Annotated in this window: 442 protein-coding genes, 3 tRNA genes, 1 pseudogene and 3 riboswitches (1 of these 449 only partly in view); of the genes and pseudogenes, 225 read left to right on the forward strand and 221 right to left on the reverse strand. The window is 74.0% G+C overall.

Annotated elements, in window-relative coordinates:
- Positions 1-312: 312 nt before the first annotated feature.
- Both O2W20_RS00005 and O2W20_RS00010 read right to left on the reverse strand, forming a co-directional pair.
- Positions 313-942: an alpha-ketoglutarate-dependent dioxygenase AlkB gene (locus tag O2W20_RS00005; RefSeq protein ID WP_269169701.1), complete on the reverse strand. Its 630-nt coding sequence runs from the start codon at positions 940-942 to the stop codon at positions 313-315.
- Positions 943-1043: 101 nt separating this feature from the next.
- The gene (locus O2W20_RS00010; RefSeq protein WP_269169702.1) at positions 1044-3284 is read right to left on the reverse strand and encodes a RecQ family ATP-dependent DNA helicase; all 2241 of its coding nucleotides are present in this window, start codon (positions 3282-3284) and stop codon (positions 1044-1046) included.
- Between the two features lie 81 nt (positions 3285-3365).
- Between O2W20_RS00010 and O2W20_RS00015 the strand changes: the two genes are divergently transcribed.
- The 4 genes from O2W20_RS00015 (at position 3366) to O2W20_RS00030 (ending at position 6648) form a co-directional block, all read left to right on the forward strand.
- Positions 3366-4193 carry a PHP domain-containing protein gene (locus tag O2W20_RS00015; protein ID WP_269169703.1) on the forward strand — a complete coding sequence of 276 codons (828 nt, stop codon included), beginning with the start codon at positions 3366-3368 and terminating at the stop codon, positions 4191-4193.
- Positions 4194-4265: 72 nt separating this feature from the next.
- Positions 4266-4514 (forward strand): hypothetical protein, encoded by a 249-nt coding sequence (locus O2W20_RS00020; protein ID WP_269169704.1) that lies wholly within the window; start codon positions 4266-4268, stop codon positions 4512-4514.
- Between the two features lie 50 nt (positions 4515-4564).
- Entirely contained in the window at positions 4565-5533 is a 969-nt protein-coding gene (locus tag O2W20_RS00025) for a carbamate kinase (protein ID WP_269169705.1), read from the forward strand.
- Positions 5534-5544: 11 nt separating this feature from the next.
- Complete coding sequence (locus O2W20_RS00030) at positions 5545-6648, forward strand: ring-opening amidohydrolase (RefSeq protein ID WP_269169706.1); 1104 nt, start codon at positions 5545-5547, stop codon at positions 6646-6648.
- Between the two features lie 60 nt (positions 6649-6708).
- Here the strand turns inward: O2W20_RS00030 and O2W20_RS00035 are convergent, their stop codons facing one another.
- Entirely contained in the window at positions 6709-7131 is a 423-nt protein-coding gene (locus O2W20_RS00035; RefSeq protein WP_269169707.1) for an organic hydroperoxide resistance protein, read from the reverse strand.
- A gap of 182 nt (positions 7132-7313) precedes the next feature.
- On the opposite strand from O2W20_RS00035, the gene O2W20_RS00040 reads away from it, so the two are divergent.
- The gene (locus O2W20_RS00040; RefSeq protein WP_269169708.1) at positions 7314-8405 is read left to right on the forward strand and encodes a PP2C family protein-serine/threonine phosphatase; all 1092 of its coding nucleotides are present in this window, start codon (positions 7314-7316) and stop codon (positions 8403-8405) included.
- 18 nt (positions 8406-8423) lie between these two features.
- Here O2W20_RS00040 and O2W20_RS00045 read toward each other — a convergent pair whose 3' ends face one another.
- The 4 genes from O2W20_RS00045 to O2W20_RS00060 form a co-directional block, all read right to left on the reverse strand.
- Positions 8424-9113 carry a lysophospholipid acyltransferase family protein gene (locus O2W20_RS00045; protein WP_269169709.1) on the reverse strand — a complete coding sequence of 230 codons (690 nt, stop codon included), beginning with the start codon at positions 9111-9113 and terminating at the stop codon, positions 8424-8426.
- Between the two features lie 2 nt (positions 9114-9115).
- Complete coding sequence (locus O2W20_RS00050) at positions 9116-9379, reverse strand: hypothetical protein (RefSeq protein WP_269169710.1); 264 nt, start codon at positions 9377-9379, stop codon at positions 9116-9118.
- 90 nt (positions 9380-9469) lie between these two features.
- Positions 9470-10882, reverse strand: a complete 1413-nt coding sequence (locus tag O2W20_RS00055; protein WP_269169711.1) for a DUF1116 domain-containing protein — start codon at positions 10880-10882, stop codon at positions 9470-9472.
- On the reverse strand, positions 10875-12344 hold the full coding sequence (locus tag O2W20_RS00060) for an FdrA family protein (protein ID WP_269169712.1): 1470 nt from the start codon (positions 12342-12344) through the stop codon (positions 10875-10877). The genes O2W20_RS00055 and O2W20_RS00060 overlap by 8 nt, the downstream gene beginning before the upstream one ends.
- A gap of 155 nt (positions 12345-12499) precedes the next feature.
- On the opposite strand from O2W20_RS00060, the gene O2W20_RS00065 reads away from it, so the two are divergent.
- Genes O2W20_RS00065 through O2W20_RS00080 form a run of 4 tightly spaced genes read left to right on the forward strand, consistent with a single transcriptional unit; the run spans position 12500 to position 17010 of the window.
- Complete coding sequence (locus O2W20_RS00065) at positions 12500-13381, forward strand: FAD binding domain-containing protein (protein WP_269169713.1); 882 nt, start codon at positions 12500-12502, stop codon at positions 13379-13381.
- Positions 13378-13899 carry a (2Fe-2S)-binding protein gene (locus tag O2W20_RS00070; RefSeq protein ID WP_269169714.1) on the forward strand — a complete coding sequence of 174 codons (522 nt, stop codon included), beginning with the start codon at positions 13378-13380 and terminating at the stop codon, positions 13897-13899. Before O2W20_RS00065 ends, O2W20_RS00070 begins: the two co-directional genes overlap by 4 nt.
- 43 nt (positions 13900-13942) lie before the next feature.
- Entirely contained in the window at positions 13943-16360 is a 2418-nt protein-coding gene (gene cutA / locus O2W20_RS00075) for an aerobic carbon-monoxide dehydrogenase large subunit (protein WP_269169715.1), read from the forward strand.
- Positions 16357-17010: an SRPBCC family protein gene (locus O2W20_RS00080; protein WP_269169716.1), complete on the forward strand. Its 654-nt coding sequence runs from the start codon at positions 16357-16359 to the stop codon at positions 17008-17010. Before cutA ends, O2W20_RS00080 begins: the two co-directional genes overlap by 4 nt.
- Here the strand turns inward: O2W20_RS00080 and pdxR are convergent.
- Positions 16986-18413, reverse strand: coding sequence for a MocR-like pyridoxine biosynthesis transcription factor PdxR (gene pdxR, locus O2W20_RS00085; RefSeq protein WP_269169717.1), 1428 nt, complete (start codon positions 18411-18413; stop codon positions 16986-16988). The two genes, O2W20_RS00080 and pdxR, sit on opposite strands and share 25 nt — an antisense overlap.
- Before the next feature lie 66 nt (positions 18414-18479).
- Here pdxR and O2W20_RS00090 point away from each other — a divergent pair, with 66 nt between their 5' ends.
- Entirely contained in the window at positions 18480-19373 is an 894-nt protein-coding gene (locus O2W20_RS00090) for a DMT family transporter (protein ID WP_269169718.1), read from the forward strand.
- Positions 19374-19495: 122 nt separating this feature from the next.
- On the forward strand, positions 19496-20074 hold the full coding sequence (locus tag O2W20_RS00095) for a hypothetical protein (RefSeq protein ID WP_269169719.1): 579 nt from the start codon (positions 19496-19498) through the stop codon (positions 20072-20074).
- A 25-nt stretch (positions 20075-20099) separates the two neighbouring features.
- Here O2W20_RS00095 and O2W20_RS00100 read toward each other — a convergent pair whose 3' ends face one another.
- Entirely contained in the window at positions 20100-20819 is a 720-nt protein-coding gene (locus O2W20_RS00100; RefSeq protein WP_269169720.1) for an SDR family NAD(P)-dependent oxidoreductase, read from the reverse strand.
- Between the two features lie 90 nt (positions 20820-20909).
- On the opposite strand from O2W20_RS00100, the gene O2W20_RS00105 reads away from it, so the two are divergent.
- Positions 20910-21524 (forward strand): TetR/AcrR family transcriptional regulator, encoded by a 615-nt coding sequence (locus O2W20_RS00105; protein WP_269169721.1) that lies wholly within the window; start codon positions 20910-20912, stop codon positions 21522-21524.
- Between the two features lie 7 nt (positions 21525-21531).
- On the opposite strand, the gene O2W20_RS00110 is transcribed toward O2W20_RS00105, so the two are convergent.
- Positions 21532-22413 (reverse strand): alpha/beta fold hydrolase, encoded by an 882-nt coding sequence (locus O2W20_RS00110; protein WP_269169722.1) that lies wholly within the window; start codon positions 22411-22413, stop codon positions 21532-21534.
- A gap of 85 nt (positions 22414-22498) precedes the next feature.
- Between O2W20_RS00110 and O2W20_RS00115 the strand changes: the two genes are divergently transcribed.
- Positions 22499-23038, forward strand: coding sequence for a CGNR zinc finger domain-containing protein (locus O2W20_RS00115; RefSeq protein WP_269169723.1), 540 nt, complete (start codon positions 22499-22501; stop codon positions 23036-23038).
- Between the two features lie 12 nt (positions 23039-23050).
- Here the strand turns inward: O2W20_RS00115 and O2W20_RS00120 are convergent, their stop codons facing one another.
- Positions 23051-23602: a TetR/AcrR family transcriptional regulator gene (locus O2W20_RS00120; RefSeq protein WP_269169724.1), complete on the reverse strand. Its 552-nt coding sequence runs from the start codon at positions 23600-23602 to the stop codon at positions 23051-23053.
- 85 nt (positions 23603-23687) lie between these two features.
- Here O2W20_RS00120 and O2W20_RS00125 point away from each other — a divergent pair, with 85 nt between their 5' ends.
- On the forward strand, positions 23688-24719 hold the full coding sequence (locus tag O2W20_RS00125) for an aldo/keto reductase (protein ID WP_269169725.1): 1032 nt from the start codon (positions 23688-23690) through the stop codon (positions 24717-24719).
- Positions 24720-24765: 46 nt separating this feature from the next.
- Here the strand turns inward: O2W20_RS00125 and O2W20_RS00130 are convergent, their stop codons facing one another.
- Complete coding sequence (locus O2W20_RS00130) at positions 24766-25173, reverse strand: RidA family protein (RefSeq protein ID WP_269169726.1); 408 nt, start codon at positions 25171-25173, stop codon at positions 24766-24768.
- A gap of 80 nt (positions 25174-25253) precedes the next feature.
- Here O2W20_RS00130 and O2W20_RS00135 point away from each other — a divergent pair, with 80 nt between their 5' ends.
- Positions 25254-25892 (forward strand): TetR/AcrR family transcriptional regulator, encoded by a 639-nt coding sequence (locus tag O2W20_RS00135; protein ID WP_269169727.1) that lies wholly within the window; start codon positions 25254-25256, stop codon positions 25890-25892.
- A 17-nt stretch (positions 25893-25909) separates the two neighbouring features.
- On the opposite strand, the gene O2W20_RS00140 is transcribed toward O2W20_RS00135, so the two are convergent.
- Positions 25910-26374: a hypothetical protein gene (locus O2W20_RS00140; protein ID WP_269169728.1), complete on the reverse strand. Its 465-nt coding sequence runs from the start codon at positions 26372-26374 to the stop codon at positions 25910-25912.
- A 119-nt stretch (positions 26375-26493) separates the two neighbouring features.
- Here O2W20_RS00140 and O2W20_RS00145 point away from each other — a divergent pair, with 119 nt between their 5' ends.
- Entirely contained in the window at positions 26494-26850 is a 357-nt protein-coding gene (locus O2W20_RS00145) for a hypothetical protein (RefSeq protein ID WP_269169729.1), read from the forward strand.
- 51 nt (positions 26851-26901) lie between these two features.
- Here the strand turns inward: O2W20_RS00145 and O2W20_RS00150 are convergent, their stop codons facing one another.
- From O2W20_RS00150 to O2W20_RS00240, 19 genes are all read right to left on the reverse strand, one after another.
- Positions 26902-27555, reverse strand: a complete 654-nt coding sequence (locus O2W20_RS00150) for a hypothetical protein (protein WP_269169730.1) — start codon at positions 27553-27555, stop codon at positions 26902-26904.
- 240 nt (positions 27556-27795) lie between these two features.
- Entirely contained in the window at positions 27796-28914 is a 1119-nt protein-coding gene (locus tag O2W20_RS00155) for an aminotransferase class V-fold PLP-dependent enzyme (protein ID WP_269169731.1), read from the reverse strand.
- Complete coding sequence (locus O2W20_RS00160; RefSeq protein WP_269169732.1) at positions 28911-29708, reverse strand: amino acid ABC transporter ATP-binding protein; 798 nt, start codon at positions 29706-29708, stop codon at positions 28911-28913. Before O2W20_RS00160 ends, O2W20_RS00155 begins: the two co-directional genes overlap by 4 nt.
- Positions 29705-30661: an amino acid ABC transporter permease gene (locus tag O2W20_RS00165; RefSeq protein ID WP_269169733.1), complete on the reverse strand. Its 957-nt coding sequence runs from the start codon at positions 30659-30661 to the stop codon at positions 29705-29707. Before O2W20_RS00165 ends, O2W20_RS00160 begins: the two co-directional genes overlap by 4 nt.
- Complete coding sequence (locus O2W20_RS00170; RefSeq protein WP_269169734.1) at positions 30654-31604, reverse strand: ABC transporter substrate-binding protein; 951 nt, start codon at positions 31602-31604, stop codon at positions 30654-30656. Before O2W20_RS00170 ends, O2W20_RS00165 begins: the two co-directional genes overlap by 8 nt.
- Positions 31605-31633: 29 nt before the next feature.
- Positions 31634-32644: a LacI family DNA-binding transcriptional regulator gene (locus tag O2W20_RS00175; protein ID WP_269169735.1), complete on the reverse strand. Its 1011-nt coding sequence runs from the start codon at positions 32642-32644 to the stop codon at positions 31634-31636.
- Positions 32645-32912: 268 nt separating this feature from the next.
- The gene (locus O2W20_RS00180) at positions 32913-33536 is read right to left on the reverse strand and encodes a maleylpyruvate isomerase family mycothiol-dependent enzyme (protein WP_269169736.1); all 624 of its coding nucleotides are present in this window, start codon (positions 33534-33536) and stop codon (positions 32913-32915) included.
- 107 nt (positions 33537-33643) lie between these two features.
- Positions 33644-34726, reverse strand: a complete 1083-nt coding sequence (locus O2W20_RS00185; protein ID WP_269169737.1) for an alkene reductase — start codon at positions 34724-34726, stop codon at positions 33644-33646.
- 173 nt (positions 34727-34899) lie between these two features.
- Positions 34900-36090 (reverse strand): MFS transporter, encoded by a 1191-nt coding sequence (locus tag O2W20_RS00190; RefSeq protein ID WP_269169738.1) that lies wholly within the window; start codon positions 36088-36090, stop codon positions 34900-34902.
- Between the two features lie 136 nt (positions 36091-36226).
- Positions 36227-37336 carry an ABC transporter ATP-binding protein gene (locus O2W20_RS00195; RefSeq protein WP_269169739.1) on the reverse strand — a complete coding sequence of 370 codons (1110 nt, stop codon included), beginning with the start codon at positions 37334-37336 and terminating at the stop codon, positions 36227-36229.
- 101 nt (positions 37337-37437) lie between these two features.
- The gene (locus O2W20_RS00200) at positions 37438-38529 is read right to left on the reverse strand and encodes a mandelate racemase/muconate lactonizing enzyme family protein (protein ID WP_269169740.1); all 1092 of its coding nucleotides are present in this window, start codon (positions 38527-38529) and stop codon (positions 37438-37440) included.
- Positions 38526-39410 (reverse strand): NAD-dependent epimerase/dehydratase family protein, encoded by an 885-nt coding sequence (locus O2W20_RS00205; protein WP_269169741.1) that lies wholly within the window; start codon positions 39408-39410, stop codon positions 38526-38528. The genes O2W20_RS00200 and O2W20_RS00205 overlap by 4 nt, the downstream gene beginning before the upstream one ends.
- Positions 39407-40258, reverse strand: a complete 852-nt coding sequence (locus O2W20_RS00210) for a sugar phosphate isomerase/epimerase family protein (RefSeq protein WP_269169742.1) — start codon at positions 40256-40258, stop codon at positions 39407-39409. Before O2W20_RS00210 ends, O2W20_RS00205 begins: the two co-directional genes overlap by 4 nt.
- Entirely contained in the window at positions 40255-41415 is a 1161-nt protein-coding gene (locus O2W20_RS00215; protein ID WP_269169743.1) for a dihydrodipicolinate synthase family protein, read from the reverse strand. Before O2W20_RS00215 ends, O2W20_RS00210 begins: the two co-directional genes overlap by 4 nt.
- On the reverse strand, positions 41412-42560 hold the full coding sequence (locus tag O2W20_RS00220; RefSeq protein ID WP_269169744.1) for a Gfo/Idh/MocA family protein: 1149 nt from the start codon (positions 42558-42560) through the stop codon (positions 41412-41414). Before O2W20_RS00220 ends, O2W20_RS00215 begins: the two co-directional genes overlap by 4 nt.
- 29 nt (positions 42561-42589) lie before the next feature.
- Complete coding sequence (locus tag O2W20_RS00225; RefSeq protein ID WP_269169745.1) at positions 42590-44008, reverse strand: Gfo/Idh/MocA family oxidoreductase; 1419 nt, start codon at positions 44006-44008, stop codon at positions 42590-42592.
- Positions 44009-44091: 83 nt separating this feature from the next.
- On the reverse strand, positions 44092-45450 hold the full coding sequence (locus O2W20_RS00230) for an ABC transporter substrate-binding protein (protein WP_269169746.1): 1359 nt from the start codon (positions 45448-45450) through the stop codon (positions 44092-44094).
- 56 nt (positions 45451-45506) lie between these two features.
- Positions 45507-46367, reverse strand: coding sequence for a carbohydrate ABC transporter permease (locus O2W20_RS00235; protein WP_269169747.1), 861 nt, complete (start codon positions 46365-46367; stop codon positions 45507-45509).
- A 19-nt stretch (positions 46368-46386) separates the two neighbouring features.
- Complete coding sequence (locus O2W20_RS00240; RefSeq protein WP_269169748.1) at positions 46387-47352, reverse strand: carbohydrate ABC transporter permease; 966 nt, start codon at positions 47350-47352, stop codon at positions 46387-46389.
- A 414-nt stretch (positions 47353-47766) separates the two neighbouring features.
- On the opposite strand from O2W20_RS00240, the gene O2W20_RS00245 reads away from it, so the two are divergent.
- Genes O2W20_RS00245 through O2W20_RS00260 form a run of 4 tightly spaced genes read left to right on the forward strand, consistent with a single transcriptional unit; the run spans position 47767 to position 52070 of the window.
- Complete coding sequence (locus O2W20_RS00245; protein WP_269169749.1) at positions 47767-48948, forward strand: Gfo/Idh/MocA family protein; 1182 nt, start codon at positions 47767-47769, stop codon at positions 48946-48948.
- Between the two features lie 2 nt (positions 48949-48950).
- Complete coding sequence (locus O2W20_RS00250; RefSeq protein ID WP_269169750.1) at positions 48951-49868, forward strand: PmoA family protein; 918 nt, start codon at positions 48951-48953, stop codon at positions 49866-49868.
- Complete coding sequence (locus O2W20_RS00255; RefSeq protein ID WP_269169751.1) at positions 49865-50962, forward strand: LacI family DNA-binding transcriptional regulator; 1098 nt, start codon at positions 49865-49867, stop codon at positions 50960-50962. Before O2W20_RS00250 ends, O2W20_RS00255 begins: the two co-directional genes overlap by 4 nt.
- 19 nt (positions 50963-50981) lie before the next feature.
- Complete coding sequence (locus O2W20_RS00260; protein WP_269169752.1) at positions 50982-52070, forward strand: M24 family metallopeptidase; 1089 nt, start codon at positions 50982-50984, stop codon at positions 52068-52070.
- Between the two features lie 42 nt (positions 52071-52112).
- On the opposite strand, the gene O2W20_RS00265 is transcribed toward O2W20_RS00260, so the two are convergent.
- The 4 genes from O2W20_RS00265 to O2W20_RS00280 all read right to left on the reverse strand — a co-directional run bounded on the left by O2W20_RS00265 (position 52113) and on the right by O2W20_RS00280 (position 58242).
- A complete protein-coding gene (locus tag O2W20_RS00265) occupies positions 52113-53453 on the reverse strand; it encodes a pectate lyase family protein (RefSeq protein WP_269169753.1) in 1341 nt (446 codons plus the stop codon).
- Between the two features lie 142 nt (positions 53454-53595).
- A complete protein-coding gene (locus tag O2W20_RS00270) occupies positions 53596-54906 on the reverse strand; it encodes a methyl-accepting chemotaxis protein (protein ID WP_269169754.1) in 1311 nt (436 codons plus the stop codon).
- Positions 54907-55057: 151 nt separating this feature from the next.
- Positions 55058-56464 (reverse strand): metallophosphoesterase, encoded by a 1407-nt coding sequence (locus O2W20_RS00275; protein ID WP_269169755.1) that lies wholly within the window; start codon positions 56462-56464, stop codon positions 55058-55060.
- 29 nt (positions 56465-56493) lie between these two features.
- Positions 56494-58242, reverse strand: a complete 1749-nt coding sequence (locus O2W20_RS00280; protein WP_269169756.1) for an ABC transporter ATP-binding protein — start codon at positions 58240-58242, stop codon at positions 56494-56496.
- A gap of 166 nt (positions 58243-58408) precedes the next feature.
- On the opposite strand from O2W20_RS00280, the gene O2W20_RS00285 reads away from it, so the two are divergent.
- Positions 58409-58825 carry a MarR family winged helix-turn-helix transcriptional regulator gene (locus O2W20_RS00285; RefSeq protein ID WP_269169757.1) on the forward strand — a complete coding sequence of 139 codons (417 nt, stop codon included), beginning with the start codon at positions 58409-58411 and terminating at the stop codon, positions 58823-58825.
- A 9-nt stretch (positions 58826-58834) separates the two neighbouring features.
- Here O2W20_RS00285 and O2W20_RS00290 read toward each other — a convergent pair whose 3' ends face one another.
- The 3 genes from O2W20_RS00290 to O2W20_RS00300 all read right to left on the reverse strand — a co-directional run bounded on the left by O2W20_RS00290 (position 58835) and on the right by O2W20_RS00300 (position 61902).
- Entirely contained in the window at positions 58835-59458 is a 624-nt protein-coding gene (locus O2W20_RS00290; protein ID WP_269169758.1) for a dihydrofolate reductase family protein, read from the reverse strand.
- 87 nt (positions 59459-59545) lie between these two features.
- On the reverse strand, positions 59546-60418 hold the full coding sequence (locus O2W20_RS00295) for a metallophosphoesterase (protein WP_269169759.1): 873 nt from the start codon (positions 60416-60418) through the stop codon (positions 59546-59548).
- Positions 60418-61902, reverse strand: coding sequence for a phosphatase PAP2 family protein (locus O2W20_RS00300; RefSeq protein ID WP_269169760.1), 1485 nt, complete (start codon positions 61900-61902; stop codon positions 60418-60420). Before O2W20_RS00300 ends, O2W20_RS00295 begins: the two co-directional genes overlap by 1 nt.
- 134 nt (positions 61903-62036) lie before the next feature.
- On the opposite strand from O2W20_RS00300, the gene O2W20_RS00305 reads away from it, so the two are divergent.
- The 3 genes from O2W20_RS00305 (at position 62037) to O2W20_RS00315 (ending at position 64583) form a co-directional block, all read left to right on the forward strand.
- The gene (locus O2W20_RS00305; protein WP_269169761.1) at positions 62037-62690 is read left to right on the forward strand and encodes a copper chaperone PCu(A)C; all 654 of its coding nucleotides are present in this window, start codon (positions 62037-62039) and stop codon (positions 62688-62690) included.
- Positions 62691-62798: 108 nt separating this feature from the next.
- On the forward strand, positions 62799-63410 hold the full coding sequence (locus O2W20_RS00310; protein ID WP_269169762.1) for a hypothetical protein: 612 nt from the start codon (positions 62799-62801) through the stop codon (positions 63408-63410).
- A 162-nt stretch (positions 63411-63572) separates the two neighbouring features.
- Positions 63573-64583, forward strand: coding sequence for an alpha/beta fold hydrolase (locus O2W20_RS00315; protein WP_269169763.1), 1011 nt, complete (start codon positions 63573-63575; stop codon positions 64581-64583).
- Positions 64584-64640: 57 nt separating this feature from the next.
- Here O2W20_RS00315 and O2W20_RS00320 read toward each other — a convergent pair whose 3' ends face one another.
- The gene (locus tag O2W20_RS00320) at positions 64641-66215 is read right to left on the reverse strand and encodes a molybdopterin-dependent oxidoreductase (RefSeq protein ID WP_269169764.1); all 1575 of its coding nucleotides are present in this window, start codon (positions 66213-66215) and stop codon (positions 64641-64643) included.
- Between the two features lie 141 nt (positions 66216-66356).
- On the opposite strand from O2W20_RS00320, the gene O2W20_RS00325 reads away from it, so the two are divergent.
- Positions 66357-67193, forward strand: coding sequence for a dienelactone hydrolase family protein (locus O2W20_RS00325; protein WP_269169765.1), 837 nt, complete (start codon positions 66357-66359; stop codon positions 67191-67193).
- Between the two features lie 18 nt (positions 67194-67211).
- Here O2W20_RS00325 and O2W20_RS00330 read toward each other — a convergent pair whose 3' ends face one another.
- On the reverse strand, positions 67212-67586 hold the full coding sequence (locus O2W20_RS00330) for a VOC family protein (RefSeq protein ID WP_269169766.1): 375 nt from the start codon (positions 67584-67586) through the stop codon (positions 67212-67214).
- 106 nt (positions 67587-67692) lie between these two features.
- Positions 67693-68970, reverse strand: a complete 1278-nt coding sequence (locus O2W20_RS00335; protein ID WP_269169767.1) for a right-handed parallel beta-helix repeat-containing protein — start codon at positions 68968-68970, stop codon at positions 67693-67695.
- A gap of 335 nt (positions 68971-69305) precedes the next feature.
- Between O2W20_RS00335 and O2W20_RS00340 the strand changes: the two genes are divergently transcribed.
- Together O2W20_RS00340 and O2W20_RS00345 are read left to right on the forward strand one after the other, a co-directional pair.
- Complete coding sequence (locus O2W20_RS00340) at positions 69306-70319, forward strand: ABC transporter ATP-binding protein (RefSeq protein ID WP_269169768.1); 1014 nt, start codon at positions 69306-69308, stop codon at positions 70317-70319.
- Positions 70316-71263 carry an ABC transporter permease subunit gene (locus O2W20_RS00345; protein ID WP_269169769.1) on the forward strand — a complete coding sequence of 316 codons (948 nt, stop codon included), beginning with the start codon at positions 70316-70318 and terminating at the stop codon, positions 71261-71263. The genes O2W20_RS00340 and O2W20_RS00345 overlap by 4 nt, the downstream gene beginning before the upstream one ends.
- A 12-nt stretch (positions 71264-71275) precedes the next feature.
- Here the strand turns inward: O2W20_RS00345 and O2W20_RS00350 are convergent, their stop codons facing one another.
- Positions 71276-72091 carry a response regulator transcription factor gene (locus tag O2W20_RS00350; RefSeq protein WP_269169770.1) on the reverse strand — a complete coding sequence of 272 codons (816 nt, stop codon included), beginning with the start codon at positions 72089-72091 and terminating at the stop codon, positions 71276-71278.
- A 134-nt stretch (positions 72092-72225) separates the two neighbouring features.
- Positions 72226-72936, reverse strand: a complete 711-nt coding sequence (locus O2W20_RS00355) for a LuxR C-terminal-related transcriptional regulator (protein WP_269169771.1) — start codon at positions 72934-72936, stop codon at positions 72226-72228.
- Between the two features lie 377 nt (positions 72937-73313).
- On the opposite strand from O2W20_RS00355, the gene O2W20_RS00360 reads away from it, so the two are divergent.
- The 11 genes from O2W20_RS00360 to O2W20_RS00410 all read left to right on the forward strand — a co-directional run bounded on the left by O2W20_RS00360 (position 73314) and on the right by O2W20_RS00410 (position 84688).
- Entirely contained in the window at positions 73314-73640 is a 327-nt protein-coding gene (locus O2W20_RS00360) for a TcmI family type II polyketide cyclase (RefSeq protein ID WP_269169772.1), read from the forward strand.
- 32 nt (positions 73641-73672) lie between these two features.
- Positions 73673-75403: an acetyl-CoA carboxylase carboxyltransferase subunit alpha/beta gene (accA, locus tag O2W20_RS00365; protein WP_269169773.1), complete on the forward strand. Its 1731-nt coding sequence runs from the start codon at positions 73673-73675 to the stop codon at positions 75401-75403.
- Complete coding sequence (locus O2W20_RS00370) at positions 75400-75930, forward strand: acetyl-CoA carboxylase biotin carboxyl carrier protein (protein ID WP_269169774.1); 531 nt, start codon at positions 75400-75402, stop codon at positions 75928-75930. The genes accA and O2W20_RS00370 overlap by 4 nt, the downstream gene beginning before the upstream one ends.
- Entirely contained in the window at positions 75927-77462 is a 1536-nt protein-coding gene (locus tag O2W20_RS00375; RefSeq protein ID WP_269169775.1) for an acetyl-CoA carboxylase biotin carboxylase subunit, read from the forward strand. The genes O2W20_RS00370 and O2W20_RS00375 overlap by 4 nt, the downstream gene beginning before the upstream one ends.
- On the forward strand, positions 77414-77683 hold the full coding sequence (locus O2W20_RS00380) for an acyl carrier protein (protein WP_269169776.1): 270 nt from the start codon (positions 77414-77416) through the stop codon (positions 77681-77683). The genes O2W20_RS00375 and O2W20_RS00380 overlap by 49 nt, the downstream gene beginning before the upstream one ends.
- Positions 77684-77758: 75 nt before the next feature.
- Positions 77759-78253: an SRPBCC family protein gene (locus O2W20_RS00385; RefSeq protein ID WP_269169777.1), complete on the forward strand. Its 495-nt coding sequence runs from the start codon at positions 77759-77761 to the stop codon at positions 78251-78253.
- Positions 78250-79224 carry an ACP S-malonyltransferase gene (locus O2W20_RS00390; RefSeq protein ID WP_269169778.1) on the forward strand — a complete coding sequence of 325 codons (975 nt, stop codon included), beginning with the start codon at positions 78250-78252 and terminating at the stop codon, positions 79222-79224. Before O2W20_RS00385 ends, O2W20_RS00390 begins: the two co-directional genes overlap by 4 nt.
- Entirely contained in the window at positions 79221-79652 is a 432-nt protein-coding gene (locus tag O2W20_RS00395) for a cupin domain-containing protein (RefSeq protein ID WP_269169779.1), read from the forward strand. The genes O2W20_RS00390 and O2W20_RS00395 overlap by 4 nt, the downstream gene beginning before the upstream one ends.
- A gap of 79 nt (positions 79653-79731) precedes the next feature.
- Complete coding sequence (locus O2W20_RS00400; RefSeq protein WP_269169780.1) at positions 79732-81021, forward strand: beta-ketoacyl-[acyl-carrier-protein] synthase family protein; 1290 nt, start codon at positions 79732-79734, stop codon at positions 81019-81021.
- Positions 81018-82259, forward strand: a complete 1242-nt coding sequence (locus O2W20_RS00405; protein WP_269169781.1) for a beta-ketoacyl synthase N-terminal-like domain-containing protein — start codon at positions 81018-81020, stop codon at positions 82257-82259. The genes O2W20_RS00400 and O2W20_RS00405 overlap by 4 nt, the downstream gene beginning before the upstream one ends.
- The gene (locus tag O2W20_RS00410) at positions 82256-84688 is read left to right on the forward strand and encodes an FAD-dependent oxidoreductase (protein WP_269169782.1); all 2433 of its coding nucleotides are present in this window, start codon (positions 82256-82258) and stop codon (positions 84686-84688) included. Before O2W20_RS00405 ends, O2W20_RS00410 begins: the two co-directional genes overlap by 4 nt.
- Positions 84689-84743: 55 nt before the next feature.
- On the opposite strand, the gene O2W20_RS00415 is transcribed toward O2W20_RS00410, so the two are convergent.
- Positions 84744-85253, reverse strand: a complete 510-nt coding sequence (locus O2W20_RS00415) for a hemerythrin domain-containing protein (RefSeq protein WP_269169783.1) — start codon at positions 85251-85253, stop codon at positions 84744-84746.
- 123 nt (positions 85254-85376) lie between these two features.
- Between O2W20_RS00415 and O2W20_RS00420 the strand changes: the two genes are divergently transcribed.
- The 5 genes from O2W20_RS00420 (at position 85377) to O2W20_RS00440 (ending at position 91048) form a co-directional block, all read left to right on the forward strand.
- On the forward strand, positions 85377-87440 hold the full coding sequence (locus tag O2W20_RS00420; protein WP_269169784.1) for a hydantoinase/oxoprolinase family protein: 2064 nt from the start codon (positions 85377-85379) through the stop codon (positions 87438-87440).
- On the forward strand, positions 87437-89326 hold the full coding sequence (locus O2W20_RS00425) for a hydantoinase B/oxoprolinase family protein (RefSeq protein ID WP_269169785.1): 1890 nt from the start codon (positions 87437-87439) through the stop codon (positions 89324-89326). Before O2W20_RS00420 ends, O2W20_RS00425 begins: the two co-directional genes overlap by 4 nt.
- 193 nt (positions 89327-89519) lie before the next feature.
- Positions 89520-90068, forward strand: a complete 549-nt coding sequence (locus O2W20_RS00430; RefSeq protein WP_269169786.1) for a hypothetical protein — start codon at positions 89520-89522, stop codon at positions 90066-90068.
- Between the two features lie 103 nt (positions 90069-90171).
- Positions 90172-90321 (forward strand): hypothetical protein, encoded by a 150-nt coding sequence (locus tag O2W20_RS00435; RefSeq protein WP_269169787.1) that lies wholly within the window; start codon positions 90172-90174, stop codon positions 90319-90321.
- Positions 90322-90472: 151 nt separating this feature from the next.
- On the forward strand, positions 90473-91048 hold the full coding sequence (locus tag O2W20_RS00440) for a hypothetical protein (RefSeq protein ID WP_269169788.1): 576 nt from the start codon (positions 90473-90475) through the stop codon (positions 91046-91048).
- Between the two features lie 129 nt (positions 91049-91177).
- Here the strand turns inward: O2W20_RS00440 and O2W20_RS00445 are convergent, their stop codons facing one another.
- Together O2W20_RS00445 and O2W20_RS00450 are read right to left on the reverse strand one after the other, a co-directional pair.
- A complete protein-coding gene (locus O2W20_RS00445; protein ID WP_269169789.1) occupies positions 91178-91468 on the reverse strand; it encodes a hypothetical protein in 291 nt (96 codons plus the stop codon).
- 21 nt (positions 91469-91489) lie between these two features.
- A complete protein-coding gene (locus O2W20_RS00450) occupies positions 91490-91663 on the reverse strand; it encodes a DnaJ family domain-containing protein (RefSeq protein WP_269169790.1) in 174 nt (57 codons plus the stop codon).
- 39 nt (positions 91664-91702) lie between these two features.
- Between O2W20_RS00450 and O2W20_RS00455 the strand changes: the two genes are divergently transcribed.
- The 3 genes from O2W20_RS00455 to O2W20_RS00465 all read left to right on the forward strand — a co-directional run bounded on the left by O2W20_RS00455 (position 91703) and on the right by O2W20_RS00465 (position 92980).
- On the forward strand, positions 91703-92284 hold the full coding sequence (locus O2W20_RS00455) for an NUDIX domain-containing protein (protein WP_269169791.1): 582 nt from the start codon (positions 91703-91705) through the stop codon (positions 92282-92284).
- Positions 92285-92313: 29 nt separating this feature from the next.
- Positions 92314-92709, forward strand: a complete 396-nt coding sequence (locus O2W20_RS00460; protein WP_269169792.1) for an STAS domain-containing protein — start codon at positions 92314-92316, stop codon at positions 92707-92709.
- A 73-nt stretch (positions 92710-92782) separates the two neighbouring features.
- Positions 92783-92980 carry a hypothetical protein gene (locus O2W20_RS00465; protein ID WP_269169793.1) on the forward strand — a complete coding sequence of 66 codons (198 nt, stop codon included), beginning with the start codon at positions 92783-92785 and terminating at the stop codon, positions 92978-92980.
- Positions 92981-93023: 43 nt separating this feature from the next.
- Here the strand turns inward: O2W20_RS00465 and O2W20_RS00470 are convergent, their stop codons facing one another.
- The 4 genes from O2W20_RS00470 to O2W20_RS00485 all read right to left on the reverse strand — a co-directional run bounded on the left by O2W20_RS00470 (position 93024) and on the right by O2W20_RS00485 (position 96948).
- A complete protein-coding gene (locus tag O2W20_RS00470) occupies positions 93024-93605 on the reverse strand; it encodes a MarR family winged helix-turn-helix transcriptional regulator (RefSeq protein ID WP_269169794.1) in 582 nt (193 codons plus the stop codon).
- A complete protein-coding gene (locus O2W20_RS00475; protein WP_269169795.1) occupies positions 93602-94450 on the reverse strand; it encodes an SDR family oxidoreductase in 849 nt (282 codons plus the stop codon). Before O2W20_RS00475 ends, O2W20_RS00470 begins: the two co-directional genes overlap by 4 nt.
- A gap of 111 nt (positions 94451-94561) precedes the next feature.
- Entirely contained in the window at positions 94562-95572 is a 1011-nt protein-coding gene (locus O2W20_RS00480) for a sensor histidine kinase (RefSeq protein ID WP_269169796.1), read from the reverse strand.
- Between the two features lie 173 nt (positions 95573-95745).
- Complete coding sequence (locus tag O2W20_RS00485; RefSeq protein ID WP_269169797.1) at positions 95746-96948, reverse strand: DUF6986 family protein; 1203 nt, start codon at positions 96946-96948, stop codon at positions 95746-95748.
- A 20-nt stretch (positions 96949-96968) separates the two neighbouring features.
- Between O2W20_RS00485 and uraD the strand changes: the two genes are divergently transcribed.
- The 4 genes from uraD (at position 96969) to O2W20_RS00505 (ending at position 99641) form a co-directional block, all read left to right on the forward strand.
- On the forward strand, positions 96969-97472 hold the full coding sequence (gene uraD, locus O2W20_RS00490) for a 2-oxo-4-hydroxy-4-carboxy-5-ureidoimidazoline decarboxylase (protein ID WP_269169798.1): 504 nt from the start codon (positions 96969-96971) through the stop codon (positions 97470-97472).
- The gene (gene uraH, locus O2W20_RS00495; protein ID WP_269169799.1) at positions 97469-97786 is read left to right on the forward strand and encodes a hydroxyisourate hydrolase; all 318 of its coding nucleotides are present in this window, start codon (positions 97469-97471) and stop codon (positions 97784-97786) included. Before uraD ends, uraH begins: the two co-directional genes overlap by 4 nt.
- Positions 97787-97886: 100 nt before the next feature.
- Positions 97887-98792, forward strand: coding sequence for a factor-independent urate hydroxylase (gene pucL, locus O2W20_RS00500; RefSeq protein ID WP_269169800.1), 906 nt, complete (start codon positions 97887-97889; stop codon positions 98790-98792).
- Between the two features lie 114 nt (positions 98793-98906).
- Entirely contained in the window at positions 98907-99641 is a 735-nt protein-coding gene (locus tag O2W20_RS00505) for a GAF domain-containing protein (protein WP_269169801.1), read from the forward strand.
- 36 nt (positions 99642-99677) lie between these two features.
- Here the strand turns inward: O2W20_RS00505 and O2W20_RS00510 are convergent, their stop codons facing one another.
- Positions 99678-101288, reverse strand: a complete 1611-nt coding sequence (locus tag O2W20_RS00510; RefSeq protein ID WP_269169802.1) for a methyl-accepting chemotaxis protein — start codon at positions 101286-101288, stop codon at positions 99678-99680.
- Positions 101289-101479: 191 nt separating this feature from the next.
- Here O2W20_RS00510 and O2W20_RS00515 point away from each other — a divergent pair, with 191 nt between their 5' ends.
- Positions 101480-101971 (forward strand): phosphoribosyltransferase, encoded by a 492-nt coding sequence (locus O2W20_RS00515; protein WP_269157570.1) that lies wholly within the window; start codon positions 101480-101482, stop codon positions 101969-101971.
- 13 nt (positions 101972-101984) lie between these two features.
- On the opposite strand, the gene O2W20_RS00520 is transcribed toward O2W20_RS00515, so the two are convergent.
- Genes O2W20_RS00520 through msrA form a run of 3 tightly spaced genes read right to left on the reverse strand, consistent with a single transcriptional unit; the run spans position 101985 to position 104777 of the window.
- Entirely contained in the window at positions 101985-103118 is a 1134-nt protein-coding gene (locus tag O2W20_RS00520; RefSeq protein ID WP_269169803.1) for a class I SAM-dependent methyltransferase, read from the reverse strand.
- A 31-nt stretch (positions 103119-103149) separates the two neighbouring features.
- The gene (locus O2W20_RS00525) at positions 103150-104067 is read right to left on the reverse strand and encodes a haloalkane dehalogenase (protein WP_269169804.1); all 918 of its coding nucleotides are present in this window, start codon (positions 104065-104067) and stop codon (positions 103150-103152) included.
- Between the two features lie 56 nt (positions 104068-104123).
- Positions 104124-104777 (reverse strand): peptide-methionine (S)-S-oxide reductase MsrA, encoded by a 654-nt coding sequence (gene msrA, locus O2W20_RS00530; protein ID WP_269169805.1) that lies wholly within the window; start codon positions 104775-104777, stop codon positions 104124-104126.
- Positions 104778-104832: 55 nt separating this feature from the next.
- Here msrA and O2W20_RS00535 point away from each other — a divergent pair, with 55 nt between their 5' ends.
- The 5 genes from O2W20_RS00535 (at position 104833) to O2W20_RS00555 (ending at position 108132) form a co-directional block, all read left to right on the forward strand.
- Entirely contained in the window at positions 104833-105615 is a 783-nt protein-coding gene (locus O2W20_RS00535; RefSeq protein ID WP_269169806.1) for an SDR family NAD(P)-dependent oxidoreductase, read from the forward strand.
- Positions 105612-106634 (forward strand): NADP-dependent oxidoreductase, encoded by a 1023-nt coding sequence (locus tag O2W20_RS00540; RefSeq protein WP_269169807.1) that lies wholly within the window; start codon positions 105612-105614, stop codon positions 106632-106634. The genes O2W20_RS00535 and O2W20_RS00540 overlap by 4 nt, the downstream gene beginning before the upstream one ends.
- Positions 106635-106749: 115 nt before the next feature.
- Positions 106750-106950 carry a hypothetical protein gene (locus O2W20_RS00545; RefSeq protein WP_269169808.1) on the forward strand — a complete coding sequence of 67 codons (201 nt, stop codon included), beginning with the start codon at positions 106750-106752 and terminating at the stop codon, positions 106948-106950.
- Positions 106951-106975: 25 nt separating this feature from the next.
- Entirely contained in the window at positions 106976-107704 is a 729-nt protein-coding gene (locus O2W20_RS00550) for an alpha/beta hydrolase (protein ID WP_269169809.1), read from the forward strand.
- Between the two features lie 50 nt (positions 107705-107754).
- Entirely contained in the window at positions 107755-108132 is a 378-nt protein-coding gene (locus O2W20_RS00555) for a hypothetical protein (RefSeq protein WP_269169810.1), read from the forward strand.
- A gap of 286 nt (positions 108133-108418) precedes the next feature.
- Here O2W20_RS00555 and O2W20_RS00560 read toward each other — a convergent pair whose 3' ends face one another.
- Positions 108419-109108, reverse strand: coding sequence for a MerR family transcriptional regulator (locus O2W20_RS00560; protein ID WP_269169811.1), 690 nt, complete (start codon positions 109106-109108; stop codon positions 108419-108421).
- Between the two features lie 94 nt (positions 109109-109202).
- Here O2W20_RS00560 and O2W20_RS00565 point away from each other — a divergent pair, with 94 nt between their 5' ends.
- Positions 109203-109664 (forward strand): DUF6194 family protein, encoded by a 462-nt coding sequence (locus tag O2W20_RS00565; RefSeq protein WP_269169812.1) that lies wholly within the window; start codon positions 109203-109205, stop codon positions 109662-109664.
- Between the two features lie 23 nt (positions 109665-109687).
- Positions 109688-110224: a putative immunity protein gene (locus tag O2W20_RS00570; RefSeq protein WP_269169813.1), complete on the forward strand. Its 537-nt coding sequence runs from the start codon at positions 109688-109690 to the stop codon at positions 110222-110224.
- 51 nt (positions 110225-110275) lie between these two features.
- Here the strand turns inward: O2W20_RS00570 and O2W20_RS00575 are convergent, their stop codons facing one another.
- Together O2W20_RS00575 and O2W20_RS00580 are read right to left on the reverse strand one after the other, a co-directional pair.
- A complete protein-coding gene (locus tag O2W20_RS00575) occupies positions 110276-111298 on the reverse strand; it encodes a 1-aminocyclopropane-1-carboxylate deaminase (RefSeq protein WP_269169814.1) in 1023 nt (340 codons plus the stop codon).
- A complete protein-coding gene (locus O2W20_RS00580) occupies positions 111282-111941 on the reverse strand; it encodes a GntR family transcriptional regulator (protein ID WP_442928927.1) in 660 nt (219 codons plus the stop codon). The genes O2W20_RS00575 and O2W20_RS00580 overlap by 17 nt, the downstream gene beginning before the upstream one ends.
- Positions 111942-112049: 108 nt before the next feature.
- On the opposite strand from O2W20_RS00580, the gene O2W20_RS00585 reads away from it, so the two are divergent.
- Positions 112050-112490, forward strand: coding sequence for a rhodanese-like domain-containing protein (locus O2W20_RS00585; protein ID WP_269169816.1), 441 nt, complete (start codon positions 112050-112052; stop codon positions 112488-112490).
- 3 nt (positions 112491-112493) lie between these two features.
- On the opposite strand, the gene O2W20_RS00590 is transcribed toward O2W20_RS00585, so the two are convergent.
- The gene (locus tag O2W20_RS00590) at positions 112494-112847 is read right to left on the reverse strand and encodes a winged helix-turn-helix transcriptional regulator (RefSeq protein ID WP_269164012.1); all 354 of its coding nucleotides are present in this window, start codon (positions 112845-112847) and stop codon (positions 112494-112496) included.
- 105 nt (positions 112848-112952) lie between these two features.
- On the opposite strand from O2W20_RS00590, the gene O2W20_RS00595 reads away from it, so the two are divergent.
- Entirely contained in the window at positions 112953-113606 is a 654-nt protein-coding gene (locus O2W20_RS00595; protein WP_269169817.1) for an FMN-dependent NADH-azoreductase, read from the forward strand.
- A 14-nt stretch (positions 113607-113620) separates the two neighbouring features.
- Here the strand turns inward: O2W20_RS00595 and O2W20_RS00600 are convergent, their stop codons facing one another.
- The 4 genes from O2W20_RS00600 to O2W20_RS00615 are packed head-to-tail and all read right to left on the reverse strand — an operon-like array spanning position 113621 to position 116882.
- Positions 113621-114154 (reverse strand): GNAT family N-acetyltransferase, encoded by a 534-nt coding sequence (locus tag O2W20_RS00600; RefSeq protein WP_269169818.1) that lies wholly within the window; start codon positions 114152-114154, stop codon positions 113621-113623.
- Positions 114155-114169: 15 nt separating this feature from the next.
- On the reverse strand, positions 114170-114895 hold the full coding sequence (locus O2W20_RS00605) for a GntR family transcriptional regulator (protein WP_269169819.1): 726 nt from the start codon (positions 114893-114895) through the stop codon (positions 114170-114172).
- Positions 114892-115689, reverse strand: a complete 798-nt coding sequence (gene nagB / locus O2W20_RS00610) for a glucosamine-6-phosphate deaminase (protein ID WP_269169820.1) — start codon at positions 115687-115689, stop codon at positions 114892-114894. The genes O2W20_RS00605 and nagB overlap by 4 nt, the downstream gene beginning before the upstream one ends.
- 2 nt (positions 115690-115691) lie before the next feature.
- The gene (locus O2W20_RS00615) at positions 115692-116882 is read right to left on the reverse strand and encodes an N-acetylglucosamine-6-phosphate deacetylase (protein WP_269169821.1); all 1191 of its coding nucleotides are present in this window, start codon (positions 116880-116882) and stop codon (positions 115692-115694) included.
- 145 nt (positions 116883-117027) lie between these two features.
- Between O2W20_RS00615 and O2W20_RS00620 the strand changes: the two genes are divergently transcribed.
- Positions 117028-117537, forward strand: coding sequence for a PaaI family thioesterase (locus tag O2W20_RS00620; protein WP_269169822.1), 510 nt, complete (start codon positions 117028-117030; stop codon positions 117535-117537).
- 94 nt (positions 117538-117631) lie between these two features.
- Here O2W20_RS00620 and O2W20_RS00625 read toward each other — a convergent pair whose 3' ends face one another.
- A complete protein-coding gene (locus O2W20_RS00625; protein WP_269169823.1) occupies positions 117632-118144 on the reverse strand; it encodes a VOC family protein in 513 nt (170 codons plus the stop codon).
- 110 nt (positions 118145-118254) lie between these two features.
- On the opposite strand from O2W20_RS00625, the gene O2W20_RS00630 reads away from it, so the two are divergent.
- Positions 118255-119025, forward strand: a complete 771-nt coding sequence (locus tag O2W20_RS00630; RefSeq protein ID WP_269169824.1) for a Mut7-C RNAse domain-containing protein — start codon at positions 118255-118257, stop codon at positions 119023-119025.
- Here O2W20_RS00630 and O2W20_RS00635 read toward each other — a convergent pair.
- Complete coding sequence (locus O2W20_RS00635; RefSeq protein ID WP_269169825.1) at positions 118982-119581, reverse strand: ATP-dependent Clp protease proteolytic subunit; 600 nt, start codon at positions 119579-119581, stop codon at positions 118982-118984. The two genes, O2W20_RS00630 and O2W20_RS00635, sit on opposite strands and share 44 nt — an antisense overlap.
- 173 nt (positions 119582-119754) lie before the next feature.
- Between O2W20_RS00635 and O2W20_RS00640 the strand changes: the two genes are divergently transcribed.
- Positions 119755-120363: a GNAT family N-acetyltransferase gene (locus O2W20_RS00640; RefSeq protein WP_269169826.1), complete on the forward strand. Its 609-nt coding sequence runs from the start codon at positions 119755-119757 to the stop codon at positions 120361-120363.
- A 124-nt stretch (positions 120364-120487) separates the two neighbouring features.
- Positions 120488-121786 (forward strand): Nramp family divalent metal transporter, encoded by a 1299-nt coding sequence (locus tag O2W20_RS00645; protein ID WP_269169827.1) that lies wholly within the window; start codon positions 120488-120490, stop codon positions 121784-121786.
- 3 nt (positions 121787-121789) lie between these two features.
- On the opposite strand, the gene O2W20_RS00650 is transcribed toward O2W20_RS00645, so the two are convergent.
- Positions 121790-122173 (reverse strand): VOC family protein, encoded by a 384-nt coding sequence (locus tag O2W20_RS00650; RefSeq protein ID WP_269169828.1) that lies wholly within the window; start codon positions 122171-122173, stop codon positions 121790-121792.
- A 108-nt stretch (positions 122174-122281) separates the two neighbouring features.
- Here O2W20_RS00650 and O2W20_RS00655 point away from each other — a divergent pair, with 108 nt between their 5' ends.
- Both O2W20_RS00655 and O2W20_RS00660 read left to right on the forward strand, forming a co-directional pair.
- Positions 122282-122959 (forward strand): DUF5701 family protein, encoded by a 678-nt coding sequence (locus tag O2W20_RS00655; protein WP_269169829.1) that lies wholly within the window; start codon positions 122282-122284, stop codon positions 122957-122959.
- 46 nt (positions 122960-123005) lie between these two features.
- Complete coding sequence (locus O2W20_RS00660) at positions 123006-123560, forward strand: dihydrofolate reductase family protein (protein WP_269169830.1); 555 nt, start codon at positions 123006-123008, stop codon at positions 123558-123560.
- 124 nt (positions 123561-123684) lie between these two features.
- On the opposite strand, the gene O2W20_RS00665 is transcribed toward O2W20_RS00660, so the two are convergent.
- Complete coding sequence (locus O2W20_RS00665) at positions 123685-124161, reverse strand: hypothetical protein (protein ID WP_269169831.1); 477 nt, start codon at positions 124159-124161, stop codon at positions 123685-123687.
- A gap of 26 nt (positions 124162-124187) precedes the next feature.
- Here O2W20_RS00665 and O2W20_RS00670 point away from each other — a divergent pair, with 26 nt between their 5' ends.
- Positions 124188-124991, forward strand: a complete 804-nt coding sequence (locus tag O2W20_RS00670; protein WP_269169832.1) for an SDR family NAD(P)-dependent oxidoreductase — start codon at positions 124188-124190, stop codon at positions 124989-124991.
- Positions 124992-125078: 87 nt separating this feature from the next.
- Here O2W20_RS00670 and fabG read toward each other — a convergent pair whose 3' ends face one another.
- Positions 125079-125834 (reverse strand): 3-oxoacyl-ACP reductase FabG, encoded by a 756-nt coding sequence (gene fabG / locus O2W20_RS00675; RefSeq protein ID WP_269169833.1) that lies wholly within the window; start codon positions 125832-125834, stop codon positions 125079-125081.
- 115 nt (positions 125835-125949) lie between these two features.
- A riboswitch (TPP riboswitch) is annotated at positions 125950-126052 on the forward strand.
- On the opposite strand from fabG, the gene O2W20_RS00680 reads away from it, so the two are divergent.
- The 3 genes from O2W20_RS00680 to O2W20_RS00690 all read left to right on the forward strand — a co-directional run bounded on the left by O2W20_RS00680 (position 126051) and on the right by O2W20_RS00690 (position 128916).
- On the forward strand, positions 126051-126665 hold the full coding sequence (locus O2W20_RS00680) for an ECF transporter S component (RefSeq protein WP_269169834.1): 615 nt from the start codon (positions 126051-126053) through the stop codon (positions 126663-126665). Its footprint overlaps the riboswitch before it by 2 nt.
- On the forward strand, positions 126665-128152 hold the full coding sequence (locus O2W20_RS00685; RefSeq protein ID WP_269169835.1) for an ABC transporter ATP-binding protein: 1488 nt from the start codon (positions 126665-126667) through the stop codon (positions 128150-128152). The genes O2W20_RS00680 and O2W20_RS00685 overlap by 1 nt, the downstream gene beginning before the upstream one ends.
- Complete coding sequence (locus tag O2W20_RS00690) at positions 128149-128916, forward strand: energy-coupling factor transporter transmembrane component T family protein (protein WP_269169836.1); 768 nt, start codon at positions 128149-128151, stop codon at positions 128914-128916. The genes O2W20_RS00685 and O2W20_RS00690 overlap by 4 nt, the downstream gene beginning before the upstream one ends.
- A gap of 3 nt (positions 128917-128919) precedes the next feature.
- Here O2W20_RS00690 and O2W20_RS00695 read toward each other — a convergent pair whose 3' ends face one another.
- The 4 genes from O2W20_RS00695 to O2W20_RS00710 all read right to left on the reverse strand — a co-directional run bounded on the left by O2W20_RS00695 (position 128920) and on the right by O2W20_RS00710 (position 132394).
- A complete protein-coding gene (locus O2W20_RS00695) occupies positions 128920-130308 on the reverse strand; it encodes a DUF6297 family protein (RefSeq protein ID WP_269169837.1) in 1389 nt (462 codons plus the stop codon).
- 189 nt (positions 130309-130497) lie between these two features.
- The gene (locus O2W20_RS00700; protein ID WP_269169838.1) at positions 130498-131175 is read right to left on the reverse strand and encodes an ABC transporter ATP-binding protein; all 678 of its coding nucleotides are present in this window, start codon (positions 131173-131175) and stop codon (positions 130498-130500) included.
- Complete coding sequence (locus tag O2W20_RS00705; protein ID WP_269169839.1) at positions 131175-131804, reverse strand: TenA family protein; 630 nt, start codon at positions 131802-131804, stop codon at positions 131175-131177. The genes O2W20_RS00700 and O2W20_RS00705 overlap by 1 nt, the downstream gene beginning before the upstream one ends.
- Positions 131801-132394, reverse strand: a complete 594-nt coding sequence (locus tag O2W20_RS00710; RefSeq protein WP_269169840.1) for a TenA family transcriptional regulator — start codon at positions 132392-132394, stop codon at positions 131801-131803. The genes O2W20_RS00705 and O2W20_RS00710 overlap by 4 nt, the downstream gene beginning before the upstream one ends.
- A gap of 45 nt (positions 132395-132439) precedes the next feature.
- A riboswitch (TPP riboswitch) is annotated at positions 132440-132550 on the forward strand.
- Here O2W20_RS00710 and O2W20_RS00715 point away from each other — a divergent pair.
- The 7 genes from O2W20_RS00715 (at position 132541) to O2W20_RS00745 (ending at position 137806) form a co-directional block, all read left to right on the forward strand.
- A complete protein-coding gene (locus O2W20_RS00715; RefSeq protein ID WP_269169841.1) occupies positions 132541-133884 on the forward strand; it encodes a purine-cytosine permease family protein in 1344 nt (447 codons plus the stop codon). (Overlaps the previous riboswitch by 10 nt.)
- Positions 133881-134507 carry a thiamine phosphate synthase gene (gene thiE / locus O2W20_RS00720; protein ID WP_269169842.1) on the forward strand — a complete coding sequence of 209 codons (627 nt, stop codon included), beginning with the start codon at positions 133881-133883 and terminating at the stop codon, positions 134505-134507. The genes O2W20_RS00715 and thiE (O2W20_RS00720) overlap by 4 nt, the downstream gene beginning before the upstream one ends.
- Positions 134504-135616: a glycine oxidase ThiO gene (gene thiO / locus O2W20_RS00725; RefSeq protein ID WP_269169843.1), complete on the forward strand. Its 1113-nt coding sequence runs from the start codon at positions 134504-134506 to the stop codon at positions 135614-135616. The genes thiE (O2W20_RS00720) and thiO overlap by 4 nt, the downstream gene beginning before the upstream one ends.
- The gene (gene thiS / locus O2W20_RS00730) at positions 135613-135819 is read left to right on the forward strand and encodes a sulfur carrier protein ThiS (protein ID WP_269157617.1); all 207 of its coding nucleotides are present in this window, start codon (positions 135613-135615) and stop codon (positions 135817-135819) included. The genes thiO and thiS overlap by 4 nt, the downstream gene beginning before the upstream one ends.
- Before the next feature lies 1 nt (position 135820).
- A complete protein-coding gene (locus O2W20_RS00735) occupies positions 135821-136648 on the forward strand; it encodes a thiazole synthase (RefSeq protein WP_269169844.1) in 828 nt (275 codons plus the stop codon).
- Complete coding sequence (locus tag O2W20_RS00740; RefSeq protein WP_269169845.1) at positions 136645-137223, forward strand: thiamine phosphate synthase; 579 nt, start codon at positions 136645-136647, stop codon at positions 137221-137223. The genes O2W20_RS00735 and O2W20_RS00740 overlap by 4 nt, the downstream gene beginning before the upstream one ends.
- 142 nt (positions 137224-137365) lie before the next feature.
- Positions 137366-137806: an ATP-binding protein gene (locus tag O2W20_RS00745; RefSeq protein ID WP_269169846.1), complete on the forward strand. Its 441-nt coding sequence runs from the start codon at positions 137366-137368 to the stop codon at positions 137804-137806.
- Between the two features lie 6 nt (positions 137807-137812).
- Here O2W20_RS00745 and O2W20_RS00750 read toward each other — a convergent pair whose 3' ends face one another.
- On the reverse strand, positions 137813-140287 hold the full coding sequence (locus tag O2W20_RS00750; RefSeq protein ID WP_269169847.1) for a SpoIIE family protein phosphatase: 2475 nt from the start codon (positions 140285-140287) through the stop codon (positions 137813-137815).
- 173 nt (positions 140288-140460) lie between these two features.
- Here O2W20_RS00750 and O2W20_RS00755 point away from each other — a divergent pair, with 173 nt between their 5' ends.
- The gene (locus O2W20_RS00755) at positions 140461-141600 is read left to right on the forward strand and encodes a hypothetical protein (protein ID WP_269169848.1); all 1140 of its coding nucleotides are present in this window, start codon (positions 140461-140463) and stop codon (positions 141598-141600) included.
- A 28-nt stretch (positions 141601-141628) separates the two neighbouring features.
- Here the strand turns inward: O2W20_RS00755 and O2W20_RS00760 are convergent, their stop codons facing one another.
- Entirely contained in the window at positions 141629-143449 is a 1821-nt protein-coding gene (locus tag O2W20_RS00760; RefSeq protein ID WP_269169849.1) for a gamma-glutamyltransferase family protein, read from the reverse strand.
- 1180 nt (positions 143450-144629) lie between these two features.
- Between O2W20_RS00760 and O2W20_RS00765 the strand changes: the two genes are divergently transcribed.
- Complete coding sequence (locus O2W20_RS00765; protein WP_269169850.1) at positions 144630-145574, forward strand: nucleoside hydrolase; 945 nt, start codon at positions 144630-144632, stop codon at positions 145572-145574.
- Here O2W20_RS00765 and O2W20_RS00770 read toward each other — a convergent pair whose 3' ends face one another.
- The 4 genes from O2W20_RS00770 to O2W20_RS00785 are packed head-to-tail and all read right to left on the reverse strand — an operon-like array spanning position 145575 to position 149209.
- Complete coding sequence (locus O2W20_RS00770; protein WP_269169851.1) at positions 145575-146555, reverse strand: glycine betaine ABC transporter substrate-binding protein; 981 nt, start codon at positions 146553-146555, stop codon at positions 145575-145577.
- Positions 146555-147385 carry an ABC transporter permease gene (locus O2W20_RS00775; RefSeq protein WP_269169852.1) on the reverse strand — a complete coding sequence of 277 codons (831 nt, stop codon included), beginning with the start codon at positions 147383-147385 and terminating at the stop codon, positions 146555-146557. Before O2W20_RS00775 ends, O2W20_RS00770 begins: the two co-directional genes overlap by 1 nt.
- Positions 147382-148575: an ABC transporter ATP-binding protein gene (locus O2W20_RS00780; RefSeq protein WP_269169853.1), complete on the reverse strand. Its 1194-nt coding sequence runs from the start codon at positions 148573-148575 to the stop codon at positions 147382-147384. The genes O2W20_RS00775 and O2W20_RS00780 overlap by 4 nt, the downstream gene beginning before the upstream one ends.
- The gene (locus O2W20_RS00785; protein ID WP_269157628.1) at positions 148568-149209 is read right to left on the reverse strand and encodes an ABC transporter permease; all 642 of its coding nucleotides are present in this window, start codon (positions 149207-149209) and stop codon (positions 148568-148570) included. The genes O2W20_RS00780 and O2W20_RS00785 overlap by 8 nt, the downstream gene beginning before the upstream one ends.
- A 367-nt stretch (positions 149210-149576) precedes the next feature.
- Between O2W20_RS00785 and O2W20_RS00790 the strand changes: the two genes are divergently transcribed.
- Positions 149577-149999, forward strand: a complete 423-nt coding sequence (locus O2W20_RS00790) for an STAS domain-containing protein (RefSeq protein ID WP_269169854.1) — start codon at positions 149577-149579, stop codon at positions 149997-149999.
- 97 nt (positions 150000-150096) lie between these two features.
- Complete coding sequence (locus O2W20_RS00795) at positions 150097-150579, forward strand: ATP-binding protein (RefSeq protein WP_269169855.1); 483 nt, start codon at positions 150097-150099, stop codon at positions 150577-150579.
- 57 nt (positions 150580-150636) lie between these two features.
- Here O2W20_RS00795 and O2W20_RS00800 read toward each other — a convergent pair whose 3' ends face one another.
- Complete coding sequence (locus O2W20_RS00800) at positions 150637-151038, reverse strand: AAA family ATPase (RefSeq protein WP_269169856.1); 402 nt, start codon at positions 151036-151038, stop codon at positions 150637-150639.
- A gap of 142 nt (positions 151039-151180) precedes the next feature.
- Here O2W20_RS00800 and O2W20_RS00805 point away from each other — a divergent pair, with 142 nt between their 5' ends.
- Together O2W20_RS00805 and O2W20_RS00810 are read left to right on the forward strand one after the other, a co-directional pair.
- Positions 151181-151528 carry a PRC-barrel domain-containing protein gene (locus O2W20_RS00805; RefSeq protein WP_269169857.1) on the forward strand — a complete coding sequence of 116 codons (348 nt, stop codon included), beginning with the start codon at positions 151181-151183 and terminating at the stop codon, positions 151526-151528.
- Positions 151529-151729: 201 nt separating this feature from the next.
- Positions 151730-152587 carry a hypothetical protein gene (locus tag O2W20_RS00810; RefSeq protein ID WP_269169858.1) on the forward strand — a complete coding sequence of 286 codons (858 nt, stop codon included), beginning with the start codon at positions 151730-151732 and terminating at the stop codon, positions 152585-152587.
- A gap of 22 nt (positions 152588-152609) precedes the next feature.
- On the opposite strand, the gene O2W20_RS00815 is transcribed toward O2W20_RS00810, so the two are convergent.
- Both O2W20_RS00815 and O2W20_RS00820 read right to left on the reverse strand, forming a co-directional pair.
- Positions 152610-153308: an NYN domain-containing protein gene (locus tag O2W20_RS00815; protein WP_269169859.1), complete on the reverse strand. Its 699-nt coding sequence runs from the start codon at positions 153306-153308 to the stop codon at positions 152610-152612.
- Positions 153309-153487: 179 nt separating this feature from the next.
- Positions 153488-153883 carry an SRPBCC family protein gene (locus O2W20_RS00820; RefSeq protein WP_269169860.1) on the reverse strand — a complete coding sequence of 132 codons (396 nt, stop codon included), beginning with the start codon at positions 153881-153883 and terminating at the stop codon, positions 153488-153490.
- A gap of 190 nt (positions 153884-154073) precedes the next feature.
- Between O2W20_RS00820 and O2W20_RS00825 the strand changes: the two genes are divergently transcribed.
- The gene (locus tag O2W20_RS00825) at positions 154074-154613 is read left to right on the forward strand and encodes a GNAT family N-acetyltransferase (protein WP_269169861.1); all 540 of its coding nucleotides are present in this window, start codon (positions 154074-154076) and stop codon (positions 154611-154613) included.
- A 7-nt stretch (positions 154614-154620) separates the two neighbouring features.
- On the opposite strand, the gene O2W20_RS00830 is transcribed toward O2W20_RS00825, so the two are convergent.
- A complete protein-coding gene (locus O2W20_RS00830) occupies positions 154621-155904 on the reverse strand; it encodes a competence/damage-inducible protein A (RefSeq protein WP_269169862.1) in 1284 nt (427 codons plus the stop codon).
- A gap of 148 nt (positions 155905-156052) precedes the next feature.
- On the opposite strand from O2W20_RS00830, the gene O2W20_RS00835 reads away from it, so the two are divergent.
- Positions 156053-156910 (forward strand): hypothetical protein, encoded by an 858-nt coding sequence (locus O2W20_RS00835; RefSeq protein WP_269169863.1) that lies wholly within the window; start codon positions 156053-156055, stop codon positions 156908-156910.
- Complete coding sequence (locus O2W20_RS00840) at positions 156907-157233, forward strand: hypothetical protein (protein ID WP_269169864.1); 327 nt, start codon at positions 156907-156909, stop codon at positions 157231-157233. Before O2W20_RS00835 ends, O2W20_RS00840 begins: the two co-directional genes overlap by 4 nt.
- Before the next feature lie 9 nt (positions 157234-157242).
- Here O2W20_RS00840 and O2W20_RS00845 read toward each other — a convergent pair whose 3' ends face one another.
- The 3 genes from O2W20_RS00845 to O2W20_RS00855 all read right to left on the reverse strand — a co-directional run bounded on the left by O2W20_RS00845 (position 157243) and on the right by O2W20_RS00855 (position 162226).
- Complete coding sequence (locus O2W20_RS00845; protein WP_269169865.1) at positions 157243-159000, reverse strand: SpoIIE family protein phosphatase; 1758 nt, start codon at positions 158998-159000, stop codon at positions 157243-157245.
- A gap of 215 nt (positions 159001-159215) precedes the next feature.
- On the reverse strand, positions 159216-160973 hold the full coding sequence (locus O2W20_RS00850) for a protein kinase domain-containing protein (protein ID WP_269169866.1): 1758 nt from the start codon (positions 160971-160973) through the stop codon (positions 159216-159218).
- Between the two features lie 149 nt (positions 160974-161122).
- Positions 161123-162226 carry a glycerate kinase gene (locus O2W20_RS00855; RefSeq protein ID WP_269169867.1) on the reverse strand — a complete coding sequence of 368 codons (1104 nt, stop codon included), beginning with the start codon at positions 162224-162226 and terminating at the stop codon, positions 161123-161125.
- Positions 162227-162413: 187 nt separating this feature from the next.
- Between O2W20_RS00855 and O2W20_RS00860 the strand changes: the two genes are divergently transcribed.
- The 3 genes from O2W20_RS00860 to O2W20_RS00870 all read left to right on the forward strand — a co-directional run bounded on the left by O2W20_RS00860 (position 162414) and on the right by O2W20_RS00870 (position 164747).
- A complete protein-coding gene (locus O2W20_RS00860) occupies positions 162414-162812 on the forward strand; it encodes a hypothetical protein (protein WP_269169868.1) in 399 nt (132 codons plus the stop codon).
- Positions 162813-163042: 230 nt separating this feature from the next.
- Entirely contained in the window at positions 163043-163936 is an 894-nt protein-coding gene (locus tag O2W20_RS00865) for a 3-hydroxyacyl-CoA dehydrogenase family protein (RefSeq protein WP_269169869.1), read from the forward strand.
- Positions 163937-163946: 10 nt separating this feature from the next.
- On the forward strand, positions 163947-164747 hold the full coding sequence (locus tag O2W20_RS00870) for an enoyl-CoA hydratase-related protein (RefSeq protein WP_269169870.1): 801 nt from the start codon (positions 163947-163949) through the stop codon (positions 164745-164747).
- Here the strand turns inward: O2W20_RS00870 and O2W20_RS00875 are convergent.
- Complete coding sequence (locus O2W20_RS00875) at positions 164734-164979, reverse strand: hypothetical protein (RefSeq protein ID WP_269169871.1); 246 nt, start codon at positions 164977-164979, stop codon at positions 164734-164736. The two genes, O2W20_RS00870 and O2W20_RS00875, sit on opposite strands and share 14 nt — an antisense overlap.
- A gap of 100 nt (positions 164980-165079) precedes the next feature.
- On the opposite strand from O2W20_RS00875, the gene O2W20_RS00880 reads away from it, so the two are divergent.
- Positions 165080-165754: an MBL fold metallo-hydrolase gene (locus tag O2W20_RS00880; RefSeq protein ID WP_269169872.1), complete on the forward strand. Its 675-nt coding sequence runs from the start codon at positions 165080-165082 to the stop codon at positions 165752-165754.
- Here O2W20_RS00880 and O2W20_RS00885 read toward each other — a convergent pair.
- On the reverse strand, positions 165715-167583 hold the full coding sequence (locus tag O2W20_RS00885) for an EAL domain-containing protein (RefSeq protein WP_269169873.1): 1869 nt from the start codon (positions 167581-167583) through the stop codon (positions 165715-165717). The two genes, O2W20_RS00880 and O2W20_RS00885, sit on opposite strands and share 40 nt — an antisense overlap.
- A gap of 106 nt (positions 167584-167689) precedes the next feature.
- Here O2W20_RS00885 and O2W20_RS00890 point away from each other — a divergent pair, with 106 nt between their 5' ends.
- Complete coding sequence (locus tag O2W20_RS00890; RefSeq protein WP_269169874.1) at positions 167690-168808, forward strand: GAF domain-containing protein; 1119 nt, start codon at positions 167690-167692, stop codon at positions 168806-168808.
- 17 nt (positions 168809-168825) lie between these two features.
- Here O2W20_RS00890 and O2W20_RS00895 read toward each other — a convergent pair whose 3' ends face one another.
- Complete coding sequence (locus O2W20_RS00895) at positions 168826-169566, reverse strand: GntR family transcriptional regulator (protein ID WP_269169875.1); 741 nt, start codon at positions 169564-169566, stop codon at positions 168826-168828.
- An 85-nt stretch (positions 169567-169651) separates the two neighbouring features.
- On the opposite strand from O2W20_RS00895, the gene O2W20_RS00900 reads away from it, so the two are divergent.
- On the forward strand, positions 169652-170680 hold the full coding sequence (locus O2W20_RS00900) for an ATP-dependent 6-phosphofructokinase (RefSeq protein WP_269157651.1): 1029 nt from the start codon (positions 169652-169654) through the stop codon (positions 170678-170680).
- 5 nt (positions 170681-170685) lie between these two features.
- Here the strand turns inward: O2W20_RS00900 and O2W20_RS00905 are convergent, their stop codons facing one another.
- The 3 genes from O2W20_RS00905 to O2W20_RS00915 all read right to left on the reverse strand — a co-directional run bounded on the left by O2W20_RS00905 (position 170686) and on the right by O2W20_RS00915 (position 174739).
- On the reverse strand, positions 170686-171594 hold the full coding sequence (locus tag O2W20_RS00905; RefSeq protein ID WP_269169876.1) for a hypothetical protein: 909 nt from the start codon (positions 171592-171594) through the stop codon (positions 170686-170688).
- Between the two features lie 201 nt (positions 171595-171795).
- On the reverse strand, positions 171796-173130 hold the full coding sequence (locus O2W20_RS00910) for a metallophosphoesterase (RefSeq protein WP_269169877.1): 1335 nt from the start codon (positions 173128-173130) through the stop codon (positions 171796-171798).
- A 37-nt stretch (positions 173131-173167) separates the two neighbouring features.
- Positions 173168-174739: a CYTH and CHAD domain-containing protein gene (locus tag O2W20_RS00915; RefSeq protein WP_269169878.1), complete on the reverse strand. Its 1572-nt coding sequence runs from the start codon at positions 174737-174739 to the stop codon at positions 173168-173170.
- A 129-nt stretch (positions 174740-174868) separates the two neighbouring features.
- Here O2W20_RS00915 and O2W20_RS00920 point away from each other — a divergent pair, with 129 nt between their 5' ends.
- Entirely contained in the window at positions 174869-175843 is a 975-nt protein-coding gene (locus O2W20_RS00920) for an endonuclease/exonuclease/phosphatase family protein (RefSeq protein ID WP_269169879.1), read from the forward strand.
- A 167-nt stretch (positions 175844-176010) separates the two neighbouring features.
- On the opposite strand, the gene O2W20_RS00925 is transcribed toward O2W20_RS00920, so the two are convergent.
- From O2W20_RS00925 to O2W20_RS00935, 3 genes are read right to left on the reverse strand one after another with little or no spacing between them, the layout of a single operon-like run.
- Positions 176011-176226: an RNA-binding S4 domain-containing protein gene (locus O2W20_RS00925; RefSeq protein WP_269169880.1), complete on the reverse strand. Its 216-nt coding sequence runs from the start codon at positions 176224-176226 to the stop codon at positions 176011-176013.
- Positions 176227-176245: 19 nt separating this feature from the next.
- Positions 176246-176974, reverse strand: coding sequence for an MOSC domain-containing protein (locus O2W20_RS00930; RefSeq protein WP_269169881.1), 729 nt, complete (start codon positions 176972-176974; stop codon positions 176246-176248).
- Positions 176971-177906, reverse strand: coding sequence for an aldose epimerase family protein (locus tag O2W20_RS00935; protein ID WP_269169882.1), 936 nt, complete (start codon positions 177904-177906; stop codon positions 176971-176973). Before O2W20_RS00935 ends, O2W20_RS00930 begins: the two co-directional genes overlap by 4 nt.
- Positions 177907-178069: 163 nt before the next feature.
- On the opposite strand from O2W20_RS00935, the gene O2W20_RS00940 reads away from it, so the two are divergent.
- Positions 178070-178582 carry a DUF1707 SHOCT-like domain-containing protein gene (locus tag O2W20_RS00940; RefSeq protein WP_269169883.1) on the forward strand — a complete coding sequence of 171 codons (513 nt, stop codon included), beginning with the start codon at positions 178070-178072 and terminating at the stop codon, positions 178580-178582.
- 130 nt (positions 178583-178712) lie between these two features.
- Here O2W20_RS00940 and O2W20_RS00945 read toward each other — a convergent pair.
- Positions 178713-178798: transfer RNA gene (locus tag O2W20_RS00945), tRNA-Leu, on the reverse strand.
- 224 nt (positions 178799-179022) lie between these two features.
- On the opposite strand from O2W20_RS00945, the gene O2W20_RS00950 reads away from it, so the two are divergent.
- The 7 genes from O2W20_RS00950 to pknB all read left to right on the forward strand — a co-directional run bounded on the left by O2W20_RS00950 (position 179023) and on the right by pknB (position 188245).
- Entirely contained in the window at positions 179023-179820 is a 798-nt protein-coding gene (locus O2W20_RS00950) for an FhaA domain-containing protein (protein WP_269169884.1), read from the forward strand.
- 34 nt (positions 179821-179854) lie between these two features.
- Positions 179855-180319, forward strand: a complete 465-nt coding sequence (locus O2W20_RS00955; RefSeq protein WP_269169885.1) for an FHA domain-containing protein FhaB/FipA — start codon at positions 179855-179857, stop codon at positions 180317-180319.
- The gene (locus O2W20_RS00960; RefSeq protein ID WP_269169886.1) at positions 180316-181743 is read left to right on the forward strand and encodes a PP2C family protein-serine/threonine phosphatase; all 1428 of its coding nucleotides are present in this window, start codon (positions 180316-180318) and stop codon (positions 181741-181743) included. The genes O2W20_RS00955 and O2W20_RS00960 overlap by 4 nt, the downstream gene beginning before the upstream one ends.
- Positions 181743-183170 carry an FtsW/RodA/SpoVE family cell cycle protein gene (locus O2W20_RS00965; protein WP_269169887.1) on the forward strand — a complete coding sequence of 476 codons (1428 nt, stop codon included), beginning with the start codon at positions 181743-181745 and terminating at the stop codon, positions 183168-183170. Before O2W20_RS00960 ends, O2W20_RS00965 begins: the two co-directional genes overlap by 1 nt.
- Entirely contained in the window at positions 183167-184612 is a 1446-nt protein-coding gene (locus O2W20_RS00970) for a peptidoglycan D,D-transpeptidase FtsI family protein (RefSeq protein ID WP_269169888.1), read from the forward strand. Before O2W20_RS00965 ends, O2W20_RS00970 begins: the two co-directional genes overlap by 4 nt.
- Positions 184612-186324 carry a serine/threonine-protein kinase gene (locus O2W20_RS00975; protein ID WP_269169889.1) on the forward strand — a complete coding sequence of 571 codons (1713 nt, stop codon included), beginning with the start codon at positions 184612-184614 and terminating at the stop codon, positions 186322-186324. The genes O2W20_RS00970 and O2W20_RS00975 overlap by 1 nt, the downstream gene beginning before the upstream one ends.
- Before the next feature lie 136 nt (positions 186325-186460).
- The gene (gene pknB, locus O2W20_RS00980; RefSeq protein WP_269169890.1) at positions 186461-188245 is read left to right on the forward strand and encodes a Stk1 family PASTA domain-containing Ser/Thr kinase; all 1785 of its coding nucleotides are present in this window, start codon (positions 186461-186463) and stop codon (positions 188243-188245) included.
- Between the two features lie 28 nt (positions 188246-188273).
- On the opposite strand, the gene O2W20_RS00985 is transcribed toward pknB, so the two are convergent.
- Together O2W20_RS00985 and O2W20_RS00990 are read right to left on the reverse strand one after the other, a co-directional pair.
- Positions 188274-188936 carry an aminodeoxychorismate/anthranilate synthase component II gene (locus O2W20_RS00985; RefSeq protein WP_269169891.1) on the reverse strand — a complete coding sequence of 221 codons (663 nt, stop codon included), beginning with the start codon at positions 188934-188936 and terminating at the stop codon, positions 188274-188276.
- 83 nt (positions 188937-189019) lie between these two features.
- Positions 189020-189766, reverse strand: coding sequence for a DUF881 domain-containing protein (locus O2W20_RS00990; protein WP_269169892.1), 747 nt, complete (start codon positions 189764-189766; stop codon positions 189020-189022).
- A 149-nt stretch (positions 189767-189915) separates the two neighbouring features.
- Between O2W20_RS00990 and crgA the strand changes: the two genes are divergently transcribed.
- Positions 189916-190188: a cell division protein CrgA gene (gene crgA / locus O2W20_RS00995; RefSeq protein WP_269169893.1), complete on the forward strand. Its 273-nt coding sequence runs from the start codon at positions 189916-189918 to the stop codon at positions 190186-190188.
- Positions 190189-190768: 580 nt separating this feature from the next.
- On the opposite strand, the gene O2W20_RS01000 is transcribed toward crgA, so the two are convergent.
- Entirely contained in the window at positions 190769-191929 is a 1161-nt protein-coding gene (locus O2W20_RS01000) for a thiolase family protein (RefSeq protein WP_269169894.1), read from the reverse strand.
- Between the two features lie 97 nt (positions 191930-192026).
- Here O2W20_RS01000 and O2W20_RS01005 point away from each other — a divergent pair, with 97 nt between their 5' ends.
- Positions 192027-192431 (forward strand): PH domain-containing protein, encoded by a 405-nt coding sequence (locus O2W20_RS01005; RefSeq protein WP_269169895.1) that lies wholly within the window; start codon positions 192027-192029, stop codon positions 192429-192431.
- Here the strand turns inward: O2W20_RS01005 and O2W20_RS01010 are convergent.
- The 6 genes from O2W20_RS01010 to O2W20_RS01035 form a co-directional block, all read right to left on the reverse strand.
- Positions 192428-193171: a rhomboid family intramembrane serine protease gene (locus O2W20_RS01010; protein WP_269169896.1), complete on the reverse strand. Its 744-nt coding sequence runs from the start codon at positions 193169-193171 to the stop codon at positions 192428-192430. The two genes, O2W20_RS01005 and O2W20_RS01010, sit on opposite strands and share 4 nt — an antisense overlap.
- Before the next feature lie 131 nt (positions 193172-193302).
- Positions 193303-193839, reverse strand: coding sequence for a peptidylprolyl isomerase (locus O2W20_RS01015; RefSeq protein WP_269169897.1), 537 nt, complete (start codon positions 193837-193839; stop codon positions 193303-193305).
- 96 nt (positions 193840-193935) lie between these two features.
- A tRNA-Ala gene (locus O2W20_RS01020) sits at positions 193936-194008 on the reverse strand.
- Between the two features lie 61 nt (positions 194009-194069).
- Positions 194070-194213 carry a DLW-39 family protein gene (locus tag O2W20_RS01025; RefSeq protein WP_269169898.1) on the reverse strand — a complete coding sequence of 48 codons (144 nt, stop codon included), beginning with the start codon at positions 194211-194213 and terminating at the stop codon, positions 194070-194072.
- Positions 194214-194329: 116 nt separating this feature from the next.
- A tRNA-Ile gene (locus O2W20_RS01030) sits at positions 194330-194403 on the reverse strand.
- Between the two features lie 72 nt (positions 194404-194475).
- The gene (locus O2W20_RS01035) at positions 194476-194820 is read right to left on the reverse strand and encodes a DUF3566 domain-containing protein (RefSeq protein WP_269170994.1); all 345 of its coding nucleotides are present in this window, start codon (positions 194818-194820) and stop codon (positions 194476-194478) included.
- On the opposite strand from O2W20_RS01035, the gene O2W20_RS01040 reads away from it, so the two are divergent.
- Positions 194768-194896, forward strand: coding sequence for a hypothetical protein (locus O2W20_RS01040; RefSeq protein ID WP_269171014.1), 129 nt, complete (start codon positions 194768-194770; stop codon positions 194894-194896). The two genes, O2W20_RS01035 and O2W20_RS01040, sit on opposite strands and share 53 nt — an antisense overlap.
- Before the next feature lie 764 nt (positions 194897-195660).
- Here the strand turns inward: O2W20_RS01040 and gyrA are convergent.
- The 9 genes from gyrA to dnaA all read right to left on the reverse strand — a co-directional run bounded on the left by gyrA (position 195661) and on the right by dnaA (position 210099).
- The gene (gyrA, locus tag O2W20_RS01045) at positions 195661-198129 is read right to left on the reverse strand and encodes a DNA gyrase subunit A (protein WP_269169899.1); all 2469 of its coding nucleotides are present in this window, start codon (positions 198127-198129) and stop codon (positions 195661-195663) included.
- Between the two features lie 133 nt (positions 198130-198262).
- On the reverse strand, positions 198263-200299 hold the full coding sequence (gene gyrB, locus O2W20_RS01050) for a DNA topoisomerase (ATP-hydrolyzing) subunit B (RefSeq protein ID WP_269169900.1): 2037 nt from the start codon (positions 200297-200299) through the stop codon (positions 198263-198265).
- Between the two features lie 348 nt (positions 200300-200647).
- Positions 200648-202435, reverse strand: coding sequence for an ABC transporter ATP-binding protein (locus tag O2W20_RS01055; protein WP_269169901.1), 1788 nt, complete (start codon positions 202433-202435; stop codon positions 200648-200650).
- Between the two features lie 13 nt (positions 202436-202448).
- On the reverse strand, positions 202449-203498 hold the full coding sequence (locus O2W20_RS01060; RefSeq protein WP_269169902.1) for a hypothetical protein: 1050 nt from the start codon (positions 203496-203498) through the stop codon (positions 202449-202451).
- Positions 203499-203550: 52 nt separating this feature from the next.
- Positions 203551-204051, reverse strand: coding sequence for a DUF721 domain-containing protein (locus tag O2W20_RS01065; RefSeq protein ID WP_269169903.1), 501 nt, complete (start codon positions 204049-204051; stop codon positions 203551-203553).
- On the reverse strand, positions 204044-205240 hold the full coding sequence (recF, locus tag O2W20_RS01070; protein WP_269169904.1) for a DNA replication/repair protein RecF: 1197 nt from the start codon (positions 205238-205240) through the stop codon (positions 204044-204046). The genes O2W20_RS01065 and recF overlap by 8 nt, the downstream gene beginning before the upstream one ends.
- Positions 205241-205311: 71 nt before the next feature.
- Positions 205312-206406 carry a phosphogluconate dehydrogenase (NAD(+)-dependent, decarboxylating) gene (gnd, locus tag O2W20_RS01075; protein WP_442928928.1) on the reverse strand — a complete coding sequence of 365 codons (1095 nt, stop codon included), beginning with the start codon at positions 206404-206406 and terminating at the stop codon, positions 205312-205314.
- Positions 206407-206423: 17 nt separating this feature from the next.
- Positions 206424-207584 (reverse strand): DNA polymerase III subunit beta, encoded by a 1161-nt coding sequence (gene dnaN / locus O2W20_RS01080; RefSeq protein ID WP_269169905.1) that lies wholly within the window; start codon positions 207582-207584, stop codon positions 206424-206426.
- A 742-nt stretch (positions 207585-208326) separates the two neighbouring features.
- Positions 208327-210099: a chromosomal replication initiator protein DnaA gene (gene dnaA, locus O2W20_RS01085; protein ID WP_269169906.1), complete on the reverse strand. Its 1773-nt coding sequence runs from the start codon at positions 210097-210099 to the stop codon at positions 208327-208329.
- 719 nt (positions 210100-210818) lie between these two features.
- Here dnaA and rpmH point away from each other — a divergent pair.
- From rpmH to O2W20_RS01125, 8 genes are all read left to right on the forward strand, one after another.
- Positions 210819-210956, forward strand: coding sequence for a 50S ribosomal protein L34 (rpmH, locus tag O2W20_RS01090; RefSeq protein WP_036333061.1), 138 nt, complete (start codon positions 210819-210821; stop codon positions 210954-210956).
- Between the two features lies 1 nt (position 210957).
- Positions 210958-211350 (forward strand): ribonuclease P protein component, encoded by a 393-nt coding sequence (rnpA, locus tag O2W20_RS01095; protein WP_269169907.1) that lies wholly within the window; start codon positions 210958-210960, stop codon positions 211348-211350.
- Positions 211347-211775: a membrane protein insertion efficiency factor YidD gene (gene yidD, locus O2W20_RS22730; RefSeq protein ID WP_269169908.1), complete on the forward strand. Its 429-nt coding sequence runs from the start codon at positions 211347-211349 to the stop codon at positions 211773-211775. Before rnpA ends, yidD begins: the two co-directional genes overlap by 4 nt.
- Positions 211768-212871, forward strand: coding sequence for a membrane protein insertase YidC (gene yidC / locus O2W20_RS01105; protein ID WP_269169909.1), 1104 nt, complete (start codon positions 211768-211770; stop codon positions 212869-212871). Before yidD ends, yidC begins: the two co-directional genes overlap by 8 nt.
- A 90-nt stretch (positions 212872-212961) precedes the next feature.
- Entirely contained in the window at positions 212962-213603 is a 642-nt protein-coding gene (locus O2W20_RS01110; protein ID WP_269169910.1) for a Jag family protein, read from the forward strand.
- A gap of 74 nt (positions 213604-213677) precedes the next feature.
- Positions 213678-214316, forward strand: a complete 639-nt coding sequence (gene rsmG / locus O2W20_RS01115) for a 16S rRNA (guanine(527)-N(7))-methyltransferase RsmG (RefSeq protein ID WP_269169911.1) — start codon at positions 213678-213680, stop codon at positions 214314-214316.
- Between the two features lie 76 nt (positions 214317-214392).
- Positions 214393-215508: a ParA family protein gene (locus O2W20_RS01120; protein WP_269169912.1), complete on the forward strand. Its 1116-nt coding sequence runs from the start codon at positions 214393-214395 to the stop codon at positions 215506-215508.
- A 67-nt stretch (positions 215509-215575) separates the two neighbouring features.
- Entirely contained in the window at positions 215576-216619 is a 1044-nt protein-coding gene (locus tag O2W20_RS01125; RefSeq protein WP_269169913.1) for a ParB/RepB/Spo0J family partition protein, read from the forward strand.
- A gap of 37 nt (positions 216620-216656) precedes the next feature.
- On the opposite strand, the gene O2W20_RS01130 is transcribed toward O2W20_RS01125, so the two are convergent.
- The 9 genes from O2W20_RS01130 to O2W20_RS01170 all read right to left on the reverse strand — a co-directional run bounded on the left by O2W20_RS01130 (position 216657) and on the right by O2W20_RS01170 (position 228431).
- On the reverse strand, positions 216657-217661 hold the full coding sequence (locus O2W20_RS01130; protein ID WP_269169914.1) for a D-alanine--D-alanine ligase family protein: 1005 nt from the start codon (positions 217659-217661) through the stop codon (positions 216657-216659).
- Positions 217658-219100: an aminotransferase-like domain-containing protein gene (locus tag O2W20_RS01135; protein WP_269169915.1), complete on the reverse strand. Its 1443-nt coding sequence runs from the start codon at positions 219098-219100 to the stop codon at positions 217658-217660. The genes O2W20_RS01130 and O2W20_RS01135 overlap by 4 nt, the downstream gene beginning before the upstream one ends.
- 36 nt (positions 219101-219136) lie before the next feature.
- On the reverse strand, positions 219137-220267 hold the full coding sequence (locus O2W20_RS01140) for an N-acetylmuramoyl-L-alanine amidase (RefSeq protein ID WP_269169916.1): 1131 nt from the start codon (positions 220265-220267) through the stop codon (positions 219137-219139).
- A 235-nt stretch (positions 220268-220502) separates the two neighbouring features.
- Positions 220503-220832 carry a thioredoxin gene (gene trxA, locus O2W20_RS01145; protein WP_014743508.1) on the reverse strand — a complete coding sequence of 110 codons (330 nt, stop codon included), beginning with the start codon at positions 220830-220832 and terminating at the stop codon, positions 220503-220505.
- A gap of 58 nt (positions 220833-220890) precedes the next feature.
- Positions 220891-221898: a thioredoxin-disulfide reductase gene (trxB, locus tag O2W20_RS01150; protein WP_269169917.1), complete on the reverse strand. Its 1008-nt coding sequence runs from the start codon at positions 221896-221898 to the stop codon at positions 220891-220893.
- A gap of 60 nt (positions 221899-221958) precedes the next feature.
- Positions 221959-223503 (reverse strand): protein kinase family protein, encoded by a 1545-nt coding sequence (locus tag O2W20_RS01155; RefSeq protein ID WP_269169918.1) that lies wholly within the window; start codon positions 223501-223503, stop codon positions 221959-221961.
- A 70-nt stretch (positions 223504-223573) separates the two neighbouring features.
- On the reverse strand, positions 223574-225373 hold the full coding sequence (murJ, locus tag O2W20_RS01160; protein ID WP_269169919.1) for a murein biosynthesis integral membrane protein MurJ: 1800 nt from the start codon (positions 225371-225373) through the stop codon (positions 223574-223576).
- Between the two features lie 233 nt (positions 225374-225606).
- Positions 225607-227958, reverse strand: coding sequence for a DUF6049 family protein (locus O2W20_RS01165; RefSeq protein ID WP_269169920.1), 2352 nt, complete (start codon positions 227956-227958; stop codon positions 225607-225609).
- Positions 227955-228431: an NUDIX hydrolase gene (locus tag O2W20_RS01170; protein ID WP_269169921.1), complete on the reverse strand. Its 477-nt coding sequence runs from the start codon at positions 228429-228431 to the stop codon at positions 227955-227957. Before O2W20_RS01170 ends, O2W20_RS01165 begins: the two co-directional genes overlap by 4 nt.
- 42 nt (positions 228432-228473) lie before the next feature.
- On the opposite strand from O2W20_RS01170, the gene O2W20_RS01175 reads away from it, so the two are divergent.
- Entirely contained in the window at positions 228474-229985 is a 1512-nt protein-coding gene (locus O2W20_RS01175; protein WP_269169922.1) for a CCA tRNA nucleotidyltransferase, read from the forward strand.
- Here O2W20_RS01175 and O2W20_RS01180 read toward each other — a convergent pair whose 3' ends face one another.
- A complete protein-coding gene (locus O2W20_RS01180) occupies positions 229986-231311 on the reverse strand; it encodes an MFS transporter (protein ID WP_269169923.1) in 1326 nt (441 codons plus the stop codon).
- Between the two features lie 107 nt (positions 231312-231418).
- On the opposite strand from O2W20_RS01180, the gene O2W20_RS01185 reads away from it, so the two are divergent.
- The gene (locus O2W20_RS01185; RefSeq protein ID WP_269169924.1) at positions 231419-232090 is read left to right on the forward strand and encodes a YqgE/AlgH family protein; all 672 of its coding nucleotides are present in this window, start codon (positions 231419-231421) and stop codon (positions 232088-232090) included.
- 119 nt (positions 232091-232209) lie between these two features.
- Here O2W20_RS01185 and O2W20_RS01190 read toward each other — a convergent pair whose 3' ends face one another.
- From O2W20_RS01190 to O2W20_RS01200, 3 genes are all read right to left on the reverse strand, one after another.
- A complete protein-coding gene (locus O2W20_RS01190; RefSeq protein ID WP_269169925.1) occupies positions 232210-232974 on the reverse strand; it encodes a hypothetical protein in 765 nt (254 codons plus the stop codon).
- Positions 232975-233066: 92 nt separating this feature from the next.
- Positions 233067-234146: an inositol-3-phosphate synthase gene (locus O2W20_RS01195; protein WP_269169926.1), complete on the reverse strand. Its 1080-nt coding sequence runs from the start codon at positions 234144-234146 to the stop codon at positions 233067-233069.
- 80 nt (positions 234147-234226) lie between these two features.
- Positions 234227-234826, reverse strand: a complete 600-nt coding sequence (locus O2W20_RS01200; RefSeq protein ID WP_269169927.1) for a PadR family transcriptional regulator — start codon at positions 234824-234826, stop codon at positions 234227-234229.
- Between the two features lie 586 nt (positions 234827-235412).
- On the opposite strand from O2W20_RS01200, the gene O2W20_RS01205 reads away from it, so the two are divergent.
- Both O2W20_RS01205 and O2W20_RS01210 read left to right on the forward strand, forming a co-directional pair.
- On the forward strand, positions 235413-237668 hold the full coding sequence (locus O2W20_RS01205) for a transglycosylase domain-containing protein (protein WP_269169928.1): 2256 nt from the start codon (positions 235413-235415) through the stop codon (positions 237666-237668).
- Positions 237669-237783: 115 nt separating this feature from the next.
- Entirely contained in the window at positions 237784-239220 is a 1437-nt protein-coding gene (locus tag O2W20_RS01210) for a glycosyltransferase family 87 protein (RefSeq protein WP_269169929.1), read from the forward strand.
- Here O2W20_RS01210 and O2W20_RS01215 read toward each other — a convergent pair.
- Complete coding sequence (locus O2W20_RS01215; RefSeq protein WP_269169930.1) at positions 239175-239990, reverse strand: deoxyribonuclease IV; 816 nt, start codon at positions 239988-239990, stop codon at positions 239175-239177. The two genes, O2W20_RS01210 and O2W20_RS01215, sit on opposite strands and share 46 nt — an antisense overlap.
- A gap of 172 nt (positions 239991-240162) precedes the next feature.
- Between O2W20_RS01215 and rpsF the strand changes: the two genes are divergently transcribed.
- From rpsF to O2W20_RS01255, 8 genes are all read left to right on the forward strand, one after another.
- A complete protein-coding gene (rpsF, locus tag O2W20_RS01220) occupies positions 240163-240450 on the forward strand; it encodes a 30S ribosomal protein S6 (protein ID WP_269157707.1) in 288 nt (95 codons plus the stop codon).
- Between the two features lie 2 nt (positions 240451-240452).
- Positions 240453-240965, forward strand: a complete 513-nt coding sequence (locus O2W20_RS01225; protein ID WP_269169931.1) for a single-stranded DNA-binding protein — start codon at positions 240453-240455, stop codon at positions 240963-240965.
- Positions 240966-240999: 34 nt separating this feature from the next.
- The gene (gene rpsR, locus O2W20_RS01230) at positions 241000-241236 is read left to right on the forward strand and encodes a 30S ribosomal protein S18 (protein ID WP_036333041.1); all 237 of its coding nucleotides are present in this window, start codon (positions 241000-241002) and stop codon (positions 241234-241236) included.
- Positions 241237-241247: 11 nt separating this feature from the next.
- Positions 241248-241694, forward strand: a complete 447-nt coding sequence (gene rplI / locus O2W20_RS01235; protein ID WP_269169932.1) for a 50S ribosomal protein L9 — start codon at positions 241248-241250, stop codon at positions 241692-241694.
- 601 nt (positions 241695-242295) lie between these two features.
- Positions 242296-243666, forward strand: coding sequence for a replicative DNA helicase (gene dnaB, locus O2W20_RS01240; RefSeq protein WP_269169933.1), 1371 nt, complete (start codon positions 242296-242298; stop codon positions 243664-243666).
- A gap of 98 nt (positions 243667-243764) precedes the next feature.
- The gene (locus tag O2W20_RS01245) at positions 243765-244313 is read left to right on the forward strand and encodes a PadR family transcriptional regulator (protein ID WP_269169934.1); all 549 of its coding nucleotides are present in this window, start codon (positions 243765-243767) and stop codon (positions 244311-244313) included.
- Positions 244310-244984, forward strand: a complete 675-nt coding sequence (locus O2W20_RS01250; RefSeq protein ID WP_269169935.1) for an ABC transporter ATP-binding protein — start codon at positions 244310-244312, stop codon at positions 244982-244984. The genes O2W20_RS01245 and O2W20_RS01250 overlap by 4 nt, the downstream gene beginning before the upstream one ends.
- Complete coding sequence (locus tag O2W20_RS01255; protein WP_269169936.1) at positions 244981-246339, forward strand: hypothetical protein; 1359 nt, start codon at positions 244981-244983, stop codon at positions 246337-246339. The genes O2W20_RS01250 and O2W20_RS01255 overlap by 4 nt, the downstream gene beginning before the upstream one ends.
- A gap of 126 nt (positions 246340-246465) precedes the next feature.
- Here the strand turns inward: O2W20_RS01255 and O2W20_RS01260 are convergent, their stop codons facing one another.
- Positions 246466-246621 carry a hypothetical protein gene (locus O2W20_RS01260; protein ID WP_269169937.1) on the reverse strand — a complete coding sequence of 52 codons (156 nt, stop codon included), beginning with the start codon at positions 246619-246621 and terminating at the stop codon, positions 246466-246468.
- A 93-nt stretch (positions 246622-246714) separates the two neighbouring features.
- Between O2W20_RS01260 and O2W20_RS01265 the strand changes: the two genes are divergently transcribed.
- Both O2W20_RS01265 and O2W20_RS01270 read left to right on the forward strand, forming a co-directional pair.
- Positions 246715-247299: a hypothetical protein gene (locus tag O2W20_RS01265; protein WP_269169938.1), complete on the forward strand. Its 585-nt coding sequence runs from the start codon at positions 246715-246717 to the stop codon at positions 247297-247299.
- A gap of 110 nt (positions 247300-247409) precedes the next feature.
- Positions 247410-248240: a GmrSD restriction endonuclease domain-containing protein gene (locus tag O2W20_RS01270; protein WP_269169939.1), complete on the forward strand. Its 831-nt coding sequence runs from the start codon at positions 247410-247412 to the stop codon at positions 248238-248240.
- Position 248241: 1 nt separating this feature from the next.
- On the opposite strand, the gene O2W20_RS01275 is transcribed toward O2W20_RS01270, so the two are convergent.
- From O2W20_RS01275 to O2W20_RS01285, 3 genes are read right to left on the reverse strand one after another with little or no spacing between them, the layout of a single operon-like run.
- Positions 248242-248766, reverse strand: a complete 525-nt coding sequence (locus O2W20_RS01275; RefSeq protein WP_269169940.1) for a DUF488 domain-containing protein — start codon at positions 248764-248766, stop codon at positions 248242-248244.
- Between the two features lie 8 nt (positions 248767-248774).
- Positions 248775-249233, reverse strand: a complete 459-nt coding sequence (locus O2W20_RS01280) for a cupin domain-containing protein (RefSeq protein WP_269169941.1) — start codon at positions 249231-249233, stop codon at positions 248775-248777.
- Positions 249230-249820, reverse strand: coding sequence for a class I SAM-dependent methyltransferase (locus tag O2W20_RS01285; protein WP_269169942.1), 591 nt, complete (start codon positions 249818-249820; stop codon positions 249230-249232). The genes O2W20_RS01280 and O2W20_RS01285 overlap by 4 nt, the downstream gene beginning before the upstream one ends.
- A gap of 125 nt (positions 249821-249945) precedes the next feature.
- Here O2W20_RS01285 and O2W20_RS01290 point away from each other — a divergent pair, with 125 nt between their 5' ends.
- From O2W20_RS01290 to O2W20_RS01300, 3 genes are all read left to right on the forward strand, one after another.
- Entirely contained in the window at positions 249946-250851 is a 906-nt protein-coding gene (locus tag O2W20_RS01290) for a hypothetical protein (RefSeq protein WP_269169943.1), read from the forward strand.
- Positions 250852-250887: 36 nt separating this feature from the next.
- Positions 250888-252222 (forward strand): DNA polymerase IV, encoded by a 1335-nt coding sequence (locus tag O2W20_RS01295; RefSeq protein ID WP_269169944.1) that lies wholly within the window; start codon positions 250888-250890, stop codon positions 252220-252222.
- 61 nt (positions 252223-252283) lie between these two features.
- Positions 252284-253225, forward strand: a complete 942-nt coding sequence (locus O2W20_RS01300; RefSeq protein ID WP_269169945.1) for a UDP-N-acetylglucosamine-peptide N-acetylglucosaminyltransferase — start codon at positions 252284-252286, stop codon at positions 253223-253225.
- Position 253226: 1 nt separating this feature from the next.
- Here O2W20_RS01300 and thiD read toward each other — a convergent pair whose 3' ends face one another.
- The 3 genes from thiD to thiM all read right to left on the reverse strand — a co-directional run bounded on the left by thiD (position 253227) and on the right by thiM (position 255498).
- Positions 253227-254045 (reverse strand): bifunctional hydroxymethylpyrimidine kinase/phosphomethylpyrimidine kinase, encoded by an 819-nt coding sequence (gene thiD, locus O2W20_RS01305; protein WP_269169946.1) that lies wholly within the window; start codon positions 254043-254045, stop codon positions 253227-253229.
- Positions 254042-254707 (reverse strand): thiamine phosphate synthase, encoded by a 666-nt coding sequence (gene thiE, locus O2W20_RS01310; RefSeq protein ID WP_269169947.1) that lies wholly within the window; start codon positions 254705-254707, stop codon positions 254042-254044. Before thiE (O2W20_RS01310) ends, thiD begins: the two co-directional genes overlap by 4 nt.
- Positions 254704-255498, reverse strand: coding sequence for a hydroxyethylthiazole kinase (gene thiM / locus O2W20_RS01315; RefSeq protein ID WP_269169948.1), 795 nt, complete (start codon positions 255496-255498; stop codon positions 254704-254706). The genes thiE (O2W20_RS01310) and thiM overlap by 4 nt, the downstream gene beginning before the upstream one ends.
- Positions 255492-255585, reverse strand: a riboswitch (TPP riboswitch). It overlaps the preceding gene by 7 nt.
- A gap of 85 nt (positions 255586-255670) precedes the next feature.
- On the opposite strand from thiM, the gene O2W20_RS01320 reads away from it, so the two are divergent.
- Positions 255671-257038, forward strand: a complete 1368-nt coding sequence (locus O2W20_RS01320; RefSeq protein ID WP_269169949.1) for an HNH endonuclease signature motif containing protein — start codon at positions 255671-255673, stop codon at positions 257036-257038.
- A 20-nt stretch (positions 257039-257058) separates the two neighbouring features.
- Entirely contained in the window at positions 257059-257505 is a 447-nt protein-coding gene (locus O2W20_RS01325; protein ID WP_269169950.1) for a GNAT family N-acetyltransferase, read from the forward strand.
- Here the strand turns inward: O2W20_RS01325 and O2W20_RS01330 are convergent.
- Positions 257502-259283: a helicase gene (locus O2W20_RS01330; RefSeq protein ID WP_269169951.1), complete on the reverse strand. Its 1782-nt coding sequence runs from the start codon at positions 259281-259283 to the stop codon at positions 257502-257504. The two genes, O2W20_RS01325 and O2W20_RS01330, sit on opposite strands and share 4 nt — an antisense overlap.
- A gap of 89 nt (positions 259284-259372) precedes the next feature.
- Here O2W20_RS01330 and O2W20_RS01335 point away from each other — a divergent pair, with 89 nt between their 5' ends.
- Both O2W20_RS01335 and bluB read left to right on the forward strand, forming a co-directional pair.
- Positions 259373-260215, forward strand: coding sequence for an alpha/beta fold hydrolase (locus O2W20_RS01335; protein ID WP_269169952.1), 843 nt, complete (start codon positions 259373-259375; stop codon positions 260213-260215).
- Positions 260212-261939, forward strand: a complete 1728-nt coding sequence (gene bluB, locus O2W20_RS01340; protein ID WP_269169953.1) for a 5,6-dimethylbenzimidazole synthase — start codon at positions 260212-260214, stop codon at positions 261937-261939. The genes O2W20_RS01335 and bluB overlap by 4 nt, the downstream gene beginning before the upstream one ends.
- On the opposite strand, the gene O2W20_RS01345 is transcribed toward bluB, so the two are convergent.
- Entirely contained in the window at positions 261936-263732 is a 1797-nt protein-coding gene (locus O2W20_RS01345; RefSeq protein WP_269169954.1) for a SpoIIE family protein phosphatase, read from the reverse strand. The genes bluB and O2W20_RS01345 overlap by 4 nt on opposite strands.
- 128 nt (positions 263733-263860) lie before the next feature.
- Between O2W20_RS01345 and O2W20_RS01350 the strand changes: the two genes are divergently transcribed.
- The 3 genes from O2W20_RS01350 (at position 263861) to O2W20_RS01360 (ending at position 265656) form a co-directional block, all read left to right on the forward strand.
- Positions 263861-264706, forward strand: a complete 846-nt coding sequence (locus O2W20_RS01350) for a helix-turn-helix domain-containing protein (RefSeq protein WP_269169955.1) — start codon at positions 263861-263863, stop codon at positions 264704-264706.
- Positions 264707-264710: 4 nt separating this feature from the next.
- Positions 264711-265121 (forward strand): VOC family protein, encoded by a 411-nt coding sequence (locus tag O2W20_RS01355; protein WP_269169956.1) that lies wholly within the window; start codon positions 264711-264713, stop codon positions 265119-265121.
- 142 nt (positions 265122-265263) lie between these two features.
- On the forward strand, positions 265264-265656 hold the full coding sequence (locus O2W20_RS01360; protein WP_269169957.1) for a DUF4190 domain-containing protein: 393 nt from the start codon (positions 265264-265266) through the stop codon (positions 265654-265656).
- On the opposite strand, the gene O2W20_RS01365 is transcribed toward O2W20_RS01360, so the two are convergent.
- Together O2W20_RS01365 and O2W20_RS01370 are read right to left on the reverse strand one after the other, a co-directional pair.
- Positions 265649-268909: a DEAD/DEAH box helicase gene (locus O2W20_RS01365; RefSeq protein ID WP_269169958.1), complete on the reverse strand. Its 3261-nt coding sequence runs from the start codon at positions 268907-268909 to the stop codon at positions 265649-265651. The genes O2W20_RS01360 and O2W20_RS01365 overlap by 8 nt on opposite strands.
- A 46-nt stretch (positions 268910-268955) precedes the next feature.
- Positions 268956-269843 (reverse strand): alpha/beta fold hydrolase, encoded by an 888-nt coding sequence (locus O2W20_RS01370; RefSeq protein WP_269169959.1) that lies wholly within the window; start codon positions 269841-269843, stop codon positions 268956-268958.
- Between the two features lie 84 nt (positions 269844-269927).
- Here O2W20_RS01370 and O2W20_RS01375 point away from each other — a divergent pair, with 84 nt between their 5' ends.
- Both O2W20_RS01375 and pgm read left to right on the forward strand, forming a co-directional pair.
- Positions 269928-270398 carry a MarR family winged helix-turn-helix transcriptional regulator gene (locus O2W20_RS01375; protein WP_269169960.1) on the forward strand — a complete coding sequence of 157 codons (471 nt, stop codon included), beginning with the start codon at positions 269928-269930 and terminating at the stop codon, positions 270396-270398.
- A 53-nt stretch (positions 270399-270451) separates the two neighbouring features.
- Positions 270452-272086 carry a phosphoglucomutase (alpha-D-glucose-1,6-bisphosphate-dependent) gene (gene pgm, locus O2W20_RS01380; protein WP_269169961.1) on the forward strand — a complete coding sequence of 545 codons (1635 nt, stop codon included), beginning with the start codon at positions 270452-270454 and terminating at the stop codon, positions 272084-272086.
- 34 nt (positions 272087-272120) lie between these two features.
- Here the strand turns inward: pgm and O2W20_RS01385 are convergent, their stop codons facing one another.
- The 7 genes from O2W20_RS01385 to O2W20_RS01415 form a co-directional block, all read right to left on the reverse strand.
- Positions 272121-272978, reverse strand: a complete 858-nt coding sequence (locus O2W20_RS01385) for an endonuclease domain-containing protein (protein WP_269169962.1) — start codon at positions 272976-272978, stop codon at positions 272121-272123.
- 76 nt (positions 272979-273054) lie between these two features.
- Entirely contained in the window at positions 273055-273606 is a 552-nt protein-coding gene (locus O2W20_RS01390; RefSeq protein WP_269169963.1) for an HAAS signaling domain-containing protein, read from the reverse strand.
- A complete protein-coding gene (locus tag O2W20_RS01395) occupies positions 273603-273956 on the reverse strand; it encodes a PadR family transcriptional regulator (protein ID WP_269169964.1) in 354 nt (117 codons plus the stop codon). Before O2W20_RS01395 ends, O2W20_RS01390 begins: the two co-directional genes overlap by 4 nt.
- 122 nt (positions 273957-274078) lie before the next feature.
- Positions 274079-275596: a glycerol kinase GlpK gene (glpK, locus tag O2W20_RS01400; RefSeq protein WP_269169965.1), complete on the reverse strand. Its 1518-nt coding sequence runs from the start codon at positions 275594-275596 to the stop codon at positions 274079-274081.
- Positions 275597-275658: 62 nt separating this feature from the next.
- Positions 275659-276396: an MIP/aquaporin family protein gene (locus O2W20_RS01405; RefSeq protein ID WP_269169966.1), complete on the reverse strand. Its 738-nt coding sequence runs from the start codon at positions 276394-276396 to the stop codon at positions 275659-275661.
- 160 nt (positions 276397-276556) lie between these two features.
- Entirely contained in the window at positions 276557-278059 is a 1503-nt protein-coding gene (glpK, locus tag O2W20_RS01410) for a glycerol kinase GlpK (RefSeq protein ID WP_269169967.1), read from the reverse strand.
- Complete coding sequence (locus O2W20_RS01415) at positions 278052-278747, reverse strand: IclR family transcriptional regulator (RefSeq protein WP_269169968.1); 696 nt, start codon at positions 278745-278747, stop codon at positions 278052-278054. The genes glpK (O2W20_RS01410) and O2W20_RS01415 overlap by 8 nt, the downstream gene beginning before the upstream one ends.
- A 158-nt stretch (positions 278748-278905) precedes the next feature.
- Between O2W20_RS01415 and O2W20_RS01420 the strand changes: the two genes are divergently transcribed.
- The 4 genes from O2W20_RS01420 (at position 278906) to O2W20_RS01435 (ending at position 284780) form a co-directional block, all read left to right on the forward strand.
- On the forward strand, positions 278906-280633 hold the full coding sequence (locus O2W20_RS01420; protein ID WP_269169969.1) for a glycerol-3-phosphate dehydrogenase/oxidase: 1728 nt from the start codon (positions 278906-278908) through the stop codon (positions 280631-280633).
- Positions 280634-280762: 129 nt separating this feature from the next.
- Positions 280763-281389, forward strand: coding sequence for a TetR/AcrR family transcriptional regulator (locus O2W20_RS01425; RefSeq protein WP_269169970.1), 627 nt, complete (start codon positions 280763-280765; stop codon positions 281387-281389).
- A gap of 23 nt (positions 281390-281412) precedes the next feature.
- Positions 281413-283653, forward strand: coding sequence for an MMPL family transporter (locus O2W20_RS01430; RefSeq protein ID WP_269169971.1), 2241 nt, complete (start codon positions 281413-281415; stop codon positions 283651-283653).
- Positions 283654-283691: 38 nt separating this feature from the next.
- Entirely contained in the window at positions 283692-284780 is a 1089-nt protein-coding gene (locus O2W20_RS01435) for a M20 family metallopeptidase (RefSeq protein WP_269169972.1), read from the forward strand.
- Between the two features lie 38 nt (positions 284781-284818).
- Here O2W20_RS01435 and O2W20_RS01440 read toward each other — a convergent pair whose 3' ends face one another.
- Positions 284819-285823, reverse strand: coding sequence for a LacI family DNA-binding transcriptional regulator (locus O2W20_RS01440; protein WP_269169973.1), 1005 nt, complete (start codon positions 285821-285823; stop codon positions 284819-284821).
- 201 nt (positions 285824-286024) lie between these two features.
- On the opposite strand from O2W20_RS01440, the gene O2W20_RS01445 reads away from it, so the two are divergent.
- The 10 genes from O2W20_RS01445 (at position 286025) to O2W20_RS01490 (ending at position 294650) form a co-directional block, all read left to right on the forward strand.
- On the forward strand, positions 286025-286864 hold the full coding sequence (locus O2W20_RS01445; RefSeq protein WP_269164162.1) for a BtpA/SgcQ family protein: 840 nt from the start codon (positions 286025-286027) through the stop codon (positions 286862-286864).
- On the forward strand, positions 286861-287751 hold the full coding sequence (locus O2W20_RS01450; RefSeq protein WP_269169974.1) for a carbohydrate kinase family protein: 891 nt from the start codon (positions 286861-286863) through the stop codon (positions 287749-287751). The genes O2W20_RS01445 and O2W20_RS01450 overlap by 4 nt, the downstream gene beginning before the upstream one ends.
- A gap of 86 nt (positions 287752-287837) precedes the next feature.
- Positions 287838-288848: a substrate-binding domain-containing protein gene (locus O2W20_RS01455; RefSeq protein ID WP_269169975.1), complete on the forward strand. Its 1011-nt coding sequence runs from the start codon at positions 287838-287840 to the stop codon at positions 288846-288848.
- Between the two features lie 3 nt (positions 288849-288851).
- Positions 288852-289613 carry an ATP-binding cassette domain-containing protein gene (locus O2W20_RS01460; RefSeq protein ID WP_269169976.1) on the forward strand — a complete coding sequence of 254 codons (762 nt, stop codon included), beginning with the start codon at positions 288852-288854 and terminating at the stop codon, positions 289611-289613.
- Entirely contained in the window at positions 289610-290641 is a 1032-nt protein-coding gene (locus O2W20_RS01465) for an ABC transporter permease (protein ID WP_269169977.1), read from the forward strand. The genes O2W20_RS01460 and O2W20_RS01465 overlap by 4 nt, the downstream gene beginning before the upstream one ends.
- Positions 290638-291675 carry a phosphotriesterase family protein gene (locus tag O2W20_RS01470; protein ID WP_269169978.1) on the forward strand — a complete coding sequence of 346 codons (1038 nt, stop codon included), beginning with the start codon at positions 290638-290640 and terminating at the stop codon, positions 291673-291675. Before O2W20_RS01465 ends, O2W20_RS01470 begins: the two co-directional genes overlap by 4 nt.
- A gap of 3 nt (positions 291676-291678) precedes the next feature.
- Positions 291679-292428, forward strand: a complete 750-nt coding sequence (locus O2W20_RS01475; RefSeq protein ID WP_269169979.1) for a glutamine amidotransferase — start codon at positions 291679-291681, stop codon at positions 292426-292428.
- Positions 292425-293060 carry a TenA family protein gene (locus O2W20_RS01480; RefSeq protein ID WP_269169980.1) on the forward strand — a complete coding sequence of 212 codons (636 nt, stop codon included), beginning with the start codon at positions 292425-292427 and terminating at the stop codon, positions 293058-293060. The genes O2W20_RS01475 and O2W20_RS01480 overlap by 4 nt, the downstream gene beginning before the upstream one ends.
- Positions 293061-293129: 69 nt before the next feature.
- Entirely contained in the window at positions 293130-294068 is a 939-nt protein-coding gene (locus O2W20_RS01485; RefSeq protein ID WP_269157744.1) for a hydroxymethylglutaryl-CoA lyase, read from the forward strand.
- A 57-nt stretch (positions 294069-294125) separates the two neighbouring features.
- Positions 294126-294650, forward strand: a complete 525-nt coding sequence (locus O2W20_RS01490) for a flavin reductase family protein (protein WP_269169981.1) — start codon at positions 294126-294128, stop codon at positions 294648-294650.
- A 50-nt stretch (positions 294651-294700) separates the two neighbouring features.
- On the opposite strand, the gene O2W20_RS01495 is transcribed toward O2W20_RS01490, so the two are convergent.
- The gene (locus tag O2W20_RS01495) at positions 294701-295441 is read right to left on the reverse strand and encodes an alpha/beta fold hydrolase (RefSeq protein ID WP_269169982.1); all 741 of its coding nucleotides are present in this window, start codon (positions 295439-295441) and stop codon (positions 294701-294703) included.
- On the opposite strand from O2W20_RS01495, the gene O2W20_RS01500 reads away from it, so the two are divergent.
- Positions 295413-296213 (forward strand): helix-turn-helix transcriptional regulator, encoded by an 801-nt coding sequence (locus O2W20_RS01500; protein WP_269169983.1) that lies wholly within the window; start codon positions 295413-295415, stop codon positions 296211-296213. The two genes, O2W20_RS01495 and O2W20_RS01500, sit on opposite strands and share 29 nt — an antisense overlap.
- Positions 296214-296230: 17 nt before the next feature.
- Here the strand turns inward: O2W20_RS01500 and O2W20_RS01505 are convergent, their stop codons facing one another.
- From O2W20_RS01505 to O2W20_RS01520, 4 genes are all read right to left on the reverse strand, one after another.
- Entirely contained in the window at positions 296231-298567 is a 2337-nt protein-coding gene (locus O2W20_RS01505; RefSeq protein WP_269169984.1) for a PP2C family protein-serine/threonine phosphatase, read from the reverse strand.
- A gap of 76 nt (positions 298568-298643) precedes the next feature.
- Positions 298644-299126, reverse strand: a complete 483-nt coding sequence (locus O2W20_RS01510) for a hypothetical protein (protein ID WP_269169985.1) — start codon at positions 299124-299126, stop codon at positions 298644-298646.
- Positions 299119-299484 carry a hypothetical protein gene (locus O2W20_RS01515; protein ID WP_269169986.1) on the reverse strand — a complete coding sequence of 122 codons (366 nt, stop codon included), beginning with the start codon at positions 299482-299484 and terminating at the stop codon, positions 299119-299121. Before O2W20_RS01515 ends, O2W20_RS01510 begins: the two co-directional genes overlap by 8 nt.
- A 54-nt stretch (positions 299485-299538) precedes the next feature.
- Positions 299539-300531: an aldo/keto reductase gene (locus tag O2W20_RS01520; protein WP_269169987.1), complete on the reverse strand. Its 993-nt coding sequence runs from the start codon at positions 300529-300531 to the stop codon at positions 299539-299541.
- Positions 300532-300726: 195 nt separating this feature from the next.
- On the opposite strand from O2W20_RS01520, the gene O2W20_RS01525 reads away from it, so the two are divergent.
- The 23 genes from O2W20_RS01525 (at position 300727) to O2W20_RS01635 (ending at position 326922) form a co-directional block, all read left to right on the forward strand.
- Positions 300727-301743, forward strand: coding sequence for a siderophore ABC transporter substrate-binding protein (locus O2W20_RS01525; protein ID WP_269169988.1), 1017 nt, complete (start codon positions 300727-300729; stop codon positions 301741-301743).
- A gap of 100 nt (positions 301744-301843) precedes the next feature.
- The gene (locus tag O2W20_RS01530) at positions 301844-302800 is read left to right on the forward strand and encodes an ABC transporter permease (RefSeq protein WP_269169989.1); all 957 of its coding nucleotides are present in this window, start codon (positions 301844-301846) and stop codon (positions 302798-302800) included.
- Positions 302790-303818 carry an iron chelate uptake ABC transporter family permease subunit gene (locus tag O2W20_RS01535; protein WP_269169990.1) on the forward strand — a complete coding sequence of 343 codons (1029 nt, stop codon included), beginning with the start codon at positions 302790-302792 and terminating at the stop codon, positions 303816-303818. The genes O2W20_RS01530 and O2W20_RS01535 overlap by 11 nt, the downstream gene beginning before the upstream one ends.
- The gene (locus O2W20_RS01540) at positions 303815-304573 is read left to right on the forward strand and encodes an iron ABC transporter ATP-binding protein (protein WP_269169991.1); all 759 of its coding nucleotides are present in this window, start codon (positions 303815-303817) and stop codon (positions 304571-304573) included. Before O2W20_RS01535 ends, O2W20_RS01540 begins: the two co-directional genes overlap by 4 nt.
- 60 nt (positions 304574-304633) lie before the next feature.
- Positions 304634-306400 (forward strand): N-acetylglutaminylglutamine synthetase, encoded by a 1767-nt coding sequence (gene ngg, locus O2W20_RS01545; protein WP_269169992.1) that lies wholly within the window; start codon positions 304634-304636, stop codon positions 306398-306400.
- Positions 306400-306780 carry a fluoride efflux transporter FluC gene (locus O2W20_RS01550; protein WP_269170996.1) on the forward strand — a complete coding sequence of 127 codons (381 nt, stop codon included), beginning with the start codon at positions 306400-306402 and terminating at the stop codon, positions 306778-306780. The genes ngg and O2W20_RS01550 overlap by 1 nt, the downstream gene beginning before the upstream one ends.
- The gene (locus tag O2W20_RS01555) at positions 306777-307130 is read left to right on the forward strand and encodes a fluoride efflux transporter FluC (protein WP_269169993.1); all 354 of its coding nucleotides are present in this window, start codon (positions 306777-306779) and stop codon (positions 307128-307130) included. Before O2W20_RS01550 ends, O2W20_RS01555 begins: the two co-directional genes overlap by 4 nt.
- A gap of 80 nt (positions 307131-307210) precedes the next feature.
- On the forward strand, positions 307211-308602 hold the full coding sequence (locus O2W20_RS01560) for an alpha,alpha-trehalose-phosphate synthase (UDP-forming) (protein ID WP_269169994.1): 1392 nt from the start codon (positions 307211-307213) through the stop codon (positions 308600-308602).
- Positions 308599-309354, forward strand: a complete 756-nt coding sequence (otsB, locus tag O2W20_RS01565; RefSeq protein ID WP_269169995.1) for a trehalose-phosphatase — start codon at positions 308599-308601, stop codon at positions 309352-309354. The genes O2W20_RS01560 and otsB overlap by 4 nt, the downstream gene beginning before the upstream one ends.
- Positions 309355-309679: 325 nt before the next feature.
- Positions 309680-312184: a chemotaxis protein CheA gene (locus tag O2W20_RS01570; RefSeq protein ID WP_269169996.1), complete on the forward strand. Its 2505-nt coding sequence runs from the start codon at positions 309680-309682 to the stop codon at positions 312182-312184.
- Between the two features lies 1 nt (position 312185).
- Positions 312186-312638: a chemotaxis protein CheW gene (locus O2W20_RS01575; protein WP_052090872.1), complete on the forward strand. Its 453-nt coding sequence runs from the start codon at positions 312186-312188 to the stop codon at positions 312636-312638.
- 61 nt (positions 312639-312699) lie between these two features.
- Positions 312700-314307, forward strand: coding sequence for a methyl-accepting chemotaxis protein (locus O2W20_RS01580; protein ID WP_269169997.1), 1608 nt, complete (start codon positions 312700-312702; stop codon positions 314305-314307).
- A 371-nt stretch (positions 314308-314678) separates the two neighbouring features.
- Positions 314679-316274: a methyl-accepting chemotaxis protein gene (locus O2W20_RS01585; RefSeq protein WP_269169998.1), complete on the forward strand. Its 1596-nt coding sequence runs from the start codon at positions 314679-314681 to the stop codon at positions 316272-316274.
- Positions 316275-316569: 295 nt separating this feature from the next.
- Entirely contained in the window at positions 316570-318177 is a 1608-nt protein-coding gene (locus O2W20_RS01590; RefSeq protein ID WP_269169999.1) for a methyl-accepting chemotaxis protein, read from the forward strand.
- Between the two features lie 301 nt (positions 318178-318478).
- A complete protein-coding gene (locus O2W20_RS01595; protein ID WP_269170000.1) occupies positions 318479-320086 on the forward strand; it encodes a methyl-accepting chemotaxis protein in 1608 nt (535 codons plus the stop codon).
- Positions 320087-320386: 300 nt separating this feature from the next.
- Complete coding sequence (locus tag O2W20_RS01600; protein ID WP_269170001.1) at positions 320387-322054, forward strand: methyl-accepting chemotaxis protein; 1668 nt, start codon at positions 320387-320389, stop codon at positions 322052-322054.
- Positions 322055-322207: 153 nt separating this feature from the next.
- Positions 322208-323116, forward strand: coding sequence for a hypothetical protein (locus tag O2W20_RS01605; RefSeq protein WP_269170002.1), 909 nt, complete (start codon positions 322208-322210; stop codon positions 323114-323116).
- Between the two features lie 109 nt (positions 323117-323225).
- Positions 323226-324365 carry a protein-glutamate methylesterase/protein-glutamine glutaminase gene (locus tag O2W20_RS01610; RefSeq protein WP_269170003.1) on the forward strand — a complete coding sequence of 380 codons (1140 nt, stop codon included), beginning with the start codon at positions 323226-323228 and terminating at the stop codon, positions 324363-324365.
- Positions 324362-325186, forward strand: a complete 825-nt coding sequence (locus O2W20_RS01615) for a CheR family methyltransferase (protein WP_269170004.1) — start codon at positions 324362-324364, stop codon at positions 325184-325186. Before O2W20_RS01610 ends, O2W20_RS01615 begins: the two co-directional genes overlap by 4 nt.
- A 2-nt stretch (positions 325187-325188) precedes the next feature.
- Entirely contained in the window at positions 325189-325584 is a 396-nt protein-coding gene (locus tag O2W20_RS01620) for a response regulator (protein WP_269170005.1), read from the forward strand.
- Complete coding sequence (locus O2W20_RS01625; protein WP_269170006.1) at positions 325581-326081, forward strand: chemotaxis protein CheX; 501 nt, start codon at positions 325581-325583, stop codon at positions 326079-326081. Before O2W20_RS01620 ends, O2W20_RS01625 begins: the two co-directional genes overlap by 4 nt.
- A complete protein-coding gene (locus O2W20_RS01630) occupies positions 326078-326440 on the forward strand; it encodes a response regulator (RefSeq protein WP_269170007.1) in 363 nt (120 codons plus the stop codon). The genes O2W20_RS01625 and O2W20_RS01630 overlap by 4 nt, the downstream gene beginning before the upstream one ends.
- On the forward strand, positions 326437-326922 hold the full coding sequence (locus tag O2W20_RS01635; RefSeq protein WP_269170008.1) for a hypothetical protein: 486 nt from the start codon (positions 326437-326439) through the stop codon (positions 326920-326922). The genes O2W20_RS01630 and O2W20_RS01635 overlap by 4 nt, the downstream gene beginning before the upstream one ends.
- A gap of 94 nt (positions 326923-327016) precedes the next feature.
- Here the strand turns inward: O2W20_RS01635 and O2W20_RS01640 are convergent, their stop codons facing one another.
- The 3 genes from O2W20_RS01640 to O2W20_RS01650 form a co-directional block, all read right to left on the reverse strand.
- Positions 327017-327952, reverse strand: a complete 936-nt coding sequence (locus O2W20_RS01640; RefSeq protein ID WP_269170009.1) for an alpha/beta fold hydrolase — start codon at positions 327950-327952, stop codon at positions 327017-327019.
- A 63-nt stretch (positions 327953-328015) separates the two neighbouring features.
- Positions 328016-329206 carry an ATP-binding protein gene (locus O2W20_RS01645; RefSeq protein WP_269170010.1) on the reverse strand — a complete coding sequence of 397 codons (1191 nt, stop codon included), beginning with the start codon at positions 329204-329206 and terminating at the stop codon, positions 328016-328018.
- Positions 329207-329398: 192 nt separating this feature from the next.
- A complete protein-coding gene (locus O2W20_RS01650) occupies positions 329399-330130 on the reverse strand; it encodes a TVP38/TMEM64 family protein (protein ID WP_269170011.1) in 732 nt (243 codons plus the stop codon).
- A gap of 298 nt (positions 330131-330428) precedes the next feature.
- Here O2W20_RS01650 and O2W20_RS01655 point away from each other — a divergent pair, with 298 nt between their 5' ends.
- The 3 genes from O2W20_RS01655 (at position 330429) to O2W20_RS01665 (ending at position 336369) form a co-directional block, all read left to right on the forward strand.
- Positions 330429-330818: a phage holin family protein gene (locus O2W20_RS01655; RefSeq protein ID WP_269157770.1), complete on the forward strand. Its 390-nt coding sequence runs from the start codon at positions 330429-330431 to the stop codon at positions 330816-330818.
- Between the two features lie 11 nt (positions 330819-330829).
- Complete coding sequence (locus O2W20_RS01660) at positions 330830-335848, forward strand: NAD-glutamate dehydrogenase (RefSeq protein WP_269170012.1); 5019 nt, start codon at positions 330830-330832, stop codon at positions 335846-335848.
- Positions 335849-335916: 68 nt separating this feature from the next.
- Positions 335917-336369, forward strand: a complete 453-nt coding sequence (locus O2W20_RS01665) for a PGPGW domain-containing protein (RefSeq protein ID WP_269170013.1) — start codon at positions 335917-335919, stop codon at positions 336367-336369.
- Between the two features lie 99 nt (positions 336370-336468).
- Here O2W20_RS01665 and O2W20_RS01670 read toward each other — a convergent pair whose 3' ends face one another.
- The gene (locus tag O2W20_RS01670; protein ID WP_269170014.1) at positions 336469-337887 is read right to left on the reverse strand and encodes an amidase; all 1419 of its coding nucleotides are present in this window, start codon (positions 337885-337887) and stop codon (positions 336469-336471) included.
- Between the two features lie 42 nt (positions 337888-337929).
- A complete protein-coding gene (yaaA, locus tag O2W20_RS01675) occupies positions 337930-338688 on the reverse strand; it encodes a peroxide stress protein YaaA (RefSeq protein ID WP_269170015.1) in 759 nt (252 codons plus the stop codon).
- A 129-nt stretch (positions 338689-338817) separates the two neighbouring features.
- On the opposite strand from yaaA, the gene O2W20_RS01680 reads away from it, so the two are divergent.
- Positions 338818-339669, forward strand: coding sequence for a PP2C family protein-serine/threonine phosphatase (locus O2W20_RS01680; protein ID WP_269170016.1), 852 nt, complete (start codon positions 338818-338820; stop codon positions 339667-339669).
- A gap of 15 nt (positions 339670-339684) precedes the next feature.
- Here O2W20_RS01680 and O2W20_RS01685 read toward each other — a convergent pair whose 3' ends face one another.
- From O2W20_RS01685 to O2W20_RS01700, 4 genes are all read right to left on the reverse strand, one after another.
- Entirely contained in the window at positions 339685-340830 is a 1146-nt protein-coding gene (locus O2W20_RS01685; RefSeq protein WP_269170017.1) for an SPL family radical SAM protein, read from the reverse strand.
- 38 nt (positions 340831-340868) lie between these two features.
- Positions 340869-342329 (reverse strand): HNH endonuclease signature motif containing protein, encoded by a 1461-nt coding sequence (locus O2W20_RS01690; RefSeq protein WP_269170018.1) that lies wholly within the window; start codon positions 342327-342329, stop codon positions 340869-340871.
- A 139-nt stretch (positions 342330-342468) separates the two neighbouring features.
- A complete protein-coding gene (locus O2W20_RS01695) occupies positions 342469-343272 on the reverse strand; it encodes an exodeoxyribonuclease III (protein ID WP_269170019.1) in 804 nt (267 codons plus the stop codon).
- 28 nt (positions 343273-343300) lie between these two features.
- The gene (locus tag O2W20_RS01700) at positions 343301-344263 is read right to left on the reverse strand and encodes an acyl-ACP desaturase (protein WP_269170020.1); all 963 of its coding nucleotides are present in this window, start codon (positions 344261-344263) and stop codon (positions 343301-343303) included.
- Between the two features lie 243 nt (positions 344264-344506).
- On the opposite strand from O2W20_RS01700, the gene O2W20_RS01705 reads away from it, so the two are divergent.
- The gene (locus tag O2W20_RS01705; RefSeq protein WP_269170021.1) at positions 344507-346105 is read left to right on the forward strand and encodes an LCP family glycopolymer transferase; all 1599 of its coding nucleotides are present in this window, start codon (positions 344507-344509) and stop codon (positions 346103-346105) included.
- 5 nt (positions 346106-346110) lie between these two features.
- Here the strand turns inward: O2W20_RS01705 and O2W20_RS01710 are convergent, their stop codons facing one another.
- The 4 genes from O2W20_RS01710 to O2W20_RS01725 are packed head-to-tail and all read right to left on the reverse strand — an operon-like array spanning position 346111 to position 350100.
- Entirely contained in the window at positions 346111-346743 is a 633-nt protein-coding gene (locus O2W20_RS01710) for a LutC/YkgG family protein (RefSeq protein WP_269170022.1), read from the reverse strand.
- 55 nt (positions 346744-346798) lie between these two features.
- The gene (locus O2W20_RS01715) at positions 346799-348280 is read right to left on the reverse strand and encodes a LutB/LldF family L-lactate oxidation iron-sulfur protein (RefSeq protein ID WP_269170023.1); all 1482 of its coding nucleotides are present in this window, start codon (positions 348278-348280) and stop codon (positions 346799-346801) included.
- Positions 348277-349050 (reverse strand): (Fe-S)-binding protein, encoded by a 774-nt coding sequence (locus O2W20_RS01720; RefSeq protein WP_269170024.1) that lies wholly within the window; start codon positions 349048-349050, stop codon positions 348277-348279. The genes O2W20_RS01715 and O2W20_RS01720 overlap by 4 nt, the downstream gene beginning before the upstream one ends.
- 15 nt (positions 349051-349065) lie before the next feature.
- Entirely contained in the window at positions 349066-350100 is a 1035-nt protein-coding gene (locus O2W20_RS01725) for a LacI family DNA-binding transcriptional regulator (RefSeq protein ID WP_269170997.1), read from the reverse strand.
- A 99-nt stretch (positions 350101-350199) separates the two neighbouring features.
- Between O2W20_RS01725 and O2W20_RS01730 the strand changes: the two genes are divergently transcribed.
- Genes O2W20_RS01730 through O2W20_RS01745 form a run of 4 tightly spaced genes read left to right on the forward strand, consistent with a single transcriptional unit; the run spans position 350200 to position 355305 of the window.
- A complete protein-coding gene (locus tag O2W20_RS01730; protein WP_269170025.1) occupies positions 350200-350559 on the forward strand; it encodes an L-rhamnose mutarotase in 360 nt (119 codons plus the stop codon).
- Positions 350556-351728, forward strand: coding sequence for an L-rhamnose isomerase (rhaI, locus tag O2W20_RS01735; protein WP_269170026.1), 1173 nt, complete (start codon positions 350556-350558; stop codon positions 351726-351728). Before O2W20_RS01730 ends, rhaI begins: the two co-directional genes overlap by 4 nt.
- A 20-nt stretch (positions 351729-351748) precedes the next feature.
- A complete protein-coding gene (locus O2W20_RS01740) occupies positions 351749-353785 on the forward strand; it encodes a bifunctional aldolase/short-chain dehydrogenase (protein WP_269170027.1) in 2037 nt (678 codons plus the stop codon).
- A gap of 14 nt (positions 353786-353799) precedes the next feature.
- Positions 353800-355305 (forward strand): rhamnulokinase, encoded by a 1506-nt coding sequence (locus tag O2W20_RS01745; RefSeq protein WP_269170028.1) that lies wholly within the window; start codon positions 353800-353802, stop codon positions 355303-355305.
- A gap of 24 nt (positions 355306-355329) precedes the next feature.
- Here O2W20_RS01745 and O2W20_RS01750 read toward each other — a convergent pair whose 3' ends face one another.
- From O2W20_RS01750 to O2W20_RS01835, 18 genes are all read right to left on the reverse strand, one after another.
- On the reverse strand, positions 355330-356217 hold the full coding sequence (locus O2W20_RS01750; protein WP_269170029.1) for a sugar phosphate isomerase/epimerase family protein: 888 nt from the start codon (positions 356215-356217) through the stop codon (positions 355330-355332).
- A 103-nt stretch (positions 356218-356320) separates the two neighbouring features.
- Entirely contained in the window at positions 356321-358366 is a 2046-nt protein-coding gene (rhaD, locus tag O2W20_RS01755) for a bifunctional rhamnulose-1-phosphate aldolase/short-chain dehydrogenase (RefSeq protein ID WP_269170030.1), read from the reverse strand.
- 55 nt (positions 358367-358421) lie between these two features.
- Positions 358422-359897, reverse strand: coding sequence for an FGGY-family carbohydrate kinase (locus tag O2W20_RS01760; protein WP_269170031.1), 1476 nt, complete (start codon positions 359895-359897; stop codon positions 358422-358424).
- Between the two features lie 2 nt (positions 359898-359899).
- Positions 359900-360595, reverse strand: a complete 696-nt coding sequence (locus O2W20_RS01765; RefSeq protein ID WP_269170032.1) for an HAD family hydrolase — start codon at positions 360593-360595, stop codon at positions 359900-359902.
- Positions 360592-361368, reverse strand: a complete 777-nt coding sequence (locus tag O2W20_RS01770) for a class II aldolase/adducin family protein (protein ID WP_269170033.1) — start codon at positions 361366-361368, stop codon at positions 360592-360594. Before O2W20_RS01770 ends, O2W20_RS01765 begins: the two co-directional genes overlap by 4 nt.
- On the reverse strand, positions 361365-362480 hold the full coding sequence (locus O2W20_RS01775; RefSeq protein WP_269170034.1) for an ABC transporter permease: 1116 nt from the start codon (positions 362478-362480) through the stop codon (positions 361365-361367). Before O2W20_RS01775 ends, O2W20_RS01770 begins: the two co-directional genes overlap by 4 nt.
- Positions 362477-363520, reverse strand: coding sequence for an ABC transporter permease (locus tag O2W20_RS01780; RefSeq protein ID WP_269170035.1), 1044 nt, complete (start codon positions 363518-363520; stop codon positions 362477-362479). Before O2W20_RS01780 ends, O2W20_RS01775 begins: the two co-directional genes overlap by 4 nt.
- Positions 363517-365067, reverse strand: coding sequence for a sugar ABC transporter ATP-binding protein (locus O2W20_RS01785; RefSeq protein ID WP_269170036.1), 1551 nt, complete (start codon positions 365065-365067; stop codon positions 363517-363519). Before O2W20_RS01785 ends, O2W20_RS01780 begins: the two co-directional genes overlap by 4 nt.
- Before the next feature lie 86 nt (positions 365068-365153).
- Positions 365154-366062, reverse strand: a complete 909-nt coding sequence (locus O2W20_RS01790; RefSeq protein WP_269170037.1) for an autoinducer 2 ABC transporter substrate-binding protein — start codon at positions 366060-366062, stop codon at positions 365154-365156.
- A 220-nt stretch (positions 366063-366282) separates the two neighbouring features.
- Positions 366283-367794, reverse strand: a complete 1512-nt coding sequence (locus tag O2W20_RS01795; RefSeq protein WP_269170038.1) for a rhamnulokinase — start codon at positions 367792-367794, stop codon at positions 366283-366285.
- The gene (locus O2W20_RS01800; RefSeq protein ID WP_269170039.1) at positions 367791-368576 is read right to left on the reverse strand and encodes a DeoR/GlpR family DNA-binding transcription regulator; all 786 of its coding nucleotides are present in this window, start codon (positions 368574-368576) and stop codon (positions 367791-367793) included. Before O2W20_RS01800 ends, O2W20_RS01795 begins: the two co-directional genes overlap by 4 nt.
- 198 nt (positions 368577-368774) lie before the next feature.
- Entirely contained in the window at positions 368775-369767 is a 993-nt protein-coding gene (locus tag O2W20_RS01805; protein WP_269170040.1) for a Bug family tripartite tricarboxylate transporter substrate binding protein, read from the reverse strand.
- 28 nt (positions 369768-369795) lie between these two features.
- Positions 369796-370464 (reverse strand): 3-oxoacid CoA-transferase subunit B, encoded by a 669-nt coding sequence (locus O2W20_RS01810; RefSeq protein ID WP_269170041.1) that lies wholly within the window; start codon positions 370462-370464, stop codon positions 369796-369798.
- The gene (locus tag O2W20_RS01815; protein WP_269170042.1) at positions 370461-371129 is read right to left on the reverse strand and encodes a 3-oxoacid CoA-transferase subunit A; all 669 of its coding nucleotides are present in this window, start codon (positions 371127-371129) and stop codon (positions 370461-370463) included. The genes O2W20_RS01810 and O2W20_RS01815 overlap by 4 nt, the downstream gene beginning before the upstream one ends.
- Positions 371126-372829: a thiamine pyrophosphate-binding protein gene (locus O2W20_RS01820; RefSeq protein WP_269170043.1), complete on the reverse strand. Its 1704-nt coding sequence runs from the start codon at positions 372827-372829 to the stop codon at positions 371126-371128. Before O2W20_RS01820 ends, O2W20_RS01815 begins: the two co-directional genes overlap by 4 nt.
- A complete protein-coding gene (locus O2W20_RS01825; RefSeq protein ID WP_269170044.1) occupies positions 372813-373796 on the reverse strand; it encodes a Bug family tripartite tricarboxylate transporter substrate binding protein in 984 nt (327 codons plus the stop codon). The genes O2W20_RS01820 and O2W20_RS01825 overlap by 17 nt, the downstream gene beginning before the upstream one ends.
- Positions 373793-375424 carry a tripartite tricarboxylate transporter permease gene (locus tag O2W20_RS01830; RefSeq protein WP_269170045.1) on the reverse strand — a complete coding sequence of 544 codons (1632 nt, stop codon included), beginning with the start codon at positions 375422-375424 and terminating at the stop codon, positions 373793-373795. Before O2W20_RS01830 ends, O2W20_RS01825 begins: the two co-directional genes overlap by 4 nt.
- Before the next feature lies 1 nt (position 375425).
- Positions 375426-375938, reverse strand: a complete 513-nt coding sequence (locus O2W20_RS01835; RefSeq protein WP_269170046.1) for a tripartite tricarboxylate transporter TctB family protein — start codon at positions 375936-375938, stop codon at positions 375426-375428.
- Between the two features lie 126 nt (positions 375939-376064).
- Between O2W20_RS01835 and O2W20_RS01840 the strand changes: the two genes are divergently transcribed.
- Positions 376065-376973 carry a LysR family transcriptional regulator gene (locus O2W20_RS01840; RefSeq protein ID WP_269170047.1) on the forward strand — a complete coding sequence of 303 codons (909 nt, stop codon included), beginning with the start codon at positions 376065-376067 and terminating at the stop codon, positions 376971-376973.
- A 42-nt stretch (positions 376974-377015) separates the two neighbouring features.
- Here the strand turns inward: O2W20_RS01840 and O2W20_RS01845 are convergent, their stop codons facing one another.
- Complete coding sequence (locus tag O2W20_RS01845; RefSeq protein WP_269170048.1) at positions 377016-378023, reverse strand: tripartite tricarboxylate transporter substrate binding protein; 1008 nt, start codon at positions 378021-378023, stop codon at positions 377016-377018.
- 172 nt (positions 378024-378195) lie between these two features.
- Between O2W20_RS01845 and O2W20_RS01850 the strand changes: the two genes are divergently transcribed.
- Positions 378196-379761 (forward strand): aldehyde dehydrogenase family protein, encoded by a 1566-nt coding sequence (locus O2W20_RS01850; RefSeq protein WP_269170049.1) that lies wholly within the window; start codon positions 378196-378198, stop codon positions 379759-379761.
- A gap of 17 nt (positions 379762-379778) precedes the next feature.
- Here O2W20_RS01850 and O2W20_RS01855 read toward each other — a convergent pair whose 3' ends face one another.
- Positions 379779-380780 (reverse strand): LacI family DNA-binding transcriptional regulator, encoded by a 1002-nt coding sequence (locus O2W20_RS01855; RefSeq protein ID WP_269170050.1) that lies wholly within the window; start codon positions 380778-380780, stop codon positions 379779-379781.
- Positions 380781-380858: 78 nt separating this feature from the next.
- Between O2W20_RS01855 and O2W20_RS01860 the strand changes: the two genes are divergently transcribed.
- Entirely contained in the window at positions 380859-381056 is a 198-nt protein-coding gene (locus tag O2W20_RS01860) for a hypothetical protein (protein WP_269170051.1), read from the forward strand.
- A gap of 65 nt (positions 381057-381121) precedes the next feature.
- Here O2W20_RS01860 and O2W20_RS01865 read toward each other — a convergent pair whose 3' ends face one another.
- The gene (locus O2W20_RS01865; RefSeq protein WP_269170052.1) at positions 381122-382468 is read right to left on the reverse strand and encodes a hypothetical protein; all 1347 of its coding nucleotides are present in this window, start codon (positions 382466-382468) and stop codon (positions 381122-381124) included.
- A gap of 1 nt (position 382469) precedes the next feature.
- Positions 382470-382982: a SigE family RNA polymerase sigma factor gene (locus O2W20_RS01870; RefSeq protein ID WP_269170053.1), complete on the reverse strand. Its 513-nt coding sequence runs from the start codon at positions 382980-382982 to the stop codon at positions 382470-382472.
- 138 nt (positions 382983-383120) lie between these two features.
- Between O2W20_RS01870 and O2W20_RS01875 the strand changes: the two genes are divergently transcribed.
- The gene (locus tag O2W20_RS01875; RefSeq protein WP_164700673.1) at positions 383121-383321 is read left to right on the forward strand and encodes a hypothetical protein; all 201 of its coding nucleotides are present in this window, start codon (positions 383121-383123) and stop codon (positions 383319-383321) included.
- 37 nt (positions 383322-383358) lie between these two features.
- Here O2W20_RS01875 and O2W20_RS01880 read toward each other — a convergent pair whose 3' ends face one another.
- From O2W20_RS01880 to O2W20_RS01890, 3 genes are all read right to left on the reverse strand, one after another.
- A complete protein-coding gene (locus O2W20_RS01880) occupies positions 383359-384570 on the reverse strand; it encodes an acyl-CoA dehydrogenase family protein (protein ID WP_269170054.1) in 1212 nt (403 codons plus the stop codon).
- Between the two features lie 134 nt (positions 384571-384704).
- On the reverse strand, positions 384705-385166 hold the full coding sequence (locus O2W20_RS01885) for a DUF4383 domain-containing protein (RefSeq protein ID WP_269170055.1): 462 nt from the start codon (positions 385164-385166) through the stop codon (positions 384705-384707).
- Positions 385167-385288: 122 nt separating this feature from the next.
- Complete coding sequence (locus O2W20_RS01890) at positions 385289-386938, reverse strand: carbamoyltransferase family protein (protein WP_269170056.1); 1650 nt, start codon at positions 386936-386938, stop codon at positions 385289-385291.
- A gap of 181 nt (positions 386939-387119) precedes the next feature.
- Between O2W20_RS01890 and O2W20_RS01895 the strand changes: the two genes are divergently transcribed.
- Positions 387120-387770, forward strand: a complete 651-nt coding sequence (locus O2W20_RS01895; protein WP_269170057.1) for a flagellar brake protein — start codon at positions 387120-387122, stop codon at positions 387768-387770.
- An 11-nt stretch (positions 387771-387781) separates the two neighbouring features.
- Here O2W20_RS01895 and O2W20_RS01900 read toward each other — a convergent pair whose 3' ends face one another.
- The 3 genes from O2W20_RS01900 to O2W20_RS01910 form a co-directional block, all read right to left on the reverse strand.
- On the reverse strand, positions 387782-389503 hold the full coding sequence (locus tag O2W20_RS01900; protein ID WP_269170058.1) for a RecQ family ATP-dependent DNA helicase: 1722 nt from the start codon (positions 389501-389503) through the stop codon (positions 387782-387784).
- 103 nt (positions 389504-389606) lie between these two features.
- Positions 389607-390953: a phospholipid carrier-dependent glycosyltransferase gene (locus O2W20_RS01905; protein ID WP_269170059.1), complete on the reverse strand. Its 1347-nt coding sequence runs from the start codon at positions 390951-390953 to the stop codon at positions 389607-389609.
- A 136-nt stretch (positions 390954-391089) separates the two neighbouring features.
- Entirely contained in the window at positions 391090-391374 is a 285-nt protein-coding gene (locus O2W20_RS01910) for a hypothetical protein (protein ID WP_269170060.1), read from the reverse strand.
- A 226-nt stretch (positions 391375-391600) separates the two neighbouring features.
- Between O2W20_RS01910 and O2W20_RS01915 the strand changes: the two genes are divergently transcribed.
- From O2W20_RS01915 to O2W20_RS22740, 6 genes and pseudogenes are all read left to right on the forward strand, one after another.
- Positions 391601-392365 (forward strand): polyprenol monophosphomannose synthase, encoded by a 765-nt coding sequence (locus O2W20_RS01915; protein WP_269170061.1) that lies wholly within the window; start codon positions 391601-391603, stop codon positions 392363-392365.
- Positions 392366-392435: 70 nt separating this feature from the next.
- Positions 392436-392828: a TOBE domain-containing protein gene (locus O2W20_RS01920; RefSeq protein WP_269170062.1), complete on the forward strand. Its 393-nt coding sequence runs from the start codon at positions 392436-392438 to the stop codon at positions 392826-392828.
- Positions 392825-393586, forward strand: coding sequence for a molybdate ABC transporter substrate-binding protein (modA, locus tag O2W20_RS01925; RefSeq protein ID WP_269170063.1), 762 nt, complete (start codon positions 392825-392827; stop codon positions 393584-393586). Before O2W20_RS01920 ends, modA begins: the two co-directional genes overlap by 4 nt.
- 53 nt (positions 393587-393639) lie before the next feature.
- Positions 393640-394419 carry an ABC transporter permease gene (locus tag O2W20_RS01930; protein ID WP_269170064.1) on the forward strand — a complete coding sequence of 260 codons (780 nt, stop codon included), beginning with the start codon at positions 393640-393642 and terminating at the stop codon, positions 394417-394419.
- 47 nt (positions 394420-394466) lie between these two features.
- A pseudogene (locus tag O2W20_RS22735) lies at positions 394467-394889 on the forward strand (ATP-binding cassette domain-containing protein); the annotation flags it as partial.
- A 120-nt stretch (positions 394890-395009) separates the two neighbouring features.
- Positions 395010-395465, forward strand: a complete 456-nt coding sequence (locus O2W20_RS22740; RefSeq protein ID WP_442928935.1) for a TOBE domain-containing protein — start codon at positions 395010-395012, stop codon at positions 395463-395465.
- 10 nt (positions 395466-395475) lie between these two features.
- Here O2W20_RS22740 and O2W20_RS01940 read toward each other — a convergent pair whose 3' ends face one another.
- On the reverse strand, positions 395476-396675 hold the full coding sequence (locus tag O2W20_RS01940) for an epoxide hydrolase family protein (protein ID WP_269170066.1): 1200 nt from the start codon (positions 396673-396675) through the stop codon (positions 395476-395478).
- Positions 396676-396766: 91 nt separating this feature from the next.
- Here O2W20_RS01940 and O2W20_RS01945 point away from each other — a divergent pair, with 91 nt between their 5' ends.
- From O2W20_RS01945 to O2W20_RS01960, 4 genes are all read left to right on the forward strand, one after another.
- A complete protein-coding gene (locus O2W20_RS01945) occupies positions 396767-397273 on the forward strand; it encodes a MarR family winged helix-turn-helix transcriptional regulator (RefSeq protein ID WP_269170067.1) in 507 nt (168 codons plus the stop codon).
- Positions 397270-397848 (forward strand): nucleotidyltransferase family protein, encoded by a 579-nt coding sequence (locus O2W20_RS01950; protein ID WP_269170068.1) that lies wholly within the window; start codon positions 397270-397272, stop codon positions 397846-397848. The genes O2W20_RS01945 and O2W20_RS01950 overlap by 4 nt, the downstream gene beginning before the upstream one ends.
- An 85-nt stretch (positions 397849-397933) precedes the next feature.
- Positions 397934-398353: a molybdenum cofactor biosynthesis protein MoaE gene (locus O2W20_RS01955; RefSeq protein ID WP_269170069.1), complete on the forward strand. Its 420-nt coding sequence runs from the start codon at positions 397934-397936 to the stop codon at positions 398351-398353.
- 134 nt (positions 398354-398487) lie between these two features.
- Positions 398488-400077, forward strand: a complete 1590-nt coding sequence (locus O2W20_RS01960) for a SpoIIE family protein phosphatase (protein ID WP_269170070.1) — start codon at positions 398488-398490, stop codon at positions 400075-400077.
- 19 nt (positions 400078-400096) lie between these two features.
- Here O2W20_RS01960 and O2W20_RS01965 read toward each other — a convergent pair whose 3' ends face one another.
- From O2W20_RS01965 to O2W20_RS01980, 4 genes are all read right to left on the reverse strand, one after another.
- The gene (locus O2W20_RS01965; protein WP_269170071.1) at positions 400097-400300 is read right to left on the reverse strand and encodes a hypothetical protein; all 204 of its coding nucleotides are present in this window, start codon (positions 400298-400300) and stop codon (positions 400097-400099) included.
- Positions 400301-400310: 10 nt separating this feature from the next.
- Positions 400311-400562, reverse strand: a complete 252-nt coding sequence (locus O2W20_RS01970; RefSeq protein WP_269170072.1) for a MoaD/ThiS family protein — start codon at positions 400560-400562, stop codon at positions 400311-400313.
- A 1-nt stretch (position 400563) separates the two neighbouring features.
- A complete protein-coding gene (gene moaA / locus O2W20_RS01975; RefSeq protein ID WP_269170073.1) occupies positions 400564-401613 on the reverse strand; it encodes a GTP 3',8-cyclase MoaA in 1050 nt (349 codons plus the stop codon).
- 142 nt (positions 401614-401755) lie between these two features.
- Entirely contained in the window at positions 401756-403375 is a 1620-nt protein-coding gene (locus O2W20_RS01980; protein WP_269170074.1) for an FAD-dependent monooxygenase, read from the reverse strand.
- A gap of 393 nt (positions 403376-403768) precedes the next feature.
- On the opposite strand from O2W20_RS01980, the gene O2W20_RS01985 reads away from it, so the two are divergent.
- From O2W20_RS01985 to O2W20_RS02000, 4 genes are all read left to right on the forward strand, one after another.
- The gene (locus O2W20_RS01985) at positions 403769-405010 is read left to right on the forward strand and encodes an MFS transporter (RefSeq protein WP_269170075.1); all 1242 of its coding nucleotides are present in this window, start codon (positions 403769-403771) and stop codon (positions 405008-405010) included.
- Between the two features lie 73 nt (positions 405011-405083).
- Positions 405084-406706: a peptide chain release factor 3 gene (locus O2W20_RS01990; RefSeq protein WP_269170076.1), complete on the forward strand. Its 1623-nt coding sequence runs from the start codon at positions 405084-405086 to the stop codon at positions 406704-406706.
- Between the two features lie 17 nt (positions 406707-406723).
- Positions 406724-407611: a tryptophan 2,3-dioxygenase gene (locus tag O2W20_RS01995; protein ID WP_269170077.1), complete on the forward strand. Its 888-nt coding sequence runs from the start codon at positions 406724-406726 to the stop codon at positions 407609-407611.
- Between the two features lie 135 nt (positions 407612-407746).
- The gene (locus O2W20_RS02000) at positions 407747-408589 is read left to right on the forward strand and encodes an aldo/keto reductase (protein WP_269170078.1); all 843 of its coding nucleotides are present in this window, start codon (positions 407747-407749) and stop codon (positions 408587-408589) included.
- A 160-nt stretch (positions 408590-408749) separates the two neighbouring features.
- Here the strand turns inward: O2W20_RS02000 and O2W20_RS02005 are convergent, their stop codons facing one another.
- The 3 genes from O2W20_RS02005 to O2W20_RS02015 form a co-directional block, all read right to left on the reverse strand.
- Entirely contained in the window at positions 408750-409133 is a 384-nt protein-coding gene (locus O2W20_RS02005; RefSeq protein WP_269170079.1) for a GntR family transcriptional regulator, read from the reverse strand.
- Between the two features lie 5 nt (positions 409134-409138).
- A complete protein-coding gene (locus O2W20_RS02010; RefSeq protein WP_269170080.1) occupies positions 409139-410068 on the reverse strand; it encodes a hypothetical protein in 930 nt (309 codons plus the stop codon).
- A 115-nt stretch (positions 410069-410183) separates the two neighbouring features.
- On the reverse strand, positions 410184-410993 hold the full coding sequence (locus O2W20_RS02015) for a DUF3097 domain-containing protein (RefSeq protein ID WP_269170081.1): 810 nt from the start codon (positions 410991-410993) through the stop codon (positions 410184-410186).
- Positions 410994-411261: 268 nt separating this feature from the next.
- Between O2W20_RS02015 and O2W20_RS02020 the strand changes: the two genes are divergently transcribed.
- Positions 411262-412047 (forward strand): PRC and DUF2382 domain-containing protein, encoded by a 786-nt coding sequence (locus O2W20_RS02020; RefSeq protein ID WP_269170082.1) that lies wholly within the window; start codon positions 411262-411264, stop codon positions 412045-412047.
- Positions 412048-412184: 137 nt separating this feature from the next.
- Here the strand turns inward: O2W20_RS02020 and ppk2 are convergent, their stop codons facing one another.
- The 9 genes from ppk2 to O2W20_RS02065 form a co-directional block, all read right to left on the reverse strand.
- Positions 412185-413174, reverse strand: a complete 990-nt coding sequence (gene ppk2 / locus O2W20_RS02025) for a polyphosphate kinase 2 (RefSeq protein ID WP_269170083.1) — start codon at positions 413172-413174, stop codon at positions 412185-412187.
- Between the two features lie 88 nt (positions 413175-413262).
- Positions 413263-414465: a glycosyltransferase family 4 protein gene (locus O2W20_RS02030; RefSeq protein ID WP_269170084.1), complete on the reverse strand. Its 1203-nt coding sequence runs from the start codon at positions 414463-414465 to the stop codon at positions 413263-413265.
- Entirely contained in the window at positions 414458-415384 is a 927-nt protein-coding gene (locus O2W20_RS02035; RefSeq protein WP_269170085.1) for a lysophospholipid acyltransferase family protein, read from the reverse strand. Before O2W20_RS02035 ends, O2W20_RS02030 begins: the two co-directional genes overlap by 8 nt.
- A gap of 256 nt (positions 415385-415640) precedes the next feature.
- Positions 415641-416288, reverse strand: a complete 648-nt coding sequence (locus O2W20_RS02040; RefSeq protein WP_269170086.1) for an FMN-dependent NADH-azoreductase — start codon at positions 416286-416288, stop codon at positions 415641-415643.
- Between the two features lie 108 nt (positions 416289-416396).
- Positions 416397-416783, reverse strand: coding sequence for a YchJ family protein (locus tag O2W20_RS02045; RefSeq protein WP_269170087.1), 387 nt, complete (start codon positions 416781-416783; stop codon positions 416397-416399).
- A gap of 72 nt (positions 416784-416855) precedes the next feature.
- Positions 416856-418304: an argininosuccinate synthase gene (argG, locus tag O2W20_RS02050; protein WP_269170088.1), complete on the reverse strand. Its 1449-nt coding sequence runs from the start codon at positions 418302-418304 to the stop codon at positions 416856-416858.
- A gap of 64 nt (positions 418305-418368) precedes the next feature.
- Positions 418369-418740 (reverse strand): MerR family transcriptional regulator, encoded by a 372-nt coding sequence (locus O2W20_RS02055; protein ID WP_269170089.1) that lies wholly within the window; start codon positions 418738-418740, stop codon positions 418369-418371.
- 19 nt (positions 418741-418759) lie between these two features.
- Positions 418760-420241: a SulP family inorganic anion transporter gene (locus tag O2W20_RS02060; RefSeq protein WP_269170090.1), complete on the reverse strand. Its 1482-nt coding sequence runs from the start codon at positions 420239-420241 to the stop codon at positions 418760-418762.
- Between the two features lie 161 nt (positions 420242-420402).
- The gene (locus tag O2W20_RS02065) at positions 420403-422088 is read right to left on the reverse strand and encodes a ribonuclease J (RefSeq protein ID WP_269170091.1); all 1686 of its coding nucleotides are present in this window, start codon (positions 422086-422088) and stop codon (positions 420403-420405) included.
- 150 nt (positions 422089-422238) lie between these two features.
- Between O2W20_RS02065 and O2W20_RS02070 the strand changes: the two genes are divergently transcribed.
- The gene (locus O2W20_RS02070) at positions 422239-422430 is read left to right on the forward strand and encodes a hypothetical protein (protein WP_269157842.1); all 192 of its coding nucleotides are present in this window, start codon (positions 422239-422241) and stop codon (positions 422428-422430) included.
- Between the two features lie 6 nt (positions 422431-422436).
- Here the strand turns inward: O2W20_RS02070 and O2W20_RS02075 are convergent, their stop codons facing one another.
- Positions 422437-423795 carry a glucose-6-phosphate dehydrogenase gene (locus O2W20_RS02075; protein WP_269170998.1) on the reverse strand — a complete coding sequence of 453 codons (1359 nt, stop codon included), beginning with the start codon at positions 423793-423795 and terminating at the stop codon, positions 422437-422439.
- A 180-nt stretch (positions 423796-423975) separates the two neighbouring features.
- On the opposite strand from O2W20_RS02075, the gene O2W20_RS02080 reads away from it, so the two are divergent.
- Both O2W20_RS02080 and O2W20_RS02085 read left to right on the forward strand, forming a co-directional pair.
- Entirely contained in the window at positions 423976-425601 is a 1626-nt protein-coding gene (locus O2W20_RS02080; RefSeq protein WP_269170092.1) for an acyl-CoA dehydrogenase family protein, read from the forward strand.
- Positions 425602-425631: 30 nt separating this feature from the next.
- Positions 425632-426021, forward strand: a complete 390-nt coding sequence (locus tag O2W20_RS02085; RefSeq protein WP_269170093.1) for a hypothetical protein — start codon at positions 425632-425634, stop codon at positions 426019-426021.
- A gap of 18 nt (positions 426022-426039) precedes the next feature.
- On the opposite strand, the gene O2W20_RS02090 is transcribed toward O2W20_RS02085, so the two are convergent.
- Complete coding sequence (locus tag O2W20_RS02090; protein ID WP_269170094.1) at positions 426040-427311, reverse strand: M18 family aminopeptidase; 1272 nt, start codon at positions 427309-427311, stop codon at positions 426040-426042.
- Between the two features lie 163 nt (positions 427312-427474).
- Here O2W20_RS02090 and O2W20_RS02095 point away from each other — a divergent pair, with 163 nt between their 5' ends.
- The 5 genes from O2W20_RS02095 to O2W20_RS02115 all read left to right on the forward strand — a co-directional run bounded on the left by O2W20_RS02095 (position 427475) and on the right by O2W20_RS02115 (position 432620).
- On the forward strand, positions 427475-429031 hold the full coding sequence (locus tag O2W20_RS02095) for an HNH endonuclease signature motif containing protein (RefSeq protein WP_331254095.1): 1557 nt from the start codon (positions 427475-427477) through the stop codon (positions 429029-429031).
- A gap of 103 nt (positions 429032-429134) precedes the next feature.
- Positions 429135-429401, forward strand: coding sequence for a hypothetical protein (locus O2W20_RS02100; RefSeq protein WP_269170095.1), 267 nt, complete (start codon positions 429135-429137; stop codon positions 429399-429401).
- 34 nt (positions 429402-429435) lie between these two features.
- Positions 429436-430326, forward strand: coding sequence for an AAA family ATPase (locus tag O2W20_RS02105; protein ID WP_269170096.1), 891 nt, complete (start codon positions 429436-429438; stop codon positions 430324-430326).
- Between the two features lie 91 nt (positions 430327-430417).
- Entirely contained in the window at positions 430418-431506 is a 1089-nt protein-coding gene (locus tag O2W20_RS02110; protein WP_269170097.1) for a vWA domain-containing protein, read from the forward strand.
- Positions 431499-432620: an XdhC family protein gene (locus O2W20_RS02115; RefSeq protein ID WP_269170098.1), complete on the forward strand. Its 1122-nt coding sequence runs from the start codon at positions 431499-431501 to the stop codon at positions 432618-432620. Before O2W20_RS02110 ends, O2W20_RS02115 begins: the two co-directional genes overlap by 8 nt.
- 95 nt (positions 432621-432715) lie before the next feature.
- Here O2W20_RS02115 and O2W20_RS02120 read toward each other — a convergent pair whose 3' ends face one another.
- Positions 432716-434119: a M20 family metallopeptidase gene (locus O2W20_RS02120; RefSeq protein WP_269170099.1), complete on the reverse strand. Its 1404-nt coding sequence runs from the start codon at positions 434117-434119 to the stop codon at positions 432716-432718.
- 73 nt (positions 434120-434192) lie between these two features.
- On the opposite strand from O2W20_RS02120, the gene O2W20_RS02125 reads away from it, so the two are divergent.
- Positions 434193-434804 (forward strand): MOSC domain-containing protein, encoded by a 612-nt coding sequence (locus tag O2W20_RS02125; protein WP_269170100.1) that lies wholly within the window; start codon positions 434193-434195, stop codon positions 434802-434804.
- Here the strand turns inward: O2W20_RS02125 and O2W20_RS02130 are convergent.
- On the reverse strand, positions 434783-435910 hold the full coding sequence (locus tag O2W20_RS02130) for an NDMA-dependent alcohol dehydrogenase (RefSeq protein WP_269170101.1): 1128 nt from the start codon (positions 435908-435910) through the stop codon (positions 434783-434785). The two genes, O2W20_RS02125 and O2W20_RS02130, sit on opposite strands and share 22 nt — an antisense overlap.
- Positions 435911-436122: 212 nt before the next feature.
- On the opposite strand from O2W20_RS02130, the gene O2W20_RS02135 reads away from it, so the two are divergent.
- On the forward strand, positions 436123-438021 hold the full coding sequence (locus O2W20_RS02135; RefSeq protein WP_269170102.1) for an L-lactate permease: 1899 nt from the start codon (positions 436123-436125) through the stop codon (positions 438019-438021).
- A 39-nt stretch (positions 438022-438060) separates the two neighbouring features.
- On the opposite strand, the gene O2W20_RS02140 is transcribed toward O2W20_RS02135, so the two are convergent.
- Positions 438061-438456, reverse strand: coding sequence for a DUF3224 domain-containing protein (locus O2W20_RS02140; protein ID WP_269170103.1), 396 nt, complete (start codon positions 438454-438456; stop codon positions 438061-438063).
- A 65-nt stretch (positions 438457-438521) separates the two neighbouring features.
- On the opposite strand from O2W20_RS02140, the gene O2W20_RS02145 reads away from it, so the two are divergent.
- The 3 genes from O2W20_RS02145 (at position 438522) to O2W20_RS02155 (ending at position 441939) form a co-directional block, all read left to right on the forward strand.
- On the forward strand, positions 438522-439925 hold the full coding sequence (locus O2W20_RS02145) for a bifunctional 3-(3-hydroxy-phenyl)propionate/3-hydroxycinnamic acid hydroxylase (protein WP_269170104.1): 1404 nt from the start codon (positions 438522-438524) through the stop codon (positions 439923-439925).
- 9 nt (positions 439926-439934) lie between these two features.
- Positions 439935-441137 (forward strand): cysteine desulfurase-like protein, encoded by a 1203-nt coding sequence (locus O2W20_RS02150; protein ID WP_269170105.1) that lies wholly within the window; start codon positions 439935-439937, stop codon positions 441135-441137.
- A gap of 82 nt (positions 441138-441219) precedes the next feature.
- Positions 441220-441939, forward strand: a complete 720-nt coding sequence (locus O2W20_RS02155) for an Atu4866 domain-containing protein (RefSeq protein ID WP_269170106.1) — start codon at positions 441220-441222, stop codon at positions 441937-441939.
- A gap of 66 nt (positions 441940-442005) precedes the next feature.
- Here O2W20_RS02155 and O2W20_RS02160 read toward each other — a convergent pair whose 3' ends face one another.
- Positions 442006-442467, reverse strand: a complete 462-nt coding sequence (locus O2W20_RS02160; protein WP_269170107.1) for an SRPBCC family protein — start codon at positions 442465-442467, stop codon at positions 442006-442008.
- 180 nt (positions 442468-442647) lie between these two features.
- Here O2W20_RS02160 and O2W20_RS02165 point away from each other — a divergent pair, with 180 nt between their 5' ends.
- Positions 442648-443196, forward strand: coding sequence for a hypothetical protein (locus O2W20_RS02165; RefSeq protein WP_269170108.1), 549 nt, complete (start codon positions 442648-442650; stop codon positions 443194-443196).
- Positions 443197-443256: 60 nt separating this feature from the next.
- On the opposite strand, the gene mftR is transcribed toward O2W20_RS02165, so the two are convergent.
- Complete coding sequence (gene mftR, locus O2W20_RS02170; RefSeq protein WP_269170109.1) at positions 443257-443859, reverse strand: mycofactocin system transcriptional regulator; 603 nt, start codon at positions 443857-443859, stop codon at positions 443257-443259.
- Between the two features lie 126 nt (positions 443860-443985).
- On the opposite strand from mftR, the gene mftA reads away from it, so the two are divergent.
- Genes mftA through mftC form a run of 3 tightly spaced genes read left to right on the forward strand, consistent with a single transcriptional unit; the run spans position 443986 to position 445671 of the window.
- A complete protein-coding gene (mftA, locus tag O2W20_RS02175) occupies positions 443986-444105 on the forward strand; it encodes a mycofactocin precursor MftA (protein WP_269157864.1) in 120 nt (39 codons plus the stop codon).
- 10 nt (positions 444106-444115) lie between these two features.
- The gene (gene mftB / locus O2W20_RS02180; protein WP_269170110.1) at positions 444116-444439 is read left to right on the forward strand and encodes a mycofactocin biosynthesis chaperone MftB; all 324 of its coding nucleotides are present in this window, start codon (positions 444116-444118) and stop codon (positions 444437-444439) included.
- A complete protein-coding gene (mftC, locus tag O2W20_RS02185; RefSeq protein WP_269170111.1) occupies positions 444439-445671 on the forward strand; it encodes a mycofactocin radical SAM maturase in 1233 nt (410 codons plus the stop codon). The genes mftB and mftC overlap by 1 nt, the downstream gene beginning before the upstream one ends.
- Before the next feature lie 29 nt (positions 445672-445700).
- On the opposite strand, the gene O2W20_RS02190 is transcribed toward mftC, so the two are convergent.
- A complete protein-coding gene (locus O2W20_RS02190; RefSeq protein WP_269170112.1) occupies positions 445701-445835 on the reverse strand; it encodes a hypothetical protein in 135 nt (44 codons plus the stop codon).
- 75 nt (positions 445836-445910) lie between these two features.
- A complete protein-coding gene (locus O2W20_RS02195) occupies positions 445911-446420 on the reverse strand; it encodes a pyridoxamine 5'-phosphate oxidase family protein (protein ID WP_269170113.1) in 510 nt (169 codons plus the stop codon).
- Between the two features lie 60 nt (positions 446421-446480).
- Here O2W20_RS02195 and mftE point away from each other — a divergent pair, with 60 nt between their 5' ends.
- Entirely contained in the window at positions 446481-447185 is a 705-nt protein-coding gene (mftE, locus tag O2W20_RS02200) for a mycofactocin biosynthesis peptidyl-dipeptidase MftE (protein WP_269170114.1), read from the forward strand.
- A gap of 47 nt (positions 447186-447232) precedes the next feature.
- Here the strand turns inward: mftE and O2W20_RS02205 are convergent, their stop codons facing one another.
- Positions 447233-448231: an ABC transporter substrate-binding protein gene (locus tag O2W20_RS02205; protein WP_269170115.1), complete on the reverse strand. Its 999-nt coding sequence runs from the start codon at positions 448229-448231 to the stop codon at positions 447233-447235.
- A gap of 217 nt (positions 448232-448448) precedes the next feature.
- Here O2W20_RS02205 and O2W20_RS02210 point away from each other — a divergent pair, with 217 nt between their 5' ends.
- Positions 448449-448700 (forward strand): type B 50S ribosomal protein L31, encoded by a 252-nt coding sequence (locus O2W20_RS02210; protein WP_269170116.1) that lies wholly within the window; start codon positions 448449-448451, stop codon positions 448698-448700.
- 58 nt (positions 448701-448758) lie between these two features.
- On the opposite strand, the gene O2W20_RS02215 is transcribed toward O2W20_RS02210, so the two are convergent.
- Both O2W20_RS02215 and O2W20_RS02220 read right to left on the reverse strand, forming a co-directional pair.
- Positions 448759-449730 (reverse strand): hypothetical protein, encoded by a 972-nt coding sequence (locus O2W20_RS02215; RefSeq protein ID WP_269170117.1) that lies wholly within the window; start codon positions 449728-449730, stop codon positions 448759-448761.
- A complete protein-coding gene (locus O2W20_RS02220; RefSeq protein WP_269170118.1) occupies positions 449727-450053 on the reverse strand; it encodes a PadR family transcriptional regulator in 327 nt (108 codons plus the stop codon). The genes O2W20_RS02215 and O2W20_RS02220 overlap by 4 nt, the downstream gene beginning before the upstream one ends.
- A gap of 135 nt (positions 450054-450188) precedes the next feature.
- On the opposite strand from O2W20_RS02220, the gene O2W20_RS02225 reads away from it, so the two are divergent.
- Positions 450189-451014: the 5' portion of a purine-cytosine permease family protein gene (locus O2W20_RS02225; protein ID WP_269170119.1), read on the forward strand. Its footprint extends 653 nt past the window's final position; 826 of the gene's 1479 nt are visible here — the first part of the coding sequence; its start codon is at positions 450189-450191; its stop codon lies beyond the right edge, outside the window.

Consider the following 451014-nt stretch of genomic DNA (forward strand, 5'->3'; position numbering starts at 1 on the left):
CCGAAGACACCGAAGGGGGATTTGTTACTTGGCACTGACTTTCGGCACGCTGTTGAGTTCTCAAGGAGCGGACGCGCACGTTCCCCGACCAATTTCTTGGCCGTTCTCCGTGGCGGTGATTTCCACTTTACACCAAGTTCCGCAGCGGGTGAACCTCGGGGGTTCTTCCGGCGGTTTCCCAGGCCTTGCGGCCCGGTCCGTTCTCGCTTGGTGCATGGAGAACGATACACGCCCTCAGAGGGGCTCTGCAGGGGGGTCCCCGGAGGGGTCCTGGAATGGCTCGGACGCGCTGCTGAGCAGGGAGAACGCTGCTCAGGCCACCCCGCGGGGGCGGAACTGGACGCTCACGCGGGGACCGACCGGCTTGGTGGTCTTCGGGATGCAGTGCTCCCAGGTGCGCTGACACGAACCGCCCATCACGACCAGGTCGCCGTGCCCGAGGGTGAAGCGCCGGCTCTCGCCGCCACCCACCGGCCGCAGCAGGAGTGGCCGGGGCGAGCCGAACGAGACGATGGCGACCAACGTGTCCTCGGTGCGGCTGCGCCCGATGCGGTCGCCGTGCCAGGCGACGCTGTCGCGCCCGTCGCGGTACAGGCACATGCCCGCCGTCACGAACGGCTCGCCCAGCTCCGCGCGGTAGTGCGCGTCGAGGGCCGCGCGGGCGTCGGTGAGCACGGCGTGCGGCAGCGCCTCACCCGCTCCGTACCAACGCAGCAACCGGGGGACGGCCACCTCGCGGTCGTACATCTGCCGGCGGTCCTCCCGCCAGCCGATGTCGCCCAACAGGACGTCGAGCACGGTGTCGGAGCCCTCGACCCAGCCGGGGAGGTGGTCCACCCAGGCACCCCGGGTCAGCGGGTGTCGTTCGACCCGCCCCAGGAGCGGGGTGAGCGCGGCCTCCTCGGCCACGTCCCAGATGGAGGGCTGGTGCGCGAGCGACATGCAGGGAGACTACCCCCGGTTTCGCACAGGTGTTCGAAAACCTGTGGACAACCTCGTCGACTCCCCGACCTCAGTGGAAGGCAGAGGTCGGGGTCGCTCCCTCAGGCGCTGAGGGCCAACACGAACGGCAGGACGGAGCCGGCCCCCGCAAGCCGCAGCTCACGGCCGGCGACGGTCATGGTCCAGCGCGAGTCGGCCAGGTCGTCGACGAGCAGGACCGGGGCGTCGCCGAGCTCGGCCAGCCGGGCGCGGAGCTCCGGCCCGACCACGATGCGCTGCCAGACCCCGGCCAGCCGGAAGGCGCTGTTGCCGCCCGGCCCGCCGGTGGGACCGCCGTGGGCCAGGTCGAGGGCTCCCAGGTAGGGCAGCCGCCCGAGCTGCGCCAGCCCCTGGGCCACGCCCGCGACCAGGGCGGGCCGCCTCCGGGACGGCATCGCCACCACGCCGGCGGGGCGCTGCGCCCAGTCCCAGGCGCCGAGCACCCGGGCACAGGCCTTGAGCAGTTCTGCGTCCGGTGGTGCGTCGTTGCGCAGGCCGGGGCGCATGACCCGGTGGCTCACCTCGTAGGCGGCGTCCGGGTCCTCCTCGATCGAGGGCGCCTCGAGGTCCTCAGCCAGCGTGGCCACGCCGCCGACCCCGTCGTCCCCCAGGAGGGTGCGCAGGCGCTGGCCCCAGCCCAGGTCGGTCAGCCGGGCCACGGCCCGACCGGTGGCGATCTGCTCACCCGGCACGATCTTGCCCTTGACCTCGACCCCGAGCCGGTCGGCGCCGGTGGGCCATTGGGCCCGCGGCGGGAGCTCCACGCCGGGCCGGTCCAGCCGGGCGGAGGCCGCCTCGGCTGCGCCTGCCGGCACGTCGGTGGGGTACCAGGGGCCGGCGCAGACGTCACAGCGCCCGCAGGGGCTGGCGGTCGGGTCGTCGAGGGCGGTCTGCAGGAAGGCCATCCGGCACTCGGCGGTGTCGACGGGCCGTGCGTAGGTGAGCATCGACCGCTGCTCGGCCTCCCGGGTCGCGGTGACCCGGGAGTACCGCTCGGCGTCGTAGACCCACGGGACGCCGGTGGAACGCCAGCCGCCCTGCACCCGCTCCACCGCGCCGTCGACCGCGAGCACCTTGAGCAGCAGCTCGAGCCGGGAGCGGCGCACGTCGGCCACCGTCTCCAGCCTCGCCACCGACCAGGCCTTGCCGTCGGCCATCGCGGTGAGGACCGCGGCGGCGTGGTCCTCCCGGGGCATGGAGGAGGTGGCGAACCACTGCCAGATCGCGATGTCCTCCGGACCCGGGAGCAGCAGCACGTCGGCGTTGGCGACGGCGCGGCCGGCGCGACCCACCTGCTGGTAGTAGCTCACCGGGGACGACGGCGCGCCCAGGTGGACGACGAACCCCAGGTCGGGCTTGTCGAAGCCCATTCCCAGCGCCGACGTGGCGACCAGGGCCTTCACCCGGTTCTCCCGCAGTGCCTCCTCGGCGTCCTTGCGGTCGGCGTCGTCCAGCCGCCCGGTGTAGGCGCGGACCTCGTGGCCGGCGTCGCGGAGCAGCGCCGCCGTCTCCTCGGCCGCGGCCACGGTGAGCGTGTAGACGATGCCGCTGCCCGGCAGGTCGCCGATGTGCGCCGCCAGCCAGGCCAGCCGTGCGCGGTCGGTGTCCAGCCGCAGCACGCCCAGCCGCAGGGAGTCCCGGGCCAGCGGGCCGCGGACCGTGGTCACCTCGACGCCGCCGGCGCCGAGCTGCTCGGCGACGTCGGCGACCACCCGCTCGTTGGCCGTGGCGGTCGTCGCCAGCACCGGAGTCCCGGCGGGGAGCTGACCGAGCAGGTCGCGGATGCGGCGGTAGTCGGGCCGGAAGTCGTGCCCCCAGTCGGAGACGCAGTGCGCCTCGTCGACCACGAGGAGCCCGCAGCGCTCGACCAGGCTGGGCAGCTGCTCGTCCCGGAAACGCGGGTTGGTCAGCCGCTCCGGGGAGACCAGCAGGACGTCGACGTCGTCGGCGGCGAGCCGGGCGTTGATGTCGTCCCACTCGGTCACGTTGGAGCTGGAGATCTCCACGGCCTTGATCCCGGCGCGGGCGGCTGCGGCCACCTGGTCGCGCATCAGCGCGAGCAACGGGCTGACCAACAGCGTGGGGCCGGCACCGCGGCGGCGCAGCAGGGCGGTGGAGACGAAGTAGACCGCGGACTTGCCCCAGCCGGTGCGCTGCACGACCAGGGCACGCTGGTGCCGCTCGACGAGCGCGGTGACGGCGGCGTCCTGACCCTCGCGGAAGACGGCGTCGGCGCGGCCGGTGAGCTCGCGCAGGACGCCGAGCGCCTCATCGGCCAGATCGGTCTCCACAGCGGTGCTCATGCCCCCGACCGTAGGCGGCGGCACCGACATCTCCGGACCTGGGCGTGCGGTGGCTGTGGACGACCGGTTGGATGGGTCTCGATGCTGCCGCCGGACAACCACGTGCACTCCGAGTTCTCCTGGGACACCGGCCCACGAGCGTCGTTGCTGCGCGCCTGCGAGCGCGCCGTGGAGATCGGCCTCCCGGCCATCGCCTTCACCGAACACCTGGACTTCACCGTCTGGGACGCCGCCGACCGGGCCACCGCGCAGGGGCTCACCGACCGGCACCCGGCCAACCAGCTGCCGATCGACGTCGACCTCTACGCCGAGACGATCTGGGAGGCCCGGCAGCGCTTCCCGACGCTGCGGGTGTGGTCCGGCGTCGAGGCCGGCGAGCCGCACCTGTTCGGGGCCAGCGTGGCTGCTCACCTGGGTGCCTCCCCGGTCGACCGGGTCCTCGGCTCCCTGCACTCGCTGCCGGTCGACGGCCGGCTGATGGGTGTCAACCGGCTGCTGCACGCCCCGGGCATCGATGTCATCGCCACGATGCGCCGGTACCTCACCGAGATGGTGGCGATGATCCAGAGCAGCGACGTCTTCCAGGTGCTGGCCCACTGCGACTACCCGCGGCGCTACTGGCCCGGCGGCCGGGAGCAGTACCCGCAGGCGGTGTTCGAGGAGGAGTACCGAGCGGTGTTCCGGGCGCTGGCGGCCGGCGGCCGGGCCCTCGAGGTGAACACCACCAGCCCGCTGTGGTCGGTGGAGCTGCTCCGCTGGTACCGCGAGGAGGGTGGTGACGCGGTCAGCTTCGGCAGCGACGGCCATCAGCCGCACCTGGTCGGTCAGCGGTTCGACCTGGCGGTCGACGTCGTCGAGCAGGCCGGCTTCCGGCCTGGGCGAGACCGCTTCGACTTCTGGCGCCGCTGACTCCGTCAGCTCGACGACGAAGTCCGGGAACGGTGGGTGTCGATCCGGTCGTGGACTGCCGATGAGGGGGGCGTGACCGCTCCGGCTGCCCTCGAGGCCCCGACCGACAGGGACGACGCCGTCCCCTTCGGCCCACAGACCGTCGTCCAGGAGGCGACTGCCGCCGGCCTGGCCGCCATCGCCCGGCTGCACGACGAGGCCCTGGCGGCGATCGCCGCGCTGGCCGAGACCTGGGACCAGCCGGCCGACCCGGTCCGGGTGCTCCACACCGCCGAGCGCCCGGCGGTCCTTCTCCGGCCCGGGAGCGCAGCCGCCGCCTGATCTGGCGGAAGTACTTCACCGCTAAGGCAGTTCCCCGCTAGGGTCACGCAATGGCCCTCCCCCGTCGTGTCGTCATCGCCCTGGGCGGCAACGCGATGACCGGCGCCGACGGCTCCGCCACGCCCCGCGCCCAGCGCGAGGCCATCGCCGCGGCCGCCCAGCACATCGCCGCCGTCGTCGCCACCGGCGCCGAGGTGGTGCTCACCCACGGCAACGGCCCCCAGGTCGGCAACCTGCTGGTCAAGAACGAGCTGGCGGCGCACGTGGTCCCACCGGTCCCGTTGGACTGGAACGTCGCCCAGACCCAGGCCACCATCGGGTTCACCCTCGCCGACGAGCTGGACGCCGCACTGGCCGCCCTCGGCTCGCCCCAGCGCACCGCGGCGCTGGTGACCCGCACCCTCGTCGACCCCGCCGACCCGGGGTTCGCGACGCCGTCCAAGCCGGTCGGCCGGCACCTGAGCCGGGACGAGGCCCAGCGCTTCATCGACCTCGGGCAGAACTGGGAGGACCGCGGTGAGCGCGGCTGGCGGCGGGTGGTCGCCTCGCCCGAGCCCCTGTCGGTGGTCGACGTCCCGGCCATCTCGGCGCTCAGCGGGGCCGGGTTCGTGGTCGTCTGCGCCGGCGGGGGCGGCGTGCCCGTGGTCCCGGGACCCGCGGGCGGCGATGCCCTGATCGGCATCGAGGCCGTCATCGACAAGGACCTCACCGCCGCACTGCTCGCCCGTGAGCTGCGCGCGGACACCCTGGTCATCGCCACCGACGTCCCGCATGTGATGGTCGACTTCGGCACTCCGGCGTCCCGTCCGCTGGCCCGGGTCACCGTCGCCGAGATGCGTGCCCACGCCGAGTCCGGCCAGTTCGCCCGCGGCAGCATGGGCCCCAAGGTCGAGGCCGCCCTCCGGTTCGTGACCGACTCCGGGGACGGCCGTCAGGGCGCTCGCGCCGTCATCACCGCACTGCCCCACATCTCCGACGCCGTCGCCCGTGACGACGTCGGCACCGTCGTCACCGCATAGAAGGAGAAGACATGCCCGCACCGATCGAGGTCCGCAAGGTCCCGCTGCACAACGTCAGCGACGCCTCCGAGCTCGCCAAGCTCATCGACGACGGCGTCATGGAGGCCGACCGGGTCATCGCCGTCATCGGCAAGACCGAGGGCAACGGCGGCGTGAACGACTACACCCGGATCATCGCCGACCGCGCGTTCCGCGAGGTGCTGATGGAGAAGGGCTCGCGGAGCAAGGAGGAGATCGGGGAGATTCCGATCGTGTGGTCCGGCGGCACGGACGGCGTCATCAGCCCGCACGCCACGATCTTCGCCACGCTGCCCGAGGACTCGGTGGAGAAGACCGACGAGCCGCGGCTGACCGTGGGGTTCGCGATGAGCGAGGTGCTGCTGCCCGAGGACATCGGCCGGCTCACCATGGTGGAGAAGGTCGCCGAGGGCGTGCGCCGGGCGATGGCCGAGGCGGGCATCACCGACCCGGCCGACGTCCACTACGTGCAGACGAAGACGCCGCTGCTGACCATCGAGACGATCCGCGAGGCCAAGTCCCGCGGGCAGGAGACCTACTACGACGAGCCGCACGGCTCGATGGACCTCTCCAACGGCACGACGGCGCTGGGCATCGCGCTGGCGCTCGGCGAGATCGAGATGCCGGAGCAGAAGCAGGTGATGCGCGACTTCGACCTGTTCAGCGCGGTCGCCTCCTGCTCCTCGGGCGTCGAGCTGGACCGGGCGCAGATCATCGTCGTCGGCAACGCCCGCGGGCACGGCGGCAACTACCGGATCGGCCACTCGGTGATGACCGACGCCCTCGACCAGGACGGCATCTGGAACGCCATCCGGGACGCCGGCCTCGACCTGCCCGAGCGGCCGCACACCTCCGACCTGGACGGCAACCTGGTCAACGTCTTCCTCAAGTGCGAGGCCGACCCGACCGGTTACGTGCGCGGCCGGCGCAACGCGATGCTCGACGACTCCGACGTCTTCTGGCACCGGCAGATCAAGGCCACCGTCGGCGGCGTCGCCGCGTCGGTGACCGGCGACCCGGCGGTGTTCGTGTCGGTGGCCGCGGTGCACCAGGGCCCCTCCGGCGGCGGCCCGGTCGCCGCCATCGTCAAGGCCTGAGCGACGGCGCCGGCCGGGTCAGGCCCCGGCCGGCGCCTTCAGCCGCGATCCCGTGCTCCGTCAGGCGACCGTGGTCTCCAGGGTGACCGGGACGTTGCCGCGGGTGGCGTTGGAGTAGGGGCAGACCTGGTGGGCGGCCTCGACCAGCTGCTCCGCGGTCGCCTGGTCGACGCCGCCGAGCTCGGCGTGCAGGGCGACCTCCAGCCCGAAGCCGCCGGCGTCGTTCGGCCCGATGCCGACCTCCGCGGTGACCCCGGCGTCATTGATCGGCGCCTTCTGCTTGCGGGCCACCATCTTCAGCGCGGACAGGAAGCACGCGGCGTAGCCGGCGGCGAACAGCTGCTCGGGGTTGGTGGCGCCGCCCTCGCCACCCATCTCCTTCGGCGTGGCCAGGTCCAGGTCGATCAGACCGTCGGAGGAGCGAGTGTGGCCGTTGCGGCCGTCACCGGTGGCGGTGGCGACAGCGGTGTAGACGCTGGGCATGAGCGGTCCTCCAGGTAGTTGGGTGCACCATCCACTGTGCACCCGGTGGACCGGTGGTGCGCCTGCCCCGTGGCCGATATCGCTCACACTCCTCGGGTGCGCGAGCCTGACCAGTCGGTTCGCTACCTTGGTCGCTGCGCCGGGCCCGCGGGGGGAGACCGGATGAACGAGGAGCTGCCGCGGTGACCAGGTCCCAACGCCTGCAGCGGGCACTGCCCGCAGGGGTGCTGGCCGTCGTGACCGTCACCGATGTCGTCAGCGGGCCCGATCAGGTGATCCTCGGCCTGATGGTCATGGCCCCCCTGCTGGCGGCGACGACGCTCAGCCGGCGGGGGACGGTCGGCTACGCCGTCCTGGCCCTCGTCCTCGCGGCGCTGCTGGGCGTCTACGACCAGCAGTACACCGCGAGCACGATGCTCCCCCAGGTCGTCCGGCTGCTCGCGGTGGCGGGCGGCGGCGTCCTGGCGGTGGGCGCCTGCAGTCTCCGGCTGCGCCGCGAGGCCCAGCTGGCCCGGCTGAGCGCGCAGGCGGCGACCACCGAGGCCGCGTTGCGGACGGCCGAGGCGCTGCAGCTCAACCTGCTCGGCCCGCCGCCGCGGGTGGCGGGCCTGGAGTCGGCCGTGCGCTACCTGCCGGCCAGCCGGCACACCCAGGTGGGGGGCGACTGGTACGACGCCTTCTCCCTCCCCGACGGGAGCACCATGCTGGTCATCGGGGACGTCGCCGGGCACGACGCCCCGGCGGCCGCCACCATGGCCCAGGTCCGGGCGATGCTGCAGGCGATCGCCCAGCGCTCCCCGGGGTCCCCGGCCGCGGTGCTGAGTGCGCTGGACGAGGTGCTCGCCGGGTTGGGGCTGCAGACCCTGGTCACCGTGACCGCCGCCCGGATCGACGCGCGGGCGCAGGACGCGGTGTACGGGACACGGCTGCTCCGGTGGTCCAACGCCGGCCATCCACCACTGCTGCTGGCACGGGCCGACGGCGGGGTCGTGCTGCTCGACCGCACGCCGGAGAGCCTGCTCGGCATCGCCCCCGGCGCCCCACGCACCGACCACACGGTGCGGCTGTGCCCCGGCGACACGCTGCTCTTCTACACCGACGGGCTCATCGAGCGACGCGGTGCACCGCTCGACGACGGGTTGGCCTGGCTGGTCGGCGAGCTGAGCCGAACCGGGCGGGAGCCCCTCGACCGGCTCTGCGACGACCTGCTGGGCCAGCTCGGTGGGCGGGTCGACGACGACGTGGCGCTGCTCGCCGTCCGCGTCCCCGGCTGAGCACGGGGCGCCGGCGGGTCAGGCCGCGCGGCCGCGACCCTCGGCCTTGACCTCGGCGGCGTAGCGGTCGACGTACTCGGCGCCGGACAACCGCTGCAGCTCGGCCATGACCCGGTCGGTGACCTCGCGCAGCGCCGCCCCGTCGTCGGCCGGCCCCGGGTGGCCGGAGAAGTCCAGCGGTTCGCCGATCCGGACCGCCACCCGTCCGGGCCGGGGCAGCCGGGCACCCGGGGGCATGAGCGCCCGGCTGCCGATCACGGCGATGGGCACGACCGGGGCCCCGGTGGACAGCGCCAGCCGGGCCACCCCCGTCTTGCCGCGGTGGAGCCGGCCGTCCGGCGACCGGGTGCCCTCCGGGTAGATGCCCAGCACCCCGCCGCCGGCGAGCACCTCCCGGCCGCGCCGCAGGGCGGCCTCGGCGGCGGTGGCCCCGCCGCGGTCCAGCGGGACCATGCCGATGCTCTCCAGCAGCAGGCGCATCGCCCGCCCGAGCAGCCCGGGGCGGGTGAAGTACTCGCTCTTGGCCAGGTAGGTCACCCGGCGGTGGCTGAGCACCGGGGGGAAGAACTGGTCCAGCGTGGAGGGGTGGTTGCCGGCGAGGATGACCGGCCCGGTGGCCGGGAGGTGGTCGGCCCCCTCGACCTGCGGCCGGAACAGGCCCAGGACCACCGGCCGCACGAGCGCGCGGACGACGGGATAGGCGTCCACGCTCACCGCTCGTCCGGTGCCCGGCCGGCGTGGTCGACCAACTGCGCGGCGCTGTCCTGCCCGTGCACCCGGGCGCAGGAGGCGCAGCAGAAGAAGACGCCGTCGGCCTCGACCCCGTGGCCCACGACCCTCACACCGCAGTGCTCGCAGACCGGGGCCAGGGCGTGGATCGCGCACTCGAAGCTGTCGAAGGTGTGCACCGCCCCGGCGGCGTGCACCTCGAAGCTGAGCCGGTAGTCGTTCCCGCAGACCTCGCAGCTGGCCATGGCCCCACCCTCCGTCGTCGCGGCCGGTACCGACCGCCGTCGGCGACTACCCGCTGACCCGGGGAGGTGAACGAGCACCGTCCAGGCCCGTCAGGCCGCCCGGGACTCCTGGGCCAGTGCCGCCAGGGCCTGCTCGAAGCAGGCCTGGGGAGGCTGCACCAGCCCGGCGCCGACCTGGCCCGTGCCGGCGACCCGTCCGGCCATGCCGGTGTTGATCTGCGGCAGCCAGCCGGTGCGGGCGACCTGGAGGACGTCGATGCCGGTCGGGGAACCGCGGAAGCCCATGATCGGGATCTGCATCGCCGGGTTCTCGGCCAGCGTCAGCTGGTACATCCGCTCGGTGGTCGCCAGCGCGTCGGGGACGGTGCCGCCGACGAACCGGACGATCGCCGGGGCCGCGGCCATGGAGAACCCGCCGACGCCGTAGGCCTCCATGATCGCGGAGTCGCCGATGTCGGGGTTGGCGTCCTCGGGGCCGTAGTCGCCGAGGTAGAGCCCGACCGGGGTGTTGGCCGGTGCGGTGAACCAGCGGTCACCCGTGCCGGCGGTCTGGATGCCGAACTCGGTGCCGTTGCGGGACAGCACGGTGACCATCGACGACCCGGGGACGTCGCGGGCGGCGTCCATCGCGAGCTTCGCCGTCGGCATGCCGAGGTTCAGGTAGAAGTGCTCGTTGCCGCCGATGAAGCGCAGCACGTCGGCGATGTCCTGGGCCGGCGCGTCGACGCCGACGATGGACGGCGACAGTTCGCGCAGCGCCATCAGCGAACCGGCGCGGTTGCGGTTGTGCCCCTCGTCGCCCATCTGCAGCATCTGGGCGAGGATCGCCTTGACGTCCAGCGGCTCCGGCCGGCTGCGGACGGCGCGCTGGAGCACCGGGCCGAGCACGTCGCGCATCCAGGCCAGCCGGGTGAGCACCTCGTCGTTGTAGGCGCCCATCCGCAGCACCTTGCCCAGGCCCTCGTTGAGGTTGCACCAGGCCTGCCCGCCGTTGGCCGGGTCCTCCAGGCACCACATCCACATCGACGGGCTGGTCACCCCGGCCATCGGGCCGACCGTGCGGTGGTGGTGGCAGGGGTCCAGGGCGATCTCCCCGGCGGCCAGGATCCGCTCGGCGTCGGCGACGTCGGTGGCCCAGCCCTCGAAGACACAAGCGCCGATGAGCGCGCCGCGCATGGGGCCGGAGGCGGTCTCCCAGGTGAGCGGCGGGCCGGAGTGCAGCAGCATCCGGTCGGGCAGGTCGAGCACCTCGCGGGCCGGCCGGACGTCGACCAGCAGCGAGCCTGCGGCGAGCACCCGCTCGACGGCGACCCGGTTGGCGGCCGCCCGGCGCGGGTCCAGCGCGAGCTGGGTGAGGTCGTCGGGGCTGCCGAAGCCCGGCGGGCGCCAGTCGACGTCGGTGACGCTCGCTCCCTGCTGCCGGAGGGCGGTGGAGAAGACCTCGACGCCGGCGGCGACGATGGACGGCGGGGCGGACAGCAGTCCGCCGAGGGGCTCACTCATGGCCGTCTCCGATCAGGCTGAGGGCGTAGCGGGTGGCGGCGGCGTTGGAGGCGAAGACCGCGGCGCCGGCCTCGGCGAGGGCGTCGGCCTGCCGCGACCAGCACTGGGGGTCCGCCTCGGTCCCGACCAGCGCCACCACGGTGGGCAGGCCGGCCGACCGCAGGGCGGGCACCAGGGTGGCGGCCGGGTCGGGGTCGGCCCCGTGGCCGAGGACGACGTCGAGCAGTAGGACGGCGGCCTCCCCGCCGGCGGCGAGGCCGGCGATCGCCTCCAGCCGCAGGGTCGGGTCGATCATCGGGTGCGCCCGGCCGACGGTGAGCGCGTCGTCACCGAAGTCGACGACCACGTGGCCGCGGGCGGCCAGGTCGGTGCCGAGGTCGAGCTCGGGGCGCAGCGGGGTGTTGGAACGGATGTCCCCGAGCGACGGCGCGGCGATCAGCATCGTCTCGTCAGCGAGGGTGCCGCCGGAGTAGAAGCCCTTGAGGACGGCGCCGTCCGGCACCGCGTCCGCGGTCCCGGGGCGGGAGGGCCACTCGGGGACGGCGATGCCCAGGTCACCGAGCAGCGCCTCGACCGCGGCGGTGAGGTCGGGCTGCTCCGGGCTGAGCGCAGCGGAGCGGACCGGGACCGACAGCCCCTTGGCCACCTCGGCGACCCGGGCGGCGACCGCGGGCGCCGGGGGCTTGGAGACCAGCAGCACCCGCTCGGTGGCCGGGTCGGCGTCCAGCGCCGCCAGCGCATCGAGGGTGGCCAGCCCGCCGACGGCCTCGGAGAGGTCGCGGCCGCCGACGCCGAGCACGTGCGAGACGCCGACGCCGGCCGCGTCGAGCAGGCAGCTGACCTGCTGGGCGCCGGTGCCCGACGCCGCGACCAGGCCGACCGGGCCACGGCGGACGACGTTGGCGAAGCCGAGGGCGAGGCCGGAGACGATCGCCGTCCCGCAGTCGGGGCCCATGACCAGCACCCCGGCGTCGTGGGCGGCCCGCTTGAGCGCGACCTCGTGCTCGACCGGCACCCCGTCGCTGAAGATCAGCACCGACCGGCCGGCGGCGATGGCGTCGGCGGCCTCGGCGACCGCGTACGGCCCGGGCACGCTGATGATCGCCAGCGTCGGGTCGGGGGCGCCGTCCAGGCCGGCGCCGATCGTGCGGGCCGGGATGGTCTGCGCCTCGCCCCGGTCGGCGCGGGCGGTGAGCGCGGCGTCGACGGCGGCGACCGCGGCGGCCAGTTCGGCGTCGTCCGTGGCGGTCAGCGCGATGAGCAGCTGGTCGGGCTTGGCCTCGCCGTCGGGCGCCAGGCCCATGCCGGCGGCGAGTTCGAGGTTCAGCGGCGTGGCCATCGCGACGACGACGGTGTGCACGCCGGAGCGGTCACCGATCTCGCGGCTGACCTGCATGAGCCGGACGGAGTCGGCGTAGACGCCGCTGCGGAGGGAGACGTGCCGGGATGGACTGTCGCTCACCTGGCGGGACGCTACCGGAGAAACTGTCTCAGCGGTGAGGTAGTTCTGTGGCCGAGATCGAGCAGAAGTTTTAGCGCTGAGGTACTTCCGTCCCGCGGGACCGCGGTGACAGAGTGACGCCTTCCACATCCACGCCTGGAGGTGACCCGCAGCCGGTGAAGCCCGCTCCGTTCGGCTATGCCGACCCGACCTCGGTCGACGAGGCGCTCGACGTCCTGACCGCGGAGGGCGAGGGTGCGAAGGTGCTCGCCGGCGGCCAGTCACTGCTCCCCCTGCTCTCGATGCGCCTGGCTGCGCCCACCACCTTGGTGGACATCAACCGGGTGCCCGGGCTCGATCAGATCTCCGCCGGCCGGGATGGCGTGCGCGTGGGGGCGCTGGTCCGGCACGCCGAGCTGCTGGCCTCGGCCGAGGCGGCCGGCGTCCAGCCGCTGCTCGGCCGGGCGACGGCGAACGTCGCGCACCCGGCCATCCGCAACCGCGGGACGACGGTGGGCTCGATCGCGCACGCCGACCCCTCGGGTGAGATGACCGCGGTGCTGGCGCTGACGGACGGCTCCGTCACGGTCGCGACGCCCGGCGGCCGCGAGACGATCGGCTGGGGCGACTTCTTCCTCGGGCCGCTGGAGACCTCGGTGCACGGGCCGGCCGTCGTCCTGGACGCCTTCTTCCCGGCACTGCCGGAGCGGTCGGGCACGGCGTTCGCCGAGATCGCGCGGCGCAAGGGCGACTACGCGGTCTGCGGGGCAGGCGTCGTCGTCACGCTGGACGCCGACCGGCGGGTCAGCTCGGCCCGGGCCGCCTACCTGTCGGTGGGTCTGGTGCCTGCGGTGCACGACCTGACCGACGCCGTCGTCGGCCAGCCGGTCGACTCCGCGGACTGGACGGCGGCCGGCGAGCTGGCCCGTGGGCTGGTCGACCCGGACGGCGACCTGCACGCCAGCGCCGACTACCGGCGACTGCTGGTCGCCACCCTCACCGCCCGAACGCTGGCCGACGCCGGCGCCGAGGCCCTGGCTCGGATGGAGACCGCATGACCGAGGTGCAGACCGAGCGGGCGATCTCCGTCGTCGTCAACGGTGTTCCACGTGAAGCCACGGTGCCGGTGCGCTGGCTGCTGTCGGATGCGTTGCGGCACGGGTTCGGGCTGACCGGCACCCACGTGGGCTGCGAGCACGGCGTCTGCGGAGCGTGCACGGTGCTCGTCGACGGGCAGCCGACCCGCTCCTGCCTGGTGCTCGCCGTCCAGGTCGACGGCCGCCAGGTGACCACCGTGGAGGGCCTGTCCCGGTCGGACCACCAAGGCGGGCAGGTGCTGCACCCGATCCAGGAGGCGTTCCGGGAGTGCCACGCGCTGCAGTGCGGGTTCTGCACGCCGGGCTTCCTGACCACGATCGCGGCCGGCCTGGACGCCCGGGACCCGTCGGTGGAGATCACCGAGGAGGAGGTCGACGAGATGGTCGGCGGCAATCTGTGCCGCTGCACCGGCTACGCCAACATCAAGAAGGCCTGCCGGCATGCCGCAGCGACCATGCGCGACGAGGCCGCCCGATGACCACCGCGATGGCCATTTCGGTGGTCGGGGGGAGGACGGTCCGGTGACGACCAAGTTCTTCGGGGAGCCGGTGCGCCGGCGCGAGGACGCCCGACTGATCGTCGGCCAGGGCCGCTACCTCGACGACATCGGCTCCGGCGCCTACGAGGCGGCGTTCGTCCGCAGCCCGTACGCGCACGCCCGGGTGCTGGACATCGACGTCAGCGCCGCGATGGGGGTGGAGGGCCTGCTGGCGATCTACACCTACGAGGACCTCACCGGCCCGCTGGCCGAGCCGCTGCCGGTGCTCATCCCGCACCCGCAGCTCACCTCCCCGCGCACCGGGTACCCGCTGGTGAAGGCAGTCGCCCAGCACGTGGGCGAGCCGATCGTGATGGTCGTGGCCACCGACCGGTACATCGCCGAGGACGCCGCCGGGCTGATCGAGGTCAGCTACGAGGAGCTGCCGGTCGTGGTGGGCGTCGACGCGGCCGAGGCCGCCGAGCGCACCGTGCACGACGACGTCCCGGACAACGTCGCCGCCCGGCACCACCAGGAGACCGGCGACGTCGAGGCGGCGCTGGCCGCCAGCGCGCACACCCTGTCCTTCACCCAGTATTTCGAGCGCAGCGCCTCCATGCCGATGGAGGGCAAGGGCGTGCACGCCCGCTGGGACGACGCCGACTCCTCGCTGCGGGTCTACTCCTCCACCCAGGCCTCGACCTCGGTGCGCGCGGCGATCGCGGCCAAGCTCGAGCTGTCGATGGAGAAGGTCGAGGTCATCGCCCCCGACGTCGGCGGCGGCTTCGGCGTGAAGATCGTGCACCCGTGGCCGGAGGAGCTGCTCGTGCCGATGGCCGCGCGGCTGCTGGGCCATGAGGTGAAGTGGACCGAGGACCGGCGCGAGCACTTCATCTCCAGCGCGCACGAGCGCCAGCAGCGGCAGGAGATCACCGTCGGGTACGACGACGACGGGCGGATCACGGCCCTCGACGTCCTCGTCTGGCACGACAACGGCGCGTACACGCCCTACGGGATCATCGTGCCGATCAACACGGCCACCCAGCTGTGCGGCCCGTACGACATCCCCGTCTACCGGGCCCGGGTGAACAGCGTCTACACGAACACGGTCATCGTCACGCCGTACCGCGGGGCCGGCCGGCCGCAGGGCACGTTCGCGATGGAACGCACGATGGACCGGATCGCCCAGGAACGCGGCATCGACCGCGCGCTGGTGCGGGAACGGAACCTGATCCAGCCCGACCAGTTCCCCTACGACTGGGGCCTGACGTTCCAGGACGGCCGGCCGCTGATCTACGACTCCGGTGACTACCCGGCGATGATGGCCAAGCTGAAGGTGCTGGTCGACTGGGACGGGTTCGCCGAGCGGCGGGCCGCGGCCGAGGCGCGCGGGAAGCTGCTGGGCATCGGGATGGCGCCCTACGTCGAGGGCACCGGGCCGGGGCCGTACGAGGGCGCGCACGTCCAGGTGCTGGGCAGCGGCAAGGTGCTGGTCTCGACCGGGCTGACCTCGCAGGGCCAGGGGCACGAGACGGTGTTCGCCCAGCTGGCGGCCTCGGAGCTCGGTGTCCCGCTGGAGGACGTCGAGGTCACCACCGGCGACACCCGGCGCTTCGGGTACGCGGTCGGCACGTTCGCCTCCCGGGCCGCGGTGGTGAGCGGCAACGCCGTCGCGCTGGCGGCGCGCGGGGTGAAGGAGAAGGCGCTGCGGATCGCCGCCGAGGTGCTGGAGGCCGACCCGGCCGACCTGGAGATCGACGAGGGCCTGGTCCAGGTGAAGGGGACGCCGGGCGCATCGATCCCGCTGCGCACGGTCGCCGTCCTGTCCAACCCGCTGCGGTACGCCTTCGACGAGGCGGCGCGGCAGGCGACCCAGTTCGCCGGGCCGGGCGACGACTCCAAGCCGCCGGTGGCGGTCGGGGACGCGCCGGGGCTGGAGCACACCGACTACTACTCCCCGCTGCGCTCGACCTTCGCCTCCGGCGCGCACGCCGTGGTCGTGGAGATCGACCCGGCGACCTGGGAGATCGCGATCGAGCAGTACGCGGTGGTGCACGACTGCGGCACGATCATCAACCCGATGATCGTCGAGGGTCAGGTGCACGGCGGCGTCGCGCAGGGCGTGGGTGGGGCGCTGTACGAGCGGATGGCCTACGACCGCGACGGTCAGCTGACCAACGCCTCGTTCATGGACTTCCTGATGCCGTACGCCTCGGAGGTGCCCGACGTCGACATCGACCACCAGTCGACGCCGTCGCCGCTGAACGCGCTGGGCATCAAGGGCGCCGGCGAGGCCGGCGTCATTCCCGGCTCGGCGGCGATCGCCTCGGCGATCGAGGACGCGGTGGGACGGCGGATCGCGGCGATGCCGATCTCCCCCACCGAGCTGTACGACCTGGTGCGCTCGGACGCCGAGCGCGTGACCAACTCTTCCCCCCACGACTCTGGAGCGATGGCGTGAACCTCGACGGCAGTGCGGTCCTCTCGGCGGCACCGGAGCAGGTCTGGGCGGTGATCACCGACCCGGCGGTGCTGGCGCGGACGATCCCGGGCTGCGAGTCGCTCAAGCAGGTCGGCGAGGACAGCTACACGATGGTCGTCTCGGCGGGCGTGGGCGCGATCCGCGGCAAGTACGCGGGCGAGGTACGACTGTCGGACCTGACCTTCCCGTCCTCCTACGTCATGCACGCATCCGGCTCCGGTGGGCCGGGTTCCGTGCGGGCCACCGTGCAGATCAAGCTCGTTCCCTCCGGTGACGGCACGGAGCTGACGTACTCGGCGGACGCCGTGGTCGGTGGCGCGGTCGCGGGTGTGGGGCAGCGGATGATCACCGGCGTGGCGAAGAAGATGGCCGGGCAGTTCTTCGCCGCGATCGACAAGGAGCTGGTGGAGCCGAACGTGGTGGCCGAGGTCATCCCGATCGCCGCGGACGTTCCCGCGGGAACGCCTGCCGACGCCGCTCCGGCTCCGGTCAGCTACGCCACGGCCCCGGCTGCTGCGGGGGGCTGGGTACCGGCCGAGGCGAAGCCCCTGTTGGTCGGCGCCGCCGGCGGTGGCCTGCTCACCCTGCTCGGGGTCTGGATCGGCTACCTCCTCGGCCGCCGCGGCTGAGCGTCGGCCAGCCGCTCGATCGCGGTGCGGAGGCGGTCGGGGGCGTTGGCGGCGTAGCCGAGGACGAGGCCGGGGTCGCCGGGGGTCATGCGGTGCCAGGACAGCGGGTGGACGACGACCCCGGCGTCCCGGGCGGAAGCAGCCAGCTCGACGTCGTCGGCGTCCGAGCCGGGGAGCGTGATGAGCACGTGCAGCCCGGCCGCCACCCCGGAGACGACCGCCCCCGGCAGATGCTGGGCCAGCGCGGTCACCAGGGCGTCCCGCCGCGCCCGCTGCCGCCCGCGCACCAGCCGCAGGTGCCGGTCGTGCTGCCCTGACCGCAGCAGCTCCGCCAGCACCAGCTGCGGCAGCGCCGGGCTGCCCAGGTCACTGGCGTGCTTGGCCGCCACCAGGTCGGCGTCCAGGGACGACGGCGCGACCAGCCAGCCCAGCCGCATCCCCGGCGCCAGCGTCTTCGAGGTGCTGCCGGTGTGCGCCACGTGCTCCGGCGCCGACGGCTGCAACGCCGGCACCGGCGCCCGGTCGTACCGGTGCTCGGCGTCGTAGTCGTCCTCGATCACCAGGCCGCCGCCGTCCCGTGCCCAGCCGAGCAGCTCGCGGCGCCGCGCCGGGGACAGCACCACCCCGGTCGGGAACTGGTGCGCCGGCGTGACCATCACCGCCGGCACGTCGGGCATCCCCGCGAGGACCAGCCCGTCGGCGTCCACCGGCACCCCGACCGGCCGCAGCCCCCAGTGGGCGAACTCCTCCCGAGCGCCCCGCGACCCCGGGTCCTCCACGCCGATCGTGTCCGCGCCCCGCGACCGCAACGTCTGAGCCAGCAGCGCCAGCGCCTGGGCCACCCCGGACACCACCAGCAGCTGCTCCGGCGCGACACGCAACCCGCGGGTGCGCCCGAGCCAGCCGGCGAGCTCCGACCGCAGCCGGGCGCTCCCCCGCGGGTCGCCGTAGCCCAGGTCCGCTGCCGACGCCTCCCGCAGCACCGCCCGCTCTGCCCGCAGCCAGGCCGCCCGCGGGAACGCCGCCAGGTCGGGCACGCCCGGTGACAGGTCGATCTCGCCCTCGGCCGCCGGCCGGTTCGTCGGCAATGGCAGCCGCACCGGCCCGGCCGGCGTCGCGACCGCAGGGCGCCTGGGTGAAGCGACCGACCGCGGCAGGACGACGGTCCCCGACCCGGTGCGGGCCGCCACCAGTCCTTCGTCCACCAGCCGCTGGTACACCTCGACCACCACCCCGCGGGCGATGCCCAGGTCACCGGCGAGCGTCCGGGTGGCCGGCAGCCGGTCCCCCGCCGCCAGCCGGCCGTCCAGCACCGCGGCCCGCACGGCCGCGGTCAGCCAGTCGGTGAGCCCGCGCGCCGGCGCAGCCGCCGGGTCGAGCTGGAGGAAGTCGGCTCCGCGCATTGGTCCACTCCCGGTGACGGCGATTGGCCCTCCACGGTGGACCGTGGCGTCAGCAGCATGGCAGCCATGACGACCAGCGTGGCAGCGCCCCAGCAGCAGTCGGCCACGTCCGCCGTCCTCACCGGGACGACGGCGATGGGCTTCGTCGGCGGCAGCGTGGCGGTCTCCGCCGTCCTCTCCGACGCGCCGCTGTTCACCGCCCAGTCGCTCCGGTACGCCGCCGCCTGCCTGGTCCTGCTCGGCTTCGCCCGGCTGGCCGGGCGGTCGGTGCACCGGCCACGCGGCGCGGAGTGGGCGTGGTTGCTGGGCGTCGTCGGCGCCGGGATGGTGCTGTCCAACGTCGCGCTGGTGCGCGGGTCCGAGCACGCCGAACCGGCCGTGCTGGGGGTGGCCGTCGCCAGCGTGCCGATCGCGCTCGCCCTGGCCGGGCCGCTGATGGCCGGACGCCGACCGGAGGCCCGGGTGCTGCTGGCGGCCGCGGTCGTCACCGTCGGCGCCGGCCTGGTGCAGGGGGTGGGCCACAGCGATGCCGCCGGGCTGGCCTGGGCGGTCGTCGTCCTGGCCTGCGAGGCCGGGTTCACGCTGCTCGCCGTGCCGCTGCTGACCCGGCACGGCGCGTGGGGCGTCTCGGTGCACACCACCTGGGTCGCGGCCGTGGTCTTCGGCGTCCTCGGGCTGGCCGCTGAGGGGCCGGCGGCGGTCGCGCAGCTGACCGGCGGTGAGCTCGCCGCGGTCGGCTACCTGGCCGTCGGGACGACCGCGGTCGCCTTCGTCCTCTGGTACTCCGCCGTCGGCCGGCTGGGCACCGCGCGGGCCGGCCTGCTCACCGGCGTCGCCCCGGTTGCCGCCGCCGGGGCCGGCGTCGCGATGGGCGGGACCGTGCCCGGGCCCCTGGTGTGGCTGGGCATCGCGGTGGTCGGCGCCGGGCTGACGGTGGGCCTCACCTCCCGGGCACGCTGACCGCGCGGCGTGAGGGGCAGCTCGACAGGCGAGGCCCATGGAGACCACAGGGTGCGCACAGCTGCTCGGCCGACGCTGACGGCATCGGTCGGATGGCCTGACCGGAGTCGGAGGAGACCATCGTGCGCACGAAGCTGATCACCCTCACCACCGCCGGGCTGCTCGCCGTGGGTGGCGCCGCCGTCGCCGTCCCTGCCCTGGCCGACACGGACTCCACCGACCCCGCCGCCGCGGGCTCCTCACGGGTCGACCGGATCACCGAGGCGCTGGCCGGGCTGGTCTCGGAGGGCTCCCTCACCCAGGAGCAGGTCGACGAGGTGGCCGCCACCCTCGGCGCAGCCGACGTCGGTGGTGGGCACGGCGGATGGCACGGCGGCCCCGGCGGCGGTCATGGCCTGGAGACGGCGGCGACGGCCCTGGGCATGGCGGAGGAGGACCTGCGCACGGCCCTTGAGGCCGACGGCGCCACGCTCGCCTCGGTGGCCGAGGAACGGGGCGTGGACGTGGAGACCCTGGTCGACGCCCTGGTCGGGGCCGCGCAGGAGCGCGTCACCGAGGCCGTCACCGACGGCGACCTGACCCAGGAACAGGCGGACGAGCGCCTGGCCGACGTGGAGGCGTGGATCACCGAGCGGGTGGACAGCAGCTGGGGCGACCGGTGGCAACGTTGGACCGACAGCGAGGACGACGCCACGGACTGATCCCGCTGGCGGCGGTGCTCGACGGTCAGAGCTTCGCGACCATCCGCCCGAGGGTCCGGGGCGCGATGCGCAGCATCGTCGGCATCAGCTTCGTCTGGCCCGGCAGCGCCATCGGCCGCCGCTGCCGGAGTGCGCGCAGCGTCACCGCGGCGACCTCGTCAGGCGACAGCTTCGGCCCAGTGTGGGCGGCGTTCATCGCTGTGTCGGTGGTCGGCGGGAGCACCTCCAGCACGTGGGTGCCCTGAGGGGTGAGCTGGCGACGTAGCCCGTCGGCGAAGCCGTGCAGTCCGGCCTTGACGGCGCCGTAGGTGGGGGCGCGGGTGGGCGAGACCAGGGCGAAGCCGGACGTGACGAACACGATCGCGTCCAGGGACGGCCAGCGCCGCAGCACCTCGCCGGTCAGGTGGATCGGTGCTGTGAGGTTCAGGGCGATCTCCGGATCGAGCGCCGCCGTGGCGTCGTCGTCCGCGGCGAAGTCCCGCTCGACGAACGTGCCGGCGTTGTTGACCAGCACGTCCAGCCGGCCGAACCGTTCGGCGACCGCGTCCAGCATGGCGGCTCTTGCCTCCGGCACGGTCACGTCGGCCTGGACGGCCAGCGCCTCCGGGTGGGCCCGGCTGAAGCTGTCGAGCGCCGCCCGCGTTCGGCCGCACACGGCCACGGACGCTCCGTCGCCCAGGAAGGCCTCGGCCAGCCCCAGCCCGATGCCCGACGTCCCGCCGGTGATGAGCACGACCTTCTGCACAGCTGCCTCCAGAGACTTCGGTATCGACCGGTACCAAATGAGACCGTAGCACTTCTGAACCGCTCGGTACCGAAGACGTAGGCTGGAGGGGTGGAGGACGAGCGGACGGCACCGATCGGCAGACCGCGCGGGTTCGACGTCGACGAGGCCCTCGACCGGGCGGTGCGGGTCTTCTGGGCGCAGGGCTACGAGGGCGCCAGCCTCGACGACCTGACCCGCGCGATGGGCATCAACCGCACGAGCATGTACCGGGCCTTCGGCAACAAGGAGCAGCTGTTCCGCAAGGCGCTGACCCGGTACGCCGAGGGCCCGGCGTCCTACGTCGCCCGAGCACTCGGGGAACCGACCGCCCACGAGGTGGCCACCACGTTCCTCGGCGGCGCGGTCGAGGCCAGCACCCTCCCGGACTGCCCTGCCGGGTGCCTGAGCGTCCAGGGGTCCCTGGCGGCCGGCGAGTCCGGCCGCCCGGCCCGGGACACGCTCACCGCCTGGCGGGAGGAGGGCACCACCCACCTGCGGGCCCGCTTCCGGCGGGCCGTCGAGGACGGCGACCTGCCGGCCGGCGTCGATCCCGGGCTGCTCGCCCGGTACCTGATGACCGTGGCCAACGGGATCGCCGTCCAGGCCGCAGGCGGCACCAGCCGTGCCGAGCTCCAGCTGGTGGCCGGCGTGGCCCTGCAGAACTGGCCCCCCACCGGCCCCTGACCGGAGATCACGGCGCCGCAGCTCCGGCGAGCCGTCGGCCGAGGAAGTCCCGGATCAGCTCGGCGACCTGGTCACCGGCACTCTCGAGCAGGAAGTGCCCGCCGTCCAGCAGGTGGACCTCGGCGTCGACAGCGTCGTGAGCGAAGCTGCGCGCACCCTCCGGGCCGAAGATCTCGTCGTTCTCACCCCAGACGGCGAGCACCGGCACGCGACTGTCGCGCAGGTACTGGTGCAGCGCCGGGTACAGCGGTGGGTTCGTGCTGTAGTCGCTGAACAGCGCCAGCTGGGCGAGGTCGTTGCCGGGGCGCGAGACCAGCGCATGGTCGTGGTGCCAGGTGTCCGGGCTGACCACGGTCTCGTCCGCGACCCCGTGCAGGTACTGCCAGCGGATCGCGTCGAGGCTCAGCGCGCCCCGGATCGCCGCCTCGGTGTCGACGTTCGGGTTCTGCGCGTAGTCCCAGACCGGCGCCCAGAAGTCCTCGACGAAGCCGGCGTCGTAGCCATTGCCGTTCTGCGTGACGATCGCGGTGATCGCCTCCGGGTCGCGCAGCGCCAGCCGCCAGCCGACCGGGGCGCCGTAGTCCTGGACGTAGGCCGCGTACCGCGTCACGCCCAGCTCGCGCAGCAGGCCGGCCGTCAGGTCGGTCAGTGCGTCGAAGGTGTAGTCGAAATCCGACACCGGCGGCGCGTCGGACAGCCCGAAGCCGAGCATGTCCGGGGCGAGCACCCGGTACCGGTCGGCCAGCTGCGGGATCAGCTCGCGGAACATGAACGAGCTGGTCGGGTACCCGTGCAGCAGGACCACGACAGGGGCGTCGGCCGGTCCGGCCTCCCGGTAGAACAGCTGCCGGCCGTCGACGGTGGCGAAGCGGTGGTGGACGTGTGCCATGGTGACTAACCCTTCTAAGTTCGATTGGTGGTTACAGACGCTGGCACGGCAGCGTGTAACCTGTCAAACAAACCGAGGAGGTTAGATGCAGCTGGTCGACGACTCACCCGCCGACGAGGCGTTCCTGCTCGAGCTGCTGAACACGACGCCGATCGTCGACCGCGCTCAGCGGGACACGCTCGACGGCGAACCCGGCAGAGCCTGGCTGCGGGAACGGGGCGGCGATGGATCGGCCGCCGAACAGGGCGCGACCCGCGCCGCCCGCGACGCACTCCAAGCGATCACTCGCGGGGACGAGGGTGCACAGTCGCTGGCACCACTGCTGTCCGACGTGCGCCTGGCGCCCTTAATCGAGGACGAGGGCATCAGCTGGAGCCTCACCGACGTGCCGCCGGCCCGCGCCCTGGCCGTCCGGGCACTGCTGGCCTGGGATGCCGTGCGTCGCACCGGCCCCGGGCGGCTGCGACCCTGCGCCAACGACGAGTGCGCGCTGTTCCTCATCGACCACAGCAAGCCCAACCGGGCTCGCTGGTGCTCGATGGCCACGTGCGGCAACCGGATGAAGGCCCGCCGACACCACGAGCGCACCCGCGCCGAGGCATCCGCCGCCGAGTCCGGAGGCTGACGGCCGAGCTGGTCAGCGCCGCGAGCCGGTGACCCGCAGGCCATCGAGCGCGGCGACCAGGATCGGCCGCGAGTAGTCGGGGTCGCCGTGGATCGCGCTGACCGCGATCACCATGTCGAGCACCTGCTCCAGCGTCAGGTCGCCGCGGACCTCGCCGGCCTCCTGCGCCGCGGCGAGCAACGGCCGGCCGGCGGCCATCACCCGCTCCCGACTCCGGTCCAGCACCGGGCCGGGGCCCTCGGCCTGCGCCAGCAGCTCGGCGGCGATCTCGTGCTTGCTGGCGAAGAAGCCCACGAAGTGGTCGACCCAGGAGAGGAACCGGTCGCTGGGCGACCCGTCGACCGAGGCAGCGGCCGCACAGACGGCGTCCACCTGGTCGGTGTAGAGCGCCTCCAGCAGGTCCCGCCGTCCGGGGAAGTTGCGGTACAGCGTGGCCATCCCGACGCCGGCGCGGCGGGCGACCTCGGCCATCGACAGCGGAGCGCCCGGCTCGGCGAACCCCGCCCGCGCTGCGGCGAGGATCCGCTCCCGGTTCCGCTCGGCGTCGGCACGTCTGACCGGCATGGCTTCCTAACTGGATAGGGTGTCCGCTACGGTGAACGGACAGGCTGTCCACTTCGGGCAGATCGTAACCAGCGAGGAGCACCCCGTGGAACAGCGACCCCTGGGACGGACCGGCGTGTCCGTCAGCCACCTCTGCCTCGGCGCCATGATGTTCGGCGTCGTCGGCAACCCCGACCCCGACGAGGGCGTGCGGATCGTCCACCGCGCCCTCGACTCCGGGATCACCTTCATCGACACCGCCGACGTCTACTCGAACGGGGAGTCCGAGGAGGTCGTCGGCAAGGCCCTGACCGGCGGCCGGCGCGACGGCGTCGTCCTGGCCACCAAGGTCGGCCTGCCGTTCGGCCAGGGCCCCAACCAGCGCGGCATGTCCCGGCGCTGGATCACCGAGGCCGTGGAGAACTCGCTGCGCCGGCTGGGCACCGACTGGATCGACCTCTACCAGGTGCACCGCCTCGACCCGGCCACCGACGTCGACGAGGCACTGGGCGCGCTGTCGGACTTGGTGCACGCCGGCAAGATCCGCGCCTTCGGCGCCTCGACCGTGCCGGCGTCGGAGATCGTCGAGGCCCAGTGGACGGCCGAGCGCAGGGGCCGCGAGCGGTTCCGCACCGAGCAGCCGCCGTACTCGGTGCTCACCCGCGCCGTCGAGGTCGACGTCCTGCCGACCGCCCAGCGGTACGGGATGGGCGTGCTCACCTACAGCCCGCTGGCCGGCGGCTGGCTGTCCGGCAAGTACCGGAAGGGCCAGGAGGTCAGCGGGCCGGGGTCGGTCGGCCGCGCCCAGCGGTTCCCCGGCGTCTTCGACGCGGCCAACCCGGCCAACGCCGCGAAGCTCGACGCGGCCGACGCCCTGGGCGCGCTCGCGGACGAGGCCGGGCTGACGATGGTGCAGCTGGCCATCGCGTTCGTCGTCCGGCACCCGGCGGTCACCGCGGCGATCGTCGGCCCACGCACGATGGATCACCTGGAGTCCTACCTGGCCGCCGACGGCGTGCAGCTGTCCGACGACGTCCTCGACCGGATCGACGCGATCGTGCCGCCCGGCCACACGGTCAACGTGGGCGACAACATGTGGGCGACGCCCGCCCTGAGCGCCGCCGCCCGCCGTCGCTGATCCAGCAGCGGTCGGGCCGGCGGCACGGCCGGCCCGACCGCCCCGCTCAGTCCAGGACGGCGGTGGCCTGGACCTCGACCAAGAAGTCGGGGTCGAAGAGCACCGAGACGCCGATCAGCGAGGCCGGCGCGGCCGGGGTGACACCCAGCTCCGCCGATGCCCGGGCCACCCCGTCGAGGAAGGCGGGCATCTTGTCCAGCGTCCAGTCGACGACGAAGACGGTCATCGTGGCGACGTCGGCAAAGGACGCACCCACCTCGGCCAGGGCGGTGCCGACGTTCCGACAGGCCTGGGCGACCTGAGCGGCGAAGTCACCCACGCCCACCTTCTCGCCCGCGGCGTCGACGGCGACCTGCCCCGCGACGAACACCTGCCGCGACCCGGTCGCCACCGAGACCTGGTGGTAGACGTCTGGCGCCGGAAGACCGGCCGGGTTGACCAGGGTGATCGCCATGCTGACTCCTCATCCGAGCGGCCCGGCGGATCCGGACTGGCGCTGAACATAGCAGCGTTATGGCATGTACTGTCCAGCTCGTGGCCCGCCCGAAGGACCCGGCGGTCCGCACCCAGCTCATCGAGCGGGCGGCCGCCATGCTCCGGGCGCGTGAACCGATCACGCTGCGCTCGCTGGTCGCCGGCACCGGGGTGTCGACGATGGCCGTCTACACGCACTTCGAGGGCATGGACGGGCTCTGGCAGGCGCTCCGCCAGGAGGGCTTCACCCGGCTGGGCGCGCGGTTCGCGACCGTGGCCGAGACCCCCGACCCGATACGCGACCTGACCGCCCTGTGCGCGGCCTACCTCGACCACGCCCTCACCCACCCCGACCTGTACCGGGTGATGTTCGACGCCAGCGTCGACCTGGAGGACCTGCCGGCCGCCGACGCGACGCTGGAGCAGCTGGTCCAGGCCGCCCGCCGGTGCCGGGACGCTGGGAGGTTTCGCGCCGACGTCGTCCCGCTGGACCTGGCGATCCAGAGCTGGACCATCGGCCACGGGCTGGCGTCGCTCGTGGCCACCGGCCCGCTGCCGCCGGAGACCCTCGACCACGGCCCGTTCCTGCTCCACGCGCTGTTCACCGCCTGCGGCGACGACCCCCACGGCTGTCGCGTCTCGGTCGAGCAGGGCTGGCGCCGCCCGGCCCCCGACGACGAGCGGTCCCGCCCGGCCTGACATCCGCGGGGGCCGGCCTACCTGGCCGGGTCCAGGAAGCGGTCGAAGACCCAGCCGGTGCCTTGCGCCTGCACGTACTTGTCCACCACGTCCACGAGGGCCTCCTTCGCCGACCACTGCCACGGGCGGTACAACCCGAGCGCGGTGTTCAGTGCGACGTCTCCGACGTAGACCAGGCCGAAGACGGTGTTGACGGCCCTCTGGCCTCGGAGCCCCCGGGCCGCGGCGATGCCGTAGGCCGAGCCCCACATGGTGCCGAGCGCGACGTGGGTGACCCAGTTCAGCCGGCGCAGGCCGGAGGGTGAGCTCGCCTGCGCCGGGGTCACCTTCTCCGCGAAACGGGCCGGCGCGACGCTCTCACCTCGCTTGGTGAGTGGCATCTCGATGCACTTCTGGAAGGCCGTCATGACGACGGTCCCGCCGATGCCCGCAAGGACGCCGCGCAGGACCGTGTCCCGGGTCGTTGTCTTCTTCTTCCGCATGGTCGGGCGCGTACCCGGAGGGGTCGCCCCGACACGGCCGACCCCGATGTCCCGCACCTGCGGGGAGAAGCCGTGACGAACCGGTTCCGGCGGCGGGCGGGGCTGCCGATGACCAGAGCATGAGCATCCACGCTGCCGCCGAGCACCTCGCCATCGACGTGCAGGCCATCGAGGAGATGGCCACCGCCGTCCTGGCGTCCATCGCGCGCATCCACACCGACGGCCTGGCCGCGGTCGCCACCATCGCGGAGAACCCCGCATCGGTCCGGATGCCGCTGCCCGAGGCAGCAGCCCCGGTGGCCGAGCCGGTCCGCGCCGTGGAGCCCCAGGCAACCGAGACCCCGGCGGCCGAGTCCGAGCCCGAGCCCGAGCCCGAGCCCGTCCAGGTCATCCGGGCGGCGCCGCCGCTCCCGCCCCGAGGTCGGCACCTGGCCGAGGCCCTCACCGACCAGCTCCCCGTCCAGCACGCCGCCTGATCCGCACAGCGCTGTGCGCTGACCACAGGACCGTCCCGTCCGGCCTCACAGTCAGCCGACGGTGACGTCGCCCGCCGGCACCTCGACGTGGTAGCCGAGGTCGGTCAGCGCCGCCGCCTGGTCGGCGGGCAGCGACAGGCCCTCGACGAAGCCGTCGGCGTTCGGCACGACCTCGCCGGTGAAGGAGACCAGGTCGCCCGGGTTGACGTTCACCGGGGACTCACCCGGCTCGACCAGCTGGACCCAGATCCGGGCCTGCTCGGTGCCGATCCAGAAGCCCTCGTCCGTGGGGACTGCCAGCACCGGGACGAGGGTGGCCACGGCCGGGTCGGCGGGCAGCTCGGCCAGCGCGGCCTGGGGGTCCGCCTCGATCAGCAGCGGCGGGATCGCCACGCCACCGGCCACGAACGACCCCGGCACGGCGGCGGCCGCATCACCGGTGCCGCCGGCGGCCTCGCCCTCCCCCTCCTCCACCGCCCCGGGGTCGTCCAGGACCCCGGTGTCCCCCTGGGCCTCGGTGTCCTCCTCGAGGAGCTCGGCCTCCTCGTTGTAGAGGTCGACGGCGGTGACGCCGTCCCCCTCTTCCGCACCGCACCCGGTGAGGACCAGGGCGAGCGCAGCGGCACCGGTGACGGGCACCGAGACGAGGCGGCTGCGCCGACCCGGTCGGGTGGAGGACGAGCGGGACAGGGTGGACGTGCGCATGACGGTCTCCTCACCAGGCCGTGCCGGCCCGGGATGTCGTGTGTCGGCCCGTGGCGACCGCCGCTCGTGGGTCGAGCGGCCCGCAACACCGTGTTGCCCACCGGATCGGCTCCTGCACGACGCCGGCCTCGACCGTCACCCGATCGAGACCTGCCCCGCGCGGGCGGCGCGGGCGCACCACGGTGCGCTGACCGGGGTCGTCCGGCGTGGGACACCCCGGTCAGCGCGCAGCCGCGGCCGTCAGGCCTGGGCGGCCGTCACACCGAGGGAGGCCAGGGCGTCGTCCACCCGGTCGAGCGCGGCCGGGGCCGTCGTCGCGTGCACGCTGAGCCGCACCCGCTCGCCGTGCCGGGTGCAGGTGACCCCGGCCCGGCCCAGCGCAGCGTGCAGCTCCGCGCCGTCCACGCCTGGCACCCGGAACGCCACGATCCCGGCTCGGGAGGCCGGCTCCCGGGCCGACGTGACGACCACGCCGCGCCGGTCCAGCAGGTCCAGCAGCTCGTCGACCCCGCCCGCGATCCGGGCCGCGACGCAGCGCACGCCGGCGGACTCCAGCAGCTCCAGCCCGGCGGCCAGGCACGCCTGCGCCACCGGGCTGGTGTTCGTGGTGCTGAACCGGGCCGCGCCCGGGGCCAGCGGGTGCTCGGCGCCGTCGTAGTCGGTGGCGTCCTGCACCCCGGTCCAGCCGGCCAGCAGCGGGTCCAGCCGCTCCAGGGCCCGGTCGGACACCGCCACCACCCCGGTGCTCCAACCGCTGCGCAGCCACTTCTGCCCACCGGCGACCAGCACGTCGGCTGCGGTCCAGTCGACGTCGACCGCGCCGAGGCCCTGGATCGCGTCCACGACCAGCAGCCGCTCCCCCAGCACCTCGCGCAGTCCGGACAGGTCGGCCCGGAAGCCGGTGGCGAAGTCGACCGCGCTGACCACCAGCGCCGCCGCGTCCGGGGCGGCTCGGACGACGTCCGGCGTCACCGGCCCGGCCGGCAGCGGGACGACGTCCAGCCGCCCGGCCGACTCCGCCCGCCACCAGGGGTAGAGGTTCGCCGGGAACTCCGCCGGGCTGACCAGCACCGGCCCGCGGACCGCGAACGCCGCCTGGAACAACCCGGCCGAGGTGCTCGGCGAGTAGGCGACGTTGCCCGGCGGGAAGCCGAGCAGCCGGGACGCCGCGGCCAGCGCCCGGCCCTCGGCGCCCATCAGCTCGTCGACGGTGCCCAGCCCCGCGGCCGACACCGCGGCCAGCGCCGCGGTGCCGGCCTCGACCACCGGCCGGGACGGCGGGCCGACCCGGGCGAAGTCCAGGTAGCCCTCCTCCTCGGCGAAGGCGGACAGGTAGGCCGAGAGACGAGCAGGGTTCACGCGGTCACCCGGGCCAGGAACGCACGGGTGCGCTCGTGCTGCGGCGCGCCGATCACCTGCTCCGGCGGCCCCTCCTCGACCACCACCCCGCCGGCCATGAAGACGACGTGGTCGGCGACCTCGCGGGCGAAGGAGATCTCGTGGGTCACGACGATCATCGTCATCCCCTCCCGCGCCAGCTCGGTCATCACCGCCAGCACCTCCCCGACCAGCTCGGGGTCCAGCGCGCTCGTCGGCTCGTCGAACAGCAGCAGCTTGGGCCGCATCGCCAGCGCCCGGGCGATCGCCACCCGCTGCTGCTGCCCGCCGGAGAGCCGGTCGGGGTAGGTGTCGACCTTGTCGCCCAGCCCCACCCGCTCCAGCAGCTCCCGGGCGTAGGCCTCCGCCTCCCGCCGCGGGACGCCGCGCACCTGCACCGGGCCCTCGGTCACGTTCGCCAGCACGGTGCGGTGCGGGAAGAGGTTGAACCGCTGGAACACCATGCCGATCTCCGCGCGCTGCCGGGCGACGTCCTTCTCCCGCAGCTCGTGCAGCCGGTCGCCGTCGTGCCGGAAGCCGATCGGCACGCCGTCCACCCAGATCTCGCCGCCGTCGGCGGCCTCGAGGTGGTTCACGCAGCGCAGCAGCGTGCTCTTGCCCGCCCCCGAGGCCCCGAGCAGGACGACGACCTGCCCGCGCCGCACCGTGAGGTCGACGCCGCGGAGCACCTCCAGCGAGCCGTAGTGCTTGCGCAGCCCGCGGGCGCGGACGAGCACCTCGCCCTGCGCCACCCCCTCGCCCACTGCGGCGCTCACCGGGAGCTCCGCATGAACGGCGGGGTGCGCAGCGAGCCGCCGACCTTGGCCCACACCGACCCGCGGGTGCCCGTGGGCCGGATCGAGGCGTTGTAGTGCCGTTCCAGGTAGTACTGCCCGACGTTGGCCACGCTCACCACCACCATGTACCAGACGGCCACGGCCAGCAGCGTCTCCATGACCGCGAGGCTGCGGCTGGAGAGCGCGTTGGCGGCGTGGATGAGCTCGGTGAAGCCGATGACCGAGGCGATCGACGTCCCCTTGAGCATGTTGATGAAGTCGTTGCCGGTCGGCGGGATGATCACCCGCATCGCCTGCGGCAGCACGACCCGGCTCAGCACCTTCGCCGGCGACATCCCGATCGACTTCGCCGCCTCGGTCTGCCCCCGGTCGACGCTGGTCAGCCCGGCCCGGACGATCTCGGCCATGTAGGCGCTCTCGTTGAGCCCGAGCCCCAGCAACGCGGCCAGGAAGCCGGTCATGATCACGTTCGCCGGCTGGTCGAGCAGGTAGGCGTCGGTGAACGGGATCGGGATGGAGAAGGTCGGGAAGACCAGCGCGATGTTGTACCAGAGCAGGATCTGCAGCAGCACCGGCAGACCGCGGAACACCCAGATGTAGGCCCAGGAGACCCAGCGCAGCACCGGGTTGGCCGAGGTCCGCATCAGCGCCACGATCGTGCCGAGGACGATCGCCCCGGCCTGGGCGACCACCGCCAGCACGATGGTGTCGACCAGCCCCTCCAGGATCACGTCCTGGGTGAGCAGCGCCGGGATGCTGGCGTAGTCGATGTCCCCCCGCGAGATCGCCTGGAACAGCAGCCCCAGCACCGCGAGGACGGCCAGCCCGGCGACCACGCGCCCCCAGTGCCGGATCCGCACCTGGGGCAGCAGCTCGCCGTCCCCCGGTGCGTCGACCGGCCTGGTCAGCGCCGCGCCGGCGCGGTCAGCCACCGTTGACGGTCGCCTGGTCGACCGCGCCGGAGGTGACGTCCCACGCCTCGAGGATCTCGTCGTAGGTGCCGTCGTCGATCAGCGACTGCAGCGCCTGCTGGATGGCGTCGCGCAGCGCGGCGTCGTCCTTGTTGAGCCCGATGCCGTACGGACCGCCGTTGATCGGGTCCTGGTCGACGGTCTCGAAGTACTCGCCGTCGCCGGCGGTCTGGGAGATGTAGACGGCGGTGGGCAGGTCGTTCAGGATCGCGTCGACCCGGCCGGTGCGCAGCTGGGTCTGGTTCTGCGAGTCGCTCGGGGTGGCGGTGACCTCCAGCGGCTCCTCGCCGTTCGCCTCGCACTCGGCGGACTGCTCGGCGGCGAAGTCCTCCTGCGTCGTCCCCTGGACGACGGCGATCGCCTGGCCGCAGAGGTCGGCGCTGGCCTCGATCCCGGCGGGGTTGCCCTTCTGCACCATGATCGTGATGCCCGACTCGAAGTAGTCGACGAAGTCGATCGACTCCTGCCGCTCCGGGGTGTCGTTCATCCCGGCGATCGTGGCGTCGACCCGGCCGGTCTGCAGGCCGGTGATCAGCGAGTCGAAGGCCATGTCGGAGTACTCGACGTCCAGGCCGAGCTTGTTGCCGATCGCGGTGATGATGTCGACCTCGAAGCCGACCGGGGTGGACCCGTCCTCGGCGTAGAAGTTGTTCGGCGGCGACTGCACGTTCGACCCGATGGACAGCGAGGCCAGGTCCGCCGGCAGGCCCTCGGCCAGGGCGGCGTCCTCGCTGACCCCGCCGACGATGTCGCTGGTGTCGGGCACCGCGGAGTCGGTGGAGCCCTCGGCGGCCGGCTCGGCGGCCGCGGACTCGTCGTCGCTCCCGCCGCAGCCGGCCAGCAGCAGGGCGGTGGTGAGCGCGACCGGGACGGCGGCGCGGACGGAGAGGCGGGTGCGGGACATGGGCTGCTCCTGGAGGTCGGGACGGGCGGTCATCGGTCGTTCCTGACGGGTGGTGCGGACGCGCCGTCCGGCGGCGGACTGGACCGCCGGACGACGAGACGGGTGGGGACGACGACCGAGCGGGGCGGCAGGGTCGGCGTGGCGAGCCGCTCGAACAGCAGGTCGACCGCGGCCGAGCCGATGCCGGCGGCGTCCTGGGCGACCGTGGTGAGCGGCGGGTCGAGGAGGTCGGCCAGGTCCAGCTCGTCGAAGCCGACGTGCGCCGGGCGCGGGCCGGTGCGCTCGTGCAGGTGGTGCAGCAGGGCGACGCTGGCCCGGTTGTTGCCGGTCACCACGGCGGTGACCCCGGCCGCGGCCCAGCCGGAGACCGCGGCGGCGATCCGCTCGGGGGTCAGCGCACCGAGGGAGACCAGCCCGTCGGTGCCCAGCCCACGCTCGGCGCAGGCGGCGAGGTAGCCGTCGCGGCGCTGGCGGGAGGTCCAGAACCGCTCGTCGTCGCCGAGGTAGGCGATCGACCGGTGTCCCCGCTCGGCCAGGTGGTGCACGGCCGAGGCGATGCCGCCGGCGTTGTCCGACAGCACCTCGTCGGTGCCGTGGTCGGCGCTGGGCCGGTCGAGCAGCACCGCCGGGACGTCGGGCGGCAGGTTGGCGGTGAGCACCTCGTCGCCGACCAGGTTCGGGGCGATGAGCAGGCCGTCGACCCGGCGGGCGGCGAAGGCCTGCACCAGCCGGCCGGCGCGCTCGGCGTCCCCGTCGGCGGAGCCGGTGAGCAGCAGGTACCCGTGCTCGCGGGCCCGGCGCTCCACCCCTGCGGTGAGCGCAGCGTAGAACGGGCCGGCGAGGTCCTCGAGGACCAGGCCGATGCTGGCGGTGCTGGTGCCGCGGCGCAGGTGGCTGGCGCCGTCGTGCCGGCGGAAGCCCAGCTCGGCGATCGCCCGCTGCACCCGCTCGATCGTCTCGGGACGGACGCCGGGCTCGGCGTTCACCACCCGGCTGACGGTCTTCTGCGAGGTGCCGGCGGCGCGGGCGACGTCGACCATCGTGGGCAGCCGACCGAGCGCCCGGCCGGCGCCCGGACCTGCGACGACATCCGATGACAACGTAGTCATTGACTCGTCGGGCGGTCCCGATGACAACGTAGTCATGCGGGGGATCGTCGGGGTGACGACGACCACATGTCAAGGGGCTGAACGGTCCGCAACCGTTCCGTGACCACGCCCGGCCGCCCGGCCTGCCGTAGCGCGCTGGTCCTCGGTCCGCCGCACGGGACGCGACGATCAGCGCCCGACGGCGCCACCCTGGTGAGGGTCAGCCCCGGGGCAGGGCTCGGCCGTCGGGGAGCGTGCGGCCGCTCAGCAGGGCGACCAGGTGGCCGCTGTCCGCGCGGACGACCTCGCCGCCCCCCCAGCTCCAGGTGGTGTCCGCGGCCTCCAGCCGGAGGCCGGTCAGGTCGATCCCGAAGTACGCCCCGTCCGCCGCGGTGAGCTGGTCGAGGACGGCGAGCACGCCCTCGGCCGGGGCGACCGGTGGCCGGCCGAGGGCGACGGTCACGTCGAGGGAGTGGATGACGGCGTGGCTGAGCGCACCGGCCGCGCCACCACCCGGCGGCTGCCAGCGGTGCAGGTCCGGCGAACGCAGTGCGGCCACGAGCTCGGCGTCCGGCAGGGACGCGTCCCGGGCCGCCACGGTGTCCGAGAGGCGGGTGAAGTCCCCGCCGGCCGCCGCCAGCTCGGCACCGAACTGCTCGGCCGACAACCGCGCCGGCATCGTCACGTGCGCCACCACGTGCCGGACCTGCCAGCCCGCACAGAGCGACGGGGCACCCCACGTGCCGTCCGACCCGGTCGCCAGCAGGTCGGCGAGGCCGTCGTACGTCCCTCCGACCCAGGACAGGAGGGCTGCTTCGTCCACGTCGTGCACGTTCTCGGTCATCTCGGTGCCTTCCCCGGCCGCGGACGCCGGGTCACCGGCGCGTCAGGAGGAAGACCGCCGCCGGCGCCAGCACTCATCGCCCATGGCGCCGGCGGGAGGACCCGGGCTCAGCTCTGGCTGAGCTGCAGGGCCGGGTAGTCGGTGTAGCCCTCGGCGCCGACGGCGTAGAACGTCGCCGGGTTCGGTGCGTTCTCCGGGTGCTCGCCGGCCCAGCGGGCGACCAGGTCGGGGTTGGCGATGACGGCGCGGCCGACCGCCACGGCATCGGCGTGTGCCGCCTCGATCAGCTGCACCGCCTCCGCCCGGGTGGTCACGGTGCCGAAGCCGCTGTTGGCGACGAGCGGGCCGTCGAAGCGGCGGCGGAGCTCCTGGACGAGCTCGCCGGCCGGCTCGGAGTGCAGCACCGACAGGTAGGCCAGGCCCAGCGGTCGGAGCGCGTCGAGGAGCGCGCCGTAGGTGGCCCGGACGTCGTCCGGGTCGGTCTCCAGCACGTCCTGGATGTTGTGCGCAGGGGAGATCCGCAGCCCGACCCGGCCCGCACCGATGGCCTCGGCGACCGCGGTGACGACCTCGACCACGAACCGGGCGCGGTTCTCCGGGGAGCCGCCGTACACGTCGTCCCGCTGGTTGGACGCGGGCGACAGGAACTCGTGCAGCAGGTAGCCGTTGGCGCCGTGCACCTCCACGCCGTCCAGGCCCGCGGCGATGGCACGCTTCGACGCGGCGACGATGTCGGCCAGCGTGGCGCGCGCCTCCTCGGTGGTCAGCGCGTGCGGCACCGGGTAGGCCGCCTTGCCCTTCGGGGTGTGCGCCTCGCCCTGGATGGCAATGGCCGACGGCGCGACGATCCGGTCGGTGCCGGTGATGTCGGTGTGCGAGACCCGGCCACCGTGCATCACCTGCATGACGATCCGCCCGCCGCGGGCGTGCACCTCGTCGGCGACCCGCCGCCAGCCGGCCTCCTGCTCGTCGTCGGTGATCCCGGGCTGGCCGGGGTAGGCGCGCGACTCGACGTTCGGGTAGGTGCCCTCGGTGATGATGAGGCCGACACCGGCCCGCTGGGCGTAGTGCTCGACCACCAGGTCTCCGGGGACGCCGGCGGCACCGGACCGCATGCGGGTCAGCGGCGCCATGACGACGCGGTTGGCGAGCTGGAGGTCGCCGAGCGTGATGGGGGAGAACAAGTCCATGCCGGGACAAGGCCGAGTTGCGCGCCACCCATTCCGCTCCCGCCCCGACTGCGGCAGGGGTCACGCCGCGCCTGGGCCGTCGAGTGACAGGTGAGCGGGCTTCCCCGGGCACGAGAGCCCGCTCAGCTGTCACTCGGCGAACGGGCCCCCGCGCCCCGGCGGCGGGCGGTCGGTCAGTCGCTGTGCCGGGCGCCGACCACGGCCACCGCGAGCAGGCCGCCGAGCAACCAGAACGCCGCCGAGACCCCGGCCGTCCCGGCCAGCAGTCCGGCCGCTGCCGGGGTGCCGACCAGCCCGACCCGGTTGCCCACCAGCCGCAGCGCCAGCGCAGTGCCGCGTGCGTCGTCCGGCACGGCCCGGATGATCAACGTCATCAGCAGCGGCTGGCCCACGCCGAGCAGGAACCCGATCAACGCCAGCAGTGCGCCGAGCACCCAGACGTTGCCGGTGGCCGGGAGGAAGGCCACGGCGATCCCCGAACCGACGGTGCTCAGCACGACGAGCCGGGCCCGGCCGACCCGGACCAGCATCCGCTGCACCAGCACCCGGGAGGCCACGGTCGCGCCGGCCCGGACGCTGAGCAGCACCCCGACCACCGCCGGGGAGATGCCGCGGTTCTCCCCCAGCAGCGGCAGGTAGGCGGTCAGCAGGTCGACCGCCGCGGCCAGCACCAGGCTGGCGAAGATCCCGGACCGCACCGGCGGCCGGCCGAGCAGCCGGAAGGCCGACGTCCGGCCGGTCGGGCGGGCCGCGGCCGCCGGGAACCGCCGTCCGGCGGCCAGCCACCAGGACGCCGGCAGGGCGAAGGCGCACAGCGCTGCGGAGAGGACGAGTGCCCTGGCCGTGCCGGTCGACAGCTCCCCCGGCGCGGTGGCCAGCACGGCACCGGCGAGCGCCGGCCCGACCAGCTGACCGGCGGAGACGACCGCGGTGAACAGCCCGAACCCGGAGTCCAGCCGGTCACCGGGCAACCGGGCGACGACGTTCTCCCCGCCGACGATGCAGCCGAGGTTGCCCAGCCCGAGCACCACGTTGCCCAGCGCCAGCGCCAGCAGCGAGCCGCTGGTCGCCAGCAGCACGCAGCCGACCACCAGCAGGGCCACCCCGCCGACCAGGATCGGTTCCGGCCGCCAGCGGTCGGCGGCCCGGCCCAGCGGCAGCGCCACCACCATCGGCAGCAGCGCGAACGCCGCGGTCAGCATGCCGATCTCGGTGGCCCCGGCGCCCAGGTCGATCGCCCGGTAGGCGGAGACCGGCCGGGCGACCGCGATCGCCGCCTGGATCAGGACCATCACGCCCAGCAGCTGGAACAGCCAGCGCGGCGACCGCCCGGGAGCGGACGCCGCAGGGCCCGACGTCGACACTCCTGGACTCCCCGTCTACGCCGGCGGCCCCGTCCGGGTGCTCGCCCTGAGCATCGCCCGACCCGTGCCGGGCTCCGCTCCGGCCTGCGTCGGCCCCTGCCCCGGGCCCGCCCTCAGCTCGAGGACGGGCCCTCCCTCAGGCGGACAGCCGACGGCCGGTGCTGGTGGAGAAGACGTGCTCCTCGCCGGGGCGGATGCTGAACCACACCTCGCCGCCCTTGGCCGGTGGCCGCCGGGCGTCGACCCGGGCCACGATCTGCGCGGTCTCGCCACCGTGCAGGTGCTCGGCCAGCTCAGGGTCGGCGATGGAGGCGTAGACGAAGGCGTCGGAGCCCAGCTCCTCGACCAGGTCGACCTGGGCCCGGAAGCCCTGCCCCGGCTCGGCCAGCTCCATCGCCTCGGGCCGGAACCCGAGCGTGACGGACCGGTCCGACCCAGCTGCGGTCAGCGTCTCCCGCGGGAGCTCGACCACCACGTCGCCGAGCCGGGCGCCGCCCTCGACCAGCGGGACCTCGGCCAGGTTCATCGCCGGGGAGCCGATGAAGCCGGCGACGAAGACGTTGGCCGGCCGGTCGTACATCTCCCGCGGGCTGGCGACCTGCTGGAGGATCCCGTCCTTCAGCACCGCGACCCGGTCGCCCATGGTCATCGCCTCGACCTGGTCGTGGGTGACGTAGACGGTGGTGATGCCCAGCCGGCGCTGCAGCGAGGCGATCTGGGTACGGGTCTGCACGCGCAGCTTCGCGTCCAGGTTCGACAGCGGCTCGTCCATCAGGAACACCTGCGGCTTGCGGACGATCGCCCGACCCATCGCCACGCGCTGGCGCTGGCCACCGGAGAGCGCCTTCGGCTTGCGGTCCAGGTAGGGCTCGAGGTCCAGCAGCCTGGCCGCCTCCTCCACCCGGGTGCGGCGCTCCTCCTTGCCCATCCCGGCGATCTTCAGCGCGAAGCCCATGTTGTCCGCGACGCTCATGTGCGGGTAGAGCGCGTAGTTCTGGAACACCATCGCGATGTCCCGGTCCTTCGGCTCGACGTCGGTGACGTCCTTGTCCCCGATCCGGATCGCGCCGCCGTCGACCTCCTCCAGGCCGGCGAGCATCCGCAGCGAGGTGGACTTGCCACACCCGGAGGGGCCGACGAGGACCAGGAACTCGCCGTCCTCGATCTGCAGCTCGAGCTGGTCGACCGCCGGCTTGTCGCTGCCGGGGTAGAGCCGGGTCGCCTTGTCGTAGGTGACCGATGCCATGGGGAGCTCCCTCGCTCGTCCGCTGTCGCGCCTGTGACTGCCGTCACCGTACGGCAAGCGCTTTCCGAGATCAATGGTGTGTCGTGCACGCCGGTGGCGGCTCAGCCGTCCAGCGACTCCATCCTGTCGGTGGCGAAGACCAGCCCGTGGCCGGGTGCCGTCGCCGCCCGGAGGACGCCGTCGGCGATGGTCACCCCGCTGGGCTCGGCCAGCGCGCCCAGCGCCGCGAACGAGGCGTCCTCGACGTCCTCGACCATGGTGGTCAGCGGCAGGCACATCGCCAGCTGCCCGGAGAGGTCCGGCAGCAGGTGCGGGGCCACCGGCACGCTCGCCGCAGCCGCGAGCTGGGCGATCCGCAGGAACGGGGTGATCCCGCCGACCCGCACCACGTTGGGCTGGACGACGTCCGCGGCCCCGGAGGCGAGCAGCGCGCGGTACTGGAACGCGGTGTAGACGTTCTCCCCCACCGCGATCGGCACGCCCAGCCCGGCGTCGTGCAGCCGGCCCAGCGCCGTCAGGTCGTCGGCGACCAGCGGCTCCTCGACCCAGTACAGGTCGAAGGGGGCCATCGCCCGGACCGCGCGCATCGCCGTCGGCAGGTCCCAGCGCTGGTTCGCGTCGACCATCAGCTGGCGGTGCGGCCCGAGCACCGCCCGGACGGCGGCGACCCGCTCGACGTCCTCGGCCAGGTCCGGCCGGCCGACCTTGATCTTCACCGCGGTGCACCCGTCGGCGACCCAGCGTTCGGTCTGGGCCACCAGCTCCTCGAGGGAGTAGTGGAAGTTGACCCCGCTGCCGTAGACGGCGACCTGGTCGCGCCGGCGGCCCAGGTGGTCGACCAGGCTCTGCCCGGCCGCCTTCGCCGACAGGTCCCACAGCGCGGTGTCGACGGCGGCGATCGCCATCGTGGTCAGCCCGCCGCCGCCGGCCTCGTGCAGGTGCCACCACAGCCGGTCCCAGACGACGCCGGGCTCCACCGGCCCGCCGACGACCACCGGGGCGACGTCGTGGTCGACCAGCGACTGCAGCGCCCGGGCCCCGATCGACGGCGTCCAGCTGAAGCCCGTGCCGGTGCGCCCGTCGCTGGTCTCCAGCTCGGTGACCAGCAGGTGCAGCGCCGGGACGTCGGCGCCCCACGGCCGGGCCAGCGGCAGCCGGAACAGCCGGCTGGAGAGCCGGGCGACGGTGCTCATCGCAGCTCCGTCCGCCAGCTGCGGGACGCCGTCCAGCCCAGCAGCTCCTCGGCCTTCGCGGTGCTGAAGGCCGGCGCCGTCCCGGTGAGCCCGGCGGCCAGCTCCGGGGCGATCCCGGAGAACTCCGGGAGCAGCTCGGCCAGCGGCGCCTCGGCCAACGCGTCCTGCGCGCCGACGAAGAAGACCTCGCCGTTGGGGATGCCCTCGGCCTTGCCCAACAGGGTGTCCAGGAAGTCCGCGCAGTCCCGGGCGTCGACGTAGTTGAACAGCGACACCGCCCCGTGCCGGGGGTCGGCGATCCGCTCGCGCACCGTGTGCCCCTGCTGGGTCGGCGCGCCGGCCCACTCCTCCGGCGCGATGACGAAGCACGGCCGGAACGCCGCCAGCCGCACCCGGTCGCCGTGCTGGGCCGCGAACATCCGCATGGTCTGCTCGGCGGCCAGCTTGGACAGCCCGTAGGCGTTCCACGGCCGCGGCGGATAGGCCTCGTCCAGCGGCAGGTACTGCGGCGCCCAGCCGGCCGGGCTGCCGTAGCCCATCACCGTGGGGCTGCTCGCGGTCACCACGGTGCCGACGCCGAGGTCGACCGCCGCCTGCAGCACGTTGTAGGCCAGCGCGGTGTTGGTCGCGTGGATGACCGACTCTGGCCGGCTGAACGGGACCGCGATCGCGGCCAGGTGGACGACCGCGTCCGGGCGGTACCGGGCCATCACCCCGTAGGCCTGGCCGAGGTCGGTCAGGTCGGCCGGGAACGTGGCGGCGGCCTTCTCCAGCGGTGCGGCGGTGACGTCGACCGAGACCACCTCGTGCCCGGCGTCGGCCAGCCCGTCGACGACGCTGCGGCCCAACCGGCCGGCGCCCCCGGTGACCAGCACCCTCATGCGGGCACCACGTCGGGGACGACGACGTCCAGGTAGCGCTGCTTGACGGTCTCGACGACCTCGGCCTTGGGCTGGGCCCAGACGTCGGCGTTGAAGATCTCCACCTCGACGTCCCCGGTCCAGCCCGCGGCCTCGACCGCGGCGACGAACGGCGGGAAGTCGATCACCCCGTCGCCCATGTAGCCGCGGGCCATCAGCGCGTCGGCCGGGATCGGCATCAGGAAGTCGCAGACCTGGAAGGAGGCGATCCGGTCACCGGCCCGGGCGATCGAGCGCCAGACCTCCGGGTCCCACCACAGGTGGAAGGTGTCGATGACCACGCCCACCTGCGCCGACGGGAAGGGCGCGGCCAGGTCGAGGGCCTGGCCGAGGGTGGAGAGCACGGCCCGGTCGGCGCAGTACATCGGGTGCAGCGCCTCCAGCGACAGCCGCACCCCGCGCTCGCCGGCGTGGGGCGCCAGCTCGGCCAGCGCCTCGGCCACCCGTTCCCGGGCGCCGTCCAGGTCGCGGGAGCCGGCGGGCAGCCCGCCGACCACCATGACCAGCGACTCGGCGCCCAGCGTGGCGGTCTCGTCGATCGCCCGCCGGTTGTCCTCGAGCGCCGCGGCCCGGGCGACCGAGTCGATGGCGGTGAGGAACCCGCCGCGGCAGTGCGAGGTGACCCGCAGCCCGGCGTCCCGGATCAGCTTCGCGGAGCGCTCCAGGCCGTACTCGGCGACCGGCTCGCGCCAGGTGCCGAGCGCGGAGAGCCCGGCCGCGGCCACCCCGTCGACGAAGTCGGGCATCGACCAGCCCTCGACCGTCTTGTGGTTGATCGACAGGCGGTCCAGCCGGGGGTCGGTGCTCACTGGGCCACCCCCACGGTCGACAGGTACGTGCTCATCCGCCCGGCGGCGAGCTCCGGGTCCGGCAGCAGCCCGGCGGCGTCGGCCAGCCGGAAGACCTCGGCCAGGTGGACCGGGCTGCGCGAGCTCTCCAGCCCGCCCACCATCCGGAAGCCCGGCTGGTGGCCCGCCAACCAGGCCAGGAAGACGATCCCGGTCTTGTAGTAGTACGTGGGCGCGCCGAACAGGTGCCGGGACAGCGCCACGGTCGGCTCGAGCAGCCGGTCGTAGGTGGCCAGGTCACCACGGTCGAGTGCCTGCAGGGCGGTGGAGGCGGCCGGGGCGATCGCGTCGAAGATGCCCAGCAGGGCGTGCGAGTAGGACTCGCCGTCCCCGCGCACCAGCGTCGGGTAGTTGAAGTCGTCGCCGGTGTAGAGCCGGACGCCGTCGGGCAGCCGGCGGCGCATGTCCACCTCGTGCGCCTCGTCGAGCATCGAGACCTTGATGCCGTCGACCTTGGCGCTGTGGTCGGCGATCACCTGCAGCACCGTGTCGGTGGCCTCGGTCAGCTGCGCCGAGCCCCAGTAGCCGGCCAGCGCCGGGTCGAACATGGGGCCGAGCCAGTGCAGGACCACCGGCCGGGACACCTGCTCGAGCAGCCGGGCGTAGACCTTGGCGTAGTCCTCGGCGCTGCGGGCCACCCGGGCCAGCTGCCGGCTGGCCATGATGATCACGTTCGCGCCGGCGCCCTCGACCACCTCGATCTGCTCGAGGTAGGCGGCGAGCACCTCGTCGGTGCTGGCCAGCTCGGCCGGTGCCTGGTCGGTGCCCGCACCGCAGGCCAGCAGCCCGCCGCAGGCCCGAGCCTCGGCGGCCGAGCGGCGGATCAGCTCGGCGGTGGTGCTCCAGGGCATGCCCATGCCGCGCTGGGCGGTGTCCATCGCGTCGGCGACGCCCAGGCCGTAGGACCACAGGTGCCGGCGGAAGGCGAGGGTCGCCTCCCAGTCGACGTCCACCGGTGCGCCGGGGGTGTTGTCCCCGAACGGGTCGGCCACCACGTGCGCCGCGGCGTAGGCGGTGCGGCTGGTCAGCGGGCCGCGGGGCCGGGTGAAGGCGCCGGGCTCGCCGAGCTGGTGCTCCGCGATCGTCCCGTCGGCGCGCGGCAGGCGGATCGCCGTCACACCGTCACCTCGGGGATCTCGATCCGGCGGCCCTCGGCCGAGGACTGCAGGCCCAGCTCGGCCACCTGCACGCCGCGGGCACCGGCGAGGAAGTCGTAGGCGTGCGGCGCGTCCTCGAGCACGTGGCGGAGGAACTGCTCCCACTGCGCCCGGAAGCCGTTGTCCAGGTCGGCGTTGTCCGGCACGACCTGCCACTGGTCCCGGAACTGCTCGGTGACCGGGAGGTCCGGGTTCCAGACCGGCTTCGGGGTGGTGGCCCGGTGCTGGATCTTGCACTCCCGCAGCCCGGCGACCGCGCTGCCCTCGGTGCCGTCGACCTGGAACTCGACCAGCTCGTCCCGGTAGACCCGGACCGCCCAGGAGGAGTTGATCTGCGCGATCACGCCGCCGGGCAGCTCGAAGATGCCGTAGGCGGCGTCATCGGCGGTGGCCGGGTAGGGCTGGCCGTGCTCGTCGATCCGGGTGGGGATGTGCGTGACCGCCTTGGCGGTGACCGCCTCCGGCCGGCCGAAGAGGTTCTCCAGCACGTAGGACCAGTGGCAGAACATGTCGACGACGATGCCGCCGCCGTCCTCCTTGCGGTAGTTCCAGCTGGGCCGCTGGGCCTCCTGCCAGTCGCCCTCGAAGACCCAGTAGCCGAACTCGCCGCGCACCGACAGGATCTGGCCGAAGAAACCGCCGTCGATCAGTCGCTTCAGCTTGACCAGGCCCGGCAGGTAGAGCTTGTCGTGGACGACGCCGTTCTTGACGCCCGCCTCGGCGGCCAGCCGGGCCAGCTCCAGAGCGCCCTCGAGCGACTCCGCGGTCGGCTTCTCGGTGTAGATGTGCTTGCCGGCGGCGATCGCGGCCTTGATCGACTTCTCCCGCGCCTGGGTCACCTGCGCGTCGAAGTAGATCGGCGCGGAGTCGTCCCGCAGCGCCTCGTCGAGGTCGGTCGTCCACCGCTCGATGCCGTGCTGGGCGGCGAGCTCGGCCAGTTTGCGCTCGTTGCGGCCGACCAGGATCGGCTCGGGGACGACCCGGCTGCCGTCGGCGAGCAGGAGGCCACCGGCGTCCCGGATCGCGAGGATGGACCGGACCAGGTGCTGGCGGTAGCCCATCCGGCCGGTGACGCCGTTCATGATGATGCCGATCGAGCTGGACACGGTGCTTGCCTCCGGGGCGGGTGAGGGGGTCATCGGGTGCTCCCGGCGGGAGCGGCTGCGGCCTCGGGCCGCAGCGGGATGCCGAAGTCGGCGAGGTGCACGACCTGGCCGGTGGTCAGGGACTGGTTGGCGGCCGCGCCGACGAGCACGCTGCGGACGCCGTCGAGCCAGCCGGCCGCTTGGCCGAGGGGGTCGGGCCGGGTGCCGGCGCGGAACAGGTCGTCCAGCAGCAGGGCGTCGCCCCCGCCGTGCGCGCCGGGCCCCTCCGGGACCGGGATCCGCTGGGCGGCCTCCCAGCGGCGCTGCAGCACGAGCTCGGTGCCCTCCGTCCGGACGTCGGACAGCGCCGACGCCTCCTCCGGCGTGGCGCTGGGGTCGACGGCGACGCCGAAGCCGCCGATGACGTCGTCGGCCGCGACGACCGCGGCGCGCTCGACGACCGACAGCTCGATCCGGCCCTCGGTGCCGTTGATGCTCACCCGGTAGCCCTCCCACGGGCCGTGGGCGTTGAGCGAGTAGCTGAGCATCGGGCCCCCGGCGTACTGCATCAGCAGCGCCATGTTGTCCTCGATGGTGATGCCCGGGGAGAACACGTCCTGGTCGCGGATGTAGCCGTCCTCGGCCTCGGCCTCCAGGTACAGCTGGCGCAGCCGGTCGTTGCCGGCCAGGTCGAGGGCGAAGGGGTCGAGCCCGGCGTCCGGGGCGCCGTGACTGCGCGCCGGGCGTTCGCCCAGGCCGCGCTCCTTCGCGTTGGCGTCGCCGTAGAAGCGCAGGTCACCCAGGGCGAAGACGGTCTCCGGCACCGCGTCGACCCACCAGTTGACCAGGTCGAAGTGGTGGATGGCCTTGTGCACGAAGAGGCCGCCGGACAGCGACTTGTCCCGGTGCCAGCGGCGGAAGTAGTCGGCGCCGTGGACGGAGTCCAGCACCCACTCGAAGTGGACCGAGGTGACCGCGCCGATGGCTCCCTCGGCGACGAGCCGGCGGACGGCGGCGTTCCGCGGGGAGTAGCGGTAGTTGAAGGTGACGACGAGGTCGCGCCCGCTGTCGGCGACGGCGTCGGCGATCGCGCGGCAGCCCGCGGCGTCGGTGGTGAGCGGCTTCTCGGTGATCACGTCGTGCCCGGCGCGCAGGGCCCGGGAGATGTGCTCGGCGTGCGTGTGGTCGACGCTGGCGACGATGACGGTGTCCGGTCGCTCGCGGTCGAGCATCGTGTCGAGCTCCTCCGGCGCGTACACCGGGAGCGGTGCCGCGCCGGGGTGCGCGGCGGCGTACTGGCGCTGGTAGTAGGCCATCCGCGTGCGGTTGGGGTCGCAGAGGGCGACCAGCCGGCCGACGTCGGCGTGGGTGCCCAGCAGCGCGGCGACGTACATCTCGGCGCGGTGGCCGGTGCCGACGATCGCGTAGCGACGCGGCGCCGGGTTCCCGGACGGGTCGGTGGTGGTCACGTCTCCCTCTCGGCTGTGCAGCAGGTGGTCCGGGGACCGGGGGCCAGGGGGCGGCCGATGGCCGGCCGCCCCCTGGCCGGGGGTCACGCGATGGCCGACTCGACCTCGGTGATGAACTGCTCGGCGGCGTCCTCCACCGAGATCTGGTCGAACAGGATCTGCTCGGTGTAGCGCTGCAGGATCGCCTGCACCTCACCGGCGCCCTGCGGGGGCAGCGCCGGCGGCTCCTGCAGGTCCGGGGTGATCTCCTCGACGAAGGCCACCGCGGCCTGGCCGGGAGCGTCCAGGGTCGGGGCGATCTGGTCGCGCAGCTCGGTGTTCACCGGCAGGCCGCGGTCGGCCTTGATGATGTTGACCGCGTCCTCGGAGTTGATCAGCCAGTCCAGGAGCATGGCCGCCTCCTGGGGGCTCTCGCAGTCGCTGCTGATCGCCCAGAACATCGCCGGCTTCAGGTACATGCCGGTCTCGCCGTCCCCCTCCGTGGTGGGGAACTTGCGGAACTCCAGCTCGGTGCCGGCCCCGGCGGTCAGCGCCGGCAGCTCGTTGGTCCACCAGAAGCCGGAGGCCCCGGCACCGGTGGCGACCAGCGCCTGGTCGACCCCGCCGTTGAACACCTCGACGGTGGTGGACGGCGGCGGCTCCGCCCCGGTGGTCGAGGCCTCCTTCTCGATGGCCCACCAGTCGGCCAGGGTCTCGGCGGTGAAGCCGATCTCGCCGTTCTCGTCGAACAGCGCCTCACCCTGCTCGCGGGCGTAGACCTCGAAGTTGGTGTCCCCACCGTTGAGGCCCATCGCCTGCATCCCGTACACCTGGCCACCGGTGGCCTGGGTGACCTGGGCGGCGGTGTCGACCATCTCGTCCCAGGTCCAGGACTCGCCGTCGGGGACCTCCACCCCGGCGGCGGCGTAGGCCGCAGGGTCGATGACGACGGAGAAGGCGTTCACCCCGGTGGGGATCGCGTAGGTGGCGTCCTCGACCGCGCCGGTCTCGGCGACGTTCTGGTCGAGGTTGCTCGTGTCGATCGTGCCGTCCTCGATGTACGGCGTGAGGTCCAGCAGCGCCCCACGGTCGGCGTACTCCCGGACGTACCGGGTGTCCTGCTGCATGAGGCAGGGCGCGTCGCCGCCGGCGGTGCTGGTGGCCAGCCGGTCCCAGTAGTCGGCGAACCCGGTGAAGTCGCCCTCGATCGTGACGCCCTCGTTCTGCGACTCGTAGAGGTCGATCAGCTCCTGGGTGGCGGCGTGCCGGGTGTCGCTGCCCCACCACGACATCCGCATGGTGACCGGCCCGTCGTCGCGCGTCGTGCCACCGTCGGCGGCTGCGCCGCCTCCGTCGTCGCCACCGCAGGCCGCGGTGGTCAGCAGCAGCCCGAGGACGCCGCCGGTGACGCCGATGCGGGTGGGCCAGGGCGTACGCGCCCCATTGCTCCGGTTCGTGTGCACGTTCCTTACCTCCTTGTAAGTGCTGCGTGAGCTGTCGGGTGAGCTGTCGGGTGTCGTCACTTGAGCCCCGTGGTGGCGATGCCTCGGACGAGATAGCGCTGGCCCGCGAGGAAGAAGCCGAAGACCGGCGCCAGGGCGACGATCGACATGGCGAAGACCGGACCCCACGGCGTCTGGCTCGTCGCGTCGACGAACGTCCGCAGGGCGACCGGGACGGTGTACATCTCCGGGTCGGTCAGGAAGATCAGCTGGCTGAAGAAGTCGTTCCAGGTCCAGATGAAGGTGAAGATGGCCGTGGTCGCCAGGGCCGGCACCGACAGCGGGATCACGATCCGCCAGAAGATGGCGAAGTGCCCGCAGCCGTCGATCCGGGCGGCCTCGTCCAGTTCCAGCGGGATGCCCCGGATGAACTGCACCATGAGGAAGATGAAGAAGCCGTCGGTGGCCAGCAGCTTCGGCACGATCAACGGCCAGTAGGTGTTGATCCAGTCGAGCTCGGCGAACAGGATGTACTGCGGCACGATCACCACGTGGATCGGCAGCATCATCGTCCCGAGCATCACCGCGAACCAGAACTTCTTGAACCGGAAGTCCAGCCGTGCGAACGCATAGGCCGCCGCGGAACAGGCCAGCAGGTTGCCGATGATCGAGCCGACGACGATGACCAGCGAGTTCCAGATGTAGTGGCCGAAGTCCCGGGGCAGCGCCGTCCAGCCGTCGGGGTAGTTCTCCGTGGTGACCCGCTCGGGGATCAGGCCGGTCTGGCTGAAGATGTCCTCGGTGAACTTGAACGAGCTGGAGAGCATCCACAGCAGCGGGTAGAGCATGAGCAGCGCGCCCAGGATGAGCACGATGTGCGCCAGCCAGCGCGGCCGCTGCTTCTTCTTCCGGTCGGGCAGCTTCTCCGTGGCAGCCACAGGGGGGGCCACGGTCAGGTCAGTCGCCATAGAACACCCAGTACTTCGCTGCGATGAAGTTGATCGCGGTCAGCCCACCGACGATGAGCAGCAGGAACCAGGCCAGCGCCGAGGCGTAGCCCATGTCGAAGTTGCCGAAGCCGCGCTGGTAGAGGTAGAGCGTGTAGAAGAGCGTCGAGTCCGCCGGGCCACCCGTGCCGCCGCTGACGATGAACGCCTGCGTGAACGTCTGGAACGCGTTGATGGTCTGCAGCACGAGGTTGAAGAAGATGATCGGCGAGAGCAGCGGCAGCGTGACCTGCACGAACTGCCGGACCTTCCCCGCGCCGTCCAGGGACGCCGCCTCGTAGTACATCGTCGGGATCTGCCGGAGCCCGGCCAGGAAGATGACCATCGGGGCGCCGAACGTCCAGACGTTCAGGATGATCAGCGTGCCGAGGGCGTAGTCGGGGTCGGAGACCCAGCCGGGCGGGTTCTCGAACCCCACGAACCGGAGCACCTGGTTGAGCAGCCCGTCGGAGCCGAAGATCTGCCGCCACAGGATGGCGATCGCGACGCTGCCGCCGATCAGCGAGGGCAGGTAGTAGACCGACCGGTAGAGCGCCAGGCCGCGGAGGCCGCGGTCCAGGATCATCGCCAGGAACAGTGCGAACGCCAGCTGGACCGGCACCGAGACGACGACGTAGATGAACGTGACCTTCAGCGACTGGTAGAACCGCGGGTCGTCGAACATCCGCTGGAAGTTGTCCAGCCCGATCCACTCCGGCGCGCCGATGAGGCTGTAGTCGGTGAAGGACAGGTAGGCGGAGGCGGCGATGGGACCGGCGGTGATGAAGAGCAGGCCGGCGAACCACGGGGCCAGGAACAGGTACGGCGCGAGCCGGCCGGACCTCCGTCTCCGTGCACGGGAGGCAGCACGGCTCGCGCCCCCGGGAGCCTCGCCGTGCGAGCGTTCGCGCGGCGGGACGTCGAGCGTTGACGACACGGGCTCTCACCTCTCTGTGCAGCTCGTCGGACCTCGTCGTCCGGTGCGTCTGGTGTGCAGTGGGTCACATGCTCGGTAAGCGCTTTCTAGACCCCCGTCCGGGACCCTGTCAACGCTCGGCAAGGGAGCCCTGCCCACCCGGCTGAGGCTGTGCGCTGCCTCACAAGTGGGTAAGCGCTTTCTACTCGGGACGGCTCCACGATGTCAACGAGTCGACTTCGACCGGCCGGTCACGAAAGCGCAACGATGCCTCGCACACGGCTCTGACCTCGCTCTTCGTCCTCGTCACCGATGTGGGCGGTCGACGAGGCCGGGCGCGCCCCTCGGCAAGCCCTTTCCCGAACACGCCGGTCTGGTTACGCTCGGCCCCCGTCGGCGACCGCGCCGGCGCCTGGCTCGATCAAGGGGGATCACGTGCCAGAACTGTCCGAGCTCCCCGGCCGGGTGGTGCTCGTCGGCGCCCACGGCCACGGTCGCTGGCACCTGCAGAACCTCCGCCGGCTGGCCGCGGCCGGCGACGCGCAGCTGGTCGGGATCTGTGACCCGCGGCCGCTGGACGACGAGCTGCGCGCCCTGGCCGGCGACGTCCCGGTCGCCGCCTCGCTGGACGAGCTGCTCACCGCGACCAGTCCCGACGTGACCGTCATCTGCACGCCGATCCACACCCACACCGACCTGGCCCTCACCGCCGCCCGGGCGGGGAGCGCGGTGCTGCTGGAGAAGCCGCCCACTCCGACGCTGGCCGAGTTCGAGCGGCTGGTCGAGGGGATCGAGGCCACCGGCGCGGCCTGCCAGATCGGCTTCCAGAGCCTCGGTTCCGCGGCGATCGGCCGGGTGCGCGCCCTGGTCGAGGACGGTGCGATCGGCACGGTGCGGGGCATCGGCGGTGCGTGCGCCTGGGTCCGGGACGCGTCCTACTACGGCCGCGCGAGCTGGGCCGGGCGACGCAGCGTCGACGGGGTGCCGGTCATCGACGGCGCGCTGACCAACCCCTTCGCCCACGCGGTGGCCACCGCCCTGGCGTTGACCGGGGCCACGCACGCCGGCTCGCTGGAGTCGGTCGAGGTGGAGCTCTACCGGGCCAACCCGATCGAGGCCGACGACACCTCCTGCCTGCGGATCCGCACCGCTGACGGGCAGGTGGTGGTCATCGCCGCCACGCTGGCCGCGGAGCACCCCCGCGACCCGGTGCTCGTCGTGCACGGCAGCGCCGGGCGGATCACGCTGTCCTACAAGACCGGCGAGGTGCGGCTGCAGGGCGACGGCGTCGACGAGACGACGACGCACACCGGCACCGACCTGCTCGAGGACCTGCTGGCCCACCTGCGCGACCGCACCCGGCCGTTGCTCGTCCCGCCCGCAGCGACGCGCTCCTTCATGGAGGTGGTGGAAGCGGTGCGCTGCGCCCCGGACCCGGCGGAGATCCCGGCCGGGCACCGGCGGGCCGAGGGCGAGGGCGCCACCGCCCACCAGGTCGTACCCGGCGTCGACGCGCTGGTCGACCGGGCCGCCGAGGAGCTGCTGCTGTTCTCCGAGCTCGGCGCCCCCTGGGCCCGTTCACCGGCGGTGCGGCAGCCGGCCGCCGTGGGGAGCTGAGCATGGCCCTCAAGACCCTGCACCAGGGCCACGTCCCGGACGAGCCGTCGCCGGCCGGCAGCGCGCTGGCCACGCTCACCGTGGCCGGCACCGTCGTCGCCACCTGCTGGGACGGCGCCGGACTGCCCGGCGTGCTCGCCCCCCGGCCGTTCCTGCACCCGGTCACCACCCTCAGCGGCGTCCCGGTGACCGACGCCCAGCCCGACGACCACCGCTGGCACCTCGGCGTCTCGGTCACCCTGCAGGACGTCGGCGGGGCGAACATCTGGGGCGGCCGCACCTACCTGCGGGACCAGGGCTACACCTGGCGGGCCGACCACGGGCGCCAGGTGCACACCGGCTGGGCGGCACAGGCACCCGACGGCTTCCAGGAGACCCTCGACTGGCAGGGGCCGGACGGGCGCACGCTGCTCACCGAGGAACGCACCGTGCGGGCGGCCCGGGCCACCCTCCCCGGCGCCTGGAGCCTGGAGCTCACCACCACCCTGCGCAACGCCACCGACGCCCCGCTGGAGCTGGGCAGTCCCGCGACCAACGGGCGCAGCGGCGCCGGCTACGGCGGGCTGTTCTGGCGGTTCCCACCGGTCTCCGGCGCCCGGGTGTGGAGCCCGGACGCCGAGGGCGAGGACGCCGTGCACGGCTCGAGCGCGGCCTGGGTGGCCTTCGCCGCCACCGGCCCGGCGCCGTTCACCGTGGCGCTGGCCGGCCTGGACGAGGTCACCCGGGCCGATCCCTGGTTCATCCGTGTCGACGACTACCCCGGGCTGGGCTCCCAGCTGGCCGCCGAGCACCCGGTGCGACTGACCGCCGGGGAGGCGACGACCCGGAGCTTCCGGGCCCTGGTGGCCGACGGGACGCCGGACACCGCGGCCATCGGGGATGCGCTCGCGACGACGCCGGGCCAGGGTGGACCGCGATGACCACTGCTCGGGAGAGCCCGACCGGCCGCCGCGCCGAGCAGGACGGGGCCGCCGGCCCCATCGCCGTCCGCCGGAGCGGCCCCGTGCTGCTCGCCGAGGTCGCCGCGCACGCCGGCGTCTCGCTGGCCACCGCCTCCCGGGTGCTCAGCGGCAGCCGCTCGGTCGGTGAACCGCACCGCGGCCGAGTCCTGGCCGCTGCCCAGGAGCTGCGGTACACGCCCAACGCGCAGGCCCAGGCGGTCGCCCGCGGGGCCAGCAACGTGGTCGGGCTGGTCATCCACGACGTCCTGGACCCCTACTTCTCCAGCATCGCCGGCGGGGTGATGCGGCAGGTGGAGGAGCGTGAGCTCGTGGTCTTCCTGGCCAGCACGCACAGCGACGTCGACCGCGAGCTGGAGTTCGTCCAGACGATGCGGTCCCACCGGGTGCGGGCGCTGATCATCTGCGGCAGCCGCACCACCGACCGGGTGCACAACGAGCGCCTGGCCCACGAGCTGGAGGGTTACGCGGCGGCCGGCGGCCAGGCCGCGGTGATCAGCCAGGACCGGCTGGGCACGCACGCCGTGGTGCCGCAGAACCGCTCCGGTGCCCGCGCCCTGGCGCGGGAGCTGTGCCGGCTGGGCCACCGCCGCTTCGCGGTGCTCGCCGGCCCCCGCGGGCTGCTGACCTCCCGCGACCGCCTGATCGGCTTCCGGGAGGGGCTGACCGCCGAGGGCGTCGACGTCGCCGACCTCCAGGTGCTCCACGGGGAGTTCACCCGGGAGGGCGGGGAGAGCCTGGCCGCTGAGCTGATCGCCGCGGGACCGCTGCCGACCTGTGTCTTCGCGGTCAACGACGTGATGGCGCTCGGCGCGCTGGCCGCCTTCCGGTCCGCCGGCGTGCGGGTGCCCGAGGACGTCTCGCTGGCCGGCTTCGACGACATCGCCCCGCTGCGCGACGTCGTCCCCTCGCTCACCTCGGTGCACCTCCCGCTGGAGGAGATGGGTGCCCGGGCGGCCCAGCTGGCGCTGGACACCGAACCCCAGACCACGAGCCAGGCCGTCAAGGTCCGCGCCGAGGTGGTGCTGCGGGACAGCACCCGCCGGCTGCCCTGATCACCCACCGGAGGACACCGTGCACGACCTGAACCGACCGTCGGCCGCCGATCGGGCGGTCAAGCGCGAACGCGTGCTCGACCTGCTGCGCCGGACCGGGCAGGAGCGGCTGGTGCTCACCTCGGTGGGCTCGCTGTCCTGGTACCTGGACGGCGCGCGGCCGGCCGTCAAGCTGTCCGCCGAGGACGGGGTGATCGCCGTCGTGGTCGACGCCGCCGGGGACACCGTGTTCGTGCCGAACAACGAGGCCGACCGGCTCGCCGCCGAGGAGCTGCCCAGCGACGTCCGGGTGCGGGTGACCGACTGGTGGGCACCGCTGCTGGGACCCGACCTGGCCCCGGGCACCCCGGGAGTGCTGACCGAGGCCGACCCGGTCGCCGCGGAGGGGCTGCGGGCCGCCCGGGCCGGCCTGCTCCCGGTCGAGACCGAGCGGTACCGCCGGCTCGGCCGGGACGCCGCCGAGGCGCTGACCGCGACCGCACTGTCGCTGGAGCCCCGGACGACCGAGCGCGAGACGGCGGCCCGGCTGGGCGCTGAGCTGATCGCCCGCGGGGCCGAGCCGTTCGTCGTCCTGGTCGCCGGGGAGGAGCGGCTGCCCTTCCGGCACGCGCTGCCCACCGACGGGGTGCTCGGCCGGCGGGTGATGCTCGTCGTGTGCGCGCGGCGGCACGGGCTGATCGCGAACGCGACGCGCTGGGTCGCCCTGGCGCCGCCGTCCGCCGCCGAGGCCGATGCCGACGCGCGGATCCGCGCGGTGGAGACGGCGTTCCTGGCCGCCTCCACCCCCGGGCGCCCGCTCGGTGAGGTCTTCGCCGCCGGCGCCAGCGCCTACGCCGACCAGGGCTTCCCGGCCGACGAGTGGACCCGGCACCACCAGGGCGGCCCGACCGGCTACTGGGGGCGCGACCCGGTCGCCACCCCGGACAGCGCGGTGCGGCTGGTGGCCGGGCAGGCCCTGGCCTGGAACCCGTCCGCCCCCGGGGTGAAGATCGAGGACACCCTGCTGCTGGGCGGGGGCGGCCTGGAGGTGCTCACCACCGACGGCCTGTGGCCGACCACCCGCGACGAACTGGGGCTGCAGCGACCGGAGGTCCTGGTCCGCTGCTGAAGGCCGCCCTCCCCGCCGGACCGGCGGGGAGAGCGGCCGGGCTCAGCGGAGGCGGCCGGAGCCGGCCTTGACCCGCACCAGCGCGGGCACCGCGGGGGTCGGGTCGATCCGCTCCACGAAGGTGGGCGTCCAGCTCACCGTCGTCGGGATGTCGGGGTCGTTGGCGGCGTTGTAGGCCTCGACCAGGCTGGTCCGGCGCGGCCAGGAGCGGCCGCTGCTGACCAGCGTCCCCGATTCGTCCACGCCCGTGCCGTCGAGCGCGTCACCGCGCCAGTCCTCGACGAAGGACGCCGGGTCGACCCCGGGGGCCAGCTGGACGAAGTTGTTGTCGGCGACGATCTCCGCCTCCACGCCGACGCCCCAGCTGTACTGGTAGGTGTCCGGGTCCGAGACGACGTACCAGTTGTTGTAGACGTGCACGTCGCCGTAGCGGACCCGGGGCGCGCGCTGGCCGATGTCCTCCCACAGGTTGTGGTGGAAGGTGATCCGCAGCCGGCCGCGGTCGGCGACCCGGCTGTTGGAGGAGCCGACGAGGTTGGTCTTGTCGTGGTCGCGGAACTCGTTCCAGGAGACGGTGACCAGGTCGGTGGAGTTGGTGATGTCCAGCAGCCCGTCGTGCACCTCGAACTTCTGGCCGTACACGGTGGGCAACGCCTCCGGGGGGTTCTGCCCGTCGTCGAAGGTGTTGTGGTCGACCCAGACGTGCGTGGACTCGGCGAGCCACAGGTTGTCGTAGGCGGCGTTCCAGGCGCCCGCGTCGCCGTCCGTCGGGTCCCAGGCGGTGAAGCAGTCGTAGGTGTCGGACAGTCGGAGGTTGCGGACGATGACGTTGTCCGAGCCACGCACGGTGAGCGCGGCGCCGACGATGCCGGCGTCCCGGCCGACGCCGACGATGGTGACGTTGGAGCCCACGTACTGGCGCACCTGGGCCTCCTGCACGTCCGCAGAAGCCGCCCGGGCGTCCTCCAGCGGGCCGGTGGGCTCGGCCTCGGTGCCCCAGACCTCGGGCGCGTAGGCCGCGATGTAGTCGGCCATGTCGAAGCCCTCGACCTCGTAGGAGGCGCAGTCGACGGCCCCGTCGGCGGTGCGCTGCTGGGCGTCCAGGACGCCGTGGACGTGGACGACCCGCGGCGTGGTGTCCCCCCGCGCCGCGTCGCCACCGAGGGCGGCGCGGAACTCCTCCCACGTACGGACGTGGAACACGTTCTCCGGGGCTGCGGCGGACCCACCGGTGGTGCCGCCCTCGGCGGCGGCCCAGCCGTCCTGCGGGCCGAGCACCTCCCGGCCGATGTCCTTGCCGTGCGCGGAGGCAGCGGTCGGGGCGAGCGTGACGGCCAGGGCTCCGGCCGCGGTGACGATCAGCGTGCGACGCAGTGCGCGCATGTCACTCCAAGATCTCGAAGGCGGTGGGAAAGCGGTTTCCCACGTGACGCGCGTCACGCTAACGGCGCCCTCGAAACGGTGTCAAGACGTCCGAGACGACTCGCCGGCTGTCCAGCCGGCCACCTGGGCGTGTCCGGCCGGGTCACATCCCGGAGACGAGGCCCCGCAGGTCCGCGGCCATCCGGGCGGCCTCCCGGGACGCCCCGCTGATCGCCTCCTGCGCCTGCGCCGAGGAGGCGTTCTGCTCCTCGACCGCGGCCGCGATCGTCGTCTGGGCGTCGACGACCCCCCGGATGACCTCCTGCACCCCGCTCAGCGCAGCACCGGCTGCGGCGACGTCGCCGCGGACGGCGTCGACCACCCGCCGGATCCGCTCGGTGGCCTGGGCGGTCTCCGTGGCGAGGTCCTTGACCTCCCCGGCGACCACGGCGAAGCCCTTGCCCGACTCCCCGGCACGCGCTGACTCGATCGTGGCGTTGAGGGCCAGCAGGTTCGTCTGGTCGGCGATGCTGGAGATGCTGCCGGCGATCTGGTCGATCTCCGCCATCGTGCCGGCCAGGCGCTCGACCGTGGCGGCGCTGTCCCGGGACTGGAGGCTGGCCTGGTTGGCCGTCGACGTCGCCTGGCACGCCGCCGCGGCGATCTCGCCGATCGCCTCCCGCAGCCCGACCATGACCTCGGTGGCGACCCCGACGTTCGCGTCCAGCCGTTGCCCGGCGCCGAGCAGCCCCGCCAGCTGCTCCTGCTGGGCGGCCGCGCGGTCGGCGCGCTCCCGGAGCCGGTCCGCCGCCTCCTCCGCCACCCGGGCCCGCTCCTCGGCCAGTTCCTCCTGCGCCGCCACCTGGGCGGCCAGCTGCTCCTCGGCCAGCTGCTGCTGGGCCTGCCGGGCCCGCTCGGCCTGCTCGGTGAACTTCCAGCCGTAGGCCAGGAACGTCGCCTCGGCCAGCAGGAACACCGCGTGCAGCAGGGCGAAGAGCACCGGGTCGGCCTGGGCCTCGGCGGTGGAGAAGACCGACATGGGCATGGCCAGGCTCATCACCGCGTGGTGCACGGCGACGAAGACGACGGCGAGCAGGAACGGCACCCACGCCTGGTACAGGGCGACCAGGGCGAGGACGACGTAGAACCAGATGTGCAGGTCGGTGAGGCCGCCGCCGACGTGCACGAGGACGTCGGCGCCGACCATGAGGCCGACGGCGACCGCACTGGACCGGCCGACCTGGCCGCCCAGCAGCTGACCCAGGACCAGCAGCACGGCCAGCACGGCGAGCTGCCCCCACAACAGCCACCCGCCGACCCCCCGGACCAGCCCGATGCCGGCCAGCACGGGGAGGTGCACGGCGAGCACCAGGGAGATCACCCGGTGGCGGGCCGCGAAGCTCGCCTCGTCCAACCGGACACCGCGCGGCAGGAGCGGGACACGTGCGGGGGAGCCGGTCGACGTCGTCGTCATGCTCGGACATCGGCACGCATCGCACGCGATCCAGTCGAGTGCGACGAGTCCGATCGGGCGCAGCGGGGCAGGGGCTGACCATGACCTCCCGCTAGCAGACCGACCGTCGTCCCCGTCGGCTGCGCGAGGTGGCCGCGAGCCGGGGCGCTGATCAGCCGGCCGTCACCACGAACGGCACCTCCACGACCCCGTCGTCCGGCGACAGCGCCGTCATCGGTTGCAGCCCCCCGTCCTCGGCGACGCCGCTGAACGGCGTGACCACCAGCCGATCACCGTCGATCTCGGCGAGCAGCACGTGGGAGTGCGCCGCCCACGCCACGGTGCCGGCGGCGGCGAAGTCCGTGGGCGGGTCCTCCCGCAGCTGCCCGCCGGCGCCGGAGAGGAAGTAGTCGATGCCGTCGACCCGGGACAGCTGGAAGTTGTGCTCGTGCCCGGCGAAGGCGGCCCGGACACCGGCCCGGCGGAACCGCGGGGCCAGCTCGCGCACCATCGACTCCGTGTTGGAGTGGTGCGGCCCCGCGCAGTAGGTGGGGTGGTGGGAGAACGGCAGCCGCCAGGTCGGGCCGTCCGGGTCGTCGGCGGGGAGCGCCCGGTCCAGCCAGGCCCGGTGCCTCGGGTTCTCGAAGAAGTGCTCGGTGGGCAACGGGTCGGCCAGCGAGGTGTCGATGCAGACGAACTCGACGTCGGCGCCGTACCGGAAGCGGTAGAACATGCCCGGGTCGATCGACGCGCGCTCACCGGCCGACTCGGGGGTGAAGCGCAGATCGGTGTGGAAGTTCCCCCGGATCTGCTCGCGGTCGTCGCTGGACTCGCTGTCGCTGGTGTCGTGGTTGCCGACCGTCGGGTAGACCGGCACCCGGGCCAGCAGGTACCGGTAGGGCTGGTAGAAGCTGGAGAACCAGTCGGCGTCCGCCGCGCCGGTGCCGGTTGTCGTCCGGCCGCTCTCGCCCTCGTAGACGTTGTCGCCGGTGGAGAGCACGAGCCGGACCCCGGGGTCGTCGGCCAGCCGGTCGAGCACCTGCGCGACCCGCCGTTGCCGGCGGGCACCCTCCGAGTCCACCACCACCCCGACGCCGTAGTCACCCAGGACGGCGAAGGCCAGCGGGGCCCGGGCGTCGGGTGCCGGGTGCGTGCGGAAGGTCAGGTCGTAGCGCCGCCCGGCCGGCCGCAGGTCCAGGCCACCGCGCGGGACCGGCCCCCAGTCCCACCGCTCCCCCTCGGCCCAGGATCGGCCGTCGACGGTGATCCGGTAGCGGTAGCGGGTGTCGGGAGCGAGGCCACCGACCCACGCGTGGTTCCGCTCCCCGGTGGCCGCGCGGGCCACCGTCCCGCCGTCGGTGTCGAGCACCTCCACGACCGCCTCCCCGTACGGCCGGGAGCCCGCCCCGATGGTGCCGGTCCGGCCCTCGTCCACCGCGTCCAGCTGCTCGTCGTCGACCAGCTGCCAGCGGGAGCCGGCGTCCGGGCGCCGGAACCAGAAGCCGCCCCAGGCGATCAGGGCACGGTCGGGACCGACGTCGACGAGGTGGACGTAGGGCTCGAAGTGCGTCTCGGTCATCGCCGCCCCCTACCCGGTGGCCGGCGGGTTCAGGCGACGAGGACCGCCTCCCGCTCGGCGGCGCCGGCCAGCTCGGCGTAGCGGCCGCCCAGCGCCAGCAGCTCCTCGTGGGTGCCCTGCTCCACCACCCGGCCGTGCGCGAGCACCGCGATCAGGTCGGCGTCCCGCACGGTGGAGAGCCGGTGCGCGATGGTGATCGTCGTCCGGCCCCGGCTGGCCTCGTCCAGGGCCGCCTGGACGGCGCGCTCGGTGGTGTTGTCCAGCGCGCTGGTCGCCTCGTCCAGCACCAGGACGCGGGGGTCACGCAGCAGCGTGCGGGCGATCGCCAGCCGCTGCTTCTCACCGCCGGAGAACCGGTGGCCGCGGGCGCCGACGACGGTCTCGTAGCCGGCCGGCAGCGCGGCGATGACGTCGTGGACCTGCGCCCGGCGGGCGGCCTCCACCATCTCGGCCTCGGTGGCGTCGGGCTTGGCGTGCCGCAGGTTCTCCGCGATCGTGCCGTGCAGCAGGTAGGTCTCCTGGGCCACGACGCCGACCACCTGGGCCAGGTCGGCCAGGGCCGCGTCCCGGACGTCGACGCCGTCGATCGTGACCCGGCCGGACGTCGGGTCGTTGAGCCGGGGGACCAGCGAGGCGAGCGTGCTCTTGCCCGACCCGGTCTCCCCCACCAGCGCCAGGGTCGCCCCGGCGGGCACGGTGAGGTCGATGTCGTGCAGCGCATCACGGGCGCCGTCGGGGTAGCGGAAGCCGACGTGGTCGAAGCGCACCTCGCCACGGACCGCGCGCGGGTCGAGCGGCACCGGGTGGGCCGGGTCGTCGATGTCGACCGGCAGGTCCAGGTACTCGAAGACCCGGCTGAACAGCGCCATCGAGGCGGTGAGCGAGACCCCGATGTCCAGCAGGCCCATCAGCGGGCGGAAGAGCGCCCCCTGCAGGGCGGTGAACGCGACCAGCGTGCCGATGGTCATCCCGCCCGACGTCGCCGGCAGCCCGGCGATCAGGTAGATCAACGCCGGGATGCCGGCGAACACGATGCTCATCGTGGCCATCCGCCAGCGGCCGGCGAGCTGGGAGCGCACCTCGAGCCCGACCAGGACGTCGGAGGTGCCGGTGAACCGCCGGGACTGGGCCGGGCCTGCGCCGAGGGTCTTGCCCAGCAGCACGCCGCTGACGCTGAGCCCCTCCTCCACCTGGGAGTGCAGGTCGGCCAGGGAACGCTGGCGCTGGGCGGTGATCTCGCGGCGCATCCGGGCCACCCGCCGGGTCAGCCAGACGGCCGGCGGCAGCACGACGAGGGAGAGCAGCGACAGCCGCCAGCTCAGCACGGCCATGGCCACCACGGTGCCGATCACGGTGGTGGCGTTGGCGGCGAAGGAGGTGGCGGTGGTGGTGACCACCGACTGCATCCCACCGATGTCGTTGGTGAGCCGCGACTGCACCTCGCCGCCCTTGGTGCGGGTGAAGAAGCCGAGCGACTGCCGCTGCAGGTGCGTGAAGACCGCCGTCCGGAGCCCGTGCATGACGTGCTGGCCGACGGTGGTGGACAGCCAGGTCTGCAGCACGCCGAGGACGGCGGTCACCGCCGCGACGGCGACCATGCCGGCGACCGCCCAGCCGAGCAGCGGCACGTCCTGCTCCGGGATCGCCTCGTCGATGACCAGCCGGATGAGGAACGGCGTGGCCAGTGCGATGGCCGAGCTGGTCACGATGAGCGCGACGACGATCGCGAGCTGCCTGCGGTACGGCCGGAAGAGCCGGGCCACACGGCTCCAGCTCACGGGAGCGCGGTCCAGCTGCGCGCGGTCCGCCGGGTCGGGCCGGCCGCCGGAGCGCCCGCCTCCCCGGCCGGGGTTCATGGTGTCGTCGATGGCGAGCACCCCTCTCTGCTTTCCTGAGGTTACCTCACCGTGTGGCAACCTCACAGGTGCCGCTACTGTTCCCGCCATGGGGAACGGCGGCACGGCGACGCTCGGCGACCTGCTCATGCGGGTCGCCCGCACGCTGCGCCGCCGGTTCATCGCCACGCTCGCCCCGTGGGACCTCTCCCCGCACCAGGCCCGGGCGCTCCGGGTGGTCTGCTCGCGCGACGGTGTCCGGCTCTCCGAGCTGGCCGAGGCGCTCCGGATCGCCCCGCGGTCGGCGACCGAGGTGGCCGACGGGCTGCAGGAGCGCGGCCTGGTCGAGCGCGCCGCCGACCCCGCGGACCGGCGGGCGGTACGGCTGACCCCGACCGAGGCCGGCCGCCGGGTGCAGCGCGAGGTGGACGACGCCCGGGCCGCGGACTCCCACGAGCTGTTCGCCCGGCTGTCGGCCGCAGACCGCGCCGAGCTCGAACGGATCCTGCGCCAGCTCACCGACTGACCGGCGAGCTCAGCTCTGGTCGAGGGCGAAGGACCCGGTCTGGACCTCCCCCGCACCCGTGTAGCTGACGAGCAGCGCCCCGGTGCTGGACGCCGTCGACGCGGTCAACCGCCACGTGCGGGGCACGGCGCCCTCGGCGAACAGCCTGCGCCCGGTGCCGAGGACGACCGGGAAGACGATCAGCCGCAGCTCGTCGACCAGGTCCTCGGCCAGCAGCGTCTGCACCAGGCCGAGGCTGCCGTGCACCTGCAGCTCACCGCCGTCCTCGGCCTTCAGCGCGCGGACGGCGTCGGCGACGTCTCCCTCGATCAGCCGGGCGCCGTCCCAGTCGACCGACTCCAGCGTGCGCGAGGCGACGTGCTTGGGCAGCGCGTTCAGCGACCAGGCGATCCGGTCGCCCTCGGTCGGCATCTTCGGCCAGTGCGCGGCGAAGATCTCGTAGGTGCGTCGGCCCAGCAGGAAGTCCTGAGCGGTGGCGAACCAGGCGTCCATCTGGCCGGCCATGACCTCGTCGAAGTGCGGCACCAGCCAGCCGCCGTGGGGGAAGCCCCCGGAGGTGTCCTCCTCCGGGCCGCCGGGAGCCTGGGCGACCCCGTCGAGGGTCAGGAACGTGGTGACGACGAGCGGGCGCATCGGAGACCTCCGGAGACCGGCCGCCCCGACGGCGGCCTGTGCCGACCCAGACCGGGGACCCGGCCGGAAGTCATCGGCCGGAGGTGCTCAGTCCGGCGGGGTCAGCTCGAAGAACACGACCTGCGGCGGGGCGTTGATCCGCATCGGCACCACGCTGAACCCCAGGCCGCAGGTGACGAACAGCGCGTTGCCCTCGGCGCCGTAGTCCGCCGCCGACCACCCGTCGGCGACGACCGCCTCCTCCTCGGTCAGCCCGAGCCAGCTCCAGCGCGGCAGGCCGGGCAGGGCGATCTGCCCGCAGTGGGTGTGCCCGGCCACGGTGAGCGGCGCGCTGCCCGGCGGCATCTCCGGGAAGGCCGTCGGGTTGTGCATCAGGACCACCCGCGGCGCGTCGTCCGGGAGACCGCTCAGCGCCTGGTCGACGTCGACCAGACCGGGGCGGACGGGCCCGACGCCGACGACGTGGAGGGGGTCCTCCCCGGTGCCGGGCACCGGCTCCGACTCGTTGAGCAGCACAGGGACGCCGGCGCCCTCGAGCGCGGCGGTCAGCTCCTCCGCTGCGTCGCTCGCGTAGTCGTGGTTGCCCAGCACGGCGTAGGTGGGGATGCCGGAGTCCAGCAGCGGGCTCAGCAGGTCCATCGCCGCCTCCACCTCCGGTTCGACGTCCGGGCCGGCGTGGTAGACGAAGTCCCCGCCCAGCAGGACCAGGTCGGGCTCGTCCTCCAGCACCCGCTCGACGGCGCGCTCGACCATCCCGGTGTTGGCCCACCACATGCCGATCTGCATGTCGGCGAGCAGGGCGACCTCCAGCCCGGCCGACTCCGCAGGCAGCCGGGGGAGCTCGACCGCGTAGCGGTCTTCGTCGAGGACCAACCGCGGCTCGATGAGGACGCCGTAGCCGAGGAGCAGGACGAGGGCCGCGAGCAGGGCCAGCCCGCCACGGACGAACCAGCGCCGCATCACCGGCTCGCCATGCCCGCGCCCGTGGCGGGGTGCCGGATGCCCCGGCCGGACCCGAGCTGGAAGGCCCAGGCGCAGGCCAGGACCCACACGGTGCCGAGCAGCAGCCCGGCGAGCACGTCGGTCGGGAAGTGTGCGGCCACGTAGATCCGGGTGATGCCGATCGCGGGTGCGAGCAGCACCGGCACCGCCAGCACGGCCCACCGCCAGCGGCTGACCCCGTAGCCGATCACCAGCGCGGCCAGGCCGCCGTAGAGGGCGACGGCCATCCCCGAGTGGCCCGAGGGCCAGCTGGCGCCGGCCGGCAGCCCCTCGGTCAGGTCGACCACGTCGGGCCGCACCCGGCCGACCACCAGGCCGACCACGAAGTAGATGACCACCTCGCCGACGATCGTGACGAGGACGAAGACGACGGGGCGCCAGCTGCCCACCCAGGCCAGGGACAGGACCGCCAGGGTGAGCCCGACTGCGATGGCCGCCCGGGTGCCGGACAGCATCCCCACCGCGTCGGCCACCGTGGTGAGCGTCTCGGTGCGCTGGTCGACGAACCAGGCGGTGACGCTCTGGTCGAACCGGCCGAGAGCGGTGTCCCTCAGCACGCGGGTGACCAGCAGGCCCAGCCCCACCAGCCCCACGAACAGCGCAGCCGCCGCACCGACCAGCTGCAGGACCGTCGTCCGCCCGGCCGGGAGCACCGACTGGTGGGTGGGGGCCGGACGGGGGGCCTCCGCGGAGTCGACCTCCAGCGGGTCCAGCGGCTCGTCGCTGTACTCGTGCCGGTCGTGCTGCCAGCCGCGGAAGGCCGCCGTGGTGATCGCCAGCCAGGCCGCCCCCAGCGCCCAGCCGGCCAGCACGTCGGAGACGAAGTGCACGCCGAGGGCCAGCCGGGTGAACCCGATCGCGAACACCAGCAGCGCGAACCCGGCGACGAGCCACGGCCGGACCCGGCGGCTCACCACCGGCAGCAGCACCAGCAGCAGCACCCCCCAGGTCACCACGGCCGTCATCGCGTGGCCGCTGGGGAAGCTGGCGTTGCTGGGAGTGTCGACCACGGGGTTCAGCACGACCGGGCGGGCCCGGTCGGCGATGTACTTGGTGAGCAGGATGAGGACGGGCAGGCCGATCCCGGTGACCGCGACGAACGCGGCCAGCCGCCGGTGGCGGCGGATGAGCAGGAACAGCGTCGCCAGCACCGTCACCAGCACCGAGGCGCCGGTGCCGCCGAGGTCGGTCACGCCGCGCAGGACGCTCACCGTCAGGGACGAGCCGCTGACCGCCTCGTTCAGGTCGGCCGCCACCTCCCCGTCGAAGGAGGCCAGCGGCGACCAGCTCTCCTGGACCAGCAGCCACAGCGCCAGGAAGGGCACGGCGCCGACGAGGAGGGCCACCAGCCCCAGGACCGCCCGGCCGCTGAACCGGCCGGCTGCCTGGGGCGGTTCCTGGTCGGGAGGTGACTGGGTCGAGGTGGTGAGTGGCCGGCTCATGGGACTGCCGCTACCCAGCTCTGCCCAGACCACGGCTCATCGTTGCGACACCGTGACCTGCGGCGCATGCCTACGCCGCGGACCGCCGGGTACGCCACTTCCGATCCCTGCCAGCCGAGAGAACGGACTCGCTCATGACCTCCCACCTCCCCCGCCACCGGCGGTGGCCGGGCGTCGCGCTCGCCGTCGCAGCACCGCTGCTCCTCGTCACCGGCTGCGGCGACACGGAGGACTCCCCGAGCCTGCAGGACGACGAGGGGGAGGTCGTGGACGACCAGGGCGGCGAGATCGTCGGCGGCCCGGACTCGCCGGTGGTCACCGTCACCGCGGACGTCGAGCTCGTCGGCATCGAACTGGCCTACCCGGTCGACGGTCTGTACGAGGTCGGCGAGGAGGTGCCCCTCTACGCCGCCCTGACGAACACCGGCACCGAGCCGGTCACCCTGGTGGACGTCACCGGCCCCGACTTCGAGGAAGCGATCAGCACCGGCGGGAGCGCCGAGGAGAGCGACGCCCTCGAGATCGTCGTCGCCCAGAACGACAACACCTACATCGGCGCCGAGGGGTCCCCCTCGATCGTCCTGGTGGGCCTGCAGACCGAGCTGCGCTCGTCGCAGTCGATCCCGGTCACCTTCGTGTTCGAGGAGGCCGGCGAGGTCACCGTCGAGGTGCCGGTGTCCGCGGACGACAGCGACCCGTTCGAGGGCTTCAGCTTCCCCGACCCGGACGAGGACCCGACCGACGACACCGGATTCCCCGACCCGGTCGAGGACACCACCGACGAGTGACCGGCCGGATTGCGATCCGGTCACGTTCCACCGACTGATGCGCCACACGGCCCGCTCCGGGCAAGGCAGTGAGTGCACACACGTCACCGACCTGGAGGACACGAACCGATGACCGACCCACGCACCAGCGGCGCCACCGTGGCCGCAGCGAAGAAGCGGCCGATCTGGCCGTGGCTCCTGCTGGCCGCCCTGATCGCCGCCCTCGCCCTCTGGTGGCTCATCGCCGAGTTCACCGGTGACGACGACGACCTGGACGTCGGCGCCGACACGGGCGCCGTGGTCGAGGAGACGACCACCGAGACCGAGACGGAGGTGACCGGGACCGAGACCGAGACGCCGGCGGCGACGCCCGACATCGGTCTGGGCACCGTGCTCATCGGGGACCTCGACGCCCTGGCTCCGGACGTCGACCTGAGCGCCAGCGTCGGGGAGCCCGTCGAGGCGAACACCGTCGAGGTGCAGGCAGTCGTCGCCGACGAGGCGTTCTTCGTCGGCCCGGAGGCCGGCCAGACGATCATGGTCCGGCTCCAGCCCTTCGGTGGCGCCGGCGACGAGGAGTCCCCGTTCGAGGTGCAGGAGGGTGACACCGTGAGCTTCAGCGGGACCCTCGAGGAGATCGACGAGGAGTTCCTCTCCAGCCTGCAGCTGTACACGCCTGCTGACGAGCTGGAGACCGGCGACTACTACGTCCAGGCGTCGGAGATCACCCTCGCGGAGTGATCCCACGCTGGACCCACGACGGCGTCCCCGGCCCGCTGCTCCTGCGGGCCGGGGACGCCGTCGTCTGCTGGCCGCCCCCTGCGGACCGTCGCACCCGCTCCCACGGAAGAGGACCTCGTGCAGAACGCCATGCAACGCCCTGGACGACGTGCAGGTCGCCGGATGAGCGCACGCGTACACGGGGTGGCCGCCGCCGCGCTGGCCACGGCCGGCCTCGTCGCCGGGATCACGGCACGCCGGGCGGACGCCCGCCGGCTGGCCCGCCGGACGACCGGGTCGTCCCCGTCCGTCCGGACCGACGACGGGCTCCGGCTGCACGTGGAGGTCGCCGGGGAGATCGCCGCGCCGACGGTCGTGCTCGTGCACGGCATCGGCGCCGACGGCACGATGTTCGACCCGCAGTGGACGGCGCTGCGCGGCCGGGCCCGCCTGGTCCGCTACGACCAGCGTGGGCACGGCGCCAGTGGCTGGGCGGGCGGGCAGGCCGCGACGGTGGCCCGGCTGGGCCGCGACCTCGGCCAGGTCGTCGACCAGCTGGGCGGCGACGGACCGGTCGTGGTCGCAGGGCACTCGATGGGCGGCATGGCCGTCCTGGCGCTGGCCGATCAGCGGCCGGAGCTGTTCGGCTCCCGGATCACCGGCGCGGCGCTGCTGAGCACCCGCGCCGCACCGCTCACCGGCGCGGAGCGGTCCAGCACCCCGGTGACCGCACGGGCCCGTACCGGCCTGTCCACCGGGGGCGCGTGGCTGGTGTGGCTGACGGCCCCCCTGGCCGGCGCACTCCACCCGTTCCGGTCCCGGCCCGGGCAGCGGCTCCTCCGCCGGCAGCTCTTCGCCGGTGACCCGCCCGAGGCTGCCGCACAGGCCACCTACCGGATGTGGGCGCAGACCCCGGCGGGTGTCCTGGCGGCCTACCTGCGCAGCCTGGCGACCTACGACCAGCGGGCTGCGATCGCCGTCCTGCGTGCCGTGCCGGTCCTGGTCCTGGCCGGGACGGAGGACCGCACCATCCCCACCCGATCCGCGCCGCGGATGGCGGCGCAGATCGGCGCGGGCGCCGAGCTGGTCCTGGTGGACGGCGCCGGTCACATGGTGAACACCACCCACCCCGACACCGTCAACGCGGCACTCGCCGCCCTGCTCGACCGGGTGCAGGCGCCCACCAGGACCTGATCCCGCTGCGCCGCCCTGATCCCGCTGCGCCGCCTCGGCCCGGCTCCGCCGAGCCGATCAGGCCTCGACGACGACCTCGATGACCGGGTACCCGGAGGCGCCGTCCGGGGCCACCGGGGTGCGCTCGTCGGTCTGCACCTCGCCGAGCCCGTCGGTGGCCCGGGCGGCGATCACGTGGACGCCCGGGGTCGCCTGCCAGGGCAGGTACCACTGCCGCCAGCAGTCGACGTCGAGGCGCTCGGCCAGCGTCGCGGACTGCCACGGACCGTCGTCGATGCGCACCTCCACGGCCTCGATGCCGCGGGTGGGCGCCCAGGCCACCCCGGCGATCGGGCGCTCCCCGGCGGTGATGGTCCGCCCCGGGCCGGGGACGTCGATCCGGGTCGACGTCTTGATCGGCCCCTCCTTGGCCCAGCCGCGGGGGATCCAGTAGCCGTCGACGTCCCAGTCGGTGAGCTCGATCGCGGAGAGCCACTTGGTCGCCGAGACGTAGCCGTACAGCCCCGGGACGACCAGCCGCGCCGGGAAGCCGTGCTCGGCGGGCAGCGGCTCGCCGTTCATCCCGACCGCCACCATCGCCTCGGTGACGTCGAGGGCGGTGAGGGTGGGGAACCCGGCGGTGAACCCGTCGACCGACCGGCCGATCAGCTGGGTCGCCCCCTCCTGCAGCCCGGCGCGCTCGAGCAGCCGGAACAGCGGGACCCCCTGCCAGCGTGCGTTGCCGACCAGGTCGCCGCCGACCTCGTTGGAGACGCAGGACAGGGTGATGTCGGCCTCGATCTGCGGCATCGACATCAGCTCGTCGTAGGTGAGGGTGAACGGGTTGTCCACCATCCCCCGGATCTCCAGCCGCCACTCCGCCGGGTCGATGGTGGGCACCCGGAGGGCGGTGTCGATCCGGTAGAACTCCTCGTTGGGGACGAACAGCGGCGTGAGGCCGGGGATCTCCAGGTCGGCGCCCGCCGGCACCGGTCCGGCCGGCCGGACCGGCACGGGCAGCCGGATGGCGGCCCGCAGCTCGGTCAGCCGTTCGCGCCCCATGAGCAGTCGGCTGCCGACGCCGCCGATCACCGCCACCGCGACTGCGCCGCCGGCCAGCAGGAGGAAGTTGCGGCGGTCCGCCGTCCTGGACCCGTCCGACGCCGGCCCGTACGCGCGCGCCGCAGCCAGCAGGAAGTGCAGCATCGCGACCCCGACCGCCGCGCCCAGCACGCCGGCCAGCACGGTCAGAGCGGGGGAGGCGTCCGGCGCGGCGAGGCCCGCGGCGACGCCGAGGGCGGTGATCAGCACGAACGCGACCGCGCCCGCCACGAACGAGCGCCGCGCCAACAGCCCGGTGCCGGCGCCCAGCAGCGCAGCGACCAGCCCGATCGAGGCCAGCAGCACCGGCTTGTCGTTGGTGCCCAGCGCAGCGATCGCGGCCCGCTCCAGCCAGCCGGGCACGCTGTCGATGACGGCGTCCCCCACCGAGATGACCAGCGACGGCACTCCGTCGACGGCACCGGCGGCCAGCTCGACCACCCCGATCCCGGCCGCAGCCGCCAGCAACCCGGACAGCGCCGCTCGGCCGACCGGTGCCTGCCGCGCCTCGTCGTCGTCCCGCGGTCGTTCCACCACCTGTGGCTCACCCATGGACCCAGCTTCACCCGCCCCGATAGGTCGTACACGTCCAACCCCGGAACCGACGCAGGATCGTCACGGACGGGTGAGCCGGATCGACCGGACACGGCCGGAGGACTCGACCTATCGGCCTGCGTGCCCCACGATCAGCCGATGACAGAGTCGTCATCCGCCGTCCTGGCCGGCTGGGCTCCCGAGCCCTTCACCAACGCCGGCATCACCCACACCCTGTACACGCGCGGCTCCGGGCCGGGCGTGGTGCTGCTGCCCGAGGTACCGGGCCTGACGCCGGAGGTGCTGGGCCTGGCCGACCACCTGGTCGGCGCCGGGTTCACCGTCACCGTCGTGGAGCTGTTCGGTGACCCGGGCCGGCCGATGAGCCCCGGGTACGCGGCACGCAGCTTCGCCGGGGCGTGCATCAGCCGGGAGTTCCGCGCCTTCGCCAAGCGGGCCGACCGGCCGGTGGCCGAGTACGTCCGCGCCGTGGCCCGCCGGGTGCACGACCGAGTGGGTGGGCCGGGGGTCGGGGTCATCGGCATGTGCTTCAGCGGGGGCTTCGCGCTCGCCTCGGCCGCCGAGCCGGCCGTGCTCGCGCCGGTCGCCAGTCAGCCGTCGACGCCGCTCCCGCTGACCCCCGGCCGCCGGCGTGACCTCGGCATGTCCGACCGGGAACGCGAGGCTGTCCAGCGGCGGGTCAGCAGCGAGGGCCTGTGCCTGATGGGGCTGCGGTTCAGCGAGGACGCCGCCTCCCCCAGTGACCGCTTCCGGGCCCTGCGCGCGGCGTTCGGAGACGGCTGGCTGCCGGTGTCGCTGAACAACCGGCCGGGCAACGACGCGGGCATCGGCCAGCGCGAGCACCAGGTGCTGACCAGCGCGGACGTGGAGACCCCTGGCCACCCCACCCACGAGGCACGCGAGCAGGTCGTGGCCTTCCTGCGGGAACGGCTGGCCACCCAGCCGGCGGACCGGGTCGGCGCCGGGACGAGCTGACCGCACGGCCCGGCCGGGTCACTCCGGGAGGTGGAGGCAGAACGGGTGGCCGGCCGGGTCGAGCAGCACCCGCACGTCGGCCTGCGGCTGGAAATCCGCGACGGTCGCGCCCAGCGACTGGGCGAACTGCACCGCGTCGTCCAGGTCGTCCACGGCGATGTCCAGGTGCGCCTGCATCCGCGGGTCACCGGGGCCGGCCGGCCAGACCGGGGGCACGTGGTCGGCCTCCAGCTGGAACGACAGGCCCGGCCCGCCCGGGCGCAGCGTGGCCCACTCGGGGTCGTCGGTCCCGACCGGCCAGCCGAGCAGCGTCGCGTAGAAGCGCGCCAGTCCCCGCGGGTCCGGGGTGTCGAGCACGGTGGCGGTCAGCGTCATCCGCGGTCGGTCGGGCACGGCAGCCTCCTCGGGGGTCGATGGGCTCAGCTCACCACGGGCCAGGCCCGCCGGCAGGGCACGAGGCCCCCTCCCGTCCGGGAGGGGGCCTCGCACGGTGCGCTCGTCAGCGGGCGCAGATGTCCGCCGGGTCGCTCACCCCGCACTTGTTGTTCCGGAAGGTGATCCCCGGGCCGGCCTCCTGCAGCAGCGTGCCGGGGATCGGCCGGGTCACCCAGATGTCGACCGGCTGGTTGTCCACGATCCGGTTCGACTTCACCTCGATGTTCTCCACCAGCCCCGGGCCGGCGACGCCGGGCGGGAGGGTGCCCGGCGGCGGGGCGAAGCTGACCAGCGTCAGTCCACCGGCCGGGTAGTTGATCGGGGCCGCCCCGGCCGGGATGACCGGGCGGTTGCCGGTGATCAGGTTGCCGACGACCCGCACGGAGTCGGCGTTCGTGATGGACATGCCGACCCCGGAGACCAGCTGCTCGCCGCCGCGCCCGGCGATGCAGTAGCGGTTGTTGGCGATCGAGGCGTTGGCCTTGATCGTGAAGTCACCGCCCTGGACCTGCCGGGTGGCGTCCGGGACCTCCGTCACCGCGTCGTCGAAGAAGAGCACGCCGACGCAGTTGCCGGTCACCTTGTTGGCGGTGATGGAGCCGCCGCGCGACTCGCGGACGAAGATGCCGAGGTTGAAGGCCTCGACGTAGTTGGCGGTGATCCGCGCGTTCGCGTTGTCGGAGTCACCGACCCCGACTCCGGCGGTGCCGGCGAACCACGGCGCACCCCGGTCGACGCCCTTGTACACGTTCCCGGCGATCGTGATGTCCGTGGACGCCGCGGCGAGCACGCCGTACCGCTCGTGGCCGATGCCCGAGGTGGCCTTGACGGTGAAGCCGTCGGCCTGCCACCCGACGATCCCGCTGGCCGGGTGGTTGCGGGTGCCGAGCTTCGCGACGGTGACCGGGCTGTCCGGGTTCAGGAAGAAGATCCCGGACACGTCGTCGGCCAAGGTGCCGGGATCGCCCTCGTTGTCCGTGCCCTCGCTGGCCGTCCAGCAGGCGTTGGGCGCGACGTCGGGCAGCGGTGCGCCCTGGCCCCACTCCGGCCAGGTGATGAGCGTGGTGTTGGGGCCGGAGCCGATGATCTTCAGGCCCTTGCCCTCGACGCACACGGCCTCCTGGTAGGTGCCGGGCGCGATCTTGATGGTGTCGCCGGAGGACGCCCGGTCGACCGCCGCCTGGATCGACTCCCCCGGGTGCACCACCAGGGTGCTGGGGCCGCCCGCGGCGGCGGTGCCCGCCGGCAGGGCCGCGATGGTCAGTGCTGCAGCCAGGACGATCGTCCGGCTTCGGGTCTGCCAGCTGGTCCGATCGGCCCTCGCTGTGCTGGTGCTTCTCATTCTCGCCCTCCTGGAAGGAACCGCGCTGGTGAGCCGCGCCGGTGCGGCGCCCACTCCGACGTCCCGGTCCCGCATCGGTCCCGAGGCGAGGACAACCCTCGATCACGCGCCGCACCGCGCCCAGACGCCGCGGGTCGACAACTCCCCCCCACCCGAGGTGGCAGGCCGCGACCAGCGGAGGAGCCGACCCCCGACCTCGGTCGTGTCCAGGACCGGTCCCGGGTCGTACCTCTTGGTTGACTCGCGCACCCCAGGTCTGCCGCCCGCCGAGGGATTTGTGGATCGTCCCCGGGTCGCCGTCGACAGCGGGCGGGCGCTGGGAGCACAGTCCCGCCATGCCCCCAGCGCAGGCCGTCGGTGCGCGGCCCCTCGTCGAGCCCCGCCCCAGCGACGAGGTGGTGGTGATCGCCGGCCTCACGAAGCGCTACGGGTCGCGGACCGTCGTCGACGACCTCTCCCTCACCGTGCGCCGGGGGGAGGTGTACGGCTTCCTCGGCCCCAACGGGGCGGGCAAGACGACCACCCTGCGCGCGCTCCTCGGCCTGGTGCGCCCGACCAGCGGGACGGCCTCGGTGCTGGGCCGGCCGGCCGGGGCGGCGTCGTCGGGCGTCGGAGCACTGATCGAGGGCCCCGGCTTCTACCCCTACCTCTCCGGCCGGGAGAACCTCCGGGTGCTGGCCCGGTACGCCGGCGCGCCCGCGGGGCGGGTCGACACGGTGCTGGAGACGGTCGACCTGACCGACCGCGCCCGCGACCGGTACAGCACCTACTCCCTGGGCATGAAGCAGCGACTGGGCGTCGCCTCGGCGCTGCTCAAGGACCCGGAGCTCGTCGTCCTGGACGAACCGACCAACGGGCTGGACCCCGCAGGCATCTCCGACATGCGGGCCCTGCTCCGCCGGCTCTCCGCCGACGGCCACACCGTGCTCCTGTCCAGCCACCTCCTCGGGGAGGTCGAGCAGGTCTGCGACCGGGTGGCGGTGATCTCCTCCGGCCGGCTGGTCGTCGAGAGCAGCGTCGGTGAGCTGCTGGGGCTCCACCGGCTGGTGATCGACGCCGAGCCGCTGGGCGAGGCGGCCGCGATCACCACCCGGCTGCTCGGCCCGGAGCGGGTCTCCGTCGTCGGCGGGGCCGTGCACGCCCAGGCCGGGCCGGAGGACGCCGCCCGGATCAACCGGGCGCTGGTGCTGGCCGACGTCGAGGTGTCCGGGCTCCGCCAGGAGGCGCAGACCCTCGAGGCGGTGTTCCTGCAGATGACCGGTTCGGAGCTCGCCGCCGCCGGCCCCGATCCGGACGGTCCTCCGGCGCAGCGGACCGGGCGGCTGTCCCGGAGAGGAGCGGCACGGTGAGCACGACGACGGAGACCGGCGGTCCCGGCAGCGGGACGCCGGAGACGGAGCAGCCCGCGAGCGCGACCGGGCGACCCGCGGAGCCCACGGGCCGGACGGCGGGGTCGCTGGGGGCGATGATCAGCGCCGAGCTGACCAAGCTGCTGCGGCGACCGGCGACCTGGGTGCTGCTCGGGTTGTGGCCCGCGCTGCAGCTGGTGTTCAGCACGGTCATCCCCTACGTCAGCTACCAGCGCGGCGCCTCGTTCGAGGGCCTGCCTCCGGAGGCAGTGCTGGCGAGCATGCTGCCGGACCAGCTGGTGCTGAACTCGCTCTCCGGGCTGCCGCTGTTCGGCGGGGCGCTGCTGCTGACCCTCGGCGCCCTGCTGGCCGGCAGTGAGTACGGCTGGGGAACCCTGAAGACCCTGCTCGGCCAGGGCCCCCGCCGGCTCCAGGTGCTGGCGGCCCAGCTCCTGGCGCTGCTCGTGGTGCTGGCCGTGACCGTGCTGGTGAGCTTCGGGCTGACCGCGCTGGCGAGCGGGGCGATCGCCGCCGGCGAGTCCGCCGCCGCCGACTGGCCGACGGCCGGCCGGCTCCTCCGGGGGCTCGGCGGCGGACTGCTGATCGCAGCCACCTGGGGCGCGCTGGGCCTGCTGCTCGGGCACGCACTGCGCAGCACCGCCCTCCCGATCGCACTCGGGCTGGTCTGGGTGCTGGCCGCGGAGAACCTGATCGTGAACGTCGCCGCGCCGCTGCTCGGGGCGTTCGACACCGCCCAGGCCGCGTTGCCCGGGGTCAACGCGGGTTCGCTGGTCGCCGCACTCGCCGGGAACGGCGCGACCCTCCGCACACCCGGGGTGGCGGCGATCGTCGACGGAGCCCAGGCCGCCGGGGTGCTGGCCGGGTTCCTGGTGCTCTTCACGGCGCTCACCGCGCTGCTGTTGACCCGGCGCGACGTGGTCTGAGCGGGCCGGTGCTCAGGCGGCCGGGGCGTGGTCCCGGTTGACCAGGATGGCCAGCTGCGTCCGGGTCCGGACGTCGAGCCGGCGCATCACCGCCGTCAGGTGGCTCTTCACGGTCGCCGAGCTGAGGAACAGCCGCCCGGCGATCTCCTCGTTGCTCAGCCCCTGCGCCACGAGCTCGGCCACCTCCCGCTGGCGTTCGGTCAGCCGGTCGAGCGCCCGGGCCACCACGGTGGGCCGCGGCACCTCCCCGGTCAGCTGGCGCACGAGCTGACTGGTCACGTCGGCGTCGAGGGCGGGCTCCTGGCGGGCGAGCGCGCGCACCGCCTCGACCAGCCGCTGCGCGGCTGCGCGACGCGGCAGGAAGCCTCGGACCCCGCACTGCAGGACGTCCATCAGGCCGGTCCGGCTCCCGCCGTTCGCCTCGGCGAGCACGAGCACCCCGACCCCGCGCTGGCACAGCTCGCGGAGCACCGGCAGCGCGGCGCTGCCGACCAGGCTCTGCCGGACGACGACGACCCGGCTCCCCGGGCCGTCCGCGGCCGCCAGCACCTCCGCCAGGTCGGCGGTCTCGGCGACGACCGCGATGTCGGGCTGCGCCTCGAAGACCGACCGGAGCCCGAGGCGGAAGACCTCCTGGTCCTCGCAGAGCAGCACCCGCACCAGGGGCCGCGGTGGCCGCTGCGCACACGGCCGGAGGTCGGACCGGGGCGGTGCGGGAGCCGGCCCGACCACCACGTCGTGCAGCAGGGCCCGGGCGCTCGGTGGACCGGCTGCCCGACGGCGTGCATCGACGTGCCCCGGATCCGTCCCCGGGTCGGCAAGGCTCATGCGGACTCCCCCTGATGCTGCCGCAACGACCGCTCTGACCGCCCCGATGAGCCGGCGAGAGCTGCGGTGACAGAACGGTAACGGACAATCGAGTGTCGGTGTCGGTTTTCGTCCACGGAACTCACAGCCCGCGCTCAGGCCTGCAGGTCGCCGGCCGTACGGTGGAAGTGGATCGCCAGCTGGGTGCGGTCCCGCAGCCCCAGCCGACGCAGCGCCACCGTGATGTGCCCCTTGACGGTCGCCCGGCTGACGTCGAGCCGCTGGGCGATCTCCGCGTTCGTCAGGCCCTCGGCGACCAGCCGGGAGACGGCCAGCTGCCGGGCGGTCAGTGCCCCGGCGGACGACGCCCGCGAGCCGTCGGCGTGCCGCGGGGCGTCGTCGAGCCGGTGCAGCAGCTCCCCGGTGGCGGCGGCGTCGAGCACCACCTCGCCCTGGGCCACCGCCCGCACCCCGTCGACCAGACGCTGCGGGCTGACCGTGGTGTGCACGTAGCCGCACGCACCGGCCTGCAGCGCGTCGACCAGCTCGCCGCCCGCGCCGGGCTCGCCGAGGAGGATCACCCGCACCCCCAGGTCGCTCAAGGAGCGCACCAACTCCGCCACGACCGGCGCCCACGCGCCCAGGCCGACCACGGTGACGTCGGGCCGGAGCCGGGCGGCGAGGACCAGCGCGTCGGCCGCCGACCCCGCGTCGGCGACCACGCGCAAGTCCGTCGCCCGGAGCAGCACCGCGCGGAGCCCGTGCCGCAGCACCTCGTGGTCGTCGCAGATCAGCACCCGGAAGGGGACACCGTCGCTCCCGGACAGCACCTCCGGGGCCGTGCCTGCGAACGGGTCGCCGGTCATCCCTGTCAACTCCGCTCGTCACGGGCGCGGGGCGATCGCCTGGATACCACCAGTCTCGGAAGTTAGGGGATGACACACGGTGCACGCCACCGCCTTGGGCGCGTTCGGGCCGAATGCCCCGCCGGTTCATACCCGGGTCGTGGTCCCTGCGCTCCGGGGCGCGCTCCGTGACTGCTCCGGTCGTTGGGGGTGACCGACGGCGGACGGGCCACCCCGCGCGGCCGGCGCGCAACGCCGCCCTCCCTCCGGACGAGGCGACACCCCCTCCCCCACCCCTGGGCGCCCCTCCGGAACCGCCCGTCCGGCCGATGCCCGAGCACCCGCCGCCGCCCTAGCGTTCGCCTCGTTCGTCCGGTCCCGACGCCGTAGGAGCAACCGTGCACGAGACGATGATCATCGCGAAGATGGACCCGGCCGACGCCGACGACGTGGCCGCCGTCTTCGGGCGCTACGACGCGACGTCGATGCCGCACGAGATCGGGGTGCGACACCGGTCGCTCTTCCAGTTCCACGGGATCTACGTGCACCTGGTCGGCTTCGACCGCCCCCCGGCGGAGGCGATGCAGGTCGCCCAGTCGCTGCCGGCCTTCCGTGCCGTGAGCGAGGACCTGAAGCCCTACATCGAGGCGTACAGCCCCACCTGGCGCTCACCGCAGGACGCGATGGCCCGCCGCTTCTACCACTGGACGTCCTCGCCCGAGTGAGGCGAGCGGCAGCACACGGTTGAGAGGCCGACATGACACGTTCCTCGATGACCACGCCCGGGGTGCCCGCACCCCGGGTACCGGCGGACTGGACCTCCTGCCCCGCCTGCGGGTGGCTGCTGTACCGGAAGCGACTGGAGCGTGAGCTGCACGTCTGCCCGGAGTGCGACGCGCACCTCCGGCTCGGCGCCCGGGCCCGCATCGACCAGCTCGTCGACCCCGGCAGCTTCACCGAGACGGTCTTCCCGCAGCGCGACGGGGACCCGCTGGACTTCACCGACCTGCGCCCCTACCCGGACCGGCTGCGGGACGCCGCGCACCGCTCCGGGGAGTCCGAGGCGGTCGTCGTGGGGGTGGCCGCGATCGGTGGCACCGCCGTGACCCTCGCCGTCATGGACTTCGGCTTCCTCGGCGGCAGCATGGGCGTGGAGGTCGGGCGCCGGGTGAGCGGCGCCGCCGCACTGGCGCTCGAGCGCGGCCTGCCACTCCTGGCCGTGTGCGCCAGCGGTGGGGCCCGGATGCAGGAGGGCGTCTTCTCCCTCTTCCAGATGGCCCGGGTGAGCGAGGCCTTCGGCCGGCTCCGCGAGGCGGGGCTGTTCTCCGTCTGCGTGCTCACCGACCCCACCTACGGGGGCGTGTCCGCGTCGTTCGCCACGCTCGCCTCGGTCCTCGTCGGTGAGCGCGGCGCGCACGTGGGCTTCGCCGGCCCGCGGGTCGTGCAGGAGACGATCCGGGCCGAGCTCCCCAGCGACTTCCAGACCGCGGAGTTCTTGCTGGCCCACGGCCTGGTCGACCGGGTGGAGAGCCGGGCCGAGCTGCGCCCGCTGCTGGCCCGGCTGCTGGCCCTGCACGCGCCGGACCGGCCACGGGAGGCGGCCGAGGACGAGCCGGACGCCACCGCCGCCGACGACACGCCGCCGCTGGACAGCGACCCGTGGGAGGTCGTCCAGCGGGCCAGGGTGGTCGAGCGGCCGACCACGCTGGACTACCTGCACACCGCCTTCGACGACTTCGTCGAGCTGCACGGCGACCGCGCCTTCGGCGACGACCCGGCCCTGATCGGCGGAGTGGCCTCGATCGGCGGGCACTCCGTCGTCGTCCTCGGGCACGAGAAGGGGCACTCGGTCCGCGAACGGGTGGCCCACGAGTTCGGGATGCCGCACCCGGAGGGCTACCGCAAGGCGCTGCGGCTGCTCGGGCACGCGGAGGCGCACTCGCTGCCCGTCGTCACGCTGGTCGACACCCCGGGCGCCCACCCGGGACCCGAGGCGGAGGAGCACGGCCAGTCCCACGCGATCGCCGAGATCATCATGCGCAGCAGCCGGCTGCGCGTGCCGGTGGTCTCGGTGGTGACCGGGGAGGGCGGCAGCGGCGGCGCGCTGGCGCTGTGCACCTCCGACCGGTTGCTGGTGCTGGAGAACGCCTACCTGTCGGTGATCAGCCCCGAGGGCTGCGCCGCCATCCTGTGGCGGACGTCCACCGCCGCACCGACCGCCGCCCGGGCCATGCGGCTGGGCGCGGCGCACCTGTACCGCTCCGGCATCGCCACCTCCGTGGTCGCCGAGCCCCCGGGTGGGGCCCACACCGATCCCGCCGCGGCGGCGCGGCTGCTCCGCGCCGCGATCCGCCGGGAGCTGGACGAGCTCGTCGGCCATGACGTCGAGACCCTGCTCGCGGCCCGGTCGCGGCGGTTCTCCCGGATCGACGTCGACGACGGCCGGCCGGTGCGGGCCCTGCAGCCCGTCCTGCCGGTGGAGCGGTGACCGTGCGCCCCGGGGAGCTCGCCCAGCGAGCCGAGGTGCCCGGCCCGCCGGCCGGGGAGGACGACGCGGTCCGCTCGCTGCGCGAGGACGTGCTGCACCTGGCCCGGACCCTGCCCGGGGGGCTGCGCCGGCTCACCGTGCGCAGCGGGGACAGCTCGATCGAGGTCGAGTGGGCCGCCGAGGACCACGCGGCGTCCGACAGCCCGGGCGTCCCCGGGCAGCGCAGTCTCACCCTCGCGACCGACCCCTCCGCCGACCCGGAGGTCCCGGCGGACCTCACCGCCGTCCACGCGCCGCTGGTCGGCACGTTCTACGCGGCGCCCGCACCGGAGGCCGGGCCGTTCGTCCAGGTCGGGGACGAGGTCGAGGCCGGTCAGACGCTCGGGATCGTCGAGGCGATGAAGCTGATGAACCCGATCGTGGCCGAGGAGCCGGGCGTGGTCGCCCAGGTCGTCGTCGGGGACGCCGAGTCGGTGGAGTACGGGCAGGTGCTGATGTACCTGCGCTGCGACGGGGCCCCCCGGTGATCAGCCGGCTGCTCATCGCCAACCGCGGTGAGATCGCCGTCCGGATCGCCCGCGCCTGCCGGGAGCTCGGCATCGAGGTGGTCGCCGCCTGCTCCACCCCCGACCGGGACTCCGCGGTCGTGGAGATGGCCGACGAGTCCGTCCACATCGGCCCGTCCGCGCCACGGCACAGCTACCTGCACGTGCCCAACCTGATCGAGGCGGCGCTGCGCACCGGCGCGGACGCCGTGCACCCCGGGTACGGCTTCCTCTCCGAGGACCCCGACTTCGCCGAGATCTGCGAGAAGGAGGGGCTCACCTTCGTCGGCCCGCCGCCGGAGGTCATGCAGCAGATGGGCAACAAGGCCACGGCCCGGCGGCTGATGACCGACGCCGGCCTGCCGCTGCTGCCCGGGGTCGTGGAGCCCGTCCGGACGGCGGAGGAAGGCCGCGCCATCGCCGACGAGATCGGCTACCCGGTGATCATCAAGGCCGTCGCCGGTGGCGGAGGCCGCGGGATGACCGTGGTGACCGACCCGGCGGACTTCGCCGAGGCCTTCGCCAGCACGCGGGCGGTCGCCCGGGCGGTCTTCCGCGACGCCACCGTCTACGTGGAGCGCTACCTGACCCGGGCCCGGCACGTGGAGGTCCAGGTCCTCTGCGACGCGCACGGCTCGGGCGTCTCGCTCGGCGAGCGGGACTGCTCCCTCCAGCGGCGGCACCAGAAGCTGCTGGAGGAGGGCCCGGCCGGTCACCTCTCCCCCGAACAGCGGGAGGAGCTGGGCGCCCTGGCCGTGCAGGGCGCCCTCTCGGTCGGCTTCACCGGGGCCGGCACCGTCGAGTTCCTCGTCGACGCGGCCGGGGCGTACTTCATGGAGATGAACGCCCGGATCCAGGTCGAGCACCCGGTCACCGAGATGCTCACCGGCGTCGACCTGGTCCGCGAGCAGCTGCTGGTCGCCGGCGGCCGGCGGCTCCAGCTGCGGCAGGAGGACGTCGTCCCGCGCGGAGCCGCGATCGAGTGCCGGATCAACGCCGAGGACCCCACCCGCGGCTTCGCCCCGGCACCCGGGCACCTCGACGTCCTGCGTCCGCCGGGCGGCCCGTGGACGCGGTTCGACACCGGCTACCGCCAGGGCGACGACGTCAGCCCGCACTACGACTCGCTGCTGGGCAAGCTCATCGTCTGGGCGCCCGACCGCGACCAGGCGATCCGGCGGATGGACCGCGCGCTGGCCGAGCTGCGGGTCGAGGGCCCCGGCCTGCGCACCACCGCCGACCTGCACCGGGCCCTGCTGCGCCACCCCGACGTGTGCGCCGACCGCCACGACATCGAGTTCCTCGACCGCGCCCTGCCCGACCTGCTCGTGCAGGCAGCAGCCCTCGGCGAGCACTCGACCACCGGGCTCCCCGTCCCGCACGGCCCCCTGCAACTCGTCCCGGCCCCCGAGCAGCACCGGCCGGAGGCTCCCGCCCATGCACCGTCCCAGGAAGGAACACCGCCATGTCCATCCCAGCCATGCCCAACGCCCCGTTCACCCTCGACGACCTGATGGACCTGCTGTCGGAGAAGGCCGGTCTCCCGCCGGAGTCGCGCACCACCGACCCCGACGCGCACTTCTCCGACATCGGGCTGGACTCGCTGGCCTTCCTCTCGATGCAGACGGAGCTGCACGACCGCTTCGGCACCGAGATGCCCGACGACGACGCGGAGCGCTACACGCTCGGCGACATCGTCGAGACGGTCTGCGCTGCCCAGTCCCAGCCGGCCTGAGGCCCGGCCTCGTCCCTCCCGGGACGGGGCCGGACCCCGCCGCCGTCACACCCCATCGACCACCGGAGGACCCAGATGAGCACTCCCGAGAACACCGGTCGGACCGTCGGCCACACCGACAACTCGATCTTCATCGACGCCGACATCGACCACGTGTGGCGGATGACCAACGACCTGCCGTCCTGGCCGGACCTGTTCACCGAGTACGCCGAGGTGGAGGTGCTCGCGCACACCGGCTCGACCTTCCGGTTCCGGCTCAAGATGCACCCCGACGAGAGCGGCCGGGTCTGGAGCTGGGTCTCCGAGCGGACGCTCGACGAGGCGCGGCACGAGGTGGTGGCCCACCGGGTCGAACCCGGTCCCTTCGAGTTCATGGACATCCGGTGGAGCTACGCCCCGGAGGGCACCGGCACCCGGATGCAGTGGGTGCAGGACTTCCGGATGCGCCCGGAGGCCCCCATCGACACCGCGGGCATGACCGAGCGGATCGACGCGAACAGCAAGATCCAGATGGCTGTCATCCGGGACAAGGTGGAGGCGGCCGCCCGGCATCCGGAGCCTGCTCGGTGACCGGGCCCCGCACCGGGGCGGCCGTCGTCCTCCCGGGCGAGTGGACCACCGCACCCGGTGCCCTGGAGGCGTGGCTGCCCGACCCGGCCGCCCGGGACGTCGTGGCCGAGGCCTCCGACGTCCTGGGTCGGGACGTCGTCGCGTGGTGGGGCGACCCGCTCAACCTGCACGACCCGGCGGTGGCCCACCTGGCCTCCCTCGTGGTCGGGGTGGCGGGCGCCCGCTGCCTGGCGCACGCCGGCCTCCAGCCGGTCGCCGTCGCCGGGCACGGCGTCGGCGAGTACGCGGCGCTGGTGGCCGCCGGCGCCCTGCGCCTGGACCAGGTGGTCGACCTCGTCGACTGCCGGGCCGAGATGCTGGCGCACTCGCCCCGCCCGTCCTCCGCCGGGATGGCCGCCGTCGTGGGGCCGGGGGCCGGCGACGTCGCCCGCGCGGTGATCGCGGACCTGGGGGACACCTCGGGCCTGGCGATCGCCGCGTACGACGGCCCGGCCCAGGTGGTGCTCTCCGGCTGGTGCCCCGAGTTGGCCCATGCCCGGGAGTCCGTCCTCGCGGTCGGCCTGGACCTGGTCCGGCTGCCGGGGCGGGCCGCCGCCCACGGCCCGCTGATGCAGTCGATCGCCGCCCGCCTGACCGACTCGTTCGACGAGCTGGACTGGTCCGTCCCGGACGTGCCCGTCCTGTCCAACGTCGACGCCCGGCCCTCCCGCGACCCGGAGCACCTGGCCGGCTGCCTGCGCCGGCACCTGACGTCGCCGGTGCAGTGGGAGGCCAGCGCGCACGCCCTGGTGGAGGAAGCGGGGGCGACCTGGGTCGTCGAGGTCGGCGCCGTCCCGACCCTGGGCCCGCTCATCCGCCAGGTCCACCCCGACCTCCCGGTCCGCCTGGCCACCGGACCGGGGCTGCCCGACCCGCCCGCACGTCCAGCACACGCGCTCACCGGCGCTGCGCCCAGCAGAGGAGAGAGATGACCACCATCCAGCACCCCACGGCGAAGGTGCGTTGCGGGCCCACCGTGTCCCGGTCGGACGCCGCCCCCAACCGCCGCCGCGGAGGTGACATCCGGGTGCTGCTCTCGCCGACCAGCGTGGGCGCCACCGCCGGGTTCATGGGCACGCTCACCCTGGAGCCGGGCGAGGTCGTGACCGAGCACTGGCACCCGTACTCGGAGGAGTTCCTCTACTGCGTCTCCGGCGACGTGCTGGTCACGCTGGACGGCGAGGAGCGCCGACTGGGCGGGGAGTCGGCCCTGCACATCCCGATCGGGGTGCGGCACCGGATCGTCAACGACGGCGTCGAGCCGGCGTTCTTCGTCTTCCTGGCCGGCCCGCTGGCCCCCCGGCCGGAGCTCGGCCACGTCGACACCGAGCCCTCGCCGGGCTCCATGGGCGTCCGGTGAGCACCGCGATGACGACGCGCGAGCGAGCATCGCAGGGAGCGCCAGCGACCGAGGAGCGGAACGAGCGCGGAGCCGAGCAATGAGCACGGCGCGCCGGGTCGTCATCACCGGGATCGGCGTCGTCGCGCCCGGCTCGATGGGCCGAGAGGGCTTCTGGGAGATGATCACCGCCGGCCGGACGGCGACCCGGCGGATCACCTTCTTCGACCCCAGCCGCTTCCGCTCCCAGGTCGCCGCCGAGGTCGACTTCGACGGGCGCAAACAGGGCCTGACGGCGCACGAGGTGTTCCGCAACGACCGCTTCGTGCAGATGGCCGTGGTCGCCGCCGACGAGGCGGTCGCCGACAGCGGGCTGGCGTTGGGCAGCGGCGCCCTGGAGGCCCCCGACCCCGACCGGGTGGGCGTCGTCCTCGGGAGCGCCGTCGGGGCCACCATGCGGCTGGAGAACGAGTACGTGGCGGTCAGCGACGCCGGCACGCACTGGCTGGTGGACCCGCAGTACGCCTCCCGGTTCCTGCACCACGCCCTGGTCCCCAGCTGCGGGGCCACCGAGCTCGCCGTGCGCTTCGGTGCCCACGGGCCGGCCACCGTGGTCTCCACCGGCTGCACCTCCGGCATCGACGCCGTGGGCTACGGCAGCCAGCTGATCGAGGACGGCGACGCCGACGTCGTCCTCGCCGGGGCCAGCGACGCCCCCATCTCCCCCATCTCGATGGCCTGCTTCGACACCATCCGGGCGACCACCGGCAACAACGACGACCCGGCGCACGCCGCCCGGCCGTTCGACGCCCGCCGCGACGGCTTCGTGATGGGCGAGGGCTCCGCGGTGCTGGTGCTGGAGGAGCTCGAGCACGCCCGCCGGCGGGGGGCGGACGTCTACTGCGAGGTCAGCGGCTACGCCAACCGCTGCAACGCCCATCACATGACCGGGCTGCGCCCGGATGGCGTGGAGATGGCCGAGGCGATCCGGCTGGCGCTGGACCAGGGCCGGATCGACGCCGACGAGGTGGGCTACGTCAACGCGCACGGTTCGGGGACCAAGCAGAACGACCGGCACGAGACGGCCGCGGTGAAGCTCAGCCTCGGCCCGACCGCCCAGCAGGTCTCGATGAGCTCGATCAAGTCGATGATCGGCCACTCGCTGGGCGCCATCGGCTCGATCGAGATCGCCGCCACCGCGCTGGCGGTGCAGCGCGGCGTGGTGCCGCCGACGGCGAACTACGAGGTGCCCGACCCCGAGTGCGACCTGGACTACGTGCCCAACACCGCCCGGGAGCAGAAGGTCGACGTCGCGCTGTCGGTGGGCAGCGGGTTCGGCGGCTTCCAGTCCGCGATCGTGCTCGCCCACCCGACGAGGAGGACCCCGTGACCGGGCTGGTCGTCACCGGGATCGGCGTGGTCGCGCCGACCGGCGTGGGCGTGGAGGCGCACTGGTCCTCGCTGGTGCGGGGCGAACCGGCCATCCGGCCGATCGTCGGCTTCGACCCCGCGCAGTACGGCGTCTCGCTGGCCGGGCAGGTGACCGGCTTCGTCCCCACCGACCACGTCGACCCCCGGCTGATGGTGCAGACCGACCGGTGGACGTGGATGTCGCTGGCGGCGGCCACCCTCGCCGCGCAGGACGCCGGGTACACCGCCCCCGAGGACGCCTACGCCACCTCGGTGTTCCTGGCCGCGGGCTCCGGCGGCAACGAGTTCAGCCAGCACGAGATCCAGGGGCTGTGGGCCAAGGGACCCAAGTCGGTCGGCGCGTACCAGTCGATCGCCTGGTTCTACGCGGCCAGCACCGGCCAGATCTCCATCCGGGACGGCTACAAGGGGCCCTCCGGGGTCGTGGTGAGCGAGGGCGCGGGCGGGCTGGACAGCATCGGCTGGGCCCGCCGCGTCGTCCGCCGGGGAACCCCGGCGGTGCTGGTCGGGGGCACCGAGGCCGGGGTGACCCCGTACGCCCTGCTCTGCCAGGCGACCAGCGGCCGGCTCTCCACGGCGACGGCCCCGGAGGACGCCTACAAGCCGTTCGACCGGCGTGCCTCGGGCCACGTCGTCGGCGAGGGCGGTGCGATCCTGCTCGTCGAGGAGCCCGGCGCCGCCCGGGCCCGCGGGGTGGAGCGGGTGTGGGGTGAGGTGGCCGGCCACGGCGCCACGCACGACGCCCACCACCACGCCGATGCCGCTCCCGACGCCCGGCAGTACGCCCGGGCGATCCAGCTCTCCCTCGCCGACGCCGGGATCACCCCCGACGACGTGGACCTGGTCCTCGCCGACGGGGCCGGCGTGCCGGAGCTGGACGCCCTCGAGCTCGAGGCGCTGCAGCGGGTGTTCGGTGGTCGCGCGGACCCGGTGCCGGTGACCGCGCCGTCGTCCTGGACCGGACGGCTGATGGCCGGCGGCTCGGCGCTCAACGTGGCCACCGGGCTGCTGGCCATGCGGGACGGGATCGTGCCCGGCACCGCGTACCTCGACGACCCCGTCGACGCCCCCGGCCTCGACCTCGTCCAGCACAGCCGCGCCCAGCAGGTCGAGACGGTCGTCGTCCTCGCCCGGGGGTTCGGCGGATTCAACAGCAGCCTGGTGCTGCGCCGGCCCACCGAGGAGAGGACGTCATGACGACGTTGGAGGACGCCGCCACGGCCACCGCCGCAGAACCGGGCGGCGCGGTCCGCACCCTGCTGCGGATGCGGGTGCGGGAGGGCTGCGAGGAGCGGTTCGAGGAGGCGTGGCGCACCGCCGCCGTCCAGATCGCCGGGGAACCGGGCAACGTCAAGCAGGAGCTGATGCGCGACGCCGACGACGCCCGCACGTTCCTGATCGTCGGCGAGTGGGCCGACCGGGCGGCCGTGGACGCGTTCGGCCGGTCCGCCGCCCGGGAGGCGCTGACCGCGTCGCTGCGGGACCTGCGGGAGGACGCCGACCGGAGCACCTACGAGATCCGGTACGGCATCGCCGGGGGCGAGCAGGGCTCGCACGTCCGGGTGGACATCAGCACCCGGGTGGCCCCGGGCGAGGAGGAGGCGTTCGAGCGGGCGTACGCCATCGTCACCGACCGGCTGCGCGGGACGCCCGGCCTGATCCGGGAGGAGCTGCTCCGGGAACCGGGCTCGGACATCTTCCACATCTTCGCCGAGTGGGAGTCCGACCAGGACTTCCGCAACTGGGTGGACGACCCCTCGCACGCCGACCAGAGCGGTCCGCTGATCCGCTGGCTGTCGGTCTTCTTCGAGCGGAAGCTCTACGAGATCCGCTTCCGCCCGCAGGAGGCCGGGGTCCGCGGCGTCCGGCCCACCCGTCCCGCCCCGGCCCCCGCAGCGCCGGAGACCACCAGCGTGCCGGCGCCCCGGACCGAACCGGCGGTCGCGGTCGCTCCCCCGCCGGTGGACGTCCCGACCCGCACCGCGTGCGAGGTGCTGGTGGTCGGCGCGGGCCCGACCGGGCTGACCGCGGCGATCGAGCTCGCCCGGCGGGGCATCGCCGTCCGGGTCGTGGACCAGCGCAGCGAACCCGCCGCCCAGGCGGACAAGGCCATCGGCGTGCACTGCCGGACGATGGAGATCTGGGAGGACCAGGGCATCGTCGCCGAGGCGATGGACGCCGGCAGCTGGCTGCACGGGCAGACCGTCTTCGTCAACGGGAAGCAGACCCACCAGGTCGACTGGTCCGGGCTGGAGGAGCTGCCCTACGCCCACCTCGGGCTGCCGCAGTACGAGACCGAACGGATCCTCATCGACCGGCTGACGTCCCTCGGCGTCCGGGTCGACCGGGGGGGCGAGCTCACCGGCTTCACCCAGGACGACGACGGCGTCACCGCCGAGCTCGTCGACGCCGCGGGCAACCGGTCGAGCACCCGGGCGCAGTACCTGATCGGCGCCGACGGGTCCGGGAGCGTCGTCCGGGAGCAGCTCGGGCTCACCTTCGACGGCGGCCTGTCGATGTTCCCGCAGCTGTTCATGCTCGGGGACGTCGACGTCGACTGGGAGATGCCGCCGGGCCACCTGGTGCGCTGGGTCCGCATCGAGGAGGACGGCGACTTCACCGGCATGCTGGTCTGCGTGCCGCTCAAGGGCCGCAACCGGTACCGGGTGGCGACGCTGGCGCCGCAGCGGCTGCAGAAGACGATCGGCAGCGGGGTCGTGCCGCCCGGGTTCTGGAAGGAGTACGACCCGCCGGGGCTGGCCGACATCCAGGCCGCGATCGACGACCTCGGCCCGGCCGGGACGACGGCGAGCAACCTGCGCTGGTCGTCGATCTTCCGGGTCAAGCACGGCATCGTCGACCGGTACCGCACCGGCCGGGTCTTCGTCGCCGGGGACGCTGCCCACCTGCACCCGCCGGCCGGAGGCCAGGGCATGAACACCGGGATCCAGGACGCCTGGAACCTGGCCTGGAAGGTGGCCCTGGCCGTCCGCGGGCAGGCCTCCGCCGGCCTGCTGGACAGCTACGAGGCCGAGCGGCGGCCCGCGGGCAAGGCCATCGTCGACCGGGCCGTGGCCATCGCGTTCACCGACGAGATGGACATGGACGACGAGCGGGCGCAGTTCCTGCTCGAGATGCAGATGACGATGAACTACGCCGACAGCCCGCTGGTCGGGGAGGTCACCGGCCCGGCCGGGTTCACCGGCGGGCCGCTGCCCGGGCACCGGGCACCCGACGTGCTGGGGCTCCGCCGGTTCGGCGTCGCCCACGACGTGCGGCTGTTCGACCTGACCCGGGGCACGCACGCCACCCTGCTGCTGACCGCCGGGGACGGGACCGGCGCCGAGGAACTGCACGCCCTGGAGGAGCTGGCCGCCTCGGTCCGGCAGGCCACCGGGGGCCAGGTGCGCCCCTACCTGGTCGCCGGCCCGGACGTCGCCGTCCCGCCGCTGGTCGACCTGCCGGTCCTGCGGGACGCGCGCGGTGCGCTCGCCGCCGCCTACGGCACGGGCGGCCCGGGGACGGCGGCCTACCTGGTGCGGCCCGACGGGCACGTCGGCTTCCGGACCCGGCCGGTGAGCGAGCAGGCCCTGCGCGAGCACCTGGCGGGGGTGTTCACCGGCTGAGGTCCATGGCCCCGCACGGCGCGCGCCGTGTGGGGCCCCCCGCCTCCGACACCGGTCAGCTGTTCGCGGCGATGTACTCCTCCGGGTCCTTGTCCCGGATCGGGACGCCGGCGAAGTGCGTGGCCTCGTAGGTCAGGAACTGCACGGCGATGTCGTGCCGGACCTGCAGGTCGGCATGGTGCCGGAAGTCGAGCAGGTCCTCCCGCTCCTCCTCTGCCATGTGGTCGTCGTTGGCCTTGCGCGCCTCCCACACCGCCGTCCACCACTCGTCGCTGCCGACCTGGTGGTCCTGGGTCTTCCGGACGGCGTCCCGGATCTCGTTGTGGTCGGAGACCGCGTCCTCGACCTCGTCGTGCACGCCGCCGTCCGGGTTGCCCTTCCCCAGCTTGAGCACCTGCGGGTAGAAGTACTTCTCCTCGCCCTCGGCGTGCACCTCGAGGAAGGCGGCCAGCCGGTCCCACATGGCGCCCAGCGCGTCGTTGTCACCGCGGGGCATCTCGTCGAGCAGCGCGAACATGCGCCGCTGCTGGTGGTGCTGCTCCAGGATGATCTCGGTGATGTCCATGGTGGGTCGTTGCCCCGGGCGACCGGTCGGGATGCGCCGTCCGCCGGTCGAACTGACGAACAGGACGACGTTCGTCGGTCAGCGTCTTCCGGTCGAGGTATCTCAGCACTAAGGTTTCTCGACATGAGCTCTCGCCGGGTCCGCATCGGGATCGACACGGGCGGCACCTTCACCGACGTGGTCGCCGTCGACGAGGAGACCGGGGAGGTCGCCACCACCAAGACGCCGTCCACACCGAGCGACCCGGCCGACGGCTTCCTCGCCGGCGTGCAGAAGGTGCTCGGCCAGCTGGGCCTGGACGGGTCGTCGGTGACCGCAGTCAGCCACGGGACGACGGTCGCCACCAACCAGCTGCTCGAGGGCAAGCTGGACCGGATCGGCTTCATCACCACCGAGGGCTACGGGTCGGTGCTGGAGATCGCCCGCCAGTCGGTGCCCGACGGCTACGGCAACAGCTACTTCTGGGTCAAGCCGCCGCGGATCGTGCCGGCCGACCTGGTCCGCACGGTGCGCGGCCGGCTCGACGTCAGCGGCGCCGAGGTCCGGCCCTTCTCGCCCGAGGACGCCGTCGCCGCCGCCCGGTTCTTCCGCGACGCCGGGATCACCACGATCGGCGTCTGCTTCCTGCACTCCTACGCGAACGACGCGCACGAGCGGGCGATGCTCGACGTGCTCCACGTGGAACATCCGGGCGCCGTGGTCTCGATCAGCTCCCAGGTGCTGCGCGAGTACCGCGAGTACGAGCGCTCGGTGACCACGCTCGTCGACGCCGCGGTGAAGCCGAAGGTCGGCGCCTACGTCACCAACATCCGCCGCCGCCTCGACGAGATCGCCCCCGCCGTCCCCTTCTACGTGATGAAGAGCAACGGCGGCGTGCTCAGCGCGGCCGAGGTGGTGCACCAGCCGATCACCACGATGCTCTCCGGCCCCGCCGCGGGCGCCCTGGGCGCCGCGCTGATCGCCGGCACCGCCGGGTTCGACCGGGTGCTCACCTGCGATGGCGGCGGCACCTCCACCGACGTCACCGTGGTCATCGACGGCGAGCCGACGCTGACCACCGAGGGCTCGGTCGGCGACTACCCGTCCAAGATCCCGATGATCGACGTCGTCACCGTCGGCGCCGGCGGCGGCTCGATCGCCTGGCTGTCGCCGGAGGGCACGCTCAAGGTGGGGCCGAAGTCGGCCGGCGCCGACCCGGGGCCCATCTGCTACGACAACGGCGGCGAGCAGCCCACGGTCACCGACGCGCACGTCGTCCTCGGCCGGATCCCCCCGCACCTGCTGGGCGGGGAGATCCCGCTGTCGGTCGACGCGGCGCGGGCCGGGCTGGAGCAGCTGGCCGGGAAGCTCGGTCTGTCGGTCGAGGCGCTGGCCAGCGGGATCCTGGAGATCTCGGCGTGGAACCAGGCCAATGCGCTGCGCCAGGTCACCGTCGCCCGCGGCCTCGACGTCCGCGACTTCACCCTCACCACCTTCGGCGGCTCCGGCTCGCTGCTGGCCTGCCGGCTGATGGACGTGCTGGGGCTGCCCCGCACGCTGGTGCCGCCGAACCCGGGCAACGTCAGCGCGTTCGGGCTGCTGACCGTCGACGTCCGCAACGACTACGTGCAGACGATGGTCGCCCGGCACGCCGACGTCTCCCCCGCCACCCTGGCCACCGCCTTCGCCGACCTCGAGGGCCAGGCCGAGGTGGCCCTGGACGGCGAGGGCTTCCCGCGCAGCGAGCAGCGGATGCAGCGCACCGCCGACCTGCGCTACGTCGGCCAGGCCTTCGAGGTGCGGGTCCCGGTCGGTGCGGGCGAGCTGGACCAGGCGGCGATCGACGCGGTGGCCACCGCCTTCCACGCGGCGCACCGCCAGCTCTACGGCTACGACTTCGCGACCGACCCGCGCCAGGCGGTGGAGTGGGTGAACCTGCGGGTGAGCGGGATCGGCCCGATCCGCCGGCCGGAGATCGTCGAGCCGTCGTCGTCCGACCGGGACGCCCGCCGCGGCACCCGGCCGGTCTTCTTCGACGAGTGGGTCGAGGCGCCGCTGTTCTGGCGACCCGACCTCTCCCCCGGCGACGTCGTCGCCGGCCCGGCGATCGTCGAGGAGTTCGGCTCCACCGTCCCGGTGCACCCGGGTTTCTCCGCCACCGTCGACCGTTTCGGCAACCTGCTGCTCACGAAGGAGACCACCCGATGAGCACCGATCAGGGCCAAAATCGCGACTTTGGCCCCTCCGCCGCCGATCCGGTGCTGGTCGAGATCGTGGCCGGCACGCTGGCCGCCATCGAGAAGGAGGTGGAGACGTCGATCGGGCGGACCTCCCGCTCCCCGATGATCCGCGACGCGCACGACTTCCGGGCCGGCATCCACGACCGGCAGCTGCGCAAGCTCACCGGCCGCTCGTACTCCGCACTGGTGCAGCCGGTGGTCCGCGACCACCCGATCGACACGATGAACCCCGGCGACGTCTACTTCCACAACGACGTCTACCTGTCCGAGGGCGGGATCGGCCACCTGCCCGACCTGTGCGTGACGGTGCCGGTCTTCGCCGACGTGGCCGGTCAGCCGACCGTGGTCGCCTTCATCCAGGCGTTCGGCCACCACGACGACATCGGCGGCGCGGTGCCGGGCTCGATGCCGTCGGCGGCCACCAGCGTGTTCGAGGAGGGCCTGATGGTCCCCCCGATCAAGCTGTGGGACCGCGGCGTCCGCAACGACGCCGCGCTGACGATCATGACCCGCAACTCGCGGATGCCCGACTCGCTCGCCGCCGACCTGGACGCCGAGTGCTCGGCCTGCCTGGCCGGGGCGCGCCGGCTGGGCGAGCTGTTCGACCGGTACGGCGTCGCTGCGGTGGAGGCGTGCTTCGAGTCGATCCTGAGCAGCTCGACCGAGGTGTACCGGCGGGAGATCCTCTCCCAGATCCCCGACGGCTCCTACGTCTGGGAGGACTACGCCGAGCACGACGGCGTCGACGCCCCCCAGCTGCACCGGCAGCGGATCACGCTCACCATGGACTCCACCAAGGACGTCCCGCTGGTCATCGACTTCACCGGCACCGGCCCGCAGGCCAAGGGGCCGATCAACCACTGCGGCGACTACGCCGACGGCAACTTCCTGAAGAAGTGGCTGGCGCCGATCCTGCGCAACCTGGCCGAGTCACCGGAGCGGATGGCGCAGCTGGACGTCAACGAGGGCGTCGTCCCGCTGATCGAGATGCGGTTCCCGGAGAAGGGCACCCTGCTCACCCCGATCTTCCCGGCGCCCACCAACGCCCGGACGTTCGTGATCCTGCGACTGCTCGGCGTGCTGGCCGGGGTGCTGGCCAAGGCGACCGGCGGTCGGATGCCCGCCGACCAGGAGACGATCCGGTACACCGGCGTCTACGGCACCGACGCCAACGGCGAGCCGTACCTGATGCGCGAGGTGCTCGGGGGCGGCTCCGGCGGGCGGTACTACGCCGACGGCGAGGACACCATCCACGTCGTCCCGGACTCCCGGAACCTGCCCACCGAGTTCACCGAGTCCCGGTTCCCGCTGCGGATCGAGCGGCTCGCCCTGGCGAAGGACTCCGGCGGCCCGGGCCGGTACCGCGGCGGCTGCGGCTACGAGAAGGACATCCGGGTGCTCCGGGACGCGCACTTCATGTCCATCGCCGACCGGTCGATCCTGTCCTGCTGGGGGGTGAAGGGCGGCAAGGCCGGGCGACCGTTCTCGATCACCGTGGACCCGGGTGGGCCGGACGAGCACGAGGTCGACGCGCTGGCCGACGCCGAGCCGCTGAAGGCCGGCACCGTGGTGCGGGTGCGGACGACGGGCGGCGGCGGCTGGGGCGACCCGCTGGACCGGCCGGTCGAGGAGGTGCTGCGGGACATCGCCTGGCACAAGGTCAGCGTCGCCGGCGCCCGGGACGACTATGGCGTGGTCGTGCGGGACGACGGCACGGCGGACGACGCCGCGACCGAGGCCCTGCGCGCGTCGATGCGGGCCGCACGTCCGGATGTCGAGCCGTTCTTCGACCGCGGCCCCGGCTACGCGCTGCTGTCCGGCGGCGAGACGTACAACGAGTTCGACCTCCTCTGACCGGGCCCGTCACGATCCGGTCACACCCGCCCGGCGCGAGGAACGCGCCGGGGGCGGGCGGTACGTACCGGTCCGTCACGAGTCGGCGACAGGTGCTCGCCGTCGAGCGTGATGCGACCGGCTGAGGCAATGGCTGTGGTGTCCGAACTCTGCGGCAGGCCGTCCCGGGCCCGCCCTGACGAGAGGAACCACCGTGAAGCAGACCCGTCCCATCACCAAGCTCCTCCTCGCCGGCAGCCTCGTCGTGGCTCCGTTCACGCTGGCAGCCTGTGGCGATGACACCGCCGGCCCCGAGGAGGACGTGAGCGTCGGCGACATCCAGGAGGACGAGGCTGTCGACGCCGACGCCGACGCCGGCCTCGACGCCGGCGCCGAGGCCGGGCTCGGCTACGACGGCCTCTACGACTCCGCGTTCTACGCGGGGTCGAGCGACTACGTGGGCCAGGAGGTGACCGTGTCGGCCACCGTGGACGAGGTGTTCGGCCCGAACTCCTTCAGCATCGCCGGCACCGAGGACACCTCCGTCGAGCCGCTGCTCGTCGTGGGCGCGGACTCGGCCAACGCCTTGGAGGGCGGCGAGGTCGTGCAGGTCACCGGCACCGTGCAGAGCGGGTTCACCGAGACCGGCGTCGAGGACGAGCTGGGGATCGACCTGACCGACGACGCGTTCGCCGACTTCGAGGACCAGCAGTACATCGTCGCGGACAGCGTGGACACCTCGGTGCCGACCGAGACCGAGTGACGCCACCGTGACCCCTGTGCGGGCTCGTGCGGTGCCCGGGAGGTCGCCGCACGAGCCGCGCCAGGTGGCCGACACCGGGCGGGCACCGCAGGCTCGACCGGTGATGAACGAGACCGAGCCGGAGACCGACCAGACCAACCTGCACCCCGGCCAGCACGACGAGGGCGGCACCGGCGGCATGGCCACCCGGGAGCTGCAGGCCCGCCACTCCGACGACGAGGACGGCGAGGACGGCGACCGAGAGCACGGCTGACGAGGACGCGGAGGGGACCGTGCTGCGCGCCCCGCCACGTGTCGGCGTCGAGTTCTCGCCGGCGGGCATGGTATCGCCGGCTGTGGCAATCACTGTGGTGTCCGGAACCCGTGGCGGGCACCCTGCGCCCGGCTCGACGAGAGGAACCACCGTGCAGCAGCACACCCGTCCCATCGCGAAGCTCTTCCTCGCCGGCATCCTGGCCGTTGCGCCCGTCACCCTGGCCGCCTGTGGCAACGAAGGCGCCGGCGACGACACTGCCGCCGGCGACGACCCGGCCGGCTCCGACGAGGTGTGGAGCGCCGGGGACCTGCTGGAGCAGCGGGAGGGGGAGGGGGCCGAGGCCGACGTCGAGGCCGACGCGGACGCCGGTTTCAACGGCAGCTACGGCTCCGGGTTCTACGAGCAGTCGAGTGACCTCGTGGGCGAGGAGGTGACCGTGTCGGCGACCGTGGACCAGGTGGTCGACCCGAACTCCTTCTCCATCACCGGCGTCGAGGACACCTCCGCCGAGCCGCTGCTCGTCGTGGGCTCGGACATCGCGGGCGTCCTCGAGGACGGTCAGGTGCTCCTCGTCACCGGGACCGTGCAGAGCGGGTTCGACGAGGTCGCGGTCGAGGAGGAGCTGGGCCTCGACCTGACCGACGACGCGTTCGGCGACTTCGCGGGCCAGCAGTACATCGTCGCCGAGAGCGTCGACATCGAGGTACCGGCCGAGGACGAGTGACCCACCCGGGCACCGCGCGAACCCGTGCGGTGCCCGGGCGGCAGCGCACGGGCCGCGCCAGGTGGCCGGTGCCGGTCGTACGACGTGCCCTCCACGGTGAGGGGCGCGACGGAACGCGGGACCGGCCGGTCAGGCCGCCCCTCGCCGGAGCCACCGCCGTCGTCGGGGTGGCACGACCGGCTCCGACACCGCGGGCCCGGGGACGACGACCGGGCGGCTGAGCCGCCACTCGGCGACCATCTCCTCGACGTCCGGCATCCCGACCGCGATCCACGGACCGTCGACCGGCTGCCGGTAGTACCGGTCGACCCGGGCGACGTGCGCCTCGACCACCGCGCGGGCCAGCTCCTCGGTGGGCTGCCGGGCGACCCGGGCGGGCAGCTCCTCGCGCTCCTTCCGCAGCGCCAACCCGGTGGGCATGATCGCGGCGACGTCGGCCTCCTACCGCCGCGCCCACTCCAGCGCCCACTCGTAGGTGGTCTTCTCCCGGTCCCGCCGGGGCAGTGGCTTGCCGGCGCCGGCGAGCCCCTCCAGGTCGCCCCGCTCGCGGGCCTGTGAGATCTGGTGCTCGACCCAGGTCTCGAACGACATGCCCTCCGGCTTGCGTTCCGTCATCGGCGTCCTCCTCCACGCTCCTCTGCCAGTCTGGGACGCATGCGGACGACGAGCACGCGCGAGGTCTACCGGAACCCGTGGCTCCGGCTGCGGGAGGACGCCATCGAGCTGGACGACGGGTCACCGAGCGTCTACTCCGTCGTCGAGCGTCCCCACTTCGGCCTGGTGATCGCCGCCGAGCGGGAGGGCTTCTGGCTGGTCGAGCAGTTCCGCCACCCGCTGGGCCGCCGGTCCTGGGAGTTCCCGCAGGGCACCTGGTCCGGGGGCGTCCAGCCGGCCGGCGCGGACGGGTCGGCCGAGGCACTGGCGCGGACCGAGCTGGCCGAGGAGACGGGCCTGCGCGCCGCCACCCTCCGGCACCTCGGGCACCTGGACCTGGCGCCGGGGCTCACCACCCAGGAGTTCGACGTCTGGCTGGCCGAGGACCTGACGCCCGGTCCCACCGCGCGCGAGGCGACCGAGGCCGACATGCGCTCGGCGTTCGTCCCCGAGGCCGAGTTCCGGGCGATGGTGCGCGACGGCCGGTTCTCCGACGGCCCCTCGCTGGCCGCCTACGGCCTGCTGCTGCTCGCCCGCGCCGCGGAGGCCGACACGGCGCAGGCGGCGGATCCCGAGGAGTGAACTCCAGCCCGGCCGGGAACCGAGGAGCCATGGACGAACCTGCCCCCAACGTCGAGGTCACGGTCACCACGCACGATGCGGAGTCCGCCGAGATCACGGTCATCGGCGAGCTGACCGAGCACGCGCGCCGACCCCTGGTCCGTGCGATGACCGACCTGATGCTGGCCGACGCCACGCTCAAGCAGGTCCGGGTCGACCTGTGCGAGGTGACCTTCATGAACTCCGCCGGGATGGCGACGCTGGTGCAGCTGGAGCGGATGGCCCAGCCCCGGGGCATCGACACGCCGCTGGTGGTGCACACCGCCGCCGTCGCCCGCCCGCTGCAGCTCAGCGGCCTCTGGCGGCGCTTCACCATCATCGACCGCCGCGAGGGCCACCCGGAGGACGTGCACGAGGCCACCCCGCGCAGCCCCGAGCACAGCTGAGCCCCGGCGCGTTTCCGGCAGGCGTGACCGGGCACAGCCTCCGGGTCACCACCACCGTCGAGCAGGAGGTCGCATGTCCCGGTCCGCCCGTCCCCGTCCGGTGCGTCGCACTGTCGCCGCGTTCGCCATCGTCGCCGCCTCCCTGACGACAGCTGCCTGCGGAGACGACGTCGTCGACGACGGCGTCGAGCAGAACGTGGAGGAGGGTGTCGACGAGGTCGAGCAGGGCGTCGACGACCTGGAGCAGGAGATCGAGGACACCGAGGGCTGACCGCCGGCGACGCCAGCTGACCGGTCCGGCCCGACCGGACCGGTCAGCTGGGGTCGGGCATGCCCCCGGGCACGCGGCCCAGGGTGATGAGCCAGCGGCGGAGCAGCCCGGCCAGCTGCGTGCGCTCCTCGGGCGACAGGGCCGCCAGCATCCCGTGCTCGGTCTCCAGGTGGTCCGGCAACGCCGCGTCCAGCGCCGTCCGCCCCGCGTCGGTCAGCGTGACCACGACGGCCCGCCCGTCGGCCTCACTGCGCCCGCGGGTGATCAGGCCCTTCTCCTCCAGCCGGTCCAGCCGCTGGGTGATGGCCCCGGACGTGACCAGCGCGGTGCGCATCAACGCGGTGGGGGTCAGCTGGTAGGGCTCCCCCGCCCGGCGCAGGGCCGCGAGGACGTCGAAGGACGGGGCATCGAGCCCGTGCCGGGCGAAGGTGGCCCGCTGGGCCAGGAAGACCTCCCGCTGCAACTGGCTGATCCGGCCGATGACGCCCATCGGTGAGCAGTCGAGGTCCGGCCGCTCCTGCGCCCACTGCGCCAGGATCACGTCCATCGCGTCCCCGGTGCCGGCGTCCTCCGTGCCGGCGTCCACGTCGCGCGTGGGCATCGACCCGTCGAGCAGGTCGCTCACGGAGTCGGCTCCCCGGGCCGCGGCAGGTCGGCGAGGTGCTCGGCGAAGGTGCGCGGCGGGCGGCCGAGCAGGTCGGTGAGCACCCGCGGGCTGCCGACGAAGCCGTGCGCCCGGTAGTGGTCGAACATCGTGCGCCGGCAGCGGGCGGCGTAGCCGGTGGGCACCTCACCACCGGGGATGACGTCGTCGGCGACGACCTCGTCACCGAGCCACTCGCCGATCAGCTCGGCCAGCCGCGGTGCGGTGAGCGCCTCCGGGCCGGCCGCCTCGAAGGTGCCGCCGTCCAGGCCGTCCTCGGTGAGCAGCACCGCTGCGGCCTCGGCCACGTCCCGCACGTCGACGAGGGACTGCGCGCTCCGCAGGCCCCACAGGCTGCGGAGCACGCCACTGGTGCGCGCCGCCTCCAGCTCCGGGTGCAGGTTCTCGGCGTAGGAGGCGGGCTGCAGCACCCGCCAGGAGGCCAACCCGCTGGCGTCCAGTGCCTCTTCGGCCAGGTCCTTGCCGGCGTGGTGGGGCATCACCCGCAGCTGCGGGCGCATCACCGAGTGGTAGACCATCCGCGGCAGCCCCGCCCGGCGCGCCTCGGCGAACAGGGCGGCCGCCCCCTCGGCCTCGTCCGGGTCGAAGTTCGGCCAGATCAGGTACGCCGCGTCCGCGCCTCCGAACACCGAGGACCAGGCCATCGGCGAGGTCAGCTCGGCGACGACGACCTCGGCGCCGAGCTCGGCCAGTTCGGGCCGGGGGCCGCGGCGGGAGACCACGGCGCGCACGGACTCCCCCCGGGCGCGCAGGGCACGAACGACCGCCGTCCCCGTCAGCCCGCCGGCCGCAGTCACCACGATCACACCGGACATCTTAGTTCTGAAGGACCTCGGTGGGCAGTTCCCGTGCCCAGAGGGGGGAGATCGGGTTCCCGGCACGGTGACGAGCGACCCCGGCCGTCACCGTGGCCCGGCTCAGCGCAACGGTGAGCTCAGCCGGACCGTCAGGCCGTCCGGCCCGGGCAGCAGGTCGACGTGGTCCCAGAGCTTGCGGGCCAGCCACAGGCCCATGCCGCCCTGGGAGAGGTCGTCGCCGTGCGCCGGCTGGAACCCGGCGAGCGGGTCGGCGAACCCGGTGCCGCAGTCGCTGATGGTGCAGACCACCCGGTCGGTCGAGACCCACACCCGGGCCGCCACCGGTGGGGTGCCGTGCCGGAACGCGTTGGCCGCGATCTCGCTGACCGCCAGGTGCAGGTCGGTGCACTGGTCCCGATCCGGCACGCAGGTGGCGAGCACCGCGGCCAGCTGGTGCCGCAGGGTGCCCAGCGACCGGGCGCCGTCGGCGGCGAACAGCGGCGGGCCGCCCTCCATCGGCTCGCGCAGCAGCGGCAGCGCGGCCAGGTACTGCGCCGGCGGCAGGTAGCCGGCGCTCGCCACCGGGACGCCGTCGACGAGCAGGTGCGGATGGGTGTGCCCGGCGCTGGCCACGACGTCGACGGGCAGCTTCCGCTGGTCGTAGACGCAGAGCGCGTCCAGCGGGGACCCGGCGAGCAGCTCGTTGACCGCCGACTCGTAGCGCTGCCCCTCCCGCCAGGCGCGGGGCACCGGTCCGAACTCCGGTGTGCCCAGGACCCGGAGCACCCCCGACGGCGACGCGGCGGCCCGGTCGAGCAGCCGACGGGTGGCGATGACGGCGTCCGGCGCGCGGGCGCCGCGCATCGCGACGCGGGGGTCGCTGAGCAGCCGGTCCTCGGGGGCCCCCACCGCCGAGCGCAGCAGCTCGGCCGTCTCCTCCGCGCAGGACAGCACCATCACGTCCCCGGCGGCCAGGCCGGCCTCCAGCCAGGGGACGGCGCCGGCGAGCAGCGCGTCGTCGGAGCCGAACACCAGGGCCGTGTGGCCGTGCGTCGGCGCGGGCCGGGAACTCGGCACCTCCTCCCGGGCGCGCTGCACCGGCAGCGCGGGACGAGCTCCGAGAACGGACACGACACCTCTCGACCGACGGTGGACCCTGGGAACTGCTGGCATTCTCAATCACCCACCCCTGGTCTCGGCAACCGCCCCCCAGAACAGCACTCCCCCGATCGAGTGAACCGCCGCACAGTGGCACGAAGGGCGACGGCCGTGGAGCTGGGAGTCACGACGTGCCGGGCGTCGGGTCAGTGGCGGCGACCCGCCAGAGTGTCCAGCGCTGCCCGGTCCAGCCCGGTGGCCGACTCGACCTCGGCGACGTCCAGCGCCCCGCAGTCCAGGCCACGGAGGACCACGGTGGCCAGCGCGCGGGCCGTGGCCGGCTCGTCGAGCACCCCGCCCTCGACCCGGCTGACGTAGCCGGCCAGCCGCGCCGCGGCAGCCGGCAGGGCTGCCCGGAAGAACGCGTAGGTGGCGAGGTAGCGGGTGACCAGCTGTGCCGGGTGCAGGTCCCAGCCCTGGTAGAAGCCGCGCTCCAGTGCCCTGCGGACCAGCCCGGCGTGCAGCTGCCAGGCCTCGTGCACCCGGGCGGTGGTGCCGACGGGCAGCACGTTGGTCGAGCCGTCGACCGCGCGCGCTCCGGTGCCCGCCACGGCCACCTGCATGGCCTGCTTGGCGACGTCGGCCGCCGGGTGGTCGGAGGACTGGTGGGCCGCGGCGATGCCGAGGGCGGCGCTGTAGTCGTAGGTGCCGTAGTGCAGGCCGACCACCCGGCCGGCGCCGGCGTGCAGCATCCGGGCCAGCGTCGTCGTCCCGTCGGCACCCAGCACCGCCTGCGGGGTCTCCACCTGCAGCTCCAGGTCCAGCGCCAGCCCGCTGGCCTGCTCCAGGGCGTCCAGCACCGGCAGGAAGGCGGCCACCTGCTCGACCGAGGTCACCTTGGGCAGGGTCACGATCGCCCGCTGCCGGCCTGCCCCGGCGAGGCCGGTGAGGAACAGGTCCAGGGAGCGCACGCCGCGGCGCCGGGTCGGCTCCTCCAGCGACTTGGCCCGGACCCCGAGGAAGGGCGGCAGGGCGGTCTCGGCGGCGAGCACCGCGGCGGCGGCGGTGACGTCGCCGTCCTCGGCGTCCGGGGGGCCGCGGTAGCCGTCCTCGGCGTCGACCCGCAGGTCCTCGACCGGTTCGGTGGCCAACTTGGCCCGCACCCGGGGCAGCACCTGCTCGACCAGGTCGGCGTCCAGGCCGAGGTCGGGGAGGCCGTGCTCGTCCAGGGCACCCAGCGCCGCGGCACCCCAGGAGGAGACCAACCCGGGGACGACGGCGTCGGCGGGCACGTAACAGGTGTGCACCGGCTGCCGCGCTGACGACTCGCCCGGATATGAGGCGAGCCGCGCGGCGTCCACGGGCGCCAGCCGTCGGTCGAGCTCGTCGTACAGCTCCACGGGGATCATGGGCTGGCATCCTGTCAGCCGTGCCCGACTCCCCGCTGGACAGATTCAACGCCGAACCGGCAGCGCGGGCCGAGGAGCTGCTGCGGTCCTGCAACGCAGCGCCGTCCTTCGCCCCGACCGTCGCCGCCGGCCGCCCCTACGACTCCCCCGAGGCCCTGGTCTCCCGCGCCGAGGAGGTCAGCCGCGCGCTGCCCTGGACCGAGGTGAGCACCGCGCTGGCGGCGCACGCCCGGATCGGTGACCGGATGCAGGGCCCCTCCGCGGAGGCGCGGACGTCGCGGGAGGAGCAGAGCGGGATGACCACCGCCGCGGACTCGGTCCGGACCGCGATGGTCGACGGCAACCGCGACTACGAGGAGCGGTTCGGCCACGTCTTCCTGATCCGCGCGTCCGGCCGCTCCGCCGAGGAGATGCTCGCCGAGCTGCACCGCCGGCTCGGCAACGACCCGGAGACCGAGCGCGCCGAGGCCACCGAGCAGCTGGCCCAGATCACCGGCCTGCGGATCGCGGGGCTGTTCGCATGAGCGTCTCGACCCACGTGCTGGACGCCGTGGCCGGCCGCCCGGCGGCGGGGATGACGGTGCAGCTGCTGGACGACGCCGGCCAGGTCGCCGCCGGGGTCACCGACGCCGACGGCCGCTGCCGGCTCACCGAGGAGCCCACCGCCGCCGGCCCGCACCGGATCGCCTTCGGCACCGGCGAGTGGGCCGCCGGGCTGGGCCGGGAGACGTTCTGGCCCGAGGTGGTGCTGACCTTCACCGTCGCCGAGCCGGCCGAGCACCACCACGTGCCCCTGCTGCTCTCCCCGTTCGCCTACTCCACCTACCGAGGTTCTTGACGGCCCCCTGCAGGGTCCCGCCGCGAGCTTGCGAGTGGTGGGGGCCAGGGGGTCCTTTCGGTGCAACATCCCAGCAACGCAGATGAGGGAGAGTGCGCGCATGGCGATCGTCCTCGGGCCCAACCAGTACGGGAAGGCGGAGGTGCGGGTCGTCGCGGTCGACCGCTCCACCGCCCGACACTCCCTCGTCGACCTCAACGTCAGCTCGGCGCTGCGCGGTGACTTCGCGGCGGCGCACACCGCCGGCGACAACGCGCACGTGCTGACCACCGACGCACAGAAGAACACCGTCTTCGCCTTCGCCCGCGACGGTATCGGCTCGCCGGAGGAGTTCGGCCTGCGGCTGGCCCGGCACCTCGCCGGCTCCTACGAGTGGGTCACCGGGGCGCGGGTGGCGATCGAGTCCTACGGGTGGGACCGGATCGCGGTCGGCGGGACGCCGCACGACCACGCCTTCTCCCGCACCGGGGGCGACGTCCGGACGGCGGTGGTCACCGCGGACGGCGAGGACCTGCACGTGCTCGCCGGGCTCAGCGACCTCGTCGTCCTCAAGACCACCGGCTCGGAGTTCTGGGGCTTCCCCCGGGACCGTTACACCACGCTGCCGGAGACGACCGACCGGATCCTGGCGACCGCGGTGACCGCCCGGTGGCGGTACACCGGGCTGGACGTGGACTGGAACGCCACCCACGACGCCGTCCGGACGACGCTGCTGGAGACCTTCGCCGCCACCCACTCCCTCGCGCTGCAGCAGTCGCTCTACGCGATGGGCGAGGCGGTGCTCGAGCAGCACCGGGACGTGGCCGAGGTGCGGATGTCGATGCCGAACAAGCACCACTTCCTGCAGGACCTCTCCGCGTTCGGGCTGGCCAACGACCTGGACGGCCCGGGCGCGGTGGTCTACCACGCCGACGACCGGCCGTACGGGCTGATCGAGGGGGCGGTGCTGCGGGACGACGTCCCGGCCGCGCCGGCCGCCTGGCTGGGCACCCCCGCCTCCTGCTGAGCTCCGGAGGTGTGCGCCGACCTCGTCCGGGGGTAGCAGCGGTCCAGCGACACCGCGGAGCACGGCTCAGCCCTGGCCCTCCCCCTTGCGGCCGTTCGCCCCGGAGAGGGAGGCATGGACCTCACGCAGGAGTTCGCTGCCCGCATCACCGCAGCGGAGCCGGACGTCCCCGGCCCCGAGCTGCTGCCCGTGCGGCTGGCCCGGGCGTGTGCGGAGGTGCTCCCGGTCGCCGGCGCCGGGCTCAGCGTCTACTTCTCCGCCGACCGGCGGCTGCCGCTCGGCGGCAGCGACCCGACGGCCGGCATCGCCGAACGCCTGCAGTTCACGATCGGCGAGGGGCCGTGCCTGACCGCGCACAGCACCGGACAGCCGGTGTACGCCGACGAGGAGGAACTGAGCAGCCGCTGGCCGGTCTTCCACGACGCGCTCGTGACGCGCACCCCCTATCGCGGCATCGTCTCGCTGCCGCTGTACGGCGGGCTGGAGGGCATCGGCGCCCTGGACCTGTACATGACGCCACCCGGCTCGGTCCGCGACCTGGGCCTCGCCGACACCCTCGCGATCACCACCGCGCTCAGCGCCACCTTCGCCAGCGCGATGGACGAGGAGCCGCGCAGCGAGACCGGCCCGTCCTGGTTGGACGCGCCGGCCGCGGGTCGCCGCGCGCTGGTCTGGCAGGCGGTCGGCTTCGTGGGCGTCGGGCTGGAGCTGGACGCCACCGATGCGCTGAGCGTGCTGCGCGCCCACGCCTACGGCTCCGACCGGGACCTCGACGAGGTGGCCCGGGCGGTGCTGGAGGAGCGGTTGAGCATGGTTGAGCTGTCGGAACAGGCCGAGGCCGGTCCCTGAGCCGGGGGTGGCCGGCGCACCGGCCACCCCCGGTGGTCACCGCTGGAACGTGTCGACCGACTGCTGCAGGCTCTCCGACATCCGGACCAGGTCACCGGTGGCCGACTGCATCTCGGCGACGCCGGCGTGAGTCTCCTGGGCTGCTCGGGCGACCTCGGCGACCGTCTCGGCGATCGACCGCCCGCTCTGGGCGGCCTCACCGATCGCCCGGCTCATCTCGTTCGTCGTGGCGGTCTGCTCCTCCACCGCCGAGGCGATCGTCGTCTGGTAGTCGTTGATCTGGGCGATGACCGAGGTGACCCCGCCGATGGCGCCGACGGCACTGTGGGTGTCGGCCTGGATCGCCTCCACCCGGCGGGCGATGTCCTCGGTCGCCTTCGCCGTCTCCTGCGCCAGTTCCTTGACCTCGTTGGCCACCACCGCGAAGCCCTTGCCCGCCTCACCGGCACGCGCGGCCTCGATCGTGGCGTTCAGCGCCAGCAGGTTGGTCTGCTCCGCGATCGAGGTGATCACCTTCACCACGTTGCCGATCTCGACCGAGGACTCACCCAGCCGGGCCACCGTCTGGTTCGCGCTCTCTGCCGCGGTCACCGCGCTCCCGGCCACCCGCGCGGCCTCGGCGGCGTTGTGCGCGATCTCCCGGATCGAGGCACCCATCTCCTCCGCCCCCGTGGCGACGGCGTCGATCGAGCAGCTCACGTCCTTCGCCGCCGCCGTCACGGCGTCGGCCTGCCCGGTGGACCGCCCGGCTGCGCCGGCGATCGTCGTCCCCGTGGCCGACAGGGCCCTGGCGGCCCCGTCGAGCAGCCGGGAGGCCTCGGCCACCTCGTCGACCACGTCCGACACCCGGTCGAGGGTGGTGTTCAGCGCACCGGCGAGCTGGTCCAGCTCGTTGCGGCCGGCGCCGACGTCCAGCCGCTCCTGCAGCTCCCCGGCCGCGAGGACGTCGGTCATCCGGCGCAACGGCCGGGTGACGCTGCGCGACACCAGCAGGGAGATGAGGGCGATCACCAGGACGACCGGCGCCGCCCACAGCAGCATGGTGACCAGGACGTCGACGAAGGCGCCGTTCAGGTCGGCGACGTAGATCCCCGAACCGACGACCCAGCCCCAGGGCTCGTAGCCCGCGACGAAGGAGATCTTCGCCTGCGGCTCCTCCTCACCGGGCTTGGGCCACATGTACTCGACGAAGCCGCTGCCGTCGCGCTCGACGACCTGCACCATCTCCACGAACAGCGCCTTGCCGGTCGGGTCGGTGTTGGCGCTGAGGTCGGTGCCGTCCATCTCCGGCTTGATCGGGTGCATGACCATCGTCGGGTTCATGTCGTTGATCCAGAAGTACTCCTGCCCCGAGTACCGCAGCCCGCTGAGCGCGCTCCTGGCCTGGGCCTGGGCCTGCTCCTGGGTCAGCGCACCGGCGGCCTCCTGCGCGCCGTAGAAGGCCACGACGCCGAGCACCGCCTCGACCGCGGACTGGGCCTTGTTGCGCTGCTCTGCCTCGATGGTCTGGCGCACCTGGAGGGCACCGATCACGGCGATGGTGCCCATGCCGACCACGGCCGCCAGCACCAGCGCCAGGAGCCGGGTGCTGATCCGGATCCGGCGCAGCCCCCCGCCGGTGAGGACGTCCCGCAGTCGTGTGCCCATGCCGTGCTCCCGTCGTCGACGGCTCAGTTGCCGTACCTGCGTTGTCGACCGAGACCGGACGGTTTCCAGTCGAGATCGGTTAGCACATCCGAACCGCAACACACCGGCGACCAGCCGTGCCCGTTCGTCTTGTGCATCACACGTTCATCGGCTCGTCGGCCGATGCGCCCCGGGCCTGCCAAGATGCGGGCGTGAGCGACGAGCGGGAGACCCTGACCTACGAGGACTTCGGCCGGGCGGCCCGGGAACTGGCCCAGCAGGTCGCCGACAGCGGGTTCGAACCGGACCTGATCCTGTCCATCGCCCGCGGCGGGCTCTTCCTCGGCGGCGCACTCGGCTACGCGCTGGACGTGAAGAACCTCTTCGTGATGAACGTCGAGTTCTACACCGGCGTCGACGAGCGGCTGGAGCTGCCGGTGGTGCTGCCACCGACCCTCGACGTCGTCGACCTGACCGGCACGAAGGTGCTGATCGCCGACGACGTCGCCGACACCGGCAAGACCCTGGAACTGGTCAAGGAGTTCTGCGCCGGCCACGTCACCGAGGTGCGCACCGCCGTGGTCTACGAGAAGCCGCGGTCACTGGTGCGGTGCGACTACACCTGGAAGCACACCGACGCCTGGATCGACTTCCCCTGGTCGACCCTCCCGCCGGTGGTCTCCCGCGGCGGTACCGGCCACTGAGGGAGGACCCGGTCTAGCGGCGGGTGGAAGCCGTGACGGTGAACGTGGGGTCGCGGGTCACCTGGCGGGTGGGGCCGACGATCCGGCGGAGCGCGTCGCGGTGCGGCAGGTGGCTGTTGTAGACGCACCACAGCTCGCCGCCCGGCCGCAGCACCCGGGCCGCGGCGTCGAACAGCCGTTCCGCGGCGGCGGCGTGCACGGCGACGCCGAGGTGGAACGGCGGGTTGCAGACGACGAGGTCGACGCTGCCGTCCGGGACGCTGCCGGCAGCGTCGTCCCGGGTGACGGTGACCCGGCCGGTCAGCCCGTTGGCGGCCACCGTCGCGGCGGCCGAGGCGCAGGCCGCCGCCGACTGGTCCGACGCGACGACCGACAGCCCGGGCCGCGCCATGGCCAGCCCGACGGCCAGCACCCCGGTGCCGCTGCCGAGGTCCAGCGCGGTCGCGGCGTCCGGCACCGCGCCGGGGAGCGACCGGAGCAGCGCCCGGGTGCCCCGGTCGACCTTCGCACCGGCGAAGGCCGCGCCGTGGGCGCACACGGTCAGCCCGAGGTCGGAGTGCTCCCGGCAGACGGGGAAGGACGACGTCCCCGGCTTCGGCCCCCGGGCGACCAGCAGCCGGGACTTCTGCCGGCCCCGGGTCGCGTGCACGTCGCTGAAGCTCTCGGCCAGGACGTCGTTCATCGCGTGGGTCATGTGCTTGACCCGCCCACCGACCAGGAAGGTGACGTCGGGGTCGGCGTCGGCGGCGACCACCTCGGCGAGCTCGCGCAGCGCGTCGAGCCCCTTGGGCGCCTGTGCCAGCACCACCCGGGCCCCGCGCACCAGCTCAGCGCCCAGCGGCAGCGACCGGTAGGTGCCGGCGTGCCCGGTGCGCTCGGCGTTGCCGGCCAGGGCCAGCTCGCCGACCAGCAGGTCCTGGTGCACCCGGACGCCGGTCGCCCCGTGCAGCGCCACCGCGCCCAGGGTGAGGGCGCCGTGCGAGTCGTCGATCACGACCACGCCGTCCGGGTGCTGGCGGATCAGCTCGGCCGCCTCGTCGAGCAGCAGGCGGTCGGTCGCGTCGACGGCGACCAGTTCGGGCGCGTCGACGTCGGGCTCGCGGCGGAGCTGGTCGAACAGGTCTGCCGCTGGGTCGGAGGGGGACACACCCCCACGATGCCCTACCGGCCGGCGGCGCTCAGGGGCGCGGGGTCGCCGCGACCAGGTCGACGACCACCTGGGCCAGCTGCGGGCCGACGTCCTCCTGGAGGAAGTGACCGCCCCCGGCCAGCGTGGTGTGCGGCATCCCCTGGGCACCGGGCACCAGCTTCTGGAACACCGCGTCGCCGCCGCCGGTGATCGGGTCCCTGTCGGAGAACGCGGTCAGGAACGGCTTCTCCCAGGTGCGCAGCACACCCCACGCGGCCCGGTTGGCCGCGGCCGCCGGGTCCTCGGGGCTGGTGGGCACCAGCGACGGGAACACCCGGGCGCCGGCCTTGTACCGGGCGTCGGGGAACGGGGCGTCGTAGGCCGCCACCACCTCGGGCGCCATCTCCGTCGCCGTGCCGTTGGAGATGATCCGGCCCACCTGCATGTCCGTCATGCCGGCCGCCGCACGCTGCCAGGCCAGGAACGCCTCGCTCATCGGGTGGTCGCCGGTGGGCAGGCCGGTGTTGGCGACGACGACCCGGGCGAACCGGTCGGGGTGCTCGGCCACCAGGCGCAGCCCGAGCAGACCTCCCCAGTCCTGGCAGACGAGGGTCAGATCGGTGAGTCGCAGCTCCTCCAGCAGCGCCTGCCGCAGCCAGCCCACGTGCCGGGCGTACGTGTAGTCGGTCAGCTCGGTGGGCTTGTCGGAGCGGCCGAAGCCGACCAGGTCGGGGACGACGACGCGCAGCCCGGCCGCCGTCAGCACCGGGATCATCCGGCGGTAGAGGAACGACCAGGACGGCTCGCCGTGCAGCAGCAGCACCGTCTCGCCGTCGTCCGGGCCCTCGACCAGGACGGCGACCCGCAGCCGGCCGCCGTCCCCGTCGTCCACCTCGACGTACCGGGGCTCGTAGGGGAACTCCGGCAGGTCGGTGAACCGGTCCTCGGGTGTGCGCAGCGCGTCCATCACAGGCCTCCTCGACTGGCGGGACTCCGCCCGACGCTATCGAGGAGGCCCGGCGGCTAGACGCCGGGGAGGCCGACCGGGCAGCTGACGCCGGTGGAGTTCACCGGGCAGTAGCCGCTGGGCACCTTGTAGAGGTACTGCTGGTGGTGGCCCTCGGCGTAGAAGAAGTCGCCGAGCGGGGCGATCTCGGTGGTGATCTCGCCGTAGCCGGCCGCCGTCAGGCGCTCCTGGAACACGTCGCGGCTGACCGTGGCGGCCGCCTCCTGCTCCGGGCCCTGCGTGTAGACGGCCGAGCGGTACTGGGTGCCGATGTCGTTGCCCTGGCGCATGCCCTGGGTCGGGTCGTGCTCCTCCCAGAACTCCTTCAGCAGCCGGTCGTAGGAGATGACCGCCGGGTCGAAGACGACCAGCACGGCCTCGGTGTGCCCGGTGCGCGCCGAGCACACCTCCTCGTACGTGGGGTTCGGGGTGTACCCGCCGGCGTAGCCCGCGGCGGTCGAGTACACGCCCGGGGTCTCCCAGAACACCTTCTCGACGCCCCAGAAGCAGCCTGCGCCGAAGACGGCGGTCTGCAGGCCCGCGGGGAAGGGCGGCTGGATGCGGTTGCCGTTGACCGCGTGCACCTCGGGGACGCCGGGCAGCGGCTCGGAACGGCCGGTCAGGGCGTCCGCAGCGGTGACCGGCTGGGTCTTGGCGCGGGAGAAGAACATGTTGCGATCGTAGGTCCGCCCTGCGGGCTCGGTCGGGGTCAGCGAAGGTGGCCCGGTGCAGACGACACAGCGGACCGAGGATCAGTTGACGGGGCGGGTGGCCCTGGTGACCGGCGCGGCCAGCGGCCTGGGCCGCGCGGTCGCGGTCGCCCTGGCCGAGGCGGGGGCCACGGTCGCGCTCGGCGACGTCGACACCGACGGAGCGGAGAAGACCCGCGCCACGATCGGCCGGGACGCCGAGGTGGTCGCGCTCGACGTCACCGACGACGACGCCCGCCGCCGGGTGGTCGCCGACCTGTTCGCCCGGCACGGTGACGCCTTCGACCTGCTGGTCAACGTCGCGGGCATCGACCGGCCCGGCTACATCACCGACATCGACCTGGCCGACTACCGGATGGTGCAGGCGGTGAACTGCGAGGGCCCGGTCTTCCTGACCAGCGAGTTCCTCAAGACCGTCCAGCACCGCCCGGCCGACACCCTCGCCGACGTGGTGCACGTGACGTCGCTGTCCGCGGTGACCTCCGGCAGCGGCGCGATCGCCTACAACAGCTCGAAGGCCGCCTTCCGCAGCGCGACCCGGTGCATCCAGCGGGAGCTGCGGGAGAAGGGGACGGTTCTCCCCGACGGCACCGAGGTCCCCTTCCCGGCGCGGGTGCACAGCATCGTGCCGGCTGCGATGGACACCCCGATGATGGAGCGCTGGGGCATCCCGGCGCACCGGATGATGCCGCCGTCCGACGTGGCCCGGATGGTGCTCACCATGGTCACCATGCCCGACACCAGCTTCGTCCCCGAGGCCTTCGTCATCCCCCGCAACGAGCCGGACTTCCCGCGATGAGCATCTCCGCCCGCGAGTGGCAGCTGGTCCGGCGTCCGCACGGCGAGCCGGTGGACGAGGACTTCCGCCTGGTGCCCGTCGACCGGCCCGACCCCGCGCCCGGCGAGGTCGTGGTGCAGACCATCGCGATGTCGGTCGACCCGTACATGCGCGGCCGGATGAGCGCCGCCAAGTCCTACGCCGCCAGCTGGGAGCTCGGCGAGACGATGCAGGGCGGGGCGGTCGGGCGCGTGGTCGCCTCCCGGTCCGACGCCGTCCCCGAGGGCGCGCTGGTGCTGCACGGCCAGGGCTGGCGGGACGTCGCCGTCCTCCCGGCCACGCACGTCTCCGTCGTCGAGCCGCTCCCCGGCCTGCCGCTCTCGCTCTACCTCGGCGTGCTCGGCATGCCCGGCCTGACCGCCTGGGCAGGGCTGTTCCGGCTGGCCGACTTCCGCGAGGGGGACGCCGTCTTCGTCTCCGGCGCCGCCGGGGCGGTCGGCAGCCTGGTCGGCCAGTTCGCCCGGCTCCGCGGCGCATCGCAGGTGGTGGGCAGCGCCGGGACACCGGAGAAGGTGCGCTGGCTGCGCGAGGAGCTGGGCTTCTCCGCGGCGTTCGACTACCACGACGGCGCGGTCGCCGACCTGCTCGGTGCCGCTGCGCCCGAGGGGATCGACGTCTTCTTCGACAACGTGGGCGGGGAGCACCTGGAAGCGGCGATCGGCGCCTTCAACACCTACGGGCGGGCCGCGCTGTGCGGGGCGATCTCCGGCTACAACGCTGTTGCTGCGCCTCCCGGGCCGCGGAACCTGGGGCTGATCGTCGGCAAACGGTTGTCGCTCCGCGGGTTCATCGTCGGCGACCACGCCGACCTGCGGCCGGAGTTCATCGGTGCGGTGTCCGGGTGGCTGCGGGACGGCTCGGTCGTCGCCCGGGAGACGGTGGTCGACGGGCTGGACTCCGCCGTCGACGCGTTCCGGGCGCTGCTCAGCGGCGGCAACACCGGGAAGATGGTCGTCCGGCTGGCCCCCGACCCGAGCTGATCATGATCACCACGGGCTCATGGCTGTCTCCGGCCCACCGAGACCACCGTCAGCCCGTGGTGATCATGGCCGGTCACCCGGTTGGCGGCCGCGAGATCAGGGCAGAGTGCTGATCATGTGGCTCTTCCTCACCCGCCGTTTCCGCATGTGGGTCATCCTCACCGTCCTCGCCCCGGTGGTCATCACGGTGCTGCGCAAGCTGGGCCAGGCGCTGGAGAAGCGCACGGGGCCCTCGGCGATCAGCAACGGGCTGCTCAAGGCCGGCGACCTCGGCGAGAAGGCGCGTGTGAAGCTGGGCGGCAAGCGCCGCCGCTGACCGCAGCCACCACCCCGAGGACGACGTGACCGAATCCCCCAGCCCCGACGCCGACCGCCCCGACCCCCGCTCCCCCGAGCTGGAACAGCGGCCTGCGGTCGGGGAGACCCGGGGCATCGCCCTGTTCTGTCACGGCGGAACCCCCGCCAGCATCGAGCCACCGAAGACCCGGGCGCTCTCGCTGGTCCGGATGCGGGCCTTCGAGCAGTACGTGCACGCCACCACCGCCGACCAGGGCATCGCCACCGCGATGCTGCGCTACCGGGTGGCCGGCTGGAACGGTGAGGCCGCCGACGCCTACCAGGACGTCCGCTGGGCGATCGCGCAGCTGCGCGAGGAGCACGGCACCGACGTCCCGATCGTGCTGGTCGGGCACTCGATGGGCGGCCGGGCGGCACTCCGGGCGGGCGGGGAGCCCTCGGTGACCGCTGTCTGCGCGCTCGCCCCGTGGACCCCACCCGGCGAGCCGGTGATGCACCTGGGCGGTCAGACGGTGGTGATCCTGCACGGCCGGGGTGACCGCTGGGTGCCCCCGCGACTGTCGGCGGAGTTCGCCGTCCGGGCCCGGCGGGCGAAGGCCCGGGTCGCCCGGTTCACCATCGTGGGCGGGCACGGCATGGTCCGGCGGTCGCAGCGCTGGCACCGCTTCGCCCGGGACGTCGTCCTGGCCGGGACCGGGCTGGCGCCGATGCCCGAGGCGATCGCCGAGGCCCTGGCCCAACCCAGCCCCGAGGGCCTCGCCGTCCCGCTCTGACCCGTGTCCGTTGCCTTCCGCGACCCGGCGGCCTGAGCGAGGATGGCTCGGTGCGCGCAGCTGTCCAGCCATCGACCGATGAGACGGTCCTCGCGCCTCCTCACCGGAAGCACGTCCTGGTCGCGCTCGGCCTCTCCGCCCTCTTCCTCGCGCTCCAAGTGGTCCTGACCGACCACGGCGACATGGGTGCGGGAGCGGCCGGCTGGTTCTGGATGGTCGTCGGCTGCCTGCTGCTGGCGACCGTCTACCGGGGGCACAGCCGGGTGGCTCGCGGGGTGGTCGTCGTGAGCGCGTTCGTCGGCGTGATCGTCTACGGCCTCGCCGCACTCACCGACCCCCGCGCCGCGCTCGTGGCGCTGGCCTTCCTCGGCCAGGCACTGCCCTTGCTGACGAAGCCGGTGCGCCAGCACGTCCGGCACCACGACTGACCGACTCGGTTCCAACGGACAGGAGGTGGCCTTGCCGGCGAGCCACCGAGAGCCTCGACAGGCGGATCATGTACGTCAGCCAGCTGCTGGGCGCCTCGGCCAACCTGCGCGCCCTGCTGCGCCGGCACACCGGCCTCAGCCCGTCGGAGTACCGCACCCGCTTCGCCGCGAGTCGGTGATCCGCCAACCATCCTGAGGCGCACGACAGCCGTGTTCGCCGACTGCTCGGCCGCTGAGGCTCAGCCGACCACCGTCGGCGGCGAGCTCGTCACCCCGCCCTGGCCGGTCATCGAGCGGGCGACGGCCACGCGGCCTTCGACAGGCATGCTGCACCGTCCAGCAGTGCCTTGGACCTGGTCGTCAGGGTGGACTCTCGGTCCTCCAGGGCTGCCGTGACGCGCGCGGACCGACCAGCGCGCCGGAGTTCGGGCAGCAGGCGGCGGATGGTGGGGATGCGGTACCCGGCGGCCCGCAGTTGGTGGACGACGCGCGCATCGCGCACGTGCTCGGGGGAGTACCGCCTCGCCGCACGTGCCCCCTGGCGGTCGGCGGTGAGCAGGCCTTCCGCTTCCCAGTGCCGCAGCGCCGAGGGGCGCATCCCCAGCGCGTCGGCCAGCTCGGCGATCCCCATCGCGTCGGCGGGCCGCGTCGGCAGGACCGGTTCCGCGGCGAGGTGGTGGAGCGCGCGACGGGTCTGCTCGAGCAGCGAGCGCTGGTGGTGCAACCGCGCGTGGGCGGCGTCCAGCAGCGCCAGCGCCGTGGCCACCTCTCCCCGCTGGAAGGCTCGCAGGAGGGCCTTGGCGGCCACCGGCCCCATCCCTGCGGCGAAGGCACGGTAGGCACGGCCGGCGTTCAGGTGCCGCTCCGTGTAGCGCCGGTAGCCGCTGTCGGTGCGGTCGGCGACCGGGAGCACTTCCTGGGCCTCCAGGTCGCGTACCAGTTGCACCGAGCAGCCCAGAGCGCGCGCGACGTCCACCGGCCGTAGAACGGCCCGTTGGAGGGTTCTGCCCGACGGCTCGCTCACTCGTGCAGCAAAGCCTCCACCAGGACTTCACTGCAACCCTGGAGCAATGACCGAAGACGACGTCATCGCCCACATCGCCGCGCTCGAGGGGGTGGTGGTCTGGACGGCGTCCCCGGGCGACGGATCGCCCGAGATCGCCTGGGGAGACTCGTTCGCCTACTGCTCCCCCGACGGGACGGTCCCGGCGGCCACCCAGCCCTTCGCCACCGTCGTGACCAAGGACCACCCCGACGACGTCAGCAGCCAGCTGAACCGGCCCGGGACCTTCCGCGTCAACATCCACGCCGGCAAGGACGCCGCCGCCCGGGTCCTCGCGCAGCAGCAGGACACCGCCCGCACCGGTGCGCAGCCGAGCGTGAGCGATCTGGCCGCTGCCGACGTACTGCGTCCCCACCCGACCTACGGCCGCGCGGGGTGGCTGGCCGTCATCAACCCCGGCGAGCGCACCGAGGCCCTCACGCGCGCACTGCTGACGACCGCGTGGGAGAACGCGCGGTCCCGGCACTAGCGGTCGAGCTGAGCGAGGACCACGTGCCCAGCCCCCAGACGCTGAGCGAAGCCGACCGGCGACTCCTCGCCGGCTGGGCCGCCGACTGCGCCGAACACGTCCTGCCGCTGTTCGAGGCCGAGGCGCCCGACGACGAACGCATGCGAGACGCCATCGCCCGGACCCGGGCGTTCGGCCGTGGCGAGCTCGACACCGCAGGAGGGATCCGCCGGCGCTTCCTCGCCGGTCGAGCAGCCGGCGCGGTCACCTCACCCGCTGCTGCGGCAGCGGCCCGAGCCGGGGCGCAGGCGGCCGCCGTCGCCCACATGGGCGCCCACGCCCTGGGCGCAGCCGCCTACGCCGGCAAGGCCACCGGGCTCGCGGCGCCCGAGCACCCCGACGCCGTGCTCCACGAAGTGCGCTGGCAGCTCGACCGCCTGACGACGCCGACCCGATCGGCGCTGCGGCAGCTGCCGTTGCTGGGTGAGGACTCGGCCGGCCCCCTCGGCTCGGGGCTCCTGGCCACCGGCGTCCTGGCGGACGTCATCCGACGCGTCCAGGCCGACGTCGCCGCGCGATGAACGCCCCGGACAGTGGGCCGCCGTCGCGGGCGAGGACGCGCGTCGGCCCGGTCAGGAGAAGAGGGCGCTGTAGCCGTTCAGCGCGGGCTGGCCGCCGAGGTGGGCGTAGAGCACGGTGGACGACCGGTCGATCTCGCCCCGGCCGACCAGGTCGATCGTCGCGGCCATCGACTTCCCCTCGTACACCGGGTCGGTGACCATCCCCTCGGTGCGCGCGGCCAGCTCCATCGCCGCGATCGTCGTCGCGTCCGGGATGCCGTAGATGCCGGCGTGGTACCGCTCATCCAGCTCCACGTCGTCCAGGGTCAGCTCGCGCTGCACCCCGATCGCCGACGCCGTCCGCTGCGCGATCCGCAGCACCTGGTCCCGGGTCTCCGTGGGCTTGGCCGACGCGTCCACCCCGAGCACCCGGCGCGGCCGGGCGCCCTGCTCCTCCAGCTGCGCGAAGCCGGCGACCATGCCGGCCTGCGTGGAGCCGGTCACCGAGCAGACGACGACGGTGTCGAAGAAGACCCCGAGCTCCGCCTCCTGGGCGGCCACCTCGTGCGCCCAGTTGGCGAAGCCCAGCCCACCGAGCGGGTGGTCCGACGCGCCGGCCGGGATCGGGTAGGGCTTCCCGCCGCGCGCCTCGATCTCCCGGAGCGCCGACTCCCAGCTCTCCTTGAACCCGATGCCGAACCCGGCCTTGACCAGCCGCACGTCAGCCCCGGCCAGCCGGGAGATGAGGATGTTGCCGACCTTGTCGTAGACGGCGTCCGGCCAGTCGACCCAGCTCTCCTGCACCAGCACGCACTTCAGCCCGAGGTGCGCGGCGACCGCGGCGACCTGCCGGGTGTGGTTGCTCTGCACGCCGCCGATCGACACCAGCGTGTCGCAGCCCTGGGCCAGCGCGTCGGCGACCAGGTACTCGAGCTTGCGGGTCTTGTTGCCCCCGAAGGCGATGCCGGAGTTCACGTCCTCCCGCTTCGCCCACACCGCCGCGCCACCCAGGTGCGCGGTGAGCCGGTCGAGCCGGTGCACCGGCGAGGGGCCGAACAGCAGGGAGTGGCGCGGGAAGTCAGCAAGGCTGGCCATCGGTGGTCTCCTCCAGTTGGGACAGCAGCGCCGTCCAGATCTCGGTGGTGGTCGCGACGGCGGTGTCGGCGTCGGCGGCCGCGCAGGCGGCGATCAGGCGGTCGTGCAGGGCCACCGATCCCTCGCCGTGGGCGGCGAACCGCTGCCGCTCCAGCCGGCGGATGGCCGGGGTGAAGCGGTCGACGGTGGCCATCAGCGCCGCGTTCCCGCAGCGGGCCAGCAGGACGTCGTGCAGCTCGTCGTCGGCGTCCATCGCGGCGTCGACGTCCGCGGCCCGCAGTGCGGCGGCGAACCGCTCGTTGGCCGCGCGCATCGCGGCGACGTCCTCGGCGGTGACCCGGCCGACGGCCTCGCGCACCGCCAGCTCGTGCATCGCCCGGACGACGACGGCGGCGTCCCGCACCTGGTCGAGCACCAGCGGCGTCACCCGGGTGTGGCTCTGCGGCTTCGCCTCCACCAGCCCCTCGTCGGTCAGCCGGGCCAGGGCTGCGCGCACCGGGGCCACCGAGAGACCGAGCCGGCTGGCGAGCGCGGCGTCCTTCACCACCGTCCCGGGCGGGAGGTCGCCGGCCACGATCGCGTCCCGGATCCGGGTCAGCGCCTGGTCGCGCAGGAGTACCCGCGGGACGGGGTCGAGGGCCACAACTGACATCTGACATGTCAGTCGTGGGGGATGTCAAGGCCGGATCACTGCGGTCGTCGGCAGGGTGGGCGCTGTTCGGCCCGGAGCGCCGCCGCCACCATCGACGGCATGGACTGGACCACCGACCCCGCGGACGCCGCCGCCCACTTCGCCCGACGGCTGGCCGTGGAGACCGACGTCTCCGACGTCCACGCCGCCCTGGAGTCCGGCCGGCCCGGGTTCGTGCTGGTCGACACCCGCAGCGCGGAGTCCTGGGCGCAGGGGCACGTGCCCGGTGCCGTGCACCTGCCCGGACGGGAGATCGCCGGGCAGGCGGCGGCCGAGCTCGACCCCGGCGTCCCGGTGGTGACCTACTGCTGGGGGCCGGGCTGCAACGGCGCCACCCGTGCCGCCCTAGCGCTGGCCCGGATCGGGTACCGGGTGCGGGAGATGATCGGCGGGTTCGAGTACTGGGCCCGAGAGGGCCTGCCGGTGGAGACCGCGACCGGGACCACCCGCCCGGCGGTCGACCCGCTCACCGCCCCAGCAGGGGTCAGCTGCGGCTGCTGAGCCTCAGTGCCGGCCCGCACACGACTGCGCGGGGAGGCTCTCGCGGGCCCAGGTGGTCAGCTGCTCGAGCACCGGGGTCAGGGACCGACCCGCGTCGGTCAGCTGGTAGCTCACCGCCACCGGCGGCCCGTCGTCGACGGTGCGCTGGACCAGCCCCGCCGCGGCCAGCTCGGTCAACCGGTCGGAGAGCACGGAGTCGCTGATCCCGCCCACGGCCCGACGGAGCCCGGTGAACGTCGCCGGCCCGCCGGCGAGCACGCCGATGATCAGCCCGTTCCACCGCTTGCCGAGGAAGCCGAACGCGCGTGCCAGCGCGTCGTCGCACGCCTCCGGCGTGTGCACCAGGTCCTCGGCCACCCGGTCATCGTAGGACCGCCACCCCTCGTGCTCCTGCGACCGAAGTGCTAGCTTTCCCGAAGTGCTAGCAATCGGCTAGCTACTAGCTCTGAGGGAGTACTTGCCATGTCGCTGTTCCGTCTGGACGCCAGCATCCGGGTCGAGGGGTCGGCCAGCCGCGAGATCGCCGACATCGTCGAGCGCGAGTGGCGGGCCGGGAACCCCGACGCCCCGGTCACCCGCCGGCACGTCGGCACCGAGCCGCTGCCGGCCGACGCGTGGGGTGCAGCCGTCGCCGGCTCCTACCTCCCGGCCGAGCAGCGGACGCCGGAGCAGGCCGGCGCACTGGCCCTCGCGGCGACGCTGACCGACGAGCTCGTCGACGCGGAGGCCCTGCTCTTCGCCGTCCCGCTGTACAACTTCGGCGTCTCTCAGCACGTCAAGACCTGGGTCGACCTGGTGATCACCGACCCGCGGATGGGCCCGCGGGCCGAGCCACCGCTGGCCGGCAAGCCCGCCGTGCTGGCGGTGGTGCGCGGCGGCAACTACAGCGCGGGCACCCCCCGCGAGGGCTGGGACCACGCCACGTCCTGGCTGCGGCGCATCCTGGCCGACGTCTGGCAGCTGGACCTCCGGGTGGTCGAGCGGGACTTCACCCTGGTCGGGGTCAACCCGGCGCTGGACTCCTTCATCGAGCTGGCCGCCGAGCTCAAGGCCACCGCCGAGCGGGAGGCCGCCGAGCACGGCCGGCTGCTCAGCAGCACCCGCGTCGCCGCCTGAGGCCCCCCCCCGGCTCAGTGCAGCGCCGGGGGCGGGTCGTCGGAGAGCCGGGACCACAGCAGCTCGTCGTGCTTGACGCCGTCGCCGTACCGGAACGACCGCCGCAGCCGGCCCTCGCAGGTGAACCCCGCCCTGGCCGCGACCCGCCCGGAGGCCTCGTTCTCCACCGCGTGGAAGAGTTCGACCCGGTCCAGCTCCAGCGTGGCGAACCCCCAGCGGCAGGCGGCGTCGACCGCGCGCACCGCCACCCGGCGACCGCGCGCGGCGGGCACGGTCCAGTAGCCGACCTCGGCATCGGCCTGCGCCCGGTCGATCGCGTGCAGGGACAGCGAGCCCAGCAGCTGGTCGGCGGGGTCGACGATCGCCCAGGAGCAGTGGTCGCCGGTGCTCCAGTCCCGCCGTCGGGCCAGCAGCGCCCGGGCGTCGTCCCGCGAGCCGGACCCCGCGTCGTTCCACCGGCGCAGCTCGGGGTCCTGCAGCGCGGCCCAGACGGCGTCCAGGTCGTCCTCCCGCCACGGCCGGAGCACCAGACCCGCAGCGGGCAGCACGCACGGCTCCACCACTCAGCCCTGCCCCAGCTCGACGGTCATCGCCACCTCGTACCGGTCCCCGCGGTAGGTGGACAGCGCGTGCTCGACCGGCCGGCCGGCGCTGTATGAGACCCGGTCGAACACCAGCACCGGACGGGACGGCGACACCCCCAGCAGGACGGCGCACTCCCGGTCTGCCTCCGCCGCCCGCACGGTCTGCTCGGCCCGCTCGATCGCGCAGCCGTACCGCTCGGCGAACAGCGTGTAGAGCGAGCCGGTGAGGTCGGCCTCGTCCAGGTCGGGCGCCACCGCGACCGGGTACCAGCCGTCGTCGACCGACATCGGCTGGTCGTCGGCCAGCCGCAGCCGGCGCACGTGCCAGGCCCGCTCCCCCGCGGCCAGCTGCAGCGCGGCCCGGGTCGCCGACGGCGGCACGTCGCGGGCGACCGCCAGGACGACGGTGCTCGGCCGCAGTCCGAGCCGGCGCATGTCGGAGTGGAAGGAGGCCAGGTGCAGCCGGGACCGCGCGGGCCGCTCGGCCACGAAGGTGCCCTTGCCGCGCACCCGCACGAGCACGCCCTCGCTGACCAGCTGGCCGATCGCCTCGCGCACGGTGATCCGACTGACCCCGTGCTCGACGCACAGCTGCCGCTCCCCGGGCAACGGCGCGCCCGCGGGGAGCCGGGCCGCCAGCTCGGTCAGCCGGCCGCGCAGCTGCTCGTGTTTGGGCACCACGCCGTCGACGATCGGCGCGGTCACCACCTCTGGTCGGTCAGCTTGTGGCTGAGCACGTACCGGTAGTAGTCGGCCCGGGCCAGCTGGGCGCCGGCCGCCTCGTCGACGACGAGGGTGACGTGCCGGTGCAGCTGGAGCACCGACGCCGGGCAGGACGCCGTCAGCGGCCCCTCCACCGCGGCGGCGATCGCGGCCGCCTTCGCCTCCCCGGTCGCCACCAGCACGAGGTGCTCGGCGCCGAGGATCGTGCCCAGCCCCTGGGTGATCACGTGCCGGGGTACCGCGGCGACGTCGTCGCCGAAGAACCGCGCGTTGTCGACCCGGGTCTGCTCGGTGAGCGTCTTGACCCGGGTGCGGCTGGCCAGCGACGAGCCGGGCTCGTTGAACCCCAGGTGCCCGTTGGCGCCGATCCCCAGCACCTGCACCGCCACCGGCCCGGCGGCGAGCAGCTGCGCCTCGTAGTCCAGGGCGGCCTGCAGCGGGTCGGCCGCGGCGCCGTCCGGGCCGTGCACCACCGCGGGGTCCAGTCCGAGCGCGTCGGTCAGCTCCCGGCGGATGACCTCGCGGTAGCTCTCCGGGTGGCCGGCGGGCAGGCCCACGTACTCGTCGAGCAGGAAGGCCTGCACGCCGTCGAAGGACAGCCCCTCCTCCCGGTGCCGGCGCAGCAACTCGCGGTAGGCGAGCAGCGGCGAGGACCCGGTGGCCAGGCCGAGCACGACCGGCCCGCCGCGCCCCAGCACGGCCAGCACCGACCCGGCGACGGCGTCGGCGACGACCCGCCCGCAGTCCTCGGGGGTGGGCAGCAGGACGACCTCCACGGTCAGCTCTCCTCTCGGTGCACCCACGCGCCGGCCCGCAGGACGGCGGTGGGGTTCAGGCCCAGGTCGGTGACGAGCACGTCGGCGGGGGCTCCGGTGGTCAGCGCGCCGACGTCGCTGCGGCCCAGCAGTGCGGCCGGGGTCCCGGTCGCGGCCAGGACGGCGTCCGCCAGCGGGACACCCGCAGCCACGGTCGACCGGACGACGTCCACCAGCCGGGCGGTGCCGCCGGCGATGGCGCCCGATCCCCCGGCGAGCCGGGCGACGCCGTCGCGCACCTCGACGGGGAGCGAGCCGAGGCGGTAGCTGCCGTCGGCCATCCCGGCGGCGGCCATCGCGTCGGTGACCAGCGCGATCGCTCCCGGACCGACCAGGGCGAAGACAGTCGCCACCGTCTCCGGGGCCAGGTGCACGCCGTCGCCGATCAGCTCGACCACCAGCTCACCGCGCGCAGCGGCGGCCAGGCAGGCGGCGACCGGGCCCGGCGCCCGGGACAGCAGCGGCGGCATGCCGTTGAACAGGTGGGTGGCCGACAGCGGGCCGCCAGGGGCCGCCGACCGGATCGCGGCGGTGACCTCGGCGGCGGCGGCGTCGGTGTGCCCGAAGCTGGGCAGCGCCCCGTGCGCGCGCAGCAGGTCGACGAGCTCGGCCCGGTGGTCGGTCTCCGGCGCCAGCGTCATCGAGACGACCGTCCCCCGCCCGAGGGTCAGCAGCTCGGCCAGCAGTGCCGGGTCCCCCGGGACGAGAGCGTCCGGGTCCTGGGCACCGCAGCGGGCGGCGGAGAGGAACGGTCCCTCCAGGTGCACCCCGGCCAGCTCGCCGGCCTCGACCAGCGGGGCCAGCACGGCCAGCCGCTCACGCAGCACCGCCGCCGGGGCCGAGACCAGGCTGGCCACCAGCGTCGTCGTCCCGTGGGCCCGGTGGTGGGCGGCCGCGGCGCGCGCCCCGGCGACGTCCGCGTCGGGGAAGCCGTGCCCGGCGGAGCCGTGGCAGTGCAGGTCGACCAGCCCGGGCAGCAACAGCGTCTCCGGCGCGGGGGCCGGCAGCGCACCGGCCCAGTCCCGGGCCGGGCCGGCGAACGCGATCCGGTCGCCGGCGACGGCGAGCACCCCGTCGTCGACGACGGATCCGCCGGTGACCAGCCGGCCCCGCAGCACGGGGCCGCCCGGCTCTGCTCCGCTCAGGATCGCCACGCTCCACGGCTCAGGGCCCGACCAGGCGCCTGCGATGCACCCGGCACTGGTCATGACCAGTACCGGCAGGATCGTCCGCGCTCCGGGACGGTGTCAACTCCCCCACGCCGGACCGGTCGTCGAGGGCTCGCGCTAGCGTCCGGCCGTGACCGATCGGATGAGGACCTTCGCCTGGGGCGACCCGATGGAGACCGCGACGGCCGCCCGCACCGCCGCCGGGCTGGACGTGCTGCGCGCTGTGGCAGCCGGGGAGCTCCCCGGGCCGCCGATCGCCGACACGCTCGGGTTCGACCTGATCGAGGTGGAGCCGGGCCGCGTCGTCTTCGCGTTCGAGCCGGCCGAGTACCACTACAACCCGATCGGCTCGGTGCACGGCGGCGTCTACGCCACGCTGCTCGACTCGGCCACCGGCTGCGCCGTCCACTCGATGCTGCCGGCCGGCGTGGGCTACACCAGCCTGGACCTGACGGTGAAGTTCCTCCGCGCGATCACCCTGGACACCGGCCGGGTGACCTGCGTCGGCACGGTGACCCACCTGGGCGGCCGGACGGCGCTGGCCGAGGCCCGCCTGCTCGACGCGGACGAGCGGCTGCTCGGCACCGCGAGCAGCAGCATCCTGGTGATCCGCCCGCAGCCCGGCACCCAGGTCGGCTGAGGCCCGCGCCCACTGCGCAGTTGACGTCGCCCAACGCGGCGTGTCGCGCCGTGTCGGCGACCAGAACTGCGCACTCGACGCGCGGCTGGCGGCGTCAGACCGGGACGCTGACGCCGACACCGCCTCGCGTCTGGGCGCCGTAGCGGGCGATCTCGGCGTCCAGGTCCAGCGGGCGGGTGGTCGCGCCCAGCGCCTGGACGTCCGGGGTGATCAGGTCGGCCGGCAGCAGCCAGGAGACCTCGAACTCGATGCCGTCGGGGTCCCGGGCGTAGAGCGCCTTGGTCGTGGCGTGGTCGGAGGCCCCGGCCAGCGCCCCGGCGTCGGCCAGCGCGCTGCGGATCCGGGCCAGTTCGGCGAGGGTGTCGACCTCCCAGGCCAGGTGGTACAGCCCCACCGTGCTGCGCCCGGCACCGGAGGGGCCGGCCTGCGCACCGACCGCGAACAGGCCCAGGTCGTGGTCGTTGGTCGACCCCTCGGCCTGCAGGAACACCGCCCGACCGGGCATCTCCGTCGTCACCCGGAAGCCGAGGACGTCGCGGTAGAAGGCGGTGCTGCGGTCGACGTCCCGGACGAAGAGGACGGCGTGGTTCAGGCGCTGGACGGGCACGGTGCACTCCTGGGATCGGTCGAGGTGTCCAGTCTGCTCCGCATTACTTGACAGTTCAAGCAACCGCCCGGCGGTGTGACTCGTCCGACCCAGGGGGTAGAGCCTCGGGCGTGACCGGGCCAGCCGCGCCGCACCACGTCGCCGTCCGGCTGGACCCGGAGCTGTGGTGGCTGCTCGCGCCGCGGTTCCGGTCCGCCGGCGGCCGGCGGCTGCCCTTCGACCCCGATGCGACCGTCGGGCACCTGGTGCAGGCGGCCGGTGTCCCGCTGACCGAGGTGGGCAGGGTGGTGGTCGACGGCGCGGAGTCGGCGCTCCCCGTCCGGCCCGGGCCCGGCGCCGTCCTGGAGGTGCGGCCGGCCGACCGGCCGCAGCCGGTCCCCGCCGGGGGGTTCCTGCTGGACGTCGGGCTCGGCGGGTTGGCTCGGCGGCTCCGGCTGCTCGGCCTGGACGCCGCCTGGCGCAATGACGCGGACGACCCCGAGCTCGTCGCGCAGGCGGCGGCCGAGGACCGCGTGCTGCTGACCCAGGACCGGGGGCTGCTCATGCGCCGGGCGCTGCCGCGCGGGGCCCTGGTGCGCGGCAGCGGCACCGATGACCAGCTCGTCGACGTCCTGGACAGGTTCGCCGTCGTCCCGGCGCCACTGACCCGGTGCACCACGTGCAACGGCGAACTGCGGCCGGCGCCCAAGGCGGAGGTGGCCCACCTGCTCGAGCCGGGCACCCGCCGCACCGTCGAGGAGTTCTCCCGGTGCACCCGGTGCGGGCAGGTCTACTGGCGTGGCGCGCACGCGGCCCGGATCGACGAGCTCGTCGCCGGGGCGGTGCCCACAGCCCCGGTCACCCCGGCAGGGCCGACGCGTCGCGGAGCACGTGGTCGATGAGGCCGTAGTCCTGGGCCTCGGTCGCGGTGAACCAGCGGTCCCGGTCGGAATCCCGCTCGACCTGCTCGACGGCCTGCCCGGTGTGGTGCGCCTGCAGTTCGTTCAGCTGCCGCTTCAGCCGCCCGAGCATCTTCGCCTGGATCCCGATGTCGGCCGCGGTGCCGCCCAGACCGGCCGAGGGCTGGTGCATCATCACCCGCGCGTGCGGCAGGGCGTACCGCTTGCCCTCGGCCCCGGCGGTGAGCAGGAACTGCCCCATCGACGCGACCATGCCCATCCCGTAGGTCGCCACGTCGCAGTCGACGAACTGCATGGTGTCGTAAACGGCCATTCCCCCGGAGACCGAACCACCCGGGGAGTTGATGTAGAGGTGGATGTCTCGCTGCGGGTCCTCGGCGGACAACAACAGCATCTGTGCGGCGATCTGATTGGCGATCACGTCGTCGACCTCCTGCCCGAGGAAGACGATCCGCTCCCTGAGCAGCCGGTCGTAGACGGCGTCTCCCAAGGTCGACGCGGTGCTGGTCGCTGCTGCTCGGAGCTGTTCGCTGGTCATCGCTGACTCTCCTGCTCGACGCCGGAATGGACACGACCACTCAAGTGCGTGGCGACCGGAAAAGTCGAGACGGAATGGCGGATTGCGCAGTCGGCACAATTCTTGTGCTCTCCGCGAATGGCGGTTGACAGCTCGCCCGGCGGCGGCGGTCCTGCCCGTGGTCTGATCCTCGGGTGAGCGAACCCCCCGTCGTGCGGAAGGCCACCCGCGCCGACGTCCCCCGGCTGGCCGCCACGCTGGCCGTCGCCTACCCCGACTACCGCTGGACCTCCTGGGCGCTGCCCGAGGACGGCCGCACCCAGCGGCTGTCCCGCTGGGCGGAGCTGTGGGGCGCGCTGGTGCCGGTGCTGGCCGGGACGGCCTGGGTGACGGACGACGTGAGCGCGGCCGCCGCCTGGGTCGCCCCCGATGCCGGGGAGCACGCCGCCGACCTGCAGGCGGTCATCGACCGGGACCTGCCGCGGGTGTTCGGTGCCCGCCAGCCGGTCGTGCTGGCCAGCGAACGGCTCGGCGCGCTCGGCCGCCCGGACGAGCCGCACTGGTGGCTGCACGCCGTCGGCACCCGGCCCGCCGCCCGGCACCAGGGGCTCGGTGCCGCGGTGCTCCAGCCGGTGCTCGAGCGCTGCGACGCCGACCGGGTGCCGGCTGCGGTGACGGTCTACACCTCCACCGCCGTCCGGTGGCTGCAGCGGTCGGGCTTCGCCGTCACCCACTCGACCCGGACGGCCGTCGACCACGAGCTGCCGATCTGGACCATGATCCGCCAGCCGAAGCGCACCTGACCCCTCAGGGGCGACGCAGGTGAGCCTGACCTGACCCCTGGGGGCCACAGGTCGGCCCCGGTGGCCCGCGGGGGTCGGGCAGGACAGGGACGACCGTTCCTGCCGCCGCCCCCGCGAGGTCACCGTGTACCTGTCGAAGACCGAGGCCGCCGTCCTCACCAGCACGCTGCCGCGCACCCTGCCGCGGCCCACCCCACCGGCGCCGAAGGCGAAGCGGCGGCTGTGGCCGATGCTCGGGCCGGCGTTCGTCGCGGCCGTCGCCTACGTCGATCCCGGGAACTTCGCCACCAACTTCTCCGGCGGCGCCTCGTTCGGCTACACCCTGCTGTGGGTGATCGTCGCGGCCAACCTGATGGCGATGCTGATCCAGACCCTCACCGCCAAGCTGGGGCTGGCGACCGGGCGGGACCTGGCCACCTGCTGCCGCGAACGGTTCCCCCGGCCGGTCACCTGGGGGCTGTGGGCGCAGGCCGAGGCGGTCGCGATCGCCACCGACCTGGCCGAGATCGTCGGCGGGGCGGTCGCGCTGAACCTGCTGTTCGGGGTGCCGCTGTGGATGGGCGGGATCATCACCGCGATCGTCGCGTTCATCCTGCTGGCCGCGCAGTCGCGGGGGTTCCGGCCGTTCGAGCGGGTGATCACCGGGCTGCTGCTGGTGATCGGTGGTGGGTTCGTCTACACGCTGATCGGCGCCGGGGTCGACCCGGGCGGCGTCGCCTCCGGCATGGTGCCCAGCTTCGCCGGCACCGACAGCCTGCTGCTGGCCACCGGCATCCTCGGCGCGACGGTGATGCCGCACGTCATCTACGTGCACTCCGCGCTCACCCCGGGCCGGTACGGCGACACCGTCACCGCGGGGAGGTCGCACTCCGGACGGCGCGGGCTGCTGCGCGCCCAGCGGATCGACGTCTTCATCGCGATGGGGCTGGCCGGGCTGGTCAACGCGGCGATGCTGGTGATCGCCGCCCAGCTGTTCACCTCCGGTGACGGCATCGAGTCGCTGGAGAGCGTGCACGCGGGCCTCGGCGACCAGTTGGGCAGCGGCGCGGCCCTGGCCTTCGCGATCGCCCTGCTCGCCGCCGGGTTCGCCAGCTCCTCGGTCGGCACCCACGCCGGGCAGGTCGTGATGGCCGGGTTCCTGCGCAAGCACATCCCGGTGCTGACCCGCCGGCTGATCACCCTCGCCCCGGCGCTGCTGGTGCTCGGCCTGGGCGGTGACCCGACGACGGCGCTGGTCTGGTCGCAGGTGGTGCTCTGCTTCGGCATCCCGTTCGCCCTGGTGCCGCTGCTGTGGCTGACCAGCCGCAAGGACCTGATGGGCGGCTGGGTCAACCGGCGGGTCACCACGCTGACCGGGTCGGTCGTCGCCGCACTGATCATCGCGCTGAACGCCTACCTGCTGGTGAGCACCTTCCTCGGCTGACCGTCAGTCCCGCTCGACGACGAGGCAGAAGGGGTGTCCGGCGGGGTCCAGCAGCACCCGGACGTGCTCCTGAGGCTGCCACTCCGCCACGGTCGCCCCCAACGCCACCGCGTCGGCGGCGGCAGTGTCGAGGTCACCCACCTGGAAGTCCAGGTGCACCATCGGGCGTTGCCCGCCCTCGACCGGCGGCCAGACCGGTGACCGGTAGTCCGTGGCCTGCTGGAACACCAGGAAGCTGGGGCCGGGCAGCGCGGCGAGGACCGTCGTCCCGGGCTCCTCGTGGACGACGGGCCAGTCGAGCAGCTGCGAGTAGAACCGGGCCAGCGCGCCCGGGTCGGGTGCCTCGACTGCCGGCCCCCACCACATGCCCTGCGTCCGCGACCGCACCGCCGCAGCGTGGTCGCCGCACCGGTGGCCGTCAACCGTCGGCGGGAACCACGCGACGGCATGCCGCGTTGACGCCGAACCGCCCGCCGCCCGCCATGGAGGCCCGCCGTGCTGCCGCTGCCCTCGCTCACCGCCCAGGCCGGACGACTCGTCGAGCTGGGGGTGCACACGATCGCCGGCCTCACCGCTGCCGAGCTCTGCGCCGCTGCGGCCGCCGCCGGGCGCCGGGACGGTGCGCTCCTGGTCGTCCACCCCGATCGAGCGCCGGCATCCCGGCTGGCCGAGTTGGTCGAGCGGGAGGGCAAGCGCGGCTTCGTCGTCCTCGACATGACCGACGTCGACGCGTTCACCCCGACCGAGCACGCCCTGCTGCCGGACGCGCAGGTGTACCTGGTCGACGGTCTCGAGCGCGGCGACGAGATGTTGAACTGGAGCCCGGACGAGGCGCTGCCGGCGATCACCGCCCGAGGGCGCACGCCGCTCACCCTCGGCGAGGGCGTGCACTGGTTGCTGCAGCAGCCGGAGGCCCTGGAGCGGAACCGCTGCTTCATGACCATCGGTTCCCGGTTGCGCCGGCCCGACGGCCGGCTGGACGCCCGGACACCCGCGCTCTGGCTGAGCAACGGCACCGGCCGGGACGGGCGCGGACGGCGCGGAGCCCCCAAGATCGGCTGGTGCTGGGCCGGCAACCGGCACACCTGGCTGGGCTTCGCCTCCGCCGCGGGGCGTGCAGCTGTGCCGGTGCCCACCGATGAGAACCGGCGCAGGCCGGCGTCTGTTGGGTGACACCGTCACCCCCGCACCAGCCGGGCGAACACCGAGGAGCACCGCCATGGGCGCGATCAAAGTCCACGAGTTCACCACCGTCGACGGGGTGGTCGACGCCCCGATGTGGACGATGGACTACGGCTTCCCCGACGACCTGGCCGCCTCCATCGGCACGCTGACCGGCTCCTCCACCGGGATCCTGCTCGGCCGCACCACCTTCGAGATGTTCGCCCCGGCCTGGTCGACGCGGACCGTGGAGGACGACGAAGGCGCCCCGTTCTTCAACGACACCCGCAAGTACGTGGTCAGCTCGACGATGACCGACGCCGAGTCGGTCTGGCGGAACTCGACCGTGCTCGGCGGGTACTCGCCCGACCGGATCCGGGCGCTCAAGGACGACGCGGACGGCGACCTGTACGTCAGCGGCAGCGCCACGCTGGTCCGGGCGCTGCTCGCCGACGGGCTGGTCGACGAGCTGCACCTCTACGTCTACCCGTTGGCCGTGGGCACCGGCATCCGACTGTTCCCGGAGGGCACGTCCCAGCCACTGTCCCTGCTCGGCGCCGCGACCCTCTCCAACGGCGTCGCCCACCTCACCTACGGCCCGGCCGCCGCTTGACCCTCGCTCTTGCGCCGTTCCCCGCTTTCCTGCGCCGCTGCACCGGCGCGAGAGCGGAGGGACCGGCGGGAGAGCGGCCACCGAGGGGCCAAGATCGCGACTTTGGCCCCCTCGGTCGCTGGCTTCAGGCCGGTGGGGCCTCGCCGACCTCGGCGAACAGGGGGACGGCGCTGAGGCCGGCCACCGCCTGCTCCGCACCACCGGCCGGTTCGGCGACCGCGGGGGGCACCAGCACCTCGACGCCGTCACCCTCCGGCCGGGCGGTGGCGGAGGCGAGGACGCCCGGGTGGTCCCGGAGCAGCCGCTCCGCCTCCGCCCGCAGGTCACCGGGGCGGAACTCGGTCTGCTGCACCGTGACCTCGCAGCCGGGATCGGCCAGCACGGCCTGCACCGGCGCCGGGAGCTCCCCGTGCCAGCGCACGGTCAGCCGCTTCCGGTCCAGGCTGATGCCCGGGGTGCCGAAGTCCGGCGAGTCCCCGGCCACCTCGCTCAGCCGTTCCAGCAGGTCGTAGATCGCCGTCGGACCGCCCGGGTAGGCCACGAACTCACCGTGCCCCAGCCTCGGCGCAGGCCCCGCGGACGCCTTCTTGCGTGCTGCCATGCCGGCCATCATCCAGGCTGGGCCGCATGGAGATCTCCGGTGCACGCATCTGGGTCACCGGCGCCTCGACCGGCATCGGGGCAGCGCTGGCAACGGAGCTCGCCGACCGCGGGGCCCGGGTGGCGATCAGCGCCCGCAACGCCGAGCAGCTCGCCGAGGTGGCTGGGAGCCGGATGGTCGTCGTCCCGGTGGACGTCACCGACCGGGCGGCCACCGTGGCCGCGGGCGAACGGGTCCGGGAGGCCCTGGGCGGCCTGGACGTCGCCGTCCTGAACGCCGGCACCTGGTCGTCGTTCCACGTGGAACCGTGGGACTCGCAGCTGTTCGCCGACCACCTGCAGGTCAACGTGATGGGCGCGGTGCACACCATGGAGGCCGTCGTCCCGCAGATGCTGGCCGCCGGTCGCGGCCGGGTCGTGGGGGTCGCCTCGGTCGCCGGCTACCGCGGCCTGCCCCGCTCGGAGGCCTACAACGCGGGCAAGGCGGCGCTGATCAACCTGCTGGAGGGCCTGCGCGGCTCGCTGGCCCCGCGCGGCGTCGTCGTCCAGATCGTCAACCCGGGGTTCGTGACCACCCCGGCTGACCGACCGGAACCTCTTCCCGATGCCGTTCAAGGTCGAGGCCGACGTCGCCGCTCGCACCATCGCCGACGGAATCGCCAGGGACAAGGCCGAGGTGGTCTTCCCGGTGCCGATGATGATCGGGATGAAGCTGGCCCGGCTGCTGCCGGTGCGGCTCTGGACCCGGCTCACCGCCGAACTCGCCCGCCGGGGCGTGACCAAGAGGCCCAGCGACGAGTCGCCGCCGTCCGTTCGACAGTGATCAGGTGACCTGACCACTGACTGTCCCCCCGCACCAACGCGGGTGCAGGGGGACATCCGGTGATCAGGGCACCTGATCAGTGCTGAGGGTCCGGGTCAGGCGCGGGGGCCGCCGGCGACGTAGATGACCTGGCCGGACACGAAGCCCGCGCCCTCGCTGCACAGGAACGACGCGGTGTGCGCGATGTCCTCGGGCTGGCCGACCCGGGCGACCGGGATCTGCTTGGCGGCCATCTCCTTGAACTGCTCGAACGGCACGCCCACCCGCTCGGCGGTCTGCGCGGTCATCTCGGTCTCGATGAAGCCGGGGGCGATCGCGTTCGCGGTCACGTTGTACCGGCCGAGCTCGATGGCGAGGGTCTTGGTGAAGCCCTGCATGCCCGCCTTGGCCGCGGAGTAGTTGACCTGGCCGCGGTTGCCCAGCGCCGAGACGCTGGAGAGGTTCACGATCCGGCCGAACTCGGCCTCGACCATGTGCTTCTGCGCGGCCTTGCTCATCAGGAAGGCGCCCCGCAGGTGCACGCCCATGACGGCGTCCCAGTCGGCGACGCTCATCTTGAACAGCAGGTTGTCCCGGGTGATGCCGGCGTTGTTGACCAGCACCGTCGGGGCGCCCAGCTCGGCGGCGATGCGCTCGACCGCGGCGTTGACCGACTCCTCCTCGGCGACGTTCGCACCGACCGCGAGCGCCTCGCCCCCGGCCTTCTGGATCTCCTCGACCGTGCCCGCGCAGGCGGCTTCGTCCAGGTCCAGGACGGCGACGGCCATCCCGTCCTGGGCGAACCGCCGTGCGATGGCCGCGCCGATCCCGCGCGCCGCTCCTGTGATGATCGCCGTCCGCTGCTGAGCCACTGCATCTCCTCGTCGAGTACGTCGACGGGCCATGGTCGTCCGGCCCGCCGTGCTGCCGTCCTGCCTATCACCAGCCCACCGCGGCCGCGCACCCGACCGGGTTACGCTCGCCGCTCACACACGACAGGGGAGCGCCTCGGCGCTGAGAGTGCGGGCAACCGCAGACCCTCGAACCTGATCCGGGTCATGCCGGCGCAGGGAGTCTGGAGGAGAACCATGGCCGAACCGGCCGTCCGTCCGTCCGACGCTGCCCAGGGCGCGCCGCGCCGCAGCTGGCGCACCGTCGACATCGTCGTCACCGCCGTGCTGGGCGTCGCCTTCGGCGTCGTCTTCTGGGCCTGGGGCCTGCTCTGGGCCGCCACCGGCCCGGCCTTCGGCGCCTTCCCGCCCGGCCAGGCCTTCATGTACGGCGTGTGGCTGCTGCCCGCCGTCCTCGCCCCGCTGATCATCCGCAAGCCCGGCGCCGCCCTGTTCGCCGAGCTGATCGCCGGGATCGTCTCCGCGCTGCTGGGCTCGGCCTGGGGCTCGCTGGTGATCGTCTACGGCCTGCTGCAGGGCCTGGCCGGGGAGCTGGGCTTCGCCGCCTTCGGCTGGCGCCGGTACAGCTGGCCGCAGGCGTTGCTGGCCGCCGCGCTCGCCGGGGGCACGGCCGCCGGGCTGGACCTCGTCAACTACTACCCGGACTGGACCGCCGGCTGGATGACGACGTACACGGCGCTCATCGTGGTCAGCACCGTGGTGATCGCCGGGCTGGGCGGGATCGCGCTGACCCGGGCGCTGGCCGCCAGCGGGGTGCTGTCGTCCTTCGCCTCCGGCCGGGCACGGGTCTGATGGAGGACCCCGTCCCACCCCGCGGCACGCGCCGCGCGCCGCGGGTCCCGGGGACGGGGTCGTTCCAGCACGACGGGGTCGGTCCGGCCGCCGTCCGGCTCGCCGGGTTCGGGTTCCGGCACGCCAGCCGGCGGGCCTGGGCGGTGCAGGACGTCGACCTGCGGATCGAGCCCGGCGAGCGGGTGCTGCTCACCGGCGCCTCCGGGGCGGGCAAGTCGACCCTGCTGCGCGCGCTGGGCGGCCTGCTCGAGCCGGAGTCCGGCGACGCCGCCGGCGAGCTGACCGTGGACGGCGCCGCCCCCGACCGGCGGCGCCAGCGGGTCGGGGTGGTCTTCCAGGACCCCGACGCGCAGCTGGTGATGACCCGGGCCGGGGACGACGTCGCCTTCGGCCTGGAGAACACCGGGACGCCGCCGGAGCTGATCTGGCCCGCCGTCGACACCGCCCTGGACGCCGTCGGGTTCTGCCTCGGCCGGGACCACGCCACCGCGGCGCTGTCCGGCGGGCAGAAGCAGCGGCTGGTGCTGGCCGGCGCGCTGGCGCCGCGTCCGGGCCTGCTGCTGCTCGACGAGCCGACCGCCCAGCTCGACCCGGACGGCGCGGCGCTGGTGCGGGCCGCCGTCGCCCGCGCGGTGGCCGACCGCTCGGCGACGCTGGTCGTCGTCGACCACGACGTCGAGGCCTGGCTGCCGCTTGTCGACCGGGTGGTGGAGCTCCTCCCCCACGGCGGCACGGTGGAGCACCCGCCCGGGTGGCGGCCGGCGCCGCTGCGCATGCCCGTGCGGTGGGTGCACGAGCCCGGCGAGGTGCTGCTGGCCGGCGAGGCGGCCGGCTTCACCCACCGTGGCAGCGCCCGGCCCGCGCTGGCGCCCACCGACGTCGCCCTGCGGGCCGGCCGAACCCTGGCCGTCACCGGACCGAACGGCACCGGGAAGTCCACCCTGGCGCTGCTGCTCGCCGGGCTCCGGGCGCCGACCACCGGCCGGGTCGTCGCCGCGCCCACGGTGACCGCCGGGCTGCGCCGTCCGGACCGGCCACCGCACCGCTGGCCGGCCGCGGAGCTGGCGACCCGGATCGGCACCGTCTTCCAGCAGCCCGAGCACCAGTTCCTCACCGGCCGGGTGCGCGACGAGCTCGCGCTGGGGTCGCTGCGGTCAGGGGCGGGTGCCGCGCAGGCCCGGGCCACGGCCGAGGAGCTGCTCGAGCGGCTGGGTCTGGCCGCCCTCGCCGACGCCAACCCGTTCACCCTCTCCGGCGGCCAGCAGCGGCGGCTGTCGGTGGCGACCGCGCTGGCCACCGCCCCGCGGGTGCTGGTCCTCGACGAGCCGACCTTCGGGCAGGACCGGGAGACCTGGGCCGAGCTGGTGGCGCTGCTGGCCGAGCAGCAGGACGGTGACCGGGCGCTGTGCCTGGTCACCCACGACGCCGCCGTGGTCACCGCGCTCGCCGACGACGTGTGCACCCTCGGCGTCCCGGTGCCGGTGTGAGCGCCCCGCTCTCCCTGGGACCGGCCCGGCCGGTGCCGCTGTCCGCGGTCAACCCGGTGGCCCAGCTGTCGGCCGTCCTCGTCGTCACCTGCGTGCTGCTGGTCAGCGGTGACCTGGTGACGCCGGGCGTGCTGCTCGCCGCCGAACTCGCGCTGCTGCCGGCCGCCGGGCTGAGCCGGCCCGGCGACGTGTTGCGCCGCACCTGGCCGCTGCTGCTCAGCGCGCTCGGCGTGGCGTGGGTGAACGTCGCCTTCGGCTCGCTGGACGGCGCCGAGGCCTGGCTCAGCGGGGCCACCTGGGCGCTGCGGGTGGTGGCCCTGGCGCTGCCCGGCATCCTGCTGGTCGCCTCCACCGACCCGGTGCGGCTGGCCGACGCGCTGACCGTGCACTGGCGGGTGTCCACCCGGTTCGCCTACGGCTCGCTCGCCGCGCTGCGGCTGGTGCCGCTGCTGGCCGCGGAGTGGGAGACGATCCGGCTGGCCCGCCGCGCCCGCGGGGTGGAAGGCGGCCGGGACCCGGTGGCGCACGTGCGACTGCTGGCGAGCACCGCGTTCGCCCTGCTGGTGGGGGCGATCCGGCGGGGCAGCCGGCTGGCCACCGCCATGGACGCGCGGGGCTTCGACTCCGGCGTGACCCGGACGAACGCCCGCGGGTCCCGGCTGCAGCCGCTGGACCGGTGGTTCGTCACCGGGGCGGTCGCCCTCTGCGCGGCGGCGGTCACCGCGAGCGTGCTCAGCGGGGCCTGGTCGCCGGTCTTCTCCTGAGGGTCAGTCCGGGGGCCGGGCCGTCCCGACGGCGAGCGCACCCAACGCCAGCGACCAGAGCAGCGCAGCGCCGACCAGCCACCAGGGCACCGCGCCGAGCAGCAGTGCCAGGGCGACCGGCGCGGTGCCCAACAGCCCGACGTCCGGCCCACGCACCAGGGTGCTGCTCACCCCGACCGGCACCGCGCCCATCGGGGAGGCGAGCACCGGCCCCGACCAGTCCAGGTCGGGGCGGTAGCCGGCGCGCACGGCCGCGCCCGCCCAGGCCGGTGCGGTGACCACGCCGAGCACCAGCCAGGCCGCCGGTGCGCCGGTGCCCTGCCCGATGAGCAGCGCCGAGACCCCACAGACTCCCGCGAGCACCGCGGCCGGCACGACGGCCCGGGCCCAGACGACCGCCGCGCCGCCCAGCGGCAGCCCGCGGTCGGCCGCCGGTGCTGCGGACGCCCGCCGGCTCGGCTCACCGAGGGACGTCGCCGCGAGCCACCAGCCGAGGACGACGGTCACCGCCACCAGCGCGGGCAGCCCGGCCAGCCCCTCGGTGCGGGCAGCCAGCACCGGCAGCGCCGCGCCGACCGCCAGCTGCCCCCACCGCCACGGTGACCGGGCCAGCACCGCCAGGTCACCCGCGACGACCGCCTGCCAGGGGTGCCGCACCCAGCGCCAGGCCAGCGGCCGCCGCGGCCGGCGCACCGTCGTCCCGAGCGCCCGGCCGAGCTCCCGGGTGTCCAGCGAGAAGACCGACGCGGTCGCGTACTGCGCGGTCTCCCCCGATGCGCGCAGCGCACCGGCGGGCAGGTCCGCCAGCCGGCGGTCGGCCAGGACCAGGCAGAGGACGGCGAGCCCCAGCAGCACCGCGAGCACGCCGGACGCCAGCGGCGCGGGCAGCGACCACGCCCGCCCCGCGGCGTCCGGCAGCACCACGTCCAGCCGAGCGACCACGGACCCGGCGACGGCGGGACCGACCACGGCCACCGCGGCCACCGCGCCGGCGACCGGGGGCACCCAGCCGCCCCCGCCACCGGCCTGCCGGACGACGAGCACCGCGACGGCGATCACCGCCAGCAGCGCACCGGCGGCCAGCCCGGCGAGCACGCCGGCCGGTGTCCGGGTCCAGGCCAGCACCACCGGGACGCCGACGGTCAGCGCCGCCGCGACGGCGAGGCCGACCGACCTGCGCAGCTCGCCACGGAGCAACCCGCGGCGCTCCGCGGGCAGCGGCAACCACCACCCCACGGCCGCCGGCGTGGCGCTGACCGGCCCCAGCCGGGCGAACAGCGCGGTCAGGCCCGCGGCGAGGGAGAGGGCGACGACCGCCGCGGTCAGCGCGCCGGGGAGCACCGCCGCGTCCGCGGCCGGCCGGGCGGCGATCTGCTCCCGGAGGCTGGACACCGTGCCCCCGCAGAGCGCCACGAAGACCCCCGCGGAGGTGAGCGCGGAGAGCGTGTCCCCGACCCGGGTCAGCCAGCTGGTGTCGGCCCGGGCTGCCGTCGCCCGGCGGGTGAAGCGACGGACGGCGGTGCCGCTCCACTCGTCCGCCGGCCGCGCCCGCAGTGGGGCCGTCGCCGCCGTGGCCGTGGCTCAGCCCTCCTGCAACGCCGCGACGGCGTCCTCGGGCGCGACCACCGGGCACTCGTCCTCACCGACCACCAGGGCCAGGTCGGCGAGCGTGCCGATGAACGCGGGGTCGTGGCTGGCGAACAGCACTGCACCACCGGCGTCCACCAGCGCCGCGAGCCGGTCGGCCAGCACCCGGCGCATCGCGGTGTCCAGCCGGCGTTCCGGCTCGTCGAGCACCAGCAGGTCGGCCGGGCGGACCAGCGCACCGGCCAGCGCCAGCCGCCGGCGCTGCCCGGAGGAGAGCGCCGAGGGCAGCGCGCCGGCCCGGTCGGTCAGCCCGAAGGCGGCCAGCTCGGCGGCGACCACCTGCTCGGCATCAGCGACCCCGTGGGCGCGGGCGGTCAGCAGCAGGTGCTCCGCACCGGTCAGCGACGGGAAGAACGCGTCGTCGTCCAGCACCCCGGCGACCGAGCGGCGGAAGCCGGCGTCCCGCTCGTCGACCGGACCGCCGGCGAAGCGCACCGTCCCGGCCAGTGGCGGCAGCAGCCCGACCATCGTCTGCAGCACGGTCGACTTGCCCGCGCCGTTCGGGCCGACCAGCGCGACCGCCGTCCCGGGTGCGACCGACACCGTCACCGGCGCGCACACCGGCGCGTCGCCGTAGCCGACCGACAGCTGCTCGGCGGCCAGCAGGACCATCAGCCGAGCCCCGCACCACCGCGCCAGGCGGCGTCGAAGAAGCCGATCTCCAGCTCCATGGCCCGGCGGTAGGCGCGGCGCACCGCGGGGCTGTCGGCAGCGGTCCCGTCCAGCAGCCGTTCCAGCGTGCCGGTCAGCTCCTCCAGGCCGGGGTCGGCGTAGGTGGTGACCCACTCGCCGTAGGTGCTCGCCGACCGGCCGGCCAGCGACTGCCCGAGGTGGGCGTACAGCCGCATGCACGGCGTCATCGCCGCGCAGGTCAGCCCGACCCCGCCCAGGGACGCCGTGGCGAGCAGGAAGTCGGTGTAGGCGAGCGTGGCCGGCAACGGCTCGACCGCGGCCAGGTCGATGCCCCAGCGGGCCGCGTACCCCTCGTGCAGCCGCAGCTCCTCGCGGACCCCGGTGAGCAGGTCGGCGAAGACGTCCAGCCCGGCCCGGTCGGGGCTGTGCGCGGCGCCGAGGGCGTAGGCGCGGGCGAAGGACTCCAGGAAGAACGCGTCCTGGGCCACGTAGCCGGCGAACTTCTCCGCCGGCAGGCTGCCGTCGGCGATGCCCTGCACGAACGGGTGCGCCAGCGCGACGGTGGCGAGATCGGCGTTGGCGGCCCAGAGGTCGACGGACAGGTTCATGCCGCCTGGACCGCCATGTCCCAGAAGGCGACCTCGGCGGCGACGACCTCGGTGAAGACGTCGTCCTGACCACCGCCCACCGCATCGGCCGCCGTCTCCAGGCCGGCGACGTAGCCGGCGAAGCCCGGCACGGTCCAGTGCTCGACGAACTGCCGGTAGGCCGGCGCGCCGGGCAGCGCGGTGGTCCAGGCGTCGAGGTAGGTGCGCTCGATGGTCCACAGCGCGGTCAGCGCGACCGGCACCTCGGCGGCGTCCAGCCGGTCCAGCAGCTCGGCGTAGGCGGCGGTGGCCGGCAGCGCGGGTGCGCTGAGGTCCAGCCCGCGGGTGGCCGCCTGCTCCTCGAACCAGGCCAGCTCCTCGACCAGCGCGACCAGGCCGCCGGCGAGCACCGCCTGGGCGGCCCGCGGCGCGCGGGCCAGCAGCCGGGCCTGGAAGCGCAGCAGGTCGGCGACGAAGCGGGCGTCCTGGACCAGCCAGGTGTCGAAGGCGCCGGCGGGCAGGGACCCGTCGCGCACCGCGATCAGGAACGGGTGCGCGGTGGCCGCGCGCCAGCTCTCGGGATGACGTCGAAGCAGCTCGGCGACCGGCACGGCGCGGACTCTACGAGGTGGCTATGGTGGGCCCCGTCATGGCGTCGAGCCATGTGCGGGAGCTCGGAGGACCGGGCTGAGAGGGCGGCTGACGCGCCGCCGACCGCTGGAACCTGACCGGGTAATGCCGGCGTAGGGAGCCCGTGATGAGCACATCTGGAACCGTCGGCACGACCACATCCGGTGCGGACGCACCGCTCACCCTCACCGAGCCGGCGGCCCGCACGCTGGGCTTCCGGGAGTCCGCGGGCCTGTGGGGCAACCTGGGCATCAGCCTGCTGCTGCCGGTGGCCGCCGTCTACGTCGTCCTGCCCGGGCGGCCGCTGTCGGTCACGCTCGGCGCGATAGTGGTGGGTGCCCTGATCGGCGCCTCGCTGCTGGGGCTGGCCGCCGCGGCGGGCGCCCGCGAGGGGGTGCCGGGGATGGTGCTGCTGCGCGGCCTGCTCGGCCGGCGGGCCTCGTACCTGCCCACCGCGCTGAACCTGGTGCAGTGCATCGGCTGGGCCACCTTCGAGATCGTGATCATCGCCGAGGCGGCGTCCCGGGTGCTGGACGCGCCACGCTGGCCGTTCGTGCTGCTCGCCGGGGTGCTCGCCACCGCGATGGCGCTGCGGCCCCTCGGCGTGGTCCGGGTGCTCTCCCGCTACGCGGTGTGGGCGGCGCTGGCCGCGATCGTCTACCTGTTCGTCGAGGTGCTCTCCGAGCCGCTCGCGCCGCTGGACGCCGGCGGCGCCGCGTCGTTCTGGACGGCGACCGACATCGTCATCGCCCTGCCGATCTCCTGGTTCCCGCTCGCCGCCGACTACACCCGGCATGTGCGCAGCGGCCGGGTCGCCGGCACGAGCACCGCCCTGGGCTACGGGCTGGCCACCGTCGCGATGTTCACCCTCGGCGTGCTGGCGCTGGCCGCCTACGGCAGCTCCGGCCTCGACGTCATCGACGCGCTGCTCGCCGTGCCGCTGGGCGCGCTGGCGGTGCTGGTGCTCGTCACGGTCGAGCTCGACGAGGCGTTCGCGAACGTCTACTCCACCGCCGTGTCGGCGCAGAACGTGGTGGCCCGGCTGGACCGCCGGCTGCTCGCGCTGGGCGTCGGCGCCACCGCCACCGTGCTCGCGCTGAGCTTCGACATCGTCGCCTACGAGCCCTTCCTCTTCCTGATCGGCGCGGTCTTCGTGCCGCTGATCGGCGTCTTCCTGGTCGCCTACGCGCTGCGCGCCCCCGGCCGGTGGGACACCTCGGACACCGCCCCGGCCCGGCTGGTCTACCTGCTGCCCTGGCTGGCCGGGTTCATCGCCTACCAGCTGACCCTGCCGACCTTCTTCTCCGGCGTCGGCGCCGGCTGGACCTCCTGGTGGGCCGCACGCCAGACCGACCTCGGCATCGACCCGGCCAACGGCTGGTCGGCCTCGCTGGTCAGCCTGGCCGTCGCGGCGTCCCTCACCGCGGTGGTCGCGCTGCTCGACGCCCGCCGCGGGCGGCAGCGGGCATGACCGGGTCGCTGGGCCGGCTGCACGTGCTCACCGACGCCGACGGCGGCCCCGGTGCGCTCGCCGTGGTCGCGGCCGCGGTGGCCGCCGGGGCGCCGGTGGTGCAGGTGCGGGCCAAGGGCTGCAGCGACCGGGTGCTGCACGACTTCGCCCACGCGGTCGTGCAGCTCTGCCGGCCCGCCCGCACCACCGTCCTGGTCAACGACCGGGTCGACGTGGCCCTGGCCGTCGGCGCCGACGGGACGCACCTGGGCGCCGACGACCTCCCGCTCGCCGCCGCCCGGCGGGTCGCCGGACCGGGGCACCTGCTCGGCGGCACGGCCCGCGACCCGCAGCGGGCCCGGCAGCTGGTGGCCGAGGGCGCGGACTACCTGGGGGTCGGCCCGGCCTTCGCCACCACCACCAAGACCGGGCTCCCCGCCCCGATCGGGCTCGCCGGGATCGCTGCCGTGGCGACCGCGGTGCCGGTGCCGGTGATCGCCATCGGCGGGGTCACCGCCGCACGGGTCGGGCAGCTGCTGGCCGCCGGTGCCGCCGGGGTCGCGGTGGTCGGCGCGGTCACCGCCGCCGCCGACCCCGGTGCCGCGACGGCGGAGCTGCTGCGGGCACTGGAGGAGCCCCGGTGATCGACGTGGCGGTGGCCGGGGGCGGGCTGATCGGGCTGTCGGTGGCCTGGCGGGCGGCGCAGCGCGGCCTGTCGGTCACCGTCGTCGACGACGCCCCGGGCACGGGCGCGTCGGCCGCCGCCGCCGGGATGCTGGCGCCGGTCACCGAGGCAGCCTACGGCGAACAGGCGCTGCTCCGGCTGTGCCTGGCCTCGCTGCAGCGCTACCCGGCGTTCGCCGCCGAGGTCGAGGCGGCCGGCGGCCTGCCGGTCGGGCTGCGCACCGCGGGCACCGTGGTGGTCGGCTTCGACGCCGACGACGTCCGGGCGCTGGACGCGCTGCACGGCTACCAGCAGGAGCTGGGGCTCGCCGTCGAGCGGCTGACCCCGCGGGAGACCCGCCGCCGCGAACCCGCGCTGACCCCGCGGCTGCGCGGTGGGCTCGCCGTCGAGGGCGACCACTCGGTCGACGGCCGGGCGCTGCACCGGGCGCTGACCGCGGCCGCCGAGGCAGCCGGGGTGCGGTCCGTCCGGGACCGGGTGGCCGGCGTTCAGGTCGCCGGCGGGCGGGCCACCGGGCTGCAGCTGACCGACGGCTCGGTGCTGTCCGCTGGCAACGTCGTCCTCGCCCTGGGCGCGCACAGCGGCACCCTCCCCGGGGTGCCGCCGCTGCCGGTCCGGCCGGTGAAGGGGCAGATCCTGCGGATGGCCGGCGCGGCCGGGCTGCTCACCGGCACCGTCCGTGCCCTTGTCCGCAGCCGGCAGGTCTACCTGGTGCCGTACGGCGAGGACGGGCTGATCGTCGGGGCGACCACCGAGGACCGCGGCTTCGACGCCACGGTCACCGCCGGCGGGGTGCACGACCTGCTGCACGACGCGATCGAGGTCGTGCCCGGGGTGACCGAGCTGGAGCTGCTCGAGACCCTCGCCCGCTGGCGGCCCGGCACCGCCGACAACGCCCCGCTGCTGGGCCCCAGCGGGCTCCCCGGCCTGGTGCTGGCCACCGGCCACCACCGCAACGGCGTCCTGCTCACCCCGGTCACCGGCGACCTCCTCGCCGAGCTGCTGGTCACCGGGGAGCTGCCCGAGCTGGCCGCCCCGTTCACCGTCGAGAGGTTCCCGCACCGATGACCATCTCGCTGACCGTCAACGGCAGCCCGGTCGAGCTGGCCGACGGCACGACCGTCGCCGCGCTCGTCGAGCAGCGCACCAGCGGGCACGACCGGGTCGCGGTCGCGCGCAACGGCGACGTCGTCCCGCGCAGCAGCTGGGCGACGACCGAGCTCGCCCCCGGCGACCGCCTCGAGGTGCTCGCCCCCACGGCAGGAGGTTGAGATGCAGAAGGACCGCGAACTGACCGAGGAACTGGCTCCCGCACTCGAGCAGGAGGAGGCCACCGACCCGTTCACCCTGGGCGGGGAGACGTTCACCTCCCGGCTGATCCTGGGCACCGGTGGCCTGCCCAGCCTGGACGTGCTGGAGCGGGTGGTCCGCAGCTCGGGCACCCAGCTGGTGACCGTGGCGCTGCGCCGGGTGGAGGCGGCCGCGGGCAGCGCGATGCTGGAGGTGCTGAGCCGCTGCGGGGTGCGGCTGCTGCCCAACACCGCCGGCTGCCAGACCGCCCGGGAGGCGGTGCTGACCGCCCAGCTCTCCCGGGAGGCGTTCGAGACCGACTGGGTCAAGCTGGAGGTCATCGGCGACGACCGCACGCTGCTGCCCGACGCCGTCGAGCTGATGGACGCCGCCGAGCAACTGGTCGCCGACGGCTTCACCGTGCTCGCCTACACCACCGACGACCCGATCCTCGGCCGGCGGCTGGCCGACGTCGGCTGCGCCGCCGTCATGCCGCTGGGCTCACCTATCGGCAGCGGTCTGGGCATCCGCAACCCGTACAACATCGCCCTGCTCCGGGAGGAGGTCAGCGTGCCGGTGGTGCTGGACGCCGGCATCGGCACCGCCTCGGACGCCGCGCTGGCGATGGAGCTGGGCTGCGACGCGGTGCTGCTCGCCTCGGCGGTGACCCGGGCGCGGGAGCCGGTGCAGATGGCGCTGGCGATGCGGCAGGCCGTCGAGGGCGGCCGGCTGGCCCACGGGGCGGGCCGGATCCCGCGCCGCTGGCTGGCCGAGGCCTCCACGTCGATGCAGGGGCTGCCCGAGCTGTGAGCCTGCCGCGGCTGCTCGTGCTCACCGACCGCACGCAGTGCCGGGGCAGCCTGACCGCCACCGTGGCCACCGCCGTCGACGCCGGCGCCCGGGCGGTGGTGCTGCGGGAGAAGGACCTCCCGCTCGCCGAACGGGCGCGCCTCGCCACCGAGCTGCAGGCCCTGCTGGCCCCGGTGGGCGGCGTCCTGGTGTGGGCGGGCGCCGCCGGCAGCGCAGGACGGGCCGCCGTCCACCTGTCGGCGGCCGACCCCCTGCCGACGCCGCGCCCCGGCTGGCTCGGGCGCTCCTGCCACACCGCCGTCGAACTCGCCCGGGCCCGGGCCGAGGGCTGCGACCACGCCTTCCTGTCCCCGGTGTTCCTGACCGCCTCCAAGCCCGGCCACGGCCCGGCGCTCGGGCTGACCGGCCTGGCGGAGCTCGTCCCGCACGGGCCGCCGGTCTACGCGCTGGGCGGCATCGGCCCCGAGGACGTCGCCGGCTGCCTCGCCGCCGGTGCTCGGGGCGTGGCGGTGATGGGCGGGGTGATGCGCGACCCGTCGTCCGTGCGGGACCACCTGGCCGCACTCACCGGCTGAGGGCGACGCGCCGGTCGACTGGCGGGACCCACCCCCGACCGGTGAGGTGGGCATCACATCGGGTTCATGATTAGACCTGCCCCTGCCGAGACAAGACAGGGGTTCGCCGTGCAGACAGGCGGCCAGACAGCGAGGAGACCGGGTGACGGGCGAGCGCACCAGCCTTGCGTGGCCGTCGTCCCCTCCGCCGCCCGCCGAGGCCGGCTGGCACTGGGCGCTGAGCAGCGTGGCGGAGCTCCCCCGGGTGCGCGCCCAGCTGCGCCGCGGGCTGGCCGAGGAGTCCCGCGGCGACCGCGAGGCGACCGAGCTCGACGAGGCCGTCGTCCTCGCCTTCGACGAGATGGCCTCCAACGCCCTCCGGCACGGGGGCGGCGGCGTGCAGGCCCGGGTCCAACGGACGCCGCACGCCTGGTTGATCGAGGTGCGCGACTCCGCGGCCCAGCGCCCTCCGCAGCCGGCGATCGGCCGCGACCCCAGCCAGGGCGGGCTCGGCCTCTACCTGATCGCCGAGATGGCCGACGCCCACGGTTGGCACCTCACCGGCGGCCAGAAGAGCGTCTGGGCGCTGCTCCCCCGCCGCTGAGCCCGCTCAGCGCCCCGGCGACCACCCGTCCGGCCCGACCCCGAACGGACCGGGCGCGTCCTCCCGGTAGAGCCGGACGGCGACCAGCGCGACGTCGTCCTCGGACCCCTGCGGGCGCAGCCGGACGACGATCTGGTCCAGCAGCTGCTCCAGCGGCAGCTCCCCCAGCTCGGCGAGCAGGCCGACCAGCCGGGCGACGCCCTCGTCCAGCGGCAGGTCGGGGCCCTCGACCAGGCCGTCGGTGTACAGCAGCACGGTCGACCCGTGCTCCAGCACGGTCACCTGCTCCCGCCGGGAGGTGGCCGGGTCGACCCCGAGCATGAGGTCCGCCCGGTCCGTGGCCAGCACCTCCACCCGCCCGCCGGGGGTGAGCACCAGCAGCGGCGGGTGGCCAGCGTTGGACCAGCGGAGCCGGGTCTCCCCACGATCCCGGTCGACCTCCTCCCGCTCCAGCCGGGCCACGGCCGCGGTGGCCAGCGCACGCACCTGCAGCCCCTCCATCGCCCGGTCGAGGTCCGTGAGCACCCCGGCCGGCCCAGCACCGCCGCTGTAGGCGATGCCGCGCAGCAGGCTGCGCAACTGCCCCATGGCCGCGGCGGCGACCGTGTCGTGGCCGACGACGTCCCCGATGGCCACCACCGTCGCCCCGCCGGGCTGGCGGAAGGCGTCGTACCAGTCGCCACCCACCTGGGCGGCCTGGACGGCGGGCACGTAGCGCACGGCGATCTGGCAGTGGTCGGACTCCGGCGGGTCGGTGAGCAGGCTCCGCTGCAGCTCCTCGGCCATCCGTCGCTGCTGCTCCTGCAGCGCCGCACCGTCCAGCGCGACCGCCACCCGGTCGGCGACCTCCCGCAGCAGCTCGTGCTCCCGGGCGTCCATCGGGGCCCGGCCCCGGTCGCGGTAGAGGGTCATCGCCCCGAGCACCTGCCCGCGGGCGACCAGCGCGAGCGCCACCGCGGTCCCCGGGTCCAGCACCCAGTAGGCCTCCCGGACCTCGCCCGCCGGCAGCCCGTTCCCCACGGCGGCCGCCATGTCCGGGACGACGGTGATCTCGCCGGTCGCCAGGGCGTCGACGATCGGGGCGGTGCTGGTGAGCGCCGCCAGCCGGAGCCGGGCGTACGTGGCCGCGACCGGGCGGGCGGCCGGGTCCCGGTGCCAGCTGGCCACGTCGTGCAGCCGGCCGTCCTCCTCGACCAGGCTGACGATCGCCCAGTCGGCCAGGTCGGGCACGACGGCCTGCACCAGTTCCTGCAGGGCACCGTGCGCCCCCCGCCGGTCCACGAGCGCGGCGGAGAGGACGTCCGACACCCGGGCGACCAGCGCGAGACGCTCGGCGTCCCGGCGGGTGGCCTCCTCGGCGCGGTGACGCTCGGTGACGTCGAGGAAGTACACCGACAGCCCCTCGTCGCTGGGCCAGGCCCGCACCTCGTACCAGCTGTCCAGCGGCGGCGGGTACCACGCCTGGAACAGCGCCGGCTCACCGCTGTCCATCGCGTGCCGGTAGTGCCGCTCGAAGTCGCTGCCCGCCGCGGCCGGGAAGAGCTCCCAGAGGTCGCCGCCCAGCAGCTCCGCCCGGCCGTTGCCCAGCAGCCGCTCCGCCTCGGCGTTGACGTAGGTGAAGGACCAGTCCCGGCCGAGGGAGAAGAAGGCCGCCGGCATCGACTCCAGCACCCGGGAGACCTGCGCCTCGGCCCGCCGCTGGTCGGTGGAGTCGTGCGCGACCCCCACGATCCGGACCGCCGTCCCCGCGTCGTCCAGGACGGCGCGGCCGCGGGCACGCACCCAGCGGACCTCGCCACGGGGCGGCTGGACGCGGTGCTCCTGGTCGAAGCCGTCCCCGGTCGCCAGCGCCGTGTTGATGGTCGCGACGACGCCCTCCCGGTCGTGCGGGTGCAGCCGCTCGATCAGGGCGTCGAGCGTGCCGGGGAAGTCCGCGCGGTCCCAGCCGTAGAGGGCGAGCAGCCGGTCGTCCCAGATCAGCCGGTCGGCGACGGCGTCCCAGTCGAAGCTGCCGAGCTCGGCGGCGTCGATCGCCAGCGCCCACCGCCACCCGGAGGCCTCCGACTCCGCGCTGACGCCGGCCAGCCGGAGCTCGCTCGAGGCGCACTCGGCGAGCATCTCCAGCACGGCGACGTCCCGGTCGGTCCAGTCCCGTGGCGCAGCCCCGAAGACGCACAGGGCGGCTGCCAGGCCCTCCAGCGGCACCCCGAGGTAGGCCCCGACCGCACCGGAGGCGGCCGCCGACCGGCCAGCGATCCGGGGGTCGTGCGCCACGTCCCGGACGACGAGGGGCTCCCCCGCCTGCACGGTCACGGCGCACAGCGACTCCGCCAGCGGCAGCTCGGCACCCGCCGGGCCGGCACCCGGACCGCTGACGACGGCCGCCGTCTGCACCGCGCCGACCAACGAGAGCTGGGCGACGTCCGGCCCGAGCAAGCGGACGGCCAGATCGGTCAGCCGCTGCAGCAGGGGACCGGCCACCGGCGCCACGGGATCGGGGTGGTGCACCGACATCGCCTACCCGCCCCCGCTCCGTACGCCCGCCGGCGGGAGTCTCCACCGCTGCGTACCGGAACTGATCATGCCTCGTGGCACCGGCGCGGTGCACAGGGCCATCCCGGGCGCCGCCACTGCCCACGGGGGACGATGACCGGATGGACGGAACCGCCCGCCCCCGGCAGCAGGTCGGCCGGCCACGCTCGTTCCACCCACGTTCCTGGGCCGGTGCCCTGCACCGCAGCTGGGCCCGGCACCCGCAGATCGGCCTGGCCGTGCGGGCCGCGATCGCGGCGACGATCGCCTGGGCGCTCGCCCGCCTGCTGCCGGGCCCGGCGCAGGAGTACCCCTACTACGCGCCGTTCGGGGCGGTGATCGCCATCTCCACCACCCTGGCCGGCTCGGCCCGGTCGGCCGCGCAGTCGATCTCCGCCATCGCGATCGGGGCGGCGGTGGCGCTGGCCGCCGACGCGCTGCCCGTCCCGATCGTGGCCAGGGTCGCCATCGTGGTGACCATCGGGGTGCTGCTCGCCGGCTGGCACCGGCTGGGCGGCTCCGGCAGCTGGGTGCCGACCTCGGCGCTCTTCGTGCTGATCATCGGCGGCGGCGACCCGCTGGACTACGTGGTGGGCTACGCCGGGCTCACGTTCTTCGGTGCGCTGATCGGCACGGCCGTCCTGGCGCTCTTCCCGCCGCTGCCGCTGGCGCCCTCGCAGACCGAGCTCGGCCGGCTGCGCGACCTGCTGGCCACCCAGCTGGAGGACCTCGCCGAGGGCCTGCAGCAGGAACACCCGCCCACCGAGGACGAGTGGCGCGAGCGGATCCACACCATCGACCCGGTGCTGGCGCAGACCCGCGCAGCGGTCCAGCAGACCGACGAGGCCCGCCGGGGCAACCTCCGGGCCCGGCGGCACCAGCAGGACGCCGATCGGCAGTACGCCCAGGCCCGGGCGCTGGAACGCCTGACGCTGATGGTGGAGGACCTCACCCAGCTGATCGCGGAGACCGAGACCGCCGACCTCTCCCACGTGGCGCTCGGCCCGGCGCTGCGGCCGCCCGCGGCCTCGGCGCTGGCCGGGCTGGCCGAGGTGCTGCACTCGGTGGACGGCCCGACCGCCGAGCCAGACGTCACCCGCGCCGCCTACGACGAACTGCACGCCCTCGAGGACCAGTTGCGGCGCGCCCGACGGCACACCGATGACGACCTGTTCGCCGCCAGCAGCATCGCCCTGGCGATCCGGCGCTGCCTGGCCGCGGTGGTGCCCGAGGAGCTGGCCGAGGAGGAGGCGCCCAGCTGAGCCCGATCGACGCCCGGCGACCGACAGCTCAGCGACCGACGGCGTAGCCCTGCATGCCTCGCGGGTTCGCCCCGGCCCGCAGCACGCCGGTCTCCGGGTCGACCGACACCGCCGACAGCCGGCCCAGCGACCAGGGGTCGGACACCGTGACCGCGTGGCCGCGACGGCGCAGCTCGGCGATGGTGTCGTCGCCGAGCCGGGACTCCACCACGAGCTCGCCCGGTGACATCTCACGCGGGTAGAACGACGACGGGAAGCTGGTGGTGTGCCAGGCCGGCGCGTCGATGGCCGCCTGCAGGTCCAGCCCGCCGAGCACGTGGGCCAGCCAGAAGCACAGCTGCCACTGCTCCTGCTGGTCACCGCCGGGGGTGCCGAAGGCCAGGGTCGGCACGCCGCCGCGCAGCGCCAGCGACGGGGTGAGCGTGGTGCGCGGCCGCTTGCCCGGCTGCAGCGAGTTGGGGAGCCCGGGCTCCAGCCAGAACATCTGCGCCCGGGTGCCCAGCGCGAAGCCCAGCGAGGGGATGACCGGCGAGCTCTGCAGCCAGCCGCCGGAGGGGGTGGCCGAGACGAGGTTGCCCCACCGGTCGACGACGTCGACGTGGCAGGTGTCGCCCCGGGTGGTGCCGCGAGTGTCGACGGTGGGCTCCCCGACCCCGGCGATCGTGCCGCGGTCGACCCGCACGCCGGCGGCGGCGTCGGTGACGAACGCGGGGAGCCGGGGCGGGCGCCCCCCTGGCGAGCCGGGCCGCAGCTCGGTGCTGGCCCGGTCGCTGATCAGCGCCCGCCGCTGCTCGGTGTAGCTCGTGGAGAGCAGGTCGTCCACGGGTGCCTCGGCCGTGTCCCCGTACCAGGCCTCCCGATCGGCCATCGCCAGCTTCACCGCCTCCGCGCTGACGTGGACCAGGTCGGCATCGGCGGTGCCCGATGCGTACCCGGCCCCGGCTCCTGCCGCCGGGTGGCCGTCCAGCATCGCGAGCGCCTGGAGCAGCGCCGGGCCCTGGGACCACGGCCCGGCCTTCGCGAGCGTCCACCCCTGCCAGTCGAGGGTGACCGGCGGCTCGTACCTCGGGGCCCAGCTGGCCAGGTCCTCACCGGTGAGGAGACCGCGGTGGGCACGACCGGAGTCGTCCATCACCGGGGACCGGGAGAACTCGTCGATCGCCTCGGCGACGAACCCCGTGTACCAGGACGCCAGTGCCGCGTCGATCTGCGCCTCTCGGGAGGGTCCGCGCGCTGCGTCGAGCAGTCGGCGGTAGGTCGAGGCGAGGACCGGGTTGCGGAACAGGCGGCCGGCGGTGGGGGGTGCTCCGTCGGGGGCGAGCCAGGTGGCGGCCGAGGTCGGCCAGTGGGTGCGGAAGTGCTCGGAGACCGAGGCGACGGTCGCGGCGACCCGGGGGTGGACCGGGTGGCCGTGCTCGGCGTACTCGATGGCGAAGCGGAGGACGGCGTCCAGCGGCAGGGTGCCGTGGTCGCGCAGGAGGGTCAGCCAGGCGCCGAGGGCGCCGGGCACGGTGGCGGCGAGGAGACCGGTGCCTGGGATCAGGTCGAGACCGAGGTCCCCGAAGGCGTCGATCGTGGCGCCGGCGGGGGCGACCCCCTGACCGGACAGCACCACGGGGACCCCCGCGCCGGAGGCTGCCCGCGGGCTCCGGGCGAAGAGGATCGGGACCTCGCCCCCCGGGCCGTTGAGGTGCGGCTCGACCACCTGCAGGGTGAAGCCCGCAGCGACCGCGGCATCGAACGCGTTCCCACCGGCCTCGAGGGTCGCCATGCCCGCGGCGCTGGCGAGCCAGTGCGTCGAGGCGACCATCCCGAAGGTGCCGGCGAGCTCCGGCCGCGTGGTGAACACCCAGCCACCCTAGAGAGGGGTGGCCGGTTCGCGCTGGGTCGCGGCGGCTCCGTCGCCGCGCTGCGGGGCTCTGTCACCGCGCTGCGGGGCTGCGGCGGTGCGGTGGGGGTGCTGGGCAGCTCCCGCATCGGCGGGTCGTCGTCGTCCTCCGGCGCACGGTGCCGCAGGTCGACGTCGGCGGGCCGGAGGTCGACCGGCTGCCGCGGCGTGGGCACGACCACCCGGGACGGCCGCGGCTCGGACGTGGGGAGCGCCGCCAGGGTCAGCTGGTGCGCCGGGGGCAGGACCGGACGCCCCCAGCTGAGCGAGGCACCGTTCGGGCCGCTGCCCCAGCCCGCCGCCCGCCGGCGCACGCCCCGCAGCCGGCTGAGCAGCTGCCGCACCGGGGCGGTCAGCCGCGGCGCCGGCGCAGCCAGCCGCACGGGCGTGGTGAGCAGGTCGACGGAGAAGTCGGTGGCGAACTCGATCGCGGCATCGAGGTCGTGGTCCACGGCCGGCGGCGGGGACGGGACGGGGTGGGTCCGCACCGTCGGGGCGACCGGGGACGCGGGCGCCGCACGCCACACGGACGGGGCCGGCCCGTCGGTCAGCCGGTAGACCGGCAGCGGGGTCGGGCGCCAGGCCAGGTGCGCACCGTCCTCGCCGGCGCCCCAGCCGGCGGCGCGGCGGGCGAGCTGGCGACGCCGGGAGCGGGCCGGGCGCACCGGGACGTCGTCGTCCGCCAGCGGGTTGGGGCGCATGCCCAGCACGCCGCACGCCAGCCCGACCGCCAGGCCGAACGCCAGGTCGGTGGTGTTGGGCGCCGGGGTGTCGGTGCCGAACAGCCCGAGCCGCCCGGTGTCCCGGGGGGCGGGCAGGGCGGTCGACCGGACCGGTGCCAGCTGGATCGCCATTGCTGCCCTCCCGGGGAAGTAGTCGCCGCGGCCGGGGAAGGGGCCGCGGGCAAGGAAGAAGTTACGGATGACCGAGCCCCCGGACCCCCGTTCTGGGCACCCCCTCCCGACCGCGTGACCCAACCGTTGCCGGACCCCTCCGCAGCAGTCGATGACCCGCCTCTGGACCCGGGCACTAGTCGACAACCTCGGGCGAAAGGCCAGGTCAGCGGCGTCATCACCGGTCGATGACCTCGGGCGCCGATCCGGCGCACCGGCGTGTCGGGCCGGTCTGGTGGGATGGGCGGATGCGCACCCCCCTGGTGATCGACACCGACCCGGGCATCGACGACGCACTGGCCGTGCTGCTCGCGCTGGCCAGTCCCGAGGTCGACCTGCAGCTGGTGACGACGGTGCACGGCAACGTCGGCCTGGCCGAGACGACCGAGAACGCGCTGCGGGTGCTGCACCTGGCGGGACGGTCGGACGTGCCGGTCGCCGCCGGTGCCCGCACCTCGCTGGTCTTCCCCCAGCCACAGCGGGCGGGGCACGTGCACGGGGAAGCCGGCCTGGGCGGCGTCGTGCTGCCGCCGTCCCCGGCCGCGGTCGACCCCCGGCCCGCGGTGGTGGCGCTGGCCGAGCTGCTGCTGGCCAGCGAGCAGCCGGTCACCGTGGCCGCCATCGGCCCGCTGACCAACATCGCGCTGCTGCTGGGCGTGTACCCCGAGGCGGCGGCGCGGATCGGCCGGCTGGTGGTGATGGGCGGCTCGGCGACCCGCGGCGGCAACGTGACCGCGGCCGCGGAGTTCAACGTGTGGGCCGACCCGGAGGCCGCCGCAGCGGTGTTCGGTGCCGGCCTGCCGACCGTGCTGGTCGGCCTGGACGTCACGCTGCCCACGGTGCTCACCGACCCGGACATCGCCCGGTTCGCCGCGGCCGGCCCGGTGGGTGACCGCGCGGCGGCGATCCTGCAGCAGTACGTCGACCACGCCCGCAGCAGCTACGGCGTCGACGGGGTGGTGGTGCACGACGCCCTGGCGCTGGCCGAGGCGATCGTGCCGGGCACGCTGACCACGGTGCGCCGGGACGTCGTGGTGGACACCGGGCACGGCGCCGGGCGCGGGCAGACCCTGGTGGACCGCCGGACGACGTCGTCCTCGGCCACCGCGGTGGCGGTGGCCGAGGACGTGGACAGCGAGGCGGCGGTGGAGTTCCTGGTCAGCCGCTTGTGCGGGCTGGCCCAGCGGACCTGATCAGGCCGGCTCGACGAGCCCCTCGGAGACCATCCACTCCAGCGCGACGTCCCCGGGCTGCTCGCCGGCCACGTCGACCCGGGCGTTCAGCTCCTGGAGCACGTCGTTGGTCAGCAGCGGGGTGATCTGCCCGAACAGGTCGGCCAGCTCGGGGTGCTCCTCGAAGGTCTCGGTGAGCAGCACCGGCGAGATGTTGTAGTTGGGGAAGAACGCCCGGTCGTCCTCGAGCACCGTGAGGTCCAGCGCCGTGATCCGGCCGTCGGTGGTGAACACCTCGCCGAAGTTGCACGCGCCCTGGTCGGTGGCCTCGTAGACCGCACCGGTGTCCAGCGTGCTGACGTTGTCCCGCGGCACGCCCTGCGGGTCGCCGAGCTCGAGGCCGTAGGTCTCCAGCATCGGCACGAACCCGTCGTTCCGGCTCGCGAACTCGCTCTCCACGCAGAAGGTGCGCTCCTCCACGGGCAGCTCGGCGATCTCCGAGAGCGCGCTGATCCCGCCGAGGTCGTCGACCGCCTCGCTGCGGACGGCGAAGGCGTAGGTGTTGTTGGCCTCCGCGGGCGGCAGCCAGGTCAGGCCGTTGGCCAGCTCGGCGTCCCGGACGGCCTCGTACTGCTCCAGCGGGTCGACGATCGGCGCGCTCTCGCCGAGGTAGGAGAGCCACGCGGTGCCGGTGTACTCCCACTCCATGTCGATCTCGCCGTTGACCATGCCCTGGCGGGCCGGCACCGAGCCCGGGATGTTGGTCCGGTCGACGACGTCGAACCCGGCGGTCTGCAGCGCGATCACGGCGATCTTGCCGAGGATCAGCTGCTCGGTGAAGTTCTTCGACCCCACCACGATCTCCTCGCCCACGGCGCCCTCGATCGGCTGGATCTCGGCCGGCGCGGAGGCCGGGGTGTACTGCGTCGCGGCCTGCAGGCCGCACCCGCTGAGCAGGGTGGCGGCCGCGACGGAGAGTGCGGTGGCTGCGCGGGTCCGCATCAGAGTCCCTTCGGTCGGGCGACGTGCTCGACGACGCGGCCGAGCCAGTCGATGGCCAGCGCCAGCAGGGCGACGAGGACGGCCCCGCTGAACAGCAGGCTGTCCAGCGAGAGGTTGATGCCGGTGGTGATCAGCTGGCCCAGGCCGCCGCCGCTGATGAAGGTCGCCAGCGTGGCGGTGCCGACGAGCAGCACCAGGGCGGTGCGGACGCCGGCCAGGATGACCGGCACGGCCAACGGCAGCTCCACCCGCAGCAGGACGGCGAGCGCGCTCATGCCCATCCCCCGGCCGGCCTCGACCAGCCGGGCGTCGACGCCCTGCAGCCCCACCATGGTGTTCCGCAGCACCGGCAGCACGGTGTAGAGCACCAGGGCCACGACCGCGGACCGGAAGCCGAACCCCAGCCAGGTGGCCAGCAGCACGAACAGCCCGATCGCCGGGGCGGCCTGGCCGGTGTTGGCCACACCGAGCACCAGCGGCGTGGCGCGGCGGAACGGCCCGCGGGTGAGCAGGACGCCCAGCGGGATGCCGATCAGCAGCACGACGACGGCGGCGAGCAGGGTGAGCTGCAGGTGCTCGACGATGCTGCGGCCCAGCACGCTCCAGCCGAGCTGGCGCTGCTCGGTGTCGGCGAGCTCGGCGGTCGACCGCCAGACGACGAAGGCCAGCACCCCGGCCAGCACGAGGACCGGCTGCACGAGCAGTCCTCGCCAGGCACCGCGGGCCTCGTCCGGGGCGCCGCCGCGGACCGGCGTCTGGGTCTGGGCGAGCGCGTCGTCGATCTCGGTGTCGGGGTACGCCTCGGTGGCCGCGGGGCGGGGCGCCGTCATCCCTCCACCTCGTCGCGGGTGCGCTGGATCGCGGCCATCACCGTCTCCACCACCATGACGCCGGCGACGCCGTCCCGGCCGGTCACGACGACACCGCCCTGACTGGCGGCGAGCATCGTGTCCAGTGCGTCGTTGAGGGTGGAGCGCAGCCCGACCACCGGGAGCTTCTCGTCCACGGTGTCGGGCACGGTGGACACCCGGGACAGCTCTGCCAGCGACGGCCAGCTGATCGGCCGGCCGCGGCGGTCGGTGACCACGACGTACTTCTCCCCGGCGGCCGACGCGCGGCGGACGACCTCGGCGGCGTCCTCGCCGACCTGGGCCTGCTGGGGGTGGATCAGCTCGACGTCCCCGACCCGGGTCAGGGTGAGCTGCTTCAGGGTCGCGCCGGCGCCGACGAAGTCGGCGACGTACTCCTCCGCCGGGTCGGCGAGGATCGCCTCCGGGGTGTCGTACTGCACGACGCGGGCGCCGACGTCGAAGACGACGATCCGGTCACCGAGCTTGACGGCCTCGTCGAAGTCGTGGGTGACGAAGACGATCGTCTTGCCCAGTTCCTCCTGGATGCGCAGCAGCTCGTCCTGCAGCCGCTGGCGGGTGATCGGGTCGACCGCCCCGAACGGCTCGTCCATCAGCAGGACGGGCGGGTCTGCGGCGAGCGCCCGGGCGACCCCGACGCGCTGCTGCTGACCACCGGAGAGCTCGCGGGGGTACCGGTCGCGGTACACCTCCGGGTCCAGGCCGACCAGCTCGAGCAGCTCGTCGACCCGGGCGGCGATCCGCTTCCGGTCCCACTTGAGCATCCCGGGGACCAGGCCGATGTTGGTGGCCACGGTCATGTGCGGGAAGAGGCCGCCGGCCTGGATGACGTACCCGATCCGGCGGCGCAGCTGGTCGGCGTCCTGGCCGGTGACGTCCTCGTCGCCCAGGAAGATCTTGCCGCTGGTCGGCTCGACCAGGCGGTTGAGCATCTTCAGCAGCGTGGTCTTCCCACAGCCGGAGGGGCCGACGAACATGACCATCTGGCCGGCCGGGATGTCCAGGTCGACGGCGTCGACGGCCGGCTTCGCCTGCCCGGGGTAGCTCTTGGTGACGCCCTCGAGCCGGATGGAGACGCCGCTGACCTGGCGCTCGGCGCCGGCGGGCTGCTCGACGGTGTCGCCGGTGGTCTCGGCGATGGTGTCAGACACGGATGCCCCTCGAGGTGGTGAGGCGACCGACCAGCACGAGCACCACGTCCAGGACGAGGGCCAGCAGGACGATCGCGATGGTCCCGACGAGCGTGGCGTTCAGTGCGTTCGCACCGCCCAGCCGGGAGAGTCCGGAGAAGATGAAGCTGCCCAGGCCGGGGCCGAGCACGTAGGCGGCGATCGCGGCGATGCCCATGACCATCTGGGTGGAGACCCGGATGCCGGCCAGGATCACCGGCCACGCGAGCGGCAGCTCGATCCGCAGCAGCGTGCTCAGCCGGCTCATCCCGATGCCGCGGGCCGACTCCACCAGCGAACGGTCGACGCCCGCCAGGCCGACGACGGCGTTGCGCAGGATCGGCAGGGCCGCGTAGAACGTCACGGCCAGCACCGCCGGGGTGATCCCGAACCCGAACGGCGCGAGCAGGATGCCCAGCAGCGCGAAGGACGGGATGGTCAGTCCGATCGCGGAGAGCCCGTTGGCCAGCCCGGTCAGCCGTGGGCTGCGGTAGGCCAGCACGGCCAGCCCGATCGCTATCACGGTGGCCAGCAGCACGCACTGCACCACCAGGCTCACGTGCTGGAAGGCCTGGAAGGCGATCAGCCCGCGCCGGTCGACGAGGTACTCCCACATCGGCCCGCCCCCTCTCCGCGCCCGGACCACGGCCGGCCGGGCGTTCGTCGTCCTCGTGGTGCCGCACACGGTCCGGCGAGGACACGGGCGACCTGGTGGGCGAGCGTCCCCGGCGCGCACGGCGCAGCAGCGAGGGGCACCACCGCCGAGCCCGAGCGGTACCGAGCACGGCGGCCTCATCTCGGCCGTGTGACACGGTGACACACCCGTCGTCCGGCTGGCGACCCCAGGCGCATGACGAAGTGATGACGGTCCCCGCCGCGGGGGCCGGGCGGGACTGTCCTGCCCCGATCGGGGTGAGGGGGTCAGCCGGTCTCCTCCGCGAGCACGTCCGCGGAGGAGACGATCGGGGACGGACACGACGCACGTGTCCTGGTCTGGAGGAGGACCCATCAACACGGTCAGGTCGGCAGCCGACGAGGCCCCGTTCCAGGTGCGGCTCGCCGACGGCCCAGAGCCGGGGCAGCTCGTCGCCTCGGTGTCCGGTGAACTGGACGCCGCCAGCAACCCGCTCCTGCAGCAGACGCTGCTCACCGCACTGCGCCGGGCGGAGCGGCTGCTGACCATCGACCTGTCGGGGGTCACCTTCTTCGGGTCGGCCGGCGTCACCGCTCTGGTCTGGGTCAGCCAGCACCCCGAGGCCGCCGGCAAGCACGTCGGGGTCATCGCCACCAGCCGGATCGTCACCGGTCCGCTGGAGCTGACCGGGCTGCTCCCGCGGCTGGACGTCCAGGGCATGCCCGGGGTCTCGGCCGGCTCCCCGGGCGACCCGGAGCAGGCGCGGCGCTGACCGCGCCGAGCCGGGACGTGACCCCCCGTGCTGCGCCGGGCCCCTGCGTCCGCCACCATGGTCGCGCGGAGACACCGGCCGGCGGGAGGCCCGAAGAGTGAGTGCACTGGTCTGGCCCTCGGCCGACGTGCCCCACGAGGACGGCGACGTCTGGCGCTGGGAGCTCCCGACGGTGCACGACGCGTCCCGGGTCCGGATGGACCTGCGGGCCCGGCTCGCCCACCCGTCCCTCGCCGCCCGGTCCACCGAGGACGCCCGCGAGGGCCTGCTGCTGGTCTTCGAGGAGCTCAGCTCGAACGCGCTGCGGCACGGTGGCGGTGCGGTGGTGGCGGTGATCGTCGCCGTCCCGGCCGGCTGGCTGATCGTGCTCACCGACGGTTCGCCCGACTCCCCGCCGCGCCCGGCGGTCGACCGCGACCCCGCGTACGGCGGCATGGGTCTGCCCATGGTCGCCCAGCTGTCGGTCGACTACGGCTGGTGCAGCGAGGCCGACCGCAAGCACGTCTGGGCCCGGTTGCCCTCCGGGCTCGCCACCGCGTCGGTCCCCCGGCCGCGCTCCTCCTCCGGTCCGGGTCTCTGACCGGTCTCCTCCCCGCCCGCGACGACATCGGCCCCACGCCCCGCTGGACCGTCGGGGTCAACCGGGGACGCGCGTCACCTCGCTGAACCCCTCCGCGGTGCTCGGTGGGACGAGCCGCCCGGCCGCGCTGTACAGCCCGACCAACGGCACCCGCGCCCGGCCCTGGCGGGCCTCGTTGCGGGCCCGGCAAATCTCCAGCGGCACGTCCAGGAACACCGCCCGGGCCCGGACGCCCGCCGCTGCCGCCAGCGCGACCAGCGGTGCCCGCTCGGCCGGCGAGGGCGAGGTGTTGTCGACGACGACGCTGGCGCCCTCGGCGAGGAGGGCGGCCACCACCCGCTGCTGCCGGGCCTCACGACGGCGGGCGTTCGGCCAGTGGTCCTTGCTGACCACCGCGTGCGTGCCGGCCAGGTGCTCGGCCACCCAGGTGGACTTGCCCGACCCCTGCAGCCCGACCATCACCACGAGCTCCTGGCAGGCCACGCCGTCCCAGGTACCCGGGACCGGCCGTGTGCACGTCCGGGCGCGGTGCGGCGGACGGTTGCGGGGCGGTGGCTGCGGGCATGGAGGAGCAACTGTCCCGAGAACTGAGGAGGACCCCGTGTTCCCGGCCGAGAACATCCGTGACTGGCGCACCATGAACGTCGTCGACCCGGACGGGAGCAAGATCGGCACGTTGGAGTCGGTCTACGTGGACACCACCACCGACCAGCCCTTCTTCGCTGCGGTCGTCACCGGCTTCATCGGCCGGCGCCAGCTGACCTTCGTGCCGCTGACCGGCGCCACCGTGTCCCCCGACCACATCACGGTCACCGTGTCCAAGGACCTCACCAAGAACGCGCCGTCCATCGACACCGACGGCGAGCTCACCGTCGAGCAGGAGCCCGACGTCTTCGCGCACTACTCGCTGCCCTACACCGGCGGCGTGCGCCGGCTGGCTCGCCGCTAGCCGCAGCCGGGAGCAGACCCGGAGCCCGGCCGGCCGGTGCGCTGACGGGTCCAGCGGCCCTTCTGCGTCGCGCATCGGCACCGCGTGGTCACTTGTCGTTCATCTGACGTCCTCCAGGTTGTCGACTGTTGGTCAACCGACCTACGGTGCAACGACACCTGGGTCGCCACTGCGCTCGGGGCGTCGACACCGGGGACCACGATGCTCACCGCCATCCGACCGCGCCGCCTGCTCGTCGTCCTGGCGGTGGTGTCCGTCCTGCTGGGCGCCGTCAGCCTGGTCCTGAACCTCACCGTCCTCCACGCCGCCGACACACCCGCGCAGCTGGCCGCCGGGCTGCGGTCCGGGGCGCTCGACCTGCTCAGCGTCAACCGGGAGGCGAACCTCCCGACGTGGTTCTCCTCGGCCCTGCTGCTGGCCGCCGGAGCAGCGGCGGCAGCAACGGGCGTGTGGGCGCACCGCACCCGTGACCGTTGGCGGTGGCACTGGTCGATCCTGGCGGTGGCGTTCTGCTACCTGGCGGTCGACGAGCTGCTGCGGTTGCACGAGAAGGCCAACCACCAGGTGGCCGAGGTGGTGGACCCGAGCGGGGTCTTCACCTTCGGGTGGTGGCTGCTGGCCGCCCCGCTGGTGGCCCTCTTCGCCGCCGCCTACATCCGCTTCCTCCGCGCGCTCCCCGCGCCGATCGGTCTCCTCATCGTGGTGGGCGGGACCCTCTACGTCGGCGGCGCCATCGGCATGGAGATGGTGGGCAGCTGGTTGGCCGATGACCGGGGGACGACGGTGTCCGCTGCCTACGTCCTGGCCACCACGGCCGAGGAGGTGCTCGAGATGCTCGGCGTGGTCGTCTTCCTCTACGCCGTGACCAGCTACGCACACACCCGGGCGCGCGTCGTCGACGCGCCGGTCGCGCACCCTGCCACGCCGCCCGCGGAGGCCGTCGACGGCGGCGTTCGGGGTCGACGCGAGGACGTCGCAGGCGCGGGCACCACCGCTGCCGCCCCGGACGGGCCGGGGCCCGCTAGCGAGATCGGCGCCGGCAGCACCCGCGCCGCCTGACCGGCCGGGTGCGCGACCCCCGTCAGCTCCGGCGGGCGGCGAAGAGACCGGCGGCGTCCCGCAGGCTCTTGGTCGGGCGCAGCCAGGCGCCGTCCGTCGGCAGGGCGTCCAGCCGCACGCGGTCCAGCGGCTCGACGAACGCCCCGGGGACGTCCTCGATGTCGACGAACTGCAGCAGCTCGGAGCTGATCGCGTAACCGGCGACCTCGCTGAACGCGACGACGACCACCTCGGTGCCGGCGCGGGCCAGGTCCTCGAGCGGCTCGGCGAAGTTCCGGCCGTCACCGGAGAAGACGACCAGTCGGCGCAGCCGGTGGCTGTGCGCCCGCACGCTGATGTGGTCGAGCATCGACTGGTCGATGTCGTCGTCGGGCTGGAGCTTCGGCCGGGCGAAGACGGCGTAGCCGAAGCTGCGCAACGCCTCCACCCAGCGCTGCAGCGAGGTGGCGTGCTGCGGCGGCACGTTGGCGAAGACGCAGGCCTCCACCTCGGGCGGCTGCACGGCGCCGAACTCCTCGGCCCCCTCGACGAACCAGGCGGCGATCGCGTCGAACCGCGGCCGGGACGCTGCGGTGGGGCGTGCGCCGATCACGTTCGCCAGGGTCATGTCGATGTTCGGCGCGTCCCACACCAGGAGGTCCAGCGACGGGCGCGGCCCCTCGGACGAGAACTCGTCGTGCCCGTCCACCGATCCGGTCGCGTCGTCGAGGATCTCGGTCATCGCCTCAGTCTGCCGGTCGGGGCCCGGCTGCGGGTCCGGTGGTCGTGGAACGGCGTTGGGCGTGCCGCCCGGAGCGGTCGCCCGGCGCCGACGGCGGCCGGTCACCGGGCCTCTCCCTCGCCGGGACGACGGCATCGCGACCAGCTCACCCCGGCACCGTACGAGATGCCCGCCCGCGCTCAGGTCGTGATGGTCACCAGCCGCTTGATCGCCAGCAGGGCCAGCGGGGCGTAGCCGAGCACGAGGGGCGCGAAGCCGCGGATCCGCAGGCCGGTGGTCGTCCCGCCGTCCGGGGCCGGGTTCACCCAGTGCGTCAGCCGCAGCCGGGTCGGGCCGACGGCGACCTGCCAGCTCCACCACCGCGTGGCGTCGGAGACGCCGTCGACGACGAACGGGACGGAGGTGCGCAGCGGGTCGTGCACCCGGCCGGTGACGCCCGGGGCGATCCGGGGGGCGGTGGCCTGCACCCGGCTGATCTGCGGGGACCACTCCGGCCAGCGGGCCGGGTGCACGAAGCGGTCCCAGACCTCGTCGGGCTCGACCGGGCCGGTGGCGTGCAGGGTCAGTGTGGTCACCGGGGACGGGTGCCCGCCCAGCTGCCGACCGACACCCGGGCGGGCTGATGGCCGGGGTCCGCCCCCGAGAGTGACCCAGGCCAGTCCATCCGCGCCGGACCATGATGCGCCCCACCCGCCGACGCTGCAGGTCCGGTTCCACGTGGAACCCCCGCGGACCACCGACCGGGCCGGGCGCGAGGATCGTGGCGTGTCCGGGTCCCCTTCCTCCCCGGTCCTCCGCCCGATGACGGCGGGCGACTGGCCAGCCGTCCGCGCGATCCACGCCGCCGGCATCGCCACCGGCCTCGCCACCTTCGAGACCGAGCCACCGAGCTGGGCCGCCTTCGACGCCTCGCGCCTGCCCGGTCACCGGCACGTGGCCACGGACGACGCCGGCACGGTCCTCGGCTGGGTGGCGTGCACCCGCGAGTCGCCGCGGGCTGCCTACGCCGGCGTGGTCGACCACTCGGTCTACGTCGCACCCGAGGCGGCCGGCCAGGGTGTCGGGCGGCTGTTGCTGCAGGCGCTGGTCGACTCGACCGAGGGCGACGGCATCTGGACGATCCGCGCGGCGGTCCTCCCGGCCAACACGGCCAGCCTCGCCCTGCACGAGCGGCTCGGGTTCCGGGTGGTCGGCCGCCGCGAACGGATCGGTCGCCGGGTCGTCGACGGGCGGGCGAGCTGGCACGACGTGCTGTTCCTCGAGCGTCGCAGCCGCGTGGTCGGCTGGGCGGACGACCCGGCCTGAGCGTCCGTCAGGCCGGCGGGCCGCCGAGCAGGAGCTGACGCAGCAGGTGCAGGGCGAGCGTCGTCGTCCGCTGCCGCACCGCCTCCCGCGACCCGAACAGGGTCAGCGAGCGGGCGAGCGCGCCGTCCGGGCCGGCGACGGAGAGGTGCACCGTGCCGACCGGCTTCTCCACGGTGCCGCCACCCGGGCCGGCGATGCCGGTCACGCCGACGCCGACGTCGGCGCCGAACCTGCTCCGGGCGCCGGCGGCGAGCGCGGCGGCGACCTCCTGGCTGACCGCACCGACGCTGGTCAGCGTGCCGGCCGGCACGTCCAGCAGCTGGGTCTTGGCGCTGTCGGCGTAGGCCGCCACCCCACCGAGCACCCGGGCCGACGAGCCCGACGGGGCGGTGAGCCGCGCGGTGAGCAGGCCCCCGGTGCACGACTCGCCGATGCCGACCGTCCACCCGCGCTCGTCCAGCGCGGCGGCGACCAGTTCGTCCACGGTCGGCCCGTCGCTGAAGAGCGTGTCGCCGAAGTCGGCGGTGAGCGCCTGCACCAGCCGCTGGTACGCCGTCTCGGCGTCCGGGGCGTACCGGGTCACGATCTCCAGCTCGCCGTCCCGCAGGCAGGTGGTGATCTCCAGGCCGGTCACCTGGTCCTCGACCCGGCGCAGGGTGGCCGCCAGCTCGGACTCCGGCGTGCCCCACAGCCGCAGCGTCGACTGGTGCAGCGCGGTCGCCCCGGCCAGCGCCCGGCGCACCGGTTCGGCCGCCAGCGCTGCCGGCCACATGCCCTGCAGCTCCGACGGCGGCCCGGGCAGCACCAGCACCGGGGGCCCGGCCCGACCGTCGGCCACCGGGACGACGAGGCCCGGGGCCGTGCCGACCGGCTCCAGGACCGTGGCCCCCGCCGGGACCTGCGCCTGCTTGGCGACCCCGGCCGCGGTCGCCGCCGGGTCCATCCGCCAGCCGCGGCGGGCACTGAGCCGGGCGACCACGTCGGCGATCCGCTGCTCCAGGGCCGGGTCGACCGTCGAGGGCCGGCCCTGGAAGTCACCGACCAGGGCCGCGGTCAGGTCGTCGGCCGTGGGACCCAGCCCGCCGGTGGTGATCACCAGGTCGGTGCCCGCGTCGGCCAGGAAGGCCAGGGCGGCCCGCAGGTCCTCGGGCCGGTCCCCGACGACGACCACGGCGGCGACGTCGACACCCAGGACGCGCAGCGCCTCGGCCAGCCACGGCCCGTTCCGGTCGGCCACCCGGCCGGTGAGCACCTCGGTGCCGGTGACGAGGATGCCCGCGCGCGCTGCCACGGGACCGACCCTAGGCGGGCGGCCGGACCACGGCGCGGGGGCAGGATCCCGGCGGCCCTCCGCGGCTACGGTGACCAGCGCGCTGTTCGCCGTCCTGCCGGACGGGACCCGGCCGCCAGCGCCTCGGCGCACCCCACGAGGAGGACACGTGAGCCAGCCGCACCCACCGATCCCCGAACCGCAGCCGCAGCCGGGGTCGGCACCGACCGGCGCGACCCGGGACCCCGCCGACGAACAGGCCGGGGACCAGCACGCCACCACCGAGCACCCGGCCACCGAGCCCGCGGTCACCGGCCCGACCGAGGACCCCCGCACCCAGTCGATCCTGCTGCCGCCCAGCCAGCGCCAGACGGCCGAGCCGGAGGAGCCGACGGCCGGCCCGCAGCCGGACGCCGGGGAGCACGGCAGCCACCCCCCGTACCAGCCCTCCTACGACCCGCCGACCGGCGCCCACCGGACCGGTCCGGTCGACGTCGTCCCCGGGTTCGCGCCCACCCCGCCGCCGGTCCCGGGGCCGGCCACCACCCCGGGCACCGCGCCCGGCGGCCCGTCCGCGGGGCAGCAGGGTGGCGGCTCCTCGTCGTCCTCGGTCCGCTCCCGGCTCGCCGCCGTCCGCTCCCCGGGCCGCCCCGGCACCGAGCTGGTGGCCCTCGCACTCGGCGTCCTCGGGATCGCGCTGGTCCAGCTGGGGCTGGCCCTCGACTTCGGCAACCAGTCGCTGTGGGACGTCGTGCCGACCTGGTCGACCTTCGCCACCGTCGCCACCCTGGTCGCACTCGCCCCCTCGGTCGCCGCGCTGGCCGGCCGTGGCGCATCCGCCCGGACGGCGTGGCGGGTCGGTGCCGGCGGCCTGATCGCGCTCGCCGCCTTCTGGGTGCTGGTCGCCCTCCCGCTGGCCGTCAGCGACCGTGGCTTCTGGCTCACCGCGGCCCTGGCCGCCACGGGCGCCGCGGTGGCCTTGCTGCGCGGAGGGCACGTGGCCCTGGCCCCGGGCCGCACCGAGTGACCCCGGGCCGCGGCTGGTTCCTCGGCGCCGCGGCGCTCGCCCTCGCCTCGCTCGGGCTGCCGTGGGCCGGGCAGCTGTCCGGCGCCGGGCACCCGGCGCGGGTCGCCGTCCTCGCCGCCCTGGCCCTGGCCGTGATGGGGCTGCGCCGCGGGGAGGACCGGTGGCTCACTGCAGCGCTCGCCGCCGCCGGGGTCGGACTGCTGCTCGGGGGGCTCGACGCGTCGTCCGGCCGGATGGCGCTGGCCGGGGCGGCGGTGTGCCTGGTGCTCGGCTGCCGGGCCGCCGGGCACCGCCTCGTCCCGGCCCGGGGCCCGGCGGGCTGAGCGCGGGCGCTACCCGCGCACCCGCACCGCCAGCACCGCGACGTCGTCCTCCACCGCCCCCTCGAGCGCCCCGAGCAGCCGGTCGCACAGCTCCTCCAGCGGGAGGTGCGCCCATCGGGCGAGCTCGTCGACCAGCCAGTCGATGCCGTCGTCCAGCACCGCGCCGCGTCGTTCCACGAGCCCGTCCGTGTAGAGGACCACCGTCGACCCGGGGACGAGCAGCCGGGCGTGGTCGCTGCGCGGGGAGGACGGGTCGACGCCCAGCAGCAGGTCCGGCGCCCGCTCCAGCACGGTGACGGTGCCGTCGGGGTCGATCAGCAGCGGTGGCGGGTGCCCGGCGTTGCTCCAGCGCAACAGCCGGCCGCCGGTCCCGGTCTCCTCGACCGTGGCCAGGACGCCGGTGGCGAGAGTGGCCACCTGGAGATCCTCCAGCGCCCGGTCCAGCGCGCCGAGCACCGCCCCCGGGGAGTCCCGGCGGCTGTGGGCGACCCCCCGCAGCACGTTGCGGACCTGGGCCATCGCCGCCGCGGCGTGGCGGTCGTGCCCGGTGACGTCACCGATCACCAGCGCGAGCCGGCCGTCGCCCAGCAGGAAGGCGTCGTACCAGTCCCCGCCCACCTGGGCCAGCGACGCGGCCGGCAGGTACCGCACGGCGACCTGCAGGTGCTCGGTCTCCGGCGGCTCGGTGAGCAGGCTGCGTTGCAGGGCCTCCGCCATGCCCTCGACGACGGCGTGCTGGGCACGCTCGTCCGCCCGGGCCCGGATCCGCTCCAGCGCCTGCGCCGACTGCCCGGCCAGCGCGAGCAGCAGCTCGATGTCGCCCTGGTCCAGCGCCGCCGGGCGTGTCCAGCCGACGCTCAGCGACCCGATCCGGCGGGATCCGCTCTCCAGTGGCACCGCCGCCCAGGCCTGGACCCCGGTCTCCGCGGCCAGCCGGGCCAGCTGGGGGGAGAACTGGTCGGTGGCCGCGCGATCGGGCAACAGCACCCGCTCCCCGGTGCGGGCTGCGACGCAGCTGGGGTAGGGCGCGTCCAGGGACAGCACCGTGTCCGGTCCGACGCCGACCGGGGCGATCCCGTCGGTGAGCACCAGCCGCAGGTTGTGCTCCCCGTCGCAGACCCCGATCGCGCCGCCGTGCGCGCCCAGCGCCACCAGGCCGCGCTCGTTCACCACCCGGGCGAGGTCGTCGAGGGTCTCCGCCCGGCCCAGGGCCAGGGCGACGCCGGAGAGGGCGGCCAGCCGGCGGGCCGCATCGGCCTCGGCCTGCCGGGCAGCGCGCAGCTCCGCGCCGCGGGCGAACAGGTCGCTCTCCACCTCCAGCACCCGGCGGTGCCAGCGCCGCCCCCGGCCGCTGGGGTGGTCGGACATCGCCTGCTGGCGCACGTAGTCGGTGATGTCCTCCGCTCGCTGGAGCAGGTGCCGGCAGCGCCCGCCCTCGTCCAGCACCGGGACGCTGATCAGGCTCCAGAAGTGCTTGGTGAAGCCGCCGGACCCGTCCGGGATGTCGAACTCCTGGACCGGCAGGGTGTGCGGCCGGCAGGTGTCCCGTGCCCGCTCCAGCGACGCGCGGATGCGGCTCGCGCCGTCCGTGGCGGTCGCGTCGGGGTTGCCGGGGAACGCCTCGAAGACCGGCCGCCCGATCAGCTCGTCCCGGGTCCGGCCGGTGGTGGCCAGGTACGCCGGGTTGGCGTCGGCGATGACCAGCTCCGGCGTGAGCACCAGGTAGGGGGTGGGCATCGCGGCGAACAGAGCCGCGTGGTCGGGCACTGCCGGCTCGTCGGGCAGTGCTGGGTCGTCCGGCCGTGCCGACTGACCGCCGCCCGCGCCGGCGCCGCCGGCTGGCCCCTCGGTGCCGGTCGGGTGGTCTGGCCCGTTCGCGCGCGCGCCCACGACCCCTCACGCCCCCCACGGCCACCGCCTCGACGGACCGGGCCTGTGGTCGGGAACATACCGGCGCGGGACCCGCCTGGGGGCTGCCTGGCTCAGCCTCTGCCGGGGTTCCCGTTCCCGTTCCCGTTCCCGTTGCCGTTGCCGTTGCCGTTCGCGTTCGCGTTTCCCGGGCCGTTGCCGTTTCCCGGGCCGTTGCCGTTGCCGTTGCCGGCGGGGAGGGTGGGCGCCACGGTGCCGGGGGAGTCCGGCGTGTCGTCGGCGTCCTCCCCGCCATCGGCGTCGTCCCCGCCGTCGGCGTCCTCGTCCGTGCCGTCGTCCTCCCCGGTGCTCTCCTCCCCGGTCGACTCCTCCGAGTCGTCGGATTCGGTGGGCTCGGCCTCGGTCGACTCGTCCTCGTCGCTCCCACTGGTCGGCGACCCGCTGGGCGTCGGGGTCACGGTCGGGGTGGGGGACGGCGTGGGTGTGGGGGTCGGGGCGGGGGCCGGCTGCTGGACGACGGCGTCGACCGGCCCCCGGCTCGGCCGGACCGGCGCCGGGGTGTCACTGGGGGCGACCGCGTAGCTGACCAGCACCGTCTCGCCCGCCCGGAGCTCGGTCGCCAGCGGCGCCACGTCGACGACCGTGCCGGGCTCGGCGGAGTCGGTCTCCGTCGGCTGGGCCTCGACGACCAGGTCGAGGGCCTCCAGCTGGGCGCGGACGGCGTCGACCGGGCGGCCCAGGTAGTCCTCGGCGTCCAGGACCACGGTCGCCGGGGAGGCCACGACCTCCCCGGGGACCTCCACCGCGGCGGCGATCGGGGTCGTCCCGGTCGGGGCCAGGGCCTGCAGCACGACGGCGGCCAGGCCGGCCCCGACCAGCAGCGCGACGAGCGGGACCAGCAGCCGGCCGACGCCGGTCCGCGGGGCGGGACGGCGGGTGGCGGGCTCGCTCGCCGAGGACGCACCGGCCAGCGCGGCGGCGTCCGGCAGCAGCCAGAAGCTCTGGGTGTCGGTGCGCTGCACCGCGGGCAGCTCGCGCCCGGCGAGCACCTCGTCGATCGCCGCGACGACGGCCGCACCGTCGGGGTAGCGCTGGGCGGGGTCCTTGACGACAGCGCACTCGACCAGCCGCCGCACGCCCTGGGGGAGCTCCGCCGGGAGCGGGTCCGGCTGGTCGCGGAGGTGGCGCAGCGCGATGGTCACCGAGTTGTCGCCGTCGAAGGCGCGCCGGCCGGTCAGGCACTCGTAGCCGACCATGCCGAGGGCGTAGACGTCGCTGGCCGGGGTGGCGTGCGCGCCCGCGGCCTGCTCCGGGGAGAGGTAGGAGGCCGTGCCGACCACCTGGCCGGTCTGGGTGAGCGGGACGCTCCCCGCCGACCAGGCGATGCCGAAGTCGGTGATCTTGATCGTGCCGTCCCAGCGGACCAGCACGTTGCCCGGCTTAACGTCCCGGTGGACCACGCCGGCCGCATGCGCGGCGGCCAGCGCGGAGGCGGTCTGCCGGAGCACGTCGAGCGTGCGGTCCGGCGTCAGGCTCCCCTCCCGGGCCAGCACGGTCGACAGCGACTGGCCCTCGACCAGCTCCATGACCAGGTAGGCCAGGTGCTCGCCCGACCCGTCGACCGCCGGCTCCTCGCCGTAGTCGTAGACGGCGGCGATGTTCGGGTGGCTCAGCGCAGCCGCGTGGTGGGCCTCGGCCCGGAAGCGGGCGAGGAACAGCTCGTCGCCGGTGTACTCACTGCGCAGCACCTTGACCGCGACGGCCCTGCCCAGCAGCTCGTCGTGCGCGCGCCAGACCTGGCCCATGCCACCGGAGGCCAGCAGGGTCGCCAGCTCGTAGCGGTTCCCGAGGCTCTTCCTCGCGGGCTCCACCACCGTGCGCCGTCCCCTCGTCCTGCCTCGTCATCGAATGCGGCCCCCAGGCGGCCGGCGCTGGCGGCTGGACACACCGACGAGATCCGTGCCCCGTACCGGCGTTCGCAAACCTGCCCACGACCGGATTCTCGGCCACCGCCGCAACGTCAGGTCGAGACGGACTGTTCCCGTGCGAGCTGCTCCCCCGCCGTCGCCAGCCAGAGCGCCGGCTCGGCCATGGCGGCCGCCACCGAACCGGCCAGCTCGGTGAGCGAGAGCGCACGGGACACCGGCAGCCCTTCCGCCGCGACGACCCGGCCGGCGACCACCGCGACCGGCACCTCCGCGCCCTGTGCCCGGTCGACCAGGTCGCCGACCACCTTGCCCCGCAGCGACTGGGCGTCGAACTGCCCCTCGCCGGTCACCACCAGGGCTGCGCCCCGCAGGGCCTCGTCCAGGCCGGCGGCGGCGGCCACCGCCTGGGCACCGCTGACGAACTCCGCCCCCCAGCAGACCGCGAAGCCGTAGGCGGTGCCGCCGGCCGCGCCGGCCCCCGGCGCCTCCCGGTCACCACCGAGCAGGTCGGCCAGCCGGGCCAGTCCCGCGTCCAGCTCGGTCACCTGCCCGGGGTCCGCGCCCTTCTGCGGCCCGAACTGGCCGGCGGCGCCCAGCGGCCCCAGCAGCGGCGCGGTGACGTCGACCAGGCACTGCACGCCGCCGGCCGGCGGCGGGGTCAGCCCGGCCAGGTCGACCCGGGCCAGGCGGGACAGCGCGCCGCCGCCCGGGGGCAGCTCGGCACCGTCGGCGTCCAGGAAGCGGGCGCCGAGGGCGGTCAGCGCACCGGTGCCGCCGTCGGTGGTCGCCGAGCCGCCCAGGGTGAGCATCACCCGGTGCACGGCCGGGTCGGTGACGACCGCGGCCAGCAGCTGCCCCAGCCCCCGGGTCGTCGCACCGAGCGGGTCGGGCCGGTCCAGCAGCGGCAGCCCGGCAGCCCGGGCCATCTCCACCACCGCCGTCCCGTCCGGGAGGAGCAGCCAGGCCGCGTCCACCGCACGCCCGTCCGGCCCGGTCACCGGTGCGCTGCGCCAGCAGTCGGCGGGCAGGTCGTGCCCGAGCGCCTCGAGGGTGCCCTCGCCGCCGTCGGCGAGCGGGACGGTGAGCAGCTCGTCCTGCGGCCGCACCCGGCGCCAGCCCTCGGCCAGCGCCTCCGCGGCCGCCGCCGCGCCGAGCGTGCCCTTGAACGAGTCGGGGGCGATCACCACCCGGGTCACCCTCGGTCGCCGTCGTCGTCGCCGCAGCACATGACGGGCAGCCTCGCCGCTGCCGGGGGCGGGCGGCAAGCCGGGTGGGCCAGGTGGCCGAGAAAAGTGCCGCCAGCCGGTGCCGATCGGCCCGGGAGCTGCCGAGGAGGACCGCGACGGCCGCTCGCGCAAGCCCACGACCAGGAGTACAGGTCCGATGATCGGTGCCACGTCCACGTCCGCCACCCCGGCCCGAGCCCTGCGGCCGGTCACGATGCGCGCCGCCGCCCCGGCGCGCTGGCGGCGGAACGCACTCGCCGCGCTCACCGCCGAGGACCGCGCGCTGCTCGCCGAGGCGACCGGCGTCCAGCTGACCGCGGACGGCGAGCGGGCCGACGGTCGCTCACTCGTGCCTGCGCTGGCCACCGCCGTCGCCCGGGACCGCCTGACCGGGCAGCTGCCGGCCGGCCACCCGATCACCCGCGCCTACCTGGAGCAGACGTGGGCGGCGCTGCCCCTGGGCCCGGCGTCGGCGGGGACGATCCAGGACATCACCGCCCTGCTGGACGTGCTGGCCCGGCACGGCGTGCAGCAGCCCCTCGCCTGCCCCGCCTGACGGCACGCCGGACCGGTCACCGGGCGCCAGCCCCGCGGCAGTCCACGCCGGGGAGCCCCGGGTCGGCCGCCGCCCCGGACGACGGGTCGGCGGGCTCGGCGACATCGCCGGTCCGTGCGCGTCCACCGGTGGGACGACCCCGGGCGCCCTGGCGCCGTCCGGGCAGCAGAATGGGCCGCGCCCGGACCGCCGCCAGCAGAGGAGCTGTCGATGCACCCCCAGGACACCCCGTGACGCGCAGCGACCGGACCAGCGATGCGACCAGCACCGCACTGCCCCACCAGGTCGGGGTGATCGGCGGCGGCCGGATGGGCGCCGGGATCGCCCAGGCGTTCCTGGCCGCCGGCGCACGGGTCGAGGTGGTCGAGGCCGGGGACGAGGCCGCCGAGGCCGCCCGCGGCCGGGTGTCGGCCGGGCTCGAGGAGGCCGCCCGGCGCGGCAAGCTCACCGGCGAGGTCGCCGAGGCCCTCGGCCGGCTCACCCTGGTCGACTCCCCCACCGAGCTGACCCGCGACGCCGGCCTGGTCGTGGAGGCGGTGCCCGAGCGGGCGGACCTCAAGGTCGCCGTGCTCACCGCCGCGGAGTCCGTGCTGGGGCCTGACGCCGTCCTGGCGACCAACACCTCCTCGCTCTCGGTCACCGAGCTGGCCGCCGCGCTGCAGCGGCCGGCGCGCTTCCTGGGCCTGCACTTCTTCAACCCGGTGCCGGCCTCGAAGCTGGTCGAGGTGGTCGTCGCCCCGGAGACCGGCGCGGACGTCGTGGTGGCCGCCCGGGACTGGGTGCGCGCCCTGGGCAAGACCGACGTGGTGGTCCGCGACTCCCCCGGCTTCGCGTCGTCCCGGCTGGGCGTGCTGCTCGGGCTGGAGGCGATCCGGATGCTGGAGGAGGGCGTCGCCGACGCCGCGGCGATCGACGCCGCGATGGAGCTGGGCTACCGGCACCCGATGGGCCCGCTGCGCTCGACCGACCTCGTCGGCCTGGACGTGCGGCTGGCGATCGCCGAGTACCTGGCCAGCACCCTGGGCGAGCGCTTCACCCCACCGCAGCTGCTGCGTGACAAGGTGGCCGCCGGCGAGCTCGGCCGCAAGACCGGCCGCGGCTTCCACGACTACGCAGAGGACTGAGAGGACGACGATGTCCACACCCGGCTCCGAGCCCACCGTCACCCGCTCCGACGCCGACGGCGTCGCCACGCTGACCCTGCAGCGACCGGCGCTGTCCCACCGGCTGCGCACCGAGCTGCTCGCCCACGTGCAGGAGGTGGCCGCCGACGAGTCGGTGCGCGCGGTGCTGCTCACCGGCAGCGGCCGTGCCTTCTGCGTCGGCCAGGACCTCGCCGAGCACGTCGAGGAGCTGCGCTCCGAGCGCCCGGACGCGCAGCCCTCGCTGTCGGTGGTCGAGGCCGAGTACAACCCGCTGATGCTGGCGCTGGCCGGCCTGCGGGTGCCCCTCGTGGTGGGGGTCAACGGCGCCTGTGCCGGCGCGGGGCTGGGGATCGCGCTCGCCGGTGACCTGCGGGTCGCGGCCGCCGGCGCGAAGTTCACCACCGCGTTCGCCGGCATCGGGCTCTCCAGCGACTCGGCGCTGGCCTCGCGGCTGGTGCACTGCGTCGGCGGGTCACGCGCCACGGAGCTGCTGCTGCTGCCCGAGCCGTTCCTCGCCGAGACCGCCGCCGAGTGGGGGCTGGTGCACCGCGTCGTCCCGGCCGCGGACGTGCTCGCCGAGGCGACCGCGCTCGCCACCCGGCTCGCCGCCGGGCCGACCCGGGCCTACCGGGCGATCAAGACGGTGCTGGCGACGGCGGCCACCGACAGCCTGGCGGACACCCTGGCGCTGGAGGCGAGCCTGCAGACCGACCTGGGGCGGACCGCCGACCACAGGGAGGCCGTCGAGGCGTTCCTGGGCAAGCGACCGGCGGTCTTCACCGGCCGCTGACCGGTTCCACGTGGAACCAGCTGGCGGCGGTGCAGACGGTGCAGACGTCGACGGCGCGCACCGGCCAGTGCTCCTCGGTGCTCACCCGGGCCAGGGTGCCGCAGACGCTCAGCTCGCAGGCGCCGTCCAGGTCGGCCGGGGCCCGGTGCACCTCCACGGCGTGCCACAGCGCGGCGGTCGGCCCGTGCGCACGGCTGCGGGCGGCGGCGAACATGAGCGTCTGCGTGGTCACCTCTGGGACGTCGGCAGCACCGGCCCATCGGCAGAGTGGCTCCGTCGCCGGCTCACCCCATCGGAGGACCCCGCCCGCTGCCGACGTGTGGCGTGGCACCGTGCAACGACGTCCCACCGCCTGCGAGGAGGCCCTGGTGCAGCTCACCAAGCACGGACACGCCTGTGTCGTCCTGTCCGACGGCGACCGACGGCTGGTCGTCGACCCGGGCGCGTTCACCGCGGACGACGCCTGGCACGGCGCCTCGGCCCTGCTGGTCACGCACCAGCACCCCGACCACTTCCTGCCCGAGAAGGTCCGCGCGGCGCTGGACGCCGACCCGGCGCTCGAGGTGTGGACGAACTCCGCGGTGGCCGAGCAGCTGGCGGGTGCGGGCCCGCGGGTGCACGTGGTCGGGGCCGGTGACGCCGTCACCGCCGCGGGGTTCGAGGTCACCGTGCACGGGGAGTGGCACGCCGTCATCCACCCGGACCTCCCGCGGGTGCGCAACGTGGGGTTCCTCGTCGAGGGCCGGGTCTTCCACCCCGGCGACGCGCTCACCGTGCCCGAGGTGGCCGTCCCGACCGTGCTGCTGCCGGCCCACGCGCCGTGGTCCAAGACCGCCGAGCTGATCGACTACCTGCGCGAGCTGCGCGCCGAGCGGGCACTCGCCGTGCACGACGGCCTGCTCAACGACACCGGCCTGGGTCTGGTCGCGGGCCTGCTCGGTGAGCGCGGCCCCGGCCAGCCGGTGCCCTACACCCGCCTGGCCCCCGGGGAGTCCGTCGAGGCGTGAGGTGCCGCGGGGGGCACCGGCACGGTGACCCGCGGGTCCAGCTCGGCGATCCGGGCCACGTGGCTCCGCACCCGGTCCCGCTCGGTGAGGAGGGCGCGCTCGGTCTCCACCTGGTCGGTGACGTCGGCCTGGATGCCGATGTACTGGACGACGGCGCCGGACTCGTCGGTCACCGGGGTGAGCGTGCACTGGTTCCACCAGGTGCTGCCGTCGGTCCGCCGGTTGAGCAGCACCTCCCGGCACTCGGCACCGGCCGCGATCGCCGCACGGATGCGGCCCACGGCGGCGGCGTCGGTGTCCGGGTGCTGCAGGAAGCGGCAGTTGCGGCCCAGCAGCTCGGCGGCGGGCTGCCCGGCCAGCCGCTCGAACGCCGGGTTGACGTAGACCAGCGGCTGGTCGGGGAGCCGCAGGTCGACGACGGTGACGCCGGTGCCGACCGCGGCCAGCGCCCGGTGCAGGAGCGCCTCCCCCGGGTCGCCGGCCGACCGGCCGGCCAGCGGCGGGACCACGCCGGCGGGCACCGGGGGCACCGCGCCGTCCGTCGCCGACGCGGGCTGCGCGGTGCTCGGCGCGACCCGGGAGAGCAGGGCCTGGGCGGCCCGGACGACGGTGTCGCGCTCGTAGGTGAGCGCGAAGGCGAAGCGGCGCTCCAGGTCCGGCCCGTCGTCCCCCAGGTCGCGGGCCAGCAGGGCAGCGCTGAAGTGCGGGCTGAGCACCACGATGTCCCACTCGCCGCGCACCGGGTCACCGGGCGCCAGATCCGCGCCGCGCAGGCCGGGCATCGGCTCCACCGGCAGGTCCTCACCGAGGACGGCGACGAACCCGACCCGCTCGACCAGGTCGCGGTAGCGGAGCCGGGTGGCCGGCGTGAGGTGGCGCGCCTCCTGGAACGTGGCGACGACCACGCAGGTCTCCCCCAGGCGCATGGCCTGCCGCTCCAGCTGCTTGCTGAGCTCGATCAGCAGCGCCTTGGGCGCCTCCCGGACCGGTGCGCGCGCCGGCAGGCAGGCGAAGGGGGAGACCAGCTCGCCCCGCGGGTCGGTGGACTGGACGACGGGCAGCCGGAGCGTGCCGGGTCGCGCCCCGGGGGCCACCCCGGGCCCCGGGCGGCCGAACAGCCAGCCCTGCCCCAGGGTCGCGCCCAGCGCCCGGGCCATGGTCAGGTGCGTGCCGTTCTCGATGCCCTCGGCCAGCACCAGCGCCCCGGTCGACTCGGCGTAGGCGTTGACCGCGTTCATGATCTCGGCGATCGCCGGGCCCGGGCGCTCCTGCACCAGGCGCAGGTCGAGCTTGACGACGTCCGGGCGCAGCAGCGGCATGAACGCCAGCGACAGGGAGTCGGCGCCGACGTCGTCCAGGGCGATCGCCCAGCCGAACTCGCGCACCCGGGCGATGGTGCGCAGCAGTTCTGCGGGGCGGGCGGCGAGCGCACGCTCGGTGATCTCCAGGACCACCCGCAGGTCCGCGGGCACCGGCTCGCCGGCGTCGAACAGGGCGGCCACCGGGGTGTCGTCCAGCACCTCGGACTCGACGTTGACGAAGACGGTCGACGGGGCCAGCAGCCCGTGCGTGACCGCGCCGCGCAGGGCGGCGGCCCGGCAGGCCTGGTCGAGCTCGGTGAGGCAGCCCTCGGCGCGCGCGGCGGCGAACAGCTCGTCCGGTGCGCTCAACGGGCCCTCCGGGCCGCGGGCGAGCGCCTCGTAGGCGACCACCCGACCGCTGTCCAGCTCGACGATCGGCTGGAAGACGCTGGTCACCGCCCGGTCCGCGATCACCGCCCGGACACCGGTCGTCCACTGTTCCCGGAACTGCTCCACGTCGTCCCCCATCGGAGCCGGGCACCGACCTCTGGAGTCTGACAGCATCGTCGTGCTCCCGAGCGGTGAGCACCCCGGTGGCCGTCGCCGGGCAGGCTGCAGACGAACAGGGGGCACGGTGACCGCTGCGTACGAACTGCCGACCTGGTCCGTCCTGCCGGCCCGGCCCGACGCCGCCTTCGACCGGCTCGCCCGGTCGGTGGCCGAGGAGCTGAGCGCCCCCCGGGCACTGGTCGTCCTGGTCTCCAAGGCCGGTCAGGTCTTCCCCGGCGCCTTCGGGCTGCCCGAGCCGTGGGCCAGCCGCCGCTCGATGCCGCTGAGCCACTCGATCAGCAAGCGGGTGGCCACCAGCGGCAGCCCGCTGGCGCTGCGCGACGCCCGGGAGCACCCCGAGTTCGCCACCGGCCCCTCGGTCCAGGAGCTCGATGCCGTCGCCTACGCCGGGACGCCGCTGTGGGGGGTGCACGGGCAGCCCATCGGCGTGCTGTGCGCCATCGACACCCGCCCCCGGGACTGGACCGGCGACGAGCTGGCCACGCTGCACCGGATGGCCGACGAGAGCTCGCGGCAGCTCCGGTTCCGGGCGATCGAGCTGGCCGAGCAGGAGGCACACGCGGTCGCCGTCCGGGACGACAGCGCTGCCCAGAGCGCTGCGGAGGCGGCGCGGGCCGCGTTCGTGCTGGCCGAGGCGGACGCCGACCGCGCCCGTGTGGTCGCCCGGCTCAGCACCGCCCTGCTGTCGGCGGAGACGCTCCCCGACCTGCTGCACACGGTGGACCGGCTGGTCCGGTCCCCGCTGGGCGCCACCACCGTGCTGCTCGGGGTGGCCGAGGTGGGGTGTCCGGAACTGCAGGTCTGGTCGGCGACGGCCGGCTCGCGGAGCGGTCCCGTCGCACGCCTCGGGGTCGACGACGCCCACCCGCTGGCGGCGGCGATGCGGGAACGGCAACTGGTGGCGATCGCCACCCCGGGGGAGGTCCGAGCCCTCCCGGGGCTGCGGGAGCTGCCCGGTGCAGGTCCGGTGCTCGCCGTCCACCTGCCGCTCGGTCAGCACCACTCCGATGCCGCACTGCTGGTCAGCTGGCGGCAGCCCCGGCAGCTGGACGCGCCGGTGCGGGCCGTCGTCACCGACCTGGCCCGGCCGGTCGGCCACGCCCTGGACCGGGTGCTGCTGCGCGAGCAGCGACTGCAGTTGGCGGAGCTGCCGCTCGGGCCGTCCGGGCCCGACCGACGCTGATCCTGGGTCCGCCGGGCTCAGCGACCGCCGACGGAGACCTCGAACTCGACCTGGCTGACGTCGGGGCGCAGCCGGCTGAACGAGTGCACCAGCGGGTGACCGGACGTGTCCCGGACGGTGGTGCGCACCACCAGCAGCGGGGAGCCCGCGGTCACCGCCAGCACGTCGGCCTCGTCGGCGGCCGCCGTCCCGACGTCGACGACGAGCCGGGCGTGCGCCAGGTCGGCGGAGTACTCCCGGCGCAGGAACTCGTAGAGCGAGCCGTGGCTGAAGTCCTCGGTGGCCGCCTTGGGGTAGCGGGCAGCGGGCAGGAAGCTGCGGACGACGTGGTTGGGCAGCCCGTCGACGCTGCGCAGCCGGACCAGCTCGATGACGTCGTCGGCGGTGGCGACCGCCAGTTCGACGGCGATCGGCGGGGCGGCCGGGACGACCCGCTGGGTCAGCACCGAGGTGCCCACCTGGGCGCCCTGCTCGGTCATCACCGAGTGGAAGCCGGCGATCCGGTGCACGAAGCTCTCGCGGTACTCGTGCCGGATCCCCGGCCGGCTGACGAACGTGCCCCGGCCCTGCTCGCGGATCAGGTGCCCGTCGGCGACCAGTCCGTCGACCGCCCGGCGCAGCGTGATCCGGCTGACGCCGTACTCGGCGCACAGCACCGGCTCGGGAGGGAGGAGGGTGTGCTCAGGCAGCGCGGAGGCGCGTCGCCGCAACGCCTCGCGCACGGCGAGGTACTTGGGCCCCGCCTCCGAACTCGCCACGCCCAGAAAGGTACTGCACCATGAGACGTCTAGACGTCATGACGTACGGTTCACCCGCCCGACCCCCTCGTCCGGAGGAGAGCACGTGCGCATCGGAGTCCTGACCGGCGGCGGAGACTGCCCCGGTCTCAACGCCGTCCTACGAGCGGTGGTCCGCACCGCGGAGAAGCAGTACGGCAGCGACGTGGTCGGCTTCCGCAACGGCTGGCGCGGCCTGCTCGACGACGACGCGATGCCGCTGGACCGGCCCATGGTCCACAACCTGCTGACCCGCGGCGGCACGATCCTCGGCTCGGCCCGGGTGGCGCCGGAGAAGCTGCACGCCGGGCTGGGCCGGATGCGCGAGGTGCTCGACGCCCACGGGGTCGACGTGCTGGTGCCCATCGGCGGCGAGGGCACGCTCACCGCCGCGGCGTGGCTGTCCTCGGAGGGCGTGCCGGTGGTCGGCGTCCCGAAGACGATCGACAACGACATCGACGGCACCGACCTCACCTTCGGCTTCGACACCGCGGTGAGCATCGCCACCGAGATGATCGACCGGCTGCACACCACCGCCGAGTCCCACCAGCGCGTGCTGCTGGTCGAGGTGATGGGTCGACACGCCGGCTGGATCGCGCTGAACTCCGGGATGGCCGCGGGCGCGCACCTGGTGATCACCCCCGAGCAGCCCTTCGACATCGAGGAGGTCTGCGAGATGGTCACCGCCCGGTTCGAGCGGGGCCACCGGCACGTCATCGGGGTGATCAGCGAGGGCGCCACCCCGAAGCCGGGCACCATGCCGCTGCGCGACGGCGGGCTCGACGAGTTCGGGCACCGGCGGTTCACCGGGGTGGCCCAGCAGCTGGGCGAGGAGCTCGAGCGGCGCACCGGCAAGGAGGTGCGGACGACGGTGCTCGGCCACGTGCAGCGCGGCGGCACCCCGACCTCGTTCGACCGGGTGCTGGCCACCCGCTTCGGGCTGCACGCCACGATCGCCGCCCACGAGGGGCACGTGGGGCAGATGGTCGCGTTGCAGGGCACCGAGATCGGGCTGGTCCCGCTGGCCGACGCCGTGGCGCGGCTGAAGACCGTGCCCCCGTCGCGCCTGGGTGAGACCACCGCCTTCACCGGGTAGCGGCCTCACCACTCCCAGCGGTAGCCGAGCACGCACCGGCCGGGCGGCACCAGCTCGAACGACGCCTGACCGTCGACCAGCTCGACCGGCTCGGCCTCCTCGGCCGTCTCGGACTCCACCGAGGCCCAGCGGCCGCGCAGCAGCTCCCGGGGCCGGGCCGCCGGATCGAAGTGCACGGTGATCGCCAGGTGGCGGACCGAGGCGGAGACCCCGCGCCGGAACTCCGGCGCCGGGGGCTCGGGGTAGGCGAACACCGTCTGGTACTCCAGGTGCGTCGTCTGCCCGGGCAGCAGCGGCCGGGACAGCAGCACCTCGACCACGTGGATCGGGGTGCCCCGCACCCGGAACGCCCGGACCGGGTCGCCGCCCTGCAGGACCGACACCGCGGCGTGCGCGGTGTCGAAGGCGTACGTGTACCGATCGGTCGGCTCGACGGCCTCCAGCAGCTGCCGGGTGTGGTGCAGCCGGGGGCTCCGGTCGGGCCCCACGTGGTGCTCCTCGGCCAGCTGCAGGGTGCGCCACGGCCGCGGCGGCATCGGGCCCTCGGCACCCAGTGCGCTGGCGACGACCAGCTGCCGGGCGGTGCTCCGCCCGCTGCGCAGGCTCCGCAGCTCGTCGGCGTGCTCGTCGGTCAGCTCGAAGGCCCGGATGAAGAGCTCGAGGGTCGCGTCGGAGATCCGGTCCCCGTTCAGTGCGCGGCCGACGCGGTTCTCCAGACTCCGTGACCGGTGGCCGTCGTCGACCTCACCGGCGTCGAACAGGTGCTCGGCCAGGACCGCGGCCACCGCGGCCCGGGACAGCTCACCGCGCCGCACCACGCTGTGCACCTGCCAGCGCCGCCGGTACCGCGGCTCACCCAGCAGCTCGGCCAGCCGCCGGGCCGCCAGCCGCAGGCCCCACGCAGGGTCCACCACCGCCCCACCCCCGTCGCGCCCCCGGTCGTCCGCGCGGGTGGCACCCACGGCGGACACGTCACGGCCACGTCCGTTGTGTACCAACGCGGAGCGGCGGCCGCGAGGCGCGGGGGGACTCACGGCCGCCGCCGACCGGCTCGTCTGCACGCGCCGGTCGGGTCCACACACCGCCCTGTCCCCGCGGGTGGGGACCGGCGGAGGTCACCGCGGCGGCGCGGTGGGAGTGCCCGGCTGCAGCTCGATCACGGTGACCTCCGGGCGGGCGCCCACGCGCATCGGCGGCCCCCAGTAGCCGGCTCCGGAGGAGACGTACAGCTGGGTGTCCCCCTGCTGTGACCAGCCCTCGACCACCGGCTGGTCCAGCAGGACGGCGTAGTCGAAGGGCCACAGCTGACCGCCGTGGGTGTGCCCGGACAGCTGCAGGTCCACCCCCGCGGCCCGCGCCTGCTCCACCTGCACCGGCTGGTGCGCCATCAGGACCACGGGAACGGCGTCGTCCCGGCCGTCCAGGGCGGCGTCCAGGTCGGCACCGTGCCCGGGCAGCCCGGAGGCGGCTGCCGTCCGGTCGTCGATGCCGGCGAGGTCCAGCGTCGCGCCGCCGCGGCCGATCGAGACCCGCTCGTTGCGGAGCACGTCGACCCCGAGCGTGGACAGGTGCCGCAGCCACTCCCCGGTGTCGACGAAGTACTCGTGGTTCCCGGTCACGAAGTACACGCCCTGGTCGCTGACCAGATCGGCCAGCGGGGCGGCGTCCTCGCGCAGCTCGCTCACCTCGCCGTCGACCAGGTCACCGACGATCGCCACCACGTCGGGGCGCTGGGCGTTGACCGTCTCCACGAGCCGCTCGAAGCGCCGCCCGCCGTAGGTCGAGGACAGGTGCCCGTCGGAGAAGGTCACGATCCGCAGCCCGGCCAGCGCAGGGTCCAGCCGCGGGATCCGGATCGGCACGCGGCGGACGACCGGGGCCGAGTTGGCCAGGACGACGCCGGTGCCCGCCGTCCCGACCGCGACCGCACCCGCCCCGACGGCCAGCGTGCGGGCCAGGAACAGCCGGCGGGACGGGTCGACGACACCGCGGTCCGCGCGGACCGCACCGCCCTTCGGTGCCGGGCCCGGAACGGGAGGAGCCGCGTCGGTCCGGCGTGCCCCGTCCGGCACCAGCACCGTGCTCGGTGCGGACTCGACCTCACCCGGCTCCCGCGCGGACACGGCATCCGTTCGGCGACGACGCTGCACCAGCCGGGCGAGCAGGCGGATCGGCTCGGTCGCCAGCGTGGCGAGGAACAGGTAGAAGGCCAGGCCCAGCCAGGTGTAGCCGACCCAGTCCAGCACCGAGCCACCGACCGGCAGCCGGCCGCGCAGCAGCACCACGAGCACCGGCAGCACGGCGAGCACCACCAGGAGCACCGTGAGCCGGCGCCGGACGGGCCCCGGCCGGGTGGTGCTGCGCACCAGCCGCCACCAGAGGTAGCCGTGCAGCAGGGACACGGCGAGCAGCACGGTCAGGCCGAAGCCGAGCAGGCCGATCAGGGACACCGGCGCGCTCCTGGGGGTCGGGGTGGTGCCCCCGACGCTACGTCGACCGGCTCTTCAGCACCGAGCGCAACTCCGGCCAGCGCAGCCAGAACTCCCGCTCCGCCTGCTCGCACCGGGCCTCCTCCAGGGCGTGCAGGCGGCCCCAGGTGAAGGCGTTCTCCCCGGCCGCGAACGCCGCCCGGCCGAGCTGCAGGCACAGCGGGCGGGTGATGAAGGTGTCCTGGCGGTCGCCGAGCACCTCCTGGACGCCCTTCAGCGCCGACACCAGCTCGACCACCGGTTCGCCCAGCACCGGCACCGCCGCCTCGGCGGTGTACCGCAGCCGCTTGGCGGCCTTGCGCACCTCGTGCAGGGCCTCGGCGTCGTCGCTGTCCTGGGCCGCCTCGACGCTGCGCCGCAACCGGCGGCCGGTGCGCGCGACGACCTCGCGGAGCACCTCCTCCGCCGGCCGGGCGGCGGCCTCGGTGAGCGGTGGCGCCTCGACCAGCGCGTCGAGGTCGTCGCGCAGCTGCAGGTAGGCGGGTGCGTTCAGCGCCTTGCGCGCCTGCGCGTCACCGGCCTGCTCGTCCCGGACCGCCTCCTGCTGCAGCCGGGCGACCACGGGGCCCAGCACCAGCTCGGCCGGCTCGGCGTCGACCAGGTCGCGCAGGTGGGCGACCGCCACCTCGCCGTCCCGGCTGGGGGACAGTGCCGACCCGACCTGGGCGAGCTCCTCGCGCAGCGGGTCCGTCTGCGTGCGGTCGAGCACCGGGCGGAAGGCGGCGAGCGTGCTGCGCAGCCGGCGGCAGGCCACCCGCACCTGGTGGACACCGTCGGGCTGCCCGGTGCGGACCATCAGGTCGGCGTCCTGGAGGGCCCGGACCTGCGCGGCCAGCGCGGCACGCACGACCTCGCCGGCCGGCGTGCCCGGCGCGTGCCGGTGCTTCTTCTTCTTGCCCTTCTTGGTCTTCCCGGGCGGCGCCGGGGCCGGCGGCGCTGCGGCCTCGGCGTCGGCGAGCCGGTGGGCGAGCACGCGGGTCAGCTTGGCCGGGGACGAGGCCGGCTGGGCGCCCGCCGCCACGAGCAGCCCGGCGACGTCGGCGAGCAGTTGCTCGTCGCCGTCGACCAGCTCCACCTCCACCTCCCGCCACGTGGTGACGACGGCGGCCTCGCCGGGAGCGGCCGGCAGCGCGGTGCCGGTGACGTGGTCGTCGGCGACCTCGGCGAGCACCCGCCCGTCGTCGGCGACGAGCTCGCTGACCACCCGGCGGGTGCGCAGGGACGCCACCTGGGACGCCGGGGCGCGCCGGACGATGCCCAGCACCGGCTCCAGCACCGCCTTGGGCGGCGTCTTGGTCGCCCGGCCGAGGGGCGAGTGCAGTTCCCGGCGGGCGCCGGCGGCGGCCGGGAGCTTCACGTGCCAGCCGGCGTCCGGGCCGCCGGTGCGGCGCCGCATCGTCACCCGCGCGCGGGCCAGCCGCAGGTCGGCGGTGTCGTAGTAGGCGGCCTCCAGCGCGTGCTCGACCGGCTCACGGACCTCGACCACGCCCGGTGCACCGCCGAGGTCGGGCAGCGCGAACGCCTCGTCGACGTCGAACTTCCGCTCGATCTCCACATGCTCGACCGCCACCAGCGCCACTCCTCCTCCGCCGGGCCACCCTCTGCTGGGCGCCCCGCTGTGAGCTCACCGTCCTACCCCACGCAGGTGGACGGCGCACCCGCTGATGATCATCCCACCGCGGTCGGCACCATGGACGCCGTGTCCCGCCGACCCTCCACCCGCCGCCGCTGGACCGCCACCGCGTTCGCCGTCCCGTGGGCCGCGGCGGCCGTGCTCCGGTCCACCGGCACCGAGCGGGGCTTCCCGCTGGTGCCCGCGCTGGCCTTCACGCCCTACATCGCGGCCACCAGCGCGCTCCCGCTGGCCGCGGCGCTGGTGTCCCGGTCGCGCGGTGCTGCCGTGCTGGCGGCTGCCTCGGCCGCGCTGCTGACGGCCGCCGTGCGCCGGCCGATCGCGCCCGCTGCCCCGGTGCCGCCGCCGCGCGGGCCGCGGCTGCGCGTCGTCTCGGCCAACATGCTGCACGGCCGGGCCGACCCGGCCGCCCTGGTGGCCCTGGTGGCCGACCGGGACGCCGACGTGCTGGCGCTGATGGAGGTCACCCCCGAGGCGGTGTCCGCCCTGCTGGCTGCCGGGGTCGCCGACCTGCTGCCCGCCGGCCACGTGGTGCCCGCCGGGGAGGGCCAGCCCGCCGGCGCCGGGGGCGCGCTGTGGACCCGGCTGGAGATGCGGGGGCGCACGGTGGTGCCGGGCCGGTTCGGCCAGCCGGCGGCCCTGCTGACCGTGCCCGGCGCGCCCGACGTGGAGCTGACCGCGGTGCACACGGACCCGCCGACCAGCTCCCCCGCTCAGGTGGCCAGCTGGGTCGAGGACCTCCGGCTGCTGCCCGACCCGGAGCCCGGCGTGCTACGGGTGCTGGCCGGCGACTTCAACGCCACGCCCGACCACGCCGCCTTCCGGCGGTTGCTGGGCCGGGGCTGGGTGGACGCTGCGGCGGCGACCGGCCACGCCCGGCGGGCCACCTGGTGGCCGATGCGGGCGCCGCACCCGCGGCTCACCCTGGACCACGTCCTGGTCGACCCGCGGATCGCCGTGGAGGCCCTGCAGGTGGTGCACGTGCCCGGGACGGACCACCGGGCACTCGTCGCCGACCTGCGGCTACCAGCGGCCGACTGAGCGACGGGAGTCCCGGGCGGCGGGTTCCGCGGCACCGCCGCCCGGGCAGTGCATCTCATGCCCACAGCCCGGCGGAGTGCACGCGAGTTGTGTGACATCTGGGTTAACTCGCCCCGGGGCCCGCGCGGGGTGACGCCACGCGCACGGTCACGCACCGGATCGGCGCGTCAGCCGATGCGCACGTCGTCCTGCCCCGCCACCGAGACGACGTCGCCGCGGCGCAGCTGGCGGCCGCGGCGTTCCTCGGGTTCACCGTTGACCTGGACCTCCCCGGCGACCAGCACGTCCTTCACCTGGGCGCCGGTGGGGACGGCGTCGACCAGCTTGAGCAGCTGACCGAGCCGGATGGTGTCCTCGCCGGAGCGGAGTTCGATGGTGCGCACGACCCTGATCCTCCCCGCCTCACGCCGGGACCAGCACATCGCCCACCGAGACCTCGCCGGGGCGGGCCACCAGCGCCCCGACCGCGAGGGCACCCCCGCGGTCGCGGTGGATCGTCTTCAGCACGGCGGTGTCCCGTCCGATGCCGCCGGACTGCGGCCGGGTGGTCATCACGCACCGGGGCACCCGGCGGACGACGTCCAGCTCCGCACCGCCCGCCCGCACCCGCCGACCCACCAGCGCGTCCTCCCCGGCGCCGGCCAGCACCAGGTTGGCGCGGAAGCGGCGGCGGTCCCAGCCGCCCAGGGTGCCGGCGGAGACCAGCGTCACCCGGGCGTCGGCGTTGTCGTGGAAGGCGCCGTCCGCCCCCGAGAACGGGTTCCACCGGCCGGTCTCCTCGTCGTCGCCGTCTGCCGGGTTCTCGTACCGCCGCGCACCCGCCACCGCCGCCGCTGGGCGCAGGCCGACCCGGCGCCCGGCCCAGTCGGAGAGGACATCGTCCTCGGCGGTCACCGTGCCGTCGGGCAGCACCACCTCGGCGCCGCCGTCGGCGCGCAGCCGGCCGGCTGCGAACAGCAGCTCGGGCACCCGGCGGGCGGTCAGCCCGAACCCCGTGGTGAGGTCGAACAGCGCCCAGCCGCGGTCACCGGTGATCCCCTCCGAGCCGATCTCCGCCCGGGCCAGCCGCTCGCCCTGCAGCGACTTCACCGGGAACCGCCAGACCTCGGTGACCCGGAGGTCACCGCTCACGCCGGGGCCCAGCCCACGGTCCAGGTGCCCGACCAGGTCTCCCCCGGTACGAGGACGAGCAGGTCCACCCCGTCGGCCAGCGCGTTCGCCGGGCAGGTCATCGGCTCCACGGCCACGCTGCGCCGCCGCTGGTCCGCGGGCAGGGTGTCGCCGGTGTAGACCTGCAGCCAGGTCCAGGCCGGGTCGACGGCCACCTCCAGCGCCCCGGCGGGCCCGCTGAGCCGGGTCCGCGCCCAGCCGTCGTCGTCCCGGACGAGGTCGGTCACGGCGGTGTCGATCGCCTGGTCACCGATCCGGCCGACCGCGCCGTCCCAGGGCCGCCGCTCCCCGGTGGGCAGGCCGCCCTCGAGCACCAGGGCGGTGCGGGCCGGCACGGTCAGCTCGGCCGCGGCCACGTCACCCGGGGCCGGCGCCCCGACCGAGAAGTAGGGGTGCATGCCCACGCCGAACGGTGCGTCCTCGTCCCCGGCGTTGCGCACCCGCACGGTCACGGTGAGCCGGTCGGCCGTCAGGGTGTGGTCGACCGCGGCGGCCAGCCGGAAGGGGTACCCGGTGCGCGGCTCGATCGTCGTGCCGACCGTGACGGCGTCCGCCCGCTGGGCCAGCACCTGCCAGGGCTGGGCGGTGACCAGCCCGTGCACCGCGTTCGGGGTGGACGGGCTGACCACGTCGAGCTGGAGCTCGCGGCCGCGCCAGGACCAGCGCCCGCCGCGGAGCCGGTTGGGCCAGGGCAGCAGGACACCACCACGTCGGCCGGCCGGGACGGTGCCCGACGCGTAGCCGTCCAGCACGTGCCAGTCGCCGACCACCAGCTCACGCAGGGCGCCGCCGCGCAGGTCCACGGCGAGCCGGGCCGGACCGGCGGTCACCTCGACGTCCCGCGGTTCGGTGGCCGGCCAGGGGCGGTCGGTGGGCGAGGGGTCGAGCGACATGCGTTCCTCCCGGGGAGACGGTTCCCGGACAGCTCACCACAGCAGCGGTGCCCCCGTTCCACGTGGAACCACCGGCTCCGGCGAGGGTCGTGACAGACGTCAGTGGCCTCGGCGGGTCGGGCGGCGACAGACTGGACGGGCACCGACGACGAGGAGCCCCCCGATGCCCGAGCCCCACCTGCGTGCCGCCGACGCCGACCGAGCCGCGGTGGCCGAGGTCCTCGGCCACCACATGTCCGCCGGCCGGCTCACCGTCGAGGAGTACGACGACCGGCTGGCCCGGGCCTACGCGGCCCGCACCTACGGCGAGCTCGCCGAGCTGACCACGGACCTCCCCGCCGCCGAGCCGGCCGGGAGCCGGGCCCTCGAGGCGCCGGCCGTCGCCGGCCCACCGGCCGGCCCGGCCGGCGGCGGTCCCTGGGCCGTCCACGGCTGGCACGGGAGCTTCGGCGCCTGGGCCGGCGGGTCGAGCATGCGGGCGGCCTGGGCGAGCTGGCTGAGCACCGCGGTCATCGTGGTGGGCATCTGGCTGATCACCTCGCTGGTCACCGACGGCTGGATCTACCCGTGGCCGATCTGGGTGATCGGGCCGTGGGGGCTCGTCCTGGTCGCCCAGACGATCGGCGGACGGCGCGAGCCCGACCAGGAGCAGCTCCCGCACCGCACCGGGGACTGAGCCGGGCGTGACCCCACCCGGCCGCCTCCTGCTGGGTCGCAGGGGCACGGCCTGTGCGGCCGGGCGCCCGGGGCAACCCGCCCGGGAACGCAGCAGGGGCCGCCCCATGGGCGGCCCCTGCTGGTCGTTCTGGTGGGCAAGGGGGGAGTTGAACCCCCACGTCCTCTCGGACACACGGACCTGAACCGTGCGCGTCTGCCATTCCGCCACTTGCCCTGGCGAGGAAGGACAGTAGCAGCCCCCTCGGAGGTGGTCCTCGCAGGCCCCCGTCCGGCACGGCGCCGCCCCCCGGCGGGCGGTGCGCTGGTAGAACGGTGTGCCGACGCGGCACGGACGACATCGTCCGGGGCGTCCTGCGCTGCGCGACGTCCCGGCGACCCTCCCCCGGTTACGATCAGCGCTCAGGCAGTGGGAGGTCGACCGAGCGCAAGGGAGCGACTGTGGGTGTGCTGCAGCGCTTCGAGCGACGCCTCGAGGGCATGGTCGGGCTGGCCTTCGCCCGGGTGTTCAAGGGGAAGGTCCACCCCGCCGAGATCGCCCACGCCCTGCAACGCGAGGCCGACGAGCAACGCTCGGTGCTCAGTGGTGACCGGGTCCTCGCCCCGAACGTCTACGTCGTGATGCTGGGCCCCACCGACCACGAGAACCTCGTCGAGTGGTCCGAGCAGCTGGCCGCCGAGCTCGCCGACATGGTCGCCGAGCACATCGAGCGCGAGGGCTACCAGACCTTCGGTGACATCGAGGTCCGGCTGGAGCTCGACGAGGAGCTGCGCACCGGGGTCTTCGAGGTCGCCTCGCACGTCACCGGCGGCGCCCCGAGCCGCTCCGCGGCCGCCCCGCCGCCACCGCCGCCCGGCCTGCCCCCGCTCCCGCGGCTCCCCGGCGCCGCCGTGGGGGCCACCGACACCGGCGCCCAGCCGCCCTCGGTCGTGGGCCGGGCCGGCCAGCGGGTCAGTCACGTCCTGGTCGTCGACGGCCCCGGCACCAAGCACGTGCTCGAGCAGGGCAGCAACGTGCTCGGCCGCGGCACCGAGGCCGACGTCCGGTTGCCCGACACCGGGGTGAGCCGGAAGCACGCCGACGTCCAGCTGGCCGGCAGCGCGGTCGTCGTCGAGGACCTCGGCTCGACCAACGGCACCCTGGTCAACGGCCGCCGGGTCAGCCGGCAGGAGCTCGCCGACGGCGACGTCCTCCGCATCGGCCACTCGGTGCTGGTGTACCGGCAGGACGGCGCGTGAGAAGGCTGAGCGCAGGCCCGGGCGGGGCCGAGCAGTGACCGCGGAGATCGTGCTGCAGGCGTTCCGCTTCGGCTTCCTGATCCTGCTCTGGCTGTTCGTCTTCGCCGCCTTCCGGGTGGTCCGCGCCGACCTGTTCGGCGGCCGGGCCGGCCGGGTGGCCTCGGTGCCGCCCCGCGCCGCCGCCGCCGCCCGCAAGCGCGGTGGCCGCGGGCCCCGCCACCTCGTCGTCACCGCCGGCCCGCTGTCGGGCACCCGGATCACCTTGGGGGAACAGGCCATCCTGATCGGCCGCGCCGATGACTCGACGCTGGTGCTCACCGACGACTTCGCCTCCTCACGGCACGCGCGGCTGACCAACCGCGGCGGCCAGTGGTACGTCGAGGACCTCGGGTCCACCAACGGCACCTACCTCGACCAGCAGCGCGTGCAGGGTCCGCTGCTGGTCGCCCCCGGCCAGCCGATCCGGATCGGGCAGACCGTCCTGGAGCTGCGTTCATGAGCTTGGTCCTCCGCTATGCGGCGCGTTCCGACCGCGGCCTGATCCGCGGCACCAACCAGGACTCCGTCTACGCCGGGCCCCGGCTGCTGGCCGTCGCGGACGGCATGGGCGGGCACGCGGCGGGCGACGTCGCCAGCAAGGTCGTCATCGCCGCGCTCGAGCACCTCGACGAGGACGCCCCCTCCGGCGACCTGCTCCAGGCGCTGCGGCACGCGGTCTTCGAGGGCAGCGAGCACCTGCGCGAGGTGATCCGGGAGTCCCCGCAGCTGGAGGGCATGGGGACGACGCTCACCGCCGTCCTCTTCGCCGGTGGCCGGCTGGGGCTGTGCCACGTCGGCGACTCCCGCGCCTACCTGATGCGCGACGGCGAGCTCCACCAGATCACCCACGACGACACCTTCGTGCAGACGCTGATCGACGACGGCCGGATCACCGAAGAGGAGGCCAACAGCCACCCGCAGCGCTCGCTGCTGCTGCGCGCCCTCAACGGCCAGGACGTCGAGCCGGACCTGTCGATGCGCGAGGCCCGCGCCGGCGACCGCTACATGCTCTGCTCCGACGGACTGTCCGGCGTGGTCAGCCACGAGACGCTCGCCGCCGCGATGCGCGAGCCCGACGCGCAGGCGACGGCCGACCGGCTGATCGAGCTCGCCCTCCGCAGCGGGGGCCCGGACAACATCACCTGCATCGTCGCCGACGTCGTGGAGGACGACGGCCGCGGTGTGCTGGTCGAGCCGGTCGTCGACGGCGCCGCCGGCGACCACGTGGGCCAGCGCGAGGTCGACCCCCGGTCGGCCGCCGGTCGCGCCGCGCTCGCCGACCCGCAGGCGGCCGGGCAGGCCACCGCGCTGACCACCAGCTCCCCACCGCCGCGCCGTCGCCGGCCGCTGCGCACCGCCCTGTTCGCCCTCGCCGCCGTCGTGGTGCTGGGCGCCGCGACGATCGGTGCGTACCTGTTCGTGATGGCCCACTGGTTCGTCGGGGTCGCCGAGTCCGCCGACGGTGACCGGGTCGGGGTCTTCCGCGGGCTGAACGCCTCCGTCGTCGGGCTGGACCTCTACCGCCTGGACGAGGCGACGGCGCTGGCCACCACCGACCTCACCCCGGCCGCCCGCAACCGGGTGGTCGACGGGATCCCCGCCGACGATCCGGACGACGCCGAGCGGATCCTCACCAACCTCCGCGGCCAGCAGCTGCCCCTGTGCCGGACGACGCCGGCGGTCACCGCCAGCACCCCGTCCGCTACCTCGACGCCGGCGGCGGAGCCCACCCCCGCCGCCGTCCCGGGCCAGCCGGACGCCGCCGCGGCCACGACGACCGTCACGACGACCGTCCCCGACACCGCCGAGCCGACGCGCTCAGCCGCGGCCCCCGGGCTGACGCGTTCCGGTGAGCCCGGAGTGGACTGCCGGGAGGTCGACTAGTGGCTGCGCCGGTCAACGGCCCCGGCACCGACCCGCGCGCTGCCCTCGCCCCCGGCACGGCCGTCCCCACCCGGCGGGGCACCGAACTGCTCCTGCTCGGCTTCGCGGTGCTCATCACGCTGGCCGCGCACCTGATCATCGACATCACCGTCACCGGGTCCCCGGGCACCGAGATGGTCACCTTCGGCGTCTGGTTCTCGGTCCTGTGGGCGGTCGCCCACGTCGTCGTCCGGCGGTTCGCGCCCTACGCCGACCCGCTGCTGCTGCCCTGCGTCGCGGTGCTGTCCGGGCTGGGCCTGTCGATGATCCACCGGCTGGACATCGCCGGTGAACAGGTCGGCGGCAACGGCGCCGCCAGCGTGGACGCCCCGGTCCAGCTGGTGTGGGCCACGGTCGGGCTGGTGCTCTTCATCGCCGTCCTGGTGATCGTGCGCGACCACCGGGCGCTCTCCCGCTTCGCCTACACCCTCGCCCTCATCGGGCTGGTCCTGCTGGCGCTCCCCGCGGTCCTGCCGAACTCCGAGATCAACGGTGCCAAGCTCTGGATCCGGTTCGGTGGCTTCTCCATCCAGCCCGGCGAGTTCGCCAAGATCTGCCTGATCGTCTTCTTCGCCGCCTACCTGGTCGACAAGCGCGACGTGCTGGCGCTGGCCAGCCGCCGGGTGCTGCGCCTGGAGCTGCCGCGTGGCCGCGACCTCGGCCCGGTGCTGCTGGCCTGGGTCGCCTCGATCCTGGTGCTGGTCTTCGAGCGCGACCTGGGCAGCTCGCTGCTGCTGTTCGGCATCTTCGTGGTGATGCTCTACGTGGCCACCGAGCGGGCCAGCTGGCTGGTCATCGGCCTGCTGCTGTTCGCCGGCGGGGCGTTCGTCGCCTACCAGCTCTTCGGTCACGTCCGCGTGCGGGTCGACACCTGGCTGGACCCGTTCGCCTACGCCGACACCGGCGGCTACCAGGTGGTCCAGTCGCTGTTCAGCCTGGGCACCGGCGGCCTGTTCGGCGCCGGGCTCGGTGGCGGGCGGCCGGACCAGGTGCCGGTGGCCAAGAGCGACTTCATCGCCGCCGCCATCGGTGAGGAGCTCGGCCTCTTCGGCCTCGTGGCGATGATCGTAATCTACCTGGTGCTGGTCGAGCGGGGGCTGCGCACCTCCCTGGTGGTCCGGGACGGCTTCGGCAAGCTGCTGGCCGCCGGGCTGGCCTTCTCCCTCGCCTGGCAGGTGTTCGTCGTCCTCGGCGGGGTCACCGGTCTGCTCCCGCTCACCGGGCTGACCACGCCGTTCCTCGCCTACGGCGGGTCCTCGCTGGTCGCCAACTTCGGCCTGGTCGCGCTGCTCGTGCGGATCAGCGACGCCGCCCGCCGACCGGCCGGCACAGCCGTGGCCACGCCGCCGAAGCTCACCGACGCACCGACCGAGGTGGTGCAGCCGTGAACGCCCCACTGCGCAAGGTGGCGATCAGCGTGCTGGTGCTGTTCACGCTGCTGATCGTCAACGTGAACGTGATCCAGGTCTTCCGCGCCGACGAGCTGCGGGCGGACGCGCGCAACACCCGGGTGCTCGTCGAGCAGTACGACGAGCAGCGCGGTTCGATCATCGTCGACGGCACCGAGATCGCGCTGTCCGAGGCGACCGAGGGTCCGCTCACCTACCTGCGCCGCTACCCGCAGGGCCCCCTCTACGCACCGGTGACCGGCTACAACTCGCTGATCTTCGGCAACCGGGGGCTGGAGGAGGCCGTCGACGAGGTGCTCTCCGGCGACGACGCGCGGCTGGCGCTCAGCTTCCGCCGGCTCACCGAGCTGTTCACCGGGCAGGACCTCTCGGGTGGCAGCGTGGAGCTCACGCTGGACCCGGCGGTGCAGGAGGCGGCGATGTCGGCCCTGGAGGGGCGGGTCGGTGCCGTCGTCGCCCTGGACCCGCAGACCGGCGCCGTCCTGGGGCTGGCCAGCACCCCGACCTACGACCCGAACCCGCTCTCCAGCCACGACCCCAGCGCCATCCGGGCCTACGCCGAGGAGCTGGAGGCACAGGAGACCGACCCGCGGACCAACGTGGCCATCTCCGAGCGCTACCCGGCCGGGTCGATCTTCAAGGTGGTCGTCGCCGCCGCGGCGCTGGCCAGTGGCGACTACGCGCCGGAGACGGTGATCCCGGCGCCGCAGGACTACATCCTGCCGGGCACCACGACCGACCTGCAGAACTTCGGCGACCAGCCCTGCAGCCCGACCGGTGAGCAGCCGCTGATCGAGGCGCTCACCATCTCCTGCAACACCGCCTTCGCCCAGCTCGGCATCGACCTGGGCGAGGAGGCCGTCCGGGAGATGGCCGAGGCGCTCGGCATCGACGGCACGGGCTTCGAGATCCCGCTGGAGGTGGAGGGCAGCACCCTCGGCGAGATCGACGGCGACGCAGCGCTGGGCCAGACCTCGATCGGCCAGCTCGACGTCGCCCTGACCCCGATGCAGGCCGCCATGATCGCGGCCGCGGTGGCCAACGACGGCGTGCTGATGAACCCGTACCTGGTCGAGTCGGTCCAGGCCCCCGACCTGACGGTCATCGACCAGACCGAGCCCGAGACGTTCTCCGAGCCCTTCTCCGCCGACGTCGCCGAGCAGCTGACCCGGATGATGACCAACGTCGTCGACGAGGGCACCGGCCGGCGCGCGCAGATCAGCGGCATCGAGGTGGCCGGCAAGACCGGTACGGCGGAGAACGCCGGCCCCGACCACAACTGGTTCATCGGCTTCGCCCCCGCCGGGGACCCGAGCATCGCCGTGGCGGTCTTCATCCGCAACGGTGGCGGCACCGGCGGCGACATCTCCGCGCCGATCGCGCGCGAGGTCATCGAGGCGCACCTGCAGGGCGGCGGCTGATGGCGGTCCGCGTGGGCAGCATGCTGGCCGGCCGCTACGAGATCACCGCCCCGATCGCCACCGGCGGGATGGGTGAGGTCTGGCAGGCCCGCGACCGCACCCTCGGCCGGATCATCGCGGTCAAGGTGCTGCGCAGCGAGTACACAGGCGACTCGAGCTTCCTCATCCGGTTCCGCAACGAGGCCCGGCACACCGCCGCCCTGTCGCACCCGAACATCGCCTCGGTCTACGACTACGGCGAGACGACCGAGGACGGCCAGCGCCTGGCCTACCTGATCATGGAGTTCGTCGAGGGCAAGCCGCTGGTCACCGTCCTGGCCGAGCGCGGGCGGCTCACCGCCGAGCAGACCCTCGACGTCCTCGGGCAGGCCGGTGACGGCCTCTCCGCCGCACACGCGGCCGGCATGGTGCACCGGGACATCAAGCCGGGGAACCTGCTCGTGCGCCCGGACGGCGTGGTCAAGCTGACCGACTTCGGCATCGCCTACGCCCGCGACGCCGCCCCCCTCACCCGCACCGGCATGGTGGTCGGCACCGCGCAGTACCTCTCCCCCGAGCAGGCCCAGGGGCACGTGGTGACCGCCGCCTCCGACGTCTACTCCCTCGGCGTGCTCGGGTACGAGTGCATCGCCGGGGTGCGCCCGTTCGACGGCGAGTCGCAGGTGGCGATCGCGCTGGCGCAGATCAACCGCCCCCCACCCCCGATGCCCGCAGACGTGCCGTGGCAGGTCCGGGCCCTGATCGAGCGGTGCCTGGCCAAGGACCCGGCGGCCCGCTTCCCCGACGGCGCGGCCTTCTCCGACGCGGTGCGACGGGTGGCGGCCGGCGGCACCGTGCCGGCCGCCACCGCCATGACCCAGGTGGTCGGGGACGACGGCACGGCGACCACGATGCTCCCGGCGACCGGCCCCGGCACCGCCCTCGGCCCCACGACCGCGCCCCGGACCATGCCGCCGTTGCACGGCCCCCCGGTCGACGGCGACGGAGCGAGCACCTGGACCGGCGGGGAGGCCGACCCGCAGGACGTCCGGCGCACCCGACTGCTGTGGGCGGCCGCCGCACTGGCCCTCGTGGGGCTGATCGCCGCCGGGGTGTTCCTGCTCCAGTTGGGATCCGACGACCCGGACGGCTCGGCCGCGTCGCCGGGCACCAGCTCCGCCTCGGCCTCCGCGTCGGCGAGCAGCAGCGCCTCCGGGACCTTCGCGTTCGACGTGACCGACTACGTCGGGGACGACGCCGACACCGTGGCCGACGAGCTCGAGGAGCTCGGCTTCGAGGTGCGGCAGCGGGAGGCCACCGCCACCGAGCTGGCGGCGGCCGACGTGGCCCTGGCGGAGAACGCCGTCGTGACCGCCAACCCGGCGCGGGCCACGCTGACGCCCGGGGCGACGGTCACGCTGGCCGTGGCCGCCGAGGCCTACGCCCCCGAGGCCGAGCAGGACGGCGACGAGGGCGACGCACCGGCGCCGGCGGCACCCACCCCCGACAGCGAGGACGACGAGGACGACGGGCCCACCACCCCGACGACCGCCACGGTCACCGCCACGGTCACCCGGAGCAGCCAGCCGACCACGAGCAACACGAGCACGTCGGCTGCCCCGACGTCGACGTCCCCGACCTCCTCGGCCGCCCCGACGTCGACGTCCCCGACCTCATCGGCCGCCCAGGAGGACGGCGCGTTGGGGCAGACCAACACCGCGGACCTCCCATGACACACGCGTCCCCCGGCGCTCGCGTCGCGCCTGCCGCGACGCAGCCAGCGATTAGGCTCCGCGACGGCGCACCGCTCCCCGGTCCTGCCGTCCCGGAGCCGCGACCGCCGCACCGCACCACCCGAGAGGACCACCGATGACCACCCCCCAGGTGCTCGGCGAGCGCTACGAGATCGGCGGGGTGCTCGGCCGCGGCGGCATGGCGGAGGTGCACCGGGGGCGGGACCTCCGGCTGGGGCGCGAGGTCGCGGTCAAGGTGCTGCGTCAGGACCTCGCCCGGGACCCGTCGTCCCAGGTCCGGTTCCGCCGCGAGGCCCAGGCCAGTGCGTCGCTGAACCACCCGGCGATCGTCGCGGTCTACGACACCGGGGAGGACCGCACTGCGACCGGGGCGACCCCCTACATCGTCATGGAGTACGTCGAGGGCGACACCCTGCGCGACGTGCTGCGGCGTGAGCGGCGGCTGTCCCCCGAGCGGGCCATGTCCCTGACCGCCGACATCTGCGCGGCCCTGGACTTCAGCCATCGCAACGGCATCGTGCACCGGGACGTGAAGCCCGGCAACGTCATGATCACGCCGCAGGGCACCGTCAAGGTGATGGACTTCGGCATCGCCCGCGCGGTCTCCGACTCCGCCGCGACGATGACCTCCACGGCCGCCGTGATCGGCACCGCCCAGTACCTGTCCCCCGAGCAGGCCCGGGGTGAGGGCGTCGACGCCCGCTCCGACGTCTACTCCGCCGGGTGCCTGCTCTACGAGCTGGTCACCGGCAGCCCGCCCTTCACCGGCGACTCCCCCGTCGCCGTCGCGTACCAGCACGTGCGGGAGGACCCGCGGACTCCGTCGTCGATCAACCCGGAGATCAGCCCGGAGCTGGACGCGATCCTGCTCAAGGCGATGAGCAAGAACCCGGCCAACCGCTACCAGTCGGCCGCCGACATGCGGGCGGACCTGCTGCGCGCCGTGGCCGGCCAGCGGGTCGAGGCCACGCCGGTGATGAGCGACGCCGAGAAGACCACGATCATCGGGGTGACCCCCGGCGGGTACGGCAACGACGAGTGGGACGACGGGCAGACCGACGACAAGCGCCGGCGCAACCGGATCATCGCCCTGGTCATCGCCGTGGTGCTGGTCGTCGCTGGGGCCGTCGGCCTGGCGCTGGCCCTCAACGGTGCTTCGGACGAGCCCGACACCCCGGTCGTCGAGCAGGTGGCGGTCCCCGACCTGGTCGGGGACCCGCAGGCCGACGCGGAGGCCGAGATCCTGGCCCAGGGCCTCCTGATCGGCCCGATCACCCGCGAGCCCAGCACGGAGGCCCAGGAGGGCACCGTGCTCAGCTCGGACCCGGCAGCAGGGACCGAGGTGGACCCCGAGACGCGGGTGGCCCTGGTCGTCGGCGGCGGCCCGAACACCATCGCCGTCCCCAACGTGCTCGGCGACCAGCAGGACGAGGCGATCGAACGGCTGGAGGGGGCCGGCTTCACCGGGAGCACCAGCACCGACCAGGTCGACAGCCTCGAGCCGGCCGGCACCGTCGTTGCCCTCGACCCCGCACCGGGCAGCCAGGCGGCCCCGGACGTGTCGTTCCGGCTGAGCGTCTCCACCGGCTCGATCACCCTGCCCGACGTGCGTGGTCTCACCGAGCCCGCTGCCCGGGAGGCCCTCGTGGACGCCGGGATCGACAACGGGGTCATCGTGCCCAACAACGTCGAGCGGGACGATGCCACGCCGGGCACCGTCGTCGACACCGATCCTGGGCCGCGGGCCTCGGTGTCGGCCGGCGAGACGGTCACCCTGCTGATCGCCGTCCCGACGCCGGCACAGCCGACCCCCACGCCGACCCCGAGCGCGACGCCGACCCCCTCGACCCCGGTCCCGCCGGCAGGGGAGACCACGGAGACGGTGCAGCCCGCCGGCTGAGCCCGGGCCACCTCTGAGGGTGGCCGGTTCAGACGGTGACGGTGGTGAGCCGGCGGGCGCTGGCCGCCGCAGCTTCGACCCGGGCGGGATCCGGCGCCAGCCCACAGCCGGACAGCCAGTTCGCCAGCAGCTGGTGCCCGCCCTCGGTGAGCACCGACTCGGGGTGGAACTGCACGCCCTCGATCGGCAGCTCCCGGTGCCGCAGCGCCATCACGATGCCCGAGGGCGTGCGGCCGGTGACCTCCAGCTCGGCCGGGACGCTGTCGGACTCGACCGCCAGCGAGTGGTACCGAGTGGCGGTGAACGGGCTGCCCAGCCCGGCAAGCACGCCCACACCGTCGTGCACCACCTGGCTGGTCTTGCCGTGCAGCAGCTCGGGCGCCCGGCCCACGACGCCACCGAAGGCCTCGGCGATCGCCTGGTGGCCCAGGCAGACCCCGAGCACCGGCAGCCCGGCGTCGGCGGCGGCCCGCACCATCGGCACGGTCACCCCGGCGTCGACCGGCGTGCCGGGGCCCGGGGAGAGCAGCACGCCGGCGACGTCGAGGTCGGCGAGCTCCTCGACGGTGACCGCGTCGTTGCGCCGCACCAGGCTCGGCACGCCTAGCTGGCCCAGGTACTGGACCAGGTTGTAGACGAAGCTGTCGAAGTTGTCGACGACGAGCACCGGCCGGACGGGGGGCAGGCTCATCGCTCGACACTCACGTCGGTGCAGGACACGGGGCTCGATCTCCAGGGCGTTGAGGGGGCGGGACGGCCGGGCCGGGAACGGGCTCAGCCGACGCTGGCGTACTGCATGTCCAGCGCGCCGTCGTAGGGCGCCAGGGTCAGCTGGTTCTGCTCCTCGAGGTCGAAGGTCAACCCGTAGTCCTCGACCGCGTCCTGGAAGACCTGCACCTCCGGGGAGGCCGCCAGCTCCTCTCGCATCTCGTCGGCGTCGCCGACGGCGGTGACCACGTAGGGCGGGGAGTACGCGCGGCCGTGCAGCAACAGGGTCGGGCCGACACAGATGACCGCGCTGGTGGCGATCAGCCGCTGCCCCATGATGGCCACCCCGTCGGCACCAGCGGCCCAGAGGGCGTTCACCACACCCTGGACGTCGGACTGGTGGATGACCAGGTTGTCCGGGTTGCCCTCGGTCGGGGTCGTGCCGGTGGGCTGGCGCGGTGCGTCGTCCAGCACGATCGACATCCCCGGCCCGGTCACCTCGGCGAGCCCGGCGGAGCCGACCCCGGGAGCGACCCGCCGCTGAGCGGCGGCGACCTCACCGTTCCGGGAGGCCGCCAGGTCGGTGAGCGCCTGCACCTGCTCCTGCAGGGCGGCCAGCTCGCTCTGCTGGCGGGCGACGGCGGAGTCCCGCTGCTCGATCAGCGCGGACAGCTCGGTGATCTCCCCGCCCCGCAGGTCGGTGCCCTGCGCCGTCCTGCTGGAGGTGGCGAAGAGCAGGCCGGCAGCCAGGGCGACGACGGGCACGAGCCCGACCCACGGGTCGAACCGGCGGGAGCGCCCGGTGCGGGCCATGCACGCCTCCTGGTGTCAGCGTCCACCCCGGGAGGGCGGACAGGGGTGACGTCGCCGCGTGACGGGGCGGGACTGCTGGCCTCTCAGCTTAGGCTGGTGACCGTTCACGCCGGGGCGTCAGGCCACCGGCCCGGGAGGGAGTCCGCCAGGTGCCGAAGTCGAAGGTGCGCAAGAAGTCGGTCTACACGCCGCCGGAGGGCGTGCTGCCCTCGAGCGCGGCCCGGGCACAGGCCGCGAAGCCCAGCCCGCGGTGGTACGCCCCGGTGATGATCGGGCTGATGCTGCTCGGCCTGCTGTGGATCGTCGTCTACTACGTGGCAGGCGACCGGATCCCGCTCATGGTGACGTTGGGCCCGTGGAACTTCGCCATCGGGTTCGGCGCCATGGTCGCCGGTCTGGTCATGTCGATGCGCTGGCGCTGACACCCGCGCACGCCCGGCCGACAGGCCCTCGTCCCCACCGGGGACGGGGGCCTTCGTCGTCCCTGGGACGTCGGTACTCCGAACGGTCACCGATGCACAGCGGTCAGTGACCGGCTCGCAGGGTCGACAAACGGTCAACCCGCAGGTCAGCGGCCCGCCGAGAGATCGTCTGTGCACAGCGCCGGACGTCGTCCACAGGCGGCAGGTCCGGCCGTCCACGGGTTTGTCCACGATCTGTGGGTTGCCGAAGGGGCGGCATCCCAGGTTGACCTGCGGATATGCCGGCGATGTGACTGCTGGGACGGAAACGGCACAGGGGTAACTACACCCGTGGAACTCCGTCCCCAGCTGTGTACACAGCTGTGGGAAACCCTCCGGCGCACGATGACCGACAGGCCCGGTGCAGGTCCCTACTACCCGTCGCCGGTATCCGCAAACCGCCAGCGTGACGGGCCGTTCCCGCGCGTGTCCGGGCGAGTTGTCGACTTCCCCACCCCGGTCGAGGGTCGCCGGGAACGGCACAGCCCCCGGCCGTGGGGACGGGGGCTGTGGACGGAGTGCGGCGGACCGGTCGGTGGCCTCAGTGGTCGAGGAGCTCCAGGATCGTGGCGTTGGCCATGCCGCCGCCCTCGCACATCGTCTGCAGCCCGTACCGGGTCCCGCTGGCCTGCATGTGGTGCACGAGCGTGGTCATGATCCGTGCCCCCGAGGCGCCCAGTGGGTGCCCGAGCGCGATCGCACCGCCCAGGGGGTTGACCACGTCGGCTCCGACGCCGATCTCCCGGCACCAGGCGAGCGGCACCGGGGCGAACGCCTCGTTCACCTCGAAGACGCCGATGTCGGCCGGCGCGAGCCCGGAGCGGTCCAGCACCTTGCGGGTGGCCGGGATCGGTGCGGTCAGCATGATCACCGGGTCGTCGCCGGCCACGACCGTCGTGTGCACCCGGACCAGCGGGGTCAGCCCGAGCTCGCGTGCCCGTTCGGAGGTGGTCACCAGCAGCGCCGCCGACCCGTCGGAGATCTGGCTGGCGTTCCCCGCGCTGATCACGCCGTCGGCCTGGAAGGGGGTCCTGAGCGCCCCCAGCGCCTCGAGGGTGCCGCCGGTACGGATCCCCTCGTCGGCGGACACGACGGTGCCCTCGGGGGTGGTGACCGGGACGAGCTGTGCGTCGAAGGCCCCGTCGGCCCGTGCCTTGGCGGACCGCTCGTGCGACCGCAGCGCGAACTCGTCGAGCTCGGCCCGCGACAGGCCCCAGCGCGCCGCGATCATCTCGGCGCCGACCCCCTGGTTGGGCGCGACACCGCCGTAGCGGGCCAGGTACTGCGGCCCCAGCGGTCGGCCGGCCGACCCGTCACCGGCCGAGGAGCCCATCGGCACCCGGCTCATCGACTCGACCCCACCAGCGACCACGACGTCCGCCTGGCCGCTGACGACCGTCGCGGCGGCGAAGGCGACCGCCTGCTGGGAGGAGCCGCACTGCCGGTCGATGGTCGTGCCGGGCACCGACTCCGGCCAGCCGGCCGCCAGCGCGGCCACCCGCCCGATGTTGCTGGTCTGCTCGCCGACCTGGCTCACGCAGCCCCAGAACACGTCGTCGACGACGGCGGGGTCCAGGCCGGTGCGCTCCACCAGGGCCCGCAGGACGGCGGCGGAGAGGTCGGCGGCGTGCACGCCGGACAGCCCGCCACCCCGCTTCCCGACCGGCGTGCGGACGGCGGCACAGATGACGGCATCGCGCATGGACCACTCCTCACCACAGGTGACGTCTCAGACGTCCGGTAAAGGAGATGCTAGGTGGCAAGTACAGGTCCGCGGCCGGTGCTGACAAGCTGGCCCCGTGCACTGGTCGCCCCGGATCGGCGAGGCGGTGGCGATGGCGGTCACCGGCGTGGCCCTCGCGCTGGCCACCCTGCTGGTCGACCCGGTGGGTCGGGTCCTCGTCGGTGGCGGCGCCGTGCTGCTGCTCGGCCTGGCCACCCGCGACCTCCTGCTCCGCCCCCGGCTGCGGGCCGATGCCCGGGGTGTGACGGTGCGGGCGCTCAGCGGGGGCACGACGATCGCCTGGCCGGCGCTGCGGGCCCGGGTGCGCACCGCACGACGGTGGGGGTTGCGGACGCAGACGCTGGAGCTCGAGGACCGCACGGACGACGCCGTCCTGGTCGTGCTGGGCCGCCGGGACCTCGGCGAGGACCCGGCCACGGTCGCCCGGGCACTGCACGAGGCCGGCGCGGGAGCCGGCTAGCGCCAGCCGCCGAGGACCAGGACCAGCAGCAGCACCACGAGAGAGGCGATCCCGCCGACCGCGACGGGCCGGCGGCCGCGGGCCAGGACGAGGACCCCGGCCGTGAGCACGCCCACCACCAGACCGCCGAGGTGCCCGAGCAGGGAGACCCCCGGCAGGAAGCTGATCGCCAGGTTGATCACCAGCAGGGTGAGGAGGCCGCGGAGGTCCTGCTTCTGCTTCAGCAGGACGACGCCGAGGGCCCCGAGCAGGCCGTAGATCGCCGCCGATGCCCCGACCACCGCACCGAGGTACGCGCCGAACAGCTGCAGGGCGGCCACGCCGCCCAGCGCGGAGACCAGGTACACGGTCAGGAAGCGGCCCCGGCCCAGCATCCGTTCGAGCTCGGAGCCGAACAGCAGCAGGGCGAGCATGTTCAGCGCCAGGTGCACCGGCCCGACGTGGGTGAAGGCACTCGTGACCACCCGCCACCACTCACCGACGTCGACCAGGTACGGGACGATCGCGAAGTCGTCCTGCAACGGTGACCGGAAGCTGCGCAGCGGGTTGACGCCGACGCTGATCGCCGAGGCGGCGGTCGCCAGGGCGACCAGCAGGTTCAGCGTGATGAGGGAGAGGGTGACCGGCCCCCAACGCCGGGCGGCGCTGCGCAGCCCGGTGGTGCGCTTGGGACGGCGGACGGTGGCGTTGCCGGCCCGCACGTCGTCCGGGCACTGGAAGCCGACCGCGGCCGGGTTCATGCACTCCGGGCAGATCGGCCGGCCGCAGCGGGTGCAGCGGACCCCGGTCGGCCGGTCCGGGTGCCGGTAGCAGGTGGCTGGGGGCGCCGGCTGCGGATCCGCGCCGGCGCCCCCGTTGCCCTCAGGCGTGCTCAGCTGCGCTGCACCTCGACGGAGTTGATCACGACGTCCTCGACCGGGCGGTCACCGCGGGCGGTCGGGGTGGCGGCGATCGCGTCGACGACCTGGCGGCTGGCGTCGTCGGCCACCTCACCGAAGATCGTGTGCTTGTTGTTCAGGTGCGGCGTGCTGGTGACGGTGATGAAGAACTGGGAGCCGTTCGTGCCCGGGCCCGCGTTGGCCATGGCCAGAAGGTAGGGGCGGTTGAACGACAGGTCGGGGTGGAACTCGTCACCGAAGCGGTAGCCGGGGCCACCGGTGCCCTGACCGAGCGGGTCGCCGCCCTGGATCATGAAGCCCGGGATGACCCGGTGGAACACCGTGCCGTCGTAGAGCTTGTCGGTGGTCTTCTCGCGCGTGCGCGGGTCGATCCACTCGCGGCTGCCCTCGGCGAGCTCGGTGAAGTTCGCGACCGTCTTCGGGGCGTGGTCGGGGAACAGGTCGACGGTGATGTCGCCGTGGTTGGTGTGCAGGACGGCGCGCCGTGCGGCGGAGGTCTGTTCAGTCACGACCACCACTCTCCCACTGCGGCCCGTGCGGCCGCTGGGCGACCGGTGGGACCGGGCTGTGGCCGGGCGCCCGGCGACGTCCCGTGCGGATCGGAGTGGAGACGAGGGGAATCGAACCCCTAACCCCCGCCTTGCAAAGGCGGTGCTCTGCCAATTGAGCTACGTCCCCGAAGGGAAAGACAATCACGTCCCCGGGGAGGCTGCGGTCGACGGACCCCGCAGCCGCGGGTTCAGGAGGCGCGCGGCGTGCTGACCGAGCCCGGACCGCGGGTGGCCTCGGCCCACAGGTCGGCCTCGCCCTTGCCGCTGCTGCGCTTGCGCACGGCCGCCAGGGCAGTGGCCGCGACCGCCGCCATCGCCAGCTTCTTCAGCACGCGGGACCTCCTCGAACGGTGTCGACCACCGCGGTGCGGGTGACCGCTGCCGGGACCCAGCGGCGGGCGACCGTGATCCCCGTGGAGATCTCCGTCGCCCGCCGTCGGTGCACGGGTGGGCCTGGGAGGACTTGAACCTCCGGCCTCATCCTTATCAGGGATGCGCTCTAACCGTCTGAGCTACAGGCCCGTGGACCGGTGAACAGCTTACCTGCCCCCCCGAGGCCCCCCGACGCGGGGGGCCTCGGCGAGGGCGGCCGACTCAGTCCCGCTCGGCGAGGGTGACCTCGAGGCCACCGACCAGGTCGGAACAGAGGTTGTAGACGAAGGTGCCGACGGTGCACAGCGCGGTCAGCAGCACGATGTTGATCGCGCCGATCACCGCCGCACCGCCGAAGACGACGCCGGCGGTGATCACCTCACCGCCACCGTCGGTGGCCTCGGTGGTGGTGGCGAGCTGCCCGATCAGGTCGTTGACCGTGTCGAAGACGCCCAGGCCGCCCAGCACCCCGTAGAGGATGCCGACGGCGACCATCCACACGAAGAACAGTGCGATGGAGAGCACGAGCGAGATCTTCAGCGCCGACCACGTGTCGATGTGGCGCAGCTGGAGCCGGGCCCGGCGAGGGCCACGGTTGGTGGTGCTGCGCGCCTTCCCGGACGAGGGGCGACCGGCACCCTGACCGGCCGGCCGGGCCGCAGCGCGCGCCGGGTCGGGCCGGGCGGCGGGGTCGATCGGCCGTGCAGCGGCCGGAGGCAGGCCGACCGCCTGGGTCGAGTCGACCGGGGCCGAGCCGGCCGCCGGCACCCCACTCCGAGGGGCGTTCGCCCGCGTGGTGCTCGTCGGCCGGTTCCCCGTCGAGGCCGGCGTGCCGGTCGCCGGCGCACCGTCCCGTCCGGAGGCGTGGTCCCGGTTCGCAGGCTGGGTCCCGGCCGCCGCGGCCCTGCCCGCCGTGGACGTGCCGGCTGCGCGGGCCGGGGACGCACCGGCACCCTCAGCCGGACCACCGCCCGCGCCCTTCGCAGGGGCGGCCTTGGCGGGAGCGGCCGTGGCCGGACCTGCCTGTGCCGGAGTGGCCTTCGCCGGAGCAGCCGGGGTGGGACCGGCAGGTGCAGGACCGGCCGGCGAGCCGGACGACGACCGGCCGCCGTCCTTCGCCGAAGGCGCGGTGCCCGAACCGGCCGGCCCGGACCGGTCGCCGACCGGGGTGGCGCCGTCCGGTGCCGCGTCGGCGGCGCCGTCCCCCTCACGGGAGTCGGTACGCACCGAACTGCGTGCCCCGTCGCTCATCCCAGTCTCCTGTCGCCCTGCGGCCCGTGCCGCGTCGGTGCACCCACCGGTCCCGCCATGGTGCAGAGGGCGGTGGGCCGGTCACTGCGGTGGTCGTCGCCGGCCCGGATCGCGGACGTCGTCGTCCGCGACACCGGTTCGGCATCCGCGCCCACCCTAGGCGTCGGGCTCGTCGTTGTCCGTCGTACGCGCGATAGCCACGATGGAGACGTCTTCCGGCAAGTTCATGAGCTTGACGCCCATGGTGGCCCGGTCCCGGGTGTGCCGGACGCCGTTCACCGGTGTGCGGATCACCCCGCCGCCGGAGGTGATGGCGTAGAGCTCGTCCCCGAGCACCACGGCCAGGGCACCCACCAGCGCACCCTTGCGGGCCTTGGGGTCGGCGGTGAGCACGCCCTTGCCACCCCGGCCCTGCTCCGGGTAGTGCTCGATCCCGGTGCGCTTGGCGTAGCCGCCCTCGGTGGCCACCAGGACGTCGACGCCCTCCTGGACCACGATCATCGACAGCAGGGTGTCGTCCGGGGCCAGCGAGATGCCTCGCACGCCCTCGGTGGCCCGGCCCATCGGGCGCAGCTGCTCGTCGTTGGCCTTGAAGCAGATCGACATCGCCTTGCGGGTGACGAGGAGCAGGTTCTGGTCCGGGCTGATCATCGCCGCACCGACCAGCTCGTCGTTGTCGCGCAGGTTGATCGCGATGACACCGCCGGACCGGGGTGAGTCGAAGTCGGTGAGCCGGGTCTTCTTCACCTGGCCCCGGGCCGTGGCCAGGACCAGGTACGGCGCGACCGTGTAGTCCTTGATCTGGATGACCTGGGCGATCTTCTCGTCCGGCTGGAAGGCCAGGATGTTGGCCACGTGCGCGCCGCGGGCGGTCCGGGCCGCCTCGGGCAGCTCGTAGGCCTTGGCCCGGTAGACCCGGCCCTTGTTCGTGAAGAACAGGATCCAGTCGTGGGTCGACCCCACGAAGAACTGCTGGACGAGGTCGTCCTGCTTGAGCGCAGCGCCCATGACGCCCTTGCCGCCGCGCCGCTGCGAGCGGTAGAGGTCGGCCTTGGTGCGCTTGGCGTAGCCGGTGCGGGTGATCGTGACGACCACCTGCTCCTCCGCGATCAGGTCCTCCATCGAGACGTCACCGTCGTTGGCCACGAACTGGGTGCGCCGGTCGTCGCCGTACTTCTCGACGATCTCGGCCAGCTCGTCGTGGACGATCTGCCGCTGCCGCTCGGGGGAGTCCAGGATCGCCTGCAGTTCGGCGATCCTGGCCTCGATCTCGGCCAGCTCGTCCAGGATCCGCTGCCGCTCCAGGGCGGCGAGCCGACGCAGCTGCAGGTCCAGGATCGCGACGGCCTGGATCTCGTCGACGTCCAGCAGCTCCATCAGCCCGCTGCGGGCGGCCTCGGCCGACTCGCTGCGGCGGATGAGGGCGATGACCTCGTCCAGGTGGTCCAGCGCCTTGGCGTAGCCGCGCAGGATGTGCGCCCGCTCCTCGGCCTTGCGCAGCCGGTAGCGCGTGCGCCGGACGATGACCTCGATCTGGTGGGTCACCCAGAGCCGGATCAGCTCGTCCAGCCGCAGCGTGCGGGGCACGCCGTCGACGATGGAGAGCATGTTGCAGCCGAAGGTGGTCTGCAGCTGGGTGTGCTTGTAGAGGTTGTTCAGCACGACCTTCGCGACGGCGTCCCGGCGCAGCGTGATCACCAGCCGCCGGCCGACCCGGTCACTGGACTCGTCGGCGATCTCGGAGATGCCCTGCAGCCGGCCGTCGCGGACGCCCTCGGCGATCGACTCGGCCAGGTTGTCCGGGTTCACCTGGTAGGGCAGCTCGGTGACGACGAGCTGCACCCGGCCTCGGCTGTCCTCCTCGACGGTGACGACGGCGCGCATCCGCACCGAGCCGCGGCCGGTCCGGTAGGCGTCCTCGATGCCCTCGCGGCCGACGATCAGCCCGTGTGTGGGGAAGTCCGGGCCCTTGACCCGCTCCATGCACGCGGTGAGCGCCTCCTCCGCCTCGGCCTCGGGGTGCTCGAGCATCCAGAAGACGGCGGCGGCGACCTCGCGCAGGTTGTGCGGCGGCATGTTGGTCGCCATGCCGACGGCGATGCCGGCCGAGCCGTTGACCAGCAGGTTGGGGATGCGCCCCGGCAGCACCAGGGGTTCCAGGTTCTTGCCGTCGTAGTTGGGCTGGAAGTCGACGGTGTCCTCGTCGATGTCCCGGAGCATCTCCATGGCCAGCGGGGTGAGCCGGGCCTCGGTGTACCGCATGGCCGCAGCCGGGTCGTTGCCCGGCGAGCCGAAGTTGCCCTGGCCGTCGATCAGCGGGTAGCGCATCGACCAGGGCTGGGCCAGCCGCACGAGGGCGTCGTAGATCGACGAGTCACCGTGCGGGTGGTAGTTGCCCATCACCTCGCCGACGACGCGGGCGCACTTGACGGTCGCCCGGTCGGGCCGGAAGCCCTGGTCGAACATCGCGTAGAGCACGCGGCGGTGCACCGGCTTGAGGCCGTCCCGCACGTCGGGCAGTGCGCGGCCGACGATGACCGACATCGCGTAGTCGATGTAGCTGCGCTGCATCTCCTGCTGGAGGTCGACCGGCTCGACGCGGTCGCGGCTGGGTGTCTCTGTCACGTCTGGTTCTCCACAAGTCGATACACAGCGGTGGATGAATGCGCGCTACACGCGCCCTCAGGGTCTTCGCCCCCGGCCCCCTCGCAGGGGCCCACGCCGAGCGGAGCGAGGCGTGGGGGGCGAGGGGGTCCTTCTAGACGTCGAGGAAGCGGACGTCCTTGGCGTTGCGGGTGATGAAGCTCCGGCGGGCGACGACGTCCTCGCCCATCAGCACGCTGAACAGCTCGTCCGCGGCGGCGGCGTCATCGAGGGTCACCTGGCGCAGGATCCGGCTCTCCGGGTTCATCGTGGTCTCCCACAGCTCCTTGGCGTCCATCTCACCGAGGCCCTTGAACCGCTGGATCGCGTCGTCCTTGGGGAGCTTGCGGCCCTCGGCAGCGCGGCTCTTGAGCAGCTCGTCCCGCTCACGATCGGTGTAGACGTAGTCGTCGGGGTGCTTGTTGCCCCACTTGATCTTGTACAGCGGCGGCTGCGCCAGGTAGACGTGGCCGGCCTCGACCAGCGGCCGCATGAAGCGGAACAGCAGGGTCAGCAGCAGCGTGGTGATGTGCTGGCCGTCGACGTCGGCGTCGGCCATCAGGATGATCTTGTGATAGCGCAGCTTCGCCAGGTCGAACTCGTCGTGGATCCCGGTGCCGAAGGCGGTGATCATCGACTGGACCTCGGTGTTCTTGAGGACCCGGTCGATGCGCGCCTTCTCGACGTTGATGATCTTGCCGCGGATCGGCAGGATCGCCTGGTACATCGAGTCGCGGCCGGACTTCGCCGAGCCACCGGCAGAGTCGCCCTCGACGATGTAGACCTCGGAGTTCCGCGGGTCGGTCGAGCGGCAGTCCGCCAGCTTGCCCGGCAGGCCGCTGACGGTGAGCAGGCTCTTGCGGGCGAGCTTGCGGGCGTCCTGCGCGGCGCGGCGGGCGCGGGCCGCCGACGTGGCCTTGGTGATGATCGTCTTGGCCTCGGCCGGGTTGGCCTCGAACCAGTGCCCGATCTGGTCGTTGCAGACCTTCTGCACGAAGCCCTTGACCTCGGTGTTGCCGAGCTTGGTCTTCGTCTGCCCCTCGAACTGCGGGTCGCCGAGCTTCACCGAGACGATCGCGGCCAGGCCCTCCCGGATGTCGTCACCGGTGAGCTTGTCGTCCTTCTCCTTGAGCAGCTTCTTCTCGATCGCGTACTTGTTCACGATCGAGGTCAGCGCCGCCCGGAAGCCCTCCTCGTGGGTGCCGCCCTCGTGGGTGTTGATGATGTTCGCGAAGGTGTGCACCGACTCGGAGTAGGCGTCGGACCACTGCATGGCGACGTCGACCGACATCGCGGTGTCGTTCTTGCCCACGCCGTCGGCGGAGAAGCCGATGACCGAACGGTGGATCGCGGTCTTGCGGCGGTTGATGTAGGTCACGTAGTCGACCAGGCCGCCGTCGTAGCGGTAGGTGACCTCGGTGGGCTCGAAGGCGGCGGCCTCCGCACCGACCGTCGGTGCGGCCTCGGCCAGCGAGGCCTCGTCGCCGGCACCCGTCTCGGCCTTGCTGTGCCCTGGGCGCTCGTCGCGCAGCACCATGGTCAGGCCCTTGTTGAGGAAGGCCATCTCCTGGAGCCGGCGGTTGATCGTGTCGAAGGAGTAGACCGTCGTCTCGAAGATCGTCGGGTCGGCCCAGAACGTGATGGCCGTGCCCCGCTTGTCCGTCGGGCCGACCTCGGTCAGCGCGGCGGGCTTGGCCACGTCGTAGTGCTGGGTCCACTCGGTCCCGTTGCGCCAGATGCGCACGTCCAGCGCATGGGAGAGCGCGTTGACCACCGTCACCCCGACGCCGTGCAGGCCACCGGAGACGCCGTAGCTCTTGCCGTCGAACTTGCCGCCCGCGTGCAGGATGGTCATGACGACCTCGACCGTCGGCCGCTTCTCCACCGGGTGCATGTCGACCGGGATGCCACGGCCGTTGTCCTCGACCCGGACCCCGCCGTCGGCGAGCAGGGTCACCCGGACGGTGTCGCAGTACCCGGCCAGCGCCTCGTCGACGGCGTTGTCCACCACCTCCCACACCATGTGGTGCAGGCCCCGCTCACCGGTCGAGCCGATGTACATGCCGGGGCGCTTACGGACCGCGTCCAGCCCCTCCAGGACGGTGATGGAGCTACCGGAGTAGGCGTTCTCGGTCTGCGGCTGAGCGACCACGTGGGGCCCTTCTCTTGCGCAACCTCGCGGCCGCGGCACCACGTCGACGACGATGTCGAGGCGCACAGGACGGCTCTCAGCGGGCTGCTGGGGGTGTGTCCCCTCCAGAGTACCGGGTGCGTACACACCAGACCGCCCGTCCGGGGCCTGACGTGGCGCGAGAGCCTCTCCCGACTCACGCGCCACCACCTGTGTTGCCCCCTGGGTCGACACGCCGTCCTGTGGCGGCTGGGGCGAACCGACCGGGCCCTCCCCGTGCACGTTCCACGTGGAACGCGGCCGGGCGCCCCTGACGGCCCCCCTCTCAGGGGCCGAGGAACAAGTGGTGGGGGGAGAAGGGGTCCTCCCTCAGACCAGGAGCTGGGCGGTGGCGAGCTCGCGGTAGAGCGGGCTGGTGTCGACCAGCTCGGCGTGCGTGCCGACGGCGACCACCCGCCCGGCGTCCAGGACCACGATCTGGTCGCTGTCCACCACCGTGGACAGCCGGTGGGCCACCACCAGCAGGGCCCGGTCGGCCGCCGCGGCGGCCAGGGTCTCCCGGAGCAGGCCCTCGTTGCGGGCGTCGAGGCTGGCGGTCGGCTCGTCGAGCAGCAGCAGCGCCGGCCGGGCCAGCAGCGACCGGGCGATCGCCAGCCGCTGGCGCTCCCCGCCGGACAGCAGCACCCCGTCGTCCCCGACGGCGACGTCCAGCCCGCGCGCGGAGCGCTGCACGACACCGGTGAGGCCGACGTCGGCGAGCGCCTGCCACAGCTGCTCCTCCCCGGCGTGGGGCGCGGCCAGCAGCAGGTTCTCCCGGACCGTGCCGGCCAGCACCGGCGCCTCCTGCTCGACGTAGCCCATCCGAGCCCGGAGCGTGGCGCGCGGCAGCTCGCGCACGTCGGTGCCGCCCCACCGGACCGTGCCGGACGAGAGCGGGTAGAAGCCCTCCACCAGGGCCAGCACGGTGGACTTGCCGGCGCCCGACGGCCCGACCAGCGCGACCCGGGTGCCGGCCGGCACGGTGAAGGAGACGCCGTGCAGCACCGCCGTCCCGTCCGGGTAGCCGAAGCCGACGTCCTCCAGTTCGAGCAGCGGGACGGGGTCCCCGCCCGCGGGGGTGCGGAGCACCGCCGGCGACCGGCCGGCTGCCGGCCGCTCCGGCCGCTCGTCGTGCTCGGGCTCCAGGGCCAAGATCTCCTGCACCCGGGCCAGCGCCCCGAGGCCGGCCTGCAACTGGGTGTAGGAACCGATCAACTGTCCCAGCGGCATGACCAGCAGGAACAGGTAGAGGATGAAGGCGACCAGGTCGGCCACGGCGATCGAGCCGGTCGCCACCCGGTAGCCGCCCAGCCCCAGCACGGCCAGGAACGCCCCCTGGACGGCGATCGACCCGGCCGGTGAGACCAGCGCCTCCAGCCGGGCGACCTGCACGCCGGCGGTGAACGCCCGCTCGGCGCTGGTGCCCACGGTGTCCACCTCTCGGGCGGTGGCACCGCTGGCCCGGATCGTGCGGACCGCCGACAGCGCCCGCTCCACCGCCGCGCTCATCGCACCGACCTGCTCCTGCGCCTGCCGGGACAGCACCCGGACGCGGCGGGAGGCCAGCACCGCGGTGGTCACCCCGACGCTCACCGCGAGCACGGTGACCAGCAGCAGCCAGACATCGACCAGAGCCATCGCGATCAGGGCCCCGACGCCGACCACCACCGACCCGACCAGCTCCACCACCCCGCTGGTGACGGCGGCCCGCAGCAGGGTGGTGTCCGAGCCGACGCGCGACATCAGGTCCCCGGTGCGCCGCTGGTCGTACTCGGCGATCGGCAGCCGCAGCAGTCGGTCGACCAGCAGTCGCCGGGTGCTGAGGACGACGCCCTCGGCGGTGCGCTGCAGCAGGTACTGCTGCCCGGCACCGAGCACCGCGGCCACCACCAGGACGACGACCAGCGCGATCACCCCGGGCAGCACCGCACCGCCCGAGCCCACCGCGCTGATCACCTGCCCGACCAGGGCGGGCTGGGCCAGCGCAGCCGCGGCCGACACGAGCGAGAGCACCGCAGCCGCGCCCAGCGCCCGGCGGTGCGGGCGGAGCAGGGGCAGCAGCTCGCGCAGCCCGGCGGTCGGTGTCGGCTCCTCCGTCGTCGACCCGGCCGACGTCATCGTGGGGCGCCGGTCAGGACGCGGCGGCGAGTGCGCCGACCACGGCAGCCAGCAGCCGGGCGTGGTGCTCGATCAGCTGCGGCCGGTTGGCGTCCGGCCGGATGGCGGCTACGAAGCCGGCCGCGGACCAGATCTCGTCGCCGTCGTCACTGCCCAGCAACGACTGCCGGACGAGGGGGTCCTCGGCGATCCGGCGGACCTGCGGGCCGTCCTCGGCAGCGAGCAGCACCCAGCGGCGGTCGAACTCGGGGTCCGGGCTGGGGATCTGCAGCATGCCGCCGGTGCCGTGCCGCCACATCCGGGCCGGGGAGAGCCGGAACGCGGGCACCGCGCCCAGCACCGGCGCGGCGGTGACCCCGTGGGTGCTGACGAAGCCGCGGCCGACCGGGGAGACGATGTCGAAGGCGACCAGGTCCAGGCCGTTGCCCCGGCCGCGCACCACCCGGCTCGCCTGGTCCTCCTTGCCGGGGCGGACCGGCGCCGACCGCACCAGCGCGCCCAGCGGCTCGTCCTCCGGTGCGGTCCCGTCGGAGAGCACCCAGCCGAACTGCTGGGCCCACAGCTGCGTGCCGTAGGGGTCCTCCGCGGCAGCCGGGTCGGGCTGCGCGTCCCGGTTCCCGGCGCCGGCGTCGTCCGACGGCCGGGACCGGCCGCCGCCGAACAGCCCACCCAGCCCCCGCCGGGGGCGTTCGGCCTGCTCGCGCGGGGGTGCGTCGGACTGCCACTGGTCGGCCTCGGGCGGCCGCCAGGCGGACTCGTCCCGTGGCGCGGGCGGCGGTGTCTGTGCCGGTGGGGTGGGCTGCGGTGGGCTGGACGGCGGTGGGCTGGACGCAGCCGGGCGATCGGGCTGCACCGCCGGCAGGTCCCAGCCCGGGGGCTGCCAGGCCCGGGACCCGGAACGGTCGTCCGCGGGTTCGTCGGGGCGGTCGCGGTCCGGGCGGGGAGCGGCCGGGCCGGGGTCACCGCCGCTGGGCGTGTCCTCACCGAGGTGCGCGGGCTCCTGCCACTGGCCGCCGGCGCCGTCGTCGAAACCGTCCCGGTCGCGGTCGCGCGGGCTGCTCATCGCTGACTCCTCGTCGTCTCGTCGCTCATCCGGTGTGGTCGCTCGTCCGGGCTCATCCGTAGGTGTCGCGCGGCCCACGGCCACGGACGGTGCGCGGGCCCTTCTTCCAGCTCGGCGCCGTCGGACCGACAACGCGCAGCTTGGTCACGACGTCCCCGCCCACCCCGGCGCGCAGCTTGCCCAGGATGCTCGGCGCCAGCAGGCGCAGCTGGGTGGCCCAGGCCGTGGACTCCGCGACCACCAGCAGCTCGCCCTCGTTCAGCGACTGCGGCCGGCAGTGCGCGGCGATCTCCGGTCCGACCAGGGTGTCCCAGCGCCCGAAGACCGCGCCGACCTTGGTGCGGGCGGTCCAGTCCTGCTGGGTGACCAGCGAGTCGACCAGGGAGCCGAGCGGCTGGGGGTCGTCGGCGCCGGGGCCGGGACCGGTCCATCGTCGCCGCGGGCCGGCCACCCGGCGACGGGTGGGCTGCGGGCGGGACGCCGAGGCGGCCCGGGCGGCCTCGAGCGCCGCACGGGCGATGTCGGAGGGTCGTGCCGGACGTTCCTCAGCCACGGTCCACCCCTGTCTCCTCCACCGCGCTGTCCTCAGCCGGCTCACCGGGCAGGATCCGCGCCTCCCCGTCGGCGACCTGCACCCGGGTCCCCAGCAGGACCGCGGGGACGTCCTCGGCGACGGCCGCGGTGATCAGGGTCTGCTCGGCGCTGCGGGCGACCTCGGCCAGCGCGGCGCGGCGACCGGAGTCCAGCTCGGCGAAGACGTCGTCCAGCACCAGGATCGGGTCGTCGCCCTCGGCGCGGAGCAGCGCGAAGCAGGCCAGCTTCACCGCGAGGGCGAACGACCAGGACTCACCGTGGCTGGCGTAGCCCTTGGCCGGCGCCGGCCCCAGGTGCAGCACCAGGTCGTCGCGGTGCGGCCCGACCAGGGTCACCCCGCGGTCGACCTCGTCCTTGCGCCGCTCGGCGACCCGCTCGCGGAGCGCCGTGGCCAGCTCCTCGGCACCGGGCAGCGCCCGCGCCGGGTCGATCGGCGCACCGTCACCGGCCAGCGGCACCGAGCTGCTGTAGCCCAGCGCCGCCCGGTCGGCGCCGGGGCCGGCCACCCCGGCGTAGGACTCAGCCACGTAGGGGGCGAGGTCGGCGATGAGCGCCAGCCGGGCCGCCAGCAGCTGGCCGCCGAGCTCGGTCAGGTGGCCGTCCCAGACGTCCAGGGTGGCCAGCGCGTTGCCGCGGGCGAGCCTCGCCGTCTTCAGCAGGGCGTTGCGCTGCTTGAGCACCCGGTCGTAGTCACTGCGCACCCCGGCCAGCCGCGGTGTGCGGCTGACCAGCAGGTCGTCGAGGAAGCGCCGGCGCTCGGCCGGGTCCCCGCGGACCAGGGCGAGGTCCTCGGGGGCGAACAGGACGGTCCGGACGAGCCCGAGCAGCTCCCGCGGCCGGGGCAGGGGCGCCCGGTTGACCCGCACCCGGTTGGCCCGGCCGGGGTTGATCTCCACCTCGACCAGCAGCTCGCGCTCGTCCCGGCGCAGCGCTGCCCGCACCACCGCCTGGGTCGCGCCGTGCTGCACCAGCGGTGCGTCGGAGGAGACCCGGTGGCTGCCCAGCGTGGCCAGGTAGCCGACCGCCTCGACCAGGTTGGTCTTCCCCTGGCCGTTGCGGCCGACCAGCACGGTCGGGCCCGGCGTCAGCGCCAGGTCCGCGGACTCCCAGCTGCGGAAGTGCCCGACCTGCAGGTGCCGGAGGTACATCTCAGGTCAGCGCCCCGTGGGGCCAAAGTCGCGACTTTGGCCCCACGGGGCGGCCGAGCGAGGGGAACTGCTCATGCGGGGTCCTCGGCCTCCGCCGGCTCGGCTGCCTCGACGGCCTGGACGGCGTGCCCGCCGAACTGGTTGCGCAGCGCGGCCACCGCCTTCATCGTCGGGGAGTCGCTCTGCCGGGAGGCGAAGCGGGCGAACAGCGACGCCGAGATCGCCGGCATCGGGACGGCGTGCTCGATCGCCTGCTCGACGGTCCAGCGACCCTCGCCGGAGTCCTCGGCGTAGCCGGAGATCTTCTCCAGAGCCGGGTCGTCCTGCAGCGCGCGGACCAGCAGGTCCAGCAGCCAGGAGCGGATGACGGTGCCCTGGGTCCAGGAGGCGACGACGCCGGGGACGTCCTCGATCAGGTCGACCGCGGCCAGCAGCTCGTAGCCCTCGCCGTAGGCCTGCATCATCGCGTACTCGATGCCGTTGTGGACCATCTTGGCGAAGTGGCCGGCGCCGCACGGGCCGGCGTGCACGAACCCGGCGCCGTGGATCGGCTGCCCGGCCTCGTCCTTGGGGGCCGGCGGCTTGAGCGCGTCGAAGATCGGCTGCGCCTTGGCGACGTCCTCCACCGAGCCACCGACCATGAGCGCGTAGCCGTTCTCCAGGCCCCAGACCCCGCCGGAGACCCCGGCGTCGATGTAGCCCAGGCCCTTGGCGCCCAGCTCCTCGCCGTGCACCTTGTCGTCGGTGAACTTGGAGTTGCCGCCGTCGATGACCACGTCACCGGGGCTCAGCAGCTCGCTCAGCTCACGCACCGTCGAGCGGGTGGGCTCGCCGCTGGGCACCATCACCCAGACGATGCGCGGCCCCTCGAGCGCCTGGACCAGCGCCTCGAGGCTCTCGACGTCCCGCTTCTCGGAGAACGCGTCGTACCCGACCACGTCGTGACCTGCGCGGCGGAGCCGCTCGGCCATGTTGCCGCCCATCTTGCCCAGTCCGACCATCCCCAGCTGCACGTCCCGCTCCTCAGTCCTCGATGTCGCTCGTGGGCCGCGGTCCTCCCGCGGCAGGTCTCGGTGGGCAGCCGCACCGTTGCAGCGCACCCGGTGCACCCGGGCAGGGCCCAGGGCGCATGCCGACGTCCATCGTGCTCGCCCTCCCCGGCGCACGCGCGCCGGGCCCGCTGTCAGCCGGGCAGCCGCACCGGCATGATCAGGTAGCGGTACGACCCGGCCCGCTCGGCCGGCTTGCCGTTGCCCTCGTCGTCGGCGGAGGGCTCGTCGACACCGGACAGCACGGCCGGCTTCAGCGCCGTCGTGAAGTCCATCCGGGCGCGGTCGGTGTGCACCGCCGCCAGGCCGTCGAGCAGGAACGTCGGGTTGAAGCCGATCGTCAGCGGCTCACCGTCGAACTCGACGTCGCAGCGCTCCTCGGCCTGCCCCTCGTCGTCGGTTCCACCGGCCCGCAGCGTGACCTGCCCGGGCGTGAACTCGCAGCGCAGCGGGGTGCCGCGCTCGGCGACCAGGGCCACGCGCTTGGCGGCGTCGGTGAACAGCCCGACCGGCAGCGTGGCGAAGGACGAGGACTCGCTGGGCATGATCGCGCGGTACTTCACGAACTCCGCGTCCAGCAGGCGGGTCGTGGTGCGGCGGTCCTTGCCCGACATGCCGAGGATGCCCTCCCCGGAGCCGCCCGAGGCCAGCGAGAGCACCACCTCGGGGCCGCTGGTCAGCGTCTTCGCCGCATCGGCCAGCGTGCGGGCGGGCACCAGGACGGCGGCGGACAGGCCCGGGGTCTCCGGACGCCAGGCGAACTCCCGGACGGCGAGCCGGTACCGGTCGGTGGCGGCGAGGGTGACCAGGTCGTCCTCGATCTCCAGCCGGACGCCGGTCAGCATCGGCAGGGTGTCGTCCCGGCCGGCGGCGACGGCGACCTGGCCGACGGCCTCGGCGAAGGCGTCGCTGTCCACGACCCCCGCGGTGGACGGCATCGAGGGCAGGGACGGGTAGTCCTCGACCGGGAGCGTGGGCAGGCTGAACTTCGCGTTGCCACAGCTGATGGCCAGCCGGGCCCCCTCGGCGACCACGTCGACCGGGTGCGGCGGCAGGGCTCGGGTGATCTCGGCGAGCAGCCGGCCGGGGACGAGCGCGCGGCCGGCCTCGGTGGACTGCACGTCGACCTCCGACCGCGCCGAGACCTCGTAGTCGAAGCCCGAGACCGCGAGCTGGCCGCCCTCCACCTCCAGCAGGATCCCGGCGAGCACCGGCACCGACGGCCGCGGCGGCAGGCTGCGCGCCGTCCATGCCACGGCCTCGGCGAGCACCTCACGTGCCACCCGGAACTTCATCTCGTCATCCACCCCACGTTCGTCTGCGCCGGCTGCTGCCGGGCGGTGTGCGGCGCCCATCCTCTCCTGCCGGCCCCCCTGCGTGACCAGTCCCCTGGTCACAGCTGCACTTCAGCGCCAGGAACCGGCTTCCTGGTCGCCCGCCGGTCGGGGTGGCGCAGCCCCCCGATCCGGCCCGTCCCCACCGAGAGTGTGGTTCGAGAACACCTGGGAGATATAGCTCATCCTCGTCATCACAGGTGTGGATCCTGGGGACGGGACCTCTTCCTGCAGGTCATCCCCCGAATGGGCCTGTTGGCCCGCTGTGGGCCGGTGGGCGTCCTCCTGTGTCGACACGTGGACAACTCGACCGCCGTGCACCGTCGCCGTGCGCTCTCCACCCTGCGTCCCCCCTCCACCCGCAGGTCCGTCCCCATCCGGTGTGGGCGCAGGGTGCTGTCCACCGGCCCCGGTGGGCGACTTGTGGACACCTGGGGGACGGCGACGCCCGGGCGCACCTGCTCGACCTGCACAGATGCGGCTGGCTGCGGGATCCGCCCGGCCGTGGTCCGTGCACTCCCGCTCTCCCCAGGCTGTGTACAGATCTGGGGACAAGGAGACACGGGACGCATCCGGCCGGCTGTCAGGGCACCCTCGCAACAGCCGTCGAGGCACGCGGGAGGGCCACCGGACCGGTGACCGGTCGGTGGCAGGCCGTGCGGCGGCCGTGCTCAGCCCGGAGGGGGCCGAGCACGGCCGGTCGTCAGGAGCGGGCGCGGCTCTTGATCCGGGCGGTGAGCTCGGTGACCTGGGTGTAGGTCGCGCGGCGCTCGCTCATCAGGCCGGTGATCTTCTTGACCGCGTGCATGACCGTGGTGTGGTCCTTGCCGCCGAACGAGGCCCCGATCCGGGGCAGCGACAGCTCGGTCAGCTCCCGGCACAGGTACATCGCGATCTGCCGGGCGTTGACCAGGGTTCGGCTGCGGTTGGCCCCCTGCAGCTCCTCCATGGTCACCGAGAAGTACTCGGCCGTCGCGGCCATGATGATCGCCGCGGTGATCTGCGGGCCCTGCTCGTCGCTGATCAGGTCCTTGAGGACCATCTCGGCCAGCGCGAGGTCGACCGGCTGCTTGTTCAGGCTGGCGAAGGCGGTCACCCGGATCAGCGCGCCCTCGAGCTCGCGGATGTTGGTCTGCACCTTGCTGGCGATGAACTCCAGCACCGCGTCCGGCGCCTGCAGCCGCTCGCCGTAGGCCTTCTTGCGCAGGATCGCGATGCGGGTCTCCAGGTCGGGTGCCTGGACGTCGGTGATCAGGCCCCACTCGAAGCGGGTGCGGAGCCGGTCCTCCAGCGTCGTCAGCTTCTTCGGCGCGCGGTCGGAGGTGATGACGATCTGCTTGCTGGCGTTGTGCAGCGTGTTGAAGGTGTGGAAGAACTCCTCCTGGGTCCGCTCGGCGCGCTCCAAGAACTGGATGTCATCGATCAGCAGGAAGTCGATGTCCCGGTAGCGACGCCGGAAGTCCTCGGCCCGGCCGGAGTGCACCAGGTTGATGAACTCGTTGGTGAACTCCTCGGTGCTGACGTACCGCACCCGCACGTTGGGGAACATCCGCGCCGCGTAGTGCCCGATCGCGTGCAGCAGGTGGGTCTTGCCCAGCCCGGAGTCGCCGTAGATGAACAGCGGGTTGTAGGCCCGCGCCGGCGCCTCGGCGACGGCCACGGCGGCCGCGTGCGCGAACCGGTTGCTGTTGCCGATGACGAAGCTGTCGAAGACGTACTTGGCGTTGAGGCCCGGGTCCAGGCCGGCGGGGCGGCGGTCGGCGAACAGCGGGACGGCGCCACCGCCGCGCCCGGCGCGGTCGGCCGGACGGCGGTCGTCCTCCGGTGCCTGGTCGCGGCCGGCGGCGTCCCCGGGGTCGCGGTCCCAGGGGGCCAGCCGGCGAGGTGCGCCATCGGACTGGTCGTCGCCGGCCGACCCGCGGGACCAGTCGCGGCCGTCCCCGGACTCGGGCAGCCACGCCTCGGCGCGGGCGGCGTCGGCGCGCACCCCGAAGGCACTGCGCCCGTCGTCGACCCGGTCCCGGTCGGCACGGTCCTCGGCGGCCCGGTCGTGCGCGGCGCGCTCGCGGGCGGCCAGCTCCTCCGAGGCCCGGTCGTGCGCCAGCCGGTCCTGGGTGAGGCGGTCCTGGTCCAGCCGGTCCTGCTCGGCGTTGGGCCAGCGACGGACCTCTGGCTCGGCGCTCAGCCGAGGCGCCTCGGGGGTCGTGGGCGGCAGCGGCATGTCCTCCAGCTGCACCGCCACCCGGATGTCCCGGCCGATCTCGGCGGACAGCGCCTCGGCCAGCACCATGCGCATGCGGGACTCGAGCACCGTCTGGGTGAACTCGTTGGGCGCGGCCAGCACGGCGGTGTCCTCGAACAGGCCGAGCGGCCGGGTGAGGTTGAGCACCGCCTTCTGCTGCGGGGTCAGGCTGCTGGCGAGCCGCTCGCGGGCCTGGTCCCAGACCGTCGCCAGGTCGACCGGATCGTCGGCCATCGACTGTGTCCCTTCCCGTGCCTTCGGTGCTCTGTCTACAGTGCGCTGCGTCCGGTGTGGCCCCGGAGCCTCGGTGCGGCCCCGCAGCCGTCGTCCACAGGTGGGACGGATGTCGGTGGATCGCTGGATCCCCCGCCGGGTCCCCAGCTGTGGACGTCCAGGGCTGCTGTGTCCACACGAGTGTCCACAGTCTGTGCACGCTCGGCGACACCTGGTCCGGGGGACCGGCGTGCGCGCTGCCGGTCACGACGTCGTGGCTGGTGAGCGCCCGGACAGCGGGCGATCGGAGAGGGGTCCGGAGAGCGGTCGGCCGACGGGGTCGGCAGGAGAACCGGCGCCCGGTCGTCCGACCCGGAGCGACGGCGACGCTAACAGCCCCGTCCACAGGCGGGCAACGACGACGGCAGCGGCGCGCTGGCCGGTCGCGGCGTGTCCTTCGCCGGAGGGCTCCGACTGCGGTGCACCATGACGGGTCCGGCCAGCAGACCAGGACCCGCCAGGTCTCGGCTATGCTGGTCGGAGTCTGTGCACGGGAGTCGGTGCACGTCCCAGCTCGTGGGGCGTGAACGTCGGGCCCGTTGCGCAGCAGACCAGCCTCGGGAGCCCGGGACGGTCGCAGGGCCCGGGAGCAACCGGGGCCGACGACCTGCCCGGCCCCGCGCGTGCGCTGCCCGACCGGGTCCGCGCCGCACCGACGTCGTCAGCAGTGGGAGTCTCTCGTGAGCAAGCGCACGTTCCAGCCGAACACCCGTCGCCGGGCCAAGACCCACGGCTTCCGGCTGCGGATGCGCACCCGGGCCGGGCGGGCGATCCTCGCCGCCCGCCGCGGCAAGGGTCGCAACAAGCTCTCCGCCTGAGGTGCTGCCTGCGCAGGCACGCCTGCGCCGGCGGCCGGAGTTCACCGCGGTCGTGCGGTCCGGCCGGCGTGCCGGGCGGCCGACCCTGGTGGTGCACTACCTCTCCGAACGGCCCGTCGCCCGGGTCGGGGGTCCCTCGGACCCTGCGACCGGGCCGCGGGCCGGTTTCGTGGTCGGCAAGGCCGTCGGCAACTCCGTCTGCCGGCACCGGGTCACCCGCCAGCTCCGACACCTGGTCGGCGACCGGCTGGACCGGCTCCCGCCGAGCGCGGACCTCGTCATCCGGGCCCGCCCGGAGGCGGCCGACGCCGGTTCGGCCGTGCTGAGCCGCGACCTGGACGCCGGTCTCGACCGGGTCCTCGGCGACCGCGGCTCCCGGAGTCGGCGGCCGTGACCGGTTCGCCGGCCCGCGGGCTGCTGGCCGCCGTCCGCTTCTACCAGCGCGCGATCAGCCCGGCGTTCCCGCCGCGGTGTCGCTTCGAGCCCAGCTGCAGTGCATACGCGGCCGAGGCGATCGAGGTGCACGGCGCCGGACGGGGCAGTTGGCTCGCCGTGTGCCGGCTGGCGAAGTGCGCACCCTGGCACCGGGGCGGCGTCGACCTGGTCCCACCCCGGCGCGGGGACGCTGCGCCCCCCGGCGACGCAGGTCACGAACCGGGCTCAGGAACCGCTGAGCCCACCCACTCGTCGTGCACAGCGGCGCAACCGCCGGCACCGTCCGCGGCGACCGCGCCGACGGCTGACGGCACTCGTCGTCCCGACCGTGCCACCCCGCCGGCTCCGCGCCGGTCTGCGCAGCAGGAGGCTGGCGTTGCTTGACTGGCTGTACACCGCGATCGCGTGGGTGATGAAGCAGTGGCATGCACTGTTCTCCACGTTCCTCGACCCGGCGAGCGGCATCACCTGGGCGCTGTCGATCGTCTTCCTGGTCGTCACCATCCGCGTGCTGCTGTTCCGCCTGTTCGTCAAGCAGGTGAAGAGCCAGCGGGCGATGCAGGAGATCCAGCCGGAGATCCAGAAGCTCCGCAAGCAGTACGGCAGCGACAAGCAGGGCTTCAGCCAGGCGATGATGGCGCTGAACAAGGAGCGCGGGGTCAACCCGCTCGCCGGCTGCCTGCCGATCCTGCCGCAGATCCCGATCTTCCTGTCGCTCTTCCACGTGCTGCGCCGGATCGCCCCCGGCAAGGACGGCCTCTACAGCTGGGACGACACCCTCACCGACCAGGCTGCCTCGGCCCAGCTGTTCGGCGCACCGATCTCCTCCTCGTTCAACATGACCGGGGAGAAGGAGCAGCTGATCCTCGCGCTGCCGGGGGTCGGCTACACCAACATCCGGATCGTCGCGTTCCTGCTGATCGTGATCATGTGCTTCACGACCTTCTTCACGCAGAAGCAGATCATGCGGCGCTCCGGCCCGGTCGAGGGTCAGGCCGCGATGGTGCAGAAGCTGCTGCTCTACGGCATGCCGCTGAGCCTCTTCGTCTCCGGCTTCTTCTTCCCGATCGGCGTCCTCCTCTACTGGTTCACCAACAACCTGTGGACCCTGGGCCAGCAGTTCTACATCCTGAAGAAGCTGCCCCCGCCCGGCTCGCCGGCCGCGCTGGCCAAGGCGGCCGCCGACAAGCCGCAGGTCGACCCCAAGACCCTCGCCCCCAAGCCGGGTGCGAAGCCGGTCCGCCCCAAGTCAGGCACCCGTCCCGCGTCCGCGCCCCCGGCGTCGACCGTGGACGGCGAGGGTGGCGCGGCCGAGGTCCCGCCGGCGGGTGCGACCCCCGCCACGGGCGACGGGCACGGGTCGGGCGGCTCGGCCAACGGCCGGCCCCCCGGTGGCGGCGGTGCCCGCCCACGGACGGGGTCCTCGGGCAGCCGGTCCTCGGCCGGCCCCGCCAACCGAGGCAAACGCAAGCGCCGCTGACCGGCTGCGGCACCCGGGCGTGAGCCTGCGGCGTGCCCGCCCCCTGACCACCGGGCTCGCCCGGCCGCCTGCACGACCCTGGAGGACTCCGTGAGTGCATCCGACAACGACACCGTGGCCACGTCCGAGGCGATCTCGGACGCCCTGCTGACGCCGGCCGGCGGGAGCGGTGACCCCGCGCTGCCCGACGCCGACCCGGCGTCCTCGGACGCCGTCGTCGAGCCGATCGACGTCGAGGACGGGACCGACGAGGACGCCGACGAGGGCGGGGACGGCCTGCTCGTCCGCGAGGGCGACGTCGCCGGTGACTACCTGGAGCGACTGCTCGACATCCTCGACGTCGACGGCGACATCGACCTGGACGTCGAGGGCGACCGTGCCTCGGTCGCCGTCGTCGGCGGCCAGCTGAAGACCCTCATCGGGCCGGACGGCGCGACGCTCGAGGCGCTGCAGGAGCTGACCCGGCTGGCGGTGGCCCAGGCGACCGGCGTCCGCAGCCGCCTGATGCTCGACATCGGCGGCTTCCGGGCCAAGCGGCGGGCCGACCTTACCAGCCTCGCCTCCGAGGCGGCGGAGCGGGTCGCCGAGAGCGGGGCCCCCGAGCGCCTCGCGCCGATGAACCCGTTCGAGCGGAAGGTCGTGCACGACGTCATCGCCGCCGCTACCGGCGTGCGCAGTGAGTCGGAGGGCGAGGAGCCGAACCGGCGCGTCGTGGTCCTGCCGGACCGGTGATCGACGGGGACGGCCCGGCCGAGGAGACAGCCTCGACCGGGGATCAGGACGTTGCTGTTCCGGAAGCACCGGCCGTGGCCGCCTCGCTGTTCGGTCCTGCGGTGGACCAGGTGGGGCGCTATGTGGCCATGCTGGCGGGTGACGGTGTGGTCCGTGGGTTGATCGGGCCCCGTGAGGTGCCCCGGCTGTGGGACCGCCACGTGCTGAACAGCGCCGCACTGGCCGAGGTGGTGCCGCAGGGCAGCCGGGTGGTCGACGTGGGCAGCGGCGCCGGGCTCCCCGGGGTGCCGCTGGCGCTCGCCCGCCCGGACCTCACGCTGACACTGGTGGAGCCGATGGCCCGCCGGGTGGAGTTCCTCCAGGACGTCGTGACGGAGCTGGGCGCTCCCTGGCGGGTGGTCCGCGGGCGCGCCGAGGAACGATCGGTCGTCCGGGCGGTCGGGCCGGTGGACGTGGTCACCGCACGGGCGGTGGCGCCGCTGCCCCGACTGGTGGGCTGGTGTCGCGGGCTGCTGGCCCCGGGGACGCAGCTGATCGCCCTCGTCGGTGCGCGGGCAGCGGCAGAGGTGCCCGCGCTGGTGCCCGAGTTGGAGGCGGCCGGGATGCGGGACGTGCACACGCGGGCAGTCGGTGTCGAGCTCGGGGCTGCAGCCACTACCGTGGTGCTCATGACGCGCGCTGGCAGCTCCCGGTCCGGGCGCTCGGCAGGGTGAGCCCGTTTCACGTGGAACTCGCCGTGGCGACCGCACCCTGTTCCACGTGGAACACGGTGGTGAGGAGGACGCACCGATGACGGACCCTGGCGAGCGGCTGCGCAACAGTCTCGCTGCCGATCTGCCGGTCGGTCCCGACTTCGACAGCCCGATCGCCATGGAGGCGATGCGGGCCACCCGGGTGCTGCACGCCGCCGACCAGGAGCCGTTCCCGGCACCCGGCCGGATCCGGGTGGTCACGATCGCGAACCAGAAGGGTGGGGTCGGGAAGACGACCTCGACGGTGAACCTCGGCGTCGCGCTGGCCATGTACGGGCTCCGCACGCTGGTCATCGACCTCGACCCCCAGGGAAACGCCAGCACCGCTCTCGGCGTGGAGCACACCGTGGGCACTCCGTCGATCTACGACGCACTCGTCGGGGACAACACCCTCGCCGAGGTCACCCACCCGACGACGGCGAGCCCGAACCTCTTCTGCGTCCCCGCGACGATCGACCTGGCCGGCGCCGAGATCGAGCTGGTCTCCGTGGTGGCGCGGGAGCACCGGCTGCGGCGCTCGATCGAGAGCTACCTGCACGAGCTCCCCGCCGAGGAACGCCCGCACTACGTCCTCATCGACTGCCCGCCGTCCCTGGGGCTGCTCACGCTGAACGCGTTGGTGGCCGGGGACGAGGTGCTCATCCCCATCCAGTGCGAGTACTACGCCCTGGAAGGGCTCGGACAGCTGCTCTCGAACATCGACCTGGTGCGCGCCCACCTGAACCCGGGCATCTCGGTGAGCACGATCCTGCTCACCATGTACGACGGCCGGACGAAGCTCGCCGACCAGGTGGCCGACGAGGTCCGCAACCACTTCGGTGAGCTGGTGCTCACCGCGGTGATCCCGCGCAACGTCCGGGTGAGCGAGGCGCCGGGCTACGGGCAGTCGGTGCTCACCTACGACCCGGGGTCCCGCGGATCGACCAGTTACGTGGAGGCAGCCCGCGAGCTCGCCCGCCGGGGGGCGGCCCTGCCCGCCTCGACGGCGCAGCCGATCACCCAGCCTCCTCCCCCGCCACCGGTCCCCACGCCGGTCTACCCGCCGCCGGTGGGTGGGCCGCCGCCGCCGGCGGGCGGGCCGCCGTCGGTGGCGGCGCTGGTGCTCGGTGAGCGTGCGACGGCCCCCGCCCCGCGCGGACGGCACGCGACGTGACCCCGGTGCGCCCCATTCCCACTCCCGAGCCGCGTCTGCGGACACCGGGCATCAGCGAGGAGGACCAGTGACCAAGCGCGGCGGTCTGGGGCGGGGCCTGGCGGCTCTGATCCCCACCAGTGCACCGGCTCCCACGGCGACCCCGGCGGCTCGCGCCGCGGAGGCCGCAGAAGCAGCCGAGGTCGCCGCCACCGCGGTCGGCCAGGCCGGGGCCACCCCCGCCGGGCTGCCCGCCCGGACGGCGTCGGTGCACGAGCTCCCGGGCCGCGCCCTCGAGGAGGTCGCCGGTGTGCCCGGCGCGCAGCTGCGCGAGCTCCCGGTCGACGACATCGTCCCGAACCCGAAGCAGCCGCGGCAGGTCTTCGACGACGAGGCGCTGGAGGAGCTCACCCACTCGATCCGAGAGTTCGGGCTCCTGCAGCCGATCGTGGTCCGGGAGGCCAGCGACGGCCGCTACGAGCTCATCATGGGCGAGCGGCGGCTGCGCGCCTCGCGGGCGGCGGGTCTGGCGACCGTGCCCGCGATCATCCGGGACACCACCGACGACGCGATGCTGCGTGACGCCCTCCTGGAGAACATCCACCGGGTCCAGCTGAACCCGCTGGAGGAGGCGGCCGCCTACCAGCAGCTGCTCGAGGAGTTCGGCGCCACCCACGAGGAGCTGGCCAGCAAGATCGGGCGCAGCCGCTCCCAGGTCACCAACACCATCCGGCTGATGAAGCTGCCGGTGAAGGTGCAGACCCGCGTCGCCGCCGGCGTCATCTCGGCCGGTCACGCCCGCGCGCTGCTCGGTCTCCCCGAGGCCGAGGCGCAGGACGCACTGGCCACCCGGATCGTCGCCGAGGGCATGTCGGTCCGCGCGACCGAGGAGGCCGTCGCGATGGCGGTCGCCGACTCCCCCACCGCAGCGCGCCGTTCCGCGCGGAAGATCAGCGCCCCGGGGGTCGAGGACCTCGCCGGGCGGCTGTCGGACGTCTTCGAGACCAAGGTGAAGGTGCAGATCGGTCGCGCCAAGGGCCGGATCGTCGTGGAGTTCGGTTCGGTCGACGATCTGCAGCGGATCGTCGGGATGATGGCCCCGGACATCACCGGCCGCAGCCAGCAGGACTGACGGTGCCGGTTACGTCACAGACGTAACCAGCACCTCGTCATCCCGTGATCGGCCCCTCGGCGGCCGCTCGGGCGAGCAGTCGACCGAGCACGTCGCCGAGGGTGTAGCCGGCCGCCTCGACGGCCATCGGGAACATCGACGTCTCGGTCAACCCCGGGGAGACGTTCACCTCCAGGAACTGCACCTCGCCGTCCGGGGTGACGATCGCGTCGGTGCGGGACAGACCCGCCAGCCCCAGCACCTCGTGCACCCGCAGGGCCACCTCCGCGGCGCGGGCGGCGACCTCGTCGGAGACCCGCGCCGGGGAGTGGTACTCGGTCATCCCGGGCGTGTACCGGGAGGTGTAGTCGAAGACGCCGGACTCCGGGGCGATCTCGACCGCTGGCAGCGCCTCAGGGCCGTCCCCGAGATCGATCACCGACAGGGCCAGCTCGACCCCGTCGACGAACCGCTCCACCATCACCGTGTCGCCGTAGGCGAAGCAGCTGACCATCGCGGCCGGGAGGTCCTCGACCCGGCTGACCTTCTGCACGCCGAGCGAGGAGCCACCGGAGGCGGGCTTCACCATCAGCGGGAGTCCGAGCCGGGCCACGATGAGGTCCAGGACGGCGCCGGCACCCAGTTCCCGGAAGGTGCTGTGCGGGAGCGCGACCCAGTCCGGCGTGGAGATGCCGGCGGTGCGCACGACCGACTTTGCGGCGGGCTTGTCCCAGGCCAGTCGGCAGGCCGCGGCCGGGGAGCCGACGTACGGCACGCCGGCCAGGTCGAGCACGGCCCGCAGCGCGCCGTCCTCGCCGGTGGCGCCGTGCAGGGCGATGAAGACCGCGTCGGCCGGTGCGGCGGCCAGGCCGGGCAGCAGCTCGGCGTCGGCATCCCGCATCTCGGCCTCCACCCCCGCCCGGGTCAGCGCCTCGACCACCTGCCCACCGGAGTTGATGCTGACCTCCCGCTCGAAGGTGAGCCCGCCGGCGAGCACCAGGGCCCGCAGCGGGGTCGTCCGAGCACCGGGTGCCGCCACCGGTGCGGCCGCCTGGTCGGTCATGGCTGACGGTCCTCGCTCTGGTCGCTGTTCGCCGGCCCGATCACCGGTGGCGGGGTCGGTCGGCCGCTGGCCGGCCGGGTCGTGGCCGGGCCGACCGCCCGGAACGTCCCGGTGTCGACGGCGTCGAAGGTGGAGTGCAGGTCCAGCTCGGCCTCGATGACCCGGGCCAGTCGGCGGACGCCCTCCCGGATCCGGTCCGGCTCGGGATAGCAGTAGGACAGCCGCATGTGCTCCCGGCCGCCACCGTCGGCGTAGAAGCCGATCCCGGGCACGTAGGCGACGTGCGCAGCGACCGCGCGGGGCTGCATCAACTTGGCGTCCAGGCCGTGCGGCAGCTTCAGCCAGACGTAGAACCCGCCATCCGGCTTCGTCCAGCTGGTGCCCGGCGGCATGAGGGCGGTGAGCGACTCCAGCGTGGCGTCGCGCCGCTCGCGGTACAGCTCGGTGAAGACCTTGATCTGCTCGCGCCAGGGCTGGGTGTCCAGGTAGCGGGCCACGGCGTACTGGGTGAGCGACGGCGGGCAGAGCACCTGGGCCTCGGTCGCGAGCACCAGCTTCTCCCGCACCGCCAGCGGGGCGAGCACCCAGCCCACGCGCAGGCCCGGGGAGAAGGTCTTGGAGAACGAGCCCAGGTAGATGATCCGGTGCTCGTTGCGGGCGCGCAGGGCGCGCATCGGCTCCTGGTCGAAGCCGAGCAGCCCGTACGGGTTGTCCTCGATGACCAGCAGGTCGTACTGCTCGGCGATCGCGACGATCGCCTCGCGGCGCGGCTCGCTCAGCGTGACGCCGGCGGGGTTGTGGAAGTTGGGCACCGTGTAGAGGAACTTCACCCGGTCGCCGCGGGCCCGGCACTCCAGCAGGGCCTCCTCCAGCGCCTCGGGGATCAGCCCGTCGTCGTCCATCGCGACGTGCCGGACCTGGGCCTGGGCCGCCTGGAAGACCCCGAGCGCCCCGACGTAGGACGGCGCCTCGGCGAGGATGACGTCACCCGGGTCGACGAACACGCGGGTGACCAGGTCGAGCGCCTGCTGGGAGCCGACGGTGACGACCACCTCGCTGGGCGAGGCGTCGGTGATGCCCTCCAGCGCCATGACGTCGCAGATCCGCTCCCGCAGCCGGGGGTCGCCCTGGCCGGAGCCGTACTGCAGCGTCTGGGCGCCCATCCCCGACACCAGCTCGCCGATCATCGACCCGACGGCGTCGAGGGGCAGGGCGGTGACGGCGGGCATGCCGCCGGCGAGCGAGACGACCTCGGGGCGGCTCACCACGGAGAACAGCGCCCGGATCTCCGAGCTCTTCATGCCGTGGGTGCGTGCTGCGTACCGGTCTGCCAGCGGGTCCAGCCGCGGGTGCCGCGGGGAGACGTGCGGGGACGCACCGCTGGAGTGCGCCCCGGCCTGACCGGTTCCGACCGAGGGGCCGGGCACAGGAGGGGTCACCCCTGGAAGTCTATGCCCCGACCCCGGACCGGCCGTTCAGCCGCGGGCGGGCAGCAGGAAGGTGCCGGTGGGCGGGTCGGCGTCGGCGGGCAGGAACAGCCGCTGGACGGCGGCCACGACCGCCTGTGCGACGGTGCTGCGCAACCGGGCGTCCAGCAGCAGCAGCCGGTCGACCGGGTGGGAGAGGTAGCCGCAGTCGACCCGGACCGCGGGCATCCTGGTCATCCGCAGGATGTCCCAGGTCTTGGGGTGCGAGCCACAGTCGAGCATCCCGGTGCGGGCGATGACCTCGCGGCGCACCAGGTTGGCGAACTCCTCGCCGACCGTGGAGCTCGCGCCGGATCCGGTGCCGTAGTAGTAGCTGGCGACACCGCGGGCGTGCGCCGACCCGTGGGCCTCCATGTGCAGGGAGAGGAAGAGGTCGGCGCGGGCCTGGTTCGCGAAGGCGGTGCGGTCCTCGGCGGTCGGGTCGACGGTGCGGCCGCGGGTGAGGTAGACCGTGGCGCCGGCGGCGGCCAGGCGGCCCTCGATCCGGGAGGCGAGGTCGAACACCAGGTCGGACTCGGTGGTCTCCCCGGCCGTGTACCCGCTGTCGTCGCCCCCGTGGCCGGGGTCGATGACGATGACCCGCCCGATCAGGTGCGGCCCGGAGTCGACGAGGTAGGCGCTCTGCCGGAGCAACTGCGGCCGACCGCCGGTGACCCGGCGGCCCAGCTGCTTGAGCGCCCGGAGGGTGGCCGGACCGCACGTGCCGTCGGCGGTCAGCCCGTAGTCGCGCTGGAAGGCCCGCAGCCCCAGCTCGGTGTCGGCGCCCAGCATGCCGTCGGCCCGGCCGGCGTCGTAGCCGAGCTCCAGCAGCAGCTCCTGCAGCCGGCGGACGTCGTCGCCGCGGGTGGGCCGCTCGGGGTCGAACCGCAGCAGCCGGTCGCCCAGCGACCAGCGGGCCTCGTGCAGGGCGCGGTAGGTCTCGTCACCGACCCGGCCGTCGACGGAGAGCCCACGCACCTGCTGGAAGTGCCGGACGGCGAGCTCGGTCGCTGCGTCGTAGGCCGACTCCTCGGGCCGTTCCGGTCGCGCCGGCTCGTCGGCCAGCAGGCCGAGGGAACGGAGCATGGCCTGCACCTCCGCCACGGCGGGGCCGGTGCTGCCAGGTCGCAGGACGTCCATGCGGAGGTCGTCGCTCCTCGCTCGGGTCGGGGTGGCCGGTGGGTGACGCTGGAGACGATTGTGGCGGGTGTGCACGATCGAGCAGTGCACCGGGTTGTCCGCTGCCCCCCTCCGGGTGAGCGGCAAGCCGGAACGGACGAGGCCCGCCCGTCCGGGGGGACGGGCGGGCCTCACCGTGGTTCGGACGCCGTGGCGGGGCACGGCCTCCCGTCGGCCGGTACCCGGCCCGACGGGATCAGAGGTAGTCGGACAGGTCCGAGAGGATGGCGCCCTTGGGCTTGGCGCCGATGATGCTCTTGACCGGCTTGCCACCCTGGAAGACCGTCATGGTCGGGATCGACATGACCTGGTAGTCGCGGGCGATCTGCGGGTTCTCGTCGATGTTGAGCTTCGCGATCGTCAACTTGTCGGCGTGCTCGGCCGCGATCTCCTCCAGCACGGGGGCGACCATCTTGCACGGCCCGCACCACTCGGCCCAGAAGTCGACCAGAACGGGCTTGTCGCTGCCCAGGACGTCACTGGCGAAGCTCGCGTCGGTGACGGTCACGGTGTTCTTGCCTGCCATGGTGCTGCTCCTTGTTCAGAGGGGACGGTGCAGTCTGTGGTTCTGCGCAGTCGCTGGTTCAGCGCTCGTCGAAGGTCTCGGCGAGCCAGCGCTCGGCGTCGATCGCCGCGGCGGCACCGGTGCCGGCCGAGGTGATCGCCTGCCGGTAGATGTGGTCGACGACGTCGCCGCAGGCGAACACGCCATCGATGGTGGTGCGGGTCGTCGGGTGGTCGACCACCACGTACCCCTCGTCGTCCAGCTTCAACTGCCCGACGAAGAGCTCGGTGCGGGGGTCGTGGCCGATCGCGACGAACAGGCCGCTGACCGGCATCTTCTCGGTCGTGCCGGTGGCGATGTCGGTCAGTTCGACGGCCTCGACCGTGGTGTCGCCGTGCACGTCCGTGACCTGCTTGCCCAGCGCCCAGCGGATCTTCGCGTTGTCCTGTGCGCGCTTCTGCATGATCTTCGAGGCGCGGAGCTCCTCGCGGCGGTGCACCACGGTGACGGACTTGGCGAAGCGGGTGAGGAAGGTGGCCTCCTCCATCGCCGAGTCGCCACCGCCCACGACCACGATGTCCTGGTCGCGGAAGAAGAAGCCGTCACAGGTGGCACAGGCGGAGACGCCGCGGCCGAGCAGGCGCTGCTCGTTGTCCAGTCCGAGGTAGCGGTACTTGGAGCCGGTCGCCACGATCACCGCGTGCGCGCGGTGCACCTCGTCGCCCACCTTGACCACCTTGGGGTCGACGGTGAGGTCGACCTCGGTGACGTCCCGGGCGACCAACTCCGCGCCGAAGCGCTCGGCCTGGGTGCGCATGTCGTCCATGAGCTGGGGGCCCTGGATGCCCTCCGGGAAGCCGGGGAAGTTCTCGACCTCGGTGGTCGTCATCAGGGCGCCGCCGAACTGGGAGCCCTCGAACACCAGCGGGTGCAGGTTCGCGCGGGCGGCGTACGTGGCAGCGGTGTACCCGGCGGGACCGGACCCGATGATGATCAGGTCGCGGATCCCGTCGTGCTCCGCCGGGGGGATGGCGGGCGGCCCGTCGGTCGAGACCGCGGGACCGGGCGTCGGCTGGTTCGTCGTCACGGGGCGCACAACGGCCAGCCTAGGACGCGCATTCCCGGCCTGACCCCTCCCGGGGGGCGGTCAGCCGGCTGCGGTGACGGTGACCTCGGCCAGGTCGGCGCTGAAGCCGTCGTCGACGGGCACCAGGCCGGTCACCCAGACCAGCACGTAGCGGGTGGTGGCCGGCTCGCCGAAGGCCAGCACGTCGTCGCCGGTGAGCTCTCCCGAGGCGGCGACCGGGAAGGACTCCAGTGCGGCGTCCGGTGAGCCGCCGGTGCGCACCTCGACCGTCGCCCCGGGCTGGGTGGTCCGGAGCGCGACCCCACCGACCGTCTGCTCGCTGCCCAGGTCGTACAGGACGCCGACACCTGGCTTGAGGTTCCCGAAGTCGGCCGAGCCCCGGTAGTTCAGCGTCGACCACGCGGTGCTCACGTCACCGTCGTAGGACAGCGGGACGTCGTCGTCGTTCTCCGGCTCCCCGTCGCCGAACGGGTCGAACACCGTGGCGCCGGTGATGGGCACCGGGGCCCCGACGGCCGGGGGGGCCGCAGCCGGCTCCTCGGCCGGGTCGGCCCCTGCGGTGACGCTCGGCTGCGGCGTCGACCCGGTCGGACCGCCCTCGACGCTGCCGGCCACGGAGAGCACGTTGGTGCCGAACCACCAGCCGATGGCGACGACCAGCGCCAGCGCCAGCAGGGGCAACCCGATCACGGCCAGCCGCCGCCGGGCGGACGGCGCCGGCTCGGTGTCCGCCGGGTCGCCGTCCGCCGCGGCGAAGGTCTCGTCGAGGACGAGGTCGTCCTCGTCCTCGGCCCGGTGGCTGCCCGGTCCGGCGGAGAGCGGGCGCGGCAGGGCCGCCCCGGGCACCGGCGGGAGGCGGTGCCGGCCCATCCGGACCGGCTCCTCCTCGTCGACCTCGCGCCGAGCGGCCTCCTGCGGGCCGGTGCGCGGGCGGTCGGCGAGCAGCGACACCATCGTGCTGACGCTCGACAGGCCGGTGGCCGGGTCGGTGGAGCGGGCCCGGCGCACCAGGGCGGCGAGGTCGGTCGAGGCGATCTCGTCGGGGCGGCCGCCGGTCAGACACAGCTCCAGCAGCGCCCCGAGCGCGGTGATGTCGCCCTTCTCGGTGCCGACGGCGGCCGGCACCGACAGCAGGCCCACCAGGCCGCCGGGGCGCAGGACGACGTGCTCGGGGGTGAGGCCGCCGACGGCCAGACCCACCCGGTGGGCCTCGGCGACCCCCTCGGCCAGCCGGCGGACCACCGCACGGGCCTCCCGCTCGGACAGCGGGCCGTCGGTGGCGAGCCGGTCGGAGAGCCGGATGCCCTCGATCCACTCGTTGACGACGTAGGCGGCGCCGCCGGGCTCGCTGCGGCCGGTGCCCTCGGCGGCGTCGTAGACCATCGCCAGTGCGGGGGTGGCCAGCCCACCGGCGGTCAGCGCCCGGTTGATCCACTCGCGCGCGGCCGGGCCGCCCGGGGTGTGCACCCGCAGGGCCACGTCGCGGTTGAGCACCCGGTCACGGGCGCGCCAGGACCGGATGACCCCGGTGGGCGTCTCCTCGTCGGGCGCCACCTGGTCCAGCGGGCGGTAGCGATCGGGCAGGCCGGTTGTCGTCGACGTCACGGACGCTGCCGACCCCCTGGTCACTCTCGGCCGGGAACGGCGTCCCCGGTTCCGGCCGCGAGGCCGTCGGTCACCGTGAGCGCCCGAGTCGAGCCCGGACCCCGGCCAGGACGCCCCGGAGCTCCGGGACACCGGCCATCACGGCACCCGCGACGACCGCGCTGCCGATGACCACGGTACCGAGGACGACCGTCCCGAGCGAGCCCGGTACCGAGGTGCCCAGTGACCTGCCCGCGAGCGAGACGGCGGCCCAGCCGAGGGCCCCGGCGACGGCCGAGACGGCGCCCATCCGGAGCACGGTGGTGCCGGCCTCGGCGCTGGCCCGCACCCCGAGCTTGCGGTCCAGGGCGATGGCGCCCACGACCCAGCCGGCGACGTAGGTGGCACTCGTGGCGATCATCAGACCGGCCACGACGCGCTCCGGGTCGACCAGCACGGGCACGAGCAGCAGCAGCGGCACCCGGACGGCGACCATCGCCACCTGGATGAGCGTCGGCGTCCGGGCGTCCTTCATGGCGTAGAACACCCGCAGCTGCAGCAGCGTCACCGCCATCGGCAGCAGGCCGAACGCACCGACCGCGAGGGCGACGCCGACCTGCCGGGCGTCGGTGACGTCGGCGTTGCCGCGGGCGAAGGCCACGATGCCCACGGCTGGGCCGAGGACCACCAGCAGGGCGGTCACCGGCAGCAGCCCGGTCGCCGACAGGCGGGTGCCGAGCGAGAGGTCGGCGACGACGCCGTCCATGTCGTGCCGGGCGGCTGCCCGGCTCATCCGGGGCAGGAGGGCGGTGAGCAGCGCGACGCCGATGATCCCGTAGGGCATCTGGAACAGCAGGCTGGCGTTGGCGAACGCCATCGGCCCGAGGCCGCCGGCGTCGGCGGCCTCGTTGGCCACGATGCTCGCGACGACGACGCCGACCTGGCTCACCAGCACGTAGCCGATCACCCAGAGCCCGAGCGTGCCGGCCTCGGCCAGGCCGGTGCCCCGCAGCCCCCAGCGGGGCCGCAGCGGCACACCGTTGCGGCCCAGCAGCGGCAGCAGCACGAACGCCTGCACGGCGATGCCCAGGGTGGTGCCGATGCCGAGCAGCCAGACCTGGAAGGCGGTGATGGTGACCGGCGTCAGGTCGCCCGGCCCGGCCGCCAGGAGGAACACCGCGCCGGTGGCGATGACCACGACGTTGTTGAGCACCGGTGCCCAGGCGGGCGGCCCGAACACCTGCCGGGAGTTGAGCACCGCCGTCGCCAGCGCACCGATCCCGTAGAAGACGATCTCCACCAGCAGGATCCGGGCCAGCCAGTTGGCCAGCTCGACCTGTCCCGGGTCCTCCCGGATGCCCATCAGCCAGGTCAGCGCCGGTGCCGCGAGCACGGCGACGACGGTGAGCACGGCCAGCCCCACGGTGGCCAGGGTGAGCAGCCGCTGGGTGTACCGCACGCCGCCATCGGCGTCCCGCTCCTGGGCGGTGACCAGCAGGGGGACGACGACCGACGTCAGCACCCCGCCGAGCAGCAGCTCGTAGACGATGTTGGGCAGCGTGTTGGCCACCGTGTAGGCGTTGCCGACCAGGCCGAAGCCCAGGGCGGCGGTGAGCACCACGGTGCGCAGGAAGCCGGTGAGCCGGGAGACCAGGCTGGCGACGGCCATCGTCCCGGCCGCGCGCAGGATGCCGCTGCTGCCCCCCGAGCGGCCCTGGCGGACGTCGGTGTCCTCCGGCTCGTCCTCGAGGTAGCGGGGCACCGCCGGGATGACCGGGATGAGCTGGGTGTCGTCCGGACCCGGCACGAACCGCCGGGGCCGGGCCGGCGGCGGGACCGGGGGCAGCGCGGCCCGCCGGCGGGCGCCGTCACCGGACGCAGGGTCACCCACCGGGCGCGCTGCCGGGTAGCCGGCGGGCGGTGGTGGCAGCGGTCGTGGCGGGACCGGCGGGGCCAGGGCCTCGGGTCGGTTGCCGACCACCGGGGCCGGGACGGGGGCGGGCGGGTTGGCCGCCGAGCCGGGCTGTGCTCCCCGGTACGGCGGCGGGGGCAGTGGCGCCGGTCTCCGGGGTCGCCCGCCGGGTGTCCCGGCGCGCTGGTCCTCCGAGCCGGCCGGTGGGCCGCTCACACCGGGCTCCGGGCCGGCGGCGGACCGGCTGCCGGGTCCGGGGTCGGTGCCGGCTCGCCCCGCCGGCGGCGCAGCACGAAGCGCACCGCCCGGCGGAGGAAGAGCAGGGCCAGCAGCGCGGCGGCGCCGAGGGTGATCGCCAGGGTCACCGGCCCGTAGGCGGTGCTCCGCACCTGGAGCTGCACCGGCTCGCCCAGCGGGCCACCAGCCGGCGTGGTCAGCCGTGCGGTGACCGCGAACCCGCCGGACTGCTGGACGTCGGCCGGCACCTCCAGCGTGGTGAGCGACTCCGGCTCGAGCGTCTGCACGCCGATGTCCTCGGTGACCAGCCCGACGTTGCGCCGGCTCTGCAGGTCCAGCCGGACGTCGACGGCGAAGGGCAGGTCGTTGCGCACGGTGAGCACGAGCGGGGCGTCGGTGGAGGCGAGGGTGTAGGTCCCGTCCGCCGGGGAGACGAGGCTGACCTGCTCGCGGAGCCGGGCGACCGTGCCCTGCAGGTCGGTGACCGCGGCCTGGAGCGCCTCCGGGTCGCCCCGCCGCTGTGCGGACGCCGCCCGGGCGATCGCCGCGTCGTAGCCGGCCAGCGCCTCGTCGGCGTCGCCGACCACGGCGGCGGCGAAGTCGTCCCGCACCCCCGAGGTCTCCACGATCCCGGCCATCGTCGCGGTCGGCAGCCGGACGTCCGGGTCGGTGCCGGTGAGCTCCCCGACCTCCGCGGCCGGGCGGTCGGCCAGGGCCGCGACCGACACCGGGGCGAGCCACGGCTGGGTGGCGGTGTCGGTCATCATCGCGGCCACGGTGCCCGGGTCGGGGTCGACCCAGCGGGGCGGGGCGACGAGCACGGTGGAGGTGGCGCCGTCCGCCTGCTGGGCGTGCAGCGCGGCGAGCTCGGCCAGGTAACGCTGCTCCACGAGCCGGCCGGCCTCCGGTCGCAGGGTGGCGGCCTCGACGGCCTCGGCCAGTTCCCCGTCGGCGACGAGCGCGGTGACCGGCCCACCGGTGGTCTCCAGCACGCCGCGGGCAGCCGCCGGGTCGCCGTCGTCCCCCACCGCCTGGCTGCCGTCGGTCAGCCCGTCCTCGGCCAGCACCACGGTGCCGACGCCGCCGGTGCCCAGGGTGGTCAGGGTGCCCTCGTCGACGGTGCCGCCGGCCGGCCAGGCCAGGTCGGTGCGGGGCTGGACCCCGAGCACCTCCTCGACGACCGCGGCTCCGGCCCCGGTGGGGGTGGCGCCCGCCGCCGGCGTCGGGACGAGAGCCCCGTCGGCGGTGCTGGGCTGCCGGACGGTGCCCGCGCCGGGCAGGGCCCGCAGGAGCGCCTCGGGCTCACCGGCCGCCACCAGCGCGTCGGCGTCGACGTCGGCGTACGGCAGGGCCACCACGTCGTGGTCGGCGGCGACCCGGCGCAGTCGCTCGAGCAGCCCGGCCGCGTCCGCGGTGCCGGTGCCCTCCTCGCCGCCCGCCAGGTAGGGGCCGGCGGCCATGGCCGCCAGCTCTTCCAGCAGCGCCGGGTCGACGGCGAGGGTGACCGGCACGGCGGGCACCGTCTCGGCCGCGGTCGCACCGGTGGTGCGCGGGAGCTGCTCGATGGTCTCCAGGATGCGGTCCAGCCGGCCGCCGTCGTCCACCTGGGCCGCCAACGCGTCGTCGGTGAAGGCCCCGGTGGCGTCCCGGTGCGGACGGTCGGTGACCGGCCAGAGCCAGGCGACCTCGGTCCGGGCCTGCGGAGCCGTCTCCGAGACCGCCGGCTGCACCACGAGGTGCGTGGCCAGCTCGGCCGCCCGCTCGGTGACCCCGTCCGCGCGGGTGCCGTTGACGTTGAACAGGAGCGGGTACACGCCGTCGGCCGTGAGCTGCAGGGCCTCGGCCGGGGTCGAGTAGCTGAACGTGACGGCCTCTCCGGGCTCGAGCTCGTCGGCACCGGGCACCTCGACGAAGGGCGTGGTCGCCGCGGTGTGCTCGCCCGGCCGGCTGAGGTCGGCGGCCAGCCCGGAGCGGGTGGTCAGCACCTCGCCCCGCTGCAGCCGCACCTCCAGGTCGTCGTAGGTCTCGGTGCTGTCGTTGCGGAGGGTGGCGGTCACCTCGACGGCGGCACCGGGGGTGACGGTGCGCGGTTCCAGCCGGCTCACGGTCAGCTCCAGTGGCCGGTCGGCCGAGGAGCCGGTGGAGCTGTCGGGGTCGCCCGGCGCGGCGTGCGCGGTGCCCGGGACGCCCAGCAGGCCGGTGACGACGGTCGCGAGGGCGCCGAGCACCAGTCGACGACCGCCCTCCCGGCCGCCACCGGTCGGCGTCGTCCTCGGTGCGGAGGTGTTGGGGCGGCCGTCGGCGCGGCCGGCGACCCGCCGGGTCACGCGCTGTCGGCCAGCAGGCCGGGCGCGCGCTCGACCAGCGCGCGCTCGTCGGCGTAGGCCAGTCGTCCGCCCAGTTCGGTCAGTGGCACCCAGGCGACCTCGGTGACCTCGACGTCGGCGTCGGACAGCGCGCCGCCGATGGCCCGGAGGAGGAAGTGGTGGACCGTCTTGTGCACGCGGCGGCCGTCCGCGACGAACCAGAAGTCGATGATGCCCAGGGGGGCGACGACCTGGCCGATGATGCCGGTCTCCTCGGCGACCTCGCGGACGGCGGTGTCCTCCGGCGTCTCGCCCTGCTCGATGTGCCCCTTGGGCAGGGACCAGAGCAGGCGGCCACGGCGGTCGGTGCGGCCGATCAGGGCGGCTCTCGGCCCGGTGACCTCGTCGTCTGCGACCACCAGCCCTCCGGCGGAGGTCTCGTCGACCCGACGCAGCCGGCGGCCGGGGCGCTGCCGCCCGCCCGTTCCAGCCATGCCAGCAGGGTAGCGCGCGGCACGGCACTACCCTCGACCGTCGTGTCAACCGACCCGTCGCGTCGCGCCCCCTCCGGCCCGACCCCACCGCCCGAGCCCGTCCCCGCGGCGGTGCAGCAGACGGTGCGGGAGCTCGTCGAGGTCTCCCCCGTGCTGGTCGCCCTGGGCGAGCGGTTCACCGCCGCAGGTCACGAGGTGCACCTCGTGGGCGGTTCGGTGCGCGACGCCCTCCTGGCGGCCGGGACGGGACAACTGCTGCCCACCGGTGACCTGGACCTGACCACCGACGCTCGGCCCGAGCAGACCCTGGAGGTGCTGCGGGGCTGGGCCAGTTCCACGTGGAACACCGGCATCGCCTTCGGCACCGTCGGGGCCGAGGTGCGCGGCGAGCGGGTGGAGATCACCACGTTCCGGGCCGACCGTTACGACCGGGAGTCCCGCAACCCGGAGGTCGCCTGGGGCACCTCGCTCACCGACGACCTGGCCCGCCGCGACTTCACCGTCAACGCGATGGCGGTCTCGCTCGGGCCGGACCGCACGGTCACCGACCCCTTCGGCGGGCTGGGCGACCTGCTGGCCCGGCGGCTGCGCACCCCGGGCCGGGCGGTCGACTCCTTCGCCGACGACCCGCTGCGGATGCTGCGCGCGGTCCGCTTCGTCGCCCAGCTGGGGGTCACCCCGGACGACGAGGTGGTCGAGGCGATGACCGCCCTCGCCCCCGAGCTCGGCCGGATCACCGCCGAGCGGGTCCAGCACGAGTTCTCCCGCACGCTGCTGAACGACGCTCCCGGCCCGGCGCTGGACCTGTTCGTCTCCACCGGGCTGGCCGACGTCGTCCTGCCCGAGCTCGCCGCGCTGCGGATGGAGATCGACGAGCACCACCAGCACAAGGACGTCTACGTCCACTCGCTGACCGTGCTGGACCAGGCGATCGCCCTGGAGAAGGCGGACCCGGAGGCCGAGTCCCCCGACCTGGTCCTGCGGCTCGCGGCGCTGCTGCACGACGTCGGCAAGCCGGCCACCCGCCGGCACGAGTCCCGCGGCCGGGTCTCCTTCCACCACCATGAGGTGGTCGGCGCCAAGCTGGTGCGCAAGCGGCTGCTGGCGCTGAAGTACCCCAAGGACGTCGTCGAGGCGGTGTCCCGGCTGACCTTCCTGCACCTGCGCTTCCACGGGTACGGCCGCGGCGAGTGGACCGACTCCGCCGTCCGCCGGTACGTCACCGACGCCGGTGACCTGCTGCCGCGGCTGCACAAGCTGGTCCGTTCCGACTGCACCACCCGCAACCGGAAGCGGGCGGCGGCGCTGTCGGCGACGTACGACTCGCTGGAGCAGCGGATCACCGAGCTGTCGGAGCTGGAGGACCTGGCCCGGGTGCGGCCGGACCTGGACGGCAACCGGATCATGGAGCTGCTGGACATCCCGCCGGGCCGCGAGGTCGGCGAGGCGTGGCGCTTCCTCAAGGACCTGCGGCTGGAGCGCGGGCCGCTGGAGCCGGAGGAGGCCGAGGCCGAACTGCTCGCCTGGTGGCGGGCCCGCGGCCCGGTCAGCTGACTACGGGGTAAGCGACACCCGCAGGGCCAGCGGGGCGTCGTCGGTGCGGCGGGCCTCGGCCCGTGCCCAGCGGCTGAACGCCACGGCCGTGAGCAGGTAGCCGGCGGCGATCCCGATCAGCAGCGCCCAACTCACCCCCGAGGCCGGCATCAGGAACGCCCCGGCCAGCAGGGCCACCACGAAGGTGACGTTGAAGAGGGTGTCGTAGACGGAGAAGACCCGGCCGCGGAAGTCGTCGTCCACCGCCTCCTGCAGCGTGGTGTCGACACAGATCTTGATGCCCTGCGCGACGAACCCCAGGGTGAGGACGGCGGCCACGATCGCCGCCGGCCGGAACACCCCGCCCAGCACCAGCTGGCCGGTGCCGCCGAGCACCAGCAGGCCGACCACCCAGGCCGCCTTGCCCCACCGGCGCACCGCCCACGGGGTCACCGCGGCGGCCAGCAGGGTGCCCGCCGCGCCGGCCGCCAGGACCTGGCCCAGGCCGGCCAGCCCACCCGGGAAGAGCCCGGTGTCCTCGGCGAAGGAGTTCCGGTACAGCAGCAACGTCATGAGGGTCAGCAGCCCGTACATCAGCCGGTGCACCGCCATCACCGACAGGATCGCCGTCGCCGGGGGGTGCGCCAGCATGTGCCGGGCACCGGCCACCATCCCGTGCAGCACGTCCCGGGCGCTGACCGTGGCGGCCAGGGTCAGGTGGTCGGGCCCCAGGTGGCCGCGGGTGAAGCGGGAGACGATGGCGGAGGCCACCAGGTAGGGCACCGCCGAGGCCAGGGCCAGGCCGGCGTAACCGCCGCTCCCGGACCCGGTCAGCGCCGTCGCGCCGATGGCGACCCCGCCGCCGAGCACGGCCGCCACCGCGCCGGCCGTCGTGGACAGCGCATTGGCCGAGACCAGCGAGGGCGCATCGGTGGTGTGCGGCAGCCCGGCGGAGAGCGCGGACAGGACGAAGCGGTTGACCGAGAACACCAGCAGGCCGGCGACGTAGAACCCGGGGCCCTGGACCCCCAGCAGGATCAGCGCGGCGACCACGACCACGAGGACGGCGCGCACCACGTTGGCGACCAGCAGCACCTGCCGGCGGCTCCAGCGGTCCAGCCACACCCCGGCGAACGGACCGACCAGCGAGTACGGCAACAGCAGGACGGCGAACCCGGCGGCCACGTCGATCGGGTCGGTGGCCTGCTGGGGGTTGAAGAGCACCGTGCCGGCCAGGGCGGCCTGGAAGACGCCGTCACCGAACTGGGAGGACAGCCGGGTGGCCAGCAGCCGACGGAAGTCACCACGCAGCAGGAGGTGACGCACGGTCGTGGGCGCCTGCTGCATCCCAGCCACACTACGTCGCCCGCGGTCGGCGGGCACCCGACGTCCGGTGGTCAGGAGGCGGACGGATCAGCCCCCCTCCGGCCGGTCCCTGATGCACACTGGAGGCGATGAACCCGGTGCCCTCGTCACCCGACCCCGAGCGTCGCCCCACAGCCGGCAAGGCTGCGGGGCGGAGCAGGCGTACCGGCGTACCGGCACTGTCGGTCGGCTCGCTGGACGACGTCCGGCCGGGCTGCCTGCTGGTCGCGCTGCCGACGCTGACCGACCCGACCTTCGCCGGTGCGGTCGTCTACGTCCTGGACCACTCCGACACCGGCACCATCGGCGTCGTGCTCGGGCGGCCGAGCGAGGTCCGGATCGGTGACGTGCTGCCGGGGTGGTCGGAGCTGGCCGTCGAGCCGGGCGTCTTCCACGTGGGCGGGCCCTGCGAGGCCGACACCGCCCTGTGCCTGGCCACCCGCCGGGGCAGCGAGCCACTGCCGGCCGACAGCGGTCTCCGGGTGGTCGCCGGGGCGGTCCACCTGGTCGACCTGGACAGCGACCCGGCCGAGCTGGACGGCGAGATCGGCGGCCTGCGGGTGTTCGCCGGCTACGCCGGGTGGTCGGCCGGGCAGCTGGCCGGCGAGCTCGCCGAGGGCGCCTGGGCCTGCGTCACCGGGATCCCGGCCGACGTGCTGACCGGCGCCTCCGGGCCCGAGCTGTGGCGGTCGGTGCTGCGCCGCCAGTCCGGCCGGCTGGCCGTGCTCTCCACCGCCACGGCGGACCCCTCCGCCAACTGACGCGGCCGCCTGACCGACATGCCCGCGTGTCGACTCCCGGTGGCGGCCAGGACCTGGTAGGAATGAGCCCGCAGGAGGGGGCGACCTGGGGAAGAGGCCGCCCCCTCCTGCTCTGTCGTTCACAGGCCCAGGGCCGCCGCGATCTCCGGGTGCTCCGTGAGGCTCACCGTGTCGCCCTCGGCCGGGAGCGTGATCTCCCGCTCGCCGTGGTCGGCCAGGGTGATGGTGACGGGCACGTCCTGCAGCGTGGTGGCGTACTGCACCAGCAGCTCGCTGTCGGCGGCCACGGCGATCGTCGTCCCGGTGGGGTTCTGGAACACCGAGGCGAGCTCCCCGTTGATCGACCGGCTGCCCGCCCAGGTGTAACCGGCGAAGGACTGCGGCTCGTCCGCCGTCGTGGACGCGAGCCTGGGCACCATCTGGACCAGCACGTCCAGCAGCGAGGCCGTGCCGCCGGCCTGCGTGGTGGCGATCGGCCGGCGCACGTACGTGGCGGGTGGGAGGCCGGCCTCCTCGAGGGCCTCGGCCAGCCCCGGGACGTCGCCCTGCCAGAGGTCCTCGCCGGTGAAGAAGAGGGTGCGGGTGTCCTCGGGGCGCCCGTCGGCGTAGCTGGTCACGGCCTGGGCCCGGCCCGTCCCCTCGGTGAAGTCGATCTCGCCGGTGAGCGTCAGGACGGCGCCCTCGGCGTAGGGGGCGGTCACCTCGAAGTCGGCGCCGCCCTCCTCGCGGTCGGCGTAGAGCACCTGACCGAGGACCTCGGCCTCCGCAGAGCTCACCGGGTCGCCCGGGACCCGCTCGGCGGTCTCGTCGTCCCCGCACCCGGCGAGCAGGGCCAGCACCACCAGCAGGGAGGGCACGAGCAGTGGCGGGCGACGCAGCGGCATGCCGTCAACACTAGGAGCCGGTGCTGGCCCCGGACGCAGAACGGCCCGCACCCGGTGAGGGGCGCGGGCCGTCCGGCACGGTGGTCCGTGGATCAGCGCTCGACGTCCCCGCGGATGAAGGCCTCGACGGCGTCCCGGGCCTCGCTGTCGCTGTACTGCACGGGCGGGCTCTTCATGAAGTACGACGACGCGGACAGGATCGGTCCACCGATGCCGCGGTCCTTGGCGATCTTCGCGGCCCGGACGGCGTCGATGATGATGCCGGCCGAGTTCGGGGAGTCCCAGACCTCGAGCTTGTACTCCAGGTTCAGCGGGACGTCGCCGAACGCGCGGCCCTCCAGGCGGACGTAGGCCCACTTGCGGTCCGACAGCCACGGCACGTGGTCCGACGGGCCGATGTGCACGTTGCCCTTGCCCATGTCCCGGTCGACCTGGCTGGTGACCGACTGGGTCTTGGAGATCTTCTTGGACTCCAGGCGCTCGCGCTCGAGCATGTTCTTGAAGTCCATGTTGCCGCCGACGTTGAGCTGCATGGTGCGGTCCAGCTGCACGCCGCGGTCCTCGAACAGCTTCGCCAGCACCCGGTGGGTGATGGTGGCGCCGACCTGGCTCTTGATGTCGTCACCGACGATCGGCACCCCGGCGGCGGTGAACTTGTCCGCCCACTCCTTGGTGCCGGCCAGGAAGACCGGCAGCGCGTTGACGAAGGCGACGCCGGCGTCGATCGCGGCCTGGGCGTAGTGCTCCGCGGCCTGCTGGGAGCCGACCGGGAGGTAGCAGACGACGACGTCGGCGCCGGACTCCCGGAGCGCGGCGGCCATGTCGACCGGCTGTTCGTCGGACTCCTCGACGATCTCGCGGTAGTACTTGCCCAGCCCGTCGAGGGTGGTGCCGCGCTGCACGGTGACGCCCAGGGGCGGCACGTCGGCGATCTTGATGGTGTTGTTCTCGCTGGCGACGATCGCCTCGGAGAGGTCGCGGCCGACCTTCTTGGCGTCGACGTCGAACGCGGCGACGAACTCGATGTCGGAGACGTGGTAGTCGCCGAACCGGACGTGCATGAGGCCGGGGACCGACGCGGTCTCGTCGGCGTCCCGGTAGTACTCGACGCCCTGGACGAGCGATGCGGCGCAGTTGCCGACGCCGACGATGGCGACCTTGACCGATGCCATGAGCTGACTCCCTCCGACGGACCCGAGCCGGGTCCGGACTGTGTGCGATGGGTGCGGTGCAGTGGTTCAGGTGGTGCAGCTCAGGTGGTGCCGTCGTTCGGCGGGGTGGGCGTCTGCTCCGCCCGGGCGGCGTCGTCGCGCTCGCTGTCGATGAGCTCGGTGAGCCAGCGGACCTCGCGGTCGACCGAGTCCAGGCCGTGTCGCTGCAGCTCGAGGGTGTAGCGGTCGAGCTTCTCCTGGGTGCGGCGCAGCGAGTCCATGAGCCGGTCGCGCTGGCGCTCGACGGTGCGCCGGCGGCCCTCCAGGATGCGCAGCCGCACGTCGGCGGCGGTGTGCCGGAAGAAGGCGAGGTGGACGCCGAACCGGCCCTCGTCGTCGTAGGCCTCGGGCCCGGTCTGGCTGACCAGGTCGGCGAAGCGCTCCTTGCCCTCGGCGGTGATCGCGTAGACGACCTTCCCGCGCCGGCCGGTGAGCGCCGGGGCGTCGGCCGGCAGCAGGGACCGCGGGGTCGGGTCGTCGCTGGCGATGAGGCCGGCGGCCTGCAGTCGCTTGAGCGCGGGGTAGAGCGACCCGTAGGAGATCGAACGGAGCCCACCGAGGACGGCGGCCAGTTCCTTGCGGAGCTCGTAGCCGTGCATGGGCGACTGCTGCAGCAGACCGAGGATGGCGAACTCGAGCACGACGCCACCTCCTGGTCTGCCGGCGTTCACCGGATCGATGTATCGGCACGATACATCCGGTCGCTGCACCGCGCGCAAGTCGGACAGCCAGTGCACGGGTGTCCCACCCGTCCCATGTCGATCTCCGGCGGAGGTCGTGAACCGCTGGTCAGTGCGTACATTGGCGGCCGTGCCCGGACGTCGGCCGGTGCTGGACGACGCGCAGGGTCGCCGCGACGCGGACCACGCGAGGACCGCCGCTGGGCGGCGTCCCGCCGGGCAGCGCAGACGCGCTCCCAGTCGACACACAGCTGAAGACGTCACCCTGGACGCTCAGGACCGCCTGCACCCCGGCGGCTGAGCACCCCACGACCTGCAGGAAGGGGCCCACCGCGTGCCTCCCCACGACGAGACCGCCCGCGTCACCCCCGGTGCCGGCTCGGTCCGCCGTCCCCCGCCGGCCCGGGCCCGCGCCGGCTCTGGCGGCAGCGGTGCTGCCGGTGCGCGCCGCCCGCCCGCTGCCCGGGCCCGGACGACGGCGTCCCGTGACGGTGGTGCGCGTCCGGCGGCCCGTTCCGGTGGGGGCAGTGGCGGTGGTCGTCCCCCGGTGAAGCCCCCGACGGGTGGGCGGCGTCCCGGAGGCAGCAGCCGGCCGCCCGGTGGTGGCGGGAAGAAGGGTGCCAAGCCGAAGCGCCGGCGCTGGCTGAAGGTGCTCGCCGGGGCGTTCCTGAGCATGCTGGTGCTGCTGGGCGTCTTCGTGGGCGTGGTGTACGCCACGACCGAGGTGCCCACGCCGGAGTCGGTGCAGACCGACCAGACGACCGTCGTGTACTACGCCGACGGCGTCACCGAGATGGCCCGGCTGGGCAACGAGAACCGGACGAACGTCTCCCTCGGGCAGATCTCCCAACCAGCCCAGAACGCCGTGCTGGCCGCGGAGAACCGGGCGTTCTACACCGACCCGGGCATCTCCTTCACCGGCATCGTGCGGGCGGCGTGGAACAACCTGACCGGCGGCTCCACCCAGGGTGGCTCCACCATCACCCAGCAGTACGTGAAGAACGCCTTCCTGACCTCCGACCAGACGTTCAGCCGCAAGTTCAAAGAGCTCTTCCTCGCGGTCAAGCTGGACAACGAGTACTCGAAGGAGCAGATCCTCGAGAACTACCTGAACACCATCTACTTCGGGCGCGGGGCCTACGGCATCGAGGCGGCGGCCAACACGTACTTCGGGGTCTCCGCCGCGGAGCTCACCCCCGAGCAGGGCGCGGTGCTCGCCGTGCTCATCCGGAACCCCAGCGCGAACGACCCGGAGACCAACCCGGAGGGTGCGCAGAACCGCTGGGGCCCGGTGCTGGACGCGATGGTGGAGCAGGGCTGGCTGGACGCCGCGGCGCGGGAGGCCGCCGTCTACCCGGCGGTGCTGCCGAACACCGGCAGCAGCTCCGGCATCCCGACCGGCCCGGAGGGGCTGATCGTGCGCCAGGTCCTCGCCGAGTTGGAGCGGCAGCCGTTCAGCTACACGCGGGACGACATCTACTCCGCCGGTCTGCGCATCACCACGACGGTGGACAAGGCCAAGCAGGACGCCGCGGTCGCCGCGGTGAACGACGTGATGGCCGGCGAGCCGGAGAACCTCCGGGAGGCGCTGGTCGCGGTGGACCCGAAGACCGGCGGCGTGCTGGCCTACTACGGCAACGACCTGAGCAGCAGCGAGGACGCGGCGGTCGACACCACCGACTACGCCCAGGCGCTCAAGCAGCCGGGCTCGTCCTTCAAGCCTTACACCCTGGCCGCTGCGCTGGAGAACGGCTACAGCGTCGGCACCCGCCGCGACGGCAGCTCTCCGCAGGAGTTCCCCGACCGCCCCGGGCTGCCGGTGGTCAACTCCGGCAACGCGCAGTGCGGCAACTGCACGCTGAGGGAGGCGATGACCAGGTCGCTGAACACCACGTTCTACGGCCTGGCCTACGAGGTCGGCCCCGAGGTGGTCGCCGAGACGGCCCGGAAGGTCGCCGGGCTGCCGGCGACCTGGGACCCGAACCAGAACGACCCCACGGTGCCCGCAGAGCTGACCGGCTACGAGACGCTCAGCATCCCGGAGACCGACGTCACCGGCGGCTCGATCGGCATCGGCGAGTACCCGGTCCGGCCGATCCAGCAGGCCGCCGGCTTCGCCACCTTCGCCGCCGGCGGGGTGCAGCACGCGACGCACTTCGTCGCCTCGGTCGCCGACAGCGCCGGCACGGTGCTGGGCACGGGGACGACCGCCTCCACGCAGGCGGTGTCGGCGGAGGTGGCCAACGACGTCACCTTCGCCCTGACCGACGTCGCCGAGAGCTCCGACCTGCCGCTGGACGGCGACCGGCCGGTGGCGGCGAAGACCGGCACCCAGGGCGCGAACCGGACCGACAACTCCGACGCCTGGATGGTCGGGTACACGCCGTCGATCTCCACCGCGGTGTGGATCGGGACCAAGGGCATCGAGCCCATCGTCAACTCGCGGCAGAACATCATCTACGGCTCCGGGTTGCCGGGGGAGATCTGGCAGCAGTTCATGGACACCGTGCTCGCCGGCACCCCCGAGGAGCCGCTCCCGTCCAAGGCGCTGATCAAGGGCGACCCGGACAAGGGCATCCCCGAGCCGACGACGCAGGCCCCGGCCCCCACCACGAGGGAGGCTCCGGAACCGGCACCGGTCACCAACCAGGCCCCGGCGCCGAGCCGGACGCCGACCAGCAGTTCGGCTCCGGTTCCCAGTCAGTCGCCCGAGGTGGAGGAACCGGTCGGGTCGACGCCGCCGGTCCCCCCGTCCTCGGCACCGACGACGACGGCACCGCCCGCCCCAACGCTGAACGGCTGACCGGGGCAGCAGGCAGACTGACCGCGTGAGTGCGACACCGGCGGGCCCGTCCGTTCCAGCCGACCGGCTGGGGGGCGGGCCCGAGGTGTCTGCGCCGCCGGAGCCGGACCGGATCGTGCCGACCTGGACCGACCCGGTGGCGACCCAGGCCAGCGAGGCGGTGGGCGGCCCCTGGGGTCGGCACGCCGTCACCGGCCGCGCCCGGTTCTGGACGCCGCTGCGGGTGTGCCTGCTGTTCACCGTCGTCGTGCTCGGCCTGGCCTGGGTCAAGCAGGCGCCCTGCGCCGGCGGCGACTGGTCGGGCAGCAAGCAGTACACCCACTTCTGCTACAGCGATCCCATCCCGCTGTTCTTCACCCACGGGGTGGGCGACGGGCAGGTGCCGTACCTGGACTCCGCCGTCGAGTACCCGGTGCTCATCGGCGCGATGATCCAGGGCGCCGCGACGATCGCCCGGGGCTGGGACGGTCTCGCGGGGGGCATCTCCGCCGCGCCGGTGGCGACCTTCTACCTCGTCACCTGTCTGTTGCTGTCGGCGCTGGCGCTGCTGGTCACCCGCGGCGTCCTGGGCCTGGCCGGGCGACGGCCCTGGGACGCCGCGATGGTGGCGCTGTCACCGGTGCTGCTGGTGCACGCCTTCACCAACTGGGACCTGCTGGCGATCGCGCTGACCACCCTCGGGATGTGGGCGTGGGCGCGCCGGCACCCGGTGCTGGCCGGCGTGCTGATCGGGCTGGGGGTGTCGGCGAAGCTCTACCCGGTGATCGTCCTGGGCGTGCTGTTCGTGCTGTGCCTGCGCGCCGGCCGGCTGCGGGCCTGGCTGTCGGCGACCGTGGCCGCCGGGCTGGCCTGGCTGGCGGTGAACCTGCCGGTGGCCCTCGTCGCGCGGGAGAACTGGGCGCGGTTCTTCACCTTCAGCGACGTCCGGCCGGCGAACCCGGAGAGCATCTGGGCGATGGCCCTGGACCTGACCGGCGACCGGATCCTGGACGGCCCCCTCGCCGAGGGGCAGACGCCGTCGGTGCTGAACGCCACCGTCGCGGTGGTGCTGCTGCTGTCGGCCGCCGCGGTCGCCTGGCTGGCCCTGGCCGCTCCGCTGCGTCCGCGGCTCCCCCAGCTGGCGTTCCTGCTGGTCGCAGCCTTCCTGCTGCTCAACAAGGTGTGGAGCCCGCAGTTCTCGCTGTGGCTGCTGCCGCTCGCGGTGCTGGCCCGGCCGCGCTGGCGCTCGCTGCTGCTCTGGCAGGCCACCGAGGTGCTGGTCTGGGTGATGACCATGCTCTATTACCTCGGTGCCGACGACAACGGCGTGGGCGTGGAGTGGTTCTACCTCGCGGTGATCGTGCGGGACGTCGCCGTCCTCGTGCTGATGGCCCTGGTCGTGCGGGAGGTCTGGTCGCCGGACCGGGACCTGGTGCGCCGCAGCTGGCCGGGCACCGACGACCCCGCCGGCGGCCCCCTCGACGGCGCCCCCGACCGGTGGGTGCTCCCCAGGCCCGTGGGCCGGGCTCAGCCCGCGAGGGCCTCGCGCAGCAGGGTGATCTCCTCGGCGTGACCGGCGGCGTCGCCCGGGGTCTCCAGGACGACGGGGGCGCCGGCGGCGCGGGCCACGCCGAGCAGCAGCTCCAGCGGGATCTCCCCGGCGGTCAGCGGCGCGTGCCGGTCGCGACCGGAACCGGCGGCGTCCCGGCTGTTGTTCAGGTGCACCAGGTCGATCCGGCCGGTGATCGCCCGGACGTCGTCCACCACCCGGGCCAGGTCCCAGCCCGCCGTCCAGGCGTGGCAGGTGTCCAGCACGAACCCCGCGCCGAACTCCCCCACCGCCTCCCACAGCCGGGCCACGGCGTCCAGGTCGCGGGCCATCGCGTTGTCCCCGCCCGCGGTGTTCTCGATCAGCACCGGGACGCCGAAGCCGCCCTCGTCGGCCTGCCGGGCGAACGTCTTGCGCCAGTTGTCGACCCCGGCCGCCGGGTCGTCCTTCGCCAGCACGTGACCGCCGTGCACGACCATGCCGCGGGCGCCGACGGCGGCCGACGCCTGGGCGTGCTGGCCGAGCAGCTTGCGGCTGGGGATGCGGATCCGGTTGTTCGTCGAGGCGACGTTGAGCACGTAGGGGGCGTGCACGAAGACGGCGACGTCGGAGCCGAGCAGCGCCTCGGCGTCCGGCCTCGGCTTCGGCGCCTTCCAGCCCTGCGGGTCGGCGAGGAACACCTGCACCGCGTCGGCGTCCAGCTCGGCCGCACGGGCCAGCGGGCCGCCGTCGGACAGCTCGTTCTCCTCGGTCAGACCCGGTCCGACGTGCACGCCGATCAGCTGCTCAGCCACCCGCAGCAGAGTAGGCGCACCCGCCGCGCGGACACGGTGGGTGGAGTGCACTGGTAGCCTGGCCGGTGCGCGTCCTCTCCTGCATCCTGCAGGGCCGGGCGCGCGACGCATGTACGACCCTCCTGCTGCAGACACCCTGCGGCCGCTGAGACCAGAGGAGGTGGGGTTCTCCGTGCGTAACTACGAACTGATGATCATCCTCGACCCCGAGCTCGAGGAGCGGACCATCGCTCCCAGCCTGGATCGTTTCCTGACCGTCGTCACCAACTCCGGTGGCACCGTCAAGACGGAGATCTGGGGCCGCCGTCGGCTGGCCTACGAGATCGACAAGAACGCCGAGGGCATCTACGCGATCGTCGACATCCAGGCCGAGCCGGCCGCCGTCGCCGAGCTGGACCGTCAGCTGAACCTCAACGAGTCCATCCTGCGCACCAAGCTGATGCGCCCCGAGGCTCACTGACCATGGCCGGCGAGACCGTCATCACCGTCATCGGGAACCTGACGGCCGACCCGGAGCTGCGGTTCACCCCGTCCGGCGCCGCCGTCGCCAACTTCACCGTGGCCTCGACCCCCCGCACCTTCGACCGTCAGTCGCAGGAGTGGAAGGACGGCGAGGCGCTGTTCCTCCGGTGCAACGTCTGGCGTCAGGCGGCGGAGAACGTCGCCGAGTCGCTCACCCGCGGTTCGCGGGTCATCGTGTCGGGCCGGCTGAAGCAGCGGTCCTTCGACACGAAGGAAGGCGAGAAGCGCACCGTCATCGAGCTGGAGGTCGACGAGATCGGCCCCTCTCTGCGGTACGCCACCGCCAAGGTCACCCGCGCTGCGCGCAGCGAGGGTGGCGGCGGCGGGTTCGGCGGCGGCGGCGGCAACAGCGGTGGCAGCGGTGGCGGTGGTGGTGGTGGTGGCTTCTCCGGTGGCGGAGCGAGCGACCCCTGGTCCACCCCGCCGGCGTCCTCCGACGAACCGCCTTTCTGATCCCCCCTCTCTGTACTGATCTCTGGAGAACCCAGTGCCCAAGCCTCCCCCCCGCAAGATCAAGAAGAAGGTCTGCCAGTTCTGCAAGGACAAGGCGACCTACATCGACTACAAGGACACGACCCTGCTGCGGAAGTTCATCTCCGACCGCGGCAAGATCCGTGCCCGCCGCGTCAGCGGCAACTGCAGCCAGCACCAGCGTGACGTCGCCGTGGCCGTGAAGAACAGCCGCGAGATGGCACTGCTGCCCTACACCTCCACGGCGCGCTGATCATGAGCACCATGAAGCTGATCCTGACGCAGGAGGTCACCGGTCTCGGTTCCTCCGGCGACACCGTCGAGGTCAAGGGCGGGTACGCCCGCAACTACCTCCTGCCCCGCGGGCTGGCCATGCTGGCCACCCGTGGTGCCGAGAAGCAGGTCAACAGCCTGCGCCGGGCGCGGGCTGCCCGCGACGTGCGTTCGCTCGAGGAGGCCCAGACGGTCGCCGGTCAGCTCTCGCAGCTGACCGTCACGCTGCCGGCCCGCTCGGGTGACGGCGGCCGCCTGTTCGGTCGCATCACCACCGCCGACGTCGCCGCTGCAGTCACCGCTGCCGGCGGCCCGGAGCTCGACCGTCGCCGGATCGAGCTGCCCAGCAGCATCAAGAGCCTCGGCACCCACACCGTCACGGTGCGGGTCCACCCGGAGGTCTCCGTCCCGGTCACCCTGGACGTCGTCGCCGGCTGATCGAGGCCGCTTTCCACAGCACCGCCCACGAGGGGCGTCGGACTCCGGTCCGGCGCCCCTCGTGGCGTTCCCGGGGCCCGCTCGGCGCCCTCCGTGTCGACACGGGAGCGGACCCGACCGTGGACGGCAGGTGAACGTCACCGCCGGCCGGCCGGGTGTCCTCGGCGACCGTCTGCGTCGTGGGTCACCGAGCCGGGTCGCCGACCGTTACGCGTGTGACCTGCGGGGATCCGCCGACACGCCCGAACCGCGAGTTCTGGGGGAAGTTGCCGGATTTCTTCCGTCCACACCCCGGGACAGGCCCCCGTGCAGGTGACGAGGGGGTGACGGGGACACGACGTCCGCGGTTCCACCACGGTCTCCACACGGTGACCGCCTCCATCCACCGACTTGTCCACAAGTTGTGCAGATCGGCGTGCACAGCGGTGTTGGACGCGCCCCCTCCCCGGTTCCTAACGTCACCCCAGCTACCGCCGGGCGCGAACTGTCGGCGCCCGGTGGTAGCTGTTGTGCGAACAGCAGTTCGAACGGCAGCGAGAGCAGGGCGCGCCGCACGCAGGCCTCCAGGCCTGGGTGGGCGCGGGACGAGGAGGACATCAGCGTGGCGGTCGTCGAGGACATCAGCAGGCCGAGGGTCACGGCTCCGGAGTACGACCGGCAGCCCCCTCAGGACGTCGCTGCCGAACAGTCGGTGCTCGGCGGCATGCTGATGAGCAAGGACGCGATCGCCGACGTGGTGGAGGTCCTGGCCGGTCCCGACTTCTACCGCCCGGCGCACCAGGTCGTCTTCGACGTCGTCCTCGACCTGTACGGCCGGGGCGAGCCCGCCGACGCGATCACCGTCGCCGCGGAGCTCAACCGCACCGACCAGCTGTCGAAGATGGGCGGTGCGGTCTACCTGCACACGCTCATCGCCTCCACCCCGACCGCGGCGAACGCCGGGTACTACGCGGCGATCGTCGCCGAGCAGGCGGTGCTGCGGCGGCTGGTGGAGGCCGGTACGCGGGTCGTGCAGCTCGGCTACGGCGCCGCCGGTGGCAAGGGCGACGTCGACGACATCGTCGACCGCGCCCAGCAGGAGATCTACGACGTCACCGAGAAGCGGATGAGCGAGGACTACTCCCGCCTCGCCGACGTCCTGCAGCCGACGATGGACGAGCTCGACGCGATCGCCTCCCGGGGTGGCACGGCCCGCGGTGTCCCCACCGGGATCCGCGACCTCGACGAGCTCACCAACGGCCTGCAGGCCGGCCAGATGGTCGTCATCGCCGCCCGACCCGGTGTCGGCAAGAGCACGCTGGGGCTGGACATCGCGCGGTCGGCCACGGTGAAGCACCACATGCCCGCGGCGATCTTCTCCCTCGAGATGAGCAAGCACGAGATCACCATGCGTCTGCTGTCGGCGGAGGCGAAGGTCCCGCTGCACCACATGCGCGCCGGCACGCTGTCGGACGAGGACTGGTCGAAGCTGGCCCGCCGGATGGGCGAGATCGCCGACGCCCCGCTCTACATCGACGACTCACCGAACATGACGATGATGGAGATCCGGGCGAAGGCGCGGCGGCTCAAGCAGCGCAACGACCTCAAGCTCATCGTCATCGACTACCTGCAGCTGATGACCTCGGGCAAGAAGGTAGAGAGCCGCCAGCAGGAGGTCTCGGAGTTCTCCCGTGCACTGAAGCTGCTGGCCAAGGAGCTGGAGCTCCCGGTGATCGCGATGAGCCAGCTGAACCGTGGCTCGGAGCAGCGTCAGGACAAGAAGCCGATGCTGTCGGACCTCCGTGAGTCCGGCTCGATCGAGCAGGACGCCGACATGGTCATGATGATCCACCGCGAGGACATGTACGAGAAGGAGTCCCCGCGGGCCGGCGAGGCCGACATCATGCTGGTCAAGCACCGCAACGGACCCACCGCGAACGTCACCGTCGCCTTCCAGGGCCACTACAGCCGCTTCGTCGACATGGCGAACTGACCCGAGTCCCACAGCCGGAGTCGAGAGGTGGGGACACCTCTCGACTCCGGTCCGTGCCTCTATTCACGAAGTGTGTACTCATGGTGTAGACACAGGGCATGTCGTTGACCGAGCTGCACCTGGCCCTGCTCGCGGGCGCCCCGCGGCACGGGTACGACATCAAGCAGGAGCACGACTCCTGGTTCCCGGACACCCGTCCGCTCCCCTACGGCCAGGTGTACGCGACGTTGGCGCGGTTGCAGCGCGACGGACTGGCCGAGGTGGTGGAGACCCGCGTGGACGGGGGCCCCGAGCGGACGGTGTACGCGCTGACCGCTGACGGGGCGGCGCGGTTGCGCGCTTGGCTGGCCGAGCCTGCTGCCCCGACCGGTGCCGGCGCCGAGGAGATCGTCCGCAAGACCGTGTCGGTCCTGCACACCGGCATCGACGTCGGCGGGTTCGTCGCCCGCCAGCGGGCTGCTCACCTGCGCCGCATCCGTGAGCTGCAGGCAACGCCACCCGGTGCCGGCCCGGCCGAACGGCTGGTCCGTGAGCACCTCATCGCGCACCTCGACGCCGATCTGCGCTGGCTGGAACTGGCCACCGAGCTGCTGCCGTCCCCGGATGACCAGCCGACCGTTCGTCCCGACGAGAGGAAGCCCGCATGAGCACGGTGGAACTGTCCGGTGTCAGCCATGCCTACGGCCGCACCCAGGCGCTCAGCGACGTGTCGATGACCGTCGAGCCCGGTGAGGTCGTCGCGGTCACCGGGCCCAGCGGATGCGGGAAGTCGACCCTGCTCATGCTCGCCGCCGGAGTGCTGCGCGCCCAGTCGGGTCGCATCACGGTCGCCGGCACCGACCTGGCCGGGGCGGACGACGCCTCCCGCGCCCGGTTCCGGCGCCGCGAGGTGGGCCTCGTCCTGCAGTTCGGGCAGCTGGTCCCCGATCTGTCGGTGCGCGACAACGTCGCCCTGCCCCTGCTGCTGGGAGGTCACCGGCCGGTCGAGGCCCGGGCCGCCGCCGACGGCTGGCTGGAACGCGTCGGGCTGGACGTCGAACCGGACACGTTGCCCGCGGACCTGTCCGGCGGACAGGCTCAGCTGGCCGCTGGGGCCCGTGCACTGGTCGCCGGCCCGCGGCTGCTGCTGGCTGACGAACCGACCGCGAGCCTGGACGCCACCAGTGGCCGGGCGCTGCTGGACCTGCTGGTGACCACCACGGTGCAGGCCGGCGGTTCGGTGGTCCTCGTCAGCCACGACAACGCGGTCGCCGCGCGCGCCGACCGGGAGATCCGACTGCGCCGCGGCACCGTCGCCCACCAGGTGGCCCTGTCATGAAGCCGGCCACCCTCTGGCTGCTGGCGGCCCCGCACGTGCAGGCATCCCGGACCCGAGCAGCCCTGGTCGCGGCCGGTACCGCCGCCGCCGGTGGACTCGTCCTGGTCACCGTGGCCCTGTTCCGGGTGCCGGCTTTCGCGCTCCCACCCCGCGGCAGCACCGAGCGCTACTCGGTCACCTACGACCCCGGGTACGCCAGCATCGTGACCAGCGCCGAGACCCGGATCGGGGTGGCCACCGCGGTGCTGCTGGTCGCCGCCACCGCGCTGGTGCTCGCCTGGCAGGCCGTCTCCTCCGGCAGTGCCCGCCGCCAGCGCCGCGACCACGCGCTCAGCACCGCCGGCGCCACGCCCGGCGACCTGCGTCGACTGGGCGCCGTCGAGGCCGCCGTCGCCGGCACGATCGGCGGGCTGCTCGCCGGACCGGTCTACCTGCTGCTGTGGTTCCTCCTCGGACCCGTCCAGCCGGCCACCAGCCGCCTGCTGCCCTCCCTGGCACCCGCGGACCTCACTGCCTGGGCCTGCGTGGTGGCCGGCTCCGCGGCACTCGCCGCAGCCGCCGGTGCCCGCGCGGCCACCCGGCGGCACCGACGTCCGCTCAGCGGCTGGTGGTGGCTGGCGCTGTCGGTCGTCGCGCTCGCCGGCATGGTCGTACTCCCCCAGCTGGGTCAGGGTGACCGGCAGCTGCAGGTCGTCCTCATGTCGGTCGCCGTGTCGTTGCTGCTGATGGTCGCCCTCGCCGGCGGGGCCTCCTGGGCGCGGGCCAAGGCCAGGAGGATGAGCCGCCGAGGCGGGACGACGGACCTCCTGGCGGCCGGCGGGCTGCGCGCCCTCGCCGGACCTGCGGGACGCGCGGCGGGAGTGCTGCTGGGGGTCGGCCTGACCGTGGGCGTCGCGACCGTGATGCTGGGGAACACCCTGCGCCAGACGACCGACCTCGGCTCGGACGGTCACCTGACCGGCATCGTCCTGGCTGCCGTCGCGGCGGGGCTGGCGGCGCTGGCCGGTCTCGCGACGATCGCCCTGGCCGCTCTCGACGACCTGCTCACCAACCGCCGGGGACTGGCCGCCATGGCTGCCGTCGGTGCCGACCTGGCCCTGGTGCAGGCCCTGCAACGGCGGCGCCTGAGGGCGGCGACGATCGCGCCCCTGGTCACCGGCCTGCTCGTCGGCGGACTCGGCTTCGGCGCCCTGACGGCCGGTGGCGAACCAGCGTCCAGAAGCGATGCGTGGCCGTTGGTCGTCGTCGCCCCCGCCGCCGTCGCCCTCCTCCTGCTGGCCAGCGCCGGTATCGTGCGGCTGCTCAGCGGTCGCACCCGCGAGGCCATCGACCCGGCCAACCTCCGCGTCGCATGACCGCCGAGGAACCCGCGAGCGTGATCGCTGCCCGGCAACTCGCAGCAGACGCCCGAGCGCGCCGCCATCGCGCAGACCCGGGCAGGGAGGCCATCGCGTCGTCGGCCCACCGGCGCCGCGCCGAGATCAGGGCGGGGCGAACAGCGACGTGGGGCGCGCCGGATCCAGGCGCAGCTCCCGCCACTCGGTGACCTCGGCGAGTCCTCCGTCGACGAACGTGCTCGCCCGCACGACGATCCCGGTGCCGATGTCGACGGCGAGCCGGCCCAGCAGCCCGTTCACTCGATCAGGGATACGAGACCGAGGCGACTCAACCATCGGTGTCCGGCTGCCGATGCTCCAGGCAACGCGCCACCCACGACCTGGAGGTCACCTGTGTTCTCGCTCCTCTCCGGCCTGCTCGCCAAGGCCGTCTCCGCCTCACTGGCCGCGAAGGTGGCCGCCGGCACGACGGCCCTCGTCGTGGCCGGCGGGGGCGCTGCCGTGACCACCCAGGTCGTCACCGCCGCCGCCGAGCCGACGGTGACCGAGGTGGTCACCACGGAGCCGACCGACGTCGCCGAGCCCACCGACGTCGCGACGCCGACGGCCGACCCGATCGCCGAGCCGACCGAGGCTCCCGCGCCGGAGGTCACGGAGCCGACCGACCCGACCGCCGAGCCGACGCCGGAGCCGACCGAGGTGCCCGTCGAGGAGCCCACGACGCCCGAGGTGCCGGCCCCGGCCAACCACGGCGAGGCCGTCTCGTCCGTCGCCCACTCCAGCTTCGAGTCGGGCCGGGAGCACGGCCGGGCCGTCTCCTCGGCAGCGCGCAGCAAGGCGGGCAAGGAGCAGCCCGTCACCGAGCCCGCCCCCGAGGCCGACAGCGTCGAGGTCGTCCAGCCGGCCGAGGTCGCCAGCGCCGGCGACGCAGCCGGCACTGGCCAGGGCAACGGCAACGGCCGGGGTGGCCGGGGCTGATCCCGCCTCCGCGCCGGGCGGCGACACGTCGCCCGGCGCACCCGGCAGGTCCCCGGATCCGGGTGGCGTTGAACCTACCGTCGGGGCCGGCCGACTCCCGGGGGCTCCACGTGAAACACCGCATCACCACACTGGCTGCGCTCGCCGTCCTCGGCACCGCCGCCTGCGCCCCGGCCGATGCCCCGGCCACCCCGGCAGCCGACGCGGTCTCCGAGGCCGCCCAGCAGTCCGCCTCCGCCGCCGACGTCCTGGCCACCCTCCCGGTCAAGGGCCGCGCGGCGAAGACCGGGTACGACCGTGACGAGTTCGGCGCCACCTGGGCCGACGTCGACCGCAACGGCTGCGACACCCGGAACGACGTGCTGGCCCGCGACCTCACCGAGGAGCAGTTCCGGCCCGGCACCCAGGACTGCGTGGTGGTCAGCGGCACCCTGGTCGACCCGTACACCGGCCAGACCATCGCCTTCGAGAAGGGCGACGGCAGCAGCGTGGACATCGACCACGTCGTCGCGCTCAGCAACGGCTGGCAGACCGGCGCCTTCGCGTGGGACGAGGCCCGGCGCACCGCCTTCGCCAACGACCCGCTCAACCTCCTGGCCGTCGACTACTCGGCGAACCGGCAGAAGGGCGACGGCGACGCCGCCACCTGGCTGCCGTCCGACCGCGGGTACCGCTGCTCGTACGTCGCCCGGCAGGTCGCGGTGAAGTCCGGCTACGGGCTGTGGGTCACCCAGGCCGAGCACGACGCCATCGCCCGGGTGCTCGACACCTGCCCGGGCGAGCCGCTCCCGACGTCCTCCGCGCCGCCGGCCGACCCGGCCACCGCGCCCTTCGCGAACTGCGCCGCGGCCCGGTCGGCCGGCGCCGCACCCCTGCACCGCGGTGACCCGGGATGGTCCGACGCGATGGACGGCGACGGGGACGGCACCGCCTGCGAGTGACTCAGCCAGGCCAGTGCACCGCTCCGTCGGCACCGAGGACGGCGCCCTCGGCGGGCCGGTGTGGGGTCCGCCGGCCGTCGGGCATCAGGTGGTGCACCGGCAGCCCGCGGGCCAGGACGACGACGTCGGCGATCAGCCGCCGGTGGCAGCGCCACCACACGCTCTCGCTGCACATCACCGCCACCGTGCGGTCGGCCGCGGCGGCCAGCACCTCGTCCAGGGCAGCGGCGAACTCGGTGGTGCGGGTGTGTGCGGCGTACGCGGCGAACTGGGCCACCGTCCACCACCCGTCGGCCACCGGCTCCCCCGCGGGCAGTCGTCGCCGGCCGCCCAGCCGCTCCTCCCAACGGTAGGTGACCCCCGCGGCCGGGAGCCACTCGGTGAGCGCCTCGCGCCGGACGTCGGGGTTCACCCGGCTGCCGGGGAACCGCCGGACGTCGACGACCTCGGCCACGCCGGCGTCGGCGAAGCGGGTCAGCAGGCGCGCCCGGTCCTCGGGCCCGTGGCCGACGGTCAGCAGGGGCACCGCACGCCTCAGTCGCGCAGGTTGAGCTGGTCGTGCCGGAGCGCGAACGCGTCGATCTCCTCGGTCGACGGGGTTCGCCCGTCCGCGTGCAGCTCCAGCAGCCCGGTGAAGTACTCCTCCCGCGGGATGCCCGGGGTGAAGAGGATGAGGAAGCGGGCTCCGACGTCCGGGCCCACGGACCGGAACCCGTGCACCCCGGAGCGCGGCACGTAGACCAGGTCACCGGCGTGCGCCGTCGTCCACTCGCCGTTCGCCAGCACCGCCAGCGACCCCTCGAGCACGTGGAACGACTCGCTGAACGTGCGGTGCAGGTGCGGCCCGGGGCCGCTGCCGCCGGGTGCCATGGTCACCTCGAACAGCCCGAAGTCGCCGCGGGTCTGCGCGCCGGTGGCGACGAACCGGGTCCGGCCCGCCGCGCGCTGGTCGTCGCGCCGGGAGAAGGTCGCCGGGTCCGGCAGCAGCGTCATGCCGGGCGCAGGACGGCGACCAGGAAGTCGGCGTCCGGGGACCAGGGCCGCAGGTCCCAGGTGGACAGCAGCACGTCCGGGGTGAGCCCGGCGCCCTCGGCGTCGGCCAGGAACTCCTCGAAGGGGTACCCGCGCCCTGCCCCGAAGCCGATCGCCGCCCGGCCCTCCGCGCGCAGGTGGGTGCGGAACCGGCGGAGCACCTCGCCGCGCGTGCTCGGTGCCAGGAAGGCCATCACGTTCCCGGCGCAGACGATCGCGTCGAACGGGTCCGGCAGGTCGAGCTCGGCCAGGTCGCCGACGATCCAGCGGGGCCCGGGGTGGTCGGCCTCGGCGGCGGCGATCAGCACCGGGTCGGCGTCCACCCCGACCACCTCGTGCCCGGCGTCGAACAGGACGGCGCCGACCCGGCCGGGACCGCAGCCGGCGTCCAGCACCCGGGCGCCCCGGGGCAGCAGTGCGTCGACCAGCCGCGCCTCCCCGGCCAGGTCCATGCCCTCGGCGGCCAGCCGGCGGAACCGCTCGACGTAGGCGGTGGAGTGCGCCGGGTCCTCCTGGGACATCCGGCTCCAGCTGCTCTGCTCGACCATGCGGTCCGGACTCCTCTGCTCGCGGTGCGGCCGGTCGTTGACGGCGTCATCGGCCACCCGTAGCTTCCTCCCACCCCGGCTGCCAGGAAACGGCGGACCAGGTCCCCCGGCGACTGGAGTCCCCCGTGCCCAAGCGTGTCCTCGCCGGGGCGGTCGTCACCGCCGCCGTCGTCCTCGGGATGCCCTCGGTGGCCTCCGCGGCCGAGCAGCTCACCGTCTGCGCCACCGGGTGCGACCACCCGACCATCGCCGCCGCCGTGTCGGCGGCGTCCGCCGGTGTCACCGTCCGGGTGACCGAGGACCTGTCGGTCACCGGTGCGACGACGGTCGGCAAGGCGGTCACGATCACCGCCGACCCCGGGGTCGTGATCACCCAGACCGGTGCCAACGCCCGCACCTTCACCATCACCCCGGCCGGCAGCGGGGCGACCATCTCCGGGCTCGAGCTGACCAGCGACGACCTGGTCCGCGGGGAGTTCATCGGCGTCAACGGCGCCGACGACGTCACCATCTCCGGCAACACGGTGTACGGACCGGCCCAGCAGGGTCCGATGAGCGGCTGGGTCACCAACCGGGCCTGGACCAACAACGACGTCGACGGTCTCACCGTCACCGGCAACACCCTGCACACGCTGCGCACCGGCGGGTACGTCGACGGCGGCTCCGGGGTCATCACCGGCAACGTCACCTGGAACACCAAGGGCGACTACCTGCTCGGCGAGCAGGCCGACTTCCAGATCACCGGCAACAGCGCGGGCGACCCGAGCCTGCCCAGCGAGTGGGGCATCGTCATCTTCGCCGTCAACGAGACGCCCTACGACGTCCAGGCGCTCGGCGCGGCCAACGACTGCCTCACCGTCTGGGACCAGGCGACGGGTGAGACGTTCCTCGACGGGGACTGCGACGGGATCGCCGACACCGCGCCCCCGGCCAGCAAGGACGAGTGCAAGGAGGGCGGCTGGGCGTCCTTCAACAACCCCTCGTTCCGCAACCAGGGGCAGTGCGTGAGCGGGGTGGTCACGCGCGGCTGAGCCGGGCCCGCCGCACCGCGCGGCATCATGGAGGGCGTGCGTCGGGAGCCCAGCGTCCTGCACCTGGACCTCGACGCCTTCTTCGCCGCCGTCGAGCAGCGGGACAAGCCCTCCCTGCGCGGCCGGCCGGTCGTCGTCGGTGGCACCGGCGGCCGTGGCGTCGTCTCCACCGCCTCCTACGAGGCCCGGGCGTTCGGCGCGCGCAGCGCCATGTCCACCATCGAGGCCCGGCGCCTCTGCCCGGCGGGCACGGCGTTCCTGGGCACCCGCTTCGCCGCCTACAAGCGGACGTCCGAGGTGGTGATGGCGCTCCTGCGCGAGCTGTCCCCGCTGGTCGAGCCGGTCTCCATCGACGAGGCCTACGTCGACCTGGCCGCCGGCGAACACGACCTGTCGGTCCCCGGGGTGACCGCGCTGGCGGCCGACCTCAAGGCCCGGATCGCGGTCGCCACCGGCGGGGTCACCGGGTCGGTCGGGATCGGCACCTCCAAGGCGGTGGCGAAGATCGGCTCCGAGCTGGACAAGCCGGACGGGCTGACCGTCGTCCCGCCCGGGCAGGAGCTCGCCGTCCTGCACCCGCTCCCGGTGCGCGCGCTGGGTGGCGTCGGGCCGGCGACCGCCGAGCGGCTGGCCCAGATCGGGGTGAAGACGATCGGTGACCTGCACCGGCTGTCCCTGGTCGACCTGACCAGCCTGGTCGGCCAGGCGCACGGCGCCGGGCTGTACCGGCTGGCCCGGGCCGACGACGACCGGCCCGTGGTCACCGACCGGGAGGCCAAGTCGGTCAGCGCCGAGGAGACCTTCGCCCGCGACCTGACCGACCCGGCCCGCCTCGCCGCCGAGATCGAGGCGCTGGCGACCCGGGTGGGCAGCCGGCTGCAGCGTTCGGGCACCTCGGGGCGCACCGTGACGCTGAAGGTCCGCCGCTACGACTTCAGCACCCTCACCCGCTCCCAGACCCTGGCCCACGCCGTCGACGACCCGCGACAGATCGCCGAGATCGCCCACCGGCTGCTCGGCGCCGTCGACCGCAGCGGCGGCCTGCGGCTGCTCGGTGTCGGCGTCTCGGGGCTGTCGCCCTATGCCCAGGGCGACCTGTTCGCCGAGCCGTCGGAGGTGGTCCAGCCCGTCGAGGTGGTGGAGGCCGCCGAGCCGCCGGCCGACCCAGCACCGGGGCCCGCCGTCGTCCTCTGGTACCCGGGGCAGGACGTCGTCCACCCGGAGCTCGGTTCGGGCTGGGTGTGGGGCAGCGGGCTCAACCGGGTGACCGTCCGGTTCGAGGGCCCGCGCACGACGCCCGGTCCGGTGCGCACGCTGGCCGCCGACGACCCGGACCTGCAACCGGCCGATCCGCCGGACTGGACCCCCTGAACGGGTGGCCCCGCCCCTTCGGGGCATGCGCCCGAGCCCATGATCACGACAGACTGCCGACGTGCCCCTGGACCCGGAGAACACCCCCGACGTCGACGTCCTCGTCGACCGGGGGTGCGCGCTCGCCGACATGGGCGACCACGAGCGGGCGGTCGAGCTCCTCGGGGCGGCGGCGGCGCACGGCGACCCGGCGGCGCTGCGCCACCTGGGCGCCTGCCTGGGCGTCCTCGGGCGCTGGGCGGAAGCCGCTGTGGTGCACCGCCGCGCGGCCGACGCCGGGCAGGACGCCGCCTGGCTCGACCTGGCGCGGGCACTGCTGCGACTGGGCTGCTGGTCGGAGGCGGAGGCTGCCGCCCGGACCGCCGTGAACCGCGGGGACGCCGGTGGCTGGGCCGCGCTGAGCGAGGCGTTGCAGGGCCAGGACCGGGCCCCGGAGGCCGAGCGGGCGTTCCGGGTGGCCGCCGAGCGCGGTGCGGACGCCGCGGCGTTGGAGCTGGCGTACCTGCTGCGGTCCTCCGGACGGCAGCTGGCGGCCTGGCACTGGGCACAGGCCGCCGCGGACGCCGGCAACCCGGTGGCCCGCGCCACCCTGGCCTGCTGGCGCTGGCAGGAGAGCCGCGACCTCGCGCTGGAGCCCGAGCTGCGGGCCGGCGCCGACCACCACCCGCACACCCGGACCGCCCTGGCCGACCTGCTGCGCAGCACCGGCCGGGTCGAGGAGGCCCGGGTGGTGCTGGAGCGGGGCGCGGCCCGCGGCGAGCTCGCGAGCTGGCTCCCGCTGGGCAACCTCTACCGGGATGAGCTCGACGACGCCGTCGCCGCCGAGGCCGCCTACCGGGCCGGTGTCGAGGGCGGTGACCTGCACGCGCACCACGACCTGGGGGTGCTGCTGCTGGAGACCGGTGACGTCGACACCGCCGTCGAGCACTTCTCCATCGCCGCCGCCGGCGGGGACGAGCTGGCGGCCCGGTTGCTGCGCGAGGTCCTCGCCGAGGAGGGCTGACCTACCAGCGCCCCGCGAAGTGGTGCACCGGCCCGTGCCCCGAGCCGACCCCGAGCGACTCCCCGGCCTGGAGCGCGGCCTGCAGGTAGTCGCGGGCCTCGTCGACCAGCGGAGCCCAGTCCAGCTCGTTGCCGGCGTGCCGTTCGCGGGCGGCCAGCGCGGCGAGCGCCGAGGACAGCGTGCACCCGGTGCCGTGGGTGGACGACGTCCGAACCCGGGGCCGCCGGGTCTCCAGCACCCCGCCGGCGGTCGCGAGGACGTCGACGCTCTCCTCGCCGCCCAGGTGTCCGCCCTTGAGCAGCACCGCCGCTGGCCCCAGCGCCAGCAGCGCGCGGGCCTGCGGGACCAGCTCCTCGACCGTCGTCGCCGGCGCCACGTCCAGCAGGGCCGCGGCCTCGGGCACGTTCGGGGTGAGCAGGTCGGTCACCGGCAGCAGGTCGGTGCGGACGGCGTCGACCGCCTCCGCTGAGATCAGCCGGTCGCCGCTGGTCGCCACCATCACCGGGTCGCAGACCACCGGCCCGCCCGGGCGGCCGGCCAGCGCCGCGGCGACCGTCCGCACGACGTCGGCGGTGCCCAGCATGCCGAGCTTGGTGGCGTGCACGGTGACGTCGTCGAGCAACGTGGCCAGCTGCTCGCCGACGAAGCCGGCCGGCACCGGGTGCACCCCGGTGACGCCGCGGGTGTTCTGCGCGGTCAGCGCGGTGAGCACCGCGGTGCCGTAGACGCCCAGGGCGCTGAAGGTCTTGAGGTCGGCCTGGATGCCGGCGCCGCCGCTGGGGTCGCTGCCGGCCACGGTGAGGGCCACGGCGGCGGTCATCGGGCCACCAGCTCCCCGGCCATCGCGGAGCGCAGGGTCCGGGCGGCGGCCGCCGGGTCGGCGGCGGCGCAGATGTCGGAGACCACGCAGATGCCGTCGACCCCGGTGCCGGCCACGGCGGCCGCCGTGGCGGCGGAGATCCCACCGATGGCCACCGACAGCAGCCCGCCGGCGCGGGCGCGGGCGGCCAGCGCCCGGGTGCCGTCGAGCTCCAGGGCGGCGCCCGCGTCCGGCTTGGTCGGGGTCGACCAGACCGGGCTCAAGCCGACCAGGTCCGCGGTGCCGGCGGGGAGGGCCAGGACGGCGTCCAGCTCGGCGGCGCTGCCGACGGAGACGCCGATCAGGGCGTCCGGGCCCAGGAGCCCGCGGACGTCGGCGGGTGGCAGGTCGTCCTGACCCACGTGCACGCCGTCGGCCCTGGTGAGCAGGGCGACGTCGACGGCGTCGTTCACGATCAGCCGCACGTCCGGGGTCGGCCGGAGCGCGTCCTGCACCGCGCGGGTGAGGGCGAGCAGGTCGCGGCGGCCGGCGGTCTTGTCCCGCACCTGGACGGCGGTCACGCCACCGGAGACGGCCGCAGCGACCACCTCGGGCACCGACCGGGGCGCACAGAGCAGCGTGTCGGTGACCAGGTAGAGCCGCGGGTCGAAGCCGGCCCTCATGAGGTGCGGACGTCGGCGCGGGCGAGCGCGTCGCCGTCGACCGCGTCGAGCGCGTCCAGCCACAGCGCGGCGAACGTGCCCGGGCCGGCGGCGAGCCCGGCGGCGGCCTCGGCGGCCAGCGCGACGTGCGCGTGGCCGGCCACGACGGCGGTGAGCGGGTCATCGGTGGTCGCGACGTAGGCGGCGACGATGCCGCCCAGCGCACAGCCGGCGCCGGTGGTGCGGGTGAGCAGCGGGGACCCGCCCCCCACCCGGACGACCCGGTCCCCGTCGGTGACGACGTCGACCGGGCCGCTGACGGCGACGATGCCGCCGGTCCGGCGGGCCAGCTCCTGCGCCGTCTGGAGCGCGGCCTCCGGGGAGTCGGTGCTCTCCACGCCGCGGCCGCCCTTGCCGGCGCCGGCCAGGGCGAGCACCTCCGAGGCGTTCCCGCGGACGACGGTGGGGCGCAGGCCGACCAGGTCGGCGGCGAGCTCGGTGCGGAAGGTGAGCCCGCCGACGGCCACCGGGTCCAGCACCCACGGGGTGCCTACGTCGGCTGCGGTGCGGGCGGCGAGCCGCATCGCCTCGGCGGTGCGCTGCTGCACCGTGCCCACGTTGACCAGCACCGCGGAGGCGACGGCGGCGAACTCGCCGGCCTCGGCCGGGTCGTCGACCATCGCCGGGGCCGCACCGATCGCCAGCAGCGCGTTGGCGGTGATCGTCTGCACGACCGTGTTGGTCAGGCAGTGCACCAGGGGTGCGGAGTCGCGCAGCGCCGTCCGGGCGGTGCGCAGGTCGATGAGGTCCATCGCAGTGACATCCCTTCGCCAGTACCAACTGGAGCAGGTTCGACGGGTGTGCTCTCAGTCCCCGGTGGGACACCCCGTGTCAGCCTTCGACGCTAACACCGACGTTCCCGCGGGAACGTCGCCGGGTCGCTGACCTGCGGGTTCTGTCGTACCCCGGTCCTAGCGTCGCGTCATGGGCGCAGTGGTGGCGGTGCGTGAGGTGTCCGGGCAGCGGTCGGTCGAGGAGCTGGCCCGGGAGATCCGGTCGGGGGCGGTGCGGCTGGCGGCGGCGACCGCCGCCTGGCTGCGACTGGTCGCGGAGTTCGACGCCCGGGAGGGCTGGGGCGAGGTCGGCGTCAAGAGCTGCGCGCACTGGCTGGCCTGGCAGTGCGGGATGGGCCCCGGTGCCGCGCGGGAGCACGTGCGGGTCGCCCGGGCGCTGGGCTCGCTGCCGGTGACGGCAGAGGCGTTCGCCACGGGCCGGTTGTCCTACTCGAAGGTCCGGGCGATCACCCGGGTCGCTGACGCGGGCACCGAAGTGGAGCTGGTCGAGCTGGCACGGCACGCCACGGCGTCCCAGGTCGAGCGGGTGGTGCGGGCCTGGCGCCGGTCGGACGCCGTCGACGAGGAGCTGGTCGCGGAGAAGCGGTCCTTCCAGTGGCACTGGGACGCCGACGGGATGCTCGTGCTCCAGGTCCGGATGGACGGTGAGGCCGGTGTGGCGCTGCTGGCCGCGGTCGAGTCGCTGGCCGAACGCGACGCCCGCCGGGAACGCGCCGCCGCGACCCGGGCGGCCGCGGCGGCCGCCGACTGCCCGGCGGACCCGGAGACGTTCCCGCGGGAACGGATGAGCGCCCGGCGCTGCCGGGCGCTGGCCCAGCTGGCCGAGGTCGCCGCCGACACCGGCCGGCGGGCGGGCGACCCGCCACGCCGGGAGGTGGTGGTGCACGTGGACGCCGACGTCCTGGCCGACGACGCCGCCGCTGGACGGGCGCACCTGGAGGGCGGCCCGGCGCTCTCGCCGGCGCAGGTCCGGCGGATGGCGTGCGAGGCCGCGCTGACGGTGATCGTCGAGCGGCACGGCCAGCCGCTGGCGCTCGGACGGCGTCGGCGACTGGCCACCCGCGTGCAGCGGCGGGCGCTGCTGGCCCGGGATGGCGGTTGTGCCCGGCCGGGCTGCACCGAGACCCGGATCGAACGGCTGCACGCCCACCACCTCGCCCCGTGGCGGCTGGGCGGCCGCACCGACGTCTCGGCGATGGTGCTGCTCTGCGACGTCGACCACGGACTGGTGCACGACGAGGGGCTCGAGCTCACCCGACGGGGTCGTGAGCTGGTGGTCCACGACGGAGCCGGGCAACGGGTCTGGGGCCCGGCCGACCCCACCTTCGCCGTCGGTCTGCCCGCGAGGGAGGCCACGTCGCCACGACCGCTGCTGACCCTCGTGCCGGACGCCGCACTCCCGGACGCCTGGCCGGCCGGCGGTGAACGGATGGACCTGGGGCACGTCGTCTGGGCGCTGCTGGCCCACCGCGAGCACCTGCGGCGGGCGGCGTCCTGACGGCTTGCGACGATGCACCGGTGACCGATGCACCCGCCCTGCGCGAGGCCGCCTTCGCCGAGCTGACCCCCGCCGAGCTCTACGGGATCCTGCGGCTCCGGGTCGACGTCTTCGTCGTGGAGCAGGCCTGCCCGTACCCCGAGCTGGACGGCCGGGACGCCGAGCCGACCACCGTGCACCTCTGGCACGAGGCCGATGACGGCACCGTGCTGTCCACCATCCGGGTGCTGACCAACGGCGAGGACCGGGCGATCGGCCGGGTCGCCACGGCGGAGGGTGCCCGGGGTCGAGGACTGTCGGCCCAGCTCGTCGCCCGGGGCATCGAGCTGTGTGAGGGCCGGCGCATCGACATCGGCGCGCAGGCGTACCTGGAGTCCTGGTACGAGCGGTTCGGGTTCCGTCGCTCCGGGCCGGACTACGTCGAGGACGGCATCCCCCACCTGCCGATGCGGCTCGGTCAGCGTTAGTCGGCGCCGGTCAGCGAGGTGGCGGGCAGCCAGTCCGCGTCGAGGAGCTCGGCGATCTGCTGCAGCCCGGCGGTGTCGCCGCCGGCGGTCGAGCCGGTGACCGCCAGCCGCTCGACCATCACCCGGGCCACGTCCTCCTCCACGGTGTCCTGGGCGAACGCGACCCGCCACGGTGAGACCTGGTGGTCGCGGTGCGTGCGGCCGGTCACCTGCCGGGCCGCGATCCCGGAGAACCGTGGCTGGTGGAACAGCCCGACCCGCGGCGTGGTCGACGCAGCGCGGCCCCCGGGCAGCACCTCACCGGCGTGCAGGCTGATCGAGGCGGTGACGGTGAACACGCACACCGGCGCCTCCCCGGCCTGGAAGCGCAGCCGCTCGGCCTCCACGTCGAAGCGGTCCCGCCCGTAGATCGAGGCGACGGCGACGCCGCCGTCCAGCAGGGCCTCCCGGATCGGGTCGGCTGCGGTCTCGACGAACTCCACCGACACCGCGACCTGCCGGTCGGCCTCCACCTGGGCCTTCACCCAGTCGACCGTCGCCGCCGCCCGGATCAGCCCGGCCTTCTGCCGGAACCGCAGCAGCGCCGCCCGGCCGCGCGCGGTCTCCCGCTTCCGGCGGGCCAGCTGCATCTCCGCCCGGAACTCCGACCACTCGGCCTCGTACTGCGCGCGCTCGGCCGGGGTCAGCTCGACCGGGGTGCCGGTGACCGACACCGGTCCCCACGGGGCGGGGCGGTGCAGCGTGGCGGGCGGGTCGGTGTCGGCCAGCCAGCTGCGCAGCCGGGTCAGGTCGGCCCGCCGCTCCTCGGCGTCCTCGGTCCAGCTCCAGCCGTAGCGGGCACGTTCCACGTGGAACCCGTGCGCCGCGAGCCGGCTGGGCAGGTCGGCCCACTCCTTCAGCGGTTCCCCGTGGACGGCGGCGAAGTGCGGCGCCAGGTAGGGCAGCTCCAGCGGGGTGTGTGCCGGGGTCGCGGTGGCCAGCAGCACGTAGGGCGCGTCCTTGACCCGGCCGGCGCCGGAGACCGACTTCCAGTGCTTCCAGCGCTGGGTCGTGGTGTGCCGCACCATGTGGGCCTCGTCGGCGATCACCACGTCGAACCGCGTGCCGGTCGCCTTGGTCAGCCCGGCCACCTTGCCCAGCCGGTCCCAGGTGGTCACGCACCAGCGCAGGTCGCTGTCGCCGAAGGCCGCGATGGAGCGGGCCCAGTGCGGCACCGTGATCGCCGCCGGCCGGTCGGCGACCACGAGCACGGTGCGCACCGGCCGTCGGGTGGCGATCTGCCCCACCGCGAGGACGGCGGTGCCGGTCTTGCCCACGCCCGGGTCATCGCCGAGCAGGAACATCCGCCCGCCGGCCGCCTCGTGCGCGGCGATGACCGCTGCCCCGCTGACCTGCTCCGGCCGCGGCGACATCGGCCGGCCCGCCGGCACCGGGCGGGGCTCGGCGTTCAGCTCGTCCTCCAGGAACCGCTCCAGGCTGTACGGCGGCGGGTCGTAGGGCGCCAGCGCCGCGGGCAGCGTGGCGCCCACGTACACGTGCGCGGACAGGCCGGCGTGCCAGCTCGCCCCCGGCGCCGGGGCGCGGAACGGCACGGCGAGCACCCAGACCCGCTCCCCCGGCCCGGCGACCGGCAGCTCGGCCCCGGCCTTCGGTGCGGCCTTCGGGGCGGCCTTCCGGGGGGCAGCCTTCTTCGCGGCTGCCTTCCGCGGCGCCGCCGTCCGGGTGGTCGTCGTGGTGCTGCGGGTCGAGCTGGTGGGGCGCCGTCGGCGTCCGGGCACGGGGTTCTCCTGGGAGTCGACGACCGGTTCCTCGACGCTACGGGCGCCCACCGACAGCCAGGCGCAGCGACATGTGCTGCGATCAGCGCATGACCGAGGACATCCGCCTGTCGGCCCGCACGCTCGGCGACTCCGGGCCCCGCGTGGTCTTCGTGCACGGCCTGTTCGGCCAGGGTCGCAACTGGACGACGATCGCCAAGGCGCTGGCCGCCGATGGGCACCGGGTCACCCTGCTCGACCTGCCCAACCACGGGCACTCGCCGTGGACCGACCGGGTCGACTACGGCGACATGGCCGAGTTCGTCGCCGCCGAGCTGGCCCAGCTGGGCGAGCCGGTGACGCTGGTCGGCCACTCGATGGGCGGCAAGGTGGCGATGCAGCTGGCGCTGCGCCGGCCCGAGCTGCTGCGCGCCCTCGTCGTCGTCGACATCGCCCCGACCGACTACCCCGAGTCCGGCGGCCGCACCGAGGACCCGGACGAGGAGGCCTCCCCGTTCGCCGCCTTCATCACCGCCATGCAGGGCATGGACCTCGACCGGCTGGAGACCCGGGAGGACGCCGACCAGGCGCTGCGCGCCGCCGTCCCCAGCACGATGGTCCGGTCCTTCCTGCTGCAGAGCCTGGTTCGGGACGGCGTCGGGGAGGGCGACGGCTGGCGCTGGCGGCTGAACCTGGAGACCCTGGCCCGCGACCTGGGCGAGCTGCGCCGGTTCCCCGACCCGCCGCCGGGGGCCAGCTACGAGGGCCCGGTGCTCTGGATCGCCGGCGCGAACTCCACCTACGTGCTGGAGGAGGACCGGCCGCGGATGGACGAGCTGTTCCCGACGACCCGGCTGGTCCGGGTGAAGAACGCCGGGCACTGGGTGCACTCCGAGCAGCCCGAGGTGTTCCTGGAGACCGTGCGCCGGTTCCTCGCGCAGGTCGAGGGGTGACCTGGCCCCGGCCGGTACCGCTGATCGGCGACGGCACCGCGGCGTCCGAGCGCGCGGCCGACCCCGCCGGCTGGGCGTTGCCGGCCGCCGACCGGGCCGGGCTGTACCGGACGGTCGAGGCCCGCCGCGACGTCCGGCGGTACCGGCCGGACCCGGTGCCCGACGAAGTGCTCACCCGGGTGCTCACCGCCGCGCACCAGGCGCCGTCGGTCGGGCACAGCCAGCCGTGGCGGTTCGTCGTCGTCCGGGACACCGGCATCCGGGACACCGCCGCCGTCCTCACCGACCGGGAGCGACTGCGACAGGCCGCCCAGCTCGACCCCGACGCTGCCGCCCGGCTGCTGGACCTGCAGCTGGCCGGCGTCCGGGAGGCACCACTTGGCGTCGTCGTCTGCTGCGACCGGCGGACGCCGGCGGCCGGGGTGCTGGGCCGGGCGACCTTCCCCGACGCCGACCTGTGGAGCTGCGCCACGGCGATCCAGAACCTGTGGCTGGCCGCCCGAGCCGAGGGACTGGGCGTCGGCTGGGTGACGCTGTTCCGGCCCGAGGAGCTCGCCGACCTGCTCGGGCTGCCCGACGGGGTGGTCACCCTCGGCTGGCTGTGCCTGGGCTGGCCCGACGAGCGCCCGCCGGCCCCTGGCCTGGAGCGCGCCGCCTGGTCGCGCCGGCAGCCGCTGTCCGACGTCGTCCTGGCCGACCGGTGGCCGACGGAGGAGGCCGCGCCCGCGCCGCCGCCGTCCCGGTTGCGCAGCCCGGCGCCCGAGCAGGTCGTCGGCGCCCGGGACGACGCTGACCGGCTGCTCACCCCACCGGGGTCGCTCGGCGTGCTCGACGGCGCGGTCGCCCGGGCGGTGGCGCTGGGCCGGGGCGACCTGACCGGGGGCGTGCTGCTGCTCGCCGCAGCCGACCACCCGGTCACCGCGCACCACGTCTCGGCCTATCCGGGCTCGACGACCCGGGACGTCACCACCGCCGCGGTCGCCGGGGTCGCCCTGGGCGCCACCGCCGCCCGGTCGGCGGGGCTCGGCCTCGTCGTGGTGGACGCCGGCGTCACCGGCCCTGCGGTGCCCGGGGCGGTCGCTGCCCGGCCGGCCGGGGCCCGCGGGGACCTGGTGAGCGGGCCGGCGATGACGGCGGCGGACACCGCGGCGCTGCTCGCGGCCGGTCGGGCGCTGGGCGCCGAGCACGGCCGGGCCGGGCTGGTCGCCCTCGGGGAGGTCGGCGTCGGCAACACCACGGTCGCCGCCGCGCTGGCCGCCGCACTGTTGCACGTGGAACCAGCCGAGGTCGCCGGGCTCGGGTCCGGGGCGGACGCGGTCATGGTGGAGCGCAAGCGGGACGTCGTCGCGGCGGCGCTGGCCCGGGCGGGCACCGACCTGGACCCGCAGACCGCGCTGGCCGAGCTGGGCGGCCCGGAGCTGGCCGTGCTCGCCGGGGTGGTGCTGGGGGCGGCGGAGGCCGGGGCGGTCGTCGTCCTGGACGGCTTCGCCACCGCGGTCGCCGCGCTGGTCGCCGTCCTGCTGGAGCCGGCGGCGCAGTCGGCGCTGGTGGCCGGCCAGCGCAGCCGGGAACGCGGCTGCGACGCCGTCCTGCAGGCCCTCGGCTGTGAGCCGCTCCTGGACCTGCGGCTGCGCGCCGGCGAGGGGGTGGGCGCGGTGCTCGCCGCCGGGCTGCTGCTGCAGGGGCTGCGGCTGCGCCGGGAGACCGCCCGGGTCGACTCCTAGCGCGGTGCGGCGTCCACCCGGATGGCGATGAGGGCGACGTCGTCGTCGGCACCGGCGGCGGGCAGCAGCGTCTGGACCACGCGGTCGCACAGCGCGTCCAGCCCCAGGCCGGCGGCGGCCGAGACCACCTCGACCAGGCGCCCGAGACCCTGGTCGAGGTCCCGGGCACCGGCCGGGCCGGCGCCGTTCTCGATGAGCCCGTCGGTGTAGAGCAGCAGGGTGGAGCCCGCCGGCAGCGCGCAGCGGTGCTCGGGGCGGGACCGGTCGGGCAGCACGCCCAGCGGCAGCCCGACCGGGTCGGTGAGGACCTCGACCCGGCCGTCGGCGTGCAGCAGCAGCGGCGGGGGGTGCCCCGCCGAGGACCAGCGGACGGCCCGGTCGGCGCCCGGGTCGGGCTGGATCTGGGCGACCAGGACGGTGGCGAACACGTCGTGCCCGAGGGTGTCGCAGGCGGCGTCCACGGCGGTCAGCACGGCGCCGGAGGCCGTGGTGCCGTCGTGGCCGGCCATCCGCAGCATCGTGCGCAGCTGGCCCATCGTGGCCGCCGCCTCGATGTCGTGGCCGGCGACGTCGCCGATGATCAGGCTGGTGGCGCCACGGGCGTCCAGGTAGGCGTCGTACCAGTCGCCGCCGACCAACTGGGCGTCCCCGGCCGGCTGGTAGCGGGCAGCCAGCTGCAGGTGGTCGGGCTGGGGCAGCACCGGTGGCAGCAGCGCGCGCTGCATGGTCTCCGACACCGACCGCTGCCACGCGTAGGCGAGGGCGTTCTCCACCACCAGCGCGGCGCGGTCGGCCATCGCGGTGACCAGTTCCTGCTCGACCGCGGTGTAGGGCACCGCTGCACCGGTCCGGGCGACCAGCAGCACCGCGATCACCGCACCCCGGCTGGTCAGGGGCGCGACGAGGGCGCTGCGCACCCCCAGTCGGGCAGCGGCGTCCTGCTGGGCGGGGGTGAGCGGCGCGCCGGAGGGCACGTCGATCAGCTCGACCCGGCCGGTCGCGGCCACGCGGCCGGGGCCCGAGGCCTCCCCGACCCGCCGTCCGGCACCGTGGACCCACTCCTCCAGGACGGCGAGCTGCTCGGGGTCGGAGTGGCGGACGGCGACCGGGGCGAGGCTGCCGTCGCGCTCCACGGTGCAGACGTAGGCGAAGTCGCCCAGTGCCGGGACGGCCAGCCGGGCGATCGCCTGCCAGACGCCCCCCGGCTCCAGACCGGAGGTGAGCAGGTCACCGATGCGCGACAGCAGGGCGGCGCGGTCGGCCTCGGCCCGGGCCTCCGCGCGGGCCAGCTCGGCCTGGGCGGTGGACACCCGCAGCGCGACCTCGCGGGAGGCGATGGCCGCGAGGTCCTCCAGCAGCTCGACGTCGTCCGCCGTCCACTCGTGGACGTCGGTGTCCACCACGCAGAAGCTGCCCAGCACCTGCCCGTCCGGGGTGTACACCGGGAAGCCGGCCCAGGCGCGGACGCCCACGCCACCGATCGACGAGATGTCCCGGGTCCGCTGGTCGGCGCTCACGTCGACCAGCACCATCGGGCTCCCGTCCAGCACGTGCTGGCAGAAGGACTCCTCGACGGTGGTCTGGCCCGGGCTGTCCGGGGCCATGCCCTGGTGGCTCAGCCAGTAGGCGCGCTCGTCGTCGACGACGGTGAGGAGGGCCAGCGGCGCCCCGGTCAGCCGCCGGGCGAGGGCGGTCAGCCGGTCGAAGGACTCCTCGGCAGCACCGTCGAGCAGGTCGGTGGCGCGCACGGCGGCCACCCGTTCGGGGGCGTTGACGATCTCCTGACCGATCACCGGGCAGGACGCGGAGGAGCTGCCGGGATCGGAGGGTGCACAACAGCAGTGAACACGACGCGCATGACGGTCCGGGGCCCGCGCGCGAGGAGGATGACGGGCCGGTGCCGGACGGCCATCCTGGTCCGGTGTCCGACGAATGGGTGCGCGCCCGCCTGCACCCGGCGTTGCGCCCGTTCGTGGCCGGTGCGGTGGGCTACCGGTACGGCGGGTCCGCGTCCGGGGTGCACCGCGGGCTGCCCTCCCCGTCCCTGACCTTCGTGGTCACCCTGGACGAGCCGCTGCTGCTCGCGGCGCACCCCGATCCCCGGCAGGCACCGGACCGCTACGACGCGCTGCTGGGCGGGCTGCACACCCGTCCGGCCCTGATCACCCAGACCGGGTGGCAGGCCGGCGTCCAGCTGGCGCTCAGCCCCCTGGGTGCGCGGGCACTGCTCGGCCTGCCGGCGGGCGCGCTGGCCTCCCTCGACTGCCCGGTCGCCGACGTGCTCGGCACCGACGGTGCCGAGCTGGTCGACCGGGTGCGGTCCGCGCGGGACTGGACGGGCCGGTTCGCGGCCCTGGAGCACGTCCTCCTCCGCCGGCTCCAGGCCGACAGCGCGCCGGCCCCCGAGGTCGTCCAGGCCTGGCGGCTGACCCTCGCCTCCGGTGGGCGGCTGCGGGTCGCCGACGTGGCCGGGCGGGTGGGGTGGTCCGAGCGGCACCTGCTCACCCGGTTCCGCGCCGAGACCGGGCTGACCCCGAAGGAGGCGGCCCGCGTCGTCCGGTTCGACCGGGCCCGGCGGGCGTTGGCCGCCCGGGTGGCCGGCGGCGGCCCGCCCGACCTGGCCGCGCTCGCCGTCGCCACCGGCTACGCCGACCAGGCGCACCTGACCCGCGACTGGCGGGCGTTCAGCGGTCTCCCGCCGACCCGGTGGCTGGCCGCGGAGTTCGGAATCGTCCAAGACGGCCGGACGCCGGTGTCGACACCCTGAGCCCATGACCGACACCACCACCGCTCCCCCGCCCACCGTCTGGCCCGCCTTCCGGGCCCGGGACGCCCGGGCGGTCATCCGCTTCCTGGTCGACGCCCTCGGCTTCGAGGAGACCGCCGTGTACGGCGAGGGCGACGTCGTGCAGCACGCCCAGCTGGACTGGCCGCCCGGCGGCGGGGTGATGCTCGGTTCGGTGCGCGACGACGGCGGCTGGACGGTCGCCCCGGGCAGCACCGGCTGCTACCTGGTCAGCGACGACGTCGACGTGCTGTTCCATCGCGCGGTCGCGGCCGGCGCCGAGGTCTTCCGGCCACTGCAGGACACCGACTACGGCGGGCGCGAGTTCGCCGTCCGCGATCCGGAGGGCAACCTGTGGAGCGTCGGCACCTACCGGGGCGAACCCCGCCGGGGCTGAGCCCCGCTCGCTCCACGACCGCGCACCGGGCTCATCCGTCGGGAGGGTCGGTGCTGTCCGCCGCGCCGATCGGCTCCTAGGGTCGGGGTGTCCGGCCCGTCGGGGCGGCTCCGCACACGCGGCGATCACAGGGGACGAGCAGATGAGCCAGCACGACGGCAGCCAGCACCCGGGTCCGCAGGGGTACGTAAACCCGTCCTACGGTCCTCCGCCGGGTCCGCCCTACGGTCCGCCGGGTCCGCCCTACGGTCCGCCGGGGGCGCCGTACGGTCCGCCCCCGTACGGCTACGGCTACCCGCCGCCGCCGCAGCGCACGAACGGGCTCGCCATCGCCTCCATGGTGCTCGGCATCGTCTGGCTGTACTGGATCGGCAGCATCCTGGCCCTGGTCTTCGGCTACGTGGCCAAGAAGCAGATCCGTGAACGCGGTGAGGGCGGTGACGGCATGGCGACCGCGGGGATCGTCCTCGGCTGGGTCGGCATCGGCGTCCTCGCCATCCCCCTGGTGCTGGGCACAGCGGCCGGCCTCAGCTGAACAGGCCGCGGACGTCGTCGGCGGTGAGCGCCCCTGAGGCGAGCGCGCCGTCGCCGACGACGCGGGAGAACAGGGCCTGCTTGCGCGCCTTGAGCTCCATCACCTTCTCCTCGATCGTGCCGACGGCCACCAGCCGGTAGACCATCACCGTCTTGTCCTGCCCGATCCGGTGCGCCCGGTCGACCGCCTGCGCCTCGCTGGCCGGGTTCCACCAGGGGTCGAGCACGAAGACGTAGTCGGCCTCGGTGAGCGTGAGCCCGAAGCCGCCGGCCTTGAGGCTGATCAGGAACACCGGGGCGCTGCCGGTGCGGAACTCCTCGATCCGCGCGTCCCGGTCCCGGGTCCGGCCGTCCAGGTAGACCCAGTCGATGCCCTCGGCGGTCAGCCGGTCGCGGATCGAGCCGAGGAACCGGGTGAACTGGCTGAAGACCAGCACCCGGTGCCCCTCGGCGACGACCTCGCGCAGCTGGTCCAGGAACGCGTCGGCCTTGCTGGAGCGGACGTCGGCGTACGCCGGGTCGATCAGCGCCGGGTCCAGGCTGAGCTGACGCAGCAGGGTGAGCGACCGGAAGATCGTCATCCGGTTCTTCGACATGTCCTCGACCAGGCCGAGGACCTTGCTCCGCTCGCGCTGCAGGTGGGTCTGGTAGAGCTTCTCGTGCCGGGGGTTCAGCACGACCTCGAGCACCTGCTCCTGCTTGGGCGGCAGCTCGGCGGCCACCATCTCCTTGGTCCGCCGGCGCATCAGCGGGCGGATCCGCCGCCGCAGCACGGCCAGCTTCTCCGCGTCGCCGTCCCGCTCGATCGGGATCCGGTAGAACTCGGTGAACCGCTCCGGGTCGGGGAAGAGCCCGGGCGCGACGATGGACATCAGGGCCCAGATGTCCATCACGCTGTTCTCCAGCGGCGTCCCGGTCAGCGCCAGCTTCACCGGCGCCGGCAGCATCCGCGCGCACTGGTAGGTGCGGGCCTGGTGGTTCTTCACGAACTGGGCCTCGTCCAGCACCAGCCCGCGCCACGGAAGCGACGTCCAGGAGTCGGCGTCGATCCGGAACAGCGCGTACGAGGTCACGACGACGTGCGCGCCGGCCACCCGGTCGCCCAGCGTGGTGCCGGCCTTCCGCTCGGTCTCGTCCACGGCCACCACCCGCAGCCCGGGGGCGAACCGGGCCGCCTCCCGGGTCCAGGTGGAGACCACGCTGGTCGGCGCCACCACCAGCACCGGGGCCGCGTCCAGCTCGCCGGCCTCGTGCGCCCGGCACAGCAGCGCCAGGGTCTGCAGCGTCTTGCCCAGGCCCATGTCGTCGGCGAGCACCCCGCCGAGCCGGTGGTCCCAGAGGAAGGACAGCCAGCCGTAGCCCTCGCGCTGGTAGGGCCGCAGCTCCGCGACCAGGCCGGCCGGTACGGGCGGTGGGTCCGCGGTCTCCGCGTCGATCAGCCCCCGCACCTCACGGGTCCAGCGATCGCTCTGCTCGGTGACCACCCCGAGCCCCAGCAGCTGCTCCCAGAGCCCGGCGGAGAAGCGGCTGACCTGCACCTCGCCCCCGGGCAGGTCCCGCAGCTCCCGGGCCTCCTCGATCAGCAGCCGCAACTGCTCGAACTCCGGGCGCTGCAGGGAGAACCAGGTGCCGCTGATCAGCGCCAGCCGGGTGCGCCCGGCGGCCAGCGCGGAGAAGAGCGTCGCGAAGGGCACGTGCTGGCCGTCCATCGTCACGGTGATCCCGAGGTCGAACCAGTCGGACTCCCGGCTGTCCCGCGCGGCGAAGCTGATCTGTGGCGCCGACGTGGTCTGCCGGTAGGACGTCGGGGTGCCCACGACGGTGAGGTCGACGCCGGGGTCGGCGCGCAGCGCGGGGAGGACCTCGGTGGTGAACTCCAGCGCCTCCATGCCGGCCAGCTCGACGTGCTCGGCCAGCCGGCGCTCCGGCGTCCACAGCTCGGCGACCCCACCCACGGGGCCCGGCAGCGCCTCGACCAGCAGTTCTTCGGCGGCCAGGTCGCGGCCGTCGGCCGGACCGGCCGCGGTACCCGGGGCGTAGGACCGGTCGCCGTAGCGCACCGACCAGGCCACCGTCACCGTCGCGTCACCGGGGTAGCGCACCTCGGCGGCCAGCCTCGGGGGCGGGACGTCGGTGATCTCCACCGAGCCGTCGGCGGAGATCACCGGCACCGCCTGCCGCAGCCCCGGGTAGAAGTCGCGGCGGAACCGGTCGACGTCGCCGGCCGGGATGCCGATGACCCCACCCCGTGCCACCAGGCCCGCCAGCACCGGCGGCACCGGGGAGTCGAGCCGGGCGAGCACCAGGCCCGGTGCGCCCTCGGGTGCCTCGTCCCGGGCCGGACCGTCGACGGTGACCCCGTGCGGGGGCATGCCGAGGAAGGAGAGCGCGGCCGGGGGGACGGCCCGGCCGTCGACCCGCAGGACGGCGGACAGCTCGGTGCGGTCGCCGTTGTCGCGCAGGTCGACCGCCACGTCCGCCTCGGCCTCGGCCAGCACCACCGGCCGGGGGGAACGGTCGGCGGTCACCAGCGGGACGCCGTCGGCCACCGCCTCGGCCAGCAGCCGCCACAGCCCGGGGCCGAACTCGTGCAGGTACACGTCGACCGGGGCGTACGAGTAGAACTGGTTCCGCGCGGCCTGGTGCGTGGCGTGCAGCGCCCGCATGGAGGCCACGTGCGCCGGGTCCCAGCCGGCCCGGCTGTTGTCGTACTGCAGCTGCCGCCAGGAGATCCCGGTGCGGACCCACTGCCCGCGCTTGCCCGGGACCACCGGCCGCAGCCGCACCAGCCGCTGCCGGGTGCCCGGTGCGCCGACCGAGCTGCGCCCCTGCCCGGGGGCCTGCTCGACCAGCTCGAACTGCAGCCCGATCGGCACCGCGGTGCGTGGCCTCCGGTCGGCGGCCGCGGCCACCAGCTCCTCGAGCTCCTGCTCCCACCCGCTCGCCACCGGGGACGCCTTGAGGCTCGACCGCAGCGACAGCAGGACGGCGACCGCGTGCTTGCAGTCGTCGCCCACCGGGCACGTGCACGCTCCGGCCCAGCCCACCCGGCCGCCGTCGGTGCGCACCACCGTCGTCCGGTAGGGCTCTGGCGCGCCGCCCTGGACCAGACCGGTCAGCCGCCGTGCGTCATCGGCCAGCCGGACGTCGAGGACGCGGCGGGCGACGTAGCGGCGGGCGCGGTCGAGCACGTCGGCGCCGACGGCGTCGGCCAACGCCGCGTCGGTGACCATCTCCCGCCAGTCACCGAACACCCGGCCAGGTTACGGCGAGGCACCGACGCGACGCCCCGACGTCACGTCACCGCGCGTCCACCCGGCCCAGGAAGTCCAGGAGTGCCGCCGACAGGGCCTCCGGGGCCTCCAGGGCCGCGTGGTGGCCGACTCCGTCGAGCTGTGCGGAGGCGACGTCGTCCGCGGTCACCTGGCGCATGGTCGCGGCGGTGAAGGGGCCGCCGCCGGCACCGACGGCGAGGACCGGCACGGTCAGGGGCCGGTCAGCTGCGAGGGCCCTGAGCTCGGCACCCTCGGCGAGCATCGACCGGTAGAGGCCCGCGGCCCCGCGCCAGCCGTCCGGGCGCGCGTAGGTGCGGGCGAACTCCGCGACGTCGGCGTCGGTGATCGCCCCCGGGACGGCGGTCATCGCGGGAAAGGCCCAGTCGCCCAGGAGCTCGCGCTCCCGGCCCGCGAACAGCAGTTCGGGGATCCCCGGTGCCGCGAGGACGCCGATGTGCCAGGCACCACCGTGGGTCACGTCAGCGAGCCCCTCCAGCCCGAAGCCGGCCAGGCCCATCTCGATCGCGGTCAGGCTGCGTACGTCCTGTGGGTGGGTGGCGGCCAGCCGGAAGACCGTGGCCCCGCTGATGTCCTGCCCGGTGAGGTGCACGGGGCCGACGTCGAGGTGGGCGATGAGCTGGTGCAGGTCCTCGGCCGACGTCGCACTGTCGTAGCCGCCCTCGGCGTTGCCCGAGTCGCCGAAGCCGCGCAGGTCGACCGCGAAGACCTGGTGCTCGGCCGCGAGGAGTGGGATCAGCTCGTGGAAGGTCCACCAGGTCTCCGGGAAGCCGTGCACGAGCAGCACCGGGGACCCCGTCGTGCCGGCGGACACGTAGTGCAGCTCGGTGCCGTTGACCGCAGCGCGGTGGTGGGAGATCCCCGAGAGGGCGGGGCTCGAGTCGGGAACGGGCACGTGACACTCCTTGGTTAGACAACCTGGTTGTCCAACTATAGACAACTAGGTTGTCGTCGTCCATGCCTGCCCTAGCCTCTCGGTGTGTCCCGTTCCGGCGCCGACCTCGCGCTGCTCCTCCTCGGCGGCTATCGCACCCTCGTGGACGCCGTGGTCGTCGAACTGGCCGCCCGTGGGCACCCCGACGTCCGGCCGGTGCACGACTTCGCCATGCGGGCCATCGAGTCGGGGGCCGAGAACGCCTCGGAGCTGGGCCGGCGGCTCTCGGTGTCCAAGCAGGCTGCGGCGAAGACCATCGCCGTCCTGGTCGAGCGCGGGTACGTCGCCCGGGACGCCGACCCGGCTGACGCGAGACGCAAGCGCATCCAGGTCACCCCGCGCGGGTTCGAGGTGATGCGCCAGGGGGAGGCGGTCTTCGACGAGCTGCGCGCCCGGTGGGCGCAGCGGCTCGGTGAGCAGGAGCTGGCCGCGATCGAGTCCGGCTTGACGGCTCTCGTCGGTGACTCGCCGGTCCGGATCGACGCCCCCGGGTGGGTCGCGCACGACCGCGACTGACGGTGCGCGCGGCCGGGTCGCGCAGACAGGTGTCCCGGCGCGAAGATCAACGCATGAGCTCCGACCGCGCCGGCCAGCCGGCCCAGCCCTCTGACCTGGTCGACGTCCCGCATCTGGTGACCGCGTACTACACGGTCGAGCCGGATCCGCACGACGTCGCCCAGCAGGTCGCCTTCGGGACGTCCGGGCACCGGGGATCCTCCCTGGACGGCGCGTTCAACGAGCCGCACATCCTCGCCACCACCCAGGCCATCTGCGAGTACCGCGCCCAGCAGGGGTACGACGGCCCGCTCTTCGTCGGCCGGGACACCCACGGGCTGTCCGAGCCGGCCTGGGTGAGCGCCCTGGAGGTGCTGGCCGCCAACGACGTCACCGTGCTCGTGGACGCCGCGGACCGCTACACGCCCACCCCCGCGGTCAGCCACGCCATCCTGCGGGCCAACCAGGGGAAGACCTCCGGGCTGGCCGACGGCATCGTCGTCACCCCCTCGCACAACCCGCCCCGGGACGGCGGCTTCAAGTACAACCCGCCCTCGGGCGGGCCGGCCGACACCGACGCCACCGGCTGGATCGCCAAGCGGGCCAACGAGCTGCTGGCCACCGGTCTCGACGGGGTGCGCCGCATCCCGATCGCCCGGGCCCGGGCCGCGGCGCAGTCCTACGACTTCCTCGGCACCTACGTCGACGACCTGCCGCAGGTGCTGGACCTGGAGGCGGTGCGCAGCGCCGGTGTGCGGATCGGTGCCGACCCGCTCGGCGGGGCGAGCGTCGACTACTGGGGTGCGATCGCCGAACGGCACGGCCTGGACCTCGCCGTCGTCAACCCGCTGGTCGACCCGACGTGGCGGTTCATGACGCTGGACTGGGACGGCAAGATCCGGATGGACTGCTCCTCCCCCTCGGCGATGGCCTCGCTGATCAGCGCGAAGGACCAGTTCCAGATCGCCACCGGCAACGACGCTGACGCCGACCGGCACGGCATCGTCACCCCCGACGGCGGGTTGATGAACCCCAACCACTTCCTGGCCGTGGCGATCTCCTACCTCTTCAGCCACCGCGACGGCTGGGGCGCCGAGACGGCGGTGGGCAAGACGCTGGTGTCCTCCTCCCTGATCGACCGGGTCGTAGAGTCGCTGGGGCGCCGGTTGGTCGAGGTGCCGGTCGGCTTCAAGTGGTTCGTGCCCGGCCTGCTGGACGGGTCGGTCGGGTTCGGTGGCGAGGAGTCGGCCGGGGCGTCGTTCCTCCGCCGCGACGGCGGGGTGTGGACGACGGACAAGGACGGCATCCTGCTCGCCCTGCTGGCCTCGGAGATCCAGGCCGTGACCGGGAGCTCTCCCTCGGAACTGCATGCGTCACTGACGCAACGATTCGGGGAGTCGGCCTACGCCCGGGTCGACGCTGCGGCCACCCGGGAGGAGAAGGCCGCGCTCGGCAAGCTCTCCCCCGACGCCGTCACCGCCACCGAACTGGCCGGCGAGCCGATCACCGCGAAGCTCACGAAGGCGCCCGGCAACGGCGCCGCGATCGGCGGACTGAAGGTCACCACGGAGAACGCCTGGTTCGCCGCCCGACCCTCGGGCACCGAGGACGTCTACAAGGTCTACGCGGAGTCCTTCAAGGGCCCCGACCACCTCGCCCAGGTCCAGGAAGAGGCCAAGGCCGTCGTCAGCGCCGCCCTCACCCCCTGACCCATCGAGGGGCCAAAGTCGCGATCTTGGCCCCTCACGAGGTCAGTGCCTCCCGGACCCGACGGACGACGGAGTCCAGGTCCCGCAGGTCGGGAGCGCTCAGGCGGATGACCCGCCAGCCGGCCGCGACCAGGACGGCGTAGCGCCGGTCGTCGGACACGATCTTCTCCGCGTCGAAGTGGTGGGCACCCTCGTACTCCACGATGAGCTTGGCCTCCGGCCAGGCGAAGTCGACCTTGGCCAGGAACTCGCCACGGTGTTGCACGTGGAACTGCGGGACGGGCGCCAGTCCGGCGAGCACCAGCGCCACTCGCACCTTCGACTCCGGCGCGGACTCCGCCCGCGGGTCCACCAGGCCGAACGCTCGGCGGACCTTGGTGACGCCCCACTCGCCGGCGGCACTCTCCAGCCGTGAGGTCAAGGTCGACGCAGTCACCGATCCGGCTCTGACCATGGCGTCGAGTGCGGCCACAGCCGTGGCGAGCGGCTCCAGGGCGGCGACGTCCCAGACGGTGCGGAGAGCGGTGCTGACCGGGACGTCGCCGATCACGTCGACGTCCCGGGGACCGAAGACGGTCTGGTGGACGCGCACTCCTCGTGGCCCCGACCAGCGGACGTCCGCGCTCCGGAGAACGGTCACCGGGTCGGCCGGTCCGGCGAAGGGAGCGCCGTGCCAGGCGGCGGCCGAGTGTCCACCGATCGCCGTCCCAGCCGGGAGCAGCAGCGCGACACCGGTGCAGCGGAGCCGGTGGTCGAACTCAAGCCCGGGATCGGCGTAGACGCCCTGGACGATGCGCCGGTAGCCCAACAGGCGGAGTTGCTTGCGGGTGATCGCCCTCTCCGCGATGGCGTGGCTGGCGACGAAGACACCGTGGAGCGGTCGTGAGGGCACCGGTGCAGAGTGGTCGACGGAGTCCGGTCTCTGCTCTCGTCGTCCACAGGGGCCAAAGTCGCGATTTTGGCCCCTGTCAGCGGGTGAGGAGGCCGCCGAGGAGCATCAGCGTGAAGGCCAGCGCGGGGGCGCCGACGAGGACGGCGAGCTGCCACCGGCTGATGCGCGCCATGTCCTCGCCGGTGCGGGGGTCACGCACGGTGTCGTCGGGTTCCCGCCGGCTCGTGGCGACGACCCAGGCGGCGCAGGCGGCCAGGACGACGACGGCGCCGGCGGCCATCAGCCCGGCCGGGACGCCGAACGCCGCATCCTCCCCCGCGCCGAGCGCCCACAGGCTGTCGGCGAGCAGGAAGCTGGCGACGCCGATGACCACGGTGACGACCAGGTGCGCCCACGTCAGACCGGTCAGCAGGTGACGCCAGCCGCGGCCCCGCTGCAGGCCGAGCGCCTCGGCGACCTCGTCGGCGTACTGCTTCGGCTCGCCGAACGCCTGGCGGGGGTCCTCCCCGGTCTCCGCCACGTGGCTCTGCACCTCGGCGAGGACCTCGCCGATCCGGGTGCCCGGGACGTCCCGCAGTCGCAGCGCCAGCAGCAGGTCGTCGCTGTAGGCCTGGTCGGTGCTCTTCATGGCGTGCTCCTCGCAGCGGGCAGGGGTGTCAGCAGGCCGGCGGCCCGCTCGGTGAAGACGTGCCAGAGCTCGGTCCGTTCGCGGAGGGACTGCTCACCGGCGTCGGTGAGGGTGAAGAACTTGCGGCCCGGCCCCCCGTCACCGGCCTCCCAGGAGGAGGACACCAGGCCCTCGGTCTCCAGGCGGGTCAGGATCGGGTACAGCGTGCCGCCCTTGACCGGCCCCAACCCTGCCTCGGCCAGTCGGGCGGCGATCGCGTAGCCGTAGGTCGGCCCGTCGGCGACGACGCGGAGCACGCACAGCGACAGGACGCCGCGCATCCACTCCCCGGGCCATCGTTCTGCTGACACGGGCTAGACAGTACGACTGACTAGTCAGTCGCACAAGCTAGTCACCCGGGTGGATGGGCCCGGACGCACCGCAGGCCCGCCGGAGCGGACTCCGACGGGCCTGCAGTGCCGACGAGGAGGCGTCAGCTGACGTCCTCGTCGACCCAGTCGAGGGACTTCGTGACCGCCTTCTGCCAGTTGCGGTAGTAGCGCTCGCGCTCGTCGGTGGGCATCTGCGGGTCCCAGCGCTTGTCCTCAGCCCACTTGGCGGTGAGCTCGTCGAGGTCGGACCAGAAGCCGACGGCGAGCCCGGCGGCGTAGGCCGCGCCCAGCGCCGTCGTCTCGGGGATCTTCGGCCGGATCACCGGGACGCCGAGCAGGTCGGCCTGGAACTGCATGAGCAACTCGTTGCCGACCATCCCGCCGTCCACCCGGAGCTCGGTCAGGTCGACCCCGGAGTCGGCGTTCATCGCGTCCAGCACCTCACGGGTCTGGTACGCGGTGGCCTCTAGGACGGCGCGGGCCAGGTGCCCCTTGTTGACGAACCGGGTCAGCCCGACGACGGCGCCACGGGCGTCCGACCGCCAGTGCGGGGCGAACAGCCCGGAGAACGCCGGGACGAAGTAGGAGCCGCCGTTGTCGTCGACCGAGCGGGCCAGGTCCTCGATCTCCGGGGCGGTCTTGATCATCCCCAGGTTGTCCCGGACCCACTGCACCAGCGAGCCGGTGACCGCGATCGACCCCTCCAGCGCGTACACCGGCTTGGCGTCCCCTAGCTGGTAGCACAGCGTGGTGAGCAGCCCGTTCTCCGACGGGACGGCCTCCTCGCCGGTGTTGAGCAGCATGAAGTTGCCGGTGCCGTAGGTGTTCTTGGCCATGCCCTTGGTGAAGCAGACCTGGCCGAAGGTGGCCGCCTGCTGGTCACCGAGCGAGCCGGCGATCGGCACCCCGGCCAGGAAGCCGGCCTTGCGGCCCTTGCCGTACTCCTCGGAGTTCGACCGGATCTCCGGGAGCATGGACATCGGGATGCCCATCTCCTCGGCGATGTCGGCGTCCCAGGCCAGCGTCCGGTAGTCCATCAGCATGGTGCGGGAGGCGTTGGAGACGTCGGTGAGGTGCAGCCCGCCGTCGGCCCCGCCGGTCATGTTCCAGATCAGCCAGGAGTCGATGGTGCCCATCAGCAGCTCGCCGCGTTCGGCGCGCTCGCGGGCGCCGTCGACGTTGTCCAGGATCCAGCGGACCTTGGGGCCGGCGAAGTAGGTGGCCAGCGGCAGGCCCACCTTGTCCTTGTACCGGTCGGCGCCGCCGCCGAGGGCGCCGAGCTCCTCGATGATCTTCGTCGTGCGGGTGTCCTGCCAGACGATCGCGTTGTAGACCGGCTCGCCGGTGCTCCGGTCCCAGACCACCGCGGTCTCGCGCTGGTTGGTGATCCCGACCGCGACGATGTCGGAGGTGCCGGCGTCGCTGCGGGCCAGCGCCTGGCCGACCACCTCGCGGGTGTTGCGCCAGATCTCCATCGCGTCGTGCTCGACCCACCCGGCGCGCGGGAAGATCTGCTCGTGCTCCTTCTGGCCGACGGACACGACGGCGCCGTCGTGGTCGAAGATCATGCACCGGGTGCTGGTGGTGCCCTGGTCGATGGCTGCTACGTACTGGGCCATGCGAGTTCCTCCTACAGAAGGAGGGGCCAAAATCGCGACTTTGGCCCCCGGAAGGGGTCGGGTCAGACGTTGACGTGGGAGAGCAGGCCGGCGAGGACGGCGCCGATCAGCGGGCCGACGATCGGCACCCAGGCGTAGCCCCAGTTGCTGTTGGTCTTGCCACGGATCGGCAGGACGGCGTGGGCGATGCGCGGCCCGAGGTCACGGGCCGGGTTGATCGCGTACCCGGTCGGGCCACCGAGCGAGGCGCCGATGCCGACGACCAGCAGGGCGACGGCCAGCGGGCCGAGCTGGCTGGGGGTGTCGCCGAACCGCAGGATGATGTAGACCAGCACGAACGTGCCGACGACCTCGGTCACCACGTTGTCCTTGACCGTGCCGAGGGCCGGGCCGGTCGCGAAGGTGCCGAGCTGGGTGCCGGCGGCGTCCGGGTCGTTGTAGTGGCCGTAGTAGGCGAAGTAGGCGAGGACCGCACCGAGGAAGGCGCCGACCAGCTGCCCGGCGAAGTAGACGAACGTGCTCGCGACGCTGACCTCGACGCCGGGGGCGTACGTGTCGGTCCCGCTGACCAGCAGGCCGACGGTGACGGCGGGGTTGATGTGTGCCCCCGAGGTCGCCCCGGCGAAGACGCCGGCGAAGACGGCGAGCCCCCAGCCGAAGATGATGACGATCCAGCCGCTGCCGTTGCCGTTGGTCTTGGGCAGCACGACGTTGGCGACCACGCCGACGCCGAGCAGCAGCAGGATTCCGGTGCCGAGTACTTCACTGCCGAACACGGTCCACAGACCGACGGTGTCCACGAGTAGGCGCTCCTCACGACGGGCCCGCGGCGTCGCGGACCGGGTGGGTCGGTGACGGGTCTGTGGCGGTGATCACCACGCGTCCCGTCGTGGGAGGACCGTAGGAGGCCGGATGTGAGCTGGACAACAGTCGGCGTCCGACACTGTCGCACCGACCGGCTCAGGGAGCGCCCCAGGCGATGCTGAGCTCCACTGCACGCTCCCAGCACCGGTACTCCGCGGTCAGCGCCTGGGCCCGTTCCGGGGTGGGCGTCCACTGCGCGGACCGGTGCCAGTTCCGGCGCAGCGCCTCGACGTCCGACCACACCCCGACGGCGAGGCCGGCCGCGTAGGCCGCGCCCAGCGACACCGTCTCCCCCACCATCGGCCGCACCACCGGGGTGTCCAGCGCATCGGCCACGAACTGCATGAGGAGGTTGTTGGTGGTCATCCCGCCGTCCACCCGCAGGGCCGGCAGCGAGAGGCCGGAGTCCGCCGCCATCGCCTGCACCACGTCGCGGGTCTGCCAGCCGGTGGCCTCCAGGACCGCCCGGGCCAGGTGCCCCTTGGTGACGTAGGAGGTCAGCCCGGCGACCAGGCCTCGGGCCTCACCCCGCCAGTGCGGGGCCAGCAGGCCGGAGAACGCCGGGACGACGTAGCAGCCGCCGTTGTCGGCGACCGTGCGCGCCAGGGTCTCCACCTCCGCGGCCGAGCCGATCAGGCCGAGCCCGTCCCGCAGCCACTGCACCAGCGCCCCGGCGACGGCGACCGACCCCTCCAGCGCGTAGCGCGGCGCCTCCCCGGCCAGTTGGTAGGCCACCGTGCTGATCGACCCGGAGCGGGTGCGCACCAGCTCGGTCCCGGTGTTCTGCAGCAGGAAGCTGCCCGTGCCGTAGGTGCACTTGGCCTCCCCGGGCGCGAAGCAGGCCTGGCCGAAGAGCGCCGCCTGCTGGTCGCCCAGCGCCCCGGCGATCGGCAGGGCCCGGTTGAGGGCGGTGGCCCGGCCCAGGATGCCCACCGAGGGCCGGATCTCCGGCAGCATCTCCGCCGGGATGTCGAAGAAGGCCAGCAGGTCGGGGTCCCACCGGCAGCTGCGCACGTCCATCAGCAGGGTGCGGCTGGCGTTGGTCACGTCGGTGACGTGGACGCCGCCGTCCGGTCCGCCGGTGAGGTTCCAGATCAGCCAGGTCTCCATCGTGCCGAACAGCAGCTCACCGCGTTCGGCGCGCTCCCGGGCGCGCGGCACGTGGTCGAGGATCCAGCGCAGCCGCGGGCCGGAGAAGTAGCCGGCGATCGCCATCCCGCTGCGCTCGGCGACCAGGCCGGCATCGGGTCGGGCGGCCAGCTCCGTCACCAGGTCGGCGGTCCGGGTGTCCTGCCAGACCAGCGCGCGGGTGACCGGCCGGCCGGTCACCCGGTCCCAGACCACGGTCGTCTCCCGCTGGTTGGCGATCCCCAGGGCCACGACGTCGCCGGCGTCCGGCACGTCGCCGAGCACCTGCGCGGCGGTCCGCTGGGTGTTCGCCCAGATCTCCATCGGGTCGTGCTCGACCCAGCCGGGGCGGGGGAAGTACTGGTGGTGCTCGCGCTGGCGGACGGCGACCATCCGGCCGCCCCGGTCGAAGACCAGCGACCGCGTCGACGTCGTCCCCTGGTCGACGGCGAGCACGTACCGGTCAGGCACTGACGTGTCCCAGCTCGCGGGACACCGCGTGCGCGGCGTCGACGACCATCGCCAGCAGCAGGCTGCGTGGCACGCCCCGGCCGTCGAAGAGGGAGGTCAGCGGCCCGCTGACGCCCAGCGCGGCGGTCACCAGGCCGCCCGCGGCGCGGACCGGTGCGGCGATCGAGCCCGTGCTCGGCTCCTGCTCGCCCCGCTCGGCCGCCCAGCCCTGCGTGCGCACCTCGGCCAGCTCGGCCGGGGGTGCGGGCGCGTACGCCAGCAGCACCTTGCCCAGCGCGGTGCTCCGCGCGGGCAGGGTGGTGCCGACCTCCAGGACCTGCGCGGAGTCGTCGGGGCGGAAGACGTGGTGGACGACGACGACGTCGGCGCCGGCGAGGGTGGCCAGTCGCACCGCGTGCCCGCTGCGGGCGGCCAGGGCGTCGGCCCAGTTCGAGGAGCGGGCCCGCAGCTCGTTCACGTCCAGCGGCGTGCCGAGCCGCAGCAGCCCGGGGCCCAGGGCGTAACGGCCGGTGGCCGGGTCCTGCTCCACGAAGCCGACGCTCAGCAGGGTGCGGAGCAGGCTGTGCGCGGTGGTCTTGGCCAGCCCGACCGCCGCGGCGATGTCGGTGACCCCGAGCCTGCCGCCGGAGCCGGCCACCACGCGCAGGATCGCGGCTGCCCGCTCGATGGACTGCACGGTGCCCGGCACGACGCCCGACGCTAGGCCATCGGGGGCCCGGATGGTGACCCAGCACACCCGGGTCGTCCGACCATGTCAGACAGCGGGCGTCGACGGCCTTCCCGGCGCCGACCTACCGTGGCATCGTGCGCCGTCGTCGGCGACGGCCCGTACCGAGGAGTTCCCCCATGACGGCAGTCCGCACACTCGGTCCCGAGCAGCGTGCCCAGGCCTGGGCCGACCTCGCGGCCGGCGAGTTCGAGGTCCTGGTGATCGGTGGCGGGGTGACGGGTGCCGGTGTCGCGCTGGACGCGGCGACCCGGGGGCTCCGGACGGCGCTGGTCGAGGCGCGTGACTTCGCCAGTGGCACCTCCTCGCGCTCCTCCAAGCTGTTCCACGGCGGGCTGCGCTACCTGGAGCAGTTCGACTTCGGGCTGGTCCGGGAGGCGCTGCACGAGCGCGACCTGTCGGTCAACCGGATCGCCCCGCACCTGGTCAAGCCGGTGCCGTTCCTCTACCCGCTGACCCGGCACTGGGAGCGGCCCTACGTCACCGCCGGGATCACCCTCTACGACGGCCTGGCCCGTCTGGGGTCGCTGTCCGCCCCGATGCCGGCGCAGAAGCAGCTGACCCGCACCGGTGCCCGGCGGCTCTTCCCCGCCCTGAAGCCGGACTCCCTCGTCGGCGCCATCCGCTACTACGACGCCCAGGCCGACGACGCCCGGCACACCCTCTCCGTGGCGCTCACCGCAGCCTCCTACGGCGCGACCGTGCTCAACTCCGCCGAGGTCGTCTCGTTCTCCCACGCCGGTGGCCGCGTCGTCGGTGCCCGGGTGCGCGACGTGGAGACCGGGAACGAGGTCGACGTCCGCAGCGAGGTGGTGGTCAACGCCACCGGCGTCTGGACCGACGACATCCAGACGCTGGTCGGTGGCCGCGGCCGGTTCCACGTGCGGGCCAGCAAGGGCGTGCACATCGTCGTGCCCCGCGACCGGATCAACGGTGAGACGGGCCTGATCCTGCGCACCGAGAAGTCGGTGCTCTTCGTCATCCCGTGGGGCAGCCACTGGATCGTCGGGACCACGGACACCGACTGGGAGCTGGACAAGGCCCACCCGGCGGCCAGCAAGGCCGACATCGACTACATCCTCGACCACGTCAACGAGGTGCTGTCCGTCCCGCTGACGCACGAGGACATCACCGGCGTCTACGCCGGGCTGCGCCCGCTGCTGTCCGGGGAGAGCGAGTCGACCAGTCAGCTGTCCCGCGAGCACGCCGTCGCCCGGCCGATGCCCGGGGTCATCTCCGTCGCCGGCGGGAAGTACACGACGTACCGGCCGATGGCCGCCGACGCCGTGGACGCCGCGGCCGACGACGTCACCCGCCGGGTCCCGCCGAGCGTCACCGAGAACATCCCGCTGGTCGGCGCCGAGGGCTACGCGGCGATGGTCAACTCCCTCGACGGGCTCTCCGACCGCTGGGGCATCCCGCGGTTCCGCGCCGAGCACCTGATCAACCGGTTCGGCTCGCTGACCCCCGAGGTGCTCGGTCTGGCCGCCGAGGCGCCCGAGCTCCTCGACCCGGTCCCCGGCGCCGAGGAGTACCTGATGGTCGAGATGGTGTGGTCGGCCGCGCACGAGGCCGCGCTGCACCTGGACGACCTCCTGGCCCGGCGCACCCGGATCTCCATCGAGACCCCGCACCGGGGAGTGGAGTCCGCCGAGCCGGTCGCCCGGGCCGTGGCCGGCGTGCTGGGCTGGGACGAGGAGCGGATCACCAGCGAGGTGCAGAGCTACCGGGCCCGGGTGGAGGCCGAGCGGCGGTCGCAGGAGGCCACCGACGACCAGGAGGCGGACGCCGCGCGGATCGCCGCACCGGACACCCGCGCCGTGGCCGTGGGCCGCGCCCTGGGCTGACCGACCGGGCAGCTGCACACGAGGCCGTCGTCTCCCTGTGGGGAGGCGGCGGTCTCGACGCGTCCGGCACCGGGACAGTGACCCATCTCGCCTCCCGATGCACAGGTGTATCCAATACAGTTCTGCATCGTGACCGACGTCGACCTGCAGCGGCCCAAGCGCCGTCGTGAGGCGACCGTCGAGCGGCTGCTGGACGCCGCCCTGCAGACCTTCGCCGAGCAGGGCTTCGCAGCGGCCAGCGTCGAGGACATCTGCAGCCGCGGTGGGTTGACCCGCGGCGCCTTCTACTCCAGCTTCAGGTCCAAGGACGAGCTGTTCGAGGCGCTGATGACCCGCGAGGTCGAGCGTGACCTCGCCCGGGTCGCCGAGCTCCTCACCGGCCTGGCCGACGAGCCGGACCCGCTCGCCGCCGCGGTCGACCGGGTGCTGGGCGCCTTCCGCTGCGACCGCACGTGGGCGTTGGTGGTCACCGAGTACACCTTGCATGCCGCCCGGAACCCCGAGGCCGCCGAGGTGCTCCGCCGGCACGACGAGCAGGTCGGCAGCCGGCTCGCCGAGCTGGTCGACCGGATGGCCGCCGAGGCGGGGCTGGCCTTCACCCTGCCGGCGGCGGACCTCATCGGCGCGGCCACCGCGCTGCTCAGCGGGCTCACCCTCATGTCACTCACCGCGCAGGGCGACCTCGAGCCCCTGCGCCGCACCGCCCTGCTCTCCCTCGTCCGCGGTGCCGTGTCGAGCACCCCGACCACCCCCTGACCCGGCTGAACCCAGGAGAACCGATGTCCACCCTGCTCTACCGGATCGGCCGCGCGGCCTATCGCCGTCGCGGGCTCTTCTCCGTGGCCTGGCTCGCGGTCCTCGGGCTCGTCGTGGGGCTCTTCCTCACCATCGGCGGGGAGTTCGACGACGAGTTCACGATCCCCGGCTCGGAGTCCCAGGCGGCGCTGGACCGGCTCGACGACGTCTCGACCGCAGCGGCGGGGGCCGGAGCGCAGCTGGTCTTCGTGGCGCCCGAGGGCGCCACGGTGGCCGACCCCGAGTACGCCGCCGCGATCGCCGAGACCGTGGCCGCCGCCGGCCAGGTCGACCAGGTCGCCGCCGTGCAGGACCCGTTCGCGACCCAGTCGATCAGCCCGGACGGCCGCGCGGCCCTGGCCCCGGTGCAGTACTCGGTGCAGCCGCCCGAGCTCGGGGAGAACGCGCTCGAGGAGCTGCAGGCGGCCACCGCCGCCGCCACGGACGCGGGCCTGCAGGTCGAGGTCGGCGGGGCCGCCTTCAACACCGGTGCCGTGACCGTCGGCCCGCTGGAGCTCATCGGTGTCGTGGTCGCCGTCCTGGTGCTCGTGATCACCTTCGGGTCGCTGCTCGCGGCCGGGATGAACCTGCTGACCGCGCTGGTCGGGGTGGGCATCGGGCTCACCGGGCTGCTGGCGACGTCCGGGGTCATCACGCTCTCCTCGACCGCCCCGACGCTGGCGCTGATGATCGGCCTGGCGGTCGGCATCGACTACACGCTGTTCATCCTGTCCCGGCACCGCTCGCAGCTGGCCGCCGGCATGGACCCCGAGGAGTCCGCCGGGCGGGCCGCCGGCACCGCCGGGTCCGCGGTCGTGTTCGCCGGCCTGACCGTGATCATCGCGCTGTCCGGGCTCGCCGTCGTCGGCATCCCCTTCCTGACCGTGATGGGCCTGGGCGCTGCGGGGACGGTGCTGGTCGCCGTCCTGGTCGCGCTCACCCTGCTGCCCGCGCTGCTGGGCTTCGCCGGCGCCCGGCTGGTGCCCAAGCCCGGTTCCCGCGCCGCCCGCCGCGAGCACGCGCTCGCCGAGCACGCCGGCGCCCCGGCGCGCACCGGTGGTGCCCGGTGGGCCGCGATCGTCACCCGCCGCCCGGTGCTCACCGTCCTGGTCACGGTCGTCGGCCTGCTGGTGGTCGCCATCCCGGCACTGCAGCTGCGGCTGGCCCTGCCCGACGCCAGCACCGCCCCCGAGGAGAGCACCACCCGGCAGGCGTACGACGCGGTCAACGAGTACTTCGGCCCGGGTGCCAACGGCCCGCTCATCGTCTTCCTCGACGGGCTGGACCCGGCGACCGCCGAGCAGGCGGCCGGCCAGGCCGCCGTGGCGATCGGTGGCACGCCGACCGACCAGCCCGGGGAGTTCACCGGCGGGCTGGACGACGTCGCCTACGCCCTGCCCCAGGTGCTGGCCGACGGCACCGCCGCGATCGTCCAGGTGGTGCCGGAGAGCGGTCCGCAGGACGAGGCGACGACCGCGCTCGTGGCCGACCTGCGCGACCTCGCGGACGACCTGGAGGCCGACACCGGCGGGGACGTGACGGTGACCGGGCAGACCGCCGTCGCCATCGACGTCTCCGACCGGCTGGGCGAGGCCCTGCTGCCGTTCACCCTGGTCGTCGTCGGCCTGGCGCTGGTCCTGCTGCTGCTGGTGTTCCGCTCGATCCTGGTCCCGATCAAGGCCGCGCTGGGCTTCCTGCTCTCGGTGGGCGCCTCGTTCGGCGCCGTCGTCGCGGTCTTCCAGTGGGGCTGGCTGATGGACGTCTTCGGCGTGCCGGCCACCGGCCCGGTCATCAGCTTCATGCCGATCCTGTTGATGGCGGTGCTCTTCGGCCTGGCCATGGACTACGAGGTCTTCCTCGTCTCCCGGATGCGGGAGGAGTTCGTGCACGGGGCCGCCCCGCGTGCGGCGGTGGTCGCCGGGATGCGACACGCGTCCCGGGTGGTCGTCGCGGCGGCGCTGATCATGTTCTCGGTGTTCGGCAGCTTCGTGACCATCGAGGACGTGACCGTCAAGGCGATCGCCTTCGGCCTGGCGGTCGGCGTGCTGGTGGACGCCTTCGTCGTCCGGATGACGCTGGTGCCCGCGGTGCTGGCGCTGCTGGGTCGATCGGCCTGGTGGCTGCCGCGCTGGCTGGACCGGCTGCTCCCCGACCTGGACGTCGAGGGCGCCAAGCTGAGCCGGACCGTCGAGGTCGAGCGCACCCCGGAGCCGGTGGGCAGCTGAGCAGAGCGGAGGGCAGGGGCGCGGGCCATGATCGGTCCATGAGCGCCCCTGCCCCCGACGTCGCCGAGCTGATCCGCGAGCTGGTGCGGACCCCGACCGTCTCCGGGGACGCGGCCGGTCAACGGGGCCTGCTCGGCCTGGTCACCGACGTCGTGACCGGGGTTGCGCCGCACCTCCAGCGCATCGAGGGCCCCGACCGCGAGCAACCGTGGACCCTGCTCACCTCCGCCACCGACCCGGCGAGGCCGCGGCTGGTCATCGCCTGCCATGTCGACACGGTCCCGGCGAGCGATCCCGGCGGGTGGCTGCGGGACCCGTTCGGCGCAGACCTGGACGACGGCCGGATCTGGGGTCGTGGTGCCTCGGACATGAAGGCGGGGGTGGCGGCTGCGGTCGCGGCGCTGGCCGCAGCCGATCCGGAGACGCCGCTCGCGCTGCTGCTCACCAGTGACGAGGAGATCGGCTCGCGGGGTGCCGCCGCCGCGGCGGGGGCCGTGGCGGAACTGTCGGTGGGCGCCGTCATCGTCCCGGAGGCGACGGGCAACCGGGTGGTCCTGGGCCACCGGGGTGCGCTGTGGCTCGCCGTCCGGACCCGGGGGGTCGCCGCCCACGGGAGCACCCCCGAACGCGGCCACAACGCACTGCTGGACCTGGTCACGGTGCTCAGCCGGGCGGGCCGGGAGCTGCCGCTGAGCAGGGACCCGTTCCTGGGCGCCGAGACCTGGAACCCCGGCGTGCTGCACAGCGGCACGGTGCCCAACGTCGTCCCGGACCGGGCCGAGGTGGTGATCGACCAGCGGACCGTGGGCACCGGTGAGCGGCTGGCGGCCTGGTGGCGGTCGCAGGGAGAGGTGGCGGAGGTCGACGTGCTCGTCGACCTCCCGGCGGTGCGGACGCCGGCCGACGACCCCTGGGTGGCCACCCTGCCCGTCGAGGTGCAGGCTGCCCCGGCCACCTACTTCACCGACGCCTCCGTGCTCACCGCGGTCACCGGCGGGGCGCCGATCGTCGTGTGGGGGCCGGGCACCCCCGCGGTGATGCACGCCGTGGACGAGTACGTCCAGGTGGTCGAGGCGGAGCAGGCCGCCGCCGCGTTCGCCGACGTCCTCGGCCGCTGGCCGCGGTGACCGGTTCCACGTGGAACTCGCGGGAGCCGGTCGCCCGGTCAGCGGCTGGTGCTCGACCGGATGGTGAGCGAAGGCCGTAGCGCCACCCGCGAAGGCGGGGCGTCCTGCGCACCGAGCACCCGCGACAGCAGGCGCACCGCCTCGGCCGCGATCTCCGCCTGCGGCTGCCTGACGGTGGTCAGGGACGGATGACTGAGCGCCGCGAACGGGATGTCGTCGAACCCGGTGACCAGCAGGTCGCGGGGGACGTCGACGCCTGCTGCTGCGCACGACTGCAGCATCCCGAGGGCGATCAGGTCGTCGGCGCAGACGACGGCGTCCGGTCGGGGGCCGTCGGCCAGCAGTGTGCGGGCGGCCTGTCGCCCCCACTCGATCGAGTACTCGCCCAGCAGGACGTCCCGCTCGCGCACGGCGATGCCCAGGCGTTCGGCGTGCCGGTGGAAGCCCGCGACCCGCAGTTCCGTCGATGAGTTGGTGAGCTGCGAGCTGACGAACGCGGCGGAGCGGACACCCCGGTCGGCCAGGTGCTCCATGACCAGTTCCAGTGCGGCGTCGTCGTCGACCCCGACCCAGTCGCTGTCGACCCCGGTGACGTAGCGGTCGACCTGGACCAGGGGCAGCTCGTCCGCGGCCCGCCGCACCGCGGTCGTGCTCAGGCTGCCGTGCACCGGGCTGATGATGATGCCGTCGACCTGGCGGGCGACGAGGCTGCGCAGTCGCTGCGCCTCCAGCTCCGGGTCCGAGCGGGAGGAGCACAGGAAGAGCTGTCGGCCGGCGTCCTGCAGGGCGTGCTCGACGTGCTCGACGAGGCCGGTGAAGAAGGGGTTGGCGATGCTGGGGACCACCATGCCGACGGTGTCGGTCCGGCTGCGACGCAGTGCGCTGGCGATGCCGTTCCCGGCGTAGCCGAGCTCGTCGGCGGCGCGACGGACCTGGTCGACGACGGCCGGGGAGACCGGCTTGGCCCCGGACAGTGCGCGGGAGACGGTCGCGGTCGACACCTGCGCCAGCTCGGCGACGTCGCGGATGGTCACCCGCCCCACGCGCCCTCCTCTGTCGGTCCACTGACCACGTCATCATCGCCGACCGCGCGTGCGGGAGCGTGCCGCACGTCCGTGTCCAACGGATGACGCACGACTGACCAGCGGAAACACGAATGTAAACGATTGCCTATTGACGGGACAGTGGGGTTCGCCACTACCGTCGTCCTCGTTGTGCAATCGATTACCTGGATGGGTGTGGACATGGCAGCGCAGCTCGGTGTGTACCCCCGCAAGCCCTCGGCGATGGCCGAGCTCTTCGGCACGGAGAAGACGCTCGTGGGTGCTGTGCACCTGCCTCCGCTGCCCGGCAGCCCCTCCTACCGCGGTCAGTCGGTGGCCGAGCTGTGCCGGTTCGCCGTCGAGGAGACGCAGGCCTACGTCGGCAACGGCTTCGACACGGTGATCGTGGAGAACCACTGGGACCTGCCGTTCCTCAAGCCGGGGGAACACGGGTACGAGGTGGCCGCGACGATGGGCGTGATCACCGCCGCCGTCGTCGCCGAGCTCGGCACGAAGGTGGGGGTCAGCGTGCTCTCCAACGCCGGCCAGTGCTCGGTCGCCGCCGCCTGGGCCGCCGGGGCAGGCTGGATCCGGGTCAACCAGTGGGCCAACGCCTACGTGGCCAACGAGGGGATCATCGAGGGCCAGGCGGCCAGCACCACCCGGTACCGGCACGCGATCGGGGCCGACCCGGTGAAGGTCTTCGCCGACGTGCACGTCAAGCACGGCGCACACGCCATCGTCGCCGACCGGACGCTGGCCGAGCAGACCGAGGACGCCGAGTTCTTCGACGCCGACGTCCTGATCGCCACCGGCTCCCGCACCGGGCACCCGACGTCCGTGGCCGAGGTCGTCGGCATCCGCGACCACACTCAGCTCCCCGTGATCATCGGCAGCGGCATCGACCCGACCAACGTCGGTCCACTGCTCGCCGAGTGCGACGGCGCGATCGTCGCCTCCGCCGCCAAGGAGAACAGCCGGTGGTGGGGCCGGGTCGACCCCGAGAAGGTGCGCGCCGTCGCCCGGGCAGCCGGCCGGTGATCGTCTTCTGCGGGTACGCCAACCTCGACGTGGTCGGCCGGGTGCCCCACGTCCCGCGTCCCGACGAGCGGGTGCACGCCGTCACCGTGGAGCACCTGCCGGGCGGGATGGCCGCCAACGCGGCGGTCGCCGCCGCCCGCGCCGGAGCGCAGGTCGCCTTCGCCGGCGTGGTCGGCGACGACCCGCTGTCCGCCCGGTTCCTCGCCGAGCTCACCGCTGAGGGCATCGACACCGGGTGGACCGACCGCACCGGTTTCCTGTCCACCGCGATCGTGCTGGTGGACGCCGACGGCCGGCGCTCGGTGGTGAGCGAGGACGACGCCCTGGGGCCGGCCCACGTGACAGCGGTCGCCGACCGGCTGGCTGCCGACGGTGGGCTGCTCTACCTCGACGGCTACCGCGCGGCAGAGCTCGAGCAGGCCGTCCGGGCCGGGGTCCGCCTGGCCGTCGACCTCGACGGCTGCGACGACCGCGACGTCGCCCTCGCCGCGATGCAGGCCGCCGACCACGTCGTCGTCGGGCGCCGGCGGCTCACCGAGCTCCTGGCGGTGCCGGCTGCCGAGTGGGCCGCGCTGGCACGTGCCGCCGGGGTGACGCTCGTCGTCACCGACGGGGCTCGGGGATGGTCACTGCACCAGCCCGACGGTCCGGTGGCGGCCCGGTCCGCGCTCGAGGTCGAGGTCGTCGACGACACCGGGGCCGGCGACTGCTTCACCGGCACCTACCTGGCCGCGCTGGCCGCCGGCTCATCCCCGCCCACCGCGGCGACCCGTGCCGGCGTCGCCGCCAGCCTGTCCTGCACCGTCCCGGGCGCGCGCGCCGCGCCCGCCCCGGCACTCGTCGACGCAGCTCTGGCCGGGGTTCCGGTCGGCTCGTCTGCCACCTGACGCACCACCTGCACCGCCGCTCCCCCGCACCACCGTTCCCGCGCACCGCGATCCCGCAGCATCCGGCACCGCACCCTGGAGGACCCATGAAGCGCCCCCTCGCCCTAGCCGCAGGCGCGTGCCTGCTCGCGCTGACCGCCTGCGACAGCGCCCCTGCGCCGTCGACCGACGCCGAAGCCAGTGGCAGCTCGTCGGCCGGCTCGCTGCCGGAGCCCAGCGTCCAGCCGGTCGGCTGCGAGACCGACGAGCCCCTGGAGATCGGGCTCGTGACGATCAACCTGCAGGCGCTGTTCTTCAACCAGATCAACGACGCCGCGCAGGCGATGGCCGACGAGTACGACGTCGACCTGCAGATCATCAGCGGCAACGACGACTCGGTGACCCAGGCGAACGCGATCAACACGCTGGTCGCCGACGGGGTGGACGCGGTGATCGTGGCCGCGGTCGACACCGAGGGCATCAAGCCGGCGATCCGGGCGGCCGACGAGGCCGGCGTCCCCGTCGTGGCGGTCGACGCCATCGTCGACGACCCGGCGGTGGACGCCCAGGTCGGCACGGCGAACGCCGAGGGCGGGCAGCTGATCGGTGAGGAGCTGCTGGAGATCTCCGAGGGCGAGGGCGAGGTCGGCATCGTCAGTGCGCTGAACAGCACCATCCAGCTGGAGCGTCAGCAGGGCTTCGAGGAGGCCGTCACCGCCGGTGGGATGACCATCGGCACCGTGGTCGACGGCCGCAACATCCAGGAGAACGCCCAGGCGGCCGCGGAGAACCTGCTCACCGGCAACCCGGACCTGCAGTACGTCTACGCCACCGGCGAGCCGGCGCTCATCGGCCTGGCCGCCGGGGTGCGCAGCCAGGGCGCCCAGGACCGGGTGACCGCTGTCGGCTGGGACCTCTCCGACCCTGCCGTCGAGGGCCTGGAGGAGGGCTGGATCGCCGGCGTCGTCCAGCAGAACACCTTCGAGTTCGGCTACCAGGCGATGGCTGCGGCGATCGACCTGGCGTGCGGCAACCCGGTGGAGCGGGAGAACCCGGTCGACATCCAGATCGTGACGCCGGAGAACGTCTCCGACTACCTCTACTACCTGGAGGGCTGACGCGTGGCTGACGAGACCGGGGACCTCCTCGTCGAGCTCGAGGGCATCACCAAGTCCTACGGGCCGGTGAAGTCACTGCGCGGGGTCGACCTCACCCTGCGTCGCGGGGAGGTCCTCGGCCTCGTCGGCGACAACGGTGCCGGCAAGTCCACGCTGATGAAGGTGCTGGCCGGGGCCGTGCAGCACGACGCCGGGGAGATCCGGGTGCACGGCCGGCCGGTGCGCTTCAGCAACCCCTCGGCCGCACAGGACGAGAAGATCGGCATCGTCTACCAGGACCTGGCCCTGTGCGACACGCTCGACGTCGCCAGCAACCTGTTCCTCGGCCGGGAACCCCGCAAGGGCCCCTTCATCGACCGGAAGGCGATGCATGAGCGGGCCGCGCAGATCCTGGCCGACCTGCACGTCAAGGTCACCAGCACCCACCAGGAGATCGGCACCCTCTCCGGCGGCCAGCGGCAGACGGTGGCGATCGCCCGGGCGGTGTCCTTCGCCCCCGACGTGCTCATCCTCGACGAGCCGACCGCCGCACTCGCCGTCGCCGAGGTCGAGTCGGTCCTGCGGCTGATCACCGACGTCGCGCGCCGTGGGGTCGGGGTCATCCTGATCACGCACCGCCTGCAGGACCTCTTCCGGGTCTGCGACCGGATCACCGTGATGTACGAGGGGCAGAGCGTCGACGACGCGCTCATCAAGGACCTCGACATCGAGAAGCTCGTCGGTCTCATCACCCGGTCCGCCCCCGGGCAGGAGGAAGCAGCGTGACCACCACGACCACCACCGCACCGCCCGGGGAGTCGGCCACCCGGCTGGCCCAGCAGCAGTCCTGGTGGCAGCGGGTGAACAAGGCCACCCTGGTCATGGCCGGGGTCACCCTGGCCGTCTGCGTCTTCTTCGCCGTCGCCTCCGACGCCTTCCTGACCTTCGCGAACATCTCCAACGTGGCCACCCAGGTGGCACCGGTGGTGATCATCGGGGTGGCGATGACGTTCGTCATCACCTCCGGCCAGATCGACCTGTCGGTCGGCTCGATCGTCGCCTTCGTGTCCGCGGTCTCCGCCCAGCTGCTGCAGACCGGCTGGGACTCCTCTCTCGTCCTGATCGCCGGGGTGCTCATGGGCGCCGGGTGGGGCCTGGTGAACGGGTGGTTCACCGCCTACGCCGGGATCCCGGCGTTCATCGTGACGCTGGCGACCCTGTCGGTGATCCGGGGCATCGCGCTGCTGACCACCGAGGGCTTCTCGGTGCCGATCGAGCGCTCGACGTTCGTCGCGCAGCTGGGGACGGCGCGGTGGCTCGGCTTCTCCAGCAGCGCCTGGATCGCCCTGGTGTGTGTCGCACTGGGGATCGTGGTCCTGCACCGGACCCAGTTCGGTCAGTACGTCATCGGCATCGGCTCGGCCGAGGAGTCCGTCCGTCGAGCCGGCGTGAACGTGCGGCGGATCAAGATGCTGGCGCTCTGCCTGAGCGGACTCGCCGCCGGGGTGGCCGGCCTCCTCATCGCCGCCCGGCTCGGCTCCGGCTCGGCGAACGCCGCCCAGGGCTTCGAGCTCACGGTCATCGCCGCGGTCGTCATCGGCGGCACCAGCCTCTTCGGCGGGCGGGGAACGGTGGTGGGCACGCTGATCGGGGCCATCCTGACCGGGGTGATCGCCAACGGGCTCACCCTGATGGGCGTCAGCCCGTTCCTGACGCCGATCATCACCGGGACGGTGCTGCTCGCCGTCATCTGGGTGAACCTCCGCGGCAAGGACATCGGCGGGGCACTGCGTGGCCTGGTGGGCGGCCGGTGAGCACGGTCCGCACGGTCCTCGGCGACGTCGACTCGGCCGACCTGGGCCTGGTGCTGCCCCACGAGCACCTGGTCAACGACAACACCGTGGCCTTCCGCCCCGCGGCCGACCAGCGGCTGCGTCGGCTGCTGGACGCACCGGTGTCGGCGGACCTGGCCTGGCTCCTGGCCGACCATCCCTACGAGAACGCCGACAACTGCCGGCTGGACGACCTCGACGCGATCGCCGCGGACCTGCAGGTGTTCGCCGCCGTCGGTGGGCGGACCGTCGTCGACCTGACCCCACCGGGGATCGGCCGCGACCCGGAGCGGCTGCGCGCGCTGTCCGAACGCACCGGTGTGCAGGTGGTCATGGGCTCGGGCTGGTACCTCCAGGCCAGCCACCCGGCACACCTGGCGACGACGACGCCGGACGAGCTGGCCGCCGAGCTGGTGGCCGAGTTCGACCCCGTGCACGACCTCCGGCCCGGCGTCATCGGCGAGATCGGGGTCTCCCCCGCCTTCACCGACGACGAGCGGACCGCGCTGCGGGCGGCCTGCCGGGCGCAGCGCGAGGTCGGGGTGCCGCTGTTCGTGCACCTCCCCGGCTGGCTGCGGCGCGCCCACGAGGTCCTCGACGTCGTGCTGGACGAGGAGGGGGTCGACCCGGCCGCCGTCGTCCTGTGTCACATGGACCCCTCCGGCGGGGACCCCGATCACCAGCGGTCGGTCGCCGCCCGGGGGACGTTCCTGGAGTTCGACATGGTCGGCATGCCGTTCGACTTCCCCGGCGAGGGCCGGTCGCCGTCACCGGCGGAGACCACTGCCGCCGTCGTGGCGCTGGTCCAGGCCGGGCACGGCTCCCGGGTCCTGCTCTCGCACGACCTCTTCCTCAAGGCGATGCTCAGCCGCTTCGGCGGCAACGGGCTGGCCTACGTCCCCGTCGTCTTCGCCGACCGGCTGCGCGCTGCCGGCCTCGCCGACGACGCGGTGGCCGCACTCATGACCGACAACCCGCGGACGTTGTTCGACGGCGCCGCACGGAAGGAACGCTGACCGATGGCCCGGATCCTGATCGCCGGTGAGAGCTGGATGACCACCTCGACGCACGTCAAGGGGGTGGACGAGTTCTCCGTGCACTCCTACGTGGAGGGCGTCGGACCGCTGCGTGACGCGCTCACCGGTCGCGGTCACGTGGTGGAGCACCTGCCGGCGCACCTCGTGCCGACCCACTTCCCGGGGGACGCCGCAGCACTGTCCGCCTACGACCTCGTGGTGCTCTCCGACATCGGCGCGAACTCCATCCAGCTGGCCCCCCAGGTGTTCGAGCGGTTCGAACCCGGTCAGGACCGCCTCGGGGCGCTGCGCGACTGGGTGGCCGACGGCGGCGCGCTGCTGATGATCGGCGGCTATCTGTCCTTCAGCGGCTTCCAGGCGCGGGCGGCGTTCCGGCAGACGGCGATCGCCGAGGTGCTCCCGGTGACGATGCTCCCCGAGGACGACCGGGTGGAGAGCCCGGCCGGCATCGCGCCCACGGTCGTCGACCCCGACCACGCCGCACTGGGTGGTGCAGGCGCGGACTGGCCCGGGCTGCTCGGGTACAACCGGACGATCGCCAAGGACGGCGCCGAGGTGCCCGCCCGGGTGGGCGAGGACCCGCTGGTCGCGCTGGCCCCCTTCGGTGCCGGCCGGGCCGGGGTCTTCACCTCCGACTGCTCGCCGCACTGGGCGCCGCCGGCCTTCTGCGAGGAGTGGCCGGGCTACGCGGACCTCTTCGACGGCCTGGTGCGCTGGCTGGTCCGCGGGTGACGGGCGGTCGCTCGGCGTGGCTGGTCGAGCGGCACGCCGCCCTGCTGGACCGGGCCTGCGACGTCCGGTTCGTCCGGGAGGCGACGGCGGGCACGCTCCCCGCCCCCGACTTCGCCCGGTACCTCCTGGTCGAGGAGGCGTTCGTGCTGACCGCGGCCCGGGTCCTCGGCCGGGTCGTGTGGGAGTCGGACGGGTGGGCGGGGCTGCTGCCGTCGGCTCGGTCGCTCACCAACCTCGTCACCGAACAGCGCGACTACTTCGCCGGCCTGCGTCACCGCTGGCCGGTCGAGGACGCAGCCGCGACGCTGGCGCGCGCCGAGGTGCTCTCCGAGGTGGTGTTGCGACAGGTGACCGAGGCCGGCCGGCCCGCCGCGCTGACCGGGATGCTCGCCGCCGAGACGATGTATGCCCGCTGGTGCACCGACGCCGCCGCCCAGCGGGTCGACCGGCACCCCGACCTGCAGGCGTGGATCGACCTGCACGCCGGGCCCGCCTTCCTGGGGCAGGTGGCGGCCCTCCGCGCCGACGTCGACGCGCTGTCACCGGAGTTGGCTGACGACACCGCCCTGGACTGCTGGTTCGCCGCGGTGCTGGAGGCGGAGATCGCGTTCCACGACGCCGTCCACGGCTGAGCCGGGTCCCGGTTCCACGTGGAACCGGGACCCGGGGGCAGGATGGGGGCGACGGCGAGGAGGCCCGACGTGAACGAGTTCGATCTGGTGCTGCCGACGGCGGTCGACGTCCGCGAGGTCGGGATGCGGGACGGGCTCCAGCTGGAGGACCCGGTCCCCCTGGCCGGCAAGCTGGCCATGCTCGAGGCGCTGGTGGCCACCGGCGTCCGGCGGATCGAGGTGACCTCCTTCGTCTCGCCGAAGGCGGTGCCGGCCCTGGCCGACGCCGACCAGGTCGCCGCCGAGCTGCACCGCTTCGACGGCGTGCACTTCTCCGCCCTGGTGGCCAACCCGCGGGGCGCCGTCCGCGCGGTGGACGCCGGCATCGCGCACCTGGAGTACGTCGTCTCCGCCGCCGACTCGCACAGCCGCGCCAACGCCGGGCGCTCCACCGCCGAGGCGGTCGCCGCGGTCGGGGAGATCGCCGAGCTCGCCCACGGCGCCGGCGGCTCCCTGGAGGTCATCGTCGCCACCGCCTGGGACTGTCCGTTCGACGGGCGGACGCCGGTGGCCCGGACCGTGGACGTCACCCGGGCCGCGGTCACCGCCGGCGCCGACCAGCTCTGCCTGGGCGACACGATCGGCACGACCACCCCGGCCCGCGTCGTCCGGCTGCTCGACGAGGTCCGCCGGGCCTGCCCGGGGGTGCCGCTGGGCGTGCACTTCCACGACACCCGCGGCACCGGCCAGGCCAACGCCCTGGCCGCCCTGCAGGCCGGCATCACCCAGCTCGACGCCTCGGTCGGCGGCCTGGGCGGGTGCCCGTTCGCCCCGGGCGCCAGCGGCAACATCGCCACCGAGGAGCTCGTCTACTGGCTGGCCGACGCCGACGTGGCGACCGGCATCGACCTGGACGCCGTCCTCGCCGCGGCTGCGGTCACCGAACGGGCCGTCGGCCACGAGCTGCCCAGCTCCCTGTTCCGGGCCGGCGGGCGCAACGAGCCGCGCGGCGCGGTCCTGCCGGCCTGACCGTGGGTGACCGGTCGCACGGTGCCCCACCGGGTCGCGCGTGATGGGATCGACGGTGTGAACCAAGGCGCAGACGTCCCCCCGGCAGTGGTCGACCCCTCGGTGATGCGGGACGTGCTGGGCCACTTCGTCTCCGGCGTCACCGTGGTGACGGCGATGACCGCCGACGGCCCGGTGGGCTTCACCTGCCAGTCGTTCAGCTCGCTGTCCCTGGACCCGCCGCTGGTCGCCTTCGCCCCGGCCCGCACCTCGCGCACGTGGCCGCTGCTCCGCGAGGCCGGCCGCTTCTGTGTCAACGTGCTCGCCGACGAGCAGAGCGGCCTGTCCCGGCAGTTCGCCCGCTCCGGCACCGACAAGTACGCCGGCGTGCAGTGGGCACCGAGCCCGCACGGGTCACCGGTGCTCGCCGACGTCGTCGCCTGGATCGACAGCGAGCTGTGGGCCGAGTACGGCGGCGGTGACCACACCATCGTCGTCGCCCGGGTGCTGGACCTCGGGGCTGATGCCTCCCGTACGCCGCTGCTGTTCCACCGCGGCGCCTACGGGCTCCAGCAGGCACGGCTGGAGCCCGAGGAGCGCTGAACTCGAGGAGCGCTGGCCCTGCTGGCTGTCCTGACCGGGGAGCTCGCGCGTCAGTCGACGCGGGAAGCTGCAGACCGGATCGCGTTCGCGAGGTCGCGAGGACGGCTCCACATGGGCCAGTGCCCGGTGGGGAGGTCGACGACGTCGAGCTGCTCGAGGTCGGCGACCTCGGCGAACACGGGATGTCCTGCGCGGGCCAGTTCCAGCACCTGCGCGCTCGAGATCGAGCAGCAGACGAGCGTGGTCGGGACACCCAGGCGTGCATCGTTCGTGAGCTCCACCGGCCGGCGGAGCACGGGACCGGGCTCGGGGACAGCCCTGGCCCGAAAGCGCTCGAGGACCTCCGGGCTCAGGCCCTCGAGGCTGGCCTGCTCCCCGAGGACGTCGAAGGGCGGCAGCGGCAGCTCCTGTAGTGCTCCCGGCCCGTCCGGAGCGAAGACGGTTCCTGGCGCCACCGGCCCGGAGTCGATCCACACCACCCGGTGGACGAGCTCAGGGTGCCGGTCCAGGACGAGACTGACCGGGGCGTTGGCCCCACTGTGCGCGACGAGGACCGCCGGCCGGTCCTCGCGGACCCCGGCCCGCGCCATGACCTGCTCGATCGCCGCTGCTTGATCGTCGAGGGTCCTGGACGAACGCTCGGGGTCGTGCTGGTCCAGTCCGGGGAGCGTCATCGGGATCGCACGCCAGTTGTCGGCTGTCAGGTGTTCCAGCACCTCGTCCCACGCCCAGGCGCCCAGCCAGTGGCCGGCGATCAGGATGGTGGTCGGGCTGCTCGTCGTCGTCGTCACGCCCCGATGCTCCTGGGCCGGCTGGACAGCTGTGTGTCACCGTTTCTGTCATGGACTTCGTGAGGTCAGGACACTGAAGCGAGCCGAACGGCTCCACGCACTGTCCGAGATGTTGCGCCGCAACGGCGCGCGAGGATGCACGGCCGAGCGGCTGGCGACCGAGTTCGACGTGTCCGTGCGAACGGTCAAGCGAGACCTCGCTGCGCTGGAGAACAGCGGCGCGCCGATCTGGTCACGTCCCGGACCCGGCGGCGGCTACGGATGGACCACAGGCGGGTCCCTGCCGCCCGTCAGTCTCTCCCCGGCCCAGGCAGTGGCGCTCCTGGCGGCTGTCTCCGCCGCACCCGACGCCCCCTACGGCGATCTGGCCTCAGCCGCGGTCCAGAAGATCGTGGACGTCCTCGATCCCCGGACCCGGGCGAGGGCCGACGAGCTGGCGCGCCGGGTCTGGGTCAACGCGCCACCACCCAGATCGCGCGCCGTCACGTCAGCGCTGGAGGCGGCGATGGCCGAGCAACGAGTGGTCCGGATCCGCTACACCTCGAGCGAGGGGACCACGACCACCCGGGACGTCGAACCCGTGTTGTTCGCCTCCACGAACGGCCAGTGGCACCTGATCGGCTGGTGTCGGCTGCGCAACGCCATGCGGTGGTTCACCGTGTCCCGCATCGAGCGAGCCAGCACGACCACGATCGCCTGCGGCGGCCACACGATCCACGAGGTCGGGACACCCCCGGCGAACGCCAGACCCGTGCACGGCTCCAGCCACTGATCTGTTCGCTCGACGTGTCAGTGCAGCTGGCCGAAGCGCAGGGCGAGCACGGCGACGTCGTCCCGGCGGTCGGGGTCGGCGCCGACGGCGTGCAGGCACAGCCCGGCCGGGTCGTCGTCGACCGGGGCGTCCCGGAGCCGCTGGACCAGCGAGGCGATCCCCTGGTCCAGGTCCTCGCCCGGCCGTTCGATCAGCCCGTCCGTGTAGGCCACCAGCGTCGCCCCCGGCGGGATGCTCACCGCCCGGGACTCCCGCCGGTGCGTCACGTCGACGCCGATCAGCATCCCGGTGATCCCGTCGAGCATCTCGACCGTGCCGTCGACGTGACGCAGCAGCAGGGGCGGGTGCCCGGCGTTGGCCAGCTGCAGGCGCCAGGGCTCGCCCGGGGCGCTCGGCCGCTGGACCCGGCCGTAGATCATCGTCGCCATCGGGGCCACGTGCAGGCCCTGCACCAGGCGGTCCACCCGGCCGAGGATCTCCCCCGGATCGCCCTCGCCGGCGTCCCAGGCGCAGGCCCGGAGCAGACCGCGCAGGTGCCCCATCGCCGCGGCCGCGGCGACGTCGTGCCCGACGACGTCGCCCACGGCCAGCCCCACGCTGCCGTCGGGCAGGTGCAGCAGGTCGTAGAAGTCGCCGCCGACGTCGGCCGAGCTCGACGCGCTGAGGTAGTGGGCCGCGGCGACGACGCCGGGGATCTCCGGGAGCTCGGGCAGCAGGGAGCGCTGCAGCGTCTCGGCGACGGTGTGCTCCTGCTGGTAGAGCCGCACGTTGTCCATCGCCATGGCGGCCCGGCGGGAGAGGTCCCGGGCCAGGTCGACGTCCTCGGGGCCGAAACGCCGGGCCTGGGTCTCGGCGACCAGGGTGAGCGCGCCGAGGGTGCGGCGGCGGGCGACCAGGGGGACGGTGAGCTGCGAGGAGGTGCCCAGCTCGGCCATCACCGCACGCAGCGCCGGATCGGGGGCGGCCGCGAGCAGGATCTCGTCGGTGATCTCCGGGACCAGGACCGGCTCGCTGGAGCGGAGCACCCGCCGGATGGGAGCAGCGTCGGGCAGGTCGGCGATCCGCAGCGCGGCGAAGCGGCGCAGCTCCTCGGTCATCCCCCGCCGGTGGGCGGAGGAGGTGCCGGTGACCGCGCCGTGCTCGTCGACCAGGGTGACGAAGACCCAGTCGGCGAGCAGCGGGACGCAGAGGGAGGCCAGCCGCTCGAGCAGGTCGTCCATGTCCAGGGTCGCGCTGAGGGTGCTGGTGGCCTCGGCCATCAGCGCCAGCCGGCTCTGCGCCCGCTCGGCCTCGACCCGGGCGGCGTCCGCGGCGGCATGGGCCTCCTCGGCGTCCCGGCGGGCGGCCTGCTCGGCGGCGAACGCGGCCTGGCGGTCGTCCTCGACCCGGACCCGCTCGGTGACGTCGGTCTGCACCCCCACGAAGCTGACGAGCGTGCCCGCACCGTCGAACACCGGCGAGATGGAGACCTGGTTCCAGAAGGCCGTGCCGTCCTTGCGGTAGTTGAGCAGCGTGGTGGTGACCGGCTGCTCGTCGCGCAGCGCCTGGCGCAGGTCGTCGACCGTCTTCTGCTCGGTCGCCGGGCCCTGTAGGAAGCGGCAGTTGCGGCCGACGCTCTCCTCGTAGCTGTACCCGCTGATCCGGGTGAAGGAGGGGTTGACCCACACCAGGGGGTCGTCCTCCTGCCGGGGGTCGGTGATGGTGAAGGCGATGTCCGTGGCGACGACGGCGCGCTCCCGCAGCGCCTGCAGTTGCGCCTCCGGGTCGATGGCGCCGTCGGCGTCGTCGAGCTCGAGGAAGACGACGAGGGACAGCCGCTGGTCGCTGGCGTCGGCCGACAGCGGGAAGCCGGTCACCCAGAGCACCTGGTCCGGTTCGTCCGCCCCTGTGTTGGCCCGGTCCGCGTCGGAACTGCGCCGCGGGCTCAGCCGCACCGCCTCGCCGGCGACCGGGCGGCCGGCCGCGACCAGCGAGAGCGGGCTCGCCGAGCTGGCCAGCGGGGAGCCGCCGAGGTCGGCGAGCCCGGCGGCCGCGCCCCAGGCATCGACGGGGACCGGCAGGCCGACGTTGCCGGCCAGTTCCCTCGCGGCGGTGTTGGCGTAGGTGACCGTGCCGGCGGCCTGGTCGATGACCAGGACGGCGACCGGGACGTCGGCGAGCACCCCCGGGAGCGCGGCCTGCGCGAGGTGCTGGGACTGGGTGCCCCAGACGGCGGCCTCGGCGGCGTCCACGATGGAGGCCTGCCGGGTGCGCTCGGGCCGGTCGGCGTCGACGGGCACGCCGTCGACGAGCGCAGCAGCGGCTTCGGGCGGGACCTGACCGACGGACGGGCCCCCGGGTCTGTCTGACGGCACCGCGTGATTTTACGAGACGACCTTCGGTTGCGCACCACCGAGCTGGCTCCGGGGCGGCTCTCGTCCCCCGCTCGGGTCAGACGGTGCGGCCGTCACCGCCCGCAGGAGCCTGTTCGTCGGCGACGTGGGACCTGCCGCGCAGCCACAGCAGGCCGAGCACCGGGAGCAGCAGCGGGACGTACCCGTAGCCCTGCCCGTAGCCCGACCACACGGTGGCGTCCGGGAACGCCGCCGGGTCCAGCAGCGAGAGCGTGCCCACCACCAGCACGCCGGCCAGCTCGATCGAGCAGGCGACCACGGCGGTGCGCCGGCCACCGCGACCACCGCGGGCCAGCCCGACCGTGGCGATCACGTAGACCACTGCGGCGACGGCGGACAGCAGGTACGCCAGCGGCGCCTCGTCGAACTGCGTCGACAGCTGGACCACCGCCCGTGCGCCCGCGGCGAGGGCGAACACCCCGTAGAGCGCGACCAGCACCCGACCGAAGCCGCCGATCGTGCCCGGCTCGGCGGACGTCCCCTCCGCAGCCGGCCGGCCCAGCGCGCCGCCGTCAGCCACCGGTGACCTCCCACAGGTCCAGCAGCCGCCAGAGCATGACGGCGACGGCCAGCGCGGCCACCCCGAGCACCGTCCCCGCCCAGCGGGTGGGATCCGAACGGGCCCAGAGCAGCCCGGCCACCGGCAGCAGCACGACGCTGAGCAGGTAGGCGAGGAACGTGGCCAGGTCCTCGGGCCGGTCCCCGCCCGCGAGCGCGGCCACCGCCACACCGAGCTGCACCAGCAGCAGCAGCTCCAGCAGCCCGGCGCCGGCCAGGTGCGCGGTGCCGATCCGGCGGCGCAGCGCCGTGCTGAGCCCACCGAGGGCGGCCAGCACGACGGCGACGACGGTCGCGGCGACGACCAGCGGCGTGCTCACCGGTGGCGGCCGGTCAGGATGGGTGGCACGCCCCCATCCTGCCCGGCGGCCGGATCAGCGGTGCACGGTGGACATGTCCGGGTACCGGTCACCGGCCGCGGCCCCGGCCGGTGCGGCCTCGTCCAGCGCCCGCAGGTCCTCGTCGGTGAGGACGACGTCGGCGGCGGCCGCGTTCTCCTCCAGGTACCGCACCCGCTTGGTGCCCGGGATCGGCACGACCGCCGGGGCGCCGTCCTGGCCGGACTGGGCCATCACCCAGGCCAGGGCCAGCTGGGTGGCCGTGATGCCCTTGGTCTCGGCGAGCTCGCGGACCCGGTCGACGAGCTCCAGGTTGCGGATGAACGCCGCCCCCTGGAAGCGGGGGTTGCGCCGGCGGAAGTCGTCGGGCTCGAGGTCGTCGATGCTGCGGATCTGCCCGGAGAGGAAGCCGCGGCCGATCGGTGAGTAGGCGACGAAGCCGATGCCCAGTTCGGCGCAGGTGGCCAGCACGCCGTCCTCCTCCGGGTCGCGGGTCCACAGCGAGTACTCGGTCTGCAGCGCGGTGACCGGCAGGACGGCGTGCGCCCGGCGGATGGTGTCGGGCGCGGCCTCGGAGATCCCGGCGTGCCGGATCTTCCCGGCCTCCACCAGCTCGGCCAGCGCGCCCCAGGTCTCCTCGATGGGCACGGTCGTGTCGACCCGGTGCTGGTAGTAGAGGTCGATGACGTCGACGCCCAGCCGTTGCAGCGAGGCGTCGCAGGCGCGGTGCACGTACTCGGCGCGGCCGTTGATCCGGAGGAAGGAGCCGTCCTCGCCCCGCTCGTTGCCGAACTTCGTGGCCAGCACGACCTCGTCCCGGCGGCCGGCGATGGCCTGGCCGACGAGGCGCTCGTTGGTGAAGGGGCCGTACATGTCGGCGGTGTCGAGGAACGTGACCCCGAGGTCGAGGGCCCGCCGGACGGTGTGCTCCGCCTCGGTCTGGTCTCCGGTGCCGTAGAACTCGCTCATCCCCATGCAGCCCAGGCCCTGGGCGGAGACGGTCAGGTCGCGGAGCACGCGTGTCTGCATGGCCCCCTCCTGCCCGCGGACCGGAGGCCGCAACCCGCCCAGCGGGCGGCTGTGTCCCACTGCGTGGGAGATCCGGGCCGGGATGGTCACGAAGAGGTCACGGGGAGGTGACAACTCCAAGGTCAGCTGATTGGTTAGGCACGCCTAAGTGAGGCTAGCCTTTCCTCTCCGAACCATCTGAACCTGGAGTCCCGCATGCGCACAACGTCCCGGCCGCTGGCCGGCGCCGCACTGTCCCTCTCGGCGCTCCTCGCCCTGGCCGCCTGCGGGAACGACGTCGCGACCGACACCGCCGCCGCCGCGGACGAGGCCGAGACCGTCACGTTCACCTGGGACCGGAACACCGCCGGCGAGGACGAGGACCCCGCGTACGAGGAGACGACCGTCGAGGTCCCGGCGGACCCCGAGAACATCGTCGTGTTCGACATGGCCAGCCTGGACACCATCGGCGCGCTGGGCGGCGAGGTCACGGGCGCACCGCTGGACTCGGTGCCCGAGTACCTGCAGGACAGCCTGGCCGAGGACGCCTACAACGTGGGCACCCTGTTCGAGGCCGACCTCGTGGAGATCGAGGCGCAGCAGCCCGACCTCATCGTCATCGGCGGCCGTTCTTCGGCGCTGTACGAGGACCTGAGCGAGATCGCCCCGACCGTCGATCTGAGCATGCGCGGGTCGTTCACCGAGACGCTGGAGCGCAACGCCACCTTTCTGGGCGAGGTGCTCGGCGCCGAGGACGAGGCAGCCGCCGCGATCGAGGAGATCGAGGCGGGAGTCGAGGAGGCGCAGCAGGTCACCGCCGACGCCGGGACCGGTCTGGGCCTGATGGTGTCGGGTGGCCAGCTCAGCGCGATGGCCCCTGCCGGGGACGACGCGAGCGGGCGCGGCGCGCGGGGTGGCCTGATCTACGACACCTTCGGCGTGGAGCCGGTGGTGGAGGACATCGAGGCGGCCACGCACGGCGAGCCGGTCTCCTTCGAGTTCCTGCTGGAGACCAACCCCGACCACCTCTGGGTCGTCGACCGGGACGCCGCCACCAGCGCGGAAGGTGCCCAGGCGGCCGCCGAGGTCCTCGACAACGAGATCGTCGCGCAGACGACCGCTGCCCAGGAGGGGCAGATCCACTACCTGGACCCGGTCGCCTGGTACGTCGTCTTCGGCGGCATCGAGACCGCGCAGATCATGATCGACGACGTCCTGCAGATCGCCGACTGACCGTGTCGGCCCTGACCGAGCGCCCCTCCGGCCACCGTTGACGGCGCTCGCCACCCCCTCGACGAGCACCTCCACCCCGGCGCGGCCACGCCGCACGTGGGTGGGGGTGCTCATCGGCGCCCTGCTGGTCGGGCTGGCGGTCACGGGTCTGTTCGTCGGCGTCTCCGACGTCACCCCGGGCTCGGTCGCCGCCGGCGGCGCGGACGGGGACGCCGCCTTCCTGCTGGTCGCCAGCCGGATCCCGCGCACGGTCGCGGCGATCCTCGTCGGTGCCTCGCTGGGCATCGCCGGCCTGATCATGCAGATGCTGGTGCGCAACAAGTTCGTGGAACCGGGCACCACGGGCGTCAGCGAGTTCGCGACGCTCGGCATGCTCGCCACGATGGTCTTCCTCCCCGGCCTGGCCGTCGTCGGGAAGATGGGCGTGGCCGCGGTCTTCGGGCTCTTCGGCACCTGGGTGTTCCTGCGCGTGATCCGGGTCGTGCCCGTCCGCCAGCTGGTGCTCGTCCCGCTGGTCGGCATCATGCTCGGCGGCGTCGTCGGCGCGGTGACGACGTTCTTCGCCTACCGGCTGGACCTCCTGCAGTCCCTGGGGCAGTGGTCGCAGGGCAGCTTCGCCACGGTGATGCAGGGGCGGTACGAGTTCCTCTGGATCGCGGGGCTGATGGTCGGGGTCGCCTGGTTCGCCGCCGACCGGTTCAGCGTCATCGGTCTGGGCGAGGAGTTCGCCACCAACCTCGGGCTGGACCACCGGCGGGTCGTCGCCGTGGGGATGGTGGTCGTCGCGGTGATCACGGCCGCGGTCCTCGTCACGGCGGGCATGATCCCGTTCCTGGGACTCGTCGTCCCGAACATCATCAGCCTCCTCATCGGGGACAACGTGCGCCGGGCGATCCCCTGGGTCGCCGGCCTCGGGGCCGTGTTCGTCCTCGCCTGCGACCTGATCGCCCGCGTCGTGCGCTTCCCCTACGAGATCCCGCTGTCGGTCATCGTCGGCATCGTGGGCGCGGCGCTGTTCCTCTGGCTGCTGCTGCGGAGGCGGAGCCGTGCTCACTGATCCCACCACCACGGAGTCCGGGGCCCTGCCCGACGCCGGGCTGCACCGCAGCCGGCTCGCCACCGCCTGGGCGAGCCCGCTGGCCCGGCTCGCCCTGCTCGGCGCGGTCGTCCTGGCGCTGACCGCCGCCTACCTGTTCACCGACGTCCCCGGGTCGCTCGCCTTCGCGCTGCGGATCCGCGGTCTCACGGTGCTCGCGATGCTCGTGATCGCGACGGCGGTCGGCGTCTCCACGGTCGTCTTCCACACCATCACGCAGAACCGCATCCTCACCCCCTCGATCATGGGGTTCGACGCGTTCTACGTGCTGATCTCCACCCTCATCGTGTTCTCCTCCGGGTCGGCGGCGTTCCTGGCGTTCGACCAGCTCACGCTGTGGCTCGTCCAGGTCGTGGTGATGGTGGCGTTCAGCGTGCTGCTGTTCACCTGGCTGTTCGGCGGCAAGCGCCGTTCCATCCACCTCATGCTGCTGGTCGGCATCGTGCTGGGCACGTTCTTCCGCAGCTCCACCGAGTGGATGCAGCGCATGCTCGACCCGCTGGACTTCCAGGTGCTCAGCGACGCGATGTTCGCCTCCCTCACCCGGCCCGACGAGACGCTCCTCGCGCTCACCGCCTGCCTCGTCGCCCTCGGCTGCGCCGTCGTCGTGCCGCTGCTGCGCACCCTGGACGTCCTCACGCTGGGCGAGCCGGTCGCCGTCGGTCTGGGTGTGGACCACAAACGCGTGGTGATGGTCCTCTTCGTCGGGGTCTCGGTGATGATCGCCGCCTCCACGGCGCTGGTCGGGCCGATCCTGTTCTTCGGCCTCATCGTCGCCAATCTCGCCTACTCCTACGTGGGCTCCTTCCGGCACGTCTGGACGCTGCCCGCCGCCGTGGGGATCGGCATGGTCTGCCTGCTGGGCGGCCAGCTGGTCCTCGAGCGGCTGTTCGGCTTCGGCGGCGCGTTGTCCATGGTCATCGACTTCGCCGGTGGCCTGTTCTTCCTGTACCTCGTGCTGCGAAAGGGGGCGCGGTGATCGCGCTCGAGAAGGTCACCAAGCGCTACGGCCGGCAGACGGTCGTCGACGACGTCTCGATCACGTTCGGCGGGGAGGGGGTGACGGCGCTCATCGGCCCCAACGGCGCCGGGAAGTCGACGCTGTTCGGCCTCGTCGGCCGGCTGTTGCAGCCCGATGCCGGCCGGATCAGCGTGGACGGGATGGACGTCGGGTCCACGCCGTCCAGCGAGCTCGCCAAGGTCCTCGCGGTGCTGCGCCAGGACAACCACATCGCGGCACGGCTGACCGTGCACGACCTCGTGGAGTTCGGCCGTTTCCCGCATTCGCGGGGGCGGCTCACGGTGCACGACCGCCGGCACATCGAGGACGCGATCGGGTACCTCGAGCTCGGCCCCTACCGGGACCGGTTCCTCGACGAGCTCTCCGGTGGGCAGCGCCAGCGGGCCTTCGTCGCGATGGTGCTCGCCCAGGACACCCGCTACGTGCTGCTGGACGAGCCGCTGAACAACCTCGACCTGCGGCACATGACCGAGATCATGCGGCTGGTCCGGCGGACGGCCGACGAGCTCGGCAAGCGCGTGGTCATCGTCCTGCACGACATCAACTTCGCGGCCAGCTACGCCGACCGGATCGTGGCGATGCGCGGTGGCGTCGTGGTGGCCGATGCACCCGCGCGTGAGGTCATGCGGCCGGACGTGCTCGCTGCCGTCTACGACACCCCCGTCGACGTCCGGGAGATCGACGGCAGGCCGGTCGCGCTGTACTACGGCTGAGGTGGCCGGGCGGGTTCCACGTGGAACGTGGCGGAAACGGCGGTCGCCTACGGTGGACCGGTGACCAGCGCACCCCGGAGGTTGGCCGGCCACCGCACTCGTCGCGATGTGGGCGCGACGTTCAGCAGTCGTTCCTGGCAACGGCCCACAGCGCACGAGCGCGCGGGCATGCAGGACGACGTCGTCCTGGACATGGGCTGGGGCCGGCTGGTGTTCGGGCAGACGTTCGACGACCTCTCCGGCGTGCTGACCGCACTGCGGGCGGAGGAGTCCGGACGGCGGGACATCTGCGTCTACCCGTGGGACCCGCAGGTGCTCGTGGGCATGGCCCCCGACGAGCTGTTCATCGACCCCTCCTTCGTCTACCGGCTGCCGCTGCACCGCTACCGGCCCCGGGAGGAGGTGATCCGCGGCGTCTTCGTGCGCACGGTGACCGCCGCGGCCGAGATGGACCGGATCAACGAGCTCTACGCCCGCGCCGGCATGGTCACCGGCGACGCCGCCACGATGTGGCGCAACCACCGCACCCGCACCTTCACCTACCTGGTCGCCGAGGACACGCGCACCGGGCAGGTGATCGGCACGGTCACCGGCGTCGACCACCAGCTGGCGTTCGGCGACCCCGACGGCGGCGCGAGCCTGTGGTGTCTGGCCGTCGACGCGCAGGACGCACCGGCCGGCACCGGCGAGGCGCTGGTGCGGGTGCTCGCCGAGCGGTACGCGGCCCGGGGCCGGGCACACCTGGACCTGTCGGTCATGCACGACAACCGCGCGGCGATCGCGCTGTACCGCAAGCTGGGCTTCTCCCGGATCTCCGCGGTCTGCGTCAAGCGGAAGAACCCGATCAACACCCCGCTGTTCGCCGCTCCCCCGCCCGGCCTGAACGAGCTCAACCCCTACGCGCGGATCATCGCCGACGAGGCGCTGCGCCGCGGGATCCGGGTGGAGGTCACCGACGCCGATTTCGGCGAGCTGCGGCTGGCGCTGGGCGGGCGCTCGGTGCTCACCCGGGAGTCACTGTCGGAGTTCACCTCGGCGGTGGCGATGAGCCGGTGCGACGACAAGCGGGTGACCCGCCGGATCATGGACCGTGCCGGCGTCCGGGTGCCCCGCGGCGCCGTGGTGGTCGACGGCGCGGACGCCGCTGCCCGGCAGCTGCTGATCGACTGCGGCGCCGTGGTGGTCAAGCCGGCCCGCGGGGAGCAGGGCAAGGGCATCACCGTCGGCGTCCGCGACGAGCCGGCGCTGGACCGGGCCCTGGCGCTGGCGGTGCAGTACTGCCCCGACGTCCTGGTCGAGGAGCTGGTCGCCGGCGACGACCTGCGGGTCGTGGTGATCGACCACCGGGTGGTCGCCGCGGCGCTCCGCCGGCCGGCCGAGGTCGTCGGAGACGGCCGGCAGGACGTGGCCGCCCTGGTCCGGGAGACCAGCCGCCGCCGGCAGCGGGCCACCGGCGGGGAGTCGAGCATCCCGCTGGACGACGCCACCGCCGAGGTGGTCGCCGACGCCGGGCACGCCATGGACGACGTCCTGCCCCGGGGCCAGCGGCTGCGCGTGCGGCGGACGGCGAACCTGCACACCGGCGGCACGATCGACGACGTCACCGACCGGCTGCACCCCGACATCGCGGCAGCGGCCGTGCGGGCCAGCCGGGCCATCGGCATCCCGGTGACCGGGCTGGACTTCATGGTCCCGGAGGTCACGGGGCCCGAGCACGTCTTCATCGAGGCGAACGAGCGGCCCGGGCTCGCCAACCACGAGCCGCAGCCGACCGTCGCCCGCTTCGTCGACCTGCTGTTCCCCGAGACCCGCGGGCCGGACCGCTGATCGGCTACGTCGCCGCTGCCCTCGGCGGGGTGCTCGGGGCGGTGGCCCGCTGGGGCGTGGCCGGGGCGTTCCCCTCGACCGCCGAGGGCTGGCCGTGGGCCACGCTGCTGGTCAACCTCACCGGGTGTGCGCTGATCGGTGCGCTGCTGGCCGTCCTGCTGGCGCGGCACCCGGACTCCGTGTGGCTGCGGCCGTTCCTGGCGACCGGAGTGCTCGGTGGGTACACGACGTTCTCCACCTTCGCGGTCGAGACCGTGCGGCTGGTCGAGGGCGGCGCCGCCCTCCTGGCCGGCGGCTACGTGCTGGTGTCGGTGATCGGGGGCGTGCTGGCGGTGGTCGCCGGACTGACCGCCGGCCGCGCGGTGGTGAGCCGGTCGTGACGGTGCTGTGGGTGGCGCTGGGGGCGCTGGCCGGGGCGCCGCTGCGGCTGCTCGCCGACCGGGTGGCCACCGCCCGCCGGGGTCGGGGCAGCGTGCTGGGGACCCTGGCGGTCAACGTGCTGGGCAGCGCCGTCCTCGGGGTGCTGCTGGGCCGGTCCGACGTCTCCCCCGCCGTCCTCGCGCTGGTCGGCACCGGTTTCTGCGGCACGCTCACCACCTTCTCCACCTTCGGCTGGGACGTCGTCCGGCTGGTGGAGGAGCGCGCCGTGCTGCGCGCGCTGGGCTACGTCACCGCCTCGCTGCTGCTCGGGCTGGGTGCCGCGGCGGCCGGGTTCCTGCTCTCCCGCTGAGCCGCGATGCGCACCAGGTGGGCCGCGTCACCTAGGGTCGGTGCGGGATGAGTGGATCAACGCGCACCGGAGGAGATCAGGTGGAGGCCGACAGTCCGGTGGTGGTGGTCGCCAACCGCCTCCCCGTCGATCAGGTGACCGACCCGGACGGGACGACGCGCTACCAGCGCAGCCCCGGTGGCCTGGTCACCGCACTGGAGCCGTTCGTCGCCGGCCGCGGCGGCGCCTGGGTCGGCTGGTCGGGTGCTGCGGGCGACGCCCCGGAGCCCTTCGAGTCCGGCGGCATGTCGCTGGTGCCGGTGCCGCTCACCGAGGAGGAGGTGGACCGCTACTACGAGGGGTTCTCCAACGCCTCGCTGTGGCCGCTCTACCACGACGTCGTGGAGAAGCCGGAGTACCACCGCAAGTGGTGGGACGCCTACGTCCAGGTCAACAAGCGCTTCGCCGACCGGGCCGCCGAGGTGGCCGCCGAGGGCGCGATCGTCTGGGTGCACGACTACCAGCTGCAGCTGGTGCCGGCGATGCTGCGGCAGCAGCGCCCCGACCTGACCATCGGCTTCTTCCTGCACATCCCGTTCCCGCCGTACGAGCTGTTCACCCAGCTGCCGTGGCGCTCGGCGATCATCGAGGGGCTGCTCGGTGCCGACCTGATCGGCTTCCAGCAGCCGTCGGCGGCCAGCAACTTCGTCAACCTGGCCCGGCGACTGCACGACCTGCAGTGCAAGGGCAACGCCATCGCCTACGAGGGCCGCACGGTCACCGCGAAGGCGTTCCCGATCTCCATCGACGTGACCGCCTTCGACGAGCTCGCCCGCACCCCCGAGGTGCTGGCCCGGGCCGCGGAGATCCGCGAGGAGCTGGGCCAGCCGGACAAGATCGTCCTCGGCGTCGACCGGCTCGACTACACCAAGGGGATCGGGGTTCGCCTGGAGGCGTTCGAGGAGCTGCTCGAGGACGGCGCCCTGGAGGCCCCTTCGACGGTCCTGGTGCAGGTGGCCACCCCCAGCCGCGAGCGGGTCGAGCACTACGTGACCATGCGCGAGACGATCGAGCAGCAGGTCGGTCACATCAACGGCGTCTACGGCTCGATGGCCGGGCCGGCGGTGCACTACTTCAACCAGTCGATGCCCCGCGAGGAGCTGGCAGCGATGTACCGGGCGGCCGACGTCATGCTCGTCACGCCCTATCGCGACGGGATGAACCTGGTCGCCAAGGAGTACGTCGCCGCCCGGGGTGACAACGGTGGCGTGCTGGTGCTCAGCGAGTTCGCCGGAGCCGCCGCCGAGCTCAAGCAGGCGCTGCTGGTCAACCCGCACGACATCGCCGGGGTGAAGGCGCAGCTCCTGCGCGCGCTGCGGATGGAGCCGGCCGAGAGCGCCAAGCGGATGAAGGCGATGCGCCGGCACATCACCAAGCACGACCTCGACCACTGGGCCAGCTCCTTCTTCGAGTCGCTGCAGGCCCAGGCGTGAGTCCGTCCCTGGACGCCGCCCTGGCGCAGGCCCTGGACGACCTGGCCTCGTCCCGGCCGCTGCTGCTGGCCAGTGACTACGACGGCGTGCTGGCCCGGCTGCGGGACGACCCGGCAGCGGCCGTGCCCGAGCACGGGGTCGGCGACCTGCTGGCCCGGCTGGCGGCCGTCGACGGGGTGACCGTCGCCCTGGTGAGCGGCCGCGGCGTCGCCGACCTGCAGGCGACCAGCGGGCTGACCGGCCCGTTCCGCTGGGTGGGCAGTCACGGCGCGGAGTTCGACGGGCCACTGACCGGTGACCTCGCCGTTCGCCGGGACGAGCTCGCGGCGGCGGTCGCCCCGCTGGTCGACGCCGTCCCCGGTGCCCGGCTGGAGCACAAGCCGGCCAGTGCCGCGGTGCACGTGCGCACCGTCGCCGACCGTGCCGCGGCGTCCCGGCTGCTCGCCGAGGTCGCCGCCGGCCCGGGCGCCGACCCGGCGCTCACCGCCAAGCCGGGCAAGGACGTGCTGGAGCTGGCGGTCACCGACGCCGACAAGGGGTCGGCCCTGGTCCGGTTGCGCGCGGAGCTGGGCGCCGAGGGCGTGCTGTACCTCGGGGACGACGTGACCGACGAGGACGGCTTCCGCGCCCTGGCCCCCGACGGCGTCACGGTCAAGGTCGGTGACGGTGACACCGCCGCGGCCCACCGGGTGCCCGACCTGGACGGTGTGCGCGCCGTCCTCGAGCGCCTGGTCGCCGCCCTGCGCGCCTGAACGGGCAGCCCCACCGGCCTCACCAGGCCCTTTCTGTTCCCTGCTCCCCCACTGTGACCGTCGGCCCCCTGGGTCGGCGGTCACAGTCGTTCCCGGCGCTGCCGATTCGTCACATCACGCCGTGGTCTCGCCACCTGACCTGGTCGGACGCTGGTCCGCGGCCATTGTCGACATGGGAATGAAACACCATTTCAGACCCATGGAATGACAATTCACAAAAGGCGAGTGCTCGCATGGAGTTCACCTTCAGGTGGTCCGGCGGGCGCCGATGAAGCCATCGCTGTGCGGGGCACGCCCCACGGCGCACCAAGGGGAAGAGGCAGGCGTGGAAGGTCTGGACGACATCGTCGAGGAGTTCCTCGTGGAGAGCCACGAGAACCTCGACCAGCTGGACCAGGATCTGGTCGCACTGGAGCAGGACCCCCGTTCACGGGACCGGCTCTCGAGCATCTTCCGGACCATCCACACGATCAAGGGCACCAGCGGGTTCCTGGCCTTCAACCGGCTGGAGGAGGTCGCGCACGTCGGGGAGAACCTGCTCTCCCGGCTGCGGGACGGCGCCCTGGAGCTGACCCCGGTCCGCACCGACGCACTGCTGCAGATGGTCGACACCATCCGGGCCCTGCTCGCCGCCATCGAGGCCTCCGGTGGGGAGGGCTCCGTCGTGGTCGCCGACACCGTCGCCACGCTCAGCGCCGTCCTCGAGGACGCCCCCGCCCCGGTCGCCGCGCCCGAGCCGGAGGGCGCACCGGCCACGGCCGAGGTGCCGGCCGAGGTGCCGGTCGAGGCCCTGGCGGCCCCGGCCAAGCCCGCGCCCGCCAAGCGTGCCGCCGCCAAGAAGGCGCCGGTCAAGAAGGCCGCGCCGAAGACCCCCCGTGTCACCAAGGCCGCTGCACCGGCCGTCCCGAAGCCGGCTCCCGTGCCGGCCGCCGAGATGGTCCCGGCCGCCCCGGCCGCCCCGCCCGCGCCGGCTCCGGCCGTCGACGTCCCGAAGGAGGTCCCCATGGAGGTCCCGGTGGCCGAGGCCCCCGCCCTGCCCCCGGCCGCGGCCGAGCCCGTGCCGGAGCCCGGCGAGGAGCGCTCCGGTGCCCAGCCCGGCCGCCGGGCCGTGGCCGACAGCACCATCCGGGTCGACGTCGACCTGCTCGACGCCCTGATGCTGCTCGTCGGTGAGCTCGTGCTCACCCGCAACCAGATCGTCCAGTACGTCGGCCGGCAGACCGACCAGGACCTGGTCCGGGCCTCCCAGCGGCTGAACCTGATCGCCAGCGAGCTGCAGGAGGGCGTCATGAAGACGCGCATGCAGCCGATCGACCACATCTGGAGCAAGCTCCCCCGCGTCGTCCGTGACCTCGGTCTGCAGTGCGGCAAGTCGGTCCGCCTGGAGATGGAGGGCCGGGAGACCGAGCTGGACAAGACCCTGCTCGAGGCGGTCAAGGACCCGCTGACCCACCTGGTCCGCAACTCCGTCGACCACGGCGTCGAGCCGACCGGGGTCCGCACGGCCGCCGGGAAGCCGGCCGAGGGCGTGCTGACCCTGCGGGCCCGGCACGAGAGCGGCCAGGTCGTGGTCGAGGTCGCCGACGACGGCGCCGGGATCGACCCGGTGAAGATCGGCGCCAAGGCCGTCGAGCGCGGGCTGCTCACCCCGGACGCGCTGTCCCGGATGAGCCCGGCCGACATCCTGCAGCTGGTCTTCCTGCCCGGCTTCTCCACTGCCGCCGCGGTCACCAACGTCTCCGGCCGCGGCGTCGGGATGGACGTGGTCAAGACCAACATCGAGTCCATCGGCGGCACGATCGAGGTCGAGTCGGTGCCCGGGCGCGGCACCTGCACCCGGCTCCGGATCCCGCTGACCCTGGCGATCGTCCCGGCACTGACCATCGAGTGCGCCGGCGACCGCTACGCCATCCCGCAGATCAGCCTGCAGGAGCTCGTCGCCCTGGACGCCGAGAAGGCCGCAGCCGCCGTCGAGGAGGTCGGTGGGGCGTCGGTCTACCGGCTCCGTGGCGAGCTGCTCCCCCTGGTGCACCTCGCCGACGTCCTGGGCCTGCCCTCCGACCGGCACGACGGCCACGTCGTCATCGCGGTGCTCCGCTCGGAGGGACGCCGGTTCGGGCTGGTCGTCGACCGGGTCATCAACACCGAGGAGATCGTCGTCAAGGCGGTCGGTGGCCAGATGAAGGCCATCGGGCTGTACTCCGGGGCCACCGTGCTCGGGGACGGCGCGGTCGCGCTCATCCTGGACGTGCAGGCGCTCGCCCGCCGGGCCCTGCGCGCCGAGACCGCGGAGCGCCAGGAGGCCCGGGTGGCCGCCAGCGTCACCATCGCCGTCCAGGAGCGCCAGCGGATGCTGCTCGCGGCCATCGGCGGCGGCCGGCGGGTCGCCATCCCGCTGGACACCGTCACCCGGCTGGAGCAGGTGCGCAGCGAGACCGTCGAGCGCGTGGGCTCTCGCGAGGTGGTCCAGTACCGCGGCGCGATCCTGCCGATCGTCCGGCTCGACCGGCACCTGGGCGCGTTCGGCGACACCGAGCGGGAGACGCTGGAGGTCATCGTCTACGCCGACCACGGGCGCAGCGTGGCGATCGTGGTCGAGGAGATCCTCGACATCGTCGACGGCGAGGCCTCGGTGCACAGCGACATCGACGACCTCGGCCTGCTCGGTTCGGCCGTCATCGGCGACCGCGTCACCGAGCTGCTTGACGTCCGGGCGGCCATCCTCGCCGCCGACCCGGCGTTCTACACCACGGCCCCGGCCGCCTTCCCCTCCCCCGATGCGTTCGACGTCGACGGCGCCGGGTTCCCCGCCCCCCTGATGGAGGTCTGACATGAGCACCGCGACCGAAGCCTGGACCGTGCCGGCGACCAGCCAGCTCGCCACCTTCTGGCTGGACGGCGACCTCTACGGCGTCGAGGTCGAGCACGTCCAGGAGGTGCTGCGCAGCCAGAGCATCACCCGGGTGCCGCTGGCACCGCCGGCCGTCGCCGGGCTGATCAACCTGCGCGGCCAGGTCGTCACCGCGATCGAGCTGCGGGAGCGGCTCGGTCGGCCGGCCCGCCCGGAGGGTGAGCAGCCCGTCGTGATCGTCGTCCGGCTGCACGGCGAGGCGGTCAGCCTGCTGGTCGACAGCATCGCCGACGTCGTGGACGTCGACGTCCGCGACTTCGAGGCCCCGCCGGACACGCTCGACGGTGCGGCCCGCGAGCTGATCCGGGGCGCCTACAAGCTCTCCGGCCAGCTGCTCCTCGCCCTCGACGTGAATCGCGCCGTCGGCACCTGAACGACCGCACCACCGCACCGCCACGCGCCACCCGATCCCTTCCCCTACCTGGAGACAGTCCATGAGCACAACAGCTCTTCCCCCTCGGCGGCTCGGGTGGTTCGCCGACCGACCGATCGGCGTCAAGATCGGTGCGGTCATCGCCCTGCTGGCCCTCGTCGTCCTCGGCACCAACGTGCTTGCCATCGGCCGGATCAACGACATGCGCGACGGTCAGCAGGCCATCTACACCGAGAACCTCAAGCCGCTGAACTCCCTGTCGGCAGTGCAGCGGGCCACCGCCGCACACCGGGCCCGCGTGCTCGAGTTCGCCTTCTCCGATGGGGCCCGTCAGCAGGAGCTGATCGGCCAGATGGAGGAGAAGCAGGCCGACGTCGAGGCCGCGCTGACGGAGTACCAGCCCCACATCGTCGACCAGGCCGCCATGGACAAGTACCTGGACGCCCGCGCCTCGCTGCTCCAGCTGCTGACCACGACCGCCTTCCCGCTGGGCTCCACGGGCAACGTCGCCGGCTACGCCCAGCTGGTCCGGGAGACGATGCAGCCGCTGTTCGACGACATCGCCGACGGGCTGGAGGAAGAGGGCATCGCCCAGTCCGAGCAGGCCTCGGCGCGCAACGCCACCGCTGCCGACGAGGCGAGCAGCTCGATCACGCTGCTGCTGACCGTCTCGATCGTGTCGATCGTCGTCGCCGCCGCGCTCGCCTTCCTGGTGGTCCGCCGCATCCTCGCCACGGTCGGCTCGGTGCAGCGTTCGGTGCAGGCCATGGCCGACGGTGACCTCACCGTGCTGCCCGAGGTCCGCGACCGGGACGAGATCGGCCAGATGGCCGAGTCGCTCGCCGCCGCGCAGACCAACCTCCGCTCGGTGATGGCCTCCGTCGTCGCCTCGTCCGATGCGGTCGCTGTCGCCTCGGAGGAGCTGTCGGCGTCCTCGGCGCAGATCTCGTCCTCGGCGGAGGAGACCTCGGCGCAGTCCGGGGTCGTGTCCGCTGCTGCGGAGGAGGTCTCCCGGAACGTGGCGACGGTGGCTGCGGGTGCTGAGCAGATGGGCGCGTCGATCCGGGAGATCTCCCAGAACGCGAACGAGGCGGCTCGGGTGGCGGCGCAGGCGGTGGCGGAGGCGGAGACGACCAACGCGACGGTGATGAAGCTGGGTGACTCCTCGCGGGAGATCGGCAACGTGATCAAGGTGATCACCTCGATCGCGGAGCAGACGAACCTGCTGGCGCTCAACGCCACGATCGAGGCGGCGCGTGCCGGTGAGGCGGGCAAGGGCTTCGCGGTGGTCGCGAACGAGGTGAAGGAGCTGGCGCAGGAGACGGCGCGGGCGACGGAGGACATCGCCCGTCGGGTGGAGGCGATCCAGGGTGACACCTCGGGTGCGGTGTCGGCGATCGGTCGGATCAGCGAGATCATCGGGTCGATCAACGACTTCCAGCTGACCATCGCCTCGGCGGTGGAGGAGCAGACCGCGACGACGAACGAGATGTCGCGGTCGGTGCAGGAGGCCGCCGGCGGCTCCACCGAGATCGCCACCAACATCACCGGGGTCTCCACGGCGGCGTCCTCGACGACGCAGGCGCTGGGGCAGACCCGGCAGGCCGTCGACGAGCTCTCCCGCATGGCCAGCGACCTGCGCACGACGGTGGCCCGCTTCTCCTACTGACGCCTCTCCTCCCGAGAGGTCTGAACCGCACGACTTCCGCGGCCGCTGTCTCGCCCCCTTCCCCGGGCGAGGCGGCGGCCGCGGTCATTTCCCGACCCCATCACAAAGTCGACAAAGGGCCATCCGAGAACGGTCGCCGAGCATTCTCAGCGCCTTTCCGCGACACGCAGCCTGTGGCGAGACCGGGGATTACCGGATCCTCCACCATGGCGGGTGAAACACCCTCGGAAATGCCAGGACGATCCGGTCCGGCCGGTCCGAGGAGCTGGGCTCCCCCACCGATCCGGAGAACGCGGCACCTCTCTGGAACGGGTGCAATCGATTCCACCCGCCTCGGACACCCACCGCCGTTCCTGATCTGGAGACCCGCCATGCGCTCCCCCGCCCCGACCGGCCCGTCGAGCTGGTTCGCCGACCGCCGGCTCGCCGTGAAGTTCGGCCTCATGATCGGCGTCGTCGTCCTGGCCTTCGGGGCCCTGCTGACCGCGACGCTGACCTCGAACGCCACCGTCCGGGACGCCAGCGCGCACCTGGCGGAGCTGGACGAGGCGGCCGAGCTGGTGCTGCAGCTGGACACCCGGGCCAGTGAGCTGAAGGTTGACGGCCTCAAGGCCCTGGTGAGCCCCACTCCCGCCGACCAGCTGGTCGACGTGACCGACGACGTCGCGACGGCGGACGCGCTGCTGGACGAGCTCCGGGACGTCCCGCTGACCGGCGCCAGCGCCGAGGCCGCGACGGCCGTGCAGTCGACCTTCGGCGACTACCAGGAAGGGTTGACGACGTTCGTGCAGGCGGCCGTGGCCGACCAGGTCGCCATGCGGGCCCGCTTCGAGGAGATCCAGGCCGCCAACGACCTCACCGACGGGGCGGTCGGTGAGGCCAAGGACGCGCTGGCCGCGGAGTCCGCGGTCGCCCAGGCCGAGCTGGACGCCGCGATCACCCAGGCGGCCCGCACCAGCGAGATCGCCGCGGCCCTGGGACTGGTGGCGATCCTGGTCATCTGCCTGCTCACCCAGCGTTCGCTGTCCCGGCCGCTGCAGCGGGTGCAGGCGTCGCTGGAGGCCATGGCGACCGGTGACCTGACCGTGGACGCCGACGTCTCCTCCCGCGACGAGGTCGGCCAGATGGCGGTCGCGCTGGGCACGGCGCAGGAACACCTGCGTGCGGTGATCGCCTCGGTCGCCGCGTCCTCGGACGCGGTGGCGGCCGCCTCGGAGGAGCTGTCGGCGTCCTCGGCGCAGATCTCGTCCTCGGCGGAGGAGACCTCGGCGCAGTCCGGCGTCGTCTCGGCCGCGGCGGAGGAGGTCAGCCGGAACGTGGCCACCGTCGCAGCGGGTGCCGAGCAGATGGGTGCCTCGATCCGGGAGATCTCGCAGAACGCGAACGAGGCCGCCCGGGTCGCCGCCCAGGCCGTGAGCGAGGCCGAGACCACCACCCAGACGATCACCAAGCTGGGCACCTCGTCCCAGGAGATCGGCGCGGTGGTGAAGGCGATCACCTCGATCGCGGAGCAGACGAACCTGCTGGCGCTCAACGCCACGATCGAGGCGGCGCGGGCCGGTGAGGCGGGCAAGGGCTTCGCGGTGGTCGCCAACGAGGTGAAGGAGCTGGCGCAGGAGACGGCGCGGGCCACGGAGGACATCGCCCGTCGGGTGGAGGCCATCCAGGGCGACACCTCGGGTGCGGTGTCGGCGATCGGTCGGATCAGCGAGATCATCGGGTCGATCAACGACTTCCAGCTGACCATCGCCTCGGCGGTGGAGGAGCAGACCGCGACGACGAACGAGATGTCGCGGTCGGTGCAGGAGGCCGCCGGCGGCTCCACCGAGATCGCCACGAACATCACCGGGGTCTCGGCGGCGGCCACCGCGACCACGCAGGCGCTGGGGCAGACCCGGCAGGCCGTGGACGAGCTGTCCCGGATGGCCAGCGACCTGCGGGGGAGCGTGGCCCGCTTCACCTGGTGACACCGTTCGACCCCACGGCCGGCACCTCTCTCGCGGGAGAGGTGCCGGCCGTCGGCGTCTCCGGGGCGGTCGTCCACACATCGTCGACCATTTCCGGATGTCGACAAGAAGACGCCCAAAATGCACGACCGGACTTTCTTCAACACTTTCCGCGACACACTTCCCGGAGTCGGAACAGATGTTCTCGGAACCCCCATCCTGAATGCGGACCGAGCGCTCTGGCGCATCGTCGGTCGAGGCGGCGGTGCGGCCCGTTGTCGCCGCCCATCCCGTTCCACGAGTCGAGGAGACACCCATGTCCGTCACCGCCACCCGGGCCCGATCGGCGGGCTGGTTCACCGACCGGCCCATCGCCGTCAAGATCGGCTCGACGCTCGCCCTGCTGGGTGTGGTGTCGATCGGACTGACCACCCTGGCGGTGGACCGCATCGGCACCCTGGCCGATGCCGCCGAGACGTTGTCGACGGACAGCATCGAACCGCTGGTGAAGCTCAACGAGCTGCAGCGCAGCTTCCAGGGCGACCGGGCGCGCTACAACCTCTACGGCCTGTCCGACGAGGCCACCCGGGCCGGCCTGCGGGGTGACCTGGTGGAGCGGCGGGCGCTGGTCGAGGAGCAGACCCAGGTCTACCTGGACACCCTCAACGACCCCGGCGACTTCGACCCCGTCCTGGACCAGCTGACGGCCTACTACGAGATCGTCGACCAGCAGCTGGTGCCGGCGGCCGACGCCGGGAACGGCGCCGCCGCGCTGGCCGTCGCCAGCGGGCCCATGGCCGAGATGGCTCGAGCCACCTCCGACGCCTTCGGCGCCGAGCAGACGCGACAGGCGGAGGATGCCGCGGAGGACGCCGCTGCGGGGCAGGCCCTCGCGGAGCAGGCCACGTTCACCCTGTGGGTCTCGCTCGTCGCGGGGATCCTGCTCGCCGCCGGCCTCGCCCTCCTGGTCGTCCGGCAGCTGGTCCGCACGGTTCAGGCCGTCCGCGGTTCGCTGGACGCGATGGCCCAGGGTGACTTGACCCGGCCGGCCGCGGTCAACTCGCAGGACGAGCTGGGCCAGATGGCCGCTGCGCTCGGCACTGCCCAGGAGAAGCTCCGCTCGGTCATCGCCGCGGTCGTCACCTCTGCGGACACCGTGGCTGCTTCGGCCGAGGAGCTGTCGGCGTCCTCGGCGCAGATCTCGGCATCCGCGGAGGAGACCTCCGTGCAGTCGAACGTCGTCTCCAGCTCCGCCGAGGAGGTCTCCCGGAACGTGGCGACGGTGGCTGCCGGTGCTGAGCAGATGGGCGCGTCGATCCGGGAGATCTCCCAGAACGCGAACGAGGCGGCTCGGGTGGCGGCGCAGGCGGTGGCGGAGGCGGAGACGACCAACGCGACGGTGATGAAGCTGGGTGACTCCTCGCGGGAGATCGGCAACGTGATCAAGGTGATCACCTCGATCGCGGAGCAGACGAACCTGCTGGCGCTCAACGCCACGATCGAGGCGGCGCGTGCCGGTGAGGCGGGCAAGGGCTTCGCGGTGGTGGCCAACGAGGTGAAGGAGCTGGCGCAGGAGACGGCGCGGGCGACGGAGGACATCGCCCGTCGGGTGGAGGCGATCCAGGGCGACACCTCGGGTGCGGTGTCGGCGATCGGTCGGATCAGCGAGATCATCGGGTCGATCAACGACTTCCAGCTGACCATCGCTTCGGCGGTGGAGGAGCAGACCGCGACGACGAACGAGATGTCGCGGTCGGTGCAGGAGGCCGCCGGCGGCTCCACCGAGATCGCCACCAACATCACCGGGGTCTCCACGGCGGCGTCCTCGACGACGCAGGCCCTGTCGCAGACCCGGCAGGCCGTCGACGAGCTCTCCCGCATGGCCAGCGACCTGCGCACGAACGTCGCGCAGTTCACCTACTGACCACCCGGAATCGGCCGCCATCCTCCCTTCGGAGGGTGGCGGCCGTTCCTGTTCTGCAGCTCGCCAAGAGACCGCGAGGAATCTCGGAGAAGTCGACAAGTGGTCGATCACGATGGGTCACCTGTCTTTGTGTTGCGCCCCATCGGACACGCTCGCCGAATCGGTACCAGCAATTCTCTGATCCATCACAATGGTTCGTGGGCGCGCCGATCCACGCATCACTGTGCGCGGCAGTGATCGCCAGTCCCGTGGGCCCTCGCCCCCTCTTCCCGCTGCTCTGCCTATTGCTCAGGAGATCGACATGTCCGTCAGCCCGCTGGCCCGCTCCGGTTCGTTGTGGGGCGACCGCGCCATCAAGACCAAGGTGCTCGCCTCGGCGGGCTTCGCCGGCGTCGTCGCCGCCGGCATCGGCATCCTGGGGATGACGGCGCTCAGCGCCTCGGCGGCCTCGGCAGAACAGCTGTACCAGGACAACACGCTCGGCGTGGCCCGGGCTGCGGACCTGGACGCGCTGGTGGGGGACCTGCGGGTCAACCTCCGCGACACGATCCTGGGGGCCGATCCGGCAGCGAACATCGCCGCGATCGAGACGCTGGGCACCGACTTCCAGTCCGCGGCGGCCGCCTACCGCCAGGTGACGGCGAACCCGGAGAAGCTGGCCCTCCTCGAGGAGGTGACCGGTGACATCGCGGCGTACGTCGACTTCCAGCAGGACGTGCTGGTCCCGCTCGCCCAGGCCCAGGACTTCGCGGGCTGGATGAGCCGCAACGCCGCGGAGGGCACCCCCATGGTCACGGAGGCCGAGGGGGACATCCGCGAGCTGCGGGACCTGGAGTCGGCGGAGGCCGAGCAGGCGGCCGCGGACGTCCGGACCGACTACGAGGCGCAGCGGACGCTCTCGATCGTGTTCATCGTCGTGGGCATCGGCATCGCGCTCGCCCTCGGCTGGTTCGTCGCCACCGGCGTCGCCCGGGCCACCGCGAAGGTCAAGCACGTGGTGGAGGGCCTGGCCGAGGGCGACCTGACCCGGACCAGCGGCCTGACCACCCGGGACGAGCTGGGGCAGATGGGCCAGGCGCTGGACGCGGCGATCGACAGCCTGCGCGGGGTGATGGCGTCGGTGGTGGCCTCCTCGGATGCGGTCGCGGCGGCGTCGGAGGAGCTGTCGGCGTCGTCGGCGCAGATCTCGTCCTCGGCGGAGGAGACCTCGGCGCAGTCCGGTGTCGTGTCCGCTGCTGCGGAGGAGGTCTCCCGGAACGTGGCGACGGTGGCTGCCGGTGCTGAGCAGATGGGCGCGTCGATCCGGGAGATCTCCCAGAACGCGAACGAGGCGGCTCGGGTGGCGGCGCAGGCGGTGGCGGAGGCGGAGACGACCAACGCGACGGTGATGAAGCTGGGTGACTCCTCGCGGGAGATCGGCAACGTGATCAAGGTGATCACCTCGATCGCGGAGCAGACGAACCTGCTGGCGCTCAACGCCACGATCGAGGCGGCCCGGGCCGGTGAGGCCGGCAAGGGCTTCGCGGTCGTCGCCAACGAGGTGAAGGAGCTGGCGCAGGAGACGGCGCGGGCCACGGAGGACATCGCCCGTCGGGTGGAGGCCATCCAGGGCGACACCTCGGGTGCGGTGTCGGCGATCGGTCGGATCAGCGAGATCATCGGGTCGATCAACGACTTCCAGCTGACCATCGCTTCGGCGGTGGAGGAGCAGACCGCGACGACGAACGAGATGTCGCGGTCGGTGCAGGAGGCCGCCGGCGGGTCGACGGAGATCGCCACCAACATCACCGGGGTGTCGGCGGCGGCCACCTCGACCACGCAGGCGCTGGGGCAGACCCGGCAGGCCGTCGACGAGCTGTCCCGCATGGCCAGCGACCTGCGGGGGAGCGTCGCGCGCTTCAGCTTCTGATCCGCCGCTCCACCGAACAGCAGGGCCGCACGGACCTCAGGTCCGTGCGGCCCTGTCGCGTTCCCGGGCCCGGTCACCCGTGCGGCATGTCGACTCGTCGCTCCCGGACGGTGGTCACCGGCCTTTCTGCTGGTCAGCGGCGCGACACGCACGGTGGATGGGTGGCCGGGTCGGTCCGCTGCCCGACGATCTGCCGGACGGGACCCAGTCACACCCGCCCCACGATCCCCACGCGTGGCGGCCCGTCACGCCACCGACCGATGGACCGGTCGGACCAGCTCGAGCCCAGGAGGCCCCTTCGTGAGCGCACCATCCGTCCTCGCCCGGACGACCGGAACGACCCAGAGGACGACGCGCGCCGGCGCCCGCGGCTGGTTGCACGACCGGGGCATCAGGACCCGCATCTTCGCTCTGAGCGCCGTCCTGCTGATCGGCCTGGCAGCCGTCGCGGTCACCGGGATCACCGGGTCGAACCGGGTGAGCGACCTGAACGCCCGGGCGACGGCGGCCGTGGGCGTCCAGCGGGCCGTCGAGGACGCCCGGTACGACCTCTTGTGGGCGGCCAACTGGCAGAACATCACCGCCTGGCGCGCGCGGGTCGACGGCGGGGCGACCGCGGCCGCTCCTGACGGTGACAACGTGCCCAACTACGAGGACGGCGCAGCCGGGTTCGAGGAGCTCTTCGCCATCGACCGGGGCCTCCTCGACGCCGAGGCCCGGGCCAGCCTCGACACCATCCAGGAGAACTGGACGGCGATGAGCGCCTTCAACGACGAGATCTTCGCGCTCTGGGCGCAGGGCCGGCTGGACGAGGGCGACGCGGTCTCCACCGGGGACAAGTGGGACGTGTTCTACGTGCTGGACCAGGCGATGACCGAACTGGTCGCCTCCGTGGACGCCCGCGTGGCGGAGACGCGCGCCGCGGCCGAGGCGGCCGAGTCGGCGATGGTCCGCAACATGGTGCTGGTGGCCCTCGCCTCGGTGCTGCTGGGCGCCGGTCTGTCGTCCGTGGTGTCCGGCGGGATCGTCCGCGGCGTCCGGGAGATCCAGACCGCGCTGGAGCGGCTGGCCGGGCGGGACCTGACCGTGCGGCTGCCCGTCCGCGGCCGGGACGAGATGGGGCAGATGTCCGCGGCGCTGAACACCGCCGCGCAGACGATGGCCGACACGGTCGCCGAGATCGTCGCGTCGGCCGATGCGGTCGCCGCGTCGTCGGAGGAGCTGTCGGCGTCCTCTGCGCAGATCTCCTCCTCGGCGGAGGAGACCTCGGCGCAGTCCGGCGTCGTCTCCGCCGCCGCCGACGAGGTCAGCCGGAACGTGGCCACCGTCGCGGCGGGCGCTGAGCAGATGGGTGCCTCGATCCGGGAGATCAGCCAGAACGCGAACGAGGCGGCGCGGGTGGCGGCGTCGGCGGTGAGCGAGGCGGAGGCGACGACGGCGACGATCACGAAGCTGGGGATCTCCTCCAAGGAGATCGGGGCGGTGGTGAAGACGATCACTTCCATCGCGGAGCAGACGAACCTGCTGGCCCTGAACGCCACGATCGAGGCGGCGCGTGCCGGTGAGGCGGGCAAGGGGTTCGCGGTGGTCGCGAACGAGGTGAAGGAGCTGGCGCAGGAGACGGCGCGGGCGACGGAGGACATCGCGCGTCGGGTGGAGGCGATCCAGGGCGACACCGGCAAGGCGATCGAGGCCATCGGTGGGATCAGTGCGGTGATCGGGTCGATCAACGACTTCCAGCTGACCATCGCCAGTGCGGTGGAGGAGCAGACGGCGACGACGAACGAGATGTCCCGGTCGGTGCAGGAGGCCGCCGGCGGGTCGACGGAGATCGCCACCAACATCACCGGCGTCTCGGCGGCGGCCAGCTCGACGACCCAGGCGCTGGGGCAGACCCGGCAGGCCGTGGACGAGCTGTCCCGGATGGCCAGTGACCTGCGGGGGAGTGTGGCCCGCTTCACGTACTGAGGAACGTGTTTGGACAGAACGTGATGGGGCACTGACCCTCCGGCAGCAACGCGCGGAGGTCGCCTGCTCGCTGTCCTGCGAGCGGGTGATCTCCGCGTGGCGCTGTGGCCCGGGCTGCCAGCACGATGGCCTGACCACTTCCCTGGAGGCGACGTGCCCTACTCCCTGGTCAGCGCTGCGACGCTCGGCTTCGACCTCGTCCGTCTGCCCGCCGGTGGCCAGGTCGCCGACGTCCTGGTGACCGGCATCGGTGCCGATGCCGCCACCCTGCACCGGATCGCCGCGGCACACCCCGCCGCGGGCCGCCCCGACGACGAGCGCGCGGCCCTCGCCGTCCGCGCCCGCCGGGCCCACGAGCTGGCCGCCGGCGGCGTCCCCCAGCTGCGCGACCTGACCGCCCCGGCCGGCGAGGACCGGTCCGCCCGCCTGGTCGCCCTGCTGGAACGCGGCACGATCGGCAACACCCCCGCCCTGGAGCGGCTGGTGCGCGACGACGTCCTCGGCCCGGAGCACCCCGTCGTCGCCGACCTCGACCCGGCGGTGACGACCCAGGCCGCCGACGTGCTGGCCGATGCCGCCACCGGCTGGTGGGCCGCGGACGCGCTCGACGCACCGACCCGGGCCGAGCTCACCGGCCCGTTCGCGACCGCGACCGCCTGGGAGCCCGGTCCGCGACCGGACCTCGGGCCGGCCGCCCCCGGTGTCGCTGCCTTCTTCGAGGAGCTGCGCGGGCTGGACGAGCCCGGTCGCCGGCGGTGGCGGCTGGCCGTCGACGCCGGGCGCGCCCAGCGACGTCCCTGGGCGGCGGCGATGCACGGCGCCGCCTGGGCCGCGCACGTCTCCGGCCGCACCCGCACCCTGGCCGCCGTCCAGCTCATGACCGTCGGGGTCTTCGCCGAGGCCGGCTTCTCCCCCCGGGACGGCGCCGAGGGCGTCTGGAACGCCCTGGCCGGCTGCGTGCAGGGCCTGGCGATGGCCGACCTGCTGGACGAGGAGTCCCTCGCCGTGCTGGGTGGCCCGTGGGCCGCGGTGACCGGGAGGTCCCTCCCCCTCGAGGGGTGAATCCCGCTCGATCTGCAGGACACGTCCGAATCCGCTCAAGGCCCGGCACGGGATGCCGATACAGGTCTGGAGCGGCCCACCGGCCGGCACATCGGCTGCGGGGGAACGCGTGGAACAGATCAGGGTGATGGTCGTCGACGACTCCGTCGTCGTCCGCAAGATCGTGACGGACGTGCTGTCCGAGGACCCGATGATCACCGTCGTCGGCACGGCGCCGAACGGCCGGCTGGCCGTGGCCAAGCTCGAGCAGCTCAAGCCCGACCTGGTCACGATGGACATCGAGATGCCGGAGATGAACGGCATCGAGGCGGTGCGCGCCATCCGCAGCCGGGCCGGCGGTCAGACGTACAGCCGGGTCCCGATCATCATGTTCAGCACGCTGACCGAGCGCGGTGCCTCCGCGACCCTGGACGCGCTGTCCGCCGGTGCCAACGAGTACGTGACCAAGCCGGCCAACGTCGGCAGCGTCGCCCAGTCGATGGAGAGCGTGCGTCAGCAGCTCATCCCCAAGATCAAGGCCCTGACCGGCCGGCCGCAGACCAGCGGCCCCGCGGCCGCCCCGCTCGCCGCGCCGGTCGCCGTCCGCCCGCCGGTGGCGCGCACCAGCGCCCCCAAGGAGCCGGCCGTGCTCGTGATCGGTTCCTCCACCGGGGGCCCCGAGGCGCTGACCAAGGTGCTGCCGCTGCTGCCCGCGTCCCTCCCGGTGCCGGTGCTGCTGGTGCAGCACATGCCCCCCGTCTTCACCCGCCAGTTCGCCCAGCGGCTGGACCGGCTCTGCCCGCTCACGGTGGTCGAGGCCACCGACGGCAGCCCGCTCCTGCCCGGCACCGTGCACATCGCCCCCGGTGACTTCCACCTGACCGTGGGCACCAGTGGGGCCAACAAGCGGACGGCGCTGAACCAGGCGCCACCGGAGAACTTCTGCCGGCCGGCCGTCGACGTCCTCTTCCGTTCGGCCGTGGCCGCCTACGGCGGCGCCGTGCTCGGCGTCGTGCTCACCGGCATGGGCTCGGACGGGCGCATCGGCGCCGGCCAGATCCGGGACGCCGGCGGCACGGTCGTCGCCCAGGACCAGGCCACCTCGGTGGTCTGGGGCATGCCCGGTGCGGTCGCCCAGGCCGGCTTCGCCGACGAGGTGCTGCCACTGGGCCGGGTCGCCGAGGCGATCGTCCGGCTCCTCCCGACCCCACGTCCGGCCGCCAGCTTCGCCGCTGCCCGGGCCGCTGCCCCGATGGGAGGCCGACGATGACCCTCACCGCCACGAGCTTCGACTGGGTGCGCCAGCTGGTGCACCGCGAGAGCGCGATCGTCCTGCAGCCCGGCAAAGAGTACCTGGTCGAGGCCCGGCTGCTGCCGATGGCCCAGCAGCGCGGCCTCTCCGGCGTGAGCGAGCTGGTCGAGTCGGTCCGCAAGACCCCCGACCCGGCGGTCACCCGGCGGATCGTGGAGGCCCTGACCACGAACGAGACGTCCTGGTTCCGGGACGGCGACCCGTTCACCTCCTTCACCAGCACGGTGCTGCCGCAGCTGCTGGCCGCCCGCCGTCCCGACGAGCGGCTGCAGATCTGGTCGGCGGCCTGCTCCAGCGGGCAGGAGGCCTACACGCTGGCCATGCTGCTGGCCGACGCGCTGCCCAACGCCGCCACGCGGGTGTCGATCACCGCGACCGACCTGTCCCGGCAGATGGTGGAGCGCACCCGCGCCGGCCGGTTCAGCCAGCTGGAGGTCAACCGGGGCCTGCCGGCCACGATGCTGGTGCGGCACTTCACCCGCAGCGGCAACGAGTGGGAGATCGCCCCCGCGCTGCGCCGGATGATCACCGCGAGCGAGTGCAACCTCGCCGCCCCGCTGCCCCGGATGGGCCCGTTCGACGTGGTCTACCTGCGCAACGTCCTCATCTACTTCGACCTGGCCACCAAGCAGGCGATCCTGACCCGAGTCCGCCAGCTCATGCGCCCCGACGGGTGGCTGTTCCTCGGTGCGGCGGAGACCACCCTCGGGGTCGACGAGAACTGGGAGCGCGTCGTCCTCGGCCGCGGCTCCGCCTACCGCCCGCGAAAGGGAGTCTGACCGTGCGAGCTCTGGTGATCGACGATTCCCGCGCCATGCGGCGCATCGTCGGCAGCATCCTCAAGAGTTTCGGATACGAGGTGCGTGAGGCCGGCGACGGCCAGCAGGCCCTCGATGCGCTGCACGCGGGGAAGGCCGAGGGCTGGGTCCCGGACCTGTGCTGTATCGACTGGAACATGCCGGTGATGGACGGACTGCAGTTCGTCATGGCCACCCGGGCCAACCCCGACTTCCGCCAGGTGACGCTGATGATGGTCACCACGGAGAGCGAGACCGGCCAGATCGTCAAGGCGCTGGCCGCCGGGGCACACGAGTACCTGATCAAGCCCTTCACCGCCGACGCGATGCGGGACAAGCTCGCGCTGCTCGGCCTGCTCCCCGAGGAGGTGTCCGCGTGACCCTGCAGGAAGCCCCGCCGATCACCGCGCTGCTGGACCCGGCGACGGTGCAGAGCATCGCCGACGAGATCTGGCCGACCCTGGTCGGTGACGGTGAGGCGTTCGTCCCCGTCCCGGTCGCACCGCCGGCCGAGGTGGTCAGCGCGTGGGTGACGATCAGCGGCCCGTGGAACGGCGCCGTCGTCCTCACCTGTGCGCCGGCCACCGCCGAGGCGCTCGCCGAGAGCGTCCTGATGACCCGGCCGCCCACGGTCGTGGACGACGAGGACGTCGCCGACGCGCTCGGCGAACTCGCCAACGTGCTGGGCGGCAACATCAAGTCCGTCCTGCCGGGGCCCTCCAGCCTCGGCCTCCCCCAGATCGGTTCCGCGCCCACCACCGGGCGGCTGGACGACGTCTGCCGCGTCAACGGTCAGTGGCGCGGACAGAGCCTGACCATCACCGTGCAGGGCGCCACCGAGGCGCTGCACCCGAGCGGAACTGAGGTGCCGCAGTGAAGATCCTGGTGACCGACGACAGCCGTGTCATGCGGCAGATCGTGATCCGCACCCTCCGTCAGGCGGGCTACGACGACCACGACATCGTCGAGGCCGTCGACGGACGCGACGCGTTCGAGAAGGTCGGGTCGGAGAAGCCCGACCTGGTCCTCTCGGACTGGAACATGCCCGAGATGACCGGCATCGAGTGCCTGGAGGCGCTGCGCGCCTCCGGTTCGCAGGTCGCCTTCGGCTTCGTGACCTCGGAGGGCTCCCCGGAGATGCGGGAGAAGGCGGCCAACGCCGGCGCCCTCTTCCTCATCGCCAAGCCGTTCAACGAGGACACGTTCAAGGACGCCCTGGACGGGGTGATCGCATGACCGCCCCCGCACCGGCGCTGCTGCCCAACCCCAAGGCCGTCCGCGACCTGCTGGAGGGGCTGTTCGGCAAGGACGTCACCGTCGCCCCGGGCGATCCCGTGTCGCTCAACGACAAGCCGGCCGTGGCCGTCTACGTGGACCCGACGATGGCGACCACCGCCCTCTGCCTGGTCGACATCCGGCTCGCCGCCTGGCTCGCCGGGGCGCTGGCCCTGCTCCCCAAGGGCGGGCTCGAGGACGCCATCGACGAGGGCGAGCTCTCCGAGATGCACCTGGAGGTCGTCTACGAGGTGGTGAACGTCGCCGCCGCGCTGTTCAACGGTGGGGGCGTCAACCACTCGAAGCTGCACAAGGTGCACGCGCCGGGGGAGCCGATCCCGGGGGACATCGCCGGCCTGGCCGCGGCGTTCAACCGGATCGACCTCAAGGTCGACGTGGCCGGCTACGGCTCGGGCAACATGTCCATCGTGATGGCGCACTGACCGCCACGACGAACCAGCAGGACCCAGCGACCAGGGGAGCGGGACCGGTGCGAGAGCGCCGGACCCGCTCCCCTGGTCGCGTTCGGGGCGCCGGTCAGCGGCCGCGCGCGGCCGCCTCGCGGACCGCGTCGGTGATCGCCCGGACGCCCTCCTCGGCCCACAGCACCGAGTCGTGGTCGGTGTCGGGGACCTCGCGGGCGGTGACATGAGCCTCGCCGAGCTGCATCGGCTCCAGCCGCACCTCGTCGTAGAGGCCGGGCACCTCGCCCTGCATGCCCCGGGTCGCCCAGAGCAGGGTCGCCGGCACGGGGAGGTCGGTGGTGGCCTCGAGCACCACCTGGTTGCGGAGCATGTCCGCGCCGTCGACCCGGACCGCCTCGTGCGCCACCGCGCTGCGCAGTTCCGGCGGGGTGCCGGTGAGGTCGCGGACGAAGAACGCCGATGCCGGCGGGTGGTCGACCCACCGGCCGATCGTCGGGTGTCCGGACCAGAAGTCCCGGACCGCCGGCAGGTCGGGGAAGGTGCGGTCCAGCCGGTCCAGGCTCGCCCCCAGGAACGCGCCGAGCATCGAGTCGGTGTCCGCGGCCGGTGGGACGGCGAAGGGCAGGCCCCCGTCGACCAGCACCAGCCCGTGCACCATGTCCCGGGCCACCCCGGTGGTGGCCAGTGCGGCCACGAAGCCGCCCATCGAGTGGCCGACGAGCACGGCGGCGTCGGCACCGGCCTGGGAGTCGGCGCCGAACCGGTCGAGCAGCGCGGCGACGTCCGCGGCGTGGACCGACAGGCCGTAGGGGCCGGGGAGCCCGGCGCTGCCGGCGCGGCCCCGCAGGTCGGGCGCGACCACCTCGCACTCGCCGGCCAGGGCGGCCGCGACCGGGCCCCAGACCGCGGCGTTCCCGGTGATCCCGTGCACCAGCACGACCAGCGGTGCTCCGGGGGCGTCGGCGGCCCAGTACAGGGCGGCGAGCTCGCCGCCCTCGACGGGGACGGTGATCTCCTCGGGGGAGCGGGCGTCGGCAGGAGTGCTCACCCGGCCACCCTGCCGTCCCGGCGGTGAGGTTGCACGTGGAACACGACCCGATCGGGTGCCGGACTACTCCGGGGCGTGGCGGAGCAGGTAGCGGCCGAAGTGCGGGACGGTGAAGGCGATCTGGCCGCGCTCGGCGGAGTAGACCAGGCCCTTCTTGATCAGCGAGTCCCGGGCGGGGGAGAGGGAGGCCGGCTTGCGGCCCAGCGACACCGCGACGTCGGAGGTGCCCACCGCGGCACCGCTCGGCCCGCCGAGCTCGGCCATGGCGTGCATGTACTCGCGCTCGGCCGGGGTGGCCCGGTCGTAGCGGGACCCGAAGAAGCCCACCGCGAGCTCGGCCTCGGCGGCCGGTGCGGCCATCGCGACGTCGTCGGCGGTGATGGGGGAGGCCGCGGCGACGTCCCAGGTGACCTTGCCGTAGGCCTGCACGAAGTAGGGGTAGCCGTCGGCGGCGGCGTAGAGGGCGTCCAGCGCCTCGGTGTCGAACTCGACGTCCTCCCGCTCGGCGGGGGCCAGCAGTGCCCGGTCGGCGGCGTCCCGGTCCAGCCGGTCGATCCGCAGGTAGCGGAAGAGCCGCTCCGAGTAGCTCTTGGAGGCGCTCAGCACCGCGGGCAGGTGGGGGAGGCCGGCGCCGACGACGATCAGCGGCGAGCCCTGCTGGGAGAGCTCGTGGCACGCGGCGCAGATCGCCGAGACGTCGTCGGTCTGCACGTCCTGCATCTCGTCGATGAACAACGCCACGCCCTTGCCGACGTCGGCGGCGAGGCCGGCCACGTCGCTGAGCAGCTCGACCAGGTCGATCTCCATGTCCCCGGAGTCGGCGCGCCCGGTGCTGGCCGGTACGTCGATGCCCGGCTGCCAGCGGTCACGGACCTTCGCGTCGGCGGGTGCCTGGCGCTGGGCGAAGGCCTTGAGGGTGCCCAGGACGGCGTCGGTGGACTCCTGGTCGGGGTGCCGCAGCTCGCGCAGGGCCATGTGCAGCGCGGCCGACAGCGGCCGGCGCAGCGACTGGTCCGGACGGGCCTCGATCTTCCCGGTGCCCCAGCCGCGGGTGATCGCCGCGGAGCGCAGCTGGTTCAGCAGCACGGTCTTGCCGACGCCGCGCAACCCGGTGAGCACCAGCGAGCGCTCCGGCCGGCCGCGGGCGATCCGCTCCAGGACGACGTCGAAAGCGGAGAGCTCGGTGTCCCGGCCGGCCAGCTCGGGCGGGCGCTGCCCGGCGCCGGGGGCGTAGGGGTTCCGCACGGGATCCATGTCGAGCACCCTATGCGGTTGTCTTGCCGCAGCGGTAGAAACCGTTAGACGACGGCATCGACCGCCGTCTCGACCCGCGTCTGCTGCTGTCTAGTGCCAGCGGTAGACGAACAGATACAGCGGCAGAGGGCTCCCCGACGGACGTCACGCTACCACGTCGTTCGAACGTGCGTTCGAATCAGAGGGTCGGCGTCAGGCCTCGGGCTGTCGGGCGCCTGCCGCCCGTCGGCGACCGCGGACCACGCCGATCGCCACCAGGGCCAGGGTGAGCGGCACCAGGCTCGCCAGCAGCGGGACCCCGCCGTCCCGGTCGGTCGAGCCGACGGTCGCCCCGATGGTCACGTGCAGCACGGTGCCCGGCACCAGCCCCAGTGCACTGCCGGCCAGGTGGTCCCGCCACCGCATGCCGGACAGCCCGGCGGCGTAGCTGACGACGGTGAACGGCGCGATCGGCGTCAGCCGGCCGACCAGCACCGCGAGGAACCCGCGCTCGGACAGCCGGGCGTCGACCCGGGCCAGCCGCGGCCCGGCCAACCGGGTGACCGCCTCCCGGCCGAGCCGGCGGGCGACCATGAACCCGGCGGCGGCGCCGAGGACGCCGCTGGTCAGCGCCAGCGCGAGCCCGCCCCAGAACCCGGCGAGGACGCCGGCCAGCAGGGAGAGCGCCGTGCGGGGCACCGGCGCGAGCGTGGCCAGCGCCAGGCCGACCGCGAGGGCGGCCCAGCCGAGGGGGCCGACGTCGCGGAGCCAGTCGCGGAGCGTGGCGACCTCGGGGAGGTCGGCCGTGAGGGCGACGGTGCAGCCGGCGGCGATCAGGGCGACCAGGAGCAGGGCGCGGCGCGCGGTCCGGGCGGGCAGGCGGCGCGGCCCAGGGCCCGGTCGGCGGGGCGCCGGGGCTGGGTCCTGCGTCGGCGCACTGGTCACCGCCGCAGTCTCCCAGCGCAGCGCCCCGCCGGGAGCCGACTCCCGACGGGGCGCGCGATGACCGATCCGGGCGGGCGCCTCTCGGCGAGTGGTCGCACGAGGCGACGAGGGGGGTGGAGCCCGGGGGTCCGACCGGACCGGCATCCACCACAACGCCCGGGGCGCTCGATTGTTCCCCACCGGATAGCGTGGCATGTACCGCTGTCAGGATCGTCTACGGATGTCTAGCCGCGGCACGAGAGTCGGTCATACGGCGCGAGTCCCACGGAACGTGATCGCTGGGCGCTACCGTGCCGCCGTGGCCACGATCGGGAAGTTCGCCGTCCGCGTCGTCGTGCTGGCGGCGATCATCTACGCCGTGACCCGGCTCGTCGACGGGATCGAGGTGATCGGCAACCCCACCGGCTTCTTCGGCGAGACCGGCACCTACCTCTGGGTCGCGCTGCTGTTCGCGCTGGTCAACTCCATCATCGGGCCGATCGTGCGGTTGCTGGCGCTGCCGTTCGTGATCCTCACCCTCGGCCTGTTCCTGCTGGTCATCAACGCGGCGATGCTCGGCCTCACCGCGGTGCTGTCCGACCGGTTCACCGTGGACGGCTTCCTCGCCGCCCTGTTCGGCGGGTTCCTCATCGCCCTCTTCAGCTGGATCGCCGAGCTGGTGCTGCCCTTGAAGGTGCGCGGCCACTAGCGTCGGTGAGCATGGCTCGTCTCGGTTCGGAGTCCGATCGGTCCGCACGCACCCCGGCCGGTCCGGGGGGTGACCGCCTCCCGGCCGCCCCGGGTGGCGAGAGCGGCGACGGGACCGTCGACGGCCTGGTCGACACCCGGGTCGACATGGCCTCGTTCGAGGCGGCGCAGGAGGAGAAGCGCCGGCTGCTGGACCAGGCAGCCACCGCCGCCGGCGAGCTGCTGACCGCCCAGGGCGCCCTCCCGGCCGGCGTCGAGCCGGCCGACGCCCCGGTGCTGCTGCACCGTTTCTACGCCGGAGAGCCGGCCGCCGAGGTGGTCGGCCACGACCCCGCCGAGCTGGCCGCCCTCGCGCTCGGGCACCTCCGGCTGGCGGCCTCCCGCCGGCCCGGCACCCCGGTCGTCGACGTCCACCGCACCGAAGGCGGGCGGGCCGTGCTCCGGGTGGTCGTCGACGACATGCCGTTCCTCGTCGACTCCGTCAGCGCCGAGGTGACCCGGCAGGGCATCGCTCCCGACCACGTCGTGCACCCGGTCGTGGTCGTCCGCCGGGACGCCGACGGGGAGCTGGTCGCCTTCTGCGACAGCGCCGACGCCGTCACCTGCGGGGCCGACGCCATCGCCGAGTCCTGGATGTCCGTCGTGCTGTCCGGGCAGGTCGACGAGGAGGCCGCCGCCGACCTGCTGGCCGGGATCGGTGCCGTGCTGGACGACGTCCGCCGGGCACACACCGACGCCGCGGCCCTGGCCGGGCGGGCCGGGGAGATCGCCGACGCGCTGGACCGGTTGCCGTCCCCCGCGGACGCCGGCCACCCCGCCGACGACCCGGCCGAGGCCGCGGCGCTGCTCCGCTGGCTGGCCGGCGGCAACTTCCTCTTCCTCGGCGCCCGCACCGTCGAGCTGGTCGGCGACGCCGCGGAGCCGGCGGTCGACGTGGTCGCCGGCTCCGAGCTCGGCGTGCTGCGCAGCTCCCCGGCGCGCGCCACCTCGGTGGCGCCGGCCGGGCTGGCCGCGCCGGGTGCGGGCGCTGCTCGCCGGGTCCGGATCACCAAGGGCGACGCCCGCTCCACCGTCCAGCGCCCGGCCTGGCTGGACCTGGTGGTCGTCGACCTGCCCAGCGACTCACCGGGCAGCCGTGGCCGCCAGCACCTGCTCGTGGGCCTGTTCCCGAACGAGGCCTACACCAGCAGCGTCCGGGAGGTGCCGCTGGTCCGGCGGACCGCCGACGCCGTCCTGGCACGCTCCGGGGTGCCCGCCGACAGCCACTCGGGCAAGCAGTTGCTCGACGTCCTGGAGACCTACCCGCGGGACGAGCTGCTGCAGGTCGACGTCGACGAGCTGCTCCCGGTGGCGCTGGCCGTGCTGCACCTGCGCGAACGCCGGCAGACCCGGTTGTTCCTGCGCCGCGACCCGTTCGGCCGGTTCTTCTCCGCCCTCGTCTACCTGCCCCGCGACCGGTACACCACGCAGGTCCGGCTGACCATGCAGCGGCTGCTGCTGGAGCACCTGGGCGGCACCCACGTGGAGTTCACCGTCCGGTCCAGCGAGTCGGTGCTCACCCGCCTGCACTTCATCGTCCGGGTGCCGGTGAGCCGGCGGGGCGGCCCGTCGCTGCCCGACGTCGACGTCCCGGCGCTGGAGCAGGCCCTGGCGGCGGCCGCCCGCAGCTGGACCGACGACCTGACCGCCGCCCTCGTCGCCCGGCACGGCGACGACGCCCCCCGGCTGCTGGCCCGGGTCGCCGACGCCTTCCCGGCGGCCTACCAGGAGGAGTTCCCGGCCCAGGTGGCCGTGGAGGACCTGGCCCGGCTGGACCGGCTGGCCCCCGGCGGGCTGGACCTGCGGCTGCGCGCACCGTCCGGGCCGGAGGGGGAGCGCCGGCTGACCGTGTACCGGGTGGGGGAGCGGCTGCTGCTGTCCGACGTGCTGCCGGTGCTGCAGCACATGGGCGTCGACGTGCTCGACGAGCGGCCGTACGAGGTGGACCGGATCGGCGCCCCGATGGCCTGGGTGTACGACTTCGGCCTGGCCTCGCCGACCACCGACGTGCCCTTCGCCGGCACGCTGCCCGAGCGGTTCACCGACGCGATCACCGCCGTCTGGGCCGGCCGGGCGGAGGACGACGCGCTGAACTCCCTCGTCCTGCTGGCCGGGCTGACCTGGCGGCAGGTGGCCGTGCTGCGCGCCTACGTGCAGTGGCTGCGCCAGGGTGGGCTGCCCTTCGGCCAGTCCTACGTGCAGGAGACCCTGGCCGCGCACCCGGGGATCGTGGCCCGGCTCATCGCGCTGTTCGAGACCCGGTTCCACCCCGACCGCTCGGCCGGCCGCGAGGCGCGCACCACTGCCCTGGTCGAGTCGCTGACCGCGGCGATCGGCGAGGTGGCCTCCCTGGACGCCGACCGGGTGCTGTCCTCGCTGCTGGCCGCCGTCCGGGCGACCCTGCGGACGACGGCGTACACGGCCGGCGTCTTCACCGACGGTGCCCCGCTGGCGCTCAAGCTCGACCCCTCCGCCGTCCCAGACCTGCCTGAGCCCCGCCCGGCGCGGGAGGTGTGGGTCAGCTCGCCGCAGGTGCTCGGCGTGCACCTGCGGTTCGGTGCGGTCGCCCGCGGCGGGCTGCGCTGGAGCGACCGGCGCGAGGACCTGCGCACCGAGGTGCTGGGCCTGGTCAAGGCGCAGACGGTGAAGAACACCGTGATCGTGCCGACCGGGGCCAAGGGCGGTTTCGTGGTGCTGCGCGGCCCCGGTGAGGGCGCCCCCCGCGACGAGGTCCTCGCCGAGGGCAAGGCCCGCTACACCCAGTTCATCGGCGCGCTGCTTGCCCTCACCGACAACCTCGAGGACGGCGCGGTCGTCCCCCCGGAGCGGGTCGTCCGGCACGACGGTGACGACACCTACCTGGTGGTCGCCGCGGACAAGGGGACGGCCACGTTCTCCGACCTGGCCAACTCGGTGGCGATCGAGCGCGGCTTCTGGCTGGGCGACGCGTTCGCCTCCGGCGGCTCGGTCGGCTACGACCACAAGGCGATGGGCATCACCGCCCGCGGCGCGTGGGAGTCGGTCACCCGGCACTTCCGCGAGCTCGGCGTCGACGTGCAGAACCAGGAGGTCACCGTCGTCGGGATCGGCGACATGTCCGGTGACGTCTTCGGCAACGGCATGCTGCTGTCCGAGCAGCTCCAGCTGGTGGCCGCCTTCGACCACCGGCACGTCTTCGTCGACCCGACCCCGGACGCCGCCGTGTCCTTCGCCGAGCGCCGGCGGCTGTTCGAGCTGCCGCGCTCCTCCTGGGCCGACTACGACCGCTCGCTGATCAGCCCCGGCGGGGGCGTGTGGCCCCGGACGGCGAAGTCGGTGCCGGTGTCCGCGCCGATGCGCACGGCGCTGGGGCTGGCCGACGACGTGGACGCGCTGAGCCCGCCCGAACTGGTGCGCGCGGTCCTGCTGGCCCCGGTCGACCTGCTGTTCAACGGCGGGATCGGCACGTACGTGAAGGCCGCCGGGGAGAGCGCGCTGGACGTGGGCGACAAGGCCAACGACGCGGTGCGGGTCGACGGCGGCCAGTTGCGGGTCCGGGTGGTCGGCGAGGGCGGCAACCTGGGCCTGACTCAGCGGGGACGGATCGAGTACGCGCTGGCCGGTGGGCGGGTGAACACCGATGCGATCGACAACTCCGCCGGTGTCGACACCTCCGACCACGAGGTCAACATCAAGATCGCGCTGAACCGGGTGGTGGACGACGGACGGCTGGACCCGGACGGCCGGGCCCGGCTGCTGGAGGCGATGACCGACGAGGTCGCCGCAGCGGTCATCGGGGACAACTACGCGCAGAACGCCGCGCTGGCCTCCGAGAGCGCCGCGAGCCGCGGCCTGCTCGATGCCCACCAGCGGTACCTGCGCGCGCTGGAGCGCACCGGCCGGCTGGACCGCGCGGTGGAGGCCCTCCCCGACGACCGGGCGATCGCCGAGCGGCGTCGCGACGGCCACGCCCTGACCGGTTCCGAGCTCTCCGTGCTGCTGGCCTACGCCAAGATCGAGGCGGGCGACGCGGTGCTGGACTCGGGTCTGCCCGACGACCCGGCGCTGGCCGACCTGCTCCAGGACTACTTCCCCACCGAGCTGCGCGCCCGCTTCCCCGCCGCGCTGGACAGCCACCCGCTGCGCCGGGAGATCGTCGCCACGGTGCTGAGCAACCGGGCGGTCAACACCGCCGGGGTCACCGGGCTGTTCCGGCTCGGCGAGGAGACCGGCGCCCCGGTCGCGGCCGTGGTGCGGGCGCACACCGTCGCCCGGGCGGTGTTCGACGTCGACCGGCTGTGGGACGCCCCGCGCGACCTGGACAACCGGGTGCCGGCCGCCACCCAGGTGCGGCTGCGCACCGAGGCGACCCGGCTGGCCGAGCGGACCACCCGTTGGCTGCTCCGGATCCCCGAGCTCACCGCGGAGCCGGCGGCCACGCTGACCCCGGTGATCGAGCGGTTCGCCGGGCCGGTCGCCGAGGTGTGCGGCGGCCTGCCCGGCTGGCTGCTGGGGGCCGACGCCGAGGCCTACGCGGAGCGCGCCGCGGAGCTCCGCGCCGCCGGCGTCGCGCCGGAACTGGCCGCCGAGGTCGCTGCGGCGCCGCTGCTGCCGACCGCGCTGGACCTGGCGGTGGTGGCCGAGGACACCGGCGCCCCCATCGCGCTGGCGGCGCAGGTGTCCCAGTGCCTGGCCGAGCGGCTGGGCCTGGTGCCGCTGCGCGAGCTGGTGATCGGGCTCCCCCGGGACCGGCGCTGGCCGTCGATGGCGCGGGCGAGCCTGCGCGACGACCTGGCCACCGAGCAGGCGACGCTCACCGGCGACGTGCTGGGCCTGCGGCGTTCCGACGGCGAGGCCGCGCCCGAGCTGGTCGAGCGGTGGGTCGACGCCTGGGACGTCGCCCAGCAGCGGGCGGCGGCCCAGCTCACCGACCTGGCCAGCGGTGACCGGCACGAGCTGGCCGAGCTGCTGGTCGCCGTCCGCACGCTGCGGGGGCTGCGCAGCCGCCGCTGAGGCCCCGCCTGCTCGCGACACGCCAAGGAAAATGAGTGGAGCACCGGTCGGTGGGGCACAACCGGCCCGTGAAGACCGTTGTGATCGCCGCCCTGGGCGGACTGCTGACCCTCGCCGGCATCGCGCTGCTGGTGCTGCCCGGCCCGGGGTTCGTGCTCGTCGCCGCCGGGCTGGCGGTGCTGGCCACCCGGTTCGCCTGGGCGAAGAAGCCGCTGGACTACGCCCAGGACAAGGCCGTGGCGGGCGTCGAGGAGGTCGGCCGCAGCCCGTGGCGGGCCGTCGGCGCCGTCCTCGCCGCCCTCGCCCTGGTCGCCGTCGGGGCGCTGGTGCTCGCCGGGGTGGAGCTGCCGTTCACCAACGCCTTCACCGCCCTCGTCCTGGTGGTCTCCGGGCTCTTCCTCGTCGGCACGGTGGTCTTCGCCCGCCGGCACGAGAAGGTCATGGTCGCCCGGGCGCACCGCCCGGCCGGGGTCGCCGGCACCGACGGTGCCTACCGCGTGGCCCCGTCGAGCCAGGACTGACGCCGGCGGCGGCCTCGCCCGGGGGTGAGCCGCGCCAGCGGACGTTGAGCCGCGCCGGGGCACGGCTCAACGTCAGGCCGCCCGGCTCGACCCGGCGGGTCAGAGCTCCGGACGGCGCTGGCCGAAGCCGGTGGCCTGCTCGAACGCGTGCCCGACCTCCAGCACCCGCCGGTCGGCCCGCGGTGCGGCGATGACCTGGAGACCCACCGGCAACCCGTCCGGGGTGAAGCCACCGGGCACCGACAGGGCGGGGCACCCGGTCGCCGAGATCAGCGTGCAGGAGCGCATCCAGCCCAGGTAGTCCTCCTGCGGGACGCCGGCGACCTCGGTCGGGTACTCCTGCTCGACCGGGAACGGCAGCACCTGGGTGGTCGGGGCGAGCAGCACGTCGAAGCGCTCGAAGAACGCGACGACCCGCTCGAAGAGGGCCGTGTGCGCGACCTCCGCGCGGCCGACGTCGGCGCCGGTCAGCGCTGCACCCCGGGCGGCGTTCCAGCGGATCGTCTCCTTCACCTGGTCCGGGTGCTCCCGCACCAGGGCGCCGAAGCTCGCCTCGAACAGCCAGGCCCGCAGCACGCCGAACGCCTCGTCGGCGCCGGCCAGGTCCGGGCAGTCCTCCTCGACGGTGGCGCCGAGGTCGCGGAACACCCCGAGCTGCTCCGTGAGCACTGCGGTGATCGCCGGGTCGACCGGCACCTGGCCGCCCAGGTCGGGGGCCCAGGCGACGCGCAGGCCGGTCAGCTCGGTCGGCAGCGGTGCGGCGAACGGGGGGCCGGGGTCGGTCAGCGAGATCGGCACCCGCGGGTCCGGGCCGGCCAGCGCGGACAGCCCGAGCGCCACGTCGCCGACGGTGCGGCCCATCGGCCCCTGCACCGACAGCTGTGACCAGCCGATCGCCGTCGGGTGGCTCGGCACCCGGCCGGGCGTGGGCCGCAGGCCGACGACGTTGCAGAACGCCGCCGGGTTGCGCAGCGAGCCGCCCATGTCGCTGCCCTCGGCGATCGGCACCAGCCCCGCGGCCAGCGCCGCGGCCGCGCCACCGGAGGAACCGCCGGCGGACAGCCCGTGCCGGTAGGGGTTGTGGGTGGCGCCGAACAGGGTGTTGAAGGTGTGCGAGCCGGCCGCGAACTCGGGCACGTTCGTCTTGCCGACCCGGATCGCCCCGGCCGCCTTCAGCCGGGCGACGACCAGCTCGTCGCGGGCCGGCACCGTCTCGGCGTGCAGTGGTGAGCCCCAGGTGGTGCGCATGCCCCCGGTGGCGTGGGTGTCCTTGTGCGCGACCGGCAGGCCGTGCAGCGGACCGACCGGCTCACCGGCGGCGAGCCGGGCGTCGGCGGCGTCGGCCGCGGCCCGGGCGCCCTCGGCGTCCAGCGTGATGATCGCGTTGAGCTCCGGGTTCAGCCGCTCGATCCGGTCGAGGTGGGCGTCCATCAGCTCCCGGGCGGAGATCTCCCGGTCGCGGACCAGCGCGACCAGTTCGGTCGCCGGACGGGTGCACAGCTCATCGAGGTCGCTCACCCCGGCGACCGTACTGGGTCTCTCAGCGCTGAGGAACCTCGGTCAGCGGGTCACTGCGGCTGCGGGGACGACGAGGGTCAGCTCGGTGCGGCCGTCGTGTTCCACGTGCAACCCCGCCCGGCGCAGCAGGGCGCGCAGCCGGACGACGGAGTCCGGCTCGGCCGTGGTGGTCGCCAGCAGCCGCGCCAGCCGGCCCTTGTGCGCCTTGTTGAAGTGGCTGACCACCGCCCGGGTGCCGTCGGGGCGCTCGCTGAGCACCTGCACGGTGACCGCGCCCGGGACGGGGGCCAGCTCGGCGTAGGCCCCGGACCGCAGGTCGACCACCAGGTCGTCGACGCCGGTCAGCACGTCGGTGAGCACCGGCTTCCACAGCGACCGCAGCGTCGGCAGCCCGGGCAGCGAGCTGCCCGCGGAGAGCCGGTAGGCGGGGACGGGGTCGTCGGCGCGCAGCAGCCCGAACAACGCCGACCCGACCGCCAGTCGCCCGGCGGCCCGGCGGCGTTGGGCGCGGGTGAGGGACCGCACGTCCAGGGCGTCGTAGAGCACGCCGGTGTAGCGCTCGATCGCCGGCATCGTGGGGCTGGTGCGCAGCGCGGCGTTGCGGGCGATCTCGCCGTCCTGGGCGGGGGAGAGGCCGAGCGCCGCCCGGGCGGCCGGGACGTCGCCGGCGAGCGACACCACCGTGGTCACCAGTTGTTCGCGCAGGGGGTTCAGCTCCGGGGTGCCCAGGGCACTCAGGTCCAGCGGGGCGCCGTCCCCGCCGGGGTGCTTGGTCTCCGACGGCGGCAGCAGGACGAGCACGAGGACGAACGGTAGGTGACCGCGCCCGCCGTGTTCGTGGGCGGCCCCGGGGTGCGTGATCTACCGTTCGGCGACCGCTGCGTTCGCAGGGCAGGCCGGTCGGTCGGTGAGGACAGGAGGTGACGGCAGGTGCTCGTGCTCGACAGCGCTGCCGTCTCCACCCGCGGCCCCCGCCCGGACAACCAGGACTCCGCGGTCGCCGGTCCCCAGCTGATCGCCATCGCCGACGGGGTGGGCGGCAACGTCGGCGGCGCGGTCGCCTCCTCGCTGGTGGTCAACTGGCTGGCCCCGCTGGCCAACGGCAGCACCGGCGAGGGCGCGGACGACCCGGTGCGGATCGTGGCCAGTGCGAACGAGCGGATCCGGGCGGCCTACACCGAGCGCCCGCGGCTGCGGACGATGGCGACCACGATGACCGTGCTGCACGTCGATGCCGAGGGGCTGGCCCTGCTGCACATCGGCGACTCCCGCGGCTACCTGCTCCAGGACGGCGAGCTGCGGCAGGTCAGCACCGACCACACCCTGGTGCAGGCGCTGATCGACGCCGGCTCGCTCACGCCCGCCGAGGCGAAAGTGCACCCGCAGCGGTCGGCGGTCTACGCGGCGCTGCACGGTGCGGACGACGACGTCGCCGCGGTCGACGTGCTGCGGCTGGACGCGCGCGCCGGTGACCGGGTGATGGTCTGCTCCGACGGGCTGTCCGACGTCGTCCCGCCGGCGCTGCTGTGCGACCTGCTGGCCGCCGAGGGCACGCCCGCCGAGGCCGCCGCGCGCCTGCGGGACGCCGCGCTGGCCGGGCCGCCCACCGACAACATCACCGTCGTCGTCGCCGACGTCCTGGAGGCCGGGCCCGACGGCGGCCCGGTCCGGGTGTGCACGTTCGGCGCCGCCACCGAGCTCCGCGAGGAGACCGCCGAGGCGCTCGAGGCCGTCTGGCCCGGCCCGGTGCCGGTCGGCCTGGTCCAGCACCGCCCCCGCTGAGCGCTCGGCCCTGCCTCACGTCCAGTAGAGCAGCCGGGCGCCGGGCAGCCGGTCGGCGATCGCGCCCTCGAACCAGCTCCGCAGCTCGCCCATCGTGTCGCGCGGGTAGACGTGCTTCACGGCCCCGAACTTCCCGCGCTTGGTGGTCCTCGTGGCCTCGTCCATCTCCAACTTCGTGCGCGGGTACCAGTCGGTCAGCGTGGCCTTGCTGCCCGGCGTGAACCGGTGGGTGATGCACTCGACGGTGAGGTCGGTACCGCCGGGGAGCGCCGCGGCGACGTCGTGCAACAGCTGGCCGTACTCCTCCCGCCAACCCTCGCCGGGCATGATCGGCGCGATGGTCAGGCCGACGGGGTAGCCGGCGGCGGCGACCGCGCCCAGGGCGGCGATGCGGCCGGCGACGGGCGAGGTCGCCCCCTCGAAGCGGCGGGCCACCGAGGCGGCGTTCAGCGAGAAGCGCAGCCGGGTCCGGCCGCCGTGCGGCAGGTCGAGCAGGCCGGCGACGTCGTCGAACTTGGTGGTCGCCCGCAGCTGCACCGGCCCGGCCCAGTCGTGGGTGCCGAAGTGCCTGATCGCCGTGGCCAGCCCGCCGGTCAGGTGCTCCAGGGCGAGCGGATCGGTGTAGCAGGAGGCCTCGAACGTCGTCCCCTCGCCGGCGCGGGCAGCGGACCCGGAGGTGACGGTGCCGTGCCCGACGTAGCCGTCCAGGCCCGCCAGGGCCTCGTCGAGGTCGGCGTACACCCGGGTGATCGGCGGCCCGGACAGCGAGCCGGCCAGGTAGCAGTACTGGCAGTGCGCCGGGCAGCCCTGCGCCAGATCGAACCGCCAGTCGGCCGAGGGGGCGATCGGCTGGAGCCGGCGCAGCGAGGGCGGCGGCACCACCAGTGCCAACGTCTGCTTGGCCGCCATGAACGCCGCCCGGTCGCCGTCGCCGCGCAGGGCGGGCAGCCGGTCGCCGCGCAGCAGTTCGACGTCGCTGACCCCTGCGGCCTCCAGCTGGGCCAGCACCCGCTGCCCGTACGGGCGCTCGGCCGCGGAACGGGTGACGAGGACCCGGGACGGCGTCCACAGCCGGGTCGGCGTGGGAGCCGTGACGGGTCGAACGGCGAACGGGGCGGCGGCGAGCGGGGAGCTGGCGGGAGCGGTGCGCGCGGTGGGCATCGCCTGGTGCAACGGCCCCCGGACGGCCGTCCTTCCGCTCAGGCGGCGCGTCGCCGGACGAGGTCGCGATGTGCCATCAGCGCCCAGACGACGTGCCGCAGGTCCATCCGCTCGCCGTCGGAGGGGAGGGCCGAGGGCAGCAGCTGCGGGGACGGGAGCAGTGACATCAGCCCGTCGGGGGCGGTCCCGCGGGACCGCTCCCCCGTGCCGGACCACGGGCGCCCGCCGTCCGGGGTCACGGCGACCAGCCGGCCGCCGCGCCGGCTGAGTGCCAGGTCGTGGTCGTGGACGAGCCCGTGGTCGACGTCGCAGAGCAGGACGAGGTTCGAGACGTCGGTGCGGCCGCCGTGCAGCCAGTGCCGCAGGTGGTGGGCGTGCAGACGTTCCGGCCGCGTCTCCTCGCAGCCAGGTCGCGCACAGCCGCCGTCGCGCAGCAGCAGTGCGCGGCGCTGGGCGCGGGTGGCGTATCGCCGCGACCGGCCCTGGGCCAGCACCTCGGGACCGTCGGTGACGATCGCGGTGACGGCCGCGTCGCAGGCCAGCCGACGCGCCTGCGCAGGCGTGAGGGCCGGACCGCCTTCCAACGCGGCCCGCCCGGCGGCCTCGTCGTCGGCGAGCACCGAGGCGTCCACGACGACGACCACCTCGCGACGGGGCGGGTCCCCGGCGCGGCGGTCGGCGTCGGCCGCTGCCGCGGCCAGCTGCGTCATCGCTCGGCATCGGCGCTCGGTGGTCACCGCCAGCGGCTCCACCTCGTCCTCGGCCGAGGCATCTCCGGCGGCACGTCCTTCCACGGCGGGGACGCCGGTGGGGGCCGCCTCGCCGTCCCCAGCCGGTTCGGGACCGCCGGGCAGGGCGGCCTGGGCGCGGCGGCGGGCGGCCCGTTCCCGGCGGGCGTCCCGTTCGGCGAGTGACTCGATCGCGGCGAGGAACTCGGCGCCCTGCTCGGCTTCCATCCGCACCTGCACCGAGACCATCCCGTCGTCCTCGGTCCACCAGGAGAACCGTCGCCGGTCGGCGACCCGGCCCGCGTCGACGTCGTCGGCCCGGCGCCAGGCCCGCACGGTGCGCTCCACCTGGGAGGCGGTGGCGTGCCGGGCGAACTCGACGAGCTCTGCCTCGGTGCCCGGCTCGGCGACCCGGGTCAGCGCGCGCACCTTCGAGTAGGAGAGCTGGCCGGCGGAGAAGGCGGCGCTGGTGAGGGGCAGCCCACGCAGTGCCCGCGCCACCCGGACGTGCTGCCGGGCCGTCCCCGGCGTCAGCGAGCACCGCCAGGCCAGCCAGTGCGCACACGAGGTGATGCCGACGCCTCCCCAACCCTCCCGCTCGTCGAACTCGGCGACCAATCGCAACCAGGACGCCGTGGCCGCCGCCAGCTGCACTGCACCGGCGCAGATCCGATCACCCAGTGAGTCGAGGGGCTCGAGGGGCTCGATCGGCTCGGTGACGGCAGGGGCGACGACGGGCAGCGGCAGGGGAGTGACCAGTGCATCGATCATGTGTTCGAACGTAGTGGAGGCCACTGACAGGAACCGCAGCTCAGTCGCGCGGGACGGTTCCGCGGAACCGTCTCGCCTGAGCCTGAACCTGCCGCCTTCGCCGACGCCGGTACGGGCGCCGGACCGCGAGTGGGCTGCGTCAGTCGGCCAGGTCGACGACGACCGGAGCGTGGTCGCTGGCGCCCTTGCCCTTGCGCTCCTCGCGGTCGATCCGGGCGCCGGTGACCCGCTGGGCCAGCGCCGGCGAGCCGAGCACGAAGTCGATGCGCATGCCCTCGCGGCGGGGGAAGCGGAGCTGGGTGTAGTCCCAGTAGGTGAAGACCCCCGGCCCGGGCGTGTACGGCCGGACGACGTCGGTGAAGCCGGCCTCGACCACGCCCTGGAACGCCGCCCGCTCGGGCTCGGAGACGTGCGTGGACTGGTTGAACACCGAGATGTCCCAGACGTCGTCGTCCTGCGGGGCGATGTTCCAGTCGCCGACCAGCGCGACCTGCGCCTCGGCGTCCTCGGTGAGCCACCCGCCGGCGTGCACCCGCAGCGCCTCCAGCCACTCGAGCTTGTACTGCAGGTGTGGGTCGGTCAGCGTGCGGCCGTTGGGCACGTACAGGCTCCACACCCGGACCCCGCCACAGACCGCGCCGAGCGCACGGGCCTCCTGGGCGGGCTCCACGCCCTCCTTCGACGACCACGAGGGCATGCCGGGGAAGCCGACCTGGACGTCGCTGAGCCCGACCCGGGAGAGCAGCGCGACGCCGTTCCACTGCGAGTGGCCGACGTGTGCGACGTCGTAGCCCAGCGCCCGGAACCGCTCCTCCGGGAACTGCTCGTCCTTGCACTTGGTCTCCTGCAGCGCCAGGACGTCGACGTCACTGCGCTGCAGCCATGCCTCCACCCGGTCGACGCGGCTGCGGATGGAGTTGACGTTCCAGGTGGCCAGGCGCACGGGTGCCGAGCCTAGGCCGCGACCCTCCTCAGGCTTGCGGGAGTGGGGTGAGCGGGGTGTCCTGGCGGGCCTGCACGCGGGCGCGCATCCGGTCCCGGCTCTCCACGAACTTGGTTGCCTGGGCGTCCAGGCCGACCAGGAACTGGGCCAGCTCCTCGCGGGCCTGCTCGCCCTCCGGCCCCAGGTTGGTGCGCTCGAACACCTTCCACGCGCGCAGCACGGGCTGGATGACCTCGTCGTGGTGCAGCCGCAGGTCGTAGATGCCGGCCTTGGCGATGAGCACGGAGTTCTTCCGGAAGCCGGCCATGGTGGCGCCGGGCATCTCGAAGCGCATCACCTCGTCGGCGACCGCCCGCATCGTCTTGTCGGGCTCGATCTCGAACGCCGCGGAGACGATGTTCCGGTAGAAGACCATGTGCAGGTTCTCGTCCTTGGCGATCCGGGCGAGGAGCTGGTCGGCGATCGGGTCGCCGGTGGCCTTGCCGGTGTTGCGGTGGCTCACCCGGGTGGCGAGCTCCTGGAACGAGACGTAGGCGACCGCCTCGAGCGGGGTCTTGTCGCCGGAGTCGTAGCCGGAGGTCATGTAGTCCATCCGGGCCCGCTCGAGCTCGACGGGGTCGACCCCGCGGGTCACGACGAGGTAGTCGCGCAGCGCGACGCCGTGCCGGTTCTCCTCCGCCGTCCAGCGGCCGACCCACGTGCCCCAGGCGCCGTCCCGGCCGAAGCGGGTGGCGATCTCCCGGTGGTAGCTGGGGAGGTTGTCCTCGGTGAGCAGGTTGGTGAACATCGCCGCCTTGGCGGTCTCGTCCAGCCGGGACTGCTCCGGCGACCAGTCCTCGCCGCCGAGGAAGGCGAAGTCCCGCCCCTGTGACCACGGGACGTAGTCGTGGGGGTGCCATTCCTGCGCCAGTCCGATGTGGCGGTTCAGGTTCTCCTCCACCACCGGCTCGAGCTCGCTGAGCAGTGCTGCCTCGCGCGACGTGTGGGACACGATCGACCTCCTCGGTCCGTACCTACGGCTCGTGATCTACGCGACCGTGCCGACGGGCGGTGGCCGACCGCGGTTGCGTCTGACCCTTCCGTACCCGGGGGGAGCCGGGCCAGACATCGGGGTGTGACCGGCGACACGACCTGCTCTTCCTTGGGGTGGAGCCGTCCGCTGGACCCGTGATCCGAGGCCGAAACGGTGCGATCATGGCCGGATGACCGGATCCGCGATGCACGGGGCTGCCGCGTGAGCGACGAGTCAGCGACCGTGCAGGGCGGTCGGCACGGCCGGCGGAGAGGTCCCCACACCGTCCGGGGCTTCGGCCCGGCCCTGCTGCTCACCGTGCTCGGTGCCCTGGTGCCCGGCTCCGCCTTCCTGGCCACCGGGCGGCGCCGGCTCGGTGCGCTCGTCGTCGTCGTGTTCATGATGCTGCTCGGTGGGGTGGCCTACGGGGCCACGACGGGCCTGCGCGACGTGATCGCCGTGGCCGTCGACTCCGCGGCCCTGCGGTGGGTGATCGGCGGGATCGTCGCCCTCGCGGTGGCCTGGCTGCTCGTCGTCCTGGTCGGTTACGCCCTGCTGTTGCCACGCCGCACCCGCGCATGGCAGCACGTGGTCGGCGCGGTCGTCGTCCTGACCCTGTGCGCGGGGGTGGTCGTGCCCGCCGTGTGGGCCGTGCGGATCGCCGACGCCCAGGCCCAGCTGCTCGACAACGTGTTCGCCGACCGGGACAGCGCCACGGTCACCGACTCCCCCGACGACCCCGACCCGTTCGGTGACCGGGAGGAGGTCAACTTCCTGCTGCTGGGCGGGGACGGCGGCGAGGGTCGCGAGGGCGTGCGCACCGACACGGTGATCGTCGCCAACGTGCAGACCGACACCGGCGCCACCACGCTGTTCAGCCTGCCCCGCAACCTGCAGGAACTCCCCTTCCCCGAGGACAGTCCGCTGGGCGAGGTCTACCCCGATGGCTTCGACGCCGGGTCCGAGGCCGAGTCCATCCTGAACGCCGTCTATCGCAACGGACCGGCCTGGTACCCCGACGTCCTCGGCCCGACCGACGACCCCGGCGCGGACTTCCTGAAGCTCGGCGTCGGCGAGGCCCTCGGCCTGGAGATCGACTACTTCGTGCTGGTCAACCTGGACGGCTTCAGCCGGCTGGTCGACGCGCTCGGCGGCATCGACGTGAACGTCAACTACTACGTGCCCATCGGTGGCGAGCCCTCGCTCGGGATCCTGCCGGACGACTACATCGAGCCGGGGCCGGAGCAGCACATGGACGGCGCCCGGGCCCTCGACTTCGCCCGCGGCCGGTTCGGCCTCTCCGACTACCAGCGGATGGACCGCCAACGGTGCGTGATCGGCGAGATCGTCGAGGCAGCCGACCCGATGACGCTGCTCAGCCGGTTCCAGCAGCTGGCCGCGACGACCCAGGACATCGTGTCCACCGACGTGCCGCAGTCCCGGCTGGACGACCTCGTCGACCTGGCCTTCCAGGTCAAGGACGCCGAGATCCGCAGCGTCGTGTTCGACGACACGGTGATCGACCCGGCCTACCCGGACTACGACCGGATCCGCGCGCTGGTGCAGCAGGCGCTGGACGGGCCGTCGGACACCCCGTCCGCGGACACCTCACCGGCCCCGAGCACCCCGGCCGAGGAGGACGCGACGGAGGACGCGACCGACGACGGGGCTGCGCCGTCCCCCACGCCGTCGGCCGGCGCGACCGGTGCCGCGCCGGCGGCGCCGGACCCGGCCGCCGAGGTCGGTGACGCCTGCGCCTACGACCCGGCACAGGCGCAGGCCGCCCGCGCGGAGGGGGAGCCCCCCACCCGCGACGGCTGACGCCGTCAGCCCGCCAGCACCACCAGGAGCGTGCGCGGGCCGTGCACGCCCTCCACCCGCTGCAGCTCGATGTCGCTGGTCGCCGACGGGCCGCTGACCATCGTGAGCGGCCGCAACGGGTCCAGTCGGGCCAGCCCCTCGGGCACGCTGCCCACCACCTGGTCGGCGGTCACCACGCAGACCAGGCAGTCCGGCAGCAGGGACAGCGCCCGCCGGCCGCAGGCCGGGGAGCCGTCCAGCACCAGGGTGCCGGTCTCGGCGACCGCCACCGCCACCGCGGTGACCGAGGCGGCCCGGTCGGCGAGCTGCACCGCCGGCCGGTCGTCGTCCACGTCGCAGCCGGCCGGCCGCCAGTCCTCGGCCAGTCCCGGGGCGACGACGACGTCGCCGGCCGACCACCCGCTGCCCAGCCCCTGGTCCAGGGCGGCCCGGACGGTGGCGCCGACCTCGGCCGGGGCGCAGCGCAGCACCGTGGCCCGGTAGTCCTCCACCCGCTCGACCAGCAGCTCCAGCAGCGCCGGGTCGCCCGCCGGGCGGCCGTCGGTGAGCCGGTAGTCGCGGACCACCTCCTCCGGCGCCGTCCGGTCCGCCCCCAGGGCCTGGCGCACCCGGGACAGCACCTCCTCGCGTGCGCTCACCGTCGTCCTCCTGTCGTGTTGCACGTGGAACGTCGACACGTGGCGCCCTGCCCGGTCACGACCCGTGCTCCCGGACCCAGGACTCCACGAAGGTCTCCTTCGGCGGGGTGGGCAGGTCGCGGCTGCGGGTCCAGCCGGAGACCGGCGGCGGCAGCGCGTTGGGCAACGTGGGCCTCCCGCGGGCGATCAGCCGGCCGAGCCGGGAGGCCCGCTGGGCCAGGTGCCACAGCCGCGGGTGCGACATGACCTTCGCGAGGCCGCGGAAGGCGACCGCCTCCGCCGTCGGCCGTTCCTGCGCCTCGACGTGCTCGGCGCGCAGGTGCACCAGGATCGACGGGATGTCGATCGCCACCGGGCAGACGTCGTAGCAGGCGCCGCAGAGTGAGGAGGCGAACGGCAGGGAGGCGTTGTCCTCCACCCCGGTCAGCATCGGGGAGAGCACCGCGCCGATCGGCCCCGGGTACACGGAGCCATAGGAGTGCCCGCCGGCCCGCTCGTAGACCGGGCAGACGTTCAGGCAGGCCGAGCAGCGGATGCAGTGCAGCGCCTCGCGGCCCACCTCGTCGGCGAGCACCGCGGTGCGGCCGTTGTCCAGCAGCACCAGGTGGAACTCCTGCGGCCCGTCGCCGGGGGTCACGCCGGCCCAGGTCGAGGTGTAGGGGTTCATCCGCTCGCCGGTGGAGGAGCGTGGCAGCAGCTGCAGGAAGACCTCGAGGTCGCGCCAGGTCGGCACCACCTTCTCGATGCCCATGACGGTGATCAGCGTCTCCGGCAGGGTCAGGCACATCCGCCCGTTGCCCTCGCTCTCCACCACGGTGAGCGTGCCGGTCTCGGCGACGGCGAAGTTCGCGCCGCTCACCGCCACCCGGGCGCGCAGGAACCGCTCCCGCAGGTGGGTGCGGGCGGCCATCGCCAGCTGCCGGGGGTCGTCGGTGAGGTCGGGGTCGACGCCGGGGATGGTGCGGGCGAAGATCTCCCGGATCTCGGCCCGGTTCTTGTGGATCGCCGGCACCAGGATGTGCGAGGGCTTGTCCTCCCCCAGCTGCACGATCAGCTCGGCCAGGTCGGTCTCGAAGACGTCGAGCCCGGCCGCCTCCAGGGCCTCGTTCAGGCCGATCTCCTGGGTGGCCATCGACTTGACCTTGACCACCTCGGACGTGCCGGTCGCCTGCACCAGCCGGGTGACGATCTCGTTCGCCTCGTTCGCGTCCCGGGCCCAGTGGACGACGCCGCCGCGGGCGGTGACCTGGCGCTCGAGCTCCTCCAGGTGGTCGTCGAGGCGGGCCATCGTGGCGGTCTTCAGCGCCCGGCCGGCCTCGCGCAACTGCGCCCAGTCGGGCAGCTCGTCGACCACCTTGGCCCGCTTGCCGCGGATCGTGCTGGTGGCGTGCCCGAGGTTGGCCCGCAGCTGCCCGTCGCGCAGCGCCCCGCGGGCGGCGTCCGGGAAGGACTGGTCGCCGCGCAGGTGGCCGACGCCGCGGGGGGCGGTGGGCAGGCCGAGGAAGGTCGGTGCCTTCGGGGGGACGGTGGCGGTCATGCGGACACCGCCGGGGCGGTGTGCTGATCAGGGGTCACGGCTTCCTCCGTCGAGGCGAGGATCTCGGCCAGGTGGACCGTGCGGGTGCCGGCCCGGAGCCGGGAGAGGCCGCCGCCGATGTGCATCAGGCAGGAGGCGTCCCCGGCGGTGCAGACCTCGGCGTGTGTGCCGAGGACGTTGGCCATCTTGTCGGTGAGCATCGCGGTCGAGGTGTCGGCGTTCTTCACCGCGAAGGTGCCGCCGAAGCCGCAGCACTGCTCGGCGTCGGGCAGCTCGACCAGCTCCAGCCCGCGCACCGCCCGCAGCAGCTGGTAGGGCCGGTCGCCCACCTTCAGCAGCCGCAGCGAGTGGCAGGTCGGGTGGTAGGTGACCCGGTGCGGGTAGTAGGCGCCGACGTCGGTCACCCCGAGCACGTCGACCAGGAACTGGGACAGCTCGTAGGTGCGCCCGGCGAGCTCCTCGGCCTCGTCGGCCAGCCGGTGCTCACCGGCCCGGCGGGCGACCGCGGCCTGCTGGTGGTGGATGGAGGCCACGCAGGACCCCGACGGCGCCACGATCGCCTCCGCGCCGGCGAAGGCCCGCACGTGGTTGGCGACGATCGGCACCGCCTCCCGTCGGTAGCCGGTGTTGACGTGCATCTGCCCGCAACAGGACTGCCCGGGCGGGACGACGACCTCGTGCCCCAGCCGTTGCAGCAGCGTGGCGGTGGCCCGGGCCACCGAGGGGGTCAGGGTGTCCACCAGGCAGGTGGCGAAGAGCGCGACCTTCACGGGCGGCTCCTCCTCTCAGCTCGCGACGGTCGGGCGGAGTCGCCGGACCATGCTGGACTCGCGGACGACGAGCATCGGCTCGAAGACGGGTTGGTCGTGCTGGTGGCCCTCGCCCGCAGCCTCGTCCAGCAACAGCTCCGCCGCGCGGCGGCCCAGTTCCTGGCGGGGCTTGCGGACCGAGGTCAGCGGGACGGCGGCGGCTGCGGCGTAGTCGATGTCGTCGTAGCCGACGATGGCGAAGTCGTCGGGCACCCGGACCCCCTGGCGCACCATCTCCTGCAGCACGCCCATCGCCAGCAGGTCGTTGGCGCAGACCGCGGCGGTGGGGCGCAGGCCGGTCGGCAGCCCGATGACGTGGGACGCCGCCTCGCGGCCGCCGGCCACGGTCAGCGTGTCCGGGGTGACCACGGTGAGGGCGTCGTCGGAGCCAGTGCCCTCGCGGACGGCGGCGACGACCCCCCGGTAGCGCTCTTGCAGCTGCGGCAGGCCGCCCGGGCCGCCGATGAAGGCGATCCGGCGGTGCCCGCGCTCGAGCAGGTGGTCGGCGGCCAGCCGGCCACCGAGGACGTCGTCGACGGCGACGGCGCACTGGTCGGGGCCGGGGGCGCGGCGGTCGAGCAGCACGACCGGCACGCCGCGCTGCCGGAGCGTCTCGATCTGCGGGGACAGCTCCGCGGTCGGGGTGAGGACGACGCCCCGCACCCGCTGCTCGGTGAGCACGTCGAGGTGGGCGGCCTCCTTGGCCGGCCGGCCGTCGGAGTTGCAGAGGATCACCGACAGCCCCTGCGCGTTGGCCACCTCCTCGACCCCGCGGGCGACGTCGGTGAAGAACGGGTTGGCGATGTCCAGCACCACCAGCCCGATGGTGCGGCTGCGGCCGGCCCGGAGGTGGCGGGCCGACTCGTTGCGCACGAAGCCCAGCGCGGTGATCGCGCTCAGCACCCGTTCCCGGGTCCCGGGGCTGACCGTGTCGGGCCGGTTGAGGACGTTGCTGACCGTGCCGACCGAGACGCCGGCGTGGACGGCGACGTCCCGGATGCTGGCGGTCAGCGCTGCCCCCTCGGTTCCCGGTCGGCCCGTTGACCGCTCGCACGCAGCATCCTACTGTGGCCCACAGCACCTTGTGAATCGTTTCAGCGAGGAGGGCTCGTGCCCCGCGTCTGCTTCACCCTCCAGGTCCGGCCCGACCGGCTCGAGGAGTACCGCGAGCGGCACGCCGCCGTCTGGCCGGAGATGCTCCGCGCGCTCCGCGACGCCGGCTGGCGCGACTATCAACTCTTCCTGCGCGCGGACGGGCTGCTCGTCGGCACCGTCGTCACCGACGACCTCGACGCCGCCCAGGCCGCCGTGGACGCCGCCGAGGTGAGCGCCCGCTGGGAGGCCGAGATGGCCCCCTTCTTCGAGACCGGGGACGGCCGCGGCAAGTCCTCGCTCGACCTCGTCTTCGACCTCGACGCCCAGCTGCGGGCGGCCGGGGAGCACACCACCACGAACGGAGAGACCCCGTGACCACCGACTTGCGCGCCCAGGCCCTCGCCGCCCTCGCCGAGCAGACCATCGAGCTGCCCTCCTGGGCGTTCGGCAACGCCGGCACCCGCTTCAAGGTCTTCAGCACCCCCGGCGTCCCGCGGGACCCGTTCGAGAAGATCAGCGACGCCGCCCAGGTGCACCGGCACACCGGCGTCGCCCCCCGGGTCTCGCTGCACATCCCGTGGGACCTCGTCGACGACTTCACGAAGCTGGCCCAGCACGCCACCGACGAGGGCGTCTCGATCGGCGCGATCAACTCGAACCTGTTCCAGGCCGACGAGTACAAGCTCGGGTCGCTCACCCACGCCGACCCGGCGGTGCGGGCCAAGGCCGTGGCCCACCACGTGCAGTGCATCGACGTCATGCGGGCCACCGGCTCCACCGACCTGAAGATCTGGCTGCCCGACGGCACCAACTACCCGGGCCAGGACGACATCCGCGACCGGCAGGACCGGCTGGCCGAGTCGCTGCAGCAGATCTACGCCGAGCTGGACCCCGAGCACCGGCTGATCCTCGAGTACAAGTTCTACGAGCCGTACTTCTACACGATGGACATCCCCGACTGGGGCACCTCGCTGCTGCACTGCCTGGCCCTGGGGGAGCAGGCGAAGGTCGTGCTCGACACCGGCCACCACGCGCCGAACACCAACATCGAGTTCATCGTCGCCCAGCTGCTGCGGGTGGGCCGGCTCGGCGCCTTCGACTTCAACTCCCGCTTCTACGGGGACGACGACCTGATCGTGGGCGCGGCCGACCCGTTCCAGCTGTTCCGGATCATGAACGAGATCGTCCGGGCCGACGCGCTCCGCCCCGACTCCGGCGTCAACTTCATGCTCGACCAGTGCCACAACATCGAGCCGAAGATCCCCGGCCAGATCCGCTCGGTGATGAACGTCCAGGAGGCCACCGCCAAGGCGCTGCTGGTCGACCGCGAGGCGCTGCGGGCCGCCCAGCAGTCCGGTGACGTGCTCGGCGCGAACGGCGCGCTGATGGACGCCTACAACACCGACGTCCGCCCGCTGCTCGCCGAGCTGCGCGAGTCGAAGGGCCTGCCCGCCGACCCCTACCGGGCCTACGCCGCCTCCGGGCACCAGGAGCAGATCGCCACCGAGCGCGTCGGAGGCCAGCAGGCCTCCTGGGGCGCCTGAAGAAGCTGGAGGACGACGAGATGACGAACCCCCTGGTCAGTGACCTGCTCGCCCGCAGCAACCGCCTCGGCGCGGACGCGCGGAACACCAACTACGCCGGCGGCAACACCTCCGCCGCCGGCACCGACACCGACCCGGTCACCGGGCAGCCGGTCGAGCTGCTCTGGGTGAAGGGCTCCGGCGGCGACCTCGGCACCCTCACCGAGCCCGGCCTGGCGGTGCTCCGGCTGGACCGGCTGCGCTCGCTGGTCGACGTCTACCCCGGCGTGGACCGCGAGGACGAGATGGTCGCCGCGTTCGACTACTGCCTGCACGGTCGCGGCGGTGCCGCGCCGAGCATCGACACCGCGATGCACGGGCTGGTCCGTGCCGCGCACGTCGACCACCTGCACCCCGACTCCGGCATCGCGCTGGCCACCGCGGCCGACGGCGAGGCGCTGACCCGGGAGTGCTTCGGCGACCGCGTCGTCTGGGTGCCGTGGCGCCGTCCCGGGTTCCAGCTGGGGCTGGACATCGCCGAGATCGCCGAGAAGAACCCGCAGGCCATCGGGGCCGTCCTGGGCGGCCACGGCATCACCGCCTGGGCCGACACCAGCGAGCAGTGCGAGGCCAACTCGCTGGAGATCATCCGGACGGCGGAGCAGTTCCTCGCCGAGCGCGGCCGTCCCCAGCCCTTCGGTGCGCCGCTGCCCGGGTACGAGGCGCTGCCGGAGGCCGAGCGCCGGGCCAAGGCGGCTGCCCTCTTCCCGGTGGTCCGTGGCCTGGCGAGCACCGACAAGCCGCAGGTCGGGCACCTCACCGACTCCGACGTCGTGCTGGACTTCCTCGCCTCCGCCGAGCACCCGCGGCTGGCGGGGCTGGGCACCTCCTGCCCCGACCACTTCCTGCGCACCAAGGTGCGCCCGCTGGTGGTCGACCTGCCGGCGTCCGCCCCGGTCGAGGACGTCGTGGCCCGGCTCAAGGAGCTGCACGAGGCCTACCGCGCCGACTACGCGGCCTACTACTCCCGGCACGCGAGCCCGGACTCCCCGCCGATGCGCGGCGCGGACCCGGCGATCGTGCTGGTGCCCGGCGTCGGCATGTTCAGCTTCGGGGCGAACAAGCAGACCGCCCGGGTCGCCGGTGAGTTCTACGTCAACGCGATCAACGTGATGCGCGGTGCCGAGTCGGTCTCCACCTACGCGCCGATCGACGAGAGCGAGAAGTTCCGGATCGAGTACTGGGCGCTGGAGGAGGCCAAGCTCGCCCGGATGCCGAAGGCCAAGCCGCTGGCCACCCGGGTCGCGCTGGTCACCGGCGCGGCGAGCGGGATCGGCAAGGCGATCGCCCAGCGGCTGGCCGCCGAGGGCGCCTGCGTCGTCGTCGCCGACCTCGACCTGGCCAAGGCCACCGACGCCGCCGCCGAGATCGGTTCGACCGACGTCGCGATCGGCGTGGCCGCCGACGTCAGCGACGCCGAGGCGGTCGCCGCGGCGTTCCGGGCGGCGGTGCTGGCCTTCGGCGGGGTCGACCTGGTGGTCAACAACGCCGGGCTGTCGATCTCCAAGCCGCTGCTGGAGACCACCGAGCAGGACTGGGACCTGCAGCACGACGTGATGGCCAAGGGCTCGTTCCTGGTCTCCCGCGAGGCGGCCCGGATCATGATCGAGCAGGGGATGGGCGGCGACGTCGTCTACATCTCCAGCAAGAACGCGGTCTTCGCCGGCCCGAGCAACATCGCCTACTCCTCGACCAAGGCCGACCAGGCCCACCAGGTCCGGCTGCTCGCCGCCGAGCTGGGCGAGCACCAGATCCGGGTCAACGGCATCAACCCCGACGGCGTCGTCCGCGGGTCCGGGATCTTCGCCGGCGGCTGGGGGGCCAAGCGCGCCGCGGTCTACGGCGTGCCGGAGGAGGAGCTGGGCCAGTTCTACGCCCAGCGCACCCTGCTCAAGCGCGAGGTGCTGCCCGACCACGTCGCCGACGCGGTCTTCGCGCTGACCGGCGGCGAGCTCACCCGGACGACCGGGCTGCACGTCCCGGTCGACTCCGGCGTCGCCGCCGCCTTCCTCCGCTGACGAAGTCGACAGAAATGGCCATCTCTGCCGCTGCGGGGGGCGGTGGTCGGGAGCTGACGCTCGCCGCTGTCGACCTCGGGGCCTCCAGTGGGCGGGTCATGGTCGGGCGGGTCGGCCCCGGGCGGTTGGAGCTGCACGAGGTCAACCGGTTCGCCAACCGGCCGGTCCGGGTCGCCGGCACGTTGCACTGGGACGTGCTGGCGCTCTACGCCGGGGTGCTCGACGGCCTGCGGGCCGCCGGCCGGGACGTCGGGCCACTGGACGGCGTCGGCATCGACAGCTGGGCGGTCGACGTCGGGCTGCTCGACGCCGACGGCGCGCTGCTGGGCAACCCGGTGCACTACCGGGACGCCCGGCACGCCACCGCCGTCCCCGGGGTGCACGAACTGGTGTCACCGGCCGAGCTCTACCGGGTCAACGGCCTGCAGCACCTGCCGTTCAACACGGTCTTCCAGCTCGCGGCGATGCGGCAGCTGGCCGGGTTCGGGCTGGCCCGGCACGCGCTGCTGGTCCCCGACCTGCTGGCGTACTGGCTCACCGGCGCCGTCGGGGCCGAGCTCACCAACGCGTCCACCACCGGGCTGCTGGACGCCACCACCCGGCAGTGGTCGACCGACCTCGTCGACCGGCTCCGCCTCCCGCACGAGCTGTTCCCGCCGCTGCGGCAACCCGGGGACCGGCTCGGTGAGCTCACCGGTGACGTGCTCGCCGAGACCGGGCTGACCGGGCCGGTGCCGGTGACGGCGGTGGGCTCGCACGACACTGCCTCTGCGGTGGTCGGGGTGCCGGCGGAGTCCGAGCGCTTCGCCTACGTCTCCTGCGGCACCTGGTCGCTGGTCGGTGTGGAGCTGCCCGACCCGGTGCTCACCGAGGCCAGCCGGGAGGCGGGGTTCACCAACGAGCTCGGGGTGGACGGAACGGTCCGTTACCTGCGGAACGTGATGGGGCTGTGGCTGCTCCAGGAGTCGTTGCGCACCTGGCAGTCGGCCGGCCTGCCGGCCGACCTCACCGAACTGCTGCACGCCGCGGCCCGGGAGCCGGCGTTCGGCGCGGTCGTCGACTGCGACGACGACCGCTTCCTGCCGCCCGGTGACATGCCCGCCCGGATCGCGGAGGTCTGCCGGGAGACCGGGCAGACGCCGCCGCAGAGCCAGGCCGCCACCGTCCGCTGCATCCTGGACAGCCTGGCGCTGGCCTACCGGCGCACGGTGCGCCAGGCGGCCGAGCTCTCCGGTCGGTCGGTGGACGTCGTCCACCTGGTCGGCGGCGGCGCCCGCAACACGCTGCTGTGCCAGCTCACCGCCGACGCCTGCGGGCTGCCGGTGCTGGCCGGGCCCGTCGAGGCGGCGGCGCTGGGCAACGTGCTGGTCCAGGCCCGCGCCGGGGGCGCGCTCAGCGGGGGGCTCGCCGAGCTCCGGACGCTGCTGCGGGCCACCCAGCAGGTCGTCCGGCACGACCCCACCCCGTGCCAGGAGGCCGCGTGGCAGGCCGCGGAGGACCGGGTCCGGCACACCCGCTGACCCCATAGGAGCCCGGCACCCGCCTCAGCCCGGCGCGCCCCGCCGCGCCGCCGCCCCGGCCAGCCCGGCCTTGGTGAACGCCAGGGCGTCCCGGGCCAGGGCGTGGTTGTCCGTCCACAGGTTGCGCCAGATCGCCAGGTCGTTGGAGAGCGTCCGGTGCACGACCTCCGAGGAGAACGACTCGAACGTCACGATGCCGTCGTAACCGACCTCGTCCAGGGCGCCGAAGAACTCCGCCCAGGGGATCGAGCCGGTGCCCAGGGCCCCACGGTGGGACTCCCCGACGTGCACGTAGCCCAGTCGCCCCGCCGCTGCGGCCGCCCGCACCGCCTCGGTGAACGAGTGCTCCTCGATGTTCATGTGGTACGTGTCCAGGTGCGCCATCACGTTGGGCCGGCCGACCGCGGCGATGAACTCCAGCGTCTGCTGCGTGGTGTTGAGGACGTTCGTCTCGTACCGGTTGCAGAACTCCAGCGCGAGGGTGATCCCCGACGCGGCGGCCTTGTCCGCCAGCCAGGCGATCGCCTCCTGGGAGTTCGCCCGACCGCGCTCGGTCGCCGGCGCGTGGTACTTGCCGAGCTTGGAGTAGAGCACTCCGCACAACGTCGTCCCGCCGCTGTCCCGCAGCACTCCGAGGGCGGTGGCCAGCCGCTCCCGGCCACGGGCCACCGTGTCGGGGTCCTCGCTGGACACGTCGGTGTCCTCGCCGAGGCCCAGCGAGGCGCTCACCTGCAGGCCGTGCTCCTGCAGCAGTCTCGCCGTCAGGTCGGCGTCGTACCCGGTCGGGTCGATCGGGGCGATCTCGATCAGGTCGTACCCGGCTTCGGCGCTGGCGGCGACGGCCCGGCGGGCCTCCTCCGGGGACCAGCCTCCGGTCCAGACCAGGGCGTGGACACCGTGGGTGACAGGCATGGGACTCCTTCCTCTGTGCCCCGGGACGGGGCGTGCGACAGGTGGTGCGTCAGCTCGGCCTCGCGAGGTCCGGAGCCCGGCCCCGGGGCGGGGCTCCGGACGGTCAGCGCAGGAACGCGGCGGCCACCCCGGAGTCGACCGGGACGATCAGCCCGGTCGTCACCGCCAGGGTGCCGTTGGTGAGCGCGAGGACGGCGCCGGCCACGTGCTCGGGGAGGACCTCCTCCTTGAGCACGGTGCGCTGGGCGTAGAACTTGCCCAGGTCCTCCTCCTCGACGCCGTAGGTCTTCGCCCGGGAGGCGCCCCAGCCGCCGGCGAAGATGCCCGAGCCGCGGACCACGCCGTCGGGGTTGATGCCGTTGACCCGGATGCCGTCCTCCCCCAGCTCGGTGGCCAGCAGCCGCACCATGTGGGCCTGCGCGGCCTTGGCCGAGGAGTACGCCAGGTTGTTCGGCCCGGCGAACACCGCGTTCTTCGAGCAGATGTTGATCACGTCGCCGCCCAGGCCCTGGCCGCGGAGCACCCGGGCTGCGGCCTGGGTGACCACGAAGCTGCCGCGGGTCATCACGGCGAACTGGGCGTCCCAGTCAGCGAGGGTGGTGTCCTCGAGGGAGCCCGGCTTCACGAACCCGGCGTTGTTCACCACGATGTCGATGCCGCCCAGCCGCAGCACCGCCTCCTGCACCGCCGCGGCGACCGCGGCGGCGTCGGAGACGTCCATCCGCACCGCGACGGCCCGGTCCGGGCCGCCGAGCTCGGTGGCGACCTCCTCGCTGCGGGCCAGGTCGAGGTCGGCGATGACGATGTCGGCGCCGTGCTCGTGCAGCAGCCGGGCGGTGGCCAGGCCGATGCCCGACGCACCGCCGGTGACCAGCGCGACGCGGCCGGACAGTGCCTTGGGCTTCGGGCGGCGCTGGAGCTTGTCCTCCTCCAGCTGCCAGTACTCGACGGCGAACTTCTCCGCCTCGCTGATCGGGGCGTAGGAGGAGACGCCCTCGGCGCCGCGCATCACGTTGATCGCGTTGACGTAGTACTCCCCGGCCACCCGGGCGGTCTGGTGGTCGGCGCCGAAGGAGAACATGCCGACGCCGGGAACCAGCACGATCGCGGGGGCGGAGCCGCGCATCGCCGGTGACTCCGGGCGCGCGTGCCGGGCGTAGTAGGCGCTGTACTCCGCCTGGTACTCCGCCAGCAGCTCGGCCAGCCGCGCGTCGACGTCGGCCAGCGGGGCGTCGACGGGGACGTCGAGCACCATCGGCCGGATCTTGGTGCGCAGGAAGTGGTCGGGGCAGGAGGTGCCCAGCGCCACCAGGTCGGCCAGCTTCTCCCGGGACAGGAAGTCCAGGACGACGTCGGAGTCGGTGAAGTGCCCGACCTGCCGGCTGCTCGCCGAGGCGATCCGGCGAAGCGACGGGAACAGCTCGGCCGCCCGGGCCCGCCGCTGCTCCTCGGGCAGCGCCACCCGATCGGGCACCACGGCACCGAACGGCTCGGGCACCGACCGGCGGGTCAGGAACTCGGCCGCCTCGTCGATGATCCGCAGCGCCCGCTCCTGGGCCTCCGTCGACGTGGCGCCCCAGCTGGTCAGGCCGTGCCCGCCCAGCACCGCGCCGATCACCTGCGGGTCCTTCGCCAGCTCGGCGACCTGCCGGCCCAGCTCCCAGCCGGGTCGCTTCCACGGCACCCAGGCGACGGCGCCGCCCCACAGCTCCTGCACCAGGGCCGGGCCGTCGGCCGCGCAGGCCAGCGCGGTCACCGAGTCGGGGTGCAGGTGGTCGACGTGCGGGCAGTCGACCAGGCCGTGCATCGGGGTGTCGATCGACGGGGTCGCCCCGCCGGTGCCGAAGGCGGCGTGCGGGAAGAGGCCGACCATCTCGTCCTCGTGCTCGACGCCGCGGTAGACGTCGTCCAGGGCCAGGAAGGGCTCGCGCCGCAGGACGGCCAGCCCCTCCGGTCGCAGGGTGCCCAGGTCGCCGCCGGAGCCCTTCACGTAGACCAGCTCGACGTCCTGGCCGGTGGCCGGGCTGGTGACCGTGACCGTCACCGAGGTGTTGCCGCCGCCGTAGTTGGTCACCGTCGGGTCGCTGCCGTACCGGTGCGACCGGGCGAGCAGCTCGCGGACGCCCTCGGGCAGGTCGGGCGCGCTCATGGGATGGGTTCTCCGTTCTGGCAGCTGTGCTGCCGCGGGGGGCTGATCGGGGGTGTCAGGCCGCGCCGGAGGCGGGCAGGTGGTCGCGGCGGTGGAGCTCGGCCAGGAAGCGCTGGTAGCCCTCCTGCAGCTGCGGCACCTCGGCCGGGTCCGGGTCGACGACCACGTCGGGGTGGACGGCGCGGTCGACGACCTCGGCCAGCAGGTCGCCCAGGTCACCGGCGCGGGTGGTCGCCGTCCAGCCGGTCGCGGCCAGGAGTGCGGCGCCGACACCGCTGCTGGGGTCGCGGGGGCGGGCCACCGGGCGGGCCAGGGTGCTGGCGCGGACCTGCAGCCAGGGGAGGGAACGGCTGCCGCCGCCGGCCACTCGGTGGTCGGTCGAGGCGACCCCCAGCTGGGCGAGCCGGTCCAGGCCGAGCCGCTCGACGAAGGCGACGCCGTCCAGCTCCGCGCGGTGGCGCTGCACCGGCGACGGCGGCGGACCCGGTGGTTCCCGGGGGTCGACCAGGAAGCCGACGGCGTCGGGGTCGGCGAAGGGGAAGCGTTCGCCGGTGCGCGGGGGTGGGGGCAGCGGGTAGGCGGTCAGCGGTGACGGACCGTCGGCCAGGGCCGCCGTGTCCAGCCCGGGCAGGTCACTGGTCGCGGTGAGCACGCCGGCGCCGGAGTTGGAGGCGCCGCCGGGCCACCACCGGCCACCGGGCGCGAGGTGGGAGTAGACGGGGCCGGCGTCGATCCGGTGGTCGCTGACGCCCTTGAGCACCAGGGTGGTGCCGAGGACGCCCATCGTCTGGCCCGGGCGCACGGCCCCGGCGGCCACCTGGGCGGTGCAGCCGTCGGTCATCCCCGCCACCACGAGCACCCCGGCGGGCAGCCCCAGCCCGGCGGCGACGTCGGGCAGCACGGTGCCGATCACCGCGCCCGGGTGCACCAGGGCGGGCAGCGTCCCGGCCGGGACGCCGCCGTCGGCCAGCAACGCGGGCCAGCGGGCGGCGGCGGGGTCGATGCCGGCCTTGAGGGCGTGGGAGGTGTCGGTGACGACCTCCCCGGTCAGCGCGGCGACCACGAGGTCGGCGCTGTGCAGGTAGCGCCGACCCGGGGTCGGTGCCGTCTCCGGCTCGCCAACGAGCCACAGCAGCCGGCCGATCGTGCCGGCCGCGCCGATGCGGGCGCCGGTGCGCTCGGCCAGCGCCGCGGTCAGCGCCCGGCCCCGGTCGTCGGAGTAGAGCAGCGCGGGGCCGACCGGCCGACCGGCGGCGTCGGCGGCCACCACCGTGCCGGAGGTGCCGGTGACCGACAGCGCGCACACGGCGGCGGCCCGCGGGCCCAGGGCGGCCACGACCTCGGCCGTCGACCGCAGCGCGGCCGCGGCGTGTTCGGGACGCTGTTCGACCCAGCCGGGCCGCGGGGTCTCCGGCGCGGGCAGCGGGGTGTCGGCCGTGGCCAGCACCTGGCCGGTGCCGGCGTCCACGGCGACCACCCGCACCGCGGCGGTGGCCAGGTCGATGCCGAGGACGATCGGGTCGGTGCCCACGGTCAGACCGCCGTGCCCGCCAGCAGCCGGGCCGCCAGGCCGTCCAGGCTGCGGACGGCGAGGTCCGGCTCGGCCAGCTGCTCGCGCGTCGGCTCGTCGGGGGCCTCGCCGCGCAGCACCCAGACGGTGCCCAGCCCCAGGGCTGCGGCGGGGCGGACGTCGGTGTCCAGCCGGTTGCCGATGTGCACGGCCTGCTCCGGGCGGGCGCCGGCCTGCGTCAGGCACCAGGTGAACAGCTCGGGGCTGGGCTTCTCGTGCCCGACGATGGCCGAGACGCCCCAGACGTCCACGGAGTCGGCCACCCCGTCGCGGGTGAGCGCGTCGACGACGGCGCGCTCCTGGTTGGCCAGCACGCCGACGGTCACCCGGCCGCGCAGCTGGGCCAGGAACGGCAGCACGTCGGGGTACAGGGTGCCCGCGGGGTGGTGCCAGTGCACTCGCGTCCGCTCGTGCAGGGCGTCGCGCAGCCCGGGGTCCCCGAGCAGCTCGGTGGCCAGCGCGCGGCGCAGGGAGCCGCCCTGCTCGGCCCGGATCCGGTCGTAGACGGCGCGGAACGCGCTGCGGTCCACCGGTCCGCGGCCCTGGTCGGCCCGCAGCTCGTCGAGCGCCTGCAGCACGGCCACGACGAAGTTCTCGTCGTCGTAGACGGGGCCGCCCACGTCCAGGAAGACCGCCCGCAGGTCCTGCGGGAGGGTCATCGGGAGCCGCCGGCCAGGATCCGGCGCCGCTCCTCGATGTCGTCCCGGGCGAAGAACGTCTCCACCGACGCGGCCGGCAGCGGCACCACCCCGCCCATGGCGTAGGCCGCCGAGCGCACCTGGGCGCCCTTGACGGCCATCTGCGAGACGCCCTCGACGCCTGCGGCGCTGGGGGCGTTCACGACGATGCCGTGGTTGCCCAACAGCACCAGCTGCGGCAGCTCGCCGTGGGTCTCCCAGTGCCGGGTGAGGCCCTCCAGGTAGACCCGGCCGAGCTCGACCCCCGGCTGGGCGTACGGCACGAACAGCGGCCGGCCGATCACGACCGCCTCGTCGGAGTAGACGTAGGTGTCGTACGCGGTGGCCGCGTGCACGCTGGCCAGCAGGGCCACCACAGCCGTGGGGTGGGTGTGGCCGACGAACGGCGTGGGCGTGAACGCCTGGGCGGCCACGTGCACCAGCGTCTCGATGGAGGCCCGCCGGCGCCGGCCCTCGTGCTCCCCGGCGTCCAGCGCCGCGGTGAGGTCGGCCTGGGTGCTCCGCGGGTCGCGGATCAGCTCGACCAGCGGGTCGACGTCGACGACGACGAAGTCCGCCGCGTCGACGTCCCGCATGCCCGACCCCGAGGCCTTGACGACCACCCGGCCGTCGTCCAGCAGCTGGGACGTGTTGCCCTCGGCGAGGATCGCCAGGTCCCGGCCCGGCTCGCCCAGGGCCCGGGTGAGCTGCACGAGCTCGGTGCTGACCAGGGACGGGTCCCAGGTGGCGGTCATGAGGTTCCTCCGTAGCGTCGGTTCGAGAAGCCGTTCAGCAGGGCGGCGAAGATGAGCACGACGCCGAGGGCGAAGAGCTGGAGCTGGCTGCCGGCGTTGCCCGGGACGGCGAGCAGGATCCCGGCGTTCAGCCAGACGATCAGCAGCGTGGCGAGCACCACGCCGGCGACCCGGCCGATGCCGCCGGTGATGGCGACCCCGCCGAGGACGGCGATGGTGATGGCCGGCAGCGCCATGCCGTTCCCGGCCACCCCGGAGTCGGGGCGGGCGGAGGCGAACTGCGCGACGGTGACCACCGCGACCAGGCCGGAGATGGCGCCCGCGGCGACGTAGGCGGTGAACCGGGTGCGGGCCACGTTGATGCCGGTCCACTCAGCGGCGACGTCGTTGGTGCCGATCGCGTAGAGCCGTCGCCCGTAGGTGGTGCGGGCCAGGACGAGCCAGACCACGAGGGCGGTCGGGATCAGGAAGGTGAACACCCCCAGCGGGATGCGCGGGAACGCGTCGGGCAGGAAGGGCAGCGAGACCGCCGAGGCGGTCGAGTACAGGTCCTGGATCGGCTGGCTGTTGATCGGCCGCTGGTCGTTGACCACCAGGGCCAGCGAGCTGAAGCCGTAGTAGGTGGCCAGCGTCGTGATCAGGGCGGGGAAGCCCAGGTAGGCGATGAGGGCGCCGTTGACCGCCCCGCACAGGCCACCGAAGACGACGGCCAGCACCAGGGCCGCGGGCAGCGACCACCCCCACTCGCCGTAGGCGAAGCCGAACACCATGCCGGTCAGCGAGACGATCGCCCCGACCGAGAGGTCGATCCCGCCGCGGCCGGAGGTGATCACCAGCAGCTCGGCGAGCCCCAGCATCACCAGCGGCACGGCGTTGATCAACGTCGCCGCCAGGTAGGAGGTGCTGTACGGCGCGCTCAGGTAGTTGTTGGCGCTGAGCTGGGTCATGGTGATCAGCACGGTGGCCAGCAGCAGCACCAGCAGGGCGATCCGCTGGGTGAGCAGGATGCGCAGCACCTTGCCGGGCAGGCTCTCCCCGCGGCCGGCGACCTCCGCGACGGTGCTGCCGGAGTCCGCGGCGGGTTCTGTTCCGGGCGTGGTCTGGGTGCTCACGAGGCCCTCCGGGTGCGCTGGCGGATCAGGTCGGCGCCGACGGCGATGAGGATGAAGAGACCGACGAAGAGGTCGGACAGCTGCGAGCGCCAGCCCAGCTGGGTCACGCCGGTGGCCACCGTCTGCACCAGGAGCGCACCGAGCACGGTGCCGAGCACCGAGCCGCGGCCACCGATGATCGAGGTCCCACCGATCACGACGGCGGCGATGACGGCGAGCTCCAGCCCTGATCCGACGTTCGCCGCCAGGCTGGAGGTGCCCTGGGCGAGCACGAAGCAGGAGGCGAGTCCGGCGAGCAGCCCGGTGACGACGTAGGCCATCAGCACCCGGGTGCGCACCGAGATCCCGGCCAGCCGGGCGGCCTGGGAGTCCCCGCCGATCGCGTAGAAGTGCCGCCCGCCGGCGGTGTGCCGCAGGTACCACCAGGCCAGCGCGGCGATCACCAGCATGATCACGAAGCTGTGCGGGATCCCCAGGGTGCGTCCGGCCTCCCCGCGGCCGAAGAAGTTCAGCGTGCGGGGGATGCCCTCGACGGTGGAGGAGCCGAAGACCTGCAGCCCGATGAACCGGAAGAGGTTCAGCGTGCCGAAGGTGATGATGATCGCGTGCACCCGGCCGTAGGCGATCAGCACGCCGTTGACCAGGCCGAGGACGCCGCCGATGGCGACCGCGAGCAGCACGGCCAGCGGCAGCGGCAGTCCGCTGCCGACCATCGTCTGGGCGACGATCACCGAGCAGACCATCACGATGCTGCCCACCGACACGTCGATGCCGCCGGTGATGATCACGATCGTCATGCCCACGCCGATCAGCGCGATCGGTGTCATCCCGACCAACAGCGGGACGATCGACCCGGACGTGAAGAACGCCGGGGTGGCCAGGCTCAGCGCCAGCCACAGCAGGGCGATGACGACGATCAGCACCATCTCCTGCCCGGTGACCGGGGACGGGAGGAGGCGCTGCCTGCCCCCGTCCTGCGGCGCAACAGCGGCCGGCTCGCCGTCCGGCCGTCCGGCGGGGGTGAGGATCGAGCTGCTCACGCCGTGACCTCCTGCTCTTGCTCGGCGCCGGCCGCAGCGGCCAGCACGTCGACCTGGGTGGCGCCCGGGCCGAACTCGGTCGTGGTGGTGCCGGCTCGGACGACCTGCAGGCGGTCGGCGATCCGGATCGCCTCGGCGAGGTCGGAGGTGACGATCAGCACGGCGGTCCCCTCGTCGGCGAGCTGGGTGATGATCCGGTGGATCTCCTCCTTGGCCCCCACGTCCACGCCCTGGGTGGGCTCGGCGAGGACCAGGACCCGGGGCCGGTCGACCAGCTGGCGGGCCAGCACGACCTTCTGCGCGTTGCCGCCGGAGAGGGTGGAGACGGCCTGCCGCTCGTGCGGCGTCTTGACCGACAACCGGCTGATCATCGACCGGGCGACCTCGCGTTCGCGGCGCCGGTCGACCCAGACGCGCAGGCGGGACAGCAACGGCAGGTGGCCGGCGGAGATGTTGAACGAGATGGGCTGGAAGCTGAACAGCCCCTGCTCCTTGCGGTTGGCCGGGAGCAGGGCGATGCCGAGGTCCTTCGCCTCCCGCGGTGAGCGCGGCCGCACGGGTTCCCCGTCCACGAGGATCGTCCCGGCGGTCGCCCGGGCCATCCCGTAGACGGTGGCGCCGATCTCGGCCACCCCGGAGCCGATCAGGCCGTAGAGGGCGACGATCTCGCCGGGTCGGATGCTGACGTCGACGTCGTGGAACTGCCCGGCCAGCCCGAGGCCGCGCAGCTCCAGCCGCGGGTCTCCCGGGGGCACGGTGCGGTCGGGGCGGGCGTCGTCCAGGATGCCGCCGACCATCAGCTCGACGATCTGCCGGACGTCGAGGTCGGCGATCGGGTGGGTGCCGATGGTTCGCCCGTCCCGCATGACGGTGACCTCGTCGGCGATGACGAACAGCTCGTCGAGGCGGTGCGAGATGTAGATGATCGAGACGCCGGCGGCGGTGAGCCGGCGCACCACGCTGAACAGGACCTCGACCTCGCGGTCGGTCAGGATGGCGGACGGCTCGTCCAGGATCAGCACCTTGGCGTCGCCGGCCAGCGCCTTGGCGATCGAGACCTGCTGCTTCTCGGCGATCGAGAGCCCGCCGACGGTGGCGGTGGCGTACCGGGCTGGGAGGCCGAGCAGGTCGAGCAGCTCGACCACCTTGGCGTTCTGGGCGGCCCAGTCGACCCGGCCGCCGCGGGTGAGCTCGCGGCCGGTGAAGACGTTCTCGGCCACGGTCAGCTCGGCGAACAGCTGTGGTTCCTGGTACACGGTCGCGATCCCGAGGGCCATCGCGTCGTGGGTCGAGGCGATGGACACCGGTGCGCCGTCGAAGGTGATCGTCCCGGTGTCGGCCGTCTCGGCGCCCGACAGGATCTTGATCAGGGTGGACTTGCCGGCGCCGTTCTCCCCGACCAGGGCGTGCACCGTGCCGGGCTGGACGGCCATGTCGGCGTGCCGGATGGCCCGGACCGCGCCGAATCGCTTCGAGACGCCGGACACCGAGAGGCGGGCGGGCGTGGCCCGGTCCCTGCTCGGGGTGCTGGGCTGGGGGGTGGTCATGACCTTCCGGCCTCCACGATCGAGGTGGGTGTGGCGGTGGGGGTGCTGCGGGCGGGCCGGTGGGCCGGCCCGCCCGCAGCGGTGGCTCAGTAGTCGAACTCGCCGACGTTCTCGCTGGTCAGGACCAGCGGCGGGCCGAGCAGCAGGGTCTTGGTCTCCTCGTCGTACTCCACCGCGGACAGGTCGGAGTTGACGTCGTTGGTCGCCTCGAACTCGTTGCCCTCGGCCAGCTGCATGCCGGCCCAGACAGTGAGGTAGCCCAGCGCCTCGACGTCCCACAGCACGCTCGAGGAGGCCGAACCGTCCTCCAGGTACGGGGCGATCGAGTTGGGGGTCCCGAGGCCGACGGTGGCGACCTGGCCGATCCGGCCGGCGTCCCGCACGGCCTGGGCGACGCCCGGTGCCGAGGAGGTGCACTCGCCGACGAGCCCGGTCAGCGTCGGGTCGGAGTTCATCAGGTCGGTGGCCATCTGGGTGGCCGCGGCCTGGTCCTCACCGGCGTAGACGACCTCGGTGATCTCCACCTCGGGGTACTCGGACGCGGTGTACTCCCGCTGGACCTCGATCCAGCTGTTCAGGTTCTCCGCCGTCTCGCCGCAGGACACGATGGCGTAGCGGCCTGCGCCGCCCATCGCCTCCACCATCTGGTCGGTCAGCGTCTGGCCGATGCCCTCGGTGGAGGCCTGGCTGACGAAGACCTCGCGGACCGAGTTCGGTGCGTCGGTGTCGGTGGTGCCCACCGCGATGCCGGCGTCGGCGGCCTCCTGCAGCAGCGGGGCCATCGAGTCGGGGTCGTTGGGCGCGACGAAGAGAACGTCGACGTCCTGCTGGATGAAGGAGCGGACGATGTCGGCCTGAGCGGCAGCATCCGCCTCGACCGGGCCCTGGTACAGCCACTCGCAGCCCAGTTCCTCGCAGGCGGCCTCGCCGCCGGCGTTCATCGCCTCGAAGTAGGGGATGCCCTGCAGCTTCGGGACGAAGGCGATCGTGGGCATGTCGTCCCCACCACCGGATCCGCCGCTGCCTCCGGCGGACCCGCCGCTGCCCTCGCCACACCCGGCAAGGGTGAGGGCCATCCCGACACCGACCACGGCGACCGTGGCCCTGTTACGCCTTGCGCTCATCTTCACTCCATCGTGATGCGGGGTGTTCCCCGCGGTGGGCCCGCCGCTCGGGAGAGCGGCGGGGACCGGGCACCTGCCCGGGAGTCGTGGATCAGCCGCCGCGGAGGCCGCGGGCCTGGTCGTCGGCGGTCATCAGCTGCCGCAGCCGGGCCGCGGCGTCGTCCCACGCGGAGGACGACCTCGGCTCGTACGTGCGCAGCCGGCCCGAGGCGGCGACGACCCGGCGGAGGTCGGCCAGGTCGTCGAGCTCCCCCAGGGCGATCAGCTGGACGCCGGCGTTGCCCAGCGCGGTGGCCTCGACGGGCCCGCAGTGCACCGGCAGGCCGGTCGCGTCGGCCGTGGCCTGGGCCAGCAGGGCGTTCTGCGAGCCGCCCCCGGTCACGTTGATCGAGGTCGCCGGGTCCCCGGTCGCCGCCGCCAGGTCCTCTGCCGTGGCCCGGTAGGTGAGCGCCAGGCTGTCGATCACGCAGCGGACGACCGCGCCGATCGTGTCCGGTACCGGGTCGCCGTGCCGCGCGCAGTAGGCGCGCAGCCGGCTGGGCATGTCGCCCGGGGCCAGGAAGTCGGTGGCGTTGGGGTTCACGATGCTGCGGAGCGGAGGCTCGGCGCTGGCCAGCTCGACCAGGTCGGTGTAACTGAGGTCGGCCCCCTCGCGTCCCCACTGCCGCCGGCACTCCTGCAGGATCCACAGCCCCATCACGTTGCGCAGCAGCCGGACGGTGCCCGCGTAGCCGCCTTCGTTGGTGAGGTTGGCGGCCGACGTCGCCGGCGTCACCAGGGCGTCGTCCCGCTCGACCCCCATCAGGGACCAGGTGCCCGAGGAGATGAACAGCCCACCGGGGCCGCTGAACGGGGTGCCCACCACCGCAGCTGCCGTGTCGTGGCCGGTGGGGACGACGACCCGGGTGCCGGCCAGCGGCCCCTCGGCGAGCGGGCCGACCACCGGGCCGACGTCGGTGCCCGGCGCCACGATCTCCGGCAGCAGGTGGGTGGGCACCTGCAGGGCGTCGAGCAGCCCGGTCGCCCACCTGCCGGTCGAGGTGTCGTACATGCCGGAGGTGGAGGCGGCGGTGTGCTCGGTGGCGCGGAGGCCGGAGAGCCGGTGGTGGAAGAGGTCCGGGACCATCAGCAGCGTCGCGGCGCCGGCCAGCCGATCGGTGTGGTGGGCGTCGTCCAGCAGGGCGAAGACACCGTTGATCTCCATGGTCTGGCAGCCGGTGGCGGCGTAGAGCGCCTCCTGCCCGACCATGCCGATGGCCTCGGCCATCGCCCGGACCTGCCGGGGGTCGCGGTAGCAGGTCGGCTCGTCCAACAGCGCCCCGTCGGCGCGTAGCAGGCCGTAGTCCACGCCCCAGGTGTCCACGCCGACCGAGGCGATCGGCCGGTCCCGCCCGAGAGCGGCCAGCTGCTCCTGGACGTGCTCCCACAGCCGCTCGAACTCCCAGCGCAGCACCCCGTCCACCGGGCGGGCCCCGTTGGGGAAGCGGCCGACGACGTCGAGGTCCAGCCGCTGTCCGTCGAAGGTGGCCGCGACGACCCGACCGCTCTCGGCGCCCAGGTCGACGGCGGCGACGGTCCGGCCGGTGCCCGGCCGGCCGCTCACGACCGACGCTCCATCGCCACGGCGTGCACGGGGACGCCGGCGGCCGTGATCGCGGCGGCCTGGGCCGGGTCCACGCCGTCATCGGTGTAGACGGCGGTCAACCGGCCGATCGGCACGCACGGGTGGATGGAGAAGCCGCCGAACTTCGCGGAGTCGACGAGGCCGTAGACCTCGGTGCAGGACTCGGCCAGGTAGCGCTTGGCCTGGGCCTCCTCGTTCGCCAGGTCGAGCAGCCCGTGCTCGACGGAGATGCCGTGGCCGCCGAGGAAGCCGCGGTCGATCCGGCCGCGGCCGGCCAGCACGTCGCCGACCAGCCCGACCAGTGAGCGGGCGGAGCGGCGGACGACCCCGCCGGGGAGCAGCACGTTCGCGTCGGTGCGCTCGGACAGCAGGGTGGCCGTGGGCAGGCTGTTCGTCACGACCACCAGCCCCCGCCGGTCGAGCAGCTGCTGGGCCAGGTAGTGACAGGTGCTGGAGGAGTCGAGGGCGATCACGTCGCCGTCCCGGACCAGCGGGGCGACCGCGTCGGCGATCGCCTCCTTCTCGGCCCGCCGGTGCCGCAGCCGGCTCTCGAACGAGCCCTCGTCGGAGACCGCGGCCGGAACCGCCCCACCGCGGACCCGGCGCAGCACCGACCGCTGCTCCAGCGCCTCGAGGTCCTTGCGGATGGTGACCGTGGACACGCCCAGCTGGTCGGCCAGGCTGGCCACGAGCACCCGGCCGTGGCTGTCCAGCTGCTCGAGGATCGCCCGGGAACGGGCGAACTCGTCGAGTGCGGTCACGGGTCGTTCCTTCCTCGGCGTCAGCGGCGAGTGGGTGGATCTTTGTGATGCAGGCCGCAAAGCTAAGGAGAACGAAACTGAACGTCAACAAGTGAAGCTCGTCCGAAACCGTGATCGCGTCGAACGAAAGCAGGGCGGGGCGGTGCCGCACGATCGTGTGGCGCCCGGCCGTCGGATCGGCCCGGGACGGGCCGGCGGTCAGCCGCCCAGGATCGGCTCGTACACCTCCTGGGTGCGGTCGAGCAGCTGCTGGAACTCCTCGGCACCCTGGAACTCCTCCGGCACGTAGTCCGCGCCGATCTGCTCCACGACCGCCGGGTCCTCGGACGCCGTCCGCAGCGCGTCCTCCAGTTCGGTGACGATCTCCTCGGGCAGCTCGCCGGGCCCGATGAGGCCGAACGTCGACCCGGCCAGCGTCAGCTCGGGGAAGCCCGACTCGGCCAGGGTGGGGGTGTCCGGCAGCCAGGGCAGCGGCTCGGCGGAGGAGACCGCCAGCGGGCGGAACTGGCCGGCGTCGATGTTCGCGGTCACGTCGGAGGAGGCGTTGATCAGCACCGCGTCGACGTTGCCGCCCAGCAGGGCGGTGGTCATCTCCGCGTTGCCGTTGAACGGCACGGCGGTGACCTCGACGTCGTACTCGTCGGCCAGTCGCTGCAGCTCGATCGCCTGGGGGGTGGAGGCGCCGGGGGTGCCGACGTTCAGCGTGCCTGGCTGCTCCTGCGCCGCGGTGAAGAACTCCTCGGCGGTGGCGTACGGGGAGTCGGCGCCCACCGCGAGCACGGACGGCACCTCGGTCATCACCCCGATCGGCGTCACGTCGTCCTTGGTGTAGCCGACCTCGTTGGCCAGCGGCGTCACCACCAGGGTGCCGGCGGTGGCCAGGGAGAGGGTGTGGCCGTCGGGGTCGGCGCCGATCAGCTCCTGGGTCGCGAGCGCACCCGAACCACCGGGCAGGTTCTCCACCACCACGGTCTGCCCCAGCTGCTCCTCCAGGGAGGCGCCGTAGGCGCGGGCGGCCAGGTCCGTGGGCCCGCCGGCCCCGTAGGGCACCAGCAGCCGGATCTCCTCGGTCGGGTACTCGGCGGCCGCGTCGGCCGATCCGGACGACGTCTCCTCGCCCCCGCCGCAGGCGGTCAGCAGACCCAGGGTGGCGCAGGCGGTGAGGGCACGGGCGGTGCGGGACAGGGGCATCGTTGCCTCCGGGATCGGGTCGGACCGGTCAGTGCGGGTCGAGCTCGCCGACGTCGTCGGCGAAGGTGAGCCGGGCAGCCGTGAGCGACTGCAGCTCCGTGCGGGTGAGCCCCGGTGCCATCTCCTGGACGACCAGCCCGTCGGGGCCGACGTCGAGGACCGCCAGGTCGGTGTAGACCCGGTCCACCACCCGGGCGGCGGTGAGCGGGTAGGTGCACCGGGGCAGCAGCTTGGGGCGGCCGTCCCGGGTGGTGTGCGTCGTCATCACCAGCACCCGCTTGGCGCCCACGGCCAGGTCCATCGCCCCGCCGACGGCGGGCGGCATGGTGGCCAGGTCGGTGATCCAGTTGGCCAGGTCGCCGGTCTCGGAGACCTGGAAGGCGCCGAGCACGGAGATGTCGATGTGCCCGCCGCGCATCATCACGAAGGCGTCGGTGTGGTGGAAGTAGCAACCGCCGGGCAGCAGCGTCACCGGCTGCTTGCCGGCGTTGATCAGCTCCCGGTCCTCCTCGCCGGGCGCCGGGGCCGGTCCCATCCCGAGGATCCCGTTCTCGCTGTGGTAGACGATCTCCTTGTCGGGGCCGACCACGTCACCGACCAGGATCGGCATGCCGATGCCCAGGTTGACGTAGGAGCCGTCCGGGATGTCCCGGGCCACCCGCCGGGCCACGGCCACGTCGCTCAGCGGGCTGATCACGACGCCGCCACGCGGACCACCCGGTCGACGAAGACGCCGGGGGTGACCACCGCCTCGGGGTCCAGATCGCCCAGCTCGACGAACTCCTCGACCTGCACCACCGTGAGCGCCGCCGCGGTGGCCATCGTGGGGCCGTAGTTGCGCGCCGCCGTCCGGTAGACGAGGTTGCCCCACCGGTCGGCCCGGTGCGCCTTGATCAGCGCGACGTCGCCGGGCAGCGGGTGCTCGAACACGTGCGGACGGCCACCGATGGTGCGCACCTCCTTGCCCTCGGCCAGCAGGGTGTCCGCGCCGGTCGGGGTGAAGAACCCGCCCAGCCCGGCGCCGGCGGCGCGCATCCGCTCGCTCAGCGTCCCCTGGGGCACCAGCTCCAGGCCGATCTCCCCGGCCCGCCACCGCTCCTCGAACCAGACCGAGCCCATCGACCGGGGGTAGGAGCAGACGACCGTCCGCACCCGGCGTTCCCGGATCAGCGCGGCGACGTCGCTCTCCCCCGCCCCGGCGTTGTTGGTGACCACGGTCAGGTCGCGGGCGCCGTGGTCGAGCAGGGCGTGCACCAGCTCCACCGGGACGCCGGAGTCCCCGAAGCCCCCGATCAGCACCGTGGCGCCGTCGGAGATCCCGGCGACCGCGTCGGCGAGGGTCGCCACCCGCTTGTCGATCATCGCGGCCCCTGCCGGCGGTACCAGCGCGGGGAGGTCGACGGCGGCGGGGTGAGGGCCGCCCGCACCACCAGCACGTTCGGGCCGGTGGCGCCCAGCGCGGCGGTCAGCCGGTCCTCGAACTCCGGCCCGAAGCCGTCGACGGCGTCCGCCGGGACGCCGAAGGAGCGGGCCAGGGCGACGAAGTCGGGGGTGGCCAGGTCCACGCCGCGGGTCGGGGCCCCGCTGTGCACCTGGTCGAACCGGAGCATCCCGTAGCCGCCGTCGTCGACGATCACCACGGTCAGCGGCGGCTGCTCCTGCGCGACCGCGGCCAGCTCGCCGCAGGCGAAGAGGAAACCGCCGTCGCCGACCAGGGCCAGGGTGCGGCCCTGCCCGGCCAGCGCAGCGCCGAGCGCCGCGGGGAAGGCGTAGCCGAGCGTGCCCCAGCCCATCGGGAAGGCGAACCGCCGCGGCCCGGGGACCCGGCCGAACGCCGCGACCCAGTACCCGGCGATGCACATGTCGGCCAGCAGCACCCCGTCGGGCAGCGCTCCCTCGGGCGCCAGCACCCGGTCCAGCACGTCCAGGAGCTGGGCGGCCTGCGGGTCCTCGGCCGCCACCAGCGCGCGGACCCGGTCCCCCAGGCCGGCCAGCCGCTCCCGCAGCTCGGGGAGGCCGCCGCGCGGCGGGAGGCCGGCGAGGAGCTGGCGGACCACCGCGGCGGCGTCCCCGACCAGGGTCAGGTCGGCCGGGTAGTTCTTGTTCGCGTCGGCGGCGTCGACGTTCACCGCGAGCAGGGTGGCCGGCTGGGGCATCGCCCAGTTCTGCGTGGTCATCCCGTCGAGGTCGCTGCCGACGGCGACCACCAGGTCGGCGTCGTCCCACAGCGCCCCGATCTCGGGGACGTGGGCCGGGCCGGGGGCCAGGCACGGGTGATCGGGCGGGAGCACCCCGCGGCCGTTGTAGGTGGTGACCACCGGTGCCGCGAGCTGCTCGGCGAGCCGGCCCAGCACCTCCCCGGCGCCGCTGCGGAGCGCGCCGCCGCCGGCCCAGATCAGCGGGCGTCGGGCGGCGGCCAGCAGCTCCACCGCGCGGGCGACGTCCGCCTCGGGGGCGGGAGCCGGTGGCGGGACGGCCGGGGCGGCCGGCCGGTCGCCGTCCACGGGGGCGCTGAGCAGGTCGGTCGGCACCCCCAGGTAGACCGGCCCGGTGGCGGCGGTCAGCGCGACCGCGCCGGCCCGCACCGTCTCCGCCCCCAGCTGATCGGCCGAGTCGCAGGTGACCGTCAGCTTGGTGACCGGGGCGAACATCGCGCCCTGGTCCCGGGTCTCGTGCAGCACCCCGCGGTGCACGCCCGGGCGGCGCAGCGTGGTGGGGATGTCGGTGGCGACCACCAGCACCGGCACGCCCGACGCCATCGCCTCGCCGGTGGCGCCCAGGGTGTTGGCCGCCCCGGGGCCGGTCGTGACGACGGCGACGCCCAGCCGGCCGGTGGCGCGGGCGTAGCCGTCGGCGGCGTAGACCGCGGTCTGCTCGTGCCGCACCCCGACCAGCCGCAGCCCCGCGGCGGCGGCCGCCTCCCAGATCGCCAGGTTGTGCACCCCGGGCAGGCCGAAGGCGATCTCCACGCCCAGCTCCTGCAGGGCGGCGACCAGGTCGTCGGCGCCGGTGCGCAGGCCGGTCGCGATCGCGGTCGCGGTCGCCTCAGTCGCCGAGGACATCGCCGAAGGTCTCCTCCGTCTCGACGAACAGCTCGCCCAGGCCGTCGGCGCCGATGAACTCCTCCGGCACGTACCGCTCGTCCAGCGTCTCGACGACCTGCGGGTCCTCGGTGGCGCTGCGCAGCGTGTCCTCCAGCGTCTGCACCACCTCCTCCGGCGTGCCGGCCGGGGCGATGACCCCGAACGTCGTGGTGCTCTGCACCAGCTCGGGGTAGCCGAGCTCGACGAAGGTGGGGGCGTCCACGTAGGGCAGCGGCTCCGGGCTGCCGACGGCCAGCACCCGGAGGTCACCGGACTCGATCGCGGGCAGGATGTCCTGGGACAGGTTGGCGAAGCCGGCGGTGACGTTCTCCCCCAGCAGTGCGGTCTGCACCTCGGCGTTGCCGTTGAACGGGACGACGGTGAGCGGGACGTCGTAGAGCTCGGTGATCCGCTGGGTCTCCGCGGCGTGGGTGTTGGTGGCCCCGGGCGTGCCGACGGTGACCGCCTGGGGGTCCTCCCTCGCGGCGTCGAAGAGGTCCTCCAGCGACTGGTACGGCGAGTCGGCCGGGACGAGAATCCCCGAGGGCACCTGGGTGACCACGCCGACCGGCGCGAAGTCCTCCCGGGTGTAGCCGACCTCGTTGGACAGGTAGTTGAGCACCGCCGTGGGCAGCGCCGTCATCGACAGCGTGTAGCCGTCGGCGTCGGCGTTGATGAGCTGCTGGTAGGCGGTCGCCCCCGAGGCCCCCGGCGCGTTCTCCACGACGACGGGCTGGTCGAGCTCGCTCTCCATGTGCGCCGCCAGCGCCCGGGCGGCGATGTCGGTCGGGCCGCCGGCGGTGTAGGGCACCAGCAACCGGATGTCCTCGGTCGGGTAGTCCTCCGACGCCCCGGCGGCCTCGGTGGTCTCCTCCTCCGTGCCGCCGCAGCCGGTCAGGGCGACGCCGGTGACGAGCAGGACGGCGAGGGTGCGGCGCGTGGTCATCGTTCTCCTGGGGTGGTGGAGGTGGAGCCCGAGGGCTCGTCGGTGGTCGAGTCGGCGCCGGGGCTGCCCTCGGCGGCGACCTGCCGGTCGGCGTCCGGGCTGGTCTCGTCGGTCTCGTCGACGTCGGCGGGGTCGACCCGGCCGAAGACCGCCTTGCGCCGCCGGCTGGTGATCGCGCTGACGATGATGATCAGCGCCATGAAGGCGAACATGCCGCCGGAGATCGGGCGGGTGACGAAGATGTCGAAGCTGCCGCCGGAGAGCAGCATCGACTGCCGGAAGGCCCGCTCGAGGATCGACCCGAGAACGAAGGCGAGCACCAGCGGGCCCGGCTCGAAGCCGGTCTTCTTCATCAGCCAGCCGATGACGCCGAAGCCCAGCACGACCCACATGTCGAAGACGTTGTTGTTGACCGAGAAGACGCCGGCCATGGTGACCAGCAGGGCGAACGCGGCGAGGATGCCGGCCCGCACCCGGAGCATCTGGACGAAGAACCCGACCAGCGGGATGTTCAGCGCCAGCAGCATCAGGTTGCCGATGACCATCGAGGCGATGACGCCCCAGAAGATCTCCGGCTCCTGCTCGATCAGCTGCGGCCCCGGGGTGATGTCCTGCACCAGCAGGGCGCCGAAGATCAGCGCCAGCACCACGTTGGGCGGGATGCCCAGGGTGAGCAGCGGGATGAACGCCGAGGTGGAGGAGGCGTTGTTCGCCGTCTCCGGGCCGGCGACCCCCTCGATGGCGCCCTTGCCGAAGCGGCTGGGGTCCTTGGCCCGGCGCTTCTCCATGGCGTAGGAGGCCAGCGAGGAGACGACCCCGCCGCCGCCGGGCAGCACCCCGATCGCGAAGCCGAGCAGTGAGCCGCGGCCGATCGCGCCGGAGGAGTCGCGGAAGTCCTTCCGGGTCGGCCAGATGCCCTTGATCTTGGAGGTGACCGCCTGGACCTTGTCGGTGCGCTCCAGGCTGTGCAGGATCTCCCCGACGCCGAACAGGCCCATCGCCACCGCGACGAAGTCCAGGCCGTTGAAGAGCGCGACCTCCCCGAACGTGAAGCGCGCGGTGCCGGTGATCGGGTCCAGGCCGATCGTGGCCAGCAGCAGCCCCAGGGCGGCCATGGACATGCTCTTCAGCACCGAGCCGGTGCCCAGGTAGGTGACCAGCAGGATGCCCAGCACGGTCAGCGCGACGTACTCCGGCGGCCCGAAGGAGACCGCCAGCTGGGCCAGCGGGGGCGCCAGCAGGATCATCCCGATCACCGAGACAGTGCCGCCGATGTACGACCCGACGGCGGCGATGCCCAGCGCCGGCCCGGCCCGGCCCTGCTTGGCCATCTGGTAGCCGTCGAAGGTGGTCACCACCGACGCCGCCTCGCCGGGCAGCCGCAGCAGCACCGAGGTGATCGTGCCGCCGTACATCGAGCCGTAGTAGATGCCGGCCAGCAGGATCACCGCGGTCACCGGCTCGACCGTGTAGGTGATCGGCAGCAGCAGGGCGATCGTCGCCGTCGGCCCGAGGCCCGGCAGCACCCCGATGACGGTGCCGATCAGCACGCCGAAGAACACGTACAGCAGGTTGGTCGGGGTCAGGGCGACGGAGAAGCCCGTGACGATGCCGCTCCAGCTGTCCACGTCAGCCCCCGATCACGGCGTCGACGAGGCCGTCGGGGAAGGGCACCCCGAGCAGCTCCACGAACAGCAGGTACATCACGGCCGTGCCGCCGACGGCCAGCCCCAGCGTCCAGCGCCAGGACTCACCCCCGAAGACCTTCAGCCACAGGACCAGCATCAGGAAGGCCGAGACGACGAAGCCGAAGGTCTGGAACAGCAGGATGAAGACCCCGAGGCTGACCAGGCCGGCCATGATCCGCACCGTGCCGCGGGTCCACGGCTCGTAGTCCTCGGCCGGGTCGAGGAGGACCAGCACGGCCGTTGTGCCGGTGAGCAGCAGCGAGACGATGAAGGGCCACAGCCCCGGCCCCGGTGCGGTCAGCTCGCCCAGGCCCAGCCCGCGGGAGCCGAAGATCGCGACGACCCCGAGGACGAGGAGCAGCAGCGGCGCGATCCGGTGGAGCTGCCGCCACCGGTGCCCCCGGTCCGCCGTCCCCTCGGTCGGGGCGCCGGACGCCGATGTCGAGCCGTGCACGTGCTCACCTCGTCCTCGTTGACGCCGCGTGTGAGCCAGGACACTAGGGCCGGCTTTGAGAGTGGTCCAATACGGAATGACCCGCTGATCCAGAACGGCTGTGCATCAATGGCAAGGAGGAGCCCGATGGAGCTGCGACACCTGCGCGCGTTCGCCACGGTGGCCGAGGAACTGCACTTCGGGCGGGCGGCGCTCCGGCTGCACGCCGCCCAGCCGGCGCTCAGCCAGCAGATCAAGCACCTCGAGCAGGACGTCGGCACGCTGCTGCTGGAGCGGACCACCCGGCAGGTCCGGCTGACCGCGGCGGGCGTGGTCTTCCTGGAGCACGTGCACCGGGTACTGGCCGAGGTCGACCGGGCCCGGGAGTCGGTGCTGGCCACGGAGCGGGGCGCCCGCGGTGAGATCCGGGTCGGGGTGACCGGGGCGATCACCTGGCGGCTGCTCCCCCGGATGGCCCGTGCCTACCGCCAGCGCTACCCGCTGGTGCGGCTGGACCTGCACCCGGCGGTGTTCAGCGGCACCCAGGTCAGCTCGCTGCTGGACGGACGGATCGACGTCGGGTTCCTCCGCGCCCCAGTGCCCGACGGACCGCTGGCCAGCCGGGTCATCCTCAACGAGCCGCTGATGGCGGTGCTGCCGCTGGACCACCCGCTCGCCGGCGCGGACGCGGTGGACCTGGCGGACCTGTCCGGCGAGCCCTTCGTCACCTACCCCTCGAGGCACGGCTCGGCGCTGCGGGACGCGGCGGTGCACGCGTGCTTCTCCGCCGGGTTCACCCCGCGGGTGGTCCAGGAGGCCCCGGACACGCACACCGTGGTCGCCCTGGTCGGCGCTGCGGTCGGCGTCACGCTGATGCCCGCGTCGGCCGAGCGGCTCCAGCTGGAGGGCGTGGTCTTCCGCCCGATCGCCGGCGGGGTCGACGTGCGGGTGCCGATCGCGCTGGCCTGGCGCCGCGAGGACCCCTCCCCGGTGCTGGCCGGGTTCCTGGCCACCGCCGAGGAGGTGCTGCCCAGCCCGCCACCCGGTGATCGGTGACCGGCGCCGTCCCCAGGTGCGGACGGCGCCGGCCACCGGGGCTCACTCCTGCAGGATCGGGCCGTACGTCTCGACGATCTCGTCGATCCGGTCGGCGAAGGCGTCCGTGCCGATGAACTCGTCGGGCACGTACTCCTCGCCGAGCTGCTCCATCACCTCGGGCTGCTCCAGGCAGTCGTTGACCGTCGTCTCCAGGGTGGTGACGACGTCCTCGGGCGTGCCGGCCGGGGCCGCGAGGCCGAACACCGACACGCTGTTGGTCAGCTCCGGGAAGCCCGACTCGGCGAGCGTGGGCACGTCCTCCAGGTAGTCGACCTGCTCGGGAGGGCTCACCGCCAGCGGCACGAACTCGCCGGCCTCGACGTTCGCCAGTACGTCCTCCGAGGCGTTGATGAAGACGGCGTCCACGTTGCCGCCGAGCAGGGCGGTGGTCATCTCGGCGTTCCCGGTGAACGGCACCGCGGTCACCTGGACGTCGTACTCCTCGGCCAGTCGCTGCAGCTCCATCGCCTGGGACGTCGTCGCCCCGGGGACGCCGACGTTCAGCTGGCCGGGGTTCTCCTCGGCGGCCTGGAAGAACGCCTCGGCGTCGGCGTACTCGGAGTCCGACCCGACCGCGAGGACGGAGGGGATCTCGGTGACGGCGGCGATCGGGACGTAGTCCTCGTTGGTGTAGCCGACGTCCTGCTGGAGCGGGTTGGTCGCGGTGGCCGGGACGGCGATCAGCGACAGGCTGTAGCCGTCGTTGCCACCGGCCAGCATCGCCTGCATGCCGAGCGACCCGGAGGCGCCGGGACGGTTCTCCACCACGACGGTCTGCCCGAACTCCGTGGACAGGCAGTCGCCGATCGTCCGTGCGGCCAGGTCGGTCGGGCCGCCCGCGGCGTAGGGCACGTAGAGGGTGATGTCGTCGGTCGGGTAGTCCGCCGCCGCAGCGTCGTCGCCCCCACCACCCCCGGTCGCGGGCTCGTCCTCGGTGCCGCCGCAGCCGGCCAGGGTGAGTGCGGATGCGGCGAGGAGTGCGGGAACGGTGAGCCGGCGTCGTTGCATCGGTTACCTCCGTCGTGTTCGAGGGCGCGTGTCCCAGGGCAGTGGCCTGGCTCACTGTGCCCTGACTCTCCGAGGGTCGCCCGGCCGCTGGATCACGGTCGGGCAACGATCCCGAGGTGCGTGTGAGCCAGTTCACTCGCCAGACGTCCAAGACGACTGGCAGAGTGCCGCCATGGCTGCCGCGTCGTCGCCCCCCGCCCTGCACGTCAAGCCCGGCACCGAGTGGGCCGCGGTCCTCGGTCGTGCCGCAGAGCTGGCCCCCGAGGCGTTCGGCACCGACCGGCTGCACAACCTGGTGGACGGCGCCTGGCGGCCGATCGGCAACCCCGAGCCGCTGGTCACGCCGGTCGACGGCACCAAGCTCATCGGCCTCCCCCGGCTGTCGGCCGGCGAGGCGCAGCACGCCGTCCTGGCCGCGGCCGCCGCCCACCGCGAGTGGGCGAGGACCCCGCTCGCCGAGCGCAAGGCCCGGGTCACCGCCGCCGTGGAGGCGATGGCCGCCGCCCGCGACGAGCTCGCACTGCTGCTGGCCTGGGAGATCGGCAAGCCCTGGAAGCTGGCCTGCGCCGACGTCGACCGGGCGCTGGACGGCGTCCGCTGGTACGTCGAGGAGATCGACACCATGCTCGGCGACCGGGCTCCGCTGGCCGGCCCGGTGTCCAACATCGCCAGCTGGAACTACCCGATGTCGGTGCTGGTGCACGCCGAGCTGGTGCAGCTGCTGGCCGGCAACGCGGTGCTGGCCAAGACGCCGTCGCAGGGCGGTGCGGCCTGCCTGACCCTGGCCCATGCGCTGATGGCCCGGGAGGGGCTGCCGGTCACGCTGCTCTCCGGCGGCGGTGCGGAGCTGTCGTCGGTGCTGGTGCGCTCCCCGGAGATCGGCGCGCTGGCCTTCGTGGGCGGCCGGTCCAACGGCGGCAAGGTCGCCGCCGACCTGCTGGACACCGGCAAGCGGCACATGCTCGAGCAGGAGGGGCTCAACGCCTGGGGGATCTGGGAGTTCTCCGACTGGACCGGGCTGGCCGCGCACCTGAAGAAGGGCTTCGAGTACGGCAAGCAGCGGTGCACCGCCTACCCGCGCTACGTCGTCCAGCGGGAGCTCGTCGACCAGTTCCTGGCGACCTACCTGCCGCTGGTGCAGTCGCTGCGGTTCGGGCACCCGCTGGCCGTCGAGGCCGACGGCGACGACCTCCCCACCCTGGACTTCGGGCCGGTGATCAGCGCCGCGAAGGCGCAGGAGCTGGGTCGCCAGGTGGACGACGCCATGCACCGCGGCGCCGTCCCGCTGTACCGGGGCAGCGTCGCCGACGGCCGGTTCATCACCGGGCAGGACACCTCGGCCTACGTGGCACCTGCGGCGCTGCTCTCCCCCGCCGGCGCCAGCTCCCTCATGCACGCCGAGCCGTTCGGTCCGATCGACACGATCGTCGTCGTCGACTCCGAGGCGGAGCTGCTGGCCCAGATGAACGCCTCCAACGGTGCGCTGGTCGCGAGCCTCGCCTGCGACGACGAGGACAAGGCCCGCCGGCTGGCCCGGGAGGTGCAGGCGTTCAAGGTGGGGATCAACAAGCCCCGCTCCCGCGGTGACCGGGCCGAGCCGTTCGGTGGCCGCGGTGCGTCCTGGCTGGGCTGCTTCGTCGGCGGCGAGCTGCTGGTGCAGGCGGTCACCCAGGGTGCGGAGCACGAGCTGCTCTACGGCAACTTCCCCGAGCACTCGCGCTACCCCGCCGCCATCTGACCCCCCGTCGAGCCGGGTCAGGCGCTCTGCCGGACCACCAGCTCGGACGGGAACAACGTGACCGGGGTGCGGTCCCGGTCGAGCAGGGTGGCCGCCGCCCGGGCGGCGATCTGCTCGACCGGGTGGGTCGCCGTGGTCAGCGCCGGCCCGCTGAAGGCGGCGAGCGGCAGGTCGTCGAAGCCGGTGACGGCGACGTCGTCCGGCACCCGGCGCCCCAGGGCCCGGACCGCCTGGATCGCGCCGAACGCGGTCTCGTCGCAGATCGCGTACAGGGCGTCGGTGTCGGGCCAGCGGCGCAGCGCCTCGGCGGCGCCCAGCCGGCCGCTCTCGGTGGTGAAGTCCCCGGCCAGCACCCGTTCGGGCAGACCTGCGGCGCGGACCGCGGCCTGGTACGCGGCGACCGGGCGGTCCGCGCAGGGCAGCCACGGCGGCCCGGCCAGCATCGCGATGCGCCGGCGGCCCGACCGGAGCAGGTGTGCGGTGAGCGCCGTCGCGGCAGCGCCGGTGTCGACGTCGACCAGGGGGACGGCGGAGGAGCCCGCCCCGATGGAGACCACCCGCCCGGCCAGCCGGGGCGGCACGGCGGCGAGCACCCGGCGGGTGGTGTCGACCAGCACGACCCCGGCGACCGATCGGTCGCGGGCGAGCGCCTCGAGGGCGGGCTCCGGCGCTCCCAGCGGCAGCCACTGCAGCGCGACCCCCAGCCCCTCACCGGCGCACCGCTGCGCGGCGGAGCCGACCACCCGCGACACGTACTGGCAGTCGACGAGGTCGGTGGGGGACGCGCTGGTCACCGCCACCACGAGCCTGGTTCCCCGGCCGTGGACCAGCGCCCTGGCCACCGGGTCGGCGGTGTAGCCCAGCCGCTCGGCCGTGGCACGTACCCGCTGCCCGGCGTCGGCGGAGAACGGCCCGGAGCCGGTGAGCACCCGGGAGACCGTGGCCCGGGAGACTCCGGCCGCCCGGGCCACGTGCTCGATGGTGACCGCGGGCCGGTGGTCCTGACGCATGCTGCCCATCCCATCACCGGGCCGGTCGGCGTCGGGGGGATCAGCGCACTGGAACCGCTCTCAGTCGGGTCTGAGAGGGTCGGCGGCATGACGTCACCGGAGCCGCGCGCCCCTCGACAGCGGCTGATCGGCCTCTTCCTGCTGGGGGTCGCCGCCGTTCTCCTGGTCTCCTCGGTCACCTGGTTCGGCAGTGACCGCTCGGGGATCGGCATCGCCCAGGTGGTGGTGGGGCTGGTGCTGGCGGCGGTGGGCGGCCTCGTGGTGCGCCGGGCGCAGCCGCACTGACCCCCGCCGTCCCCGCGCCTCGGCGGCCAGCTGCCGCATCGCGGTGACCGACGCCGGCTCCCCGGTCATCGGGCGAGCCCGGTGAGCGGCCCCTCGGCGACCACGGTGCCGGCCGCGTCGAGGACCCGCACCATCGCCGCCGGCGGGGGCACAGCGCCTGCGCCGCCCCCGGACACCAGGGGCAGGGTCGTGAGCAGCTCGCCGTCCGCGTCCAACACCTCGGCGGTGACGCCGGTGAGCGGCCCGCTCACCGCCAGGTCCCCGCCGGAGATCGGCAGGGCGAACAGCCGGTCCAGCAGGTCGGGTCCGGCGGCCGCGGGCGCGCCGGCGACGGTGGCCGTCTCACTGCTGTCGGTGTCAGCGATGGACCGGCCCGCCCGGGTCGCCGTCGCCCCGGACGGGAACGTGAGGCCGACCATGATGATCTGCTCGGCCGCACTGCCGGTGGGGGAGCCGACGGCCAGCAGCGTGGGCTGCACGTCCTCCGGGCGGACGCCGTAGTGGCCGAGCGCCGTCTGGAGCAGCCCCTGCAGCCAGGTCTCGTTGGCCGACGACCGCAGGCCTCGCGGGTCCGCGACGGGGATGGGCGACGTGGCCGCCGCCGAGGCGCGGTCACTGAGCGCCACCGGCAGGGTGTAGGCGGTGGCGCCGTCCCGGATCACCTGGACCTGCTGACCGAAGAGCCAGCCGGTCGGTGCGGGGACGTCGACGACGGCCACCCCGTCGACCGCCTCGACCGCCGCGAACTCGGTCGTCACCGAGCCGTCCGCGGCGACCGACGGCCCAGCGGTGTGCGCGAACACGTCGCCGGGGCGGCTGACCGCGATCAGCACGCCGCGGATGGCGGCCGCATCGGGGACGTCGAGCAGCAGCTGTGGCTGGTCAGGGAAGGTCTCCTGTGGCTGCGTCGCTGGTGTCATCTCGTCCGGCCGCGCCCCGGTGGGGCCGGTGAACCAGACCGAGGACAGTTGGGCGTCCTCCCGGCCGAGCACCAGGGCGACGCGGCCGGTGGCCGTGTCCTCGGCGAAGGCCACCCGGTGCGAGTCGTTCGGTGGGGTGGGCACGTAGGCCGGGTCTGCTGTCCCCCAGCTCAGGGCAGCGACCCCGTGGAGCCAGGCCTCGTCGTCCGCGAGGGAGCCGCGGGTCGGCAGGTCGTAGAGGCTCGGCAGTGGCGTGCTGGACGACGGGGCTGCGGTGTCGGACGAGCCGACCTCGGGCAGCAGGCCGCGCAGCACCGGCACCGAGCCGAAGACCAGCACCACCGCCAGCCCGACGCCGATCACCGCCGCCTGCTGGCGGCGCTGCCGCCGGTGCCGCACCCGGGTCCGCTCGGCCAGGTCGTCGGGGGCACGGAGGGCCGGGCGTGCGGCCAGGTGGGACCGGAGCTGGATCTCGACGTCCTTCAGGTCCATCTCAGCGCTCCTCGAGGGCGGGGACAGGCAGCTGGTCGGCCAGGACGGCGCGCAGCCGGGCGAGGCCGCGGGTGGTCTGGCTCTTCACGGTGTTCACCGAGCAGCCCAGTGCGGCTGCGGTGGCGGCCTCGCCGAGGTCCTCGCCGTAGCGGAGCACCAGGACCGCGCGCATCCGCGGCGGCAGGGCGGCCAGCGCCGTCGCCATGACGTCGCGCTCGGCGAACACGTCGGTCTGGTCGGGCTCGGGGGCGTCGTGTGCCGGGAGGGAGACGATCTCCTGGGTCGTGCGGCGGCGGCGCCAGCTCGCGGCGCTGGTGACCAGCACCTTGCGCACGTAGGGGTAGGCGTCCTGACCGGAGATCCGGCCCCAGTGCCGGTAGGCCTTGATCAGGGCGGTCTGCAGCAGGTCCTCGGCGTGGCCGCGGTCGGCGGTCAGCAGGAAGCCGACCCGCAGCAGGTCGTGGGAGCGCGCGGCGACGAACGCCTCGAACGCTGCCTCGTGCTCGGCTCTCACCGGTCCCCCCGTCGTCATCACCTAGGACGCGGTGAGGCGTGCGGGAGGCGTGCCTCCGTGACCTGATCGTGACCATCTGGCGTTCTCGGCGGCCAGGCGGCACTGTGACCCACGACACGTCGAGCAGTGGAGGTGGCCGTGCAGATCAGCAGGGAGCAGTTGGTCCAGGTGCTGCGCACCGAGGGCGACAACGACACCGCGGACAAGGTGGAGGGGGACCTGCCGGAACAGATCGACACCGACCGGGACGGCGATGCGCTGGCCGCGGCCGGGCTCGACCGCACCCAGCTGATGGCCAAGCTGGCCGGCGGCTCGTTCGGGGGCACGCTGGCCCCGTGACCGGTGGGCCCGCCGGCGTGCGGCGGGCCCACCGGCATCAGCCGGCGAAGGGGCGCTCGCGGGCCAGTTCCTCCTTGGCGACCCCGCGGATGTGCACCGCGTCGGGGCCGTCGACGATCCGCAGGGTTCGGGCGCTGGCGTAGAACCGGGCCAGCACGGTGTCGCCGCTGACCCCGGCACCGCCGTGCAGCTGGATGGCCCGGTCGATGACGTCGAGGGCCACCCGCGGTGCGGCCACCTTGATCGCGGAGATCTCGGTGCGGGCGCCCTTGGCCCCGAACCGGTCGATCAGGTCGGCGGTCTGCAGCACGTAGAGCCGGGCCTGGTCGATCTCGATCCGGGAGAGGGCGATCGACTCCCGCACGGTGCCCTGCTCGGCGAGCGGCCGGCCGAAGGCGACCCGGGACTTCGCCCGCTCGACCATCAGCGCGAGCGCCCGCTCGGCCATGCCGATGGCGCGCATGCAGTGGTGGATGCGGCCGGGCCCGAGCCGGGCCTGGGCGATCATGAAGCCGTCGCCCTCGCCGGAGAGGATGTTGGACACCGGCACCCGGACGTCGGTGAACCGCAGCTCCGAGTGGCCGTGCTGGTCCTGGTACCCGAACACCGGCAGGTGCCGGACGATCTCCAGGCCCGGGGTGTCGCGCGGCACCAGCACCATCGACTGCTGGCGGTGCGGCGGGCCGTCCGGGTCGGTCTTGCCCATCAGGATGAAGATCTCGCAGCGCTCGTCCGCGGCGCCGCTGGTCCACCACTTGCGGCCGTTGATGACGTACTCGTCGCCGTCCCGGACGATCGAGGTCTGGATGTTGCGGGCGTCGGAGCTGGCGACGTCCGGCTCGGTCATGGCGAAGCCGGAGCGGATCTCGCCCTCCAGCAGCGGGGTGAGCCAGCGGGCCTTCTGCTCCTCGGTGCCGAAGAGCATCAGGGTCTCCATGTTCCCGGTGTCCGGGGCCCCGCAGTTGGTCGCCTCCGGCGCGATCACCGGCGACCAGCCCATGATCTCGGCGATCGAGGCGTACTCGAGGTTGGTCATGCCGCCGAGTTCGTGGTGGAACAGGTTCCACAGGCCGCGCGTGCGCGCTTCGGCCTTGAGGTCCTCCAGGACCGGCGGGTGGGCGTGGTCGTCGTGGCCGCGCGCGGCGCGCCACTCCTCGTACACGGGCTCAGCGGGGAAGACCTGCTCCCGCATGAAGTCCCACATCCGGCCACTGACGTCCTCGGCCTTGGCGGAGAGGGTGAAGTCCATGGACGGACGTTAGCGCCGGACGTGACGCAGGACGCACCGGGGTCTGGCACCCGGTGCCAGACACGCGACCGCCCGGACACCGGGGTGGGTGTCCGGGCGGTCGTGGTCGCGCCGGTGAGCGGGCTCGCCCGACGTCAGCGACGCAGGGACTGGTCCGATCCGTGCGTGCTGTCGACGGTCTTCACCGGGCCCAGGGCGATGGCCAGGCCGGCGATGACGCTGGCCAGGTGCAGCCAGTTGTCCGCCCAGTTGATGCTGAGGAAGTTCAGCGGCTCCTCCTCGCCGGCGGCGAACAGGCCGTAGATGAAGGCCGCCCCGTAACCGACGGCCAGCAGCCATCCGTACGTGCGGGCGGTGCTCAGCTTCCTGGCCAGCGCGATGCCGGCCAGGCCGATGACCAGGTGGACGATGTTGTGCAGCGGGTTGATCGAGAACCCGATGATCGTCTCGTCGGTGTGCTCGGCGAAGTCGTCGAAGCCGGTGATGAAGAAGCCGACGATCCCGACGAGCGTGTAGACGACACCGATCGCCATGGCGAGCATCTGCGGCCAGGTCATCCCTCGGCGGCCGGCGCCGGGCGAGTCTGCGTTGGACATGGGTGCCTCCGTGTTGTCTCCGCCCGCCAGGTGCTCAGCGGGCCTGCACAGCCAGTTCCCAGACTCCCGGCACGAAAACGGCCACCACCCGAACGGGTGGTGGCCGTTGCCGAAACGTCATCTCAGGCCGGGCGGGGCGTCGCCTTTGGTCGCCGGACGACGAACGGGCCGATCGCGAGCAGGTCCACCGGCGCCGAGCCGAAGCACTCCAGCGCGTCCCGGGGGTCGTCGACCATCGGCCGGCCGGCGGTGTTCAGGCTCGTGTTCACCACCACCGGCAGCCCGGTGCGCCGCTCGAACGCCGAGATCATCCGGTGCACCAGCGGGGACTCCGCCGGGTCGATCGTCTGGATCCGCGCCGTCCCGTCGACGTGGGTGACCGTGGGGATGCGCTCCCGCCACTCGGGGGCCACGTCGTGCACGAAGAGCATGTAAGGCGAGGGGATCGGCCCGCGGCTGAAGATGTCCGGCGCCCGCTCCAGCAGGACCATGGGGGCCACCGGGCGGAACTGCTCCCGGCCCTTGACGTCGTTCATCCGCTCCAGGTTGGCCTCGAAGCCGGGGTGGGCGATGAGCGACCGGTGGCCCAGCGCCCGCGGGCCGTACTCGCTCCGGCCCTGGAACCAGGCGACGATGCCGTTGTCGGCCAGCACCTCGGCCACGGCCTCGGCCACGTCGTCCGGACGCTCGTAGTCGATCGCCGCGGTGATCAGCACCTGCTCGATCTCGTCGTCGAACCAGCCCCGGCCGAGCGCGGCACCCGGCATCGGCTGGGTCTCCTCGCCGAGCTCGCGGGCCACGTGCAGGGCGGCACCCAGCGCCGTCCCGGAGTCCCCGGCGGCCGGCTGCACCCAGACCTGCTCGAACGGGCTCTCGGCCAGGATCCGCGTGTTGGCCACGCAGTTGAGCGCCGTGCCGCCGGCCAGGGTGAGGGTCTTCTCACCGGTCTGCTCGTGCACCCAGCGGGCCAGGTCGATCAGCACCTCCTCCAGCCGCTGCTGCACGCTGGCGGCCAGGTCGGCGTGGTCGGAGGTCCACTGGTCGCCCTTGCCCAGGCGCGGGGCGAACTCGGTGTAGTCGATCGGCTCGGTGCGGAAGCCGCCGTCGTCGGTGGCCCGGATCAGCTCGGTCAGGTCGCCGACGAACCGCGGCTTGCCGTAGCTGGCCATCGCCATGACCTTGAACTCGTCGGAGCTGCGCAGGAAGCCCAGGTGGTCGGTGAGGTCCTCGTACATCAGGCCCAGGGAGTGCGGCAGCGCCTGACCGGCGAGCACCTCGAGCTGGCCGTCGACGTAGCGGCCCGCCAGGTGGCTGTGCGCCTCACCGCGGCCGTCGAGCACCAGCACCGCGTTGTCCCGCTGGGGGGCGCCCAGGCCGGCGGAGGCCGCGTGCGCGACGTGGTGCTTCACGAAGCGGACCTTCGCCGGGTCGAGGCCGGGCAGGGCGTGCGCCAGGAAGTCCGGGGCCATCTCCGCGTACTTCTTGCGCATGACGTCGCCGTCGTCGAACAGCCCGGACTCCTCCGGGGTGCTCATCAGCGCAGGGTCGAAGGAGTAGGCGACCGCGTCCAGCTCCTCGGGGCGGATGCCGGCCTCGCGCAGGCACCAGGCCGCGGACAGCTCGGGCAGCTCCCAGGCGCTCCAGGGGAGCGGGCGCTTGCCGTGCTTGCGTCGGCTGAACCGCTCCTCCTCCGCCGCGGCGATGACCTTTCCGTCGACGACCAGCGCCGCCGACGGGTCGTGGTAGATCGCGTTGATGCCCAGGACCTTCACGTGCGCACTCCTCCCGGCCGGGCTCCAGCGGCCCGGTCCCCGTTCATGATCACGCCGGAGTCCGGTCGCCGCACGGTGAGCCGCCCGGATCACGTCCGCCGGTGGTCGAGGTGGGGCGCCGACCTGCCGATGTGCTGACCGAGGCCCGAGCGGACGGCCTCCGGAACGCGGAGGAGACGCGATGACGACAGCTGGCTCGGGGAGCGACCTCCCCGAGATCAACACGGTCGTGGACCTGGAGCTGGCGGCGCACGCCTCCCCGCTGGTCAGCTGGGTCCGGGAGAGCACCTCGGAACAGCTGGTGCTGGTGGCCGGCCAGGACGACGAACGGCGACCGGTGCGGCCGGCCGCGAACGAGGCGCTGACCGTCGTCTGGAAGGGGGCGGACGGGCTCCGGGCGCTGCCGGTGGAGTTCCTGGCGGTCCGCCTGGGCGGTCCCGAACCGCTGTGGGAGCTCCGGCCGACCGGACCCCCCGTGCGGGCCCAGCGCCGCGACGCGGTGCGGAGCCCGCTGGTCCTCCCCGTGTGCGTGACCCTTCCCGGGGGAGAGCTCACCGGCGCGACCCTCGACCTGAGCGAGGGCGGCTGCCGCTGCGCCATCGAGTCGCGCGCCGGTGTGCGGATCGAGGTCGGCACGGTCGTGCCGGTGGCCCTGGAGCTGGGCGGGGAGCTGATCCGGACCGAGGCCGAGGTCGTGCGCACGCTGCCGCTGGCCGGCGAGCGCACCCAGCTGTCCCTGCGGTTCATCGGGCTCGGCGAGCGGCACGAGGACCGCATCCGGGCGCTGGTCTTCGCCGAGCTGCGGGAGCGCCGGAGGCGCGGCCTCCTCTGAACCCGGGCGGCTCAGCCGCCGGTGCGCTCCCGCAGCAGGTCGTGGTCGCGCACGGCCCGGAGCGCCAGCGTCTTGTAGCCGACCTCCTCGAACAGGACGACGACGCGGTCGTCCTCGTGCCGCATGACGACGCCGGGGCCCCACTCGGTGTGCTCGACGGGCAGGTCGACCGGGAAGGGATGGTCGGCGTCGGCGGTGTGCTGCTCCTGCGAGAGCCCCGCGCTGCAGTTGTCGCAGTTGCCGCAGGGCTCGTCGAGCTGCTCGCCGAAGTAGCCGAGCAGGAACTGCCGCCGGCAGCCGGTGGTCTCGGCGTAGCCGCGCATCATCTCCACCCGGCTCTCGTCCACCCGCACGTGGTGCTCGGCGAGCTCCCGGGCGGCAGCGGCAGCCTCTCCGGCGGGCGGGGCGTCCGGGGCCGGTGACGCCGTCCCCTCGTCGTCCACGACGACGGCGCCCGCCTGCTCCAGCAGGTTGAGGTCGCGCACCAGCGGGGTCGCGGCGCGGCCCGTCTCCTCCCGCAGGTCGCGGACGTCCACGCCGTCCATCCCTGCCGCCGTCCCGGCCTGCACCAGTCCGGCGACCTGCTGCAGCTCCTCCTCCGCCGGGGCGCCGGCCGCGAAGAACCGGCGCAGTCCCAGGTCCTCCTGGCGGTGGACCAGCACGGCCACCGCCGGCTCGCCGTCGCGGCCGGCCCGGCCGATCTCCTGGTAGTAGCTGTCGATCGAGTCGGCCGGCTCGGCGTGCACGACGAACCGGGTCTCCGGCTTGTCGATGCCCATGCCGAAGGCGGTGGTCGCGACGACGACGTCCAGCTCGTCGGCCATGAACTGCCGCTGCACCTCCTCGCGATCGCCCTTCTTCAACCCGGCGTGGTAGGCCCGCGCACGTATCCCGCGCTCGGCGAGGGCGTCGGCGAGCTCCTCGGTGCTCCGGCGGGTGGCGCTGTAGACGATCCCGCTCCCTCGCCCGGTCAGCTCGACCACCCGGTCCAGGACGGCGGTGTGCTTGGCGTGCGCGTCGGCCCTCTGCTCGACCTCCAGCCGGATCTCCGGCCGGTCGAAGCCGGCGACGACGACCTCCGGCTCGGTCATCTCCAGCCGTTCGACGATCTCGGCCCGCACGGGTGGCGCGGCGGTCGCGGTCAGGGCCAGCACGGTCGGGTGCCCCAGCTGCTGGACCACCCCGCCCAGCCGCAGGTAGTCGGGGCGGAAGTCGTGCCCCCAGGCGGAGACGCAGTGCGCCTCGTCGACGACGAAGAGCGCCGGGGCCGCCGTCCGGAGCGCCGCGACCACCTCCGGCTTGGCCAGCTGCTCCGGGGCGAGGAAGCAGTAGCGGACCGTTCCGTCACGCACGCCGTCCAGCACCGCCTGCTGCTCCAGCGCGGACAGACCGGAGTTGAGCACCGCCGCCCGGCCGACCCGCTCCTCGCCCAGCTCCTCCAGACGCTGCACCTGGTCGCGCTGCAGCGCGATGAGCGGCGAGACGATCACGACCGGGCCGTCGAGCAGCAGCCCCGTGACGGTGTAGACGGCGGACTTGCCGGCCCCCGAGGGCAGCACGGCGAGGGTGTCGCGGCCGGCCGCGACCGCCTTCATCGCCTCTTCCTGGCCGGCCCGGAAGTCCTCGAACCCGAGCACCTCCCGGGCGGTCTCCCGGATCCGCCGGGTGCGGACGGAGGCGGAGCCACCGGCGGTGGTCTTCGGGTCGGCGGCGCGCTGCTCGGTCTGGGTCACCGACCGCGACTTCCCGACCCCCGAGATCGACAAACGACCCGCAGGCCGGGCCCGGGGCCGCTGCCGTGGACGGCTCGGCATCGTCACTTCCCCGGGGCCGAGCTCAGTTCCAGGAGTCGAGCCAGAAGCGCAGGTCCAGGCTGTCGGACTCCAGCGGGATCCCCAGCCAGACCGGGGCGAAGAAGGCGAACCCGGCGGCGGAGAGGGCGAGCACCACACCGCCGGCCAGCCGCGGTCGGCGGGTCGCCTGCACGGCACGGACGAGGCCCAGGGCGATGAACGGCACCACGGGGACCATGTAGAAGAAGTAGCCGGGCTTGTTCGCGGCCAGCCAGGGAGCCCACAGCAGCAGCAGCGGGACCAGGACGGTGGCCGCGACGCGGTCCCGGCGGGCGACCGCGCGCCAGATCAGCACCGGGTAGGCCAGCAGCGCCGGCCACCACAGGCCGGGGTTGCCGAGCATGACGATGCGCGCCCGGGTGTCCGGCGGCACCTCGCACTCGTCGGCCTCCTGCTGCGCGGTCGTGCAGCTCTCTGCGTAGACCAGCACCGGCCGCTCCAGCCAGGGCCAGCCCAGCGGGCTCGACCGGTACGGGTGGCTGGCCTCCAGGCCGAGGTGGTAGTCGACCAGGTCGACCTGGCTCTGCGCCCACGTCTGCAGCCGGTCGCCCGGCGAGGTGCCGCAGTCCCCGGCCTCGCAGGCCTGCTGGGCGGCGTGGCTCTCGGGGTAGTTGGCGAACCAGCCCGCGAAGCTGGCGACGTAGACGGCGGCCGGGACCATCAGCAGGCTCAGCACCGCCCCGCCGGTGACCGCACCGGCGCGGCGGGCGGCGGCGCGGAACGTCTCGCCCCGGCCGCTGAGCTCGGTGCCGAGCACCAGCAGCCCGGCGACGCCGACGGCGATCAGGCCGGTCCACTTGGTGGCCACCGCGAGCCCGAGCGTGAGCCCGGCCAGCCAGCGGTACCGGGAACCGAGGAAGGACCGGCGCAGCGTCTCACCGGCCGTGCGGGTCCGGGTGCGCGCGTCCCGGTCCAGGAGGACCAGCCAGAAGGTGGCGACGACGAACAGGCCCAGGGCTGCGTCGAGCATGGCGATCCGGCTCGACGTCACCGCCAGGCCGTCCAGGGCGACGAGCGCGGCGGCGAGCGCGGCCGGGGCGGTGCGGCGGAACAGTCGGAGCCCGCTGAGGTACGTCAGCAGCACCGTCAGCGATCCGGCGGCGGCCATGCCGACCCGCCAGCCGAAGGGGGTGGCGCCGAACAGCTCCATGCCGGCGGCGATCACCCACTTGCCCATGGGTGGGTGGGCCGGGCGGCCCTCCTCGACGCCCCGGACCAGGTAGTCGGAGGCGTCGACGGCGTAGTACTTCTCGTCGAAGTAGAGACGGTCCGGGTCGCCGAGGTCCCAGAACCGGATGGCGGCGGCCAGGGCCAGCAGTGCCAGCGGCACGCCCCACCGCGCGACCCCCGGGGGCACCCGCCGGACCGACGACGGGCGGCGCCCGGAGGCGCCGCCCGTCTCTCGCTGCGCGACCGTGGATGCGGTTGCGCTCACTGGTCGCGTGCCCCAGTGGTCAGTCGGGGACTCAGCCCTCGGTCTCGGTGACGTCGACGTCGAACTCGGTCTCGGTCTCGACCTCGAGCTCGGTCTCGGTCTCGACGACCTCTTCCTCGACCTCGGTCTCGGTCTCGGTCGGCTCGAGGGTCTCGGTGACCTCGGTCTCGACCTCCTCGGTCTCGGTGAGCTCCTCGGTCTCGGTGACCTCGACGGTGCCGTCGTCGTCTGCGTTCTCACCGGAGCAGCCAGCGGCGCCGAAGATGAGCAGGCCGGAGAATGTGGCGGCAGAGACGCCGCGGACGAGCTTGTTCATGGGGTGCTCCTGTGTTCGGGGGAAGCGGTCGGGCAAAGGCATGTCCGCATATCGCCGCCCTCACACACCGAATGGGCATAACGATCAGGTCACAGCAGGTGAATCGTCCCTCTGCACACGAATCGCACAACGATCCGGTAACGGCGGGTGTCGCCCAAATGATGTTGCAGAACGGGGTGTCCGAGAGGTCGGGACTGGTAATGGCGGGACCGTGAACCCTCGGTCCGTGTGCGTCTGCGTCCCCACCTACCAGGAGCGGGAGAGCCTCCCGCGCACGCTCGACGGCGTCCTGCACGCGGTCCCGGACGCCCACGTCCTGGTGATCGACGACAACAGCCCCGACGGCACCGGCGAGCTCGCCGACCGGCTGGCCGCCGAGGACCCGCGGGTGCACGTGCTGCACCGTCCGGGCAAGGAGGGGCTGGGGCCGGCCTACATCGCCGGCTTCCGCTGGGCGCTGGCCGAGGGCTTCGACGTGGTGGCGCAGATGGACGCCGACGGGTCGCACCGCCCCGAGGACCTGCCCCGCCTGCTGGCGGCACTGAGCGGAGCCGACGCCGTGCTCGGCTCCCGCTGGGTGCCCGGCGGTGCCGTCGCCGACTGGCCGCACAGCCGTGAGCTGCTGAGCCGCACCGCCAACCGCTACGTGCGGGCCGTGCTGCGGCTGCCGGTGGGCGATGCGACCGGTGGCTTCCGGGCGTTCCGTCGGCACACCCTGGAGCGCCTGGACCTCGACGGCGTGCAGAGCCAGGGCTACTGCTTCCAGATCGACATGACCCGCCAGGTGTGGGAGCGCGGACTGCGCCTGGTCGAGGTGCCGATCCTGTTCGTGAACCGGGAGTTCGGCGAGAGCAAGATGAGCTCGCGGATCATCCGCGAGGCGCTCGTCCGGGTCACCGCCTGGTCGCTGACCTCCCGTCGGCCGGCCGCCACGTCGGTGCGGCCGGCGAGCAGCGGTGCGGAGCGACTCGTCCACCGGATCGCCGCCTGACGAACCGTGGTCCGCGCATGCGGACGATCGACCCGTTGTCCGCCCGCAGATGCGGAACTAGGGTGCTCCCGTGTCCACCTCCTACCGGATCGCCGAGGCCGCTGCGCTGCTCGGCGTCAGTGACGACACGGTCCGGCGCTGGATCGACAGTGACCGGCTGCCGGCGACCCGTGGCGGGGGCCCGGCGCAGGTCGACGGCGTGGCGCTGGCCCGGGTGGCGGCCGAGCTGCACGAGGCGCCACAGCCGGGTGCCACCCGCTCGTCCTCGGCCCGCAACCGGCTCACCGGGATCGTCACCCGGGTGGTCCGCGACACCGTGATGGCGCAGGTGGAGATCCAGGCCGGGCCGTTCCGGGTGGTGTCGCTGATGTCCCGGGAGGCCGCCGACGAGCTGGGCCTGGAGCCCGGCGTCCGGGCGGTGGCCACGGTGAAGGCGACCCAGGTCAGCGTGGACGTGCCGTGAGGCGGTCGGCGGCCGGCGCGCTGCTGCTGGCCCTCGCTGGTTGCGGGGTCGACGACGGCGGGCGGTCGATCGAGACCGATGGCGAGCTGTCCGGCACCCTCACCGTCTTCGCGGCGGCCTCGCTGACCGACGTCTTCACCGACCTCGGCGACCACCTGGAGTCCGACCACCCGGGATTGGACGTGCAGTTCACCTTCGCCGGCAGCTCCGCGCTGGCGACCCAGGTGGCCCAGGGCGCACCGGCCGACGTCCTCGCCTCCGCCGACGAGGAGCAACTGGCCGCGGTCGCCGACCTCGGTGTCGGTGACCCGGCCGTCTTCGCAGAGAACACCCTGGTCATCGCCGTCCCGGCGGGCAACCCGGCCGACGTGACCGGCCTCGCCGACCTCGCCGACCTGGGGCGGACCATCGCCCTGTGTGCCGCCGAGGTGCCGTGTGGTGTGGCCGCCGCGCAGGTGTTCGACGCCGCCGGCCTGACGCCGGCGCCGGACACCCTGGAGCAGGACGTGCGTGCGGCGCTGACGAAGGTGCAGCTCGGTGAGGTCGACGCGGCGCTGGTGTACGCCACCGACGTCGCTGCGGCCGGCTCCACGGTGGAGGGCATCGACGTCCCCGAGGCCGCCGACGTGGTCAACCGCTACCCGCTGCTGGTGCTCGAGAGGGCACCCAACCCGCTGGCGGCGAGGGCGTTCGTCGATCTGGTGCGCTCCGACGGCGGCCGGCAGGCCCTCACCGACGCCGGCTTCCGCCTCCCGTGACCCACCCGATCCCACCAAAATGGCCATTCTGGTGGCGGAGACGGGGCGGCGGGGTGCCGGCGCCGCTGCTCGTGCCGGCGCTGCTCGGGGTGGCGTTCCTGGTGCTGCCGCTGCTCGGGCTGCTGGTGCGTGCGCCGTGGTCGGAGATCGGCCCGCAGCTCGCCCGCCCGGGCGTCGGCGAGGCGTTGCGGCTGTCGCTGGTCTCGGCCACGCTGGCCACCGCCGTCTCGCTGGTCCTCGGCGTCCCGCTCGCCTGGGTGCTGGCCCGGTCGCAGCTGCGCGGCCGGTCGGTGCTGCGGGCGCTGGTGACCGTGCCGCTGGTGCTGCCGCCGGTGGTCGGCGGGGTCGCGCTCTTCCTGGTGCTGGGCCGGCAGGGGATCGTGGGCCGCTGGCTGTTCGAGGCCACCGGCTTCTCGCTGCCGTTCACCACCGGGGCGGTCGTCATCGCCGAGGCGTTCGTGGCGATGCCGTTCCTGGTGATCAGCGTGGAGGGCGCGCTGCGCGCCGCCGACGCCCGCTTCGAGGACGCCGCCGCCACGCTCGGCGCCGACCGGTGGACCACGTTCCGCCGGGTCACCCTCCCCCTGGTCGCGCCGGGGGTCGCCGCCGGGGCGGTGCTCTGCTGGGCGCGGGCGCTGGGGGAGTTCGGCGCCACGATCACCTTCGCCGGCAACTTCCCGGGGACGACGCAGACCATGCCGCTGGCGGTCTACCTGACCCTGCAGCGGGAGCCGGAGGCGGCGATCGTGCTGAGCCTGGTGCTGCTCGGCGTATCGCTGGCCACCCTGCTGCTGCTGCGCGACCGCTGGCTGGGGCGAGGGGCGGTAACGTGAGCCTGGCCGCACACGTCGTCGTCCGGCGCGGGTCGCTCGAGCTGGACGTGCAGCTGGCCGTGGCCGACGGTGAGGTGCTCGCCGTCCTGGGTCCGAACGGGGCCGGGAAGTCCACCGTCCTGCGGGTGCTCGCCGGGCTGCTGCCTCCCGACGGGGGGCGGGTCGTCGTCGACGGCGACCAGGTCTGGGACTCCCCCGAGGAGCACCGGCCCGCGCACGAGCGGTCGCTGGGCATGGTGTTCCAGGACCACCTGCTGTTCCCGCACCTCTCCGTCACCGACAACGTCGCCTTCGGGCTGCGCACCCGTGGCGTCCGCCGGACCGACGCGCGGGCGACCGCCGGGGACTGGCTGGCCCGGGTCGGCCTCACCGGGCTCGGGGACCGCCGTCCCGGGCAGCTGTCCGGCGGGCAGGCGCAGCGGGCGGCGCTTGCCCGGGCGCTGGTGGGGGAGCCGCGGGTGCTGCTGCTGGACGAGCCGCTGTCGGCGTTGGACGCCCGCACCCGGCTCACCGTGCGGGCCGAACTGCACCGGCACCTCACCGACTACACCGGCAGCGCCGTCCTGGTCACCCACGACCCGGTCGACGCGATGGCGCTGGCCACCCGGGTGGTGGTGGTCGAGGACGGCCGGGTGGTGCAGGCCGGCACCCCGGCGGAGGTCGCCCGGCGCCCGCGCACCGACTACGTGGCCCGGCTGGTCGGTCTGGTCCTGCTGGCGGGCACGGCTGCGGGGACGACGGTCGAGCTGGACGGCGGCGGCGCGGTCGCCGTGGCCGAGGACGTCGCCGGCCCGGTGTTCGTCGCCGTCCGGCCGGAGTCGGTGGCGCTCTACCTGTCCCGGCCCGCCGGGAGCCCGCGCAACGTGTGGCCGCTCCGGCTGGTCGCGGCCACCCCGCACGGTTCGGTGGTGCGCTGCGACCTGGCCGGGGAGGTGGCGCTGACCGCCGACATCACCGCCACCTCCTTCGCCGAGCTCGGGCTGGCGCCCGGTGCCGGGGTCTGGGCCTCGGTCAAGGCGTCCGAGGTCGCCGTCTACCCCCGGTGACCGGCCCAGCTCAGCGCAGCCGCCGGAACGTCGTCCGGATCTCCTCGACCAGCAGCTCCGGCTGCTCCAGCACGGCGAAGTGCCCGCCGGCGGCGACCTGGTCGAAGTGCAGCAGGTCGGTGTAGCGGCGCTCGACCCAGCGGCGGGACTTGCGCACGTACTCCCCCGGCATGATCGTGATCCCGGTCGGGAGGTCGATGGGCGCCGCGCCGGCGGGCGGCCCCCAGTGGGCCTGGCTCAGCTCCCAGTACATCCGGGCGGAGGACGCCGCGGTGCCGGTCAGCCAGTACAGCATGACGTCGTCGATCATCTCGTCGACGTCGAAGACCGCCTCGGCGTCCCCGTGCGCGCCGCCGACGTCCTGGAACATCGCGTAGATCCACGAGGCCAGCCCGACCGGGGAGTCCGACAGGGCGTAGCCGATCGTCTGCGGCCGGGTGGACATCTGCTTGGCGTAGCCGGACAGGACCTCGTCGTAGTAGCGGGCCTCGGTGAGCATCTGCTGCTCCTCCGGCGTCGCCTCGGCCATCTCCTGCGGGGTCGGCCAGAACATGGCCATGTTCAGGTGCATGCCGGCCAGCCCGGTGGGCGTGGTGGCCGTCAGCGCGGCCATCTCCTCGGTGACCCCGGCGCCGAGGTCACCGCCCTGGGCGACGAAGCGGTCGTAGCCCAGGCGGGCCATCAGCGTGACCCAGGCGCGGGCCGTGCGCGGCAGGTCCCAGCCGGTGGTGGTGGGCCGCTCGGAGAAGCCGAAGCCGGGCAGGCTCGGGATCACCAGCGAGAAGGCGTCCTCGGCGCGGCCGCCGTGCGCCACCGGGTCGGTGAGCGGCCCGATCACCTTGCGGAACTCCAGGACCGAGCCGGGCCAGCCGTGGGTCATGACCATCGGCATCGCGTCCGGCTCGGGTGAACGGATGTGCAGGAAGTGCACGTCCAGCCCGTCGATGGTGGTCACGAACTGGTCCCAGCCGTTGAGCAGCGCCTCGGTGGCCCGCCAGTCGTAGCCGGTCCGCCAGCGCTCGGCCAGGGCCTGGACCTTGGCCAGCTGCGGGCCCTGGCTGGTGTCGGGGACGGTCTCGGCGTCCGGCCACCGGGTGGCGGCCAGCCGCTGCTGCAGGTCGTCGAGCTGGGTCTGTGGCACGTCGATGGTGAACGGGCGGACCGCGTCGGTGGCGGTCGTGTCGGAGCTGGGGTGCGTCGTCGTGCTCATGCTCGGCTGCCTCACGGTCGTCGGTCGATCGGATCATCTGAATGGCAGACGATCTGTTGGGCGGACGGTAGCACCCACGTACGATGTGGCGGTGACGAGCAGTCGAGAGCCGGTGGACCCGGCCGCCCCTGGGCTGGAGGACGAGCTGGGGTGGTCGCTGCACCGGGTGGCCACGGCCTTCCGGCAGACGGCCCTCACCGCGGTCGACAACCTGCCCGGCGGCCCGCGCGGCTACCAGGTGCTGGTCGCGGTGCACGCCGGGCCGCCGTCCTCCCAGCTCGCGCTCGCCCAGCGGCTGGCCATCGACAAGACGGCGATGACCTACCTGGTCGACGAGCTGCAGGACGCCGGGCTGGTCACCCGCCGGCCCGACCCCGCCGACCGGCGGGTGCGCCAGGTCGTGGTCACCCCCGAGGGGCGCGCGGCGCTGGAGCGGTCCCGGTCCGCGCTGCGGGCGGTGGAGGGCCGGCTCCTCGGCGACCTCGATGCGGACGAGAGCGCCCAGCTGCGGCGCCTGCTGGCCCGGGTGGCGCACGCCAGCGACCAGGTGGAGCCCTGCCTGACCAGCGAGCAGGTCCGCTCGGGGGCCACCGGATGACCTCCGACGCACCCGTGGCCGGGCTGGTGCTCGCTGCCGGCGGCGGCCGCCGGTACGGCATGCCGAAGGCGCTGGTCGAGTACGAGGGCAGCCTGCTGGTCGAGCGGGCGGTCCGGACGGCGGCTGCGGTCTGCGACCCCGTCCTCGTCGTGCTCGGCGCCCAGGCGGTCGACGTCTGGCGCACCGCCGACCTGGCCGGCGCCACCGTGCTGGCCAACCGCGACTGGGAGAGCGGCATGGCCTCCAGCCTGCGCACCGGCCTGGACGGGCTGCGCGGCTGGCCCGGGCGAGTCGACGCCGTGCTGGTGCAGTTGGTCGACATGCCGGGGATGACGCCCGCCGCGCTGGCCCGGCTGGCCGAGCACGCGGCACCCGACGCCCTCGCCGTCTCGACCTACGACGGTGTGCGCGGGCACCCGGTGTTGCTGGGCCGCGAGCACTGGGCCGGCGTGGCCGCGACGGCGACCGGGGACGAGGGGGCCCGGGCCTACCTGGCCGCCCACGAGGTCACCGAGGTCGACTGCACCGGTCTGGCCGACCCCACCGACCTGGACCACCCGCCGACCCAGGCATAGGAAGCTCTACACCCGGTTCTGCGCCCGACACCGGGTGGAAAGCCTCCTGTGCCTGGGCAGTGGGAGCGCGGGTACCTTCGCCGCCGTGGAGACGATCCTGGCCCGGGTGACCGAGGAGCCGCTGTCGGTCGCCGAGCACGAGGCGGCGGTGGCGGACGAGGCGGCCGGCGCGGTGGTCTCGTTCGCCGGCGTGGTCCGCGACCACGACGGTGGCCGCTCGGTCACCGAGCTGGAGTACACCGGGCACCCGACCGCCGCTGAGCTCATCGCCGAGATCGCCGCCGAGTTCGCCGCCCGTCCGGAGGTCCAGGCCGTCGCCGTCTCCCACCGGATCGGCCTGCTGGGCATCGGCGACGTCGCGCTGGCCTGTGCGGTCAGCGCCGCCCACCGGGGCCAGGCGTTCACCGCGTGCGCCGAGCTCGTCGACGAGGTGAAGGCCCGGCTGCCGATCTGGAAGCGCCAGGTCTTCTCCGACGGCCAGGAGGAGTGGGTCGCCTGCCCGTGACGGGTGGGCCGCCTGTGACGCCGTGTTTGCCCTGCGGGCCGTCGGCATGGCATAAACGCACGGACTCGACTCCAGCCCAGGGGCGAGTGCTCCTCCGGTGAACCGCGGGTGGCGGAACGACCGGGAGGTCCCACATGCCCTGGCGGGCTGGTGAACTGATCGTCGAGGCGATGCCCTCGGGCTTCCTGGCCTTGAACGGCGACTGGCGGATCACCTACGTGAACCAGGCCGGCGTGACGATCCTCGGCCTGCCCCGCGACGAGTTGGTCGGTACCGACTTCTGGGAGACGTTCCCGGCCAACCGGGACAACGAGTTCGGCCGGGCCTACCGGCGCGCGGTCGCCACCGGGGAACCGGTCAGCGTCGAGGGCTTCTACCCGCAGCCGCTGAACCGCTGGTTCGAGGTGCAGGCGATCCCGGCCGAGGACGGCCTGCTCTGCTACTTCTCCGACGTCACCGACCGTCGCGCCAGCCGGGAGCGGCTGGCGATGCTGGCCCGGGTGAGCGCCGAGCTGGCCGGCACCCTGGACGTCGACTCCGCGGCCAGCCGCATCCCGCGGCTGATCGTCCCGGTGCTGGGCGACTGGTGCGTGCTGACCGTGCTGGACGACGACGGCCGCCCCCGGGACGTCGGCTGGTGGCACGTCGACCCCGCCCGCCGGCCGCTGGTGGAGCGGTACGCCGCTGTGCGGCTGAGCTCGATGCCGGTGACCTCGCCCGTGGTGCGGGCGCTGCTCGGCGAGACCGTCATCGCCGCCGCCGGTGACGTGGCCGCCCTGATGCCCGAGGGGCAGGCCCGCGACCTGCTGGGGCTACTCGGGCCGCACTCCGGGGTGACGCTGCCGCTGCGCGGCCGGGGGCGGACGCTGGGTGCGCTGACGCTGTACTTCGACGGCGACCGGGTGATGGACGAGCCGGACCTGGCCACCGCGCAGGAGGTCGCCGACCGGGCCGGCCTGGCGCTGGACAACGTGCGGCTGTTCTCCCAGCAGCGCCAGCTGGCCGAGGAGCTGCAGCGCAGCCTGCTCACCGGGGCCTTCACCCACGACCAGGCCGAGGTGGTCGTCCGGTACACCCCGGCGGCCGAGGCGGCCCGGGTGGGCGGGGACTGGTACGACGCCTTCCTGCAGCCCTGCGGGGCGACGATGCTGGTCATCGGCGACGTCGTCGGGCACGACACCGCAGCGGCCGCGGCGATGGGCCAGCTGCGCTCGCTGCTGCGCGGCATCGCGACCTACAGCGACGCCGGCCCGGGGGAGGTGCTGCGCGGCCTGGACGCGTCGATGGCCCAGCTGGAGGTCGGCACCTACGCCACGGCAGCGGTCGCGCGGTTCGAGCAGACCCCCGACGAACTGGCCCGCGGCGTCACCCGGATGCGCTGGAGCAACGCCGGGCACCTGCCCCCGCTGGTGATCAACCCCGACGGAACGCTCGCCGCCCTGGCCGACTGGCGGGGCGAGCTGTTGCTCGGCGTCGACGCCGAGACCTCCCGCGGGGAGTCGGTGGTCACGCTGGACGGCGGGACGACGGTGCTGCTGTTCACCGACGGCCTCATCGAGAGCCGCGGCGGCGATCTGGACCAGGGGATGGCCCGGCTGCGGGCGGCCGCCGCAGAGCTCGCCGGGCGGTCCCTGGACGAGCTCTGCGACGAGTTGCTCGACCGGCTCGTGCACGGGCAGCCCGAGGACGACGTCGCCCTGGTCGCCATCCGCCTGCGCGGGTGACCCCGTTGGGCCGGCGGCGTCAGTGCGCGCCGGCGCCGGCCAGTCCGTCGTCGTCCCGGCGGTGGCGGTCGCGGTCGGCGCGCTCCTCCTCGGCCTCGGCCTCCAGGCGGCGGGCCTCGCCGTCGATGGTGGCCGCGGCGTCGCCGTGCGACTCGCCGTAGACCTGCTCGGCGCGGCCCAGCAGCTCCTCGGCCTTCGCCTTGGCCTTGTCGAACACGCTCATCGGGGGCTCCTCATCCGCCGGCAAAGGGAGGCAGGACGTCCACCACCGTGCCGGGCGTGAGCACCAACGCGCGGTCCCGGGTGGAGGTTCCGTCGACCAGGAACGAGCAGGCGGTCAGCACCCGCTCCAGCCGCTCGCCGTGCGCGTCGGTGAGCTGACCGACGAGCTCGGCCAACGTGCCGGCCTGCCGCGTCTCGGTGTCGACGCCGACGGCGGCGCGGGCGCCGGCGAAGTAGCGCACCGTCACGGTGGGTGCGGTCATCTCAGCCCCCGATCGCGGACATGGGGCGGGTGGGCTGCAGGAAGCTCGGGTCGTCGATGCCGTGCCCGGGGAGCTTGGACAGCGTCGCGATCCGCCAGCGGTCGGCGATCTCCGCGTCGTCGGCCCCGCCGCGCAGGGCGCTGCGCAGGTCGGACTCCTCGCGGGCGAACAGGCAGTTGCGGATCTGCCCGTCGGCGGTGAGCCGGGTCCGGTCACAGGCACCGCAGAACGACCGGGTCACCGAGGCGATGACGCCGACGGTCAGCCCGGTGTCGTCGACCAGCCACCGCTCGGCCGGGGCGGCGCCCCGCTCCTCGACGTCCGGCGTCAGCGTGTGCGCGGCGGTGAGCCGGGCCAGGATGTCCTCGGCGGTCACCATCTCCCCGCGCGTCCAGGCGTGGTGGGCGTCCAGCGGCATCTGCTCGATGAAGCGCAGCTCGTAGCCGTGCTCCAGGCAGTACTCCAGCAGCGGGACGGCGTCGTCCTCGTTGATGCCGCGCATCAGGACGGCGTTGACCTTGACCGGCGTCAGGCCGGCGTCCCGGGCGGCCTGCATGCCGGCGAGGACGTCGGGCAGCCGGTCGCGGTGGGTGATCTGCTTGAACCGCTCCCGGTCCAGGGTGTCCAGGCTGACGTTGATCCGGTCCAGGCCGGCGGCCGCGAGCGCCGGGGCCATCCGGGACAACCCGATCGCGTTGGTGGTCAGGCTGACCTCCGGGCGCGGGCGCAGCGCCGTGGTCGCCGCGACGATCCCGGGCAGCCCGGGGCGCAGCAGCGGCTCGCCGCCGGTGAACCGGACCTCCTGGATGCCCAGGTGCTCCACCCCGATCCGGACCAGCCGGACGACCTCGTCGTCGGTCAGCTGCTCGACCTTGGGCAGCCACTGGAGCCCCTCGGGCGGCATGCAGTAGGTGCAGCGCAGGTTGCACCGGTCGGTCAGCGAGACCCGCAGGTCGGTGGCGGTGCGCCCGTGCCGGTCGACGAGCCCGCCGCTGCCCGGGGTCACCGTCGGGCGCACCCGCGGGTCGGGGAGGGAGCTGGGAGTCGTCACGGCCCGAATGTAGTGCTGCCGGGCCGGTTCTGCGGAGTCCGTTCCCCTGATCGTCGAGGACGGTTGCACAGGTGGTGCGCCGGACGTGTCCCCGGTCCCGGGTGCAGGCGGGGACACGCCCGGCGCAGGCAGACCGCGGGCGTCAGCGCGCCAGGAGCTGCGTCATGACGTCGGCCACCGTGCCGCGCGGTTCGGCTCCGGCGTCCGCTGAACGCCAGGCGACCACGCCGTCGGGGCGGATGAGCGTGGCCCCGGTCGGCCCGATGCCGAACGCCGCCGGGAAGCGGCCCTCCGGGTCCTGGACGACGCCACCGGCGCCCACCCGGTACGCACGCAGAGGCAGGTCCGTGGAAGCGGCGAGTTCCGCCACGACGTCGCACCACACCTGGCCGTCCGTCCCGGCCAGGAGGACGAAACCAGCCCCGAACAGGTCTAGGACGGATGCCGGCCGGCCGTCCGCCTCCACCGGGATGTGCGGAGCGCGTGTTCCCGGCCGGCCGGACGGCTCCCGGGGGTCGACCAGCAGCGACTCGTCGTCCTCGCCTTCGCCGGTCATCACCGCCGCGGAGCGGTAGATCGTCCCGAGCTCGATCGAGGGGTCGTCGAGCGGGGCGGCGAGGTCGTCCCGGGGGAGGGACGGATCCACCCGGAGGGCGTACCGGGTGTACGCCTGCTCGACGGTCAGGTCGCTGACCGGGCGGCGCTCCTGGTCGTAGCTCGCCAGCAGCCCTGCACCGGCGATGCCGCGGGAGACCAGTGCCAGCCGCCAGGCCAGGCCGTGGGCGTCGGCGACCCCGGTGTTCCCCCCGAAGCCCCCGGTGGGGGGCATGACGTGGGCGGCGTCCCCGATCAGGAAGACCCGGCGGTCCTGGAACGACGCGGCGTGCGCCGCCTCCGCCGTCCAGCGCTGCACGTCGTCGATGCGCACGGAGATGTCCGTGCGTCCCAACGCCTGGTGGACGAACTGCACGCAGCGGGCCTCGTCGAGGTCCTCGGCCACGTGCGTGTCACGCGTCCCGTCGGGGTTGCTCGAGGAGAAGACGGCGAGGAACCCCGAGTCACCGGTGATGGAGAACCGGAAGAAGCCCAGCAGGCCCGGCTGGTTGACGTAGACCACGCTCAGGTTCCGGTCGCCGAGGAGCTCACGCATGTCGGCCTGGAAGTAGATGGTGATGCACTGGGCGAACGGCGGGCGGCCGACCATGTCGATGCCGGACCGTGCACGGATGGCGCTGTGCGCGCCGTCGGCCGCGACCAGGTAGTCCGAGCGGACGGTGGACTCCTGGCCGTCGTCCCGGGACCGGATGACGGAGGTGACGCCGTCGTCGTCCTGCTCGAAGCCGACCAGTTCGGTGGCGTACCGGTGCTCGGCACCGAGGGCGCGAGCCCGCTCCCGGAGCACGGGCTCCAGGCCGATCTGGGTGATGAACAGCCGTCGGGTCGGGCTCAGCTCCTCGACGCCCTCGTTGAACGATCGGTAGAAGTACTGCATCTCCGGGTTGCTCAGCGTCGAGACGGAGACGATCGCACCGTCCTGCACGAACTCCTTCTCGGCGGCGGCCTCCACGGCGTCCTGCAGGCCCACTCCGCGGAAGATCTCCATGGTGCGCTGGTGGAAGGAGGCCGCGCGCGGGTGCACGGCCGTGCCCCGGTGTCGCTCGACGAGGAGGTGGGACACGCCCTGCGTGGCGAGGTGTACCGAGGCGGTCAACCCGGTGAGGCTGCCACCCACGACGAGGACAGAGACCTGGACATCGGGCACGGGGCAGTCCTGTTCGACTCGGGAACGGATCACGGCCGTCGCGGCGGGTTGTCCGCTCTACGGACGCCGCCCGGCTCGCCTACTGTGGCGACGGTCACACTCGGCTGTCAAGTGAGTCGGTGAGGCCGCTCGCGGCCGGACCGTGGCCCGCCGTGACTCGGTCATCTGTCCGCTTCTCGGGCGCAGCCCGGTCTTGAGGCAGCGCACCAGGTGGGGCCCGCCCGGCGATACCCCGTGGTGCGGCAGGGCGGTGCCCCGGTCTGGCGGACGGCGGGGCGCGTGGACTGATGCCCGTCGGGGAACAGGCAGACGCTGCTAGGTTCGGTGGGCCACCCGAGGGTCCGGCGGGCATCCCCCGCACTCGCCTGTGGCCAGGAAGCGCGAGAACCATCTGTGTCTCCCCGCACCGTCTTCAGCCCCTACGCCCGGCTGTTCACCGTCCCCGGCGCCCGGGCCTTCTCCCTCGCCGGTTGGTTCGCCCGCGTGCCGATGGCCACCGTGGGCCTCGGCTCGGTGCTGCTCGTCCAGGCGGAGTCGGGCAGCTACGCCCTCGCCGGGGCCATCGCCGGCACGCTGTCGCTCGCCTTCGCCGTCGCCAGCCCGCAGTGGGCCCGGGTGATGGACCGCTACGGGCAGAGCCTCGTGCTCCGCTGGACGGCGCTGGCCTACCTCGTGCTGGGGCTGTCGTTCGTCGCGGTGGTGCTGGCCGGCGCCCCGGTCTGGACGTGGTTCGCCCTCGCCGTGCTGGCCGGGGCGAGCGGCACCAGCATCGGCTCGGTGGTGCGCAGTCGCTGGGCGCACGCGCTGGACGACCCGGCCCAGCGGCAGACCGCCTTCGCCTTCGAGTCGGTCGCCGACGAGATCGTGTTCGTCACCGCGCCGCCGCTGGTGACCTTCCTGGCCGCGCTGGTCTCCCCGCCCGCCGGCTTCCTGACCGGGCTGCTGGTCGGGGTCATCGGCGGCCTGGTGATGTCCCGGCTGGAGGCGACCGCGCCGCCGGTCACCCCCCGGGTGGCCGGGCAGCCGCACGTGCGGATCCGGGTGCTCACCTCCGGGCTCGTCGCCGTCGCGGTCACCTACCTGGCCATGGGCACGGTCTTCGGCGCGATGGACGTGGTCGTCGTCGGCTTCGCCGACGCGGAGGGCCGGCCGGCCATGGCCGGGGTGGCGCTGTCGGCGTACGCCGCGGGCAGCCTGGTCGCCGGGCTCGTCTACGGCGTGGCCCGGCTGCCGGGCGCGCTGGTCACCCGGTTCCTCGGCTGCGCGCTGCTGTTCGCCGTCGCCGCCCAGACGCTCTACCTGGTCAGCTCCCTGACGCTGCTGATCGGGCTGGCGTTCCTGGCCGGTCTCACGATCGCCCCGGTGCTGGTCGCCGGGATGTCGCTGGTGGAGTCCCGGGTGCCGCGGGCGGCGCTCACCGAGAGCCTGACCTGGACCTCGACCGGCCTCACCGTGGGGGTCACCGCCGGCTCGGCGCTGGCCGGCACGGCGGTCGACCGGTGGGGGGCGGAGGCGGCCTTCGCCGTCCCGGCCCTGGGCGCCGCACTCACCGGGGTGCTCGGGGTGGCCGCGTGGGCGGTGCTCCGCCGTCCGGACCAGGTGGTCGCCGAGGTGGCTCCGGCCACCTCGCACTGACCACAGCCCGCCCTGGCCCGCCGCCGTACATTGGACAGACCGTCCGCGCCACCCGAGGAGACCCGGCACCACGATGAGCACCGTCCCGAGCACGGAGCTCCGTCCCGACGCCGCGACCGGTGAGGTGCTGGCGCAGGCCTCCCGGCGGCGGACGTTCGCGGTGATCAGCCACCCCGATGCGGGGAAGTCGACGTTGACCGAGGCCCTGGCGTTGCACGCGCGGGTGATCGGGCAGGCCGGTGCGGTGCACGGCAAGGCCGGGCGGCGGGGCACGGTGTCGGACTGGATGGACATGGAGAAGGCCCGCGGCATCTCCATCACCTCCGCGGCGCTGCAGTTCGAGTACCGCGATGCGGTGGTGAACCTGCTGGACACCCCCGGGCACGCGGACTTCTCCGAGGACACCTACCGGGTGCTGACCGCGGTGGACGCCGCCGTGATGCTCATCGACGCCGCCAAGGGCCTGGAGGCCCAGACGATGAAGCTGTTCGCGGTGTGCCGGCACCGCGGCATCCCGGTGATCACCGTGGTCAACAAGTGGGACCGCCCCGGCAAGGACGCCCTGGAGCTGATGGACGAGGTCGCCCAGCGCACCGGCCTGGAGCCCACCCCGCTGACCTGGCCGGTCGGCATCTCCGGGGACTTCCGCGGCGTGCTGGACCGCCGCGACGGCACCTACCGCCGGTTCACCCGCACCGCCGGCGGAGCCACCATCGCCCCCGAGGAGACCCTGACCGCCGCCGCCGCTGAAGCCCGCGAGGGAATCGACTGGACCCGGGCGGTCGAGGAGAACGAACTGCTGGACGCCACCGAGGCCGACCACGACCAGGAGCGGTTCCTGGCCGGCGAGACGACGCCGGTCATCTTCGCCTCGGCGGTCTCCAACTTCGGCGTCGGCGCCCTGCTGGACGTCCTGGTCGACCTGGCTCCCCCGCCGCCCGCGCGGCCGGACGCCGACGGCGTCCCCCGGCCGATCGAGGCGTCGTTCAGCGCCTTCGTGTTCAAGGTGCAGTCGGGCATGGACGCCGCCCACCGCGACCGGCTCGCCTACATCCGGATCGCCTCCGGGGTGTTCGAGCGCGGCATGGTCGTCACCCACGCGACCACCGGCCGGCCGTTCGCCACCAAGTACGCCCAGCACGTGTTCGGCCGGGAGCGGGAGAGCGTCGACACCGCCTACCCCGGCGACGTCGTCGGGCTGGTCAACGCCAACGCGCTGCACGTCGGCGACACCCTGTACGCCGGCACGAAGGTCACCTTCCCGCCGCTGACCACCTTCGCCCCCGAGCACTTCGCGGTGATGCGCGGCAAGGACACCGCCAAGTTCAAGCAGTTCCGCCGCGGCGTCGGCCAGCTCGGCTCGGAGGGCGTGGCCCAGGTGCTGCGCTCGGACCGCCGCGGCGACCAGGCGCCCGTGCTCGCCGTCGTCGGCCCCATGCAGTTCGAGGTGGCCGCGCACCGGATGGCTCAGGAGTTCGGCGCGCCGGTCGAGCTGGACCACCTGCCGTACCAGGTCGCGGTGCGCACCGATGCCGCCTCCGCCCCGGCGGTCGCCGCGGCCCGCGGGGTCGAGGTCTTCGAGCGCGAGGACGGCGAGCTGCTGGCGCTGTTCATGGACAAGTGGGACCTGCGCTCGCTCCAGCAGCGCAGCCCGGAGCTGACGCTGGAGCCGATGGTGGCCGCGCAGCTGAGCTGAGGCGGGAGACTGTCGCGGTGACCACGCGACAGCCCCCCAGCCGCCCGGCTCCGCTGGACGCCGGCACCCGGGCCGCCCGGGCCGCCGGCAACGCCGGCCAGCCCACCGTCGAGTTCGCCGAGGCGACCCCCTACGAGCAGTACGTGGGCGTGCGCCAGCTGCAGGCGCTGGTCCGGCCGGTGACCGAGCACCCGGCCGAGCCCGCGTTCCTGGTGGTCACCCAGGTGATGGAGCTGTGGTTCACGCTGCTGCGCCGGGAGTGGGAGCTGGCCCAGCGACAGCTGCGGGACGACGACCTGGACGCCGCGATCGGCTCGATCCGCCGGTCGGTGCACCACCTGCGGTCGCTGGACGCCAGCTGGGGCTCGCTGCTCTGGCTGACCCCCGCGGAGTTCAACGGCTTCCGTGACCAGCTGGGCGAGGCGTCGGGCTTCCAGTCCTACGAGTACCGGCACGTGGAGTTCCTGCTCGGGCTCAAGGCGGAGTCCGTCGTCCGGCCGCACCGCGGCCTGCCGGTGGTGCACGCGGATTTACAGCGGGCACTGGCCGGGCCGTCCCTGGAGGACGACGTCCTGGCGTACCTGGCCCGCCGCGGCCTGCCGGTGCCGGCCGCCGTGCTCGAGCGCGACCGGACGGTCACCCACGAGCCCGATCCCGCCGTCACGGCGCTGTGGGCCGAGGTCTACACCGACCCACGGCCGGGCAACGAGCTGTTCACCCTGGGCGAGGCGCTCACCGACGTCGCCGAGGTGTTCACCACCTGGCGGCAGCGGCACGTCACCGCCGTCCGCCGGGCGATGGGCGCCAAGCCCGGCAGCGGCGGTTCGGCCGGGCTGGCCTGGCTCGAGCGCAGCGCCGCGCGGGTGGTCTTCCCCGACCTGTGGGAGGCGCGCACCGTCGTCTGAGCCGCATTCCCGATCCATCGGTGAGATCAGTCGCGGGTAGCGACCGTGAGCCCGGGTAAGGGATGTGGCAGGCCGGTCGCGCCCCATGAGGTCGCGCGCCGCCACCCAGACCGTCCGACGCTTGGAGGACCCCCCATGGCCACCGTGCCCACGATCACCCTGAACAACGGCGTGCAGATCCCGCAGCTGGGCTTCGGCGTCTTCCAGATCAAGCCCGAGGACACCGTCGAGGCCACCCGCACGGCCCTCGAGGTCGGCTACCGGCACATCGACACCGCCGAGATGTACGGCAACGAGGCCGAGGTCGGCGAGGCCGTGCGGCAGTCCGGCATCCCGCGCGAGGAGGTCTTCGTGACCTCCAAGCTCAACAACGGCTTCCACGCCCGCGAGGACGCGCTCAAGGCGTTCGACCAGACGCTGGCGGAGCTGCAGTTCGACTACCTGGACCTGTTCCTCATCCACTGGCCGCTGCCGGGCATCGAGGTCGACTACGTCGAGACCTGGAAGGCCATGGAGGAGATCTACCGCTCCGGCCGGGCCAAGTCGATCGGCGTCTCGAACTTCAACCCGCATCACCTGCGCAAGCTCTTCGCCGACAGCGAGGTGCGCCCGGTGGTGAACCAGATCGAGGTGCACCCGTACTTCGCGCAGAACGACGTGCGCGCGTTCAACGGCGACCACGAGATCCGCACCGAGGCCTGGGCCCCGATCGCGCAGGGCAAGGTGCTCGAGGACGAGGTCCTCAACCGGATCGGCGAGAGCCACGGCAAGACTGCGGCCCAGGCCGCCCTGCGGTGGCACGTCCAGCGCGGCGACATCATCTTCCCGAAGTCGGTCACCCGCAGCCGGGTCGAGCAGAACTTCGACCTCTTCGACTTCGAGCTCTCCCAGGCCGAGATGGCGGAGATCGACGGCCTCGACCGCGCGGACGGCCGCAACGGCCCGAACCCGGACGAGTTCAACTACATCCCCAGCTGACCAGGGCCCCCGCTGCGCAGCGGGGTCCGACCGACGGCCGTCGTCCCCTCGGGGACGGCGGCTGCCGGCCTGTCCGGGGCCTGTGCACGGTCTCCGGTCGCTCTACACGCCCCGCAGCCCGTGCACGGTGTGCAGAACGCGCAGAGCGCTCGGGGCGGGCTCAGCGGGGGGCGGCGGCGAGCAGTGCGGCCCGGACGGCGGCCAGCACGGCCTCGCGGTCCACGCCGTCCTCGTGGGCTGCGCGGGCCAGCTCGGCCGCCAGCGCACGCACCCGCTGCTCCGCCGGTGCGGGCGCCGCTGCCCCGCCGGTGACCACCGTGCCGGTGCGCCGGCGGCTGGCCACCAGCCCTGCGGCCTCCAGCTCGGCGTACGCCCGGGCCACCGTGCCCGTGGCCACCCCGAGGTCGGCGGCGAGCGCCCGCATGGTGGGCAATCGGGCCCCCTCGGTGAGCACCCCGCTGTGCACGTACGTCGCGATCTGGCCGCGGATCTGCTCGTACGGCGGGATGGCCGCCCGCACGTCGACGGTGAGATCGAGGGCCACAGCGCTCAGCGCGCCGGCACGGTCGGGGAGTCCACCGGCACGCCGGGTGCGCGCAGGCACAGCACGACCAGGCCGGCGAGCATCGTCAGCAGGCCCGGCAGCCCGCCGGCCCACCCCGGCACGGGCAGCGCGCCGACGTTGGACACCGCCATCCCGCCGACGAGCAACAGGCCGCCGGCCACCACGAGGGTGGCCCCGACGGCTCCCCGGAGGACCCGGTGTGCCGAGGCGCGGCGCAGCGCGGTCTCGATCCGCTCGTCCTCGGTGGCGACGGCAGGCCGGTTCGCCACCACCCACAGCGCGGCCACGGTGACCAGTGCGAGGGCGAGCAGGCCGATCGCGGCCGGGCGGCCGTAGAAGAGACCGGGGAACGGGCTGGCCGTCGACCAGGACAGGGCGCCGCCGGGCGTGGAGCCCTGGGCCGTCCACCATCCCGCGTCGTCGGCCGCGAAGGGACCGCCGGACGTGGAGCCGTAGGTCACCCGCCGCCCGGTCTCGTCGGCCAGGCGGGCGCCGCCGACCAGCACCGCGACTGCCAGCGCGGTCGCGACGGCCGCCGTCCGGACCAGCCACCGAGGTGCGGCGTCCAGCAGGCCGCGGCGCACCAGCCGGGCCCGGCGCACCTCGCCCTGCGGCCGGGGCCAGGTCAGCTCGCCGACGGCCAGGACGACGGTGTGCACCACCCCGAAGACGATCGGCACCAGCAGCCCCGTGACCCCCAGGCCCCCGGGTGCGCTGTTGCCGACCTCCCGGACCGCGACCAGCAGGGCCGCCGCGGCTCCCAGGGCCACAGCGGCCGTGGCGGCGAGCCGGGCGTGCCGCCGGGCGGCGTGCACGGACGCTTCCCGGCTGGGCGGTGACCGGCGTAGGACGCCGAGGACGAGGGCGACCGCCGCGGCCAGCACCAGCACGGTCAGCAGGGGCACCACGGCCACGACGTCCTCCACTCAATCATTGAGTCAACTGATTGACACAATGACCTGCCGACAACCGCCGCGCAAGTACCGGAAGGTGCCGGCACTGACCGCACGGTGCTGGCGGGGGCTGGTCTCAGTCGGTGGTGACGAAGTCGATGAGCTCCTCGACCCGGCCGATCAGCGTCGGCTCCAGGTCGGTCCACACCTTCACCCGGGCCAGGATGCGCTGCGCCCAGACGTAGCCGGTGTCGTCCTCCCAGCCCAGCCGCCGGCAGACGCCGGTCTTCCAGTCCTCGCCCCGGGGCACCGTCGGCCAGGCCTGGATGCCGACGACGGAGGGCTTCACGGCCTGCCAGATGTCGATGAACGGGTGGCCGACGACCAGCGCGTGGTCGCCGGTGATCTGGGCGGCGATCCGGGACTCCTTGGAGCCGGTCACCAGGTGGTCGACGAGCACGCCCAGCCGCCGTCCCGACGACGGGCGGAACTCCTTGACGATGCCGGGCAGGTCGTCGACGCCGTGCAGCGGCTCCACGACGACGCCCTCGATCCGCAGGTCGTGGCCCCAGACCTTCTCCACCAGCTCGGCGTCGTGCTTGCCCTCGACGTAGATCCGCCCCTCACGGGCGACCCGGGCGCGGGCGCCGACCACGTAGGTCGAGCCCGACGCGCTGCGCTGCGGGCCAGAAGGCGCGTTCTGCTTCGGCCGCACCAGCACGACCGGGCGGCCGTCGACCCAGAAGCCCGGACCGAGGGGGTAGGCGCGCACCTTGCCGAACCGGTCCTCGAGGTGGACGACGTCCTTCTCGCACCGCACGACGGCGCCGACGAACCCGCTGCTGGGGTCCTCGACGACGACGTCCTTGAGCGCCTCGACCTGGGGCGAGGGCTTCTTCTGGGTGCGCGGGTGGACCAGGTTGTCGTAGGGCGAACGTGGAGGCACCCGCCCATGCTCGGCGCGCTCACCGCTCGATCAGGGTGCGACACGCCCGGTGTGTGCGGTTCCCGCAGGTCTCCGGCGTGTCGGATCCGTGGTGCGTCGCGCAGTGGAACCCACGTCGACCTGCGAAGACGCCGCCCGTGGTCGGCGGTGGGGCGGCGACACGCCCTACCACGTCGCTGAATCGATTGGGTGATCGCTGTTTTGCCGGGCTCCTGGCGGGCAGTGCAGAGAGCGAGACAGCACGCCCCCGAACGAAGGAGCGGAACACATGATCGGCACCGAGACCCTCGACCGCGTCATCGGCGCAGACGTCATCGACGCCGATGGCAACAAGATCGGTACGGCCTCTGAGGTGTTCCTCGACGACCAGTCGGGTGCTCCCGAGTGGGTGACCGTGAAGACGGGCATGTTCGGCACCAAGGAGTCGTTCGTCCCGATCCGGGACGCGGACCTGACCGGCGACGGCCTGCGTGTCCCCGTGAGCAAGAGCGCGGTGAAGGACGCCCCGCGCATCGACTCCGACGGCCACCTCTCCCCGGCCGAGGAGACCGAACTCTACCGGCACTACAACATGACCGAGAACGCCGTCGCCACCGAGACCCCGGTCGTGGCCGAGACCGCTGCGCCGGTCGCCACCGAGACCGCGACCCCCGCCGGCCACGACACCTCCGGCCCCAACACCGACGACGCGATGACCCTCTCCGAGGAGCGGCTCCGGGTCGGCACCCGCAACGAGGGCGAGCGCAAGGCCCGTCTGCGCAAGTACGTGGTGACCGAGAACGTGTCCGAGACCGTCCCCGTGACCCACGAGGAGGTCCGGGTCTCCCGGGAGCCCATCACCGAGGCCAACGCGGGCAAGGCCATGGACGGCCCCGCGATCAGCGAAGAAGAGCACGAGGTCACCCTCACCTCCACGACCCCCGTGGTGGAGAAGGAGGCCGTTCCGGTCGAGCGTGTGCGCCTGGAGAAGGACACCGTGACCGAGAACGTCCAGGTCGACGAGACGCTCCGCAAGGAGCAGGTCGAGACCGAGGGCATCGACAAGAACCGCTGACCAAGCGCTTCTAGGCGCGGGCCTCGCCCGCGCCGTCGCACGACCCACGACCAGCACGACGCCCGCCCCGATCGTCCGGGGCGGGCGTCGTGGCGTTGCGGAGGGGCCCTGCGCCGCGCCTGCCCGAACCGGCGCGGTCAGCCGTGCCCGGGTGGCAGGGTCTCGCCGGGGCGGGGCATGACCGGCGCGCCGGCCTCCTCCTCGAGGACCTCGGCGGCCGAGCCCACGATCAGCGGGTCCGGCGTGCCGACGGCGGCCGGGTCCTTGCCGGTGTAGTCGAACCGGGCCAGCACGTGCCGCATCGCCTCCAGCCGGGCGCGCTTCTTGTCGTTGCTCTTGATCACCGTCCACGGGGCGTGCCCGGTGTCGGTGTGCAGGAACATCGCCTCCTTGGCCTCGGTGTAGGCCTCCCACTTGTCCAGCGAGGCCAGGTCGGTGGGGGAGAGCTTCCACTGCCGCACCGGGTCGATCTGGCGCACGATGAACCGGCTGCGCTGCTCCCCGCGGGTGACCGAGAACCAGAACTTGACCAGCTGGATGTCGCTCTCGACGAGCATCCGCTCGAACTCCGGCGCCTGGCGCATGAAGAGCAGGTAGTCATCGGCCGTCGTGTAGCCCATCACCCGTTCGACGCCGGCGCGGTTGTACCAGGATCGGTCGAACATGACCATCTCGCCGGCGGCGGGCAGGTGCTGCACGTAGCGCTGGAAGTACCACTGGGTCTTCTCTCGCTCCGACGGCTTGTCCAGCGCGATCACCGTCGACCCGCGCGGGTTGAGGTGCTCGGTGAACCGCTTGATGGTGCCGCCCTTTCCGGCGGCGTCGCGGCCCTCGAACACCAGCACCAGCTTCTGGCCGGTGCCCTTCACCCAGCCCTGCAGCTTGAGCAGCTCGATCTGCAGCTGCCGCTTCACGATCTCGTACTCCCGGCGCTCCATCCGCTCGCTGTACGGGTAGCCCTCGCGCCAGGTGTCGACCCGGTTGCCCTCGGGGTCGAAGAGCTCGCGGTCGTCGTCCCAGTCCTCGTCGGAGTGGGTGTCCGGCAGGGCGTTGAGCCGCCACCGGGACAGGTCGAGGACGGGCGACGGCGTGCCCTCAGGGGCGCGGTCGCGGATCTGGTGGGTCACGTCGTCTCCGGTCTCCGGGTGCAGGTGCCACGTACCAGGTGCTGGCGCCGATCCTGCCCCGATGCGGCTCGGTCTGCCCGCGCCGGGGTCAGTGGACGCGGCCCGCTGCGCGTACGTGCTGGAGGTGGCCGATCAGCTGGTCGCCGATCCGGCCCCAGGTCCGCGCCTCCACCGAGGGGCGGGCCCGAGCGGCAGCGGCGCGGAGCGCAGCCCGGTCGTCCCGGAGCCCGGCGACCATCGCGGCCAGCAGGTGGGGGTCGTCCCCGGCCCAGAGCCAGCCGTTCTGCCCGTGCCGCACCAGGTCCAGCGGACCGCCCGAGGCGGCGACGAGCGCCGGGACACCCGCGGCCAGGGCCTCCTGCACCGCCTGGCAGAACGTCTCGTCCGCCCCGGGGTGCACGAGAAGGTCCAGCGAGGCGACGAGGGCGCCGAGCCCCGCACCGCCGAGCTGGCCGAGGAAGTGGGCCCGCGGCAGCCGGCGGGCCAGCTGGCGACGCTGTGGGCCGTCGCCGGCCACGACCAGCCGCACCCCGGGCAGCTCGCTGAGCGGCGCCAGCAGCTCCAGCCGCTTCTCCACCGCCAGCCGGGCGACCACGCCCACCAGCAGCTCCCCGTTCGGCGCCAGCTCCTGGCGGAGGTGGGGGTCGCAGTGCCAGGGGGCGAACTGGTCGAGGTCGACGCCCCGGGGCCACAGCGCGACCGGGCTGATCCCGTGCCGGGCCAGCATCGCCAGCGTCGCCGTGGAGGGAGCCAGTGTCAGGTCGGCGGTCTCGTGGACCTGGCGCAGGTACCGCCAGGCCGCCGCCGGGCCGCCGGGCAGCCGGTAGCGCTCGGCGTAGGCGGCCAGATCGGTCTGGAAGACGGCGACCGAGGGCATCCCCAGCGTGCGCGCGGCCCGGGCAGCGGCCAGGCCGAGCACGGCGGGGGAGGCGAGGTGGACGACGTCGGGGGCCAGCCGGCCCAGCACCCGGGTCAGGTCGCCGACCGGGCGTGCGACGGAGAGCTGCCGGTAGCCGGGCAGGCGCATCGACGGCACGGTCGCGACCTCCACCCAGGCGCCGCAGCGGGACTCGTAGCCGGAGCCGGAGGGGGCGACCACCACCGGGTCGTGGCCGCGGACGGCGAGGTGGTCGACCAGTCGCAGCACCGAGTTGACCACGCCGTTGACCGCGGGCAGGAACGTCTCGGCGACCACGGCGACCCGCATGCCCACGCCGGCGGGCGGCGGCGGGGCCACGACCGGCTCCGACCGGACGACGTCCTGGACCGCGTGCAGCGCCTCCTCAGGCAACGCGCGCTGCTCCAGGGTGGGTCGGGATGACGGAGGGCCGGCGGACCGGCTTCCGGCGGGCCGGCACCCGGGGCCGGCGCGGGTGGGCGGCCACCACGGGGGGCCGGACCTCGGTGACGGCCGCGATGGCGTACTCGGCGAGTGCGGCCAGTTCCCGGCGGTCGGCGCCAGCCGGGTCGAGGGCCGGCAGCAGGTGCACCTCCACCACCAGGCCGCGCACGGTGACCACCCGGGCGACGCTGCGCCACAGCGGCTCGTCGCCCAGGAAGCCGGCGACCGCGGTGGAGGCCTGCCCGTGGACCCGGTACCGGACGGCGACCGGGCAGACCGGGGCGGCGGCGTCCACGGCGGCCTGGAAGAACGCCGGGCGGAAGCGGCCCAGTTCGACCCCGCACGCCGTCGTCCCCTCGGGGTGGACGGTGACCGCCGTGCCGGACCGCAGCAGCCCGGCGACCTGGGCCACCGTGCTGGGGAGCGCCCGGATGCGCGCCCGGTCGACCAGCACGACGCCGGCCCGCCGGGCCAGGCCCCCGAGGACCGGCCAGGCGCCCACCTCGCGCCGGGCGACGGGCACCCCCGGCACCACGGTGAGCATCGCCAGGTCGTCGATCCAGGAGACGTGGTTCCCGACCACGAGGTGTCCAGGGCCGCGCCCGGCACCTGCCCGCGGCCAGGCCACCGCCGGTGCGGTGACCTCGACCCGCACCCCGGCGGCGGTGAGCAACCTCGCCGCGGCGCACACGACCAGCCGTCGCCGTCCCCGCGCACCGGTCCACGGCGCACGCAGAGCGGCGACCCCCGTCCCGGCCAGTGCACCGCTCAGCCGGAGCCAGCGGCGCCGCCGGGTCGCGGCGTCCACGGTCGGCACCGGGTCGGCCGTGCAGGCGGCCGTGCAGCCGGAGACCGGCACCCAGCTCATCGGTCGCCGCCGGGCAGCCCGGCAGCCAGGCCGGCGCGGCGGGTGGTGCAGCTGCGGCAGGATGCCGGCAGGGGCGTGCTCGACGCTGTGGTCCCAGCTGCGGTCACGGCGACACCTCGGGTGTCGGGAGGCCCCTGGACGAGGCCCGGACGCGGCCAGCGTCAGCGGTGGAGGTGTCCGGCGGGTGGCCGGTCCCTGGCGTGCCCCCGTCGGACGGGCGAATCCCGGCCCGGCCGGCCACGTACGGGGGGACCGCTCAGGGGGTGAGGCGCTCGGCCAGCTCCTGGGCGAAGCTGCGGGCGGCGTCGGCCTCGGCGGCGGCGCGGTCGCGCAGGTCGGCCATCGCCGGGACCCGGTCGGCCAGGGTCAGCTGCAGGGTGATGACCGAGACGGTCATGCCGAACGAGCGCCCGAGCACGAGTTCCAGGGGCGGCACGGTGTGGTCCCAGCTGGCCTGCTCGCCCTCGGCGTCGTAGCTCGCTCCCCGGCTGGAGACGATGACGGCGTTCCGCCCGGCCAGCGGGCGGGCCTCGAAGTCGCCGAACGGCACGGTCGCGCCGAGCACGTGCACGTGGTCGACCCAGGCCTTGAGGGTGGACGGCAGCGACCAGTTGTACATCGGGGCACCGACCAGCAGGACGTCGGCGGCCAGCAGCTCGTCGAGGTAGACCTGCTGCTGCGCCTCGGCGGCCGGGTCGACCACCTCCTCGGCCGTGCGCAACCGGGGGGCCCAGTGCAGGGCGGCGTCGGGCAGGTGTGGCGGCGGGTCGGCCTGTAGGTCGCGGGAGGTCACGGTGAACTCCGCGCCACGAGCCTGCCAGCCCTGGACGAAGGCGGCGGTGACCCCACGCGAGGCAGAGCTCCGCGGATCGGCGGACGAGTCGAGGTGCAGCAGGTGCGGCATCGGGGCCTCCCGGGGCTGGGGGTGGGCAGGGTCGCCGGGACCCACCCAAGCAGTGCCGGCCGCCGGGACGCCGGTCGGGGCGGATGTTCCACGTGGAGCATCCGGTGCTCAGGCCAGCGAGACCCCGTCGACGTACCGCCACTGCCCGTTCTCGCGGGCGAACCTGCTGAGCTCGTGCTGCACCCCGGACACCCCGCCGGTGCGGTGATGGGCCCGGAACTCCACCGTGCCCTCCGGTGCCAGCAGGGCGCCGCCGCTCGCGGCCAGCACCTCCAGTCCGGTCCAGCGCACCCCGGGGTCGAGATCGAGGCTGTCGGGCCGGGTGCTGGAGTGCCAGGTGCTCAGCAGGTACCCGGCGTCGCCGACGGCGAAGGCGCTGTAGCGGGAGCGCATCAGCTGCTCGGGCGTCGCCGCGGTCGCCGCCTCCGCGTGCAGCCGGCCGCAGCACTCGTCGTAGGGCAGGGGGGTGCCGCACGGGCAGCGGTGGGAGGGCACGGCCCGAGTGTCCCAGGCGTCGTCCCTGACCTGGGTGTGCCAGGACGACGCCCGGGACCGGTCGGTGCCGGGTCAGTCGGTGCCGGCCTCCATCGCCGCGCGGTCCAGCAGCTCGTCGTGCTCGGAGACCTGGCCGCGGGAGGCGATCGCCTCGGCGCCGCCCTGCACGCTGGCGTCGATCAGCCCGGTCGCCGCGGCCTGCGCTGCGCCGATGGACGTCGGGGTGGCGCCACCGACCATGCCCATCCGGGCGTACTGCTCCAGCTTGGCGCGCGAGTCGGCGATGTCCAGGTTGCGCATGGTCAGCTGGCCGATCCGGTCGACCGGCCCGAAGGCGGAGTCCTGGGTGCGCTCCATGGACAGCTTGTCCGGGTGGTAGCTGAAGGCCGGGCCGGAGGTGTCCAGCACCGAGTAGTCCTCGCCGCGCCGCAGCCGCAGGGTCACCTCGCCGCTGACGGCCATGCCGACCCAGCGCTGCAGCGACTCGCGCAGCATCATCGCCTGCGGGTCCAGCCAGCGGCCCTCGTACATCAGCCGGCCCAGCCGGCGGCCCTCGCTGTGGTAGTTGGCCAGGGTGTCCTCGTTGTGGATGGCGTTGACCAGCCGCTCGTAGGCGATGTGCAGCAGGGCCATGCCCGGCGCCTCGTAGATGCCCCGGCTCTTGGCCTCGATGATCCGGTTCTCGATCTGGTCGGACATCCCCAGGCCGTGCCGGCCGCCGATCGCGTTGGCCTCCAGCACCAGGTCGACCGGGGTGGCGAACTCCTTGCCGTCGATCGTCACCGGCCGGCCGTACTCGAAGCCGATCGTGACGTCCTCGGTGGCGATCTCGACCGCCGGGTCCCAGAACTTCACGCCCATGATCGGCTCGACGGTCTCGATGCCGGTGTCCAGGTGCTCGAGGGTCTTCGCCTCGTGCGTCGCGCCCCAGATGTTGGCGTCGGTGGAGTAGGCCTTCTCCGCGCTGTCCCGGTAGGGCAGGCCGTGTGCGACCAGCCACTCCGACATCTCTTTGCGGCCGCCGAGCTCGGTGACGAAGTCGGCGTCCAGCCACGGCTTGTAGATGCGCAGCGAGGGGTTGGCCAGCAGGCCGTAGCGGTAGAACCGCTCGATGTCGTTGCCCTTGTAGGTCGACCCGTCGCCCCAGATCTGGACGCCGTCGGCCAGCATCGCCCGCACGAGCAGCGTGCCCGTGACGGCCCGGCCGAGCGGGGTGGTGTTGAAGTAGCTGCGGCCGCCGGAGCGGATGTGGAAGGCCCCGCAGGTCAGCGCCGCGAGCCCCTCCTCCACCAGGGCGGACCGGCAGTCGACGAGTCGGGCCAGCTCGGCCCCGTAGGCGCTGGCCCGGCCGGGCACCGAGCCGATGTCGGGCTCGTCGGCCTGGCCGATGTCGGCGGTGTAGGTGCAGGGCACGGCGCCCTTGTCGCGCATCCAGGCCACCGCGACCGAGGTGTCGAGGCCGCCGGAGAAGGCGATGCCGACGCGTTCGCCGACGGGCAGGGACGTGAGCACCTTGGACATGGACACAAGTATGCATTCGCATGTATGACCATGCAAAGCCGGGTCGGGTGACCTGGCTCGCGTCCTAGCGGTGGGCCTCCAGCCGGTCGGCCAGTGTGCCGGCGAACCCCTCGGCGACGGCCAGCTGGTCGCGCAGTGCGGCCACCCGGGCCACCGCCGCCTCGTGGAACTCCTGCAGCCGGGCCAGCAGCTGCTCGCGGTCGCCGGTGGCCTGCTCCAGGTCGTGCAGCAGGGTGAGCAGCTCCTGCATCTCCTCCAGCGAGAAGCCCAGCGGCTTCATCCGCTTGATCACCTCGAAGCGGGCGACGTCGGCCTCGCTGTAGAGCCGGAAGCCCCCCTCGGTCCGGCTCGTGGGGACGACGAGTCCGTTCTCCTCGTAGAACCGGATGGTGCGCAGGCTCAGCCCGATCCGCTCGGCGACCTGGCCGATCTGCATCAACTCGCCGCGCCCCACCTCAGTGCCCCCCGGCGAGCTGGCCGGTGTGCCGCGCGAAGCGGTCGGCCGAGTGCTCGTTCAGGCCGACGATCTGCACGCTCTTGCCGCGCGTCTCGTACTTGTGGGTGATCGCGTCCAGCGTGGCGACGGTGGAGGCGTCCCAGACCTGCGCGCCGGACAGGTCGATGACCACGTGCGCGGGGTCGTCGGCGTAGTCGAACTGTTGGTACAGGTCGTTGCTGGAGGCGAAGAACAGGGCCCCGTGGACGGCGTAGTGGCGCGTCGTCCCGTCCGGGCTGGTCGTGCTGGTGACCTCGACGAGGTGGGCGACCCGGCGGGCGAACAGCACGCAGGCGACGAGCACGCCGGTGCCGACCCCGATGGCGAGGTTGTGGGTCCACAGGGTGACCGCGATGGTGGAGAGCATCACGATCGTCTCGCTGCGGGGCATCCGGTGGATGGTGCGCAGGCTGTGCCAGTCGAAGGTGGCGATCGCCACGAAGATCATCACGGCCACCAGTGCGGCCATCGGGATGATCGCGACCACGTCGCCGAGGACGACGACCAGGATCAGCAGGAACACGCCGGACAGGAAGGTCGACAGCCGGGTCCGCGCACCCGACCGGATGTTGATCATCGTCTGGCCGATCATGGCGCAGCCGCCCATGCCGCCGAAGAACCCCGTGACGATGTTGGCCACCCCCTGGCCCCAGGACTCGCGGGTCTTGTCCGAGTGGGTGTCGGTCAGGTCGTCGACCAGCTTGGCCGTCAGCAGCGACTCCATCAACCCGACGAAGGCCACGCCGAGGGCGTAGGGGGCGACGATGCTCAGCGTCTCCCAGGTGAACGGCAGGTCCGGGATGCCGAAGAAGGGCAGGCTGTCGGGCAGCTCGCCCTGGTCGCCCACGTTCGGGACGGTCAGGCCGACCGCGACGGTCAGCCCGGTGAGCACCACGATCGACACCAGCGGAGCAGGGACGGCGGAGCTCAGCCGGGGGAGCAGGAAGATGATCGCCAGGCCCGCGGCCACCATCGGGTAGACCAGCCAGGACACGTCGACCAGGTACGGCAGCTGGGCGGTGAAGATCAGGATGGCCAGCGCGTTGACGAAGCCGATCATCACGCTGCGCGGGACGAAGCGCATCAACCGGGCGAAGCCGGCCAGGCCCAGCAGCACCTGGAACACCCCGCCGAGGACGACCGCGGCCAGCAGGTACTCCAGGCCGTGGTCACGCACCAGCGGGGCGACGACCAGCGCGATCGCCCCGGTGGCGGCGCTGATCATCGCCGGACGGCCACCCGTGAAGGCGATCACCACCGCCATCGTGAACGAGGCGAAGAGCCCGACCCGTGGGTCGACCCCGGCGATGATGGAGAAGCTGATCGCCTCGGGGATCAGCGCCAGGGCCACCACCAGGCCGGCGAGCACCTCGGTGCGGGCCACCTTCGGCGCGAGCCAGGCGGGTCGGCGGGGTGCGGACAGTGCGGTGAAGGAGGACATGTCACCGTGTTCCGGTCGTGCGCCGGGCAGGCGCGGGCGTGGACGCCCGGAACAGCGGTGGTCCGGATCAGGACGGCAGCGGAGCAGCTCCCGTCGCCGAAACCCTACCCTCACGCAAGGGAAGGGTGGGGTGTCGGCGCACTGTGATCCGGACGACCCGGTCAGGCGTCGATGACCACCGGGATGATCATCGGCGTGCGGCGGTGGGAGCGGTTCGCCCAGTTGCTGACGGCCTTGGCGATCAGCGACTCCAGCTGGGCGGCGTCCTTGACGCCGTCGGCCGCCGCACGGGCCAGCTCCCGCTCGATCAGCGGCACCGCCGCGTCGAAGGACTCCGCCTCGTGGACGAAACCGCGGGCGAGGAAGTCGGGGGCCTCCGCGAGCTGCCCGGTGTTGGCGTCGACGATCGCCACGACGGTGATGACGCCCTCCTCCGCCAGGGTGCGCCGGTCCTTGAGCGAGGCCTCGGTCGCCCCGCCGACGGTCGAGCCGTCGACGTAGACGTTGCCGGCCGGCACCTTGCCGGTGATGGAGACCCGGCCGTCGACCAGGTCGACCACGGAGCCGTCCTCGGCGATGACCACCCCGTTCGGGTGGACCCCGGTGCGGATCGCCAGGTCGGCGTTGGCCCGCAGGTGCCGCCACTCCCCGTGCACCGGCATGACGTTGCGCGGCTTGACGAGGTTGTAGCAGTAGACGAGCTCGCCGGCGCTGGCGTGCCCGGAGACGTGCACCTTGGCGTTGCCCTTGTGGACGACGTTGGCGCCGATCTTGGTGAACTCGTTGATGATCCGGTAGATGGCGTTCTCGTTGCCCGGGATCAGCGAGCTGGCCAGCAGCACGGTGTCGCCCTCGGAGATCCGGATGACGTGGTCCCGGTTGGCCATCCGGGACAGCGCCGCCATCGGTTCGCCCTGGGAGCCGGTGCAGATCAGGCACACCTGGTCGGCGGGCAGCTTCTCCAGCACCTTCATGTCCACGACCAGGCCCTTGGGCACCCGCAGGTAGCCCAGGTCCCGGGCGATCCCCATGTTCCGGACCATCGACCGGCCGACGAAGGCGACCTTGCGGCCGTGCTCGTGTGCGGCGTCGAGCACCTGCTGGATGCGGTGCACGTGGCTGGCGAAGCTGGAGACGATGACCCGCTTGGGCGCGGTCCGGAAGACCGTGTCGATCGCCGGGGTGAGCTCACCTTCCGACGTGGTGAAGCCGGGCACGTCGGCGTTGGTGGAGTCGGTGAGGAAGAGGTCGACCCCCTCCTCGCCGAGCCGGGCGAACCCGCGCAGGTCGGTGATCCGCTGGTCCAGGGGGAACTGGTCCATCTTGAAGTCGCCGGTGTGCAGCACCAGGCCGGCCGCGGTGCGGATCGCCACGGCCAGCGCGTCGGGGATGGAGTGGTTGACCGCCAGGAACTCCAGGTCGAAGGGGCCCAGTCGCAGCTCGTCCCCCTCCGCGACCTGCTCGGTCACCGGGGTGATCTTGTGTTCCTTGAGCTTGGCCTCGATGAAGGCCAGCGTCAGCTTCGACCCGATGACGGGGATGTCCCGCCGCTCCCGCAGCAGGTAGGGGACGCCACCGATGTGGTCCTCGTGCCCGTGGGTCAGCACGACCGCCACCACGTCGTCCAGCCGGTCCCGGATCGAGGTGAAGTCGGGGAGGATCACGTCGATACCGGGCTGGTGCTCCTCCGGGAACAGCACGCCGCAGTCGACGATGAGCAGCTTGCCGGCGTGCTCGAAGACGGTCATGTTACGGCCGATCTCACCCAGACCACCCAGGGCGACGACCCGCAGGCCAGTGGGCGCCAGTGCGGGGAGCGTGCCGGGGTCGCGGCGGGAACGGCTCATGCCCTTCACGCTACGTGCGCGGGACCGGGGACCTGCTGCCGGTCCCCGTCGTGTCTGCATCCGGCCGTCTGCATCCGAGCCGGCCCCTCACGGCGAACCTGTGGTGTGGAGTCGCTCGCGAGGGACGAACACCAGTGGGTCGTCCAGCCGTTGATCGATGCCGGTCTGCAACTCGAGGAGATCCGGTCGCTGGTGTTCGGCCTGGCCTTCCAGGGCGTCGTCGGCGAAGGGCGCGGGGTGCTGGCCTGCATCCGGGACCTCGTCGCGGACCGGCCCGCAGAGGTCCGGAGCGCGTGGGTGGAGGTGGTCCACCGGCTGTTCCAGCTGGAGCCCCCGACGTAGCGGGTCTCAGTCCGGCGCGGGGCCGGCCGACCCGGCCGGGTACTCCTGCAACGGCACCTCGCCCTTCGACCAGGCGGCGAGGACCGGTTCGACGATCCGCCAGGACTGCTCGGCCTCCACGTCGCTGATCGACAGGGTGGCGTCCCCGGCCAGCACCTCCCGGAGCAGCAGCCCGTAGGCCGACAGGTCGTTCGGGGCCAGGTCGATGTCCAGGGCGCGGCGCTCCAGGTCGAACGGCTCACCCGCCCCGTTGAGGTTGAGCTCCAGGGTGACGTGGTCCGGGTCGAGCCCCAGCCGCAGCACGTCGGGCTGGAGCTGCTGGTCGCCGAAGGCCAGATGCGGCACCGGCTTGAACCAGACGGCGATCTCCCGCCGGCCCGCGCCGAGCGCCTTGCCGCTGCGCAACCGGAAGGGGACGCCCGCCCAGCGCCAGTTGTCGATGGTCACCGTGAACTCGGCGTGGGTCTCCGTCTCCCGCGCCGGGTCGACCCCCTCCTCGCTGGTGTAGTCGGGCAGCTCCCGGCCCTGCACCGTCCCGGCGGTGTACCGACCGCGGACGGTGTCCCGGGCCATGTCGGCCGGGGGCCGGACCGCCCGCAGCACGTCGGCCTTGCGTGCGGACAGGCTCGGACCGTCGACCGCGTTCGGCGGCTCCATCGCGACGATGGACAGCTGCTGGAGCAGGTGGTTCTGCAGCATGTCGCGCAGTGCGCCCGCCGTGTCGTAGTACCCCGCTCGCCCCTCCAGGCCGAGCGTCTCGTCGAAGACGATCTCCACCCGGTCGATGTGCGAGGCGTTCCAGACCGGCTCGAACAGCCGGTTGGCGAAGCGCAGCCCGAGCACGTTGAGCACGGTCTGCTTGGCCAGGAAGTGGTCGGTGCGGAAGGCCCGCTCCTCCGGGACCAGCCGGTGCAGGACGGCGTTGAGCTGCCGGGCGTCCGCCTCGTCGCGGCCGAAGGGCTTCTCGACCGCGATCGTCGTCCCCTCGGGGAGCTCGACCTCGGTGAGGGCTTCCAGGGTGGGGAGGAAGACGGTGTTCGGCAGGGCCAGGTACAGCACCGGGCGGCCTGGCACCCGGGCCAGCACCTGCCGGAGGTCGTCGGGTGAGGTGACGTCGCCGCGCTGGAAGCCGAGCCGGGCGACCAGATGGTCCCGGATCTCCTCGGGGACGTGGTCGGCGTGCTCGGCGAGCCGGGCCCGCGCCCACTCCCGGTACTCCTGCTCCGACCAGTCGTCCCGGCCCACCGCGAGCACGTCGACGTCGCCGTCGAGCGCATCCGCCTGGACCAGCTGGGCCAGGCCCGGGAGGAGGAGGCGGCCGGTGAGGTCACCCGTCCCGCCCAGCACCACGAACGTCGCCTGCATCGTCACCCCATCCGTCGTCGAGCCGGGCCGCCGTCCGCAGCCCCACCCTCGCGCCCTGCCCAGGGCTGGCGGTGCTGAACCCCGAGCTCTCGGATCGACCCGGCCGGCGACCTGGTCCCCTCGTCGCGCCGGGTCGTGGTGCACTGCTGGTGACCGCGGCCACGTCGGCGAGGAGCAGCAGTGAGCAGCACGCACGAGGTGCTCAACCAGGCGCCCCCACGGATCGACCTGGACGAGTACTCCACCAACCCGGCGCTGACCGAGGCGGTCGCGCGCTACGACGCCGGCTGGGCGGAGAGCCACCTCGCCGAGGTCGGGTCGCTCGTCGGGCAGGGCGACGTCCAGCGGGACGCCGAGCTGGCCAACACCCATCCGCCGGTGTTCGCCGGCCACGACCGCTGGGGCAACCGGGTCGACGCGGTCGAGTTCCACCCCGCCTACCACCGGATCAGCGCCGCGGCGGTCGCGCACGGCGCGCACACCAGCTGCTGGTCCGAGCCGCGGCCCGGCGCGCACGTCGCCCGGGCTGCGGTGTTCATGCTCTTCGCCCAGATCGAGCCCGGGCACGCGTGCCCGGTGAGCATGACCCACGCCGTCGTCCCCTCGCTGCGGACGACACCGGAGCTGGCCGACGAGTGGCTGCCCCGGGTGTTCTCCCGGGACTACGACCCCGAGCTGCGCGACCCGGCCACCAAGACCTCGGCGGTCTTCGGCATGGCGATGACGGAGAAGCAGGGCGGCTCGGACGTGCGCGCCAACACCACCCGGGCGGTCGACGCCGGCGACGGCACCTGGCGGCTGACCGGGCACAAGTGGTTCTGCTCGGCCCCGCAGTCCGACGCCTTCCTGGTGCTCGCCCAGACCGCCGCCGGGCTCTCCTGCTTCCTGGTGCCCCGGGTGCTGCCGGGCGGGGAGCGCAACGTCTTCCGCATCCAGCGGCTCAAGGACAAGCTGGGCAACCGGTCGAACGCCTCCTCGGAGGTCGAGCTCGAGGAGACCGTCGGCCGGCTGGTCGGCGAGGAGGGCCGCGGGGTCCGGGCCATCATCGAGATGGTCGGCCAGACCCGGCTGGACTGCGTGCTGGGGAGCGCCGCCGGCATGCGGCAGGCCGTCGCCGAGGCGGCCTGGCACACCCGGCACCGCAGCGCCTTCGGCGCCACCCTGATCGACCAGCCGGCGATGACCGCCGTCGTCGCCGACCTGCAGCTGGAGGCCGAGGCCGCCACCTGGACGGCGCTCCGGGTGGCCGCGGCCTACGACCGCGAGGACGCCGAGTCGGTCGCGTTCCGCCGGCTGGCCACCGCCGTCGCCAAGTACTGGGTCTGCAAGCGGGGGCCGCACCACGCCTACGAGGCGCTGGAGTGCCTGGGCGGCAACGGCTACACCGAGGCCTTCCCGCTGGCCCGCCGCTACCGGGAGCAGCCGGTGATGGCGATCTGGGAGGGCTCGGGGAACGTGATCGCCCTCGACGTCCTCCGGGCGGTGGCCCGCGAGCCGGAGTCGGTGGCCGCCGTGGATCGGGAGGTCTCCTCGGCGCTGGGCGAGCACCGGGCCTTCGACGCGCACGTGCAGGCGACGCGGGCCCTCATCGGCCGGGTGCAGGCCGACCCGGGGAGCGCGCCCCAGCAGGCCCGACGGGTGGTGGAGGCGCTCGCGCTCGCCCTGCAGGGCGCCGTGCTGATCCGCGAGGCGCCGGCCGCCGTCGCCGACGCCTTCGTCTCCGCCCGGCTCGGGCCCGACCGCAGCCTGGAGTACGGCGCCCTCGACCCCGGCCTGGACCTCGCCGCGATCGCGGCGCGGGCCTGACCGGGCTCGATCGGCCCTATCCTCCGGCGCATGACCGGACGTCGAACCGCCCTGACCGCCGGCGCGGCCGGGCTCAGCGTGCTCGCCTGGGTCGCGTGGCTCGCCTGGGACCGGGAGTACCAGTTCGACCCGGAGACCAGCACGACCTCGGGCCCCTACGAGACGTGGCAGGTCGTCGGCTGCCTGCTGACCCTGCTGGCCGCCGCGGTGCTGGCCGGGTGGGTGCAGCGGCCACTGGTCGCGGCGCTGGCGGTGACCGTGCCGTTCACCCTCTGCTGGACGGTCGACGCAGCCCTCCAGGACGAGACCGGGCTCTTCCTGGTGGGCGCGCTGCTGATCGCCGTGGGCCTGTTCCTCGGCTCGCTGCTCGTCGCCGTCGGGGTCGGCCGGGCCACCGGCCGCAGTCGCCTCGACGCCTGACCCCGCCCAGGAGATCGGTCAGTCGGCGAAGCAGGCGGTCAGCGCACCGACCATCAGCGGGACGTCCAGGGCCGAGGCCAGCTCCCGGGCCGAGTGCATGGCCAGCATGGGTGCGCCGACGTCGACGGTCGCGATGCCCAGCCGGGTCGCCGTCAGCGGGCCGATCGTGCTCCCGCAGGGCAGGTCGGCCCGGGTGACGAACCACTGCACCGGCACCGACGCCTCCGCGCAGCGATCGGCGAACCAGCCGCTGGTGACCGCGTCGGTGGCGTAGGCCTGGTTCGCGTTGACCTTCAGCACCGGCCCGCCGCCCAGCTGCGGCTGGTGGCCCGGCTCGTGCCGGTCGGACCGGGTGGGGTGCAGCGCGTGCGCCATGTCCGCCGAGACCAGCCGGGACTGCGCCAGGGCCCGGGGGAGCGCCTGCGGGTCACCGGCGTCCAGGACCGCCACCAGCCGGCGGACGACGTCCTCCAGGAAGCTGCCGCGGGCCCCGGACATCGAGCCGCTGCCCACCTCCTCGTGGTCGTTGGCGACCAGCAGCTGGGTGCGGCGGGTGGCCGCCGCGGCGACCAGCGCCGTCACCCCGGCGTGGCAGCTGGCCAGGTTGTCCAGCCGCGGCGCGGCGACCCAGCTGCCGTCGGCGCCGGTGCGGGCGGCCGGCTGGGTGTCGGTGAGCACCAGGTCGTGCCCGACGACGTCCTGTACGGCTGCGCCCACCGACGCGGCCAGCGCCTCCCGCAGGCCCGGCTCGGTGCCCAGGTCCTGGGACCACACCGGCACCAGCTCGCGCTGCGGGTCCAGCTTCAGGCCGTCACGGACGCCGCGGTCCAGGTGGATGGCCAGGGACGGCAGCCGCAGGGGCGCACCCGGCAGCCGGACCAGGGCGGTGCCGCCGCCACGCAACGCGACCCGGCCGGCCACGGTGAGCTCCCGGTCCAGCCAGGTGTGCCAGAGGCCGCCGCCGTAGGGCTCGACGCCGACCAGCCGGTAGCCGGCCTGCCGGACGTCCTCGCGCGGCCGCACCTTGAACGTGGGGGAGTCGGTGTGCGCGCCGACCAGCCGCAGCCCCGCCTCGGCCGGCGATGCGCTGCCCACCCGGAACGCGATCAGGCTGCCGTGCCGGACGACGAAGTGCTGCCCGCCGGGGGCCAGCTCCCACCGGTCGGCCTCGGCCAGCTCGGTGAAGCCGGCCGCGCCCAGCCGCCGGGCCAGCTCCGCGACGGCGTGCGACGGGGAGGGGGATGCGTCGACGAAGGCCCGCAGGTCGTCACCGAGGGAGAGGTCCGGCATGGACCCCATCTTGCTCGACGGCCTCCGGCCCGGCCGATCCTGAGCCGCCGGACCGACCGTGGGGCCGGGCCCCGACACGGCTCAACGGTCGGCGAGGCGGCCCGACCCGCCGGTGACCCCGGTCCTCACCGGAACTGTCGGACCTCGAACGTATGTTCGATGCGTGACGACGACGGCTCCGTTCTCCGGCCCGCTGGGCGCGGTGGTCGACGTCTTCTTCACCGGCGAGTCGCACCGCGACGTGGCGGGGCTGTCCTCCGATGAGCGGGTGGCGGCCCGGTTGCAGGGCGTGCAGCGGCGGCGGGCGATGGAGGCCGCGGAGGAGGCAGAGCTGATCCTGGAGCTGGCCGGTCGGCGGCCTGCCGCGCCGGACCCGGATGGGCCGGGTGCCCGACGGCCGGGCTGGGCCAGTGAGTCCGGTGGCGCCGAGATCAGCGAGTTCTTCCTCGCCGAGCTGTCCGCGGTGCTGAACCTGGGTCGCGGGACTGCGGCGGTGCGGCTGCGGCGGGCGCTGACCTGGTCGCAGAAGCTCCCGGGCACGTTCGCCGCGTTGGCGGCCGGGGAGCTGGACGAGCGGCGGGCTCACGTGCTGGCCGACGTCCTGGAACACACCCCGGCGCAGGTCGCCGGGCAGGTCGAGGACGCGCTGCTCGGTGAGGCGACCGGTCTGTCGGTGGCCCGGCTGGAGAGGCGCGCCACCGAGGAGCTGCTCCGGCTGGACGCCGCCGCAGCCGAGGAACGCCGGGCCGAGGCGGAGAAGACCGCCGACGTACGGGTGTACCCCTCGCCCACCGACGGGCGGTCGACGCTGGCCGCGGACCTGCCCACCGGTGAGGCCGTGGAGTGCCACGACCTGCTCGACCAACTGGCCCGGATGCTCAAGGCCGACGGCGATCCCCGCCCGATCGGGGCGCTGCGGGCGCACGTGCTGTCCCTGCTGATCCGCCGCCCCGCCGACTCCGGTCTGCCCGCGGTGGCCGCGAACCTCACGATCACCGCCGAGCTGGCCGCGCTGGCCGGGGCGAGCAGTGCCCCGGGTGAGGTCAACGGGCTGCCGATCACCGCCAGCCACCTGCGCGAGCTCCTGGCCCGGGTCGGCGCCCTCGGCCTCACCGCGCCCGACGGCGGGACCCTCACCTACGCCCTCACGGGACCGGACGGGCAGCTGCTGGCCACGGTGACGCCCGCCGAGCTGGCCCGGCTGGCCCGCCGCGGCGGCCCCCAGCACCCCGACAGCGTCAGCACCGGCGCCGCCGAGAGGAGCGGGGGCACCGCCGGCCGGGATGCCAGGGAGGCCTGTGACTGTGTGGTCCTCGGGCCGCCGCCGGCGACCGCTGCCTACCGGCCCACCGACCGGCAACGGGCCTTCGTCGCCACCCGCGACCGGCGCTGCCGGTTCCCCAACTGCGGGCAACGGGTCGGATGGACAGATCTGGACCACGTCACCGCCCACGCCTGCGGCGGGGCGACCGACTGCACCAACCTCTGCTGCCTGTGCCGTAGCCACCACCGACTCAAGACCTTCGCTCCCGGGTGGCAGTACCGGATCGACAGCGACGGCACCCTGCACGTCACGACACCTTCCGGGGTCACCCGTATCACTCGCCCGCCAGGCCAGCGATCACCCGGCTCCCGATCACATCCCCCGAACCCGGAACCCGGACCACCACCCGGCGCGCCACCACCGCCGGACCCGCCCGACGACCCGCCGCCGTTCTGAGCCCCCGTCCCTCGTGCCTGCTTGCCGTCTCGGCCTGCGGTCGGCGCCCGCGCCGACCGCAGTCCGGGCGTTTGGCCGCCGACACGCGGGTAGGTCGGGGTGCATGGCCGACGACATCGAGATCGATGCCCAGGGTGAGCACGGCTACCTCGTGACCCAGCTCAGCGAGCTGGAAGACGTGCGCACCTGGTTCACGGTGACGCCCGAGGTGATGGACCAGTTGGGCGCCGACGACGAGGAGGACGTGGTGCTGCGCACGGTGCAGTTCCTGCGCAAGCACCAGGACGTGGCCGACTTCCCGGAGGCCGTGGACCTGGAGGACGTCATAGCCAGCTACGACGACTACCTGACGGTGATGACAGCGGACTGATCGCGGCCTGGGCACGGGTGGGATGCTGCGACCTGTGACCGAGCCCACCCTGCCCGCCGACCCCGCCGCGCTGGCCGCTTCGCTCGAGGCCATCGGCTACCTGCCCGACGAGGGCCTGGCGACGGCGGCCTACCTGGCGCTGGTGATGCACCGACCGCTGTTCCTCGAGGGGGAGGCCGGGGTCGGCAAGACGGCGCTGGCCCGCGCGCTCGCCGACGTCACCGGCCGGCCGATCTACCGGCTGCAGTGCTACGAGGGCCTGGAGGCCAGCCACGCCCTCTACGACTGGGACTTCGGCCGTCAGCTGCTGCACCTGCGCGCCGCCGAGGCCGCCGGTACCGCCGAACGCGCCGAGGAGCTGGAGGCCTCCCTCTACGACCGGCGGTTCCTGCTGGCCCGCCCGCTGCTGCAGGCGCTCGAGGACTCCCCGTCGGTGCTGCTCATCGACGAGGTCGACCGGGCCGACGACGAGTTCGAGGCGTTCCTGCTCGAGGTGCTCAGCGACTTCACCATCTCCATCCCGGAGCTCGGGACGATCCGCGCGCAGACGCCGCCGCTCGTCGTCCTCACCTCCAACCGCACCCGCGAGGTGCACGACGCGCTCAAGCGCCGCTGCCTCTATCACTGGCTGGAGCACCCCGACTTCGAGCGCGAGGTCGCCATCCTGCGCCGTCGGCTGCCCGACGTCACCGAGGAGCTGGCCCGCCAGGTCGCCCGCGCCACGGCCCGGCTCCGCGAGCTCGACCTGCTCAAGCCGCCCGGGGTCGCCGAGGCGATGGACTGGGCGACCGCGCTGCACGCCCTCGGCGCGCGCGAGCTCGACCCGGACACCGCGGCCCGCACGCTGGGCGCGGTGCTGAAGTACCGGGAGGACACCGACCGCGTCCACGCACTCGCCCGGGGAGCGCTCTTCGGTGGCGGCTGACCCCGGCCCGCCCCAGGCAAAGGAAGCTGTGCACCCACTCTCGGTGCAGAAACCGGGTGCAAAGCCTCCTGTGCCTGGCACGCGGGACGTCGTGACGACCGTGCTCGGTTTCGCGCGCACGCTGCGGCACGCCGGCGTCGACGCCTCCCCCGACCGGGTCGAGGCGATGCTGGCCGCCGTCGCCCACCTCGACGTCCTGGACCCCACCGCCGTCTACTGGTCCGGCCGGCTGACGCTGTGCGCGAGCCCCGACGACCTGGAGCGTTACGACGCCGGGTTCGCCGCGTACTTCGGGGGTGAGGCGCCGCGGGCGCGCCGACCGTCGGGGGCGGAGGAGCAGCGGGTGGCCCAGTCCGCGCCGCTGCAGACCGGGGAGGGCAGCCAGGACGGCGGGGAGCCCACCGAGCTCGCCACCCAGGCCAGCGGCGAGGAGGTGCTCCGGCACCGGGACGTCGCCGAGCTGACCGTCGCCGAGCGCGACCAGCTGCGCCGGCTGTTCGCCCTGCTCGCCCCGGCCACCCCGATGCGCGCCTCGCGGCGCCGCAGCCCGTCGGCGCACGGCTCGATCCACCAGGCGCGCACGGTGCGGCGGGCGCTGCGCGACGGCGGGGAGATCACCCGGCTGGTGCACCACCGGGCCCGCGCGCGCCCGCGCCGGGTGGTGCTGCTGATCGACGTCTCCGGTTCGATGAGCCCGTACGCCGACGCGCTGCTGCGGTTCGCGCACGCCGCCGTCCGGGCTCGGCCGGCCAGCACCGAGGTGTTCACCATCGGCACCCGGCTGACCCGGGTCACCCGGGAGCTGCGGCTGCGCGACCCGGACAAGGCGCTGGCCGCCAGCGGCTCGGCGATCCCCGACTGGTCCGGTGGCACCCGGATCGGCGAGGTGCTCAAGGCCTTCCTGGACCGCTGGGGCCAGCGCGGCACCGCCCGGGGCGCGATCGTGGTGGTCTGCAGCGACGGCTGGGAGCGCGGGGGACCGGAGCTGCTCGGTGAGCAGATGGCCCGGCTGGCCCGGCTCGCGCACGCCGTCGTCTGGGTGAACCCGCACAAGGGCCGGGCCGGCTACGAGCCGCTGACCGGTGGGATGGTGGCGGCGCTGCCGTCGATCGACTGCTTCGTCGCCGGGCACAGCCTGGCCGCCTTCGAGGAACTGGCAGGGGTGATCACGCATGCGTGATGTTCTGGATGACCTGGTCGGGTGGTGGCAGGCGGGGGAGACCGTCGGCGTGGGCACCGTGGTGGGCACCTGGCGGTCCGCGCCGCGGCCGGCCGGCGCGTCGATGCTGGTCGGCCCGGACGGGACGGCGGTCGGCAGCGTCTCCGGCGGCTGCGTCGAGGGCGCGGTCTACGCCGAGGCGCAGGACGTCCTGGTCAGCGGCGAGCCCACCCTGGAGCGGTACGGGGTGAGCGACGACGACGCCTTCGCCGTGGGCCTGACCTGCGGCGGGATCCTCGACGTCTACGTGGAGGCGATCTCCCGGGAGTCCTTCCCGGAGCTCGGCGACGTCGCCGCGTCGGTGGGCGCGCACGAGCCGGTCGCCGTCGTCACCTGCGTCAAGGGCCCGGACGACCGGCTGGGCAAGCGGCTGGTGCTCTGGCCCGATCGAGCCTCGGGCACGCTCGGCCTCCAGCGACTGGACGACGCCGTCGCCGCCGACGCCCGCGGCATGCTCGCCGCCGGCCGGACCGCGACCCTCACCTACGGCCACGACGGCGAGCGACGCGGTGACGAGCTCACGTTGTTCGTCTCCTCCTTCGCCCCACCGGCCCGGATGGTCGTCTTCGGCGCGATCGACTTCGCCGCCGCCGTCGCCCGGGTGGGGGCCTTCCTCGGCTACCGGGTGACCGTGTGCGACGCCCGGCCGGTGTTCGCCACCGCCCGCCGCTTCCCCGACGCCGACGAGGTCGTCGTGGAGTGGCCGCACAAGTACCTGCAGGCCCAGGTGGACGCCGGGGCGATCGACGAGCGCACGGTGCTCTGCGTGCTCACCCACGACCCGAAGTTCGACGTCCCGCTGCTGGAGGTCGCGCTCCGGCTGCCGGTGGCCTACGTCGGCGCGATGGGCTCCCGGCGCACCCACGACGAGCGGCTGGCGCGGCTGCGCGAGGCCGGGCTGACCGAGGACGAACTGGTCCGTCTCGCCTCCCCGATCGGGCTGGACCTGGGCGCCCGCACCCCGGAGGAGACCGCCGTCTCGATCGCCGCGGAGATCATCGCCGGCCGCTGGGGCGGCACCGGCGAGCGGCTGGCCGAGGTCGCCGGCCCCATCCACCGCACCGCCGACCGTTAGTCCAGGGGCCAAAGTCGCGACTTTGGCCCCTCAGCCGGGCCACCAAAATGGCCATTTTGGTGGTGGTGGTGGTGGTGGTGGGCCAGGCCGGGTGGTCAGGGGTGGGACGGCGGGGGCCAGTCGGGGGCGAGCTCGGCGAGGTCCCACCACAGGCCGGCCATCACCTGCAGCGCCTCCCGGACCAGCCAGATCGGCAGGTGCTCGTCCGGGGCGTGCTGGGCGCAGCCGGGGTACGAGTGCGGCACCCAGAGCGTCGGCAGCCCGAGCACGTCGGCGAAGGCCCCGTTGGGGAGTGACCCGCCCAGGTTGGGCAGCAGCGCTGGCCGGACGCCGGTGGTGCGCTCCAGCGAGGCCAGCGTCCAGGTCACCCAGGGATCCTCGGGGTCGAGGCGGGTCGCGGCCATCGCGAGGTCCTGGCTGACCTCGACCGCACCGAAGCCGGCTGCGGCCAGGTGGGCGCGCACCTCGTCGGCCACCGAGCCGCCGTCCGTGCCGACCACGAAGCGCAGCTGGCAGTGCGCCCGGGCCGACGGCGGGATGGCGCCGACCGGGGCGTCCGGGTCGCCGGCGGTCATCGCCAGCACCTCGAGGGTGTTCCAGCCGAACAGCCGCTCGCTCGGCGTCAACCCGGGCTCACCCCACTCCGGGTCGATGGCGGGGGCGTCCGGCCCCTGGTCCAGCGGCACGTCCACCAGCGCCCGCCGCACCGGCTCGGGGACGCCGTCCGGGCGCAGGCCCTCGACCAGCAGCCGGCCGCGGCCGTCGACCAGGCTGGCCAGCGCGTTGGCCAGCACGGTGGCCGGGTTGCTCAGCACGCCACCCCAGTTGCCGGAGTGGTGCGCCGCAGCCCGGGCCCGCACGGACAGCGTCAGGTTCACCGCACCCCGGGTGCCGAGGAAGACGGTGGGCCGGTCGGCGGCGACCCGTGGGCCGTCCGAGCCGATCAGCAGGTCGGCGGCGAGCTCGTCGCGCAGCTGGTCGCAGACCTCGTCGAGACCGGGGGAGCCGAACTCCTCGCCCATGTCCAGCAGCAGCGTGACGTTGTAGCCGAGCCGGCCGTCGCGCACGGCGAGCACCTGCTCCAGGGCGACCAGGTTCACGCTGTGCTGGCCCTTGTTGTCGGCGACGCCGCGGCCGTACCAGCGGTCGCCCTCGACCACGACCCGCCAGGGGTCGAGCCCGTCCCGCCACTGCTCGGGGTGGGCGGGCTGCACGTCGCCGTGGCCGTAGGTGAGCACGGTCGGCAGCCCGGGGTCCTCGACCCGCCGCGCGACCAGGAACGGGTGGCGGGGTGAGACCGGGTTCTCCACGATCCGCGCGGTGAAGCCCAGCCGCTCCACCAGCGGCACCATCTCGGCGGTCAGGTACTCCCGCAGCACCGGCTCGCGGGCGGGGTCGGCGCTCTCCGTGGGCAGCGCGACCCGGCGAGCCAGGTCGGTCAAGAAGGCGCCGGAGTCGAGCTGCTCGGCGGCGCGGGCGAGGGCGGTCTGGCGGTCCACGCCCGCAGCCTTCCCCACCGGTCACCCGCAGGGGCCAAAACCGCGACTTTGGCCCCTGGGGGACGATCGGCGGGTGACGGACGACGACCTGCCGTACCGCTACGACGTCGAGGTCGTCGGGCTGCTCGCCTCGCCGGCGCACCGCTGGGACGGCCGGCCCGACCCCGCACTGGCCGGACCGGTCGAGCGCACCGACCGGGTCGAGGTGCGGGCCGGACTGGGCATCGTCGGCGACCGCTACTTCGGCCGGCCCGCCCACCGGGACGCCTCGGTGACGGTGCTCGCCGCCGAGGGCCTGGCGCGGCTGGCCGGCGAGCTGGGCAGCGGGCCGTTGGACCCGCTCGCCGCCCGGCGCAACGTCGTCCTGCGGGGCGCGGAGGTCGAGGCGCTGCGCGGGCAGCCGTTCAGCCTGGACTGCGGGGAGGGGGTCGTCGTCCTGGCCGGTGGGCGGCCGGCCCACCCGTGCGCCTGGCTGGACCTCGCGCTCACCCCCGGCGCACACCGCGGGCTCCGCGGGCGGGCGGGGGTCCGCTGCGCACCACGCTCGGACGGCGTCCTGCGGCTGGGCCCGGCCGTGCTGCGCTCCGCCGTCCCCCTCGACCTGGCCCGGGCGGGTGCCGCCGTGCGGCCCGCGCCCCGTCCGCAGACGGGGCGCGGGCTCGATCAGCGGTCGGCGTCGGTGTAGACGATCATCCCGCGGATGTTCTTGCCGTCGCGCATGTCCTGGTACCCCTGGTTGATGTCGGCCAGCGAGTACTTCTGCGTGACCAGCCCGTCGAGCTTGAGCTGACCTGCCTGGTAGAGGGCGAGCAGGGCGGGGATCTCCGCGCGCGGGTTCGCGCCGCCGAAGATCGCGCCCTGCAGGTCCTTCTGGAGCAGGGTGAACTCGAACAGGTTGAGCTTCACGTCCATGTTGGCCGCGTTGCCCATGCCGGTGACGACGACCCGGCCGCCCTTGCCGATCATCGAGACCGCGGCCTGGACGTCCTCCCCCTGGATGTCGCCGACGGTGATGATCGCCTTCTCCGCCATCCGGCCCCAGGTCATCTCGTTGACCACCGGCATGGCCTCCTCGACGGTGGAGAACACGTGGGTGGCGCCGAAGTCCTTGGCCCACTGGTGCTTCCCGGCGACCGGCTCGATCACCACCACCCGCAGCGCCCCGGCGGCCGCGGCGCCCTGGATGGCGTTCATGCCCACGCCGCCGGCGCCCATGATCACCACCGTCTCACCCGGACGGACGTCGGCCACCTTGGTCGCCGAGCCCCAGCCCGTGGTCACGCCGCAGCCGACCAGCGCGGCCACCTCCAGCGGGATGCTCGGGTCGATCTTGACCACCGAGGCCTGGTGCACGGTGATGTAGGGGGCGAACGTGCCGAGCAGGCACATCGGGACGACGTCCTTGCCGCCGGCCTGGACCCGGTAGGAGCCGTCGGAGATCGACGTCCCGGCCAGCAGGCTGGCGCCGAGGTCGCAGAGGTTCTGGTGGCCGTTGGAACACGGCGGGCACTGCCCGCAGGCCGGGATGAACGCGGTGACGACGTGGTCGCCGACGGCCAGCCCGATGACGCCGGGGCCCACCTCGGTGACGACACCGGCGCCCTCGTGCCCACCGAGCACCGGGTACGAGCCGACCGGGGTGCCCCCGGTGACCAGGTGCTCGTCGGAGTGGCACAGCCCGGAAGCCGCCAGCTCCACGGTGACCTCGTTGGCGCGGGGGTCCCCGATCTCGATCTCCTCGATCGACCACTCCTGGCCGACTCCCCACAGGATGGCGCCCTTGGTCTTCAACTCATGGCCTCCAGGTCTGCTGCGACCACATCGTCGTTGATGTGGTCTCGCTCACAGACTGCGGAGCCGGACCGGCGCCGTCAAGGTCAGGTGGCGGGGAGTGCATGCCAGCCGGGGCGGCAGGGGTGGCGGGCGACCATGCCGTGCGTCACAGTGCAGCAGCATCCGCACGGCACCCGATGGTGCGGACTCTGCCGACGAGAGGCGTCAACGTGGACAACCTCGCTGTGCTCAGCCTGCTGGCCCTGCTGCCGATCCTGGTGGTCGGCGTGCTGCTGGCCGGCCTCCGGTGGCCCGCCAAGCGGGCCATGCCGATCGGCTTCGTGGTGGTGGTCGTCATCGCCCTGTTCGTCTGGGAGATGAGTCCGACCGCGGTCGCCGCATCGGCGGTGCAGGGGCTGCTGCTGGCCCTGACGCTGCTCTACATCGTCTTCGGCGCGCTGCTGCTGCTGGAGACCCTCACCAAGAGCGGCGCGATGGCGACCATCCGCGCCGGCTTCACCAGCATCAGCCCCGACCGCCGGGTGCAGGCGATCATCATCGGCTGGCTGTTCGGCAGCTTCATCGAGGGTGCGTCCGGGTTCGGCACTCCCGCCGCCGTCGTCGCCCCGCTGCTGCTGGCGCTGGGCTTCCCGGCCATGGCCGCGGTCATGGTGGGCCTGATCATCCAGAGCACGCCGGTGAGCTTCGGCGCCGTCGGCACGCCCATCCTGGTCGGCGTCAGCGGCGGGCTGACCGGGTCGGACGCCGTCGAGGAGCGGACGGTGTTCCTCGGCATCGAGTTCCCCGAGTTCCTGGACCGGATCGGCTTCCAGGTGGCCGCCATCCACGCGACCATCGGCACGCTGATCCCGCTGATCCTCGCCTGCATGCTGTGCGGCTTCTTCGGCGAGCGGAAGCGGTTCGCCGACGGCCTGGCGATCTGGCCGTTCGCGCTCTTCGCGGCCTTCGCGATGACCGTGCCCTACGTGACCGTCGCGGCGGTGCTCGGGCCGGAGTTCCCGTCGCTGCTCGGCGGCCTGATCGGCCTGGTCATCGTGATGTTCGCGTCCAGCCGCGGCTTCCTGATGCCGAAGGAGATCTGGGACTTCCCGGCCCGGCAGCGGTGGGCGACCAACTGGATGGGCAACCTCTCCCCGGAGGACGAGAAGGACGTCGCCGGCAAGAAGATGAGCATCTGGCTGGCCTGGACGCCGTACGTCATCGTCGCCGTCCTGCTGGTGCTGAGCCGGACCATCGACCCGATCACCGAGTTCCTGACCACCGGCTGGCGGGTCGTCACCGTGGACGACATCTTCGGCACCGGCATCGCCCAGGCGCTGCAGATGGTCTACCTGCCCGGCTTCCTGTTCATCCTCACCTGCCTGATCACGTATGCCATCCACCGGATGCGGCCGGCCGACATCGCCGCGTCGTGGAAGGTGGCCGGCAGTCAGTTGGCCGGTGCAGCGGTGGCGCTGCTCTTCGCGCTGCCGCTGGTCCGGGTGTTCATCAACTCCGGGGCCGACTTCAACGAGTCCGGCCTGGCGTCGATGCCGCTGACGCTGGCCGAGGGCGCCGCGTCCATCGCGGGTGACACCTGGCCGGCGTTCGCCCCGTGGATCGGTGCGCTCGGGGCGTTCGTCGCCGGCAGCAACACGGTGAGCAACCTGATGTTCTCGCTCTTCCAGTTCTCCACCGCGGAGCAGATCGGGGTGACCCCGGAGACGGTGGTCGCCACCCAGGCGGTCGGCGGTGCGGCCGGGAACATGATCACGGTGCACAACATCGTGGCGGCGTCGGCCACCGTCGGCCTGATCGGGCGGGAGGGCGACCTGATCCGCAAGACCGTCCTGCCGACGATCTACTACTGCCTGATGGCCGGTGGGATCTCGCTGGTGCTGATCTACGGGTTCGGGGCCAACCTGAGCACGCTGTGGCTGGCCGTCCTCCTGGTCGCGATCGCCGCGCTGATCATCGCGATGCGGCGGTCGCCCGGGAAGCCCAACAACGAGCTCGTCGACACGGCCGGGTCGCCGGCGGACAGTCCCACGACCGGCCGGGCGCCCAGCGACGGCCGGGAGCACACGGACATGGTCCCCGACCCCAACCGGACCCCCCGCGAGCCGTGACCCGTCGACACCCCGCCCCGCCCCGGTCGGGGCGGGGTGTCAGTCGGGCAGGACGACGTCCAGGGTGAGCAGTTCGTGGGCGACCGTCCCCGTGCCGCTCAACCCGGTGAGCGCGGCGGTTCCCGAACCGGCGACCACCCGGGCCCACTGGGTGGTCTCCACGCCCTCGCCCATCGCAGCGCCGTGCTCCAGCACGAAGCTGCCCCGCCGGCCGGCCAGGGCGCCGGTGATCCGCTCCTGCGCCACGTAGGAGGCGCCCCGCTCGCCCTGGGTGGTGAGCACGTGGCCGGTGGCCGAGCCGGTGAGGTCCTCGCCCGCGTAGGTCTTCGCGAGCACGACCCGCCCGGTGGCCGGCGCGCCGGGCTCGGCGGGCTCCGGGTCACCGACCGTGTCCCAGGTGTCGATGGTGAACGGCGCGGTCAGGTGCAGGTCCATGCCGTGCATCCTGGCCCGCGGCCCGCCGGCTGTCCCGGGATCGGGCCACGGGCAGACTCATCGCCGTGACGGTGGTGGTGGTCGGTGCCGGGCCGGTCGGGGTGACGGCGGCGCTGCTGCTGGCCCGCCGGGGCGTCGAGGTCCTGGTGCTGGACCGGCACCCGGCCGCCTACCCGCAGCCGCGGGCGGTGCACCTGGACGACGAGTCGCTGCGGGTGCTGCAGGCCGCCGGCGTCGCCGAGGCGTTCGCCGCGGTCAGCCGGCCGATGGCCGGGCTGCGCCTGCTGGACGGCGAGCACCGCACGCTCGTGGAGTTCGGGCGCGGGGACGGCGAGCACGGCTGGCCGCAGGCGTCGATGTTCAGCCAGCCCGACCTCGAGGCAGTGCTGCGGACGGCGCTGGCCGCCGAGCCCCGGGCCCAGCTGCGTGGCGGGGTCGAGGTGTTGCACGTGGAACAACCCGGACCGGTCCGTCTCACCGTCCGCGACCGGACCACCGGCGTCGAGGAGGAGCTGGTCGCCGACGCCGTGCTGGGCTGCGACGGCGCGAACAGCACGGTGCGCCGGCTGATCGGGTCGTGGATGCACGACCTCGGCCCGGCCGAGCGCTGGCTGGTGGTCGACCTGGCCGCCGACGCCCCGCTGGACGTCTGGCCCGGCGTGCACCAGGTCTGCGACCCGGTCCGCCCGGCCACGTTCATGCCGATCGCCGGTGACCGCTACCGCGCGGAGTTCCGCCTGGCCGCGGGGGAGTCCGCCGCGGACCTCGACCTCCCGGCGCAGCTCGGCCGATTCGGGGCGCACGGGTGCACCGTCGTCCGGACCGCCGAGTACACCTACGCCGCCCAGGTGGCCGACCGGTGGCGCGACCGGCGGGTGCTGCTCTGCGGCGACGCCGCCCACCTGACCCCGCCGTTCATCGGCCAGGGGCTCGGCCTGGGCCTGCGCGACGTGCACCAGCTCACCTGGAAACTGGCGGCGGTGCTCGACGGCGCGGACGACGCCCTGCTCGACACCCACCAGGCCGAGCGGGCGCCGCACGCCCGGGCGCTGATCCGCGTGGCGGTGCTGCTCGGCCGGCTGATGACCGGAGGGGGAGACCGGGCGGCACTGGTGCGCCGGGCGGTGCTGACCGGGGTGCGCCGGCTGCCGCGGCTGGCCGCCTTCGCCGCCGCCAGCCGGACGCCGCCGTTGCGTCGCGGCCCGCTGGTGCGCCGGCCCCTCGTCGCACCCGGCTCGCCGGTCGGGTCGCTCGTGCCGCAGCCGCCGGTCCCTGGCAGCCCACGGCTGGACGACCTGCTCGGCCCCGGCTGGGCGGTGCTCAGCGCCGGCGGTCCGGTGCCTGCGGACTGGCCGGGCCCCGTGCTGCGGGCCGACCGGCTCGGCTCGCCGGAACTGGTCCACTGGCTCGGTGGCCGGTCGGTGCTGGTGCGCCCGGACCGGATCGTGGCCGCCGCCTCCCGCGGCTAGCGTGGCCGGGTGAGCTTCGACGTCGCAGCACTCCGCGCCCACTTCCCCGCCCTCACCGACGGCGCCGCGCACTTCGACGGCCCGGGCGGCTCGCAGACCCCCGACGTCGTCGCGCAGGCGGTCGCGGCCACGATGACCCAGCCGATGGCCAACCGCGGCTCGGTCACCCAGGCCGAGCGGAACGCCGACGCGGTGGTGCGGGAGGCCCGGCAGGCGGTCGCCGACCTGACCGGCGGCGATCCCGGCGGCGTGGTGTTCGGGCGCAGCGCCACCGCGCTGACCTACGACCTGTCCCGGGTGCTCTCCGCCGGCTGGGGGCCCGGCGACGAGGTGGTGGTGACCCGGCTGGACCACGACGCGAACATCCGCCCGTGGGTGCAGGCCGCTGAGGCCCGGGGCGCCACGGTGCGCTGGGCCGACTTCGCCCCGGCCACCGGCGAGCTCGACCCCGCGACCGTCGGGGCGCTGCTGTCCGAGCGGACCCGGTTGGTCGCCGTCACCGGCGCCTCCAACCTGATCGGCACCCGCCCCGACGTCGCCGCGATCACCGCCCTGGCGCACGAGGCCGGGGCGCTGACCTGGGTGGACGGCGTGCACCTGACCGCGCACGCGCCGGTCGACGTCACCGCGCTGGGGGCGGACTTCCTCGTCTGCTCGCCCTACAAGTTCCTCGGCCCGCACTGCGGCTGCCTGGTCGCCGCCCCGGAGCTGCTGGAGACCCTGCACCCGGACAAGCTGCTGCCCTCCAGCAACGCCGTCCCGGAGCGGTTCGAGCTGGGCACGCTCCCCTACGAACTGATGGCCGGCACCACCGCGGCGATCGACCTGCTCGCCGCCCAGGCCGGCCCCGAGGGCGATCGCCGCAGCCGGCTGGTCGCCGCGATGGCCGCGATCGAGCAGCACGAGGACCGGCTGCGGGAGCGGATCGAGGACGGCGTCCGGGAGCTGCCCGGCGTGACCGTGTGGTCGCGCGCGGCGCACCGCACGCCGACCCTGCTGCTCACCTTCGCCGGGCGCGACGCCGCAGACGCGTACCGGTTCCTGGCCGAGCGCGGGGTCAACGCCCCGGCCGGCTCGTTCTACGCGCTCGAGGCGAGCCGCCACCTGGGGCTGGGCGACACCGGTGGTCTGCGGGTCGGGCTCGCCCCGTACAGCGACGACGCCGACGTGGACCGGCTGCTCGCCGGGCTGCGGGAGCTCCTCGCCTCCTGACCGTGCGCGCTGGCCCTGGGTGCGCGGCACCCAGGTCCGGCGCGGCCTGGATGGCACCCGGTCCGGCCCGCAGGGTCGTGGCATGACCACGGCCACGACACACCAGCTCAGCGACGACGTCCTCCCGGGGATCCTCGCCAACCAGGCAGGTGGGCGCCGCCCGCTGCTGTTCGCGCACGCGACGGTCTGCACGATGGACCCGCTGGTCGGTGTCCTCCCCGACGCCGACCTGCTCCTCCGCGGCAGCCACATCGCGCGGGTGGGGTCGGGGCTGTCCGTCGCCGCTGAGGACGACGACGCCCTGGTCGTCGACTGCACCGGGTTCACCATCGCGCCGGCGGGCATCGAGACCGGCGCAGTGGCCGGGCAGCGGGACCGCGTCGGCAGCCTGACGCCGGGAGACCCGGCCACCTTCGGCGTGGTCCCGTCCGCGCACACCGGACCGATCGAGCGGTTGGTCTGGTACACCGCCGATGCGGCGGCGATCGTCGCCGACGGCGTGCTCCAGCGGTGGAACGGGCGCCGACTCACCGCCCCGATCGACGAGACGGGCCCGGGCCGTGCGCCGGCCGACAGTCCACATCTCGGTGTGTGGGTCGACGAGACCGGGTCCATCCACCAGGAGATCACCGCCGACGGCCGGTACGACGAGACGCGGGGAGGTCGCCCGCACGCCTACCAGGGGGCGTTCTGGCTCAGCGGGGACCGCATCGTCTACCGCGACGACCTCGGGTTCTGGGCCTACGGCCGCTTCCAGGACGGCGTCCTCCACCACGGCGGGTACGTCTTCCGCCGCCGATGACGGTCGCCGGCCACTCGTCCGAGGCGGCTGGGCGGGTGGACCGGACCCGGTGGACCGCCCCGCCGGTCAGGACTCGGCGATCCGCTTGATCGCGGCCAACGTCGCCGGGATGCTCTCGTGCGCCGAGCGGGTGCGGTCCTCGATCTGCGCCTGCGCGTCGGCGCCGTACCGCTCGGCGAAGAACTGCTGGCCGGCGGGGAGGAACTCCCAGGACTCGGTCAGCCGGGTGCCGCCCTCGACCGGCTCCATGGTGAAGCCCCACCGGACCAGCTTCCCGCCGACCAGGAACGCGAACTCCCGGCCCGGCTCGGCGGCCACCACCTGGCTGCGGGTCTCCCAGGTGCGCCCGGGCACCTCGTTGTGCCCGGTGAACCAGGCGCCCACCTGGGCCGAGTGCCCCTCGTCCCACCAGCAGGAGGTGCAGATGGGGCTCCACTCGCCGGTCCGGGTCACGTCGGACACGAGGTCGTAGAGCGCCTCCGGGGACGAGCGGACGACGACGGAGCCGGCATGGGTGAGGCTGTCCATCCGGGCATCTTCGCAGCGGACGGCCAGCGGGACGACGCCGGTCGGCGGAGGGGACACAGACCCGTCGGCGAACGGACGGGTGCATCCGAGACCGGCGGGTACCGGGGGACCACGCAGACCGGGGTGGTCGCCCTCCTCGGTCGCCGACCGCTCACACGCTGCGATCCGAGGAGCCCCGCGATGGCCCGCAACACCCTGTCCCGTTCCCTGCACGACGTCGGCCTCGCCGCCTGGTTCGGCGGCACGCTGGCCAACGCCGTCGCGCTGAACCCGGCCGCCGGCGAGGCGGGCAGCGCCCGCGGCACCGGCGCCGTCGCCAACGCCGGCTGGGACCGGTGGACGCCGGTCAACGCCGCGGCCATCGGGGCGCACCTGATCGGCAGCATCGGCCAGCTGCAGGCCAACAAGCGGCGGCTCGCCGACCCTGGTGTGCGGGCCATGTCCACGGCGAAGACCGTGCTCACGGCGGCCGCGCTGGGCGTCACCGCCTACAGCCGGCTGCTCGGCAAGGTCGTCGACCAGGGCGGTGCCACCCCGTCCAAGCGCGCCACCAAGCCCTCCAAGCGGGCGCGGGGCGAGATCGCGGCTGCCCAGGAGCGGCTCGACCAGCTGCAGTGGGTGGTGCCGGCGCTCACCGGCGCGCTCGTCGTCGTCAGCTCGTACGCGGGCGAGCAGCAGCGTCCGTCGGAGGTGCAGCGCGCCATCACCGCGACGACCTCCACCGTCTGAGCCGACCGGCCCGCGACCGACCCGGCCGTTCAGGTCGCGGGCCGGGTCGGTGCCGGCCGGTCAGCGCAGGCTGGGGAAGCCGGCGGCCAGCTCGTCGAAGGCCTGGTGCAGCGCGGCACCCAGGGTGATCCGGCCGTCGGCCAGCCAGAGCTCGAACGCCGTCGTCGCCGCGGCCCGGGTGCTCGTCGCGACCAGCCGCGGCACCAGCGCGTCCGGCGCAACACCGGTCCGCCGCGCCACGTGGGCGGCGACGACCCGGTCGACGTCGGCGTAGCGGAGCTGCGAGTGCGCCAGCAACGCCGGCTCGGTCAGGATCAGCCGCATCCGCTGGCGGAGCATCGGCAGGTCGGCCGCGGCGTAGTCGTTGACCTCGACGTAGGCGGCGTAGACCGAGGCGAGCACCGGCTGGTCGGCCGCAGCGGCGGCGAGCATCCCCTCCAGCCGGACGACGTGGCCGTCGAACTGGCCCCAGACCGCGTCGGCCTTGGTGCTGCAGTACCGGAAGAAGGTGCGCCGGCTGATGCCGGCGGCGTCAGCCACCTCGTCGATGGTCACCGCCTCGAACCCCTGCGCGGTGAACAGGTCCAGAGCAGCCTGCTCGATCCGGGCGCGGGTCTCCTCGCGGGCATCGGCCGCGACCATCGTCTCGGTCACGGCCTCCATCCTGCCCCTCTGCGGTGGGGTGACCGCCCGGCGCTGCGCTCGCCTGTCGCAGCGCTTGCCGGTGGCACTGGGTGTCACCTACGGTCTGCCGAGTCAGGTCCGTGACCCAGCTCACCCGGAGGAATCGTGCCCGAGACGACGCAGGACGAGCTCACCGTCGAGACCCCCGCAGCCGCCGAGGAGGTGCTCGTCGAGGAGTCCCTCGTGGAGGAGGTCTCCATCGACGGCATGTGCGGCGTCTACTGATCCCCGCCCGATGACCTCGCCCGCTCCGGCCTCCTCGACGACCGACGCAGCGGTGACCGACCCCTCGGTGTTCGACCCGGAGCTGCCGTGGCAGCGCGCCCGGTCGGTGGCGCTGCGGCCGGAGCCCTTCGGGGCGCTGGTGTACCACTTCGGCACCCGGAAGCTGTCCTTCCTGAAGTCGAAGACGCTGGTCCGGGTCGTGGAGACCCTCGCCGACCACCCCACCGCCACGGCCGCCCTGCTCGCCTGCGAGGTGCCGGAGGCCCAGCGCCCCACCTACGTCAGGGCGCTCGCCGACCTGGCCCGATCGCAGATGATCGAGACGAGGACCTGATGACCGCCGTCCTGCCTTCCCGCCCCGCCGTGGAACGACCCACCGGCGGGCGGCTGATCGACCAGTTCGAGTACGGCCTGGACGCCCCGATCTGCCTGACCTGGGAGCTCACCTACGCCTGCAACCTGGCGTGCGTGCACTGCCTGTCCTCCTCCGGGCGGCGGGACCCCCGGGAGCTGTCGACAGCCGAGGCCGAGGCGGTCATCGACGAGCTGCAGCGGATGCAGGTCTTCTACGTCAACGTCGGCGGCGGCGAGCCCACGGTGCGGCCGGACTTCTGGCACCTGCTGGACTACGCGATCGGGCACGACGTCGGGGTCAAGTTCTCCACCAACGGCGTGAAGCTGGACAAGGTCCGGGCCGCGCAGCTGGCCCGGACCGACTACGTCGACGTGCAGATCTCCCTGGACGGCGCCACCGCCGAGGTCAACGACCGGGTCCGCGGCGCCGGCTCGTTCGCCACCGCCACGAAGGCGCTGGAGAACCTGGCCGAGGCGGGGATGAAGGACTTCAAGGTCTCCGTCGTCGTCACCCGGGAGAACGCCGGGCAGCTGGACGAGTTCAAGGCGCTCACCGACTCCTACGGGGCCCAGCTGCGGATCACCCGGTTGCGGCCCTCGGGCCGCGGGGCCGACGTCTGGGAGCAGCTGCACCCCACGATGGCCCAGCAGAAGGACCTGTACTCCTGGCTGCTGGCCAACGGCGAACACGTGCTCACCGGCGACTCGTTCTTCCACCTGTCCGCGTTCGGGGAGGCCCTGCCGGGGCTGAACCTGTGCGGCGCGGGCCGGGTCGTCTGCCTGATCGACCCGGTCGGGGACGTCTACGCCTGCCCGTTCGCCATCCACGAGGACTTCCTGGCCGGCAACGTGCGCTCCCCCGGCGGGTTCCAGCAGGTCTGGCAGCAGTCGGAGCTGTTCGCCGACCTGCGCAACCCGCAGACCGGCGGCGCCTGCACCAAGTGCCAGCACTTCGACTCCTGCCGCGGCGGCTGCATGGCGGCGAAGTTCTTCACCGGCCTGCCGCTGGACGGGCCCGACCCCGAGTGCGTGCAGGGCTACGGGGAGAGCGCGCTGGCCGCCCGCGACACCGAGCTGGTCACGCCCAGGAGCCACCTCGACCACTCCCACACCGGCCCGGTGCGCGGTCAGCCCACGCTGCTGGGCATGCCCGCGATCCCGCCCGCCAAGATCTGCGACGAGTCGCCGCTGGCCGGCCTGCAGCTCGGCTGACCGTTCGCCCCCCGGCAGGGGCGCCGAGCTCAGCGGAGCGGAGCGACCAGGCCGGGGGCGTCGGGCTGGTGGGGCAGCAGGTCGGCCACGGTGAGCAGGGCGAAGAACGCGGCGAGGACGGCGACGGTGACCATCAGGACCTCCAGGGGTGGGCGGACCTCCACGGTCCCCCCACCCACTGGACGTCGGCGGTGCGTTCCCTGTGGCCCTGCTGGCAGCGTCGGTCAGAGCGCGGTCGGTCAGAGCGTGACGGTCTCGTTCTCCCCGCCGGAGTACGGCTGCCCGGTGACCTTGGCCTTTGCGAAGCTGAAGACGCTGGCCAGCCGCCCGCCGGGGGAGTCCCAGTACTCGGCGGAGGCGGCGTCCACCCGGAGCAGCACCACGTCGGGGTCCTCGGGTCCGTTCGGGAACCAGGCCTCGACCACGGGGTTCCACAGCTGCTGCTTCTTCGCCAGGTCGTCGAACACCACGGCGTGCCCGGTCAGCGAGACCCAGCTGTCGCTGCCCGAGGTGGCCACGTTGACCTGCGGGTTGGCGGTCACCTGGGCGACCTTGCGGGAGCTCCGGCTGGCGAAGAACCAGAGGTCGCCGTCGAACTCGACCTGCTGCATGGACATCGGCCGGCTCATCAGCGTGCCGTCGGGGGTGATCGTGGTGAACACGGCGATCCGCTCGTCCTTCAGCAGCTCCGCGACCTTGCGGGTGTCGGCAGCGCGCGTGTCCTCAGCGCGGGTGTCCTCAGTGGTCATGCAGCTGACCTGCCCGCAAGGGCGGCCGGCGACACCCCCGGTCTGGCAGGGTGCCCGGCCGTGGGCGACGGCGTGCGGCTGACCGGGGCGACCTGGCCCGACCTGGAGGGTCACCCCCTGCTCGTGGTCCCGCTCGGGTCGGTCGAGCAGCACGGCCGGCACCTGCCGCTGACCACCGACACCGTGGTCGCGCAGGCGGTGGCGGAGGCCGCCGTCGCGGAGCTGGACGGCGCGGTGCTCGCTCCTCCCCTCGCCTACGGCGCCAGCGGTGAGCACGAGGGGTTCCCGGGCACGATCTCGATCGGCACCGCAGCGCTGACCACCGTGCTGGTCGAGTACGGCCGCTCGGCCGGACGCTGGGCGGGCCGGCTGCTCGTCGTCAACGGGCACGGCGGCAACCTCGACGCCCTGCGGACGGCGGTGCCGCAGCTGCGGGCCGAGGGCCGGGAGGTCGTCTGGTTCCCCTGCGGTGTGGCCGGGGGCGATGCGCACGCCGGGCGCACCGAGACGTCACTGATGTTGCACGTGGAACCTGGTGGGGTCCGTGCGGAGCTCGCCGCCGCGGGGGAGACCGCGCCGATCGCGCAGCTGTTGCCCCGGCTGCGGGCCGAGGGCGTGCGCGCGGTGAGCCCGGACGGCGTCCTCGGCGACCCCGCCGGTGCGTCGGCGGCCGAGGGGGCGCAGCTCGTGCGCTCGCTCGCCGGGCGGCTGGTGGCCGCCGTCCGGGCCTGGGACGCCGACGCCGCCGGGCGGCTCCTGGGCTGAACCAGGGCTGCCCGGCGGCGCCGGTTCGATCAGGTGGTGGGGTGCGATCAGCCGAGTGCGTCGGCGAACTGCGGGACGGCGTTCTCCAGGGCGTACTGGATGCCCAGCGGGGTGCCGCTGGAGAAGGCGTTGGCCAGCGTCTGGTCGTCGAGCACCAGGGCGTTGCCGGCCTGCACAGAGGGGATCGCCTGCCACAGCGGGTTCCCGGTGATCTCGCTGGCCTCGACGAAGATCGGGAAGGCGACGGTGAGGCCGGCGTCCAGCAGCGGGAGCTGCTCCTCGCTCACCGGCACGTAGAAGCTGTCGGTGGCCAGCTCCTCGATCGCCGGCTTGTTCACGAAGCCGAGCTGCTCCATGAAGTCGACCCGCGAGTCGCCACGGACGTAGGCGCCGAAGCCCTCGGCGGTGTAGGCGGCCACGGCCACCTCGGTGCCGTCGAACGCGGGGTTCGCGGCGGCGGCGTCGGCGAAGTCCTGGTCGACCTCGGCCTCGAGCTCGTCGGCCGCCTCCTCCTTGCCCAGCGCCTGGCCGACCAGATCGAGCTGCTGCTGCCAGGAGGTCTGGTACTGCTCGACGCCCTCGGGCTGGCCGATGGTCGGCGCGATCTGGCTGAGCGCGTCGTAGCGCTCCTGGGTGGCGGCGGACCGGGTGTCCAGGATCAGGTCGGGGTCCAGCGCGGCGATCGCCTCGATGCTGGGCTCCAGCGTCTCGATGATCTCCGGGGCCTCGTCGTACAGCCCCTCGGCCCACGGGCCCACGCCCTCGCCGCCGAAGCCGAGCCAGTCGCTGGCGCCGACCGGCTGGACGCCGAGGGCCAGGGCCGTCTCGGCGTCGCCCCAGCCGAGGGCGACGACCCGGGTCGGCTCCTCCTCGACGGTCACGTCACCGAAGGCGGTCTCGACGGTGACGGGGAAGGCGCCGTCCGACGAACCGGTCGCGGGTGCCGTGCCCTCGGCGGTGGTGTCATCGCCGGTGTCGGAGCCGCAGCTGGTGATGACGAGCGCGGCGGCCAGCAGGGCGGTGCCGCGGAGGGTGTGGCGGGACATGCGAGCTCCTTCGGTGGGTCAGGTGAGGCTGACCTAACCACACGGAGGTCACGGTCCGGTCACCGTCGGCTGAGACCGCAGCGGCTCCCCGGAACGCGGTGGCCCCGGAACGCCCGGCCCCTGGAACACCCGACCCCCCAAGGTGGTTGACCCAGACAGTCGCGATCAGCCCGCCCCACCGGGGGTGGACGTCCCGCGCAGACCGAGAGGACCAGCCATGCAGAACGGCATCCACCCCGAGTACCGCACCGTCGTGTTCCAGGACACCGCGACCGGGGCCACCTTCCGCACCCGCAGCACCGTGCAGACCAGCCGGACCATCGAGCTGGACGGCGAGACGCTGCCGGTGGTCCCGGTCGAGATCAGCGCCTCCTCGCACCCGTTCTGGACCGGCAACCAGCGGGTGCTCGACACCGCCGGCCGGGTCGAGAAGTTCAACCAGCGGTACGGCGCGCGCGCCCGCAGCTGACGCACCGTTCCTCCGACGCCCTCGTCGGCCCACCCGGGCCGGCGGGGGCGTCGTCGTGTCAGCGGTCGGCCGGCACCACCGGCAGGGCGCGGACGGCGCGCAGCCCGACGACGCCGGTGACGACCGCGGTGGCCGCGGCGGCGAGGGTGGCCAGCACCACGACGGTTGCGTAGCCGGGCGGGGTCTCGTACGGCCAGCGGCTGGCCAGCGCGGGGAGCGTCGCCGTGGCCAGCACCGCGACCGCCAGCTCGGCCGGCCCCCGCGCCCGCCCGCGGCGCAGCAGCAGCACGGCGCCGGCCACGGTCGTCAGCAGCGCCCACTGCACCACCGGGTCGAAGAGCCCCCAGGTCCACTCCGGCGGCTCGCCCGGGCGGAGCGCCGCCACCGAGACCGAGGCGACGAGCGGGATCGGGACCAGCCACAGCGGCCGGTGCAGCGGGCGGCCCGGGGGCATCAGTGCGGCCGCCACCAGCGGGACGGCGATCGTCAGCTGGACCAGCAGCTCCAGCGGACGGATCATCCCGGGCAGCGTCGTCCCGAGCTGCCCGACCAGCACGACGACGGCCAGGGGGCCGGTGGCGGCCAGCCCCCGGACGGCGCAGACCGCCAGAGCGACGGTGAGCACGCTGACCACCGTGAAGAGGGCGTCCCACGGCCCCCACCCGGGGGTCCCGCCCACGTCGGGGGCGTCGACCAGCGGGAGCGCGCCGTGCAGCCACGCCGTCGAGAACAGCCCGAGCAGGGCCAGCGAGGCGAGTGCCACCGTGCCGGCGACGGCCACCAGCCGCACGGTCTGCCCGGTCGCGACCGCGCGCACCGAGGCGCCCGGCGCGCCGAGCCGGAGGCGCAGGGCCAGCCGGGCGACGTCCAGCCGGTCGGTCAGCGACGGGCTGCCGAACTCCGCGTACTCGGGGTCGTCGGCGGTCTCCACCTGCAGGTACGTCTGGGTCATGTCGTCGGCCCAGCGCGACCGGGCCGGCTCGGGCAGCCAGGTCAGCAGCCGCCGGTAGCGCTCCTCCAGCGGGCTCATGCCGGCCGCACCGCCAGCCGGGTCCGGGCGGCGCGGGCGTTGGCCTCCTGCCGGGCGACCTCCGTCTCCAGCGCCAGCCGGCCGGCGTCGGTGAGCCGGAAGTAGCGGCGCAGCCGGCCGGCGTGCACCTCCTCCCGGTCCAGCGTCACCTGGCCCTCGGCGACCAACCGGTCGAGCACCCCGTAGAGCGTGCCGACCCGCAGCGTCACCCGGCCGCCGGACAGCCCCTGGACCTCGGCGATCACCCCGTACCCGTGCCGCGGCTGGTCGGCGAGGGCCGCCAGCACGAAGAAGGTCGGCTCGGTGAGCGGCCGGACGTCCATGGCGGGACGCTAGCGCGCCATGCATCGGCTGTCGATGCATCGGCGCGCGGAGTCCGGTGCGGTGTCGGCGCCCGCGGTTAGGGTCCGGCACCGGGAGCGGGGCGCGAGCACCGCGGGCGAGGACGGAGCACGCGGATGGCGCACCAGGCGACGGGGGAGACCGGGCCCCCGGCGGCGGCCCCGACCCCGCGGGTGGCGGTGGAGACCAACGGCATCAACGTGATCGCCGAGGCCGAGCGCAAGGGCACCCCGCGCCAGCTGTTCTGGCCGTGGTTCGGCGCGAACGTCAGCGTCCTCGGCCTGGCCTACGGCGCGTTCGTCCTCGGTTTCGGCATCTCGTTCTGGCAGGCCGTCGTCGCCGGCGTCGTCGGGATCGTGCTCAGTTTCGGGCTCTGCGGCCTGATCGCCATCGCCGGCAAGCGGGGCTCGGCGCCCACCCTCGTGCTCAGCCGCGCCGCGTTCGGGGTCACCGGCGGCCGGGTGCCGGCCTTCCTCTCCTGGGTCCTCACCGTCGGCTGGGAGACGGTGCTCGCCTCGCTGGCCACCCTCGCCACTGCGACGGTGTTCACCCAGCTCGGCTGGGGCGGCGGGACGACGACCCAGGTCGTCGCCCTGCTGGTCGTGGCCGCGCTGGTGGTCGTCGGCGGCGTGCTCGGCTTCGACCTGATCATGCGGATGCAGACGGTGATCACCGTCGTCACCGGCGTGCTGACCGTCGGCTACCTCTTCCTGGTCGCCGACGAGATCGACTGGGCGGTGGTCAGCGACCTGCCCGCCGGCTCGACGCAGGCGTTCATCGGCGCGCTGGTGTTCGTCATGACCGGCTACGGGTTCGGCTGGGTCAACGCCGCGGCCGACTACTCCCGCTACCTGCCGCGCACCGCCTCCACCCGCGGGGTCGTGGGCTGGACGACGTTCGGCTCCGCGCTCGCCCCGGTCGTCCTGCTGGTCGTCGGGCTGC

This window comes from Modestobacter sp. VKM Ac-2982, assembly GCF_026967935.1.
GTDB lineage: Bacteria > Actinomycetota > Actinomycetes > Mycobacteriales > Geodermatophilaceae > Modestobacter.

Bases quoted from the DNA above. Each gene is read 5' to 3' on its own strand.
- O2W20_RS00005 (WP_269169701.1), bottom strand. From the start codon at position 942: ATGTCGCTCGCGCACCAGCCCTCCATCTGGGACGTGGCCGAGGAGGCC.
- O2W20_RS00010 (WP_269169702.1), bottom strand. From the start codon at position 3,284: ATGAGCACCGCTGTGGAGACCGATCTGGCCGATGAGGCGCTCGGCGTC.
- O2W20_RS00015 (WP_269169703.1), top strand. From the start codon at position 3,366: ATGCTGCCGCCGGACAACCACGTGCACTCCGAGTTCTCCTGGGACACC.
- O2W20_RS00025 (WP_269169705.1), top strand. From the start codon at position 4,565: ATGGCCCTCCCCCGTCGTGTCGTCATCGCCCTGGGCGGCAACGCGATG.
- O2W20_RS00030 (WP_269169706.1), top strand. From the start codon at position 5,545: ATGCCCGCACCGATCGAGGTCCGCAAGGTCCCGCTGCACAACGTCAGC.
- O2W20_RS00035 (WP_269169707.1), bottom strand. From the start codon at position 7,131: ATGCCCAGCGTCTACACCGCTGTCGCCACCGCCACCGGTGACGGCCGC.
- O2W20_RS00050 (WP_269169710.1), bottom strand. From the start codon at position 9,379: ATGGCCAGCTGCGAGGTCTGCGGGAACGACTACCGGCTCAGCTTCGAG.
- O2W20_RS00055 (WP_269169711.1), bottom strand. From the start codon at position 10,882: ATGAGTGAGCCCCTCGGCGGACTGCTGTCCGCCCCGCCGTCCATCGTC.
- O2W20_RS00070 (WP_269169714.1), top strand. From the start codon at position 13,378: ATGACCGAGGTGCAGACCGAGCGGGCGATCTCCGTCGTCGTCAACGGT.
- pdxR (WP_269169717.1), bottom strand. From the start codon at position 18,413: ATGCGCGGAGCCGACTTCCTCCAGCTCGACCCGGCGGCTGCGCCGGCG.
- O2W20_RS00090 (WP_269169718.1), top strand. From the start codon at position 18,480: ATGACGACCAGCGTGGCAGCGCCCCAGCAGCAGTCGGCCACGTCCGCC.
- O2W20_RS00110 (WP_269169722.1), bottom strand. From the start codon at position 22,413: ATGGCACACGTCCACCACCGCTTCGCCACCGTCGACGGCCGGCAGCTG.
- O2W20_RS00115 (WP_269169723.1), top strand. From the start codon at position 22,499: ATGCAGCTGGTCGACGACTCACCCGCCGACGAGGCGTTCCTGCTCGAG.
- O2W20_RS00120 (WP_269169724.1), bottom strand. From the start codon at position 23,602: ATGCCGGTCAGACGTGCCGACGCCGAGCGGAACCGGGAGCGGATCCTC.
- O2W20_RS00130 (WP_269169726.1), bottom strand. From the start codon at position 25,173: ATGGCGATCACCCTGGTCAACCCGGCCGGTCTTCCGGCGCCAGACGTC.
- O2W20_RS00140 (WP_269169728.1), bottom strand. From the start codon at position 26,374: ATGCGGAAGAAGAAGACAACGACCCGGGACACGGTCCTGCGCGGCGTC.
- O2W20_RS00145 (WP_269169729.1), top strand. From the start codon at position 26,494: ATGAGCATCCACGCTGCCGCCGAGCACCTCGCCATCGACGTGCAGGCC.
- O2W20_RS00150 (WP_269169730.1), bottom strand. From the start codon at position 27,555: ATGCGCACGTCCACCCTGTCCCGCTCGTCCTCCACCCGACCGGGTCGG.
- O2W20_RS00170 (WP_269169734.1), bottom strand. From the start codon at position 31,604: ATGTCCCGCACCCGCCTCTCCGTCCGCGCCGCCGTCCCGGTCGCGCTC.
- O2W20_RS00175 (WP_269169735.1), bottom strand. From the start codon at position 32,644: ATGGTCGACGTCGCCCGCGCCGCCGGCACCTCGCAGAAGACCGTCAGC.
- O2W20_RS00180 (WP_269169736.1), bottom strand. From the start codon at position 33,536: ATGACCGAGAACGTGCACGACGTGGACGAAGCAGCCCTCCTGTCCTGG.
- O2W20_RS00185 (WP_269169737.1), bottom strand. From the start codon at position 34,726: ATGGACTTGTTCTCCCCCATCACGCTCGGCGACCTCCAGCTCGCCAAC.
- O2W20_RS00195 (WP_269169739.1), bottom strand. From the start codon at position 37,336: ATGGCATCGGTCACCTACGACAAGGCGACCCGGCTCTACCCCGGCAGC.
- O2W20_RS00200 (WP_269169740.1), bottom strand. From the start codon at position 38,529: ATGAGCACCGTCGCCCGGCTCTCCAGCCGGCTGTTCCGGCTGCCGCTG.
- O2W20_RS00205 (WP_269169741.1), bottom strand. From the start codon at position 39,410: ATGAGGGTGCTGGTCACCGGGGGCGCCGGCCGGTTGGGCCGCAGCGTC.
- O2W20_RS00250 (WP_269169750.1), top strand. From the start codon at position 48,951: ATGGCCCTCAAGACCCTGCACCAGGGCCACGTCCCGGACGAGCCGTCG.
- O2W20_RS00255 (WP_269169751.1), top strand. From the start codon at position 49,865: ATGACCACTGCTCGGGAGAGCCCGACCGGCCGCCGCGCCGAGCAGGAC.
- O2W20_RS00265 (WP_269169753.1), bottom strand. From the start codon at position 53,453: ATGCGCGCACTGCGTCGCACGCTGATCGTCACCGCGGCCGGAGCCCTG.
- O2W20_RS00270 (WP_269169754.1), bottom strand. From the start codon at position 54,906: ATGACGACGACGTCGACCGGCTCCCCCGCACGTGTCCCGCTCCTGCCG.
- O2W20_RS00275 (WP_269169755.1), bottom strand. From the start codon at position 56,464: ATGACCGAGACGCACTTCGAGCCCTACGTCCACCTCGTCGACGTCGGT.
- O2W20_RS00285 (WP_269169757.1), top strand. From the start codon at position 58,409: ATGGGGAACGGCGGCACGGCGACGCTCGGCGACCTGCTCATGCGGGTC.
- O2W20_RS00290 (WP_269169758.1), bottom strand. From the start codon at position 59,458: ATGCGCCCGCTCGTCGTCACCACGTTCCTGACCCTCGACGGGGTCGCC.
- O2W20_RS00295 (WP_269169759.1), bottom strand. From the start codon at position 60,418: ATGCGGCGCTGGTTCGTCCGTGGCGGGCTGGCCCTGCTCGCGGCCCTC.
- O2W20_RS00300 (WP_269169760.1), bottom strand. From the start codon at position 61,902: ATGAGCCGGCCACTCACCACCTCGACCCAGTCACCTCCCGACCAGGAA.
- O2W20_RS00305 (WP_269169761.1), top strand. From the start codon at position 62,037: ATGACCTCCCACCTCCCCCGCCACCGGCGGTGGCCGGGCGTCGCGCTC.
- O2W20_RS00310 (WP_269169762.1), top strand. From the start codon at position 62,799: ATGACCGACCCACGCACCAGCGGCGCCACCGTGGCCGCAGCGAAGAAG.
- O2W20_RS00315 (WP_269169763.1), top strand. From the start codon at position 63,573: ATGAGCGCACGCGTACACGGGGTGGCCGCCGCCGCGCTGGCCACGGCC.
- O2W20_RS00320 (WP_269169764.1), bottom strand. From the start codon at position 66,215: ATGGGTGAGCCACAGGTGGTGGAACGACCGCGGGACGACGACGAGGCG.
- O2W20_RS00325 (WP_269169765.1), top strand. From the start codon at position 66,357: ATGACAGAGTCGTCATCCGCCGTCCTGGCCGGCTGGGCTCCCGAGCCC.
- O2W20_RS00335 (WP_269169767.1), bottom strand. From the start codon at position 68,970: ATGAGAAGCACCAGCACAGCGAGGGCCGATCGGACCAGCTGGCAGACC.
- O2W20_RS00340 (WP_269169768.1), top strand. From the start codon at position 69,306: ATGCCCCCAGCGCAGGCCGTCGGTGCGCGGCCCCTCGTCGAGCCCCGC.
- O2W20_RS00350 (WP_269169770.1), bottom strand. From the start codon at position 72,091: ATGAGCCTTGCCGACCCGGGGACGGATCCGGGGCACGTCGATGCACGC.
- O2W20_RS00355 (WP_269169771.1), bottom strand. From the start codon at position 72,936: ATGACCGGCGACCCGTTCGCAGGCACGGCCCCGGAGGTGCTGTCCGGG.
- accA (WP_269169773.1), top strand. From the start codon at position 73,673: ATGACACGTTCCTCGATGACCACGCCCGGGGTGCCCGCACCCCGGGTA.
- O2W20_RS00380 (WP_269169776.1), top strand. From the start codon at position 77,414: ATGTCCATCCCAGCCATGCCCAACGCCCCGTTCACCCTCGACGACCTG.
- O2W20_RS00385 (WP_269169777.1), top strand. From the start codon at position 77,759: ATGAGCACTCCCGAGAACACCGGTCGGACCGTCGGCCACACCGACAAC.
- O2W20_RS00395 (WP_269169779.1), top strand. From the start codon at position 79,221: ATGACCACCATCCAGCACCCCACGGCGAAGGTGCGTTGCGGGCCCACC.
- O2W20_RS00400 (WP_269169780.1), top strand. From the start codon at position 79,732: ATGAGCACGGCGCGCCGGGTCGTCATCACCGGGATCGGCGTCGTCGCG.
- O2W20_RS00410 (WP_269169782.1), top strand. From the start codon at position 82,256: ATGACGACGTTGGAGGACGCCGCCACGGCCACCGCCGCAGAACCGGGC.
- O2W20_RS00415 (WP_269169783.1), bottom strand. From the start codon at position 85,253: ATGGACATCACCGAGATCATCCTGGAGCAGCACCACCAGCAGCGGCGC.
- O2W20_RS00420 (WP_269169784.1), top strand. From the start codon at position 85,377: ATGAGCTCTCGCCGGGTCCGCATCGGGATCGACACGGGCGGCACCTTC.
- O2W20_RS00425 (WP_269169785.1), top strand. From the start codon at position 87,437: ATGAGCACCGATCAGGGCCAAAATCGCGACTTTGGCCCCTCCGCCGCC.
- O2W20_RS00435 (WP_269169787.1), top strand. From the start codon at position 90,172: ATGAACGAGACCGAGCCGGAGACCGACCAGACCAACCTGCACCCCGGC.
- O2W20_RS00445 (WP_269169789.1), bottom strand. From the start codon at position 91,468: ATGCCCACCGGGTTGGCGCTGCGGAAGGAGCGCGAGGAGCTGCCCGCC.
- O2W20_RS00450 (WP_269169790.1), bottom strand. From the start codon at position 91,663: ATGACGGAACGCAAGCCGGAGGGCATGTCGTTCGAGACCTGGGTCGAG.
- O2W20_RS00455 (WP_269169791.1), top strand. From the start codon at position 91,703: ATGCGGACGACGAGCACGCGCGAGGTCTACCGGAACCCGTGGCTCCGG.
- O2W20_RS00460 (WP_269169792.1), top strand. From the start codon at position 92,314: ATGGACGAACCTGCCCCCAACGTCGAGGTCACGGTCACCACGCACGAT.
- O2W20_RS00465 (WP_269169793.1), top strand. From the start codon at position 92,783: ATGTCCCGGTCCGCCCGTCCCCGTCCGGTGCGTCGCACTGTCGCCGCG.
- O2W20_RS00485 (WP_269169797.1), bottom strand. From the start codon at position 96,948: ATGATCCCCGTGGAGCTGTACGACGAGCTCGACCGACGGCTGGCGCCC.
- uraH (WP_269169799.1), top strand. From the start codon at position 97,469: ATGAGCGTCTCGACCCACGTGCTGGACGCCGTGGCCGGCCGCCCGGCG.
- pucL (WP_269169800.1), top strand. From the start codon at position 97,887: ATGGCGATCGTCCTCGGGCCCAACCAGTACGGGAAGGCGGAGGTGCGG.
- O2W20_RS00505 (WP_269169801.1), top strand. From the start codon at position 98,907: ATGGACCTCACGCAGGAGTTCGCTGCCCGCATCACCGCAGCGGAGCCG.
- O2W20_RS00510 (WP_269169802.1), bottom strand. From the start codon at position 101,288: ATGGGCACACGACTGCGGGACGTCCTCACCGGCGGGGGGCTGCGCCGG.
- O2W20_RS00525 (WP_269169804.1), bottom strand. From the start codon at position 104,067: ATGGACGCGCTGCGCACACCCGAGGACCGGTTCACCGACCTGCCGGAG.
- msrA (WP_269169805.1), bottom strand. From the start codon at position 104,777: ATGTTCTTCTCCCGCGCCAAGACCCAGCCGGTCACCGCTGCGGACGCC.
- O2W20_RS00540 (WP_269169807.1), top strand. From the start codon at position 105,612: ATGAGCATCTCCGCCCGCGAGTGGCAGCTGGTCCGGCGTCCGCACGGC.
- O2W20_RS00545 (WP_269169808.1), top strand. From the start codon at position 106,750: ATGTGGCTCTTCCTCACCCGCCGTTTCCGCATGTGGGTCATCCTCACC.
- O2W20_RS00565 (WP_269169812.1), top strand. From the start codon at position 109,203: ATGACCGAAGACGACGTCATCGCCCACATCGCCGCGCTCGAGGGGGTG.
- O2W20_RS00575 (WP_269169814.1), bottom strand. From the start codon at position 111,298: ATGGCCAGCCTTGCTGACTTCCCGCGCCACTCCCTGCTGTTCGGCCCC.
- O2W20_RS00585 (WP_269169816.1), top strand. From the start codon at position 112,050: ATGGACTGGACCACCGACCCCGCGGACGCCGCCGCCCACTTCGCCCGA.
- O2W20_RS00595 (WP_269169817.1), top strand. From the start codon at position 112,953: ATGTCGCTGTTCCGTCTGGACGCCAGCATCCGGGTCGAGGGGTCGGCC.
- O2W20_RS00635 (WP_269169825.1), bottom strand. From the start codon at position 119,581: ATGACCAGCGAACAGCTCCGAGCAGCAGCGACCAGCACCGCGTCGACC.
- O2W20_RS00660 (WP_269169830.1), top strand. From the start codon at position 123,006: ATGGGCGCGATCAAAGTCCACGAGTTCACCACCGTCGACGGGGTGGTC.
- O2W20_RS00665 (WP_269169831.1), bottom strand. From the start codon at position 124,161: ATGGCAGCACGCAAGAAGGCGTCCGCGGGGCCTGCGCCGAGGCTGGGG.
- O2W20_RS00670 (WP_269169832.1), top strand. From the start codon at position 124,188: ATGGAGATCTCCGGTGCACGCATCTGGGTCACCGGCGCCTCGACCGGC.
- O2W20_RS00680 (WP_269169834.1), top strand. From the start codon at position 126,051: ATGGCCGAACCGGCCGTCCGTCCGTCCGACGCTGCCCAGGGCGCGCCG.
- O2W20_RS00685 (WP_269169835.1), top strand. From the start codon at position 126,665: ATGGAGGACCCCGTCCCACCCCGCGGCACGCGCCGCGCGCCGCGGGTC.
- O2W20_RS00700 (WP_269169838.1), bottom strand. From the start codon at position 131,175: ATGGTCCTGCTGGCCGCCGAGCAGCTGTCGGTCGGCTACGGCGACGCG.
- O2W20_RS00705 (WP_269169839.1), bottom strand. From the start codon at position 131,804: ATGAACCTGTCCGTCGACCTCTGGGCCGCCAACGCCGATCTCGCCACC.
- O2W20_RS00715 (WP_269169841.1), top strand. From the start codon at position 132,541: ATGAGCACATCTGGAACCGTCGGCACGACCACATCCGGTGCGGACGCA.
- thiE (WP_269169842.1), top strand. From the start codon at position 133,881: ATGACCGGGTCGCTGGGCCGGCTGCACGTGCTCACCGACGCCGACGGC.
- thiS (WP_269157617.1), top strand. From the start codon at position 135,613: ATGACCATCTCGCTGACCGTCAACGGCAGCCCGGTCGAGCTGGCCGAC.
- O2W20_RS00735 (WP_269169844.1), top strand. From the start codon at position 135,821: ATGCAGAAGGACCGCGAACTGACCGAGGAACTGGCTCCCGCACTCGAG.
- O2W20_RS00755 (WP_269169848.1), top strand. From the start codon at position 140,461: ATGGACGGAACCGCCCGCCCCCGGCAGCAGGTCGGCCGGCCACGCTCG.
- O2W20_RS00765 (WP_269169850.1), top strand. From the start codon at position 144,630: ATGCGCACCCCCCTGGTGATCGACACCGACCCGGGCATCGACGACGCA.
- O2W20_RS00770 (WP_269169851.1), bottom strand. From the start codon at position 146,555: ATGCGGACCCGCGCAGCCACCGCACTCTCCGTCGCGGCCGCCACCCTG.
- O2W20_RS00775 (WP_269169852.1), bottom strand. From the start codon at position 147,385: ATGACGGCGCCCCGCCCCGCGGCCACCGAGGCGTACCCCGACACCGAG.
- O2W20_RS00785 (WP_269157628.1), bottom strand. From the start codon at position 149,209: ATGTGGGAGTACCTCGTCGACCGGCGCGGGCTGATCGCCTTCCAGGCC.
- O2W20_RS00800 (WP_269169856.1), bottom strand. From the start codon at position 151,038: ATGGTCGGGCTGCAGGGGTCGGGCAAGTCCACCTGGGTGGCCGAGCAC.
- O2W20_RS00810 (WP_269169858.1), top strand. From the start codon at position 151,730: ATGCTCACCGCCATCCGACCGCGCCGCCTGCTCGTCGTCCTGGCGGTG.
- O2W20_RS00815 (WP_269169859.1), bottom strand. From the start codon at position 153,308: ATGACCGAGATCCTCGACGACGCGACCGGATCGGTGGACGGGCACGAC.
- O2W20_RS00860 (WP_269169868.1), top strand. From the start codon at position 162,414: ATGATCGGTGCCACGTCCACGTCCGCCACCCCGGCCCGAGCCCTGCGG.
- O2W20_RS00870 (WP_269169870.1), top strand. From the start codon at position 163,947: ATGTCCACACCCGGCTCCGAGCCCACCGTCACCCGCTCCGACGCCGAC.
- O2W20_RS00885 (WP_269169873.1), bottom strand. From the start codon at position 167,583: ATGGGGGACGACGTGGAGCAGTTCCGGGAACAGTGGACGACCGGTGTC.
- O2W20_RS00935 (WP_269169882.1), bottom strand. From the start codon at position 177,906: ATGTCGCTCGACCCCTCGCCCACCGACCGCCCCTGGCCGGCCACCGAA.
- O2W20_RS00940 (WP_269169883.1), top strand. From the start codon at position 178,070: ATGCCCGAGCCCCACCTGCGTGCCGCCGACGCCGACCGAGCCGCGGTG.
- O2W20_RS00960 (WP_269169886.1), top strand. From the start codon at position 180,316: ATGAGCTTGGTCCTCCGCTATGCGGCGCGTTCCGACCGCGGCCTGATC.
- O2W20_RS00975 (WP_269169889.1), top strand. From the start codon at position 184,612: ATGGCGGTCCGCGTGGGCAGCATGCTGGCCGGCCGCTACGAGATCACC.
- pknB (WP_269169890.1), top strand. From the start codon at position 186,461: ATGACCACCCCCCAGGTGCTCGGCGAGCGCTACGAGATCGGCGGGGTG.
- O2W20_RS00985 (WP_269169891.1), bottom strand. From the start codon at position 188,936: ATGAGCCTGCCCCCCGTCCGGCCGGTGCTCGTCGTCGACAACTTCGAC.
- O2W20_RS00990 (WP_269169892.1), bottom strand. From the start codon at position 189,766: ATGGCCCGCACCGGGCGCTCCCGCCGGTTCGACCCGTGGGTCGGGCTC.
- O2W20_RS01000 (WP_269169894.1), bottom strand. From the start codon at position 191,929: ATGCGCGATGCCGTCATCTGTGCCGCCGTCCGCACGCCGGTCGGGAAG.
- O2W20_RS01010 (WP_269169896.1), bottom strand. From the start codon at position 193,171: ATGAACCCGGCCGCGGTCGGCTTCCAGTGCCCGGACGACGTGCGGGCC.
- O2W20_RS01040 (WP_269171014.1), top strand. From the start codon at position 194,768: ATGGAGAGCACGAGCGAGATCTTCAGCGCCGACCACGTGTCGATGTGG.
- O2W20_RS01055 (WP_269169901.1), bottom strand. From the start codon at position 202,435: ATGACGTCGGCCGGGTCGACGACGGAGGAGCCGACACCGACCGCCGGG.
- O2W20_RS01060 (WP_269169902.1), bottom strand. From the start codon at position 203,498: ATGAGCAGCCCGCGCGACCGCGACCGGGACGGTTTCGACGACGGCGCC.
- recF (WP_269169904.1), bottom strand. From the start codon at position 205,240: ATGTACCTCCGGCACCTGCAGGTCGGGCACTTCCGCAGCTGGGAGTCC.
- dnaN (WP_269169905.1), bottom strand. From the start codon at position 207,584: ATGAAGTTCCGGGTGGCACGTGAGGTGCTCGCCGAGGCCGTGGCATGG.
- dnaA (WP_269169906.1), bottom strand. From the start codon at position 210,099: ATGGCCGACGATCCGGTCGACCTGGCGACGGTCTGGGACCAGGCCCGC.
- O2W20_RS01120 (WP_269169912.1), top strand. From the start codon at position 214,393: ATGACGGACCCTGGCGAGCGGCTGCGCAACAGTCTCGCTGCCGATCTG.
- O2W20_RS01130 (WP_269169914.1), bottom strand. From the start codon at position 217,661: ATGACCGACCAGGCGGCCGCACCGGTGGCGGCACCCGGTGCTCGGACG.
- O2W20_RS01140 (WP_269169916.1), bottom strand. From the start codon at position 220,267: ATGGACGTCCTGCGACCTGGCAGCACCGGCCCCGCCGTGGCGGAGGTG.
- trxA (WP_014743508.1), bottom strand. From the start codon at position 220,832: ATGGCAGGCAAGAACACCGTGACCGTCACCGACGCGAGCTTCGCCAGT.
- O2W20_RS01170 (WP_269169921.1), bottom strand. From the start codon at position 228,431: ATGGCTGGAACGGGCGGGCGGCAGCGCCCCGGCCGCCGGCTGCGTCGG.
- O2W20_RS01180 (WP_269169923.1), bottom strand. From the start codon at position 231,311: ATGCAGCAGGCGCCCACGACCGTGCGTCACCTCCTGCTGCGTGGTGAC.
- O2W20_RS01185 (WP_269169924.1), top strand. From the start codon at position 231,419: ATGAACCCGGTGCCCTCGTCACCCGACCCCGAGCGTCGCCCCACAGCC.
- O2W20_RS01190 (WP_269169925.1), bottom strand. From the start codon at position 232,974: ATGCCGCTGCGTCGCCCGCCACTGCTCGTGCCCTCCCTGCTGGTGGTG.
- O2W20_RS01195 (WP_269169926.1), bottom strand. From the start codon at position 234,146: ATGGCATCGGTCAAGGTCGCCATCGTCGGCGTCGGCAACTGCGCCGCA.
- O2W20_RS01225 (WP_269169931.1), top strand. From the start codon at position 240,453: ATGGCCGGCGAGACCGTCATCACCGTCATCGGGAACCTGACGGCCGAC.
- rplI (WP_269169932.1), top strand. From the start codon at position 241,248: ATGAAGCTGATCCTGACGCAGGAGGTCACCGGTCTCGGTTCCTCCGGC.
- O2W20_RS01245 (WP_269169934.1), top strand. From the start codon at position 243,765: ATGTCGTTGACCGAGCTGCACCTGGCCCTGCTCGCGGGCGCCCCGCGG.
- O2W20_RS01250 (WP_269169935.1), top strand. From the start codon at position 244,310: ATGAGCACGGTGGAACTGTCCGGTGTCAGCCATGCCTACGGCCGCACC.
- O2W20_RS01255 (WP_269169936.1), top strand. From the start codon at position 244,981: ATGAAGCCGGCCACCCTCTGGCTGCTGGCGGCCCCGCACGTGCAGGCA.
- O2W20_RS01280 (WP_269169941.1), bottom strand. From the start codon at position 249,233: ATGACGCTGCTGCCGGACCCGGCGACCTTCTCCCGGCGCGACGACCAG.
- O2W20_RS01285 (WP_269169942.1), bottom strand. From the start codon at position 249,820: ATGGTCGAGCAGAGCAGCTGGAGCCGGATGTCCCAGGAGGACCCGGCG.
- thiD (WP_269169946.1), bottom strand. From the start codon at position 254,045: ATGACCGCCGCCGTGGCCCTCACCGTGGCCGGCAGCGACCCCAGCGGC.
- thiE (WP_269169947.1), bottom strand. From the start codon at position 254,707: ATGAGGGCCGGCTTCGACCCGCGGCTCTACCTGGTCACCGACACGCTG.
- thiM (WP_269169948.1), bottom strand. From the start codon at position 255,498: ATGGACCTCATCGACCTGCGCACCGCCCGGACGGCGCTGCGCGACTCC.
- O2W20_RS01320 (WP_269169949.1), top strand. From the start codon at position 255,671: ATGGGCGCAGTGGTGGCGGTGCGTGAGGTGTCCGGGCAGCGGTCGGTC.
- O2W20_RS01335 (WP_269169952.1), top strand. From the start codon at position 259,373: ATGACCGAGGACATCCGCCTGTCGGCCCGCACGCTCGGCGACTCCGGG.
- O2W20_RS01355 (WP_269169956.1), top strand. From the start codon at position 264,711: ATGACCGACACCACCACCGCTCCCCCGCCCACCGTCTGGCCCGCCTTC.
- O2W20_RS01360 (WP_269169957.1), top strand. From the start codon at position 265,264: ATGAGCCAGCACGACGGCAGCCAGCACCCGGGTCCGCAGGGGTACGTA.
- pgm (WP_269169961.1), top strand. From the start codon at position 270,452: ATGAGCTCCGACCGCGCCGGCCAGCCGGCCCAGCCCTCTGACCTGGTC.
- O2W20_RS01390 (WP_269169963.1), bottom strand. From the start codon at position 273,606: ATGAAGAGCACCGACCAGGCCTACAGCGACGACCTGCTGCTGGCGCTG.
- glpK (WP_269169965.1), bottom strand. From the start codon at position 275,596: ATGGCCCAGTACGTAGCAGCCATCGACCAGGGCACCACCAGCACCCGG.
- O2W20_RS01420 (WP_269169969.1), top strand. From the start codon at position 278,906: ATGACGGCAGTCCGCACACTCGGTCCCGAGCAGCGTGCCCAGGCCTGG.
- O2W20_RS01430 (WP_269169971.1), top strand. From the start codon at position 281,413: ATGTCCACCCTGCTCTACCGGATCGGCCGCGCGGCCTATCGCCGTCGC.
- O2W20_RS01435 (WP_269169972.1), top strand. From the start codon at position 283,692: ATGAGCGCCCCTGCCCCCGACGTCGCCGAGCTGATCCGCGAGCTGGTG.
- O2W20_RS01445 (WP_269164162.1), top strand. From the start codon at position 286,025: ATGGCAGCGCAGCTCGGTGTGTACCCCCGCAAGCCCTCGGCGATGGCC.
- O2W20_RS01455 (WP_269169975.1), top strand. From the start codon at position 287,838: ATGAAGCGCCCCCTCGCCCTAGCCGCAGGCGCGTGCCTGCTCGCGCTG.
- O2W20_RS01475 (WP_269169979.1), top strand. From the start codon at position 291,679: ATGGCCCGGATCCTGATCGCCGGTGAGAGCTGGATGACCACCTCGACG.
- O2W20_RS01520 (WP_269169987.1), bottom strand. From the start codon at position 300,531: ATGCAGACACGCGTGCTCCGCGACCTGACCGTCTCCGCCCAGGGCCTG.
- O2W20_RS01525 (WP_269169988.1), top strand. From the start codon at position 300,727: ATGCGCACAACGTCCCGGCCGCTGGCCGGCGCCGCACTGTCCCTCTCG.
- O2W20_RS01575 (WP_052090872.1), top strand. From the start codon at position 312,186: ATGAGCACCGCGACCGAAGCCTGGACCGTGCCGGCGACCAGCCAGCTC.
- O2W20_RS01580 (WP_269169997.1), top strand. From the start codon at position 312,700: ATGAGCACAACAGCTCTTCCCCCTCGGCGGCTCGGGTGGTTCGCCGAC.
- O2W20_RS01585 (WP_269169998.1), top strand. From the start codon at position 314,679: ATGCGCTCCCCCGCCCCGACCGGCCCGTCGAGCTGGTTCGCCGACCGC.
- O2W20_RS01590 (WP_269169999.1), top strand. From the start codon at position 316,570: ATGTCCGTCACCGCCACCCGGGCCCGATCGGCGGGCTGGTTCACCGAC.
- O2W20_RS01595 (WP_269170000.1), top strand. From the start codon at position 318,479: ATGTCCGTCAGCCCGCTGGCCCGCTCCGGTTCGTTGTGGGGCGACCGC.
- O2W20_RS01615 (WP_269170004.1), top strand. From the start codon at position 324,362: ATGACCCTCACCGCCACGAGCTTCGACTGGGTGCGCCAGCTGGTGCAC.
- O2W20_RS01635 (WP_269170008.1), top strand. From the start codon at position 326,437: ATGACCGCCCCCGCACCGGCGCTGCTGCCCAACCCCAAGGCCGTCCGC.
- O2W20_RS01645 (WP_269170010.1), bottom strand. From the start codon at position 329,206: ATGGATCCCGTGCGGAACCCCTACGCCCCCGGCGCCGGGCAGCGCCCG.
- O2W20_RS01660 (WP_269170012.1), top strand. From the start codon at position 330,830: ATGGCTCGTCTCGGTTCGGAGTCCGATCGGTCCGCACGCACCCCGGCC.
- O2W20_RS01685 (WP_269170017.1), bottom strand. From the start codon at position 340,830: ATGCCCACCGCGCGCACCGCTCCCGCCAGCTCCCCGCTCGCCGCCGCC.
- O2W20_RS01690 (WP_269170018.1), bottom strand. From the start codon at position 342,329: ATGATCGATGCACTGGTCACTCCCCTGCCGCTGCCCGTCGTCGCCCCT.
- O2W20_RS01715 (WP_269170023.1), bottom strand. From the start codon at position 348,280: ATGACCGCCACCGTCCCCCCGAAGGCACCGACCTTCCTCGGCCTGCCC.
- O2W20_RS01740 (WP_269170027.1), top strand. From the start codon at position 351,749: ATGACGAACCCCCTGGTCAGTGACCTGCTCGCCCGCAGCAACCGCCTC.
- O2W20_RS01745 (WP_269170028.1), top strand. From the start codon at position 353,800: ATGGCCATCTCTGCCGCTGCGGGGGGCGGTGGTCGGGAGCTGACGCTC.
- O2W20_RS01750 (WP_269170029.1), bottom strand. From the start codon at position 356,217: ATGCCTGTCACCCACGGTGTCCACGCCCTGGTCTGGACCGGAGGCTGG.
- rhaD (WP_269170030.1), bottom strand. From the start codon at position 358,366: ATGAGCGCGCCCGACCTGCCCGAGGGCGTCCGCGAGCTGCTCGCCCGG.
- O2W20_RS01765 (WP_269170032.1), bottom strand. From the start codon at position 360,595: ATGACCCTCCCGCAGGACCTGCGGGCGGTCTTCCTGGACGTGGGCGGC.
- O2W20_RS01770 (WP_269170033.1), bottom strand. From the start codon at position 361,368: ATGACCGCCACCTGGGACCCGTCCCTGGTCAGCACCGAGCTCGTGCAG.
- O2W20_RS01785 (WP_269170036.1), bottom strand. From the start codon at position 365,067: ATGACCACCCCCCAGCCCAGCACCCCGAGCAGGGACCGGGCCACGCCC.
- O2W20_RS01790 (WP_269170037.1), bottom strand. From the start codon at position 366,062: ATGCCCACGATCGCCTTCGTCCCGAAGCTGCAGGGCATCCCCTACTTC.
- O2W20_RS01805 (WP_269170040.1), bottom strand. From the start codon at position 369,767: ATGCCCCTGTCCCGCACCGCCCGTGCCCTCACCGCCTGCGCCACCCTG.
- O2W20_RS01815 (WP_269170042.1), bottom strand. From the start codon at position 371,129: ATGATCGACAAGCGGGTGGCGACCCTCGCCGACGCGGTCGCCGGGATC.
- O2W20_RS01820 (WP_269170043.1), bottom strand. From the start codon at position 372,829: ATGTCCTCGGCGACTGAGGCGACCGCGACCGCGATCGCGACCGGCCTG.
- O2W20_RS01825 (WP_269170044.1), bottom strand. From the start codon at position 373,796: ATGACCACGCGCCGCACCCTCGCCGTCCTGCTCGTCACCGGCGTCGCC.
- O2W20_RS01840 (WP_269170047.1), top strand. From the start codon at position 376,065: ATGGAGCTGCGACACCTGCGCGCGTTCGCCACGGTGGCCGAGGAACTG.
- O2W20_RS01845 (WP_269170048.1), bottom strand. From the start codon at position 378,023: ATGCAACGACGCCGGCTCACCGTTCCCGCACTCCTCGCCGCATCCGCA.
- O2W20_RS01850 (WP_269170049.1), top strand. From the start codon at position 378,196: ATGGCTGCCGCGTCGTCGCCCCCCGCCCTGCACGTCAAGCCCGGCACC.
- O2W20_RS01855 (WP_269170050.1), bottom strand. From the start codon at position 380,780: ATGGGCAGCATGCGTCAGGACCACCGGCCCGCGGTCACCATCGAGCAC.
- O2W20_RS01860 (WP_269170051.1), top strand. From the start codon at position 380,859: ATGACGTCACCGGAGCCGCGCGCCCCTCGACAGCGGCTGATCGGCCTC.
- O2W20_RS01865 (WP_269170052.1), bottom strand. From the start codon at position 382,468: ATGGACCTGAAGGACGTCGAGATCCAGCTCCGGTCCCACCTGGCCGCA.
- O2W20_RS01880 (WP_269170054.1), bottom strand. From the start codon at position 384,570: ATGGACTTCACCCTCTCCGCCAAGGCCGAGGACGTCAGTGGCCGGATG.
- O2W20_RS01885 (WP_269170055.1), bottom strand. From the start codon at position 385,166: ATGTCCAACGCAGACTCGCCCGGCGCCGGCCGCCGAGGGATGACCTGG.
- O2W20_RS01895 (WP_269170057.1), top strand. From the start codon at position 387,120: ATGACGACAGCTGGCTCGGGGAGCGACCTCCCCGAGATCAACACGGTC.
- O2W20_RS01910 (WP_269170060.1), bottom strand. From the start codon at position 391,374: ATGAACAAGCTCGTCCGCGGCGTCTCTGCCGCCACATTCTCCGGCCTG.
- O2W20_RS22740 (WP_442928935.1), top strand. From the start codon at position 395,010: ATGGCGCTGGCCACCCGGGTGGTGGTGGTCGAGGACGGCCGGGTGGTG.
- O2W20_RS01940 (WP_269170066.1), bottom strand. From the start codon at position 396,675: ATGAGCACGACGACGCACCCCAGCTCCGACACGACCGCCACCGACGCG.
- O2W20_RS01950 (WP_269170068.1), top strand. From the start codon at position 397,270: ATGACCTCCGACGCACCCGTGGCCGGGCTGGTGCTCGCTGCCGGCGGC.
- O2W20_RS01960 (WP_269170070.1), top strand. From the start codon at position 398,488: ATGCCCTGGCGGGCTGGTGAACTGATCGTCGAGGCGATGCCCTCGGGC.
- O2W20_RS01965 (WP_269170071.1), bottom strand. From the start codon at position 400,300: ATGAGCGTGTTCGACAAGGCCAAGGCGAAGGCCGAGGAGCTGCTGGGC.
- O2W20_RS01970 (WP_269170072.1), bottom strand. From the start codon at position 400,562: ATGACCGCACCCACCGTGACGGTGCGCTACTTCGCCGGCGCCCGCGCC.
- O2W20_RS01990 (WP_269170076.1), top strand. From the start codon at position 405,084: ATGAGCACCGTCCCGAGCACGGAGCTCCGTCCCGACGCCGCGACCGGT.
- O2W20_RS02000 (WP_269170078.1), top strand. From the start codon at position 407,747: ATGGCCACCGTGCCCACGATCACCCTGAACAACGGCGTGCAGATCCCG.
- O2W20_RS02020 (WP_269170082.1), top strand. From the start codon at position 411,262: ATGATCGGCACCGAGACCCTCGACCGCGTCATCGGCGCAGACGTCATC.
- O2W20_RS02035 (WP_269170085.1), bottom strand. From the start codon at position 415,384: ATGAGCTGGGTGCCGGTCTCCGGCTGCACGGCCGCCTGCACGGCCGAC.
- O2W20_RS02040 (WP_269170086.1), bottom strand. From the start codon at position 416,288: ATGCCGCACCTGCTGCACCTCGACTCGTCCGCCGATCCGCGGAGCTCT.
- argG (WP_269170088.1), bottom strand. From the start codon at position 418,304: ATGTCCAAGGTGCTCACGTCCCTGCCCGTCGGCGAACGCGTCGGCATC.
- O2W20_RS02055 (WP_269170089.1), bottom strand. From the start codon at position 418,740: ATGCAGATCGGCCAGGTCGCCGAGCGGATCGGGCTGAGCCTGCGCACC.
- O2W20_RS02060 (WP_269170090.1), bottom strand. From the start codon at position 420,241: ATGTCCTCCTTCACCGCACTGTCCGCACCCCGCCGACCCGCCTGGCTC.
- O2W20_RS02065 (WP_269170091.1), bottom strand. From the start codon at position 422,088: ATGAGCCGTTCCCGCCGCGACCCCGGCACGCTCCCCGCACTGGCGCCC.
- O2W20_RS02075 (WP_269170998.1), bottom strand. From the start codon at position 423,795: ATGCAGGCGACGTTCGTGGTGCTGGGCGGGACGGGTGACCTCACCGGC.
- O2W20_RS02085 (WP_269170093.1), top strand. From the start codon at position 425,632: ATGACCGGACGTCGAACCGCCCTGACCGCCGGCGCGGCCGGGCTCAGC.
- O2W20_RS02090 (WP_269170094.1), bottom strand. From the start codon at position 427,311: ATGCCGGACCTCTCCCTCGGTGACGACCTGCGGGCCTTCGTCGACGCA.
- O2W20_RS02100 (WP_269170095.1), top strand. From the start codon at position 429,135: ATGGCCGACGACATCGAGATCGATGCCCAGGGTGAGCACGGCTACCTC.
- O2W20_RS02115 (WP_269170098.1), top strand. From the start codon at position 431,499: ATGCGTGATGTTCTGGATGACCTGGTCGGGTGGTGGCAGGCGGGGGAG.
- O2W20_RS02140 (WP_269170103.1), bottom strand. From the start codon at position 438,456: ATGGACCTGCACCTGACCGCGCCGTTCACCATCGACACCTGGGACACG.
- O2W20_RS02155 (WP_269170106.1), top strand. From the start codon at position 441,220: ATGACCACGGCCACGACACACCAGCTCAGCGACGACGTCCTCCCGGGG.
- O2W20_RS02160 (WP_269170107.1), bottom strand. From the start codon at position 442,467: ATGGACAGCCTCACCCATGCCGGCTCCGTCGTCGTCCGCTCGTCCCCG.
- O2W20_RS02165 (WP_269170108.1), top strand. From the start codon at position 442,648: ATGGCCCGCAACACCCTGTCCCGTTCCCTGCACGACGTCGGCCTCGCC.
- mftR (WP_269170109.1), bottom strand. From the start codon at position 443,859: ATGGAGGCCGTGACCGAGACGATGGTCGCGGCCGATGCCCGCGAGGAG.
- mftB (WP_269170110.1), top strand. From the start codon at position 444,116: ATGACCTCGCCCGCTCCGGCCTCCTCGACGACCGACGCAGCGGTGACC.
- mftC (WP_269170111.1), top strand. From the start codon at position 444,439: ATGACCGCCGTCCTGCCTTCCCGCCCCGCCGTGGAACGACCCACCGGC.
- O2W20_RS02195 (WP_269170113.1), bottom strand. From the start codon at position 446,420: ATGACCACTGAGGACACCCGCGCTGAGGACACGCGCGCTGCCGACACC.
- O2W20_RS02205 (WP_269170115.1), bottom strand. From the start codon at position 448,231: ATGTCCCGCCACACCCTCCGCGGCACCGCCCTGCTGGCCGCCGCGCTC.
- O2W20_RS02210 (WP_269170116.1), top strand. From the start codon at position 448,449: ATGCAGAACGGCATCCACCCCGAGTACCGCACCGTCGTGTTCCAGGAC.
- O2W20_RS02215 (WP_269170117.1), bottom strand. From the start codon at position 449,730: ATGAGCCCGCTGGAGGAGCGCTACCGGCGGCTGCTGACCTGGCTGCCC.
- O2W20_RS02220 (WP_269170118.1), bottom strand. From the start codon at position 450,053: ATGGACGTCCGGCCGCTCACCGAGCCGACCTTCTTCGTGCTGGCGGCC.